381 protein-coding genes, 6 tRNA genes, 3 rRNA genes, 4 pseudogenes and 2 riboswitches (2 of these 396 cut by a window edge) are annotated in these 461,373 nt (G+C 70.7%); of the genes and pseudogenes, 257 read left to right on the forward strand and 137 right to left on the reverse strand.

Annotated features, from left to right (window positions below):
• On the reverse strand, window positions 1-309 hold the 5' end (the start) of the coding sequence (locus OG892_RS28395) for a DUF5937 family protein (protein WP_371630625.1). The gene continues 681 nt to the left of window position 1, outside the view; only the first 309 of its 990 coding nucleotides appear in the window; its start codon is at window positions 307-309; the stop codon falls past the left edge of the window.
• A 93-nt stretch (window positions 310-402) separates the two neighbouring features.
• Here OG892_RS28395 and OG892_RS28400 point away from each other — a divergent pair, with 93 nt between their 5' ends.
• From OG892_RS28400 to OG892_RS28420, 5 genes are all read left to right on the forward strand, one after another.
• Window positions 403-1,794, forward strand: a complete 1,392-nt coding sequence (locus OG892_RS28400; protein WP_371630626.1) for an MFS transporter — start codon at window positions 403-405, stop codon at window positions 1,792-1,794.
• 10 nt (window positions 1,795-1,804) lie between these two features.
• Window positions 1,805-2,314, forward strand: coding sequence for a MarR family winged helix-turn-helix transcriptional regulator (locus OG892_RS28405; protein WP_073737055.1), 510 nt, complete (start codon window positions 1,805-1,807; stop codon window positions 2,312-2,314).
• A gap of 93 nt (window positions 2,315-2,407) precedes the next feature.
• Entirely contained in the window at window positions 2,408-2,740 is a 333-nt protein-coding gene (locus tag OG892_RS28410; protein WP_073736838.1) for a DUF3817 domain-containing protein, read from the forward strand.
• 108 nt (window positions 2,741-2,848) lie between these two features.
• Window positions 2,849-4,549 (forward strand): methylmalonyl-CoA mutase, encoded by a 1,701-nt coding sequence (locus OG892_RS28415; RefSeq protein ID WP_371630627.1) that lies wholly within the window; start codon window positions 2,849-2,851, stop codon window positions 4,547-4,549.
• Between the two features lie 84 nt (window positions 4,550-4,633).
• The gene (locus tag OG892_RS28420; protein WP_371630628.1) at window positions 4,634-5,713 is read left to right on the forward strand and encodes an alpha/beta fold hydrolase; all 1,080 of its coding nucleotides are present in this window, start codon (window positions 4,634-4,636) and stop codon (window positions 5,711-5,713) included.
• A 9-nt stretch (window positions 5,714-5,722) separates the two neighbouring features.
• On the opposite strand, the gene OG892_RS28425 is transcribed toward OG892_RS28420, so the two are convergent.
• Entirely contained in the window at window positions 5,723-6,352 is a 630-nt protein-coding gene (locus OG892_RS28425; protein ID WP_327339100.1) for a TetR/AcrR family transcriptional regulator, read from the reverse strand.
• A gap of 317 nt (window positions 6,353-6,669) precedes the next feature.
• Here OG892_RS28425 and OG892_RS28430 point away from each other — a divergent pair, with 317 nt between their 5' ends.
• The 4 genes from OG892_RS28430 to OG892_RS28445 all read left to right on the forward strand — a co-directional run bounded on the left by OG892_RS28430 (window position 6,670) and on the right by OG892_RS28445 (window position 10,926).
• Window positions 6,670-7,650, forward strand: coding sequence for a tetratricopeptide repeat protein (locus OG892_RS28430; RefSeq protein ID WP_371630629.1), 981 nt, complete (start codon window positions 6,670-6,672; stop codon window positions 7,648-7,650).
• A 598-nt stretch (window positions 7,651-8,248) separates the two neighbouring features.
• Complete coding sequence (locus tag OG892_RS28435; protein ID WP_073736833.1) at window positions 8,249-8,914, forward strand: DUF6230 family protein; 666 nt, start codon at window positions 8,249-8,251, stop codon at window positions 8,912-8,914.
• 94 nt (window positions 8,915-9,008) lie between these two features.
• Window positions 9,009-9,599, forward strand: a complete 591-nt coding sequence (locus tag OG892_RS28440) for a DUF6114 domain-containing protein (protein WP_073736832.1) — start codon at window positions 9,009-9,011, stop codon at window positions 9,597-9,599.
• On the forward strand, window positions 9,589-10,926 hold the full coding sequence (locus OG892_RS28445; protein WP_371630630.1) for a hypothetical protein: 1,338 nt from the start codon (window positions 9,589-9,591) through the stop codon (window positions 10,924-10,926). The genes OG892_RS28440 and OG892_RS28445 overlap by 11 nt, the downstream gene beginning before the upstream one ends.
• A gap of 91 nt (window positions 10,927-11,017) precedes the next feature.
• Here the strand turns inward: OG892_RS28445 and pyk are convergent, their stop codons facing one another.
• The 3 genes from pyk to pta all read right to left on the reverse strand — a co-directional run bounded on the left by pyk (window position 11,018) and on the right by pta (window position 15,839).
• Window positions 11,018-12,448 (reverse strand): pyruvate kinase, encoded by a 1,431-nt coding sequence (gene pyk, locus OG892_RS28450; protein ID WP_073736830.1) that lies wholly within the window; start codon window positions 12,446-12,448, stop codon window positions 11,018-11,020.
• A 74-nt stretch (window positions 12,449-12,522) separates the two neighbouring features.
• On the reverse strand, window positions 12,523-13,761 hold the full coding sequence (locus tag OG892_RS28455) for an acetate kinase (protein WP_371630631.1): 1,239 nt from the start codon (window positions 13,759-13,761) through the stop codon (window positions 12,523-12,525).
• Entirely contained in the window at window positions 13,758-15,839 is a 2,082-nt protein-coding gene (pta, locus tag OG892_RS28460) for a phosphate acetyltransferase (protein WP_371630632.1), read from the reverse strand. Before pta ends, OG892_RS28455 begins: the two co-directional genes overlap by 4 nt.
• Window positions 15,840-16,088: 249 nt before the next feature.
• On the opposite strand from pta, the gene OG892_RS28465 reads away from it, so the two are divergent.
• The gene (locus OG892_RS28465) at window positions 16,089-17,114 is read left to right on the forward strand and encodes an ATP-dependent 6-phosphofructokinase (protein ID WP_073736827.1); all 1,026 of its coding nucleotides are present in this window, start codon (window positions 16,089-16,091) and stop codon (window positions 17,112-17,114) included.
• A 125-nt stretch (window positions 17,115-17,239) separates the two neighbouring features.
• Here OG892_RS28465 and OG892_RS28470 read toward each other — a convergent pair whose 3' ends face one another.
• The 3 genes from OG892_RS28470 to OG892_RS28480 all read right to left on the reverse strand — a co-directional run bounded on the left by OG892_RS28470 (window position 17,240) and on the right by OG892_RS28480 (window position 20,413).
• Complete coding sequence (locus tag OG892_RS28470) at window positions 17,240-17,863, reverse strand: helix-turn-helix transcriptional regulator (RefSeq protein ID WP_073736826.1); 624 nt, start codon at window positions 17,861-17,863, stop codon at window positions 17,240-17,242.
• A 175-nt stretch (window positions 17,864-18,038) separates the two neighbouring features.
• Entirely contained in the window at window positions 18,039-18,713 is a 675-nt protein-coding gene (locus OG892_RS28475) for a response regulator (protein ID WP_371631705.1), read from the reverse strand.
• Between the two features lie 5 nt (window positions 18,714-18,718).
• A complete protein-coding gene (locus OG892_RS28480; protein ID WP_371630633.1) occupies window positions 18,719-20,413 on the reverse strand; it encodes an ATP-binding protein in 1,695 nt (564 codons plus the stop codon).
• A gap of 131 nt (window positions 20,414-20,544) precedes the next feature.
• Here OG892_RS28480 and OG892_RS28485 point away from each other — a divergent pair, with 131 nt between their 5' ends.
• The 4 genes from OG892_RS28485 to OG892_RS28500 all read left to right on the forward strand — a co-directional run bounded on the left by OG892_RS28485 (window position 20,545) and on the right by OG892_RS28500 (window position 24,194).
• Window positions 20,545-21,906 carry a cation:dicarboxylate symporter family transporter gene (locus OG892_RS28485; RefSeq protein WP_073738588.1) on the forward strand — a complete coding sequence of 454 codons (1,362 nt, stop codon included), beginning with the start codon at window positions 20,545-20,547 and terminating at the stop codon, window positions 21,904-21,906.
• A gap of 117 nt (window positions 21,907-22,023) precedes the next feature.
• A complete protein-coding gene (locus OG892_RS28490) occupies window positions 22,024-22,440 on the forward strand; it encodes a MerR family transcriptional regulator (protein ID WP_073738589.1) in 417 nt (138 codons plus the stop codon).
• A complete protein-coding gene (trxA, locus tag OG892_RS28495; protein WP_073738590.1) occupies window positions 22,437-22,781 on the forward strand; it encodes a thioredoxin in 345 nt (114 codons plus the stop codon). The genes OG892_RS28490 and trxA overlap by 4 nt, the downstream gene beginning before the upstream one ends.
• A 123-nt stretch (window positions 22,782-22,904) precedes the next feature.
• A complete protein-coding gene (locus OG892_RS28500) occupies window positions 22,905-24,194 on the forward strand; it encodes a haloacid dehalogenase-like hydrolase (RefSeq protein WP_371630634.1) in 1,290 nt (429 codons plus the stop codon).
• Between the two features lie 93 nt (window positions 24,195-24,287).
• On the opposite strand, the gene glgB is transcribed toward OG892_RS28500, so the two are convergent.
• The 4 genes from glgB to OG892_RS28520 all read right to left on the reverse strand — a co-directional run bounded on the left by glgB (window position 24,288) and on the right by OG892_RS28520 (window position 32,283).
• Complete coding sequence (gene glgB / locus OG892_RS28505; RefSeq protein ID WP_371630635.1) at window positions 24,288-26,780, reverse strand: 1,4-alpha-glucan branching enzyme; 2,493 nt, start codon at window positions 26,778-26,780, stop codon at window positions 24,288-24,290.
• Window positions 26,781-26,882: 102 nt separating this feature from the next.
• On the reverse strand, window positions 26,883-28,289 hold the full coding sequence (locus tag OG892_RS28510) for a maltokinase (protein ID WP_328865343.1): 1,407 nt from the start codon (window positions 28,287-28,289) through the stop codon (window positions 26,883-26,885).
• 239 nt (window positions 28,290-28,528) lie between these two features.
• On the reverse strand, window positions 28,529-30,235 hold the full coding sequence (gene treS, locus OG892_RS28515; RefSeq protein ID WP_024489388.1) for a maltose alpha-D-glucosyltransferase: 1,707 nt from the start codon (window positions 30,233-30,235) through the stop codon (window positions 28,529-28,531).
• Window positions 30,232-32,283, reverse strand: a complete 2,052-nt coding sequence (locus tag OG892_RS28520) for an alpha-1,4-glucan--maltose-1-phosphate maltosyltransferase (RefSeq protein WP_371630636.1) — start codon at window positions 32,281-32,283, stop codon at window positions 30,232-30,234. The genes treS and OG892_RS28520 overlap by 4 nt, the downstream gene beginning before the upstream one ends.
• A gap of 765 nt (window positions 32,284-33,048) precedes the next feature.
• Between OG892_RS28520 and glgP the strand changes: the two genes are divergently transcribed.
• Complete coding sequence (gene glgP / locus OG892_RS28525; RefSeq protein ID WP_371630637.1) at window positions 33,049-35,652, forward strand: alpha-glucan family phosphorylase; 2,604 nt, start codon at window positions 33,049-33,051, stop codon at window positions 35,650-35,652.
• Between the two features lie 226 nt (window positions 35,653-35,878).
• Window positions 35,879-37,096 (forward strand): alginate lyase family protein, encoded by a 1,218-nt coding sequence (locus tag OG892_RS28530; protein WP_073738596.1) that lies wholly within the window; start codon window positions 35,879-35,881, stop codon window positions 37,094-37,096.
• Window positions 37,097-37,177: 81 nt separating this feature from the next.
• On the opposite strand, the gene OG892_RS28535 is transcribed toward OG892_RS28530, so the two are convergent.
• Both OG892_RS28535 and OG892_RS28540 read right to left on the reverse strand, forming a co-directional pair.
• Entirely contained in the window at window positions 37,178-39,223 is a 2,046-nt protein-coding gene (locus OG892_RS28535; RefSeq protein WP_371630638.1) for a M4 family metallopeptidase, read from the reverse strand.
• Window positions 39,224-39,386: 163 nt separating this feature from the next.
• The gene (locus OG892_RS28540; RefSeq protein ID WP_073738598.1) at window positions 39,387-40,295 is read right to left on the reverse strand and encodes a TetR/AcrR family transcriptional regulator C-terminal domain-containing protein; all 909 of its coding nucleotides are present in this window, start codon (window positions 40,293-40,295) and stop codon (window positions 39,387-39,389) included.
• A gap of 138 nt (window positions 40,296-40,433) precedes the next feature.
• Between OG892_RS28540 and OG892_RS28545 the strand changes: the two genes are divergently transcribed.
• Window positions 40,434-42,041: an MFS transporter gene (locus tag OG892_RS28545; protein ID WP_371630639.1), complete on the forward strand. Its 1,608-nt coding sequence runs from the start codon at window positions 40,434-40,436 to the stop codon at window positions 42,039-42,041.
• 59 nt (window positions 42,042-42,100) lie between these two features.
• On the opposite strand, the gene OG892_RS28550 is transcribed toward OG892_RS28545, so the two are convergent.
• The gene (locus OG892_RS28550) at window positions 42,101-43,960 is read right to left on the reverse strand and encodes an ABC transporter ATP-binding protein (protein WP_371630640.1); all 1,860 of its coding nucleotides are present in this window, start codon (window positions 43,958-43,960) and stop codon (window positions 42,101-42,103) included.
• On the reverse strand, window positions 43,957-45,837 hold the full coding sequence (locus OG892_RS28555) for an ABC transporter ATP-binding protein (RefSeq protein WP_371630641.1): 1,881 nt from the start codon (window positions 45,835-45,837) through the stop codon (window positions 43,957-43,959). The genes OG892_RS28550 and OG892_RS28555 overlap by 4 nt, the downstream gene beginning before the upstream one ends.
• Before the next feature lie 165 nt (window positions 45,838-46,002).
• Here OG892_RS28555 and OG892_RS28560 point away from each other — a divergent pair, with 165 nt between their 5' ends.
• From OG892_RS28560 to OG892_RS28580, 5 genes are all read left to right on the forward strand, one after another.
• Window positions 46,003-46,887: a hypothetical protein gene (locus OG892_RS28560; protein ID WP_073738601.1), complete on the forward strand. Its 885-nt coding sequence runs from the start codon at window positions 46,003-46,005 to the stop codon at window positions 46,885-46,887.
• A gap of 103 nt (window positions 46,888-46,990) precedes the next feature.
• Window positions 46,991-47,929: an ABC transporter ATP-binding protein gene (locus tag OG892_RS28565; protein WP_371630642.1), complete on the forward strand. Its 939-nt coding sequence runs from the start codon at window positions 46,991-46,993 to the stop codon at window positions 47,927-47,929.
• A 1-nt stretch (window position 47,930) separates the two neighbouring features.
• Window positions 47,931-48,719, forward strand: a complete 789-nt coding sequence (locus OG892_RS28570) for an ABC transporter permease (protein ID WP_371630643.1) — start codon at window positions 47,931-47,933, stop codon at window positions 48,717-48,719.
• A gap of 21 nt (window positions 48,720-48,740) precedes the next feature.
• Window positions 48,741-50,015, forward strand: a complete 1,275-nt coding sequence (locus OG892_RS28575; RefSeq protein ID WP_371630644.1) for a sensor histidine kinase — start codon at window positions 48,741-48,743, stop codon at window positions 50,013-50,015.
• A gap of 39 nt (window positions 50,016-50,054) precedes the next feature.
• Window positions 50,055-50,705, forward strand: a complete 651-nt coding sequence (locus OG892_RS28580; RefSeq protein ID WP_073738605.1) for a response regulator transcription factor — start codon at window positions 50,055-50,057, stop codon at window positions 50,703-50,705.
• 9 nt (window positions 50,706-50,714) lie between these two features.
• Here the strand turns inward: OG892_RS28580 and glgX are convergent, their stop codons facing one another.
• Window positions 50,715-52,958, reverse strand: a complete 2,244-nt coding sequence (glgX, locus tag OG892_RS28585) for a glycogen debranching protein GlgX (protein ID WP_073738606.1) — start codon at window positions 52,956-52,958, stop codon at window positions 50,715-50,717.
• Window positions 52,959-53,111: 153 nt separating this feature from the next.
• On the opposite strand from glgX, the gene OG892_RS28590 reads away from it, so the two are divergent.
• Window positions 53,112-54,353, forward strand: a complete 1,242-nt coding sequence (locus OG892_RS28590; RefSeq protein ID WP_073738607.1) for an Ig-like domain-containing protein — start codon at window positions 53,112-53,114, stop codon at window positions 54,351-54,353.
• 258 nt (window positions 54,354-54,611) lie between these two features.
• Entirely contained in the window at window positions 54,612-55,868 is a 1,257-nt protein-coding gene (locus OG892_RS28595) for an Ig-like domain-containing protein (protein WP_073738608.1), read from the forward strand.
• A 90-nt stretch (window positions 55,869-55,958) separates the two neighbouring features.
• Here OG892_RS28595 and OG892_RS28600 read toward each other — a convergent pair whose 3' ends face one another.
• Complete coding sequence (locus OG892_RS28600) at window positions 55,959-56,807, reverse strand: metallophosphoesterase (RefSeq protein ID WP_073738609.1); 849 nt, start codon at window positions 56,805-56,807, stop codon at window positions 55,959-55,961.
• A 278-nt stretch (window positions 56,808-57,085) separates the two neighbouring features.
• Here OG892_RS28600 and OG892_RS28605 point away from each other — a divergent pair, with 278 nt between their 5' ends.
• From OG892_RS28605 to OG892_RS28625, 5 genes are all read left to right on the forward strand, one after another.
• Window positions 57,086-57,520, forward strand: a complete 435-nt coding sequence (locus tag OG892_RS28605; protein WP_073738610.1) for a cold-shock protein — start codon at window positions 57,086-57,088, stop codon at window positions 57,518-57,520.
• A gap of 91 nt (window positions 57,521-57,611) precedes the next feature.
• Window positions 57,612-58,379 carry an enoyl-CoA hydratase/isomerase family protein gene (locus OG892_RS28610; protein ID WP_371630645.1) on the forward strand — a complete coding sequence of 256 codons (768 nt, stop codon included), beginning with the start codon at window positions 57,612-57,614 and terminating at the stop codon, window positions 58,377-58,379.
• Window positions 58,380-58,630: 251 nt separating this feature from the next.
• Window positions 58,631-59,146: an ATP-binding protein gene (locus OG892_RS28615; RefSeq protein WP_073738612.1), complete on the forward strand. Its 516-nt coding sequence runs from the start codon at window positions 58,631-58,633 to the stop codon at window positions 59,144-59,146.
• Between the two features lie 410 nt (window positions 59,147-59,556).
• The gene (locus tag OG892_RS28620; RefSeq protein WP_073738613.1) at window positions 59,557-60,363 is read left to right on the forward strand and encodes a polysaccharide deacetylase family protein; all 807 of its coding nucleotides are present in this window, start codon (window positions 59,557-59,559) and stop codon (window positions 60,361-60,363) included.
• Window positions 60,363-61,553, forward strand: a complete 1,191-nt coding sequence (locus tag OG892_RS28625) for a YncE family protein (protein ID WP_073738614.1) — start codon at window positions 60,363-60,365, stop codon at window positions 61,551-61,553. Before OG892_RS28620 ends, OG892_RS28625 begins: the two co-directional genes overlap by 1 nt.
• Window positions 61,554-61,617: 64 nt before the next feature.
• On the opposite strand, the gene OG892_RS28630 is transcribed toward OG892_RS28625, so the two are convergent.
• The gene (locus OG892_RS28630) at window positions 61,618-62,256 is read right to left on the reverse strand and encodes a GNAT family N-acetyltransferase (protein WP_073738615.1); all 639 of its coding nucleotides are present in this window, start codon (window positions 62,254-62,256) and stop codon (window positions 61,618-61,620) included.
• A gap of 145 nt (window positions 62,257-62,401) precedes the next feature.
• On the opposite strand from OG892_RS28630, the gene OG892_RS28635 reads away from it, so the two are divergent.
• On the forward strand, window positions 62,402-62,617 hold the full coding sequence (locus tag OG892_RS28635; RefSeq protein ID WP_018102550.1) for an EF-hand domain-containing protein: 216 nt from the start codon (window positions 62,402-62,404) through the stop codon (window positions 62,615-62,617).
• Window positions 62,618-62,681: 64 nt separating this feature from the next.
• Here OG892_RS28635 and OG892_RS28640 read toward each other — a convergent pair whose 3' ends face one another.
• A complete protein-coding gene (locus OG892_RS28640; protein WP_073738616.1) occupies window positions 62,682-63,113 on the reverse strand; it encodes an STAS domain-containing protein in 432 nt (143 codons plus the stop codon).
• A gap of 216 nt (window positions 63,114-63,329) precedes the next feature.
• Between OG892_RS28640 and OG892_RS28645 the strand changes: the two genes are divergently transcribed.
• On the forward strand, window positions 63,330-64,295 hold the full coding sequence (locus OG892_RS28645; RefSeq protein WP_371630646.1) for a CopD family protein: 966 nt from the start codon (window positions 63,330-63,332) through the stop codon (window positions 64,293-64,295).
• A gap of 9 nt (window positions 64,296-64,304) precedes the next feature.
• Here OG892_RS28645 and OG892_RS28650 read toward each other — a convergent pair whose 3' ends face one another.
• From OG892_RS28650 to OG892_RS28665, 4 genes are all read right to left on the reverse strand, one after another.
• Window positions 64,305-65,819 carry a carboxylesterase/lipase family protein gene (locus OG892_RS28650; protein WP_371630647.1) on the reverse strand — a complete coding sequence of 505 codons (1,515 nt, stop codon included), beginning with the start codon at window positions 65,817-65,819 and terminating at the stop codon, window positions 64,305-64,307.
• 300 nt (window positions 65,820-66,119) lie between these two features.
• Window positions 66,120-67,100 (reverse strand): terpene synthase family protein, encoded by a 981-nt coding sequence (locus OG892_RS28655; RefSeq protein WP_073738618.1) that lies wholly within the window; start codon window positions 67,098-67,100, stop codon window positions 66,120-66,122.
• Between the two features lie 651 nt (window positions 67,101-67,751).
• Window positions 67,752-68,738 (reverse strand): alpha/beta fold hydrolase, encoded by a 987-nt coding sequence (locus tag OG892_RS28660; RefSeq protein ID WP_371630648.1) that lies wholly within the window; start codon window positions 68,736-68,738, stop codon window positions 67,752-67,754.
• A gap of 196 nt (window positions 68,739-68,934) precedes the next feature.
• Window positions 68,935-69,834 (reverse strand): alpha/beta fold hydrolase, encoded by a 900-nt coding sequence (locus OG892_RS28665; RefSeq protein ID WP_371630649.1) that lies wholly within the window; start codon window positions 69,832-69,834, stop codon window positions 68,935-68,937.
• Between the two features lie 83 nt (window positions 69,835-69,917).
• On the opposite strand from OG892_RS28665, the gene OG892_RS28670 reads away from it, so the two are divergent.
• The gene (locus tag OG892_RS28670; protein ID WP_371630650.1) at window positions 69,918-70,394 is read left to right on the forward strand and encodes a MarR family winged helix-turn-helix transcriptional regulator; all 477 of its coding nucleotides are present in this window, start codon (window positions 69,918-69,920) and stop codon (window positions 70,392-70,394) included.
• Between the two features lie 38 nt (window positions 70,395-70,432).
• Here OG892_RS28670 and OG892_RS28675 read toward each other — a convergent pair whose 3' ends face one another.
• Both OG892_RS28675 and OG892_RS28680 read right to left on the reverse strand, forming a co-directional pair.
• Complete coding sequence (locus OG892_RS28675; RefSeq protein WP_073738622.1) at window positions 70,433-70,939, reverse strand: hypothetical protein; 507 nt, start codon at window positions 70,937-70,939, stop codon at window positions 70,433-70,435.
• Complete coding sequence (locus tag OG892_RS28680) at window positions 70,936-72,300, reverse strand: molybdopterin-dependent oxidoreductase (protein ID WP_371630651.1); 1,365 nt, start codon at window positions 72,298-72,300, stop codon at window positions 70,936-70,938. The genes OG892_RS28675 and OG892_RS28680 overlap by 4 nt, the downstream gene beginning before the upstream one ends.
• A 263-nt stretch (window positions 72,301-72,563) precedes the next feature.
• On the opposite strand from OG892_RS28680, the gene OG892_RS28685 reads away from it, so the two are divergent.
• Window positions 72,564-72,830: a hypothetical protein gene (locus OG892_RS28685; RefSeq protein WP_073738623.1), complete on the forward strand. Its 267-nt coding sequence runs from the start codon at window positions 72,564-72,566 to the stop codon at window positions 72,828-72,830.
• 77 nt (window positions 72,831-72,907) lie between these two features.
• Here OG892_RS28685 and fsxC read toward each other — a convergent pair whose 3' ends face one another.
• From fsxC to gcvT, 11 genes and pseudogenes are all read right to left on the reverse strand, one after another.
• Window positions 72,908-74,260 (reverse strand): FxsC protein, encoded by a 1,353-nt coding sequence (gene fsxC, locus OG892_RS28690; RefSeq protein WP_371631706.1) that lies wholly within the window; start codon window positions 74,258-74,260, stop codon window positions 72,908-72,910.
• A 258-nt stretch (window positions 74,261-74,518) separates the two neighbouring features.
• Window positions 74,519-75,931, reverse strand: a pseudogene (locus tag OG892_RS28695) (SAV_2336 N-terminal domain-related protein); the annotation flags it as partial.
• On the reverse strand, window positions 75,924-76,886 hold the full coding sequence (locus tag OG892_RS28700) for a MoxR family ATPase (protein WP_073738624.1): 963 nt from the start codon (window positions 76,884-76,886) through the stop codon (window positions 75,924-75,926). The gene OG892_RS28700 and the pseudogene OG892_RS28695, both read right to left, overlap by 8 nt.
• Window positions 76,883-78,895 carry a hypothetical protein gene (locus OG892_RS28705; protein ID WP_371630652.1) on the reverse strand — a complete coding sequence of 671 codons (2,013 nt, stop codon included), beginning with the start codon at window positions 78,893-78,895 and terminating at the stop codon, window positions 76,883-76,885. The genes OG892_RS28700 and OG892_RS28705 overlap by 4 nt, the downstream gene beginning before the upstream one ends.
• A gap of 47 nt (window positions 78,896-78,942) precedes the next feature.
• The gene (locus tag OG892_RS28710; protein ID WP_242436875.1) at window positions 78,943-79,869 is read right to left on the reverse strand and encodes an alpha/beta hydrolase; all 927 of its coding nucleotides are present in this window, start codon (window positions 79,867-79,869) and stop codon (window positions 78,943-78,945) included.
• 268 nt (window positions 79,870-80,137) lie between these two features.
• Window positions 80,138-81,037 (reverse strand): nucleotidyl transferase AbiEii/AbiGii toxin family protein, encoded by a 900-nt coding sequence (locus OG892_RS28715; protein ID WP_073738627.1) that lies wholly within the window; start codon window positions 81,035-81,037, stop codon window positions 80,138-80,140.
• On the reverse strand, window positions 81,037-81,651 hold the full coding sequence (locus OG892_RS28720; protein ID WP_371630653.1) for a type IV toxin-antitoxin system AbiEi family antitoxin domain-containing protein: 615 nt from the start codon (window positions 81,649-81,651) through the stop codon (window positions 81,037-81,039). The genes OG892_RS28715 and OG892_RS28720 overlap by 1 nt, the downstream gene beginning before the upstream one ends.
• A 243-nt stretch (window positions 81,652-81,894) precedes the next feature.
• Entirely contained in the window at window positions 81,895-83,277 is a 1,383-nt protein-coding gene (locus tag OG892_RS28725) for an L-serine ammonia-lyase (RefSeq protein ID WP_328865327.1), read from the reverse strand.
• Between the two features lie 169 nt (window positions 83,278-83,446).
• Entirely contained in the window at window positions 83,447-84,703 is a 1,257-nt protein-coding gene (glyA, locus tag OG892_RS28730) for a serine hydroxymethyltransferase (protein ID WP_371630654.1), read from the reverse strand.
• 20 nt (window positions 84,704-84,723) lie between these two features.
• Complete coding sequence (gene gcvH, locus OG892_RS28735) at window positions 84,724-85,101, reverse strand: glycine cleavage system protein GcvH (RefSeq protein WP_073738631.1); 378 nt, start codon at window positions 85,099-85,101, stop codon at window positions 84,724-84,726.
• A 92-nt stretch (window positions 85,102-85,193) separates the two neighbouring features.
• Window positions 85,194-86,318 (reverse strand): glycine cleavage system aminomethyltransferase GcvT, encoded by a 1,125-nt coding sequence (gene gcvT / locus OG892_RS28740; protein WP_328695518.1) that lies wholly within the window; start codon window positions 86,316-86,318, stop codon window positions 85,194-85,196.
• A gap of 141 nt (window positions 86,319-86,459) precedes the next feature.
• Window positions 86,460-86,552: riboswitch (glycine riboswitch) on the reverse strand.
• Between the two features lie 156 nt (window positions 86,553-86,708).
• Here gcvT and OG892_RS28745 point away from each other — a divergent pair.
• The 10 genes from OG892_RS28745 to OG892_RS28790 all read left to right on the forward strand — a co-directional run bounded on the left by OG892_RS28745 (window position 86,709) and on the right by OG892_RS28790 (window position 97,590).
• Window positions 86,709-87,389 carry an AAA family ATPase gene (locus OG892_RS28745; protein ID WP_073738756.1) on the forward strand — a complete coding sequence of 227 codons (681 nt, stop codon included), beginning with the start codon at window positions 86,709-86,711 and terminating at the stop codon, window positions 87,387-87,389.
• Between the two features lie 39 nt (window positions 87,390-87,428).
• Window positions 87,429-88,199, forward strand: a complete 771-nt coding sequence (locus OG892_RS28750) for an enhanced serine sensitivity protein SseB (RefSeq protein ID WP_371630655.1) — start codon at window positions 87,429-87,431, stop codon at window positions 88,197-88,199.
• 167 nt (window positions 88,200-88,366) lie between these two features.
• Window positions 88,367-89,173, forward strand: coding sequence for an enhanced serine sensitivity protein SseB C-terminal domain-containing protein (locus tag OG892_RS28755; protein WP_073738634.1), 807 nt, complete (start codon window positions 88,367-88,369; stop codon window positions 89,171-89,173).
• 470 nt (window positions 89,174-89,643) lie between these two features.
• Window positions 89,644-90,642 carry an ABC transporter permease gene (locus OG892_RS28760; RefSeq protein WP_328865326.1) on the forward strand — a complete coding sequence of 333 codons (999 nt, stop codon included), beginning with the start codon at window positions 89,644-89,646 and terminating at the stop codon, window positions 90,640-90,642.
• 119 nt (window positions 90,643-90,761) lie between these two features.
• Entirely contained in the window at window positions 90,762-92,477 is a 1,716-nt protein-coding gene (locus tag OG892_RS28765) for an ABC transporter substrate-binding protein (RefSeq protein ID WP_371631707.1), read from the forward strand.
• A gap of 149 nt (window positions 92,478-92,626) precedes the next feature.
• Window positions 92,627-93,637 (forward strand): ABC transporter permease, encoded by a 1,011-nt coding sequence (locus OG892_RS28770; RefSeq protein ID WP_073738637.1) that lies wholly within the window; start codon window positions 92,627-92,629, stop codon window positions 93,635-93,637.
• Entirely contained in the window at window positions 93,634-94,722 is a 1,089-nt protein-coding gene (locus tag OG892_RS28775; protein ID WP_371630656.1) for an ABC transporter ATP-binding protein, read from the forward strand. Before OG892_RS28770 ends, OG892_RS28775 begins: the two co-directional genes overlap by 4 nt.
• A 59-nt stretch (window positions 94,723-94,781) precedes the next feature.
• Window positions 94,782-95,972, forward strand: a complete 1,191-nt coding sequence (locus OG892_RS28780; protein ID WP_371631708.1) for an ABC transporter ATP-binding protein — start codon at window positions 94,782-94,784, stop codon at window positions 95,970-95,972.
• Between the two features lie 18 nt (window positions 95,973-95,990).
• Window positions 95,991-96,650, forward strand: a complete 660-nt coding sequence (locus OG892_RS28785; protein ID WP_371630657.1) for a trimeric intracellular cation channel family protein — start codon at window positions 95,991-95,993, stop codon at window positions 96,648-96,650.
• 73 nt (window positions 96,651-96,723) lie between these two features.
• Window positions 96,724-97,590, forward strand: a complete 867-nt coding sequence (locus tag OG892_RS28790; protein ID WP_073738757.1) for a thioesterase family protein — start codon at window positions 96,724-96,726, stop codon at window positions 97,588-97,590.
• Between the two features lie 73 nt (window positions 97,591-97,663).
• Here the strand turns inward: OG892_RS28790 and OG892_RS28795 are convergent, their stop codons facing one another.
• Both OG892_RS28795 and OG892_RS28800 read right to left on the reverse strand, forming a co-directional pair.
• On the reverse strand, window positions 97,664-98,509 hold the full coding sequence (locus OG892_RS28795) for an alpha/beta fold hydrolase (RefSeq protein ID WP_371630658.1): 846 nt from the start codon (window positions 98,507-98,509) through the stop codon (window positions 97,664-97,666).
• 39 nt (window positions 98,510-98,548) lie between these two features.
• Window positions 98,549-99,175, reverse strand: coding sequence for a TetR family transcriptional regulator (locus tag OG892_RS28800; RefSeq protein ID WP_328865322.1), 627 nt, complete (start codon window positions 99,173-99,175; stop codon window positions 98,549-98,551).
• 102 nt (window positions 99,176-99,277) lie between these two features.
• Here OG892_RS28800 and OG892_RS28805 point away from each other — a divergent pair, with 102 nt between their 5' ends.
• The 3 genes from OG892_RS28805 to OG892_RS28815 all read left to right on the forward strand — a co-directional run bounded on the left by OG892_RS28805 (window position 99,278) and on the right by OG892_RS28815 (window position 101,187).
• Window positions 99,278-99,439, forward strand: a complete 162-nt coding sequence (locus OG892_RS28805; protein ID WP_327339152.1) for a hypothetical protein — start codon at window positions 99,278-99,280, stop codon at window positions 99,437-99,439.
• A gap of 53 nt (window positions 99,440-99,492) precedes the next feature.
• On the forward strand, window positions 99,493-99,888 hold the full coding sequence (locus OG892_RS28810) for a DUF4190 domain-containing protein (protein WP_371630659.1): 396 nt from the start codon (window positions 99,493-99,495) through the stop codon (window positions 99,886-99,888).
• Window positions 99,889-100,017: 129 nt separating this feature from the next.
• Window positions 100,018-101,187 carry a cysteine desulfurase family protein gene (locus tag OG892_RS28815; RefSeq protein WP_328865319.1) on the forward strand — a complete coding sequence of 390 codons (1,170 nt, stop codon included), beginning with the start codon at window positions 100,018-100,020 and terminating at the stop codon, window positions 101,185-101,187.
• A gap of 71 nt (window positions 101,188-101,258) precedes the next feature.
• On the opposite strand, the gene OG892_RS28820 is transcribed toward OG892_RS28815, so the two are convergent.
• Window positions 101,259-101,921 (reverse strand): N-acetylmuramoyl-L-alanine amidase, encoded by a 663-nt coding sequence (locus OG892_RS28820; protein WP_073738645.1) that lies wholly within the window; start codon window positions 101,919-101,921, stop codon window positions 101,259-101,261.
• Between the two features lie 61 nt (window positions 101,922-101,982).
• On the opposite strand from OG892_RS28820, the gene mnmA reads away from it, so the two are divergent.
• A complete protein-coding gene (gene mnmA / locus OG892_RS28825) occupies window positions 101,983-103,113 on the forward strand; it encodes a tRNA 2-thiouridine(34) synthase MnmA (RefSeq protein ID WP_371630660.1) in 1,131 nt (376 codons plus the stop codon).
• 100 nt (window positions 103,114-103,213) lie between these two features.
• Here the strand turns inward: mnmA and OG892_RS28830 are convergent, their stop codons facing one another.
• Together OG892_RS28830 and OG892_RS28835 are read right to left on the reverse strand one after the other, a co-directional pair.
• A complete protein-coding gene (locus tag OG892_RS28830) occupies window positions 103,214-104,014 on the reverse strand; it encodes an alpha/beta fold hydrolase (RefSeq protein WP_328865318.1) in 801 nt (266 codons plus the stop codon).
• Between the two features lie 116 nt (window positions 104,015-104,130).
• The gene (locus OG892_RS28835; protein WP_073738648.1) at window positions 104,131-104,466 is read right to left on the reverse strand and encodes a DUF427 domain-containing protein; all 336 of its coding nucleotides are present in this window, start codon (window positions 104,464-104,466) and stop codon (window positions 104,131-104,133) included.
• Between the two features lie 77 nt (window positions 104,467-104,543).
• Between OG892_RS28835 and OG892_RS28840 the strand changes: the two genes are divergently transcribed.
• The 14 genes from OG892_RS28840 (at window position 104,544) to OG892_RS28905 (ending at window position 123,709) form a co-directional block, all read left to right on the forward strand.
• On the forward strand, window positions 104,544-105,083 hold the full coding sequence (locus tag OG892_RS28840; protein WP_073738649.1) for a TIGR00730 family Rossman fold protein: 540 nt from the start codon (window positions 104,544-104,546) through the stop codon (window positions 105,081-105,083).
• Between the two features lie 52 nt (window positions 105,084-105,135).
• On the forward strand, window positions 105,136-105,825 hold the full coding sequence (locus OG892_RS28845; RefSeq protein ID WP_073738650.1) for an SDR family oxidoreductase: 690 nt from the start codon (window positions 105,136-105,138) through the stop codon (window positions 105,823-105,825).
• Between the two features lie 34 nt (window positions 105,826-105,859).
• Window positions 105,860-106,885 (forward strand): methionine synthase, encoded by a 1,026-nt coding sequence (locus OG892_RS28850; protein ID WP_073738651.1) that lies wholly within the window; start codon window positions 105,860-105,862, stop codon window positions 106,883-106,885.
• Between the two features lie 30 nt (window positions 106,886-106,915).
• Window positions 106,916-109,168: an NAD-dependent DNA ligase LigA gene (gene ligA, locus OG892_RS28855; protein WP_371630661.1), complete on the forward strand. Its 2,253-nt coding sequence runs from the start codon at window positions 106,916-106,918 to the stop codon at window positions 109,166-109,168.
• A gap of 245 nt (window positions 109,169-109,413) precedes the next feature.
• Window positions 109,414-111,585, forward strand: coding sequence for a bifunctional diguanylate cyclase/phosphodiesterase (locus tag OG892_RS28860; RefSeq protein ID WP_073738653.1), 2,172 nt, complete (start codon window positions 109,414-109,416; stop codon window positions 111,583-111,585).
• A gap of 206 nt (window positions 111,586-111,791) precedes the next feature.
• Complete coding sequence (gene gatC, locus OG892_RS28865; protein ID WP_003966094.1) at window positions 111,792-112,088, forward strand: Asp-tRNA(Asn)/Glu-tRNA(Gln) amidotransferase subunit GatC; 297 nt, start codon at window positions 111,792-111,794, stop codon at window positions 112,086-112,088.
• A 6-nt stretch (window positions 112,089-112,094) separates the two neighbouring features.
• Window positions 112,095-113,603: an Asp-tRNA(Asn)/Glu-tRNA(Gln) amidotransferase subunit GatA gene (gatA, locus tag OG892_RS28870; RefSeq protein ID WP_073738654.1), complete on the forward strand. Its 1,509-nt coding sequence runs from the start codon at window positions 112,095-112,097 to the stop codon at window positions 113,601-113,603.
• Window positions 113,604-113,608: 5 nt separating this feature from the next.
• Window positions 113,609-113,842, forward strand: coding sequence for a hypothetical protein (locus OG892_RS28875; protein WP_073738655.1), 234 nt, complete (start codon window positions 113,609-113,611; stop codon window positions 113,840-113,842).
• Window positions 113,843-113,859: 17 nt separating this feature from the next.
• Window positions 113,860-115,371: an Asp-tRNA(Asn)/Glu-tRNA(Gln) amidotransferase subunit GatB gene (gene gatB, locus OG892_RS28880; RefSeq protein ID WP_073738656.1), complete on the forward strand. Its 1,512-nt coding sequence runs from the start codon at window positions 113,860-113,862 to the stop codon at window positions 115,369-115,371.
• Window positions 115,372-115,453: 82 nt separating this feature from the next.
• Window positions 115,454-116,713, forward strand: coding sequence for an SLC13 family permease (locus tag OG892_RS28885; protein ID WP_371631709.1), 1,260 nt, complete (start codon window positions 115,454-115,456; stop codon window positions 116,711-116,713).
• 196 nt (window positions 116,714-116,909) lie between these two features.
• The gene (locus OG892_RS28890; RefSeq protein ID WP_371630662.1) at window positions 116,910-119,135 is read left to right on the forward strand and encodes an MMPL family transporter; all 2,226 of its coding nucleotides are present in this window, start codon (window positions 116,910-116,912) and stop codon (window positions 119,133-119,135) included.
• A gap of 171 nt (window positions 119,136-119,306) precedes the next feature.
• The gene (locus OG892_RS28895) at window positions 119,307-119,993 is read left to right on the forward strand and encodes a hypothetical protein (protein WP_371630663.1); all 687 of its coding nucleotides are present in this window, start codon (window positions 119,307-119,309) and stop codon (window positions 119,991-119,993) included.
• A gap of 280 nt (window positions 119,994-120,273) precedes the next feature.
• Complete coding sequence (locus tag OG892_RS28900) at window positions 120,274-120,453, forward strand: hypothetical protein (RefSeq protein ID WP_328865314.1); 180 nt, start codon at window positions 120,274-120,276, stop codon at window positions 120,451-120,453.
• A gap of 58 nt (window positions 120,454-120,511) precedes the next feature.
• Complete coding sequence (locus OG892_RS28905) at window positions 120,512-123,709, forward strand: AAA family ATPase (protein WP_371631710.1); 3,198 nt, start codon at window positions 120,512-120,514, stop codon at window positions 123,707-123,709.
• 141 nt (window positions 123,710-123,850) lie between these two features.
• On the opposite strand, the gene OG892_RS28910 is transcribed toward OG892_RS28905, so the two are convergent.
• From OG892_RS28910 to OG892_RS28920, 3 genes are all read right to left on the reverse strand, one after another.
• Window positions 123,851-124,099, reverse strand: a complete 249-nt coding sequence (locus tag OG892_RS28910) for a DUF6191 domain-containing protein (protein ID WP_073738661.1) — start codon at window positions 124,097-124,099, stop codon at window positions 123,851-123,853.
• Between the two features lie 31 nt (window positions 124,100-124,130).
• Window positions 124,131-125,315: a sorbosone dehydrogenase family protein gene (locus OG892_RS28915; RefSeq protein WP_371630664.1), complete on the reverse strand. Its 1,185-nt coding sequence runs from the start codon at window positions 125,313-125,315 to the stop codon at window positions 124,131-124,133.
• A gap of 362 nt (window positions 125,316-125,677) precedes the next feature.
• A complete protein-coding gene (locus OG892_RS28920) occupies window positions 125,678-126,670 on the reverse strand; it encodes an aldo/keto reductase (RefSeq protein ID WP_073738663.1) in 993 nt (330 codons plus the stop codon).
• A gap of 98 nt (window positions 126,671-126,768) precedes the next feature.
• Here OG892_RS28920 and OG892_RS28925 point away from each other — a divergent pair, with 98 nt between their 5' ends.
• The 7 genes from OG892_RS28925 to OG892_RS28955 all read left to right on the forward strand — a co-directional run bounded on the left by OG892_RS28925 (window position 126,769) and on the right by OG892_RS28955 (window position 137,112).
• Window positions 126,769-127,731 (forward strand): 2-hydroxyacid dehydrogenase, encoded by a 963-nt coding sequence (locus OG892_RS28925; protein WP_371630665.1) that lies wholly within the window; start codon window positions 126,769-126,771, stop codon window positions 127,729-127,731.
• 284 nt (window positions 127,732-128,015) lie between these two features.
• Window positions 128,016-130,853: an EAL domain-containing protein gene (locus tag OG892_RS28930; RefSeq protein WP_073738665.1), complete on the forward strand. Its 2,838-nt coding sequence runs from the start codon at window positions 128,016-128,018 to the stop codon at window positions 130,851-130,853.
• Between the two features lie 217 nt (window positions 130,854-131,070).
• On the forward strand, window positions 131,071-132,927 hold the full coding sequence (locus tag OG892_RS28935; protein ID WP_073738666.1) for an acetolactate synthase large subunit: 1,857 nt from the start codon (window positions 131,071-131,073) through the stop codon (window positions 132,925-132,927).
• Window positions 132,928-132,949: 22 nt separating this feature from the next.
• On the forward strand, window positions 132,950-133,477 hold the full coding sequence (gene ilvN / locus OG892_RS28940; RefSeq protein ID WP_073738667.1) for an acetolactate synthase small subunit: 528 nt from the start codon (window positions 132,950-132,952) through the stop codon (window positions 133,475-133,477).
• 98 nt (window positions 133,478-133,575) lie between these two features.
• Window positions 133,576-134,577 (forward strand): ketol-acid reductoisomerase, encoded by a 1,002-nt coding sequence (gene ilvC / locus OG892_RS28945; protein WP_073738668.1) that lies wholly within the window; start codon window positions 133,576-133,578, stop codon window positions 134,575-134,577.
• Between the two features lie 274 nt (window positions 134,578-134,851).
• Window positions 134,852-136,444 carry a phosphoglycerate dehydrogenase gene (gene serA, locus OG892_RS28950; RefSeq protein ID WP_328865312.1) on the forward strand — a complete coding sequence of 531 codons (1,593 nt, stop codon included), beginning with the start codon at window positions 134,852-134,854 and terminating at the stop codon, window positions 136,442-136,444.
• Between the two features lie 77 nt (window positions 136,445-136,521).
• On the forward strand, window positions 136,522-137,112 hold the full coding sequence (locus OG892_RS28955; protein ID WP_371630666.1) for a TetR/AcrR family transcriptional regulator: 591 nt from the start codon (window positions 136,522-136,524) through the stop codon (window positions 137,110-137,112).
• Between the two features lie 464 nt (window positions 137,113-137,576).
• Here the strand turns inward: OG892_RS28955 and OG892_RS28960 are convergent, their stop codons facing one another.
• Window positions 137,577-138,719: a CdaR family transcriptional regulator gene (locus OG892_RS28960; RefSeq protein WP_073738671.1), complete on the reverse strand. Its 1,143-nt coding sequence runs from the start codon at window positions 138,717-138,719 to the stop codon at window positions 137,577-137,579.
• Between the two features lie 183 nt (window positions 138,720-138,902).
• On the opposite strand from OG892_RS28960, the gene OG892_RS28965 reads away from it, so the two are divergent.
• Both OG892_RS28965 and pruA read left to right on the forward strand, forming a co-directional pair.
• Window positions 138,903-139,829 carry a proline dehydrogenase family protein gene (locus OG892_RS28965; protein ID WP_073738672.1) on the forward strand — a complete coding sequence of 309 codons (927 nt, stop codon included), beginning with the start codon at window positions 138,903-138,905 and terminating at the stop codon, window positions 139,827-139,829.
• A gap of 38 nt (window positions 139,830-139,867) precedes the next feature.
• A complete protein-coding gene (pruA, locus tag OG892_RS28970; protein ID WP_073738673.1) occupies window positions 139,868-141,499 on the forward strand; it encodes an L-glutamate gamma-semialdehyde dehydrogenase in 1,632 nt (543 codons plus the stop codon).
• A 90-nt stretch (window positions 141,500-141,589) separates the two neighbouring features.
• On the opposite strand, the gene OG892_RS28975 is transcribed toward pruA, so the two are convergent.
• The 4 genes from OG892_RS28975 to OG892_RS28990 all read right to left on the reverse strand — a co-directional run bounded on the left by OG892_RS28975 (window position 141,590) and on the right by OG892_RS28990 (window position 145,342).
• Window positions 141,590-142,795, reverse strand: coding sequence for a lysophospholipid acyltransferase family protein (locus tag OG892_RS28975; RefSeq protein ID WP_371630667.1), 1,206 nt, complete (start codon window positions 142,793-142,795; stop codon window positions 141,590-141,592).
• A complete protein-coding gene (locus tag OG892_RS28980) occupies window positions 142,795-143,655 on the reverse strand; it encodes a phosphatidate cytidylyltransferase (RefSeq protein WP_073738674.1) in 861 nt (286 codons plus the stop codon). The genes OG892_RS28975 and OG892_RS28980 overlap by 1 nt, the downstream gene beginning before the upstream one ends.
• Window positions 143,652-144,224: a CDP-alcohol phosphatidyltransferase family protein gene (locus OG892_RS28985; protein WP_371630668.1), complete on the reverse strand. Its 573-nt coding sequence runs from the start codon at window positions 144,222-144,224 to the stop codon at window positions 143,652-143,654. The genes OG892_RS28980 and OG892_RS28985 overlap by 4 nt, the downstream gene beginning before the upstream one ends.
• Before the next feature lie 95 nt (window positions 144,225-144,319).
• Entirely contained in the window at window positions 144,320-145,342 is a 1,023-nt protein-coding gene (locus tag OG892_RS28990) for an NADP-dependent oxidoreductase (protein ID WP_371630669.1), read from the reverse strand.
• Between the two features lie 102 nt (window positions 145,343-145,444).
• Here OG892_RS28990 and OG892_RS28995 point away from each other — a divergent pair, with 102 nt between their 5' ends.
• A complete protein-coding gene (locus tag OG892_RS28995) occupies window positions 145,445-146,323 on the forward strand; it encodes a LysR family transcriptional regulator (protein ID WP_371630670.1) in 879 nt (292 codons plus the stop codon).
• A gap of 252 nt (window positions 146,324-146,575) precedes the next feature.
• Window positions 146,576-146,704, forward strand: a complete 129-nt coding sequence (locus OG892_RS29000) for a hypothetical protein (RefSeq protein ID WP_274535172.1) — start codon at window positions 146,576-146,578, stop codon at window positions 146,702-146,704.
• A 34-nt stretch (window positions 146,705-146,738) separates the two neighbouring features.
• Here the strand turns inward: OG892_RS29000 and OG892_RS29005 are convergent, their stop codons facing one another.
• A complete protein-coding gene (locus OG892_RS29005; RefSeq protein WP_371630671.1) occupies window positions 146,739-148,310 on the reverse strand; it encodes a purple acid phosphatase family protein in 1,572 nt (523 codons plus the stop codon).
• A 130-nt stretch (window positions 148,311-148,440) separates the two neighbouring features.
• Between OG892_RS29005 and OG892_RS29010 the strand changes: the two genes are divergently transcribed.
• Both OG892_RS29010 and OG892_RS29015 read left to right on the forward strand, forming a co-directional pair.
• The gene (locus OG892_RS29010) at window positions 148,441-149,481 is read left to right on the forward strand and encodes a 3-isopropylmalate dehydrogenase (RefSeq protein ID WP_371630672.1); all 1,041 of its coding nucleotides are present in this window, start codon (window positions 148,441-148,443) and stop codon (window positions 149,479-149,481) included.
• Window positions 149,482-149,720: 239 nt separating this feature from the next.
• Window positions 149,721-150,809 carry a branched-chain amino acid aminotransferase gene (locus tag OG892_RS29015; RefSeq protein ID WP_371630673.1) on the forward strand — a complete coding sequence of 363 codons (1,089 nt, stop codon included), beginning with the start codon at window positions 149,721-149,723 and terminating at the stop codon, window positions 150,807-150,809.
• A 15-nt stretch (window positions 150,810-150,824) separates the two neighbouring features.
• Here the strand turns inward: OG892_RS29015 and OG892_RS29020 are convergent, their stop codons facing one another.
• The gene (locus tag OG892_RS29020; protein WP_371630674.1) at window positions 150,825-152,261 is read right to left on the reverse strand and encodes a cytosine permease; all 1,437 of its coding nucleotides are present in this window, start codon (window positions 152,259-152,261) and stop codon (window positions 150,825-150,827) included.
• Window positions 152,262-152,418: 157 nt separating this feature from the next.
• Here OG892_RS29020 and ureA point away from each other — a divergent pair, with 157 nt between their 5' ends.
• The 16 genes from ureA (at window position 152,419) to OG892_RS29100 (ending at window position 172,857) form a co-directional block, all read left to right on the forward strand.
• Entirely contained in the window at window positions 152,419-153,117 is a 699-nt protein-coding gene (ureA, locus tag OG892_RS29025) for an urease subunit gamma (protein ID WP_328865303.1), read from the forward strand.
• A complete protein-coding gene (locus OG892_RS29030) occupies window positions 153,117-154,799 on the forward strand; it encodes an urease subunit alpha (RefSeq protein WP_371630675.1) in 1,683 nt (560 codons plus the stop codon). Before ureA ends, OG892_RS29030 begins: the two co-directional genes overlap by 1 nt.
• A gap of 84 nt (window positions 154,800-154,883) precedes the next feature.
• Window positions 154,884-155,909, forward strand: a complete 1,026-nt coding sequence (locus OG892_RS29035) for an agmatine/peptidylarginine deiminase (RefSeq protein ID WP_371630676.1) — start codon at window positions 154,884-154,886, stop codon at window positions 155,907-155,909.
• Between the two features lie 57 nt (window positions 155,910-155,966).
• A complete protein-coding gene (locus OG892_RS29040; RefSeq protein ID WP_073738685.1) occupies window positions 155,967-156,572 on the forward strand; it encodes a TetR/AcrR family transcriptional regulator in 606 nt (201 codons plus the stop codon).
• 81 nt (window positions 156,573-156,653) lie between these two features.
• Window positions 156,654-157,988, forward strand: coding sequence for an MFS transporter (locus tag OG892_RS29045; RefSeq protein ID WP_327339187.1), 1,335 nt, complete (start codon window positions 156,654-156,656; stop codon window positions 157,986-157,988).
• A 277-nt stretch (window positions 157,989-158,265) separates the two neighbouring features.
• Window positions 158,266-159,873 (forward strand): citramalate synthase, encoded by a 1,608-nt coding sequence (cimA, locus tag OG892_RS29050; RefSeq protein WP_073738688.1) that lies wholly within the window; start codon window positions 158,266-158,268, stop codon window positions 159,871-159,873.
• Window positions 159,874-160,257: 384 nt separating this feature from the next.
• Window positions 160,258-161,232, forward strand: coding sequence for a LacI family DNA-binding transcriptional regulator (locus OG892_RS29055; RefSeq protein ID WP_073738689.1), 975 nt, complete (start codon window positions 160,258-160,260; stop codon window positions 161,230-161,232).
• Between the two features lie 159 nt (window positions 161,233-161,391).
• Window positions 161,392-163,068: an ABC transporter substrate-binding protein gene (locus OG892_RS29060; protein ID WP_328865300.1), complete on the forward strand. Its 1,677-nt coding sequence runs from the start codon at window positions 161,392-161,394 to the stop codon at window positions 163,066-163,068.
• Window positions 163,069-163,092: 24 nt separating this feature from the next.
• The gene (locus tag OG892_RS29065) at window positions 163,093-164,151 is read left to right on the forward strand and encodes an ABC transporter ATP-binding protein (RefSeq protein ID WP_073738691.1); all 1,059 of its coding nucleotides are present in this window, start codon (window positions 163,093-163,095) and stop codon (window positions 164,149-164,151) included.
• Entirely contained in the window at window positions 164,148-165,128 is a 981-nt protein-coding gene (locus tag OG892_RS29070) for an ABC transporter permease (protein ID WP_073738692.1), read from the forward strand. The genes OG892_RS29065 and OG892_RS29070 overlap by 4 nt, the downstream gene beginning before the upstream one ends.
• Window positions 165,129-165,131: 3 nt before the next feature.
• Entirely contained in the window at window positions 165,132-166,109 is a 978-nt protein-coding gene (locus OG892_RS29075; RefSeq protein ID WP_371630677.1) for an ABC transporter permease, read from the forward strand.
• Window positions 166,106-167,119 carry an ABC transporter ATP-binding protein gene (locus tag OG892_RS29080; protein WP_073738694.1) on the forward strand — a complete coding sequence of 338 codons (1,014 nt, stop codon included), beginning with the start codon at window positions 166,106-166,108 and terminating at the stop codon, window positions 167,117-167,119. The genes OG892_RS29075 and OG892_RS29080 overlap by 4 nt, the downstream gene beginning before the upstream one ends.
• A gap of 31 nt (window positions 167,120-167,150) precedes the next feature.
• Complete coding sequence (locus tag OG892_RS29085) at window positions 167,151-168,569, forward strand: GH1 family beta-glucosidase (RefSeq protein ID WP_371630678.1); 1,419 nt, start codon at window positions 167,151-167,153, stop codon at window positions 168,567-168,569.
• Between the two features lie 54 nt (window positions 168,570-168,623).
• Entirely contained in the window at window positions 168,624-170,498 is a 1,875-nt protein-coding gene (locus OG892_RS29090) for a discoidin domain-containing protein (RefSeq protein ID WP_371630679.1), read from the forward strand.
• Between the two features lie 243 nt (window positions 170,499-170,741).
• Complete coding sequence (locus tag OG892_RS29095) at window positions 170,742-172,184, forward strand: hypothetical protein (RefSeq protein WP_371630680.1); 1,443 nt, start codon at window positions 170,742-170,744, stop codon at window positions 172,182-172,184.
• 82 nt (window positions 172,185-172,266) lie between these two features.
• Entirely contained in the window at window positions 172,267-172,857 is a 591-nt protein-coding gene (locus OG892_RS29100) for a dihydrofolate reductase family protein (RefSeq protein ID WP_371630681.1), read from the forward strand.
• A 47-nt stretch (window positions 172,858-172,904) separates the two neighbouring features.
• Here the strand turns inward: OG892_RS29100 and OG892_RS29105 are convergent, their stop codons facing one another.
• Window positions 172,905-173,636: an alpha/beta fold hydrolase gene (locus OG892_RS29105; RefSeq protein ID WP_371630682.1), complete on the reverse strand. Its 732-nt coding sequence runs from the start codon at window positions 173,634-173,636 to the stop codon at window positions 172,905-172,907.
• Between the two features lie 180 nt (window positions 173,637-173,816).
• Here OG892_RS29105 and OG892_RS29110 point away from each other — a divergent pair, with 180 nt between their 5' ends.
• Window positions 173,817-175,070 carry an MFS transporter gene (locus OG892_RS29110; RefSeq protein ID WP_371630683.1) on the forward strand — a complete coding sequence of 418 codons (1,254 nt, stop codon included), beginning with the start codon at window positions 173,817-173,819 and terminating at the stop codon, window positions 175,068-175,070.
• Window positions 175,071-175,096: 26 nt separating this feature from the next.
• On the opposite strand, the gene OG892_RS29115 is transcribed toward OG892_RS29110, so the two are convergent.
• On the reverse strand, window positions 175,097-176,221 hold the full coding sequence (locus OG892_RS29115; protein WP_371630684.1) for an FAD-dependent oxidoreductase: 1,125 nt from the start codon (window positions 176,219-176,221) through the stop codon (window positions 175,097-175,099).
• A gap of 247 nt (window positions 176,222-176,468) precedes the next feature.
• On the opposite strand from OG892_RS29115, the gene OG892_RS29120 reads away from it, so the two are divergent.
• The 4 genes from OG892_RS29120 to OG892_RS29135 all read left to right on the forward strand — a co-directional run bounded on the left by OG892_RS29120 (window position 176,469) and on the right by OG892_RS29135 (window position 179,232).
• Window positions 176,469-177,533, forward strand: coding sequence for an NAD(P)/FAD-dependent oxidoreductase (locus tag OG892_RS29120; protein WP_371630685.1), 1,065 nt, complete (start codon window positions 176,469-176,471; stop codon window positions 177,531-177,533).
• Window positions 177,530-178,189: a bifunctional 2-polyprenyl-6-hydroxyphenol methylase/3-demethylubiquinol 3-O-methyltransferase UbiG gene (locus OG892_RS29125; protein WP_073738700.1), complete on the forward strand. Its 660-nt coding sequence runs from the start codon at window positions 177,530-177,532 to the stop codon at window positions 178,187-178,189. The genes OG892_RS29120 and OG892_RS29125 overlap by 4 nt, the downstream gene beginning before the upstream one ends.
• Before the next feature lie 60 nt (window positions 178,190-178,249).
• A complete protein-coding gene (locus OG892_RS29130; protein ID WP_328865291.1) occupies window positions 178,250-178,804 on the forward strand; it encodes a DinB family protein in 555 nt (184 codons plus the stop codon).
• Between the two features lie 68 nt (window positions 178,805-178,872).
• Window positions 178,873-179,232, forward strand: coding sequence for a hypothetical protein (locus tag OG892_RS29135; RefSeq protein WP_242436880.1), 360 nt, complete (start codon window positions 178,873-178,875; stop codon window positions 179,230-179,232).
• 36 nt (window positions 179,233-179,268) lie between these two features.
• Here OG892_RS29135 and OG892_RS29140 read toward each other — a convergent pair whose 3' ends face one another.
• Window positions 179,269-180,168 (reverse strand): LysR family transcriptional regulator, encoded by a 900-nt coding sequence (locus OG892_RS29140; RefSeq protein ID WP_371630686.1) that lies wholly within the window; start codon window positions 180,166-180,168, stop codon window positions 179,269-179,271.
• Between the two features lie 71 nt (window positions 180,169-180,239).
• On the opposite strand from OG892_RS29140, the gene OG892_RS29145 reads away from it, so the two are divergent.
• The gene (locus tag OG892_RS29145) at window positions 180,240-180,554 is read left to right on the forward strand and encodes a hypothetical protein (protein ID WP_371630687.1); all 315 of its coding nucleotides are present in this window, start codon (window positions 180,240-180,242) and stop codon (window positions 180,552-180,554) included.
• A 65-nt stretch (window positions 180,555-180,619) separates the two neighbouring features.
• Here OG892_RS29145 and OG892_RS29150 read toward each other — a convergent pair whose 3' ends face one another.
• Window positions 180,620-181,243 (reverse strand): YceI family protein, encoded by a 624-nt coding sequence (locus OG892_RS29150; protein WP_371630688.1) that lies wholly within the window; start codon window positions 181,241-181,243, stop codon window positions 180,620-180,622.
• 225 nt (window positions 181,244-181,468) lie between these two features.
• Here OG892_RS29150 and OG892_RS29155 point away from each other — a divergent pair, with 225 nt between their 5' ends.
• A complete protein-coding gene (locus OG892_RS29155) occupies window positions 181,469-181,990 on the forward strand; it encodes a hypothetical protein (protein WP_073738705.1) in 522 nt (173 codons plus the stop codon).
• 81 nt (window positions 181,991-182,071) lie between these two features.
• Here OG892_RS29155 and OG892_RS29160 read toward each other — a convergent pair whose 3' ends face one another.
• The 3 genes from OG892_RS29160 to OG892_RS29170 are packed head-to-tail and all read right to left on the reverse strand — an operon-like array spanning window position 182,072 to window position 185,590.
• The gene (locus tag OG892_RS29160; protein ID WP_371630689.1) at window positions 182,072-182,827 is read right to left on the reverse strand and encodes a copper homeostasis protein CutC; all 756 of its coding nucleotides are present in this window, start codon (window positions 182,825-182,827) and stop codon (window positions 182,072-182,074) included.
• Window positions 182,824-184,347: a M81 family metallopeptidase gene (locus OG892_RS29165; RefSeq protein ID WP_327339207.1), complete on the reverse strand. Its 1,524-nt coding sequence runs from the start codon at window positions 184,345-184,347 to the stop codon at window positions 182,824-182,826. The genes OG892_RS29160 and OG892_RS29165 overlap by 4 nt, the downstream gene beginning before the upstream one ends.
• 22 nt (window positions 184,348-184,369) lie before the next feature.
• Entirely contained in the window at window positions 184,370-185,590 is a 1,221-nt protein-coding gene (locus OG892_RS29170) for an ROK family transcriptional regulator (protein ID WP_199884532.1), read from the reverse strand.
• Between the two features lie 288 nt (window positions 185,591-185,878).
• Here OG892_RS29170 and OG892_RS29175 point away from each other — a divergent pair, with 288 nt between their 5' ends.
• Genes OG892_RS29175 through OG892_RS29195 form a run of 5 tightly spaced genes read left to right on the forward strand, consistent with a single transcriptional unit; the run spans window position 185,879 to window position 192,237 of the window.
• Window positions 185,879-187,696, forward strand: a complete 1,818-nt coding sequence (locus OG892_RS29175; protein ID WP_073738709.1) for a peptide ABC transporter substrate-binding protein — start codon at window positions 185,879-185,881, stop codon at window positions 187,694-187,696.
• A gap of 50 nt (window positions 187,697-187,746) precedes the next feature.
• Window positions 187,747-188,706 (forward strand): ABC transporter permease, encoded by a 960-nt coding sequence (locus OG892_RS29180; protein ID WP_073738710.1) that lies wholly within the window; start codon window positions 187,747-187,749, stop codon window positions 188,704-188,706.
• A complete protein-coding gene (locus OG892_RS29185; protein ID WP_073738711.1) occupies window positions 188,703-189,599 on the forward strand; it encodes an ABC transporter permease in 897 nt (298 codons plus the stop codon). The genes OG892_RS29180 and OG892_RS29185 overlap by 4 nt, the downstream gene beginning before the upstream one ends.
• On the forward strand, window positions 189,596-191,305 hold the full coding sequence (locus OG892_RS29190) for a dipeptide ABC transporter ATP-binding protein (RefSeq protein WP_371630690.1): 1,710 nt from the start codon (window positions 189,596-189,598) through the stop codon (window positions 191,303-191,305). The genes OG892_RS29185 and OG892_RS29190 overlap by 4 nt, the downstream gene beginning before the upstream one ends.
• Window positions 191,302-192,237 (forward strand): ROK family protein, encoded by a 936-nt coding sequence (locus OG892_RS29195; RefSeq protein ID WP_328865288.1) that lies wholly within the window; start codon window positions 191,302-191,304, stop codon window positions 192,235-192,237. The genes OG892_RS29190 and OG892_RS29195 overlap by 4 nt, the downstream gene beginning before the upstream one ends.
• Before the next feature lie 84 nt (window positions 192,238-192,321).
• Here the strand turns inward: OG892_RS29195 and OG892_RS29200 are convergent, their stop codons facing one another.
• Both OG892_RS29200 and OG892_RS29205 read right to left on the reverse strand, forming a co-directional pair.
• Complete coding sequence (locus OG892_RS29200) at window positions 192,322-192,972, reverse strand: peptidoglycan-binding protein (RefSeq protein ID WP_371630691.1); 651 nt, start codon at window positions 192,970-192,972, stop codon at window positions 192,322-192,324.
• 396 nt (window positions 192,973-193,368) lie between these two features.
• Window positions 193,369-194,592: a glycoside hydrolase family 64 protein gene (locus OG892_RS29205; protein WP_371630692.1), complete on the reverse strand. Its 1,224-nt coding sequence runs from the start codon at window positions 194,590-194,592 to the stop codon at window positions 193,369-193,371.
• Window positions 194,593-194,998: 406 nt separating this feature from the next.
• Between OG892_RS29205 and OG892_RS29210 the strand changes: the two genes are divergently transcribed.
• The 9 genes from OG892_RS29210 (at window position 194,999) to OG892_RS29250 (ending at window position 210,832) form a co-directional block, all read left to right on the forward strand.
• Entirely contained in the window at window positions 194,999-198,868 is a 3,870-nt protein-coding gene (locus OG892_RS29210) for an endo-alpha-N-acetylgalactosaminidase family protein (protein WP_371630693.1), read from the forward strand.
• Window positions 198,869-199,000: 132 nt separating this feature from the next.
• Window positions 199,001-201,334: a polysaccharide lyase 8 family protein gene (locus tag OG892_RS29215; RefSeq protein WP_371631711.1), complete on the forward strand. Its 2,334-nt coding sequence runs from the start codon at window positions 199,001-199,003 to the stop codon at window positions 201,332-201,334.
• A gap of 79 nt (window positions 201,335-201,413) precedes the next feature.
• On the forward strand, window positions 201,414-202,805 hold the full coding sequence (locus OG892_RS29220) for a serine protease (RefSeq protein WP_371630694.1): 1,392 nt from the start codon (window positions 201,414-201,416) through the stop codon (window positions 202,803-202,805).
• Complete coding sequence (locus OG892_RS29225; protein WP_371630695.1) at window positions 202,802-205,114, forward strand: tetratricopeptide repeat protein; 2,313 nt, start codon at window positions 202,802-202,804, stop codon at window positions 205,112-205,114. Before OG892_RS29220 ends, OG892_RS29225 begins: the two co-directional genes overlap by 4 nt.
• 35 nt (window positions 205,115-205,149) lie before the next feature.
• Window positions 205,150-206,595, forward strand: a complete 1,446-nt coding sequence (locus OG892_RS29230) for a hypothetical protein (protein WP_371630696.1) — start codon at window positions 205,150-205,152, stop codon at window positions 206,593-206,595.
• Entirely contained in the window at window positions 206,595-207,605 is a 1,011-nt protein-coding gene (locus tag OG892_RS29235; RefSeq protein ID WP_371630697.1) for a hypothetical protein, read from the forward strand. Before OG892_RS29230 ends, OG892_RS29235 begins: the two co-directional genes overlap by 1 nt.
• Window positions 207,602-208,840 carry a carbohydrate ABC transporter substrate-binding protein gene (locus OG892_RS29240; RefSeq protein WP_371630698.1) on the forward strand — a complete coding sequence of 413 codons (1,239 nt, stop codon included), beginning with the start codon at window positions 207,602-207,604 and terminating at the stop codon, window positions 208,838-208,840. Before OG892_RS29235 ends, OG892_RS29240 begins: the two co-directional genes overlap by 4 nt.
• A 164-nt stretch (window positions 208,841-209,004) precedes the next feature.
• On the forward strand, window positions 209,005-210,588 hold the full coding sequence (locus OG892_RS29245) for an acyl-CoA carboxylase subunit beta (RefSeq protein ID WP_073738721.1): 1,584 nt from the start codon (window positions 209,005-209,007) through the stop codon (window positions 210,586-210,588).
• Window positions 210,589-210,622: 34 nt separating this feature from the next.
• Entirely contained in the window at window positions 210,623-210,832 is a 210-nt protein-coding gene (locus OG892_RS29250) for an acyl-CoA carboxylase subunit epsilon (RefSeq protein WP_073738722.1), read from the forward strand.
• Window positions 210,833-211,033: 201 nt separating this feature from the next.
• Here OG892_RS29250 and OG892_RS29255 read toward each other — a convergent pair whose 3' ends face one another.
• The 8 genes from OG892_RS29255 to OG892_RS29290 form a co-directional block, all read right to left on the reverse strand.
• On the reverse strand, window positions 211,034-211,615 hold the full coding sequence (locus OG892_RS29255) for an ATP/GTP-binding protein (RefSeq protein WP_014048542.1): 582 nt from the start codon (window positions 211,613-211,615) through the stop codon (window positions 211,034-211,036).
• Window positions 211,596-212,258 (reverse strand): DUF742 domain-containing protein, encoded by a 663-nt coding sequence (locus tag OG892_RS29260; RefSeq protein ID WP_073738723.1) that lies wholly within the window; start codon window positions 212,256-212,258, stop codon window positions 211,596-211,598. The genes OG892_RS29255 and OG892_RS29260 overlap by 20 nt, the downstream gene beginning before the upstream one ends.
• An 89-nt stretch (window positions 212,259-212,347) precedes the next feature.
• Window positions 212,348-212,761, reverse strand: a complete 414-nt coding sequence (locus tag OG892_RS29265) for a roadblock/LC7 domain-containing protein (RefSeq protein ID WP_037779127.1) — start codon at window positions 212,759-212,761, stop codon at window positions 212,348-212,350.
• Window positions 212,762-212,771: 10 nt separating this feature from the next.
• The gene (locus OG892_RS29270) at window positions 212,772-216,017 is read right to left on the reverse strand and encodes a nitrate- and nitrite sensing domain-containing protein (RefSeq protein WP_371630699.1); all 3,246 of its coding nucleotides are present in this window, start codon (window positions 216,015-216,017) and stop codon (window positions 212,772-212,774) included.
• 346 nt (window positions 216,018-216,363) lie between these two features.
• The gene (locus tag OG892_RS29275; protein WP_073738725.1) at window positions 216,364-216,945 is read right to left on the reverse strand and encodes an ATP/GTP-binding protein; all 582 of its coding nucleotides are present in this window, start codon (window positions 216,943-216,945) and stop codon (window positions 216,364-216,366) included.
• Window positions 216,926-217,333, reverse strand: a complete 408-nt coding sequence (locus OG892_RS29280) for a DUF742 domain-containing protein (RefSeq protein ID WP_073738726.1) — start codon at window positions 217,331-217,333, stop codon at window positions 216,926-216,928. The genes OG892_RS29275 and OG892_RS29280 overlap by 20 nt, the downstream gene beginning before the upstream one ends.
• 133 nt (window positions 217,334-217,466) lie before the next feature.
• Window positions 217,467-217,880, reverse strand: coding sequence for a roadblock/LC7 domain-containing protein (locus OG892_RS29285; protein WP_024495006.1), 414 nt, complete (start codon window positions 217,878-217,880; stop codon window positions 217,467-217,469).
• A gap of 9 nt (window positions 217,881-217,889) precedes the next feature.
• Window positions 217,890-221,711, reverse strand: coding sequence for a nitrate- and nitrite sensing domain-containing protein (locus OG892_RS29290; RefSeq protein WP_371630700.1), 3,822 nt, complete (start codon window positions 221,709-221,711; stop codon window positions 217,890-217,892).
• Between the two features lie 585 nt (window positions 221,712-222,296).
• Here OG892_RS29290 and OG892_RS29295 point away from each other — a divergent pair.
• The 3 genes from OG892_RS29295 to gltX all read left to right on the forward strand — a co-directional run bounded on the left by OG892_RS29295 (window position 222,297) and on the right by gltX (window position 224,814).
• Entirely contained in the window at window positions 222,297-222,488 is a 192-nt protein-coding gene (locus tag OG892_RS29295) for a hypothetical protein (protein WP_327339223.1), read from the forward strand.
• Between the two features lie 84 nt (window positions 222,489-222,572).
• The gene (locus OG892_RS29300) at window positions 222,573-223,349 is read left to right on the forward strand and encodes a fumarylacetoacetate hydrolase family protein (protein WP_327339224.1); all 777 of its coding nucleotides are present in this window, start codon (window positions 222,573-222,575) and stop codon (window positions 223,347-223,349) included.
• Window positions 223,342-224,814: a glutamate--tRNA ligase gene (gene gltX / locus OG892_RS29305; protein WP_371630701.1), complete on the forward strand. Its 1,473-nt coding sequence runs from the start codon at window positions 223,342-223,344 to the stop codon at window positions 224,812-224,814. The genes OG892_RS29300 and gltX overlap by 8 nt, the downstream gene beginning before the upstream one ends.
• 44 nt (window positions 224,815-224,858) lie before the next feature.
• Here gltX and OG892_RS29310 read toward each other — a convergent pair whose 3' ends face one another.
• Window positions 224,859-225,788, reverse strand: a complete 930-nt coding sequence (locus tag OG892_RS29310; RefSeq protein ID WP_371630702.1) for a LysR substrate-binding domain-containing protein — start codon at window positions 225,786-225,788, stop codon at window positions 224,859-224,861.
• A gap of 85 nt (window positions 225,789-225,873) precedes the next feature.
• Here OG892_RS29310 and OG892_RS29315 point away from each other — a divergent pair, with 85 nt between their 5' ends.
• The 8 genes and pseudogenes from OG892_RS29315 to OG892_RS29350 all read left to right on the forward strand — a co-directional run.
• Complete coding sequence (locus tag OG892_RS29315; protein WP_371630703.1) at window positions 225,874-226,986, forward strand: YeiH family protein; 1,113 nt, start codon at window positions 225,874-225,876, stop codon at window positions 226,984-226,986.
• Window positions 226,987-227,042: 56 nt separating this feature from the next.
• On the forward strand, window positions 227,043-227,762 hold the full coding sequence (locus tag OG892_RS29320; protein ID WP_371630704.1) for an HAD family hydrolase: 720 nt from the start codon (window positions 227,043-227,045) through the stop codon (window positions 227,760-227,762).
• Window positions 227,763-227,848: 86 nt separating this feature from the next.
• Window positions 227,849-227,920: transfer RNA gene (locus OG892_RS29325), tRNA-Gln, on the forward strand.
• A gap of 24 nt (window positions 227,921-227,944) precedes the next feature.
• A tRNA-Glu gene (locus tag OG892_RS29330) sits at window positions 227,945-228,017 on the forward strand.
• Window positions 228,018-228,077: 60 nt separating this feature from the next.
• Window positions 228,078-228,150 (forward strand) — tRNA-Glu (locus tag OG892_RS29335).
• A gap of 12 nt (window positions 228,151-228,162) precedes the next feature.
• Window positions 228,163-228,234: transfer RNA gene (locus tag OG892_RS29340), tRNA-Gln, on the forward strand.
• A gap of 28 nt (window positions 228,235-228,262) precedes the next feature.
• Window positions 228,263-228,335: transfer RNA gene (locus OG892_RS29345), tRNA-Glu, on the forward strand.
• A 334-nt stretch (window positions 228,336-228,669) separates the two neighbouring features.
• Window positions 228,670-228,861: pseudogene (locus tag OG892_RS29350) on the forward strand (monooxygenase family protein); the annotation flags it as partial.
• Between the two features lie 121 nt (window positions 228,862-228,982).
• On the opposite strand, the gene ndgR reads toward OG892_RS29350, so the two are convergent.
• Window positions 228,983-229,699, reverse strand: a complete 717-nt coding sequence (gene ndgR / locus OG892_RS29355) for an IclR family transcriptional regulator NdgR (RefSeq protein WP_024490257.1) — start codon at window positions 229,697-229,699, stop codon at window positions 228,983-228,985.
• Window positions 229,700-229,873: 174 nt separating this feature from the next.
• Between ndgR and leuC the strand changes: the two genes are divergently transcribed.
• The 4 genes from leuC to OG892_RS29375 all read left to right on the forward strand — a co-directional run bounded on the left by leuC (window position 229,874) and on the right by OG892_RS29375 (window position 233,048).
• The gene (gene leuC / locus OG892_RS29360) at window positions 229,874-231,298 is read left to right on the forward strand and encodes a 3-isopropylmalate dehydratase large subunit (protein ID WP_073738733.1); all 1,425 of its coding nucleotides are present in this window, start codon (window positions 229,874-229,876) and stop codon (window positions 231,296-231,298) included.
• A 5-nt stretch (window positions 231,299-231,303) separates the two neighbouring features.
• Window positions 231,304-231,897, forward strand: a complete 594-nt coding sequence (gene leuD / locus OG892_RS29365; protein ID WP_073738734.1) for a 3-isopropylmalate dehydratase small subunit — start codon at window positions 231,304-231,306, stop codon at window positions 231,895-231,897.
• Between the two features lie 104 nt (window positions 231,898-232,001).
• On the forward strand, window positions 232,002-232,229 hold the full coding sequence (locus tag OG892_RS29370; RefSeq protein WP_024490260.1) for a hypothetical protein: 228 nt from the start codon (window positions 232,002-232,004) through the stop codon (window positions 232,227-232,229).
• A 144-nt stretch (window positions 232,230-232,373) separates the two neighbouring features.
• The gene (locus OG892_RS29375; RefSeq protein WP_073738735.1) at window positions 232,374-233,048 is read left to right on the forward strand and encodes an HU family DNA-binding protein; all 675 of its coding nucleotides are present in this window, start codon (window positions 232,374-232,376) and stop codon (window positions 233,046-233,048) included.
• Window positions 233,049-233,138: 90 nt separating this feature from the next.
• On the opposite strand, the gene OG892_RS29380 is transcribed toward OG892_RS29375, so the two are convergent.
• Window positions 233,139-233,342 (reverse strand): hypothetical protein, encoded by a 204-nt coding sequence (locus OG892_RS29380; protein WP_073738736.1) that lies wholly within the window; start codon window positions 233,340-233,342, stop codon window positions 233,139-233,141.
• Between the two features lie 10 nt (window positions 233,343-233,352).
• Complete coding sequence (gene cofC, locus OG892_RS29385) at window positions 233,353-234,036, reverse strand: 2-phospho-L-lactate guanylyltransferase (protein WP_073738737.1); 684 nt, start codon at window positions 234,034-234,036, stop codon at window positions 233,353-233,355.
• A 159-nt stretch (window positions 234,037-234,195) separates the two neighbouring features.
• On the opposite strand from cofC, the gene OG892_RS29390 reads away from it, so the two are divergent.
• The 3 genes from OG892_RS29390 (at window position 234,196) to OG892_RS29400 (ending at window position 237,204) form a co-directional block, all read left to right on the forward strand.
• Window positions 234,196-234,948, forward strand: a complete 753-nt coding sequence (locus OG892_RS29390) for a 1-acyl-sn-glycerol-3-phosphate acyltransferase (RefSeq protein WP_073738738.1) — start codon at window positions 234,196-234,198, stop codon at window positions 234,946-234,948.
• Complete coding sequence (locus tag OG892_RS29395) at window positions 234,945-235,955, forward strand: NAD(P)H-dependent glycerol-3-phosphate dehydrogenase (protein WP_073738739.1); 1,011 nt, start codon at window positions 234,945-234,947, stop codon at window positions 235,953-235,955. Before OG892_RS29390 ends, OG892_RS29395 begins: the two co-directional genes overlap by 4 nt.
• A 91-nt stretch (window positions 235,956-236,046) precedes the next feature.
• On the forward strand, window positions 236,047-237,204 hold the full coding sequence (locus OG892_RS29400; protein WP_073738740.1) for a D-alanine--D-alanine ligase family protein: 1,158 nt from the start codon (window positions 236,047-236,049) through the stop codon (window positions 237,202-237,204).
• 50 nt (window positions 237,205-237,254) lie between these two features.
• On the opposite strand, the gene OG892_RS29405 is transcribed toward OG892_RS29400, so the two are convergent.
• Window positions 237,255-237,743 carry a DUF3515 domain-containing protein gene (locus tag OG892_RS29405; protein WP_328865278.1) on the reverse strand — a complete coding sequence of 163 codons (489 nt, stop codon included), beginning with the start codon at window positions 237,741-237,743 and terminating at the stop codon, window positions 237,255-237,257.
• A gap of 20 nt (window positions 237,744-237,763) precedes the next feature.
• Complete coding sequence (locus OG892_RS29410) at window positions 237,764-237,997, reverse strand: Lrp/AsnC family transcriptional regulator (RefSeq protein WP_073738742.1); 234 nt, start codon at window positions 237,995-237,997, stop codon at window positions 237,764-237,766.
• A 319-nt stretch (window positions 237,998-238,316) separates the two neighbouring features.
• Between OG892_RS29410 and OG892_RS29415 the strand changes: the two genes are divergently transcribed.
• Window positions 238,317-239,288, forward strand: coding sequence for a thiamine-phosphate kinase (locus OG892_RS29415; RefSeq protein ID WP_073738743.1), 972 nt, complete (start codon window positions 238,317-238,319; stop codon window positions 239,286-239,288).
• A gap of 10 nt (window positions 239,289-239,298) precedes the next feature.
• Window positions 239,299-240,108, forward strand: coding sequence for a bifunctional hydroxymethylpyrimidine kinase/phosphomethylpyrimidine kinase (gene thiD, locus OG892_RS29420; RefSeq protein ID WP_073738744.1), 810 nt, complete (start codon window positions 239,299-239,301; stop codon window positions 240,106-240,108).
• 87 nt (window positions 240,109-240,195) lie between these two features.
• Here thiD and rpmB read toward each other — a convergent pair whose 3' ends face one another.
• Window positions 240,196-240,381 (reverse strand): 50S ribosomal protein L28, encoded by a 186-nt coding sequence (rpmB, locus tag OG892_RS29425; RefSeq protein WP_003965989.1) that lies wholly within the window; start codon window positions 240,379-240,381, stop codon window positions 240,196-240,198.
• Between the two features lie 258 nt (window positions 240,382-240,639).
• Between rpmB and OG892_RS29430 the strand changes: the two genes are divergently transcribed.
• The 9 genes from OG892_RS29430 (at window position 240,640) to mutM (ending at window position 249,862) form a co-directional block, all read left to right on the forward strand.
• The gene (locus tag OG892_RS29430) at window positions 240,640-242,295 is read left to right on the forward strand and encodes a DAK2 domain-containing protein (RefSeq protein WP_371630705.1); all 1,656 of its coding nucleotides are present in this window, start codon (window positions 240,640-240,642) and stop codon (window positions 242,293-242,295) included.
• A 154-nt stretch (window positions 242,296-242,449) separates the two neighbouring features.
• Window positions 242,450-244,675, forward strand: a complete 2,226-nt coding sequence (gene recG / locus OG892_RS29435) for an ATP-dependent DNA helicase RecG (RefSeq protein ID WP_371630706.1) — start codon at window positions 242,450-242,452, stop codon at window positions 244,673-244,675.
• 88 nt (window positions 244,676-244,763) lie between these two features.
• On the forward strand, window positions 244,764-245,348 hold the full coding sequence (rsmD, locus tag OG892_RS29440) for a 16S rRNA (guanine(966)-N(2))-methyltransferase RsmD (RefSeq protein ID WP_328695473.1): 585 nt from the start codon (window positions 244,764-244,766) through the stop codon (window positions 245,346-245,348).
• A 26-nt stretch (window positions 245,349-245,374) separates the two neighbouring features.
• On the forward strand, window positions 245,375-245,854 hold the full coding sequence (gene coaD, locus OG892_RS29445) for a pantetheine-phosphate adenylyltransferase (RefSeq protein ID WP_199884537.1): 480 nt from the start codon (window positions 245,375-245,377) through the stop codon (window positions 245,852-245,854).
• Between the two features lie 98 nt (window positions 245,855-245,952).
• Complete coding sequence (locus OG892_RS29450; RefSeq protein ID WP_073738749.1) at window positions 245,953-247,056, forward strand: cell division initiation protein; 1,104 nt, start codon at window positions 245,953-245,955, stop codon at window positions 247,054-247,056.
• A gap of 225 nt (window positions 247,057-247,281) precedes the next feature.
• Entirely contained in the window at window positions 247,282-247,890 is a 609-nt protein-coding gene (locus OG892_RS29455) for a DUF177 domain-containing protein (RefSeq protein WP_024494487.1), read from the forward strand.
• 2 nt (window positions 247,891-247,892) lie between these two features.
• Window positions 247,893-248,066, forward strand: coding sequence for a 50S ribosomal protein L32 (gene rpmF / locus OG892_RS29460; protein WP_003965982.1), 174 nt, complete (start codon window positions 247,893-247,895; stop codon window positions 248,064-248,066).
• A gap of 19 nt (window positions 248,067-248,085) precedes the next feature.
• Complete coding sequence (gene rnc / locus OG892_RS29465) at window positions 248,086-248,913, forward strand: ribonuclease III (protein WP_073738750.1); 828 nt, start codon at window positions 248,086-248,088, stop codon at window positions 248,911-248,913.
• A gap of 94 nt (window positions 248,914-249,007) precedes the next feature.
• On the forward strand, window positions 249,008-249,862 hold the full coding sequence (gene mutM / locus OG892_RS29470; RefSeq protein ID WP_073738751.1) for a bifunctional DNA-formamidopyrimidine glycosylase/DNA-(apurinic or apyrimidinic site) lyase: 855 nt from the start codon (window positions 249,008-249,010) through the stop codon (window positions 249,860-249,862).
• A gap of 198 nt (window positions 249,863-250,060) precedes the next feature.
• Here the strand turns inward: mutM and OG892_RS29475 are convergent, their stop codons facing one another.
• A complete protein-coding gene (locus tag OG892_RS29475) occupies window positions 250,061-250,486 on the reverse strand; it encodes a helix-turn-helix domain-containing protein (protein ID WP_073739081.1) in 426 nt (141 codons plus the stop codon).
• Between the two features lie 76 nt (window positions 250,487-250,562).
• Entirely contained in the window at window positions 250,563-251,549 is a 987-nt protein-coding gene (locus OG892_RS29480) for a CAP domain-containing protein (protein WP_371630707.1), read from the reverse strand.
• 144 nt (window positions 251,550-251,693) lie between these two features.
• Between OG892_RS29480 and OG892_RS29485 the strand changes: the two genes are divergently transcribed.
• The 4 genes from OG892_RS29485 (at window position 251,694) to OG892_RS29500 (ending at window position 258,250) form a co-directional block, all read left to right on the forward strand.
• Window positions 251,694-251,975, forward strand: a complete 282-nt coding sequence (locus tag OG892_RS29485) for an acylphosphatase (RefSeq protein WP_073739083.1) — start codon at window positions 251,694-251,696, stop codon at window positions 251,973-251,975.
• Window positions 251,976-252,413: 438 nt separating this feature from the next.
• Window positions 252,414-252,626, forward strand: a complete 213-nt coding sequence (locus tag OG892_RS29490; protein ID WP_024494492.1) for a hypothetical protein — start codon at window positions 252,414-252,416, stop codon at window positions 252,624-252,626.
• A gap of 353 nt (window positions 252,627-252,979) precedes the next feature.
• The gene (locus OG892_RS29495; RefSeq protein WP_371630708.1) at window positions 252,980-256,687 is read left to right on the forward strand and encodes an AAA family ATPase; all 3,708 of its coding nucleotides are present in this window, start codon (window positions 252,980-252,982) and stop codon (window positions 256,685-256,687) included.
• Window positions 256,688-256,831: 144 nt separating this feature from the next.
• Window positions 256,832-258,250, forward strand: coding sequence for a sugar porter family MFS transporter (locus tag OG892_RS29500; protein ID WP_073739085.1), 1,419 nt, complete (start codon window positions 256,832-256,834; stop codon window positions 258,248-258,250).
• A 60-nt stretch (window positions 258,251-258,310) separates the two neighbouring features.
• Here OG892_RS29500 and OG892_RS29505 read toward each other — a convergent pair whose 3' ends face one another.
• The gene (locus tag OG892_RS29505) at window positions 258,311-259,276 is read right to left on the reverse strand and encodes an LLM class flavin-dependent oxidoreductase (protein ID WP_327339245.1); all 966 of its coding nucleotides are present in this window, start codon (window positions 259,274-259,276) and stop codon (window positions 258,311-258,313) included.
• A gap of 214 nt (window positions 259,277-259,490) precedes the next feature.
• Between OG892_RS29505 and ftsY the strand changes: the two genes are divergently transcribed.
• Window positions 259,491-260,687: a signal recognition particle-docking protein FtsY gene (gene ftsY, locus OG892_RS29510; RefSeq protein WP_073739087.1), complete on the forward strand. Its 1,197-nt coding sequence runs from the start codon at window positions 259,491-259,493 to the stop codon at window positions 260,685-260,687.
• Window positions 260,688-260,784: 97 nt separating this feature from the next.
• Here the strand turns inward: ftsY and OG892_RS29515 are convergent, their stop codons facing one another.
• On the reverse strand, window positions 260,785-261,444 hold the full coding sequence (locus OG892_RS29515) for a bifunctional DNA primase/polymerase (protein ID WP_073739088.1): 660 nt from the start codon (window positions 261,442-261,444) through the stop codon (window positions 260,785-260,787).
• Between the two features lie 438 nt (window positions 261,445-261,882).
• On the opposite strand from OG892_RS29515, the gene OG892_RS29520 reads away from it, so the two are divergent.
• The 6 genes from OG892_RS29520 to ftsH all read left to right on the forward strand — a co-directional run bounded on the left by OG892_RS29520 (window position 261,883) and on the right by ftsH (window position 271,673).
• Window positions 261,883-263,358, forward strand: coding sequence for a hypothetical protein (locus tag OG892_RS29520; RefSeq protein WP_073739089.1), 1,476 nt, complete (start codon window positions 261,883-261,885; stop codon window positions 263,356-263,358).
• A gap of 365 nt (window positions 263,359-263,723) precedes the next feature.
• Window positions 263,724-265,076 carry an ammonium transporter gene (locus OG892_RS29525; RefSeq protein WP_073739090.1) on the forward strand — a complete coding sequence of 451 codons (1,353 nt, stop codon included), beginning with the start codon at window positions 263,724-263,726 and terminating at the stop codon, window positions 265,074-265,076.
• On the forward strand, window positions 265,073-265,411 hold the full coding sequence (locus tag OG892_RS29530; protein ID WP_003965965.1) for a P-II family nitrogen regulator: 339 nt from the start codon (window positions 265,073-265,075) through the stop codon (window positions 265,409-265,411). The genes OG892_RS29525 and OG892_RS29530 overlap by 4 nt, the downstream gene beginning before the upstream one ends.
• Before the next feature lie 32 nt (window positions 265,412-265,443).
• Window positions 265,444-267,897, forward strand: coding sequence for a [protein-PII] uridylyltransferase (locus OG892_RS29535; protein ID WP_328695468.1), 2,454 nt, complete (start codon window positions 265,444-265,446; stop codon window positions 267,895-267,897).
• 131 nt (window positions 267,898-268,028) lie between these two features.
• The gene (gene ffh, locus OG892_RS29540) at window positions 268,029-269,579 is read left to right on the forward strand and encodes a signal recognition particle protein (RefSeq protein WP_073739092.1); all 1,551 of its coding nucleotides are present in this window, start codon (window positions 268,029-268,031) and stop codon (window positions 269,577-269,579) included.
• 171 nt (window positions 269,580-269,750) lie between these two features.
• Entirely contained in the window at window positions 269,751-271,673 is a 1,923-nt protein-coding gene (gene ftsH / locus OG892_RS29545; RefSeq protein WP_073739093.1) for an ATP-dependent zinc metalloprotease FtsH, read from the forward strand.
• 85 nt (window positions 271,674-271,758) lie between these two features.
• Here ftsH and OG892_RS29550 read toward each other — a convergent pair whose 3' ends face one another.
• Entirely contained in the window at window positions 271,759-272,619 is an 861-nt protein-coding gene (locus tag OG892_RS29550) for a methyltransferase domain-containing protein (protein ID WP_328865270.1), read from the reverse strand.
• A gap of 534 nt (window positions 272,620-273,153) precedes the next feature.
• Between OG892_RS29550 and OG892_RS29555 the strand changes: the two genes are divergently transcribed.
• From OG892_RS29555 to OG892_RS29640, 18 genes are all read left to right on the forward strand, one after another.
• Window positions 273,154-273,747 carry a hypothetical protein gene (locus OG892_RS29555; RefSeq protein ID WP_073739095.1) on the forward strand — a complete coding sequence of 198 codons (594 nt, stop codon included), beginning with the start codon at window positions 273,154-273,156 and terminating at the stop codon, window positions 273,745-273,747.
• A 158-nt stretch (window positions 273,748-273,905) separates the two neighbouring features.
• Window positions 273,906-274,349: a 30S ribosomal protein S16 gene (gene rpsP, locus OG892_RS29560; protein WP_073739096.1), complete on the forward strand. Its 444-nt coding sequence runs from the start codon at window positions 273,906-273,908 to the stop codon at window positions 274,347-274,349.
• Between the two features lie 2 nt (window positions 274,350-274,351).
• Window positions 274,352-274,591 (forward strand): RNA-binding protein, encoded by a 240-nt coding sequence (locus tag OG892_RS29565; protein WP_024492228.1) that lies wholly within the window; start codon window positions 274,352-274,354, stop codon window positions 274,589-274,591.
• Between the two features lie 79 nt (window positions 274,592-274,670).
• A complete protein-coding gene (gene rimM, locus OG892_RS29570) occupies window positions 274,671-275,252 on the forward strand; it encodes a ribosome maturation factor RimM (protein WP_073739097.1) in 582 nt (193 codons plus the stop codon).
• A complete protein-coding gene (gene trmD / locus OG892_RS29575; protein WP_073739098.1) occupies window positions 275,252-276,073 on the forward strand; it encodes a tRNA (guanosine(37)-N1)-methyltransferase TrmD in 822 nt (273 codons plus the stop codon). Before rimM ends, trmD begins: the two co-directional genes overlap by 1 nt.
• Before the next feature lie 126 nt (window positions 276,074-276,199).
• Window positions 276,200-276,550 carry a 50S ribosomal protein L19 gene (gene rplS, locus OG892_RS29580; protein ID WP_024492231.1) on the forward strand — a complete coding sequence of 117 codons (351 nt, stop codon included), beginning with the start codon at window positions 276,200-276,202 and terminating at the stop codon, window positions 276,548-276,550.
• 45 nt (window positions 276,551-276,595) lie between these two features.
• Window positions 276,596-277,366 carry a signal peptidase I gene (gene lepB / locus OG892_RS29585; protein WP_371630709.1) on the forward strand — a complete coding sequence of 257 codons (771 nt, stop codon included), beginning with the start codon at window positions 276,596-276,598 and terminating at the stop codon, window positions 277,364-277,366.
• The gene (gene lepB / locus OG892_RS29590) at window positions 277,359-278,432 is read left to right on the forward strand and encodes a signal peptidase I (RefSeq protein ID WP_073739100.1); all 1,074 of its coding nucleotides are present in this window, start codon (window positions 277,359-277,361) and stop codon (window positions 278,430-278,432) included. The genes lepB (OG892_RS29585) and lepB (OG892_RS29590) overlap by 8 nt, the downstream gene beginning before the upstream one ends.
• Window positions 278,329-279,228, forward strand: coding sequence for a signal peptidase I (gene lepB, locus OG892_RS29595; RefSeq protein ID WP_371631712.1), 900 nt, complete (start codon window positions 278,329-278,331; stop codon window positions 279,226-279,228). Before lepB (OG892_RS29590) ends, lepB (OG892_RS29595) begins: the two co-directional genes overlap by 104 nt.
• A 100-nt stretch (window positions 279,229-279,328) precedes the next feature.
• On the forward strand, window positions 279,329-280,234 hold the full coding sequence (gene lepB, locus OG892_RS29600) for a signal peptidase I (RefSeq protein WP_371631713.1): 906 nt from the start codon (window positions 279,329-279,331) through the stop codon (window positions 280,232-280,234).
• A gap of 49 nt (window positions 280,235-280,283) precedes the next feature.
• Complete coding sequence (lepB, locus tag OG892_RS29605; RefSeq protein ID WP_073739102.1) at window positions 280,284-281,033, forward strand: signal peptidase I; 750 nt, start codon at window positions 280,284-280,286, stop codon at window positions 281,031-281,033.
• Window positions 281,023-281,511: an NUDIX hydrolase gene (locus OG892_RS29610; RefSeq protein ID WP_073739103.1), complete on the forward strand. Its 489-nt coding sequence runs from the start codon at window positions 281,023-281,025 to the stop codon at window positions 281,509-281,511. The genes lepB (OG892_RS29605) and OG892_RS29610 overlap by 11 nt, the downstream gene beginning before the upstream one ends.
• Window positions 281,512-281,573: 62 nt before the next feature.
• Window positions 281,574-281,882 carry a DUF2469 domain-containing protein gene (locus OG892_RS29615; protein ID WP_003965949.1) on the forward strand — a complete coding sequence of 103 codons (309 nt, stop codon included), beginning with the start codon at window positions 281,574-281,576 and terminating at the stop codon, window positions 281,880-281,882.
• A gap of 84 nt (window positions 281,883-281,966) precedes the next feature.
• Window positions 281,967-282,326 (forward strand): YraN family protein, encoded by a 360-nt coding sequence (locus OG892_RS29620; RefSeq protein WP_073739104.1) that lies wholly within the window; start codon window positions 281,967-281,969, stop codon window positions 282,324-282,326.
• Window positions 282,326-283,960, forward strand: a complete 1,635-nt coding sequence (locus tag OG892_RS29625; protein WP_371630710.1) for a YifB family Mg chelatase-like AAA ATPase — start codon at window positions 282,326-282,328, stop codon at window positions 283,958-283,960. The genes OG892_RS29620 and OG892_RS29625 overlap by 1 nt, the downstream gene beginning before the upstream one ends.
• Entirely contained in the window at window positions 283,957-285,210 is a 1,254-nt protein-coding gene (gene dprA / locus OG892_RS29630) for a DNA-processing protein DprA (protein WP_371630711.1), read from the forward strand. Before OG892_RS29625 ends, dprA begins: the two co-directional genes overlap by 4 nt.
• Before the next feature lie 301 nt (window positions 285,211-285,511).
• Window positions 285,512-286,348, forward strand: coding sequence for an RNA polymerase sigma factor WhiG (gene whiG, locus OG892_RS29635; RefSeq protein WP_073739112.1), 837 nt, complete (start codon window positions 285,512-285,514; stop codon window positions 286,346-286,348).
• Window positions 286,349-286,466: 118 nt separating this feature from the next.
• Window positions 286,467-287,045 carry a TetR/AcrR family transcriptional regulator gene (locus tag OG892_RS29640; protein ID WP_371631714.1) on the forward strand — a complete coding sequence of 193 codons (579 nt, stop codon included), beginning with the start codon at window positions 286,467-286,469 and terminating at the stop codon, window positions 287,043-287,045.
• Window positions 287,046-287,140: 95 nt separating this feature from the next.
• On the opposite strand, the pseudogene OG892_RS29645 reads toward OG892_RS29640, so the two are convergent.
• A pseudogene (locus OG892_RS29645) lies at window positions 287,141-287,830 on the reverse strand (murein hydrolase activator EnvC); the annotation flags it as partial.
• A gap of 276 nt (window positions 287,831-288,106) precedes the next feature.
• On the opposite strand from OG892_RS29645, the gene rpsB reads away from it, so the two are divergent.
• From rpsB to OG892_RS29670, 5 genes are all read left to right on the forward strand, one after another.
• A complete protein-coding gene (gene rpsB, locus OG892_RS29650) occupies window positions 288,107-289,072 on the forward strand; it encodes a 30S ribosomal protein S2 (RefSeq protein WP_371630712.1) in 966 nt (321 codons plus the stop codon).
• A 101-nt stretch (window positions 289,073-289,173) separates the two neighbouring features.
• Window positions 289,174-290,010 carry a translation elongation factor Ts gene (gene tsf / locus OG892_RS29655; protein WP_073739115.1) on the forward strand — a complete coding sequence of 279 codons (837 nt, stop codon included), beginning with the start codon at window positions 289,174-289,176 and terminating at the stop codon, window positions 290,008-290,010.
• A 158-nt stretch (window positions 290,011-290,168) separates the two neighbouring features.
• Window positions 290,169-290,945 (forward strand): UMP kinase, encoded by a 777-nt coding sequence (gene pyrH, locus OG892_RS29660; protein WP_073739116.1) that lies wholly within the window; start codon window positions 290,169-290,171, stop codon window positions 290,943-290,945.
• Window positions 290,946-291,112: 167 nt separating this feature from the next.
• Window positions 291,113-291,670 (forward strand): ribosome recycling factor, encoded by a 558-nt coding sequence (gene frr, locus OG892_RS29665; RefSeq protein ID WP_024488459.1) that lies wholly within the window; start codon window positions 291,113-291,115, stop codon window positions 291,668-291,670.
• A complete protein-coding gene (locus OG892_RS29670; protein ID WP_073739117.1) occupies window positions 291,670-292,755 on the forward strand; it encodes a phosphatidate cytidylyltransferase in 1,086 nt (361 codons plus the stop codon). Before frr ends, OG892_RS29670 begins: the two co-directional genes overlap by 1 nt.
• Window positions 292,756-292,825: 70 nt before the next feature.
• Here the strand turns inward: OG892_RS29670 and OG892_RS29675 are convergent, their stop codons facing one another.
• Window positions 292,826-293,353 (reverse strand): hypothetical protein, encoded by a 528-nt coding sequence (locus tag OG892_RS29675; protein WP_371630713.1) that lies wholly within the window; start codon window positions 293,351-293,353, stop codon window positions 292,826-292,828.
• 160 nt (window positions 293,354-293,513) lie between these two features.
• Here OG892_RS29675 and OG892_RS29680 point away from each other — a divergent pair, with 160 nt between their 5' ends.
• From OG892_RS29680 to OG892_RS29700, 5 genes are all read left to right on the forward strand, one after another.
• Complete coding sequence (locus OG892_RS29680) at window positions 293,514-294,176, forward strand: histone deacetylase (protein ID WP_328865260.1); 663 nt, start codon at window positions 293,514-293,516, stop codon at window positions 294,174-294,176.
• A 71-nt stretch (window positions 294,177-294,247) separates the two neighbouring features.
• Window positions 294,248-295,354: a 23S rRNA (adenine(2503)-C(2))-methyltransferase RlmN gene (gene rlmN, locus OG892_RS29685; RefSeq protein WP_073739120.1), complete on the forward strand. Its 1,107-nt coding sequence runs from the start codon at window positions 294,248-294,250 to the stop codon at window positions 295,352-295,354.
• A gap of 66 nt (window positions 295,355-295,420) precedes the next feature.
• Window positions 295,421-295,537, forward strand: a riboswitch (TPP riboswitch).
• Window positions 295,538-295,618: 81 nt separating this feature from the next.
• Window positions 295,619-296,722: a thiamine ABC transporter substrate binding subunit gene (locus tag OG892_RS29690; protein WP_073739121.1), complete on the forward strand. Its 1,104-nt coding sequence runs from the start codon at window positions 295,619-295,621 to the stop codon at window positions 296,720-296,722.
• 86 nt (window positions 296,723-296,808) lie between these two features.
• The gene (locus tag OG892_RS29695) at window positions 296,809-298,422 is read left to right on the forward strand and encodes an iron ABC transporter permease (protein ID WP_073739192.1); all 1,614 of its coding nucleotides are present in this window, start codon (window positions 296,809-296,811) and stop codon (window positions 298,420-298,422) included.
• A gap of 13 nt (window positions 298,423-298,435) precedes the next feature.
• Entirely contained in the window at window positions 298,436-299,461 is a 1,026-nt protein-coding gene (locus OG892_RS29700) for an ABC transporter ATP-binding protein (protein ID WP_073739122.1), read from the forward strand.
• Window positions 299,462-299,471: 10 nt separating this feature from the next.
• On the opposite strand, the gene OG892_RS29705 is transcribed toward OG892_RS29700, so the two are convergent.
• Together OG892_RS29705 and OG892_RS29710 are read right to left on the reverse strand one after the other, a co-directional pair.
• A complete protein-coding gene (locus tag OG892_RS29705) occupies window positions 299,472-300,173 on the reverse strand; it encodes a response regulator transcription factor (protein WP_073739123.1) in 702 nt (233 codons plus the stop codon).
• A complete protein-coding gene (locus tag OG892_RS29710) occupies window positions 300,167-301,387 on the reverse strand; it encodes a sensor histidine kinase (protein ID WP_371630714.1) in 1,221 nt (406 codons plus the stop codon). Before OG892_RS29710 ends, OG892_RS29705 begins: the two co-directional genes overlap by 7 nt.
• A 142-nt stretch (window positions 301,388-301,529) precedes the next feature.
• On the opposite strand from OG892_RS29710, the gene OG892_RS29715 reads away from it, so the two are divergent.
• Together OG892_RS29715 and OG892_RS29720 are read left to right on the forward strand one after the other, a co-directional pair.
• Window positions 301,530-302,807, forward strand: a complete 1,278-nt coding sequence (locus OG892_RS29715) for a glycosyltransferase 87 family protein (RefSeq protein ID WP_328865257.1) — start codon at window positions 301,530-301,532, stop codon at window positions 302,805-302,807.
• Entirely contained in the window at window positions 302,732-303,892 is a 1,161-nt protein-coding gene (locus OG892_RS29720) for a glycosyltransferase family 4 protein (protein ID WP_328865256.1), read from the forward strand. Before OG892_RS29715 ends, OG892_RS29720 begins: the two co-directional genes overlap by 76 nt.
• A 24-nt stretch (window positions 303,893-303,916) precedes the next feature.
• On the opposite strand, the gene OG892_RS29725 is transcribed toward OG892_RS29720, so the two are convergent.
• From OG892_RS29725 to OG892_RS29745, 5 genes are all read right to left on the reverse strand, one after another.
• Window positions 303,917-304,045, reverse strand: coding sequence for a hypothetical protein (locus OG892_RS29725; RefSeq protein WP_371630715.1), 129 nt, complete (start codon window positions 304,043-304,045; stop codon window positions 303,917-303,919).
• Window positions 304,046-304,100: 55 nt separating this feature from the next.
• A complete protein-coding gene (locus OG892_RS29730; RefSeq protein WP_371630716.1) occupies window positions 304,101-305,285 on the reverse strand; it encodes a hypothetical protein in 1,185 nt (394 codons plus the stop codon).
• Entirely contained in the window at window positions 305,267-306,004 is a 738-nt protein-coding gene (locus OG892_RS29735) for an ABC transporter ATP-binding protein (protein ID WP_073739128.1), read from the reverse strand. Before OG892_RS29735 ends, OG892_RS29730 begins: the two co-directional genes overlap by 19 nt.
• Window positions 306,005-306,259: 255 nt before the next feature.
• Entirely contained in the window at window positions 306,260-307,639 is a 1,380-nt protein-coding gene (locus tag OG892_RS29740; RefSeq protein WP_073739129.1) for an aspartate aminotransferase family protein, read from the reverse strand.
• Entirely contained in the window at window positions 307,624-308,130 is a 507-nt protein-coding gene (locus OG892_RS29745; RefSeq protein WP_073739130.1) for an Lrp/AsnC family transcriptional regulator, read from the reverse strand. Before OG892_RS29745 ends, OG892_RS29740 begins: the two co-directional genes overlap by 16 nt.
• 163 nt (window positions 308,131-308,293) lie before the next feature.
• On the opposite strand from OG892_RS29745, the gene OG892_RS29750 reads away from it, so the two are divergent.
• The 4 genes from OG892_RS29750 (at window position 308,294) to OG892_RS29765 (ending at window position 315,186) form a co-directional block, all read left to right on the forward strand.
• Window positions 308,294-309,733, forward strand: a complete 1,440-nt coding sequence (locus OG892_RS29750) for a gamma-aminobutyraldehyde dehydrogenase (RefSeq protein ID WP_073739131.1) — start codon at window positions 308,294-308,296, stop codon at window positions 309,731-309,733.
• A gap of 252 nt (window positions 309,734-309,985) precedes the next feature.
• Window positions 309,986-311,149 carry a spermidine/putrescine ABC transporter substrate-binding protein gene (locus OG892_RS29755; protein WP_073739132.1) on the forward strand — a complete coding sequence of 388 codons (1,164 nt, stop codon included), beginning with the start codon at window positions 309,986-309,988 and terminating at the stop codon, window positions 311,147-311,149.
• A gap of 283 nt (window positions 311,150-311,432) precedes the next feature.
• The gene (locus tag OG892_RS29760) at window positions 311,433-313,199 is read left to right on the forward strand and encodes a glycosyl hydrolase family 28-related protein (protein WP_371630717.1); all 1,767 of its coding nucleotides are present in this window, start codon (window positions 311,433-311,435) and stop codon (window positions 313,197-313,199) included.
• Between the two features lie 67 nt (window positions 313,200-313,266).
• Window positions 313,267-315,186, forward strand: coding sequence for a glycosyl hydrolase family 28-related protein (locus OG892_RS29765; RefSeq protein WP_328865253.1), 1,920 nt, complete (start codon window positions 313,267-313,269; stop codon window positions 315,184-315,186).
• A gap of 98 nt (window positions 315,187-315,284) precedes the next feature.
• On the opposite strand, the gene OG892_RS29770 is transcribed toward OG892_RS29765, so the two are convergent.
• The 6 genes from OG892_RS29770 to OG892_RS29795 all read right to left on the reverse strand — a co-directional run bounded on the left by OG892_RS29770 (window position 315,285) and on the right by OG892_RS29795 (window position 321,132).
• Window positions 315,285-316,556 carry a serine hydrolase domain-containing protein gene (locus OG892_RS29770; protein ID WP_371630718.1) on the reverse strand — a complete coding sequence of 424 codons (1,272 nt, stop codon included), beginning with the start codon at window positions 316,554-316,556 and terminating at the stop codon, window positions 315,285-315,287.
• Between the two features lie 61 nt (window positions 316,557-316,617).
• Complete coding sequence (locus tag OG892_RS29775) at window positions 316,618-317,310, reverse strand: response regulator (protein WP_371630719.1); 693 nt, start codon at window positions 317,308-317,310, stop codon at window positions 316,618-316,620.
• Window positions 317,307-318,401: a sensor histidine kinase gene (locus OG892_RS29780; protein ID WP_371631715.1), complete on the reverse strand. Its 1,095-nt coding sequence runs from the start codon at window positions 318,399-318,401 to the stop codon at window positions 317,307-317,309. The genes OG892_RS29775 and OG892_RS29780 overlap by 4 nt, the downstream gene beginning before the upstream one ends.
• A 96-nt stretch (window positions 318,402-318,497) precedes the next feature.
• Window positions 318,498-319,304: an SAM-dependent methyltransferase gene (locus OG892_RS29785; protein ID WP_073739137.1), complete on the reverse strand. Its 807-nt coding sequence runs from the start codon at window positions 319,302-319,304 to the stop codon at window positions 318,498-318,500.
• Window positions 319,305-319,369: 65 nt separating this feature from the next.
• Window positions 319,370-320,074, reverse strand: a complete 705-nt coding sequence (locus OG892_RS29790; protein WP_371630720.1) for a glycerophosphodiester phosphodiesterase — start codon at window positions 320,072-320,074, stop codon at window positions 319,370-319,372.
• 23 nt (window positions 320,075-320,097) lie between these two features.
• Complete coding sequence (locus OG892_RS29795; RefSeq protein WP_073739139.1) at window positions 320,098-321,132, reverse strand: adenosine deaminase; 1,035 nt, start codon at window positions 321,130-321,132, stop codon at window positions 320,098-320,100.
• A 124-nt stretch (window positions 321,133-321,256) separates the two neighbouring features.
• Here OG892_RS29795 and OG892_RS29800 point away from each other — a divergent pair, with 124 nt between their 5' ends.
• Window positions 321,257-322,018, forward strand: coding sequence for a DUF4190 domain-containing protein (locus tag OG892_RS29800; protein ID WP_371630721.1), 762 nt, complete (start codon window positions 321,257-321,259; stop codon window positions 322,016-322,018).
• Between the two features lie 96 nt (window positions 322,019-322,114).
• Here OG892_RS29800 and OG892_RS29805 read toward each other — a convergent pair whose 3' ends face one another.
• Window positions 322,115-322,675 (reverse strand): NADAR family protein, encoded by a 561-nt coding sequence (locus tag OG892_RS29805; RefSeq protein ID WP_199884551.1) that lies wholly within the window; start codon window positions 322,673-322,675, stop codon window positions 322,115-322,117.
• A 206-nt stretch (window positions 322,676-322,881) separates the two neighbouring features.
• On the opposite strand from OG892_RS29805, the gene OG892_RS29810 reads away from it, so the two are divergent.
• The 8 genes from OG892_RS29810 to OG892_RS29845 all read left to right on the forward strand — a co-directional run bounded on the left by OG892_RS29810 (window position 322,882) and on the right by OG892_RS29845 (window position 332,559).
• Window positions 322,882-324,396 carry a gamma-aminobutyraldehyde dehydrogenase gene (locus tag OG892_RS29810; protein ID WP_073739142.1) on the forward strand — a complete coding sequence of 505 codons (1,515 nt, stop codon included), beginning with the start codon at window positions 322,882-322,884 and terminating at the stop codon, window positions 324,394-324,396.
• A 43-nt stretch (window positions 324,397-324,439) separates the two neighbouring features.
• Entirely contained in the window at window positions 324,440-325,690 is a 1,251-nt protein-coding gene (locus OG892_RS29815) for a spermidine/putrescine ABC transporter substrate-binding protein (RefSeq protein WP_073739143.1), read from the forward strand.
• Between the two features lie 58 nt (window positions 325,691-325,748).
• A complete protein-coding gene (locus OG892_RS29820) occupies window positions 325,749-326,897 on the forward strand; it encodes an ABC transporter ATP-binding protein (RefSeq protein ID WP_073739144.1) in 1,149 nt (382 codons plus the stop codon).
• Window positions 326,894-327,820, forward strand: coding sequence for an ABC transporter permease (locus OG892_RS29825; protein WP_371630722.1), 927 nt, complete (start codon window positions 326,894-326,896; stop codon window positions 327,818-327,820). The genes OG892_RS29820 and OG892_RS29825 overlap by 4 nt, the downstream gene beginning before the upstream one ends.
• The gene (locus OG892_RS29830; protein ID WP_073739146.1) at window positions 327,820-328,623 is read left to right on the forward strand and encodes an ABC transporter permease; all 804 of its coding nucleotides are present in this window, start codon (window positions 327,820-327,822) and stop codon (window positions 328,621-328,623) included. The genes OG892_RS29825 and OG892_RS29830 overlap by 1 nt, the downstream gene beginning before the upstream one ends.
• 23 nt (window positions 328,624-328,646) lie before the next feature.
• Entirely contained in the window at window positions 328,647-330,062 is a 1,416-nt protein-coding gene (locus OG892_RS29835) for an NAD(P)/FAD-dependent oxidoreductase (protein WP_371630723.1), read from the forward strand.
• Between the two features lie 127 nt (window positions 330,063-330,189).
• On the forward strand, window positions 330,190-330,645 hold the full coding sequence (locus tag OG892_RS29840) for a hypothetical protein (RefSeq protein ID WP_371630724.1): 456 nt from the start codon (window positions 330,190-330,192) through the stop codon (window positions 330,643-330,645).
• 84 nt (window positions 330,646-330,729) lie between these two features.
• Window positions 330,730-332,559: a chitinase gene (locus tag OG892_RS29845; RefSeq protein WP_371630725.1), complete on the forward strand. Its 1,830-nt coding sequence runs from the start codon at window positions 330,730-330,732 to the stop codon at window positions 332,557-332,559.
• On the opposite strand, the gene OG892_RS29850 is transcribed toward OG892_RS29845, so the two are convergent.
• Entirely contained in the window at window positions 332,510-333,325 is an 816-nt protein-coding gene (locus tag OG892_RS29850; RefSeq protein WP_371630726.1) for a phosphatase PAP2 family protein, read from the reverse strand. The two genes, OG892_RS29845 and OG892_RS29850, sit on opposite strands and share 50 nt — an antisense overlap.
• A 146-nt stretch (window positions 333,326-333,471) precedes the next feature.
• Window positions 333,472-334,812: a 4-aminobutyrate--2-oxoglutarate transaminase gene (gene gabT, locus OG892_RS29855; protein ID WP_073739151.1), complete on the reverse strand. Its 1,341-nt coding sequence runs from the start codon at window positions 334,810-334,812 to the stop codon at window positions 333,472-333,474.
• 258 nt (window positions 334,813-335,070) lie between these two features.
• Between gabT and OG892_RS29860 the strand changes: the two genes are divergently transcribed.
• The 11 genes from OG892_RS29860 (at window position 335,071) to OG892_RS29910 (ending at window position 351,113) form a co-directional block, all read left to right on the forward strand.
• Complete coding sequence (locus tag OG892_RS29860; protein ID WP_371630727.1) at window positions 335,071-337,503, forward strand: ATP/GTP-binding protein; 2,433 nt, start codon at window positions 335,071-335,073, stop codon at window positions 337,501-337,503.
• A 132-nt stretch (window positions 337,504-337,635) separates the two neighbouring features.
• Complete coding sequence (locus tag OG892_RS29865) at window positions 337,636-339,201, forward strand: PucR family transcriptional regulator (protein WP_371630728.1); 1,566 nt, start codon at window positions 337,636-337,638, stop codon at window positions 339,199-339,201.
• Window positions 339,202-339,336: 135 nt separating this feature from the next.
• On the forward strand, window positions 339,337-340,782 hold the full coding sequence (locus OG892_RS29870) for an aldehyde dehydrogenase family protein (protein ID WP_073739154.1): 1,446 nt from the start codon (window positions 339,337-339,339) through the stop codon (window positions 340,780-340,782).
• A gap of 218 nt (window positions 340,783-341,000) precedes the next feature.
• Window positions 341,001-342,962, forward strand: coding sequence for an acyl-CoA dehydrogenase family protein (locus OG892_RS29875; RefSeq protein ID WP_328865240.1), 1,962 nt, complete (start codon window positions 341,001-341,003; stop codon window positions 342,960-342,962).
• 197 nt (window positions 342,963-343,159) lie between these two features.
• Window positions 343,160-343,654: a nucleotidyltransferase domain-containing protein gene (locus OG892_RS29880; protein WP_073739194.1), complete on the forward strand. Its 495-nt coding sequence runs from the start codon at window positions 343,160-343,162 to the stop codon at window positions 343,652-343,654.
• 125 nt (window positions 343,655-343,779) lie between these two features.
• Window positions 343,780-345,033, forward strand: coding sequence for a 1-deoxy-D-xylulose-5-phosphate reductoisomerase (gene dxr / locus OG892_RS29885; protein WP_371630729.1), 1,254 nt, complete (start codon window positions 343,780-343,782; stop codon window positions 345,031-345,033).
• Window positions 345,030-346,340: an RIP metalloprotease gene (locus OG892_RS29890; protein WP_073739157.1), complete on the forward strand. Its 1,311-nt coding sequence runs from the start codon at window positions 345,030-345,032 to the stop codon at window positions 346,338-346,340. The genes dxr and OG892_RS29890 overlap by 4 nt, the downstream gene beginning before the upstream one ends.
• Window positions 346,341-346,525: 185 nt before the next feature.
• Window positions 346,526-347,680 (forward strand): flavodoxin-dependent (E)-4-hydroxy-3-methylbut-2-enyl-diphosphate synthase, encoded by a 1,155-nt coding sequence (gene ispG / locus OG892_RS29895; RefSeq protein ID WP_328865239.1) that lies wholly within the window; start codon window positions 346,526-346,528, stop codon window positions 347,678-347,680.
• Window positions 347,681-347,853: 173 nt separating this feature from the next.
• Entirely contained in the window at window positions 347,854-348,699 is an 846-nt protein-coding gene (locus OG892_RS29900) for a GNAT family N-acetyltransferase (protein ID WP_371630730.1), read from the forward strand.
• Window positions 348,700-348,773: 74 nt separating this feature from the next.
• A complete protein-coding gene (locus OG892_RS29905; protein ID WP_371630731.1) occupies window positions 348,774-349,340 on the forward strand; it encodes a GNAT family N-acetyltransferase in 567 nt (188 codons plus the stop codon).
• 72 nt (window positions 349,341-349,412) lie between these two features.
• A complete protein-coding gene (locus OG892_RS29910) occupies window positions 349,413-351,113 on the forward strand; it encodes a proline--tRNA ligase (protein WP_371630732.1) in 1,701 nt (566 codons plus the stop codon).
• A 251-nt stretch (window positions 351,114-351,364) separates the two neighbouring features.
• Here OG892_RS29910 and OG892_RS29915 read toward each other — a convergent pair whose 3' ends face one another.
• Genes OG892_RS29915 through OG892_RS29925 form a run of 3 tightly spaced genes read right to left on the reverse strand, consistent with a single transcriptional unit; the run spans window position 351,365 to window position 353,399 of the window.
• Window positions 351,365-352,297 carry an aminoglycoside phosphotransferase family protein gene (locus OG892_RS29915; protein ID WP_328865237.1) on the reverse strand — a complete coding sequence of 311 codons (933 nt, stop codon included), beginning with the start codon at window positions 352,295-352,297 and terminating at the stop codon, window positions 351,365-351,367.
• A gap of 29 nt (window positions 352,298-352,326) precedes the next feature.
• A complete protein-coding gene (locus tag OG892_RS29920) occupies window positions 352,327-352,866 on the reverse strand; it encodes a ferritin-like domain-containing protein (protein WP_079193676.1) in 540 nt (179 codons plus the stop codon).
• Window positions 352,863-353,399 (reverse strand): hypothetical protein, encoded by a 537-nt coding sequence (locus OG892_RS29925; RefSeq protein ID WP_073739163.1) that lies wholly within the window; start codon window positions 353,397-353,399, stop codon window positions 352,863-352,865. Before OG892_RS29925 ends, OG892_RS29920 begins: the two co-directional genes overlap by 4 nt.
• Window positions 353,400-353,575: 176 nt before the next feature.
• Here OG892_RS29925 and rimP point away from each other — a divergent pair, with 176 nt between their 5' ends.
• The 10 genes from rimP (at window position 353,576) to OG892_RS29975 (ending at window position 366,815) form a co-directional block, all read left to right on the forward strand.
• Window positions 353,576-354,073: a ribosome maturation factor RimP gene (gene rimP, locus OG892_RS29930; protein WP_327339297.1), complete on the forward strand. Its 498-nt coding sequence runs from the start codon at window positions 353,576-353,578 to the stop codon at window positions 354,071-354,073.
• A 2-nt stretch (window positions 354,074-354,075) separates the two neighbouring features.
• On the forward strand, window positions 354,076-355,116 hold the full coding sequence (gene nusA, locus OG892_RS29935) for a transcription termination factor NusA (protein ID WP_073739165.1): 1,041 nt from the start codon (window positions 354,076-354,078) through the stop codon (window positions 355,114-355,116).
• A 160-nt stretch (window positions 355,117-355,276) separates the two neighbouring features.
• Window positions 355,277-355,555 (forward strand): YlxR family protein, encoded by a 279-nt coding sequence (locus OG892_RS29940; protein WP_073739166.1) that lies wholly within the window; start codon window positions 355,277-355,279, stop codon window positions 355,553-355,555.
• A 154-nt stretch (window positions 355,556-355,709) separates the two neighbouring features.
• A complete protein-coding gene (gene infB / locus OG892_RS29945; RefSeq protein ID WP_371630733.1) occupies window positions 355,710-358,847 on the forward strand; it encodes a translation initiation factor IF-2 in 3,138 nt (1,045 codons plus the stop codon).
• Between the two features lie 137 nt (window positions 358,848-358,984).
• A complete protein-coding gene (locus OG892_RS29950; RefSeq protein ID WP_073739168.1) occupies window positions 358,985-359,281 on the forward strand; it encodes a DUF503 domain-containing protein in 297 nt (98 codons plus the stop codon).
• Window positions 359,282-359,303: 22 nt separating this feature from the next.
• Complete coding sequence (rbfA, locus tag OG892_RS29955) at window positions 359,304-359,756, forward strand: 30S ribosome-binding factor RbfA (RefSeq protein ID WP_073739169.1); 453 nt, start codon at window positions 359,304-359,306, stop codon at window positions 359,754-359,756.
• On the forward strand, window positions 359,753-360,655 hold the full coding sequence (gene truB / locus OG892_RS29960; RefSeq protein WP_073739170.1) for a tRNA pseudouridine(55) synthase TruB: 903 nt from the start codon (window positions 359,753-359,755) through the stop codon (window positions 360,653-360,655). The genes rbfA and truB overlap by 4 nt, the downstream gene beginning before the upstream one ends.
• Window positions 360,656-360,861: 206 nt before the next feature.
• The gene (locus tag OG892_RS29965; RefSeq protein ID WP_371630734.1) at window positions 360,862-364,629 is read left to right on the forward strand and encodes a trypsin-like peptidase domain-containing protein; all 3,768 of its coding nucleotides are present in this window, start codon (window positions 360,862-360,864) and stop codon (window positions 364,627-364,629) included.
• A gap of 43 nt (window positions 364,630-364,672) precedes the next feature.
• Window positions 364,673-365,626: a bifunctional riboflavin kinase/FAD synthetase gene (locus OG892_RS29970; RefSeq protein ID WP_371630735.1), complete on the forward strand. Its 954-nt coding sequence runs from the start codon at window positions 364,673-364,675 to the stop codon at window positions 365,624-365,626.
• 79 nt (window positions 365,627-365,705) lie between these two features.
• Window positions 365,706-366,815 carry an XdhC family protein gene (locus OG892_RS29975; RefSeq protein ID WP_328865233.1) on the forward strand — a complete coding sequence of 370 codons (1,110 nt, stop codon included), beginning with the start codon at window positions 365,706-365,708 and terminating at the stop codon, window positions 366,813-366,815.
• A gap of 54 nt (window positions 366,816-366,869) precedes the next feature.
• Here the strand turns inward: OG892_RS29975 and OG892_RS29980 are convergent, their stop codons facing one another.
• From OG892_RS29980 to OG892_RS30010, 7 genes are all read right to left on the reverse strand, one after another.
• The gene (locus tag OG892_RS29980; protein ID WP_371630736.1) at window positions 366,870-367,865 is read right to left on the reverse strand and encodes an ABC transporter ATP-binding protein; all 996 of its coding nucleotides are present in this window, start codon (window positions 367,863-367,865) and stop codon (window positions 366,870-366,872) included.
• On the reverse strand, window positions 367,862-368,899 hold the full coding sequence (locus OG892_RS29985) for an ABC transporter ATP-binding protein (protein ID WP_073739174.1): 1,038 nt from the start codon (window positions 368,897-368,899) through the stop codon (window positions 367,862-367,864). The genes OG892_RS29980 and OG892_RS29985 overlap by 4 nt, the downstream gene beginning before the upstream one ends.
• Window positions 368,896-369,864, reverse strand: coding sequence for an ABC transporter permease (locus tag OG892_RS29990; protein WP_371630737.1), 969 nt, complete (start codon window positions 369,862-369,864; stop codon window positions 368,896-368,898). The genes OG892_RS29985 and OG892_RS29990 overlap by 4 nt, the downstream gene beginning before the upstream one ends.
• Window positions 369,861-370,943: an ABC transporter permease gene (locus OG892_RS29995; protein WP_073739176.1), complete on the reverse strand. Its 1,083-nt coding sequence runs from the start codon at window positions 370,941-370,943 to the stop codon at window positions 369,861-369,863. Before OG892_RS29995 ends, OG892_RS29990 begins: the two co-directional genes overlap by 4 nt.
• Window positions 370,944-371,063: 120 nt before the next feature.
• Window positions 371,064-372,941 carry an ABC transporter substrate-binding protein gene (locus OG892_RS30000; RefSeq protein WP_371630738.1) on the reverse strand — a complete coding sequence of 626 codons (1,878 nt, stop codon included), beginning with the start codon at window positions 372,939-372,941 and terminating at the stop codon, window positions 371,064-371,066.
• 197 nt (window positions 372,942-373,138) lie between these two features.
• Window positions 373,139-375,877 (reverse strand): SCO5717 family growth-regulating ATPase, encoded by a 2,739-nt coding sequence (locus tag OG892_RS30005; RefSeq protein WP_371630739.1) that lies wholly within the window; start codon window positions 375,875-375,877, stop codon window positions 373,139-373,141.
• A gap of 412 nt (window positions 375,878-376,289) precedes the next feature.
• Entirely contained in the window at window positions 376,290-376,523 is a 234-nt protein-coding gene (locus OG892_RS30010; protein WP_073739179.1) for a DUF397 domain-containing protein, read from the reverse strand.
• A 280-nt stretch (window positions 376,524-376,803) separates the two neighbouring features.
• On the opposite strand from OG892_RS30010, the gene rpsO reads away from it, so the two are divergent.
• The 5 genes from rpsO to OG892_RS30035 all read left to right on the forward strand — a co-directional run bounded on the left by rpsO (window position 376,804) and on the right by OG892_RS30035 (window position 382,306).
• Complete coding sequence (rpsO, locus tag OG892_RS30015) at window positions 376,804-377,094, forward strand: 30S ribosomal protein S15 (RefSeq protein WP_018551846.1); 291 nt, start codon at window positions 376,804-376,806, stop codon at window positions 377,092-377,094.
• A gap of 270 nt (window positions 377,095-377,364) precedes the next feature.
• A complete protein-coding gene (locus OG892_RS30020) occupies window positions 377,365-379,578 on the forward strand; it encodes a polyribonucleotide nucleotidyltransferase (RefSeq protein WP_073739180.1) in 2,214 nt (737 codons plus the stop codon).
• Complete coding sequence (locus OG892_RS30025) at window positions 379,575-380,954, forward strand: pitrilysin family protein (protein ID WP_073739181.1); 1,380 nt, start codon at window positions 379,575-379,577, stop codon at window positions 380,952-380,954. Before OG892_RS30020 ends, OG892_RS30025 begins: the two co-directional genes overlap by 4 nt.
• Window positions 380,955-380,981: 27 nt before the next feature.
• Complete coding sequence (gene dapB / locus OG892_RS30030) at window positions 380,982-381,734, forward strand: 4-hydroxy-tetrahydrodipicolinate reductase (protein WP_073739182.1); 753 nt, start codon at window positions 380,982-380,984, stop codon at window positions 381,732-381,734.
• Between the two features lie 14 nt (window positions 381,735-381,748).
• On the forward strand, window positions 381,749-382,306 hold the full coding sequence (locus OG892_RS30035) for a hypothetical protein (protein WP_371630740.1): 558 nt from the start codon (window positions 381,749-381,751) through the stop codon (window positions 382,304-382,306).
• 99 nt (window positions 382,307-382,405) lie between these two features.
• On the opposite strand, the gene OG892_RS30040 is transcribed toward OG892_RS30035, so the two are convergent.
• Window positions 382,406-382,957 carry a hypothetical protein gene (locus tag OG892_RS30040; protein ID WP_073739184.1) on the reverse strand — a complete coding sequence of 184 codons (552 nt, stop codon included), beginning with the start codon at window positions 382,955-382,957 and terminating at the stop codon, window positions 382,406-382,408.
• 94 nt (window positions 382,958-383,051) lie between these two features.
• The gene (locus tag OG892_RS30045; protein WP_073739185.1) at window positions 383,052-383,291 is read right to left on the reverse strand and encodes a hypothetical protein; all 240 of its coding nucleotides are present in this window, start codon (window positions 383,289-383,291) and stop codon (window positions 383,052-383,054) included.
• 186 nt (window positions 383,292-383,477) lie between these two features.
• On the opposite strand from OG892_RS30045, the gene thyX reads away from it, so the two are divergent.
• The 8 genes from thyX (at window position 383,478) to OG892_RS30085 (ending at window position 394,153) form a co-directional block, all read left to right on the forward strand.
• Complete coding sequence (gene thyX / locus OG892_RS30050; protein ID WP_073739186.1) at window positions 383,478-384,215, forward strand: FAD-dependent thymidylate synthase; 738 nt, start codon at window positions 383,478-383,480, stop codon at window positions 384,213-384,215.
• 152 nt (window positions 384,216-384,367) lie between these two features.
• Window positions 384,368-385,267 (forward strand): 4-hydroxy-tetrahydrodipicolinate synthase, encoded by a 900-nt coding sequence (gene dapA / locus OG892_RS30055; RefSeq protein ID WP_073739187.1) that lies wholly within the window; start codon window positions 384,368-384,370, stop codon window positions 385,265-385,267.
• A gap of 131 nt (window positions 385,268-385,398) precedes the next feature.
• Window positions 385,399-387,084 (forward strand): ribonuclease J, encoded by a 1,686-nt coding sequence (locus tag OG892_RS30060; RefSeq protein WP_073739188.1) that lies wholly within the window; start codon window positions 385,399-385,401, stop codon window positions 387,082-387,084.
• A gap of 642 nt (window positions 387,085-387,726) precedes the next feature.
• Window positions 387,727-389,252: ribosomal RNA gene (locus OG892_RS30065) — 16S ribosomal RNA — on the forward strand.
• A gap of 299 nt (window positions 389,253-389,551) precedes the next feature.
• Window positions 389,552-392,675: ribosomal RNA gene (locus OG892_RS30070) — 23S ribosomal RNA — on the forward strand.
• 79 nt (window positions 392,676-392,754) lie between these two features.
• A 5S ribosomal RNA gene (rrf, locus tag OG892_RS30075) occupies window positions 392,755-392,871 on the forward strand.
• The 16S, 23S and 5S rRNA genes sit together here with 1 tRNA gene alongside, the layout of an rRNA operon.
• 194 nt (window positions 392,872-393,065) lie before the next feature.
• Window positions 393,066-393,138 (forward strand) — tRNA-Thr (locus tag OG892_RS30080).
• Between the two features lie 118 nt (window positions 393,139-393,256).
• The gene (locus OG892_RS30085; protein WP_371630741.1) at window positions 393,257-394,153 is read left to right on the forward strand and encodes an alpha/beta fold hydrolase; all 897 of its coding nucleotides are present in this window, start codon (window positions 393,257-393,259) and stop codon (window positions 394,151-394,153) included.
• Here OG892_RS30085 and OG892_RS30090 read toward each other — a convergent pair.
• Complete coding sequence (locus OG892_RS30090; protein ID WP_073737768.1) at window positions 394,150-396,765, reverse strand: SpoIIE family protein phosphatase; 2,616 nt, start codon at window positions 396,763-396,765, stop codon at window positions 394,150-394,152. The two genes, OG892_RS30085 and OG892_RS30090, sit on opposite strands and share 4 nt — an antisense overlap.
• Before the next feature lie 412 nt (window positions 396,766-397,177).
• Here OG892_RS30090 and OG892_RS30095 point away from each other — a divergent pair, with 412 nt between their 5' ends.
• From OG892_RS30095 to OG892_RS30145, 11 genes are all read left to right on the forward strand, one after another.
• A complete protein-coding gene (locus OG892_RS30095; protein WP_073737767.1) occupies window positions 397,178-402,652 on the forward strand; it encodes a HAMP domain-containing protein in 5,475 nt (1,824 codons plus the stop codon).
• Window positions 402,653-402,897: 245 nt separating this feature from the next.
• Window positions 402,898-403,575 carry a two-component system response regulator gene (locus tag OG892_RS30100; protein WP_073737766.1) on the forward strand — a complete coding sequence of 226 codons (678 nt, stop codon included), beginning with the start codon at window positions 402,898-402,900 and terminating at the stop codon, window positions 403,573-403,575.
• Window positions 403,576-403,786: 211 nt separating this feature from the next.
• Window positions 403,787-406,588, forward strand: coding sequence for a DNA translocase FtsK (locus OG892_RS30105; protein WP_371630742.1), 2,802 nt, complete (start codon window positions 403,787-403,789; stop codon window positions 406,586-406,588).
• 204 nt (window positions 406,589-406,792) lie between these two features.
• Entirely contained in the window at window positions 406,793-407,593 is an 801-nt protein-coding gene (locus OG892_RS30110; protein ID WP_073737765.1) for a helix-turn-helix domain-containing protein, read from the forward strand.
• A gap of 132 nt (window positions 407,594-407,725) precedes the next feature.
• On the forward strand, window positions 407,726-409,204 hold the full coding sequence (gene rimO / locus OG892_RS30115) for a 30S ribosomal protein S12 methylthiotransferase RimO (RefSeq protein ID WP_073737764.1): 1,479 nt from the start codon (window positions 407,726-407,728) through the stop codon (window positions 409,202-409,204).
• Window positions 409,201-409,962, forward strand: a complete 762-nt coding sequence (gene pgsA / locus OG892_RS30120; protein ID WP_073737763.1) for a CDP-diacylglycerol--glycerol-3-phosphate 3-phosphatidyltransferase — start codon at window positions 409,201-409,203, stop codon at window positions 409,960-409,962. Before rimO ends, pgsA begins: the two co-directional genes overlap by 4 nt.
• On the forward strand, window positions 409,959-410,468 hold the full coding sequence (locus OG892_RS30125) for a CinA family protein (RefSeq protein WP_073737762.1): 510 nt from the start codon (window positions 409,959-409,961) through the stop codon (window positions 410,466-410,468). Before pgsA ends, OG892_RS30125 begins: the two co-directional genes overlap by 4 nt.
• Window positions 410,469-410,577: 109 nt before the next feature.
• Complete coding sequence (locus tag OG892_RS30130) at window positions 410,578-410,961, forward strand: helix-turn-helix domain-containing protein (RefSeq protein ID WP_024492760.1); 384 nt, start codon at window positions 410,578-410,580, stop codon at window positions 410,959-410,961.
• A 209-nt stretch (window positions 410,962-411,170) separates the two neighbouring features.
• Window positions 411,171-411,641 (forward strand): Dps family protein, encoded by a 471-nt coding sequence (locus OG892_RS30135; protein WP_073737761.1) that lies wholly within the window; start codon window positions 411,171-411,173, stop codon window positions 411,639-411,641.
• Window positions 411,642-411,681: 40 nt separating this feature from the next.
• The gene (locus OG892_RS30140) at window positions 411,682-411,876 is read left to right on the forward strand and encodes a CsbD family protein (RefSeq protein WP_073737760.1); all 195 of its coding nucleotides are present in this window, start codon (window positions 411,682-411,684) and stop codon (window positions 411,874-411,876) included.
• Between the two features lie 282 nt (window positions 411,877-412,158).
• Window positions 412,159-412,458 (forward strand): hypothetical protein, encoded by a 300-nt coding sequence (locus tag OG892_RS30145; RefSeq protein ID WP_073737759.1) that lies wholly within the window; start codon window positions 412,159-412,161, stop codon window positions 412,456-412,458.
• Here OG892_RS30145 and OG892_RS30150 read toward each other — a convergent pair.
• The 3 genes from OG892_RS30150 to OG892_RS30160 all read right to left on the reverse strand — a co-directional run bounded on the left by OG892_RS30150 (window position 412,406) and on the right by OG892_RS30160 (window position 418,820).
• On the reverse strand, window positions 412,406-413,170 hold the full coding sequence (locus tag OG892_RS30150) for an SDR family NAD(P)-dependent oxidoreductase (RefSeq protein ID WP_371630743.1): 765 nt from the start codon (window positions 413,168-413,170) through the stop codon (window positions 412,406-412,408). The genes OG892_RS30145 and OG892_RS30150 overlap by 53 nt on opposite strands.
• 36 nt (window positions 413,171-413,206) lie before the next feature.
• On the reverse strand, window positions 413,207-414,058 hold the full coding sequence (locus OG892_RS30155; protein ID WP_371630744.1) for a DNA-formamidopyrimidine glycosylase family protein: 852 nt from the start codon (window positions 414,056-414,058) through the stop codon (window positions 413,207-413,209).
• Between the two features lie 88 nt (window positions 414,059-414,146).
• A complete protein-coding gene (locus OG892_RS30160) occupies window positions 414,147-418,820 on the reverse strand; it encodes a DEAD/DEAH box helicase (protein WP_073737756.1) in 4,674 nt (1,557 codons plus the stop codon).
• Window positions 418,821-418,876: 56 nt separating this feature from the next.
• Here OG892_RS30160 and OG892_RS30165 point away from each other — a divergent pair, with 56 nt between their 5' ends.
• Genes OG892_RS30165 through OG892_RS30175 form a run of 3 tightly spaced genes read left to right on the forward strand, consistent with a single transcriptional unit; the run spans window position 418,877 to window position 420,931 of the window.
• Window positions 418,877-419,740, forward strand: coding sequence for an AraC family transcriptional regulator (locus tag OG892_RS30165; RefSeq protein ID WP_073737755.1), 864 nt, complete (start codon window positions 418,877-418,879; stop codon window positions 419,738-419,740).
• 10 nt (window positions 419,741-419,750) lie between these two features.
• Window positions 419,751-420,629: an AzlC family ABC transporter permease gene (locus tag OG892_RS30170; protein ID WP_371630745.1), complete on the forward strand. Its 879-nt coding sequence runs from the start codon at window positions 419,751-419,753 to the stop codon at window positions 420,627-420,629.
• Window positions 420,626-420,931: an AzlD domain-containing protein gene (locus OG892_RS30175; protein ID WP_073737754.1), complete on the forward strand. Its 306-nt coding sequence runs from the start codon at window positions 420,626-420,628 to the stop codon at window positions 420,929-420,931. The genes OG892_RS30170 and OG892_RS30175 overlap by 4 nt, the downstream gene beginning before the upstream one ends.
• Before the next feature lie 23 nt (window positions 420,932-420,954).
• On the opposite strand, the gene OG892_RS30180 is transcribed toward OG892_RS30175, so the two are convergent.
• Window positions 420,955-421,869 carry a hypothetical protein gene (locus OG892_RS30180; RefSeq protein WP_327339321.1) on the reverse strand — a complete coding sequence of 305 codons (915 nt, stop codon included), beginning with the start codon at window positions 421,867-421,869 and terminating at the stop codon, window positions 420,955-420,957.
• Between the two features lie 79 nt (window positions 421,870-421,948).
• Here OG892_RS30180 and OG892_RS30185 point away from each other — a divergent pair, with 79 nt between their 5' ends.
• The 4 genes from OG892_RS30185 (at window position 421,949) to recX (ending at window position 425,598) form a co-directional block, all read left to right on the forward strand.
• On the forward strand, window positions 421,949-422,143 hold the full coding sequence (locus OG892_RS30185) for a DUF3046 domain-containing protein (protein ID WP_073737752.1): 195 nt from the start codon (window positions 421,949-421,951) through the stop codon (window positions 422,141-422,143).
• A 184-nt stretch (window positions 422,144-422,327) separates the two neighbouring features.
• Entirely contained in the window at window positions 422,328-423,503 is a 1,176-nt protein-coding gene (locus OG892_RS30190) for an AI-2E family transporter (RefSeq protein ID WP_371631716.1), read from the forward strand.
• 196 nt (window positions 423,504-423,699) lie between these two features.
• Entirely contained in the window at window positions 423,700-424,833 is a 1,134-nt protein-coding gene (gene recA, locus OG892_RS30195; protein ID WP_073737750.1) for a recombinase RecA, read from the forward strand.
• A 3-nt stretch (window positions 424,834-424,836) separates the two neighbouring features.
• On the forward strand, window positions 424,837-425,598 hold the full coding sequence (recX, locus tag OG892_RS30200; RefSeq protein ID WP_073737749.1) for a recombination regulator RecX: 762 nt from the start codon (window positions 424,837-424,839) through the stop codon (window positions 425,596-425,598).
• A 92-nt stretch (window positions 425,599-425,690) separates the two neighbouring features.
• Here the strand turns inward: recX and OG892_RS30205 are convergent, their stop codons facing one another.
• Window positions 425,691-426,428: a hypothetical protein gene (locus OG892_RS30205; protein ID WP_371630746.1), complete on the reverse strand. Its 738-nt coding sequence runs from the start codon at window positions 426,426-426,428 to the stop codon at window positions 425,691-425,693.
• Between the two features lie 337 nt (window positions 426,429-426,765).
• On the opposite strand from OG892_RS30205, the gene OG892_RS30210 reads away from it, so the two are divergent.
• On the forward strand, window positions 426,766-429,324 hold the full coding sequence (locus OG892_RS30210; protein ID WP_371630747.1) for an FtsX-like permease family protein: 2,559 nt from the start codon (window positions 426,766-426,768) through the stop codon (window positions 429,322-429,324).
• Window positions 429,325-429,467: 143 nt separating this feature from the next.
• Here OG892_RS30210 and OG892_RS30215 read toward each other — a convergent pair whose 3' ends face one another.
• From OG892_RS30215 to OG892_RS30290, 16 genes and pseudogenes are all read right to left on the reverse strand, one after another.
• Complete coding sequence (locus tag OG892_RS30215; RefSeq protein WP_328865222.1) at window positions 429,468-429,890, reverse strand: rhodanese-like domain-containing protein; 423 nt, start codon at window positions 429,888-429,890, stop codon at window positions 429,468-429,470.
• Complete coding sequence (locus OG892_RS30220; RefSeq protein ID WP_371631717.1) at window positions 429,887-430,360, reverse strand: cysteine dioxygenase; 474 nt, start codon at window positions 430,358-430,360, stop codon at window positions 429,887-429,889. The genes OG892_RS30215 and OG892_RS30220 overlap by 4 nt, the downstream gene beginning before the upstream one ends.
• Window positions 430,361-430,602: 242 nt before the next feature.
• Window positions 430,603-430,689: a putative leader peptide gene (locus tag OG892_RS30225; protein ID WP_311307652.1), complete on the reverse strand. Its 87-nt coding sequence runs from the start codon at window positions 430,687-430,689 to the stop codon at window positions 430,603-430,605.
• A 32-nt stretch (window positions 430,690-430,721) separates the two neighbouring features.
• A complete protein-coding gene (locus tag OG892_RS30230) occupies window positions 430,722-432,341 on the reverse strand; it encodes an FAD-dependent monooxygenase (RefSeq protein WP_371631718.1) in 1,620 nt (539 codons plus the stop codon).
• 242 nt (window positions 432,342-432,583) lie between these two features.
• Window positions 432,584-432,742 (reverse strand): annotated as a pseudogene (locus OG892_RS30235) (amino acid ABC transporter permease); the annotation flags it as partial.
• Window positions 432,743-433,111: 369 nt separating this feature from the next.
• Window positions 433,112-434,485 (reverse strand): tryptophanase, encoded by a 1,374-nt coding sequence (locus OG892_RS30240; protein WP_327339327.1) that lies wholly within the window; start codon window positions 434,483-434,485, stop codon window positions 433,112-433,114.
• Window positions 434,458-435,714: a tryptophan dimethylallyltransferase family protein gene (locus OG892_RS30245; RefSeq protein ID WP_371630748.1), complete on the reverse strand. Its 1,257-nt coding sequence runs from the start codon at window positions 435,712-435,714 to the stop codon at window positions 434,458-434,460. Before OG892_RS30245 ends, OG892_RS30240 begins: the two co-directional genes overlap by 28 nt.
• A gap of 352 nt (window positions 435,715-436,066) precedes the next feature.
• Window positions 436,067-437,413, reverse strand: coding sequence for a cytochrome P450 (locus OG892_RS30250; RefSeq protein ID WP_073737741.1), 1,347 nt, complete (start codon window positions 437,411-437,413; stop codon window positions 436,067-436,069).
• Window positions 437,410-438,015, reverse strand: coding sequence for an ATP/GTP-binding protein (locus tag OG892_RS30255; RefSeq protein ID WP_073737740.1), 606 nt, complete (start codon window positions 438,013-438,015; stop codon window positions 437,410-437,412). Before OG892_RS30255 ends, OG892_RS30250 begins: the two co-directional genes overlap by 4 nt.
• Window positions 437,990-438,385: a DUF742 domain-containing protein gene (locus tag OG892_RS30260; RefSeq protein ID WP_073737739.1), complete on the reverse strand. Its 396-nt coding sequence runs from the start codon at window positions 438,383-438,385 to the stop codon at window positions 437,990-437,992. Before OG892_RS30260 ends, OG892_RS30255 begins: the two co-directional genes overlap by 26 nt.
• Window positions 438,382-438,780: a roadblock/LC7 domain-containing protein gene (locus OG892_RS30265; protein WP_073737738.1), complete on the reverse strand. Its 399-nt coding sequence runs from the start codon at window positions 438,778-438,780 to the stop codon at window positions 438,382-438,384. The genes OG892_RS30260 and OG892_RS30265 overlap by 4 nt, the downstream gene beginning before the upstream one ends.
• Complete coding sequence (locus OG892_RS30270) at window positions 438,777-439,976, reverse strand: ATP-binding protein (RefSeq protein WP_371630749.1); 1,200 nt, start codon at window positions 439,974-439,976, stop codon at window positions 438,777-438,779. The genes OG892_RS30265 and OG892_RS30270 overlap by 4 nt, the downstream gene beginning before the upstream one ends.
• 602 nt (window positions 439,977-440,578) lie before the next feature.
• Window positions 440,579-441,487, reverse strand: a complete 909-nt coding sequence (locus OG892_RS30275; protein WP_363223320.1) for an amino acid ABC transporter permease — start codon at window positions 441,485-441,487, stop codon at window positions 440,579-440,581.
• Window positions 441,484-442,149: an amino acid ABC transporter permease gene (locus OG892_RS30280; protein ID WP_073737736.1), complete on the reverse strand. Its 666-nt coding sequence runs from the start codon at window positions 442,147-442,149 to the stop codon at window positions 441,484-441,486. Before OG892_RS30280 ends, OG892_RS30275 begins: the two co-directional genes overlap by 4 nt.
• 74 nt (window positions 442,150-442,223) lie before the next feature.
• Entirely contained in the window at window positions 442,224-443,066 is an 843-nt protein-coding gene (locus OG892_RS30285; RefSeq protein ID WP_073737735.1) for a glutamate ABC transporter substrate-binding protein, read from the reverse strand.
• Between the two features lie 69 nt (window positions 443,067-443,135).
• Window positions 443,136-443,924, reverse strand: coding sequence for an amino acid ABC transporter ATP-binding protein (locus tag OG892_RS30290; protein ID WP_073737734.1), 789 nt, complete (start codon window positions 443,922-443,924; stop codon window positions 443,136-443,138).
• Between the two features lie 349 nt (window positions 443,925-444,273).
• On the opposite strand from OG892_RS30290, the gene OG892_RS30295 reads away from it, so the two are divergent.
• Both OG892_RS30295 and OG892_RS30300 read left to right on the forward strand, forming a co-directional pair.
• Complete coding sequence (locus OG892_RS30295) at window positions 444,274-444,966, forward strand: response regulator transcription factor (RefSeq protein WP_024493686.1); 693 nt, start codon at window positions 444,274-444,276, stop codon at window positions 444,964-444,966.
• Window positions 444,967-444,981: 15 nt separating this feature from the next.
• Window positions 444,982-446,376 (forward strand): ATP-binding protein, encoded by a 1,395-nt coding sequence (locus tag OG892_RS30300; protein ID WP_371630750.1) that lies wholly within the window; start codon window positions 444,982-444,984, stop codon window positions 446,374-446,376.
• A 63-nt stretch (window positions 446,377-446,439) separates the two neighbouring features.
• Here the strand turns inward: OG892_RS30300 and OG892_RS30305 are convergent, their stop codons facing one another.
• Complete coding sequence (locus tag OG892_RS30305; protein ID WP_073737732.1) at window positions 446,440-447,441, reverse strand: TAXI family TRAP transporter solute-binding subunit; 1,002 nt, start codon at window positions 447,439-447,441, stop codon at window positions 446,440-446,442.
• 134 nt (window positions 447,442-447,575) lie between these two features.
• Between OG892_RS30305 and miaB the strand changes: the two genes are divergently transcribed.
• Window positions 447,576-449,096, forward strand: a complete 1,521-nt coding sequence (gene miaB / locus OG892_RS30310; protein WP_328865215.1) for a tRNA (N6-isopentenyl adenosine(37)-C2)-methylthiotransferase MiaB — start codon at window positions 447,576-447,578, stop codon at window positions 449,094-449,096.
• 114 nt (window positions 449,097-449,210) lie between these two features.
• Entirely contained in the window at window positions 449,211-449,924 is a 714-nt protein-coding gene (locus tag OG892_RS30315; protein WP_371630751.1) for a class III extradiol dioxygenase subunit B-like domain-containing protein, read from the forward strand.
• Window positions 449,925-450,143: 219 nt separating this feature from the next.
• Here the strand turns inward: OG892_RS30315 and OG892_RS30320 are convergent, their stop codons facing one another.
• Window positions 450,144-450,380: an antitoxin gene (locus OG892_RS30320; RefSeq protein ID WP_073737729.1), complete on the reverse strand. Its 237-nt coding sequence runs from the start codon at window positions 450,378-450,380 to the stop codon at window positions 450,144-450,146.
• A gap of 240 nt (window positions 450,381-450,620) precedes the next feature.
• On the opposite strand from OG892_RS30320, the gene miaA reads away from it, so the two are divergent.
• The 6 genes from miaA to hflX all read left to right on the forward strand — a co-directional run bounded on the left by miaA (window position 450,621) and on the right by hflX (window position 458,579).
• Window positions 450,621-451,559, forward strand: coding sequence for a tRNA (adenosine(37)-N6)-dimethylallyltransferase MiaA (gene miaA, locus OG892_RS30325; protein WP_371630752.1), 939 nt, complete (start codon window positions 450,621-450,623; stop codon window positions 451,557-451,559).
• 107 nt (window positions 451,560-451,666) lie between these two features.
• Window positions 451,667-452,107: a hypothetical protein gene (locus tag OG892_RS30330; RefSeq protein ID WP_371631719.1), complete on the forward strand. Its 441-nt coding sequence runs from the start codon at window positions 451,667-451,669 to the stop codon at window positions 452,105-452,107.
• 107 nt (window positions 452,108-452,214) lie between these two features.
• Window positions 452,215-453,087, forward strand: coding sequence for a diaminopimelate epimerase (gene dapF, locus OG892_RS30335; protein WP_371630753.1), 873 nt, complete (start codon window positions 452,215-452,217; stop codon window positions 453,085-453,087).
• Window positions 453,088-453,227: 140 nt separating this feature from the next.
• A complete protein-coding gene (locus tag OG892_RS30340; protein WP_073737726.1) occupies window positions 453,228-455,342 on the forward strand; it encodes a bifunctional (p)ppGpp synthetase/guanosine-3',5'-bis(diphosphate) 3'-pyrophosphohydrolase in 2,115 nt (704 codons plus the stop codon).
• A gap of 119 nt (window positions 455,343-455,461) precedes the next feature.
• Complete coding sequence (locus tag OG892_RS30345) at window positions 455,462-456,925, forward strand: M1 family metallopeptidase (RefSeq protein WP_371630754.1); 1,464 nt, start codon at window positions 455,462-455,464, stop codon at window positions 456,923-456,925.
• 133 nt (window positions 456,926-457,058) lie between these two features.
• Window positions 457,059-458,579: a GTPase HflX gene (gene hflX / locus OG892_RS30350; protein ID WP_073737724.1), complete on the forward strand. Its 1,521-nt coding sequence runs from the start codon at window positions 457,059-457,061 to the stop codon at window positions 458,577-458,579.
• Window positions 458,580-458,737: 158 nt separating this feature from the next.
• On the opposite strand, the gene OG892_RS30355 is transcribed toward hflX, so the two are convergent.
• On the reverse strand, window positions 458,738-459,904 hold the full coding sequence (locus OG892_RS30355) for a serine protease (protein WP_371630755.1): 1,167 nt from the start codon (window positions 459,902-459,904) through the stop codon (window positions 458,738-458,740).
• A gap of 377 nt (window positions 459,905-460,281) precedes the next feature.
• A protein-coding gene (locus OG892_RS30360) for a serine protease (RefSeq protein WP_073737722.1) crosses the window boundary here: on the reverse strand, window positions 460,282-461,373 show its 3' portion. It continues 72 nt past the right edge of the window; 1,092 of the gene's 1,164 nt are visible here — the last part of the coding sequence; its start codon lies off the right edge, out of view; its stop codon occupies window positions 460,282-460,284.

The raw sequence follows: 461,373 nt of genomic DNA on the forward strand, positions 1-461,373 counted from the left end.
GTCCTCCCGGGCCAGCGCCGGATCGACCGCCCGGACGCCCGCGATCTCCTCCTCGAACGAGGTGAGCGGCCCCAGCGGCGGCGGGCAGAAGAAGTCCGGGCTGTGGCCGCGCTCGTTCATCAGCAGCCACAGCGGCCCGAGATCGAGCCCGGCGGCAGCGTCCCGGATCCGGCGCAGCCACGGCAGGTGATACCCCTGCCGCCGCGGCGTGGCCAGCACCCGCACCGCGGCCTGGGTCTCCCCGAGCGGGGAGAGCGCGAACCGGCAGCGCAGCAGATCGCTCTCGTCGAAATGCAGATGGAACGGCATGCGCGGCCTCGGGAGGATTCGGGTGGGGACCGGAAGATTCGGGTGGGACCGAAAGTCTACGGACCGCGTGCCGGGTTCCCGCAGGCTGCGTCCATGCCGAGAGACACAGAACCGCCGACGGGCGGCCACTCACCCCGCGACCCGGAGCGCGCCGGTTCCCCTGACCCGAGCGAACCGGCCGCGCTCCGGGCCCCCGCGGTCCCCGTCCACGGACCGGGACCCGGCGGGGCCCCGTCCCGCGGCTACCGGGCCGTCTTCGCCGTCGTCGAGTTCCGCGCCGTCTTCGCCGCGCATCTGCTCTCGCTGCTCGGCGTCGTCGTCAGTGAGCTGGCGCTGACCGTCCTCGTGTACGACCTCACCGACTCGCCCCTGCTCAGTGCCCTCACGTTCGCGCTCGGCATGCTGCCGTACCTCGTCGGAGGCACCCTCTTCGCGGGGATCGCGGACCGCTACCCCGCACGCCGGGTCCTGGTCACCTGCGACCTGATCTGCGCGGCCTGCGTCGCCGTGATGGTGCTCCCCGGCACCCCCGTCGCCGGACTGCTCCTGCTGCGCTGCCTGGTGGCCGCCGTGTCGCCGGTCTTCACCGGGACCAGGATGGCCGCGCTCACCGACATCCTGGGCGAGGGCGACCTCTTCGTGCTGGGCCGCTCGCTGCTGCGGATCGTCTCGCAGAGCGCGCTGCTGGCCGGCTTCGGCGTGGGCGGGCTGCTGCTGGCGGTGGTCTCGCCGCGCGGTGCGATCACCATCACCGTCGTCACCTTCCTCTGCTCGGCCGCCCTGCTCAGGATCGGCACCCGGGACCGGCCCGCCCGCACCACGGGCAAGGGCGGCGGCACCCTGCTGGGGGAGTCGCTCGCGGGCGCCCGGCTGGTGCTGGGCCACCGCCGGATCCGGGCGCTGCTGCTGCTCTTCTGGCTGCCCCCGGCGTTCGTCGTCGCACCGGAGGCGCTGGCCGCTCCGTACGCCGACGAGATCGGTGTGGGCAGCGCCGCGCTGGGACTGCTGATGTGCGCGATGCCGGTCGGCTCCATCGCCGCCGAGCTGTACACGGGCGCCGCGCTGAGCCCCCGTACCCGCTCCCGCGTCGTGCTGCCCCTCGCCGCGGCCGGGCTGCTGCCCCTCGTGCTGTACGGGTTCCGCCCCGGAGTGGCCCTGGCGGCCGTCGCGCTGGTGCTGGCCGGGGCGGGTTCCGCGTACGTCATCGGGCTCGACCAGTGGTTCGTCGAGGCCGTCCCGGACGAGCTGCGCGGGCGGGCCATGACTCTGCTCACCGCCGGACTCATGACGCTCCAGGGCGTCGGCATGGCGCTGGCGGGCCTGGCCGCGGAGTTCTTCCCGGTCCACCAGGTGGTCGCAGGGGCGGGAGTCGTGGGCACCCTGTGCCTGCTGGTGCTCGTGGCGGAGGTCCGCAGAACCGCACCCGCTCACCGAATTCGGACCGAAGTTCGAGACGGGGCGGACCAGCATATGACCAGTGGGTAAGGTCGATGCCGTGCCGAAGCCGCTCAGTCTCCCCTTCGATCCCATCGCCCGCGCCGACGAACACTGGCAGCAGCGCTGGGGTCCAGTGCCCTCCATGGGCGCGATCACCTCGATCATGCGTGCGCAGCAGATCCTGCTCGCCGAGGTCGACGCGGTGGTCAAACCGTACGGACTGACGTTCGCGCGGTACGAGGCGCTGGTCCTGCTCACCTTCTCCAAGGCCGGTGAGCTGCCGATGTCCAAGATCGGTGAGCGGCTGATGGTCCACCCCACGTCCGTCACGAACACCGTGGACCGGCTGGTGCGCTCCGGCCTGGTCGACAAGCGCCCCAACCCGAACGACGGACGGGGCACGCTCGCCTCGATCACGGACAAGGGCCGCGAGGTCGTCGAGGCGGCCACGGAGGACCTGGTCGCGATGGAGTTCGGGCTCGGGGTGTACGACGCGGAGGAGTGCGGCGAGATCTTCGCGCTGCTGCGGCCGCTGCGGATCGCCGCCCAGGACTTCGAGGAGATCTGAGCTCCGGGCGGATCCGGGCGGGTCCGCGGAGGGCATGGTTCCGGGCCCGGCCCGCTGCAAGATCGCCCCGGACGTCCGGTTAGGCTCGATGGCATGAAACGCAGTGTGCTGACCCGATACCGGGTGATGGCCTACGTCACCGCCGTCATGTTGCTCGTGCTCTGCACCTGCATGGTCTTCAAGTACGGCTTCGATACCGGCGAGGGCCTGACGCTCGTCGTCTCGCAGCTCCACGGCGTGCTCTACATCATCTACCTGATCTTCGCCTTCGACCTCGGCTCCAAGGCGAAGTGGCCGATGGGCAAGCTGCTCTGGGTGCTGATCGCCGGCACGATCCCGACGGCCGCGTTCTTCGTCGAGCGCAAGGTCGTCCGCGAGGTCGAGCCGCTGCTCGCGGACGCCGCCCCGGTACCCGCGAAGGCCTGACCGGAGACGGTCCGAAGCCGGTCCGAAGCCTGGTCCGAACCGCCCCGCGCAAAGCGTCGGGCGGTTTGCCATCGACATTTACTAGGACGTCCTAGTAAATTCATATGTATGGACGCTGACGCGATCGAGGAAGGCCGCCAACGCTGGCAGGCCCGTTACGACAAGGCCCGCAAGCGCGACGCGGACTTCACCACGCTCTCCGGGGACCCGGTCGAGCCCGCATACGGCCCCCGGCCGGGGGACGCGTACGAGGGCTTCGAGCGGATCGGCTGGCCCGGTGAGTACCCCTTCACCCGCGGGCTCTACCCGACCGGCTACCGGGGCCGCACCTGGACGATCCGCCAGTTCGCCGGCTTCGGCAACGCCGAGCAGACCAACGAGCGCTACAAGATGATCCTGGCCGCCGGCGGCGGCGGCCTCAGCGTCGCCTTCGACATGCCGACGCTGATGGGACGCGACTCGGACGACCCCCGCGCGCTCGGCGAGGTCGGCCACTGCGGGGTGGCGATCGACTCCGCCGCCGACATGGAGGTCCTCTTCAAGGACATCCCGCTCGGTGACGTCACGACGTCGATGACGATCAGCGGCCCCGCCGTGCCCGTCTTCTGCATGTACCTGGTCGCCGCCGAGCGCCAGGGCATCGACCCGGCCGTGCTCAACGGCACGCTCCAGACGGACATCTTCAAGGAGTACATCGCGCAGAAGGAGTGGCTCTTCCAGCCCGAGCCCCATCTGCGTCTCATCGGTGACCTGATGGAGCACTGCGCCCGCGACATCCCCGCGTACAAGCCGCTCTCCGTCTCCGGCTACCACATCCGCGAGGCCGGAGCCACGGCCGCTCAGGAGCTGGCGTACACCCTCGCCGACGGCTTCGGATACGTGGAGCTCGGCCTCTCCCGGGGGCTGGACGTCGACACCTTCGCCCCCGGCCTCTCCTTCTTCTTCGACGCGCACCTCGACTTCTTCGAGGAGATCGCCAAGTTCCGCGCCGCCCGCCGGATCTGGGCCCGCTGGATGAAGGAGACGTACGGCGCCGAGACCGACAAGGCACAGTGGCTGCGCTTCCACACCCAGACCGCCGGAGTCTCGCTCACCGCCCAGCAGCCCTACAACAACGTCGTGCGCACCGCCGTGGAGGCGCTCTCCGCGGTCCTGGGCGGCACCAACTCCCTGCACACCAACGCCCTCGACGAGACCCTCGCGCTCCCCTCGGAGCAGGCCGCCGAGATCGCCCTGCGCACCCAGCAGGTGCTGATGGAGGAGACCGGCGTCGCCAACGTGGCCGACCCGCTGGGCGGCTCCTGGTACGTGGAGCAGCTCACCGACCGGATCGAGGCGGACGCCGAGAAGATCTTCGAGCAGATCAGGGAGCGCGGCACCCGGGCCCACCCGGACGGGCAGCACCCGATCGGCCCGATGACCTCCGGCATCCTGCGCGGCATCGAGGACGGCTGGTTCACCGGCGAGATCGCCGAATCCGCCTTCCGCTACCAGCAGTCGCTGGAGAAGGGCGACAAGCGGGTCGTCGGCGTCAACGTCGCCCACGGCTCGGTCACCGGCGACCTGGAGATCCTGCGGGTCAGCCACGAGGTCGAGCGCGACCAGGTCAGCGAGCTCGCCGGCCGGAAGGACGGCCGCGACGACGCCAAGGTGACCGGGGCCCTGGACGCGATGCTGGCCGCCGCCCGCGACGGCTCCAACATGATCGCCCCGATGCTCGACGCCGTACGGGCGGAGGCCACCCTCGGCGAGATCTGCGGGGTGCTGCGCGAGGAGTGGGGCACCTACACGGAGCCGCCCGGCTTCTGACAGATAGTTGGTAGTTACAGGTGTCACCTCCGGAGGCCCGGGTAGGCGCAGCCGCGATACTCGTACCCCTCTGGAGGCAACACCGTGAGACTGTCCGGGAGAATCACAGCGGCCGCGGGCGCCGCACTCGCCGTACTCGGAACGCTGCTGGTCAGCGGTTCGACAGCGGTCAGCGCCGCACCGGCACCGAAGCCGAAGGTGCAGGACACCTTCGACTCGCTCGGCCCGGATGTGAAGGCCGCCAAGCTCTCCAACGGCCGGACCGCGCACTACATCGACGAAGGGCGCAGGGGCGGCACCCCGGTCCTCTACATCGGCGGCACCGGAACCAGCGCGCGCGCCGCGCACATGACCGACTTCTTCCGGTCCACCCGGGAGTCGTTCGGCCTCCGGCTGATCTCCGTGGAGCGCAACGGCTTCGGTGACACGGAGTACGACCCCTCGCTCGGCAAGGCCGACTTCGCGAAGGACGCCCTGGAGGTCCTGGACCGGATCGGCGTCAAGAAGGTCTCGGTGATCGCGATCTCCGGCGGCGGCCCGTACGCCGCCGAGCTCGCCGCCCGCGCCCCCGGCCGGATCAAGGCCCTCCACCTGGCCGCCGCCCTCCCGCCGTACGGCGAGAAGGCCGCGTACTGCGGTCTGAGCGACGACGCGCTGGCCGACGCGGTCAAGGACTCGATAGCCGACCCGCGCTCCTGGTGGGCGTTCCCCGACGACAGTGCCGTCAAGTCCATCCCGGGCTTCGCCGACACCGCGTACGAGGAGGGCGCGCGCACCTACAACCAGCGCGGCCAGAAGTCCGATCCCGCGCCGCAGGTGCACGAGCAGAAGCTCTACTGCCAGCGTCCAGGGCCCGACCTGTCGAAGCTGAAGGCGCCCGTCTACCTGTACGGCGGCGACAAGGACACCACCGTGCCGACGAAGGCCGCCCTGGCCACCTGGCGCAAGGCGCTGCCGGTCACCCCGGTCGTCCGTACCTACGCCGACTCCGGCCATGACGTCCAGTACCGCCACTGGGACCAGATCCTGGTGGACCTGGCCGGTCAGGGAGACCGCACCGTCGTCTGCCACAGCGACCACACCAAGCTGATGGAGCCCGAGCGGGCGGACCGCCTGGTCGCCGCGCACAAGGCCACGCTGGGCAGCTGCGCCTGGCAGAAGTAGCGGGTACCGCTACCCCGAGGCGGCCGCGCCCAGCCCCGCCAGGAGCAGCAGGGTGAAGCGCCGGGCCCAGTCGGCATCGACGGGCTCGGCGCTCACCAGTGCCCGGTGCACCACCGCGCCGGCGATCACATCGAAGATCAGATCCGCCGTCAGGGCCGCCGTGGCCTCGTCCTGCTCCACCGGCAACTCGCCCCGGTCCTGGGCCCGTCGGCGGCCCTGGAGGACGAGGCGCTTCTGCCGGTCCACGATCGAGTCGCGGATCCGGGTCCGCAGCGCCTCGTCCCGGGTCGACTCCGCGACCACCGCCATCAGCGCGGTCTGGGTCTCCGGCCGCTCCAACAGCGCGGCGAACTGGAGCACCACCGCCTGGACATCGGCGGACAGGCTGCCCAGATCGGGGAGTTCCAGCTCGTCGAAGAGGACCGCGACCGCGTCCACGACCAGTTCGTTCTTGCCCGCCCAGCGCCGGTAGAGCGTCGTCTTGGCGACCCCGGCCCGCGTCGCCACATCGCCCATCGTCAGCTTCGACCAGCCGAGGTCGACCAGCGAGGCTCTGGTCGCCTCAAGGATCGCCTCGTCGGCCGCGGCATTGCGCGGGCGTCCCGTTCGTGCGGGTTTGGGGTGGCTGCGGCTGAGCATGACGCGACCATACCCGCCAGTAGCTAAATTCGACCGGCCCCGTCGGCCGTGAGACAGATCACCGGGTGGTCCTGTTCAGCAGGGGGCATGGCCAGTTACGCTACGGGTCGTAGCGTAAGGACGGCGGCTGTGCCGTCGTCGCGCGACGGACGAACGACAGCCACAGGCGCCGGGTGGGGACCGGGTGCCGAACCGGGTCTTTCAGGGGCCCTCGGACCGTGTCTGTCCGCACACCTCGCACACCGGCGGGGGTCGCGGACGGGCGCAGTTCACGTATCGCTTTCCGGATCGGTGTGCCAAGGGGGGAGGATGTACGTATGCAGCCTAGGAACATGTCCATGAGCGGCGTCGTCGACCTCGCCGCGGTGAAGGCGGCCGGTGAGGCCAAGGTGAAGGCGGAGCAGGCCCGTGCCGAGTCCGCCCGCCAGGGTGGCCCCGCCGCCGTACCCGCTTCCTCCCTCGTGTTCGACGTCGATGAGGCGGGCTTCGAGAGCGACGTACTGCAGCGCTCCGCCGAAGTCCCCGTCGTCATCGACTTCTGGGCCGAGTGGTGTGAGCCGTGCAAGCAGCTGGGGCCGCTCCTCGAGCGGCTGGCCCAGGAGTACAACGGCCGCTTCGTGCTGGCCAAGGTCGATGTCGACGCCAACCAGATGCTGATGCAGCAGTTCGGGATCCAGGGCATCCCCGCGGTCTTCGCCGTCGTCGCCGGGCAGGCGCTGCCGCTCTTCCAGGGCGCGGCCCCCGAAGCCCAGATCCGCGAGACCCTGGACCAGCTGATCCAGGTCGGCGAGGAGCGCTTCGGGCTCACCGGCATCGTGGTCGACCAGGACGCGGCGGCGCCCGAGGCCGGCGCGCAGGAGCCCGCCCCGGTGCCCGCCGGGCCGTACGACGCCCTGCTGGAGGCGGCCGCGCAGGCGCTGGACGCCAATGACTTCGCCGGCGCCGTCCAGGCGTACAAGAACGTCCTCTCCGACGAACCCGCCAACAGCGAGGCCAAGCTCGGTCTCGCCCAGGCCGAACTCCTGGCCCGGGTCCAGAAGACGGACCCGCAGCAGGTCCGCAAGGACGCCGCCGAGAATCCGGCCGATGTGCCGGCCCAGCTCGCCGCGGCCGACCTGGATCTGGTGGGCGGTCATGTCGAGGACGCGTTCGGCCGTCTCGTCGAGACGGTCCGCCGCACTTTCGGTGACGACCGGGACCAAGTGCGGGTGCGGCTGCTGGAGCTGTTCGAGGTGATCGGCCCCGACGACCCCCGGGTCGGCGCCGCGCGCACCGCTCTCGCTCGCGTCTTGTTCTGATCTGACAACACGGCCGCGACTCCTTGTGGGAGTCGCGGCCGTTTTCGCGTCAGGACGATAAGAGAAGCCCGCGCTTTACCAAATCTTGATAAAAGCAACGGCTGTTACTCCGAGTAAATCACCCACTGGGATCTGTCCGGCTTCGGCCGTCAATGCCGTGGTTCGTCTGCGAGCTCTGGGCAACCCTGTGTGGCCGTTCGGTGCCGCCCGGTCGTGGCTGGGTTATCACGCCGTTACCAGTGAGTAACGAACCCCCTTGTGTCACGGCCGCGAATGGACCACGATCGGCCACGCTCGGTCCAATGACGTCAGTCCGGCTGCCAGTCGGTGCGGCGGCTCTGTTGGGTCCCCACCGGGTGGGCCGGCGGCAGTGGCGCCGGCTCCGGACAGGGGGGTTCCTGCTGAATGGCAGGGCCTGTTCGAAGAGGTTGCGCGAACGCGTGGCCAGTGGTTGTCGCTCGGGGGTGATCGCCGGTGTTTCGGGCGCGGTTCACGTTCCGTTCGCTAGCGCTCTCCTTTCCGAGGACGTAGCACTTCTCCCATCCCGGGTCGGGCAGGATGCCAGGCCGGAGATGTACGTCCGAGAAGGAGGAAAAGTATGAGTTCCCAGGTTCGCGGTGGCACGAGATGGAAGCGTTTCGCTGTCGTCATGGTGCCGAGTGTCATAGCCACCGCCGCGGTGGGTGTCGGCCTGGCACAGGGCGCGCTCGCCGCTTCGTTCAGCGTGTCCGGCCAGGAGTTCAAGGTCAGCGCGGACTCGCTGGAAGGTGACGACTTCGTCCAGTACGGCAGTGTCGCCGCCGGCAAGGACCTCAAGGGCAAGGAACAGGCCGCTCCGGTGGCGGTGTCCGGGTTCAGCACGGCCTACATCACCAACATGTGCCAGTCGGTCGTCACACCCGACCTGCCGTTCGGCCTCGGCAACGTGACGCTGAAGCTGAAGGCGGGTGACCCGAAGAAGAAGCAGGAGAAGGTCTACGCCAAGGACATCTACCTGGATGTCTCTCAGCTCGATGCGGACGCCAAGTTCAAGAACATCGACATCGGCGTGGCCGCGGGTGACCTCACGAAGTTCCCCGAGGGCAAGAAGACGCACACGGGTATTCAGCCGAACACCCAGGCCAACCCGAACGGCTTCTCGCAGCGCGCCGAGCACGCCACGCTGACAAACGTCCGTCAGCAGGCGTGGGCCACCACCGCCGGCACGTTCAAGCTTCCGGGTCTGTCCCTGAGGCTGTCCAAGGGCGTCGACGAGTGCTACTAGGCACTCGCCCGGGTGGCCGGGGGCACTTCACGTGCCCCCGGCCGTCCACCCTTCTCCTTCTCACAGCGGTACCGGTTCCAGGGAGCTGTTTTCCATGAGCCCCGAATCCACAGGGCAGAACGAGCACTACCTCCGCGTCATCCGGCGACGCTTCCGTACCTGGCGGGGTAACAGGCCGTTCTGGGCAGGCCTGTTCACCATGGTGGGCGGCTTGCCCATCGCGTACTTCCCGTACGCGAACATGCACCTCGGCAACATGACTCTGGCGATGTCCACCACCGCGGGCGCCGGATCGCTCATCATCGGCATCCTGCTGATCACGCTCGGTCTGACGATGTGGTTCCACCACATCGTCCGGGTGTTCGCGGGTGTCGCGACGATCCTGCTCGCACTGATCTCGATCCCCGTCGCCAACATCGGCGGCTTCCTGATCGGCTTCCTGTTCGCCCTGCTCGGCGGCGCCCTCTCCCTCTCCTGGGCTCCCGGTGAGCCGGTGGCGGACGAGGCCGCGCCCGAAGCGGGCGTTACCGCGGAGACGGCACCGGAGGGCCTCTCGTTCGCGAAGGACGAGCAGACCGCCGGTCACCCCGGGGGCGAGCTCCTCGGAGCGGGCGTTCCCCAGCAGGAGCCGGCGAAGTACGACACGGCAGTTGAGGTCGACGGCGGGAGGCATCGTGCGGGGTGACGACAATCAGACGGACGCGGTGGACGGGAGCGGGCTCCAGGAGCGAAGAGGGCCCCGCCACGCCGCCCCCAGGAAGTCCCTGCTGACGAAGCTGCACATGCCCGCGGGCAAGAAGGCGTTCGCGCTCGCCGCGATGCCGACCGCGGTGTTCGTCGGGATGGGGCTCACCCCCAAGCTGGCGATGGCCGACGACAGCGCGGACATCCCCTACGCGCCCGGCCCCTGCGTGACCCGCTCCGACGAGCCCAGCGAGTCGCCCTCGCCCTCCGCGTCCGCGACGAAGTCGCCCTCCCCGTCCGCCACCGCGAGCGGCAGGGCCACGCCGGACAAGAGCGACGGGGCCACCCCGAAGCCCTCGGCCACCCCGTCCGCGAGCACCTCGGGCGACGCGGCGGCCGACAAGCCGGGCGACGCGGCGACCGGCACGGCGAAGAAGGCCGCACAGACGCCGAGCGCGACCCCCTCGCCCACCAAGTCGAAGAACCCGCTCGACCCGCTGGGTGTCGGCGACGCGCTCAAGGACCTCTTCGACGGACCGGACAAGGAGACGCCGGACCCCTCCCCGAGCGCCACCACCGCGTCCCCGAAGCCTTCCGCGAGCACCACGGACGAGAAGTCCTCGGACAAGGCCTCCGGCAAGACGGCGGACAAGCCGGCCGACAAGCCCGTCAAGAAGGTCACGGACGCGGCGAAGGACACGGCCGACAAGACCGCCGAAGCCATCCGCGAGGCGGCGGGCAAGGCCGGCAAGCCGGTCAAGGAGCTGGACGAGGACGTCAAGGGACTCGACCCCAAGAAGGACGAGGACATCCCGGACGGCGCCAAGCCCTCCTTCCCGTGCCCGACCGCCGACCCGAAGGCACTGGCCGACGCCGATCTGGAGCAGGGCATACCCCGTCTCCCGAACGACCCGTGGATCCTGGAGAGTTCGCTGCTCACCCTGAGCGGGCTGGACTACAAGGGCATCGTGGAGGTGCAGAAGGGCGACGGCTCCACGAAGAAGGTGCTGAAGTTCACCGCCTCCTCCATCGACATCAAGGACCTCCACCAGCTGACGGTCGGCCCGCAGTCGGGCGCCACCGGTCATGTGACGTCGCGGAAGGGTTCCACCTCCACCATCCGGGACGGCACGGTGACGATGTACACGGAGGAGCTGAAGGGCAACCTCTTCGGCCTCATCCCGATCACGTTCAGCCCCGAGACCCCGCCGCCGATCAACGTGCCGTTCGCCTTCTTCACCAAGGTGAAGGTGACCCAGGCGGGCCAGTTCGGCGGAACGCTGACGGTGCCGGGACTGCAGAACTACTTCACCAAGGGCACCGGCTGACGCGATCCCGTCAGTGTGCCGTGGACACGGCTGTGGGCCGCACCCCGAGGGGTGCGGCCCACAGCCGTGTCTGCTGTCCGTGCGGACCGGGTCAGTCGCGGCCCTGGCCGCCCACGTGGTGCACGCGGACCATGTTGGTCGTGCCCGGGACACCGGGGGGCGAGCCGGCCGTGATGACCATCGTGTCGCCGTTGCTGTAGCGGTCCAGCTTCAGCAGCTCCGCGTCGACCAGGTCCACCATCGCGTCCGTGGTGTCCACGTGCGGGACCACGTGGGCCTCGACGCCCCAGCTGAGGGCCAGCTGGTTGCGGGTGGACTCGTCCGTGGTGAAGGCCAGGATGGGCTGGGCCGCGCGGTAGCGGGAGAGACGGCGGGCGGTGTCGCCGGACTTGGTGAAGGCGACCAGCGCCTCACCGTTCAGGAAGTCCGCGATCTCGCAGGCCGCACGGGCGACCGAACCGCCCTGGGTGCGGGGCTTCTTGCCCGGGACGAGCGGCTGGAGGCCCTTGGAGAGCAGCTCCTCCTCGGCGGCGACGACGATCTTCGACATCGTCTTGACCGTCTCGATCGGGTACGCGCCGACCGAGGACTCCGCGGAGAGCATGACCGCGTCCGCGCCGTCCAGGATCGCGTTCGCGACGTCGGAGGCCTCGGCGCGGGTCGGGCGGGAGTTGGTGATCATCGACTCCATCATCTGGGTCGCGACGATCACCGGCTTGGCGTTGCGGCGGCAGAGCTCCACCAGGCGCTTCTGCACCATCGGGACCTTCTCCAGCGGGTACTCGACGGCGAGGTCGCCACGGGCGACCATCACACCGTCGAACGCCGCGACGACGCCCTCCATGTTCTCGACGGCCTGCGGCTTCTCGACCTTGGCGATGACGGGGACCCGGCGGCCCTCCTCGTCCATGATCTTGTGGACGTCCTTGACGTCGCCGGCGTCGCGCACGAAGGAGAGTGCGACCAGGTCGCAGCCCATCTTCAGGGCGAAGCGGAGGTCGTCGATGTCCTTCTCGGACAGGGCCGGGACGTTGACCGCCGCACCCGGCAGGTTGATCCCCTTGTGGTCGGAGATCACCCCGCCCTCGATGACGATGGTGTGGACCCGGGGACCGTCCACGGAGACGACCTTCAGCTCGACGTTGCCGTCGTTGATGAGGATCGGGTCGCCCTTGGCGACGTCTCCGGGCAGGCCCTTGTAGGTCGTCCCGCAGATCGACTTGTCCCCGGGGACGTCCTCGGCGGTGATGACGAACTCGTCCCCGCGGACCAGCTCGACAGGGCCCTCGGCGAACTTCGCCAGGCGGATCTTCGGGCCCTGGAGGTCGGCGAGGACGCCGACCGCCCGGCCGGTCTCGGCGGCGGCCTCGCGGACCCGGTCGTAACGACCCTGGTGCTCCGCGTGGGAACCGTGACTGAAGTTGAATCGGGCCACGCTCATGCCGGCCTCGATCAGAGCGACGAGCTGCTCATGGGAGTCGACGGCGGGGCCGAGGGTGCAGACGATTTTGGAACGGCGCATGAGGCGGATCCTATCGGTTTGTTTCGCTGCGGAATATTCCGGCTGGTGGAAGATACAAAAGGGCGCGGGGGTGCTCAGTTGTCGACCAGTGCGTAGGTCTGACCGGCGATCTCCAGCTCCTCGTCCGTCGGCACCACGGCGACCGCGACCCGTGCGTAATCCGGCGAGATCAGCCGGGGTGCGCCGGACCGTGCGGCGTTGAGATCCGCGTCCACCACCAGGCCGAGCTCCTCCAGGCCGGCGATCGCAGCCTCCCGTACGGGAGCGGAGTTCTCACCGACCCCCGCCGTGAACACCACGGCGTCCACCCGGCCGAGGACGGCCGAATAGGCGCCGATGTACTTCTTCAGCCGGTGGACGTAGATGTCGAAGGCGAGGGCGGCACGCTCGTCGCCCTCGTCGATCCGGCGCCGGATCTCCCGCATGTCGTTGTCGCCGCAGAGGCCGACCAGACCGCTCTTCTTGTTGAGCAGGACGTCGATCTCGTCCGCCGACATTCCCGCCACCCGCTTGAGGTGGAAGGTGACGGCCGGATCGATGTCTCCCGATCGCGTACCCATCACCAGCCCCTCCAAGGGGGTCAGTCCCATCGACGTCTCCACGCACCGGCCGCCCTCGACCGCGGAGGCCGACGCCCCGTTGCCCAGGTGCAGCACGATGACGTTGACCTCCTCGGGCGTCCTGCCCAGCAGCTCGGCCGTCTTGCGCGAGACGTACGCGTGCGAGGTGCCGTGGAATCCGTAGCGCCGGATCCGGTGCGCGTCGGCCGTCTCGACGTCGATCGCGTACCGGGCCGCGTACTCCGGCATCGTGGTGTGGAACGCGGTGTCGAAGACCGCCACCTGCGGCAGGTCGGGGCGCAGCGCCTGCGCGGTGCGGATGCCGGTGATGTTCGCCGGGTTGTGCAGCGGAGCCACCGGGACGAGGCGCTCGATCTCCTTCAGCACCTCGTCGGTGATCACGGTCGGCTCGGTGAACCGCAGCCCGCCGTGCACCACCCGGTGGCCGATCGCCGCCAGCTCGGGGGAGTCCAGGCCGAGCCCGTCGGCGGCCAGCTCCTCCGCGGCCGCCCTGAGCGCCGCGTCGTGGTCGGGGATCCGGCCCAGGCGCTCGCGGCTCTCGCCACCGCCGCCGGTCAGCGGGGTGTGCACCAGCCGGGAGGTCTCCTCGCCGATCCGCTCGACCAGCCCGGACGCCAGCCGGGAGTGGTCGCGCATGTCCAGGAGCTGGTACTTCACGGAGGAGGAGCCGGAGTTGAGGACGAGCACCCGGCTCGCCCCCTCGACTGCTGCGGCACCTTCGTTGCTGGTCATGCGGGTCGCTCCTCGCCCTGTGCCTGGATCGCCGTGATCGCCACGGTGTTGACGATGTCCTGCACCAGCGCGCCCCGGGACAGGTCGTTGACGGGCTTGCGCAGCCCCTGGAGGACCGGACCGACGGCCACCGCTCCCGCCGAGCGCTGCACGGCCTTGTAGGTGTTGTTGCCGGTGTTCAGGTCCGGGAAGATCAGGACCGAGGCCTGGCCCGCCACCTCGGACCCCGGCAGCTTCGTCGCGGCGACGCTCGGCTCCACCGCCGCGTCGTACTGGATCGGGCCCTCGATCATCAGCTCCGGGTGGCTCGCGCGCACCCGCTCCGTCGCCTCGCGGACCTTGTCGACGTCGGCGCCCGTGCCCGAGGTCCCCGTCGAGTACGAGAGCATCGCGATCCGGGGCTCGACGCCGAAGCGGGCCGCGGTCACCGCGGACTGCACGGCGATGTCCGCGAGCTGCTCCGCGTCCGGGTCGGGGTTGACCGCGCAGTCGCCGTACACCAGGACCTTGTCGGCGAGGCACATGAAGAAGACCGAGGAGACGATCGACGCGTCGGGCTTCGTCTTGATGATCTCGAAGGCGGGCCGGATCGTGGCCGCCGTGGAGTGCACCGCCCCGGAGACCATGCCGTCCGCGAGCCCCTCCTGGACCATCAGGGTGCCGAAGTAGTTGACGTCCGCGACGACGTCGTACGCGAGCTCGACCGTCACCCCGCGGTGGGCGCGCAGCTGCGCGTACCGCTCCGCGAAGCCCTGGCGCAGCTCGGAGGTCTGCGGGTCGACGAGCTGGGTGCCGGCCAGGTCGATGCCGAGGTCGGCGGCCTTCTTGCGGATGACGCCTGGGTCACCGAGGAGGGTGAGGTCGCAGACGTCGCGCCGCAGCAGTACGTCGGCGGCGCGCAGTACCCGTTCCTCCGTGCCCTCGGGCAGGACGACCCGGCGCCTGATGGCGCGGGCCTGCTCCAGGAGTTCGTGCTCGAACATCATCGGCGTGACCCGGCCGCTGCGGGCGACCGAGATCCGGTCGAGGAGCGCCCCGGTGTCGACATGGCGCTCGAAGAGGCCCAGCGCCGTCTCGGCCTTGCGCGGCGTCGCCGCGTTCAGTTTGCCCTCCAGGGAGAAGAGCTTCCCGGCGGTGGGGAAGGAACCGTCGGCCACCGCGACGACCGGGGTGCCCGGTGCGAGCCGTGCGGCCAGCGTGAGTATCTCCTCGCCGGGACGCTCGTTCAGCGTCAGCAGGATGCCCGCGATGGGCGGGGTCCCGGCGCTGTGCGCGGCCAGCGAGCCGACCACCAGATCGGCGCGGTCCCCGGGTGTCACCACCAGGCAGCCCGGCGTCAGCGCGTTCAGCAGATTCGGCAGCATCGCGCCGCCGAACACGAAGCCCAGCGCGTCCCTGGCCAGCCCCGCTTCGTCACCCAGCAGGACCGTCCCGTCCAGCGCCGCGGTGATCTGGGCGACCGTCGGCGCCGAGAGGGCCGGATCGTCGGGCAGTACGGAAATGGGGACGGGCAGCGTGGCCGCGAGCCGCTCCGCGATGACCTCGCGGTCCTCGGAGGCCACCCGGTTCACCACCATCGCGACCACGTCGCAGCCCAGACCGGCGTACGCGCGGTAGGCGTTGCGGGTCTCGGCCCGTACGGACTCCGCGTTCTGGTCCTGGCCGCCGACCACCGCGATGACCGAGGCGCCGAACTCGTTGGCGAGGCGGGCGTTGAGGGCCAGCTCGTCGGGGAGCTGGGTGGCCGCGAAGTCGGTGCCGAGCACGAGGACCACCTCGTACTCCTGGGCGACCCGGTGGAAGCGGTCGACGAGCCGGGAGACCAGTTCGTCGGTACCCTGCTCCGCCTGGATCGCGGATGCCTCGTGGTAGTCGAGGCCGTAGACCGTCCCGGGGTCCTGGGCGAGCCGGTAGCGGGCCCGCAGCAGCTCGAACAGCCGGTCGGGATCGTCGTGGACCAGCGGGCGGAACACCCCGACCCGGTCCACCTGACGCGTCAGGAGCTCCATGACTCCCAGATCGACGACCTGGCGGCCGTCTCCCCGGTCGATCCCGGTCACGTACACGCTGCGCGTCACGCGTGCTCTCCCGTCCTTGACTGGCAGGTATGGGTGATATCGCCTGTTTGACGATACCTGCGGGGGCCGAAGGGCCGCCCGCCGGGCGAAAGCCCCTCTCCGCGGCCGCCGCCGCGAGCGGCCGGAGGCCCCGGAACAGGCCGGGAGCGCGAGGTACGTACCAGGCATGGGACAATCACCGTGGCTCACGGTACGGGGGATTGTGTAGTTACCGCCGGACAGACCCTAGCGAGCAGGAGACAAAGCACGATGCGCATCGGAGTTCTCACCGCAGGCGGAGACTGCCCAGGCCTGAACGCAGTGATCCGCTCGGTCGTGCACCGTGCAGTGGTGGGTCACGGCGACGAGGTCATCGGCTTCGAGGACGGGTTCAAGGGGCTCCTGGACGGCCACTACCGCCCCCTCGACCTCAACGCGGTCAGCGGCATCCTCGCCCGCGGCGGCACCATCCTCGGCTCCGCCCGGCTGGAGCGCGACCGGCTGCGCGAGGCGGCCGAGAACTGCGCCGAGCTGAGCCGCCGTTACGGCATGGACGCGCTGATCCCGATCGGCGGCGAGGGCACCCTCACGGCCGCCCGGATGCTCTCGGACGCCGGTATGCCCGTCGTCGGCGTACCGAAGACCATCGACAACGACATCTCGGCCACCGACCGCACCTTCGGCTTCGACACCGCGGTCGGCGTCGCCACCGAGGCCATAGACCGGCTGAAGACCACCGCGGAGTCCCACCAGCGCGTCATGGTCGTCGAAGTGATGGGGCGCCACGCGGGCTGGATCGCGCTGGAGTCCGGAATGGCCGGCGGGGCGCACGGCATCTGCCTGCCCGAGCGGAAGTTCCAGGTCGAGGACCTGGTCAAGATGGTCGAGGAGCGGTTCGCGCGCGGCAAGAAGTTCGCCGTCATCTGTGTCGCGGAGGGCGCGCACCCGGCCGAGGGCTCGATGCCGTACGCCAAGGGCGCGATCGACCAGTTCGGCCACGAGCGCTTCCAGGGCATCGGCAACCGCCTCGCCGTCGAGCTGGAGACCCGGCTCGGCAAGGAGGCCCGGCCGGTCATCCTCGGCCATGTGCAGCGCGGCGGCACGCCGACCGCGTACGACCGGGTGCTCGCCACCCGCTTCGGCTGGCACGCGGTGGAGGCCGCCCACCGGGGCGACTTCGGCCGGATGACGGCCCTGCGCGGCAACGACATCGAGATGGTGCCGCTCGCCGACGCGGTGACCCAGCTCAAGCACGTTCCGCTGGAGCGGATGCACGAGGCCGAGTCGGTCTTCTGACCCGGCTGCCGACGCCGGTCTTCCGACCCCGCGGCCGAAAGAGCGCGACCGGGGCCCGGACCGCACCGCCGATCAGGTGAGGCGGACCGGGCCCCGCCCTTCGGTGCGGGCCGGGCGGGCGCCGGTCACTTCTCCGTCGTCTGCCAGAACCGCACCACGACCTGCGCCAGGAACGCCCGGCCCGCGTCACCCGTCGCGCCCTCCCGTTCGGTGCCGGTACTGCTCCAGCTCAGCGTGGACACCATCAGCGCCTGGTACTCGGAGTGCAGCTGTTCCAGGACGCCCTGGAGCTGGCGCCGGTCCACCGGCGCCACCTTGGCGACCGGCTTCACGTACGCCTGCCAGCGCGTCGTCACGGCGCTGCGCAGCAGTTCGGCCAGCTCCTCGTCCCGCCCGGTCGCCGTCACGAAGTCGGCGGCCGTCAGCCCCAGCGCCTCGGTGAGCGCGGCGGACTGGCGCTCGTTGCCCCGCCACCGCCCGGACTCCTCCATGCGCAGATACGCGGACGTGGCCAGCCCCACCAGCCCCGCCAGCTCGTCCGGCGACAGCTGCCGCGCGACCCGGTGCTCGCGCAGGGTCCGGGCGGCGGTCAGGAGTTCACCGGGCGCGCACCACAACACACCGGCGAGCGCAGTGAGTTCGTACTCGCTCGGCAGGGCGAGCCCACGCTCCCAGGCGGCTACGGTCTCGGCGGTGATCCGGAGTCCGTACTGGGCGCCGAGGCCGTAGGCGACATGACCGGGAGCCATTCCCAGGGCCTCGCGCAGTCTGCGCGCGGCGGGGGCGTTGAAAGGCGGGGTGGGGTGCACGGCCCTACCGTAAGAGGTCGGAGGCGGTCTGACTACGGTGTGTTCCACCTAGGCCACGGCTCGTAGGAATCTCCTAGGGTCCGCGAGGGGCCGACGGGACGTGCCCGCGGCCCGTTCAGCGGGCCTCCGCCACCCACCGGTAGTGCAGTTCAGGGCGCCCGATCTGTCCGTACTGCGGACTGCGCACCGCACGCCCCGCGGTCACCAGGTGCTCCAGGTAGCGGCGCGCGGTGATGCGGGAGATCCCCAGCTCCACGCCCGCGGCGGCGGCCGTCACCCCGTCCGGGGCCGCGCGCAGCGCACGCGTCACCGCCTCCAGCGTCGGACCGCTCAGCCCCTTCGGCAGCCGGGCGGGCTGCGGGGCGCGCAGCGAGGCGAGCGCGCGGTCGACCTCGTCCTGCCCGCTCGCCTCACCGGCCGCCGCCCGGAACTCCGCGTAGCGGACGAGCCGGTCGCGCAGGGTGGCGAAGGTGAACGGCTTCAGCACGTACTGGACGACACCGAGCGACACCCCTTCCCGGACCACGGCCAGATCGCGGGCCGAGGTCACGGCGATCACGTCGGCCGTGTGCCCGGCGGCCCGCAGCGAACGCAGCAGGTGCAGACCGTGCCCGTCCGGCAGGTAGAGGTCCAGGAGCAGCAGATCGACCGGCGTGCGCTCCAGCGCGCGTACCGCCTCCGCGCGGGAGTGCGCGACCGCGGCCACCGCGAATCCCGGCACCCGGTCCACGTACAGCTGATGGGCGTCGGCGGCGACCGGATCGTCCTCGACGACCAGCACCCTGATCACGGGGTTCATATGGCCATGCTCCCTCTCGCGACGCTGCCGCTGCCGTCGGGCAGCGGCAGCCGTACGGTGAACTCCGCGCCGCCGTCTGGCCCCCGCTCCAGTGTGACCGCGCCGCCGTTGCGGTGCGCGGCCTGCTGGACGAGCGCCAGGCCGATCCCGCGGCCGGCCCCGTGCGTCGACCAGCCGCGCCGGAACACCTCCTCGGCGTCGGCCGGATCGACGCCGGTTCCGTTGTCCGCGACCCGCAGCAGGAGTTCGCCGTCCCCGGCGAGTGCCGTGACGGTGACCCGGGCGCGGACCGGGCGGGGCGAGGACGAGGTGCGCCGGGCGGGGACGGCGCCGTCGGCCGGGACGGTGTCCGGCGGTCCGGCCACCGCCTCCGACGCCGCGTCCACCGCGTTGTCGATCAGATTGCCGAGGACGGTCACCAGATCGCGCTGCGGCAGCGACGCGGGCAGGGCCCCGTCGTCGATCAGGCTGTCGTCCGCCAGCACCAGCTCCACGCCCCGCTCGTTCGCCTGCGCCGCCTTGCCCAGCAGCAGGGCCGCCAGCACCGGTTCGGCCACCGCGCCGACGACGCGGTCGGTCAGGGCCTGCGCCAGCTCCAGCTCCGCCGTGGCGAAGCCGACCGCCTCCTCTGCCCGGTCCAGCTCGATCAGCGACACCACCGTGTGCAGCCGGTTCGCCGCCTCGTGGGCCTGTGAGCGCAGCGCCTGCGTGAAGCCCCGCTCCGAGTCCAGCTCACCGGAGAGCGCCTGGAGTTCCGTGTGATCGCGCAGGGTGATGACGGTGCCGCGCCGCTCGCCGCCCACCACCGGACGGGTGTTGACCACGATCACCCGGTCCGCCGTCAGATGCACCTCGTCGACCCGCTCCTCCGAGGCGAGCAGCGCCCCGGTCAGCGGCGCGGGCAGATCGAGTTCGGCGACCCGGCGCCCGACCGTACCCGGTGCCAGCCCCAGCAGCTCCCGGCCCGCGTCGTTGATCAGGGCGATCCTGCGCTGCCCGTCGAGCATCAGCAGCCCCTCGCGCACCGCGTGCAGCGTGGCCTCGTGGTAGTCGTGCAGCCGGCTCAGCTCGGCGGCGTTCATCCCGTGCGTGTGCCGGCGCAGCCGGGCGTTGATCACGTACGTGCCGATGCCGCCGAGCGCCAGCGCCGCACCTGCCGCGAGCCCCAGCGCGCCCAACTGCGCCCGCACCTGCGTGGAGACCCGTTCGACCGTGATGCCCGCACTGACCAGGCCGACGATCCGGCCGCCGTCCCGGACCGGCGTCACGACCCGGATGGACGGTCCGAGCGTGCCGGTGTACGTCTCGGAGAACGTCTCCCCGCGCAGCGCCCGCGCGGTGTGCCCGAGGAAGGTCTCGCCGATCAGGCCGGTGGTCGGGTGCGTCCAGCGGACGCGGTGCGGATCCATGATCGTGACGAAGGCGACCCCGGTGTGCTTGCGGGCCGCTTCCGCGTACGGCTGGAGGACGGCCGAGGGGTCCGGGGTGCGGATGGCCTCCCGGACGGATGGTGAATCGGCCACCGACAGCGCCACCGCCCTGGCCTGCCGGGTGGCCGTCTCCCGGGCCTGCGACCTGCCGGACGCGTACGCGAAGAAGGCGCACCCCGCCACCACGGCCGCCACCAGCACCACCTGCATGGCGAAGAGCTGACCGGCCAGGCTGCGCGGACGGGCACGGGGAAAACGCATCCCCACAGTCTGCCTGGCCGAAAACCTATGAACGAAATGCACGTAACAGTGACCGGCGTCACAGGGCGCGGAATAGTCGCCGGGGCCCCCAGGGACGGGGGAGGAACAGAAGATGAGCCGAGGAGACCCTCGTGGCAGTGGCCGCCGCCAAACGGGACCGTACGAAGTATCTGTATCTCGCCGTGATCGTGGCGGTGGGGCTCGGCATCCTGGTGGGCCTCGTCGCCCCGGATGCCGCCGTCGAGCTCAAGCCGATCGGAACCGGCTTCGTCAATCTGATCAAGATGATGATCTCGCCGATCATCTTCTGCACGATCGTGCTGGGGGTCGGCTCGGTACGCAAGGCCGCCAAGGTCGGCGCCGTCGGCGGTCTGGCCCTCGGCTACTTCCTGGTGATGTCGACTGTCGCCCTGGCCATCGGCCTGGTCGTCGGCAACATCCTGGAGCCCGGCTCCAGCCTCCACATCACCGAGGCGACGCGCGCCGCGGGTGAGGCGCAGGCGGGGGACAGCGAGTCCACCGCGGACTTCCTGCTCGGCATCATCCCCGACACCATGGTGTCGTCGTTCACCTCGGGCGAGGTCCTGCAGACCCTGCTCATCGCGCTGCTCGCGGGCTTCGCGCTGCAGGCCCTCGGAACGGCCGGTGAACCCGTCCTGCGCGGCATCGGCCACCTCCAGCGACTGGTCTTCCGCATCCTCGCCATGATCATGTGGCTGGCCCCGGTCGGTGCGTTCGGCGCCATGGCGGCCGTGGTCGGTGAGACGGGCGTGGACGCGCTGAAGTCCCTCGCGGTCATCATGGTCGGCTTCTACATCACCTGCGGCCTCTTCGTGTTCCTGATCCTGGGCGCGATCCTGCGCCTGGTGGCCGGGCTGAACATCTTCTCCCTGCTGAAGTACCTGGGCCGGGAGTTCCTGCTCATCCTCTCCACCTCCTCGTCCGAGTCGGCCCTGCCGAGGCTGATCGCGAAGATGGAGCACCTGGGCGTCAGCAAGCCCGTCGTCGGCATCACCGTGCCGACCGGCTACTCCTTCAACCTCGACGGCACCGCGATCTACCTCACGATGTCCTCGCTCTTCATCGCCAACGCGACGGGCGACCCGCTGAGCATCAGCGAGCAGATCTCGCTGCTGGTCTTCATGGTGATCGCCTCCAAGGGCGCCGCGGGCGTCACCGGCGCCGGGCTCGCCACCCTCGCTGGCGGCCTCCAGTCGCACCGCCCCGAGCTGGTGGACGGCGTCGGCCTGATCGTCGGCATCGACCGCTTCATGAGCGAGGCCCGCGCTCTGACGAACTTCGCGGGCAACGCGGTCGCCACGGTCCTGGTCGGCACCTGGACCAAGGAGATCGACCGGGAGCGGGTCGACCAGGTCCTCTCCGGGGCGCTGCCGTTCGACGAGACGATGCTCTCGGACGAGGGCCCCGCAGAACCGCACGTCCCCGAGGCCAGGGACGGCGGCGAGGAACAGCCCTCGCTCGTGAAGGCGTAGACCCCCATGCACGCCGGGCCGGTACGGAGCTTCCGTACCGGCCCGGCGTGCGTCCGCCACCCGCCCCCGCCCCGCCGCCCTTGCCTTGACGCCGACGTCAAGGATTACCGTCGGAACATGCGAATCGGGGAGCTGGCCGAGCGGGCCGGAACGACGACGCGGACTCTGCGCTACTACGAGTCGCGCGGGCTGCTGCCCACGCGGCGGGCGGAGAACGGGTACCGCACCTACGACGAGGGCGATCTGCGGCTGCTCCAGCAGATCCGGACCCTTCAGGACTTCGGGTTCGACCTGGAGGAGACCCGGCCCTTCGTCGACTGCCTCCGGGCCGGTCATCCGGCCGGCGACTCCTGCCCGGCGTCGCTGGCCGTCTACCGGCGCAAGCTGGGCGAGCTGGACGCGCTCATCGGCCAGCTGCAGTCGGTCCGCACGGAGGTGGGCGCCCAGCTGGCCCGCGCCGAGCTGGAGGCCTCCGCCGAACTGCCCGGCGGCCCCGAACCACGATGCGAACTGAACTGGGAGGACGACACATGATCCAGGTGGAAGGCGTGGCCGAGGTCACCGACGAGACGTTCGACGCGGAGGTACTGGGGGCCTCGCTCCCCGTGCTCGTCGAATTCACCGCCGACTGGTGCGGACCCTGCCGCCAGCTCGCCCCGGTGCTGGGGGCGATCGCGGCCGAGGAGAGCGAGCGCGTCAGGATCGTCCAGATCGACGTCGACCGGAACCCCGGGATCACCTCCCGGTACGCGGTGCTGTCGATGCCGACCCTGATGGTGTTCCGCTCGGGCGAGCCCGTGAAGTCGATGGTCGGCGCCCGGCCGAAGCGGCGGCTGCTCCAGGAGCTCGAAGAGGTGCTCCCGGCGGCGGTCTGAGAACCCGCCCCGCGGGCGGCCGGACACCGTGAGGGGCAGGGGGTGAGTGCCCCTCAGTTGGCTTGCACAGGGCCGAGCGTGCCCCCTCTACACCGCGGAAACATTGATGTACGGTCCACTCGCATGCGTACCCGACTTGTTCTCGCGTGGACCTCGGCGGTGACCGCCGCACTCGCGGTCGCTGCCGCAGCCGGACCCGTGGCAGCCTCCCCGGCCGCTCGCGGGTCCGCGACGCCGACGGCCCGCTGCCCCCAACTCTCCGACGAACTCCCCTGGTACGGCGACAACCGCGCCCGGCTGCAGCGCGTGATCGACGAGCGCGGCAGCTGCCACGGCAGGGGCGGACCACGCCCGGTCGCGGCGTTCGACTGGGACAACACCATCACCAAGAACGACGTCACCGACGCCACCATCAGCTGGTCCCTGCGGCACGACAAGATCCTTAGGCCCGCCCGCTGGAAGGACACCAGCAAGTGGCTGACCGACACCGCGGACAAGGCCCTCACCGAGGCCTGCGGCACAGACGTCGCGGTGGGAGCGCCCCTGCCCACCTCCACCGACGCCCGCTGCGCCGACGAGATCCTCCAGATCCGTGAGGACGGCACCACGATGAGCGGCGAGGCCGCCTTCGCGGGGGAGTGGAACCACCGGCGCACCGTCCCGCAGTACGCCTGGGTGCCCCAGCTGTTCGCCGGACACACCGTCCCCGAACTGCGCGCGTACACGGCGGCGGCCCGCACGGAGGCCCTCGCCGCGCCCGTCGGTGCGACCCGTACCGTCGGCACCCACGTCCTCCCGGCCTACGTCCGGTACTACGAACAGCAACGCGACCTCGTCCGTACGCTCCAGAAGGCCGGGTTCGACGTCTGGATCGTCTCTGCGGGTTCCGAGCCGGTCACCGAGGTCTGGTCGCGCGGCATCGGAATCGACCGCGCGCACACCGTCGCGATCCGCTCCGTACTCGACCGCAAGGGCCGCATCACGACCAGGAACGAGGGCTGCGGCGGGACGGGCGTCACCGAGGGCGAGGCCATCCCGTACATCGACGGCAAGCGCTGCTGGATCAACCAGGAGATCTACGGGATCAAGGGCAGGGCCGCCTGGAACCGGCAGGCCCCGGAGCGGCGGATCACGCTCGGCGGCGGTGACGCCGACACCGACGTGACGTTCGTCGGTGACGCCACCGGCGCGCACCTCGTGCTCAACCGCAACAAGAACGAGGTGATGTGCCGTGCCTACGACAACGCCGACGGCCGCTGGGTCGTGAACCCCATGTTCATCGAGCCGCTGCCCCGCAGGACCACGGCCTACCCCTGCGCGACCGCCGCCTACACCGAGCCCGGCGGCGGCTTCGGCCCCGTGCGGCGCGGCGACGGCAGCGTCGTACCGGACCAGCGGGACACGGTGTACTGACCGGGACCGGCACGGCAGGAAAACGGCGGTGGCCCCGGGGGAAGTACCCCGGGGCCGCCGCCGGACTGTCAGGCGGGCCGCAGCCACACCGTCTCAGGCGGGCCGCAGCCACACCGTCGCGAGCGGTGGGAGCGTCAGCGTCACACTCGTCTCCCTGCCGTGGAACGGTACGGCCTCCGGCTTCAACGCCTCCTCGTTGCGCACGTCGCCGCCGCCGTACCGCGCCGCGTCCGAGTTCAGCACCTCCACCCAGGCCGCCGGTCCGTCCGGCACCCCGATCCGGTAGTCGTGCCGCACCACCGGGGAGAAGTGGGAGACGGCGATCAGCGGTGATCCGTCCGCGTCGTACCGGACGAACGCGAACACGTTGTCCTCCGCGGCGTGCCCCTCCACCCAGGCGAAGCCCTCCGGGACCGTGTCACGCTGCCAGAGCGAGGGCGTCGAGCCGTACACCGTGTTCAGATCGCTGACCAGGGTCCGCACGCCCCGGTGGTCGCTCTCCGCCGCGTACGACGGATCGAGCAGCCACCAGTCCGGGCCGTGGCCCTCCGACCACTCCGCCCCCTGGGCGAACTCCTGGCCCATGAAGAGCAGCTTCTTCCCGGGGTGGGCCCACATGAAGCCGAGGTAGGCGCGGTGGGTTGCGCGCTGCTGCCACCAGTCACCGGGCATCTTGCTGACCAGGGACCGCTTGCCGTGCACGACCTCGTCGTGCGAGATCGGCAGCACGTAGTTCTCGCTGTACGCGTACACCATCGAGAAGGTCATCTCGTTGTGGTGGTACTTGCGGTGCACCGGCTCTTTGGACACGTACTCCAGCGAGTCGTGCATCCAGCCCATGTTCCACTTCAGCCCGAAGCCGAGCCCGCCGAAACCGCCCGGACCGACGTGGTGCGTGGCGCGGGTGACACCGTCCCAGGCGGTGGACTCCTCGGCGATGGTGACGACGCCGGGGCTGCGCCGGTAGACCGTGGCGTTCATCTCCTGGAGGAAGGCGACGGCGTCCAGGTTCTCCCGGCCGCCGTGCTCGTTCGGGGACCACTCGCCCTCCTCGCGCGAGTAGTCGAGGTAGAGCATCGAGGCGACGGCATCCACCCGCAGCCCGTCGATGTGGAACTCCTCGCACCAGTAAGTGGCGTTGGAGACAAGGAAGTTACGCACCTCGGTGCGGCCGTAGTCGAATTCGAGCGTGCCCCAGTCCGGATGCGCGGCCCGCTGCGGGTCCGCGTGCTCGTACAACGGCCGGCCGTCGAACTCCGCGAGCGCCCACTCGTCGCGCGGGAAGTGCGCGGGCACCCAGTCGACGATGACGCCGATCCCGGCCCGGTGCAGCGCGTCGACCAGGAAGCGGAAGTCGTCCGGCGGGCCCATCCGGGAGGTCGGGGCGTAGAAACCGGTCACCTGATAGCCCCAGGAGCCGCCGAAGGGGTGCTCGGAGACCGGCATCAGCTCCACGTGCGTGAACCCCAGATCGCGCACGTACGCGGGGAGCTGCTCCGCCAGCTGACGGTAGGTGAGGCCGGGGCGCCAGGACGGCAGGTGCACCTCGTAGACGGACAGCGGCGCCTCGTGCACGGGGACGTCCCCGCGGCGGGCCATCCACTCCTGGTCCTGCCAGACGTGGTGCGCGGCCGTCACGACCGAGGCGTTGGCGGGCGGGACCTCGGCATGGCGGGCCATCGGGTCGGCGCGCAGCGTGTGCGTGCCGTCCGGGCGGCAGATGTCGAACTTGTAGAGCGCGCCCTCCCCGATCGCGGGCAGGAACAGCTCCCACACCCCGGTCGAGCCGAGCGAACGCATCGGGAAGCCGGTGCCGTCCCAGTAGTTGAAGTCACCCGAGACGCGGACCCCGCGGGCGTTGGGGGCCCAGACGGTGAACCGGGTACCGGTGACGCCCTGGTGCTCCATCGGCTGGGCGCCCAGCGCGGTCCACAGCTCCTCGTGCCGGCCCTCGCCGATCAGGTGCAGATCGAGGTCGCCGAGCGCGGGCAGGAAACGGTACGGGTCGTGGATCTCGATCTCGATGTCCGCGTAGCCGACCAGGAGCTGGTACTCGGGGACCGCCGGCATCGGCAGGAGTCCGGAGAAGAAGCCGTCGCCGTCGTCGTGCAGCTGGGCCCTGAGCCCCTTCGCCAGCACGGTGACCGTCCGTGCGAAGGGCCGCAGCACCCGGAAGGTGACCCCGCCGCGGATCTGGTGCGCGCCGAGCAGATCGTGCGGGGCGTGGTGCTCGCCCGCCAGCAGCCGGGCCCGGTCCCCGTCGTCCAGGGGACGCGCCGGGCGGACCCCCTGGCCACCGCCTGCCCGCCGGGGCCGGGGCGGGGCCGCCGCCCGCTTCGCCCGCTTGGCGGGAGCGGGAGCGGGAGCGGGAGCGGCGGCGGAGGCGGCGGGAGCGGGAGCGGCGGCGGAGGCGGGCGCGGAGGCGGGCGTGGGTGCGGCGGCCGGGGCCGCGTCCGGCGTCGGCATCGGTGTGGTGACCGGCTCCGGGGGCGGGGCGCTCGCCTCCAGCGGTGCGAGGGTGGCCTCCGGGGTGCTCGTGGCGGGGGTGGGATCGGGCGCTTTGCGGGACGGCTTGCGGGCGGTCACAGGGACAGCCTCCTCGGGGGTGCGGTCGGGTGGGGCGGGAGATGCGAGGGATGCGGGAGATACACGGGACCGGGTGCGGGCCGGGTCCGCGCGGCGGGTGTGTCAGCCGGAGGCGGCGGCGAGGCGGTGGATCGCGGCCATCGGGACCGGCAGCCAGTCGGGCCGGTGGCGTGCCTCGTACAGCACCTCGTACACCGCCTTGTCGGTCTCGTGGGCCCGCAGCAGTTCGGGTTCCGCGCGCGGATCGACGCCGGAGGCGGCCGCGTAGCCGTCGCAGTAGGCGGAGCGGCAGCGGGCCGCCCAGTCGGCGTTCCACGGCCGGTGCGAGCGGGCCGCGTAGTCGAAGGAGCGGAGCATCCCGGCGATGTCGCGCACCGGTGGCTGCGGGCTGCGGCGCTCCGTGAGCGGGCGGGCCGGTTCGCCCTCGAAGTCGATCAGCGACCAGAATCCGTCGGCCCCGCGCAGGGTCTGGCCGAGATGGAGATCGCCGTGCACCCGCTGGGCCGCCCAGCTCCGCCCCCGGTGGCCCAGCACCGTCACGGCGTCGAACGCGGCGCGCAGCCCCGGTACGTACGGCACCAGCTCCGGCACCGCGTGGGCGGCCGCCTCCAGCCGCCGCACCATACCGGCGGCCTGTTCCTCGCTCTCGCCCCGGCGCAGCGCCGGGGTGGGCAGCGCCGCGGCGAGTGCGGTGTGCACCTCCGCGGTGGCCCGCCCCAGCGCGTGGGCCTCCGGGCCGAAGTCGTCGCCCGCCGCGAGCGCGCGCAGGGCGAGCTGCCAGCCGTCCTGCGCGCCGCTCAGGAAGGGCTGGAGCACCCCGAGCGTGAGGGGCTCCGGAACGGCCGATTCGAACCAGGCGACGGGGGCCGGAACGCGCCCGCACCCCTCGCGGGAGAGCGCGAGGGGAAGCTCCAGATCGGGGTTGGTGCCCGGAAAGACCCGGCGGAAGATCTTGAGGATGTAGGCGTTGCCGTAGACGAGCGAGGAGTTGGACTGCTCGGTGTCCAGCACCCGGGGCGCGAGACCGGCCGGGACCGGGGCGGTGCCCCGGCCGAACCGGAGCGCGCCGAGCGCGCCGGGGGTGCGCAGCCGCTCCAGCAGCAGGGCGGCGAGGCGCGGGTCGTGCAGCCCGTCGTAGACGGTCAGCCCGGCCAGCGGGCCGTCCGTCACATGGCCGATGAGGGCGGGGGCCAGCCGGGTCGGCAGCGTGGGCCGTACGCCGAGCAGCAACTGGTAGCTGTCGATGGGAGGCTGGGCGGGCATGGTGGGCTGATGGACCCGGACCAGCAGGTGCAGGAGCCCGGGGCCGGTACCGGTGGGGGCGGTGTCGCCGGGCTTCTCGACCGGCAGTATCTCGGTCGCAGAGACGAGCGAGAAGGCCGTGATCGGCCGTCCCTTGCCCGCGAACCAGCGCTGCCGGGGCAGCCATTCGTGGAGCAGCGGTCCGAGAGACGGGAGCAGGGCTGTGCTGTTCGCCAGGGTGACCTGAGCGGATGCAGCCTCCGACATGGCATCGCGTCCTTTCCCCGGGCACACCACAGGATGCGAAGAGTGTCCCGGATTGCGGCTTTGGCTGTCCGGCTGTGCGGGACGTGTCGGGTCAGGATGGTCCGTACGGACTCGACTCGGAGGGAACGAAACGCCAGGAGGATCCAGGAAGGGTCCTGAAGCGTTCGATATGGGTGGAGAGTGCCCCGTGCGGAGCGGTGGAAACCGCCCCGCACCAGAGCCTGCGTGCCGTCTGCCGGTCAGCTCGGCGGCGCGTCCTTGCGGAGGCGGAACCAGTAGAAGCCGTGTCCGGCGAGAGTCAGCAGGTAGGGCCACTGTCCGACGGCGGGGAAGCGTACCCCGCCGATCAGCTCCACCGGATGACGCCCGTTGAAGGACCGCAGATCGAGCTCCGTCGGCTGCGCGAACCGCGAGAAGTTGTGCACGCACAGCACGAGGTCGTCCCCGTGCTCACGGGTGAAGGCGAGCACCGCGGGGTTGGACGAGGGCAGTTCGGTGTACGAGCCGAGGCCGAACGCCGGGTTCTGCTTGCGGATCTCGATCATCCGGCGCGTCCAGTGCAGCAGCGAGGACGGCGAGGCCATCGCCGCCTCGACGTTGGTGACCTGGTAGCCGTAGACCGGGTCCATGATCGTGGGCAGGAAGAGCCGGCCCGGGTCGCTGGAGGAGAAGCCGGCGTTCCGGTCGGGCGTCCACTGCATCGGGGTGCGTACGGCGTCCCGGTCGCCCAGCCAGATGTTGTCGCCCATCCCGATCTCGTCCCCGTAGTAGAGGATCGGGGAGCCGGGCAGCGACATCAGCAGGGCGGTGAACAGCTCGATCTGGTTGCGGTCGTTGTCCAGCAGGGGTGCCAGGCGCCGCCTGATCCCGATGTTGGCCCGCATCCGCGGATCCTTGGCGTACTCCGCGTACATGTAGTCGCGCTCTTCGTCCGTGACCATTTCGAGCGTCAGCTCGTCGTGGTTGCGCAGGAAGATGCCCCACTGGCAGCCGGACGGGATCGCCGGGGTCTTGGCCAGGATTTCGGAGACCGGGTAGCGGCTCTCGCGGCGTACGGCCATGAAGATCCGCGGCATCACGGGGAAGTGGAACGCCATGTGGCACTCGTCGCCGCCCGCCCGGTAGTCGCCGAAGTAGTCGACGACGTCCTCCGGCCACTGGTTGGCCTCCGCGAGCAGCACGGTGTCCGGGTAGTTGGCGTCGATCTCCTTGCGGACCCGCTTCAGGAAGCCGTGGGTCTCCGGGAGGTTCTCGCAGTTGGTGCCCTCGCGCTGGTAGAGGTACGGCACCGCGTCGACCCGGAAGCCGTCGATGCCGAGGTCCAGCCAGAAGCGCAGGGCGGAGATGATCTCCTCCTGCACGGCCGGGTTCTCGTAGTTGAGGTCGGGCTGGTGCGAGAAGAACCGGTGCCAGTAGTACTGCTTGCGCACCGGGTCGAAGGTCCAGTTGGACGTCTCGGTGTCGACGAAGATGATCCGGGCGTCCTGGAACTGCTTGTCGTCGTCGGCCCAGACGTAGTAGTCGCCGTACGGACCGTCGGGGTCGGTACGGGACTGCTGGAACCAGTCGTGCTGGTCGCTGGTGTGATTCATGACGAAGTCGATGATCACGCGCATCCCGCGCTGGTGCGCGGCGTCGACGAACTCGACGAAGTCGGCGAGGTCGCCGAACTCCGGGAGCACGGCGGTGTAGTCGGAGACGTCGTAACCACCGTCGCGCAGCGGCGACTTGAAGAACGGCGGCAGCCAGAGGCAGTCGACGCCCAGCCACTGGAGGTAGTCCAGTTTGGACGTGATGCCCTTCAGATCTCCGATGCCGTCGCCGTTGGAGTCCTGGAAGGAACGGACGAGTACCTCGTAGAAGACGGCGCGCTTGAACCAGTCGGGATCGCGGTCCTTGGCCGGGGTGTCCTCGAACGTGTCGTGGACGGGCTCGTTGACGATCATGGTGTGGGTGACCCTCCGGTCGGCGGGGACGGTCGCAGGACGGCGATGTGCGCGGGCGTGACGCCCGGCTCTAGGCGCACATAGAAGGTCCTGCCCCAGTGATAGGAAGTGCCGGTGAGCTCGTCGCGCACCGGCACGCTCTCGTGCCGTTCGAGGCCGAGTTGCGGCATGTCCAACGAGACGGTCGCCTCCTGGGTGTGGTGCGGGTCGAGGTTGACGACCATCAGAACGATGTTCGAACCGGAGCGCTTGCTGTACACGATCAGGGCGTCGTTGTCGGACGAGTGGAAGTGCACGTCACGCAGTTGCTGCAGCGCCGGGTGGCGGCGCCTGATCCGGTTGAGCGTGGTGATGAGCGGGGCCAGCGACCGGCCCTCGCGCTCTGCGGCTTCCCAGTCCCTGGGCCGGATCTCGTACTTCTCCGAGTCGAGGTACTCCTCACTGCCGCTGCGGATCGGGGCGTTCTCACAGAGCTCGTACCCCGCGTACACCCCCCAGGCCGGGGAGAGTGTCGCCGCGAGCACCGCCCGTGCCTCGAAGGCGGGCCTGCCGCCGTCCTGGAGGTATCCGGGGAGGATGTCGGGGGTGTTCACGAAGAAATTGGGCCTCATGCGGGAGGCCGACTCGCCGGAGAGCTCCGTCACGTACTCGGTGATTTCCTGCCGGCTGTTCCGCCAGGTGAAGTAGGTGTACGACTGCTGGAATCCGATGGTGGCGAGCGCGTTCATCATCGCGGGACGGGTGAATGCCTCGGCCAGGAAGATCACATCGGGATCGGTCCCGTTGATGTCGGCGATCACCTTCTCCCAGAAGATCACCGGCTTGGTGTGCGGATTGTCCACGCGGAAGATCCGCACTCCGTGATCCATCCAGAAGCGCAGGATGCGCACGGTCTCCGTGATAATTCCGTGGAGATCCTTGTCGAAGGCGATCGGATAGATGTCCTGGTATTTCTTCGGCGGATTCTCCGCGTAGGCGATGGAACCGTCCGCGCGGTGCTGGAACCACTCGGGGTGTTCCGTGACCCACGGATGGTCGGGGGAACACTGGAGGGCGAAATCCAGCGCGATCTCCATGCGCAGGTTCCGGGCCGTCTCCACGAAATGGCGGAAGTCGTCGAGGGTGCCGAGATCGGGGTGCACGGCGTCGTGGCCGCCCTCGGCCGAGCCGATCGCCCAGGGCACCCCGACATCGTGCGGGGCGGGCGAGAGGGAGTTGTTCGGGCCCTTGCGGTGGGTGGTCCCGATGGGGTGGACCGGTGGCAGGTAGACCACGTCGAAGCCCATCGCCGCGACCGCGGGCAGCCGCTCGGCGGCCGTCCGGAAGGTGCCGCTGACGATCCGGGAAGGCTGCGCCGCCGTCGCCCGCGCCTTGGCCGAGCGGCCCTTCCCGGCGGGCTTCGCCGGTACGGCGGGTTCGGTCCTGGCGCCCTCGGACCGGGGGAACAGCTCGTACCAGGAGCCGTACAGGGCACGCCGGCGCTCGACGACGAGCGGCAGCGGGCGCGAGGCGGTGACCAGCTCACGCAGCGGATGGCCCTCCAGCGCCGCCGCCGCCTCCGGGGCGAGCGCGGCGGCCAGCCGGGCCGCGGCCGGGCGGGACGTGTCGCGCAGTGCGTCGACCGCGGCCAGCACCGCCTCGCGCCCGTCCCGCTTGGGCACGCCCTCCGCGGCCCGTTCGTACAGCTCTGCGCCCTCGGCCAGGACGAGCGCCGTGTCGATGCCCGCCGGGATCTTGATCCGCGCGGTGTGCCGCCAGGTGGCCACCGGATCGCTCCAGGCCTCGACCGTGTACGTCCAGCGGCCCTCGGCGTCGGGTGTCACCTCTGCGCCCCAGCGGTCGGTGCCCGGGGCGAGTTCGCGCATCGGCGTCCAGGGGCCGGGGCGCCCGTTCGGGTCCAGCAGGACGACATTGGCCGAGACCGCGTCATGACCCTCGCGGAAGACGGTCGCCGAGACCTCGAAGGTCTCGCCGGAAACCGCCTTGGCGGGCCTTCTTCCACAATCGACGAGCGGGCGGACGTCGAGGACGGGAATGCGACCGATCATGAAATCACCTGGGGACTGGAGCTCTGACTCAACAGGGCGCGTTGCGGCCGCGGAGGGCTGAACGCGCGCGCCGCGATGGTGGGGTTCCGTCCTTTCTAGCTGCTCCGTTGACGACTGGTGGGGTGTGGGCATGGCCGCTCCTGTCCGCGTTCACTCGAATGGCACTCGAATGGATGGGTCGCGGGTGTGGTGCACGGGTGTGGATCGAATGCGCACGGGCCGAACCGATTGCATACGAACCGTGGGCGGAAAGCCGCCGAACGGCGGATGAACCGGCTTCGGGGTCCGAGCCGGATCGCCTTGAGCTGTCGTCCTGACGCATTCGTTCCGGGTACCGGAGAAGCCTTCCCACGGATGCCGGTGGGCCAATCCGGTGGTTTGTTAACTACTCGGGCGTATCTGTGACGGTCTGAATGCGCCGGGCTCCGCCGCGCGTGCGCGGGGTTGCGGAAAGCCGGCGCACGCGGGGACGGCGGGCGCCACTGGGAAGCCTTCCCTGTGGGGCGAAGGCCCACAAGACCGTACGAGGGGAGGGAATCGGCCATAACGCCTGTGACGGATGTGCCTGGATCAGCGTTCAGTGCCTGGCGGTGCACGGGGGTGCGGAGCGAAGGGGGCGGTCGGCCCGCCCGGGGTCGCACGCCGCCGGACGGCCGTGCGCCGTGGTTGCCGAGTGCCGCGCCCGGCTAACGTCGAGGGTGACGGAGCGGCGCACACCGTGGTGCGTCCCCTCGGATCCGGACGTCCCCTGTAAAGGTGGAACACGTGCAGGCCATTCGTCGATTCACCGTGCGTCCCGTCCTTCCCGACCCCCTTCAACCGCTCAGCGACCTCGCCCGCAACCTGCGCTGGTCCTGGCACACCGAGACCCGTGAGCTCTTCCAGGCCGTCGACCCGGTGGCCGGCCGGGCGGCGGACGGCGACCCCGTGCGCATGCTCGGCGCCGTCTCCGCCGGCCGGCTCGCCGAGCTGGCCGGGGACGAGGAGTTCCTGCGGCGGCTGGCCGAGGTGTCCGCCGGCCTCCGGGACTACCTCCAGGGCCCCAGGTGGTACCAGGAGCAGCTGGCGCAGGGCGTCGGACTGCCCGCCGCCATCGCCTACTTCTCACCCGAGTTCGGGGTCACCGCGGCCCTGCCCCAGTACTCCGGCGGGCTCGGCATCCTCGCCGGGGACCACCTCAAGGCCGCCAGCGACCTGGGCGTTCCCCTGGTCGGCGTCGGCCTGCTCTACCGCCACGGCTACTTCCGCCAGACCCTCTCCCGGGACGGCTGGCAGCAGGAGCACTACCCCGTCCTCGACCCCAACGAGCTGCCCCTCACCCTGCTGCGCGAAGCCGACGGGACACCGAGCGAGGTGGTCCTCGCGCTCCCCGGCGGCCGCTCGCTGCGCGCCCACATCTGGCAGGCCCAGGTCGGCCGGGTGCCGCTCCTCATGCTCGACTCCGACGTGGAGGGCAACGCCCCCGGCGAACGCGAGGTCACCGACCGGCTGTACGGCGGCGGCAGCGAGCACCGGCTGCTCCAGGAAATACTGCTGGGCATCGGCGGCGTGCGCGCCGTGCGGAGCTACTGCCGGCTCACCGGCCACCCGGCGCCCGAGGTGTTCCACACCAACGAGGGCCACGCCGGATTCCTGGGCCTGGAGCGCATCCGGGAGCTCTCCGGTGACGGACTGGACTTCGACTCCGCGGTGGAGTCCGTACGGGCCGGCACCGTATTCACCACCCACACCCCGGTGCCGGCCGGGATCGACCGGTTCGACCGCGAACTGGTCGCCCGTCACTTCGGTGACGAGGGAGAGCTGCCCGGTGTCCCGGCCGACCGCATCCTGCACCTGGGCACGGAGACGTACGACGGCGGCGACCCCGGCGTCTTCAACATGGCCGTGATGGGCCTGCGGCTCGCCCAGCGGGCCAACGGGGTCTCCACCCTGCACGGCGCGGTCAGCCGGGAGATGTTCGCCGGGCTCTGGCCGGGCTTCGACCCCCCGGAGGTGCCGATCACCTCCGTGACCAACGGGGTCCACGCACCCACCTGGGTCGCCCCCGAGATCTACCGGCTGCGCACCGAGTCCGGCGGCACCCCGGGCCGGTGGGACTCCGCCGCAGAGATCCCCGACCGGCAGCTCTGGGACGTGCGGCGGACGCTGCGCGAGCAGCTGGTCACCGAGGTACGGGAGCGGCTGCACGCCTCCTGGCGCACCCGGGGCGCGGAGCCGGCCGAACTGGGCTGGATCGACGGCGTGCTCGACCCGGACGTGCTGACGATCGGGTTCGCCCGCCGGGTGCCCTCGTACAAACGGCTGACGCTGATGCTGCGCGACCGCGACCGGCTGCGGGCGCTGCTCCTCCACCCCGAGCGGCCGATCCAGATCGTCGTGGCGGGCAAGGCGCATCCGGCCGACGACAGCGGGAAGCGGCTGGTGCAGGAGCTGGTCCGGTTCGCGGACGATCCCCGGGTGCGCCACCGCATCGTCTTCCTGCCCGACTACGGGATGGGAATGGCCCAGAAGCTCTACCCGGGCTGCGACGTCTGGCTGAACAATCCGCTGCGCCCGCTGGAGGCGTGCGGTACGAGCGGGATGAAGGCGGCGCTCAACGGCTGCCTCAACCTCTCGGTGCTGGACGGGTGGTGGGACGAGTGGTTCGAGCCGGACTTCGGCTGGGCGATCCCGACGGCCGACGGCTCCGCCATGGACGAGGACCGGCGGGACGACCTGGAGGCCAACGCGCTCTACGAGCTGATCGAGGACCGGGTCGCCCCGCGCTTCTACGATCACGGGGGCGAGGGGCTCCCGGACCGCTGGATCGAGATGGTCCGCCGCACCCTGGGCACCCTCGGCCCCAAGGTCCTCGCGGGGCGCATGGTCCGTGAGTACGTGGAGCGGCTGTACGCCCCCGCGGCTCTCGCCCAGCGCTCGCTGGACGCCACCGCGGCTCGGGAGCTGGCCGAGTGGAAGGCCAGGGTCCGGGCGGCCTGGCCCCGGGTGGCGGTCGACCACGTCGAGGCGGTGACGCCCACCGGGGCGGGCGGCTCGGCGGAGCTGGGTTCGACGCTGGCGCTGCGGGTCCGGATCACCCTCGGGGCGCTGGAGCCGGACGAGGTGGAGGTGCAGGCGGTGGCCGGCCGGGTGGACGCGGCCGACGCCATCACCGATGCCCAGATCTTCCCGCTGAAGCCGGCCGGCGGCCAGGACCTGGAGGGGCGCTGGCTGTACGACGGCCCGCTCGCGCTGGACCGCACGGGCCCCTACGGCTACACGGTGCGGGTGCTGCCCGCCCACCGGCTGCTGGCCGGCGGCGCCGAACTCGGCCTGGTCGCGCAGCCGACGGGCGCCACGGGTGAGGGTGCGGGGCTGCTGATGCGCTGACGTCGTGTCCCGCGCTCCCGCGAGGGCCCGGTACCGGACGGCGGTTTCCGCCGTCCGGTGCCGGGCCCTTCGTCTTCTGAACACAGGTGCTTGACGTGTTCATGCGATGCCTTTAAGTTCCTCACTCATCGCAGGGTTCACAACTCGACTCAGAGTTCACGTGTGTGAACTCCACTGGTTTCGGGCCGAGTTGGCGGACCTCCCCCGCACCGGAAGGCACCCCCACATGCGCACCGGAACCATCGGACGCGGCCTCGGCCTCGCCACCGCCCTCGCGGCACTGATCACCGGCCTCTCGATGACCCCCGCCTCGGCCGGCCGGGCCGCCCCGGAGCCGGCCCCGGCGCTGGCCGCCGCCCCCGCCGCCTTCACCCACCCCGGCGTCCTCGTCAGCCGCCCCCAGCTGGACTTCGTGCGGGAGAAAGTGCAGGCGGGCGCACAGCCCTGGAAGGGCGCGTACGACCAGATGATGGCGAGCAAGTACGCCTCGCTCAGCCGGACCGCCAAGCCCCGGGCCGTCGTGGAGTGCGGCTCGTACTCCAACCCCAACTACGGCTGCACCGACGAGCGCGAGGACGCGATCGCCGCCTACACGCTCTCGCTGGCCTGGTACATCACCCAGGACAGCCGCTACGCCGCCAAGGCCGTCGAGCTGATGGACGCCTGGTCGGCCGTGATCAAGGACCACACCAACAGCAACGCCCCGCTCCAGACCGGCTGGGCCGGCTCCTCCTGGCCGAGGGCCGCCGAGATCATCAAGTACACGTACAGCAGCTGGCCCAACGCGGGCCGGTTCGCCACCATGCTGCGCGACGTCTACCTGCCCAAGGTCATCAACGGGTCCAACAGCAACGGGAACTGGGAACTGAGCATGACCGAGGCCGCGATCGGCATCTCGGTCTTCCTGGAGGACCGCACCTCGTACGACAAGGCGGTCACCAAGTTCCGCGGACGGGTTCCCGCGTACATCTACCTGACCTCGGACGGGGCGCTGCCCAAGACCGCGCCCGGTAGCGGGCTCGACACCCGCGACAAGATCATCAACTACTGGCAGGGCCAGTCGACATTCATGGACGGGCTCTCCCAGGAGACCTGCCGCGACCTCACCCACACCGGCTACGGCCTCTCCGCCATCTCGCACATCGCGGAGACCAGCCGCATCCAGGGACAGGACCTCTACCCGGAGATCGCGGACCGGCTGCGCCACGCGCTGGGGCTGCACGCCAAGTACCAGCTGGGGGAGGCCGTTCCGTCCTCGCTCTGCGGCGGATCGCTCAAGGACAACCTCGGCCCGGTCACCGAGGTCGGGTTCAACGCGCTGCACAACCGCATGGGCATCGCGATGACCAACACCCAGACGCTCACCGAGCAGCGCAGGCCCGCCGGGACCGACAACCTGTTCGTCGCCTGGGAGACGCTGACCCACGCGGACAACCCGAGCTGAAAGAACGACCGCCCGGGAGGAGTGAGTTCTCCTCCCGGGCGGGATGCCGCGTCAGCTACGAGACATGCGGTGCTGCCGGTTTCAGAAAGTGAGCTTGAAGCTGTTGATCTTTCCGGTGTCGCCCGAGTAGACGTCCTGGACCTTCAGCTTCCAGGTACCGTTCGCCGCCTCGGAGGAGGCGTTGACCGTGTACGTGGTCTTGACGTTGTCCGCCGAGTCGCTGGAGGAGGAGTTCTTCAGCCGGTAGGCCGAGCCGTCCGGGGCGACCAGGTCGATGACCAGGTCACCGCGGTAGGTGTGGGTGATGTCCACGCCGACCTTGAGGGTGCTCGGGGCGTTGCCGGTGCGGCCGGTGACGTTGACCGAGCTGGTGACGGCCGAACCGTGGTCCGGGATGGCCGTGACGGTGGTGTTCTCGAAGACCGTGCCGCCGGGGTCGGTGCCGCCGCCGGGACGCGAGCCCACGTTGATGCCGGCCCAGGCGTCGGCCACGGCCTTGTACTCGGCGCTGGTCGTGCCGTACAGCTCACCGGCCGCGGCGAGCGTGCCGGTACGGGCACCCGCGTAGTTCGTGGTGGAGCTGAACTTGGTGGTGAGCGCCTTGAACCAGATCAGCTCGGCCTTGGCGCGGCCGATGCCGGTCACCGGCAGTCCGTCGGAGGTCGGGGAGTCGTACGAGACGCCGTTGATGGTCTTGGCGCCGCTGCCCTCCGAGAGCAGGTAGAAGAAGTGGTTGGCCGGGCCCGACGAGTAGTGGACGTCGACGTTGCCGATGCCCGAGTACCAGGCGTCCTTGGACAGCCCGTCCCTGCTCGGCTTGTCCTGGTAGCGCAGCGGGGTGCCGTCGCCGTTGATGTCGATCTTCTCGCCGATGAGGTAGTCGCCCGGGTCGGCGCTGGTGTTGGAGTAGAACTCCACGGCGGTGGCGAAGATGTCGCTGGTCGCCTCGTTGAGGCCGCCGGACTCACCGCTGTAGTTCAGGCCCGCCGTGTTCGAGGTGACGCCGTGCGTCATCTCGTGCGCGGCCACGTCCAGCGCGGTCAGCGGCGAGGCGTTCCCGCTGCCGTCGCCGTATGTCATGCAGAAGCAGCTGTCGTCCCAGAAGGCGTTGACGTAGCTGTTGCCGTAGTGGACGCGGGAGTACGCACCGACGCCGTCACCCCGGATGCCCGTCCGGCCGTGGACGTTCTTGTAGTAGTCCCACGTCTCGGCCGCACCGTAGTGCGCGTCGGCCGCGGCGGTCTCGGCGTTCTGGGGGGTGCCGTCACCCCAGATGTCGTCCGAGCCGGAGAAGAGGGTGCCCGTGCCGGAGGAACCGTGGTTCAGGTTGTACGTCTTGTGGTTGCCACGGGTGGTGTCGGTCAGGTTGTAGGTCCCCGAGGTGTTGAGGGTGACCTGCCCGCTGTACTCGGTGTTGCCGGTGCCCTTCTCGATGGCCTGCCACTCGTAGAGCTTCGCGCCGGTGGTCGCGTCCGTGACGACGTGCAGCGCGTTGGGGGTGCCGTCGTCCTGGAGCCCGCCGACCACGGTCTCGTAGGCGAGCTGCGGTGTGCCGCTCGCCATCCAGACGACCTTGCGGGGCGCCTTCTCGGCAGCGGTCTTGGCGGAGCCGTCGGCCTTCGCGGCGCCGAGCGCCTGCTTCTCGGCCGCCGCGGGGGCGACCTTCGCGGTCGTGCCCACGGCCTTCAGCTGGGCGGTGGTCGCCTTGGACGCCTTGGTGACGCTCTGGGTCGCGCCCGCCTTCGACGCCTCGACGATCAGATCGCCGCCGAGCACCGGGAGCCCGCCGAAGGTGCGCTCGTAACGGGTGTGCGTGGTGCCGTCGTTGTCCTGGATGACGTCCCGGACGACGAGCTTCTCCTGCGAGCCGAGACCGAGGTCCTTGGCGGTGGCCGCCTTGCTCGTGTTCGCCTCGCGGATCAGCTCCGCGCGCTGGGAGGGGGAGAGCTGCTTGGGCAGCGCACCGTGGTCGGCGCCCGCGGATGCCGCGGCGGTGATGGCGGCGGCGCTGGTGTCGCCGGCCGGTGTTGCGGTGGCTGTGCCGGTCTGGACTCCGGCGGCCAGGAGAGCTGCTGCGGCTATCAGAGCGCCGGTCGCGGTGGTACGACGGCTGGGCGTGGATCTCACGCGGACTCCTTCTGCAAGGGGGGTACCGGCGGCTGAGTGAGCCGTCCGGGCAGAGCAGGCAGTGCGCAGAACGGGGTGAACAGTGTCAGCAGAAGGGTGTTGCTGTCAGGACCGCGTCAACAAGATGGCCGGAATTCGTCCGTTGCGCTAATGGTCATGTTCGTTAAGCGGACGTTTCGCCGATCATCACCGCGATGCCGTCCAGGGTCCTGTGGAGCCCGAATTCGAAGAGGACGTCGAGGTCCAGCTCGAAGTCGTCGTGTTCGAAAAGACTGTGAAGAACCGGGAAGTGACCACCTGTCGAGACGGCCTCGAACTGTGGCTCGTTCCGCGTCATCCACTCCTCTTCCGACAGCCCGGTGTCCTGGAGCGCCTGCGCCTCCATGTCGGCCGCCAGCGCCACCCCCTGCACGTACGCGAACAGGGTGAGGTGGGTGTGGAGCATGGCGTGCGGGGGGAGCCCGGTACCCCTGAGGGCCCGCAGCACCCACTCCGTGTAACCCATCGCGTGCGGGGAGGCGGTGGGCCGGGTGAAGGACGCCATCGCCTGGACCATCCACGGATGCCGCCCGTACACCGCGCGCAGCCAGCGGGAGGCGAGTTCCAGCCCGGTCCGCCAGTGCTGCGGTACGGGACCGAGCGGACGCTCACCGAAGACCGCCTCCGACATCAGCCGCACCAGCTCGGCCTTGCCCGGAACATGGCGGTACAGCGCCATCGTGGACGTACCCAGCACCGTCGCGACCCGGCGCATCGACACCGACGGCAGGCCCTCGGCGTCGGCCAGTCCGACGGCGGTGCGCACGATCCGCTCGCGGTTCAGCGCCGGGCCCTCCCCGGCGGCGAGCCTCGGTCCGCGCTCCGCGACCACGGTGCCGACCCCCGGCACGGCCCGCACCAGACCCTCCGCGCGCAGCACGGACAGCGCCTTCGTGGCCGTCGCCATGGCGACCCCCCACTCCCGGACGACGGCACGGGTGGAGGGGAGCCGCTCGCCCGGGGCGAGCTCACGCGAGACGATCCGCCGGCGCAGCTCGGCGGCGATCCTGAGGTAGGGCGGTTCGGTCGGCACGGAGCGGACTGTACTAGTGCACCCCGGACGACGTACACCCCTTCGACCTGCCAGAACTGCTCAACTCCCCTCCCGGACAGGGGTCATGTACTACGGCGCTGTTTGTGGTGTACGCGGGCCCGCTGCTGTGCTCCCGGCATGACTTCCTCACCGCCTGCCGCCCTCGCGGGCCGCCGTGAATGGACCGCGCTCGGCGTACTGATGCTGCCGCTGCTCTTCGTCTCGATGGACGTCTCCATCCTCTTCTACGCCCTGCCCGCCATCGGCGCCGACCTGGAGCCGGGCTCCACCCAGCAGCTGTGGATCCTGGACATGTACGGCTTCGTGCTGGCCGGGCTACTCATCACCATGGGCGCGCTCGGTGACCGGATCGGCCGCCGGAAGGTGCTGATGGCCGGCACGGTCGTGTTCGCCGCCGCGTCCCTCGCCGCCGCCCTCGCGCGCTCCCCGGAGGCCCTGATCGCGGCCCGCGCGCTGCTCGGGGTGGGCGGTGCCTGCCTGATGCCGTCCACGCTCGGGCTCGTCCGCAACCTGTTCCACGACCGCGGCCAGCGGTCCCGGGCCGTCGCGCTGTGGACGACGGTGATGGCCACCGGGATCTCGCTCGGCCCGGTCGTCAGCGGAATCCTCCTCGAACACTTCTGGTGGGGCGCGGTCTTCCTGATCAACCTGCCCGCGATGGCGCTCCTGCTGCTGCTCGCGCCCGTCCTGCTCCCGGAGTCCCGGAGCCCGGTGAAGGCGCGGTTCGACGTCCTGAGCGCGGTGCTCTCCCTCGCGGCGCTGCTGCCGGTGATCCACGGCATCAAGGAGCTCGCCAAGCACGGCTACCGGCCGCTGCCCGCCCTCGGCATCGCCGTCGGCCTCGTCCTCGGCCTGGTCTTCGTCCACCGGCAGAGCCGGCTCGCCCACCCGATGGTCGACCTGGCACTCCTGCGCCGCCGCGCCTACGGAGGCTCGGTCCTGGTCAACCTGCTGGCGATGGGCGCCACGATCGGCTTCGCCGCCTTCTTCTCCCAGTACGTGCAGTCGGTACTCGGCAAGAGCCCGTTCGAGGCCGCGATGTGGAGCCTGGTGCCGTCCGTCGGCGTCATCGTCGCCGCACCCGCCGCGGGCGCGCTCGCCAAGCGCCTGGACCGCGGCTACGTCATGGGCGGCGGGTTCCTCGTCTCGGCGGCGGGCTTCCTCTGGCTCACCGGAACCAGGACCGGTTCCCCGCTCTGGGTGACGCTGGCGGCCTCGGCCGTCTACGCGGGCGGCCTGGTCGCGGCGATGACCCTGGCCAACGAACTCGCCCTGGGCGCCGCCCCGCCCGAGCGCGCGGGCTCCGCGGCCGCGGTCCTCGAATCCGGCCAGGAACTCGGCGGCGCCCTGGGCATGGCCCTGCTCGGCTCGCTCGGCGCGGTGGTCTACGGACGCGACATGACCGACGCCGCACCGGGCGCCCCCGACGCGGCCCGGGAGACCCTGGGCGGCGCGGTGGCCGTGGCCCGGGAGCTCCCGGCGCGCGGCCAGGACGCCCTGCTCTCCGCCGCGTCCAAGGCCTTCACCCACGGCCTGAACATGGCGGCGGCGGGCGCGGCCGCGGCGATGGTGCTGGCCGCGCTGGTCTCGGTGGTGCTGCTGCGACGGGCGGGGGAGGAGGGGCAGGCGGATGCGGAGGACAGCGCCGCTGCCCAGCGGGGCGAGCCGGCTCCGGTGGGGGAGGCGGCGGAGCGCGGCGCGGGTCATCGACCTGCCTCCGCATGAGGGTGGCGGCGGATCTCCACGTTGCGGTCCACGACCCCGACAGGTCCCGGGACAACGGCTCACACCAGGCTCTCCCGCCACACCCGGTGCAGCCCCGCGAACCGGCCCGTGCCGCCGATGAGTTCGGCCGGGGCGCCGTCCTCCACGACGCGGCCGTGCTCCATCACCAGGACCCGGTCCGCGATCTCCACGGTCGACAGCCGGTGGGCGATCACCACCGCGGTGCGGCCGTGCAGCACGGTGTCCATCGCCCGCTGCACCGCCCGCTCGCCCGGGATGTCGAGGGAGCTGGTCGCCTCGTCGAGGATCAGCACCGCCGGGTTCGCCAGCAGGGCGCGGGCGAAGGCGACCAGTTGGCGCTGGCCGGCCGAGATCCGGCCGCCCCTCTTGCGTACGTCGGTGTCGTAGCCGTCGGGCAGGCCGCTGATGAACTCGTGGGCGCCGATCGCCTTCGCGGCCCGCTCGATCTCCTCGCGGGTCGCGTCCGGGCTGCCGATCGCGATGTTCTCGGCGACGGTCCCCGAGAAGAGGAACGCCTCCTGGGTCACCATCACCACCCCGCGCCGCAGTTCGGGCACGGCGAGATCCCGCAGGTCGGTCCCGTCCAGCAGCACCCGGCCCTCGGTCGGGTCGTAGAAGCGGGCCAGCAGCTTGGCGAGCGTCGACTTGCCGGCGCCCGTCGAACCGACCACGGCCAGCGTCTGGCCGGCCGGAACGGTCAGATCGAAGCGGGGGAGCACCTCACCGCCCGTGCGGTAGGCGAAGCTCACCGCGTCGAAGACCACCTCGCGGCCCGGCAGTTCGCCCTTGAGCGGCGGCAGCTCACGGGGTTCCGGGGCCTCCGGTACCGTCGGGGTCTGGGCCAGCAGCCCGGCGATCTTCGCGAGTGAGGCCGCCGCCGACTGGTAGGAGTTCAGGAACATGCTGAGCCGGTCGATCGGGTCGTACAGCCGCCGCAGGTACAGCACGACCGCCGCCAGCACCCCGAGGGCCAGGGTGCCGGAGGCGACGCGGTAGGCGCCCCACAGCACGATGGCGGCCACCGCGGTGTTGGCGATCAGCCGGGACCCGACGACGTACCGCGCGTTCTCGATCATCGCGGCGCCGTTGGTGCGGCGGTGCTCGTGGTTCAGCTCCTGGAACACCGCGTCGTTGGCCGGCTCCCGGCGGAACGCCTGGACGGGCCGGATGCCGTTCATCGTCTCCGCGAACTTCACGATGACCGCGGCGATCGCCGTGGACCGGGCGGCGAAGATGACCCCGGCCCGGCGCTGGTACTGCCGCACCAGCAGATACAGCGGGGCGAAGGAGAGCACGGCGACGGCGCCCGTCGCGAGATCCAGCCAGAGCAGCATCAGGGAGATGGAGACGAAGGAGAGGACGACCCCGATCAGCTCCTGGAGCCCCTCGCTGAGCAGCTCCCGCAGCGACTCCACATCGGTGGTGGAACGGGAGATCAGCCGGCCGGAGGTGTACCGCTCGTGGAAGTCCACGCTCAGGGCCTGGGCATGGCGGAAGATCCGGCCGCGCAGATCGAGCAGGGCGTCCTGGTTGATCCCGGCGGAGGCCCTGATGAACGCGTACTGCATGGCTCCCGCGCCGGCCGCGCAGAGGGCGTAGCCGGCGCCCACGGCGATCAGCGGCCCGTAGTCCTCGTCCCGGAACGCGGGCACACCGCTGTCGATGGCGTACGCGACGAGCAGCGGACCCGCCTGCACCGCGATCTGCTGGACCAGCAGGAACAGCGCGGCCACCACGATCCGGGCGCGGTGCGGGCGCAGCAGCGACAGGAGCAGTTCGCGCGTCGCACCACGGGGAGTGGGCAGGTCGTCGCGGTCGAAGGAGTCCCTGGGGGCCGGGGCCGGCGCGGCCTTCTCGTCGTCGTCTTCCGTGGGCCGCCCCGTCGTGGTGCTGGTCATCGGCTGCTGCCCTCCTCGGCAGGGGCGTACACGCCCAGGGTGTCGGTGGTGGGCCCGGGGGCGGAAGAGAACGCGTCCTCGCCGTCCGGGAGGTCCGCGCCGGACATCAGCCAGGCGTACTCGGCGTTGCCGCGCAGCAGTTCCTGATGGGTGCCGACCGCGCTGATCCGGCCCTCCGACAGGAGCGCCACCCGGTCCGCGAGCATCACGGTGGACGGCCGGTGGGCGACCACTACCGCCGTGGTCTCCTTCAGTACACTGCGCAGCGCCGCCTCGACCAGCGTCTCCGTGTGCACGTCCAGCGCGGAGAGCGGGTCGTCGAGCACCAGGAAGCGCGGCCGGCCGACGACGGCGCGGGCCAGCGCGAGGCGCTGGCGCTGACCGCCGGAGAGGCTCAGCCCCTGCTCGCCGACCTGGGTGCCGGTTCCGTGCGGCAGATCGTGGACGAAGTCGGCCTGCGCGACCGAAAGGGCCCGGCGCAGCTCGTCCTCGCCGGCGCCCTCCGCGCCCATCAGGACGTTCTCCGCGACGCTCGCGGAGAAGAGCGTCGGCTCCTCGAACGCCACGGACACCAGCTCCCGCAGCCGCTCGCGCGGCATCGCGGTGATGTCCTCGCCGTCCAGGGTGATCCGCCCCGACGTGGCGTCGTGCAGCCGGGGCACCAGCGCGGTGAGCGTGGTCTTGCCGCTGCCGGTGGCCCCGACCAGGGCTATCGTCTCGCCGGGCCGGATCCGCAGATCGATCCCGTCCAGCACCGGAGCGGAGTCCGGCGCCGCGTCCGGGTAGCGGAACCGGACCCCCTCGAAGACCATGCCGCCCGCCCCGGACTCCGCCCCGGACTCCGCCCCGGACGAACCCGCCGCCCGGTGTGTCGCGGTCTCCGCCTCCTCGGCCACGTCCATCACCTCGAAGAACCGGTCGGTCGCCGACGCCGACTCCTGGCACATCGCCAGCAGGAAGCCGATCGACTCGACCGGCCAGCGCAGCGCGAGCGCCGTGGAGAGGAAGGCGACCAGCGTGCCCGCCGAGAGACCGCCGTCCGCCACCTCGATCGTGCCGAGCACCAGCGCCGCCCCGATGGCGAGTTCGGGGATCGTCGTGATGAGGGCCCAGATGCCCGCGAGCAGCCGCGCCTTGTCCAGCTCCGTGGCCCGCAGCCGCTGCGCGAGGGCGCGGAACGCCAGCGCCTGGCTGCGGTGCCGGCCGAAGCCCTTCACGATCCGGATGCCGAGCACGCTCTCCTCGACCACCGTCGTCAGGTCTCCGACCTGGTCCTGGGCCTTGCGCGCCACCAGCGAGTACTTCGCCTCGAAGACCGAGCAGACGATCATCAACGGCACGACGGGGACCAGCAGCACCAGGCCGAGCGTCCACTCCTGACCGAGCAGAATCACGAAACCGACCACGATGGTGGTGGAGTTGACCACCAGATAGGTCAGCGGAAAGGCCAGGAACATCCGCACCAGCATCAGGTCCGTGGTCCCGCGCGACAGCAGCTGGCCCGACGGCCACCGGTCGTGGAAGGCCACCGGCAGCCGCTGCAGATGCCGGTACAGGCTCGCCCGCATCGACGCCTCGACGCCGGCCAGCGGACGCGCCACCACCCAGCGCCGCAGGCCGAACAGGATCGCCTCCGCGATCCCGAGCAGCAGCAGGTACAGCGCCCCGAGCCAGACACCGCCCGGGTCCCGGCCGGCGACCGGGCCGTCGACCATCCACTTCAGCACGAGCGGGATCACCAGGCCGAGGCACGAGGCGACGACCGCGATCAGGACGGCGGACGAGAGCCGGGCCCGCACCGGCTTCACGTACGGCCACAGCCGCATCAGGGAGCGTGCGGTGGACCGGTCTTTGGGCTCTACATGTTGTTCGGGCATCAGGCGCGAGCCTACGGTTCACCACTGACCTCGCTCATCTGAATTTCCGGCCCCGGCCGCGGCTTGACGCACGGCACACCGAGTCCGATATTTGGTCGGCCCCGGGGAGGGGCGGCTGTCGCGGGTCACGCGGCGGCCGGGCGGTGAACATCAGGGGCGGGAAACATGACGACGACCGACGTGTACGACGAGCGCTGTGAACAGCTCTTTCTCGCGGGAGGCCTCGCCGGGGTCCGGCGCACGGCCACCCAGGGGCTCGACGAGGCGGGGCCGCACGCGGATCTGTACTGCTGGCTGGCCGTCGCGCACGCCTCGGAGGACGACGACGACCACGACACCGAGGCCGAACGTGCCTTCCGCAGAGGTCTGGCCCTGGACGCGGACCACCTCGGACTGCTGGCCGGATACGCCGAGCTGTGCCTGCGCAGCGACTCGTTCGACCACCCGGGCCGGGCCGCCCGCGCCGGGGAGCTGACCCGGCGCCTCGAAGAGCTCGCCCCCGACTCCGCGGAGAACGCTCAGCTGCGGGCCGCCCATCGCTGGGCCGGCCGCAGCTACTGGCAGGACCTGCGGATGTCGGCGGCCGAGGCCGCGGTGAAGCGGCGGGAGCGCGAGACCCGGAGCGACGAGATCGCCGGAGCCCTCAAGGGCCGGGGACCGGGGGAGGCGCGGGCCGCGGCCCGCGCGGCCGCCGCGGCCCGGCCCGACGACCGGCGGGCCGCCGTTCTCGCGGACACACTCGAAGCGCTCTCCGGGCCGGGGACCGGCTGGCTGCGCTGGGCCGCCCGGCACCGCGCGGAGGCGTGGGCGGTGTCGTTCGCGCTCTCGGCGCTGACGAGTCTGCTGCTCAGGACGACCGGTGTGGTCCACGGGTTCGGTCCCTGGGGGCTGCTGTGGACGGTGCCGATGCTGCTGGCCGACGCGAGGCTCACCTCGGTGCGCAAGGAGGCCGAACGGCTGGCCGTGGCACGCCTGGAGGCACGGCTGTCGGGGAGCGAGGAGGCCGGTTCCGCCACCGCGCCCGCCACCACCGCAGAGGCGGGCGCCTGACGGGCCGCACGACGGTCGTAGTCCGGCATCAGCCGATCGGCTGATGCCGGTTCGAGCGCGATGGCGGATGGAGCGCGCGGGCGGGGGCGGGGATGCTCGTGGCATGGCAATCATCGAAGTGGACGGGGTGCGCAAGGCCTACGCCGGACGCCCCGCGGTGGACGGGGTGAGCTTCACCGTCGAGGAGGGCGAGATCTTCGGGATCCTCGGCCCCAACGGCGCCGGCAAGACCACCACCGTCGAATGCGTCGAGGGACTGCGGGTCCCCGACTCCGGTACGGTCCGCGTCGCAGGGCTCGACCCCGTCGCCGACCACGACCGGGTGACGCTGCTGCTCGGGGCCCAGCTCCAGGAGAGCGAACTCCAGCCCAAGATCACGGTGGGCGAGGCGCTCGAGCTCTACAGCGCGTTCTACCCGGACCCCGCGGACTGGCGGGCACTGGCCGAACGCCTCGGCCTGCACACCAAGCTCACCACCCGGTTCGGCCGGCTCTCCGGCGGCCAGAAGCAGCGGCTGTCCATCGCGCTCGCACTCGTCGGCAGTCCCCGGGTCGTGGTCCTCGACGAGCTGACCACCGGCCTCGACCCGCGCGCCCGGCGCGACACCTGGGAGCTGATCGAGGAGGTATGCGACAGCGGCGTCACGGTGCTGCTCGTCACCCACTTCATGGAGGAGGCCCAGCGGCTCTGCGACCGGATCGCCGTGATCGACAAGGGCCGGCTCGCCGCCCTCGACACCCCCTCCGGGCTGATCGCCAAGGCCGGCAGCTCCACGGTCATCTCCTTCACGCCCTCGCAGCCGCTCGACGACGACGAACTGACCCGGCTGCCCGGCGCTGCCTCGTACGAGAGCCGCAACGGCCGGATCGTCATCAACGGCACCGACGAGACCGTCAACGCGGTGATCTCGCTGCTGGCCCGGCTCCGTATCACCGCGCACCAACTGCGCGTCTCCGAAGCCACCCTGGACGACGCGTTCCTCGACCTCACCGAGCACTCCGGCCCGGCCGCCGGCCACGAACTCACGGAACGGGGAGTCTGAGATGGCTACTTCGCACACCGCCCCCGCACACACCCCCCGCCCCACCCCCGCCGGCGCCTCGTTCGCGGTCCTCAGGTCCGAGACCCGGCTCTTCCTGCGCGAACCCGGCAGCCTCTTCTGGATCCTCGTCTTCCCGACCGTGCTGATGGTGATCCTGGGACTGATCCCTTCCTTCCGGGACCCCGACGCCGCGCTCGGCGGCCGCCGCGTCATCGATCTGTACGTCCCCGTGGCGGTGCTGCTCGCCATGATCATGGCCGGGCTCCAGGCGATGCCGCCCGTACTGACCGGCTACCGCGAGCGCGGCATCCTGCGCCGGATGTCCACCACGCCGGTGCGCCCCTCCGCCCTGCTGGGCGCGCAGATGGCCCTGCACGGGGCCGCGGCGCTCGGCTCCGCCCTGCTGGTCATAGTGGTCGGCCGGATCGCCTTCGACGTGTCCCTGCCCGGACAGCCCTTCGGCTACCTGCTGGCGCTGCTGCTGGCCGTCGCCTGCGTGCTGGCCCTGGGCGCGCTGGTCTGCGCGGTCTCCCGGACCGTCAAGATCTCGGCCGCGATCGGTTCGGTCGTCTTCTTCATGATGATGTTCACCGCGGGCGTCTGGGTGCCCGTGCAGACCATGCCCGACACGCTCCGCCGGATCGTCCAGGTCACCCCGTTCGGTGCGGCCTCCCAGGCCCTGGACCGGGCCGCGTCCGGTGACTGGCCCAGCTGGGGCTACCTGGGTGCGATGGCCCTGTGGGCCGCACTGGCGGCGGCGGTCGCGGCCCGCACGTTCCGCTGGGAGTAGGGGATCGGGGAGACTTCGGCCATGTACGCGGATGAGAGCGAAGCCGTGACCGGGGCGCCGACGGCCGAGCAGTGGTGGGAGCGGTTCTTCCGCTACGGACCGTACGGGCTGCTCGCCCTGGCCACCGCGGTCTCGGCCGTCACCGGTGACCTCATCATGTCCCGCCAGGACGTGTACGCCGTCTCGGTCCTCGTCCCGCTGGCCCTCGTCCTCCAGCTCTGGTGGGGACGGACGTGGGCGGCGGCGGGGTCGCGGGCGGCGCGGTCCTACTTCGTCGTCCGCACGCTGCTGGCCTTCTGGCTGACCTGGTGCAACCCGTTCTTCGCCATCTTCACGACGCTCGGCTACTTCGACGCCGCCCGGCTGCTTCCGCGCAGGGGCGTCAGGGCCGGGCTGCTGGCCACCGCCGCCATCATGGCGGGCTCGCAGTCCGGCAGCGGCCTGCCGCCCGTCAGTCTGATGAACTGGGTCGCCTTCGTCATCCTCTTCGCCCTGCACGGGACCCTCACCATGGTCTTCGCCCAGATCGGCAGCCGGGAGGCGGAGCAGTCCCGTACCCAGGACGAGACCATCGCCGCCCTGGAGCTGGCCAACGCCCGGCTCGAACAGGCCATGGCGGAGAACGCCGGACTGCACGCCCAGCTCCTGGTCCAGGCGCGTGAGGCGGGCGTGGCCGACGAGCGGAGCCGGATCGCCGCCGAGATCCACGACACCATCGCCCAGGGGCTGACCGGAATCATCGCCCAGCTCCAGGCCGTGACGTCGGCGGCGGTCACCGATCCGGAGCTGGCCGGGGAACACCTCCTGCGGGCCACCGCGCTGGCCAGGCACAGCCTGGGCGAGGCACGCCGCTCCGTGCACAATCTGCTTCCCGCCGCGCTGGAGCACGACGATCTGCCCGGCGCCCTCAAGAAGACGGTCACCACGTGGTCCGAACGGACGGGCGTGCGGGCCGAGTTCACCGTCACCGGCACGGCGGAGCCGCTGCACGACGAGGTCGGCGCCACCCTGCTCCGGATCGCGGAGGAGGCCCTCGCCAACGCGGGCCGCCACGCCGCCGCCTCCCGGACCGGCGTCACCCTGTCCTACATGGGCGACGAGATAACCCTCGACGTGCGGGACGACGGCCGAGGCTTCGACCCGGGCGCGCTGGAGCCGTACCGGGGCGCCGGCGGATTCGGGCTCGGCGGCATGCGGGCCCGCGCCGAACGCATCGCGGGCACGGTCGAGGTGGAGACGGGCCCCGGCCTCGGCACCGCGGTCTGCGCCCGGGTCCCGCTGGTCCGCGACGACTGAGCCACCGCACCGCCCGCGGGCACAGTACGGTGGGCCGCTATGGCTGAGGAACCCGCGCGCGTCATCACGCTGATCGTCGTCGACGACCACCCCGTCGTACGGGACGGGCTGCGCGGCATGTTCGCGTCCGCGCCGGAGTTCGAGGTGCTCGGTGAGGCGGCCGACGGCGTCGAGGGCGTCGAGATGGCCGTCCGGCTCGACCCCGACGTCGTCCTGATGGACCTCCGGATGCCCGGCGGCGGCGGGGTCGCGGCGATCACCGAACTGACCCGGCGCGGCGCCCGCTCCAGGGTCCTGGTCCTCACCACGTACGACACCGACTCCGACACCCTGCCCGCGATCGAGGCCGGTGCGACCGGATACCTGCTCAAGGACGCCCCGCGCGAGGAGCTGTTCACCGCGGTGCGCGCCGCCGCCGACGGCCGTACCGTCCTGTCGCCCGCCATCGCCTCCCGGCTCATCTCACGGGTGCGCTCGCCCGCCGCGTCCGGCGGCGAGACGCTCTCCGCGCGGGAGCGCGAAGTGCTCGAACTCGTCGCGAGGGGGACGTCGAACCGGGAGATCGCCGCCGTGCTGTTCATCAGCGAGGCCACGGTGAAGACCCATCTCACCCATGTCTTCGCCAAGCTGGGCGCCAAGGACCGCGCGGCGGCCGTCGCCGTCGCGTACGACCGGGGAATCCTGGGCTGAGCGCCGGGCTCACTCCCGTACCCGCAGCAGCAGGAGCGATCTCGCGGGCACCGTGAGGGCCGAGTCGCCCCGGTGGACGGTGCCCGGTGCGGTGGACTGGTCCTCGCGCGCGGTGTCCAGGACCAGTTCGTAGTCCCGCGCCCACGGCGGGCCCGGCAGCCGGAAGTCCACCGGGCGGTCACCGGCGTGCAGCACCGCGAGGAAGCTGTCGTCGCTCACCTGCTCGCCCCGGGCGTCCCGGCCCGGGATGTCGCGGCCGGAGAGGTAGAGCCCGACCGTCGCGGCCGGTGCGTACCAGTCCTGCTCCGTCATCTCGGCCCCCTGCCGGGTGAACCACGCCAGGTCCCGCAGCCCGTCCGGGGCCTGCGGCCGGCCGGAGAAGAAGGCGCGGCGGCGCAGCACCGGATGGGTGTGGCGCAGCGCCAGCACCCGGGCCGTCAGCTCGGTCAGCGCGCGCCACCGCGGCTGCTCCAGCAGCGACCAGTCGACCCAGCTGACCTCGTTGTCCTGGCAGTAGGCGTTGTTGTTGCCGCCCTGGGTGCGGCCCATCTCGTCGCCCGCGACCAGCATCGGCACCCCGGTCGACAGCAGCAGGGTGGTGAGGAGGTTGCGCAACTGGCGCAGGCGCAACGCGTTGACCTGGGGGTCGTCACTCTCGCCCTCCGCGCCGCAGTTCCAGGACCGGTTGTCGCAGGTGCCGTCGCGGTTGCCCTCGCCGTTGGCCTCGTTGTGCTTCTGCTCGTAGCTCACCAGGTCGCGCAGGGTGAAGCCGTCGTGCGCGGTGACGAAGTTGACCGAGGCGTACGGGCGGCGCCCGCCCCACGCGTACAGGTCGCTCGACCCGGTCAGCCGGTAGCCGAGATCGCGTACGTCGGGCAGCGCGCCGCGCCAGAAGTCCCGTACGGCGTCGCGGTAGCGGTCGTTCCACTCGGTCCACAGCGGCGGGAAGGCGCCGACCTGGTAGCCGCCGTTGCCCACGTCCCACGGCTCCGCGATCAGTTTCACCCGGCGCAGCACCGGGTCCTGGGCGATCACCGCGAGGAACGGGGAGAGCATGTCGACGTCGTGCATCGAGCGGGCGAGCGCGGCCGCCAGGTCGAAGCGGAATCCGTCCACGCCCATCTCGGTGACCCAGTACCGCAGCGAGTCGGTGATCAGCCGCAGCACGTTCGGCTGCACCACGTGCAGGGTGTTGCCGCAGCCGGTGTAGTCCGCGTATCTGCGGGCGTCGGACTGGAGCCGGTAGTAGCCGCGGTTGTCGATGCCGCGCAGCGACAGCGTCGGGCCCAGCTCGCCCGCCTCCGCCGTGTGGTTGTAGACCACGTCGAGGATCACCTCGATCCCGGCGTCGTGCAGGGCGCGCACCATCCGCTTGAACTCGCCGACCTGCTGCCCGGCGGTGCCGCTCGCGGAGTAGCCGGCGTGCGGGGCGAAGTAGCCGACCGAGTTGTAACCCCAGTAGTTGTGCAGCCCGCGCCGCAGCAGATGGTCCTCATGGGCGAACTGATGTACCGGCAGCAGCTCCACGGCCGTCACCCCGAGGTGCTTCAGATGGCCGATCGCCGCGGGGTGCGCGAGTCCGGCGTAGGTGCCGCGCAGCTCCTGGGGGATGCCGGGGTGGCGCTGGGTGAAGCCGCGCACGTGGAGTTCGTAGATGACGGAGTCGGCCCAGGGCGTCTTGGGCCGACGGTCCTCGGCCCAGTCGTCGTCATCGTGGACGACCACCCCCTTGGGGACGTACGGGGCGGAGTCCCGTTCGTCGCGCACGGTGTCCGCGACCTGCTGCTCGGGCCAGTCCCTCACATGGCCGTACACCTCGGCCGGAAGGGTGAAATCGCCGTCCACGGCACGTGCGTACGGATCGAGGAGCAGCTTGGCCGCGTTCCAGCGGGCGCCCGTCCACGGGTCCCAGCGGCCGTGCACCCGGTAGCCGTAGCGCTGACCGGCCCGCACACCGGGTACGAAGCCGTGCCAGATCTCGTGGGTCAGCTCGGTCAGCGGCAGCCGGGTCTCGGTGCCGTCCTCCTCGAAGAGGCACAGCTCCACGGCCTCCGCCCCGCCCGCCCAGAGCGCGAAGTTGGTGCCCGCCACCCCGTCGGGCCCCACCCGGAAGCGGGCTCCGAGCGGCATCGGCGTACCGGGCCACACGGCGGGAGCCCGCTGTCCGGGGCCGGCGGCGGGCCGCTCCACCGCCCGGCCCGCCGGCCTCGGCCACGTCTTCGGTACTGCCTCCTGCTCGGCTGCGCTCGACACCTGTTCGCCTCCCGCGGCTCTTGGGGGACCGGCACCGAAAGGGAGCGCGCGGCGTCCCGGCCGCGGCTCCCCGAGTGTGGTCGTCCCCTCTGTTCTGCCCACGAGTGGCCCCGCACTCACGTTTCCCACCGGCGGCCCCGTCGTTGGGGGGACGTGAACCACGTAGCGAAGAAGGCAGGCGCGAGCCGGCCCACCGTACTGAGACGGTCGGGGCTGCTCGTCGTACTGGCCGTACTGGTTGTTCTGACCGGCTGTTCGGGCGCCGGTTCGATCATCGGCGGGAAGTCCCGGTCGCCGCAGGAGGCCATCCGGATCACCCCGCAGGACCGGGCCGAGGACGTGAAGGCGGACGCCGAGGTCGAGGTGAAGGTCCCGGACGGGCGGCTGGAGAGCGTCAAGGTGACCCGGATCGAGGACGCCCAGCAGCAGGAGGTGAGGGGCCTGATCGCGAAGGACGGCCTTTCGTGGACGCCGCAGACGCCGCAGGGCGCGGCGGGCCGGCTCGGGCTCGCCGCCAAGTACAGCGTCGACGCGGTGGCCGTGGACGGCGCGGGGCACCGCTCGGCCCGCCACACCACCTTCACCACGGTGGTGCCCGAGCACCGCTTCATCGGCTACTTCAAGCCGGAGAACCGGTCCACGGTCGGCACCGGCATGATCGTCTCCTTCGAGTTCAACCGCGCGATCACCCGCAAGGCGGCGGTGCAGCGGGCCATCCGGGTGACCAGCGATCCGCCGGTCGAGGTGGCCGGGCACTGGTTCGGCGCCGACCGGCTGGACTTCCGCCCGGCCGCGTACTGGGAGCCGGGCACCGAGGTCACCGTCGAGGTGGGGCTGCGCGATGTGGAGGGGGCGCCGCGGGTGTACGGCAGCCAGCGCAAGACCGTCCGCTTCACCGTGGGCCGGGAGCAGATGTCCCGGGTGGACTCGGCCGCGCACACCATGCAGGTGCGCCGGGACGGGCAGCTCGTCTCCACGGTCCCGATCACGGCGGGCTCCCCGACGACGACCACGTACAACGGCAAGATGGTGGTCAGCGAGATGCACGAGGTGACCCGGATGGACGGGCGGACCGTCGGCTTCGGCGGCGAGTACGACATCAAGGACGTACCGCACGCGATCCGGCTCACCGAGTCCGGCACCTTCCTGCACGGCAACTACTGGTCCGACGACGACATCTTCGGCTCGACCAACGTCAGCCACGGCTGCATCGGGCTCCGTGACGAGCAGGGCGGCAGCGGGTCCACCCCGGCCGGCTGGTTCTTCGACCGGACCCTCATCGGCGATGTCGTCGAGGTCGTCAACTCCAAGGACAAGCGGGTGGCCCCGGACAACGGGCTGAGCGGCTGGAATCTCAACTGGACCCAGTGGAAGGCTGGTTCCGCCGTTCACTGAGGCTCACCGGCCCGTCCCGGAGCCCTCCGGGACGGGCCGGGCCGCCGCTTTGTACAGCCCCTCGCGCGGGCGGCGCCCCCGACCAGGGCAAGTCCTGAATCAGTTGGGACGGAACGGTGACATTCCGGGGGAGATCTGTCCGCAGCCGGTGTGATTATCTTTCGCTGAGCGCGCATATGCAGCGCGCGGGGGCGGGAGCCTGCGAGCTCCCAGGGCCGGCCTTGGCGGGGCCAGGCCGTGCGAGGGGAGACGACCACATTGAACGGGCAGCCGATATCGGGGACATCGGTCGGGGCGGACAGCGGGCGGCGCGGACGTGGGTCCACCGGACTGCTGGCCCTGGTGCTGGGCGCGTTGCTGCTGCTGGTGACGGCATGCGGCGGCGAGGACGGCGGGGACGCGAGCAAGGGCGGCGCCGGCAAGGGCGGGGCGAAGGGCGGTGACACCACCGCCTCCCAGGCCGTGGTGAAGGTCGCCCCGCAGGATGGTGCCGACTCCGTCGCCACCAGCGGGGCGCTGAAGATCTCGGCCGAGCAGGGGAAGCTCTCCACGGTCAGGGTCTCCGACCCCAAGGGGGCCGAGGTCGAGGGGAAGATCGCGGCGGACGGCACGAGCTGGGAGCCGGACCAGCACCTGGCCTCGGCGACGAAGTACAAGGTCCACGCCGTGGCCAAGGACGAGAAGGGCCGTGAGTCCGCCAAGGACACCGCCTTCACCACGCTGGTCCCGAAGAACACCTTCATCGGGCAGTACACCCCGGAGAACGGTTCCACGGTCGGTGTCGGCATGCCGGTCTCGATCCACTTCACCCGCGGCATCACCGACCCGGAGGCCGTCGAGAAGGCCATCAAGGTGACGGCGGATCCGGCCGTCGAGATCGCGGGCCACTGGTTCGGCAACGACCGTCTGGACTTCCGGCCGCAGGACTACTGGGCGGCCGGTACCAAGGTGAGCGTGAAGCTCAACCTCGACGGCGTCGAGGGGCGCCCGGGGGTCTACGGCAAGCAGGTCAAGACGGTGTCGTTCACCGTCGGCCGCCGGCAGGTCAGCACCGTGGACGCGAACACCCACCGGATGAAGGTCGTCCGCGACGGCAAGCAGATCAAGGACATCGCGATCTCCGCCGGCGCCCCGGCCACCACCACCTACAACGGCAAGATGGTCATCAGCGAGAAGCTCCGGGTGACCCGGATGAACGGCGACACCGTCGGCTTCGGCGGCGAGTACGACATCAAGGACGTGCCGCACGCGATGCGCCTGTCCACCTCGGGCACCTTCATCCACGGCAACTACTGGGGTGGTTCCGGGGTCTTCGGCAACTCCAACACCAGCCACGGCTGCGTCGGCATGCTGGACGCGCGCGGCGGCGGCGACTCGGGCACCCCGGCGGCGTGGTTCTTCGACCACTCGCTCATCGGTGACGTCGTGGTCGTGACGAAGTCCCACGACAAGACGATCGCCCCGGACAACGGCCTCAACGGCTGGAACATGGACTGGGCGCAGTGGACCAAGTAGCTCCGCGGCACTGACTACGGACCCGTATGACGCCGGCCTCCGGACCACACTGTGGTCCGGAGGCCGGCGTCATACGTGCGGCTGCCCGGGTCACTCCGCCCGCGGCGACGCGGGCTGGGGCAGGATCTGGCGCAGCGGGGTGCGGGCCGGCCGGGGACGCCACTCCCGCGGGTAGCCGATCGACACCTCCTCGAAGCGGACCCCGTCGTGCCAGGTCACCCGGGGGATGTGGAGGTGGCCGTACACGGCGGCGACCGCCCGGAAGCGAAGGTGCCAGTCGGCGGTCAGCGCCGTGCCGCACCACTGGGCGAACTCGGGGTGGCGCAGCACCAGCGTGGGGTCCCGCACCAGCGGATAGTGGTTGACCAGCACCGTGCCGTACCGGGGGTCGACGGCCGCGAGCCGCTCCTCGGTGAGGGCGACCCGGGCCCGGCACCAGGCGTCACGCGACGGGTACGGGTCGGGATGGAGCAGGAACTCGTCGGTGCACACCACCCCCGAATCGTGGGCCACCCGCAGGGATTCGTCCTTGGTACTGGTCCCGGGCGCGAAGAAGGAGTAGTCGTACAGGACGAACAGCGGGGCGACCGTGACGGGTTCCTCGCCGCCGTGCCAGACCGGGTACGGGTCCTCCGGGGTCAGCACCCCGAGGCTCCGGCACACATCGACCAGGGCCTGGTAGCGGGCGACGCCGCGCAGGGTGACGGGGTCGGAGGGGTGGGTCCACAACTCGTGGTTCCCGGGGGTCCAGATGACCTTGCTGAAACGATTCGCGAGCAGTTCCAGCGCCCAGGCGATGTCCTCGAACTTCTCGCCGACGTCACCTGCGACGAGCAGCCAGTCGTCGTCGGACTCCGGCCGGAGCGATTCGGTGATGCGCCGGTTCTCCGGATGGGCGATGTGCTGGTCGCTGAGCGCGAGCAGCTTTCCGTGGGACACCGAGGCCACTCCTTCCCGTCCGTGCTGACGTGATGTGCGGCTTCATTGTGGAGACCGGAATCCCGGAATCGTATACCGGGGGGTCCGCGCGGGTACGGCGTTCGGCGGTGACGCCCGTGAACCGTCGGGAGCGCTGGCTGCCGGGCCACGACTCCTGGCACAGTGGTGCGCAGGAAGTCGCAGGGCGGGTCCGGAGTGGTGTACGAGGTCCGGGCCCGGCTGCTGCGGCAGGGGTACCCCGGGCACGGGTCCGGGGTTTCGTTGAGAGGTTGGTTCTGATGGTCACCGGTCGTGTGGTGCGGTTCGACGGCGTCAAGGGTTACGGGTTCATCGCTCCCGATCACGGGGGCGAGGACGTCTTCCTGCATGTGAACGACCTGCGCATCCCCGAGGCCTCCCTCAGGCCCGGTCTGATGGTCGGGTTCGAGATCGAGCAGGGCGACCGGGGGCTGAAGGCTTCCGCGGTGCAGCTCGCCCCCGGCAGCGGCAACGCGGCCCCGGGTTCCGGGTTCCAGGGGCGCTCCGAGTCCCCGGCCAGGCAGGTCGCGGACGGCGACGACGTGCTGTGCGACGTGCTCAACTCGCAGGAGTACGTCCGGGAGGTGACGGAGGTGCTCCTGGAGGCGGCGCCCGGTCTCACCGCCGCGCACATCCTCCAGGCACGCCAGGGGCTGCTGCAGTTCGCCAAGCAGCACGGCTGGGTCGAGGGCTGAGAGCCGCCCGGAGACCGCCCGGGGCCTGTGACGAACGGCACCGGCCCCGGGCCTGTCCGGCGCCGCGTTAGCGCCGGTTAACCTGCCTCCCATGACCGTAACCCTCGAAGTAAGCGGCGGCGTCGGCACGATCCGGCTGGACCGTCCGCCGATGAACGCCCTGGACGTCGCCACCCAGGACCGGCTGCGCGAGCTGGCGGAGGAGGCCTCCGGGCGCGACGACGTGCGCGCCGTGGTGCTCTACGGCGGCGAGAAGGTGTTCGCGGCGGGCGCGGACATCAAGGAGATGCAGGCGATGGACCACCCGGCGATGGTGGTCCGGTCCAAGGCGCTGCAGGAGTCCTTCACCGCGGTGGCCAGGATCCCCAAGCCCGTCGTCGCGGCCGTCACCGGCTACGCGCTCGGCGGTGGCTGCGAGCTGGCCCTCTGCGCCGACTTCCGGATCGCCGGGGACAACGCCAAGCTCGGGCAGCCGGAGATCATGCTCGGACTGATCCCGGGCGCCGGCGGCACCCAGCGGCTCGCCCGTCTGGTGGGCCCCGCCAAGGCCAAGGACCTGATCTTCACCGGCCGCCATGTGAAGGCGGAGGAGGCGCTCGCCATGGGTCTGGTGGACCGGGTCGTGCCCGCCGCCGAGGTGTACGAGCACGCGCACGCCTGGGCCGCGAAGCTGGCGAAGGGCCCCGCCCTCGCGCTGCGCGCCGCCAAGGAGGCGGTGGACGCCGGACTGGAGACGGACATCGACACGGGCCTCACGATCGAACGCACCTGGTTCGCCGGACTCTTCGCCACGGAGGACCGGGAGCGCGGTATGCGCAGCTTTGTGGACGAAGGACCGGGCAAGGCCAAATTCCTCTGACCGAACGCCAGTTGGGAACAGATCACGGCGCGTTCATCCGTGCGGGCGGATTAGCTGAGCCTTAAGGCAACCTTAAGGCTCAGTGCTCCGTCGGTGCCGGTGATCCCGCTCGTGCGCGGCGTTCACGCAGGTCGGCGGGGTTGTGCGCGGGGGCATTCTGCCAGTGGCATATGCCAGCAGGCCACTGCGGAATCGCTGATTCCGGGGTGGGGATTCCCTGGGAACGGCCCCGGAGTGTCCACCTTGCGGCCATGATGGTGTCCATGGCGGGCCTGGAGGGTGTGGAGCAGCCGCGACAGCGCAGCAGCGCGACAGCGGCACGGAGGATGCCGGCCGTCGAGGACGAACAGGCGTTCAAGGCGCTGGAGTTGTTCGGGAACCCGACGGAGGACGAGGTCCGGCTGCCCTCCCGCCCGGAATCCGCGGCCACCGCCCGTCGGCTCACCTCCTGCGTGGTGCTGCGTCAGTGGGGGCTCTCCCCGCAGACCGGCGAGTACGCCGTGCTGCTCGTCTCCGAACTCGTCGGCAACGCGGTGCGGCACACCGGCGCCAGGGTCTTCGGTCTGCGGATGCTGCGCCGCCGCGGCTGGATCAGGATCGAGGTGCGCGACCCCTCGCGCGGACTGCCGTGCCTCATGCCCGTACAGGCGATGGATGTCAGCGGGCGGGGCCTCTTCCTCGTCGACAAGCTCTCCGACCGGTGGGGCGTGGATCTGCTGCCGCGCGGCAAGATCACCTGGTTCGAGATGCGGATCTCCGACCGCTGACGGCCCCCGCGCGGCAGGCTCCGTGGGCTCCGGACGCACAGAAGCCCCCGGTTCGGCCGTGGTGCGGCGCTGCGGGGGCTGCTGTGTGGGGGCCGTGAAATGGGGGGTGTGTTCACGGCCGCTTATGACGACCCGGCCCGGGTCAGTGCGGGTCGTGTCACCGACTATGGCAGACGGGCGACTACATCGCCAAAGCCGCAAATCGCCCATAGTTGTATAGTTCTGGCGATTCTTGCGATGAATCTTAGGTGTGCTGGGTCACTTGCCTGGAAATCGATGAGCGCTGCCGGACTTCGCGGGTGATTCATTGATCGCGGCAGGTGTTGATCGCGCGCATCCGCGTGACCGGCGAAAGCCGCGAAAAGCGTCAATTGTTATTTTCCTGACAGTCCGCACTTAATGTTCTGCGCATGAACGTCTCCGACACACCGGTGCACCGCCGCAGCGCCCTGCGCGCAGGAGCCGGGGCCGCCCTCGCCGCAGGCCTCGCCGCCGGTTGCGGGGACCGGGAAACAGCGGATACCGGGGCGAAGACCCTCACCCACCCGGCACCGAAGAAGCCGGCCGCCTCCGCCGGAGCGCACGCCCCCGCACCCGCCCCGCGCCGCTTCCCCGGGCAGCCGGTGCAGATCGGTCACGGCCCCCGCGACCGCGCCCGCGTCGCCCTCACCTTCCACGGGCAGGGCGACCCCGCCATCGCCAGGACCGTGCTGGCGGAGGCCGAACGGGCCGGAGCGCGGGTCACCGTCCTCGCCGTCGGCGGCTGGCTCGACGAACACCCCGAGATGGCCCGCCGGATCCTCGACGGCGGCCACGACCTCGGCAACCACACCCAGCGCCACATCGACATCTCCTCGATGGACGAGGCGCAGGCGTACGCGGAGATCACCGGCTGCGCCCAGCGGCTGCGACGGCTCACCGGCTCCATCGGCACCTGGTTCCGGCCCTCGCGCACCCAGTACGCCACCCCGCTCGTCCAGCGGCTCGCCGTCCGCGCGGGCTACCCGCACGTCCTCTCCTACGACGTGGACTCCCTCGACTTCACCTCACCCGGCGCCGCGGCCGTCACCCGCAAGGTGGCCGGTGAGATCCGCAACGGATCGGTGGTGAGCATGCACTTCGGCTACGCGGACACGGTCGCCGCGCTGCCCCTCCTTCTCACCGAACTCGACCGCCGCCAACTGCGTGCGGTGACGACCACGGAGCTGTTGACCTGATGCATCCCTCCACCACGCGCACCGCGGCCCTGCTCGGGGGCGTCCTGCTCGCCGCCCTCACCGGCTGCGGCACCCCCGCCGCCAAGCCGGCGTCCGACACCGCGACCGAGGCCGCCGCGCCACCCGCCAGAGCCAAGCACGTCACCCCGCCCGCACCGCCCGGACTGGCCGGGATGCCCCCGGTGCTCGACCCCGCGAACGTGTACGCGGCCGACGCCGCCGGAAAGATGTCGCCGGTCGTCAAGGGCTTCCCGTCCCGGGTGTACGTCCCCAACACCAACTCCAACACGGTGACGGTGATCGACCCCGCCACGTACAAGGTCATCAAGACCATCCCGGTCGGCCGGCAGCCGCAGCACGTCGTCCCGTCCTGGGACCTGAAGACCCTCTGGGTCAACAACGACGTCGGCGACAGCCTCACCGCGATCGACCCGGCGACCGGCGAGGCGGGGAAGACCGTCGACGTCTCCGACCCGTACAACCTCTACTTCACGCCGAACGGCAAGTACGCCATCGTGATGGCCTCGATGGACCGGCAGCTGGTCTTCCGCGACGCGCACACCATGAAGACGGCCAAGGCAGTCCCGGTCAGCTGCGCGGGGGTGAACCACGCGGACTTCTCGGCGGACGGCCGGTACTTCATCGTCTCCTGCGAGTTCTCCGGCGAACTCCTCAAGGTCGACACGGCCGGGATGAAGGTGGTGGGCCGGCAGAAGCTGCCGTTCAAGGGCGCCATGCCGCAGGACGTGAAGCTGTCGCCCGACGGAAGCACGTTCTACATCGCGGACATGATGGCGAACGGCATGTGGGTGCTGGACGGGAAGAAGTTCACCACCCCGAAGCTGCTGCCCACAGGCAAGGGCTGCCACGGGCTCTACGTCAGTCGCGACGCCAAGGAGATGTACATCTCCAACCGGGGCGAGGGCTCCGTCTCCGTCTTCGACTTCGCACAGAAGAAGCTGGCGAAGAAGTGGCACCTGCCGGGCGGCGGCAGCCCCGACATGGGCGGCGTCTCCGCCGACGGCAAGGTCCTCTGGCTGACCGGGCGCTACAACTCGGAGGTGTACGCGATCGACACCACCAGCGGCAAGCAGCTCGCCCGGATCCCGGTCGGCAGCGGACCGCACGGCCTCGCCGTCTACCCGCAGCCCGGCCGCTACTCGCTCGGCCACACCGGCGTCTTCCGCTGAGGCGGGTCGCCCGGGTCGCCCGGGTGGCTGGGGTGGCTCGGGTCGCCCGGTTGGCTCGGGCGGCTCATTCCTTGATCAGCAGCGCCTCCGACCCCACCGGCCGGTAGCCCGCCGCCTGGAACGTCCGCACACTGCGGGCGTTCCCCGGCGACTGCTGCGCCCACACCACCGGACCCGGCACCAGCTGCCGGGCCGCCCGCGCCAGCCGCTCGCCGAGCCGCTGCCCGCGCGCCTCCTCCGCCACCTCGATCGCCGCCTCCCAGCGCCCCGCGACCCCGCGCCCGAGGATCAGCACCCCGCCCTCCGTCCGCCAGACCCGTACCTCGTCGCGGAAGCCCATCGCCCGTGCCACCCGGGGGTGTCCGGGGTCCCGGATCTCCCGCAGCTCCAGCTCCGGAGTGCCCGGCAGCGCGGGTGCGACCGTGAGCAGGTCGATCGTGTTCATGTGTCGGCCGGTCCTGGCCGTCAGCGCGCTCAGGAAGTGCGGGTTCATCGTCGCGGCGAGCGCGTCACCGGGGGTGCCGGCCAGGGCCGCCCGCACCCAGCGCGGGTCCTCGTCCGTGAACACCACCGAGTGCGCGGTGAACGCCAGCACCCCGGCGTCCCGTGCGTTCGGCTGCCGCACCACCGTCGTGGACCCGTCCGGCGGCGGGAACCGCCCCTGTGCCGCCGCTGCCAGAATCCCCGCCAATGCGTCGGTCATCGCGCCGTGCTCTCCCCGTCCCGGGCCGCCGCCCGCCGGGCGGCGGACGGTCCCACCCATGATCGACGACCGGCCGCCGCGATCGCCATCCGGCCCGCCCGTTAATCTGACCTCCGTCATATAGGCATTACGAAGGGGCGGAACAGTGGCGGACATCGAGTCGGCGCGCAAGGCGTTCGAGCGGTACGACCTGAACGGCGACGGGCTGATTTCGGCTGCCGAGTACAAGAGCGTCATGGCCCAGCTGGGGGACCCCTACGTCACCGAGCCGGTCGCGCAGGCCGTGATCAACTCCCACGACGCGAACGGTGACGGGCTGCTCACCTTCGACGAGTTCTGGGCCGCGCAGAACAAGGGCTGACGGCAGCCGGCCCAGGACCCCCGGCCGGCGGGCCGGGGGCCGGGCGCCGCGGGATCGGCCCCGCTCACGGCCCGGACGCGCCGGTCCCACCGTCCTGCGGTCCCGGCGCCTCCTGCCCGCCGAAGGCGTCGTCCGGCGTCGCCACCGGGCGGAACAGGTCGTGCAGCCGGCCCGCCCGCAGCAGCCGCAGGATCCGCGGGCAGTCGCAGACGAGCCAGAACCGCCCGTCCCGGTCCAGCGCCCGCCGCCGGGCCCGGCACAGCAGCGTCAGCCCCGAGCAGTCGAGGAAACTCACCTCGGTCAGGTCGACCACCACATGCGGTGACCCCGCGGAGGTGGCGCCGTCCAGGGCCGGTGCGATGAGCGCCGCGGTCGCGATGTCGATCTCGTCGCGCAGCGCCACCACCGTCCGGCCGTTCCTGCGGTACACGTGGCCGCACGGCTCGGGCAGGGGGACCAGGGTGGGGGATGCCGTGGGGGACAGCCTCTCGGTCATGTTGCCTCTCCTCGCAGCGCCGAATCCGCGGAGGCACCCGGGCCTGGGTGACTGTCAGTGAGGTGACAGTCGGTGAACCTAACCCGAGGCTCGTGCCGGACGGGGATGCAGAAACGTTCGCGCCTGCCGTAATGCGTCCTTCCGGGTGAATGTTCGATGGTGTCGTGGACGCCGCAGGCCTGTTTGTGTGGTTGTCGGTCAGGAAGGGGGTGGGCGGTGCTCCCCTCCCGCGTGCCCGCACCCACCCGCCGCAGGCCGTCGGCCGCCGTACTCGGCACGGTGGGAACCTGCCTCCTGGCCGTGGCAGCCGCCCTGCTGGGCGCCACCGCCGCCGCCCACGGCACCGGTGAACTGGGCATACCTAGTGCCGGAACGGCCACCCTGCTGCGTACGGTCCTCTTCGGCGCGCTCGCCGTTCACCTCGGTGCACTCGCCGCCACCGCACTGTCCCGCACCCTGCCCGGCCGGCCGGAATCCGCACCGCGCGGCTGGACGGCGGCGGCCTCGGTCGCCGGGGCGCTGGCAGCCGCGGGACAGATCGTCCGGCTCGCCCGGATCAGCGACCTCGGCCTCGTCGAGACCTACGGCACCCGCGAGGGCGGGCTCCTGCTGCTCACCGCCAACGGCTTCGCCCTCGCCGCCTGCTGCGCGGTCAGCCGCCGCCCGGCACTGGCCGCCGCCCCGCTCGCCCTCGTCGTCGGCGCTGAGGCGCTGCGCGCCCACCCCGAGGCGTACAGCCCGGCGGTGGGCGCCGCGCTCACCGCCGTCCATCTGACCGCCGCCTCGCTCTGGTGCGGCGGGCTGCTCCACGTGCTGCGCACCATGCGGCTGTGGCGCCGGACCGCGCCCGTCGCCGCCCGCGCGCTGCTCGGCCGCTACGCCCGGCTCGCCGGCCTGCTGTACGCGGCCCTCACGGTGACCGGTACCTGCAGCGCCCTGCGCCGGCTGCCGCCCGATGTCGTCCTCACCTCGGCCTACGGGCGCACCCTGCTGGCCAAACTGGTGCTGATGGCCGTGGCGAGCGCGCTGGCGCTGGGCGCGCGCCGGAGGCTGGTGTCGGACGCGGACCCGGCGGCCGCCCACCGCCGGGCACGCCGTGAACTGGTGGCGCCGGCGGCCGTCGTGCTCGTGTCCGCGGTGCTGACCGTCGTACCCGACCCGCACTGGCTCAGCACCCGCTGACCGCCGTGTTCAGCGCCCGTCGCGGTACGGCGCCCAGCCGCGCAGCTCGTCGTCGCGCGGCGCGAGCACCGTCCCGGGGGCGCCGGGGCCGAAGAGCATCACCGGCCGCGAGGCGTCCCAGCCGGGCCAGCCCGGATCGCCGGAGACCGCGAACCGCACCCACGCCGCGTGCATCGCGTCGGCCAGCTCCCGGGGCGCGTCCCGGCCCGCGAGCAGCACCGCGTCCGGCTGGTCCAGGTTGTCGAAGACGAAGCCGATCTCCAGCCCGTGGCAGGCGCCGAGCCGTTGTACGGGGGACGGCCAGCCGAACTCGTAGAGGTGGGTCGAACCGGCGGCACCCATGCGGGCGTCGGCCAGCCGGTTCAGCGGTACGCGCAGCAGCAGGTCGGTGGCGAGGGCGCCGAGCAGTTCGCCGGGGGTGGCGTCGGGCCGGTTCGCCCGGTAGGTACGGGCCGTGGCGCCCGGCACCCGGAACTTCAGCAGGGCCAGCCGGAGTTTCGTGCGCGAGAGCCGCTCGGTGAGCCCGCTGGGGACGAACCAGAGGCGGTACTCCTCGGTGTTGGAGCCCATCAGCAGATCGACGCCGGACGCGGCGCCGTCCCACAGGGCCTCGGCCGGATCGCGGGGCAGCAGCTCGCCGTCCACCACGATCTGGAAGGAGTTCCCGCCGGTCAGCGGGGAGCCGCCGCTCGTCACGTCCGTCTGCGCCGCCAGCAGTGCGGCGGGGGCCACGGCGGCCAGCGCCTGTGCCGTCGCGTCCACCCCGAGCCGTTTCGCGATCAGCTCGGTGGTGCGGCGGGCCTTGTCCACGGGGAGCGCGGACGGGGCCCCGCTCTGCAGCACCGCCCGCCGGAACAGCCCCCGGGACCGTGGCGCGGCGAGCAGCGCGGCGATGCTGATGGCCCCCGCCGACTCGCCGCACACCGTCACCAGGCCCGGATCGCCGCCGAACGCCGCGATGTTGTCCCGCACCCAGCCGAGCGCCGCGAGCTGGTCGAGCAGCCCCACGTTGGCGGGCGCGTCCGGGAACACCCCGAACCCCTCGATGCCGAGCCGGTAGTTGAGCGACACGAGGACCACGCCGTCGCGGGCGAAGGCGGCCCCGTCGTACAGCGGTACCGCGGACGAGCCGTGCAGCAGCGAGCCGCCGTGGATCCAGACGAGGACGGGCAGCGCGGTGCGACCGGGAGACGGCGTCCACACGTTGAGGTTGAGGCAGCCGTCGCCGTCCACCTGGGGGTCGGGCAGCAGCCGGTCAAGAGGCGGGGCGTAGGGGCGCTTGGGCGCCGTCGGGCCGAAGGCCACCGCCTCGCGCACCCCCTCCCAGGGTTCCGGCGGCGCCGGCGCCCGGAACCGGTGCGCGCCCACCGGCGCCGCGGCGTACGGGATGCCCCGGAAGACGGCGACGCCCTGTTCGTACGTGCCCCGGACGGTGCCCTGGGCCGTGTCCGCGTGCGGGGCGGTCCGGTCGGCGGCGCCGGGCTCGGACGCGGATCCGGATATCGGAGGAGGTGCGGCAGTCATGGATGCCTCCAGCCCTTCTGCGGTACGGCCGGCGAGTTCGGGTCATCGGAACCGCCGCCTGGCATCGGGCGTACGTACCAGCACATCACGGCAGAGGGCGGTCGGCCATTCGTGGGCGGCGGCGCCGGACAGTGGCCGCTTTCACCGACGCGCGTTTCCGGTCACGAGCGGGCCGGCCGGGGCCGGAAGACGTATCGGGGCGATGAATGTCCGGAAATCGCTGCCGTGTTCCCGCTTTCCGGGGCCGGGAGCCGTCGGGACAGGGCCCGGCAGGGGTATCGGGCCCTGCCGGGCGCCCCGTCAGGCGGCGAAGTTCCGGGACAGCGAGTCCTGTTCGTCGATCTCCAGCAGGTCGGGGCGGGTGTAGCGCTCCGCCCGCGCGTGGTAGTCGAAGTCTCCCCGTACCAGCCCCCGGTAGTCCTGGACGCAGCGCTCCAGGGCGGCTCGTGGGAGGCCCTCGATTCCGGCCGCCTCCATCTCCTCCTCGAGTTCCTTCTCGGCCCGCTGGACGCGGTCCGCAATACGGGCCAGCAGGATTCCGGCTTCGTCCGCGGCTTCCTGGAGCGTGCCTCCGCGGTCCCGCTGGATCAGTCGGACCGTGTTGTGCTCATAACCGAGAAGTGCCTCCTTCTCGAACGAGCAGATGTCGTTGCAGAGACCCGAGTGATCGGTCACCGCATTGCGCAGCGCGATATAGGCGGGGAGGCTCCGGGCGGATTCCGGGAGATCGATTCCGGCAGCGATCTCGTGCAGGTCGAGGAACGGCTGCATGGCCACCGAATCGCGGCGGTGCTTCACGAAATCGGCGGTGCTCGGCACATGGCCCGCAGCCCGGTCGACCGCCTCGGCGTAGTACGTCCACAGCCACGCGGCGGTGTCCCTGCGGAACTGCCGTACCCAGTGCGCCGGCCGGTCCGTGCAGGTCCGGACTAACAGCTCGCCGAGGGCGTTCTCCATGGGACCGACCGGCGTACGGGCGCCGTCGAGCACGTCCACCAGATGGGTGATCGCCGATTCGCACAGCCCGGGGTCGCGGCCGGCCGGACCGTCGTCGAACTCGTCGTCGACGAGGAAGGCCCAGAAGAGCCACTGGCAGAACAGGTCGAGGTGTTTCTGTGAGGCCTGGGGGAAAATCAGGGAGATCCAGAGTTCGGGGCGGGTCCGGAGCATTTTCTTGTGAGCTACCGGCGACAGGACGAGATTGCTGGACTCGGCCCATTCCCAGGCGGCCTGCTTGGTTTTCTCAGCTCCTGGGTTGCATCCCGCACTCTCGAACGGCATGTGAAATTCTGGAAGCGCGATCTTGCTCATTGTGCACCTCGTCGAAACGATACGGACATGGAAGGGAGAAACGCGGAAGGAACCGCGCATGCACGGTCGGAGCGGCGAGCGGTGGACGCGGCCCCGCCGATCGGCGCTTCGCCGGGGCCGTGCCATCGGGGACAGCGTCCGCACCGGGCCGGGGTAGGGGCGGTGCGGCCGTGGAACCGACCGCGACGGACCGCCGCGGTCGCGGATCAGCGGCCGGACGGTTGGTCGGTGCGAGGATGCCGCGAAGCACTTCGTGAAACGGCGCGACCGGGCCGGACGGCCGGATCGCGTCGGGGGTGCGTCGCGGGAGGGGCGGCTGTCATCGCTGTCCTCTTTCCTCCGCCGGGGCATGGGCATCGGAGCCGGGCCCTGTGGGTTCATGGCAGCAGACCGCCTGACGTGCACGGCGATTGCATCACCACTCGTCACGACCAGTGAACTCCCAGTATGCGGGGGAGGGAAGCCGCTTGTGACTGAAAATGTGTGCTCGTCATGAACGCCTGCTCAGTTATGAGCAGTTGGGGCACTTCCGGGCGGGGCGGGGTGATGGGCGGTGGGCGGGCGTCTGGCCGGTTCGAGGCCCGGTCCGGCTCGCCGGGCCCCTCCCACCGTAGAGCCGGTTCAGGCGGGCAGCGAGGCGAGCCAGCCCGTCAGGATCCGGTTGATCTCGTCGGGGCGCTCCTGCTGGATCCAGTGGCCGCAGCCGTCCAGGAGGTGCGAGGAGACGAGTCCGGGCAGCGTCGTGGGATACGCCGCGATGGCATCGGCCAGCCAGGTGGTGGAGGCGTCCAGGGAGCCGCCGACGAAGAGGGACGGCTGGGTGACGGGTGCGGCGTCGAACTCCGCGAGGTCCTCCCAGTCCCGGTCCATGTTCCGGTAGCGGTTGAGCGCCCCGCTCATCCCGGTCCGCTCGAACTCGCCTGCGTAGAAGTCGAGGTCGGCGTCACCGAGCCAGCCGGGCCGCCGGTCCGGGAAGCGTTCGCGCAGCGTCCCGCCGGGTCCGGCGAAGTGCGGGTCCGGGGCGTCGGGCGCGGGCATGGTGTCGGCGGAGAACGCCGCGTAGAAGCCCGCGAGCCAGCCCCGGACGTCCGGCTCGATCTCGCTCTCCGCCCGGCCGGGCTCCTGGAACCGGGAGACGTAGAACTCCTGGTCCCCGCCCATCCCCGCGAAGATCTCGCTGGGGCGCGGACCGCCGCGCGGGGCGTACGGGACGCTCAGCAGCCCCACCGCGCGGAAGACGTCGGGCCTGATCAGCGCGGAGTTCGCCGCGATCGTGGCGCCCCAGTCGTGGCCGACCAGCACCGCGCTCCGCTCCCCGAGCGCGTGCACCACGGCGGCGTTGTCCTCGACGAGGGCGGCCATCCGGTACGCGGCGACGTCCTTTGGCCGGGAGGACCGCCCGTAGCCACGGACGTCGATGGCGACCGCCCGGTACCCGGCGGCGGCCAGCGCGGGCAGCTGGTGGCGCCAGGAGTACCAGGACTCCGGGAACCCGTGCAGCAGCAGCACCAGCGGTCCGGTGCCCTGCTCGACCAGGTGGACGCGCCCGGCCGGCGAGGCGACGGTGCGGTGCGTGAGCTCCGGGGACGGGGCGGGCTGATGCGACATGGATCCTCCGCGGCTCTGGTTCTGCGTGGTCCGTGGAGCCGACCGTTCACAGCCGGGCACCCGGGACCGTACCGCCCGGCGGCCGCCCGACGGCTTCGGACCCGATCATGCGACGGGGGCCGGGCCGCCCGCGAGTCGTGTTGCCGCTTCGGCAAACGCGTAGCCGGGGTGCGCGGCGGCCCGGGGGCGCTGACGTTCAGGTCCGCTCGTTGTCGACCCGTCGGGTGAACTCCAGCACCGCGTCCGCGAGTTCTTCGGGGGCCTCCTGTGCGATGAGGTGGCCGACCCCTTCGAGGTGCACCGCGGTGACCTCGCCGGCGGTCACCTGGCGGAAGGTCGTCTCGGTGATCCTTCCGTGGCCGGCGGCCTCGACGGTGAGTACCGGCACGGCGATCGGGTGCGACTCGGCCAGCGCCCTGGTGGCGCCCCGGTCGGAGAAGACGCCCCGGTAGAGCCCCTCCGTGCCCCGCCAGGCGTTCGGGCGCGCGTAGCTCCGCACGAACTCGTCGATGTCGCCCTCGCCGATGGCGCCCTCCGTCCCGTTCATCAGCGGGAAGGCCCAGTCGGCCAGGAGCTCGCGCTCGTGGCCCGGCAGGAGCATGCCCGCGATGCCGGGGGCGCCGAGGAACCCGACGTGCCAGGAACCGTGGTTGTTCACGTCCGCGAGCGCCTCGAACCCGAAACCGGCCAGGGCCGTCTCGACCCCGGTGAAGCTGATCACGTCCTCGGGGTGCGTCGCCGCGAAGCGGAAGCCCGTGCCGCCGCTGATGTCCTGGCACAGGAGGTGGACGGGACCGGCGCCGAGGTGCGCGACGAGGTGGTGCAGGTCCTCGGCCGCGACCGCCTCGCCGTACTCGGTGTCGGCGTTGCTCGAGTCACCGAACCCGCGTAGGTCGAGGGCGAGGACCCGGTGGGTCCGCGCGAGCAGCGGGATCAGCTTGCGGAAGGCCCACCAGGTCTCCGGCCAGCCGTGCACCAGCAGGATCGGAGAGCCGTCGGTGCCGGCGCGGACGTAGTGCAGCCGCGTTCCGTTGACGTCGGCGAGGTGATGCGTGACGCCGGGAAGGGTTGCGCCGTAGGGCGTGGTCGTGGTCACGAGGAGCTCCCAAATAGGCAACCTGGTTGTCAACCACGATAGGCAACCAGGTTGCCCTTGTCAAAGGTCCCTATGCTGGCCGCATGTCCAGATCAGGCGCCGACCTCGCGCTGCTGCTGCTCGCAGGCTTCCGCACGCTGGCGGATCGGGCCGGCGCCGAACTGGCGGAACGCGGGTACGAGGACGTCCGGTCCGTGCACGACTTCGCCCTCCACTCGATCCTGTCCGGCGCGGACAGCGCCTCCGAGCTGGCCCGGCGGATGTCGGTGACGAGGCAGGCGGCCGCGAAGACGATCGCCGCACTGGAGGAACGCGACTTCGTGACGCGCCAGGCCGATCCGGCCGACCGCCGTCGGACCCGGCTTCGCGTCACCGAGCGCGGACTCGCGATGATGCGGCAGGGCGAAGCGGTCTTCGACGAGTTGCGTGAGCAGTGGGAGGCCCAGGTGGGCGCGGCGTCGGTCGCGGCACTTGAGGAGGCGCTCAGGACCCTGGTCGGGGACCGCGCGATCCGGCTCGACTCACCGGGCTGGGGTGCGCGCGGCCCGGACGTGGAGTAGGTCCCGCCGACTGGTTCCCGGCCCCGCCGGGTGAAGGGTCACGGCGATGTGCCGGTCCCCGGTCCCGAACGGCGGGAACGGCTCATCCGGATCAGCAGGGCGGCGGCGGACAGAGCGAACAGGACGGCCGTGATGATCAGCCAGCGCCCGAGGAACACATCGGCGGAGAGTGTGGTGTACAGCGTGTAGCGCTCGCTCACCCGTCCCAGGATCAGCGGGAAGTACGTCAGCAGCAGCAGGCCGGAGAGGAAGACCGGAACCCGGACGTGGTTGATCCACCGCCGGTCCGGCCGGCCGGACTCATCGGCCGCGGCGGGTTCCCGGCGCTCGCCCAGGACGGTCTGGGCGGCGCGGTCGGTCACCGTGTACAGGGGCAGCAGCACCAGGTCGTGCAGGAGCGCGGCGCCGATGAACCAGATGACGACCTTCCAGGGCTCGGCGCCGCTGAGCAGCCGTACTCCGGCGTAGCCGGTGAGGGCGAACGAGCAGAGGACCAGCAGCAGGTGCAGCGGCGAGGCCCCGTACAGGGCGCGGAACCGGTTCACGCGTTCTCCCCGAAGGTCAGCCGGGTGACCCACTTGGTGTTGTGCACGCCCGGGTTGGCCGGGACGATGATCCGCGCCGGGTAGCCGTGGTCGGGGGACAGATCGGCCCCGTTGACCCGCAGAGCCAGCAGGGAGCGCGGATCTCGGACCTGGTTGTCGCGCAGCGTGGTGGAACGGAACGACCCCGTCCGCTGCACGGACTGGACGAACACGCCCGGTGCCGCGTCGGTGAACCCGACGAGTGCCGCCAGATCCGCGAGCCGCACCCCGCTCCACTCCTGGTCCTCCGTGGACCATCCCTCCACACACGCGATGGGCAGCGCCGCCGTGTGCTGCGGCATCGCCAGCACCTGAGCGCGGGTGAAGACCTGCTCCCGCCCGCGCCCCCGCACGACGAGCCGCCAGCCGGGGCCCACATCCCGCGCCCTGATTCCCACGCTCACCGCGGTCTTGTTGATCTGGAATCCGTTGGGGCCGGGCCCGGGGTCCTGTCCGCGTGGCGCGAGCAGCGCGGTGGACCGCAGGACGCCCCCGATGCTCTGCCCCGCCGTCACGACGAGCAGCACCAGCGAGCCCGCCCCGACCATGCCCAGCGCCCCCCGGCGCGACATGGTGGGCGCGGCGGGGCGCGGAGTCACCAGCTCCGTGGGGTCCGCCGGGTCCTTGCGCCCCGCCCTCGCCGGGCTCCGCAGCTCCTCACGGAGACCGCCGCTGCGCAGCATCCGGACCATGAGGGGGATGCGGAAGGCGACGTGGACGACGAAGGCGCCGATGAAGACCCAGGCGCCGTAGAAGTGCAGCGGGTAGAACGAGCCGGGGAAGATGTAGTCCAGCTGGATGTTGAGTACCCCGGTGGCGAACTCGAACAGCACGCCGCCCACGAGCAGCAGCAGCGACAGCCGCTCCAGCGCGTGGCCGGCCGACCTGACCGGCGGCCACGCGAACAGCTTGGGGACCACCGACCACAGCTTCGCGAGCAGCACCGGGATCAGCACGATGCCGAGCGTGACGTGGACGCCCTGGGTGAGCCGGTAGAGCCAGTACGGGTGGGTGGGCCAGGAGAACAGGTAGAAGCCCAGCCAGCCCCGGTCCGGAGTCTTGTCGTTGGCGCCGAGGTCGGGGTTGTACGCCGCGTACGAGAGCAGCCCCGTCACGAACATCACGGTGATGCCCACCAGCAGGACCGCGCCGAGCACGGACGTCAGCCAGGGCCCGCGCAACGGGCTGCGCCAGAAACCCCGCCGGGTCGGACCGGCCGGCGGTCCGTCCCGCAGCAGATCCGGCAGCGAGGGCCGGTGCCGCGCCGGTCGCCGGAGCGTCGAACCGCTCCGGCCCGGGGGCATCGCCTGTCTGTCTTCCATGACGCCCCTCGTAAATCGGACACGACTTAATCAAACGCCAGAAAGGGGACCATAGCGTCTGTGTCGTCAGAGATGCGTCATTACTCCGAGCGTGCTCGTGGACCAGGCGTGCGCCGGGCGTATTTGAGGGCGCACGCTGGCAGTTGGGGGAACAGGGGCATCCGTTCGGTGCATCTCTTGGCGTGCCTGTTCCGGTCACCGCCCCACCCGTTTCATGGTGAATCGCCCGCACTACCCGTGATGTACCGCAAAAGGAGTGACCCATGGTTCGCCGTATCGCAATCACGCTGGCCACCGTTGCCGCTGCAGGATTCATGGCCGCCGCCCCGGCCGCCGCCTACGGCGGCGGCGGGAACGGCGAGGAGGCCGGCAAGATCGGGGCCAGCTACTTCGAGGTCGACGCTTCGCGTGAGAACACGGAGTTCCTCAACGTCGGTGGCCCGTACGGCATCACGTACGGCAAGCAGAACAAGGCGGAGCTGGAGGCCGAGGGCGGCAGCTTCTACGCCGAGTACCTCAGCCGGGGCTGACCTCCCGCACCGCGCAGGGCCCGTCCCGTCATGGGGCGGGCCCTCGCTCGCTTTCGGCGCGCGCCCCCAGTCGCCCGTCACGACTGGCCGTAATCCGTGCCCTCCACATCCGTCGCAGCGTCCTGTGTCTCTGGGATGTACTGGTCTGCGCCATGGGGCCCCATCAGGCGAGTCCGTTCGCTGTGCCCTCGGCCGCCGGTGGCGGGCAGGTAGGCGGCCGCGTGTCTCAGGTACTGCTGGGCGGCCACCTCGACCACCTGCGGCAGGATCTGGCCGAAGGCCTCCATGCTCGGTACGCCCTTGGCCGCGGCGCGGCAGTAGGCCCGGCCCTGGCGCATCTTGGTCGGCATGGTCTGCTCCAGCTTCGCGGTCAGTTCGGCCTCCGCGGCCCTGCTCTGGTGGTCGTCGCGGTTCCACGGCACGACCACGGTCACCCAGGGGCGGTTCTCCGCGTCGAAGGCGGCGAGCCGTCTGCACCGGTCCTCGTCCTGGAGCGCCCAGCGGTCGACGAGGAGGATCTCCGGCATGGGCGGGGCCTGCCCGCCGGCCGGAAGGCCGGCCTCCTCGTCGAAGGAGACGATGCTGGCCTGATAGTTGAGGGACCGCACGAGCTCCTCGGCGACATAGGCCAGGGGCCGCGCGGCGTCCGGATGGTAGGGGTTCCAGTCCTGCGGGTTGTCGCCGTAGTAGTCGGCGTCGCGCCCCTCGGGCAGGTCGTGGCGGGTGGCGGCGACAATGGTGACCTGCATCGGGCGGGGGCCGCCGGCTCCGCCGCCCGGCGGGCCGAAGGCGCTGGGGGCGAGCCGGTAGTCGATGGGCCGGCCGGTGCCGATCCGTACCGTGTCGGCGACGCTGACGATGCGCTTGGCGAGCTCGTACACCGCGCGCTCGTACTCCTCGGTGAAGAGGTTGCTCTTGATCAGCCCGTACAGCCCGTCACTGACGTAACGGTCCCCGAAATCACGGTGGTTGAACTGCAGCCGCTCGGCCGGCCCGGGCAGTTGGCTGGGCGGTACCGGGACCCAGAGCGCCGGGACGATCGCCTCCGCCGACTGGTTGGAGCGGGCCCGGTAGTGGACGGCGCGCTGGGCGAAGGCGTACCACTCCTTGCCGCACATCTCGCTGGCGAAGTAGCGCGGCGAGAACAGCGGGACGAAGACCCGGCAGCTGGCGAGCACCTCACCGAGCCGTTCCGACCAGCCCTCGCCGGAACGTATCTCACGGTCGATGAACCCGGCAGGCGCACCGGCCGGCAGATCGGTCATGGCCATCACGTGGCCGCAGAGATCCTGGAAGAGCCGTTCGACCCACATGTCGGGATCCGTTCCATCGCCACGCCCCGGTGCGTGGGCGTAGCTCAAGAAGAAGTACGGCCGATGGTCTGCCGCTCGCGGCTCGCTCAGGAGGCCGGGTGTAGCTCTGCGCGGCAGGGGCGCGGTGGAGGCGAAGTCCACCGGCTCCCTGGTCGCCGCACTACCGGGATCGGGTACCGGATCCACTGGGAACCCCGCGGCGGGGTTCACCTCGGGGTCAGCCGGTGCGGGGTTCCCGGCAGGGAGGCCCAAGGTCGCCAGGACATCGGCCGACACCTCGCCGAAGGGTTCGGGGTCCACCGGAATTCCTGTGCTGGACCGGGATCCCGCTACGACGGCCGGGTAGCGCGCGAGCGAGGACGAGTTGCTCTCGATGAACTGGTCCAGGGCGCTGTGCAGACGCCGGGCATCCCGGGCGCCGAGCCTGGGCATGAGCTGCTCACGCGTACCGTCCCTGAACCTCAGCACAGGATGGCCACCTGCCTGGGCGGCTTCGGTGACGGTGACCAGCCCTCCGACAACGAACTCGGCCAAGTCGGCCGGCGTTGCCTCCGGGACCAGGCTCTGCTGCACGACCCGGAGGATGTCGATGCTTACCTGTGGGTACAGCGAGCACAGCACCGCCAGGCGGACCGCCCCCGGAGAGGCACGGTGCAGGTAGGCGTCCGTCAGGGAGCGGCCGCCGCGCGGGATCCCCTCGTCCTGTTCCACCTGTTCCACCAGCTGGTCAACGAGACCCTGTGCGGGCAGAAGTACGGCTTCGCAGCCTGCGGGATCCGAAAGCATGAGGGTGCGAGCCCAGCGGCCGATCGCATGGGGTGACAGCGAGTTCACGGGAACCGGCAGCCACTCACGGTCGGGGGTACCGGGAAAGGCATGGTTCATAAGGAGTGTGCTGACGAACCGCAACTGTGCGTTGGTCGCGCCGGGCGTCCCGGGCGAGACGACGCGGACGGCGGGAAAGCTCATCCCCGTCTGCCGCCAGATCTTCGACGGTAACGGGTTGAGGAGCACCGTGGGCACGGAGGCCGCCCACTTGCGGAGCTGGTTCCACTGCGAGCCGTCGCGCCATGCGGCCGACGCCCAGTCGGAGAAGACGAGGATGAGCCGTCGAGGCCGGGCGGATCTTCCACCGCCTTCTTCGAGGCGCTGACCCATGGGGCCGTGCAGGGTCGGTGTGTTCTCCATGAACCGGTCCGCGTAGAGCTCGCGTACCCGAAGGGTGCGGAACACGCCGGTGCGGGCCAGAAGGCGGACCAGTTCGTCAGCCGTTCCGGCCCACACCGCCATGGTGGGTGACCGGTCGATGACCACGGTCGCGTCGAACCAGCGCTCCGGTTCGTCGGAGAACACTGGGGCTAGTTCACCGACGCGCATGTAGTCGGCCACCGTCGCCGCAATGTCCAGCCGCTGTCTGCGGCCTCTCGGCCATGGTCGTTTCAGCGGTTTCAGAGCCCGGGCCAGCTCCCTGCCACGCGGGAGCGTGCTGTTCCGGGGCAGCGACACCTGGGTCGCTCCCGAGCTGGGCGTGCCGTCGTCCCAGGGCGTGTGCAGCGGGTTCCGTCGTGCTGCTTCATCCGCCTTCACCGGCTGTTTCGCGGGTGTGGCTCCGGCGGCCCGGTCCTCCTGCCGCTTGGCGGCGCCGGTCTGCGCTCCGTTGCCCGGCGAGGGGGCGTCGTCTTGAGCCGCGAGCCAGAGGATCTCGGCGATCGATACCGCGTCGAGGTCGCGGTCCAGGCCGAGCAATGAATCGACGACGGCGCCCAGCCGGTCAGCCCGGTCATGCACCGGACAGGTTTTTCATCAGCAGTCCGATGAGTCCGCTGCGCTCCGATTCATCCATCTTCGCCGGCCCGTTCAGCAGGTGGAGGGTGCCCAGCAGTTGATCGACAGCGACTGGTTCGCCGCCGCCCACCCTGCGCACGAAATCGTCGACGAGATCGGCGAGCGGACCCGATTCGGGAACGTCGAGCTGTAGGTGTCTGCGTACGACTTCGCGGACGAGCTCCGGTGTGGGGCGGGGCATCGTGTAGCGCAGGCACCGTCGCAGGAATGCTGCGGGCAACTCCTGTTCCCCGTTGCTTGTCATCACGATGAAGGGGAATTCGGTGCACTGCACGTGACCGTCGTACACGGGGTGCTTCGCGCCCTCGCCGGACATGCGCAGGTAGGCGACCTCCTGCCCTTCGCGGCGCAGTTCCTCGATGCGGAACTCTCCACGTTCCAGTACGTCGAGCAAGTCTCCGGGAAGATCCAGATCAGCTTTGTCGATCTCGTCGATGAGGAGTGCACGGGGCTGGTCCGACGGCAGCAGAGCCGTTCCCAGGGGCCCCAGGGTCATGAAGGCCGCGATGTCGTCGGTGCTGGGGTCCCTCTTGCCGGTACGCGTCCGCGTCCTCGCCTGCTGGAGTTGGTGGGCGTGGATGCGTCCGAGAGCGTCGTAGTGGTAGAGCGCGTCTCCGAGCGTGCTGCGTGAGGTTACATGCCAGCGCAGTACGGGGCCCAACGCGAGCTCCTTCGCGACCTGCTCGATCACGGTGGACTTACCTGTGCCCGGACTGCCCGTGATCAGCAGAGGGCGGCGCAGGGCGAGGGCGGCATTGACAGCGGCAACGAGCCCTTCGGGCGGCTCGAACAGTCCGGCCGACGACACGCGGGGAAAGGTCCTCCAGGGTGGAGGGGATGGCAAGCGGGACTGCTGGCGGACCACGCCGTCGCCTCGGTAGTACGGACTCCACGTCATAAGGCTTCCTTGATCGTGTTCTGGATAGAGGGGACGGTGGCCCTCACGAGTCGGCAGAACCTCAGCCACTCACGGTCGTCCCAGACCGCGCGGAGGTCAGCAAAGTGACCTGCGGGCTCGCCACGCCATCGCCGCTGGTAGGCATGGCCAAGCCCTTCCGGCATGGTCAACCACTGCGGCTCCAGACAGCTGTGCCGATCCACGGGGAACCCTTCCGCGCACTGTGGCCACAGCAGTACGGGGGTGTAAGAGAGCAGGATCTCCATCAGCTGGTCGTCGAGTCCGGCGTGATGCATCAGGCCGATGCCCCGCCGGTAGAGGCCATCTCGCAGCCGGCCCTGCAGCGGTGGCCGGTCGGCCGTGTCGGAGGCGTCCAGCCAGTCAACAGGCACTCCGGCGCAGGCAGCGATCTCCTCCCACCGGTCGTTCACCGCACCCTGGATTCGTCGCAGCAGGGGATCGGGGGTGAGCCGACGGCTCCAGTGCAGCACGACGTCGTACTGCACACCGAAGCGGAGGTCCTTGCCGGCCTCTTCCGGGTGCCACTCCAGCAGTACTCCGCTGGGCACGGCGACGTCGAGCCATCTCAGACGCCGCCCCAGCGCATCCGCATGGCCCTCGGCCCAGCCGGCCGCCTCCTCGATCGCCGCCTCCGCTCCTTCTTGGCCCACCGTGGGGCAACTGAAGTCCCGCCGGTCCAGCAGTTCCCCGTCCTGGAGCAGCCATGCGCTCACCTCTTCCGGCCAGCCGCCTGTCAACGAGGAGTCGAGGCTGACGGCAAGTCGCAGCTGTCGGTCCTCCCGGTCGTCGAGGGCCTTGGTCACGGCGTCGTTCAATTCCTGCTGGGCATCCACGGACCGTGCCCACGCCCGCAGTTCGGAGGAGGCCAGGTCCTTGCCGGAGGCCAGGCCGAGGCGCACCACGAACTCGGCGAGCGACGGTTTGCCATTGCTCCGGGTCACCGGGTGGTCGAAGACCAGTTGGTCCACGATCGCGACGTCGGTGAACTCGGTCAGAGAGGAGGGCAGGGCACGACGCTCCGAGACGAGCAGGACGCGCAGGGCCTGGCGCAGACGGGCCGTCGTCAGCTCGCTGCCGAGCCAGTCACGCAGGAACTCGACGGTTCGCACTGCGGTCAGCATGAAGCAGACGACCTCCTTGGCCCGGTCACGCGCTGGGGACGGGCGGAGTCCGTTGAGCACCTCCAGGATGTCGAGCGCGGACTTCACGTCGTGCGGCGCGCACAGGGTAGGCGCGGCGGCGGCAAGCACGCCGAACGCCTCGACAAGGTCTTCGAGCGCCAGCCGCCCGACGAGCCCGATGGACGCAGCGTTCTGGCCCCGCACATTGCGAGCGACCCAGAAACGTTCTGACGCGAACGGATCGCCGTCGTGCTGGGAGACCGTCACGTCCTGTCCGACGACGGAACCGCGCAGCGCCCTCTGCACGTCGTCCACCCCCAGCAGTGGGCCCGCTCCCGGAATGCCTTCACGTATCAGGCCGGCGAGCTCCCTGGAGAACGAGAGGTCGAACGCCGGCTGGTTGACCGACGAGGCCATGAGCAGGGCGAGCCTGCTGCGCCCGTTCCCGGCACCGCTGGTGAGGTCCTGTCCCGCGGGTACCGCCCCGGCGGCGTGGCAGGTGTCGACAATGCCGAGAACGCTGGGGATGTAGGACTTGTTCGCGGCGGCCGCGAGGAGTTCGCCCACGTTGACCGCTTGCTCGGTCGCGTCCTCCGCGGAGTCGTCTCCCATCAGGTACAGCGTGTTCGTGCTGCCGGGCACGAATCCGTGCCCCAGCAGAGCGAGGACAAGTGACGCCCGCCGGTCCTCGGCGTACCGGATCGCGTCGACGATCAGCTTCCGGATCGCGTCACTCGTCAGCCGCTCGTCGACGACCAACGAGGAGCGTCCGCCGGGGAGGCCCGGAGCACAGTCGCCCAGGTCGGGGTGGGAGAGCGCAGCGTGCAGGGAGGAAGCTGCCTCACTGAGGCGGGTGAGACGCTGCATCGATTCACACTGAGGTGCCACGACGAGTAGGTGGCGGGACCTCTTGCTCATGTGGCAGAACGGCGCTCTGCGGCCATGAGGGCTTCCGCGATCGGGCCCGCGACGGCAGCCTGGGCCAGGTACTTTCCGGCGGAGTGCACCCAGATTCCGTCCGAGTCGATGCGGCTGCTGTGGGGAATCACTCCGGAAGCGTTGGGCAGCACATCACGTTCGAGCAGGGGGCGGACGGCGATGATGTCGTCCTTGTCCCAGAAGTTCAGCCATCGTTCAACTCGATCGGGTGTGCGCGGGGGCTGCGGAACGAGCCTGGGCCGGACGACGGTGCGCATCGAAAGCGGCGATCCGAGGGTGACAAGGAGGGGGGTGACCGACTGGTGTTCGTGCAGTGCTTCCAGTGCGACAACGGTTCCGAGAGAGTGCGCGACCACCACTGCGGGGACGTCCCCAAGCGCCTCGTGCAGACGGTTTCGTACACGACTGTCTAGGGTCAGCCCCGAAGCGTCCTTCTCTCCGCGCGCCAGGTAGCGCGACACCTGGGTGAGGCCCTTGACCATCAGCTTGGGAGCCACCCGTCGTGTGACTCCGCCCCACGGCTTGAGCGCCATGAGAGTGGTCGTCACGTTCAGCGCCCTTCGCAGCACGGCCAGGCTGCCCTGGGCCTGGCCGGACGTGTCGGCCTCGGCGCGTGCGTGGGCAAGAATCCTCGCCCGGTGCTGCCAGTCGCGGTCGTCCGGACCTTCGATCGCGGAGTGCTCGGCCGCGTGCCCGGCGACCAGTTCGACGAGGAGGTCGGCGAGGACCTCGCTCGCCTCCCCGTCGGCACGGGCCTCGCCGCTGCCCTGGGCCTCGGGGGGTGAGTAGAGGTCGGCGTAGTAGGCCAATGAGCAGAGGCCCGCATCCGTGGCAGTCAGCCGCTCGGCAAACGCCGTGTGCCCGGCTGCTCGCATCCCGTTGGCCAAGGAGGATGTCCACATGGCCAGTTCACTCCCGGTCTCCCGGAGCCCGCCTATGCCGTGTACGAAAACCAACCGCGGCACCACTCGAACCTCCCCCCGTGCGTCATTCGCTCCGAGGCTACCAACCGGCAAGTCGGCAAGTCGGCAAGTCGGCCGAAGCCGATGGCCGGGCTCAGGACAGCCAGTGGGCCGTCCTTCCGCAGCTGCGTGCGCTGAGACAGTGCGCTGATTCGTCATGCCTAGGTTCCGGGTTGCCCCGAAGGCCTGATCGTCGGTCAGGCCTGGTTCATGACCATGTGAGGGTCGCAGCACTCCAAGTGAGGTTGACAGCATCGCCGTTGAGGAGTGTGTCTGCGAATGCGGTGACCTGCCGGACGACGTCCGTGAAGCGTCCGGGGTAGCTCGTCGCGGCGGTGCCTTGCCGGCGGCGCCAGGCGGTGTAGGAGGTCTGCCGGCGCTTGCCGAGGTCGGTGATGGTGGTACTGAGGGGTTTCAGAGTGATGCCGCGGTGTGTGGCGGTGGCGGTCAGCGCTGTGGTGAGTTCTTGGCCGTCCAGGTCGTTGAGGGTGAGTAGGCGGTAGAGGTCACCGTAGTCGCGGTCGCGGGTGTTGAGGTCGCCCAGTGAGATGGCGGTGGAGAGTTTTTCGGCGATGACGGTGGCGAGTGGGTAGCCGAGGAGCTGAAAGCTGTCCGTCGTGAGTTGCTGCGGATAGTCGATGATCCGGGGGCCTGGGGTGACGGGGTCGCCGAAGCTGATATCCAGTTGGAGCTTGAGTCGTGCTCGGGCGATGAAGGCGACCATGGACAGGCGTAGGCCGTGGTACTCGTCCTCCTCACGAATGGGGACGGTCTTGAGTGTCGTGGTATCGAATACGACGCCGTCGTCGCTCTCGGTGGCGGCGATGGCCGCGATTCTGTGGATGATCTCTGTTTCTGTGCCTGGGAAAGATCGACCGAGGATGTCGACGTCCCGGGTCATTCGACGTGCGCCGAACTGGGCGAGCAGCAGGCCACCTTTGAGGACGAAGTGCTCCCGGCCCAGGGACGATGAGGCCAGGCGGTAGAGGAACCGTTCGAGGATGTACTCGACCATGACCTCGTCCGTGGACCGGCTGTTGCGGCGCGCCAGGTTGCGCAGGTCGTTGTAGACGCGGCCGGCGGTGGTGTCGCGGGTGGGGTTGGCCATCAGGCGAGCACCGCCTCTACGGCAGGGCGGACGATGGAGAGGGCGTCCAACTCGCTTGCGATGTGCTGGAGTTCGCCAACCCCGCCGCGCCCGCTTCGGCGCAGGTAGCGGCCGAGCGCGGACAGGGCGAGGGTTTCGCCGAGGCGGCTGCGGTGGCGCATGGCGTCGACGACGCTGCGAGCTGCGTTGTACATGGGGATGGTTTCTCCCGGGGCTGCTTCGAACCCTTCGATACCGAGGTCGAAGGTCTTTGCGGCGTACTGCGCCACCACGGTCGGCGGGTAGGAAATCGTCGGGCGGCGTGAACCGCGCGGCACGGCGATGTGTACTGCTGCGGGGATGTCGTCGATCAGTTCATGCAGGGCCAGGGCGGATTCACCGCACACGACGGCGCGATGGGCCCGTGCGCACACGGCCAGCAAATCCGCGTGCGCCGTTTCCGGAGCGTCTGCCCGCCGGTACACCCCACGGGACAGTTCGTCTATCTCCCCCGCCGTGACCAAGTGCGCCAGATCGCGAGGGGAGAGCAGGGCCTGTCGCGCCTGCGCCGTCGTGAATGTGGGGGAGAGGCCGGCCAGCCGCTGCTCCAGGCGCGAGTTTTCCGCAGCGTTCATGTATCGAATGGTACCCCTTGGGTGAGAGTGGGGGGATGATTTGATACATCAGCCGGTGGGTGAGCGGCACATCCGGCGTTGATCACGTGCCGCGAAACCGTAGGTCAAAAGCCCCTTCCAAGGGGATATCCCAGGGACTTTTCAGGGACTTTCACGTCTGTCTTGAGGGACTTTCCGCCGCGTAGGCAGGGAAGGTCCTGACGGCACCGAAAGACACGAACGTGCTGGTCAGGACCCATCCGATCAGCACTCGATGATGTTCACCGCGAGCCCGCCCCGGGCCGTCTCCTTGTACTTGACGGACATGTCCGCGCCCGTCTCCTTCATGGTCTTGATGACCTTGTCGAGGGAGACCTTGTGGCTGCCGTCGCCGCGCAGGGCCATCTTCGCGGCCGTGACGGCCTTGACCGCCGCCATGCCGTTGCGCTCGATGCACGGGATCTGGACGAGGCCGCCGACCGGGTCGCAGGTCAGGCCCAGGTTGTGCTCCATGCCGATCTCGGCGGCGTTCTCCACCTGCTCGGGGGTGCCGCCCAGGACCTCGGCGAGGGCGCCCGCGGCCATGGAGCAGGCGGAGCCCACCTCGCCCTGGCAGCCGACCTCGGCGCCGGAGATGGAGGCGTTCTCCTTGAAGAGCATGCCGATCGCGCCGGCGGCCAGCAGGAAGCGGACGACGCTGTCGTCCTTCTCCGCCTCTGTGGCGCCGCCCGCCGCGAAGTTCATGTAGTAGTGCAGCACCGCCGGGATGATGCCCGCGGCGCCGTTCGTCGGGGCGGTGACGACGCGGCCGCCGGCGGCGTTCTCCTCGTTGACCGCCATCGCGTAGAGGGTGATCCACTCCATCGCGTGGGTCTGCGGGTCGCCCTCCGCGCGCAGCTGGCGGGCGGTGTTCGCGGCGCGGCGGCGGACCTTGAGGCCGCCGGGCAGGATGCCCTCGCGGGACATGCCGCGGGAGACGCATGCCTGCATGGAGCGCCAGATGTCCAGCAGACCGGCGCGGATCTCGTCCTCCGTGCGCCAGGCCCGCTCGTTCTCCAGCATCAGGGAGGAGATCGACAGACCGGTGTCCTGGGCGAGGCGCAGCAGCTCGTCGCCGGTGCGGAAGGGGTGCTTCAGCACGGTGTCGTCGAGGACGATCCGGTCCTCGCCCACCGCGTCCTCGTCGACGACGAAACCGCCGCCGACCGAGTAGTACGTCTTCTCCAGCAGCGGGGCGCCGTCGCGGTCGTACGCGAAGACGGTCATGCCGTTGGCGTGGTACGGCAGCCTCTTGCGGCGGTGCAGGACCAGCTGCTTGTCGGCGTCGAAGTCGATCTCGTGCATGCCGAGGAGGTTGAGCCGGCCGGTGGAGCGGATCTCGGTGACCCGGTCGTCGGCCGTCTCGACGTCGACGGTGCGGGGGGACTCGCCCTCCAGGCCGAGCAGCACGGCCTTGGGCGTGCCGTGGCCGTGGCCGGTGGCGCCGAGCGAGCCGAACAGCTCGGCGCGTATCGAGGCGGTGTGGGCGAGCAGGCCCTCGTTCTTCAGCCGGCGCGCGAACATGCGGGCCGCGCGCATCGGGCCGACCGTATGGGAGCTGGACGGGCCGATGCCGATCGAGAACAGGTCGAAGACCGAGATGGCCACGGGTGACTCCTCAAAGCGCTGGTAGACGCCGTTGTCTGCCGGGTGGTGCGGTACGGGCCGGGTCGGCCCGAAGAGCGGGGGCAAGAGCGGGGGGCAAGGGATGGGGCACCCCGCTCACCTTTCAGTGTGCGTGGTGCCCCGCCCCGATGTGCAAATGTGCAGGTCCGGACTACAGGCCGGGGTACAGCGGGAACTTCTCGGCGAGCGCGACGACGCGTGCCTTCAGGTCGTCCGCGTCGTAGGACGGCTTCAGGGCGGACGCGATGATCTCCGCGACCTCGGTGAAGTCCGCCGCCTGGAAACCGCGGGTGGCCAGCGCCGGCGTGCCGATCCGCAGGCCCGAGGTGACCATCGGCGGTCGCGGGTCGTTCGGGATGGCGTTCCGGTTGACCGTGATGCCCAGCTCGTGGAGCCGGTCCTCGGCCTGCTGGCCGTCCAGCTCGGAGTTGCGCAGGTCCACCAGGACCAGGTGCACGTCCGTGCCGCCGGACAGCACGGAGACGCCGACCTCGGTGACGTCCGGCTGCACCAGACGCTCGGCGAGGATGCGGGCGCCGTCCAGGGTGCGCTGCTGGCGCTCCTTGAACTCCTCGCCCGCCGCGACCTTGAACGAGACCGCCTTGGCCGCGATCACGTGCTCCAGCGGGCCGCCCTGCTGACCGGGGAAGACCGCCGAGTTGATCTTCTTGGCGAGCTCCTGGGTGGAGAGGATCACGCCGCCGCGCGGACCGCCGAGGGTCTTGTGCGTGGTGGTCGTGACGACGTGGGCGTGCGGCACCGGGTTGGGGTGCAGGCCCGCGGCGACCAGACCGGCGAAGTGCGCCATGTCGACCATCAGGTACGCGCCGACCTCGTCCGCGACGCGGCGGAAGGCGGCGAAGTCCAGCTGGCGGGGGTAGGCGGACCAGCCGGCGACGATCAGCTTCGGCTTGGACTCCTTGGCGAGGCGCTCGACCTCGGCCATGTCCACGACACCGGTCTCGTCCACGTGGTACGGGACCACGTTGTAGAGCTTCCCGGAGAAGTTGATCTTCATGCCGTGGGTCAGGTGACCGCCGTGCGCCAGGTTCAGGCCCATGATCGTGTCGCCCGGCTTCAGCAGCGCGAACATCGCGGCGGCGTTGGCCTGTGCGCCGGAGTGCGGCTGCACGTTCGCGGCCTCGGCCCCGAAGAGCGCCTTGACGCGGTCGATGGCGATCTGCTCGATCACATCGACGTGCTCACAGCCACCGTAGTAGCGGCGGCCGGGGTAGCCCTCGGCGTACTTGTTGGTCAGGACGGAGCCCTGGGCCTCCATGACCGCGACCGGAGCGAAGTTCTCCGAGGCGATCATTTCGAGGGTGGACTGCTGACGGTGGAGCTCGGCGTCGACAGCGGCGGCGACGTCCGGGTCCAGCTCGTGGAGGGAGGAGTTGAGAAGCGACATCAGGTGGTCCCTTGGGGTCTTTAGTTGCCGGAGAACGCGGTGTACTCGTCGGCGGAGAGCAGATCGGCCGGCTCCTCCGTGACGCGCACCTTGAACAGCCAGCCGCCTTCGAACGGTGCGGAGTTCACCAGCGAGGGGTCCTCCACGACGTCCTGGTTCGCGGCCGTGACCTCGCCGGTCACCGGCGAGTACAGGTCGCTGACCGACTTGGTCGACTCCAGCTCGCCGCAGGTCTCGCCCGCGGTCACCGTGTCACCGACCTCCGGGAGCTGGGCGAAGACGACGTCACCGAGCGCGTTGGCCGCGTGCTCCGTGATGCCGACCGTGGCCACGCCGTCCTCGACGGCCGACAGCCACTCGTGCTCCTTGCTGTACCGCAGCTGCTGGGGGTTGCTCATGACCTGAATTCTCCTGTACGCGGGGGAGTGCTGATGAACGATGGTCTTACGGTGTGAGACGCGACTGCGTCACTTCTGGACGCGGGCGGCCGTTACTTCCGGCGCTTGTAGAACGGCAGCGCCACGACCTCGTACGGCTCGTGGCTGCCCCGGATGTCCACCGCGACGCCCTCGGTGCCGGGCGTGGCGTGCGCGGCGTCGACGTACGCCATGGCGATCGGCTTGCCGAGGGTGGGCGACGGGGCGCCGGAGGTGACCTCGCCGATGACCTGGCCGCCGGCGACGACGGGGAATCCGGCGCGCGGCACCCGGCGGCCCTCCGCGACCAGGCCGACGAGCTTGCGGGGCGGGGCGGTCTCGGCGCGCTCCGCGGCGGACTCCAGGGCCTTGCGGCCGACGAAGTCGCCCTCCTTCTCGAACTTCACGACCCGGCCGAGACCGGCGTCGAACGGAGTGAGGGAGGTGGTCAGCTCGTGCCCGTACAGCGGCATGCCCGCCTCCAGGCGCAGCGTGTCGCGGCAGGACAGCCCGCACGGGATCAGGCCGCGGGAGGCGCCGGCCTCGGTCAGCGCCCGCCACAGCTGCTCGGCGTGGCCGGGGGCGACGAACAGCTCGAAGCCGTCCTCGCCGGTGTAGCCGGTACGGGCGATCAGCGCGGGGACCCCGGCGACCGTGCCGGGCAGCCCGGCGTAGTACTTCAGCCCGTCCAGGTCCGCGTCGGTGACGGCGGCCAGGATGGCGGGGGACTCCGGCCCCTGGACGGCCAGCAGCGCGTACGCGTCGCGGTCGTCGCGCACCTCGGCGTCGAAGCCCCCGGCGCGGGCGGTCAGCGCGTCCAGCACGATCTGCGCGTTGCCCGCGTTGGCGACCACCAGATATTCGGGGGCCTCGGTCTCTTCCAGCCGGTACACGATCAGGTCGTCCAGGATGCCGCCGTCCTCGGCGCAGATCATCGTGTAGCGGGCCCGGCCCACCGAGACGGTGCCGATGTTGCCGACCAGTGCGAAGTTCAGCAGGTCCACGGCGGCCGGACCGGTGACGGTGATCTCGCCCATGTGGGAGAGGTCGAAGAGGCCGGCCTTCGTACGCACGGCGATGTGCTCGTCGCGCTCACTGGCGTACCGCAGGGGCATGTCCCAGCCCGCGAAGTCGGTCATGGTCGCGCCGAGCGAACGGTGCAGGGCATCGAGGGCGGTGAGACGGGGGGCGGTGCTCATGGATATGGCTCCCAGGGCATGACGACGAGGACGATCCCTCCCCATCTGTCATCGGAACCTGAGAGGTTCGCCGAGAGGCCCCTGAGGGGTTCGGCTTGCACCTTGGGTGGAGCCGCGGGGCGACTCGCTTTTCAGATCTGCCTCATCCACGCGGTACGGGGCCTGAGAGATTCAAGGGAGGATCTTGCTCCTTCGGCGCCCGGCCGGTGGCCGGAACTCTCCCGCGCGGATTCAAGCGGCCTTTATGCAGTTGGCCGGGTCATCATCGCACGCATCTGCGGTCAGTGGGGCGCCGGTACCCCACCGGATCCGGCGGGTCGCGCGCTTGTGCCGCATTACCTTTTCTTTACACTTCTTGGCAGGTGTGGGTCGGCCGACAGGGGGATGGCGATGACGTTGCAGCGGTACGCGACGACCGCGGGGGCCGCGCACGGCGCACTGCCCGCACAGCCGGGCGCGCCGGCCCGGGAGGCGTGCGGCCCGCGCGGACCCGTCGTCCGGGACCTGCGCGACCGGGCCGGGCACAGCCCGCGCGCCCTGCACTTCGTGGCCGGCGATGTGGTGGTGGTCTCCGGACTGCCGGGCAGCGGCAAATCGACCCTGATCGGGCGGACCGTGTCCGCCCACGTCATCGACTCCCAGGACACCAGGGACCGCTGGGCCGCCCTGCTGCCGCGTTCAGTCCCCTACGCCCTCTACCGCCCGCTCGTCCGCGTCGCCCACTACTGGGGGCTGTGGCGGGTGCTGCGCTCCGGCGTCTCCGTCGTCGTCCACGACTGCGGTACCCAGTCCTGGGTGCGCGGCTGGCTGGCGCGCGACGCCCGGCGGCGCGGCCGCGTCCTGCACCTCGTCCTGCTCGACGTCAGCCCGCAGACGGCGCGGGCCGGGCAGGTCGAGCGGGGGCGCGGCGTCTCCGGATACGCGTTCGCCCGGCACCGCAGGGCGCTGCGGAGGCTGCTGCGGGACACCGAGACGGGACTGCTGCCGCTCGGCTGCGTATCGGCGGTCCTGCTGGACCGCGAGGCGGCGGCGCTGCTGACCCGGATCACCTTCGCGGACGAAAGGCCCTAACCTCTTGCTGCACGAGACGGGGGCGAGAAAGGTAACGCAGTGGACACTCCGGCGCACGACCCCATCCACCCGCAGGGCGGATGGCCGGCCAATGAGCTAGAAGAAGTGCTGGGCGCCTCGCTCGGCAGCCCGGAGGCGGGCGGCCGGCTCGTGGAGGTGCTCGGGCGCAGCCACCTCTGGGTGCCCCTGCCCAACGGCGGCGGGCCGGACTCCACCGACCTGGACCTGCCCACGCTGGAGATCGACGGCGGGGTGTACGTCCCCGTGTTCAGCTCCGAGCAGCAGTTCCTCAGCTGTGTCGGCACCCATATGTCCTTCACCGTGGCGCCCGCCGTCGAGTTCGCCCGGGGACTGCCCCCGCAGCTCGGCCTGGCGGTGAATCCGGGCGGCGCCGTCGGCATGCCGCTCCCGCCGCCCGCCGTGGCCGAACTCTGCCGGGCCGGACGCAGTGTGCTCGACGGACCGGCCAGCGGTGGCCGGGTCCGGCTCTACGAGCCGGACTGGAAGGAGGAGCCCGTCGACTTCCTCGCCGCCGCCGCCGACGAGTTCGCCCGGAGCGGTGTCGTGCTCAGCGCCCGCAGGACCCTCGCCAGCATCGAGGGCGGCGACCCCGTCCTCTTCGTCGGCGTCGAGTTCTCGACCTGGGACGGCGCGGGGCGCAACGCCCCCATGGACGCGCTGGGCCTGGCGCTCGGCCGCGTCGAGCCGCCGTGGCCGGTCAACCTGGTCCTGCTCGACGTGGCGCAGGACCCGGTCGCCGACTGGATGCGTGCGCGGATCCGGCCGTTCTTCCAGCGCCCCGCCGAGTAGCGCGGCCCGGCCGCACCGGGGGGTGACGGCGGCGGACCATGGCGTCAAGTCGGTGTCATGACCGGCGCCTAAGCTGGTTTGATGGCTGGTGCCTCGGCACCGCGCCGCACCCGTGTGCCCCGGGAGCGGCAGGCCGACACAGTGGATCGAAGAGGGGCGGGACCAGGGTGAGTGCGTCAGGCACCGCGGCGGCCGGGCGGGTCGAGAACATGCTGCGCCAAGTGACGCCCGGTCGCTACGACGCGTACGAGGCTCTGCTCCAGGCCCTGGCGGCCGACCGGATCTGGATGCTGCTCTGGCACGGCCGGTCCGGTTCGCCCGACGCCCAGTACGGCAACATGGAGGTCGAGGGCCTCGGCTACGCCCCCTGTGTCACCTCCGCCCAGGAGCTGGCCGCCAGCGGCTGGCACCGGGCCCACGAGGTGGTGGGCGGCCGCGACATCGCCCGCGCGCTGTTCCCCGACCGCTGGGGCATCTGGCTCAATCCGCACGCCCCGGGCGGCGGCGTGGGCATCCCCTGGCTCGACCTCCGCCGGATCGCCACCGGCCTCGACCGGATGCCCGCCGGTCCGCTGCGGATCAGCGACCCCGCCCTAGAGACCCCGCAGTTCTACGCCCAGCTGACGCAGAACGCCCACCACACCCCGGCGGTCCGCTCGCTGCGCCGCGCCTGGGTGCAGCCCGCGCTCGGGGCGCCGTATCTCGCCATCGGACTCGATCTGTACGACACGGGCCAGCCTTCCGTCGACGCGGTGCGCGCGATGATGCAGCAGTCGATCGGCGCGGTCCCGGAGGGGCTGCCGGTCTCCACCGTCGCCATGTCCGACGAGTACGACCCCGTCGCGATGTGGCTGCGGGCCAACTCCCGTCCGTTCTACGACCGCGAGTCGCACGCCCCGGCCGGCCGCAGTGGCGTCGTCGCTCCCGGTTACGGCTACCCGCAGGCACCCGGACCGGCTCCGCACACCTACTAGTGCGCCCGCCGGAGCGGACAAAGGTATCTCCGGCGGACAAGGTGACCCTCCCGGTCACCCAAATCGCCACGCAATAACGCCTGTTGGGCGGCATGTCCGTTCTGGTGGATTAGCGGGCGAGTGGTCCGCTCACTCGATCCACCTGTCCGGATAACGGAAGCTCACTGACCGCATCACGTTTGAGCAAACATTCCCCGTCAGGTCTGGCGGGTGATCGCAACTGCGTTGAAGACTCCCGGCTAGTGGGGATCGTCGGCCCTTTGTACGAGGTTGCCCCGGCGGACATTCCGCAGACGCATTTCCGCACCCAGTACCGCACCGAGCACCGCATCGAGTTTCCGCACAGAGTTCCGCACCGTTTTCGCACCGAGACGCCAGAAGCCGCGTGAACACGCGCGGCCCACAAGCGCCAGGCCGTTACCGCGGCGAGCAAGGGCCGGCCACCGCCGGCGGGAGGGGTCAAAGGCACTGTGACCGCACCGATCGAGACCACCGGATCGGCTGCCGAGGCTCAGCCGGAGGCAGTACTCACGGGAGTCAAGCAGAGCCAGATCGAAGGCCGTTCGCTCGGGCAGATCGCCTGGTCGCGCTTCAAGCGCGACAAGGTGGCCGTCGCCGGCGGCATCGTTGTCATCCTGCTGGTCCTGCTCGCCGTCCTCTCCAAGCCGATCCAGGCCGTCTTCGGTCTGGACCCCAACGAGTTCCACCAGGACCTCATCGACCCCGCGCTGCTGGCGCCCAAGGGCGACTGGGGCGGCATCAGCTGGAGCCATCCGCTCGGCGTCGAACCGCAGTACGGGCGCGACATCCTGTCCCGGATCATCGAGGGCTCCTGGGTCTCCCTCGTCGTCGCCGTCGGCGCCACCCTGCTCTCCGTGGTGATCGGCGTCTTCTTCGGCGTGGTCTCCGGGTTCTACGGCGGCTGGGTCGACACGGTCATCAGCCGCATGATGGACACCTTCCTGGCCTTCCCGCTGCTGCTGTTCGCGATCTCCATCTCGGCGGCGCTGCAGGACGGTGCGTTCGGTCTTGAAGGGCTGCCGCTGCGGCTCGCGGTACTGATCTTCGTGATCGGCTTCTTCAGCTGGCCGTACATGGGCCGTATCGTCCGGGCCCAGACGATGAGCCTGCGCAACCGCGAATTCGTCGAGGCGGCCCGCTCGTTGGGGGCCCGCGGCCCCTTCATCCTCTTCCGGGAGCTGCTGCCGAACCTGGTGGCGCCCATCCTGGTCTACTCCACGCTGCTGATCCCTTCGAACATCCTCTTCGAGGCGGGTCTCAGCTACCTCGGGGTCGGTATCGCCCCGCCGCAGGCCTCCTGGGGCGGGATGCTCACGAACGCGATCGACTTCTACCAGAACGACCCGATGTACATGATCGTGCCAGGCGTGGCCATCTTCATCACGGTCCTGGCGTTCAACCTGCTGGGAGACGGGCTGCGTGATGCCCTCGACCCCCGTAGCAAATAGGTCCCAAGGGCGCTCGTCACAATGACGTGCGACATGCCATGGCAACCATCGATTGAGGGGAATTTCCTCAGGTGAAGACCAGTAAAACGACAGCGGTGGTTGCCACGGCTGTGGTCCTGATGCTGGGCGCGTCCGCGTGCAGCGGCTCCGACGACGACAACGGCGGCGGCGGGGGCGGCAAGGGCTCCGGCGCCACCGACGCCGCGCTGACGTCGGTCGTCAACAAGTCGGACAAGAAGGGCGGGACCGTCAAGATCGAGCTCTCCGACGAGCCCGACTCCCTCGACCCCGGCAACACGTATTACGGCTGGGTGCAGAACCTCTCCCGCCTGTACGGCCGCACCCTGACATCGTTCAAGCCGGCTGCGGGCAAGGACGGCCTGGAGGTCGTCCCGGACCTCGCGGAGGGCCTCGGCAAGGCGAGCGCGGACGCCAAGACCTGGACGTACACGCTGAAGAAGGGTCTCAAGTTCGAGGACGGGACCCCGATCACCTCGAAGGACGTCAAGTACGCCGTCGAGCGCTCCAACTTCGCGCCGGAGGCCCTGTCCAACGGCCCGACGTACTTCAAGGCGCACCTCGCGGGCGGCGACAAGTACAAGGGCCCGTACAAGGACAAGAGCGCGGGCGGCATCTCCTCCATCGAGACGCCGGACGACACCACGATCGTCTTCAAGCTGAAGGACCCCTTCGCGGACTTCGACTACCTGGCGACCTTCTCGCAGACGGCCCCCGTGCCGGCGTCGAAGGACAAGGGTGCCGACTACGTGAAGCACATCGTGTCCTCGGGCCCGTACAAGTTCGAGTCGTACGACGAGGGCCGCGGCGCGACCCTCGTGCGCAACTCCAACTGGGACCCGAAGACCGACCCGAACCGTCCGGCCCTGCCGGACAAGGTGACGATCCGCTTCAAGGTGAAGCAGGAGACGGTCGACAACAACCTGATCTCCGACAACATCACCGTTGACGGCGGCGGCACCGGTGTCGCTCCGGCCACCCAGCCGGACGTGATCACCAAGCCCGACCTGAAGAAGCAGACGGACAACTCGTACGCGGGCGCCACCTCGTACATCGGTCTGAACGTCAACGTGGCCCCGTTCGACAACATCCACTGCCGCAAGGCCGTCCAGTGGGGCCTCGACAAGGCGTCGGTCCAGATTGCCCAGGGTGGCGACCCCAAGGGTGACGTCGCGACGACCCTGCTGCCGCCGACCGTCAACGGCTACAGCAAGTTCGACCTGTACGAGTCCGCCGGCCACAAGGGCGACGAGGCCAAGGCCAAGGACGAGCTGAAGCAGTGCGGCAAGCCGAAGGGCTTCGACACCAAGATCTCGGCCCGCTCCGACCGCCCCGCCGAGATGTCCATGGTCACCGCGGTGCAGGCCTCGCTCAAGAAGATCGGCATCAACGCCGAGATCAAGAGCTTCCCGGCCGGTAAGTACTTCTCGAACTTCGCGGGCAACCCGAGCTACGTGCACGCGAACAAGCTCGGCATGATCATGAGCGCCTGGGGTGCCGACTGGCCGACCGGCTTCGGCTTCCTGGACCAGATCATCAACGGCTCGGCCATCAAGCCGTCCGGTGGCAACAACGTCCAGGAACTGAACGACCCGAAGATCAACAAGCTGCTCAACGAGGGCATCGCCAACACCGACACCGCCGCCCGTGAGAAGGCGTGGGGCGACGTCGACAAGGCCGTGGCCGAAGGCGCGACCGCCGTGCCGCTGATCTACCGCAAGAACCTGCTGCTCCGGCCGAAGTCCGCGACCAACGTCACGGTCACCCAGGCCTACCTCGGCATGTACGACTACGTGCTGATGGGTTCCGCCAAGTAGGTACGGCCCCGCTCCCCGGGCCGCGCGCACACGGCGCGGCCCGGGGAGCGGCCCCCCGGGCCCCCAGAAATGTCCTGAAAGGCAGGTGAAGGCACGGTGTCCGACCGCACGGGTCACCCCCGGCAGACAGATACCGGCGCCGGATAGCTGTGGCTGCGTACATCATCCGACGCGTCTTCGGCGCGGTACTGCTGCTGTTGATCGTCAGCGCAGTCACCTTCGCGATCTTCTTCCTCGTCCCCCGGCTCGCCGGGCAGACGATGGACCAACTGGCGGCCCAGTACGTGGGCAAGGACGCCAATCCGCAGTCCATCCTCGCGGTCAAACAGAACCTCGGCCTCGACCAGCCGCTGTACGAGCAGTTCTGGCACTTCATCAAGCAGATCTTCGTCGGCGCGGACTACACGTTCGGCCCCGAGGTCTCGCACTGCGGTGCCCCCTGCTTCGGCTTCTCCTTCAAGAACCACGTCGAGGTCTGGCCCGAGCTGACCGCACGTATCCCGGTCACCTTCTCGCTGGCCATCGGTGCCGCGGTGATCTGGCTGATCAGCGGTGTGGCGATCGGTGTCGTCTCCGCGCTCAAGCGGGGTTCGCTCCTCGACCGCTTCTTCATGGCCGTCGCCCTCGCCGGTGTCTCGCTGCCGATCTTCTTCACCGGCATGCTCGCGCTCGGCGTGTTCACCGTGCAGTGGCCCGTCTGGGAGAACATCACCTACGTCCCGTTCACGGACAATCCGCTGGAATGGGCCTGGAACCTGCTGATCCCATGGTGCTCGCTGGCCTTCCTCTACTCCGCGCTCTACGCCCGCATCACCAGAGCCGGGATGCTGGAGACCATGGGTGAGGACTACATCCGTACGGCCCGCGCCAAGGGTCTGAAGGAGAACGTGATCATCGGGAAGCACGGTCTGCGGGCCGCGCTCACCCCGATCGTCACCATCTTCGGCATGGACTTCGGCCTGCTGGTCGGCGGCGCGGTCATCACCGAGCAGGTGTTCTCGTTCCAGGGCCTCGGCTTCTACGCCATCGACGGGGTCCGGGGCAACGACCTGCCCATCGTGATGGGCGTGACGCTCATCGCGGCCTTCTTCATCGTCGTCTGCAATCTGCTGGTGGACCTGGTGTACGCCGCCATCGACCCCAGGGTGAGGTACTCGTGACCGAGGTTTCCAAGTCACAGACAGCGGCGGCCGGCAAGCCCGCCGCCGCGCGGGCCGCCGACGAGGCCTTCCTCTCCGTACGGGACCTGCGCATCCACTTCAAGACGGACGACGGCCTGGTCAAGTCGGTCGACGGCGTCAGCTTCGACGTGAAGCCCGGACAGACCCTCGGCATCGTGGGCGAGTCCGGCTCGGGCAAGTCCGTCACCTCGCTCGGCGTGATGGGCCTGCACCGCACGGCCCCCAACGCCCGTATCTCCGGCGAGGTCTGGCTGGACGGCGAGGAGCTGATCGGCGCGTCCGACGACCGGGTGCGCGCCCTGCGCGGCCGCAAGATGGCCATGATCTTCCAGGATCCGCTCTCCGCGATGCACCCGTACTTCACGGTCGGCGGGCAGATCGTCGAGGCGTACCGGGTCCACAACAAGGTCAGCAAGAAGATCGCGCGCACCCGCGCCATCGAGATGCTCGACCGGGTCGGCATCCCCGAGCCGCACAAGCGGGTCGACTCCCACCCGCACGAGTTCTCCGGCGGTATGCGCCAGCGCGCCATGATCGCGATGGCCCTGGTCAACAACCCGGAACTGCTCATCGCGGACGAGCCGACCACCGCCCTGGACGTCACCGTCCAGGCGCAGATCCTGGACCTGATCCGGGACCTGCAGAAGGAGTTCGGCTCCGCCGTCATCATGATCACCCATGACCTCGGGGTGGTCGCGGAGATGGCCGACGAGCTCCTGGTGATGTACGGCGGCCGGTGCATCGAGCGCGGTTCGGCGGAGAAGGTCTTCTACGAGCCCCAGCACCCGTACACCTGGGGTCTGCTCACCTCGATGCCGCGCATCGACCGTGAGGAGACCGACCGGCTGATCCCCGTCAAGGGCCAGCCGCCGTCGCTGATCAACGTCCCGGACGGCTGTGCGTTCAACCCGCGCTGCCCGTACGCGGACATCCCCAAGGACGACGTCACCCGCACGACGCGCCCCGAGCTGGAGCAGGTCGGTGACGGACACTTCGCCGCCTGCCACATGGCACCGGAGGAGCGGTCCCGGATCTGGACCGAACAGATTGCGCCGAAGCTGTGAGCGATCCGAGTGATGTGAGCGACGTGAGTGACGTGAGCGAGAAGAAGAATTCCCCGGTGCTGGAGAAGGACGTGACGATCCCCGAGCAGGCCACCGACTCGCGCGAGCCGTTGCTCAGGGTCGAGGGCCTGGTCAAGCACTTCCCGATCCGCAAGGGACTGCTCGGCCGGCAGGTCGCCGCGGTCAAGGCCGTCGACGGCATCGGCTTCGAGGTGTTCCCGGGGGAGACCCTGGGCGTCGTGGGCGAGTCCGGCTGCGGCAAGTCGACGATGGGCCGGCTGATCACCCGGCTGATCGAACCGACCGGCGGCAAGGTCGAGTTCGAGGGCCGCGACATCACGCACCTGTCCATGGGCAAGATGCGGCCGATGCGGCGCGACGTCCAGATGATCTTCCAGGACCCGTACTCCTCGCTGAACCCGCGGCACACGATCGGCACGATCGTCAGCGCGCCGTTCAAGCTGCAGGGCGTCGAGCCCGAGGGCGGTCTCAAGAAGCACGTGCAGGAGCTCTTGTCGCTGGTCGGGCTCAGCCCCGAGCACTACAACCGCTACCCGCACGAGTTCTCCGGCGGGCAGCGCCAGCGCATCGGCATCGCCCGCGCGCTCGCCCTGCGCCCGAAGCTCGTCGTCGCCGACGAACCGGTCTCCGCGCTGGACGTGTCGATCCAGGCGCAGGTGGTCAACCTGCTCGACGACCTCCAGGACGAGCTGGGCCTCACGTACGTGATCATCGCGCACGACCTGTCGGTCATCCGCCATGTCTCGGACCGGATCGCGGTCATGTACCTGGGCAAGATCGTCGAGCTGGCGGACCGCAAGTCGCTGTACTCGGCACCGATGCACCCGTACACCAAGGCCCTGATGTCCGCGGTGCCGGTGCCGGACCCCCGTCGGCGCGGGGTGAAGAGCGAGCGCATCCTGCTCAAGGGCGATGTGCCCTCACCGATCTCGCCGCCCAGCGGCTGCCGGTTCCACACCCGGTGCTGGAAGGCGACGGAGATCTGCAAGACGCAGGAACCGCCGCTGATCGCGCTCAAGACCGGCCACCAGGTCGCCTGCCACCACCCGGAGAACGCCCCGGACCAGGCGCCCGGAGAGCAGCCTGCCGTGGCCCGGGAAACGGTCGAACTGATCACGCCGGCCAAGCCGGACAGCTCCGCGGAGAAGCCGTCCAAGACCCTCACCGAACCCACCGAGGGGGACGCCGCAACACCCTCGGAGACGGCGGAGGACAGCCCCAAGGAGTAGGACCGGCACAATTGCCCGGTGCTCAACGAACTGTTCACGCCCACCGTCCAGCATGCGCTCGACATCGTCGGGATCTTCGTCTTCGCGATCTCCGGCGCTCTGCTCGCCGTACGCAAGAACTTCGATGTCTTCGGCATCGCGGTACTCGCTGAGGTCACCGCGCTGGGCGGGGGGCTGTTCCGTGACATGATCATCGGCGCGGTGCCGCCGGCCGCCTTCACGGACCTCGGGTACTTCACCACCCCGCTGCTCGCCGCCGGTCTGGTCTTCTTCCTGCATCCGCACGTCGAACGGATCCAGGTCGGCATCAACGTCTTCGACGCGGCCGGGCTCGGCCTCTTCTGCGTCACCGGGACGGTCAAGGCGTACGACTACGGCCTCGGCCTGACCGCCTCGGCGGCGCTCGGGCTGGCCACCGCGGTCGGCGGCGGTGTGCTGCGGGACGTGCTCGCCAACGAGGTTCCCTCGCTGCTGCGCTGGGACCGCGACCTGTACGCGGTGCCCGCGATCGTGGGGGCCGCGATGATCGTGCTCTGCATCCGCTTCGACGCGCTCAACGCCTTCACCAGCGGGGCCGCGGTGATCACGGCGTTCGTGCTGCGGCTGCTGGCGCTGCGCTACCACTGGCGGGCCCCGCGCGCCTACAACCGCCGCTCGGCCACGGCCGATGAGGGATAGCGCGGGGTGTCCGGCGTCTCACCATCCGGAAAAAGCTACCGCTCAGTAATACAATCGGTGTACCGTGCGTTTCATGGCACAGGCAGCAACGCAGGCGGCAGAGGCCGCGCAGGCGACCATCGGCGACAGCGAGTTCGACCGGGACACCGCCGTCACCCTCCGCGAGGAAGGCGTCTACGACGCCGAGCTCTCCGCCGGCTGGACGATCATCCGCGCCGTCAACGGCGGCTACCTGCTCGCGCTGCTCGGCCGCGCCCTCGGCGAGGCCCTCCCGCACCCGGACCCCCTCTCGGTCTCCGCGCACTACCTCACCGCGTCCGTCCCCGGGCCCGCGGTGATCCGCACCCAGGTCGTCCGGACCGGCCGCACCCTCTCCACCGGCGAGGCCTCCCTCTTCCAGTACGCGGACGACGGCACCGAGGTCGAACGCATCCGGGTCCTCGCCACCTACTGCGACCTGGACGCCCTGAGCGACGAGATCCGCACCACGGCGAAGGCGCCCGCCATCCCGCCCCGCGAACACTGCCTGGGCCCGAGCGACGGACCGGCCCCGATCCCCGGCAGCTCGGCCATCACCGAGCGGCTCGACATCAAGCTGGACCCGGCGACGATCGGCTGGGCCGTGGGGCAGCCGTCCGGCAAGGGCGAGATGCGAGGCTGGTTCGGGCTCGCGGACGGCCGCGACGCCGACCCGCTCTCGCTGCTGCTCACCGTCGACGCGCTGCCGCCGACCTCGTTCGAGCTGGGGCTCAAGGGCTGGACCCCGACCATCGAACTCACCACCCACATCCGCTGCCGCCCGGCCCCCGGCCCGCTCCGCGTCTCCATCACCACCCGCAACCTCGCGGGTGGCTTCCTGGAGGAGGACGCCGAGGTGTGGGACAGCGCCGACCGGCTGGTCGCCCAGTCCCGCCAGCTCGCCAAGGCCCCGCGCGGCTGACCCGGACGCCAAGGCGCCCGCACCGCCCGCCGCGCGCACGGCACGCGGCGGGCGTCATGGCGCTGTACGGGGATCAGGGGTTCAGGGACGTCCGCAGGAAGCCGGTGAGCGCGGCGGTCAGTTCGGCCGGTGCGTCCTCCTGCACCAGATGCCCGGCGCCCTCGATGATCCGCAGCTCGGAGCCGGGCACGAGGGCGGCCAGTTCATGGCCGCGTTCGAGCGGGATCCAGGTGTCCTGTGCGCCCCAGCAGATCAGCACCGGCAGCTCGATCCCGCCGTAGCGGTGCTGGATCTCGTCGGTGAACCGCTGGTCGTTCTGGCTGATCTGCCGGTAGAAGGCGGGCTGTCCGGCCTCGGTGCACCAGGGCTCGACCAGCCGGTCCAGGACCGCCGGACGCAGCCCGGTGTGACTGGCCGAACTCACGTACTCGCGCACCAGGGCCCGGTGCAGCGCGGGCGGCAACTGCCCGAAGACCTCCGGGTGTCCGCCGAGCAGCCGGTAGGCGGGCGAGCCCCAGGGCGCCAGCGCCACCGGGTCCACCAGCGCCAGGCGGCGGTAGTGGGCGCCGTGCAGCAGATGGGCGCGCAGGGCGACGCAGCCGCCGAAGTCATGGGCGGCCACGGCGGGTTCGGCCAGCTCCCAGTGGCCCAGGAGTTCCGTGAGCACCCGGGCCTGTGAGCCGAGCGAGACGTCCTGGCCCTCGAACTGTGCGGAGGCGCCGTATCCGGGCAGGTCCCAGACGAAGACCCGGTGGTCCTGGGCCAGCGCGCGGGCCACCCCGCGCCAGACGTACGAGGAGAAGGGCGTCCCGTGCACCAGGACGACGGGCGGCGCCCCGGCCCGGCCCAGGGCGGCCCAGCGGACCTCCCCGGCGGAGCTGTGGAACGTGCGGTCCAGGATCCATGGGTCGTCGCTCATGTGCGCCAGCCTAGGGTCCGTCGTTCGGACCGGGCCGGGTCAGGGTGCGTCGTCCAGCCAGTGCAGCCGGCCGAGGGTGACCAGCCGTAGCCGGCGCCTGGCCACCTCGGCCACCGCCCGTCCGCCGTCCGGGCCCGCGTCCAGCAGCGCGGAGGCGGTGATCACCATGTGGTCGACGTAGAGGCCGCCCAGCATCAGTAGATCCTCCTCGCTCCAGCCCCGCGACTCCGGCTCCCCGGCGAGCGCCGCCGCCACCTCCTCGGTGAACAGCCGGAGCTGGGCTGCGATGGCCTCGCGGACCGGGCCGACCCCGCCGTGCTGCTCGCGGGCGATGAACCTGAAGTGGGCGGGCTGCTCGCGGACATGGCGCGCTATCAGTTCGACGCTGCGGTCGAGCCGGACCTCGCTGTCGCCGGTCTCGGCCAGGATCGCGCCGATCATTCCGTGCAGGCTGCCCAGCGTCTGCTCGACGAGAGCGACACCGAGCGCGGCGATGTCGTCGAAGTGCCGGTAGAAGGCCGTCGGTGTGACACCGCCCGCGCGGGTCACCTCGCGCAGCCCCAGGCTGCTCAGGCTCTGCTCCTCCAGCAGCCCGAGGGCGGCGTCCAGCAGTGCCTGACGCGTCTTGAGCTTCTTGGCCTGGCGGATACCGGCGGTGTGACTCATGCCATTCAGTAAACAACTGTTCTCCGGGGCGGGGAAGAGGTGCGCGGGTCTAGACTGACAAGTCAGTGAACACTCGTGCTCTCAACCGTGGAAAGGCCGGCCATGATCGTCCTCGTCGTCGCCCTGCTCCTGCTGGGGATCGTGCTGGGAGCGGTGGCCCACATACCGCTGCCGCTGACTCTCGTCCTCGGCGCCCTCATCGGCTGTTGGCTGCTGGTCTTCGCCGTGCGCGAGCGCCTCGGCGCGCAGCGCCGGTCCCGGTGACGGACACCGCCGCCGCCCCGCCCCGCCGCATCCACCCCGAAGGAGTCCGCACCATGACGCTCACCACACTCGGCCGCCGCTCCGGAACGGCGGACGGCACCGATCCTGGCGCCCCCGCTCCCGCCCCTGCTCCCGCTCCCGCCGCGACGTCCGCCGGCCCGACCTCCGACGCCCCGGTCCGGTCCACGCGGTCCAGCCGGTCCAGCCGGTCCAGCCGGGACGCCGACGCCCTCGCGGTCGCCTCTTTCGTCCTCGGGCTCGTCGGACTGCTGGTGATGAACATCCTGCTGGGCCCGGCGGCCATCGTGATGGCGGTCATCGCCCTGGCCCGGTCCACCGCTCGCAGGGGCCGCGCCCTGCTGGGGCTCGCGCTCGGCGTCGCCGACCTGGTGGTCCTGGCCTTCCTCGTCACCGGGAACGGCGCTGTCGGCTGGAGTTTCAGCGGCTGACACAGGGCGATTCCGGTGCGGGGGGCATCGAAATAGCGGTGCGCGGGCGGCGATTCCGCGGTGCGCGGGCGGCGAGGTGCCATGCGCCCGCCCGGCGCCCCGCCGCAGGCTCGTAGAATCGAGCCCACCATGGCTTACCTCGACCACGCCGCGACCACCCCGATGCTTCCGGAAGCGATCGCGGCGATGACCGCCCAGCTCGCTGCCACCGGCAACGCGTCCTCCCTGCACGCCGCCGGGCGCCGGGCCCGCCGTACCGTCGAGGAGTCCAGAGAGACCCTCGCCGACGCCCTCGGCGCACGCCCCAGCGAGGTGGTGTTCACCTCCGGCGGCACCGAAGCGGACAACCTCGCGGTGAAGGGCCTGTACTGGGCCCGCCGCGACGCCGACCCCCGCCGCACGCGGGTGCTGGCCAGCCCCGTCGAGCACCACGCGGTGCTCGACGCCGTGGACTGGCTGGCCGAGCACGAGGGCGCGACCGTCGAATACCTTCCCGTCGACCGTTACGGGCGGGTCCACCCGGACGCGCTGCGCGAGGCGCTGGTCCGTCACCCCGACGACGTCGCGATGATCACCGTGATGTGGGCCAACAACGAGATCGGCACCATCATGCCGGTACGTGAACTGGCTTCAGTGGCGCGCGAGTTCGATGTGCCCATGCACGCCGACGCGGTGCAGGCCTTCGGCCAGCTGGAAGTCGACTTCGCCCGTTCGGGACTGGCCGCGATGACCGTCAGCGCACACAAGATCGGCGGCCCGTTCGGCGTCGGCGCACTGCTGCTCGGCCGCGACCACACCCCCGTACCCGTGCTGCACGGCGGCGGGCAGGAGCGCCATGTGCGCTCCGGCACCCTCGATGTGCCCGGGGTCGCCTCGTTCGCCGTCGCGGGGCGGCTCGCCGCCGACGGGCGCGAGGGCTTCGCCCGGGAGACCGGGGGCCTGCGCGACCAGCTGGTCGCGGCCGTGCTGGCGGAGGTCCCGGACGCTCTCCTCGGCGGCGACCCGGCCCCCGGCGGGCGGCTCCCGGCCAACGCGCACTTCACGTTCCCCGGCTGCGAGGGCGACTCCCTCCTGCTGCTGCTGGACGCCCAGGGCATCGAGTGCTCGACCGGCTCCGCCTGCACGGCCGGGATCGCCCAGCCCAGCCACGTGCTGCTCGCCACCGGTACAGAGCCGGACCTGGCGCGCGGCACCCTGCGCTTCTCGCTCGGCCACACCACGACCAAGCAGGACATCGACGAGGTGGCGCGGGCGATCGGCCCGGCGGTGGAACGGGCCAGGACGGCCGGACTCAGCTGAACGCCGGCGGCCCGGCCTCTGCGCCGGGCTGCCCGCACCGGCTTCGGGTACCCCGGCGCCCTTCTCGTACCTCAGCGCCGCGCCGCCCGCACCAGCTTCATGTAGCGGTCCCAGTCCCAGCCCTTGCCCGGGTCCGTGTGATCGGCGCCCGGCACCTCCACGTGCCCGATGACGTGCTTCCGGTCCACCGGTATCCCGTACCGCCCGCATATCGCGGCGGTCAGCCGGGCGGACGCCGCGTACATCGCCGCGGTGAAGTCCTGCGGGCGGTCCACGAAGCCCTCGTGCTCGATACCGACGCTGCGTTCGTTGTACGAGCGGTTGCCCGCGTGGAACGCCACGTCCAGCTCGCGGATCATCTGCTCCACATGACCGTCCTTGCGCACCACGTAGTGCGCCGCCGCCCCGTGCCGGGGGTCCTGGAAGACCCTGACGGCGCTCTGGAAGCTGCCTTGCGTGACATGGATGACGACCCGGTCGATGCCGTAGTCGTCGGGGCGGTCCGCCCGCCGCCAGTTCGACGGGGACGCCGCCGTCCACCGGGCCCGCGCGTAGTCCACCTCGCCGGGTGTACGGGGCTTCTCCACGCCCGGCAGCCGCCACCAGGCACGTTTCAGCTGGTCCCGGGCGAGCGCCGCCGTGCCGGCCGCCGTGACGGCGCCACCGATCAGCACCGAACGCCGGCTGATGCCGGTGCCGGAGCCCTCGGCGCCTGTCGTGCCCTTCGTCCCCATGTCGTCGACAACGCATATCCATGAGCGTTCGGTTCCCGGGGCCCCGTACCCTGGTGGAGCTATGACTCAGACTTCCCAGCGCCCCCTCCGTGTCCTCGCCGCCATGTCGGGCGGGGTCGACTCCGCCGTCGCCGCGGCCCGCGCCGCAGAGGCTGGCCACGACGTGACCGGTGTGCACCTCGCCCTCTCCGCGAACCCGCAGTCCTTCCGGACCGGGGCCCGGGGCTGTTGCACCATCGAGGACTCCCGCGACGCCCGCCGCGCCGCGGACGTCATCGGCATCCCCTTCTACGTCTGGGACCTGGCGGAACGCTTCCGCGAGGACGTCGTGGAGGACTTCGTCGCGGAGTACGAGGCCGGCCGCACCCCCAACCCCTGCCTGCGCTGCAACGAGAAGATCAAGTTCGCCGCGCTGCTCGACAAGGCCCTCGCCCTGGGCTTCGACGCGGTCTGCACCGGCCACTACGCCACGGTCGTGCTCGCCGCCGACGGCAGCCGCGAGCTGCACCGCGCCTCCGACATGGCCAAGGACCAGAGCTATGTGCTGGGCGTCCTGGACGAGCGCCAGCTCGCCCACGCCATGTTCCCGCTCGGTGACACCCTCACCACCAAGGACGAGATCCGCGCGGAGGCCGAGCGCCGGGGTCTGGCCGTCGCCAAGAAGCCCGACAGCCACGACATCTGCTTCATCGCCGACGGCGACACCCAGGGCTTCCTGGCCGACCGTCTCGGCGGCACGGCGGAGGGCGACATCCTCGACGAGTCCGGTACGAAGCTCGGCACCCACGAGGGCGCCTTCGGCTTCACCATCGGCCAGCGCAAGGGCCTGCGCATCGGCCACCCCGCGCCCGACGGCAAGCCGCGCTACGTCCTGGACATCTCCCCGGTGAACAACACGGTGACGGTCGGCCCCGTCGAGGCCCTCGACGTGACCGCCCTCACCGCGATCAAGCCCCGCTGGTGCGGCACCCCGCCGTCCGGCCCCGGCACGTACACCGCCCAGCTGCGCGCCCACGGCGGCGAGACCGAGGTGAGCGCCGAACTGCTCGACGGCACCCTCAACGTCGCCTTCACCGAGCCGGTGCGGGGCGTGGCCCCGGGTCAGGCGGTCGTGCTGTACGACGGGACGCGCGTGGTCGGGTCGGCCACGATCGCGACGACGGTACGGCGGGAGACGGCGGCGGCGGGCTGACGGGCCGCCGAACGTCCGTACCCCGCGCGGATACGCCCGACCCCTGTACGGGCGTGGCCGCGCGGAGTGCTCCGGGCCCCGGCGTAGACGGCGTGCGGCGTCAGGAAGCCTGGCCCGCGTACACGTCGCGGGTGAAGAACTCCGCCAGCACCGGCGCGATCACCTGCGGTGCCAGCTCCCGGGCCTGGCCCGTCAGCGTGCGGTGGCGGCCCCGGGGGAGGGCGTCCGCCAGTTCCTGGCTCGCCGCCCTCGCGGTGTCCGGGCTGAAACCGCCGCCGACCACCAGGGTCCGGGCCGTGACGGAGGCGAACCGCCCGGCCGGCACCGCGCCGTCGCCGAGCAACGCGTCGTCGTACGCCAGGGTGTGCGCCACGGACTCCAGGCTGCGCCACAGCGGCGCACTCCGCATCCTGGCGATCAGATCGGCCGGGACGCCCGTCACGCTGAGGAACAGCTCCACCGCCCCGTCCCGGTCCCCGGCGGACAGCAGCCGGTGCAGCCGGGCCGTGCAGTCCGCCTTGAACAGCAGACCGGCCGGCCCTGGGGTGTACGGCGGCTCGTACACCGCGAGCAGGTCGACGGGGAGCCCGGCGGCCTGCGCCTCCAGGGCCAGCGCGCCGCCGGTCCCGGCGCCGAACACCGAGGGGCGGCCGCCGACCGCCTCGACGACCGCGCCCAGGTCCTCGATCTCGCGCGCCACCGCGTACGGCGCGCGGTCACCGCTGTCGCCCCGGCCCCGCCTGTCGTAGGTGACCACATGGAAACGGGGCGCCAACAGGCGTGCCAGCGGGGCCTCGGTCGCGGCCGTGGCCAGGGCCCCGCCCACCAGGATCACCGGCGGTCCTTCACCCCGGCGCCGGTACGCGATCAGGGTGCCGTCGCGGGAGAGTGTCTTGTCCATGTGAAGGTGGACTGCGGGGCGCCAGGAAACTCATCGCCCGGAGCGAGAAGTTTCTGAACTTTCTCTCCGCACCTGATCACAGGGGTTGTTGAGCTGTGCCGACCTCCGCTCCGGCTTCAGTCCGCGACCGCCTCGGTGTCGTAGAAGCAGAAGTGGTCCTTGATCGCGGCGACTTCCTCCTTCGGCTCCGGGTACGCCCAGACCAGGTCCGCCGCGTCCGGCAGCGACCAGTAGGAGGCATCCCCCTTGAACGGGCAGTGGGTCCGGGTGTCGGAGGCCGTCAGCAACTCGGTGCGGACGTCCTCGGGCGGCAGGTAGTACCGCACCGGACAGCCGGTCTCGCGCAGGACGAGCGGGCGCCGGCTCTCCGCAAGAGTTACGCCGTCGCGGATCACGCGCACGTGCTCTGCGGCGGGCTCCACGGTGATGAGGTGTCCTCGGGTGGCAGTCATGTGTGGTTCAGCGGCGGGGCACGCCCGTTTCTTCCCCGGCGGCACGGCTGTCGGTGGCGGGTTCTACGGTGGAGGCCATGAACATCTGCGTATTCCTCTCCGCCGCCGACCTCGACGAGCGCTACACCCGGCCCGCCCGCGAATTCGCCGAACTGATCGGCCGCGGCGGACACACCCTGGTCTGGGGCGGCTCGGAGAGCGGGCTGATGAAGGTCGTGGCCGACGGGGTGCAGGAGTCGGGCGGGAAGCTGGTCGGGGTCTCGGTGGACTTCCTGGCCGCGAAGGCCCGTACCAACGCGGACGAGATGGTGATCGCGCGTGACCTCGCGGAGCGCAAGGCGCTCCTCCTGGAGAAGTCCGACGCCGTCGTGATCATGGTGGGCGGCACCGGCACCCTCGACGAGGCGACCGAGATCCTGGAGCTCAAGAAGCACGGCAAGCACACCAAGCCGGTCGTGCTGCTCAACACGGCGGGCTTCTACGACGGACTGCGCCAGCAGTTCCAGCGTATGGAGGACGAGGGCTTCCTGCCGCTCCCGCTGACCGACCTGGTGTTCTTCGCCAAGGACGGCGTGGGCGCCCTGGCCTACCTGGAGGAGTGGTCCGGCCTGCAGTGATGTGCCCCTTGTGACGTGAGGAGAGCGCCGTGACGGGTGCGACGATGGGGGCATGTCCACTCACCTCATCACCGGCGCCGGTTCCGGCATCGGCGCAGCAGTCGCCCGCCGTCTCACCGAGCGCGGCGACGACCTCGTCCTCCTGGCCCGCGACGCGGGCCGCGCCAGGGAACTCGCCGCGCTGCACCCCGGCGCCCGCACGATCGTCGGGGACCTCGCCAACCCGGACCGGCTCTCCTGGGCCTTCGCCCAGCAGCCGGTGCCGGAGCGGCTCGACTCACTGATGCACATCGCGGGCGTCGTCGAGCTCGGCCAGGTCGGGGAGCTCACGCCCAAGGCCTGGCACGCCCAGCTCAACGCCAACCTGGTGGCCCCGGCCGAGCTCACCCGGCTCTTCCTGCCGCAGCTGCGCGTCGCACAGGGCCACGTCCTCTTCGTCAACTCCGGCGCCGGGCTCGCCGCGAGCGCCGGCTGGAGCGCCTACGCGGCGAGCAAGCACGGGCTGAAGGCGCTGGCCGACTCGCTGCGCCAGGAGGAGCACGGCAACGGGGTCCGGGTGACCACCGTCTACCCCGGGCGCACCGCGAGCCCCATGCAGGCCAAGGTCCACCAGCAGGAGGGCAAGGAGTACGACGCCGAGCGCTGGATCGACCCGGAGTCCATCGCCACCACCATCCTGATGGCGATCGACCTGCCGCGCGACGCCGAGGTCAACGACCTCACGGTGCGCCCCGGCCGCTGACGGCGCGGGCCCGCGACGGCCGTAGGCTTCCCGCGTGAGCGAGAAGAGCAAGTTCAGGATGTGCCCGGCCACCGGAATCGGATCGATGCCCGGAGGGGACGCACGGGAGGCGGCGAAGACCGTCACCGGCTCCTTCGGGGACGGCCAGGGCGTGCCCTATCTGGCGGAACTGCCCGCGCGCGGGCCGGGCGCGGACATGATCGGGCGGACCATCGGGCTGCTCGTCGAGATGTACGGGCACGTCGAGCCGAGCGGCTGGCGGATCAGCGACCGGCCGGGGCGCGACACCCGCCGGGCCCGCTCCTGGCTGGGCGAGGACCTCGACGCGCTGGAGGAGTTCACCCAGGGCTACGAGGGCCCGCTCAAGGTCCAGGCCGTCGGGCCCTGGACGCTGGCCGCCGCCCTGGAGCGCCGGGGCGGCGAGGCCGTGCTCGGCGACCGGGGCGCCTGCCGCGACCTGGCCGGATCGCTGACCGAGGGGCTGCGCGACCACCTCGCGGAGGTACGGCGCCGGATGCCCGGAGCCCGGGTGATCCTCCAGCTCGACGAACCCTCCCTGACCGGCGTCCTGCGCGGGCAGGTCAGGACGGCGAGCGGCTACCGCACCTACCGTGCGGTGGACCGCCAGCTCGTCGAGTCCACCTTGCGCGAGGTGCTGGGCGCGGCGGGCGAGGGCGCCACGCTCGTCCACACCTGCGCGCCGGAGGTCCCGTTCGCCCTGCTGCGCAGGGCCGGGGCGGACGGCATCTCGTTCGACTTCTCGCTGCTCACCGAGCGTGAGGAGGAGGCGATCGGGGAAGCCGTCGAGGGCGGTACCCAGCTGTTCCTCGGGGTGGTGCCGGGCACAGACCCGGCCTCGGACGGATTGTCCGACCCGGGCGGTAGCGTCATGGGTGTCAGGACGCTGTGGCGCAGGCTGGGGCTGAATCCGGGGACTCTGACCGAGTCCGTCGCGATCACCCCGTCGTGCGGCCTCGCGGGCGCGTCACCCGCGTACGCACGGGCCGCGCTCGCCCACTGCGCCCGGGCCGCGAAATCGCTTGCGGACAACCCTGAGTAACGGGGCACTGGGTAACGGGAGGACGGGACGATGGCCGGCGAAGAGCAGACGGCAGGGCCGGTGGAGGCAGGGACGGAGGTGCCGCCGGAGTCACGCGAGCGGCACGCACTCCTCGCCGAACAGATCGAGGAGCACCGCTTCCGCTATTACGTGAACGACCAGCCGGTCGTCAGCGACGCCGAGTTCGACCGGCTGATGCGCGAGCTGGAGGCACTGGAGGACACGTACCCGCCGCTGCGCACGCCCGACTCGCCGTCGCAGAAGGTCGCGGGCCCGTACCGGACGGAGTTCACCTCCGTCGAACACCGCGAGCGGATGCTGTCCCTGGACAACGCCTTCGACGACGAGGAGCTGGCCACCTGGGGCGAGCGCGTCGCCCGGGACGTCGGCGCCACCGGCTACCACTTCCTGTGCGAGCTGAAGATCGACGGCCTCGCGGTCAACCTCACCTACGAGCACGGCCTGCTGACCCGGGCCGCGACCCGGGGCGACGGCCGCACCGGCGAGGACATCACGCCCAACGTCCGGACGATCGCGGAGATCCCGCACCGGCTGAAGGGCGACCGCATCCCGGCGCTCGTCGAGATCCGCGGCGAGGTCTTCTTCCCGATGGAGGGCTTCGAGGAGCTGAACGCCCGGCTGGTGGAGGCGGACGACAAGCCCTTCGCCAACCCGCGCAACGCGGCGGCCGGTTCACTGCGCCAGAAGGACCCCAAGGTCACCGCGAGCCGCCCGCTCCACATGGTCGTCCACGGCATCGGCGCCCGCGAGGGCTTCGACATCGACTGCCTCTCGCACGCCTACGAGCTGCTCCAGGCCTGGGGCCTGCCCACCGCCAAGTACAACAAGGTGGTCGACTCCCTCGACGGCGTACGCGAGTTCATCGCCTACTTCGGCGAGAACCGGCACTCGGTGGAGCACGAGATCGACGGCGTCGTCGTCAAGCTCGACGAGATCCCGCTCCAGGGCCGGCTCGGCTCCACCTCGCGCGCCCCGCGCTGGGCAATCGCCTGGAAGTACGCGCCGGAGGAGGTCAACACCAAGCTGGTCAACATCCGCGTCGGCGTCGGCCGCACCGGCCGCGTCACTCCGTACGCACAGGTCGAACCGGTCGAAGTGGCCGGCTCCGAGGTCGAGTTCGCCACCCTGCACAACCAGAACGTGGTGCGGAGCAAGGGCGTCCTGATCGGTGACACGGTGGTGCTCCGCAAGGCGGGTGACGTGATCCCCGAGATCCTCGGGCCGGTCGTCGACCTCCGCGACGGTACCGAGCGGGCGTTCGTCATGCCCACCGAATGCCCCGAGTGCGGCACGGAGCTGCGGCCCATGAAGGAGGCCGACATCGACGTCCGCTGCCCGAACGCCCGCTCCTGCCCGGCCCAGCTGCGCGAGCGCGTCGCCTATCTGGCGGGCCGCAAGTGCCTGGACATCGACCACTTCGGCTATGTCGCGGCCGCCGCGCTGACCCGCCCGCTGGAGCCCGCGGAGCCGCCGCTGCGCGACGAGGGCGATTTGTTCGGACTGACCGTCGAGCAGCTGCTGCCCATCCGGGCCTACGTCCTCGACATGGACAGCGGACTGCCCAAGCGCGACCCGAAGACGGGGGAGGAGAAGACCGCGCTGGTCTTCGCCAACCAGCAGGGCGAGCCGAAGAAGAACGCCGTCGCGATGCTGGACGCCATCGCGGCGGCGAAGGAAGCCCCGCTGGCCCGCATCCTCACCGGGCTCTCGATCCGCCACGTCGGGCCGGTCGCCGCGCAGGAGCTGGCCCGTCAGTTCCGTTCCATCGACCGGATCGACGAGGCCACCGAGCAGGAGCTGTCCGACGCCGACGGGGTCGGACCGATCATCGCGGCCTCGGTGAAGGCGTGGTTCGCCGAGGAGTGGCACCGGGAGATCCTGCGCAAGTGGCGCGAGGCCGGGGTCCGGATGGAGGACGAGGGCGCCGGTGAGGAGGAGGGGCCCAGGCCGCTCGAAGGACTCACCGTCGTCGTCACCGGCACCCTGGACTCGCACACCAGGGATGGCGCGAAAGAAGCCCTCCAGAGCCGCGGGGCGAAGGTGACCGGGTCCGTCTCGAAGAAGACCTCCTTCGTGGTGGTAGGTGACAACCCCGGCTCCAAGTACGACAAGGCCGTGCAACTGAAGGTCCCCGTGCTGGACGAGGACGGCTTCGCCGTACTGCTCGCGGACGGACCCGACGCGGCGCGCGAGGCGGCTGTGCCGGCCGGGACGGCTGAGACGGGGGCCGGGACGGGGGCCGGGACGGGGGCCGGGGAGTAGCTCCGGGTCCGCGGTGCGGGGAGTCGTGGGCGTACGCCCGGATTCACCCGGTCGGCGCATAGCAGATGCTGACGGACGGTCGGTTCGCATTCGGGCAAGAGATGTAGACCGCTGCCCCTGGAAGCCCTCCGCGGCCTACTGTTGAGGGATGCGCCCGCGGAGCCCGGCGCCGGGTGTGCCGGGCGCGGTGGCAGGGAACGGAACGATCAGGTGACATCGGCACCGCCGGCTGTGAGAGGGACGGAATGAAACCGACCGAGAACGCCGCACCGGTGTCGCGGCTGCAGGGTTTCGCCGGACTCACGCCCAAGGTGGGCATCGTCGTCGTGGCTCTCGCCACCGTCCAGCTCGCGACCGGCTTCTACCGGACGGTGAGCGGCGGGCACGCGATCTTCCCGGACGGGAAGGCCGGCTGGTCGCTCGCCGTGCTCACCGGGATCGTCGTCGGCCACCTGGTCGCGCTCGGCCGCGACCGCTGGTGGGGCGGCACCGGTTCAGGGGCCGCCCTCACGCTCGCCGTGCTGCTGCTCTACGGCTGGGTGCCCGCCGGACTGGTCAGCCTGGTCGTGGTCGTCCTCGTCGGGATGGCCCGCAGGCACCGCTGGTGGCAGGGGCTGCTGCACGGAGCGGTGGACATCCTGGGGGTGGGCGCGGCGGCCCTGGTGATGGCCGCGTTCGGTGAGGTGCAGACCGTCGAGTCGCCCTGGCAGCCACTCGACTGGGGCATCGACGCCGTCCCGGAAGTCCTCCTCGCCGCCTCCACCTATCTGCTCGTCACCCGGGTGCTGCTCTGGTACGCCCGCTCGCCACAGGGCGGCGGGCTGCCGACCGCCGCCCGCACCGCACTGCTGCGCCAGGGCCTCGTCGCGGTCGCGCTGCTCGGCATCGCACCGCTGATCTGCGTCGTCGCCATGGCCATGCCGGTCCTGCTGCCGCTCTTCGCGGTCCCGCTGATCGCGCTCGACTCCACGCTCTGGATCGCCCGGGCGCGGGCGGAGGAGCAGCTGCGGGACCCGCTGACCGGCCTGCCGAACCGCCAGTGGCTGCTGGAACGCACCTGGACGGCCCTGGAGGAGGCCGAGAGCCTCGGCTCCAGGGCCGGACTGGTCCTGATCGACCTCGACCGCTTCCGGGCGGTCAACGACACCCTCGGCCATCTGGCCGGGGACCGGCTGCTGCTGCAGATAGCGGAACGGCTGCGCCTCGCCCTGCCGCGCGGGGCGGAGGTGGCCAGGCTCGGCGGCGACGAGTTCGCCGTCCTGCTGCCCACCGCCGACTCCACCACCAGCGCCATACGGGTCGCCCGCCATCTGGTCGCCGCGCTCTCCTCCCCGCTGGACCTCGACGGGCTCACCCTGGTGCTGGAGGCCAGCGCCGGTGTCGCCGTCTACCCCGATCACGCGCTGGACGCCGAGGGGCTGCTGCGCCGGGCGGACGTGGCGATGTACCAGGCCAAGCGCGACCGCACGGGCGTCGAGGTGTACGAGTCGAAGCGCGACAGCAACACCCCGGACCGGCTCGGGCTCCTCGGTGACCTGCGGCGCGCGCTGGACGCCGGAGAGGTCGAGCTGCACTACCAGCCCAAGGTCCGCTTCGACGGACAGGTGGCCGGCCTCGAAGCCCTGGTCCGCTGGGTGCACCCGGAGCGGGGGCGGGTCCCCCCGGACGAGTTCATCGCCATCGCCGAGTCGTCCGGGCTGATGCCCCACCTCACCGAGTACGTACTGGAGACGGCGCTCGCCCAGGTCGCCCGGTGGCGGGCGCAGGGGCTGTTCGTCCCGGTCGCGGTCAACGTCTCCCCGCGCGATGTGCACACCCCCGGATTCGCGGGCGGCGTCGCGGCCCGGCTGGCCCGGCACGGCGTCCCGGCGGGCGCCCTGCAGCTGGAGATAACGGAACACGTGCTGCTGGAGGACCCGCAGCGGGCCGCGGACACGCTGGCCGGGCTGACCGGGCACGGCGTGAAGATGTCCCTGGACGACTTCGGCACGGGGTACTCCTCCCTCGTACACCTGCGCCGGCTGCCGGTCAGCGAACTCAAGATCGACCGCTCCTTCGTGGCCCGGCTCGCCATCGACCACGAGGACGCCGAGATCGTCCGCTGCACGATCGACCTGGCGCATTCGCTGGGGCTGCTGGTCGTCGCGGAGGGCGTCGAGGACGACGAGACGTGGGAGCGGCTGCGGGACCTGCGCTGCGACGCGGTGCAGGGCTGGCTGGTTGCCGCCGCGATGCCGCCGCAGGAGACGACCGCGTGGCTGCGGGCGCGGGGCGAGCACGGGTGGCGGCGGCCGGCCGAGCTGGCGGCGGCCGCGGCGGCCGCGGCCGCTGCGGCGAGTGTGACCACCGCGGCGACGCCCGAGCTGGAGCAGCGGCCGTCCGGGCGGACGGCGGGCTCGCGGCCGGCGACGACGTAGGGCGGTGCGGGCGCGGGGTCCGTGGTGCGGCGCTTCGGTGACGTGAGCCGGCGGCGCCCGGCGGCCGCTTTGTCCTCAATCGCCGGACGGGCTTGATTCGGTGCCGCCCGGATTTGATCTTGTGTGTCGGACGGGCTTGATTTCGCGCACCCGGACACCCCATAGGATTGGGCCAAAACCACACACCAACCCCTGAGGATCGCTGCATGCCTGGCATCACGCGCGAGGAGGTCGCCCACCTCGCCCGGCTGGCGCGTCTGGAGCTGAAGGGCGAAGAGCTCGATCACTTCGCCGGTCAGCTCGACGACATCATCGGCGCGGTCGCCCGCGTCTCCGAGGTCGCCGACCAAGACGTACCGCCGACCTCCCATCCGCTGCCGCTGACCAACGTCATGCGGGCGGACGAGGTCCGTCCCTCGCTCACCCCCGCGCAGGCGCTCTCCGGCGCCCCGGCCCAGGAGCAGCAGCGTTTCAAGGTGCCGCAGATCCTGGGGGAGGACTAAAAAGCCATGACGGACATCAGCACCATCATCAAGCTCACCGCCGCGCAGACCGCCGCGAAGATCGCTTCCGGCGAGCTCACGGCCGTCGAGGTCACCGAGGCCCACCTGGCCCGGATCGAGGCCGTCGACGAGAAGGTCCACGCCTTCCTGCACGTCGACCGCGAGGGCGCGCTCGCGCAGGCCCGCGCCGTCGACGCGAAGCGGGCCGCGGGCGAGAAGCTCGGCCCGCTGGCCGGCGTCCCGCTCGCGCTCAAGGACATCTTCACCACGCAGGACATGCCGACCACCGTCGGCTCGAAGATCCTCGAAGGCTGGGTCCCGCCCTACGACGCGACCGTCACCAAGCGGCTCAAGGCCGCCGACGTCGTCATCCTCGGCAAGACCAACATGGACGAGTTCGCCATGGGGTCCTCCACCGAGAACAGCGCCTACGGCCCGACCGGCAACCCGTGGGACCTCACCCGCATCCCGGGCGGCTCCGGCGGCGGCTCCTCCGCCGCCCTCGCGTCGTTCGAGGCCCCGCTCGCCATCGGCACGGACACCGGCGGCTCCATCCGCCAGCCCGCCGCCGTCACCGGCACCGTCGGCGTCAAGCCCACCTACGGCGGCGTCTCCCGCTACGGCATGGTGGCCTTCTCCTCCTCCCTCGACCAGGGCGGCCCCTGCGCCCGTACGGTCCTGGACGCGGCGCTGCTGCACGAGGCCATCGCCGGACACGACCCGCTCGACTCGACCTCCATCGACGCCCCGGTCCCGCCGGTCGTCGAGGCCGCCCGCAACGGCTCCGTACAGGGCATGCGGGTCGGAGTCGTCAAGCAGTTCTCCGGCGAGGGCTACCAGGCCGGTGTCGTCCAGCGCTTCAACGAGTCGGTCGAGCTGCTGAAGTCGCTCGGCGCGACGGTCGTCGAGCTGGACTGCCCGTCCTTCGACCTCGGCCTTTCGGCGTACTACCTCATCGCGCCGTCCGAGTGCTCCTCGAACCTCGCCCGCTTCGACGCCATGCGCTACGGCCTGCGGGTCGGGGACGACGGCACGAGGTCCGCGGAGGACGTCACCGCGCTCACCCGCGAGGCCGGCTTCGGCGACGAGGTCAAGCGCCGCATCATCCTCGGTACGTACGCGCTCAGCTCCGGCTACTACGACGCGTACTACGGCTCCGCGCAGAAGGTCCGCACCCTGATCACGCGGGACTTCGAGAAGGCCTTCGGAGAAGGCGGCGTCGATGTGATCGTCTCCCCGACGACGCCCACCACCGCCTTCCCGATCGGCGAGCGCGCCGACGACCCGATGGCCATGTACCTCGCGGACCTGTGCACCATCCCGACCAACCTGGCCGGCAACGCCGCCATGTCGCTGCCCTGCGGCCTGGCACCGGAGGACGGCCTGCCGGTCGGGCTGCAGATCATCGCCCCCGCCATGAAGGACGACCGGCTTTACAAGGTCGGAGCCGCCGTTGAGGCCGCCTTCGTGGAAAAGTGGGGACACCCACTGCTTGAGGAGGCTCCGTCGCTGTGAGTGCCATGGCAAAGAAGGCCACGAACTTCAAGAAGTCCAAGACCGGGCTGTACGTATCGCTCGGCAGCACCGCGTTCGGCGCGATCAGTGTTGCCAAGCAGATCAGGCTCGCGCGGAACGACAACGACACGCTGCGCCTCATCGACGCGACCGTGTCCGCCGCCGCCATCGTCACCGGCCTCGCGATCCTCTATCGCGAACTGAAGCGTCTCGGCGACGACGACGTCCTGCTGGGCTGAGAGGGAAAGTTTTCACCGTGACTGCTGTCATTGACCTGGAGTCGTACGAGGACGCCCTCGCGACGTACGACCCCGTCATGGGCCTCGAAGTCCATGTCGAGCTGGGTACCAAGACCAAGATGTTCTGCGGCTGCTCCACCGAGCTCAAGCAGGACGCCAACTCCCAGACCTGCCCGGTCTGCCTCGGGCTGCCCGGCGCGCTGCCGGTCGTCAACGAGATCGGCGTCGAGTCCGCCATCAAGATCGGTCTCGCGCTGAACTGCGAGATCGCCGAATGGTGCCGGTTCGCCCGGAAGAACTACTTCTATCCGGACATGCCGAAGAACTTCCAGACCTCCCAGTACGACGAGCCGATCGCCTTCGACGGCTATCTGGACGTCCAGCTGGAGGACGGGGAGATCTTCCGGGTGCAGATCGAGCGCGCCCACATGGAGGAGGACACCGGCAAGTCGACCCACGTCGGCGGCGCCACCGGCCGTATCCACGGCGCGTCCCACTCCCTGCTCGACTACAACCGCGCGGGCATCCCGCTCATCGAGATCGTCACCAAGCCGATCGAGGGAGCGGGCGCACGGGCACCCGAGGTCGCCAAGGCGTACGTCGCCGAGCTGCGCGAGCTCATCAAGGCGCTCGGCGTCTCCGAAGCCCGGATGGAGATGGGCCAGATGCGCTGCGACGTCAACCTGTCGCTGCGCCCGCACGGCCGCGAGGCGTTCGGTACCCGCTCCGAGACGAAGAACGTGAACTCGCTGCGTTCCGTCGAGCGGGCCGCCCGCTTCGAGATCCAGCGCCACGCCGCGGTGCTGAACTCCGGCGGCACGATCGTGCAGGAGACCCGGCACTTCCACGAGGAGGACGGCTCCACCACGGCCGGCCGCATCAAGGACAACGCCGAGGACTACCGCTACTTCCCCGAGCCCGACCTGGTGCCGGTCGCCCCGGCCCGGGACTGGGTCGAGGAGCTGCGGGGCGGGCTTCCCGAGCTGCCCCGGCTGCGCCGCGCCCGGCTCAAGGAGGAGTGGGGCATCAATGAGCACGACATGCAGTCCATCCTCAACGCGGGTGCGGTCGAGCTGATCGTCGCGACGATCGACGCGGGCGCCCCCGCCGACCAGGCCCGCAAGTGGTGGATGGGCGAGCTGGCCCGTAACGCCAACGAGACCGGCCGGGGCCTCGACGAGCTGGGTGTCACCCCCGCGCAGGTCGCCCGGGTGGCCGAGCTCGTCGCCTCCGGTGACCTCAACGACAAGCTGGCCCGCCAGGTGCTCGAAGGTGTCCTCGCGGGCGAGGGCGACCCGGACACCGTCGTCGAGAAGCGCGGCCTGAAGGTCGTCTCCGACGAGGGCGCGCTGTCCACGGCGGTCGACGAGGCCATCGCGGGCAACGCGGCCATCGCGGACAAGATCCGCGGCGGCAAGGTCGCCGCGGCCGGCGCGCTCGTCGGCGCCGTCATGAAGGCCACCCGCGGCCAGGCGGACGCGGCCCGGGTGCGTGAGCTGATCCTGGAGAAGCTCGGCGTCGAGGGCTGAGCCCTTCCCGCACGTCCCGAGGGGGCGGTGCACCGGGTCCCACCCGGCGCACCGCCCCCTTTTCACCGGTCCGGAGAGTCCGCTGAACACCGTCACCGCCGAGATCGTCTCCGTCGCCCTCCTGCTGGGGGTGCTGGCGTTCGCCGTCGTACGCCCCAGGGGCCTGCCGGAGGCGACCGTCGCCGTGCCCGCCGCGGTCCTCGTGATCGCGCTCGGCGCGGTCTCCTGGCCCGAGGCCAGGTCCCAGCTGGGCGACCTGCTGCCGGTCGTCGGATTCCTCGCGGCGATCCTGGTGCTGGCTCAGCTCTGCGCCGACGAAGGGCTCTTCAGGGCCGCCGGTGACCTGGTGGCCCGAGCCTGCGGCGGGCGGACCGGCCCGTTGCTCGCAGGCGTCTTCGTCGTCGCCTCGGTGATCACGGCGGTGCTCAGCCTGGACGCCACCGTGGTCCTGCTGACCCCGGTCGTCCTCGCGACCGCCGCCCGCGTCGGGGCCCGCCCCCGCCCGTACGTGTACGCCTGCGCGCACCTCGCCAACTCCGCGTCGCTCCTGCTCCCCGTCTCCAACCTGACCAACCTGCTGGCGTTCACCGCCAGTGGCCTCTCCTTCACCCGCTTCGCCGCCCTGATGGCGCTGCCGTGGCTGGCGGCGATCGCCGTCGAGTACGTCATCCTGCGCCGGTTCTTCGCGGCCGACCTGGCGGCGGGAGCGCATCCGCCGGAGCAGGACGGGGACCGGCCGGAACTGCCCGTCTTCACCCTGGTCGTCCTGGTGCTGACCCTGTGCGGGTTCGTCGTGACCTCGTTCGCGGGCGCGGAACCGCTGTGGGCGGCGCTGGCGGGCGCCGCGGTGCTGGCCGTACGGGCGCTGGCGCGGCGGGAGACCACCGCGAAGGGCCTGGTGCACGCCGCCAACGTGCCGTTCTGCCTGTTCGTGCTGGCACTGGGCGTCGTCGTCAAGGCGGTCGTCGACCACGGCCTCGGCACCGGGATCGCCCGGCTCCTGCCGGAAGGCTCCTCGCTGGGCGCGCTGCTGGCGGTGGCCGCGGTCGCGGCGGTGCTCGCCAACCTGATCAACAACCTGCCGGCGATCCTCGCCCTGCTCCCGGTCGTCGCGGCGGCCGGCCCGGGGCCGCTGCTGGCCGCGCTGATCGGGGTGAACCTCGGGCCGAACCTCACGTACGTCGGCTCGCTCGCCACCCTGCTGTGGCGCCGCATCCTGCACACGCACGACGAGCCGCCGGAGCTCGGCCACTTCACCAGGCTCGGGCTGCTGACCGTACCGGCGACGCTGGCGGTCTCGACGGTCGCGCTCTGGGGGGCGCTGCGGGTGATCGGGGTGTGACACCCCCTCCGCGAGTCCCCCGGACGGCCGGAGCCATGTCGCCCATATGCGGATCCGACGCCTGTGAGTAAGGCCACGAATCGGGCAAATAATCACCTTTGGCTGTCAGAGTGACGGTTCTCAAGGTCATGCGTTCTCCTGCGGACGGTTCCGCCGAGCCGCCGCAGAGACCACGAACCCACAGGGAGCTCGTCCCTTGGCCGCCATCGCACGCTGGTGCATCGCACACCGCCTCGTCGCCGTCCTCCTCTGGCTGCTCGCACTCGGCGGCACGGCCGCAGGTGCGGCGATCGCGGGGAGTTCCTACACGAACGACTACGAGGCACCCGGCACCGAGTCCGGCCGCGCCGCCGCGCTCCTGAAGAGCGGCTTCACGAATCTCGGCGGGGACACGGACACCATCGCCTGGCACACCGACGACTCGACCGTGCGGGCGGCCGATGTCGAGCAGAAGATGACCAGGACCCTGAACGCGGTCGAACAGCTGCCCGGCGTCGGTGCCGTGGCCGGGCCCTACACCCAGGCGGGCGCCGGACAGATCAGCGCGGACGGGCGCACGGCCTACGCCACGGTCACCTTCGACCGGCAGGCCGACGACGTACCGGTGGAGCAGGCCCAGGAGGTCGTCCACACCGCGAAGGCCGCCTCCGACACCCACCTCCAAGTCGAACTGGGCGGTTCGGCCATAGCCCTCACCGAGGCGCCCGCCGTCCACCTCAGCGAGGCCATCGGGGTCGTCGTCGCGGCCGTCGTGCTCTTCCTCGCCTTCGGCTCGCTCGCCGCCAGCATGCTGCCCATCGCCACCGCCCTCGTCTCGGTCGGCACCGCGTACGCGGGCATCGTGCTGCTCGGACACGTCATGACGGTGGCCGACTTCGCCCCCATGCTCGGGATGCTCGTCGGGCTCGGGGTGGGCATCGACTACGCCCTCTTCATCGTCACCCGGCACCGCAGGGGGCTCAGGCGCGGCATGAGCGTTGCGGAGGCGGCGCAGTACGCGGTCGCCACGACCGGCCGCGCGGTCGTCTTCGCCGGGGCCACCGTCTGCATCGCGCTGCTGGGCATGCTGATCCTGCGGCTGAGCTTCCTCAACGGTGTCGCCGTCGCCGCCTCACTCACCGTCGTACTGACCGTGGCGGCGGCCGTCACCCTGCTGCCCGCCCTGCTGTCCCTCATCGGCATGCGGGCGCTGAGCGGGCGCGAGCGCAGACGGCTCGACCGGGACGGACCGCAGCCGGATCCGCCCACCGGATTCGCCGCGCGCTGGTCCGCCTTCGTCGAGCGGCACCCCAAGCTGCTCGGCGGGATCGCGGTGGCGGTGATGCTCGTCCTCGCGCTCCCCACCTTCTCGCTCCACCTCGGCAGCTCCGACCAGGGGAACAACGCGAAGTCCTCGACCACCCGGCAGGCGTACGACCTGCTGGCCGGTGGATTCGGCCCCGGTGTCAACGGACCGCTGACCATCGCCGCGCAGCTGGACGGCGCGGACGACCGGCTGGCGATGGACGCGCTGCCCTCGACGCTGCGGAACACCGACGGAGTCGCGTGGGCCTACCCGGTCACGTACAACTCCAGCGGCGACACCGCGTTCGTCACCGTCGTACCGGACTCGGAGCCGCAGTCCCGGCGGACCAGCGCGCTCGTCGACCGGCTGCGTACGGACGTCCTGCCGAAGGCCGCCGACAACACCTCGCTCCGGACCCATGTGGGCGGCGTGACGGCCAGCTACGACGACTTCGCGCAGATCATCATCGGGAAACTCCCGCTCTTCATCGGTGTCGTCATAGGGCTCGGCTGCCTGCTCCTGCTGATGGCCTTCCGGTCGGTCGGCATCCCCCTGAAGGCGGCGGTGATGAACGTGGCGGCGGTCGCCTCCTCGTTCGGCGTGGTCGTCGCGATCTTCCAGTGGGGATGGGGGAGCGAGCTGCTGGGGCTGGGCAGCTCCGGCCCGATCGAACCCTTCCTGCCGGTCATCATGGTGTCCGTACTGTTCGGCCTCTCCATGGACTACCAGGTGTTCCTGGTCGGCCGGATGTACGAGGAGTGGCTGGAGACCGGCGACAACCGGCGGGCGGTCCGGGTCGGCCTCGCGGAGACCAGCCGGGTGATCAACTCGGCCGCGGTGATCATGATCTCGGTCTTCCTCGCCTTCGTGCTCAGCGGCGACCGGGTCATCGCGATGTTCGGGATCGCGCTCGCCTCGGCCGTCGCGCTGGACGCCTTCGTCCTGCGCACGCTGCTGGTGCCCGCCCTGATGCACCTGCTGGGCGGAGCGAACTGGTGGCTGCCCGGCTGGCTGGACCGGCGGCTGCCGCGCATCAGCATCGAACCGCCCGAGTGCCGGTCGCCGCGTGCGCGGATCCCGGCGGCGGGCGCGAGCCCGGACGACGAGGCGGTACCGGCCACCCAGCGCGTTCGCTGACCGGATCGGTTTCGGGGTGGTTCAGGGAAGTTCGGAGCGGTTCAGAGTGCTTCGGATCGGTTCAGATCGGTTCGGATCGGTTCGGAGCGGCTGTGCCGGGGCGGGGGAGCGGGGGCCGGGTGCCGCAGGGCGTTAAGAACGTTCTCATCCGGGACGCCTAGCGTGCGGGAAATGAACCCCACCACTCCCACCACTCCCACAGCTCCCGTCGCCGAGGGCGACGGAGAGAACAAGACGGCAGAGAAGGCCGCCACAGAGACCGCCGGCGCCAAGGACGCGGCGGAGCGACCCGAGACGGCGGGGCGGCTCGACAAGGCGCACACGGAGTCGGCAGAGGCCACAGAGTCCGCGGACCGCGGCGACGGGGCGGAGCAGGGCCTCGGCCTGGACCTCGATGACGACCTGGACGGCGACCTCGACGACGACGGGTCCGGCAAGGAGTCCGCCGGTCTCGCCACCGCCGCCGCGGCCGTCGTCTCCGTCGGCCTCGGCATCGTCTCGCTCACCGGAGCCTGGAGCGGCCGGGTCGCCGCCGAGCGCGAGACCCTGATCGGCCAGATCAAGACGTCGTCCGGTGGCTCGGCCGCCCAGCAGATCTCCGAGATCTACGGCGACGCCTGGCACGCCACCGCCCTGGTCAACGGGATCTTCGGGCTCGTCGCCCTGCTGGTCGGCTGCTACGTCCTGGTCCGGCCCGCGTTCGGCGCCCCCTCCGCACACCCGCAGGCCGGCTGGGTCCGCGCGGTGGCCAAGGGCGGCATCGCACTCGGCTTGATCGGCGTGCTGGTCGCCGTGGGCATGTACTTCGACCTCATCGTCGCCCTGCCCACGGCGGCCGCGACGACAGCGGGAAGCTGACCCGGCGGGACAACGGGAAGCCGACCCGGCGGGTCAACGGGAAGCCGACCCGGCGGACCGGAACTCCCCCTTCCGTAGGACGCCCCCCGGAGCCGCCTAAGGCATCCGCGGGGGCGTTCGCGGTCCGGGTGCGGTGACGTGGGCACGCGCCTAAGGCACCGGCCCGCCGGAGATGCGGAACTCGCCCGATGCGCCGGTACCCCCCGGAGGACGACAGTGGAGGCACGGCAGACGAACTGCCGCCACCGGGCCCAACGGCCCACGTCACCAGGGGAATCGCATGTACGAGTACGAGCTCCAGAAGATCATGCAGGCCGAACTGATCCGCCGCGCCGACGCCGAGCGGCTTGCCCGGGAAGCACGTCGCGCCGGCCGGGCCGCCCGCGGTTCGGGACGCAAGGAGCGCGAGAGGACGGTGAGTGCGGACAGCGACCGGCAGCGGTTCGTGCACGCCGCGTAAGGGCCGAAGGGCCATGCCGGTCCAGCTTCCCGGATCCGGGTTGTCGGACGCGTATGCGATGCTCGGCTTCGTGGAGACCAGGTCAGTCAGTCCCGTGTTCGTCGGCCGCGCAAATGAACTCACCTCGCTCACCGACGCGCTCGCACGCGCCACCGCGGAGGGCGCCGGCCCGGACGGCTGCGCCTGCGGAGAACCGCAGGCGCTGCTCGTCGGCGGCGAGGCGGGCGTCGGCAAGACCCGTCTGGTCGAGGAGTTCCTCGCGGTGGCGGCCCGCCGAGGGGCCGTCGTCGCCGTGGGCGGCTGCGTGGAGATCGGCGCGGACGGTCTGCCGTACGCCCCGTTCTCCGCGGCCCTGCGCGCCCTGCGCCGCACGCTCCCCGAGGAGATGGCCGCGGCCTGCGCCGGGCAGGAGAGCGAGCTGGCCCGGCTCCTTCCCGAACTGGGCGAACCGGGGCGGGACTCGGCCGACGAGCACGGCACCGCCCGGCTCTTCGAGCTCACCGGCCGACTGCTGGAGCGCATCTCGGCGGAGCGCGCGGTTGTCCTGGTCCTGGAGGACCTGCACTGGTCCGACGCCTCCACCCGGCACCTCCTCGCCTACCTGTTCCGTACGCTGCGCACCGGCCGCCTCGTCGTGGTCGGCACCTACCGGGCCGACGACATCCACCGCCGCCACCCGCTGCGCCCGCTCCTGGCCGAAATGGACCGGCTGCGCACCGTCCGCCGCATCGAGCTCGACCGTTTCAACCGGGCCGAGGTGCGCCGCCAGCTCACCGGCATCCTCGCCGGTACCCCGGAACCCGCCCTGGTGGACGAGATATTCGAGCGCTCCGACGGCAACGCCTTCTTCGTCGAGGAGCTCGCCTGCAGCCTGGAGTGCGGTGACGGCGCCGGAGTCCCCGACTCGCTGCGCGACCTCCTGCTCGTCCGGGTCGAAACGCTCACCGACGACGCCCAGCGGGTCACCCGGGTCGTGGCCGAAGGCGGTTCCACCGTCGAGTACGAACTACTGGCCGCCGTCGCCGGCCTCGCAGAGGACGACCTCATCGAAGCCCTGCGGGGAGCGGTCGGCGCCAATCTGCTGCTCACCACCCCGGAGGGCAACGGCTACCGCTTCCGGCACTCCCTGGTCCGCGAGGCCGTCAGCGACGACCTGCTGCCGGGCGAACGCTCCCGGCTCAACCGCCGTTACGCCGAAGCCCTGGAGGCCGACCCCACCCTCGTCCGCGACGGGGAGCGCGCCACCCGCCTGGCCAGCTACTGGTACGGCGCGCACGACGCGGCCAAGGCGCTGCCCGCCGTACTGAAGGCCTCCGTCGAAGCGCGCCACCGCCACGCCTTCTCCGAGCAGCTGCGACTGCTGGAACGGGCGATGGAACTGTGGGACGACGCCCCGGAAGCGATACGCGGCACGCTGCGGCCCATCGACTACGCCGAGGTCTATCCGGCCTGCGGCTGCGGCTGCGACAGCGCCACCCCGCTGCGGTACCTCGACCTGATGGCGGAGGCGACCGTCGCCGCCCGCTTCGGCAGCGACCGCGAACGGGCCCTCACCCTCTGCAAGAAGGCCCTGCGCATCCTGGAGAGCGAGGACGACGCGCTGCGCGCCGCCTGGTTCTGGGTCCAGCGCTCCCGGCTGGTCCAGGACCTCACCCGGGGCGACGGCTGGGAGGAACTGGCCACCGCGGAGGAGCTCGTCCGCGGACTGCCCCCGTCGGCCGTGCACGCCGACGTCCTGATGAGCGTGGCCGGCTGGGGCGCCCTGCACCGCCCCGGGCCCGATACCCTCGCCGCCGCGGACCGGGCCGTGGAGTACGCCCGGCTGGTCGGTGACGAGTACATCGAGCTGCACGCACGCCTCACCCGGGGCTGGCTGACCGCGGACGCCGGAGACGCCGACGACGGCATCGCGGAGATGTACGCCGTCCGCGACCGGGCCGAGGAGCTCTGCCTGGTCGGCGTCATGGGCCGCGCGAGCATCAACCTCCCCTCGACCCTCGAAGCCATGGGCCGTTCCCTGGAAGCGGTGTCCGCCGCAGATCACGGGATCGAGATCTGCCACAGCCACGGCATCGCCGACACGGAGGCCTGGGTCCGCACCAACCAGGCGATGTCCCTCTTCTCGCTCGGCCACTGGGACGAGGCCCTGGCCACCACGGAGGCCGCCGCCCGGGTGGCGCAGTCCCGCAAGGCCCAGGGCCTGGTCGCCGCCCGTCGCGCCGAAATAGCCCTGGTGCGCGGTGACTTCGACGAGGCCGACCGGCAACTCGCCCTGAACAAGCGAAGCTTCGGCTCACGTGACCCACAGCCCCAGCACTTCATCAACGCCGTGCGCCACACCGTCGTCCTCGCCGTGCAGCAGGGCCGCCTCAGCGAGGCCCGGACCGCCTTCGAGGCCCAGGCGGAGACCGGCTTCCCGACCGGCACCCAGCGCTACGCCCTGCCTCTGCTGCACGCCGTCGCGGCTGCCGAGGCCGATGCCCGCGGCCTGCCCGCCACCGAGCCGGGCCGGCCGGCGAACCTCGCGCTCATCCGCAGCCACCTCAAGCGACTGCCGATGCTCGTCCCCGTGTGGGCGGCCTACGGTCTGCTCGTCGATGCCGAACTGGCCCGCGCAGAGGGCCTCGACACCCCCGACCACTGGTCCCGGGCCGCCAAGGCCTTCGCCCCGCTGCACCGCCCGTACGAGCTGGCCCAGATCCGTCACCGCTGGGCCGAGGCGTTGCTCGTGGCCTCCGGCGACCGCGCCGCGGCCACCGCCCTGCTGCGCGAGGCACACGGTACGTCCCTGCGCCTGGGCGCCCGCCCGCTGACCGAGACCATCGAGCTGCTGGCCGGCCGCGCCCGCATCACCCTCGCCGCCCCAGACGCGCTTCGCGGCCCGGGTTCTGCCACCGGCCCCGGCTCGTGGCCCGGGTTCGGGTCCGGGCCGGAGATCCTGGAGGCGGTCACCGTCCCGGACGGCGACGGCGCCACCGACGAGCAGACCGGCCGCGACCGCTCCGAGGAGCAGCTCCGGGCCGCGGCTGCCGCTGCGGTGGAGTCCTTCGGGCTGACCCGGCGCGAACAGGACGTGCACCGGCTCGTCGCGGACGGCCACACGAACCGCAGGATCGCCGAGGAGCTGTACATCTCGCCCAAGACCGCGAGCGTGCACGTCTCCAACATCCTGGCCAAGCTCGGGGTGGCCAGCCGGGGCGAGGCCGCCGCGCTCGCCCACCGGCTCCGCCTCTACCGCACACCCACGGGCTCCTGAGGACTGGGGACTGGGGAGTGGGGAGTGGGGAGTGGGACTGAGGAGTGGGACTGAGGACTGGGGCCGTGGGGGACGGCGAGGGGCAGGCGGCTGTCCGGCAGCTCTCGGCGGGCGCGGCGAGGCCGCGGACAGCTCCACCGCTCAGCCGCGCTCCCCGGCGCCTGCGTCCCCGGTGCCTGCGTCCCCGGGTTCCGCGTCCTCGGGTGCTGCCCCGGGCGCTGTGTCCCCGGTCTCCGGCCGACGGACCACCACCTTGCCCGAGGTGAGGTCTATCGGGCCGCGCGCCGGGTCACCGATGCCGAGATCCACCCGGCTCAGCTCCAGCCGCCGCTGTTCCTCGGCAGCGTGCTTGCGACCGGGTGCGAAGAGTTCCTCGAAGAAGTTGAACACGGGCCGCGCACCCTTCCGCCTGCTGTAGCCGCTACCGCACCTCAAGCACCAGGATCTTGTCGTCTCCCGGCTTCGGGGTGCCACGGGTGTCCGTCTCGCTCGTGACGAGATAGACCTTGTTGCCGCCCGCCGCCAGCACCGTGCGCAGACGGCCGTACTTCCCCTTCAGGAACGACTGCGGGGCCGCCAGAGGTTCCTTGCTCTCGTCACCGGACAGCGGAATCCGCCAGAGCCGCTCACCCCGCAGACCGGCCATCCAGATGGAACCCTTGGCGTAGGCGATGCCGCTCGGGGACGCCTCGGACGTCTTCCACTGTGCCACGGGGTCGAGGAAACCCTTCTCGCCCGCCTTGCCCTCGGCGTCCGGCCAGCCGTAGTTCCCACCTGGCACGATCCGGTTCAGCTCGTCCCAGGTGTCCTGCCCGAATTCGGATGCCCACAGCTGCTTGTGGCTGTCCCAGGCGAGGCCCTGCACATTGCGGTGACCGTACGAATACACCACGGAGTCGGCCTGCGGATTGCCGTGCAGGGGCTCGCCGTCCGGCGTCATCCGAAGGATCTTGCCGGCCAGTGACTTCTTGTCCTGCGCGTAGCCGTGATCCCCCGTCTCGCCCGTCCCCGCGTACAGCATGTGGTCCGGGCCGAAGGCGATCCGTCCCCCGTTGTGGATGGAGCCCTTCGGGATGCCCCGAAGGATGGTGTCGGGAGCGCCCAGCAGCTGACCGGGTGTCGTTCCCTTCTCGTCGTAGAGCATGCGGGCGATGCGGTTGTCCGAGGCGGTGGTGAAGTACGCGTACACCAGATGGTCCGTGCCGAAGGTGGGGGAGACCGCGATCCCCAGCAGCCCGCCCTCCCCGTCGGGAGCCACCCCGGGCACGGCGCCCAGCAGCGTCTTCTTCCCGCTCTTCGCGTCCACCCGGGTGATCGTCCCCTTGTCGCGCGAGGACACCAGGAGGTCACCGTCCGGCAGGGCCGTGAGGCCCCACGGCGAGTCCAGCCCCGCCGTGAGGGTCGACACCACCTTCACCGAGCCCTTCGCGGGCGGCAGATCGGCCGCCGGACGCGAGGCGGACGGTGAGGACGAGGCCGACGCGCTCGATCCGGTCTTCCGGGAACCGGTCGGCGAGCTCGCGCCCTGGCCCGCCGCGCTCTCCGCCCCCTCCTGCGACGAGCACCCCGCGGCGAGCAGCAGTGCGCCGCCTGCCAGCAGAGCCACCGCCCCACGCCGCACCCCGGCCCCCGCGCTCAGCCGTGCCGTACTCAGCCGTGCCGTACTCAGCCGCGCTGTACTCAGCCGCGCGAGGCGGCCACTCCCCTGAGGCGTCGTGTGACTCCCCATCGGGTCCTGCCCAGATCCGATCACCGCACCGATCCCTTCGACGGCCGCCTGTCTACTGTTCTTACACCGCGGCCCGCCCCGAGGTTCCCGATGACGGCCGACTTTCTCGATCAGGGATCACAGATCGGATATTCAGCGGCCGGAGATCACGGACCAGCGGTTCGCCCGCCCGTGGTTCCGTCCGCCCGCCCACACGTCCGCCCGCCCACACGTCCGCCCGCCCGCCCGTGCACCCGCGCTCAGTCCCACGACTCCCGCGCCGGCGGCAGCCGGTCGATCTCCGTCAGGTCCTGCGCCGTCAGCGTCAGACCGGCCGCCCCCGCGTTCTCCACGGCCCAGCGCTCCCGCTTGGTCCCGGGCACCGGAACCACCTGCGGTCCCTGCCGCAGCGTCCAGGCCAGCGCCACCTGCGCGGGCGTCGCCCCGTGCCGCTCCGCCACCCGCCGCAGCCCGACCACCACCGGCTGGTTCGCCGCCATCATCTCGGCGGTGAACCGGGGGTGCCGGGCCCGCAGATCCTCCGGCTCGAAACCCTGCCCCGGCGTGAGCGTCCCGGTCAGATACCCGTTGCCCAGCGGCATCGCCGCAAGGAATCCCACACCCCGCGCCGCACACCACGGCAGCAGCGACTCCAGCGCCTGGGGCGACCACACCGAGAGCTCCGCCTGCACCGCGCTCACCGGAAAGACCTGCTGCACCCGTTCCAGCTGCCGGATCGTTCCGTCGTGCAGTCGCGCACCCGGCCGGCGCGAGGCCCGCGCCCCGATCGCGCACAGCCCCAGCGCCCGGACCTTCCCGGCGGCCACCAGCTCCGCCATGGCGCCCCAGGTCTCCTCGACCGGCACCTCCGGATCGGCCCGGTGCAGTTGGTACAGATCGATCACATCGGTCTGCAGCCGGCGCAGCGAGGCGTCGCAGGCCCGCCGGACATAGCCGGGCCTGCCGTTGGCCACGATGTGCTGATCGCCGACAAGCAGTCCGCACTTGGTGGAGACGAAGGCCTCGGAGCGGCGCCCCTTCAGCGCCCGCCCCAGCAGCAGCTCATTGGTGAACGGGCCGTACATGTCGGCCGTGTCGAGCACCTGGACGCCCGCGTCGAGCGCCGCGTGCACCGCGCGCAGGGCGTCGTCGCCACGCTGCCGCGAGGCGTCGTACGCCCAGCTCATCGGCATGCAGCCGAGACCGACCGCGCCCACGGCGAGCGCCGCCGCGCCGAGACTCCTGCGCTCCAACTCCCCGCACCCTTCCTCGGCCCCGCCGGCACGGGGCCACACTCCGCACCCACAAACTAACCTCTGCTCCCCGCGCGCCGTCGCATAGCCTCCTGACCATGACTTCCACCATGAATTCCACCGAGGCCCCCGATGTGTGGCTGCCGATCGAGGCCGACGGGATCGAAGGGCTTCCCGAGGGTCTCAACTACCGTTTCTGGAACGGCGGGCAGGACTACCCGGCCGACCCCGCGCACTGCGCGTTCTATGTCGTTCCGTACATGAAGGGGCCAAAGGTCGCGGTCCGTCCGCTCGCCGGGATGAGCTCGGTACGGGTCGTGCAGACGCTTTCCGCGGGCATCGACCATGTCGAGCCGGGGCTCGGCCTGCTGCCCGCCGGTGTGCGGCTGTGCAACGCCAAGGGGGTCCACGAAGCGTCCACCGCCGAGCTGACGCTCGCCCTGATCCTCGCCTCCCTGCGCGGCTTCCCCGGCTTCGTGCACGGCCAGGACAACGAGGAGTGGCGGTCCGGTTTCTACCCGGCGCTCGCCGACAAGTCGGTGCTGATCGTGGGGTACGGATCGATCGGCTCCGCGATAGAGGACCGGCTCGCACCCTTCGAGTGCGCGCGGGTGGCGCGCGTCGCACGCTCTGCGCGGACCACCGCACGCGGGCCCGTACATACGCTCGACGACCTGCCCGCACTGTTGCCCGAGGCCGACATCGTGATTCTGTCCACCCCGCTGAACCCCTCCACACAAGGGCTGGTGGGCGCGGACTTCCTCGCGGCGATGCGGGACGGGGCGCTGCTGGTGAACGTCGCCCGCGGCGGTGTCGTCGACACCAAGGCCCTGCTGTCCGAACTCGAGTCCGGCCGGCTGCACGCCGCACTCGATGTCACGGACCCGGAACCGCTCCCTTCCGGCCATCCCCTCTGGCATGCTCCGAACGTCCTGATCACTCCTCATGTGGGCGGCAGCACCTCGGCGTTCCTGCCCAGGGCCAAGCGTCTGATCGCCGGACAGCTCAGCCGCTTCGCCGCGGGGGAGCCGGTCCACAACGTCGTACGCACCACCGGCTGAACACGCAGCGAGCACGTTCCGCGGCACTCCGTGGCGACAAGTCCCCAGGTCGTCACGGAGAGTAGAGGAACTATGTCCCTGTGTGACGAGTCTGGTGTATCGTCCCGAAAGGGAGGCTGCGCCGTGGAAGGGACGGCGCCGGGGAGGAAGCCACACGCGAGGGGGCGACGGGCGATGTACGGCCGATGGGCGAACGATCCGACACGGCGGGGTGACCACAGACGCCCGGCGGCGCGTCCGGTGCGCCGGCGCCGCGGCCGTCCGCAGACCGCGGGAGCACCCCGGTGAGCGCGCCTGCGAGCACCCGCGGAGCGCTCCTGGCCCGGCGGTCGGCCCTCGGCAGGACGCCCGCCCTCCTGCCTCAGCTCCTCCTCGGCCTCGCCTGCGCCGGATACGCGGTGGGCGCGGGGCTGGGCTGGGGCTCGGTGCGGATGGCGCTCTTCATGGGCGACTTCGGCCTCAGCACCGCCGCCCTGGCCGCCGCCGTCTCCTGCTTCCTCTTCGCCCGCGCGGCGGACAACCGGTTCCGGCCGGCCTGGCTGCTGTTCTCGTTCTCCTCGCTGATGGCCGCCGGGGGCAACGCGGTCTGGGGGTGGTACGAGTTCGTGCGCGGGCTCCCGGTGCCCAGCCCCTCCCTCGCGGACCTCTTCTACCTCTGCTTCGCGCCGCCCGCGATCGTCGGACTGCTCGTCCTCGCCAAGCGCCCCGTCACCCGGGCCGGCTGGGTCTGCCTGGCACTCGACGCCTGGCTGATCGGCGGATCGCTCCTCACGCTCTCCTGGAGCCTCGCCCTCGCCCACACGGCGCATCTGGCGGACGTCGAGGGCGCCAGCGTGGCGAGGGCGGCGCTCTCGCTGGCCTACCCACTGCTCGACATCGTGCTGGTCTCCATGGTCCTCGCGCTGCACTTCCGGCGCTCCAGCGTCAACCGGGCCGCGGTGAACACGGCGATCGCCGCGCTCGCCCTGACCGTGCTGTGCGACGCCCTGTTCACCTCGCCGCTGCTGCGCCAGACGTACCACTCGGGGCAGTTGCTCGACGCGGGCTGGTTCGCCGGTTCGCTGCTCCTCGCCTACGCCCCCTGGGGTGCGGGCCGCGCGGAGGACAACGCTGTCCAGGAGCGGCCCGTACCCCGGACCACCAGCCGCCCCATCGCCGGTTCGCTGGCCGCGCTGACGCCCTATCTCGCCGCCGCCGTCTGCACCCTGGGCATCCTCTACAACGTCATCGAGGGCCGCAGGGTGGACCGGGTGGTGGTCTTCACCGGCTGCACGGTGGTGCTCGCACTGGTCGTCCGGCAGGGCATCATGCTCGTCGACAACATCGCTCTCACCCAGGAACTGGCCCAGAAGGAGAACCACTTCCGCTCCCTGGTGCAGGGCTCCAGCGACGTCATCATGATCGCCGCCCCGACCGGCATACTCCGCTACGTCAGCCCCGCCGCCTCCGGCGTCTACGGGCGCGAGGCCGACGACCTCGTCGGTGCCGAGCTCTCCTCGATCATCCACCCCGACGACCTGGGCGCCGTGGTGCACGAGGTGCGCCGCTTCCTCGCCGCCCCGCCGGCAGAGGAGCCCACCACCCGTATCGAGTGCCGCTTCAGGTCCGGCAGCGGCGAATGGCTGAACGTCGAGTCCACCGTCAACCGCCACCAGGGCGGGCTGATCCTCAACAGCCGCGACGTCACCGAACGGGTCCGGCTGCAGGCCCAGTTGCAGCACAACGCAGAGCACGACCCGCTCACCGACCTGCCCAACCGCGCACTCTTCACCGACCGGGTCCGCCGCACCCTCAGCGGCCGCCGGTCCGGTGACGCGGGCACCGCCGTCCTCTTCATCGACCTGGACGGCTTCAAGGCGGCCAACGACCGGCTCGGCCACCAGGCGGGCGACGAGCTCCTCATCCAGGCCGCCCGCCGCCTCCAGGACTCCGTACGGGCCGGGGACACCGCCGCCCGGCTCGGCGGTGACGAGTTCGCCGCCCTCATCGTCGGGGACGGCAGCCGCGAGCAGACCGCCCGCGAGTACCAGGTCCACGAGATCGCCGACCGACTGCGCCTCACCCTCTCCCGGCCCTACCGGATCGGCGCCGGAGAGGTCCGGGTCACCGCCTCCATCGGCGTCGCCTTCGCGGAACCGGCCATCACCCCCACTGACCTCATGCGCAACGCGGACCTCGCCATGTACCGCGCCAAGGCGGGCGGCAAGGACCGCGTCGAGCTGTACGCCCCGCAGATGCAGGCCGAGGTGGTCCGCCGCTCCGAACTCGCCGCCCGGCTGCGCACCGCCCTGCGGGACGGCGAGTTCGCGCTCCTCCACCAGCCCGTGGTGCATCTGACCAGCGGTACGGTCGCCGCCGTCGCCGCACAGGCCCGCTGGCGCTCCGCCCAGGGCATCCTGTTCACCCCCGCCGAGTTCCTCCGCGTCGCCGAGGACAGCGACCGCACCGCCGAGCTGGGCCGCTGGCTCCTCGAAGAGGCCGTCGAGCAGGCCGCGGACCGGGCCCGCGCCGGACACCAGGTCTCCGTCGCCGTCCGGCTCTCCGCCCGCCGGCTGCTCGACAAGGGGATGCCCTTCGGCTCCGTCGAGGCACTGCTCACCCGCTACGGGCTGCCGTCGGGGGCGCTGATGATCGAGGTCTCCGACAGTGACCCGAGAGTCTCCTTCGACGAACTCGAACAGCGGCTGGTGGCCCTGCGCCGGCTCGGCGTGCGGATCGCGCTCGACGGCTTCGGCAGCGGCTACGCCGCGATCAACGCCCTGCGCCGGCTCCCCATCGACGTACTGAAACTGGACCGCGGCCTGGTCGAGGGCGTCGTCGAGTCCGCCCGGCTGCACAAGATCACCAGCGGGCTGCTGCGGATCGCCTGCGACCTCGGCATGCAGTCCGTGGCCGACGGCGTCGACGTACCGGAACAGGTCCTCGCCCTGCGCGCCATGGGCTGTACGCACGGCCAGGGCATGGCCTTCTCCGGGCCGCTGGACGAGTACCGGCTGCGCCGCGCCCTGGTCCGCGGTGAGTTCCCGGTGCCCGGCGGCAGCGCCGTGCAGCCGGTCCTGGCGGGCGGCTCGATCCCGCTCCTCACCGGATCACATACTGAGACGCCCGTCCCACCCACTTGACACGTCGAGTGCGTCGGAGAGAGGGTCAATGCCATGCGCACCCGAATTCTCGTACTTGGAAAGCGCGTCGGCTGAAGCAGGGTCCCTCACTGACACTCTGCAGACCGCACCGGCGCGCTCCCCTCGCTTGCCTCACGGCACGAGGGGTTTTTTGTTGCACCGGTACCACGCAAAACGTCGTAAAACACTCGCAAAAACCCTCAGCTTCGAGAAGAGAATGCCGATGACCGAGCAGGCCACCGGGGCCCACCATCCCCAGCCGCGAGCCCGTACCGGCGGATCGCCCTCCGCCGCCGTTGAGCACCTCACGGGCGCGCAGTCCCTGATTCGTTCTCTTGAGGAAGTCGGGGCCGACACGGTATTCGGCCTCCCCGGCGGCTGCATTCTCCCGGCGTACGACCCGCTGATGGACTCCACCCGGGTCCGCCACGTCCTGGTCCGCCACGAGCAGGGCGCGGGCCACGCGGCCACCGGCTACGCACAGGCCACCGGCAAGGTCGGTGTCTGCATCGTCACCTCCGGGCCCGGTGCCACCAACCTCGTCACCCCGATCGCCGACGCGGCCATGGACTCCGTGCCCATGGTCGCGATCACCGGCCAGGTGGCCTCCGCCGCCATCGGTACGGACGCCTTCCAGGAAGCCGACATCTGCGGCATCACCATGCCGATCACGAAACACAACTTCCTGGTCACCCGCTCCGAGGACATCGCGCACACGATCGCCGAGGCCTTCCACATCGCGTCCACCGGCCGCCCCGGACCGGTCCTCGTCGACATCGCCAAGGACGCGCTGCAGTCGAAGACCACGTTCTCCTGGCCGCCGCAGATGGACCTGCCGGGCTACCGCCCGGTGACCAAGCCGCACGCCAAGCAGATCCGTGAGGCCGCCAAGCTCATCACTCAGGCCAAGCGCCCGGTGCTGTACGTGGGCGGCGGCGTCATGAAGGCCGGAGCCACCGCCGAACTGAAGGTCCTGGCAGAGCTCACCGGCGCGCCCGTCACCACCACCCTGATGGCGCTCGGCTCCTTCCCCGACAGCCACCCGCAGCACGTGGGAATGCCCGGCATGCACGGTTCGGTCACCGCCGTCACCGCGCTGCAGAAGGCCGACCTGATCGTCGCCCTGGGAGCCCGCTTCGACGACCGCGTCACCGGCAAGCTGGACAGCTTCGCCCCGTACGCCAAGATCGTGCACGCCGACATCGACCCCGCCGAGATCGGCAAGAACCGCGCCGCCGACGTGCCGATCGTCGGGGACGCCCGCGAGGTCATCGCCGATCTCGTCCAGGCGGTCCAGGCCGAGCACACCGAGGGCAACACCGGCGACTACGCCGCCTGGTGGAAGGACCTCAACCGGTGGCGTGACACCTACCCGGTCGGCTACGACCTGCCGGACGACGGCAGCCTCTCGCCGCAGCAGGTCATCGAGCGGATCGGCGAACTCGCCCCGGAGGGAACGATCTTCGCGGCGGGCGTCGGCCAGCACCAGATGTGGGCCTCGCACTTCATCAAGTACGAGCAGCCCGCCACCTGGCTGAACTCGGGCGGTGCCGGAACGATGGGGTACGCGGTGCCGGCGGCGATGGGGGCGAAGGCCGGGATGCCGGACCGTACGGTGTGGGCGATCGACGGTGACGGCTGCTTCCAGATGACCAATCAGGAGCTCACCACCTGCGCGCTCAACAACATCCCGATCAAGGTCGCGATCATCAACAACGGCGCGCTCGGGATGGTCCGCCAGTGGCAGACCCTCTTCTACAACCAGCGGTACTCCAACACCGTGCTGCACTCCGGCGCCGACACCGACGGCAACGCGGCGAAGGGCACCCGGGTGCCCGACTTCGTCAAGCTGTCCGAGGCCATGGGCTGCTACGCGATCCGCTGCGAGGACCCGGCCGACCTGGACAAGGTCATCGCCGAGGCCAACTCGATCAACGACCGCCCCGTCGTGGTGGACTTCATCGTCCACGAGGACGCGATGGTGTGGCCGATGGTCGCCGCCGGCACCTCCAACGACGAGGTCATGGCCGCCCGCGGCGTCCGCCCCGACTTCGGCGACAACGAAGACGACTGAGAGACAGAGAGAGACCGACTTCATGTCCACCAAGCACACGCTCTCCGTCCTGGTCGAGAACAAGCCCGGTGTCCTCGCCCGGATCACCGCCCTGTTCTCCCGCCGCGGCTTCAACATCGACTCGCTCGCGGTCGGTACCACCGAACATCCCGACATCTCCCGCATCACCATTGTGGTCAATGTCGAGGGCCTGCCCCTGGAGCAGGTGACCAAGCAGCTCAACAAGCTGGTCAACGTCCTGAAGATCGTCGAACTCGAGCCCGCCGCTGCGATCCAGCGCGAGCTCGTCCTGGTGAAGGTCCGCGCCGACAGCGAGACCCGTTCCCAGATCGTCGAGATCGTCCAGCTGTTCCGCGCCAAGACCGTGGACGTCTCCCCGGAGGCCGTCACGATCGAGGCGACCGGCGGAGCCGACAAGCTGGAGGCGATGCTCAAGATGCTGGAGCAGTACGGCATCAAGGAACTCGTCCAGTCCGGCACCATCGCCATAGGCCGCGGCGCGCGCTCGATCACCGACCGGTCGCTGCGCGCCCTCGACCGCACGGCGTAGCCGCCGCCTCGCCGCTCGTATGGCGAGACCCGAAAACGTAACTGACGCACCCCGCCGTACGGTGGGACGCAACACCTGCACACCAAGGAGAAGACCCAGTGGCCGAGCTGTTCTACGACGACGATGCCGACCTGTCCATCATCCAGGGCCGCAAGGTCGCGGTCCTCGGTTACGGCAGCCAGGGCCACGCCCACGCGCTGTCGCTGCGCGACTCGGGTGTCGACGTCCGTGTCGGTCTGCACGAGGGCTCCAAGTCCAAGGCCAAGGCCGAGGAGCAGGGCCTGCGCGTGGTGACCCCCGCCGAGGCGTCCGCCGAGGCCGACGTCATCATGATCCTGGTTCCGGACCCGATCCAGGCCCAGGTCTACGAGGAGTCCGTCAAGGACAACCTCAAGGACGGCGACGCGCTGTTCTTCGGCCACGGCCTGAACATCCGCTTCGACTTCATCAAGCCGCCGGCCAACGTCGACGTCTGCATGGTCGCCCCGAAGGGTCCGGGTCACCTGGTCCGCCGCCAGTACGAGGAGGGCCGCGGCGTTCCGTGCATCGTGGCCGTCGAGCAGGACGCCACGGGCAAGGGCCTGGAGCTGGCGCTCTCGTACGCCAAGGGCATCGGCGGCACCCGCGCCGGCGTCATCAAGACCACGTTCACCGAGGAGACCGAGACCGACCTCTTCGGCGAGCAGGCTGTTCTCTGTGGTGGCACCGCCGCCCTGGTGAAGGCCGGTTTCGAGACGCTGACCGAGGCCGGCTACCAGCCGGAGATCGCGTACTTCGAGTGCCTGCACGAGCTGAAGCTCATCGTGGACCTCATGTACGAGGGCGGCCTGGACAAGATGCGCTGGTCGATCTCGGAGACCGCCGAGTGGGGCGACTACGTCACCGGACCGCGCATCATCACGGCCGACACCAAGGCCGAGATGAAGAAGGTCCTCGCCGAGATCCAGGACGGCACCTTCGCCAAGGCCTGGATGGCGGAGTACCACAACGGTCTGCCCAAGTACAACGAGTACAAGAAGGCCGACAGCGATCACCTGCTGGAGACCACGGGCCGTGAGCTCCGCAAGCTCATGAGCTGGGTCAACGACGACGACGCGTAACACCGATGCCTCAGGGGCGGGTTCCCGGACCCGCCCCTGAGGCATCAGCCCTGCTTCACCGCTGGAAGAGGCGGCGTCGTACGTGTGTACAAGTCGTCCAGCCTCATGTGGGTGATCCTTCCAACGGGGCGCAGTATGCGTCGTCGCGCATGACTACACTTCTTCACACATACACGCGTCAGGCCCACAGTGTCGTGCGTCTTCCACGCGGCAAGCCCCTCCACCGCCTGCGGCCGTCGGGACGGCCGTCCGCACTGGACCTGTGAGGACTCACGTGAGCTCGAAACCTGTCGTACTCATCGCTGAAGAGCTGTCGCCCGCCACGGTGGACGCCCTGGGCCCGGACTTCGAGATCCGGCACTGCAACGGCGCGGACCGCGCCGAGCTTCTCCCCGCGATCGTCGATGTCGACGCCATCCTGGTGCGCTCCGCCACCAAGGTCGACGCCGAGGCCATCGCCGCCGCGAAGAAGCTGAAGGTCGTCGCCCGCGCGGGTGTCGGTCTGGACAACGTCGATGTCTCCTCGGCCACCAAGGCCGGTGTGATGGTCGTGAACGCGCCGACCTCCAACATCGTCACCGCCGCCGAGCTCGCCTGCGGTCTGCTGGTCGCCACCGCGCGCCACATCCCCCAGGCCAACACCGCCCTCAAGAACGGCGAGTGGAAGCGCTCCAAGTACACCGGCGTCGAGCTGAGCGAGAAGACCCTCGGTGTCGTCGGCCTCGGCCGCATCGGCGTCCTGGTCGCCCAGCGCATGTCGGCCTTCGGCATGAAGATCGTCGCGTTCGACCCCTACGTGCAGCCCGCGCGCGCCGCGCAGATGGGCGTCAAGCTCCTCTCGCTGGACGAGCTGCTCGAGGTCTCCGACTTCATCACCGTGCACCTCCCCAAGACCCCGGAGACGCTCGGCCTGATCGGTGACGAGGCGCTGCACAAGGTGAAGCCCTCGGTGCGGATCGTCAACGCCGCCCGCGGTGGCATCGTCGACGAGGAGGCGCTCGCCTCCGCCCTCAAGGAGGGCCGCGTCGCCGGCGCCGGCCTCGACGTGTACACCAAGGAGCCCTGCACGGACTCCCCGCTGTTCCAGTTCGACCAGGTCGTCTGCACCCCGCACCTCGGCGCCTCCACCGACGAGGCCCAGGAGAAGGCGGGCATCGCGGTCGCCAAGTCGGTGCGCCTCGCGCTCGCCGGCGAGCTCGTACCGGACGCGGTCAACGTCCAGGGCGGCGTGATCGCGGAGGACGTCCGTCCCGGACTGCCGCTCGCCGAGAAGCTCGGCCGGATCTTCACCGCGCTCGCGGGCGAGGTCGCGGCCCGCCTCGACGTCGAGGTGTACGGCGAGATCACCCAGCACGACGTCAAGGTGCTCGAACTCTCCGCGCTCAAGGGCGTCTTCGAGGACGTCGTCGACGAGACCGTCTCGTACGTGAACGCCCCGCTGTTCGCGCAGGAGCGCGGTGTCGAGGTCCGCCTCACCACCAGCTCCGAGTCGCCCGACCACCGCAACGTGGTCACCGTGCGCGGCACGCTCTCCAGTGGCGAGGAGATCGCGGTGTCCGGCACGCTGGCCGGTCCCAAGCACCTCCAGAAGATCGTCGCGATCGGCGACCACGACGTGGACCTGGCGCTGGCCGACCACATGGTCGTCCTGCGGTACGACGACCGCCCCGGCGTCGTCGGCGCGGTCGGCAAGATCCTCGGTGAGGCCGGTCTGAACATCGCGGGCATGCAGGTCTCGCGCGCAGATGTGGGCGGCGAGGCGCTGGTCGTCCTCACCGTCGACGACGACGTCCCGCAGTCGGTCCTCACCGAGATCTCGGCCGAGATCGGCGCGGCCTCGGCCCGCTCGGTGAACCTCACGGACTGAGCCGTCCCGCAACCCCCGTACCCGGCATCTAGACGCGCGTCTTACACGAACGTCTGCATGCCGGGTACGCTGCTGTCATGGGACATCGTGAGGATCTGCTCGAAGGCGCCAAGCGCTGCCTGCTGGAGAAGGGGTACGCCCGGACGACGGCACGCGACATCGTGGCCGCCTCCGGGACGAACCTCGCCTCCATCGGCTACCACTACGGCTCCAAAGAGGCCCTGCTCAACCTCGCCTTCATCAAGGTGACGGAGGACTGGGGCGACGTGCTGACCAAGGAGAACGACGAGACCGGGCCCGAGGCCCCGGCCGACGTGCCGGCCGCCCCGCTCGACCAGTTCTACGAGACCTGGGAACGGGTGATCGGGAGCTACGAGCAGACCCGGTCCGTCTGGCAGCTCCAGATGGAGGTCATCTCGCGGATCGACTCCGACCCCGAGCTGCAGAAGGCCCTCGCGGGCCCGCAGCGGGAGGGCCGCGACGGACTCGCCGAGAACATGCTGGGCATCGACCCCGAGGCGGAGCCGGACAAGGCCCGGGTGGCCGGCCTCTTCTGCCAGGCGCTGCTCGCCGGTGTCATGGTCCAGTGGCTGATGGACCGTGACAGCGCCCCGTCGGCGCGGGACCTGACGGAGGGCCTGAAGGCGGTCCTGGCCGGACGGGCGTAGGCGGGGGCGGGGTGGGGGCGCCGCGCCCCGTGCGGATTGCCCCGCTCCGGGGCGCGGGGTTCCGTCCTCAATCGCCGGACGGGCTTTGGTGCGGGTGCTCCGCGTTGCGGGGTGCGCCTGCCCGGTGGGTGGGGGGTGGTGCCCCTCCGGGGCGTCTCCTCGGAAATGGCGTGTTCACCCGGGTACGTGAGGGACCCGGGTCGTACGCCATTTCCTGCGGGGACTCCCCTGCACGTCCCCACCCCTGCGTCAGTCGCGTCTGCACACCGGCGGAGCTGCTGTCGCAGACGCGCGGCGGCCGGGTTCGGGGGCGTGCAGGGGAGTCCCCGCAGGACGACGAACACAGACCCGGGTACGCAATGCGGACCCGCCGCACGTTCGTCGTTTGAGGAGACGCCCCGGAGGGACCCCGGACCCCCACCCACCGGGCAGGCGTACCCCACAACGCGGAGCACCCGCACCCCTCAGAGCCTGGACGCCTTCAGCGCCATGTGCAGCAGCAGCCGGTCCTCGCCGTCGTTCAGGTCCAGGCCGGTGAGCTGCTGGACCCGGGAGAGCCGGTAGTACAGCGTCTGGCGGTGGATGCCCAGTTCACCGGCGGTCCGGGACGCCTGGCCCGCGCAGTCCAGGAACACCTCCGCGGTGCGGGCCAGGTCCCGGTGCGCCGGAGTGAGCAGCGGGCGGACCGTGGGGTCGGGTGGCTGCTCGGGGGCGAGTGCGGTCAGCAGGCGGTAGGGGCCGATGGCCGACCACTGGGCGACCGGGCCGAACCGGGTCTCCGCCGCTGCCGCCCGGTTCGCGGCGGACGCCTCGGCCCAGGCGTCGGCCAGCTCCGCCAGGCCCCGGCGCGGCACCGCGATTCCGGCGGTGGCGGTGGCGCCCGCGGTGGCGCGCAGCCGGTCGGCGGCGGTGAGCGCCGGGTCGAGGACCTCGGGGGAGCGGAGCCTGACCAGCGCGGCCAGTGCCGGAGTGCCCGCCGCGTCGGCGGACGGGGCGCCGGACAGGGCCGCCGTGGACGGCACCGTGCGGGCCGAGGGCGGGTCCTCCGTCCAGGGGGTCACGCACACCACGGTGTGCAGCCCCTCGGCGTCCGGGCCGAGCGCCTCGCTGAGCGCGGCCACCGCCATCTCGCGCTGCCAGCCGCGCGCCGCCGTGATGACCGCGCCGAACTCTCGGGACAGGTCGGTGCCCGCCCGCGCCTCGTCGGAGAGCAGCGCGCCGATCCGGGCCGCCACCTCCATCGCCGCGTCCAGCTGCCGGTCGGTCGGCCCGGGGTCGGCGTCCAGCAGCCATACGTAGCCGAGGACCACACCCCGATGGCGTACCGGAAGGCAGATCCGGTCCCGGTTGACGCCGGCCTCCGGGGCGGCCGGGATGCGGACGGGGCCGGTGGCGTGGGTGATGCCGAAGTTCTCGAACCAGGCGCGGACCGCCGGGGTGGAGCGGCGGGTCAGGATCGAGCGGGTGCGGACCGGGTCCATCGCCGTGTCGTCGTCGCTGTCGTGGGCGCCGAAGGCGACCAGGCCGAAGTCCCGGTTCTCCAGCGTCGCGGGGGCGCCGAGCAGCCCGGAGATCTCGTCGACCAGCTCCTGGTAATCGCCCTTCACCCGGCCATTCTCGCACCCCTTCAGACATATGTCTGAGATCCAGGGCACGGATGCGTGACAGCTGTCGATGGCCCGGCGTCGGGGAGATCCATAGATTTGACGGTGGTTCTCCGTGCTGTACCGCTTATGTTCGTCATAGAGCAGCGGTACGGCTTTCGTCCGTACTTTCCGTGGAGGTGCCCCGTGCTGGGTCCCGTGATTCTCGCCGCGTCACGCAGCGACAAGATGCGCCGTTTCATCTCGGCAGCCCCGGGCACCAAGCAGGTCGTCGGCCGGTTCATCGCCGGTGAGACGGTCGAGCAGGTCGTCCCGATCATCGAGGACGCCGCAGGCAAGGGCCTCGAAGTCACCATGGACGTGGTCGGTGAGGACATCACCACGCCCGAGCAGGCCGCCGCCGCCCGCGACGCGTACCTGGAGCTGGTCGGCCGGCTGAAGGACCTCGGTCTGGGCACGAAGGCCGAGATGTCCGTGAAGCTCTCCATGTTCGGCCAGGCGCTGGACGGGGGCCACGAGCTGGCGCTCGCCAACGTCCGCCCGGTCGTCGAGGCCGCCGCCGAGATCGGCACCACGGTCACCCTGGACGCCGAGGACCACACCACCCTCGACTCGATGTTCGCCATCCACGAGGAGCTGCGGAAGGACTACCCGCAGACCGGATGCGTCATCCAGGCCTACCTCTTCCGTACCGAGGAGGACGCGCGCCGCCTCGCCGCCGCGGGCAGCCGGGTACGCATCGTGAAGGGCGCCTACAAGGAGCCCGCCTCCGTCGCGTACCAGGAGAAGGCCGAGATCGACAAGGCGTACGTCCGCATCCTGCGGACGCTGATGGACGGCGAGGGCTACCCGATGATCGGGTCCCACGACCCGCGTCTGATAGCCATCGCCCAGGAGCTGGGCCGCAAGGCCGGGCGCAAGCTGGACGAGTACGAGTTCCAGATGCTGTACGGCATCCGCAGCGAGGAGCACATCCGGCTCGCGGCCGAGGGCCACCGGATGCGCGTCTACACCGCATACGGCACCGACTGGTACGGCTACTTCATGCGCCGCCTCGCGGAGAAGCCGGCCAACCTGCTGTTCTTCGGCCGCTCCATCCTCACCAAGGGCTGAGCCCCCTCCCCCTCCCTACCTAAGGAGCAACGGAACTCATGGACGCTGTGACCCAGGTCCCCGCGCCGGTCAACGAGCCGGTTCACTCCTACGCCCCGGGCTCCCCGGAGCGCGCCCGCCTGGAGGCCAAGCTCAAGGAGCTCAGCCAGAACCCGATCGACCTGCCGATGACCATCGGCGGCGAGAAGCGGATGGGCGGCGGCGAGCGCTTCGACGTCGTGCAGCCCCACAACCACAAGGCCGTCATCGGGACCTTCGCGGGCGCCACGGAGCAGGACGCGAAGGACGCGGTCGACGCCGCCCTCGCCGCCGCTCCGGCCTGGCGCGCGATGTCCTTCGACGACCGCGCGGCCATCATCCTGCGCGCCGCCGAGCTGCTCTCCGGCCCCTGGCGCGAGACGCTGGCCGCCTCGACGATGCTCGGCCAGGGCAAGACCGCCCAGCAGGCCGAGATCGACTGCCCCTGTGAGCTCGTCGACTTCTGGCGCTTCAACGTGCACTACGCGCGCCAGATCCTGGCCGAGCAGCCCCCGGCGAACTCCCCGGGCGTGTGGAACCGCATGGACCACCGCCCGCTGGAGGGCTTCGTCTACGCGATCACGCCGTTCAACTTCTCGGCGATCGCGGGCAACCTGCCCACCGCCCCCGCCCTCATGGGCAACGTCGTGGTGTGGAAGCCGTCCCCGACGCAGACCCACGCCGCCGTGCTGCTGATGCAGCTCCTGGAGGAGGCCGGTCTCCCCAAGGGCGTCATCAACCTGGTGACGGGCGACGGCATCGCCGTCTCCGAGGTGGCCCTGAACCACCGCGACCTGGCCGGTATCCACTTCACCGGCTCGACCCCCACCTTCCAGCACCTGTGGAAGACGGTCGGCAACAACATCGCCAACTACCGCACCTACCCGCGGCTCGTCGGTGAGACCGGCGGCAAGGACTTCGTCGTCGCGCACCCGTCGGCAGACCAGGCGATCCTGAAGACCGCGCTGACCCGCGGCTCCTTCGAGTACCAGGGCCAGAAGTGCTCCGCGTCCTCGCGGGCGTACGTCCCGGCCTCCATCTGGAACTCCGGTTTCAAGGAGAAGTTCGCGGCCGAGGTCGACTCCATCACCATGGGCGACGTCACGGACCTGTCGCACTTCATGGGCGCCGTCATCGACGACCGCTCGTTCGCGAAGAACAAGGCCGCCATCGACCGCGCCGCGGCCGACCCGGCGTGCACGATCATCGCGGGCGGCACGTACGACGACTCGGTGGGCTACTTCGTCCGCCCGACCGTCATCGAGTGCAGCGACCCCGAGAACGAGGTCTTCACGACCGAGTACTTCGGCCCGATCCTCGCCGTGCACGTCTACGAGGACGAGAAGTACGACGCGATGCTGGAGCAGATGGAGTCGGTCTCCGACTACGCGCTGACCGGTTCCGTCATCGCGGGCGACCGCGCCGCGGCCGCGGCCACGATGGAGAAGCTGCGGTACGCCGCGGGCAACTTCTACATCAACGACAAGTCGACCGGTGCCGTCGTCGGCCAGCAGCCCTTCGGCGGTGGCCGTGCCTCGGGTACGAACGACAAGGCGGGCGCCCCGCAGAACCTCCAGCGCTGGACCCTGACCCGGGCCATCAAGGAGACGCTGGTCCCGCCGACCGAGTACACCTACCCGCACCAGGGCTGACGCCCAGGGGCTCCGCCCCGCCACGAACTCCGCCTCCCGACCGGTTCCCCTGCCGGCCGGGAGGCGGTTTCCATGTCGGCCGGGCCGGGTTCAGCTCCAGCCGTGCACGATCAGCGAGAGCCCCACCGCGAACCCGCCGCCCAGCAGGACCAGGAAGCGGCCGTAGTGGCGGCGGTGGCGGCGCAGCAGCAGCCCGAACCCGGCGAGGCCGAGGCCGACCGTGAGCGTGCGCGAGCCGCGGGCCGCCGCGGACGCGCCGAGCCACTCGGCCGCCGGGACCCCGGCGCGCCCGGCCTCCGCGCCGTACACCTTGAACGGGACGCCGTTCCACGGCTGGTGGCGCACCGCGGACGCACCCTCCAGCGCCAGTTCGTGCCGGACCTCCGCGCGCATCCGGTCCGTGGTCAGCGGCGCGGGCAACTGGACCCCGGCCGAGGCCAGTTGCAGGGCGAGAAGGCCACCGGCCAGGCTGCCCGCGAGCGCGCCCAGCGACATCTTCAGCGCCGCCCGGGGCGCCGCCACGCACACCGCGCCCAGCAGCAGCTCCGGCATCAGCGGCCAGCTCAGCGCCTCCGCGAACGCCCAGCAGAACGCCAGCGGCAGCCCCCACCGCGAGGTGACCACGGCCGCCACCCGCCGCCGGGTCACCGAGTCCCGCAGCGGCTCCGTCGCCGTCCGGCTCTGCAGCGCCCGCACCGCGTCACGGGCCTGCTCCGGGGTGACCGCCGGCGCCAGTGGTTCGCCGACCGTCACCCGTACCAGCGAGGAGCGCAGCCGCCCGTGCTTGGGCAGCAGCCGGTCCGTGCCGGCGATCCCCACCGGCACGACCGGCACCCCCGCCTCCTCGGCCAGCACCAGTGCACCCCGGTGGAAGGAGCCCATCTCGCCGTCCCTGGCCCGGGTGCCCTCGGGGAACAGCACGACCGCCCGGCCCCCGCGCAGTTCACCGGCCATGGAGAGCAGATCGTCCATCCCGCCGCCGCCCCGCCGCACCGGGAACCCGGCTGCCAGCCTGCGGCAGATCCGGCGCCGCCACGGGGAGGCGAACCAGTAGTCCGCCGCCGCCCCGATCGCCGGGCCGTGCCGGGCGTCGAGCGCCGCGAGGAGGGCGGCCGTATCGGCGTGCGAGGAGTGGTTGGCGACCACCACACAGCCGCCCCTGGGCAGCCGGCCGCGCCGCTCGACCCCGCCGGTGAGGCTGAGGACGGTCCACCACAGAGCGCGCCTCAGCACGGCGGTGCATCGGGAGCGTACCGGGAGCACGGCCTGTGCGGGCGTGCGCGTGAGGGTGTTCATCAGGTCATCACCGTCGCCAGGAGAAGGGCCACGAGCAGGGAGTCGATCCGGTCGAGGAGGCCGCCGAAACCGGGCAGCCAGCTGCCCGCGTCCTTCACCCCCGACTCGCGTTTGACCATGGATTCGACCAGGTCGCCCAGGACGCAGCCGCCGGTCACCGCCGCCCACAGCGGCAGGCTGAACCCGCCCAGTACGAGCAGGAGTCCGGCCGTCGCGGCGGCCGCGCCGAGGACGCCCGCCCAGGTCTTGTTGGGGGAGAGCGGCGACAGCGGCCGGGCGAGCGGACCGCGCCGGCCCAGTGCCGTACCGCCGCACCAGGCGCCGACATCGCCGAGCGCCACCGCGAGGCCCACGGTGACCGCGGTCGCGCCGAGCGTCACCAGGCCGGTCAGCGCGACCGGGATCCACAGCAGCCCGAAGGCGGTACGGGCGCTGCGGGTGAATCCGGTCCGGTCGTCCCCGCCCAGCACCGAGGGCAGCGCGGCGGCGACCGGCAGCAGCGCCGCCGCCCGCAGGTCCAGGAGGTGGGGCGCGAGCCAGGCCAGCGCGGGCAGCACGAGCGCGGCGGCCACCAGCACCACGTGGTCACCGCGCCGCAGCCCCGCCATCCGGACGAACTCGCTCGCCGCGACCACTCCGAGCCCGGCGGCCAGCGCGTACGTACCGCCGCCGCCCAGCAGGTAGGACCCGAGGAAGACGGGTGCGACCAGCGCCCAGGTCCGCCACCGCCTGCGCAGCTCCGCCCGCATCCGCAGTTTCGAGGGCAGGACGGCGACGGCCGCGCCGCCCGCGCCGAGCACGCCCGCGACCAGCGGCACGGCGCGCGCCGCCGCCTCCTCCGCGATCAGTACGGCGCTCATGCCGTCTCCCGCCACAGGCCGGCCAGCCGGAGCCCGGCGGTGAGCAGCGAACCGGCCGCGATCACGGTCAGGACGGGCACGGCCCAGCCGCTCGCTGCGGCGACCACGACGAGCAGGCAGCGTTCGGTCTTGCCGACCGGGCCGCCGTTGCGCCGGAGTGCTCCCGCCGCCGCCCCGGCCAGCGACACCCAGGACGGCAGGGTGGCCGCGAGGCCGGTGAGGGCCACCAGCCACAGCGGGGCGAGGGTGAGGAAGCCGGCCAGCACGACGAGGTCGGCGACCCGGTCGCCCAGCTCGTTCAGGACCGCGCCGCGCCGGGTCGTGCGGCCCGTGTCGCGGGCCAGTGCCCCGTCCAGGTTGGCGAAGGCGAGCCGGGCCGCGAGCAGCACGGCGACCGGCAGTGCGGCGGGGCCGGCGGGCAGCCAGGCCAGTGCGGCGGCGGCGCCTGCCGCCGCGATGACGCCGGCCGCGGTGACGGTGTCGGGCGACACCTCGTGGTGGACCAGCGAGGCACGGACACCGGAGAGCCGGTTCGCGTACCAGGGCTTCAGAGCGTAGAGGCCGTTCATGGGTTCAACTGTTGTGCGTCGCACGTCACTTCGACACGGCGTGCGTACTCATGTGCGGGCTGAGTACGTGATGGGTGCGGGCGGATGTTGCCGCCTCAGTCGCCGGGCCGGTCCGACAGACGGATCAGCATCTTGCCGGTGTTCTCGCCGCGCAGCATGCCGAGGAAACCGTCCACGGTCCGTTCGATCCCGTCGACGACCGTGATGTCCGGGGTGATCCGGCCGCTCTGCAGATGCGGTACCAGGAGCTCCTCCAACTCGCCCTGCGCGTCGCGGTGGTTGCGGACCAGGACGCCTTCGAGACGCAGGCTCTTCTCGACCACGTCGTAGAGGTTGCGCGGGGCGGCGGGCGGCCGGGCGGCCGAGTGGTACTGGGCGATGGCGCCGACCCAGGCGATCCGGCCGTGCTCCCGCAGCACCGAGATGGCGCCCGAAAGATGGTCTCCGCCCACGCTGTCCACGGCGGCGTCGATCCCGTCCGGTGCCGCCTTCGCCAGCAGCTCGGCGACCGGCCCGTCGTGGTAGTCGAAGGCCGCGTCGAAGCCGAGATCCGCCGTGAGCCGGGCGGCCTTCGCGGCCGATCCCGTGCTGCCGATGATCCGCCCGGCACCCAGCAGCCGGGCGATGCGGCCCGTGGCGGTGCCGACCCCGCCCGCGGCGGCCGAGACGAACAGGTCCTGGCCCGCCCGGAACTCCAGGGTGCGGGTAAGGGCGACATAGGCGGTCAGCCCCGTGCCGCCGAGGACCGAGAGGTGAGCGGCCAGTGGCACCCCGTCGTACGAAGGGAGCTTGCGGGTGCCGAAGACACCGGCCGTGACCAGGGCGTGGGTGCGCCAGCCGTGCCGGTGGAAGACGAGATCGCCCTCGGCCAGGCCGGGGTCACGGGAGGCGACGACCCGGCCGGTCGCGCGGCCCTCCAGCGGGGTGTTCAGCTCCCATCCGGTGTCCATCTCCTCGCGGTGGTACGGGTCGACGGAGAGCTGGATGTTCTCCACCAGCGCCTGCCCGGGGCCGGGTACGGGGACCGGCGAGTCGACCAGGGAGAAGAGGTCCGGGGTGGGGAACCCGGAGGGGCGGGCGGTCAGCTGGAACGTGCGGGCCGTGCGGGTCGTCGTCATGGGCACGACCGTAGGAAGGAATCGATCGGCCGGGCAGTGGGTTGCGTCGATGGAAACGCCTTTTCCATGAATGGCGTTCATGCAACCAGGGGGCCCCGCGCGATGACCGATCTGACCCCGCACGAGCTGCGGATCATTGCCGCGGTCGAGAGCACCGGAAGTTTCTCCGGAGCCGCGGCGAGACTGGGTATGACGCAGTCCGCCGTCTCCCACGCCGTCCGCACCTGCGAGAGCAGGATCGGGGCGGTGCTCTTCGACCGCGGCCGCAAGGGCGCCGTGCCCACCCCGGCGGGCGTGACCGCGGTGGCGTACGCCCGTCGCGTCCTGCGGCTGCTGGAGCTGATGGGTGCCGAGGTGCGGGGAGCGGCGGCCGCTACCGAGGGGGGCGCCGCGGTGGCCGGCCCGCTGCGGATCGTCGCGTTCCGCAGCGCCGCCCTGCATCTGCTGCCGCCCGCCCTGGAGCGGCTCAGGGCCCGCCACCCGGGGATCGAGCCGGTGGTGCGGGTGGTGCGGGAGCTGGGACGGGGCACGGCGGGCGAGGTGCTGGACGGGCGGGCCGATCTGGGGATCGCGACGATCGGGGCCGGCTCCCCGATCCCCGGGGAACTGGTCGGGGGAGTGCTGCTGGAGGAGGAGTACGCCCTCGTGCACCCGGCAGGGCATCCGGCGCCGCGGACGCTCCCGCTGCTCGACTGGGCGGAGAGCTGCACGTCCTACACCCGCGACTGGTGGTCCGCGCAGGACTGGATCCCGCGCGCGACGATGGAGGCCGAGGACGACGGAGCGGTGCTCTCGATGGTGTCCCGTGGTCTCGGCATGGCGATCATGCCCGGACTGTCCCTCGAAGGAGCACCGGACACGGTGGCGATCACCGCTCTCGGACCGGAGCGCCCGACCCGCTCCGTGGGCTACGTCACTACCCCTGAGCTGGCACGATCGCTCGCCGTCCGGGCTCTCATCCGGGAGCTGCGGGCCGGCTGAGCCGAACCCCCGTCTCAGATAGTAGGAAGTCCGAGTAATTGTGGAGACAGAACGGCCCGGCTGCCCTAGCTTTGTAGGAGCCGAACGTCTCGCTGGAACCAGCGACTGGCGTTGTGAGTGCGTGCCCCGATGCAGGTAACCCCTGCGGCATCCGCTCCCGCCCCTTCCGGCGCCTCGAAATCAACGATCTCGAAATCACCGTTCACGAAGTTCGATCTCGAAATCCTCGCGATCTCAAGGAGTCGATCCACCATGGCCGAGACCACTGTCCGCCGCGTCCGTCACGCCCACCGCCCGACCGAGTCGGAGCGCCGGAACGCCGCCGCCGCCCTCCAGCGTGCCCTTGACCGCAGGGACAACGGCGGCTCCACCGGTCACTGACCGGGCCCGCCGGGGCCCGGCCGTGACCTGCTGATCAGCCCCGGCTGATCTCGAAGTGGTCGATGCGCTCGCCGGACTCGGCGAGCGCGGTGACCTTCATCCGGGCGTGCCGCCCGGCCTCCACCTCCACCGCGAGGAACGAGAAGCCGGTGTAGCGCACCCGGGACCACTCGACGGTCTCGGTGGCCTTTCCGCCGCCCTTGACCACGTGGTACGTGTTCACGCTCTCCAGGTCCGTGACGTGTCCCTCGTAGCTGTCCGGTGCCGGGAAGTCGTACAGCGCCTTGCCCGCGCCGCCCGCGGTGACGTACACGATGCCGTCCCGCTTCGGGTTGGTGCGCTCGCCGATCGGCACCTTGCGCTTGACGGTGTTCTTGAGGATCGCGTCGGTGCGCTCGTAGACGTGGTTGTGCCCGTTGATGACCAGGTCCACCTGGTGCTTCTCGAAGAGCGGCACCCAGGCGTCCCGTACCCCGCCGTCAGAGGCGTGCGCGTTGGTCGTGGAGAAGGCGCAGTGGTGGAAGAAGACCACCAGGAAGTCGATGTCGTGGCGGGCCCGCAGTTCGCCCAGGCGCCGGTCCAGCCAGCGCGTCTGCTTGCCGCCGCTGATGCCGAAGTTGGCGGGGATCTCGTAGGAGACGTCGTTGGCGTCGAGCGCGATCACGCCCACGTTGCCGTGCACGAAGGAGTAGGCGCCCGGCTGGTTCACCGGGTCGGGCCCGTTGTCGGGCAGCGTCCAGCGGGCGTTCTGGCCGCCGTAGCCGTCCGGCGAGTACCAGGCCTCCATGTCGTGGTTGCCGGTGGTCACCATCCACGGCACGGTCTTGGAGACGGTCTCCGTCTGCGCCAGGAACTGGTCCCAGGTGCGGGCGTCGTAGGTGTCGCTGCTCTGGCCGGAGCCCGAGGGGTCGGCGTAGCAGATATCGCCCGCGTGCAGGTGGAAGGCGGGGTTCTGGCCCAGGATCAGCTGGTCGTTGCCGAGCGCGTGGTAGCTGACGCCCTGGTCGCCGAAGGCGGTGAAGGTGAAGTTCCCGGCGCGCGAGGGCGCGGTGGTGAAGGTGCCGAGCGTGCCCAGGTTGCGGGTGTCGGCCGGGTCGAAGCCGTCGTGGCCGACACCGTAGTAGTACGTCGTGCCGGGCTTCAGCCGCTCCAGGCCCGCGTGTACGTAGAACTGCTCGGCGGCCGCGATCTTGCCGTCGTTCAGCCGGGGCGTGGTGAGGTGGCGCACCTCTGCGTCGATCTTCCGGCTCAGCGCCCACGGCTTGAGGCCGATCCGGATGTACGGGCGGCGCACGGCGAACGGGACCTGCCAGGAGACCGCCATCTGCGTCCTCGGGTCGGCTCCGTAGGCCAGGTGACGGCCGAACGGGGCGACCAGCGAGCCGTCCACCCGGGTCGTGCTGTGCGAGGTGAGCACCGTCGGCGCGGCGTACGCGGGGGAGGCGGTGAGGGAGGTGCCGAGACCCGCGCCGGCGACGGCGGCGGTCGCCACGCTCGTGCGCAGCACACCGCGACGGGTCAGTCGGCTGCGCAGGTAGTCGTGCTGCTCGGCCATGCTCATGCGGTCGGCGAGCTTCTCGGGGATTCCGAAGCGGGGGATGTCCATGGGCGACAACCTCCGCCCGCCGCCTGACGGCACCCTGTCGGATGGGTGAACGGTACACGTACAACGTCCCATGTGTCCGTATGGTGGACGTGACGTGTCATGGGGTGGGACGCGCAGTAGGGTGCGGGGCATGTCTCGCAGCATCAATCTCGCAGTGATCCCCGGTGACGGTATCGGCCGGGAGGTCGTGGCCCAGGGCCTCAAGGTCCTCAACGCTGTTCTCCCGCAGGATGTGAAGCTGGAGACCAAGGAGTACGACCTCGGCGCCCAGCGCTGGCACCGCACCGGTGAAACCCTCCCGGACGCGGAGCTGGAGGCCCTCAAGGGGCACGACGCCATCCTGCTCGGTGCGATCGGTGACCCCTCCGTGCCGTCCGGCGTCCTGGAGCGCGGGCTGCTGCTGAAGCTGCGTTTCGCCTTCGACCACTTCATCAACCTGCGGCCGTCGAAGCTGTTCCCGAACACCGAGACCCCGCTGGCCGGCCGTCCGGACATCGACTTCGTCGTCGTCCGCGAGGGCACCGAGGGCCCGTACACCGGGAACGGCGGTTCGCTGCGCACCGGTACCGAGCACGAGGTCGCCACCGAGGTCAGCCTCAACACCGCCTTCGGTGTCGAGCGCGTCGTCCGTGACGCCTTCGAGCGGGCCGCCGCCCGCCCGCGCAAGAAGCTGACGCTGGTCCACAAGAACAACGTCCTCGTGTATGCGGGCCACCTGTGGAAGAACACCTTCGACAAGGTGGCGGCCGAGTACCCCCAGGTCACCACCGACTACCTGCACGTCGACGCCGCGACGATCTTCTTCGTCACCCAGCCGGAGCGCTTCGACGTCATCGTCACCGACAACCTCTTCGGTGACATCCTGACCGACCTCGCCGCGGCCGTCTCCGGCGGCATCGGCCTGGCCGCCTCCGGCAACATCAACCCGACGGGCGCCTTCCCGTCGATGTTCGAACCGGTCCACGGCTCCGCCCCCGACATCGCGGGCCAGGGCAAGGCCGACCCGACCGCGACGATCCTCTCCGTCGCCCTCCTGCTGCGCCACCTCGGCTACGAGGCCCAGGCCGTGCGCATCGAGGACGCCGTCTCCGCGGACCTCGCGGAGCGCGAGGGGAGCGCCCGCACCACCGACGAGATCGGCGACGCGCTCGCGGTACGCGTAGCGGGCTGATCCGACGACTGCCTCAAAGCCGCCGGGTCCCACAGGCACCCGGCGGCTTCTCCTGTGCGGCCCCGGGTGTCACCATCGAATCCTGGACCGCACACACGTCATTTCGTGCACGGCCTCCCGCGAGAGATAATCGAACGGGGCCGTGGCTCGCCATGAAGCTCGGACGTCCTACAACCTGTCCGGCGGGAGTGGGCGTGAGTGCGGTCCTACACACACAAAACGGTGAAGGACACGTACTCATGACGACGCCCACGATCGAGCTCAAGCCCTCCTCGAACCCGCTGTCCGACGCGGAGCGCGAGGCGATCCTGGTCAAGCCCGGATTCGGCCGCTACTTCACCGATCACATGGTGACCATCAAGTGGACCGAAGGCCGCGGCTGGCACGACGCCCAGCTCGTCCCGTACGCGCCGCTGTCGATCGACCCGGCCAACATGACGCTCCACTACGGCCAGGAGATCTTCGAGGGCCTCAAGGCCTACCGCCGGCCCGACGGCTCGGTCGCCACCTTCCGCCCCGAGGCCAACGCCGCGCGCTTCCAGGCCTCCGCCCGCCGGCTCGCGATGCCCGAGCTGCCCGTCGAGACCTTCGTCGAGGCCTGCGACGCGCTGGTCCAGCAGGACGCGGCCTGGGTCCCGGGGCACGGCGGCGAGGAGTCGCTGTACCTGCGCCCGTTCATGATCGCGACCGAGGTCGGCCTCGGGGTGCGCCCGTCGAACGAATACCTCTTCCTGGTCATCGCCTCGCCGGCCGGCGCGTACTTCCCCGGCGGTGTGAAGCCCGTCTCCATCTGGCTCTCCGAGGACCGCGTCCGCGCCGTCCCGGGCGGCATGGGCGACGCCAAGACCGGCGGCAACTACGCCGCCTCCCTCCTTGCCCAGGCCGAGGCCGCCGCCAAGGGCTGCGACCAGGTCGCCTACCTCGACGCCGTCGAGCACAAGTGGGTCGAGGAGCTCGGCGGGATGAACCTGTACTTCGTGTACGGCAACCGCATCGTCACCCCGTCCCTGACCGGCTCGCTCCTGGCCGGCATCACCCGCGACTCGCTGCTCAGGCTCGCCGCGGACCTCGGCTACGAGCCCGAGGAGAGCCGGGTCTCGATCGACCAGTGGCGCGACGACTCGGCGGCGGGCACCCTCACCGAGGTCTTCGCCTGCGGCACCGCCGCCGTCATCACCCCCGTCGGCACCGTGAAGAGCGCGGGCGGCGAGTGGACCCAGGGCGACGGCACGCCGGGCCCGGTCACCCTCAGGCTGCGCGAGCGCCTGCTGGACATCCAGCGCGGTACCGCGGAGGACACCCACGGCTGGATGCACCGGATCGGCTGACCGGGCACGGGCCCCTCAGGGCGTGTGCTGAGCCGCCGGCCGGGCCTGCCCGCGGGCCCGGCCGGCGGCGCTCTGCGCACCCGGCCGGGTCAGCACGGCGTACGTCACCCCGCCCACCAGCCCCGACAGCACGAAGCTGCAGTCCACCCCGCCGGTCAGCGTGAGCAGCGGGCCCTCGTAGAGCGGGGTGGAGACGCCGCACAGGCCCACCGCGGCGCCGAGCGCCCAGCCGATGGTGGCGTGTGGATGCCAGCCGGCCCGGAACCAGTAGACGCCGCCCCGGGTGCCCCGGTTGTAGACCTGGAGGGCCTCCGCGTCGTACGCACCCCGGCAGCGCCGGTGCGCGATCATCGTGATGACCGCCCAGGGCGTGCCGATCGCGGTGAGCAGCAGCACGAACGACGTCATCGCCGACTGCGCGTTCCACACGAAGTGGCCCAGGAACACGAACGCCGTGGCGACCCCGGCGACGACCAGCGTGGCCCGTGCCCGGGTGGCGCGCGGCAGGATCGCGTCCAGGTCGAGGCCCATCGAGTAGAGCATCAGCCCGGCGTTGCCCACCGAGCCCGCGGTCGCCGCGAGGAGCAGCGGGACCAGGTACCAGGCGGGTGCGGCGGCGACCAGCGGGCCCGCGTAGTCGAGCGAGGCGCGGGCCGCGAGCGCGGTGTACGTACCGAAGAGCTGCGGGACCAGCAGTCCGACGACCAGGCCGAGGCAGGTGGCCCGCAGTACCCGGCGCGGGTGGTGGCGGACCGGTGAGATGTACCGGGTGTAGTCCCCGAGCAGCGTGATGAAGGCGATCGGCCCGCTCAGCCCGGCGGCCACGGCGGACAGCGCCCAGGTGGGCCAGAACGAACCGAGCAGGTACGGGGTGTCCGGCGGCGCCGCCGTCGTGAGGTCCGGCGCGTAGGCGATCAGCCCGATGAGCAGCAGTACGGTCATGCCGACCGCGAGGATCTTGCTCAGGCGCAGCAGCAGCCGGTACCCGTACACCGCGCCGACGACCGTACAGGCCGCCAGTACCGCGTAGACCAGGGTGTGCGAGAGGCCGCCGGAGGGGAGTCCGGCGAGGCGGGCCAGGGTGCCCACCATCACATCGCCGCCGATCCACAGGGTGAGAGCGGTGTACCCCAGCGCGAGCAGCAGTCCGACGACGGACCCGACGAGCCGGCCGCGTACGCCGAAGGCCGCGCCGCTGGAGGTCGACAGGTTCGTCGCCGTGCGCAGCGAGACCAGGGCGAGCGGTGCGGTGACCGCGACCCCGACGGCCGTCCCGACGACGACCGAGGTCACCGCGGGCCACAGGCCCAGCCCGAAGGAGACCGGCAGCCAGCCGAAGACGATCACGCCCAGGCAGAGGTTCGATCCGAGCAGGATCGAGACGAGGTCACGCGGGGTGCTGGTGCGCTCCGCCTCCGGGATGGTGTCGACTCCGCGCTGTTCGATCGGCATGAGGCCGCCCCTGACGTTCGACTATTTGAGTGCTGCTCAATGTGGCGTAGGTCGATGCGGCTCGTCAATGGTCTAGGTGTTCTGGATTCTTTGCGTGAGGGGTGGAGTGGTGGACGAGTCGCAGTTAGAGTGACGTTCAAACAGGAGGTGTGGTGACGTGCGACTGACCCCGAGCGAACGTGACCGGCTGCTGCTCTTCGGAGCCGCCGAACTTGCCCGTGCCCGACGGGCCCGCGGGCTGAGGCTCAACGTCCCGGAGGCGACCGCGCTGGTCGCGGACACCGTCTGCGAGGCGGCCCGCGACGGGCGACGGCTCGCGGAGGCGATAGCGGCCGCCCGCGCCGTGCTCGGAGCCGACGACGTGCTGCCGGGAGTGGCGGACGTGGTCACGGAGGTGCACGTGGAGGCCGTCTTCGACGACGGGTCACGGCTCGCCGTGGTGACCGACCCCATCGGCGCCGGTGCCGGGACCCGGCTGGGCGACAGCGCCCCCGGCGCCCTGCTGCCCGCCCCGGCGCACGCCGAACCGGAGCCCGCGCTGCGGCTGACCGTGCGCAACACCGCGACGGTGCCGATCAGCGTCACCTCGCACTTCCACTTCTTCGAAGCCAACCCCCGGCTCGACTTCGACCGGGCGGCCGCGTACGGCATGCGGCTGTGCGTGCCGGCCGGATCGTCGGTCCGGTTCGATCCGGGCGGCACGGCCGAGGTCGGACTGGAGCCGATCGGCGGCGCCCGGATCGCGATCGGCTTCGCCGGTCTGGTGGACGGTCCGCTGGACGCGCCCGGCGCGAAGGAGGAGGCCCTGCGACGCGCGGTGGCCTGCGGCTATCTCGGAGCGGAGGGCGACGCCTGATGAACCCCTACGCATACGCGTCGGTCCACGGACCCCGCGCCGGGGACCGGGTCGTGCTCGGCGACTGTGGCCTGGTGGTGCGCGTCGAGTCGGACGCGCAGCGCCACGGCGACGAGTTCCTGGCCGGATTCGGCAAGACCGCGCGCGACGGGCTGCACCTCAAGGCCGCCGCCGTCCGCGACACCTGCGACGTGGTCATCAGCAACGTGCTGGTCATCGACGCGGTCCAGGGCATCCGGAAGGTCTCCATCGGCATCCGCGAGGGCCGCATCCACGCGATCGGCCGGGCCGGCAACCCGGACACCCTCGACGGGGTGGACGTCGTCGTCGGCACGGGCACCACCATCGTCCCGGGCGAGGGGCTGATCGCCACGGCCGGCGCCGTCGACACCCATGTCCACCTGCTCTCGCCGCGCATCATGGAGGCCTCGCTCTCCTCCGGCGTCACCACCGTCATCGGCCAGGAGTTCGGCCCGGTCTGGGGCGTCGGCGTCAACTCGCCATGGGCGCTGCGGCACGCGTTCAACGCGTTCGACGCCTGGCCCGTCAACATCGGCTTCCTGGCCCGGGGTTCGTCCTCCGACGACGCGCCGCTGGTGGAGGCGCTGGCCGAGGGCGGCGCGTCCGGCTTCAAGGTGCACGAGGACATGGGCGCGCACACCCGCGCCCTGGACACCGCCCTGCGGGTCGCGGAGGAGCACGACGTCCAGGTCGCCCTGCACAGCGACGGGCTGAACGAATGCCTCTCCGTCGAGGACACCCTGAGCGTCCTGGACGGCCGGACGATCCACGCCTTCCACATCGAGGGCTGCGGCGGCGGACACGTACCCAACGTCCTGAAGATGGCGGGCGTCCCGAACGTCATCGGCTCGTCCACCAACCCGACGCTGCCCTTCGGCCGGGACGCGGTGGCCGAGCACTACGGGATGATCGTCTCCGTCCATGACCTGAAGACGGACCTGCCCGGCGACGCGGCCATGGCCCGGGACCGGATCAGGGCCGGGACGATGGGCGCGGAGGACGTCCTGCACGACCTCGGCGCGATCGGCATCACCTCCTCCGACGCGCAGGGCATGGGCCGCGCGGGCGAGACCGTACGCCGCACCTTCGCCATGGCCGGAAAGATGAAGGCCGAGCTGGGCCCGCTGGAGGGCGACGGCCCGCACGACGACAACGCCCGGGTGCTGCGCTACGTGGCGAAGCTGACGATCAACCCGGCCATCGCGCACGGGCTGAGCGACGAGATCGGCTCGGTCGAGGTGGGCAAGCTCGCCGACATCGTGCTCTGGAAACCGCAGTACTTCGGCGCGAAGCCGCAGCTGGTCCTGAAGTCGGGCTTCCCCGCCTGGGGAGTGACGGGCGACCCCAACGCGGCGACCGACACCTGCGAACCGCTGGTCCTGGGGCCGCTGTTCGGCGGGCACGGGGCGACCCCGGCCGATCTCTCGGTGGCGTTCGTCGCGAAGGCCGCCGCCGCTCTCGGCTCCGACCTGATGCCGACCCGGCGGCGCAGGGTCGCGGTACGCGGCACCCGTTCCATCGGCCCGGCGGATCTGCGCCTCAACTCCCGCATCGGGGAGGTCGGGGTGGACGGGGACAGCGGTCTGGTGACGCTGGACGGGGCTCCGATGCGGTCCGGGCCCGCCGACTCGATCTCGCTCAACCGCCTCTACTTCCTGTAGATCCAGCACTCCACGAGTGGTAGCCGCAGCACTCCACGAGCACCGCCCCGCTTCACGACACACAGCCTTCAGGAGTCCGACGAGATGACCTTCCGCATGCCGGCCGAATGGGCCCCGCACGAGCGCACCTGGATGGCCTGGCCCGGCCCCAACGCCACGTTCACCGGCGACGACCTGGCCAGGGCCCGGGAGGCGTGGGCCGCCGTGGCCCGCGCCGTACGCCGCTTCGAGCCGGTGACCATGGTCGTACCGACCGGGCAGTCCCAGGAGGCCAGGCCCCTCCTCGGCCCGGACATCGAGCTGGTCGAACGGGATCTGGACGACGCCTGGATGCGCGACATCGGGCCGACCTTCGTCACCGACGGCAGCCGGCTCGCCGCCGTGGACTGGGTCTTCAACGGCTGGGGCGCGCAGGACTGGGCCGTCTGGGAGCACGACGCGAAGATCGCCCGCCAGGTCGCCGGCCTCGCCGGAGTCCCGGTGCACAGCTCGCCCCTGGTCAACGAGGGCGGCGGCATCCACGTCGACGGCGAGGGCACCGTACTGCTCACCGAGACCGTGCAGCTGGGCCCCGAGCGGAACCCGGGCTGGACGAAGGAGCGGGCCGAGGCCGAGATCCACGCCAGGCTCGGCACCACGAAGGCGATCTGGCTGGAGCGCGGGCTGACCGGCGACTACCCGCCGCACGGCTTCGGCACCCTGGGCCATGTCGACATCGTCGCCGCGTTCGCCGGCCCCGGGATCGTCGTCGCCCACACCCAGCCGGACCCCGCCCACCCCGACCACGAGCTCTGCGCGCGGAACGTGGAGCTGCTCCGCTCGGTGACCGACGCGCGCGGCCGGGCCCTGCGGGTCGTCGAGGTCCCGGCGCCCGCCGCCGTGCGGGACGAGGAGGGCCACTGGGTCGACTACTCCTACATCAACCACTACGTCTGCAACGGCGGCGTCGTGCTGTGCGGCTTCGACGACCCCCGCGACGAGATCGCGGCGGGCATCTTCCGTCGCCTGTACCCCGGACGCACCGTCACCCTGGTGGACGCCCGCACCATCTTCGCGGGCGGCGGCGGCATCCACTGCATCACCCAGCAGCAGCCCGCGGTCCCCGGCTGACCGGCGCATCCGGTAGAACGTACGGGTGAACCAGACGCCCAGCGCACCGGCCGCGCGATGACCCCGCCCCCCGCCAGACGGCGCAACACGGCCCCGCCCCGCGAGTCCCTGCTCGTCGCCGCCATGGCCACCATCGCCGAGCGCGGGCTCGACGGGCTGACCATGGCCGGGCTCGGCCGGGAGGTCGGGATGAGCAGCGGGCACCTGCTGTACTACTTCCGCACCAAGGACGAACTGCTGCTGCAGACCCTGGAGTGGAGCGAGGGCCGGCTCGGCGCCGAACGCGGCGCCCTGCTCTCCCGGCAGGCGCCCGCCACCGAACGGCTCGACGCGTATGTCGACCTGTACGTCCCCGACGGGCCGCGCGACCCGCACTGGACGCTCTGGCTGGAGGTCTGGAACCGCTCGCAGAACGCCGACGCCGACGCCCGCGGGCGGATGGCCGCGATCGAGGGGGCCTGGCACCGGGACCTGGTGGCGCTGCTGGCCGAGGGCATCTCGCGCGGCGAGTTCGCCGCCGTGGACCCCGACCGCTACGCCGCCCGGCTGCGCGCCCTCCTGGACGGCTTCAGCGTCCACGTCGCCGTCGGCATCCCCGGCACCGGACGCGAACAAGTCCTGTCCCACGTAGAGGAGTTCCTGCGGGATTCACTACTGCGGTGAACACAACGCACGTAAGTACGCCCGATCGTTGTCCTCTGCATCCTTGTTAGTCCTCCGGCCGTTGGGGCACGGTGACCAACCATGGGACGAGAGCAGTGGAAGAAGATCTGGGTCGGCTCCGCCGGCAACATGGTCGAGTGGTTCGACTGGTTCGTGTACGCGACCTTCGCGGTCTACTTCGCGGACGCGTTCTTCCCCGAGGGCAACGAGACCGCCAACCTCATGAACACCATGGGGATCTTCGCCGTCGGCTTCTTCATGAGACCGGTCGGCGGCTGGCTGCTCGGCCGGATCGGTGACCGCAAGGGCCGCAAGGCCGCGCTCACCCTCACCGTCACCCTCATGTCGGCCTCCGCGATCCTGATCGCCGTCGCGCCCACCTACGACGTCGCCGGATACGGCGGGGTCGCCGTCCTGATGCTCGCCCGGCTGCTCCAGGGCCTGTCGGTCGGCGGCGAGTACGCCGCCAGCGCCACCTACCTCACCGAGGCCTCCGCCCCGGAGAAGCGCGGCTTCGCCTCCAGCTTCCAGTACGTCTCCATGACCGCGGGCCAACTCGTCGGCCTCGGACTCCAGATCGTCCTCCAGCGCAACATGTCGGACGCGGCGCTGCACAGCTGGGGCTGGCGTATCCCGTTCGTGGTCGGGGCGCTCGGCGCCGCCATCGTCTTCTACCTGCGCCGCTCCATGCTGGAGACGGAGGTGTACGCCGAATCCGGCGCGGCCGGGCAGGAGGACCGGGGCACGCTCAAGGTGCTCTGGCAGCACCGGCGAGAGGCGTTCCTGGTGATGGCGCTGACCATGGGCGGGACGGTGGCGTACTACACGTACACCACCTACCTCACCAAGTTCCTCTCCAAGAGCGCCGGCATGGACAAGTCAACCGCCTCGCTCGTCAGCTTCTGCGCGCTGTTCGTCTTCATGTGCATCCAGCCGCTGGCCGGGATGCTGTCCGACCGGATCGGCCGCCGCCCGCTGCTGATCACCTTCGCCGTCGGCTCGACCTTCCTGACCGTGCCGATCATGACGATGCTCAGGCACGCCAGCACCTTCTGGCCCGCGCTCGGCCTCGCGCTCCTCGCCCTGGTCGTGGTCACCGGCTACACCTCCATCAACGCCTGCGTGAAGGCCGAGCTGTTCCCGACCGGCATCCGCGCCCTGGGGGTCGGCCTCTCCTACGCCGTCGCCAACGCGCTGTTCGGCGGCACCGCCGAGTACGTGGCGCTCTGGTTCAAGAACGCCGGCGCCGAATCCGGCTTCTACTGGTACGTGGCGGGCTGCGCCGCGGTCTCCCTGATCGTCTACCTGTCGATGCGCGAGACCCGCGACATCGACCTGAACCGGGTCGCCGCGGCCGGGCAGCCGCAGGGGCAGCCGCAGCAGTCCGGAGCGACGAGCGTCACGCCCGCATCCTGAGACAGGGCACGTCACGGAGGCGGTCCTGTGCCAGACTGCCTCCGTGTCCTCGTTCGTCATGATTATTGGCAACAGGCGCGCCGGTCCGCAGTGACCGTCCCGTACCACCACGTACGGCGCGGCCATCGTGCCCCAGACCCGCGCGCAGACCTCTCGCACCCGCGAGGGGTTTTTTGTTTTCCGGCCCTCACCTCGGCCGGAGCGAGGCGCGCGGGATGATGGGGGCAAGTGGAGCCAGATCGTCCGGATCCACTCATCCGACAGGAGTCAGACCAGCATGACCACCGAGGCCAAGCCCACCGACGACAGCTTCCACGTCTTCGACACCACCCTGCGCGACGGTGCGCAGCGTGAAGGCATCAACCTGACGGTCGCCGACAAGCTCACCATCGCCCGGCACCTGGACAACTTCGGCGTCGGCTTCATCGAGGGCGGCTGGCCGGGCGCCAACCCCCGTGACACCGAGTTCTTCGCCCGCGCCCAGCAGGAGATCGAGTTCCGCAACGCCGAGCTGGTCGCCTTCGGCGCGACCCGCAGAGCGGGCGGCAAAGCGGCCGAAGACCCCCAGGTCAAGGCGCTGCTGGAGTCGGGCGCACCGGTGATCACGCTGGTCGCCAAGTCCCACGACCGCCATGTGGAACTGGCCCTGCGCACCACGCTGGAGGAGAACCTGGAGATGGTCCGCGACACCGTCTCCTTCCTCCGCGAACAGGGCCGCCGGGTCTTCGTCGACTGCGAGCACTTCTTCGACGGCTACCGCGCCAACGCCGAGTACGCCAAGGCCGTCGTGCGGACCGCGTACGAGGCCGGTGCGGACGTCGTCATCCTCTGCGACACCAACGGCGGGATGCTCCCGGCCCAGGTCCAGGCCGTCGTCTCCACCGTCCTCGCGGACACCGGCGCCCGCCTCGGCATCCACGCCCAGGACGACACCGGCTGCGCCGTCGCCAACACCCTGGCCGCGGTCGACGCGGGCGCCACCCACGTCCAGTGCACCGCCAACGGCTACGGCGAGCGGGTCGGCAACGCCAACCTCTTCCCCGTCGTCGCCGCGCTGGAGCTCAAGTACGGCAAGACCGTGCTGCCCGAGGGCGCGCTGGCGGACATGACCCGCGTCTCGCACGCCATCGCGGAGGTCGTCAACCTCGCCCCCTCCACGCACCAGCCCTACGTCGGTGTCTCGGCCTTCGCGCACAAGGCCGGACTGCACGCCTCCGCGATCAAGGTCGACCCCGACCTCTACCAGCACATCGATCCCGCGCTGGTCGGCAACAGCATGCGGATGCTCGTATCGGACATGGCGGGCCGCGCCTCCATCGAGCTCAAGAGCCAGGAGCTCGGCATCGACCTCGGGGGCGACCGCGAGCTGGTCGGACGCGTCGTCGAGCGGGTCAAGGAGCGCGAGCTCAGGGGCTACACCTACGAGGCGGCCGACGCCTCCTTCGAGCTGCTGCTGCGGGCCGAGGCCGAGGGCCGGGTGCGCCGCTACTTCCGTACCGAGTCCTGGCGCGCCATCGTCGAGGACCGCCCCGACGGTACGCACGCCAACGAGGCGACCGTGAAGCTCTGGTCCAAGGGCGAGCGCATCGTCGCGACCGCGGAGGGCAACGGCCCGGTCAACGCGCTGGACCGGGCGCTGCGGGTGGCCCTGGAGCGGATCTACCCCCAGCTCGCCAAGCTGGAGCTGGTGGACTACAAGGTCCGCATCCTGGAAGGGCGCACCGGCACCGACTCCACGACCAGGGTCCTGATCACCACCGGCGACGGCACCGCCGACTGGTCGACCGTGGGTGTCGCGGAGAACATCATCGCGGCGTCCTGGCAGGCGCTGGAGGACGCGTACACCTTCGGCCTGCTGCGGGCGGGGATCGAGCCGACGGAGTAGTGCGGGACCCGCTGCGCCGCCGGGACGTGTCCGTGTCCCGGCGGCGCAGCGGGCTTTGCGGATGTGCAGCCGGCCGCTTTGCTCCGGCGGGGACGCCGTCCCGGGCGCAGCCGGTGCCGACAGGGCCCGAGCCGCTCATGGAGTTGCGGACGAGGCATGAGTGAACTGCCCTCATGCGCCCATGTCAAGAGTTTGCGCGTTCAGGACTTGAACACATCGACCTTTCTCGCGGCTCGAAGGATGGGTACGGACCAATCTCGGCGTGAAGTATTGACGGCTCTGTGTCGGCGGGGTTAACTCACGCCACCAACGCCGGTACCGGTTCCGGAACCGGTTCCACGACCGGCCGTTCGCTCTGTCCTGTGGTGTCCTGGAGGCCCTCCGATGCGTGTCACCATCGCTGATGTCGCCCGCGAGGCCGGCGTCAGCAAGACGACCGTGTCCCGGGTCATCAACACCAAGGGCGAAGTGGACGGTTCAACGGCCGCCCGTGTTCGTGAAGTGATCGCACAGCTCGGTTATGTGCCCAGCTCGGGCGCCGTCGGTCTGGCCCGCGGCAGCAGCCGCACGGTCGGGATGCTGGTGCCCTCGCTGACCTGGCCGTGGATGGGCGAGGTGCTTCAGGGCGTCGTCGACACCGTCGAGGCCGCCGACTACGGTCTGCTGCTCTTCACCTGCAACCGCGGGGCCGAGTCCGTGGAGCGCTTCACCAGCCAGGTGTCGGCGCGCGCCTTCGACGGACTGGTCGTGGTCGAACCCGAGAACACCCTCGACCACCTCACCGCACTGCACCGCGCCGGCCTGCCGATCGTGCTGATCGACGATCGCGGCCACCACCCCGAGTTCCCCTCCGTCGTGACCACCAACCACGAGGGAGGCGCGTCGGCCGCCCGCCATCTGCGGGCTGCCGGACGCACCAAACCCCTGGTCATCACGGGACCCCACGACTTCGGCTGCGTACGCGACCGGCTCGCGGGATTCCTCTCCGTGCTGCCCACGGACCTCGTCGTCCGCGGCGACTTCACCGAGATCTGCGGCCGGCTGGCCGTGGAGCAACTCCTCGCCTCCGGGGTGGAGTTCGACTCGGTCTTCGCGCACAACGACATCACCGCGGCAGGCGTGCTGCGGGCGCTGCGCGCCGCGGGACGGTCCGTTCCCGGCGACATCGCGGTGGTCGGCTTCGACGACATCCCGATGGCCGAGCACACCGAACCGCCGCTCACCACCGTGCGCCAGCCCACCCGGCAGATGGGTGAGACGGCCGCGCGGCTGCTGCTCTCGCACCTCGGCGGCACCGCCGTACCCGACGCACCCCTCGTGCTGCCCACCGAACTGGTCGTGCGCCACTCGGCGCCCTAGCGGCCGGGGCCGGCCACGGCCCCACCGCTCCCGTACTCCGCGCAGCAGCCGGCTGCGCGCCCCCGCACCGCATCAGCACCCGCACCAGCCCGTACCCGGCGCGCCGAGCGCTGCCCGTTTCCGGATCTCCCAGACCCGCCAGTCCCTCCTGGAGTCGCCATGTCCGCACGCCGTCACCACACGCTCAGAGCGGTCGCGCTCGCCACCGCGGTGGTCGCGCTCGCCGCCGGATGCTCGTCAGCCAACTCGAACGCCAACAAGGGCGGCGGCGCCGCGTCGGGCGTCCTGAACATCGGCAAGCCGGACGGGCCGCAGACGAACAACAGCAACCCGTTCCTGAACACCTCGGCGGGCGCCACCCTCGGCTACCGCTACATGATCTACGAGCCGCTGGCGATGGTGCGCCAGATCCGGCCCGCCGAAAAGCCCAAGCCGTGGCTGGCGACGGAATGGAAGTGGGACCTCAACTTCACCAAGGTCACCTTCACCCTGAACGACAAGGCCAAGTGGGCCGACGGCAAGCCGCTGACCGCCGACGACGTCGCGTTCACCTTCAACCTGCTGAAGAAGCACCCGGCGCTCAACGCCGACGGCATCGCGTGGGGCGGGGTCGAGGTGCAGGGCGAGAAGGTCGTGCTGACCTTCGACGACTCGCAGTACGTCAACCAGAACAAGATCCTTCAGCAGTTCATCGTGCCCAAGCACATCTGGGAAGGCGTCAAGGACCCGGAGACCTGGCCCAACCGCACGCCCGTCGGCTCGGGCCCGTACAAGCTCAAGACGTTCACGCCGCAGACCACCACCCTGACCGCCACGCCCACCTACTGGAAGGGCTCGACGAAGGTCAAGGAGCTGCGGTACAGCACCTACAACGACAACAGCGCCGCCACCACCGCGCTGGCCAGCGGCAAGCTGGAGTGGTCGTTCGTCTTCATGCCGAACTACAAGCAGCTGTTCATATCCAAGGACCCCAAGAACCACAAGCTGTGGTTCCCGTCCGGGCTCGGCATCCACGGCCTCTGGTTCAACACCGCCCGCAAGCCGTTCGACAACCCGGCGCTGCGCAAGGCCATGGCGATGGTCGTCGACCGCAACGCGATCTACACCCAGGCCGAGGCGACGCTCTACCCGGAGATCACCAACCCGACCGGCATCCCGCTGCCCGCCGGTAAGTCCTTCCTCGCCCCCGAGTACAAGGACGCCACCACCAAGCCCGACGTCGAGGGCGCCAAGAAGGTCCTGGAGAAGGCCGGCTTCACGCTCAGCGGCGGCGTGCTGAAGGACCCGGGCGGCAAGCCGGTGAAGCTGACCCTCACCGACCCGGCCGGCTGGAACGACTACATCACCGGCCTCGCGATCATCAAGGACAACATCAAGAAGCTCGGCATCGATGCCAAGGTCAAGACGCAGACGGCCGACGCCTGGACCGCCGACGTGGCCAACGGCAACTTCGACGCCACCCTGCACTGGACCAACAGCGGCTCGACCCCGTACGACATGTACCAGAACATCATGGACGGCGCGCTGCTCCAGCCCATCGGCAAGCCCTCCCAGCAGGGCAACTTCGGCCGCTTCAAGAGCACCGAGGCCACCGAGGCGCTCAAGGACTTCGCCAACGCCACGTCCGACACCACCCGCATCACCGCGATGAACGCCCTGCAGAAGATCATGGTCGAGCAGGCGCCGATGATCCCGACCGCCGCCGCCCCCATCGGGGCCGAGTACTCCACCAAGAACTGGGTGGGCTGGCCCACGGAGGCCGACCCGTACGCCGACCCGCAGCACACCCAGCGCTCGGCGCTGGAAGTCGTGCTGAAGCTCAAGCCGTCCAAGTAGGACACAGGGATCCAGGTACCGGCCATGTCTGAACAGTTCGAAAAGAACCACGTCGTGCTCGAAGCACGCGGAGTCACCAAACACTTCGCCGTACGGCGCACCGGCCGCGATCTCCTCGCGGGCAAGCGCCGTACCGTCCACGCCGTCGACGACGTCTCGCTGAAACTTCGGCGCGGCACCGTCACGGCACTGGTGGGGGAGTCGGGCTCCGGGAAGTCCACCGTCGCCAGACTGCTCGCGCAGCTGTATCCGCTCACCGAGGGCGAGATCCACCTGGGCGGGCAGCCGGCGAAGGCCGGACGTGGCCGGTCCTTCCGCAGTTACGTACGCCGGGTCCAGCTCATCTTCCAGGACCCGTTCGCCTCGCTGAACCCGGTGCACACCGTGCGCTACCACCTCACCCGGTCGCTGAAGATCCACGACCGGGCGGGGAACGGCGAGGCGGAACTGGAACAGAACCTGACCGCTCTGCTGAACCGCGTCCAGCTGACTCCTCCTCATCAGTACCTGGACAAGTTCCCGCACGAGCTGTCGGGAGGTCAGCGCCAGCGCGTGGCCATCGCCCGCGCGCTCGGCGCCGACCCCCAGGTCCTCCTCGCGGACGAGCCCGTCTCGATGCTGGACGTCTCGATCCGGCTCGGGGTCCTCAACCTGCTCAAGGACCTCAAGGACCGCATGCACCTCGCGATCCTCTACATCACCCACGACATCGCCTCCGCCCGCTACTTCGCGGACTCCACGCTGGTGATGTACGCGGGCCGGATCGTGGAGGGCGGCGACAGCGAGACCGTCACCCAGCGCCCCGCCCACCCCTACACCCAGCTGCTGATCGCCTCGGCACCCGACCCGGACCGGGTGGTCGCCGAGGAGGAGCAGGAGGAGACGGGCAGCGGCGAGCCCCCCTCGCTCATCGACCCACCGGCCGGCTGCCGCTTCCACCCGCGCTGCCCCAAGGCGATGGAGCGCTGCCGCACCGAGCTGCCGCCCCGGTTCGACCTGGCCGACGGCCAGTGGGCGGCCTGCTGGCTGTACGCGGACGGCGCCGGCCGCGCCGGTGACCACGAGAAGGAGGCCGCGAAGTGAAGTACCTGCTGCAGAGGCTCGCCTTCTACCTGGTCACCGCGTGGGCCGCGATCACCATCAACTTCCTCATCCCGCGGCTGATGCCCGGCGACCCGGTGCAGTCGCTCATCGCCCGGTTCCAGGGACAGCTGGACACCAGCGCCATCGCCTCCCTGGAGGCGCTCTTCGGCCTGGACAAGCACCAGTCGATCTGGCAGCAGTACACCGACTACTGGGGCCACCTGCTCGACGGCGACCTCGGCCTGTCGTTCACCTTCTTCCCGACCCCGGTCAGCGAGGTCATCGCCCAGTCGCTGCCGTGGACACTCGCGCTCGTCGGCATCACCACGCTGATCAGCTTCGTGCTCGGCACCGGCATCGGGGTGTTCACCGGCTGGCGGCGCGGTTCATGGCTGGACAGCCTGCTGCCCGTCACCACCTTCATCTCCGCGATCCCGTACTTCTGGCTCGGTCTCATCGCCATCTCGCTGTTCGCCGTGAAGTGGCCGCTCTTCCCGGCCGCCGGCGGCTACGACAACTCGCTGGTGCCCGCCTTCGACTGGCCGTTCATCTCCAGCGCGCTCTACCACGGCGTGCTGCCCGGCCTCACCATCGTGCTCAGCGCGGTGGCCGGCTGGATCCTCGGCATGCGCAACATGATGGTGACGGTCTCCTCGGAGGACTACGTCATGGTCGCCCAGGCCAAGGGGCTCTCCGAGCGCCGGGTGATGTTCGGGTACGCCGCCCGCAACGCGATCCTTCCCAACATCTCCGGCTTCGCGCTCTCGCTCGGCTTCATCGTCGGCGGCACCCTGCTGGTGGAGATGGTCTTCTCCTACCCGGGCATCGGCTACCAGCTCTTCCAGGGCGTGGGCGCCAAGGACTACCCCCTCATGCAGGGCGTCTTCCTCATCATCACGCTCTCCGTCCTGGCGGCGAACCTCCTCGCCGACGTCCTGTACATGATCCTCGACCCCCGTACCCGAAGGGAGGCGTAGCAGATGGCTGTCACCGCCACCGAGGTCGCCGTACTCGACGCGGCCGAGACCCCGGCCGCGAGCAAGCGCAGGTTCCGGTTCCTGCGCGGCCGCAAGACCGTCGTCGGACTCTGCATCCTGCTCTTCTTCGTGCTGATCGCCGTCATCGGCCCGTGGATCGCCCCCTACGACCCGGACACCATGGGCAAGGAACTGCTCCAGCCGCCCTCCGGGGCGCACTGGTTCGGCACCACCCAGACCGGTCAGGACGTGCTCTCGCAGGTCCTCGTCGGCACCCGGGGCGTCCTCGTCGTCGGATTCATCGCCGGCATCCTCGCCACGATCCTGTCCGTACTGATCGGCGTCAGCGCCGGCTTCCTCGGCGGCACCGCCGACGAGGTGCTCTCGCTGCTCTCCAACGTGTTCCTGGTCATCCCCGGACTGCCGCTGATCATCATCATCGCCAGCTTCGTCTCCGACACCGGAGACCTGCTGATCGCGGCCGTCATCGCCCTGACCTCCTGGGCCTGGGGAGCACGGGTGCTGCGTGCCCAGACGCTCTCGCTGCGCCGACGGGACTACGTCGAGGCGGCCCGCGCCACCGGCGAGTCGACCTGGCGGATCATCTTCTTCGAGGTGATGCCGAACCTGACCGCCGTCATCGCCTCCGGCTTCGTCGGCACCGTCATCTTCGCGATCCTCTCCGAGATCACCCTCGCCTTCATCGGCGTCGCGGACATCTCCAACTGGAACTGGGGGACCGTCCTGTTCTGGGCCCAGTCCAACCAGGCCCTGGCCCAGGGCGCGTGGTGGTGGTTCGTACCGGCCGGGCTCTGCATCGCCCTGCTCGGCATGTCCCTCGCCCTCATCAACTTCGGCATCGACGAATTCGTCAACCCGCGCCTGCGCACCGAGACCGGCGGCTCCCGCAAGGTCCGGATGCGGGTCGGCTTCACCCCCGTGGCCCGTACGGGCGACCCCGGGAAGGAGAACCGCTCATGAGTGAGCCCGTCCTCAGCATCAGCGGCCTCAACGTCGACTACGGGACCGGGGACGACGCCGTGCACGCGCTGCGCGACATCGACCTCACCCTGCACCGGGGCGAGGTGCTCGGCCTCGCGGGCGAGTCCGGCTCCGGCAAGTCCACCCTGGCCTACGCCGTCACCCGGCTGCTCTCCCCGCCCGGCGTCATCACGGGCGGCGAGGTCCGCTACCACCAGCGCGACGGCGGGACGCTCGACCTGCTGACCCTGTCCGCGCCCGAACTGCGCGCCTTCCGCTGGCAGGAGCTGTCGATCGTCTTCCAGGGCGCGATGAACTCCCTCAACCCGGTCCACACGGTCCACAGCCAGCTCACCGACGTACTCCAGGCCCACCGCCCGGAGATGAAGCGCGCCGAGCGCACCGCACGGGCCCAGGAGCTCCTGAAGCTCGTCGGGATCTCCGCCGACCGGCTCGCCGCCTACCCGCACCAGCTCTCCGGCGGAATGCGCCAGCGCGTGATGATCGCGATGGCACTCGCGCTGGAACCCGAGGTCGTCATCATGGACGAGCCCACGACGGCCCTGGACGTCGTCATGCAGCGGCAGATCCTGCGCCAGCTGGTCAGGCTCCGCGAGGAGCTGGGCTTCTCCGTCGTCTTCATCACGCACGACATCTCGCTCCTGATCGAGTTCTCCGACCGGATCGCGATCATGTACGGCGGCCGGATCGTCGAGGAGGCCGGCTCCGCCGACATCTACCGCGACCCCCGCCACCCCTACAGCGACGGACTGCTGCACTCCTTCCCCGCGCTGCACGGCCCCCGGCGCGAACTCAGCGGCATCCCGGGCTCGCCCCCGCACCTGTCCGCGATGCCCGCCGGCTGCGCCTTCCACCCGCGCTGCGCCAAGAAGGTCGAGGGCTGCGACACGCACGTCCCGGTGCTCGCTGCACCGAACGGGGACAGCTCCCGCTCGGTGGCCTGCTGGCTCCACCGGGAGGTCCCGGCCCCCGCAGTCGCCCGTTCCTAGCGACGTACGCACCGCACACCACAGGAGAACCATGAACCTCGTCACCCCCCAGGCCTACGCCCGCGAGATCGCCGCCCAGGCCGTTCCCGGTCTGCCCACGGACTTCCGCTGGGGCGTCGCCACAGCCGCCTACCAGATCGAGGGGGCGGCGGCGGAGGACGGCCGCACGCCCTCGATCTGGGACACGTACTGCGGGGTGCCGGGCATGGTCGTCCGCGGCGAGAACGGCGATGTGGCCTGCGACCACTACCACCGGATGCCCGAGGACGTCTCGCTGATCGCGGGCCTGGGCGTCGACACGTACCGCTTCTCGCTGGCCTGGCCGCGCATCCAGCCCGGCGGCCGGGGCCCCGCCAACGCCAAGGGCCTCGACTTCTACAAGCGACTGGTCGACGAGCTGGACGACAAGGGCGTCACCCCGTGGATCACCCTCTACCACTGGGACCTGCCGCAGGAGCTGGAGGACGCGGGCGGCTGGCCGGCCCGTGACACCGCCTACCGGTTCGCCGAGTACGCGGCCCTCGCGTACGACGCCCTGGGCGACCGGGTGAAGCACTGGACCACGCTGAACGAGCCGTGGTGCTCCGCGATGCTCGGTTACGCGTACGGCAACCAGGCCCCCGGCCGGCAGAACTTCGGTGAGGCCATCCACGCCGTCCACCACCTGCTGCTGGGCCACGGCCTCGCCTCTCAGTACCTGCGCGAGCAGGCCACTGCCCGCGGTAACGAGCTGGAACTCGGCATCACCCTCAACCTGGGCACCGCCACCCCCGAGACGGACAGCCACGAGGACGCGGAGGCCTGCCGCCGCGCCGACGGACTCGGCGCCCGCCTCTACCTGGACCCGGTCGTCAAGGGCGCCTACCCCGAGGACATCGTCACCGACCTCGCCGTCCAGGGCATCGAACTCCCGGTCCAGGAAGGCGACCTCGCGGTCATCGCCACCCCGCTGGACGTCCTCGGCGTCAACTTCTACCGGGGCTCCCTCTTCTCCGGCGTCACCGAGCAGGGCGCTGTGCTCGACGCCGAAGGGCTGCCCGTCACCCGCGTCGTCGAGCGCGACCTGCCCCGTACCGCCATGGACTGGGAGATCACCCCCACCGCCCTCACCGACCTGCTCGTCCGCCTGGAGAAGGACTACGGTCTCCCGACGGTCATCACCGAGAACGGCGCCGCGTTCGACGACACCGTCTCGGAGGACGGCGGGATCCACGATGCGGAGCGCATCACCTACCTCGCCGACCACATCGCCGCCGTCGCCGCCGCCCGCTCCCAAGGGGCCGACGTCCGGGGGTACTTCGCCTGGTCGCTGATGGACAACTTCGAGTGGTCCTACGGCTACGACAAGCGATTCGGCATCGTCCGCGTCGACTACGACACGCAGGTGCGGACGCTCAAGGACAGCGCCAAGTGGTACCGCGACACCATCCACCACACCCGCAACGCGTAACCGCGCTCGCGTGCGCGGTCGCGCGACCCCACCGATACGAACGGGAGCCCCACCGTGCCCTCTCGTACGACTCTGGCAGTCACCACCGCAGCTCTGATCGCCCTCGCCGCCCCCATGGCCTTCGCGGCGCCCGCCCCCTCGCGGGCCGCCGTGCGGGCCGCGGCCTGGGACACCGACCTGACGGCCGCCGCCCACACCGCGAACCCCGGCGCCGTCACCGCGTCCGGCAGTGAGAACGACGCCACCGGACCGGGCGCCGCCGCGGACGGCGACGCCGCCACCCACTGGTCGAGCGACGCCGCCGACGACGCCTGGCTCCGGGTCGACCTCGGCGCCGGCTACCGGATCAGCCAGGTCACCCTGGACTGGGAGGCGTCCTACGGCAAGCAGTACGCCCTGGAGGTGTCGAAGAACGGCACCGACTGGACGACGTTCTACACCGAGGACGCCGGCACCGGCGGCAGCGTCACCGCCCACACCTACCCGCAGGAGGTCACCGGCCGCTACGTCCGGATGCGCGGCATCCAGCGCGCCACCGGAGGCGGCTACGCGCTGTCCGCCTTCAAGGTGTACGGGGGCGAGCCCGCGCCCGCCTCCACCACCCGCACCAACCTGGCCCTGAACCACCCCGCGTACGGCAACCTCTACCAGGACGCGGGCAGTTCACCCGCCTTCGTCACCGACGGCGGCTGGCCGGCCGATCTCAAGGGCGGCCAGTCCCGCTGGTCGAGCGACTGGAACGCCGACCGCTGGGTGAGCGTCGACCTCGGGGCCACCTCCACCATCGACTCGGTCGACCTGTACTGGGAGGCGGCGTACGGCGTCGACTACCGCATCCAGGTGTCCGACGACAACAGCACCTGGCGCACCGTCTACCAGCCCACCGCCGACGAGGTCGCCGCCCGCCGCGCCGACATCAAGGCGCCGGGCGACGCCGCCGGACGCCACGACACCGTCACCCTGCCCACCCCGGCGACCGGCCGCTACGTCCGGATGCTCGGCGTGGAACGGCGCTCCTTCTACAATCCCGCGCCCTCGACCGCCCAGTTCGGCTACTCGCTCTACGAGTTCCAGGTCTGGGGCACCGGCGGCAGCGCGGACGCCGCCTATCCGGCCCTGCCGAAGGACCCCGGCGGCGCGTACAGCACCACGTTCTTCGACGACTTCACGGACTCCGGCCTGGACCGCTCCAAGTGGCGGGTGGTGCGCACGGGCACCGAGATGGGGCCGGTGAACGGTGAGTCGCAGGCCTACGTCGACTCTCCGGACAACATCCGCACCGAGAACGGGGCGCTCGTCCTGGAGTCGAAGTACTGCAAGGGCTGCACGTCCACACCCAACGGCACCTTCGACTTCACCTCCGGCCGGGTCGACACCAACACCAAGTTCGACTTCACCTACGGCAAGGTCAGCGCCAGGATGAAGCTGCCGGTCGGGGACGGCTACTGGCCCGCGTTCTGGATGCTCGGCAGCAACGTCGACGACCCGACGGTCTCCTGGCCCGGCTCCGGCGAGACGGACATCATGGAGAACATCGGCTACGGGGACTGGACCAGCTCCGCGCTGCACGGACCCGGCTACTCCGCCGACGGCAACATCGGCGCGCAGCAGCCCTACGCCGACGGCGGCCGCGCCGACGAGTGGCACACCTACGGCGTCGAGTGGACGCCGGAGGGCATGAGGTTCACCGTCGACGACCGGGTCGTCCAGAAGACCTCCCGGCAGAAGCTGGAGTCCACCCGGGGACAGTGGGTCTTCGACCACAACCAGTACGTGATCCTCAACCTGGCCCTCGGCGGCGCCTACCCGGCCGGCTGGAACAAGGTCACCGAGCCGTACTGGGGCCTGCCGCAGTCCAGCGTCGACCGGGTCGCCCAGGGTGGCGTCAAGGCCGAGATCGACTGGGTCAAGGTCGAGCAGAAGAAGTAGCGCCCGCCGGGCCCGGCCCCACGCAGGCCCGGTGACAGACGCTCCGTCCGGCAGTCCTGCCGGACGGAGCGTCGGACCGTGACCGTTGCCGCGCCCGTGCTCGTGCCCGTGCCCGCGTACGTCCGGGCGTGCAGCCGCTGCCGTGGATCGTCCACGCCACGACGGCACCGGCCCCTACGTCCCCGGCACCCACGGCACCGGCCCCGGGACGCAGTGATGGGCCATGTGGGTTACGTTCGAGGTATGCGGAACAGAACGTTCCCGACCTTTCTGATACCGGCGCTCCTGGCCGGACTGCTGCTGCTCCTGTCGGCGGCCGCCCTGGTCCTGGCGCTCGCCCCGGCTGCCGGTCCCGCCGCGCCCGCCCGGCCCGCGGCCGTGAGCGCGTCCACCGTCGACGATGTGGCGCGGGCGCTGCGCAAGAGCCCGGTGTACGTCGATCCGGCCGCGTCCGCGCAGCTCTCCCGCGGCCAGGCCGCCGCCCTGACGAAGAAGATCAAGGACGCCGACAAGCCGGTCTTCGTGGCCGTGCTCCCGCAGACCTCGGCCTTCCCCGCGTCGAGCGTGCTCAGGACGTTGCGCACCGACACCGGGATCACCGGCGTCTACGCCATCCGGCTCGGCGACGGCTTCAACGCGGGCGCCGACCCGCAGGTGATGTCCGAGCAGGCGGTGCGCAACCTCACCGCCGCCGTGAAGGCACCGGGCGCGGCCCCCGATGCCGCGACCCAGCTGAACGGCTTCGTCGACCGCGCCGTCGAACAGGCCCGGGGCCACGCGCCCGACTCCTGGGGCGGCGGCTCCTCGTCCGGCCGGGGCTCGTCCGCCGCCGGGCTGATCGCGGTCGGCGCGGTGGTGGTCCTCGGCGGCGCGGGCGCCTACACGATCGTCCGCCGCAACCGCGGGCGCAAGGAGGCCGAGGAGCAGGCGGCGCTCGACAAGCTGCGGGTCGTCGTGGACGAGGACATCACGGAGTACGGCGAGACGCTGGACCGGCTGGACTTCCATCCGGCGGAGGCGGGCGCCGACGACTCGATGCGCGCGGACTACGAACGCGCCCTCGACTCCTACGAGAGCGCCAAATCGCGTATGGAGCATGCCCGCCACCCCTCCGACGTGCGCGGGGTGACCCAGGCACTGGAGGACGGGCGCTTCTCGCTCGCCGTCCTCGACGCCCGGCGCACCGGCGCCGAACTGCCCGCACGCCGCCCGCCCTGCTTCTTCGACCCGCGCCACGGCCCCTCGGTGGCCGACGTCCGCTGGTCCCCGTCGGGCGGCGCGGCCCGCGAGGTCCCGGTCTGCGGCGCCGACGAGATCCGGCTGCGCGACGGCGAGGACCCGATGAGCCGCACCGTGGACATGGGCGACGGCAGCCGCCGCCCCTACTGGGAGGCGGGCCCGGCCTACGGCCCCTGGGCGGGCGGCTACTTCGGCGGCGGCCTGCTGCCCGGCCTGCTGGTCGGCACGATGCTCGGCTCGATGCTCTCCACCCCGGCGTACGCGGCGGAGTACGGCGGCGGCGACTTCGGCTCCGGCGGCGACTTCGGCGGCGGCGACTTCTCCGGCTCCGACTTCGACTCCTCGGGCTTCGGCGGCGGCGGGTTCGGAGACGGCGGCGGCGGGGGATTCGGAGACGGGGGCGGATTCGGCAGCGGTGGCGGGGACTTCGGGGGCGGCGGTTTCTAGGGAGCGTCCGCCGATGAGTTCCGGGCGGGCCGGCAGTCTCTGTTTCCGTACACCTGATCCGAAGTACCGAGGAGTGAGCGGCATGCGTGTTGTCATCAGCGAGTTCATCAGCCTGGACGGCGTCGTGCAGGCGCCGGGCGGTGCCGAGGAGGACCGGGACGGCGGCTTCGCGCACGGCGGCTGGTCCCACCCGTTCTTCGACGCGGACGTGGTCGGCGCCTCCTTCAGCGAGGCGGTGGACGGGGCCGTAGCCCTGCTGTTCGGCCGCCGCACCTGGCAGACGATGGCCGCGGCATGGCCCGAGCGGGCCGGTGACCCCTTCGCCGACCGGATGAACAACCTCCAGAAGTACGTGGTGACCGAGACCCTCGGCGACGACGACCTGACGTGGACCAACACCGAACGCATCCCCGGCGAGAAGGCCGCCGCCCGCATCCAGGAGCTTCGGGAGCGGGGCGAGGGCGACCTGCTGGTGATGGGGAGCCCCACGCTCGTACGCGGACTGCTGAGCGAGGGCCTGGTCGACGAACTCCGGCTCGTGATCATGCCGGTGCTGCTGGGCGGCGGGAAGTCGATCTTCCCGGCGGACGGCGGACTGCGCACCCTCGAACTGGTCTCGGCCGTCACCAGCCCCGCGGGCGTCCAGGTGTGCACGTACCGTCCGGCGCCGTAGGGGGAGCGGCCGGGCCTGTCCGGGAGTCCCGGCCGGCGACGGCGTGTTCAGCCGCGGACGGGCAACTGCCGGGCGAAGCGGCGGACGGCGCCGGTGAAGGCGTCCGGGTCGTCGAAGTTCGCGAGGTGCCCGGCCCGAGGGATCAGTTCGACGCGGGCGTTCGGATGCGCGCGGGCGAACTCCCTCTCGCCGGACCGGAAGACGGTGTCCTTCTCGCCGTTCAGGATGAGCACCGGGGCGTCCACATGGCGCATCGCGTCCGCGTCGAAACGGCCCAGCACATCGCCCCAGGCCGCCGGCAGAGTGTGGAAGGCGTAACCGGCGCTGATGGTCGCGGCCACCACGTCGGCGGGGTAGCGCCGACGCAGCAGCCGGTCGTTCCACTGGGTCAGTCTCTCCGTCGGCAGCCGGGGGACGAGCCCGGCGGCCCACCGGTAGGGCGTGGCCCACGCGCCCCGGGTCGAGGCGCTGGCCCCCGCGAGGACCAGCCCACGCAGCAGCTCGGGGCGGCGCCGCGCGAACTCCAGCGCCGTATAGCCGCCGAGCGAGTGCCCGACGACCAGAGCCGGCCCGTGGCCGAGCGAGTCCACTGCCGAGGCGATGATCTCTGTCGCCGCGTCCGGACTCCACGGCTGGGCGGAGCGGGAGCCGTGGCCCGGCAGGTCGACAGCGGCTGCCGGGAATTCCGTACCGAGCGCGGCCAGTTGCGGACTCCACTGCCCCGCGCTGAACCGGGTGCCGTGCACGAAGACGATGGGTGGTGGGCCGGCCGACGTCATGTCTTCTCCGGAACATCGCTCTGTGCGCGCAGGGCCTCGATACCCACGCCGACCATCGTAGGCACACAATCAGCGGTTGTGTGCCGTCCCCGCCGGTTGTTTGCTCTCACCGCCCCTCGGTCGCTTTGATGCCTGGTGGCCGGCGTAGGGCTGTCCGGACCGGCGGGAGGCATGTGGGGCATGGCGGGCAGACGGAAGCTGGGGCGTCGGTTCGGGTGGCTGTGGGCGGCGTACGCGGTCAGTTCGTACGGCACCGGGCTCGGGTTCGGCGCGTTGCCGCTGATCGCGGTGCTCGTCCTGCACAGCGGGCCGACCCAGGTCGCGGCGCTGGCCGCCGCCGGGCGGGCGGTGGGGGCGCTGGTCGCGGTGCCGCTCGGCCCCTGGGTGGAGTTCCGGCACAAGCGGCCGGTGATGATCGCGATGGACCTGATCCGGTTCGCGGCGCTGATGAGCATTCCCGCCGCGTTCGCGCTCGGTCTGCTCGGCTTCGTCCAGCTCCTGCTCGTCTCGGTCGTCGTCGCGGCGGCCGACATCGCCTTCAAGGCGGCGAGCGGTGCCTATCTGAAGGCGCTCGTACCGTCGAAGGACCTGCTCGTCGCGAACGGCCGGTTCGAATCCACGACATGGACCTCGACCATGATCGGGCCGCCGCTCGGCGGGGCCGCGATCGGACTGTTCGGCCCGGTGACGACCGTGGTCGCCGACGCGGTCAGCTATCTGCTCTCGGCGCTCGGTATCCGTGCCATCGGCGGAACGGAACCCGGCCCCGCGCGAACGGCCGCGCCCCGGCTGCGGGCCGGTGATCTGCTCGACGGCTGGCGCTACCTCCTCGCCCACCCCACGCTGCGCCCGCTGCTCCTCAACTCGATCGTGGTCAACGGCCTGATCATGGCCTCCGCGCCGATCCTGGCCGTGCTCCTGCTCGGCCCCCTCGGCTTCGCCCCCTGGCAGTACGGTCTCGTGTTCGCGGCCCCCTGCGTCGGGGGCCTCGTCGGCTCACGGCTCGCGCACCCGCTGGCGGCGCGGTTCGGCCGGCACCGGATGATGACCGCCTCCGGGGCGCTGCGCGCCTGCTGGCCCGTCGGACTCGCGTTCGTCGGGCCCGGCGTCCCCGGAATGGCGCTCATCATCCTCGTCCAGCTCGGCCTGGTGACCTGCTGCGCCCTGTTCAATCCGCTGCTGGCCACCTACCGGCTCGACCACACCGAACCCGACCGGGTGGCGCGCACTCTGTCCGCCTGGTCGATCAGCAGCAGCGCCGCCATCGCGGCCATGACCGCGCTGTGGGGACTGCTGGCCGCCGTCACGAGCCCGCGCATCGCGATCGCCGTCGCCGGGATCGTCCTGCTGGCCACCCCGCTGCTGCTGCCCCGCCGCGAGAGCGCCCCCGGGCCGGCACCCGCCGACGCCGGGGAAGCCGTCGACCGGGTCTGAGGGCGGCCGGGTCCGAGGGCGGCAGCTCAGACGGGCTCGTCGCCGTGCGCGAAGAAGCTGATCACTTCCTCGATCGTGGGGTTGGCCGGGGCCTGTGCCTCCGCCGCGCCGACCTCGGCACTGCGGGGGAACATCACCCGCTCGTACGCGCCGAGCGCGGCCTCGACGTCGTCGGGGTGCGCGGCGAGGGCCGCTCCGAGTTCGGCGCCGTCCAGCATGGCGAGGTTGGCGCCCTCGCCGTTCGGCGGGATGAGGTGGGCGGCGTCACCGACCAGGGTGACTCCCGGCACCCGCTCCCACCGGTGCCCGACCGGCAGCGTGTGGTGGGGGCGCACGACCGGCGCGGTGTCGCTGTCGGTGATCAGGGCGGTGAGCTCGGGGGCCCAGCCGGCGAACTCCTGGGCGATCCGCCGGGTGGCCGCGGCGGTGTCGGTGAAGTCGATCGCGGTGAACCAGGACTGCGGCTCGGTCAGCATCGCGTACGTGTGGAGCGTCGCACCGCTCTCCCGGTGGGCGGCGAGCTGGATCCTGCCCGGCTCTATCGCGAACATCGACCCGCCGCCGACCGCCTTCGCGGCAGCGGCGTGCCGCTCGTCGGCGTCGAACAGGTAGGTCTCGACGAACGACATGCCCGTGTACACGGGTACGTCGTCGGAGACCAGCGGACGGACCCGCGACCAGGCCCCGTCCGCACCGACCAGCAGGCCCGTGACGACGGTGGAGCCGTCGGCGAAGGTCACCTCGTGGCGCCCCTCGGCCAGGCTCCGGACACCGCTCACCTTGTGGCCCCACCGGACGGTGCCGTCCGGGAGCGCGTCGAGCAGCAGCTGCCGCAACTCGCCGCGCTGTACCTCGGGGCGTCCGCCGGTGCCGTCGTCGGGCTGGTCGAGCAGGACGTTCCCCTCCCGGTCGAGCGCCCGCATCGCCTGGCGGCCCTCCAGGACGATGGAGCGGAACTCGTCCATCAGTCCGGCCGCCCGCACCGCCAACTGGCCGTTGTAGTCGTGGATGTCGAGCATCCCGCCCTGGGTGCGGGCCGTCGGTGAGGCCTCCGCCTCGTAGACGGTGGACGGGATGCCGTGGACGTGCAGGACGCGGGCGAGCGTGAGGCCGCCGAGTCCGGCGCCGATGATCGTGACATGAGTGGTCATGCCGACTCCAAGCCGGTCGCAGGCCTGCCGGACGGGCTCCGACAGGCTCTGCCCCAAGCGTCCGGGCCTCCGGCGACAGGCCGCCGACACCGCACCGACACCACCCTGCCCGCGCCGACAGGCGGCCGACACGGGGTGGGGCCGCGGCCCCGGAGGGAAGGCCACCAGGAGGTTTGCCGCTTCGGCAAGGATCTTTGCCGTGTGGCGTGGAAGCGCGCACCATCGTCCGCAGATGGAGGTGTTTCGCATGAGCGACATGACGACGCGGACGACACGGACGACGCAGACGTACGACGTAGTGGTGATCGGCGGCGGTGCCGCCGGGCTGAGCGGGGCCCTGGCGCTGTCCAGGGCCAGGCGTTCGGTGCTGGTGATCGACGCGGGCAGCCCGCGCAACGCACCCGCGTCCCACGCGCACAACTACCTGGGGCGCGAGGGCCTGCCGCCGGCCGAGCTGCTGGCCGTCGGCCGGGAGGAGGCCGCCGGGTACGGGGCCGAGATCGTCGAGGGTTCGGCCGTGACGGCGCAGAGGCTGCCGGGCGGGGCGGGCTTCCGGGTCGTACGGGATGACGGGAGCGCCGTCACCGCGCGCCGCCTCCTCGTCACGACCGGGCTCGTCGACGAACTGCCGCCGGTCCCCGGCCTGGCGGAGCGGTGGGGCCAGGACGTGCTGCACTGCCCGTACTGCCACGGCTGGGAGGTGCGGGACGCCCCGATCGGCATCCTGGCCACGAGCCCGATGGCCGTGCACCAGGCGCTGCTCTGGAGGCAGTGGAGCGACGACGTCACCCTCTTCCTGCACCAAGCACCCGAGCCCGCGGACGAGGAGTACGAGCAGCTCGCCGCCCGGGGCATCGCCGTGGTGGACGGGGAGGTGACCGGGATCGAGGCGAGCGGGGACCGGCTCACCGGGGTGCGGCTGGCCGGCGGCCGGGTCGTGCCGCGCGAGGCCGTGGTGGTCCAGCCGCGCTTCACCGCGAGGTCCGGGGTGCTGGACGGCCTCGGGCTGTACCCCACCGCGCTGGAGGTGGGCGGTCACACCGTCGGTACGTACATCGCGTCCGATCCGGCCGGGGCGACCGAGGTGCCCGGGGTCTGGGTCGCCGGTAACGTCACCAACCTGATGGAGCAGGTCATCGGCGCCGCCGCGGCCGGGCTGAAGGCGGCCTCCGCCATCAACGCGGACCTGGTGGGCGCGGACACCCGCCGCGCGGTCGAGGCCCGCCGCGCACCCTTCTCGGCGCAGGCCGAGCGCCAGGTCTGCGAGAAGACGCTCGGAGACCGCCGTCACGGACTGCTGGAGACACGATGACAACCGACAGCACGCCGACCCCGACCGACGCGGAACTCTGGGACGAGCGCTACCGCGAGAGCACCCGGATCTGGAGCGGGAACCCCAACACCGCGCTCGTCCGCGAGGTGGAGGGGCTGGCGCCGGGGCGCGCCCTGGACCTCGGCTGTGGTGAAGGGGCCGACGCGGTCTGGCTCGCGCGGTGGGGCTGGCAGGTCACCGCCACGGACATCTCGCGCGTCGCGCTGGAGCGGGCCGCGGAACACGCCGCGGAGGCGGGGGTGCGGGAGCTGGTCGACTGGCAGTTCCACGACCTCGGGGTCTCGTTCCCCGAGGGGGAGTACGACCTGGTCACCGCCTCGTTCCTGCACTCGATGGGCGACCTGCCGCGTGAGGCGATCCTGCGGCGGGCCGCCTCGGCCGTCGCGCCCGGCGGGGTGCTCCTGATCGTCGGGCACGCGGGCTTCCCGGCGTGGGAGCACAACCACGCGGACATGGAACTCCCCACCACCGACGAGGTGCTGGCATCCCTCGAACTCCCGGCGGGGGAGTGGGACGTGCTGGTCAGCGAGGAGCACGAGCGGGTGCAGAACGACCCGGACGGAAACCCCACCACCCGTACCGACAACGCTCTGAAGGTCCGCCGCCACGCGTCCGGCATACAGGACGGGAGCTGACCTATACGGGTTCTAGGGTCGTTCCTGACGGCGGAACAGGAACGACCGAAGGCGGAGACCATGAACGTCAATGAGCCGGACACCCGCGACGCGGCCGCAGCTTCCCTCACTGGCGAGCGCGCCGATCTGCTGGAGGCGCTGGCCAAGCAGCGGCACTTCCTGCGCTTCACCACCCGCGACCTCACCGACGAGCAGGCCGGGCTGCGGCCCACGGCGAGCGAGGTGTGCCTGGGCGGTCTGATCAAGCACGTCACCGGGGTCGAGCGGGGCTGGGCCGGCTTCATGGTGGAGGGGGCCTCGGTCATGCCGGACTTCACCGCCATGACCGAGGCCGACTGGGCCCGCCGGGCGGACGAATTCCGGATGCTGCCGGGCGAGACGCTGGAAGGCGTGCTGGCCGATTACGAGAAGGAGGCGGGCCGGACCGACGAACTGGTCGCCACCCTGCCCGACCTGGGCGCCACCCATGCGCTGCCGAAGGCTCCCTGGTTCGAGGCGGACGCGCGGTGGTCGGTCCGCCGGGTGCTGATGCACATCATCGCGGAGACCGCTCAGCACGCCGGGCACGCCGACATCATCCGTGAGTCGCTGGACGGCGCGAAGAGCATGGGCTGACCCGGGCGGTCGGGTGAGGCCGCAGCGGTGGCCGTTACCACCGCTGCGGCCCGGCCGTTGAGGCGATCATGAATACTCGACGCCTGACCAGCGCGCTCGGCACCCTCGCCGCCACCGCCCTGCTCGCACTCTCGGTGCCCGCCACCTCTGCCCACGCCGCCGAGTGCGGGGTCCGCTCCGACGGCCGGCTGTACTGCGGCAACGCCGTGGGTGCGAAGGGATACGCGGACCGTTCCTACCGTTCGGCGACCCGTGGCACGCTCACCACCGGGTTCAACTGGTTCGCCTGCTGGGGCCACGGCGACCCGCACCAGGGCCAGAACGACATCTGGTACTGGACCCAGCTCGACAACGGCCAGTGGGGCAACGTCCCCGCCGTCTCCCTGAAGACCGGCGTGGACCCGGCCCCCGGCCTCCGCGAGTGCTGACGCGGTAGCGGGCCCGTAGCGCCGGACCCGGCCGTGTCAGCCGACAGCACCTGAGTCCTGATGCGTGGCCGGGTCCGGCCGCGACCTGCTCGCGGAGACCGCGGCATCGACGAACGAGGCGACGAGCGGCCGCTGGTCGATCCGTGACCACGCCACGACCATCCGGCTGGGCGGCGCGTCGGCCACCGGCTTGTACACCAGCCCCGGGTGGACGGGTTCGACGGACGAGCGCGGCAGGACCGCGATCGTCCGGCCGAGCATGATCAGCTGAGTCATCTGTGCCACGTCCGCGATCTCGGGGCCGCTGCCGCCGATGACTCCTTCTCCGCTGTTGGGCACGCCCTTCCAGCGCGGCAGTGTCTCGCCCGCCAGATCGGCCATCCGCAGCTCCTCGCGACCGGCCAGCCGGTGCCCGCGCGGCAGGATCGCGACGCGCCCTTCGAGGAACAGGGCCCTGTGGTCCAACCCCGTCAGATCGTCGAACGGCGTGTACAGCAGCGCCAGATCGGCCCGGCCGTCGCGCACATGGTCGGCCCGGTCGGTGGCGCCGCCGAACAGGACGTCCACCCTGCCGGCGCCCGGTCTGCGGGCGTACGCGGCGAGGATCCCCGACAGCAGGTTCGCGTCGCCGCCCGGTTTGATCACCAGCCGCAGATGGGCCTCGGGCGCACCCGCCCGGCGGGCTCCCTCGGCCGCCGCGCTCACCGCGTTGAGCGCGTGGCGGCCGTGATGCAGGAGCGCCTGGCCGGCCGGCGTCAGCGAGACCCGGCGACTGGAGCGGGTGAGCAGCTGGACCCCGAGCCGCGACTCCAGGCGCTGGACCGCCTTCGACAGCGCCGGCTGGGCGATGGACAGGCGCTCGGCGGCCCGGCCGAAATGCAGCTCCTCGGCCACCGCGACGAAGTACTCGATCTCACGCGTCTCCAGGTCAGCCATGCCCACAGGTTATCGTTCGAGGCCCGATCGGTCTTGGACTCCGCACCGGGTGCCGGGGTTGGATTGAACTCATGATTGACCACACGATGATCGTCTCGTTCAACGAACCCGTCCGGGACGCGGAGCTGGATCAGTTCCTGAAGGACATCGAACAGCTCATGCGCGACTCCGGGCAGATCAAGTCGTTCTCGGCGGAGCACCACATCCGCGTGCCCGCCGATGAGCACAGCCCCGTGTTCGCCGCCACCGCGATCGTGCGGTTCGGTTTCGCCGACCTCGACGCGCTCAACGCCTCGTTCTCGGCCCCCGGGGCCGAGGAACTCATCCGGCGCTGGCAGGCCCGGTACCCGTACCGGGTCGTCTGGGCCAACCACCAGCCGCTCTGACGCGGCCGCGCCCGCCGTCCGCTCCTCACGGGGAGCGGACGGCGGGCGCCCGGCGTGCTGCGGGATCAGGCCTGCGGTGCGGCGGCCTTGATCGCGGAGATGTCGAAGTTCAGCTTCACCTTGTCGCTGACCATCACGCCGCCGGTCTCCAGCGCCGCGTTCCAGGTCAGGCCCCAGTCGGAGCGCAGGATCTCCGTGCCGCCCTCGAAGCCGACGCGCTCGTTGCCGTACACGTCGGTCGCGGAGCCGTTGAACTCCAGGTCGATGGCGAGCGGGCGGGTGACGTCCTTGATGGTGAGGTCGCCGGTGACGCGGTACTTGTCGCCGCCGAGCTGGTCGGCGGAGGTCGAGCGGAACGTCATGAGGGGGAACTTCTCGGCGTCGAAGAAGTCGCCGCTGACCAGGTGCCCGTCGCGGTCCGCGATGCCGGTGTCCACGCTGGCGATCTTGACGTCGATCGAGACGGCGGAGCCGGCCGGGTTGCTGCCGTCCAGCTTCAGGCTGCCCTCGTGCTCACCGAAGGAGCCGCGCACATTGGTGACCATCGCGTGGCGCACGGTGAAGCCGATGCTGCTGTGGGACGGGTCGATCGTGTAGTCGCCGGTGAGGGCGGCCAGGGCCGGGTCGACGGCGGCGGCGGCGGTCGTGGTGCTCGCGGTGTCGTTGGACTTGCGGTTGAACAGAGCCATGGCTCCTCCTCGGGACGTGATCGAGCGGGGCTCGACGTGATTGTTTAACCTTCAACGAGATCGACTGTAACCCCATCTAGTTCAAAGTTCAACATCAAGGGTCCGGGTCTGTCCGTGCGGCGCCACGCATTCACGCGACCGTCACCCCACGCCCTCTGGCGGACGCGCGTAGAACTCGGGCACTATCTCCCTGCCCCCACGTTGTCATGCACAGGAGGAGTCCCCATGGTGTCCCGTATGACGCTGCGCCCCGTCCTGACCGTTCTCGCCCTTGTCCTCGGAGTCCTCTTCGCCCCCGGAATCGGTGTCGTCTCCGGTGCGACGGACGCCTTCGCCGTCAGCAAGCTCACCCACAGCCAGGCGACCGCCAGATTCAGCTCGTCCGGCGTCACCTGGTCGTCCTCCGGCGGCTGCTCCAACCGGAACGTCGCCACCTGTACCTCGTTCGACCAGCTCAACCTGGAGAGCGCCCAGGGGGCCCAGACCCTCAAGAGCGCCACGGGCTGCGCGCTCAACATCACCGGCGGCACCGAGACCGGGCACGCCAGTGGCACGTACTCGCACTGGAACGGCTACAAGCTCGACTTCGGCAAGACCACCTGTCTCACCAACTACGTGCACGGCGTGTTCAGTTACATCGGCCTGCGCGGTGACGGCGCGCCCCAGTACCAGTCCGGCTCCGGCAACGTCTACGCGGACGAGGGCAACCACTGGGACGTGACGTACTACAACTGCGGCGGCTGCTGACGCGCTCCGGTCCGCCCCGCGCAGAAGGCGCCCCCGCCCAACTCCCGGGCGGGGGCGCCTTCATGCGCGGGGCGGCGGTGGTCAGCCCGCCGCCTCCAGGGCTCGTCGGGCCTGTGCGACGACCTCGGGGTCCGTGACGAAGTGGGTGTCCTGCTCGGCCGACGCTCCGCCCGCGCCGAGCGGTATCCAGCTGCCGCCGGCGCGGCGCGGCGCGCGGGTCTTGGCGGAGAGGTGGACGGCGGCGACACCGGCCGAGGCCAGCGCCGGGATGTCGGCGAGGCGCACGCCGCCGCCGGCCATCACCTGCACCCCGGGCGCGGCGGCGACCATCGCGCCGATCACCGCCAGCCCGTCGGCTGCGGCCGGAGCGCCGCCAGAGGTGAGGACCCGGGTCAGACCGAGGGAGGGCAGCAGCGCGGCGGTGGCCACCGGGTCCGCTGACTGGTCGACGGCCCGGTGCAGGGTCACCTCCACCGGGCGGCCCGAGGTGCGGGCCGCTTCGGCGAGCCGGGCGACCGCGACCGTGTCCAGGGCGCCGTCGGCGGTGAGCGCGCCGATGACCACTCCGGCGGCGCCGGAGGCGATGACGGACCGCACCTCGGCGGCCATGAGCGCGATCTCCTCCGCGTCATGGACGAAGTCACCGGCCCGGCATCGGACCAGCACCTGCACCGGCAGCCCCTCGGCCGCGACCGCCTCGACCAGCGCGGCCGACGGGGTCAGTCCGCCCAGCTCCAGCGCGGTGCAGAGCTCGACCCGGTCGGCGCCGTTCTCCCTGGCGGCGCGGGCGCCCGCCGCTGAGGTGACGGCGATCTCCAGGGCGGGGCGGGCGCTCACTCGTCGTCCCCGGTCAGCGGCTGGTCGGAGGCGGGGATGACGCGGGCCGACAGGTCCGGGTCCGCCATCTCCCGGTCGAACGGGAACATCGGGCGGCGGATGCGGTGGTGGCCCAGGCGCACCAGGTCCTGGTCCACACCGCCGGGGGTGAGCGCCATCTTCCAGCCGACCGACATGTCGAAGAGTTCGGGCTCCAGGTAGCCGATCTTCACGATCACGACGTCGGCGCCCCGCGGGTCGAGGCCGAGGCCGGTGAAGTCGGCCTCGTGGTGGTAGGGCTTACGGAGCTCCGTGAGGATCGCGTACACACTGCCCACCCGGATCACGACCTCGGTCCGGGCGTCGCGGTCGCCGTGCCGGACGGAGTGCACCGTGCCGGTCAGGGTGACCGGGCCCGCGTGCCGGTCGTCCACCTCCGCCCCGGCGGTGACCGTGACGGTGGCGCCGACCCCGGCGGCGACGGCCGTCGCGACGGCGGCCGGGCCCGGCACCGAGGCGTAGATGACGACCGGGCCGTCGTCCTCCCGGAACTCCGGGCGGGCCAGCAGCCGGGTCAGCCCCCAGGTCATGTCACCGGAACCCCCGGCGGTCGGGTTGTCCCCGGTGTCGCTGATGAAGTAGGGGCGCTGGTCCGAGCCCAGGGCCTCGTCCAGGATTCCGTCGAAGGTGCCGGTCGGGGCGACGAAGTCGAAGTCGTCCCGGGCCTTCCAGAAGCCCTCGGCCAGGCGCTCCGCACCGGCGGACACGGCGGCCCGGTCGGTGCCGGTGACCACCACCGCGGCGCGGTTGCGGGGTTCGTCGGCCCAGGCGTAGCCGACCCAGATCGCGGCGTCGGTCACGCCGTCCATGGCCTCGACGTCGTCCACCGCCGCGTACACGCTCCTGGCCGGCTCGATCCGGGTGGAGGTCTGCTCGCCCGCCAGCAGCACCGGTACCGGCACCCAGGCCTTGACCGGACGGGGCGCGCCGGAGGCCAGCAGCTCCACCAGGTTGCGGACGGCCCGCTCCTTGGTCTCCATGTGGTCCTCGTGCGGGGCCATCCGGTAGCAGGTGATCAGGTCGCTGCCGTGGACGAGCTCGCGGGAGACGTTGCCGTGCAGGTCCATCGAGGTGGAGACGATGACGTCGGGGCCGACGGTGGCGCGGATGCGGTCCAGCAGAACCGCCTCGGCGTCGTCGATGCCCTCCACGGTCATCGCGCCGTGGATGTCGTACCAGAGGCCGTCCGGGCGGGGCAGCGCGGCGAGCCGTTCGATCAGCTCGTCGGTCAGCTCGGTCCAGGCGGCGGCGGTGACGGTGCCGCCCGGCAGCGACTTGCCGACCAGGGCGCCGTGCCAGTCGGCCGCCTCGCGCAGTTCCTCACCGGCGGCCAGGAAGGGGTAGCGGTCCAGCACCTCGGTGCCGCGCGAGGGGTGGAAGGCGGCGGCCCCGGTCCGGGCGGGGGAGAAGGTGGAGGACTCGATGCCGAGCCCTGCGATGGCGATGACCGGGCGGGATGCTGCGGTGCGGGATTGCGACATGGCTCCTCGTAGGGGTCGGGTGTCAGAGGTGACGGGGGGCGAGAGTGCCGAACCGTTCGGCTCCGCCCACCTCGTGCAGGGCCTGGGCCAGGGCGCGTTGCAGGGCGAACTGCCCGGCGCCGACCAGTCCGGCGTCGGCGCCGAGCCTGGTCCGCTCGATGGTGAGGTGCTCGGTGACGAGCGGGTGGCAGCTCTCGTAGAGACGGCTGCGCACCGCGGCGACGAACTGTTCCAGGGTGGAGAGGATGCCGCCGAGGTAGACGGCGTCCGGGTTGAAGAAGTTGACGTTGGCGGCCAGCACCTGGCCCAGGTAGTCGCCGGCCCTGCGGACCGTGCGGGTGGCCAGCGGATCGCCGTCCAGGGCCAGTCGCGCCACGTCCTCCGTGCTGTTCACGTCCGCCCCGCGCTCGCGCAGGATGCGGACCAGCGCGGCGCCGGAGGCCACGGTTTCCAGGCAGCCGGTGTTGCCACAGGAGCAGGGGATACCGGCGCCCGCGTCGATCCGGATGTGGGTGATGTCCCCGGCGGCGCCGGTCGCGCCGCGGTAGAGGCGGCCCTCGGCCATCACGCCCGCTCCGATCGCGGACCCGATCTTCACCATGATCGTCTGGGCGTTCCCGTCGAGCCGGACGGTGTGTTCGCCGACCGCCATGCAGTTGGCGTCGTTGTCCACGGCCGCCGGGACCCCGAAGCGCTCCTCCAGCCAGGCGGCGACCGGGAAGCGGTTCCAGCCGGGCATCCGTGAGGGCCGCACGACAGACCCGGAGGCGATGTCCACGGGGCCGGGCAGCGAGAGCCCGACCCCGCGCAGGCGGCCGGGTCCGCGCTGTTCCGCCAGCGCTTCCAGGGCTTCGGCCAGCCGGGGCAGGGCCGCCTCCGGCCCGTCGGCGATCAGGAAGGGGACTGTCGAGACGTCGGTCAGGCCGCCGCCCGGAAGCACCACGCCGATCCTGGCGTGCCGGCCGCCGAGGTCGGCGGCGACGGCGAACTCGTCGCGGCTCCCGATCCTCAGCACCTTGCGGGGGCGTCCACCGGTGGAGGACTGGGTGCCCTCCTCCGCGACCAGACCGCGGTCCACCAGGTGCCCCACGGCGAGGGAGACGGTGGAGGCGGCGGCCCCGAGGCGTGCGGCGAGTTCGGTACGTGACGTCGCCTCGCCCGATGCGATCAGTTCCAGAACACGCACGGCGAGGGACGGGGTCCCTTTCGTGGCCTTGCGGTCCCACGTACTTATTCCAGTCATGTACAAAGTTACTTCCGCAACGGGGTATGTGGCGAAGACGATACGCCCGCACTTCGCACAGGGGAACAGTCCCTTGAAGGAAGTCCGTCACCCGTAAAATCCCCTATATCACCACAAGCTATCCCAAGTTGTCGGGCTAAATGGGGCAAGAGGGCTTTCGTCGAAAGTGCAGTAACTTACTTGTTATTAATTCTTGTTTGTTTCTTCGGCAATGGCGGCGTTAGCTGTCGTGAACGCAGCGCCGACCCCCCTTGAGCGGCTGCGGGCCCTTTCACTCCGAGGAGAGTCATGATCCTTACCCGCACGGCGAACAGCCGCCGCTGGGCCCTCACCGCGGGCGTCGCCACCACGGCGGCCGTTCTGCTGTCCGGCTGTTCCGGCGGGGGCACGACCTCGTCCGGCGCCGGCTCGAAGGACAGCATCAACTACGCGCTGCCGGCGAACTTCACGCCGAACTGGATCCTCCCGGTCGGCACCGCCTCCCACCTGAACACCAACAACGCCTCGATATCCCAGTCCCTCTGGGAGCCGCTGATCGCGTACGACGGCTCCACCGGCAAGGTCGGCTGGAACAAGAACAACTCGCTGGCCACCGGCGCCGACTTCGCGAAGGACAGCAAGAGCGTCAAGATCACCCTCGGCGACCGGCACTGGAGCGACGGCGAGAAGATCACCTCGCGCGACGTGCAGTTCTGGTTCAACCTGGTCAAGGCGAACAGGGAGGACTGGGCCAGCTACAGCCCGGGCAAGGCGCCGGACAACTGGACCTCGCTGAAGATCGTGGACGACACGCACTTCACGATCACGTTCGACAAGGCGTACAACACGCAGTGGATGCTCGCCAACGAGCTGAGCATGATCCGCCCGATGCCGCAGCACGTCTGGGACAAGACCAGCGACGCGGGCAAGGTGTCCGACCTCGACCTCACCCCCGCGGGCGCCAAGAAGGTCTGGGCGTACCTCAACACCGCCGCCAAGAAGATCTCCGGTTACGCCACCGACCCGCTCTGGAAGACGGTCAGCGGCCCGTACACCATCAAGTCGTTCTCGACGGCGGGCAAGGTGCAGCTCCTCGCCAACGCCAAGTACGACGGCGGCGGCAAGGCCAACATCAAGACGGTGAACCTGCTCCCGTTCACCACCGCGGACGCCGAGGAGAACGCACTCCGGGCCGGCACGGTCGACTACGGCTACATCAACGCCACCAACCTCAGCCAGGAAGCGTCCTTCACCGCCAAGGGCTACACCCTCAAGCCGTGGGCCGGCTGGGCGATCACGTACATGCCGTACAACTTCAACAACCCCACCATGGGCCCGGTCTTCAAGCAGCTCTACGCCCGCCAGGCGATCCAGATGTCGGTGGACCAGGCGACCCTCTCCAAGGTGATCTTCAACGGCACCGCCGTCTCGACCTACGGCCCCGTTCCGCAGGGTCAGACCTCCGCCTTCGTCTCCGCGAAGCAGAAGAACAACCCGTACCCCTTCTCCACCGCCAAGGCGAAGAAGCTGCTCACCGACCACGGCTGGACCCAGCAGGGCTCCACCATGGTCTGCACCCACCCGGGCAGCGGCGACGACCAGTGCGGCGCCGGGGTCGACAAGGGCACGAAGTTCCAGATGCAGGTGCTGTCGCAGTCCGGCTCGACCGTGACCGACAACCTGATGAGCGCCCTCCAGTCGTCCTTCGCCAAGTCCGGCATCGGCTTCGGCATCAAGACCGCGCCGGTCAACTCGGTTCTCGCGCAGGCCGGCCAGTGCAAGGCCGGCGATTCCGGCTGCAAGTGGCAGCTCTCCTTCTTCGGCAGCGCCGGCAGCTGGTACTTCCCGGCCTACCCGAGCGGTGACTCCCTCTTCGCCACCGGCGGCGCCTCCAACTTCGGCAGCTACACCAACCCCGCCGTGGACAAGCTGATCGGCGAGACCACCACCGACTCCTCGCCCGCCGCCATGCAGAAGTACAGCGCCGCCCTGGCCGAGGACCTTCCGGTGGTCTGGCTGCCGGAACCCGACTACCAGGTCTCCGTGGTCAAGAGCGGCCTCGGCGGCTTCGCCCAGGACTCGCTGGCCAACTTCCACCCCGCCATGTGGAAGTGGACCAACAAGTAAGCCCGGTTGGCGACCATGCGCACCACTGAGCCGAAGCGACCGGAATACACATGAGCACTTCCTCTTACCTGATCAGGCGGGTCCTCCAGGCCGTCGTGGTGATCGTCATCGTGACGATCGTGGTCTTCGGTCTGCTGCACGCCCTGCCCGGGGGTCCCGCACGCGGGATCCTCGGCCCGCAGGCCACCCCGCAGCAGATCACGTCCTTCAACCACGAACAGGGCCTCGACAAGCCGCTGCCCGTGCAGTACTTCTACTACCTGAACCAGCTGCTGCACGGCGACTTCGGGACCTCGTACACCCTCAACGAGCCGGTCTCCCAGCTCATCACCGAGCGGCTGCCGAAGACCCTGCTGCTCACCGTCCTGTCGGCGGTCGTCGGCCTGGTGCTGGCGATCCCGCTGGGCATGTGGCAGGCCATGCGGCGCAACAAGCCGGCGGACTACGTCATCACCACGCTGAGCTTCATCGCCTACTCCACGCCCGTGTACTTCCTCGGGCTGATCCTGGTGCTGGTGTTCAGCCAGACGCTGCCGTGGTTCCCCTCCCAGGCACCACAGGGCGACACGCTCGCCCAGGTGATCTCCGATCCGCAGGCACTCGTCCTGCCGGTGGTCGCGGGCGCCGCCTCGATGATCGCGGTGTTCAGCCGCTACATGCGGGCGGCCACCCTGGAGAACCTCTCAGAGGACTACGTCAGGACGGCGCGGGCCGGCGGTACCCGCTCCCGCGCCCTCCTGTGGCGCCATGTGTTCCGCAACTCGCTGACGCCCGTGGTCGCCATGCTCGGGTACTACGTGCCGGTGCTGTTCGGCGGTGCGCTGGTGGTTGAGCAGCTCTTCAACTACCCGGGCATGGGGCTGCTCTTCTGGACCGCCGCCCAGTCCTCCGACTACCCGGTGCTCCTGGGCTGCGTGCTCGTCATCGCGGTCGCCACGGTGACCGGCACGCTCCTCGCCGACATCGTCCAGCGTGTCATCGACCCCCGAGTGAAGGCAGGCCGGGCATGAGCGCCGTCATCCAGCCGGGCCAGGTGCCCGCCACGGCCACCGCCCCCGCGGCGTCGGGCTCCCGCCTCGCGCTGCGCCGCTTCCGCCGCAACCGGCTCGCCGTGGTCGGGCTCGGCGTGGTGGCCTTCTTCTTCCTGTTCTGCTTCGTCGGTCCGCTGGTGTACTCCACCGACCAGACCCACACGATGCTCCAGCAGGTCAACCTCGCGCCCAGCGGCTCGCACTGGCTGGGCACCGACGCCGTCGGCCACGACGTAGTGGGCCGGCTCATGTACGGCGGCAAGGTGTCGCTGATCGTCGGTCTCGCCGCAGGCGTGCTGGCCACCGTCATCGGCACCCTGTGGGGCGCCGTCGCCGGCTACGCGGGCGGCTGGGTCGACGCGGTCATGATGCGGGTCGTGGACGCGGGGATCGCCATCCCGGCGCTCTTCATCCTGCTGGTGGTCTCCGCGATCACCACCCCGGACCTGACGGGAATGATCGTCATCCTGGGCTTCGTCTCCTGGCTGGTGCCCTCGCGCCTGATCAGGGCGGAGACGCTGAGCCTGAAGAACCGCGACTACGTGCTGACGCTGAGGGCGATCGGCGGGACGCACGGCCGGGCGATCATCCGGCACATCCTCCCGAACTCCGTCTCGACCATCATCGTCGCGGCCACCTTCCAGATCGCCGACGCCATCCTGCTCATCGCCTACGTCTCCTACCTGGGCCTGGGCGTCCAGCCGCCGGCCACCGACTGGGGCGGCATGCTGTCGGCCGGTCTCACCGCCGCGTACTCCGGCTACTGGTGGCTCATCATTCCGCCGGGCCTGGCCATCATCCTGGTGGTGTGGGCGTTCAACGCGATCGGGGACGGGCTCCGCGACGCATTCGACGTGAGGGGACGCGGATGACCGTCACCAAGGGTCCCGCCGCATCGCCGGCCGGACCGATTCTCGAACTCGACGACCTCGGCGTCGTCTTCACCACGGAGACCGGTGAGGTGCCGGCCGTGCGGGGCGTCTCCCTGCACGTCGGACCCGGCGAGACGCTCGCCCTGGTCGGCGAGTCGGGCTCCGGCAAGTCGACCATCGCGCTGGCCGCGATGGGCCTGCTGACCGGCAACGCCCGTGCCACCGGCAGCGCCGTCATCGCGGGCACCCAGGTGGTCGGCGCCCGCGAGAGCGACCTCGCGTCGCTGCGCGGACGGACCGCCTCCATGGTGTTCCAGGAGCCGGCCACCGCGCTGGACCCGCTGACCCGGGTCGGCAGGCAGATCGCCGAGGTGATCCGCAACCACCGCGAGATGTCCCCCAAGGACGCCGCCGCGGAGGCCGTCGGGCTCCTGCGCAAGGTCGGCATCCCCGAACCTGAGAAGCGGGCCACGGCCTACCCCTTCCAGCTCTCCGGCGGGCAGCGCCAGCGCGTGGTCATCGCGATGGCCATCGCCAACAGCCCCGCCCTGCTGATCGCCGACGAGCCGACCACCGCGCTGGACGTCACGGTGCAGGCCGAGATCCTCGACCTGCTGCGCCGGCTCGCCGCGGAGACCGGCACCGGCGTCCTGCTGGTCACCCACAACATGGGCGTCGTCGCCGACTTCGCGGACCGGGTCGCCGTGATGTACCGGGGCGAGATCGTGGAGACCGGACCGGTCGAGGACGTGCTCCTGCGGCCGTCCCACGACTACACCCGCCGCCTGCTGGCCGCCGTGCCCCGGCTGTCCGTGGCCGAGGCGGGACAGTCGGCCCCGGCCGCCTCCACCGCGGCCCCGGACGCCGAGCCGGTGGCCGAACTCCGCGACGTCCGCGTGGACTTCGGCCGGGGCAAGAACGCCGTGCGGGCGCTGGACGGTGTCTCCTTCGCCGTGCACCCGGGCCAGACCCTGGGGCTGGTGGGCGAGTCGGGTTCCGGCAAGTCCACCGCCTCCCGGGTCGCGCTCGGGCTGATCGCGCCGACTTCCGGCACGGTCTCCCTGTTCGGCACCGACCTGGGGCGCGTCCGCTCCCGCGCCCGCCGCGCCCTGCGGGCCGGCATCGGCGTGGTCCTCCAGGACCCGGTCGCGTCGCTGGACGCCCGGATGACGGTCGGCGAGTGCGTCGCCGAGCCGCTCAGGGTCCACCACCGGGGCATCTCCGCCAAGGACCGCCGGAGCAAGGTGGCCGCCATCCTCGACCGCGTCCGGCTGCCGCGCGAGGTCGCGGACCGGGCGCCCCGGGAGCTGTCCGGCGGTCAGCGCCAGCGGGTGAGCCTGGCCCGTGCGCTGGTCCTTGAGCCCCGGCTGCTGGTCGCCGACGAACCCACCAGCGCGCTCGACGTGAGCGTGCAGCAGGCCGTACTGGAAGTGATCTCCGAGCTCCAGGACGAGTTGGGCTTCGCCTGCCTCTTCGTCTCCCACGACCTGGCCGTCGTCCAGCACTTCGCGCAGCGCGTCGTGGTGCTGCGGGGCGGCCGGATCCAGGAGCAGGGCCCCACCGGGGCGACCCTCCTGCACCCGGAGACCGACTACACGCGCGGCCTGCTGGCCGCCGTACCGGTGCCTGACCCGGTGATCCAGCGCGGCCGCAGGGCCGAGCGCCTGGCCGCCCTCTCGGCCGGCCGGACGGAGGACCGGGCATGAACCCGTACGACCGCAGGCTCTTCGCCGGCGTGGACATCGGCGGCACCACCACACAGGTGGTCCTGTGCGACGACGAACTGACCGTCCTGGACCGGGCCGAGACCGCCACCCCGGCGGCGCACGGCGGCCCGGCCATGATCACGGCGGCGCTGGACGCGCTGACCCCGCTGCTGGAGCGCACCCACGGGCGGCTCACCGGCTGCGGGGTCGGCGCCGCCGGCGTCGTGGACTCCGGCACCGGTCACATCCTGGTGGCCAGCGACTCCTTCACCGGCTGGGCGGGTTTCGGGGTGACGGACGCCGTCGAGGACGCGCTGGGAGTCCCGGCCTTCCTGGACAACGACGTCAACGCCTTCCTGTACGGGGAGACGTCGGGCGGCGCGGTCCGGGACGAGCCGGATGTCCTCGGGATCACCCTCGGCACCGGCGTCGGCGGCGCGTTGTGGAGCGGTGGCAGGCTGTTCACCGGCCCGCACGGCGCGGCCGGCGAGATCGGGCACATCCCCGGCTTCGGCGACCTGCTCTGCTCGTGCGGCGGGCGGGGACATCTGGAGACCCTGGCCGCCGGCCGCTCCATCGGCACCCGCTACACGGAGCGCACCGGCCGACGGCTGACCGCCCGCGAGGTCGCGGGGGCGGCGGAGCGCGGTGACGAGGACGCCCTCGCGGTGTACCGGGCCGCCGGCTCCGGCATCGCGCGGGCCATCGTGATGACGGCGGGCGTCGTCGACATCACGACGGTGGTCGTCGGCGGCGGGGTCAGCCACGCCTGGCCGCTGCTGGGCCCGGTCATCGACGCGTCGCTGGCCGCGGAACCGCCGGTGAGCGGTCACCCCGTCCGGCTGGTCCGGTCCGGCCTGGGCGCCGACGCCGTACCGGTCGGCGCCGCGGCACGGGCCCGGCGGGAACTCGCGGTGGGTTCGCCGGTCTGAGGCCCCCGGCCGCGCACACAGGCGCCCCCGTCCGGAAGGGCGGGGGCGCCTGTGCATGGGGGGCAGTGGTGTGCGGGTGGGGCCTCAGTAGATCGGGTCGACGGTGGGGCCCTCCTGGGCCAGCAGATCGCGGGCGAACTGCTCCCACTGGGCGTAGGCGTCGGGGAAGGCGGACACCTGCACGGCCTGGCACACCTCGCCCGGCGGCCTGGTCTGCCAGTTCGCGATCTGGATCAGGCCCGGATTGCTGCCGAACGGGGCGACCCCGTAGAAGGACTTGGACGACGTGGGGACGTCCGTGATCTGCTCCGGGGTTCCCCAGCCGGTGCTGGGCCGTTGCTGGAAGATGCCGAGTGAGTCGTGGTCGACCGGCGTCAGGTAGTTGACGAACTTCGATTCCTGCATGGCCGTCATCAGCGCGATGACCTGCCCCTGCTCGGGGATCTGGGCGCCCTTGCCGACGCCGATGACGGTACGGGCGTTGGCGAGCTCGGCCGGTCCGAGGTCGGCGGCGACCGTGAAGACCGTCCGCAGTTCGCTGTCCGGAGCCGCCTGGAGCGACCGGGCGGTCGCCGCGTCGACCGTTCCGGTGGGCCGGAGGCCGTGAGCAGCCTGGAACGAACGCAGTCCGTGGTGGGGGGTGGGTGCCGCCTGGGCGGTGGCCGGGACGGAAAGGAGTATTCCGGCGGTGGCCGCGACCGCGACCATAAGCTGAGCCATTCTCTTCTGTCGCATGAATGCACGGTGTCGCGGACCCCAATGTGGCGTCAAGAACCTTGTCGGTCAATGGAGTTGGCGGGCCGCCATAAACCGGCTGTCCTCCCAGGTGAGGGAGCCGGAAACTATGGGGAATAAAGCGGAATTCGTGGTCGGTGGGCGTGTGCCGTCACCGGTTCGACCAATGGAGCAATTCCCATTTGTTGCCCGTTGTCGTAAGTGCTTGATGTGAACGCCTGTTTGCGAGACGGGTGTTCGTAAGTCGATGGGAATGGGCTGATGAATCACATCACCCGCTGGACGGCGTGATCTGCGTCGGATGCGCCGCCCTCGGGCCGTGTCCGCGCGGCCCCGCACATGGCAGGGCCCCCGTCCCGCCCGGACGGGGGCCCTGCCGGTCTCCGTGGGGGGAGGTCAGGAACCGACGCTCACCGTGAAGCGGCGCGGGTTGCCGTCGTTCGCGGCGCCCGAGACGTCCGGCTCACCGTCGGGGCGTACGTCGTCGTAGGGGAAGGCGTAGCCGATCGGGCTGTTGGCGTGCACGATCCGCGACCAGTGGTTGGTCACATCGCCCTTGTAGTAGTCCGCCACCGTGGTGCCGTTCGGCTGGTCCGGGTGGCTGAGCATGATCGACCGGTTGAAGCCGGCCGCGATCCGCGCCAGCAGGGCCTTCTTGTCGTCGTTGTCCGCCGGGTTGTTGGCGAACGGGCCGCCGTTGCAGGTGAAGATGTCCTGCGAGGTGGGCTTGGAGAAGGTGTGCCCGCCGTCGAAGGTCAGGGTGTCGCCGCTGACCCGTCCGGCGAGGACGCCGCGTCCGCCCTGGAGGTCGATCCGCAGGTCCGTCGAGCGGTACTTCTCCCAGACCTCGTCGACCTGTGCGGTGAACAGGTTCCCGAACGGCATGTCGCCGCCGCCGGACGACGCCATCAGGTTCTGCGGCGAGATGACCCGCAGCACGTTGCCGTCCGAACCGCGCTTCACCAGCTGGTCCCAGGGCTGTCCGTCGGCGGCGGCCTGGGCGGTGAGGTCGTCGGCGATCTTCTGGACCGCGCCGTCCGGGAGCGGGGCCACGGTGTGCGTGGTGTCGCCCTGCAGGGTCAGGCCGATCGGCAGCGCGGTCACCAGGTCGACGTAGCTGATGTTGGCGTACAGCTGCTGCGGGTTGAAGGTGAACTCGCAGAACGACCAGGTGCGCCCGTAGTTCGCGTCCGTGGGCGTGGCGAAGGCCGGTTCGACGAGGGAGGGGCCCGGGTTCAGGAAGAAGTCCAGGGTGTCGTCGTGCACGAAGTAGACCCGTGCCCCGTACATCTGGGGGAGCGTCACGACGACGGGTGCGGCGCCCGCCGCGTTCAGCGGGATGGCGCAGTCCACCGGCAGCGGGGTCTGCGGCTGAGCAGGGGACTCGGGGTGGTAGACGCTGCCGTCGGCCCGCAGCAGCACCCACCGGTCGGTGCCCTGCTCGTGGCCGGTGACGTAGGCGTTGACCTTGCCGGACAGGGATTTGTTCTCCAGGGCCAGTTCGCAGGTCGCGGCGGCCGCAGAGGCGCGCGGGCTCAGCGCGCTTCCCCAGACGGGGTAGGTGAGTGCGGTCGCGGAGGCGGCGATGCCGCCTGTCAGGAACAGTCTGCGCGAAATCACGAGGGGACTCCTGAGGCGTGGGGGGTGGGGATGTGGGGAGGTGGGGGGTGGTGAACGGTGGGGGACAGGAGGGTCGCGGACGGCGCGGCGGTGCGGGGAGGTGGAACGAGCGCGTCCGCGGTGCGCACCACTCTCGCGAGGGCTGCGGCGACCGTCAAGACTTGTGACTGAGAGCGCTCTCAAAAATCGAAGGTCTTCACAACTCGACGCCCTGCGCCACTACTTGGCGTGTCCGCTCCCTCCCTAACCGCCCACCGTGATCAACATCTGAACGCGGGGCCGGTACTGCGGCCCCCACACCCCACGTGGGCGTACTTGGACTTACGCAGAGCGGTTGTTGGACTGGAGGGGCCCTCGGAGCCGTACGTCGTTGACGGTGTCCGGACACGGCGACTACGCAGAGCACATGTCGCCAAGATTCACTACGGCGGGCGCTGCTGCCGCCGCCTCAGCCGCCGTCCTGGCTCTGGTGGGGACCGCCCTCCCCGCCTCAGCCGCCGCCCCCGCGCCCGCCGCGGCCGAATCAGCCGTCCCGGCGGGCGCCGTCATCGCCTCCGCGCAGCTCGCCGTCGCCGTCGCGGACGACTTCCCGCGCGTCCTGACGTACACCGACCGGGCCTCCGGGAACCAGCTGTCCGGCTCCACCCGGCCGGTCACCTCCGTCACCCTCAACGGCACCGCCCACGACGTGAAGCTCAAGGGCGCGCCCGAGGTCACCAAGTCGGCCGCCCGCTACACGCTGACCTTCACCGATCTGCCCGGCGTCGAGATCGACGCCTCCCTCTCGGTCTCCGGACGCGCCACCACCTTCAAGGTGACCGCCGTCCGCGACACCACCGCCTTCCGGGTCGGCACGATCGACATCCCCGGCCACGACCTCGTCTCCGTCGCGAGCACCGACGCCGGGGCCGCCACCGCCTTCACGAAGCTCGACCCCGACTCGACGAAGACCGCCGACGTCTTCGCCAAGGTCACCGACGCCACCAAGGCCGACACCGCACCCGTCGGCGGCACCTACGCGATCGTGAACACCGGATCGCTGGCGGCCGCCGTCGAGTCCAACTCCTCGTACGACAAGCCGGCCGGCGCCACCGGCGGCGACGACGCCCGCTTCTGGCACCAGGCACGCAAGGCCGACGACGGCTCCACCCGGGTCGGCGTCTGGTCCGGCCAGTGGACCTACCGCGGCGACGGCGCGCCCGAGCCCGAGAGCGGCGACAACCTGCCCTGGGCGAAGGTCGTCGTGACGCCCGACGCCAACGGCGACAAGACCGTCGACTGGCAGGACGGCGCCGTCGCCTTCCGCTCCATCGGCGTGGTCGCACCGGGCAGCGAGGACACCGCGGACCGGGTCGTCACCCACATCCCGTTCAACTTCGCCAGCCAGGCCACCCACCCCTTCCTGCGCACCCTGGACGACGTCAAGCGGGTCTCGCTGGCCACCGACGGCCTCGGACAGCTCGCGCTGCTCAAGGGGTACGCCTCCGAGGGCCACGACTCCGCCCACCCCGACTACGGCGGCAACTACAACAAGCGCGCCGGCGGGCTGAAGGACCTCAACGAGCTCCTCAAGGACGGCAAGAAGTGGGGCGCCACCTTCGGCGTCCACGTCAACGCCACCGAGGCCTACCCGGAGGCGAAGGCGTTCGACGAGAAGCTCGTTGACAAGTCCAGCCCCGGCTGGAACTGGCTGAACCAGAGCTACTACATCGACCAGCGCCGCGACATCAACAGCGGCGACCTGGCCAAGCGCTTCCAGCAGCTGCGCGACGAGACGGACAGCAACCTCAGCATGCTGTACATCGACGTCTACTACACGCACGGCTGGATTGCGGACAAGACCCTCCAGTCCCTCCAGAAGCAGGGCTGGAACGTAGCCAGCGAGTGGGCCGACAAGTTCGAGCGCGGCTCGCTCTGGTCGCACTGGGCCAATGACCTCGACTACGGCGGCGCCACCAACAAGGGCCTCAACTCGCAGATCATCCGGTTCATCCGCAACGACGAGAAGGACGTCTGGAACAACGACCCGGTCCTCGGCCAGAGCGCCATCGACGAGTTCGAGGGCTGGACCGGCGAGACCGACTGGAACTCCTTCTACGACAACATCTGGCAGCGCAACCTGCCCGCCAAGTACCTCCAGCAGCAGAAGATCACCCGCTGGGACGGCAACGACATCACCTTCACCGGCGGCGTCAGCGGCACGGTCGAGGACGGGAAGCGGACCTTCTACGACCACGGCCGAAAGGTGCTCAGCGGCACCGACTACCTGCTCCCGTGGGACGGCGGCAAGAAGCTCTACCACTACAGCGAGTCCGGCGGCACGAGCAGTTGGGCGGTGCCCTCCAAGGGCGCGTACACCGTCTACAAGCTCAGCGACAACGGCCGCGTCAAGACCGGCACGGTGCGTCCGGTGGACGGGAAGATCACGCTGAAGGCCGAGGCCGGGCAGCCGTACGTCCTCTACCCGGACAAGGCGCCGAAGGCCGCCGACGCCAAATGGGGCGAGGGCACCCCGGTCGAGGACCCCGGCTTCAACGACGGCAGGCTGTCCGACTGGTCGAAGACCGGCACCGCCGTCCGCGACACCGACAGCCAGGGCCGCAACAGCGCGAAGCTCTCCGGCAGCGGCACGGCCGCGCTCTCCCAGAGCATCGGCGGACTGAAGCCCGGCGCGCGCTACACCGCCTCCGCCCTGATCGAGGTCGAGCCCGGAAAGACCCGGCACACCACACTGTCGGCCGGCGGGAAGTCCGTGGCCGTGGACCGCTCCACCGCCAAGGACCAGGTCGCCGCGTCCGACTGGCACGACACCTACTTCCAGCGGGCCAAGGTGAACTTCACCGCCCCCGCCAACGGCCGCACCACGCTGCGCGTCGAAGCCGCCAAGGGCAGTGCGGCGACCGTCCGCGCCGATGACGTGCGCGTCGTCGCCAACGCCCCCGCCACCAAGAAGAACACCGTCGTGTACGAGGACTTCGAGGACGTCGACCAGGGCTGGGGCCCCTTCCTCAAGGGCGACGCGGGCGGCTCCACCGACCCCCGCACCAGCATCTCCCAGCTGCACGCCCCGTACACCCAGGCCGGCTGGAACGGCAAGCTCATCGATGACGTGCTCGGCGGCAAGGAGTCCCTCAAGGCCCACGAGGAGAACGCCGGGATCGTCTACCGGACCGCCCCCTGGACCGTGCCGATGGCCGACGGCCACCGCTACAAGGTCGAGTACGACTACCAGTCCAGCCACGCCGGCGCCTACGAGTGGGTCGACGGCTACGACCGGATCACCGCGGACGGCAAGCCCGACTCCGTACAGACCCGGTCCACCGCCATCGGCGCCCAGCACACCACCGGGCACTTCACCGAGACCGTCACGGCGGGCTGCGGCGACACCTGGACCGGTCTGCGCAAGCGCGACGACGCCCCAGAGGGCGCCGACTTCGCCCTCGACGGCTTCACCGTGACCGACCTCGGCAAGGCGCCCGCGGGTGAGCAGGCCGCCTGTGGCACGCTCACCGTCAAGCCGGACGCCGAGACGCTGGAGCCGGGCACCGCCAACACCGTGAAGGCGAGCTTCACCAACTACGAGGCCACCGGCGTCACCGGGGTCTCGGTGGGCCTGACCGTCCCCGAGGGCTGGAAGGCCGAGCCGGTGGGCCCCGTCACCTTCGACGCGGTCGCGGCCGGTGCGAAGGTCACCGGAAGCTGGCAGGTCACCCCGCCGGTCGACGCCAAGTACCAGACGTACCAGCTGGGTTCCGAGGCGGCCTACACGGTCGGCGGCGCGCAGCGGAAGCTCGGCGCGCAGGCCTCGGTGCGGACCCTGCCGCCGCCGCCCACCACCGACAGCTGGGCCAGTGACCTGGACTGGACGGCCTCCGAGAACGGCTGGGGACCGGTCGAGCGCGACCTCTCCAACGGCGAGACCGGCACCGGCGACGGCACCCCGCTGACCATCGGCTCCACGGTGTACGAGAAGGGCCTCGGCAGCCACGCACCCGCGAAGGTCCGCTACTACCTGGGCGGGAAGTGCACCTCGTTCACCGCCGAGGTCGGCGTGGACGACGTGCAGAAGAGCGCCGGCAGCGTGCAGTTCTCCGTGACGGCGGACGGCACGGAGAAGGTGAAGTCGCCGGTCCTCAAGGCCGCTGACAGCGCCTGGTCGCTGACGGCGGACGTCACCGGCGCCAAGTACGTCGAGCTGATCGCCGGTGACGGCGGCGACGGCAACGGCAACGACCACGCCGACTGGGGCAGCGCCCGCTTCCACTGCGGAAGCTGAACGGCTCCACGAGGGGAAGGGGGCGGACCGTCATCGGTCCGCCCCCTTCCCCGTCGTAGTAAGCGCGTGCTAGACCAGCCCTCGTCCGGCCCCTCTGAACGACTTGCACACCGGAGGTTGCTCGTGCCACTTCTGCCCGCCTGGTCACGCCGTGCCTTTCTCGCCACCGGCAGCGCCACCGCGCTGGGCCTCGCGCTCGCTCCCGCGGCCCGCGCGGACGGGGCCGAAGACGAGTTCGAGACGCTCCGGCTGCGCTGGAACGACCTCTCGCTCGGCACCGGCTACGACCCGGCCGCCGAGCCCTACGCCTCCCGGCTCGCCGGCACCGGCGAACTCGCCGAGGAATTCCGCTCGACGATGGCTCCCGCCACCGACTCGCTCTGGGCCGGACACACCTTCGACCCGCCGGCCGGCATCACCTGGAGCTACACCCGGCTGTGGACGATGACCCAGGCCTACGCCCAGCAGGGCACCGGACACACCGGGAACGCGGATCTGCTCGACGCCGTCGTCCGGGGCCTCGACCACCTCTCCACCACCGTCTACAACCCGTCCACCGCCCCGTACGGCAACTGGTGGGAGTGGCAGATCGGCAGCCCGCGCCTGCTCATGGACATCGTCGCGGTGCTCCGCGACGAGCTGGGCGAGGAGCGCGTGCAGGCCGCCTGCGCCGCCGTCGACCACTTCATCCCCGACTCCGCGCTCACCGACTACAGCGGCACCTCGACCGGCGCCAACCGGGTCGACCTCTGCCGTTCGGTGGCCCTGCGCGGCGTCCTCGGCCGCGACGGCGCCAAGACGGCGCTGGCCCGCGACGCCCTCTCGCCCGTCTTCCCGTACGTGAGCGAGGGCGACGGCCTCTACGCCGACGGCTCGTTCATCCAGCACACCTGGATCGCCTACTCGGGCACGTACGGGCAGGTCATGCTGGACGGCCTGGGCCGGCTCTTCGCCCTGCTGGCCGGGTCCACCTGGGAGGTCACGGATCCGGGCCGCCAAGTCATCCTGGACAGCGTCGAACACGCCTACGCGCCGCTCATCCACGACGGCCTGATGATGGACAGCGTCAACGGCCGCGCCATCAGCCGGGGGCTCCTCAAGAGCGACGAACTCCAGGTCATGCGCAGCGACCACTTCCACGGCCAGGGACTGATCGCGGCCGTGGCCCTGCTGGCGAACGGTGCCTCCGCCGCCGAGCGCGACCGGTGGAACGGCATGATCAAGGGCTGGATCGAACGGGACACCGTCAGCCCCGTCCTCACCGCCCCGCAGTTCGGTGTCGCCGACCTCGCCCGACTGCACGCGGCGGCCGACGCACCCGTCCCCGCCGCGCCGGAACCCGTCGGGCACACCCTGTTCGCCGCCATGGACCGGGCCGTGCACCGGCGCCCCGGCTGGGTCGCCAACCTCGCCATGTCGTCGGAGCGGATCAGCTCCTACGAGTGCGGCAACGGCGAGAACCCGCGCGGCTGGCACACCGGGGCCGGAATGCTCTACTGGTGGCAGGGCGCCGACGGCGGCGGCCAGTACACCGACTGGTTCTGGCCCACCGTCGACCCGTACCGGCTGCCCGGCACCACCGTCTCCACCAAGCGGCTCGCGGACCGGGCCGGCGGCGAGTGGGGCGAACCCCGGCCGGACACGCGGTGGGTGGGCGGCGCGCACGACGGCGAGTTCGCGGCGGTCGGCCAGCACGTGAAGGGCCTGGACTCCACCCTGGAGGCCCGCAAGTCCTGGTTCTGCGCGGCGGACACGGTCATCTGCCTCGGCGCGGGCATCACCGCCGCCGACGGCGTGCCCGTCGAGACCGTCGTCGACAACCGCAACCTGGGCCCGGACGAGGGCGCGCAGACCCTCACCGTCGAGGACCGCGAACGGCCCCGCTGGGCCCATCTGGAGGGCCACGGCGGCTGGGTGCTGCCCGGCGGCGCGGCGCTGCACACCCTGCGCGAGGCCAGGACCGGCGCCTGGTCCGACATCAACACCACCAGCTCCACCGAGCGGCGCACCCGCCACTGGCAGACCCTCTGGCTCGACCACGGCACCGACCCGGCCGCTGCCGGCTACCTCTACCTCCTGATGCCCGGCGCCTCCCGGCGCACCGTCGCCGCCCGCGCCGCGGACCGGCACTGGCTGACGGTGCTCGCCAACACCGCCGCCGTACAGGGCGTCTCCGTCCGCTCCCTCGGGCTGACCGCCGCCAACTTCTGGCAGCCGGGCACAGCCGGACGGCTCTCCTCGACGGGGCCGGCCAGCGTGCTCGTCCGCGAGGGCCGGGGCGCGTCCACGATCCGGATCAGCGCGCCGGAGCGCAGCGGCACACCGTTCGAAGTGGTCTGGGACCGCCCGGTGCGCGAGGCCGTCCCGGCGGATCCGGGCATCGAGGTCCGCGCCACCGGCCGGCGGCTGGTGCTCGGCGTGGACCCCGGGAAGGCCGGTGCCACGCTGAGGTGTGACCTCCGGTAGCCACCGTGGAGTGATCCGGCGGCCGGAGTCTGCCGGGAGTCTGGGAAGGATGGCCGCCGCACGCGTACGCTCAGGAGCCATGGGGGAGTTGAGAGCGGACTGGCGGCTCCGGTTACGCCGCGGCGGTCCGGACGGCGAGGTGTGCGGGGCCGGGGTGCTGCTCACCCAGGACCGGATGCTGACCTGCGCGCACGTCGTCCGGGAAGCGGACGCCCGGATGTGGGTGGAGTTCGCCGAGAACCCCGGGATCCCGCCCGTCGCCGCCCGGGTCGCGCCGGACGGCTGGCTGCCCGGCCGGGACGGCTCCGCCCGCGAGGACATCGCCGTACTCGCACTGGACAGCCCCCGCCCGCAGGCGGCGCCCGCGCCGCTGGGACGGCGGATGGAGCGTGGCGGTGAGGTGTGGATCGGCGGCTACTCCCAGGCCTTCGACGACGGCATGTGGCTGACCGGCCGGATCAGCGGACTGCACGGCGCGTGGGTGCAGCTCGACGCCGGCCGGAACGTCGAGGTGGTGCGCCCGGGGTTCAGCGGCGCGGCCGTGCAGACCCGGGGCGAGGGACCGCACACCGACCGGGTCGTCGGCCTGGTGGTGAGCTGGCGCGGGGATCTGGAGCTGGAGCTGCCCGACGACAACGACCTGGCGTTCTCGTACATGATCCCGGTCGACCGCATCGCCGACCTCGTCCCGCTGGTGGCCGAACTGAGCGGGCCCGACGGCTGGGACAGCGGACTGTCCGAGCGGCTGCGCGACTGGTTCACGGGCGTCGACCAGCCCGCGGTACGGGTCGGAGTCGTCCCGCACGGCGGCGGCCGGGACCGCACCCTGCTCCACCAGCTCCACCGGGCCCACCTCGTCCACCGGTGCGGCCGCACCCGGCCGGAGGAACTCGTCGAGACGCTGGTTGCGCAGCTGCGGCCGCCCCGCCACCAGCGCAACGCGTACCGCGACTGGCTCCTGGAGGGCGGTGACGAGCCGGAGCGCTCGCTCGCCGGCCGCCCGGCCGGATCGGGACCCGTGCTCGCCGTGATCGGCCTGGACGAGGACCCGGACCCGGGCGCGCTGGTGCCCCTGCTGGCGCGCGTGCGGACACTCGGCTTCCGGCTGCTGGTCATCTTCCGCAGCGGCGAGGGCGCGGTACTGGAAGAGGTGGCGCGCGACCTGCTGGTACCGGCCCTCGACGAACGGGCCGAGGAACTGGTGCGCGGGACCGAGCGCTTCGAACGGGAGTGGGTCAGGCTGAACGGCCTGCTGGACTCGGCGTCCATGGCCCCCCGCCCCGATACCGACGCCGCCACCCGCCGCCGTCAACTGCGCGCCCTGCGCTCACTCGCGGACCCGCGCGAACAACTCGCCGCGCTGAAACAGCTGTTACGTGAGCTGCGCGCCGACCTCGACGCGCGGTCCCGCTCCTTACCCGCGCGGCTGCCGGGACAGCGCACCGGCCCGGGTCCGGCGGCGGGCCCATGAGAATCCCCTGCCCGCACCGCCGGTTCACCGGAGCCCCCTGCGACGGGGCCGTCCAGCCCACCGGCTACTGCGACACCTGCGGCCGCGACGAGGCGGGCCCCGGACTGCCGCCGCTGCCCGCCGCCCCCGAGGAGCACGGGCCCGCCGGACTCCTCGAACTCCCGCTGCTGGAGCCGGGCAGCCCGGCAGAGCGGCTCAGCGCCGCCGAGCGCCCGGTGCGCATCGTGATGACGTGCTCGGCCAAGGCCTGCGGGGTGGCGTTCGTCCCGCCGTACACCGTCACGTCACCGCCGCAGGAGGGCCACTGCCCCCGCTGCGGCGCCCCCTACTCCTACCGCCCCGAGCTGACCAAGGGCGGCCCGCCGCTCCAGGACCAGTACCTGATCCGCGGCCCCATCGCGCACGGCGGCCAGGGCTGGGTCTACCTGGCGGAGGACACCCACCTGGAAGACCTCGTCGCGGTCAAGGGGCTCCTCAACCGCTACGCGGAACGCGGCGCGGCCCAGGCCGGTGAGGAGCGCCGCAGCCTGGTCGCCATCCGGCACGAACGCATCGTCCAGATCCGCGACTTCGTCAGCACCCGCAACGCCGACGGCACGGTGTCCGGCGGCTACATCGTGATGGAGGACGTCGGCGACCGGACGCTGTCGGCCGTCGCCGAATCGACCCGGCGGGGCGAGTTCGTCCTCGACATCGAGCACGTCATCACCTACGGCTGCCAGATCCTGGAGGCCCTCGCCCATCTGCACGGCATGGACTTCCTGTACGGCGACATGAAGCCGTCCAACGTCATCCACCACGGCGACGGCATCAAGGTCATCGACCTCGGAGGGGTCCGCAAGGCCGGTTCCACCGACCCGCCCCCGGTGATCACCCCCTGGTTCGCCGCCCCGGAGACGGACGGCGTCTCCCCGCTGACCGTCGCGCACGACCTGCACACCGTCGGCGTCACCCTCGCCGAACTGGCCGGCTGGGCGGTCGGGGACGACGTGCCCGGACTCGGCATCAGCTCGTTCCGGCTGGTGGTGGAGCGGGCCACCGCGCGCGATCCGGAACGCCGCTTCGGCTCCGCGGAGGACATGGCGGGGCAGCTGCGCGGCGTGCTCCGCGAGATCCGGGCCCTGCGCGGCAAACGCGACCAGCCCGAACCCTCCGAGTACTTCGGCCCGGCCGGCCAAACCCCGTCCACCGAACTGCTGGGCGCCCGGCTGGGCTCGGTGCCCGACTACGCGCACTGGCTGCGCCGCCCGCTGTACGGCCGCCGGGAGACACCCCGGTCGCCCGCGCTCGACTCAGGACTGCCCACCCCGACCGAGATCGCCCGCCGGCTCCCGGTGCCGCGCCCCTACCCGGGCGACCCGCAGGCGGCCCGGTTCGGGGTCAGCAGCTACGACCCGGGCCAGCCGCTGGCCCAGCCCTCCCGCGGAGAGCAGTCCGTGGAGATCTGCCTGCACAACGCCCGGCTGCTGCTCGGCCAGGAGGGCGACGAGGCGCTCGCCGCCGCCAGGGAACAGGTCGAGGCGGCGGCCGCCATACCGGGACCGGGACCGGTGCGGGAGTGGCGCCTCAGCTGGCACCGGGGACTCGTCGCGCTGCGCGGCGCCGATGTGCTGGACGAGCGCGGGCCGATGCTCGAAGAGGCCCTGGAGCAGTTCTCCGCCGTGCACCGGGCCCTGCCCGGCGAGTACGCGGCCAAGCTGGCGCTCGCCTACGGCGCGGAACAGCTCGGTGCGGACGGCGCCGCCCCGGCCGGGCGCTCCGCGTACGAGCTGTTCCGCGCCGTGCACGCCCGCAACCCCTCGCACGTCGGCGCCGCCCTGGGGCTGGCCAGGCTCGCCCTGGCACGCGGCGACCGGGTCGCGGCCATCGAGGTCCTCGACCTGGTGCCCGACGAGTCGCGCGACCACACCGTCGCGCGGATCGCCGCCTTCCGCATCCGGGCGGGGCGGCTCACGGCCGGCGAGCGGCCACTGCCGCAGGAGGCGGACATCGACGCCTGCCTCGCCCTGCTCGCCCCTGCGTCCGGCGCGCACCCCCCGCTGGTCGCGGGCGACGAACCGGCCTGGCTGCTGCGGACCGAGCTGTACGAGTGGAAGCTCGACGCGGTCCTGGCCGCTGCCGGCGGGTCGAGGCCACCCGGACGGTGGGCGCGGACGGGCCTGCCGCCCCCCGCCGTGCCCGGGGAACGGGCCGTGCGGGTGGAACTGGAGCAGTGCTACCGCTGGCTGGCCCGGCAGCGGCAGGCCACGGCCGAGTACGAGCGGCTGATCGACCTCTCGCACGCGGTCCGCCCGCAGACCCGCTCCTGACGCCCGCCCGCAACGACTTCACTGGAGGCAGTCCCTTGGGCGCTACCGACACCTCGCCCGCCCCGCGGCTGCCCGTCGGCCTGAAGGTGTCCGTGGACGTCCGGCGCGATCAGCAGCCGCACCACGACGCGCGGATCGACGCCCACCTGCGGGTCAAGGCGGTCGGTGTCGGACCGAGCGAGGAGATGCCCGCCGTCGAACTCGCCGTCGTCATCGCGCTGGACGTCGCCGCCGGGCGCCGGGAGGCCGCGGCCGCCGCCCTGGCCGCCGCACTGCGCGCCCTGCCCGACGGGCTCTCGTTCACCGTCCTGGGCGGCGCCGACGCCACCGGGGCCCCGACCGGCTGCTATCCGCTGCGTGGCCGGTGGGCGCTGGCCGACACGGCGGAGAAGCGCCGGGCCGCGTTCAGCACGGGCCGGATCGCCCCGGCCGCCGGGGACCGGCCGCCCGTCGGGTACCCGGTCTGGCTGGCCGCCGCCCGCGAACTGTTCGGTGAGCGCCCGCTCCCGGTACGGCACCTGCTCCTGATCACCGACGGAAGCAGCGACGACGGAACGGGCGCCCCTGACCTGGACGAGCCGGGCCCGGACGACAGCGCGCTCAGCACCGAACTGGGGCGATGCGCCGGGCGGTTCACCGCGGACGTGCTCGCGCTCGGCGGCGACTGGGACCCCGCGCCGCTGCTCGCCGTCGTGGAACGGCTGCACGGCAGCCCCGTCGACGCGCCGGACCGGTTCGGCCCCGCCGTCACCGAGGCCGTGCGGCGGCTGCGCCGGGTCCGCAGCCCCGAACTGCCCGTCTCGGTCCGGGTACGCCCGGCGGTGCGCGAGGTGACACTGACCGAGACCGCCCCCCGCCGGCAGCTGCTCGACGCGGTGCACCGGCCGGACGAACCGCGCCGCTTCGACTTCCCCACCCACCAGTGGGAGCCGGGCACCCGCGACTACCTCCTCACCCTGCGGGTCGACGCGAGCACCGACCCTCTTGGCGTGCTGCTGCAACTGGCCACCGTCTCCGTCGGCGACTCCACCGCCCCGCTCCTGGTCCGCTGGCTGCCGCCCGGCGTCGCGGTGGGAGCGGCGGCGAGCGGCGGCGGGGGCGGCACCCTCCAGGCGATGAACGTCGCCACCCAGATGCGGACCGCCCTGGACCGCGGATACCTCGCCCTGGACCCGCTGGCCCGGGGCGAGGCCGAGCAGCAGTTCGGCCTCGCGGTCAGGCTGGCCAACGAGATCGGCGCCGACTGGGTCCTGGACAAGGTCCGGGAGGTGGCCGAGATCCTGGAGGGCTCCCGGGGCGTGGTCCGGGTCGGCCCGACCGTGGACCCGGCCACCGTGCGCCGGGGCCGGCTGCACATCGCCTCCGACCACCTGCTGGACCTGCCGGAACACCCCACGGGAAAGCCGCCGACCTGCCCGGAGTGCCACCACCCCGCCGGGCCCCTCGCCCGGTACTGCATCGCCTGCGGAAGGCGGCTGTGATGCCCCGGCCGACCCGTCGCACCCGAACCCTGCGGCCCCGCGGCTCCCGCACCAGGCGGCTGCTCGAACTGCACCTGGTCGTCCTGGTGGTGACCGCGATCGTCTCGACGACCCTCCTGCTCGCCTCCTACCGCGAGGTGCAGAACTCCGCGGGCGAACTGCGCACCCATGGCGCGCCGGCCGTCCAGGGAGTCTCCGCCACCCAGCTCGCCCTGCTCCGCGCCCACCAGGAGGCCGAGGCCTCGGCCCACCAGGGCATCGACAACGTGATCGGCGCCGGAGCCCGGTACGAGAACCAGCTCTCCGCCGCCGGCCAGGGACTGTCCCGGCTCTCCGACGTACAGATCGACGGCGAACGCGGCCGGGGAGTAGTCAAAACGGTCAACAGCCTGCTGACCTCGTACAGCAGCTCGATGACGCCCGGCTCCGTCAAGTACGTGGACGACGACTTGATGCAGCGGGAGAAGTTCGAGGAGGCCGAACGCATCCTCAGACGGCAGGGCACCGGAGTGGTGCCACGCCTGGACGTCCTGCAGCAGCACCAGATGCAGCGGGTCGGCAGGGTCAGCTCCATGGGGACGCTCCAGCAGACCGGCTGGGCGGCCGCCGAACTGGGCCTGCTGATCATGGCCCTGACCTCGCTCTCGGCGCTGTGGGTACTGCGCGTGCGCTGCGGGCGCAGCCACGACTCCTGGCTGCTGCTCGCGCTGCTGGCCACGGTCGCCCTGGCCGTCGTCCCGCTGTGGGCGACCACCACCACCCAGGTACGGCTGGACACCGCCCGCGAACGGCTCGTCGAGATCGAGGCACGCGCCCATGACACCCACGACCTGGCGGCCGCACAGCGGGACGTCACGGAGAAGTCCACGGCTCTGCGCGGCGGGCTGGCCGCCCAGCGCTGGCAGAGCTGGACCTACTACGGGGCCCTGGGCGGCGGCGCGCTGATCGTCCTGCTGCCGGCCGTCGGCATCTGCCGACGGCTCAACGCCGACTACTGGAGGGCCGGATGACCCGGCTGAACCGTGCCCTGCTGCTCGTCCTGGCACTGTTCCTGACCGCCGCCGGCTGCGGGCTCTCGGCCCCCGGCGGCAGCGACGAGGAGCCGAAGGTGACGATCCTCGGCCCGTGGACCGACGACCAGGAACGGCACTTCAAGCAGGTGCTGGACGGCTTCGGCATCCCGTACACCTACCAGGGGACCGCCGCCACCCGCGAGGTGCTGCTCGCCGAGGTCCAGGCCGGCAACCCGCCCGACATCGCGATCCTGCCGGGCGTCGGTGAGCTGGTCGAGTACGCCGAGGAGAACCGGCTGCAGCCGCTGACCGGTCTGTACGAACGCGACGAGTACGGGAACCCGTGGCGGCCCGGGGCGCAGGGCATCGCGGACGACCTGTGGGTACCGCTCAAGGCCGACCTCAAGTCGATCGTCTGGTACCGGGAGAGCGAGCCCCCGGAGCCGGCCCCCGCGCCGCTGAGCGCCTGGTGCATCGGCATGGGCGACGACGGCGCGTCCGGCTGGCCCGGCAGCGACTGGATCGAGGACCTGATCCTCCAGCGTGCGGGCCCGAACCTCTACGAGCGCTGGGCGACCGGCGACCTGGCGTGGACCGACGAGCGCGTCAGCAGCGCCTGGACCACCTGGGCCGGGCTGCTCGCCCAGGACCGGAGCGCCGCCCGCGACGCGCTCCTCGCCGATCACCGGGGCCGGGTCGGCGGGCACGGGCTGCTCTTCGGCGGCGGCTGCGACCTGGAGCACCAGGGCTCCTTCGCCCGCGCTTTCTACGGGGACCGCAAGGAGGCGGCCGGTTTCATGGACTCGGCGCCGCTGCTGCCCGGCGGCCCGTACCGGGTGCAGGCCCACGAGGTGGCGGCCGACTTCGCCGCGCTGTTCGGCCGCAGCGGCCGGGCCCGTGACATGATCAGGCGGCTCGCCTCCCGCGAGGGCCAGGAGGACTGGGGGCGCAAGGGCGGGGTGTTCTCACCGAACGCGGCGGTCCCGGCCAAGAAGGGCCCGGTCGAGAAGGAGATCAGCAGGCGCTTCACCGAGCAGCGGGTGCCGCTCTGCCTGGACGCCTCCGACGTGATGCCGGCCGCCGTGCGGGACGCGTTCTACGAGGCGGTGCTGCTGACCGTCGCGCATCCGGAGGAACCGGTACGGCAACGGCTGGAGGACATCCAGAAGGTCCAGGACGCCCAGTCGTCCGACACCCCCCGGCTCACCGGGGTGTGCGGCAGACCACAGTGAGCGCCGGGGATAACCCTGTTGGTTTCCCACAAAAGGGGAGGGGTGCGGGCTGGTACTTCGCCTGCATGGAGCAAGGCTTCTGTCAGGCTCCACCAGGAAACCGGGCAGGAGACTGTACGGAGTCGACGGCAGGATTTTCTTGCCGGACTTCGTAGGGTCGGTACATGACCGTTGTGGACGAAACCCAGGGCGAGCCGAGCGACACCCGTGGCCGGGTGGCGGAACTGCTGGCGCTGCGTGAGCAGGCCCGGCGCGGGCCCAGTGACCGGGCGACCGAGGCGCAGCACGCGAAGGGCAAGCTGACGGCGCGTGAGCGCATCGAGCTGCTCGTGGATCCGGGTTCGTTCAAGGAGGTCGAGCAGCTGCGCCGGCACCGGGCGACGGGGTTCGGTCTGGAGGCGAAGAAGCCGTACACCGACGGTGTGATCACCGGTTGGGGCACGGTGGAGGGCCGGACGGTCTTCGTCTACGCGCACGATTTCCGGATCTTCGGCGGAGCGCTGGGTGAGGCGCATGCCACGAAGATCCACAAGATCATGGACATGGCCATCTCGGCCGGTGCCCCCCTCGTCTCGCTGAACGACGGCGCCGGTGCCCGTATCCAGGAGGGCGTCTCGGCGCTGGCCGGGTACGGCGGCATCTTCCAGCGCAACACCCGGGCCTCGGGTGTGATCCCGCAGATCAGTGTGATGCTCGGCCCGTGCGCGGGCGGCGCGGCCTACAGCCCCGCCCTGACGGACTTCGTGTTCATGGTCCGCGAGACCTCGCAGATGTTCATCACCGGTCCGGACGTCGTGAAGGCGGTCACCGGTGAGGAGATCACCCAGAACGGCCTCGGCGGCGCGGACGTGCACGCGGAGACCTCGGGCGTCGCGCACTTCGCGTACGACGACGAGGAGACCTGCATCGCGGAGGTCCGCTACCTGATCGGGATGCTGCCCTCGAACAACCGTGAGAACCCGCCCGTGGTCGAGAGCGACGACCCGGCCGACCGGCGCGGTGACGTCCTGCTGGACCTGGTGCCGGCCGACGGCAACCGCCCGTACGACATGCACAAGGTCATCGAGGAGCTCGTCGACGACGGCGACTACCTGGAGATCCACGAGCGCTGGGCCCGCAACATCATCTGCGCGCTGGCCCGCCTCGACGGCCAGGTCGTGGGCATCGTCGCCAACCAGCCGCAGGCCCTGGCCGGTGTCCTGGACATCGAGGCGAGCGAAAAAGCCGCCAGGTTCGTCCAGATGTGTGACGCGTTCAACATCCCCATCGTCACTCTTTTGGACGTACCCGGCTTCCTGCCCGGTGTGGATCAGGAGCACGGTGGAATCATCCGGCACGGGGCGAAGCTGCTCTACGCCTACTGCAACGCCACGGTGCCGAGGATCTCGCTGATCCTGCGCAAGGCCTACGGCGGTGCGTACATCGTCATGGACAGCCAGTCCATCGGCGCCGACCTCACCTATGCCTGGCCGACCAACGAGATCGCGGTGATGGGTGCCGAGGGCGCCGCCAACGTCATCTTCCGCCGTCAGATCGCCGAGGCCGAGGACCCCGAGGCCATGCGGGTCCGCATGGTCAAGGAGTACAAGGCCGAACTGATGCACCCCTACTACGCAGCCGAGCGTGGCCTGGTCGACGACGTCATCGACCCCGCCGAGACCCGCGAGGTCCTGATCGCCTCACTGGCCATGCTCCGCAACAAGCACGCAGACCTGCCGTCCCGCAAGCACGGCAACCCCCCGCAGTAGTCCGCAGCACTTCCGAGAAGACGGAGAGACACCCATGACCACTGCCGCCGAGTCCGTGCTGCGCGTCGAGAAGGGTCTGGCCGACCCCGAGGAGCTGGCCGCCATAACCGCGGTCCTGCTCGCCCGCGCCGCCGCCCAGCCCGCCACCGCAGCCACCCCCGCCCACCGGGGCCGCGACACAGCCGGCTGGCGCCGCCTGGAACGCACCCCCGGCTTCCGAGCCCCCCACAGCTGGCAGGGCTGACCCCTCCCAGCCCGTCCGGCCCATTCAGGCCCGAGCCGGCCAATCCGAGCTTGAGCCGGCCACATCAGGACTTGGCCGGCCGTCTCAAGCCCGTCCGGCGATTGAGGACAGAGCACGGCCGAAGGCCGGGCGCACCACAACGAAAGGCCCCGCACCCCCCAGCAAAGGGTTGCGGGGCCTCACGCGTACCCGGCAAAAGACCTACCGCAGCCGCGCCATCAACGCATGCTCCACCAACGTGATCAGCGCACTCTTCGCATCCGCCCGATGCCGCGCATCCGTAGTCAGAATCGGCGTGTCCGGCCCGATCTGGAGCGCTTCGCGGACTTCGTCGGGGGTGTAGGGCTGGTGTCCGTCGAAGCCGTTGAGGGCGATGACGAAGGGGAGGCCGCTGTTCTCGAAGTAGTCGACTGCGGGGAAGCAGTCGGCGAGGCGGCGGGTGTCGACGAGTACGACGGCGCCGATGGCGCCGCGTACGAGGTCGTCCCACATGAACCAGAAGCGGTCCTGGCCGGGTGTACCGAAGAGGTACAGGATCAGGTCCTGGTCCAGGGTGATGCGTCCGAAGTCCATGGCCACCGTCGTGGTGGTCTTGTCCCCGGTGTGTGTGAGGTCGTCGATGCCCGCGGACGCGGACGTCATCACGGCTTCGGTGCGCAGCGGATTGATCTCCGAAACAGCACCGACAAACGTGGTTTTACCCACGCCGAAGCCCCCTGCCACCACGATCTTCGCCGAGGTAGTGGAGCGGGCCGCTCCGCCGCTAGAGCTTGCGAAGTCCACTGAGCACCCTTTCGAGCAGTGTCACATCTGGCTGGCCGCCGGCGGACTCTTCGCCGCCGGGCTGGTGGATAGCGACGAGTCCGGCCTCAGCCAGGTCGGCTACGAGGATCCGGGCAACGCCGAGAGGGATCGAGAGCAGGGCCGAGATCTCGGCCACTGACTTGATCTCGATGCATAGCCGGCAGATCCGCTGGTGCTCGGGCAACTGCCCTTGCAGCCGGGACGGATCAGCCGTCGTACTGACCAACGCCTCAATGGCGAGTTGGTAGCGCGGTCGGGTCCGTCCACCTGTCATGGCGTACGGACGAACCAGCGGATTGTGCGCGGCGGGAGCGGACGGCTCGGGGGCCCACCGCGGCTGCACCGGCTCGATGCGGGGCGGCGGCTGCGGTGAGTCGTACCGGTGCGGCCGCTGCGGCCGCTGAGGCTGTTGCGGCTGCTGGGGCCAGTCGTCCGAGCCGCGTGCGTCCTGCTGCGGCCAGTCGTCGGCACCCTGGGTACGCCGGGGCTGCCGGAACGGCTGAAAAGGCTGCTGTCCGCCCTGTCTGCCGGGCGGAGAGGGGAAGTCGAAGCCATCGCCCCTGTGCTCACCCGGTACCTGCTGACCACCGTTGAACTGGTGCCCGCCTGGGGGTGTACCCACGATTCCTCCTCCGCCTGCCGGTCCCGGTCCCAGTGGGTCCGCGCCACCGCACCCTATGGCGCGGTGACGCGAAACGCACTGTCTGTCTACTAGTTAAGAAGGCTTCCCTGAAGTTCGGCGCGGAGGTCCGGGGTGAGGACACCGCCGGCGCGATCCACAAGAAGCGCCATTTCGTACCCAACCAGACCGATATCGGCGTCCGGGTGTGCAAGAACGGCCAAGGAAGATCCGTCGGAGACGGACATGATGAAGAGGAATCCTCGCTCCATCTCCACAACTGTCTGATTCACGGCGCCGCCCTCGAAGATCCGGGAGGCGCCCGCGGTCAGCGAGGTCAGACCGGAAGCGACAGCAGCAAGCTGGTCGGCGCGGTCACGCGGAAATCCCTCGGACATCGCCAGCAGGAGTCCGTCGGCGGAGACCACCACCGTGTGCGACACCCCGGGGGTGTTGTCCACGAAGTTGGTGATCAACCAGTTCAGATTCTGCGCCGCCTGGCTCATCGGGCTCACACTAACGCTCCTGGTTGTAGGTATTACTGCTGTCCGAACCCGCGTTACGTCCCCGCAGGACGCCCCGCCGCAGGTTGCTCAACCTGCCACGCACGTCCTCCGGGGCGCGGGAGACCTGGGGGCCGCCCTGCTGGGTCTGCTCGGCCGTGCCCTCGACCAGGTTGGCCTTGGGGACGCGTCGGGGAAGACCGGAGGGGGTGACCCCGCCCGCCTTCGGATCCCGGAGCTGCTCGGCCCGCTCCCAGCGTTCGTCGTTCGCCGACCGCCAGTCGTCCGTCCCGTCGTCCGCACCGTCCGGCTCCTGCTCTGCGGACAGAGGCTGCTGAGGCGGTTCCTGCGACGGCTCCTGCGCGGCGGCGGGCCGTTCGTTCCCGCGTCCGGTGGGCTGCCAGTGCTGCTGGCCGCCCCGGCGCGGCAGACCGGCCTCGGTCATCTCGTGGCCGGAGTTCGGCACGGGGCCCGAACGGTCGAAGCCTACGCTGTCCGGCGATTCGGCGGGGGCACTCCCGACAGATTCCGGTTCGGCCTGGACCGGGGCTTCGTAACCACCCTGATAGCCACCCTGAACCGGCCACTCCTCCTGCTGGGGCTGGGTGGAGTACTGCCCGTCGTAAGCCTGCTGAGGTGTCTCGGGGGCCGGGTATGCCGACTCCGGATAGCCGTTCTGCCCCTGATAGTCGGGCTGTTGGACGTAGCCGGTCTCACCGCGGAACGGGTCGTAGCCGCCCTCGTACACCGGCTGTCCGTACTGCTGCTGCTCCTGCTGCCCGTCCTGCTGCTGCGGCTCCGGGGCGTACGGGCCGTCCTGCCGGGGTTCCAGCGCGTACGGGTCCGCCGCGAAGGGAGCCTCTTCGTACGCCGCTTGCGCGTACTGCTGCTGGGACTCCTGCTGCGGGAACGGCGTCTGCTCCCCGGTGCCGGTCTGCGTCTCCAGGGCCGCGCGGCGCTCCTCGCGCATCAGCGAGCGGCCCACCGGGTCGAGCTGTGCGGCTTCCTCCGACCCCTCGCCGTAGCGGGAGTCGTCGAAGCCGAGCTCGGCCGCCGTACGCAGCTGGGGCTGGAGCGGCGGCGCGTCGAACGCCTGCTGCTGCGGAATGATCGAGGAGACCGTGAAGTCGTCCTGCGAGGGCGCGCCCCCGCCACCGCCACCGTGGGTGATGGCGTCGGGCAGCATGACCAGCGAGGTGGTTCCGGCCTGCTCGCCCGAGGGGCGCAGCTGGACCCGGATGCCGTGCCGGTCGGCGAGCCGGCCGACCACGAACAGGCCCATTCGCTGGGAGACCGCGGCGTCCACCGTCGGCGGGTTGGCCAGCTTGTGGTTGATGTCGGCGAAGTCCTCCGCGGTGAGGCCGATGCCCTTGTCGTGGATCTCGATCATCACGCGGCTGTCCGGCAGCCGGGTCGCGGTGACCCGCACCTTGGTCTGGGGAGAGGAGAACGTCGTGGCGTTCTCCAGTAGCTCGGCCAGCAGGTGGACGAGGTCGGTGACGGACTGGCCGTGGATCTCGCTCTCCGGCACCCCGGAGAGCTCGATGCGCTCATAGGACTCCACCTCGGAGGAGGCGGCCCTGAGCACGTCCACCAGCGGCACCGGCTGGTTCCAGCGGCGGCCGGGCTCCTCGCCGGCGAGGACCAGGAGGTTCTCGCCGTTGCGGCGCATACGGGTCGCGAGGTGGTCCAGCCGGAAGAGGCTCTCCAGCTGGTCGGGGTCGGCCTCGTTGTTCTCCAGGTCGGTGATGAGGGTCAGCTGGCCCTCGATGAGCGACTGGTTGCGGCGCGACAGGTTGGTGAAGATCGCGTTGACGTTGCCCCGCAGCATGGCCTGCTCGGCCGCGAGCCGGACGGCCTCGCGGTGCACCTGGTCGAAGGCGCGGGCGACCTCGCCGATCTCGTCCTGGCTGTTGATCGGGATCGGCTGCACGCGGGTGTCCACCCGGCCCGGGTCGGTCCGGGACAGCTGGTCGACGAGCGAGGGCAGCCGCTGCTCCGCGATACCGAAGGCGGCGTTGCGCAGCCGGCGCATCGAGCGGCTCATCTGGCGGGCCATGAGCCCGGCCAGGATGAACGCGGCCAGCAGGGCGACGATCACGATCGCGGCGTTGACGATGGCGTCGGTGCGGGCGCTGGACGAGATGTCCGCGGCCTCGGTCACGGCCTTGTCGACGAGCTCTTCCTCGACCGTGGTGTATCCGTCGAACTTCGCGGTGGCCGCGGCCATCCAGGTCTCGGGGGTGATCCCCTTCGCCTTGAGCTGGGCGGGGGTCCGGCCCAGCCCGAGCTGCTGGGCCATGCCGTCGTAGACCGAGCCGTTCACGGTGGGCGGCGTCACGAACGCGACCCCCGCCGCGTCGGCCTTCTCCTTGGCGGACTTGACCTGGGCCGCGCCCTCGGACGCCTTGCCCGCCATGACCTTCTTCAGCCGGGCCGCGTCGCCCTCCGTACCGCCGGAGACGAACTCACCGAGGGCGATCTGTTCCAGGTAGTTGTACGAGCCGAAGGCCTTGACCTGGTCGTTGAACTTGCCCTTCTCCTGGCTGGGCCGTACCAGGAGGTGCATGCCGATGGAGCGCTGAAGCGATTCTGCAGCCTTGGCCAGCTCGATCGCGTAGACGGTACGGCCGTAACTGGTGATGTTGCCGGTCCCGAGACCGAGCTCGTTGCAGAACTCCATGAGGGAGTGCTGGACCTGGACGTAGCCCTCTTCGGTCTTCACCGGGTCCATGGCCTCGGCGTAGGCGGCCTTGCGCAGATCGGGAAGGGTGGGCTCCTCCAGCCGGAACAGCTTGAGGCGCCGCTCCAGGCCCGCCTTCCTGGGCATGTCCTTCACGGCCGAGTCGAACTTGTCGGCGGCCGCGTCGGTGGTGGCCCGTACCTCGGAGACGGCCGCCGCGTCGCGCTTGTTGGAGAGCAGCGGCTGGGCGCTGAGGTCGCGCTCGTTGAGCAGCGCCTGGCCGTACTCGGAGGCCGCCCGCACGATCAGCGCGGTCTTCTCGGCGTCCTGGGCCTCCTGCCAGGTGTCGATCGACCCCTTGACCTGGAAGCCGCCCATGACCAGCCCGACCAGTACGGGGATCAGGAGGATCGCGTTCAGCCGGGTGGGCACCCGCCAGTTGCGTGGGGACATCCGGCTGGTGCTGCCACCGGCGGGGGTCCCTCCGGACACGTCGGCGGACGACGCCGCGGCGCGCGGCGGGGTGAAGTTGCCCCGCTCCGGCTGCGCCGTGGAGCCCTCGTTGTTACGCCTCACTCGACCAACAACCTCTCGGCGTCGGCACCTACGTTGTGCCGTGTTTGTTCAGGGCCGTGCTACTCGGGAGTTCGTCGAATTGCAGCACGTGGAACGGCCGCGTTCCAAACAGTCGGAACCGGTGATTCCAAGTGGCGCAGGCCTCAGATAAAACGGGCATAAAGAACGAGCCCCGCCAAAAGGCGGGGCTCAGTTGAGCGCAGTGGTACCGCGCGTACGCATCGGGTGTCGACCGTGAGGTAATTCTCTTTCGAAACGTTATGAACACGGGGGCGGATCGTGTCAAAGGACACAGCCCACCCCCGTTTGACTACTTTAACTGCCGTATGGCAATACCGACTTGCGCCTACTTGAGCCGTGCCATCAAAGCGTGCTCCACCAGCGTGATCAGACCGCTCTTGGCGTCACCGCGGTGCCGGGCGTCGGTCGTGATGATCGGGGTGTCCGGTCCGATCTGGAGTGCTTCGCGGACTTCGTCGGGGGTGTAGGGCTGGTGTCCGTCGAAGCCGTTGAGGGCGATGACGAAGGGGAGGCCGCTGTTCTCGAAGTAGTCGACGGCGGGGAAGCAGTCGGCGAGGCGGCGGGTGTCGACGAGTACGACGGCGCCGATGGCGCCGCGTACGAGGTCGTCCCACATGAACCAGAAGCGGTCCTGGCCGGGTGTACCGAAGAGGTACAGGATCAGGTCCTGGTCCAGGGTGATGCGTCCGAAGTCCATGGCCACCGTCGTGGTGGTCTTGCCTCCGGTGTGTGTGAGGTCGTCGATGCCCGCGGACGCGGACGTCATCACGGCTTCGGTGCGCAGCGGATTGATCTCCGAAACAGCACCGACAAACGTGGTCTTACCCACGCCGAACCCGCCTGCCACCACGATCTTCGCCGAGGTGGTGGCACGGGCGGCACCGCCACTAGAGCTTGCGAAGTCCACTGAGCACCCTTTCGAGCAGTGTCACATCCGGCGCGCCGCCGGCCTCTCCGTTGCCCGGCTGGTGGATGGCCACCATGCCGGCTTCCGCCAGGTCCGCGACGAGGATCCGGGCCACGCCGAGCGGCATAGACAGCAGGGCCGACACCTCGGCCACCGACTTGACCTCGCGGCACAGGTGGCAGATCCGCTGGTGCTCGGGGAGCAGCGTTCCCAGGTGCGCGGGGTCGGCCGTGGTGCTGACCAGGGCCTCTATCGCTAGCTGGTAGCGCGGTCGGGTCCGGCCGCCGGTCATGGCGTACGGACGAACCAGCGGCTGGTCGCCTTCACCTTCGTACGACGCGTGGTTCAGCGCGCCGTACGGATCGGGTGAGGCGGGTGGCGGGGTCATGAATCCTCCGGGCGTGACAGCAGGATGTCGGCTTGCCGTCGGAAGGGGCCGGTGGGGGGCTGTAAGCGGCCGGACGGGCGAGGGTTGATTGCAATACCTGGGGTAATCGTCTGTGTCACCGATTCACGGCCGCCTAGTGGAGCAGGCTGCCCTGGAGCTCGGCGCGGAGGTCCGGGGTGAGCACGGTGCCCGCCCGGTCGACCAGAAGCGCCATTTCGTACCCGACCAGACCGATGTCGGCGTCCGGATGGGCGAGTACGGCAAGGGAGGAACCGTCGGAGACGGACATCAGGAAGAGGAACCCGCGTTCCATCTCCACCACGGTCTGGCTGACGGCGCCGCCTTCGAAGATCCGGGAGGCCCCCGCGGTCAGCGAGGTCAGACCGGAGGCGACAGCCGCCAGCTGGTCGGCGCGGTCGCGCGGGAATCCTTCGGACATCGCCAGCAGCAGGCCATCCGCGGAGACCACCACCGTGTGCGACACCCCGGGGGTGTTGTCCACGAAGTTGGTGATCAGCCAGTTCAGATTCTGCGCGGCCTGACTCATCGGGCTCAACTAACGCTCCTGCTGGTGAGTGGGGCCGATGGGGAAACTGCCGGTCGACTGGCCGTTGTTGGCCTGACGCCCCTGCTGGATGCCCCGGCGGAGATTGGTAAGACGCCCGCGCACATCATCGGGCGCACGCGAGACCTGGGGACCGGACTGGTGATTCTGCTGCTGGGCGGTGCCCGGCACCAGATTGGCACGCGGTACCCGGCGAGGCAGACCGGAAGTGGTAATTCCGCCTGCTGCGGGCTTCTTCACCCGCTCCGCCTGCCGGACGAGTTCGTCGTTCGGCGAGGCGCGCCAGGAGCTCGTGACGCCGTTGGTGTCGCCCGGTCCGCGCTGCGGAGCGGGACGCTCTTCGGCGGGCTGCTGCTGAGGGAAGCCGGACGGCTGCGGCGCGGCGGGCTGCGGCTGGTTCGGCTGCTGCCCGTACTGCTGGCCTTGCTGCTGCTGCCCGTTCTGCTGCTGGCCGTTCTGCTGCGGACCGTGGAACCAGTTGGTCTCCAGCGTGTCGTACAGCGGCGTACGGCCGTCGCCGGGCCCGGAGGCCGGCGGAAGCGCCTCGGGCTGCTGCGGCTGCTGCGGCAGGGCCGGCCTGTACTGCGGGTCCTGCGGCGCGGCGGGCGGGCGCGGAGCACCGAAGTCCTCGTTGCCCCGGTCGCGCCGGACCGGTCCGGGCTGTCCCTGTCCCAGGCCCTGGCCCTGCCCCTGGTCCTGCGGCTGGCCGAAGTCGGGGCGCGGGAACTGCGCGGTGCTCGCCGGGTCCGGCGTCTGCGCACCCGGAGCGGGCGCCGAGAAGTCCGGGCGGGCGAACTCCGAGGTGGAGCCCGGTCCCTGCCGGTCGTCCATCGGGCGGCGAGGAGTGAGCGGCGGCGGGCTCAGCGGCCGCTGGAACTGGTTGGTGGACTCGGGCTCCTCGTGGCCCCGGGGGGCGTCGAGGGGGGAGCGCTGCTGGGGTGCGGACTGCTCCTGGGAGCCCCAGCTGGTGGCCTGTGGGCGCTGCGGAGCGGGGAATCCCCTGTCCGGCGCGGCCGGTGCGGGGTTGCCACCGGGCAGCTCCGCACGCGGACCGCCGACCGGGGGCAGCTGGCGGCCGTTCTCGCCCGGACCGCCGGGCTGCTGGAAGCCGCCGCCCTGGCCTGCCGGGTTCTGCCGGCCGGGGCCGCTGCCGGGGCCGTTCTGCTCCGGACGCCGCTGACCGAACAGGCTGCCCTGACCCGAGTCCGTACGCCCGGCGCTGTCGCCCTGGCCGCGGGCGCCCAGCCGGGCACCGCCACCGAAGGCGCCGGAGAGGCCGCCGCCCTGACGCGGCGGCTCCTGACGTGAGCCGTCCTGCGGCTGCCGGGCCTGCGGGCCGGTGCCGGAGAGCCCGGCGCTCTGGAAGCCGGAGCTCTGCTGACCGGGCCGGCCGTTCGGCGCCCCCGGTCCGTTCTGGCCGGGCTGTCCCGGCTGGCCCTGCGGGTTCTGGGACCTGGCGGCGGTGTCCCGGGCGGGCAGCGCGGCGCGCGGACCGGAGCCCGCACCGACCTGACCGCGGGTGGCACCCGGACCGGCCGGGAGCCGGCCGCCGGGCGCCGACGGAGCGCTGTCGAGACCGGGGCGCGGCGCGGGTCCGCCGCCGGCGAGCAGGCCGCCGGGAGCGGGCTGCTGGCCCTGGGCCTGCTTCGGCACCGGCATCTTGCCGCCGTGCGCGACATCGACGGGGAGCATGACCAGCGCGGTCGTGCCCCCGGAGTCGGAGGGCCGGAGCTGAATGCGGATGCCGTGACGCAGGGACAGCCGGCCGACCACGAACAGACCCATGCGGCGGGAGACCGAGACGTCCACGGTGGGCGGCGAGGCGAGCCGCTCGTTGATCGCCGCGAGGTCCTCCGGGGAGAGGCCGATACCCGTGTCGTGGATCTCGACGAGCACCCGGCCGTCGGGCAGCGCGTGACCGGTGACCCGGACCTTGGTCTGCGGCGAGGAGAACGACGTGGCGTTCTCCAGCAGCTCGGCGAGGAGGTGCACGAGGTCGTTGACGACCCGGCCGGCGACCTCGGTGGCGGGCACCGCGGCCAGTTCGATGCGCTCGTACTGCTCCACCTCGGAGGCAGCGGCACGGAGCACGTCGACCAGCGGCACCGGACGGGTCCACCGGCGGCCCGGCTCCTCGCCCGCGAGGACGAGGAGGTTCTCGCCGTTACGGCGCATACGGGTCGCGAGGTGGTCGAGCTTGAAGAGCGAGGACAGCTGGTCCGGGTCGGCCTCGCGCGACTCCAGCTCGGAGATGAGCGAGAGCTGACGCTGGATGAGGCCCTGCGAACGACGCGAGAGGTTGGTGAACATCGCGTTGACGTTGCCCCGGAGGAGGGCCTGCTCGGCCGCGAGCCGGACGGCCTCGCGGTGCACGTCGTCGAAGGCCGCGGCGACCTTGCCGATCTCGTCACGGGAGTGCACACCGACGGACTCGACCGAGGTGTCGACGTCCTGCGGGTCGGCCTCGGAGAGCTGCTTGACGAGCTCCGGCAGCCGGTCCTGGGCGACGCGGGTGGCCGTGTCCTGGAGCCGGCGCAGCGAGCGGATCATCGACCGGGCGACGACGAAGGCGCCGACCAGCGAGACACCGAGCACCAGCAGGATGAGCGCACCGGAGATGATCGCCTCGCGCTGGGACTCGTCGCGCAGTTCGCGCGCCTTGCCCTCCATGTCGCTGAGGAGCGTCTCCTCGATCTGCTTCATGGCCTGGATCTTGGTGGAGTCCTGGTCGTACCAGTCGAGGTACGAACGCCGGGCCGTCCCGGTCATGCTGGTCGGGCTGTCGAGCACCTTCTTGGCGTAGGTGTCGGCGGCCTTGATCTCCGGGTTGCCCTCGTCGAGCGTGGCGGTCAGCTCGGCCGCGCTGTTGCCGGTGGTCGTGTAGATCAGCTCGAACGAGCGACGCGCCAGCTCTTCCTTGCGCAGCGCCGCCAGGCCGAACTGGCGGTCGTTCGAATCGAGCTTCGGCTGCTTGTCGTTGCCGCCCGGCAGCGCGGCGGCGATGATCGCGCGCTGGACGGAGGCGTACTCCTTGGCGGAGGAGAAGGCCGCCAGGGCGCGGGTCCGCTTGATCATCTCGGGGCTGCTGGTGGCCTGCGCCATGTCCTGCGAGAGGCTCAGCAGCGAGGTGATCAGCTGGCTGTACGCGTCGACGGTCTGCAGGCTCGGCGTGCCGCTGGCGAACGCCTGCTTGCGGATGTCTCGGATGCCGCCCAGCTGCGAGGCGATCTGCTGGACGCTGGAGTGGATGCTCTCCAGCGCCTCGTCGCCCTCGGTGTCGCCGATGTCGTTCGTCGCGTCGAAGAAGGCCTTCTTGGCCCGGTCGGTCTTCTTCCGGGGCTCGGTGACCTTGAAGTCGTCGGCCGGCACTCCGTTGGACAGCGGGCCGGCCGACCGGTCGCGCTCCTCCTGGAGCGCCTGGGCCAGCGAGGTCGCCTGCTTGGTCATCTGGGTCAGCAGCTGCATGTGCTCCAGCTGCTGGATGTCGTTCATGGAGTCGTTGATGCGGAGGCCACCCAGGGTGGTCGCCGCGACCACGGGGAGGGCGAGCAGGGAGACCAGGCGCGTGCTGATGCGCCAGTTGCGCAGAGCTACCCGCGATCCGGTGTTGACCGGGCCCTGAGGCTTCGGTGACGCGAGCGGATCGGTGTTGTCGCCCGCCGGTGAGCCGGAGCGCTTGGCACGGTCTGTGGTGTCGCCGGCCGCTGCCGGTCCGGGGTTCTGGGCGTGCTGGGGCGAGGAGCCGCGGTCGGTCCCGCCGCGCGGCTCCTGTTCAGCCGCTGCGCTGCCATCCCTCTTGAAACGTCCCTGCACTAGCGTCGCAACCTCTGGACCAGGCGTTCCCCCCGTCGTGGACGGATGGAACGGTGTCGGCGTCGTGGGGCGTTGTACCGCCCCATGGTGGTCGTGAGTGACCGGCGTTCTTCCCCTTCCCGCCGCCACTCGGATCGGCGCTGCATTGCGCCCCCTGCGCGCCGGCCTGAAACCTGCGGCGGTGCGTGGAATTCCAGCACAGTGCAGGATCTCCAACAAGGGCCAGGTACCGGGCTGTGACCTGGGTGACACGTTGTGATGGCGGCGTAACAAGCCGTGGAGCCGGTTCGCTGCCAAACCGGACTATTGAGGGTGAATCAGGTGAGGGTAAGCGGTGTCCCAGACGACATGATCAGGAGCGGAATGGCTCATTCAGTGATGCAATGTCGGGTTTGACCGGTCGGATCGACCGCCCGGATTGAACTAATTGTCGGGTCACTGGTGAGCAAACTCACATGATGATCGTCGTCTCTTCCGGGCTCCGGGAGGGAATTGGATGTTTAGCCTGACGCTTTACAGGGATGGCAGAACCGACAACCGGCGCCCCTCCGGGCGGCGCCCCCGACGACAGGGTCCGAACGGCAGATGAAGACGACGATGATGTTCCGCAACATTGCCAACCCCCGGCGCACGACGCTGGCGCACCTCAAGGACGCCGAAGCGCTGCAGACGCCGGAGCGGCCGGAGCACGCGCTCGACCTGCCGACGCAGACGGCCAACCCCCGCCGCACGATCCTCATGGTCGCCCCCGAGGCCGCCACCGCCGCCGCGGAGTAATACGCGCGGCCTCTCCCCCTCACCCGCGTTAGCCTGGAGCGTCAGTCTTCAAGCAACCCAGCAAGTGAGGGGCCACAGCTTCCCGTGCGCATCGCCAGGTTCTCCATCGACGGCAATGTCGCCTTCGGCGCCGTCGAGGGCGACGGGCCCGATGGTCTCGTCCTCGACATCATCAAGGGCATCCCGTACGCCGAGTTCGAGCTCTCCGGGACCAAGGTCCCGCTGAACAAGGTCCGGCTGCTGCCGCCCGTGCTCCCCAACAAGGTCGTGGCCATCGGCCGCAACTACGCGGAGCACGCCGCGGAACTCGGCAACGAGGTCCCCGACGTCCCCGTCGCCTTCTTCAAGCCCACCACCTCGGTGATCGGCTCCGGCGACGCCATCGAGTACCCCTCGTTCTCCGACGATCTGCACCACGAGGCCGAACTGGCCGTGGTCATCGGCCGGATGTGCCGCGAAGTGCCGCGCGAACGGGTCAAGGACGTCATCTTCGGCTACACCTGCGCCAACGACGTCACCGCGCGTGACGCCCAGAAGCGCGAGAAGCAGTGGGCCAGGGCCAAGGGCTTCGACACCTCCTGCCCGCTCGGCCCCTGGGTGGAGACCGACCTCGACCCCGGCGACCTCGCCATCCAGGCCACGGTCAACGGCGAGCAACGCCAACTGGGCCGGACGAGCGAGATGATCCGCTCCATCGAGGACCTGGTCGTCCACATCACGGAAGCCATGACGCTGCTCCCGGGCGACGTGATCCTCACCGGAACCCCCGCAGGGGTCGGCCCCCTGCACGTCGGCGACGAGGTCGCCGTCACCATCGAAGGCATCGGCACTCTCACCAACAAGGTGATCAAGCGTGGTTAACGCCCCCGTCCGTGTACGTTTCTGTCCCTCCCCGACCGGCAACCCCCACGTGGGCCTGGTGCGGACGGCTCTCTTCAACTGGGCCTTCGCCCGCCACCACCAGGGCACCCTGGTCTTCCGCATCGAGGACACCGACGCGGCGCGCGACTCGGAGGAGTCGTACGAGCAGCTCCTCGACTCGATGCGCTGGCTCGGCCTCGACTGGGACGAGGGCCCCGGGATCGGCGGCCCGCACGCCCCGTACCGCCAGTCGCAGCGGATGGACATCTACCAGGACGTCGCCGGGAAGCTCCTCGCGGCCGGCCACGCGTACCACTGCTACTGCACGACCGAGGAGCTCGACACCCGCCGCGACGCCGCCCGCGCCGCCGGCAAGCCGTCCGGCTACGACGGCCACTGCCGCGACCTGAGCGCGGAGCAGAAGGCCGCGTACGAGGCCGAGGGCCGCACCTCGATCGTCCGCTTCCGGATGCCCGACGAGGCGATCACCTTCACCGACCTGGTCCGCGGCGACATCACCGTCCAGCCGGAGAACGTGCCGGACTACGGCATCGTCCGCGCCAACGGCGCCCCGCTCTACACGCTGGTCAACCCGGTCGACGACGCGCTGATGGAGATCACCCACGTCCTGCGCGGCGAGGACCTGCTCTCCTCCACCCCGCGCCAGATCGCCCTGTACCGGGCGCTCATCGAGTTGGGCGTCGCCAAGCAGACCCCCGCGTTCGGGCACCTGCCGTACGTCATGGGCGAGGGCAACAAGAAGCTCTCCAAGCGCGACCCGCAGGCCTCGCTCAACCTCTACCGCGAGCGCGGCTTCCTGCCCGAGGGGCTGCTCAACTACCTCTCGCTGCTCGGCTGGTCGATCGCCGAGGACCGCGACATCTTCGACATCGACGAGATGGTCGCCGCCTTCGACATCGAGGACGTCAACGCCAACCCGGCCCGCTTCGACCTCAAGAAGTGCGAGCACGTCAACGCCGAGCACATCCGCCGGCTCGACGTGAAGACCTTCACCGAGGCCTGCGGCCCCTGGCTGAAGGCGCCGTTCGCCCCCTGGGCCCCGGAGGCCTTCGACGCGGACCTGTTCGCGGCGATCGCCCCGCACGCCCAGACCCGCGTCACGGTCCTCTCCGAGATCACGGCCAACGTCGACTTCCTCTTCCTCGACGAGCCCGCGACCGACGAGGCGTCCTGGACCAAGGCGATGAAGGAGGGCTCCGACGCCCTGCTCGTGACGGCCCGCGCCAAGCTGGCCGACGCCGAGTGGAACGCGGACGCGCTGAAGAGCGCCATCCTCGCCGCCGGTGAGGAGCACGGCCTGAAGCTCGGCAAGGCGCAGGCCCCGGTCCGCGTCGCCGTCACCGGCCGCACGGTCGGCCTGCCGCTCTTCGAGTCCCTGGAGATCCTGGGCCGCGAGAAGACCCTGGCCCGGGTGGACGCCGCACTGGCGAAGCTGACCGCCTGACCGCCCGAGCAGTTCGCGGATCACGCGAGCCGGCTCCTCACCCGCTACTGGTGCTTGGCCACCCGCAGCAGGTGAAGGGCCGGCTCCGGCAGTTCGTGGCCCTTGGGCCAGACCGCGTGCAGGACGCGTTGCAGCCGGACGGCCGGGGTGACCTCGACCTCGACCAGGCGGCCCGACGCCACGTCCTCGCGCACGGCGAGCTCGGAGAGGACGGCCGGAGCCAGCCCCCGGGCCGCAGCACTGCGCAGCGGGGCGGTGGAGCCGAGCTCAATGACCGGCACGGCGACGCCGTCGTACGCGCGCAGCGCCCGCTCCAGCGTCTCCCGGGTACCGGAGCCCGCCTCGCGCAGCAGCAGCGGGGTGTCGGCCAGCTCGCGTCCGGTCAGGGCGCTGCGGCGGCGGGTCCAGGGGTGACCGGGGGCCACCACGACCGCGAGCCGGTCACGCCCCACCGCCGATCGGTGCAGATCGTCGGGGACCCGGGGCCCCTCGATGAACCCCAGATCGCAGCCCCCGCGCCGCAGTGCCTCGACCACGCCCCAGCTGTTGGTCACCGTCAGTCCGACGTGGGCGTCCGGGGCGCTCTCCCGCAGGGTGACGAGCCAGCCGGGCATCAGCTCCTCCGCGATGGTCAGGCTGGCGGCGACCCGCAGCCGGCTGTCCTGCCGGGAGCGCAGCGCGGCGGCCCCCTCGACCAGCGCGGTGGCCCCTTCGAGCACCGTCCGCGCCCAGTCGGTCACCACCGCTCCGGCCGGGGTCAGCCGGGAACCCGCGGTGGAGCGGTCCAGGAGCTGCAGCCCGAGACGGCGTTCCAGCGTACGCATCCGGGCACTGGCCGACGGCTGGCTGATGAGCAGCCGCGCCGCCGCCCGGCCCAGGCTGCCGGTCTCCGCCACGCTGACGAGCAGCTGCAGCGACTGCAGATCGGGCAGCGGGAGCTGCCCGACGTCCCGGTCGCTGTCGCGCCCACTCATAGGAAAACCCTCATAGGGCAACCCTATGACCTGGGCTCCGGTTCGTGTCTACCGGGCGGCGGGGAACCCGACCACGCTGGTGATCATGACTCTGGACACCGAACACTCCTGGTCGCCGCCCGTGCGACAGCCGGCGAAGCCGTCATCCGGGGGCGACGGGTCCACGCCGGGTCCGGTGCGCCGCAACGCCCCCGGCCTCGCGCTGGCCGGCATCGGGCTCGGGCTGGCCGAGGGGGTGCACGCCCTGCTGCCCGCCGTGCCGATGCTGACGGCGGCGGTGGTGCTCGGAGTCGTGGCGGCGCACCTTCCCGGCGTGCGGCCGTTCGTGCGCGGCGGGGGCCGGGCGGGACTCTCGACGGCCGGGAAGCGGCTGATGCGCGCCGGCATCGTGCTGCTCGGGCTGAAGCTCAGCGTCGGAGACGTCCTCGGGCTCGGCTGGGCGACCGTGGCCATGGTGTTCGGCGTCGTCCTGGTGGCTTTCTTCGGCATCTGGTGGCTCGGCCGGAAGCTCGGGCTGCCCGGCGACCAGCCGCTGCTGATCGCCACCGGCTACTCGATCTGCGGCGCCTCCGCGATCAGCGCGGTCAGCGGCGCGCTCGGCAAGGAGGACGACGACGAGCGGCTCGCGGCCGACGTGGCGACCTCGGTCGCGCTGGTCACCCTGTGCGGGACCCTCGCCATCGCCGTACTGCCGCTGCTGCACCATCCGCTGGGCCTGGACACCGTCCAGTTCGGCCGCTGGGTGGGCGCGGGCGTGCACGACGTCGGCCAGGTCGTGGCCACCGCGCAGACGGCCGGGCCGACCGCGCTCGGTGAGGCCGTGCTGGTCAAGCTGATCAGGGTGGCGATGCTCGCACCGCTGGTCGCCGGGGTCGCCGTGGCCTACGGCCGACGGGCGCGCGGAGCGGCCGGTGACCGGCGGCAGGCGGACGGGCACCGCCCGGCCGTGGTGCCGCTGTTCCTGATCGGCTTCCTGGCGATGACGGCCCTGCGCAGCACGGGTCTGCTGCCCGCCGGAGTGCTCGACGCCGCGGCCACCGCGCAGGAACTGCTGCTGGCCGCCGCGCTCTTCGGCCTCGGCACCGCGGTCCACCTGCCGACGCTCGCCCGCTCCGGAGCCAGGACCGCGGTTCTCGGCCTCGCCTCCTGGGTGGTCATCGCGGCGGCGAGCTACGGCGGCGTCCTGCTCACCACCTGACGTGGACACCATCGCGGGGGCAGCGACGCCGGCCCGGCGGGCGGTAGCGTGGCCGTATGCCGATCCGAGCAGTGCTCTGGGACATCGACGACACGATCTTCGACTACACGGGCGCCGACCGCGTCGGCATGCGCAGGCATCTGGAGCACGAGGGTCTGCCCGACGGATACGCGTCCGCCGAGGGGGCCCTCGACGCGTGGCGGGCGATCACCGATGTGCAGTGGGAGCGTTTCGCCGCGGGGGAGACCGACTTCCAGGGGCAGCGGCGCGAGCGGGTGCGCGTATTCCTGGGGCGGCCGCTCACGGACGCGGAGGCCGATCAGTGGTTCGCCCGGCACGTGGGTCATTACGAGGCCGCCTGGTCGCTCTTCCCCGACGCCGTGCCGGCATTGGACCTGCTCGCCGATGGCTACCGTCATGCCGTGCTGTCGAACTCCAGCATCATCAACCAGGACCGGAAGCTCCGCGTTCTCGGTGTGCGCGACCGCTTCGAGGCCGTGGTGTGCGCCGTCGAACTGGGCATCTCCAAGCCGGAGGCGGGGGCGTTCCACGCCGCCGTCGAGGCCCTCGGGCTGGAGCCGCAGGAGGTCGCGTACGTGGGCGACCACCCCGACATCGACGCGTCCGGTGCGGTGGCGGCGGGGCTGAGCGGCATCTGGCTGGACCGGGACGGGCGTGGCGGACGGCCCGAACTGGCCCGGATCACCGGTCTGGATCAGCTCCCCGGCCTGTTGGCGCGCAATACCCGTTTTGGAGCGCCGGACACCTTCGGGTAATGTTCTTCCTGCGCCGCCCGAGCGGGCCGAAAGATCCGGTCGGGAAGCGCACACGGAAATAAGACCCACCAAGGGTTGCGTTTCAGTGGGCTATGGTGTAATTGGCAACACTACGGTTTCTGGTACCGTCATTCTAGGTTCGAGTCCTGGTAGCCCAGCGCAGAGCTTCATCTGTACAACACGCCCCCGTTGTGTAGCGGCCTAGCACGCTGCCCTCTCACGGCAGTAGCGCCGGTTCGAATCCGGTCGGGGGTACAGATCCTTCCCGCGAGAACATCTGGGTCGCACCCACGCTCTCGATGCAGGATCGCTAGGGCCCCCGTTGTGTAGCGGCCTAGCACGCTGCCCTCTCACGGCAGTAGCGCCGGTTCGAATCCGGTCGGGGGTACTTGTAACACCATGGGCTATGGTGTAATTGGCAACACTACGGTTTCTGGTACCGTCATTCTAGGTTCGAGTCCTGGTAGCCCAGCGTAAGACAAGCAAATCGCAGGACACAGGCCCCCGTTGTGTAGCGGCCTAGCACGCTGCCCTCTCACGGCAGTAGCGCCGGTTCGAATCCGGTCGGGGGTACAGCAGAGCAACAGACAGAAGGCCCCTCACTCCGGTGAGGGGCCTTCTGCTTGTGCGTGCCCCGAACACGTACGGTTCAGAGCCCGAACCGCCGGGCGGGACTTCTCCTCCACCTCGGTGGGATATACGTCTCCATCATGTCCAGCTCCCGGACCGCCACTTGATGCATCAGTCGCGCGTTGCTCCGCCAAGTAGTCGCCCTCGCAGGGATGTCCGAGGCGGATGAGCGTGGCCAGTGACGCCACCACGGACCGGTGGACGGGGGAGAGCGAACCGGTCTCCTGGGCGGTCGTCCACCCCAACCGGTCCAGGAGCCGGTCGACTTCGGCCCGGGTCCCGCCGGCACGTGGGGCTGTGGCACGAGGCGTACGTGGTGCCCGAGGGCGGCTACGAGTCCATCTACGCGGATATGCCGGCGTCCGGACTGGCCGCGGCGACCGGGTCACTGCCGGTCGAGAGCCGGGGGCGCCGGGCGGCGGACCGCTTCGCGCACCGTTCACCGGCGAAGTCAGGTGAACCGGGGTGAAGCCGGGTGAAGTCGGCAGAAGCCGGGCGAGGCGAGGTGGAGCGAGAGATGACGTGAGGTTCTGAAGGGGCCGCCACGACGCTGGGGCGGCCGGTGCCGAAGGAGAACGGGGCGGTCCGGCTCAGCCGGTGCGGCGCAGCGCTTCGCTCAGCCGGGCGGCCGAGTCGATGATGGCCTGGGCGTGCATCCGGCCCGGGTGACGGGTCAGCCGCTCGATCGGCCCGGAGACCGAGACCGCCGCGACCACCCGGTTCGAGGGGCCGCGTACCGGTGCGGAGACCGAGGCGACGCCCGGTTCCCGCTCGCCGATCGACTGGGCCCAGCCCCGGCGCCGTACGCCGGAGAGCGCCGTCGCGGTGAAGCGGGCGCCCTGGAGGCCCCGGTGCAGGCGCTCCGGTTCCTCCCAGGCCATCAGGATCTGGGCGGAGGAGCCCGCCTTCATGGTGAGCGTGGAGCCGACCGGCACGGTGTCCCGAAGGCCGGACAGTCGCTCCGCCGCCGCCACGCAGATCCGCATGTCGCCCTGCCGGCGGTAGAGCTGCGCGCTCTCCCCGGTGATGTCGCGAAGGTGGGTGAGCACCGGTCCGGCCGTGGCGAGCAGCCGGTCCTCGCCCGCCGCCGCCGCGAGTTCCGACAGCCGGGGGCCGAGAATGAAGCGGCCCTGCATGTCCCTCGCCACCATGCGGTGGTGTTCCAGTGCCACGGCCAGCCGGTGGGCCGTGGGTCGTGCGAGCCCGGTCGCCGCGACCAGCCCGGCGAGGGTGGCCGGACCGGACTCCAGGGCGCTCAATACCAGAGCTGCCTTGTCGAGAACGCCGACGCCGCTAGAGTTGTCCATACGACGATACTCGCGTCTCACTCTGTGAAACGCAAGTTCAATTTTCCGGGGAAGTTGCGAACCTGTACGGGCGGCCCCACAACGGCCCGTAGCCACCGCCCCGCACGGGGGTCCGGACGGGGGCGCACCGAATCTCTAGTTGGGCCGGCGACGACGCCGGCCGGAGGGAAAGCGATGGGTAGGACACTCGCGGAGAAGGTTTGGGACGACCATGTCGTCCGGCGCGCCGAAGGCGAGCCCGACCTCCTCTTCATCGATCTGCACCTGCTGCACGAGGTGACCAGCCCGCAGGCCTTCGACGGTCTGCGGCAGGCCGGACGCCCGGTGCGGCGCCTCGACCTCACCATCGCCACCGAGGACCACAACACCCCGACCCTCGACATCGACAAGCCGATCGCGGACCCGGTCTCCCGCGCCCAGCTGGAGACCCTGCGCAAGAACTGCGCGGACTTCGGCGTCCGGCTGCACCCGCTGGGCGACATCGAGCAGGGCGTCGTGCACGTGGTCGGCCCGCAGCTGGGGCTGACCCAGCCCGGCACCACGGTCGTCTGTGGCGATTCCCACACCTCCACGCACGGCGCGTTCGGCGCGCTGGCGTTCGGCATCGGCACCAGCCAGGTCGAGCACGTACTGGCCACCCAGACGCTGCCGCTGGCCCGCCCGAAGACGATGGCGATCACCGTCGAGGGTGAACTGCCCGACAGCGTCACCGCCAAGGACCTGATCCTCGCGATCATCGCCCGGATCGGCACCGGCGGCGGCCAGGGCTACATCCTCGAATACCGCGGCTCCGCCATCGAGAAGCTCTCGATGGAAGCCCGGATGACCATCTGCAACATGTCGATCGAGGCCGGAGCGCGGGCGGGCATGATCGCCCCCGACCGGACCACCTTCGACTACCTCCAGGGCCGCGACCACGCCCCGCAGGGCGAGGACTGGGACGCCGCGGTGGCGTACTGGGAGACGCTGCGCACCGACGACGACGCGGTCTTCGACGCCGAGGTCGTCATCGAGGCCGCCGAACTGGCGCCGTTCGTCACCTGGGGCACCAACCCCGGCCAGGGCGCACCGCTGTCGGCCAGCGTCCCCGACCCCGCTTCGTACGAGGACGCCTCGGAGCGCAACGCCGCGGAAAAGGCCCTGGAGTACATGGGGTTGACCGCAGGGCAGCCGCTGCGCGAGATCAACGTGGACACCGTCTTCGTAGGTTCCTGCACCAACGGCCGGATCGAGGACCTGCGCAACGTGGCCGCCATCATGGACGGCCGCCAGGTCGCCGACGGGGTACGGATGCTGGTCGTCCCGGGCTCCGTGCGGGTCGCCCTGCAGGCCGTCGAGGAGGGCCTGGACAAGGTCTTCAAGGCCGCCGGCGCCGAATGGCGGCACGCGGGTTGCTCGATGTGCCTCGGTATGAACCCCGACCAGCTGGCCCCCGGCGAGCGCTCCGCCTCCACCTCGAACCGTAACTTCGAGGGCCGGCAGGGCAAGGGCGGCCGTACCCACCTGGTCTCCCCGCAGGTCGCCGCCGCCACCGCCGTGCTGGGCCATCTGGCCTCGCCGGCCGACCTGTCCGACGTCCGTACGCCCGCCGGAGTCTGAGAATCATGGAAGCTTTCACCGCACACACCGGCCGGGCCGTCCCGCTGCGCCGCAGCAACGTCGACACCGACCAGATCATCCCCGCCCACTGGCTGAAAAAGGTCACCCGGGACGGCTTCGAGGACGGGCTCTTCGAGGCCTGGCGCAAGGACGAGAACTTCGTCCTCAACCGCCCGGAGCGCAAGGGTGCCTCGGTCCTGGTGGCCGGCCCCGACTTCGGTACCGGCTCGTCCCGTGAGCACGCCGTGTGGGCCCTGCAGAACTTCGGCTTCAAGGCCGTCGTCTCCTCCCGGTTCGCCGACATCTTCCGAGGCAACTCGCTGAAGAACGGGCTGTTGACCGTGGTCCTGGACCAGCAGGTCGTCGACGCCCTGTGGGAGCTGACCGAGGCCGACCCGACCGCGGAGGTCACGGTCGACCTGGAGAAGCGCCAGGTGCTCGCCGAGGGCATCACGGCCGACTTCGAGCTCGACGAGAACGCCCGCTGGCGGCTGCTGAACGGGCTGGACGACATCAGCCTCACCCTGCGAGACGAACCGGACATCGCGGCCTACGAGGCGACCAGGCCCGCCCACAAGCCACGTACAATTCAGGCCTGAGCAGCGCCTTTCCCGTACTGCGCCCCCTACCTTCTGGTAGGGGGCGCAGTCGCTTGTTGAGACCCCGTCGGGCGACAACTCGCCCCAGATGGCACAATCGGTGCATGGAACGCGACAGCCAACTCAAGCTTTACGGCCAAGTCGCCGACCAATTGAAGGAAGCGCACTCGCGAGTGCGTGCACTGCAAGTCCCGGAGAGCGTACGGATGGCGCTGTCCCGGAAGCTGCTGGTCGTCACGGCCGCGGCGAAGCACGATCTACCGGATGCGGCAAGGCGTCTGGACCGGTTGATGAAGGACCTCGATGAGGGCCGATTCCCCGAAGGTGACTGACTCTGCGGAACTGCGCAGCGGTCGACTTCGTTGCGGCACTAGGGTGATTAGCCCGTTTCGTGTTTGATTTGCGGTATATATCTGCCTAACGTGCGAAAAAGGCTTGAACACTTTCGTTCTGGCTATGTCTCCGAAGGGGAAGACGTGAACAAGGCGCAGCTCGTAGAAGCGATTGCCGACAAGGTCGGCGGCCGACAGCAGGCCGCGGACGCCGTCGATGCGGTGCTCGACGCGATCGTTCGTGCGGTTGTCGCAGGTGACCGTGTTTCGGTCACCGGCTTCGGCTCGTTCGAGAAGGTCGACCGCCCGGCCCGCTACGCCCGCAACCCGCAGACGGGTGAGCGGGTGCGGGTCAAGAAGACGTCAGTGCCCCGTTTCCGTGCGGGACAGGGCTTCAAGGACCTGGTGAGCGGCTCGAAGAAGCTCCCCAAGAACGATGTGGCAGTGAAGAAGGCGCCCAAGGGCAGCCTCTCGGGCGGTTCTTCCACCCGTACGACGGCCAAGGCCGCCGCCAAGAAGGCCACCGCGAAGAAGGCCGTGGCGAAGAAGGCCACCGCCAAGAAGGCCGTGGCACCGGCGAAGAAGGCCACCGCCACCGCCAAGAAGGCGACCGCGACGAAGACGTCCGCGGCGGCGAAGAAGACCACGGCGGCCGCGAAGAAGGCGACCCCCGCGGCGGCGAAGAAGACGACGACCGCCAAGAAGGCCGTCGCCAGCAAGACCGCGCCCGCCAAGAAGACCACGGCGAAGAAGGCGCCCGCGAAGAAGACCACCGCGCGCAAGACCACGGCCAAGAAGGCCACCGCACGGAAGAAGTGAGACCCAGCAGCACAGGGCTCATCACACGCGCCGGGCCGGGCTCCCCTCGGGGAGCCCGGCCCGCGGGCTGTTCGGGGTGCGGCTGAGGGCTCAGAAGGTCTGCAGCGTCACCAGGGTGATCCGCAGCCCCGCCCCCTCGCCCCGGCCCTCGATCCGTACCCGCTGGCCCGGCCGCAGCAGCCGCAGGCCGCCGGCGTCGAAGGCGCGGGCGTCGAAATCCACCGGGGTGCCGTCGTCGAGCAGCACACTGCCGGTGCGGGTCTCGGGGTCGTACGTGTACGAGGTCGCCTGCATGAACGGCAGCCTATCGGTCCATCGAGGGGACCCCGGCGGCCCAGCGCCCCGCCGTGTAGGGGCCGACCCCCAGGGCGAGCGCCGCCCGCAGATCGTCGCCGGTGTCCACGTCCTGGCGGACCGAATCGATGCCGGAGAGCGTGATTTCCGCGGCTCCCGACGCGAGGTGCCGATCCCGGGACCGGCCACCGAAATCGGGGCGCAATTCCACTCCTGGCCCAGCGGACAGAAATGTTGTTCCGATTCCCGCCGCATCGGTCACGAATGCGCGCGGAAAAGCGGCCGAAAAATCGAGCACCCGGGCCAATTCCGGGTGGCGCAGCGCCGGCAGATCCGCGTTGAGCACGGCGACCGCCGCTTTGGGCCGGGCCGCCCGCACCGCACGCTCACCGTGCGCGAGGGCCGCGTTGAGCCCGGCGGCGGGGGAGTCGGCCACGACGCGGGCGCCGAGGGCCGCCAGCGCGGCGCCCGCCGTCGCGTCGTCCGTGACTACCACCACATCCGCGACGGCCCGGCAGGCGAGCGCCGCGTACACGGTGTCCTGGGCGAAGGCCAGGGCGAGCCGGGGCCGCAACAGGGCGCCGGACGCGGGCGCCAGCCTGCTCTTGGCCCGCGCCAGCGGCTTCAACGGGACGACCAGGGACCAGCGGCCGGTCGGGTCGGTGTTCGTGGCGGTCTCCCCCTCGATGCGCATCACCGCCTATTCTCGCCTGCCGGTGCGACAACCTGGAGGGTCGGTCCCGAAGGTGAGGCGTACGGTGTTCTCGACAGAGCAGGGGCCTGGGGCGAGACTTGACCGTCGGTAGTCAGTCAGTAGAGCTCCACAGTCAGGTCCGTAGAGAAGGGTGTCCGGGTGTCCCGCCGCAGAATCGGCTTCTGGTACCGCTTTGCAGCGGTCATCGCAAAACCGCCACTGGTGGTTCTGTTCAAGCGCGACTGGCGGGGGATGGAACATATTCCGGCCGATGGCGGCTTTATAACTGCGGTCAATCACAACTCGTATCTGGACCCGCTTTCGTACGGGCACTTCCAGTACAACACCGGCCGGGTGCCGCGGCTCCTCGCGAAGGCGGGACTCTTCAAGACCCCGTTCATCGGGATGATGCTGCGGGGCACCGGCCAGATTCCCGTCTACCGCGAGACGACCAACGCGCTGGACGCCTTCCGGGCCGCCGTCGCCGCCATCGAGCGCGGTGAGTGCGTCGCCTTCTACCCGGAGGGCACCCTCACCCGCGACCCCGAGATGTGGCCGATGGGCGGCAAGACCGGCGCCGCCCGCGTCGCGTTGATGACCCGGGCCCCGGTCATCCCCGTCGCCCAGTGGGGCGCCAACCTGGCGATGCCGCCCTACGCCACGGACAAGAAGCTGCGGCTCTTCCCCCGAAAGACCCTCCAGGTCCAGGCCGGTCCGCCGGTAGACCTCTCGCGCTTCTACGACAAGGAGCCGACGCCCGACGTCCTGCGCGAGGCGACCGAGGTCATCATGCTCGCGATCACCGAGCAGCTGGCGGACGTACGCGGGCTGCCGGCCCCCGCAGAGCTCTACGACCACCGAAAGGCCCGCGCCGAACAGCGGCGCAAGTCCGAACGAGAGGGACCCAAGTGACGCACCCCGTAAAAGCAGCCGTCTTCGGAACCGGCTCATGGGGTACGGCCTTCAGCATGGTCCTGGCCGACGCGGGCTGCGAGGTCACCCTCTGGGGACGCCGCGCCGAGGTCGCCGAGACCATCAACACGACCCGTACCAACCCCGACTACCTGCCGGGCATCGAACTCCCCGCATCGGTCCGGGCCACCACCGACGCGGCACAGGCTCTGCGCGGCGCCGACTTCGCGGTGCTCGTCGTGCCCTCCCAGACGCTGCGCGCCAACCTCGCGGCCTGGGCCCCGCACCTGGAGTCCAAGACGGTACTGGTCTCCATGATGAAGGGCGTCGAACTCGGCACCGCGAAGCTGATGAGCGAGGTCATCGAGGACGTCACCGGGGTCGGCGCCGACCGCGTCGCCGTCATCACCGGGCCCAACCTCGCCAGGCCGATCGCCGAACGCCGCCCCGCCGCGGCTGTCGTCGCCTGCCAGGACGAGTCGGTGGCCCGCCGCCTCCAGGCCGCCTGCCACACCTCGTACTTCCGCCCCTACACCAACACCGACGTGGTCGGCTGCGAGCTCGGCGGCGCCGTCAAGAACGTCATCGGGCTGGCCGTCGGCATCTCGGACGGCATGGGGCTGGGGGACAACGCCAAGGGCTCGCTCATCACCCGCGGCCTGGCCGAGACCACCCGGCTCGGCCACGCGATGGGCGCCGACCCGCTGACCTTCTCCGGACTGGCCGGTCTCGGCGACCTGGTGGCGACCTGCTCGTCGCCGCTCTCGCGCAACCACACCTTCGGCATCAACCTCGGCCGGGGCATGACCCTTCAGGAGACCATCGCGGTCACCAAGCAGACCGCGGAGGGCGTCAAGTCCTGCGAATCGGTGCTCGATCTGGCCCGCCGGCACGGCGTGGAGATGCCGCTGACCGAGACGGTCGTCGGCATCGTCCACGAGGGAAAGCCCCCGATGGTCGCCCTCAAGGAGCTCATGTCGCGCAGCGCCAAGGCCGAGCGGCACTGAGGCCGGCGCTCCTCCTGCGGGCCGGGTTCACCCGCCGGGCGGCACCGGTGGCGCTGACTCGACCCGTACCAGCAGGTACGCTCATCGCGATATGAGCAGCGAGAACCTCCCCCAGAGCACGGAGCAGCAGCTCCGCAAGCCGCGTGTGGCCGTCGTGTTCGGCGGCCGCAGCTCCGAACACGGCATTTCGGTGGTCACGGCCGGTGCCGTCCTGAACGCCATCGACCGGACGAAGTACGACGTCCTGCCGATCGGCATCACGACGGACGGCCGCTGGGCGCTCACCGCCGACGAACCCGAACGCATGGCCATCACGGACCGGAAGATGCCGGACGTGGCCCAGCTCGCCGAGTCCGACGAGGGCGGCGTGGTGCTCTCCGTCGATCCCGGCAGCCGCGAAGTGGTCTACAGCGAACCCGGCGCGGTACCCAAGGCGCTCGGCGAGGTCGACGTCGTCTTCCCCGTCCTGCACGGCCCCTACGGTGAGGACGGCACGCTCCAGGGCCTCCTGGAGCTCTCCGGGGTGCCGTACGTCGGCGCCGGAGTCCTCGCCTCCGCGGTCGGCCAGGACAAGGAGTACATGAAGCGCGTCTTCACCTCCTTCGGTCTGCCCGTCGGCCCGTACGTCGTCGTACGCCCCCGCGAGTGGGACCAGGATCAGCAGGCCGCCCGCAAGCGCATCGTGGAGTTCGCCGGTGACCACGGCTGGCCGCTCTTCGTGAAGCCGGCCAGGGCCGGCTCCTCCATCGGCATCACCAAGGTCGAGGACGCCTCCGGCCTGGACGAGGCGATCGAGGAGGCCCGCCGCCACGACCCCAAGTTCCTCGTCGAGTCACTTCTGCGCGGCCGTGAGATCGAGTGCGGGGTGCTGGAGTTCGAGGACGGGCCCCGGGCCAGCGCGCCGGCCGAGATCCCGCCGGTCACCTCGCACGACTTCTACGACTTCGAGGCCAAGTACATCGACGCGGCGCCCGGCATCGTGCCTGCCCCGCTCACCGAGGACCAGACCGCGGAGGTCCAGCGGCTCGCCGTCGAGGCCTTCGAAGCGGCGTCCTGCGAGGGACTGGTGCGCGCCGACTTCTTCCTCACGGAGGACGGCGGCTTCGTCATCAACGAGATCAACACCCTGCCGGGCTTCACCCCCATCTCCATGTACCCGCGCATGTGGCAGGAGAGCGGGGTCGATTACCCGCAGCTGGTCGACCGGCTCATCCAGGCGGCGCTGAACCGGCCGACCGGGCTGCGCTGAGACCGTCACCACACGGCCGAGGGCGTGCGCTCCGCACCGGAGCGCACGCCCTACAGCCTGTCGGGGACGGTCTTCCTGACCGCCGGGGCGAAGGCCGCCAGCGGACTCGCGTCATGCGCGTACGCCGCCGACAACGTCACCTCGACGTACGCCTTGCGGAGCGTGGTAGTGAACCGGGGCCGGCCGTCATCCAGCTGCTCCAGCATCCAGTTGACACCGTTCGCGTCGATCGCCTTCGACTGGGAGTCATCCATCTTCGCCGGGCGCGGGACACCGCAGCGCAGTACGATCTCCCCGTCCCCCCACCCGGCGGTCAGGTCCGAGCCGGACCCCGGGTCACTGCGCTCCTGACCGGCGACGGCACTCGGCAGCTCCTTGTGCAACGCACGGCAGTAGGCTGCGGCTTCCGGCGACGGGGTGGGAACCGTGACCGACGCCGAGGCATCTCCCCGGGAGCAGCCCGCCGCGGCCATGAGTACCAGGGCAGCGGACGGACCGAGGATCACAGGACGGGAAAGCCGGCGGCGGGAAGACGTCACCGGCCCAGCCTAGACGGGGGTTACAGGTGCACGACCGGGCAGGTCAGGGTTCTGGTGATGCCGTCCACCTGCTGGACCTTGGCGACCACCATGCGCCCGAGCTCATCGACCGTGTCGGCCTGCGCACGCACGATCACATCGTAGGGACCGGTGACGTCCTCTGCCTGGATCACTCCCGGGATTCTCGCGATGGTCTGGGCGACTGTCGTCGCCTTGCCCACCTCGGTCTGAATAAGGATGTACGCCTGTACCACGGAACCTCCAGGGCGGCCACGAGGATCATGTGGGGGAAAGGGACGCCACGGTATCGCGTCGCCCCGGGCCGCGGGGAGACCTGCGGGCCGGATGACGCCCACAGCGTGGCGTACAGAACACACAAGTTGACGTATCTCTTGACAGTACCGACAGCAGTGACGGCCCGCGACCGCAAGTCCAGCGGTGCGGACGGGGGACCCGCGTGCCCGTGACGACCAGGACGGACCGCCCCCGGGGCCGGTCCGCGGTCCGGGCGCCCGCAGGCCGCCGAAACAGGCCGGACGCCCGTCCGGCGCGACAGATGAGGGGTGAGACTCGGTGAAGGGAACCGTGGGCGAGTTGGGGGAGTTCGGGCTCATCAGAGAGCTGACGTCCCGGCTCACCACCACTCCGGCGGTACGGCTGGGCCCCGGCGACGACGCCGCGGTCGTGACCGCTCCCGACCGCAGGGTCGTGGCCAGTACCGACATCCTGCTGGAGGGACGGCACTTCCGGCGCGACTGGTCGACGGCGTACGACGTCGGCCGCAAGGCCGCCGCACAGAACCTCGCCGACATCGCCGCCATGGGAGCCGTGCCCACCGCGCTGCTCCTCGGCCTCGTCGTCCCCGCCGAACTCCCGGTGACCTGGGCCGGGGAGCTCATGGACGGCATCCGCGACGAGTGCCAGGTCGCCGGGGCGGCCGTGGTCGGCGGTGATGTGGTGCGCGGCGACACCATCACCGTCGCGATCACCGCGCTCGGCGACCTGCGCAACCACGAACCCGTCACCAGGGCGGGCGCCCAGCCCGGTGACGTCGTCGCCGTCACCGGCTGGCTCGGCTGGTCCGCCGCCGGGTACGCCGTGCTCTCCCGCGGCTTCCGCTCGCCCCGCGCCTTCGTCGAGGCCCACCGGAGGCCCGAACCGCCGTACCACGCGGGCCCCGCGGCCGCCGGACTCGGCGCCACCGCGATGACCGACGTCAGCGACGGACTCGTCGCAGACCTCGGGCACATCGCGGAGGCGAGCAAGGTCCGCATCGACCTGCGCTCGGGCCGGATCGACATCCCGTCCCAGATGTCCGACATCGGGCAGGCCGTCGGCGTGGACCCCCTCCAGTGGGTGCTCACCGGGGGAGAGGACCACGCGATCGTCGCGACGTTCCCGCCCGACGTGAAGCTGCCGGCCCGCTGGAAGGTGATCGGCGAGGTCCTCAACCCCTCCGCGCTGCCCCAGGTGACCGTCGACGGGGCGCCCTGGACCAGCAAGAACGGCTGGGACCACTTCGGGGACATCGAGGACGCCCAGTAGATTGCGGGCCATGCCCATATCTCCCGCCGTACCTCCCCGTGTGCTCACCGTCGCCGGATCCGACTCCGGCGGCGGTGCCGGCATCCAGGCAGACCTGAAGACGATGCTGGCGCTCGGCACGCACGGCATGAGCGTGCTGACCGCCGTCACCGCCCAGAACTCGCTGGGCGTGCAGGGCGCCTGGGAACTGCCCGCGGAAGCCGTCCGCGCCCAGTACCGCAGCGTGGTGGACGACATCGGGGTCAGCGCCGTCAAGACCGGCATGCTGTCCTCCGCCGTCCTCGTCGAGACCGTCGCCGCGCTGATCGCCGGGACGGACGCCCCGGCCGTCGTGGACCCGGTGGGCGTCTCCAAGCACGGCGACCCGCTGCTCGCCGCAGAGGCGCTGGACTCGGTGCGCACGAAGCTGCTGCCCGTCGCGACCGTGGCGACCCCGAATCTCGACGAGGTGGCACAGATCACGGGGATGAGGGTCACCGACGAGGCCGGGATGCGACGGGCCGCCGCCGAACTGCTCGGCTTCGGACCCCGCTGGGTGGTGATCAAGGGCGGGCATCTGCCGGGCGACCCGGTGGACCTGCTGACGGACGGCTCCGAGGAGCACTGGCTGCGCGCCCCCCGCCACGACAACCGCCACACCCACGGCACGGGCTGCACCCTCGCCTCCGCGATCGCCTGCGGACTGGCCAGGGGCCAGGACGTGCCCACGGCGGTCCGGGCCGCCAAGTCCTACGTGACCGGGGCGATCGCGGCGGGCTTCGCACTGGGCGCGGGGATCGGCCCGGTCGACCACGGCTGGCAGCTGCGGAACGCTGGCTGACGGCCCGCACGGGCACAGCAAAAAGCCGGTCCACCGAGATGGACCGGCTTTTTGGGCAACCGGTAAGGCTGCGCTACGACGGGAACGTCAGCGCGCGACCTTGCCGGCCTTGATGCACGAGGTGCAGACGTTGAGCCGCTTCGGCGTCCGCCCGACCACGGCACGCACGCGCTGGATGTTGGGATTCCAGCGACGGGACGTACGGCGGTGCGAGTGCGAAATGCTGTTGCCGAAGCTCGGCCCCTTGCCGCAAACGTCGCAGTTGGCAGCCACGGGTCACTCCAAAACTTCAGATGCACTTACAGTGAATTCCGGCACGCCGGATTCAATGACTGAAGTGGCGGTACCGGGGGAATGTCCCGACTCTCGTCGGGCAACCGAAGCAGCATACAACGGCTGCGTCGGAGATACGAAACTACCATGGGATCCACAGCTCCCCGCCCCGCCCCTGACCCCGCCGGAGCCCACCGGCCGGGGCTACCCTGCGGTGCAGCCCGCCGCCCCAGGCCCCGTTCCGAGGAGGACCATCAGGTGCCGCAGACCGCCGACGACCTGGACGCCGTCGCGGTGCGTACCTGGTGCTCACTGGCGCTGGACGCACTCGGCCGGGAGCGCGAGGCGATCGACGCGATCAACGTGTATCCCGTCGCCGACGGGGACACCGGCACCAACCTCTACCTGACCGCGGAATCCGCGGCGGCGGCCGTCGAGGCGGTGTTCGCCGCCCATGAGACCGGCACCTCCGCACCCTCCACCGCGGACGCGGTACGCGCCATGGCGCACGGGGCGCTGATCGGCGCACGGGGCAACTCCGGCACGATCCTGGCCCAGTTGCTGCGCGGCATGGCCGGGGTGCTGGCCGAGGAACCCGCTGACCGGGCCGGGCCGGAGCGGCTGCGCCTCGCGCTGACCCGGGCCGCGGCCTCGGCGCGCGAGGCCGTCGCCCACCCCGTCGAGGGCACGGTCCTGACGGTGGCCACCGCGGCCGCGGAGGCCGCGGGGCGCACCGGGGCCGGCGCCGGAGCGGGTGCGGTGGCACGGGCGGCGTACGAGGGGGCGCGCATCGCTCTGGAGGCGACCCCCGGACAGCTGGCCGTGCTCGGCCGGGCCGGGGTCGTGGACGCCGGCGGGCGGGGACTGGTGGCGGTCCTCGGAGCGCTGGTCGAGGCGGTCTCGGGCCGGGCGCCGGAGCGGCCGGCCACCGGGCCCACCGCGCCGCCCGCTCCCGCCCCGTTCGCCGCCGCCGGAGGGGACTGCCCCGCGGCGGACGATCCCGAGGGCGGCCCCGCCTTCGAGGTCATCTACCTGCTGGAGGCCGGGGACGAGGCCGTGGAGCGGCTGCGGGCCAGGCTCGACGTGCTCGGCGACTCGCTCGTCGTGGTGGGCGGCGACGGGCTCTGGAACGTCCACGTGCATGTCGACGACGCCGGAGCGGCGGTGGAGGCCGGGGTCGAGGCCGGACGCCCGTACCGCATCCGGATCACCCACTTCGCCGCGGACCGGCTGCACGCCCGCCCCGAACCCGCCCAGCGCGCCGTCGTCGTGGTCGTCCCGGGCGACGGCCTCGGCGGCCTGTGCGCGGAGGCCGGGGCGACGACGGTGCTGGCCCGCCCCGGGGAGCCGCCGGCCAGCGGCGAACTGGTCGACGCGATCCGCCGCGCCCACGCCCGCGAGGTGGTGCTCCTGCCGAACGACGCGGACCTGCGCCACACCGCCGCGGCCGCCGCGGAGCAGGCCCGCGCCGAGGGCATCCGGGTCGCCCTGATCCCCACCAGGGCCGCGGTCCAGGGCATCGCGGCGCTGGCCGTCCACGAGGCCGACCGCAGCTTCGACGAGGACGTGGTCGCGATGACCGCGGCGGCCGGCGCCACCCGGTACGCCGAACTGGCCGTCGCGGAGCGGCAGTCCTGGACCATGGCGGGGATCTGCCAGGCCGGCGACATCCTGGGCCTCATCGACGGCGACGTCGCCGTCATCGGCCAGGACGTCCCGGAGACGGCCCGCAGCGTGCTGGACCGGATGCTGGCGGCCGGCGGCGAACTGGTCACCCTGGTCCTGGGCGAGGACATCCCCGACGCGCTGGCCGCGACGCTGGAGGAACACGTCCGCGAGGGCTACCTCGCGGTGGACACGGTGGTCTACCGGGGCGGCCATCAGTGCGCCCCTCTCCTGATCGGGGTGGAGTAGGACAAGGCCGAAGACCGGGCCGGCGAAACCGGGCCCGTCCGGCGATCGAGGACGAGACGACGCGCCGGGCGGCTCCGGCGCCACACCCCCGTGACCTCCGTACGGCTCCCGCCACACCCCTGTCGCGGGACAACTGTCAGTCGCGTGGTGTGCAATGGACCCCGTGTCTGCGTTCGACGAACCCCTCAAGAAGCTGCTCGGTGGCGCCACCGCGAAGGTGATGGCCGACCACCTCGACCTGCACACGGTCGGTGATCTGCTGCACCACTACCCGCGGCGGTACGAGGAGCGCGGCCGGCTCACGGCGCTGACCGACCTCCCGCTGGACGAGCACGTCACGGTCGTCGCCCAGGTCGCGGACGCCCGCGTGATGACGTTCAACGGGGGCCGGGGCAAGCGCCTCGAAGTGACCCTCACCGACGGCCACGGACGGCTCCAGCTGGTCTTCTTCGGCCACGGCGTCCACAAGCCGCACAAGGAGCTGCTGCCGGGCCGGCGCGCCATGTTCGCCGGCAAGGCCTCCGTCTTCAACCGCAAGATGCAGCTGGCCCACCCCACCTACCAGCTCCTCGACGCCGAACTCACCGACGAGGCCGGGGCGACCGAGGCCGTGGACGCCTTCGCCGGCAAGCTGCTCCCGATCTACCCGGCCTGCAAGCAGCTCGACTCCTGGCGGATCGCCAAGGCGGTCGACGCCGTGCTGCCCAGCGCCCAGGAGGCCGTCGACCCGCTGCCGCCCGCACTGCGCGAGGGCCGCGGCTTCACCGCGCTGCCCGAGGCGCTGCTGAAGATCCACCGCCCGCACACCAAGGCCGACGTCGCGGCGGCCAGGGACCGGCTCAAGTGGGACGAGGCCTTCGTCCTCCAGGTCGCGCTGGCCCGCCGCCGGTACGCGGACACCCAGCTGCCGGCCGTCGCCCGCAGACCCGTCCCCGGCGGGCTGCTCGACGCCTTCGACGCCACGCTCCCCTTCACCCTCACCGACGGCCAGCTCAAGGTCTCCAAGGAGATCTTCGACGATCTGGCGACCGAGCACCCGATGCACCGGCTGCTCCAGGGCGAGGTGGGTTCCGGAAAGACCATGGTCGCGCTGCGCGCCATGCTCGCGACGGTCGACGCGGGCGGTCAGGCCGCCATGCTCGCGCCCACCGAGGTCCTCGCCCAGCAGCACCACCGCTCCATCACCGAGATGATGGGCGAGCTGGCCGAGGGCGGCATGCTGGGAGGGGCGGACCAAGGCACCAAAGTCGTCCTGCTCACCGGTTCCATGGGGGTGCCCGCCCGCCGCCAGGCGCTCCTGGACCTGGTCACCGGCGAGGCCGGCATCGTCATCGGTACCCACGCGCTGATCGAGGACAAGGTGAAGTTCCACGAGCTGGGGCTGGTCGTCGTCGACGAGCAGCACCGCTTCGGGGTCGAGCAGCGCGACGCCCTGCGTTCCAAGGGCAAGCAACCGCCGCATCTGCTCGTCATGACCGCCACCCCCATTCCCCGTACCGTCGCCATGACCGTCTTCGGCGACCTGGAGACCTCCGTCCTGGACCAGCTGCCGGCCGGCCGCTCCCCGATCGCCAGCCATGTCGTCCCCGCCAAGGACAAACCGCACTTCCTCAGCCGCGCCTGGGAACGGGTCCGCGAAGAAGTGGACAACGGGCACCAGGCCTACGTGGTCTGCCCCCGGATCGGTGACGACGAGGACGAGGCGGCCGGCAAGAAGGGGAAGAAGACGGCCCAGGAGAAGACGGGACCGGAGGAGGCGGAGAAGCGCCCGCCGCTCGCCGTCCTGGAGATCGCGGAGCAGCTCGCCAAGGGGCCGCTGACGGGCCTGCGCATCGAGGTGCTGCACGGCAGGATGCACCCCGACGAGAAGGACGACGTGATGCGGCGCTTCGCCGCGGGCCAGGTGGACGTCCTGGTGGCGACCACGGTCATCGAGGTCGGGGTCAACGTCCCCAACGCCACCGCGATGGTGATCATGGACGCCGACCGGTTCGGCGTCTCCCAGCTCCACCAGCTGCGCGGCCGGGTCGGCCGGGGCTCCGCCCCCGGGCTCTGCCTGCTGGTCAGCGAGGCCCACGAGGCGAGCCCCGCCCGCGCCCGGCTCTCCGCCGTCGCCGCCACCCTCGACGGCTTCGAGCTGTCCCGGATCGACCTGGAGGAGCGCCGCGAGGGCGATGTCCTCGGCCGGGCCCAGTCCGGGGTCCGCTCCTCGCTGCGGGTCCTCAGCGTCATCGACGACGAGGAGGTCATCGCCGCAGCCCGCGCGGAGGCCGTCGAGGTCGTCGCGGCCGACCCGGAGCTGGAGCACCTGCCAGAGCTGCGCCTCGTCCTGGACGCGCTGCTGGACAAGGACCGCGAGGAGTACCTCGACAAGGGGTGACGCGCCCCGGCCGCGCCGACGCCATATCGTGGGTGGCACGGCGCCCGCAGCACCCTGCGCGCCGCCCCGACCCGAGGATCAGACACCCATGACCCGCGTGATCGCCGGCTCGGCCGGCGGACGCCGCCTGGCCGTCCCGCCCGGTACCGGCACCCGCCCCACCTCCGAGCGCGCGCGCGAGGGCCTGTTCTCCACCTGGCAGGCGCTCCTCGGCACCCTCGACGGCATCCGGATCGCCGATCTGTACGCGGGCTCCGGCGCCGTCGGCCTCGAAGCGCTCTCCCGGGGCGCGGTTCATGCCCTGCTCGTCGAGGCCGACGCCAAGGCCGTCCGCACCGTCCGGGACAACGTCCGCACCCTGGGCCTGCCCGGCGCGGAGGTCCGCACCGGCAAAGCCGAGCAGATCGTGACAGGACCGGCGCCCGCGGAGCCGTACGACGTGGTGTTCCTCGACCCGCCGTACGCCGTCACCGACGACGATCTTGGCGAGATACTGCTCACACTCCGTGCCCAGGGGTGGCTCTCGGGCGATGCGCTCGTCACCGTGGAGCGCAGCACCAGAGGCGGAGAATTCAGCTGGCCCAAGGGATTCGAGCCATTGCGGGCCCGTCGCTACGGCGAGGGAACGTTTTGGTACGGTCGCGCCGCCGCTACGTGCGAAGACGCACGATGACCGGACCGGAGAGCGAGGGAATCAAGTTGCGCCGCGCCGTCTGCCCGGGGTCGTTCGACCCCATCACCAACGGACATCTCGACATCATCGGCCGCGCCTCGAAGCTGTACGACGTCGTACATGTCGCGGTGATGATCAACCAGTCCAAGAAGGGTCTGTTCACGGTCGACGAGCGGATCGACATGATCCGCCGGGTCACCGAGGACTTCGGCAACGTGCAGGTCGAGTCCTTCCACGGACTGCTGGTCGACTTCTGCAAGCAGCGCGACATCCCGGCGATCGTGAAGGGCCTGCGGGCCGTCAGCGACTTCGACTACGAACTCCAGATGGCCCAGATGAACAACGGGCTCTCGGGTGTGGAGACGCTCTTCGTGCCGACCAACCCGACCTACAGTTTCCTGTCGTCCTCGCTGGTCAAGGAGGTGGCGACCTGGGGCGGCGACGTCTCGCACCTGCTGCCCCCACTGGTCCGCGAGGCCCTGACCGAGCGCCTCGCCGAGCAGTGAGGCACTGACAGCCCGTCACCAGGTGTCGGGCGGGCGCCGACTGGCCTTACAGTCGTTCCGTCCGTCTCCAATCGGCAGTAGAGAGTGGCGAGCACACGGTGGACGTGCAGAAGAAGCTCGACGAGATCGTCGAAGCGGTCGGGAACGCCCGGTCGATGCCCATGTCGGCGTCCTGCGTGGTCAACCGCGCCGATCTGCTCGCGATGCTCGAAGAGGTGCGCGAGGCCCTGCCCGGCTCCCTCGCGCAGGCCGCCGAGCTGATCGGCGGCCATGAGCAGCTGGTCCAGCAGGCCCGCCAGGAGGCGGGGCGGATCATCGAGACCGCCCACGCCGAGCGCGGCTCGCTGGTCTCGGACACCGAGATCGCCCGGCGGTCCCAGGCGGAGGCCGACCGGATCCTCGGTGAGGCCCGCAAGGAGGCCGACGAGATCCGCGCGGAGGCCGACGAGTACGTCGACAGCAAGCTCGCCAACTTCGAGGTCGTCCTCACCAAGACCATCGGCTCCGTCGACCGGGGCCGCGAGAAGCTGCTCGGCCGCGGCCAGGGCTTCGACGAGCAGGGCTACGAGGACCCGGACTTCGCCGAGGCCCCCGAGCGCAGCGCCGACCCGGCCACGCTCCAGCGCCGGGCCGACGAGTACGTGGACACCAAGCTCGGCGCCTTCGAGGCGGTGCTCGCCAAGACCCTGGAGGCGGTGGGCCGGGGCCGGCAGAAGCTGCACGGCCGGGTCGCCACCGACGACCTCGGCGCGCACATGGCCGCCCAGGACGCCGCGGGCGGCCAGAGCCACACCAGCGACGAGGACCACTGGGCGGGGCTGGCCGAGATCGCCACCCCGCAGCCGCCGCAGGTGCCCCAGCAGGCCGATCCGCACTACCCCGTGCAGCAGGAGCCCCAGTACCCCGTACAGCAGGAGCCGCAGTACGCGCAGACGTACGCGTACCAGGACCAGCCCCAGCAGGACGTGTACGGCTACCAGCAGCAGCCGGACCCCTACGCCGGCTACCAGCAGCAGGGCTACGACCAGAACCAGAACCAGGTCCCGCCGCCCGCCCAGGGCTACGACGCCTGGCAGCAGCAGCCCGTCCAGGCCCAGCAGCCCTTCCAGCAGCAGGGTGAGGGCGCGCTGGACGAGACCAGCCTGTTCGACACCAGCATGATCGACCTGGACCAGCTGCGCCGGTACGAACAGGAGCGCTGACCGGCCGGGAACCGGCGGAGGGCCGCTGTCCTGCGCCGGACCGAGGCCGGATTGGGAGCTGGGCGGCGCGTCAAGTATCCTGGTTCTTCGGTCGCGCGTATGTCCGCGATCCTGGCTGCCCGCTTCGACTCCGGAGTCGGTCGGCCCCTCCCCACCACGCGTGATGCGCATGATTCGAAAGCAGGAAAAGCCCTGAACGGCCACCTCGACCACCGAAACCCTCTCGTGTTCGATACGCACGAGCTGGGTCGGCGTCCGGGTGCCATGAAGCGGCTGACCCGCTCGGTGGACGCCCCCAAGGACTTCGGTATCGACGGGGTCGTCGGTGTGCCGGAAGGCGCACCCGTGGAGCTGGACGTCCGCCTCGAATCGGTCATGGAAGGTGTGCTCGTCACAGGCACCGCCCGTGCATCGGCCGAGGGGGAGTGCGTAAGGTGTCTGGAGCCGCTGAGCCTTGAGGTCGAGGCGGACTTCCAGGAAATGTTCTCGTACCCTGACGCCGATGACCGGAACCGCAGCAAGACGGCGGACCCGGTCGACGACGCCGAGGACGACGAGGACAGGTTCTTCCTCGAGGACGGCTTGTTCGACCTCGAGTCAGTGCTGCGTGACGCGGTAGTGCTCGCACTGCCGATGCAGCCGGTGTGCCGGGAGACCTGCGCCGGTCTGTGCTCCGAATGCGGAGTCAGGCTGGACGAGAACCCCGGTCACCACCACGAAGCCCTCGACATCCGTTGGGCGGCATTGCAGGGACTCGCCGAGACCGTTCAGGACGGCGAGAAGGACAACATGGGCGGCGCCGAACCTGGCGTCGACGAGAAGCAGGAGAAGTAGCCGTGGCTGTTCCGAAGCGGAAGATGTCGCGCAGCAACACGCGCCACCGCCGGTCGCAGTGGAAGGCTGCGGTCCCCACCCTGGTTTCGTGCGAGCGTTGCCAGGAGCCGAAGCTGCAGCACATCGCGTGCCCCAGCTGCGGCACGTACAACAAGCGCCAGGTCCTCGAGGTCTGAGCGGCTGGTGAGAGGCCCGATGTCTGAGTTGTCCCACGCCAAGAAGCAGGCAGACAACGTCAACACAGCCTCGTCCCACACGCTTCTGGAAGGGCGGCTCGGGTATCACCTTGAGTCCGCCCTTCTGGTGCGTGCGCTGACCCACCGTTCGTACGCGTACGAGAACGGCGGCCTGCCCACCAACGAGCGGCTCGAGTTCCTCGGGGACTCGGTGCTCGGCCTGGTGGTCACGGACACGCTGTACCGCACCCACCCCGACCTGCCTGAAGGCCAGCTGGCCAAATTGCGGGCCGCGGTGGTCAACTCGCGTGCGCTTGCGGAAGTGGGCCGCGGCCTCGAACTCGGCTCCTTCATCCGGCTCGGCCGTGGTGAAGAGGGCACGGGTGGCCGGGACAAGGCGTCCATCCTCGCCGACACCCTTGAAGCGGTGCTCGGCGCGGTCTATCTCGATCAGGGCCTCGGCGCGGCCTCGGAGCTGGTTCACCGGCTCTTCGACCCGCTGATCGACAGGTCCTCCAACCTCGGCGCCGGCCTGGACTGGAAGACCAGTCTCCAGGAGCTCACCGCGAGCGAGAGCCTCGGAGTCCCCGAGTACCTCGTCACGGAGACCGGCCCGGACCACGAGAAGACCTTTACTGCTGCTGCTCGCGTCGGTGGTGTCTCGTACGGCACCGGCACCGGCCGTAGCAAGAAGGAAGCGGAGCAACAGGCGGCGGAATCCGCCTGGCGCGAGATCAGTGCCGCCGCGGAGGCGCGGAAGGCTGTGGCCGACAAGGCCGCTGCCGACGGAGGGGCCGCCGACACCCCTGCCGAACCGCCGTCATCCACGGACGTCGCTCCGGCCTGACCCGGAGAACCCCTCGGTGCCCTGCGCACCGGGGGGTTCTCTCTGTCCGGATCCCTTTCGGATACCGGCCCCTTCCAGTTACAGGAGCGACACCGTGCCCGAGCTGCCCGAGGTCGAAGTCGTACGACGCGGTCTCCAGCGCTGGGTGACCGGGCGCACGGTCGGCGAGGTCGAGGTACTGCACCCGCGTGCGGTCCGCCGCCATCTCGCGGGGGGCGTGGACTTCGCGGCCCGGCTCGACGGGGTCCGGTTCGGGCCCGCGATGCGCCGGGGCAAGTACCTCTGGGTGCCGCTGGACGATACGTCCAGCTCGCTCCTCGGCCACCTCGGCATGAGCGGTCAGCTGCTCGTACAGCCGCAGGACGCCGCCGACGAGAAGCACCTGCGGATCAGGATCCGGTTCGACGACTCCCTCGGCACCGAACTCCGCTTCGTCGACCAGCGCACCTTCGGCGGCCTCTCGCTGCACGACAACACCCCCGACGGAGTGCCCGACACCATCGCGCACATCGCCCGCGATCCGCTGGATCCGGAATTCGACGACGCCGCGTTCCACACCGCGCTGCGACTGCGCCGCACCACCGTCAAGCGCGCCCTGCTCGACCAGTCGCTGATCAGCGGGGTCGGCAACATCTACGCGGACGAGGCGCTGTGGCGCGCCAAGCTGCACTACGACCGGCCGACCGCGACCCTGACCCGCCCCAAGTCGGCCGAGCTGCTCGGCCACGTCCGCGATGTGATGAACGCGGCACTGGCACAGGGCGGCACGAGCTTCGACAGCCTCTACGTCAATGTGAACGGCGAGTCGGGCTACTTCGACCGGTCGCTCGATGCCTACGGGCGCGAGGACGAGCCGTGCCACCGCTGCGGTACGCCGATGAGGCGCCGCGCCTGGATGAACCGGTCCAGCTACTTCTGCCCGCGCTGCCAGCGTCCGCCGCGCCCCTAAGGGCTGTCCCGTAACCCCTGGCGGGCGCGCGACGACAGCTGCGGTACCTCGCCGCGTTGCCGAAACGCCCGAATCGCTCCTTCCCCAAGCTCTCAACTCCGTTCGAGCAGGGGAGGCCCCACTGAGGGCGCTCCGGCGCCTTGCGATGCACCGCATCTGACGCCGCGCGCTGATCCACCAGGGATTACGGGACAGCCCTTAGGCCGTGCCCGCGAAGTCTCGTCCGGCCTCGTCGTAACGGGCGCGGGCGGCCAGGACCTCGTCCATCCGGCCCTCGACGAGCTCGATCAGTGAGAGCAGCCGCTCGGCGACCTGTCGTCCCAGCGGGGTCAGCTCGTAGTCGACGCGGGGCGGATTGGTGGGCTGTGCCTCGCGGTGCACCAGCCCGTCCCGTTCCAGCGCGTGCAGGGTCTGGGAGAGCATCTTCTCGCTCACCCCGTCGACCCGGCGGCGCAGCGCGTTGAACCGGAGGCTGCCCTCGTACAGGGCACCCAGTGTCAGGCTTCCCCAGCGGCCGGTGGCGTGTTCCAGCGTGCCGCGCGAGGGGCACCGCTTGGAGAACACGTCGAAGGCCGGGTCCGCGAAGTCCTCCTGGCAGGGGTGCGGTGCGCCGGTCTCGTCCATGAAAACAGCGTACGCCCGCACAGCGCTTTCTCAGAGAGAGCGTGTGGGGCGTACGGAACGGTGCGGGACCGTTGGCTCAGAAGCCGAAGTCCTGGGTCCACCAGGGACCGCCGGAGCCGAAGTGGACACCCACGCCGAGCGTCTTGTAGTCGCAGTTGAGAATGTTCGCGCGGTGGCCGTCGCTGTCCATCCAGGCATCCATCACGGCCTGCGCGTCGGCCTGGCCGCGGGCGATGTTCTCGCCGCCGAGTCCGTCCACGCCGGCCTTGGCAGCCCGGTCCCAGGGGGTCTTTCCGTCCGGGTCCGTGTGGTCGAAGAAGCCGCGGGCCGCCATGTCGTCGCTGAAGTTCTGGGCGAGCGAGGCCAGCGAACCGCTCGCGGTGACCGGGCTGCAGCCCACCTTGGCGCGCTCCTGGTTGACCAGGGAGAGCACGGCGGCCTGGGCCGAGGTGCCGGCGGCGGGCGGCGCCGTGGGCCGCGGGGCGGCGGGTGCGGATGTCGACGGGGCCGGAGCGGCGGCCGTCGGGCTCGCGGTGGCGCTCTTCGTGGCGCGTGCGGCGGGAGCCTTCGAGGCGGCGGCCTTCCGGGACGGCTGGGTGCTCGCCGCCTTCCCCGCGTTCCGGTCGGCGTCCTTGTCCTTCTTCCCGGCTTCCTTCGCCGGTCCGGACGTCCTGGAAGGGGACGAGGAGGGCTTGCCGTCCGCGGAGGGGCTCGACTTCGTCGGCCCGTCGGCGCGGCCGGTGCCGCGGCTGGCGGTGTCGGACGCGGTGTGACGGTCGGCCGGCGGGGTCGTGGAGCCGCCCTGGGACAGCAGGTCCGGGGCGGCCTGGGAACGCACCTGGTCGGCGGCCGAACCACCGCTCAGGTAGTTGTCACCACCGGGCAGGAGTCCGGAGGCCACGGCGACGGCCCCGACGGCCATGGCCGCGGAGACACCGAGCAGTCCTGTGCGCACCGGCAGGCCGGACCGCTTCCCGCGACGGTCTCCCCGGCTCCGGCCGGCGTCCCGTTCCGCGGCTTCCTCAGCGGTGGGAGCTGCGGCGGAGCGTCGATGGCGTCCCATCTGCTGTGCCCTTCTGACGACCTCGACGCCGTTTTCGACGTCACCATGACTCACCCGATCGAGTGAGCTTTTGCGAGGGGACTGTACGCCATGAGCTTTCGCCGAGAAGTGCTCCGAGAGCAATTGGGCAGTTAGCGTTCGAGCATGAACGAAGATGTACGACTCACCGCCTGGGTACGCGGTCGAGTACAGCAAGTAGGGTTTCGCTGGTTCACCAGGGCAAACGCTCTGGAGATCGGGGACCTCACCGGATTCGCCCTCAATCTCGACGACGGCCGAGTGCAGGTGGTGGCCGAGGGGCGGCGTGAGAATTGCCACCGTCTGCTGGATTGGCTGCGCTCGGACGACACACCCGGCCGCGTTGACGGAGTCACTGAGATCTGGGACACGCCACGGGGCGGATACGAGGGGTTCGCGATCCGCTGATCCGGTGCCCGGACGGGCGCGGAAGAACTGCCGTGTTCGGGCTGTGTTCGAGGGGCGGCGCGGGGTGACGGCGGGGGGCGCTGTTACCCGTACACATGAAATGACCTGCGGAATGATCCGGTGGTTGCCAAGAATCGGCTGCCGTGCGAGGCTGCGGCGAGAAGGATGATCTCCGCGCCCCTGAGGGCCCCGCAGGAGAGTCGCGCCGCATGATCGCCAGGCCGCGCGCCCCCGGGACGCCCTTCTCTACAGGGTGTGATCGTGTTGACCGTCAAACTTTTTGGTGAGACGCTGAAAACCCCGCGCACCTTAGCTGTTCGGCAGAGCTGTTTGGCAGCAGAACAGCAGTGAACACAGAGCACTGCCGAGCACCGCGGGTGCGATTCCCTCACGACCCACACCGCATCGGTCGGTCACTCAGTGTGGAGGACCATCCTCATGGCAAAGGCGCTTCTCGGTTACGTCGGCGGTTCCGACCCGCGACTCCTCGCCGAGATGCGACGGCTTCAGCAGCGCGTCCAGGATCTTGAATCCGAGATCGTACGGATTCAGGACGAGAACGACGCGCTCAACGCCGCCGCTCAGCACCAAGAGTCGCTGCTCGACAGCATCGACATCGACGTACCTCAGGCGGAGCCGGCGCTGACCTGACCGATGGCCCCAGGGCCGGTCGGGCTGCACGCGTCAGCCGCACGGAATCATCGCCGGATCGTCACCGGATCATTGAAGATCGATTGCGCCGGATCATCGCTTGCTCATTGAATGCGTGTGATCTGCGTCGTCGTCTGCCTGTCATTGATCCGGCACGCGCGTCTCCGCTGGAGGCGCCGGATCCGACGACAGAGCAATGCACAAGATTTACAGGGGACGCTTCGGCGTCCCTTCTTTCTTTTCCCCTCCGAACCGCGCCCGTCCCGCCCCGGACGTACACCCCTTCCCTTACCGTCTGATGTGCCCTGCACCTTCATCAGCGAAACCGAGAGCGAAAGGTAGAGTCCGGCGGCGTGCACCTCAAGGCCCTGACCCTGCGTGGTTTCAAATCGTTCGCCTCCGCCACGACCCTGCGGTTCGAACCCGGGATCACCTGCGTGGTCGGTCCAAATGGATCGGGCAAGTCCAATGTGGTGGACGCGCTTTCCTGGGTCATGGGGGAGCAGGGGGCCAAATCCCTGCGCGGCGGCAAGATGGAGGACGTCATCTTCGCCGGCACCACCGGGCGGCCTCCGCTCGGCAGGGCGGAAGTGTCGCTGACCATCGACAACTCCGACGGGGCACTGCCCATCGAGTACGCCGAAGTGACGATCACCCGGATCATGTTCCGCAATGGCGGCAGCGAGTACCAGATCAATGGCGACACCTGCCGGCTGCTGGACATCCAGGAACTCCTCTCGGACTCCGGCATCGGCCGCGAGATGCATGTCATCGTCGGCCAGGGCCAGCTGGACTCCGTACTCCACGCCGACCCGATGGGGCGCCGCGCGTTCATCGAGGAGGCCGCCGGCGTACTGAAACACCGCAAGCGCAAGGAGAAGGCGCTGCGGAAGCTGGACGCGATGGGGGCGAACCTGGCCCGGGTCCAGGACCTCACCGACGAACTGCGGCGACAGCTCAAACCGCTCGGCCGGCAGGCGGCGGTCGCCCGCCGGGCCGCCGTCATCCAGGCCGATCTGCGCGACGCCCGGCTGCGGTTGCTCGCTGATGACCTGGTCAGGCTGCACACCGCGTTGCGCGGCGAGATCGCCGACGAGGCCGAGCTGAAGCGGCGCCGGGAGGCGGCGGAGGCGGAGCTCAAGGCGGCGCTGGGGCGCGAGGCGGAGCTCGAGGACGAGGTACGGCGGCTCACGCCCAGGCTCCAGCGCGCCCAGCAGACCTGGTACGAGCTGTCGCAGCTGGCAGAACGGGTGCGCGGCACGATCTCGCTGGCCGACGCCCGGGTGAAGAGCGCCACCGCCCCGCCGGAGGAGGAGCGGCGCGGCCGCGATCCGGAGGACATGGAGCGCGAGGCGGCCCGGATCCGTGAGCAGGAGGCGGAGCTGACCGCGGCGCTGGAAGCCGCGGAGCACGCCCTGGAGGACACCGCCTCCCACCGCTCCGAACTGGAGCGGGAGTTGGCGGCAGAGGAGCGCAGGCTGAAGGACGCGGCCCGCGCCCTCGCGGACCGCCGCGAAGGGCTCGCCCGGCTCAGCGGCCAGGTCAACGCGGCCCGCAGCCGTGCCGGTTCGGCGCAGTCGGAGATCGACCGGCTGGCCGCCTCGCGCGACGAGGCACGGGAGCGGGCGGTCGCCGCCCAGGAGGAGTACGAGCAGCTCAAGGCGGAGGTCGACGGCCTGGACGCCGGTGACGCCGAACTCGGTGAGCGGCACGAGGCCGCCCGGAGCGAGCTGAAGGAGGCGGAGGCCTCGCACTCCGCCGCCCGCGAGGCCGCCACCGCCGCCGAACGGAAGCGCGCCGCCGTCGCTGCCCGCCATGACGCGCTGGCCCTCGGGCTGCGCCGAAAGGACGGCACCGGGGTGCTGCTCGGTGCCCGGGACCGGCTGACTGGCCTGCTCGGACCGGCCTCGGAACTGCTCACGGTGGCCCCGGGGCACGAGGTCGCGGTGGCCGCCGCACTGGGCGCGGCGGCGGATGCGGTGGCGGTGACGGACCCGGCCACGGCTGCCGAGGCGATCCGGCTGCTGCGGAAACTGGACGCGGGGCGGGCCGCGATGCTGCTGGCAGGCGCGGGAGGCGGCGGAGGCGCTCACGTACCCGGGCAGGGCGGGGAAGCGGAGCCCGCGCCCCGGAGCGGGGCCGCGCACGTTCCGGGCCAGGTGGCGGAGCGGCTGCCGGTGCGGCAGGGCGTGGACGGCACCGTGGCCGCTCCGGCCGGCCACCCGGCCGCGCCCGCGCTCGACGGCCTGGAGCACCCCGCCGTCGCGGACCTCGTCAGCGGTCCCGTCGAACTGGTGGCCGCGGTGCGCAGGCTGGTGCGGGACGTGGTGGTCGTCGGAACGCTGGAGGACGCGGAGGACCTGGTGGCCGCCCGCCCCGAGCTGACTGCGGTGACCGGCGAGGGGGACGTCCTCTCCGCGCACTTCGCGCACGGCGGTTCCGCGGGCGCGCCCAGCCTCCTCGAAGTCCAGGCGTCCGTGGACGAGGCCGCCGCCGAACTGGCCGAACTGGCGGTGCGGTGCACGGAGCTGGCCGAGGCCCAGCAGCTCGCCGCGCAGCGGCGCTCCACCGTCGCGGCGCTCGTCGAGGAGCTGGGGGAGCGGCGCCGGGCCGCCGAGCGGGAGAAGTCAGGGGTGGCCCAGCAGCTCGGCCGGCTGGCCGGCCAGGCGCGGGGCGCGGCCGGTGAGGCAGACAGGATGGCCGCCTCCGCCGCCCGCGCCCAGGAGGCGCTGGAGCGCGCGACGCAGGACGCGGAGGAGCTGGCCGAACGGCTGCTCGTGGCCGAGGAGGCCTCGCAGGACGGCGCCGACGAGGAGCCGGACAGCGCTGTCCGCGACCGGCTCGCAGCCGACGGTGCCAACGCCCGCCAGACCGAGATGGAGGCCCGCCTCCAGGTCCGTACCCATGAGGAACGGGTCAAGGCGCTGGCCGGCCGCGCCGACTCCCTGGACCGGGGTGCCCGCGCCGAGCGGGAGGCGCGGGCCCGCGTGGAGCAGCGCAGGGCGCGGCTGCGCCATGAGGCCGCGGTGGCCTCCGCCGTGGCGTCCGGCGCCCGTCAGCTGCTGGCCCACGTCGAGGTGTCCGTCGTACGGGCCGAGCGGGAGCGGGCCGCCGCGGAGGCCTCGAAGGCCGAGCGGGAACGGGAGCTGGCGGCGGAGCGGCTGCAGGGCCGTGAGCTCAAGGACGAGCTGGACAGGCTGACCGACTCGGTCCACCGGGGCGAGGTGCTCGGTGCGGAGAAGCGGCTGCGGATAGAACAGCTGGAGGCGAAGGCCCTGGAGGAGCTGGGCGTGGAGCCGGCCGGGCTGGCCGCCGAGTACGGGCCCGACCAGCTCGTGCCGCCGTCCCCGGCCGCGGAGGGCGAGGAGCTGCCGGAGGATCCGGAGCATCCGCGCAACCAGCCGAAGCCGTTCGTCAGGGCCGAGCAGGAGAAGCGGCTGAAGTCGGCCGAACGGGCGTACCAGCAACTCGGGAAGGTGAATCCGCTCGCCCTCGAAGAGTTCTCCGCACTGGAGGAACGGCACAAGTTCCTCTCCGAGCAGCTCGAGGACCTGAAGAAGACCCGGGCCGATCTGATGCAGGTCATCAAGGAGGTCGACGAGCGCGTCGAGCAGGTCTTCACCGAGGCGTACCGGGACACCGCCCGCGAGTTCGAGGGGGTCTTCTCACGCCTCTTCCCGGGCGGTGAGGGGCGGCTCATCCTGACCGACCCGGACAACATGCTCACGACCGGCGTGGACGTCGAGGCCCGCCCGCCGGGCAAGAAGGTGAAGCGGCTGTCCCTGCTGTCCGGCGGTGAACGGTCGCTGACGGCAGTGGCGTTGCTGGTCTCGATCTTCAAGGCCAGGCCGAGCCCGTTCTACGTGATGGACGAGGTCGAGGCGGCGCTCGACGACACCAACCTCCAGCGGCTGATCCGGATCATGGTGGAGCTCCAGGAGAGCTCCCAGCTCATCGTGATCACGCACCAGAAGCGGACGATGGAGGTCGCCGACGCGCTCTACGGCGTCTCGATGCAGGGCGACGGGGTCTCCAAGGTGATCAGCCAGCGGCTGCGCTGAGCCTTTTCGCCGGGGTCGGGGATTGAACACGCGGTCCCCGTGGCAGCTGTTCCACAGTCAAGTGGTGGCACAGGTGAACGTATGCGCCACTGGGTACAGCTCGCCCCCCACGCCTGCGTCTGCGGCCAGGCACCAGGAGTTCACGTGACCAGCACATCGCAGGGACCCGAGTCCGGAGCCGGAGCGGCCCATCCGGACCACCTCGGCCATGTCATCTTCATCACGGCAGCCGCTGCGATGGGCGGCTTCCTCTTCGGTTACGACAGCTCCGTGATCAACGGCGCCGTCGAGGCGATCCGCAGCCGGTACGACATCGGCTCCGGCACGCTCGCCCAGGTCATCGCCATCGCCCTCATCGGCTGTGCGATCGGCGCGGCCACCGCGGGCCGCATCGCCGACCGGATCGGCCGAATCCGCTGCATGCAGATCGCCTCGGTCCTCTTCACCATCAGCGCCGTCGGATCCGCGCTCCCGTTCGCGCTCTGGGACCTGGCGATCTGGCGCGTCATCGGCGGCTTCGCCATCGGCATGGCCTCGGTGATCGGCCCGGCGTACATCGCGGAGGTCTCGCCGCCCGCCTACCGGGGCCGCCTCGGCTCCTTCCAGCAGGCGGCGATCGTCATCGGCATCGCCATCTCCCAGCTGGTCAACTACGGCATCCTGCAGATCGCCGACGGCGACCAGCGCGGCAAGATCGGCGGCCTGGAAGCCTGGCAGTGGATGCTCGGTGTGATGGTCGTGCCCGCGGTTCTGTACGGTCTGCTGTCCTTCGCGATCCCCGAGTCGCCGCGGTTCCTGATCTCGGTCGGCAAGAAGGACCGGGCCCGTCAGATCCTCTCGGAGGTCGAGGGCGAGGGGGTCGATCTCGACGCCCGGGTGACCGAGATCGAGACCGCGATGCACCGCGAGCACAAGTCGACCTTCAAGGATCTGCTGGGCAGCCGCCTCGGCTTCCTGCCCATCGTCTGGGTCGGTATCGGCCTGTCGGTCTTCCAGCAGCTCGTCGGCATCAACGTGGCGTTCTACTACTCGGCGACGCTGTGGCAGTCCGTCGGCATCGACCCGACCGACTCGTTCTTCTACTCGTTCACCACCTCGATCATCAACATCATCGGTACGGTGATCGCGATGGTGCTGGTGGACCGGGTGGGCCGCCGCCCGCTGGCTCTCGTCGGCTCCTGCGGCATGGCCGTGGCGCTCGCCTTCGAGGCATGGGCCTTCTCCGCCAACCTGGTCGACGGCAAGCTCCCCAACACCCAGGGCGTCGTCGCGCTCGTCGCCGCCCATGTGTTCGTGCTGTTCTTCGCCCTGTCGTGGGGTGTCATCGTCTGGGTCTTCCTCGGCGAGATGTTCCCCAACCGGATCCGCGCCGCGGCGCTCGGCGTCGCCGCGTCCGCGCAGTGGATCGCCAACTGGGCGATCACCGCGAGCTTCCCGAGCCTCGCCGACTGGAACCTGTCGGGCACCTACATCATCTACGCCTGCTTCGCGACGCTCTCGATCCCCTTCGTCCTCAAGTTCGTCAAGGAGACCAAGGGCAAGACGCTGGAGGAGATGGGCTGACCTCCACGGTGCACGCCGCGCGGCTCACGGCTCACGCCGTACCCCGCGCGGCTCACTCCGTCAGCCGCCGGTCGCCTCGCAGAACAGCCGCAGACTGCGCCACCCCTCCTCGACCGGCATCCCGCCGCACAGCGGATGCAGCACCAGGCTGTCGAGCTCCCGGCCCAGATCGGCGCACTCCTGAGGGGTGACGATCCGGTAGACGCCCTCCTCGCGCAGCTCCGCCACCGTGGTGGCCGCCGAGCGGACGGCCGAGCGGATGTCCTTGGACTGCCAGGAGGCGTACGTACGGGCCTCGTGCAGGAAGTGCTCCCCGTACTCGGCCCACGTCCGGTCCGGGTCCTCGGAAACGTGCAGCAGGGGCGTCTCGGCCGCGGGCATCATGCAGAATCCCTCGGTGCCGTGCTCCGCGCGCTGCTCGTGGTAGTACGCCTCCAGCTCGGGGAGATGCGCGCTCGGGAACAGCGGCAGCCCCAGCCGCGCCGCCCGCCGCGCCGCCGCCCGTGAGCTGCCGCCGACCAGCAGCAGCGGGTGCGGCCGGGTGAACGGCCGGGGGGTCACCGTGACCGTGCGGCCGCGGAACTCGAACGGTTCCCCGGTCCACGCGAGCAGCAGCGTCTCCAGCAGCTCGTCCTGGATCCGGCCGCGCCTGCCCCATTCGACGCCCGCCCGCTCGTACTCCTCCGGCCGGTAGCCGATCCCCGCGACCGTGACCAGCCGACCCGCGCTCAGCAGGTCGAGCACCGCGATGTCCTCCGCCAGCCGCAGCGGGTCGTGCAGCGGCCCGATCACCGCGGACACCGTGACCGCGATCCGGCCGGTCGCCCCGAAGACGGCCCCGGCCAGGACGAAGGGCGAGGGCAGCCAGGAGTTGGCGGCCCCGTGGTGCTCCTCGGTCTGTACGGTGTCGATGCCGTGCTCGTCGGCGTACGCGGCCATGTCAAGGGCCGCGCGGTAGCGGGCCGAGAGCGAGTCGGGCGTGGCGGCTGGATCGACGAGGTTGAACCGGACGACTGTGAAGGCCATGACACTGTCCCCTTCGCCGGGCGGGCTGGGCGAGGCCGGACAGTAGCTGACGCAGCGTCAGAAGTGTAGGGGTGCGTCGTACCGCCCTACCCCGGGGCGCGGCGGTGCCGCGTGCGGGCGGAGCGGTCGGCGTACAGGGAATATCGTGCACCCGGCCCCCTGCGGAACGGCCATTCCCCGATTGTTCCCGCGCGTGACTGATACTGGGTGGGTTATGGAATTCGTCATCCTTGCTGTAGTCATCGCCCTGGTCGCGGTCGGCGTGATCAGCGGGCTCGTGGTCAGCAGCCGCAAGAAGAAGCAGCTGCCCCCGGCACCGTCGAGCACGCCGACCATCACTCCTCCCGCCGAGCCCCATGTCGGCGAGGAGGCCGAAACGCCGCGCGACGAATCGCGCCGCACCATCGAGGAGGTCGGGCTCCCGCCCACAGAGGCCGAGGAGGAGCAGGCCCCGGAGGCCGTCGCGCCCCCCGCGCTCGACGTTCCCGAGCCCACCGCCGGCCGTCTGGTCCGGCTGCGGACCCGGCTCGCCCGCTCGCAGAACTCCCTCGGCAAGGGGCTGCTCACGCTCCTGTCCCGGGACAACCTCGACGAGGACACCTGGGAGGAGATCGAGGACACCCTCCTCACCGCCGACGTCGGCGTCGCACCCACCCAGGAGCTGGTGGAACGGCTCCGCGAGCGCGTCCGGGTCCTCGGCACCCGTACCCCGGAGGGCCTGCGCTCGCTGCTGCGCGAGGAACTCCTCACCCTGCTCGGCACCGACTTCGACCGTGCGGTCAAGACGGAGAGCGGCGTCGACACCCCCGGCGTCGTGATGGTCGTCGGTGTCAACGGCACCGGAAAGACCACCACCACCGGAAAGCTCGCCCGGGTGCTCGTGGCCGACGGCCGCAGCGTCGTACTCGGCGCGGCCGACACCTTCCGTGCCGCCGCCGCCGATCAGCTCCAGACCTGGGGCGAGCGCGTGGGCGCCCGCACCGTGCGCGGACCCGAGGGCGGTGACCCGGCCTCGATCGCCTTCGACGCGGTGAAGGAGGGCATCGCGGAGGGCGCCGACGTCGTACTGATCGACACGGCGGGCCGGCTGCACACCAAGACCGGTCTGATGGACGAGCTCGGCAAGGTCAAGCGGGTGGTCGAGAAGCACGGGCCGCTCGACGAGATCCTGCTCGTCCTGGACGCCACCACCGGGCAGAACGGCCTGGTGCAGGCCCGGGTCTTCGCGGAGGTCGTCGATATCACCGGCATCGTGCTCACCAAGCTGGACGGCACCGCCAAGGGCGGCATCGTCATCGCCGTCCAGCGCGAGCTGGGCGTACCGGTGAAGCTGATCGGGCTCGGCGAGGGGCCGGACGACCTGGCCCCCTTCGACCCGGAGGCGTTCGTGGACGCCCTGATCGGGGACTGAGACCGCCCGGACAGGAAACAGCCCGGACAGGAATCGGCCCGGCCGCCCGGACATCGGGGCGGCCGGGCTTTTCGCTGTGCGGGCCCGCCGGGCGGGCTCAGCCGCAGAGGGCCCAGCGGTGGCAGATGTACGCCAGCGTGCCGAGCAGCAGCCGCGCTTCCGGCGGTGCCGCCGCGGTGTCCAGGGCGGGTGGGCGGAGCCAGCGGACCGGGCCGAGGCCGCCCTGGTCGGACGGCGGTGCGGTGACGTGGGAGCCGAGGCCGAGCGCCCGCAGGTCCAGCTCCGCGTCGTCCCAGCCCATCCGGTACAGCAGCTGGGGGAGTCCGGCGGCCGCGCCCGGCGCCACGAAGAACTGCGCCCGTCCGGCCGGCGTCACGGCCACCGGGCCCAGCGGCAGGCCCATCCGCTCCATCCGCACCAGCGCCCGGCGCCCGGACTGCTCGGCGACTTCGAGGACGTCGAAGCTGCGGCCCACCGGCAGCAGCATCGAGGCGCCGGGCACCTCGGCCCACGCCCGTGCCGCGGTGTCGAGCGTCGCCCCTGCGGGCACTTCACGTGCGAAGTCCAGTGGATGCGCGCCGGGGGAGGGGCAGTCGGCCGCCCCGCAGGAGCAGCTGCCGTTCGAGGCCCGCGCACCCGGTGCGACGGCCCAGCCCCATAACCCCGTGTACTCGGCCACCGCGGTGCCCTCGGTCGCACGGCCGCGGCGCCGTGCGCCGGATCGCAGTTCGCGGATGCCGCCGATCGTGAAGCCCATGCCCCCTCCAACGGGTCCGACTCGCGGTGGTTACGGAACGCGGTTCAATCGTGACACTCCGCCGTCGCGCGCTGGTCCGGCCGGGCGCGGGGCGTACACCGGAGTGTCCGAACCCATTCGCGCGCCGCTGAATGCACCTTTGCGCCTACCGCTGATCGTCACCTGTCAAGTGAATCGCGCTCAGCTGCGGTGGCGTTCATCCGAAGGGGTGGCGAATGGTGGCGTTTCCGCAATCACCCTCCCCGAGGGGGTGATCGTAGGATTACCGTCGGTACACGAACCATGGAAGTATGTGCGCCCATGGGTATGCCGGAGGCAACTCGATTCCCTGTTCGATGGTGGGCAACGGTGTGCAACCTCCGTACGGACAGGATCGGTTCACGGCATTCTGAGAATGGTTCGAGGCGGGCGGTATTTCGGCGGGATGGGGGCGTTCCAGTGAGTGGCAGCGGCGCAGGCGATTCGAATGCCGGTAAGCGCCCCAACGGGCAATTGGGATCATGGTTCGTGCGCAGCGGCTGGTCGAAGGGCGAGCTGGCCCGCCAGGTGAACCGCAGGGCACGCCAGTTGGGCGCCCACCACATCAGCACCGACACCTCACGGGTGCGGCGCTGGCTGGACGGCGAGCAGCCGCGTGAACCGATCCCGCGCATCCTGTCCGAGCTGTTCTCCGAGCGCTTCGGCTCCGTCGTGGCCGTCGAGGACCTGGGGTTACGCGCCGCGCACCAGGCCCCGTCGGTGGCCGGCGTCGACCTGCCCTGGGCCGGGCCCCAGACCGTCGCCCTGCTCAGTGAGTTCTCCCGCAGTGACCTGATGCTCGCCCGCCGCGGCTTCCTCGGCAGCTCCCTCGCCCTCGCCGCCGGTCCCGCCCTCATCGAACCCATGCAGCGCTGGCTGGTGCCCGTCACCGCCGCCGCGGCCGCGGAGCCGGATCCGGAGGCCGCCGCCCGCCGCCCCTCCCGGCTCTCCGGCCCCGAGCTCGACCTGCTGGAGTCCACCACCGCGATGTTCCGCCAGTGGGACGCGCAGTGCGGCGGCGGATTGCGCCGCAAAGCCGTCGTCGGCCAGCTCCACGAGGTCACCGACCTGCTCCAGGAGCCGCAGCCGGCCGCCACCGCCAAACGCCTGTTCCGCTGCGCCGCCGAACTGGCCGAGCTCGCGGGCTGGATGAGCTACGACGTCGGCCTCCAGCCCACCGCCCAGAAGTACTTCGTCCTCGCCCTGCACGCGTCCAAGGAGGCCGGCGACAAGCCGCTCGGCTCGTACGTCCTGTCCAGCATGAGCCGGCAGATGATCCACCTCGGCCGGCCGGACGACGCCCTCGAACTGATCCACCTCGCCCAGTACGGCAGCCGGGACTGCGCCACCGCGCGGACCCAGGCCATGCTGTATGCGATGGAGGCCCGCGCGTACGCCAACATGGGCCAGCCCAGCAAGTGCAAACGAGCGGTCCGGATGGCGGAGGACACCTTCCTCGACGCGGGAATCGACGGCGAGCCCGAGCCCGACTGGATCCGCTTCTTCTCTGACGCCGAGCTGAACGGCGAGAACTCCCATTCCTACCGTGACCTCGCCTACGTGGCCGGCCGCAGCCCCACGTACGCCTCGCTGGCCGAACCCGTCATGCAGAAGGCGGTCCAGCTCTTCGGCGAGGACGACGAGCACCAGCGCTCCTACGCCCTCAACCTGATCGGTCTCGCCACGGTCCACCTCCTCAAGCGCGAGCCCGAGGAGTCCACCGTGCTGGCCGAGAAGGCGCTGCGCGTCGCCAAGAAGGTCCGTTCCGAGCGCGTCAACACGCGGCTGCGCAAGACGGTCGACACCGCCGCCAGGGACTTCGGGGACATCCCCGAGGTCGCCCAACTCACCGATCTCCTCACCGAACAGCTGCCCGAGACCGCGGAAGCGGTCTGAAGGCACCCAGGCCCCGGCCACGACGGCCACCCCGCACAGACCGACTTCGGCTCCCCCGATTGCCAGGTCAGTGGGTGGTCGCCGTGGCCGGTTCGTGTGGTCGTTCCCCTACCGGAGCGTCGTAACCGCACCGTATGCGGCCCCGGCCGCAGAGTAGGTGCGAGCGCGGGAACAGCACGGACGGTTCATGGGGACGTAACACATCGCTCGCCTTCGTCACTGCGGCGAAACACCACGCGGCATCCATGGAAACGGCGCTGAGCGAATCTCATGGCGCATAAGGACGGCCCCTTTCCCCAGTGGTTCCGCACGTGGTTGTGCCCCCATCGCCCGCACGCGGCCGCACCGACGACGAGGAGACGCCGATGCCCCCAGGCATCACGACGTTCGCAGCAGACGCCCCGACGCTGTCTGCCGCCAATACCGGATTCATGCTCATCTGCTCCGCCCTCGTGATGGTCATGACCCCGGCCCTGGCCTTCTTCTACGGAGGCATGGTCCGCGTCAAGAGCACCCTCAACATGCTGATGATGAGCTTCATCAGCCTCGGGATCGTCACGATCCTGTGGGTGCTGTACGGATTCAGCCTCGCCTTCGGCTCCGACATCGGCTCCTTCATCGGCTGGAGCTCCGACTTCGCCGGCCTCAGCGGGATCGGCGTCACGGAACTCTGGGACGGCTACACCATCCCGGTCTACGTCTTCGCCGTGTTCCAGCTGATGTTCGCCGTCCTCACCCCGGCCCTGATAAGCGGCGCCCTCGCGGACCGGGTCAAGTTCACCTCCTGGGCGCTCTTCATCACCCTCTGGGTCACCGTCGTCTACTTCCCGGTCGCGCACTGGGTCTGGGGCGCGGGCGGCTGGCTGTACGAGCTCGGCGTCATCGACTTCGCCGGCGGTACGGCCGTCCACATCAACGCCGGTGCCGCGGCCCTCGGCGTGATCCTCGTCATCGGCAAGCGGGTCGGCTTCAAGAAGGACCCGATGCGGCCGCACAGCCTGCCGCTCGTGATGCTCGGCGCCGGACTGCTCTGGTTCGGCTGGTTCGGCTTCAACGCCGGCTCGTGGCTCGGCAACGACGACGGCGTCGGCGCGGTCATGTTCGTCAACACGCAGGTCGCCACCGCTGCCGCGATGCTCGCCTGGCTCGGCTACGAGAAGCTCCGCCACGGCTCCTTCACCACCCTGGGCGCCGCCTCCGGCGCCGTCGCCGGACTCGTCGCCATCACCCCGGCGGGCGGCGCGGTGAGCCCGCTCGGCGCCATCGCGGTCGGTGCCATCGCCGGTGTGCTGTGCGCCATGGCGGTCGGCCTGAAGTACAGGTTCGGCTACGACGACTCCCTGGACGTCGTCGGCGTCCACCTCGTCGGCGGTATCGCGGGCTCCCTGCTCATCGGCTTCTTCGCCACCGGCGGGGTCCAGTCCGACGCCAAGGGCCTCTTCTACGGCGGCGGGCTCGACCAGCTCGGCAAGCAGGCCGTCGGCGTCTTCGCCGTCCTCGCGTACTCTCTGGTCGTCTCCGCGGTCCTCGCCTTCCTCCTCGACCGGACGATCGGGATGCGGGTCGAGGAGGACGACGAGGTCTCCGGCATCGACCAGGTCGAGCACGCCGAGACCGCGTACGACTTCAGCGGCGCCGGTGGCGGTCTGTCCTCCCGCCCCACGCCTCCCGGCCCCGGCACCACGGCAGCCCCGACGAACAAGAAGGTGGACGCATGAAGCTCATCACCGCAGTCGTCAAGCCACACCGGCTCGACGAGATCAAGGAGGCCCTCCAGGCCTTCGGCGTCCAGGGCCTCACGGTCACGGAAGCCAGCGGCTACGGGCGCCAGCGCGGCCACACCGAGGTCTACCGGGGCGCCGAGTACACCGTCGACCTCGTCCCGAAGATCCGCATCGAGGTGCTCGTCGAGGACGAGGACGCCGAACAGCTCATCGAGGTCGTCGTCAAGGCGGCCCGGACCGGCAAGATCGGTGACGGCAAGGTCTGGAGCGTGCCCGTCGAGACCGCCGTCCGGGTCCGTACCGGCGAACGCGGCCCCGACGCACTCTGACCGACGATTGACGTGAACGGAAAGGCAGCTGGGTGACGAGTACCGAAGTGACCACCGAATCCGAGGACTCGGGACCCAGCGGCTATGCGGCGGCCCGGCTGCGCCTCCTCCAGGGAGAGGCGCGGTCCGGGCCGCCGCGCCGTGCGGCCCTCGCCTCGCTCACCGACGACTGGCTGAGCGCCCTCTTCGCCTCCGCCACCGCACACGCCGGCGTCCGCGGCGCCGCCCTCGTCGCCGTCGGCGGTTACGGACGGGGCGAACTCTCCCCGCGCAGCGACCTCGACCTGCTGCTCCTGCACGACGGCAGCGCCGACGCCGGAGCCGTCGCCACCCTGGCCGACCGCATCTGGTACCCCGTCTGGGACCTCGGTCTCGCCCTCGACCACTCCGTACGCACCCCCGCCGAAGCACGCAGGACGGCGGGCGAGGACCTCAAGGTGCAGCTCGGGCTGCTCGACGCCCGGCCCGTCGCCGGCGACCTCGGCCTCGTCGCGTCCCTGCGCACCGCGATCCTCGCGGACTGGCGCAACCAGGCCCCCAAGCGGCTGCCCGCGCTCGACGAGCTCTGCCGCGAACGGGCCGAACGCCAGGGCGAGCTCCAGTTCCTCCTGGAACCCGACCTCAAGGAGGCCCGCGGCGGCCTGCGCGACGCCACCGCCCTGCGCGCCGTCGCCGCCTCCTGGGTCGCCGACGCACCCCGCGAAGGCCTCGCCGAGGCCCGCCGCGTCCTGCTGGACGCCCGCGACGCCCTGCACCTGACGACCGGCCGCGCCACCGACCGCCTCGCCCTCCAGGAACAGGACCAGGTCGCCGGCGCCCTCGGTCTCCTGGACGCCGACGCCCTGCTGCGCCAGGTGTACGAGGCCGCCCGCACCGTCTCGTACGCCACCGACGTCACCTGGCGCGAGGTCAACCGGGTGCTGCGGGCCCGCTCGGCCCGCCCCAGGCTGCGCGCCATGCTGGGCGGCGGCAGGGCCCCGGCCGTCGACCGCAGCCCGCTCGCGGACGGCGTCGTCGAGGCGGACGGCGAGGTCGTGCTCGCCCGCACCGCCCGGCCGGAACGCGACCCGGTGCTCGTCCTGCGCGCCGCCGCGGCCGCGGCCCAGTCCGAACTCCCGCTCTCCCGCCACGTCGTACGCCACCTGGCGGGCGCCGCCAAGCCGCTGCCGGTGCCGTGGCCGGCCGAGGCCCGGGAGGAGCTCGTCACCCTGCTCGGCGCGGGTGAGGCCACCGTGCCCGTCTGGGAGGCCCTCGAAGCGGAGGGGCTGATCACCCGGCTGCTGCCCGACTGGGAACGGGTCCACTGCCGCCCCCAGCGCAACCCCGTCCACACCTGGACCGTCGACCGCCACCTCGTCGAAGCGGCCGTCCGCGCCTCCTCCCTCACCCGCCGCGTCGGCCGCCCCGACCTGCTGCTCGTCGCCGCCCTGCTGCACGACATCGGCAAGGGCTGGCCCGGCGACCACTCCGTCGCGGGTGAGGTCATCGCCCGCGACATGGCCGCCCGGATCGGTTTCGAGCCGCACGACGTGGGCGTCATCGCCACCCTCGTCCGCCACCACCTGCTGCTCATCGAGACCGCCACCCGGCGCGACCTCGACGACCCGGCGACCGTCCGCTCCGTCGCCACCGCCGTCTCCAGCGCCTCCACCCTGGAGCTGCTGCACGCGCTCACCGAGGCCGACGCGCTCGCCACCGGGCCCGCCGCCTGGTCCGCCTGGCGCGCCTCCCTCGTCACGGACCTGGTCAAACGCGTCGCGGCGGTCCTCGCCGGCGAGGAACCGGAGGAGCCCGAGCCCGCGGCCCCGAGCGCCGAACAGGAACGCCTGGCCATCGAGGCCCTGCGCACCGGCGAGCCGGTCCTCGCCCTGCACGCCCAGACCGAGACCCCGCACGAGGAGGACGCCCCGGAACCCGTCGGCGTCGAACTTCTCATCGCGCTCCCGGACCGGCCCGGGGTCCTCCCCGCCGCCGCCGGGGTGCTGGCCCTGCACCGGCTCACCGTCCGCGCCGCTGACCTGCGGGCCGTCGAGCTCCCCACCGAGCTGGGCGGGAGCGCCGACGTCCTGCTGCTCAGCTGGCGGGTCGCCGCCGAGTACGGGTCCCTGCCCCAGGCCGCCCGGCTGCGCGCCGATCTCGTACGCGCCCTGGACGGCTCGCTGGACATCCGCTCCCGGCTCGCCGAGCGGGAGGCGGCCTACCCGCGCCGGCGCGGGGTGAAGGCCCCGCCGCCCCGGGTGAAGGTCGCGGCGGCCGGCTCGCGGCTGGCCACGGTGATCGAGGTGCGCGCCCAGGACGCCCCGGGGCTGCTCCACCGGATCGGCCGGGCCCTGGAGCAGAGCGCGGTACGGGTCCGCAGCGCACATGTGTCGACGCTCGGGTCCAACGCGGTGGACGCTTTCTATGTCACCGATCAGGACGGCCGGCCCCTGGCGGCGGAGCGTGCGGCGGAGCTGGCCCGGGAGGTCGAGAAGGCGCTCGGCTGAGCGCTTTCACCGCGTGCGGCAGCCCTCGTCCGTCACGAGAACCGGGCGAGGGCTTTGCGTTCCACGGCGTCCGGATACCCTGGGGAACGACTGACCCATCCCGCCCCCGACCCTGAGGACCGACGAGCGCCGTGTTCGATACTCTCTCCGACCGCCTTGCCGCGACTTTCAAGAACCTCAGGGGCAAGGGCCGCTTGTCCGAGGCGGACATCGACGCCACGGCTCGCGAGATCCGTATCGCCCTGCTGGAAGCCGATGTCGCCCTGCCCGTCGTCCGGTCCTTCATCGCCAACGTCAAGGAGCGGGCGCGCGGCGTCGAGGTCTCCCAGGCGTTGAACCCCGCGCAGCAGATGATCAAGATCGTCAACGAGGAGCTCGTCTCCATCCTCGGTGGCGAGACCCGGCGGCTGCGGTTCGCCAAGACCGCGCCCACCGTGATCATGCTCGCCGGCCTCCAGGGCGCCGGTAAGACGACCCTCGCGGGAAAGCTCGGCCTCTGGCTGAAGGGCCAGGGCCACTCCCCGCTGCTCGTCGCCTGTGACCTCCAGCGTCCCAACGCCGTCAACCAGCTGAGCGTCGTCGCCGAGCGCGCCGGCGTCGCGGTGTACGCACCGGAGCCGGGCAACGGCGTCGGTGACCCGGTCCAGGTCGCCAAGGACTCGATCGAGCACGCCCGTACCAAGCAGTACGACGTCGTGGTCGTCGACACCGCCGGCCGCCTCGGCATCGACCAGGAGCTGATGCAGCAGGCCGCGGACATCCGCGACGCCGTCAGCCCCGACGAGATCCTCTTCGTGGTCGACGCGATGATCGGCCAGGACGCGGTCAACACCGCGGAGGCCTTCCGCGACGGCGTCGGCTTCGACGGTGTGGTGCTCTCCAAGCTCGACGGTGACGCCCGAGGCGGTGCGGCCCTGTCGATCGCCCACGTCACGGGCAAGCAGATCATCTTCGCGTCGAACGGCGAGAAGCTCGAGGACTTCGACGCCTTCCACCCGGACCGGATGGCCTCGCGCATCCTCGACATGGGTGACCTGCTCACCCTGATCGAGCAGGCGGAGAAGACCTTCAGCCAGGACGAGGCCGCCAAGATGGCCTCCAAGCTGGCGTCCAGCAAGGGCAAGGACTTCACGCTCGACGACTTCCTCGCCCAGATGGAGCAGGTCCGGAAGATGGGCTCCATCTCCAAGCTGCTCGGGATGCTGCCCGGCATGGGGCAGATCAAGGACCAGATCAACAACATCGACGAGCGCGACGTCGACCGCACCGCCGCGATCATCAAGTCGATGACCCCGAAGGAGCGCGCCGAGCCGACGATCATCAACGGCTCGCGTCGCGCCCGTATCGCCAAGGGCTCCGGTGTCGAGGTCAGCGCCGTGAAGAGCCTGGTCGAGCGGTTCTTCGAGGCCCGCAAGATGATGTCGAAGATGGCGCAGGGCGGCGGCATGCCGGGTATGCCCGGGATGCCGGGCATGGGCGGTGGTCCCGGCCGGCAGAAGAAGCAGGTGAAGCAGGCCAAGGGCAAGCGCAAGAGCGGCAACCCGATGAAGCGCAAGGCCGAGGAGCAGGCCGAGGCCGCCCGCCGCGAGGCGGCGGCGCAGGGCGGCGCGCTCGGCCTGCCGGCCGGTCAGGAAGACAAGAACTTCGAGCTGCCGGACGAGTTCAAGAAGTTCATGGGCTGACCGAGCCCGTGTCATGTCCCGGAGGGGGTGCCCGCTTCACGGCGGGCGCCCCCTCCGGCGTGTGCGGGGGAGCGGCGTTCCCTCCATGGGCCCAGCGGACCGCCGCTCCGAGGGCTTCGTCCGTGTTTCTCCCTTAATGTCGGCTCAACGGCTGTCGGCAGAGGAGCGCGCGTGACCAGTCCGGTACCTCCCCGCGACCGCACCGACCAGCCCTGGCGCTCCGAGGGCGCGCCACCGCCCCCGCCGCCCCGCCGGAAGATGCCCGGGGGCTGGGGCGGACTGCTGCTGACCGCGCTGGTCGTCTATCTGATCGCCAACCTGCTGCTCTCCTTCTTCAACGGCGAGGAGGAGCGGACGATCGCGTACACGGAGTTCAGCAAGCAGGTCACCTCGGGCAATGTCTCCAAGATCTACTCCAAGGGCGATGCCATCGAGGGGCAGCTCAAGAAGGAGGCGAAGGTCCCGGGCAAGAAGGACGACAAGTACACCAAGTTCGTCACCCAGCGGCCCGCCTTCGCCGACGACAACCTCTGGGCCGAACTGGTCAAGGACGACGTCACGGTCACGGCCGAACCGGTCGTCAAGGAGCGCAGCTTCCTGGCCAACCTGCTGATCTCGCTGGCGCCGATGCTGCTGCTCGTCGTGCTCTGGGTGTTCATCGCCCGGCGGATGTCGAAGGGCGGCATGGGCGGCGGGATGGGCGGCTTCGGCCGCAAGGCACCACCCAAGCCGGTAGAGCTGGAGGGCGGCAGGCGCACCACCTTCGACGACGTGGCCGGCATCGACGAGGTCGAGGGCGAGCTCGACGACGTCGTGGACTTCCTGAAGAACCCGGACGCCTACCGAGAGATGGGCGCCAGGATGCCAGGGGGCGTCCTCCTCGCCGGTCCGCCCGGCACCGGAAAGACGCTGCTCGCGCGGGCCGTCGCGGGGGAGGCGGGGGTGCCGTTCTTCTCGGCCTCTGCCTCCGAGTTCATCGAGATGATCGTCGGCGTCGGGGCCGGCCGGGTCCGGGAGCTCTTCTCCGAGGCGCGAAAGGTCGCCCCCGCCATCGTCTTCATCGACGAGATCGACACCATCGGACGGGTCAGGGGCGGCGGTTCCGGCATGGGCGGGCACGACGAGCGCGAGCAGACGCTCAACCAGATCCTCACCGAGATGGACGGCTTCTCCGGCTCCGAGGGCGTGATCGTGCTCGCGGCCACCAACCGCGCCGACGTCCTCGACCCGGCGCTCACCCGGCCCGGCCGCTTCGACCGGATCGTCCAGGTCAGCCCGCCGGACAGGACCGGCCGGGAGGCGATCCTGGAGATCCACACCCGGCAGATCCCGATGGCGCAGGACGTGGACCTGGGCCAGGTGGCCCGTGCGACCCCGGGGATGACCGGCGCCGATCTGGCCAACCTCGCCAACGAGGCCGCGCTGCTCGCCGTCAAGCGGGGGCAGCGGGAGGTCAGCGGCGCCGATCTCTCGGACGCTCTGGAGAAGGTCCAGCTCGGTGCGGAGCGCTCGCTGGTCATGTCGGACGAGGAACGCCGCAGAACCGCCTTCCACGAGAGCGGACACGCGCTGCTGGGGATGCTCCAGCCCGGCGCCGACCCGGTCCGCAAGGTCACCATCGTGCCGCGCGGCCGGGCACTCGGGGTCACGCTCTCCACGCCGGACGCCGACAAGTACGCGTACACCGAGGAGTACCTGCGCGGCCGGATCATCGGAGCGCTCGGCGGGATGGCGGCCGAGCAGGTGGTGTTCGGCGTCGTCACCACGGGCGCGGAGAGCGATCTGGAGCAGGTCACCGCTCTGGCCCGGGGCATGGTGGGCCGCTGGGGCATGAGCCACAAGGTGGGCCGGCTGACGGCGATCCCGGCCGATGCCCAGCAGGCGTACGGCCTGAGCGCCGCGCCCGCCACCCTGGACGCGGTGGACGGCGAGATGCGCCGGATCGTCGACGAGTGCTACGAGGAGGCGTGCCGGCTCCTCGGGAACAACCGGGACCGGCTGGACTCGCTGGCCGGGGCGCTGCTGGAGCACGAGACGCTGGACGAGGTGGCCGCCTACCGGGCCGCCGGCGTCACCCGGCTGGACAAGCCGTAGCGGTCCCGGCCGGCGCCGCGATGCCCGGCAGGCCCGGGGCCGCGCCTGAGCCGTGCAGCGTGCGGACAGGACCCGGGGTCGGCCGCTACGTCGTGCAGACGAGATAGCGGAACACGTTGGGCATCCAGACGGTGCCGTCCCGGCGCAGGTGCGGGTGCAGCGCCTCCGCCACCTCCTTCTCCACCTGGGTCCGGTCCGTCGCCCGTACCGCCGCGTCGAAGAGCCGGGTCGACAGCAGGCCCCGGACCGCGCTGTCCAGGTCCGCGTAGCCGAACGGGCACGCCACCCGCCCGGAGCCGTCGGGCTTCAGCCCGGTCCGGAACGCCACGTCCTCCAGATCGTCCCGCTGCGCGCCCAGCCAGCCGCCCGCCCCGGGGGAACCCGTCCCCTCCGCGAGCCGGGCCGCCACCCGCAGCACCGCCGCGGTGGCGCACCGCTCGGGCGGGCCCCAGCCGGTCAGTACGACGGTGCTGCCCCGGGCCGCGAGCGGCACCGCGGAGCCGAGCGCGCCCACCAGCTCCTCCGCGTCGTCGGCCGCGCAGCCGATCGGGGTGAACGCGGTGATCAGGCCGTACGGCCGCTGGTCCGGCGCGACGGCCGGGACGCCGTCCAGGAGCCATGGCCCGGTGGCCGGTGGCCCGGCGCCGCCCACCTGGGCCGGGTCCGGCAGCAGCCGGGCGCGGGCGAGCGCGAGGCGTTCCGGGTCGGTGTCGATGCCGGTGACGTGGGCCCCGCGGCCGGCCGCGATCAGCAGCGCGAGCCCGGAGCCGCAGCCGAGCGAGAGCATCCGGGTGGCGGCCCCCACCTCCAGCCGCCGGTACACCGCCTCGTAGAGCGGCGCGAGCATCCGTTCCTGGATCTCGGCCCAGTCACGGGCCCGGGACCCGGTGTCCACCGGGGCGGACGGATCCGCGTGCCTGTGGTGCCGGACGAGCGTTGGTGTCATGGAATGCGCCCCAATCCGCCGAGTTGCCGGTGATGCCGGTGTTGCCGGTCGGTCCTGTCCGAGTGGACGATTCCCCCGTGCTTGCGGCCGCGCTTCCCCCGTATGCCAGGGAACTGCTCATCCGCCGCCGCGTCCAGGGGTCTACGGGCAATGGTTGCCTCCGGTACCGCTCGCCGGTCCAGTCTCACCCGGCGGGCGGGGCCGGGCACGTCGAGCGCCGACCCGTGGCGTCGAGCCGCCCGGGGGAGGGGGTGGGCGGTGCGGAGCGGGCCCCGGTACTGTCGGTTCCCGCGGCCGGCGCCCGTCGGCGCCCCGGGCGCCCGGGTAGTGCGGGACTCAGGGGGCGTACGCGCGGTCTACGCGCTCGGGCGTACACGTCGCTACGTACCACCTTGGTGCGAGCTGTGAGAGTTCTCCGCAGATCAGCGCACCCGCCCTCGTCAGGACGCATCAACGGCAACTGACTGGTACGTGCAAATTATTTGGGATGGCCCGGAATCGGAACACCGGGGCACTCGCGCTCGTTGTCACGACGTGAGCACGACACCACCTGTACTTGCCGCAGAGCTGGCACAGGCGTGGGCCGACATTCAGCGGTACCACCCCGAGCTGCCCGATCTTGCCGCGCCCGAGTCCCTGATCGGAGAATCCTCGTCCGCCTGTGGCGCCGAGCTCTCCTTCGAACGGCTGCTCCATGAGGCAGTCCATGGCATCGCCGCCGCGAGAGGTGTCCGGGACACCTCTCGCGCCGGCCGCTACCACAACCGCCGATTCCTCGCGATCGCGGAGGAGCTGGGCCTCGACCACGCGGAGGAGCCCCACCCCAGCAGTGGCTTCTCCCTGGTCACGCTCAACCCCGAGGCCAAGCGCCGGTACCGGCCGACGATGGAACGGCTGCAGCGCGCCCTCAAGGCGCACACCGTGGCCACCGCCGCCGACACCAAGCGCTCCTTCCGCGGCCCGGCCGCCCGGCACGGCTCCTCCGGAGGGGGCGTGCGGGTCAAGGCCGTCTGCGACTGCGGTCGCAATGTGCGCGTGGTCCCCTCGGTCCTCGCACAGGCCCCGATCGTCTGCGGCGGCTGCGGAAAGCCGTTCCGGATCCCGGAGGCAGTGGTCGCGGTGGGGTGAGCCGATGTGGTGTGGCACAATGGCTAGCTGTACTCGACAGTCGCATAGGACCCCTCTCTCCTCCGGCTGACGCGTCCATCGGGCACTCCGAGTACCGCAACCCCACGTGGCATCTTCGTTGTGCCCAACCACGTCATAGACCAGGAGACACCACTTCCGTGGCAGTCAAGATCAAGCTGAAGCGTCTGGGCAAGATCCGTTCGCCTCACTACCGCATCGTCGTCGCCGACTCCCGTACCCGCCGTGATGGCCGGGCCATCGAGGAGATCGGCCTGTACCACCCGGTACAGAACCCCTCGCGCATCGAGGTCAACGCAGAGCGCGCGCAGTACTGGCTGTCCGTCGGCGCCCAGCCGACCGAGCCGGTCCTCGCGATCCTGAAGCTCACCGGTGACTGGCAGGCCCACAAGGGTCTCCCGGCCCCCGCGCCGCTTCTGCAGCCGGAGCCGAAGGCTGACAAGCGCGCCCTGTTCGAGGCCCTGACCAAGGACACCGCTGAGGAGTCCAAGGGCGAGGCCATCACGCAGAAGGCGAAGAAGGCCGACAAGAAGGCGGACGAGGCTGCTGACGCAGCTGCGCCCGCCGAGTCGACCGAGGCCTGATCATGCTCGAGGAGGCTCTTGAGCACCTCGTGAAAGGCATCGTCGACAACCCCGAGGACGTGCAGGTCGCCTCGCGCACCCTGCGTCGCGGCCGCGTGCTCGAGGTCCGGGTCCACCCCGACGACCTCGGCAAGGTGATCGGCCGTAACGGCCGCACCGCACGCGCGTTGCGTACCGTCGTCGGCGCCATCGGCGGCCGCGGTATCCGCGTCGACCTCGTCGATGTGGATCAGGTTCGCTGACAGAGTTGAACACCGGCACGGGCCGGGGAGGGCCATGCGCCCGCCCCGGCCCGTCGTCGTATGACAGGAGAGACACAAGGTGCAGTTGGTAGTCGCGCGGATCGGTCGCGCCCACGGCATCAAGGGCGAGGTCACCGTCGAGGTGCGCACGGACGAGCCGGAGCTCCGGCTCGGCCCCGGCGCGGTACTGGCCACGGAGCCGGCCTCGACGGGACCGCTGACGATCGAGACCGGCCGGGTGCACAGCGGCAGGCTGCTGCTGCGTTTCGAGGGCGTACGGGACCGTACGGCCGCCGAGGCGCTGCGCAATACGCTGCTGATCTCCGAGGTCGACCCGGAGGAGCTCCCGGAGGACCCCGAGGAGTTCTACGACCATCAGCTGATGGACCTGGACGTGGTTCTCGCCGACGGCACCGAGATCGGCCGGATCACCGAGATCACGCACCTGCCGTCCCAGGACCTCTTCATCGTGGAGCGCCCCGACGGCACCGAGGTGATGATCCCGTTCGTCGAGGAGATCGTCTCCGAGATCGACCTGGAGGAACAGCGCGCGGTGATCACGCCGCCGCCGGGTCTGATCGACGAGAGCGAGGCGGTCGTGGTGTCCTCGCGGGACGAGGAGGCGGCGGCCGATGCCGCCGAGGGCGGGAAAGACGCCTGATGCGCCTCGATGTCGTCACGATCTTCCCCGAGTACCTCGAACCGCTGAACGTCTCGCTCGTCGGCAAGGCCCGCGCCCGCGGCCGGCTCGACGTGCACGTGCACGATCTGCGGGAGTGGACGTACGACCGCCACAACACGGTCGACGACACCCCCTACGGCGGTGGTCCCGGCATGGTCATGAAGACCGAGCCGTGGGGCGACGCCCTGGACGAGACCCTGGCCGACGGCTACGAGGCCGGTGCGCACTCCCCGGTGCTCGTGGTGCCTACGCCGAGCGGCCGGCCGTTCACCCAGGAACTCGCCGTCGAGCTGTCCGAGCGGCCCTGGCTGATCTTCGCCCCGGCCCGCTACGAGGGCATCGACCGGCGGGTCACCGAGGAGTACGCCACCCGGATGCCGGTCGTCGAGGTGTCCATCGGCGACTACGTGCTGGCCGGCGGGGAAGCCGCGGTGCTGGTGATCACGGAGGCGGTGGCCCGGCTGCTGCCCGGCGTGCTCGGCAACGCCGAATCGCACCGGGACGACTCCTTCGCACCCGGCGCGATGGCCGATCTGCTGGAGGGGCCCGTCTACACCAAGCCGCCCGAGTGGCGCGGCCGGGGGATTCCTGACGTGCTGCTCAGCGGCCACCACGGCCGGATCGCGCGCTGGCGCCGGGACGAGGCGTTCCGCCGTACCGCGCTCAACCGGCCCGATCTGATCGAGCGTTGCGAGGCAGCGGGCTTCGACAAGAAGGACCGCGAGATGCTCTCGATCCTCGGCTGGTCACCCGAGCCGGGCGGTCGATTTTGGCGCAGGCCCCAGGCCGTGGAAGAATAGGCCGCTGCTGTACGTCCGCGTGCGCCCCTGCCACAGGGGGAAAGACGCCCGTCCGACGCGATCAGCACCCCAATCTCATCACTCTCCCGGCGATGACCTGTGGCATCGGCGAAGAAAGCAGACAACATGACTTCCCTGCTCGATGGCGTCAACGCCGCCTCGCTGCGTACCGACGTCCCGGCGTTCCGCCCCGGTGACACCGTCAACGTTCACGTCCGCGTGATCGAGGGCAACCGCTCCCGTATCCAGCAGTTCAAGGGCATCGTCATCCGCCGCCAGGGCGCGGGCGTCGGCGAGACCTTCACGGTCCGCAAGGTCTCCTTCAGCGTCGGCGTCGAGCGCACCTTCCCGGTGCACAGCCCGATCTTCGAGAAGATCGAGCTCGTCACCCGCGGTGACGTCCGTCGCGCCAAGCTGTACTTCCTCCGTGAGCTGCGCGGCAAGGCCGCGAAGATCAAGGAGAAGCGCGACCGCTGAGCTGGCTCCCAGGTCCGCGGCACGGCCGGATAAGCTCTGGCCCCGATGGACACGGAAGCAAGAACCACGGAGCGCGACCGCTCCTCCGCAGCCCCCACGGGGCCGGAGGAGGGGTCGCGCTTTTCGCGTATCCCGCACCGTCTCGCCGCCTCGATGTCGTGGCGGCGCACGGTCGCGCTCGGTGCTGTCTGCTCGGTCTTCGTCCTCCTCTTCAGCATGTTCGTGGTGCAGCCCTTCCTGATCCCGAGTGGCTCGATGGAGTCCACGCTGCGGGTCGGGGACCGGGTGCTCGTCAACAAGCTGGCGTACCGTTTCGGCTCCGAACCCCGGCGCGGGGACGTGGTGGTCTTCGACGGCACCGGCTCCTTCATGCAGGACCCGCCGCCGGAGAACCCCGTCACCGGGCTGTTGCACGGCGCGGCGGCTTCCCTGGGGCTCGCGGAGCCCGCAGAGACCGACTTCGTGAAACGGGTGGTGGGCGTGGGGGGCGACCGGGTGGTCTGCTGCGACAAGCGGGGCCGGATCCAGGTGAACGGCCGGCCGCTGGACGAGGGCTACCTCTTCGAGGGTGACGCACCCTCCCGGGCCCCGTTCGACATCGTCGTGCCGGACGGCACGCTCTGGATGATGGGCGATCACCGCAGCCGTTCCCGGGACTCCCGCGACCACCTGGGCGAACCGGGCGGCGGCATGGTGCCCGTCGACAAGGTGATCGGCAGGGTGGACTGGATCGGCTGGCCGCTGGGACGGGTGGCCTCGCTCCCGGGCACCGCGGCCTTCGACGGCGTACCCGCGCCGGGGGCGACGCATGGGTAACCGCGGGCGGCGGCAGGACGCCGCCGGCCCCGGGGTGCAGCCGCCGGCGGACGGTGACACGGCGTCCCGCTCGTTGCCCACCCGGGCGGAGCGGCGTCGGCTGGCCCGCAAGGTGAAGCGGAAGCGGCGCAGATCGGCCGTGCAGGAGATTCCCCTGCTCATCACCGTCGCGGTGGTGATCGCGCTGGTCCTCAAGACGTTCCTGGTGCAGGCCTTCGTGATCCCGTCGGGATCGATGGAACAGACCATCCGGATCGGTGACCGGGTCCTCGTGGACAAGCTCACCCCGTGGTTCGGGTCCCGGCCGCAGCGTGGCGATGTGGTCGTGTTCAAGAACCCCTCGGACTGGCCGCCGCCGAATCCGGTGACGGCGAAGGAGTCGCCCGTCGTCATCAAGCAGGTGAAGGAGGCGCTGACCTTCATCGGGCTGCTGCCGTCGGACGACGAACAGGACCTGATCAAACGAGTGGTCGCCGTCGGCGGTGACACGGTGAAGTGCTGTGGTGCGGACGGCCGCCTCATGGTCAACGGTCAGGCGATCGACGAGCCCTATCTCTTTCCCGGCAATCCCCCTTCCACGATCAAATTCGAGGTAAAGGTTCCAGCCGGACGAATCTTCGTGATGGGTGACCATCGCTCCAATTCCGCCGATTCACGATTCCACCTGGACAAGACGGCCGACGGCACGGTTTCCGAAGATGCCGTAGTGGGACGGGCCGTGGTGATCGCCTGGCCCGTCGGGCACTGGACGAAGCTCGAGGAACGTTCGGCGTTCTCCTCGGTCCCGGACCCGCGCGCCGGGACGGCGGCTGCCCCGGGACCGTCGAATAGTGTGTCCCAGGATCCCAACGGAATGATCCGGCTCCCGACCCCTGCGGAACTCCCGCTCGTTATGGGAGTGGTTGGCCTGCACCGGCTAGGGCGCAGGCGGTGGCACGGAATAAGGAGCAGATGTGGGGGATTTGGCGGTGGGCGCACGATCCGGACACGACGAACCCGAGGACCGGCCGGACATTCCGGGGAACACCGAGTCGGCCGGGACGACGGAGGACCGGGCGGAGAGTGACGGCGACGCCCAGGGCAGTGGCAGTCCGGCCAGGAAGAAGCCGCGCTCCTTCTGGAAGGAGCTGCCGCTCCTCATCGGTGTCGCGCTGGTTCTCGCGCTGCTGATCAAGACGTTTCTGGTGCAGGCGTTCTCGATTCCGTCGGATTCGATGCAGAACACCCTTCAGCGGGGTGACCGGGTGCTGGTCGACAAGCTCACTCCGTGGTTCGGTTCCGAGCCGGAGCGCGGCGAGGTCGTCGTCTTCCACGATCCGGGCGGCTGGCTGGAGAACACTCCGACGGCCAATCCGAACGCGGTGCAGAAGTTCCTGAGCTTCATCGGGCTGATGCCGTCCGCCGAGGAGAAGGACCTGATCAAACGCGTCATCGCGGTCGGCGGTGACACGGTCGAGTGCAAGAACAACGGGCCGGTCGTGGTCAACGGCAAGGCGCTGGACGACAAGTCGTTCATCTTCAAGGGGAACACCGCCTGCAACGACGAGCCGTTCGGCCCGGTCAAGGTGCCCAAGGGCCGTATCTGGGTGATGGGCGACCACCGCCAGAACTCCCTCGACTCCCGCTACCACCAGGAGCTGCCGGGCGGCGGCACCGTCTCCAACGACGAGGTCGTGGGCCGGGCCATCGTGGTGGCGTGGCCGGTCAACCGCTGGGCGACCCTGCCCGTCCCGAAGACCTTCGACCAGCCGGGGATCAACGCCGCGGCCGCGATGGCTCCGGGTGCGCTGGGCTTCGCGGGCGCCGTGCCCCTCGTGCTCTGGCGCAGGCGGAGCAGGGCCGCGGCGGCGCGGCAGAAGTAGCCCGGGGAACCCCCGCTCGTTGTCCAGGGGGGTGGGTTTGTGATCGGCGGGCCCGGGTGGGCCGTCGTTGGCGCAGAGTGAGGAAATGAATGTGAGCGACGTGGCAGACGGAGCGCGATCCGGACACGGACAGTCCACGGAGAGGACCGAGCAGCCTGCCGGCGCTGCCCTCGATCCCGTGGGAGGGACACCGGGTCCGGCCGCGCCGGAGGCCGCGCGCATCCCGGAGCAGGGGGGCAAACGGGCGAAGAAACCCCGCCCCCTCTGGAAGGAGCTGCCGCTCCTCATCGGTATCGCGTTGGTTCTCGCGCTGCTGATCAAGACGTTTCTGGTGCAGGCGTTCTCGATTCCGTCGGATTCGATGCAGAACACCCTTCAGCAGGGCGACCGGGTGCTGGTCGACAAGCTCACTCCGTGGTTCGGCTCAGAGCCGGAGCGCGGCGAGGTCGTCGTCTTCCACGACCCGAGCGGCTGGCTGGACGGCGAGCCGACGCCCGAGTCGAACGTGGTGCAGACCTTCCTCAGCTTCATCGGCCTGATGCCCTCGTCGCAGGAGAAGGACCTGATCAAGCGGACGATCGCGGTCGGCGGCGACACCGTGTCCTGCAAGAAGGGCGGTCCGGTTGTCGTCAACGGGAAGCCGCTCGACGAGCCCTACATCTTCCCCGGCGGCACACCCTGTGACGACATGCCCTTCGGCCCGTTCAAGGTGCCCGACGGCAAGATCTGGGTGATGGGCGACCACCGGCAGGACTCCTCGGACTCGCGGTATCACACCAACGACGTGAACAAGGGCTTCGTGCCGGTGGACGATGTCGTGGGCCGGGCCGTCCTGGTCGCGTGGCCGGTCAACCGCTGGGCGACGCTGCCGGTCCCGGACACCTTCGACCAGCAGGGGATCAACACCGCGGCCGCGGTGGCTCCCGGTGCGCTCGGCATCGCCGGAGCCCTGCCGCTCGTGATCCGGCGCAGGCGGAAACTGACCGGCGGGCGTACCGCCGGGTAGGGTGCCGACTCGGATCAGCGATTGTCGATCTCCGATGGGGGACGCTGGGATGAGTGGAACAGGACGTACGGACGACGGCCGCGGCCGGCTCGGCGGCAAACTGTCGGGGCTGGCGGTGGCCGTCGGCTGTGTGCTCTTCCTCGGCGGTTTCGCCTGGGCGGCCGTGGTGTACCGGCCGTACACGGTGCCGACCGAGTCGATGACCCCCACGGTGAACGCGGGCGACCGGGTCCTCGCCCAACGGGTGGACGGCAGCGAGGTGCGCCGGGGCGATGTCGTGGTCTTCACCGATCCGGCGTGGGGCGATATGCCGATGGTGAAGCGGGTCGTCGGTGTCGGCGGCGACAAGGTCGCCTGCTGCGAGAAGGACGGCCGGCTCACGATCAACGGCATACCCGTTGCGGAACCGTATCTGCGCTCCGACGATCCCGCCTCCGCGAACGGCTTCACGGCCCAGGTGCCCAAGGGGCAGCTCTTCCTCCTGGGCGACGACCGCCGGGTCTCGCTGGACTCCCGGGTCCACCTTGAGGACGGCGGACAGGGCTCGGTGCCCCGCAGCGCCGTGACGGCCCGGGTGGACGCCGTGGCCTGGCCGCTGGGCAGCATGGTGGAGCGGCCCAGCGCCTTCGCCGCCCTGCCCGGCGGGGTGTCCTCCGCGGGGCCGGTCAAGCTTCAGCTCGCAGCGGTGATCGCGGGCGTGCTGCTGATTCTGGGCGGGTCCGTGTACGGACCGCTCGCAGCCCGGTCCGCCCGGTCGAAGCGGAACAAGCAGGGGAAGGCGGCCGCCGGTGTCCGCTGAGAGGCGCAAGGTCTCCCGCCTGGTTCTCCTCGATCCGGACGACCGCGTTCTGCTGATGCACGGGTTCGAACCGGAGGACCCCGCGAGCACCTGGTGGTTCACCCCGGGCGGAGGGCTGGAGGGCGACGAGACCCGCGAGCAGGCAGCGCTGCGCGAACTGGCGGAGGAGACCGGGATCAGGGAGGTCGAACTGGGCCCGCTCCTCTGGAAGCGGATGTGTTCCTTTCCGTTCGACGGCCGGCGCTGGGAGCAGGACGAGTGGTACTTCCTCGCCCGTACGGCACAGACCCTGACGGACACCAGTGGGCAGACCGGGCTGGAACGGCGCAGCGTCGCGGGCCTGAGGTGGTGGACCTCCGCCGAACTGTCGGCGACGCGTGAGACGGTGTACCCGACCAGACTCGCCGGGCTGCTGCACACGCTGCTCGACGAGGGTCCCCCGCGTACGCCGTTGGTTCTGGCTCCCGAAATCGCCTGAGCGTCCGGGGCGCCCGGCCTGGCGCACAATGGGGGCACGCACGGCTGAAGGGGAACATGCCAATGAGCGCCGAGGACCTCGAGAAGTACGAGACCGAGATGGAGCTGAAGCTCTACCGGGAGTACCGCGATGTCGTCGGTCTGTTCAAATATGTGATCGAGACCGAACGGCGCTTCTACCTCACCAATGACTACGAGATGCAGGTGCACTCGGTCCAGGGCGAGGTGTTTTTCGAGGTGTCCATGGCGGATGCCTGGGTCTGGGACATGTACAGGCCGGCCCGGTTCGTCAAACAGGTCCGGGTCCTGACGTTCAAGGACGTCAACATCGAGGAGCTCAACAAGAGCGATCTCGAACTTCCGGGTGGCTGAGTTCTCCACATCCGCCCACTTGTCCACCAAGATCCACTAGCTGCGGGCGGACGCGTCAGAGTCGGTGCCGGAGGTGGTGCCGATATGAACGCACGGGGGGCACTCGGGCGGTACGGCGAGGATCTGGCGGCGCGGCTGCTGACCGAGGCCGGCATGTCCGTACTGGAACGGAACTGGCGCTGTCGCACCGGCGAGATCGACATCGTCGCGCTGGACGGCGACGCGCTCGTCATCTGTGAGGTGAAGACGCGCAGGGCGGGTGGGTTCGAGCACCCGATGGCCGCCGTGACACCGGCCAAGGCGGACCGGCTGCGCCGGCTGGCCGAGCTCTGGCTGGACCGGCACGGCGGTTCGCCGCCCGGGGGCGTGCGGATCGACCTGGTCGGCGTGGTGCTGCCCAGGCGCGGTGCGCCCCGGGCCGAGCACGCGCGGGGGGTGGCCTGATGGCGTTCGCGCGGGCCTGCTCGGTCGCCCTGGTCGGCGTCGAGGGCGTGGTGGTGGAGGTCCAGGCGGACCTGGAGGCCGGGGTGGCGGCGTTCACCCTGGTGGGGCTGCCCGACAAGAGCCTGGTGGAGAGCCGCGACCGGGTACGGGCGGCGATCGCCAACTCCGGCGCGGAGTGGCCGCAGAAGAAGCTCACGGTGGGCCTGTCGCCGGCGTCGGTACCCAAGGGCGGCTCGGGCTTCGATCTCGCCGTGGCGTGTGCGGTGCTCGGCGCGGCCGAGCGGATCGACCCCGCGTCGATCGCGGATGTCGTGATGATCGGGGAGCTGGGGCTCGACGGCCGGGTGCGGCCGGTGCGCGGGGTGCTGCCCGCCGTGCTGGCCGCCGCGGAGGCCGGCTACCGGCAGGTGGTCGTCCCCGAGCAGACGGCGGGCGAGGCGGCGCTGGTACCCGGGGTCTCCGTGCTCGGGGTGCGTAGCCTGCGGCAGCTGATCGCCGTGCTCTGCGACGAACCGGTGCCCGAGGAACAGCAGCCGCACGACCAGGGGCGCCCCGACACCATGCTGGCCGGTCTCATGGTGCCCGGCGCCGGTATGGGCACCGGCATCGCCCGGGGCTCGGCACAGGGCGACGGACACCGGCCGGACCTGGCGGACGTCGCGGGCCAGGAACGGCCGCGCAAGGCCCTGGAGGTCGCGGCGGCGGGCGGTCACCACCTCCTGCTGTCCGGACCACCGGGCGCGGGCAAGACCATGCTCGCCGAACGGCTGCCCGCGATCCTGCCGGCCCTGAGCAGGCAGGAATCCCTCGAGGTCACCGCGGTGCACTCGGTGGCGGGCATCCTGCCGCCGGGGGAACCCCTGGTCTCCCGGGCCCCCTACTGCGCACCGCACCACTCGGCGACCATGCAGTCGCTGGTCGGCGGGGGCAACGGGCTGCCCCGGCCGGGCGCGGTGTCGCTGGCCCACCGCGGCATCCTCTTTCTCGACGAGGCGCCGGAGTTCTCGGTACGGGCCCTGGACGCGCTGCGCCAGCCGCTGGAGTCGGGGCATGTGGTGGTGGCACGCAGCGCGGGGGTGGTCCGGCTGCCGGCCCGCTTCCTGATGGTGCTGGCCGCCAACCCGTGCCCGTGCGGGCGGCACACCTTGAGCGGGGCCGGCTGCGAATGCCCGCCCGCCTCGGTCCGGCGCTATCAGGCCCGGCTCTCCGGTCCGCTGCTCGACCGGGTGGATCTGCGGGTGGCCGTCGACCCGGTCAGGCGCGCGGACCTGATGGGGCAGGGTGGTCGGGGCGAGTCGACGGCGACGGTCGCCGCCCGGGTGCGGGAGGCGCGGGCACGGGCGGCGGAGCGGCTCGCCGGTACACCCTGGACCACCAACAGCGAGGTACCCGGCCACGAGCTGAGGACCCGCCTGGTGGCGGCGCCCGGGGCGCTTCTGGCGGCCGAGCGCGACATGGAACGGGGAATGCTCACCGCGCGCGGCCTGGACCGGGTCCTGCGGGTGGCGTGGACCCTCGCGGATCTGCGGGGCGTCGACCGGCCGGACGCCTCGGACATCGCGGTGGCCCTGGAGCTGCGCACCGGCATTCCGCGCGGGGCGCCGATGACGGCGGGGACGGCGGGGGCGGCATGACGGGGCAGCAGGCGGGGGAGTCACTGCCGCTGCCCGGGCCCAGGCCCGGACCCGGACCCGGTGACGGGGAGCGGTCGGCGTGGTCTCCCGGTGGGCCCGGTGACGGGGAGCGGCTGGCGCGGGTCGCGTTGACGCGGGTCCTGGAGCCGGGGGACGAACGGGGCGGCCGCTGGCTGCGGGAGTGCGGCGCCGGGGAACTGCTGCGGCGGATCACCGCCAGGGACGGATCGGCCGAGCAGCTCAGCGGTATGACGGCGCGACGGCTGGCCGGCTACCGGCTGCGGGCCGAGGCGGCGGACCCCGCGCGGGATCTCGCGGCGATGGCCGCGGTCGGCGGGCGCTTCGTCTGTCCGGGCGACCGCGAGTGGCCGAGCCAGCTGGACGACCTGGGGGACACCCGGCCGACCGGGCTCTGGGTGCGGGGGAGGCCCGATCTGCGGCTCTGGGCGCTGCGTTCGGTGGCGGTGGTCGGGGCCCGCGCCTGCACCCCGTACGGGGCGCATATGGCGACGGCCCTCGGCGCCGGTCTCGCGGAACGGGGGTGGGTGGTCGTCTCGGGCGCGGCGTTCGGGGTCGACGGGGCCGCTCACCGGGGTGCTCTCGCCGCGGGTGGGGCGACGGCGGCGGTGCTGGCCTGCGGGGTGGACGTCGCGTACCCCCGCGGACATGCTGAACTGATCGGGCGCGTCGCCGGGCAGGGGCTCGTCATCGGTGAGCTGCCGCCGGCCGAACACCCCACGCGCAGCCGGTTCATCCTCCGGAACAGGGTGATCGCCGCGTTGACGAGGGGAACCGTCGTGGTGGAGGCCGAATACCGCAGCGGTTCCCTGGTCACGGCGCGTTGTGCCCAGCGGCTCGGCCGCTTCACCATGGGCGTTCCAGGGCCCGCCACCAGCGGTCTGTCGGCAGGCGTCCATGAACTCCTGCGGGGCGAGGGGGTGCTGGTGACGGACGCCTCGGAAGTCGTTGAACTGGTCGGTGACATGGGGGAGCTCGCCCCGCCCAGACAGGGTGCGGTGCTGCCCAGAGACCTGCTGGACACCGGCTGCGCCAGGGTTCTCGACGCGCTTCCGGCCCGCACGGCCGCCGCTGTGCGCGAGGTGGCCCGTACCGCCGGAACGAGCATCGACGAGGCGCTCGCCAAGCTGTACGAACTGCACTCACTGGGGTTCGTCGAACGTCATGGCGATGGATGGCGGTTGACGCGGCGGCCGACTTGCAATGACGACGCGCGGCGAGGCGGTACTTGACCTGGAGCATTCGGGTGAAAAGGTGATGCCGATGACCTCGGCGGATCGTTCGGCAACGTCTCCGGGGCCGGCGCGCGACGTGTCGGCCCCGGTCGCCAGTCATGTCCTCGTCCGGGTGCGCGGCCGTCTCCGTAACCGGGGCCGGTGTCGCGTCCGGTGCCGTGTCCGTTCCCCCGGAAGCGCGCGCTCCGATCCCATATCCTGCGCGCACCGCGACACTTCGGTCACGCTACGCTCACAAGGACCCCGCCCCAGACGCACATTCCCCAGCACTTCACTGCAGAACGGCTCAAGGCACCACATGCCCCAGCACACCTCCGGGTCTGACCGCGCGGCAGTACCACCGGCTGCGCGTGGCACTGTGCGCCCTCCCGCTCCCTCCTCCCTCGACGAGTTGTGGCGTTCGTACAAGACCACGGGCGACGAGCGGCTGCGGGAGCAGCTGATCCTGCACTACTCGCCGCTGGTGAAGTACGTGGCCGGCCGGGTGAGTGTGGGCCTTCCGTCCAACGTCGAGCAGGCGGACTTCGTCTCCTCCGGGGTCTTCGGGCTGATCGACGCGATCGAGAAGTTCGACATCGAGCGGGCGATCAAGTTCGAGACGTACGCGATCACCCGCATCCGGGGCGCGATGATCGACGAACTCCGGGCGCTGGACTGGATCCCCCGCTCCGTGCGCCAGAAGGCCCGTGCGGTGGAACGCGCCTACGCCACGCTGGAGGCGCGGCTGCGACGCACCCCGTCCGAGGCCGAGGTCGCCGCGGAGATGGAGATCGGGCTGGAGGAACTGCACGCGGTTTTCAGCCAGTTGTCCCTGGCGAACGTGGTCGCGCTGGAGGAGCTGCTCCATGTGGGCGGCGAGGGCGGTGACCGGCTGAGCCTGATGGACACGCTGGAGGACACCGCCGCCGACAATCCGGTGGAGGTGGCCGAGGGCCGCGAGCTCCGGCGGCTGCTCGCCCGCGCCATCAACACCCTCCCGGACCGCGAGAAGACCGTCGTCACGCTCTACTACTACGAGGGCCTCACCCTGGCCGAGATCGGCAATGTCCTCGGGGTCACCGAGAGCCGGGTCAGCCAGATCCACACGAAGTCCGTATTGCAACTGCGCGCGAAACTGGCCGACGCCGGACGCTGAGACCGCCTCCGGCGGCGCCCGGCGCCGTCCACCCGGGCCGGCCGATCGGGACCGCCCACCCCCTCCCGGGCAGCGGTCGCCGTAGAGTGGACGCGTGCCCAGGATTCGAGCGGCCTCCGTGGCCGAGCACCGGACCATGCAGCGCGGCGCCCTCCTGGACGCAGCGCGTTCCCTGCTGTCCGAGGGAGGCACGGAGGCGTTGACCTTCCCCGCCCTCGCCGAGCGCACGGGCCTCGCCCGGTCCTCCGTCTACGAGTACTTCCGCTCCCGCGCCGCCGTCGTCGAGGAGCTCTGCACCGTCGACTTCCCCGTCTGGGCGGCCGAGGTGGAGAACGCGATGGAACGGGCGGATACGCCGGAGGAGAAGATCGAGGCGTACGTACGACGGCAGCTCGATCTCGTGGGAGACCGGCGCCACCGCGCCGTCGTCGCCATCTCCGCGAGCGAGCTGGACGCGGGCGCCAGGGAGAAGATCCGCGCCGCCCACGGCGGGCTGATCGCCATGATCGTCGAGGCGCTCGGCGACCTCGGCCACCAGCAGCCCCGACTGGCGGCGATGCTGCTCCAGGGCTCCGTGGACGCAGCGGTGCGGCGTATCGAACTCAGTGTGGTGGAGGAGCCGGCCGTGATCGCGGACACCGCCGTCGCCATGATCCTCTGCGGCGTCCGGGGCGCCCCCGGCGAGCAGGCCTCCTGATTCCGGCGCCTGACCACGACCCCGTACAGGGGTGCGGTCGCGGCACCCCCGACGGCCGCCGCTCCCACCGGGTCCCCGCCCGGAGGCGGTGCGGGTTCTAGTTCGGGCACACCGGCCACCGGCAGCAGCCGGGACGGCCCGCGCCGCAGCAGCGCGGGCGGCAGCAGTGACAGCGGGTCCAGATACGCCGCCGCGCGGCGCAGCCCCCAGTGCAGACAGCCGGAAGCGCAGTGGAACGGCCCCGTAGCCATGACCGCCACCACCTGCCCCGCGGTGACCTCGTCCCCCTTCGCGACCAGCGGGCGCACCGGCTCGTACGTCGTCCGCAGCGGCGGATCGCCCGTCCCCGCCAGCTCGATCGCCAGCACTCCCCGTCCCGCGACGGCGCCCGCGAACGAGACCCGTCCGGAAGCGGCCGCGAGCACCTCCGTACCCGGCCCGGCGGCGAGGTCCACCCCGCGGTGCCCCGGCCCGTAGTCCGTGGCGGGCGGCTCCCATCCCCGTACGACCACGGGCCGCCCGGCCAGTGGCCAGACCCGTCCGCGATCGGGCGGTGGATCCACCGGGGCGGGGACAAGGGCGGACGGGGGCGCGGTCACGGGCGGGGGCGGCCGGTCCTCGGCGGTCGCCGTCCCGCACCACCACCCCGCCGCGAGAAGCGCCGCGGCGGCCGCCGCCGACACCGCCCGCGCCAGGCGCCCCGGCCCGCCGCCCCGCTCACCGCCCGGTGCGCGGCGGCCCCCGGACCGGACCCGCGATCCGTCCTGGTCAGATGTGTTTCGCATGGCACAACCGTCCCCCGGCGGCCCGGTCCGCGGGGATCATGGACCGGATCTGTGGAATACCGGCCGGTTGTGGACAGCGCCGTCACCCGGCGCTCGGCGGGTCCCGTACACTTCTTGTGGCGATCCGGGTCACCGGGTCGACTTCGCACGCCCCGCCATCTCCCTCTCGACGGAGGTGGCCGCGCTCCTCGGTCCCTCGTGGCACGGCGCGTCGGGGCGTCAGGCGCGACAGCAATCCTGCGGTCGCGATAACCGAGTACCTCAAGGAGTACGGCCATGGCCGTCGTCACGATGCGGGAGCTGCTGGAAAGCGGCGTCCACTTCGGTCACCAGACCCGTCGTTGGAACCCGAAGATGAAGCGCTTCATCTTCACGGAGCGCAACGGCATCTACATCATCGACCTGCTCCAGTCGCTGTCGTACATCGACCGCGCCTACGAGTTCGTCAAGGAGACCGTCGCCCACGGCGGCTCCATCATGTTCGTGGGTACGAAGAAGCAGGCGCAGGAGGCCATCGCCGAGCAGGCGACGCGCGTCGGCATGCCGTACGTCAACCAGCGTTGGCTCGGTGGCATGCTCACCAACTTCTCCACCGTCTACAAGCGCCTTCAGCGTCTGAAGGAGCTTGAGCTCATCGACTTCGAGGACGTGGCCGCCTCCGGCCTCACCAAGAAGGAGCTGCTGGTCCTCTCCCGCGAGAAGGCCAAGCTGGAGAAGACCCTCGGTGGTATCCGCGAGATGCAGAAGGTGCCGAGCGCCGTCTGGATCGTCGACACCAAGAAGGAGCACATCGCCGTCGGTGAGGCGCGCAAGCTCCACATCCCGGTCGTCGCGATCCTGGACACCAACTGCGACCCCGACGAGGTCGACTACAAGATTCCGGGCAACGACGACGCGATCCGCTCCGTCACGCTGCTCACCCGCGTGATCGCCGACGCCGTCGCCGAGGGCCTCATCGCCCGTTCCGGCGCTGCGACCGGCGACTCGAAGCCGGGCGAGAAGGCCGCCGGCGAGCCGCTCGCCGAGTGGGAGCGTGACCTGCTCGAGGGCGACAAGAAGGCCGACGCCGAGGTCCAGACCTCCGCCGAGACCGAGAAGGTCGCGGACGCCGAGGCCGCTGACGCCCCGGCCGCCGCCGAGGCCGCTGTCGAGGCGCCCGCCGCCGAGGCGCCCGCCACCGAGACGCCGGCCGTCGAGGCCCCCGCCGCCGAGGCTCCGGCCGCGGACGGCGAGCAGGCCTGACACCCGTCACGGCTGACGACGGCGGGGGCCGGTGCCGCACAGGCACCGCCCCCGCCGTTCACCCGTAGATCTTTCAGACTTCGAGAGAGAAATTCAGACTCATGGCGAACTACACCGCCGCTGACGTCAAGAAGCTCCGTGAGCTCACCGGCGCCGGCATGATGGACTGCAAGAAGGCGCTCGACGAGGCCGACGGCAGTGTCGAAGGTGCCGTCGAGGCCCTTCGTATCAAGGGCCAGAAGGGCGTCGCCAAGCGCGAGGGCCGTTCTGCCGAGAACGGCGCCGTCGTCTCCCTCATCTCCGAGGACAACACCTCCGGTGTCCTGCTCGAGCTGAAGTGCGAGACGGACTTCGTCGCCAAGGGCGAGAAGTTCCAGGCCGTCGCCAACGCGCTGGCCGCGCACGTCGCCGCCACCTCCCCGGCCGACCTGGCCGCCCTGCTCTCCTCCGAGATCGAGGCCGGCAAGACGGTTCAGGCGTACGTCGACGAGGCCAACGCCAACCTCGGTGAGAAGATCGTCCTGGACCGCTTCGAGCAGTTCACCGGCGCCTACGTCTCCGTGTACATGCACCGCACCATGCCCGACCTGCCGCCGCAGATCGGTGTCCTGGTCGAGCTCGACAAGGCCGACGCAGAGCTGGCGAAGGGCCTTGCCCAGCACATCGCCGCCTTCGCGCCGAAGTACCTCTCCCGCGAGGACGTCCCGGCCGAGATCGTCGAGACCGAGCGTCGTGTCGCCGAGGAGACCACGCGCGCCGAGGGCAAGCCCGAGGCCGCGCTCCCGAAGATCGTCGAGGGTCGCGTCAACGGCTTCTTCAAGGAGGCCACCCTCCTCGGCCAGCCGTACGCGCTGGACAACAAGAAGTCCGTCCAGAAGGTCCTGGACGAGGCCGGTGTCACCCTGAAGCGCTTCTCGCGCATCAAGGTCGGCATCTGAGTCCGTCCGCGAAAAACGGTGGACCCCGATAGGGTCTGGTGCAGTCGACGGCCGCACACCGCCGTACGACCGCAGATCTGACGAGGAGGCCATTGCCGCTGAGGGACATCGGACCCACCGGCAATGGCCTTCTTCGTATGTGCACGAGGAGAATCTCCATGAACAAGGGCGCGGACGCCGCACAAGGTGACCACAGGCGCGACGACGGCAAGGTGTCCGGACGCTTCATGCTGAAGCTGTCCGGAGAGGCGTTCGCCGGTGGCGGGGGTCTCGGTGTCGACCCCGACGTCGTACACGCCATCGCACGCGAGATCGCGGCGGTCGTCCGGGACGGCGCGGAAATCGCGATCGTCATCGGCGGCGGCAACTTCTTCCGCGGCGCCGAGCTCCAGCAGCGCGGTATGGACCGGGCCCGGTCCGACTACATGGGCATGCTCGGCACGGTCATGAACTGCCTGGCGCTCCAGGACTTCCTGGAGAAGGAGGGCATCGACTCCCGCGTCCAGACCGCCATCACCATGGGTCAGGTCGCGGAGCCGTACATCCCGCTGCGCGCCGTACGGCACCTGGAGAAGGGCCGCGTCGTCATCTTCGGCGCCGGTATGGGCATGCCGTACTTCTCCACCGACACCACCGCGGCCCAGCGCGCCCTGGAGATCGACGCCGAGGCGCTGCTGATGGGCAAGAACGGTGTGGACGGGGTCTACGACTCCGACCCGAAGACCAACCCCGGAGCGGTGAAGTTCGACGCGCTGGAGTACAGCGAGGTGCTCGCCCGCGACCTCAAGGTCGCCGACGCCACCGCCATCACGCTCTGCCGTGACAACCAGCTGCCGATCCTCGTCTTCGAGCTCACGACGGCGGGCAATATCGCCCGCGCCGTCAAGGGTGAGAAGATCGGCTCGCTCGTGAGCGACCGGAGCACCCGGGCCTGAGAACCGGGGGACCGGACCGGGGTGACCCGGTGGTTCCCGGGGCCCGAGCCAGGGGCCCGAAGGATGGACAACGGCCTGCCGGTCGGACACCGTGCAGGTGAGGACGCGACGCAGGACCCGCCGGGCCCGAGCACGCCGGGCCCACTCAAGACACGCAGGAGCACGTGGTGATCGAAGAAACCCTCCTCGAGGCCGAGGAGAAGATGGAGAAGGCCGTCGTGGTCGCGAAAGAGGACTTCGCCGCGATCCGCACCGGCCGTGCGCACCCGGCGATGTTCAACAAGATCGTCGCCGACTACTACGGCGCGCTGACCCCGATCAACCAGCTGGCCTCTTTCTCGGTGCCCGAGCCCCGGATGGCCGTCGTGACGCCGTTCGACAAGACGGCGCTGCGCAACATCGAGCAGGCCATCCGCGACTCCGACCTCGGCGTCAACCCGAGCAACGACGGCAATATCATCCGGGTGAACTTCCCCGACCTCACCGAAGAGCGCCGTCGCGACTACATCAAGGTCGCGAAGACCAAGGCCGAGGACTCCAAGATCTCGATCCGCGCGGTCCGCCGCAAGGCCAAGGAGACCCTCGACAAGCTGGTCAAGGACAAGGAGTCCGGCGAGGACGAGGTCCGCCGTGCCGAGAAGGAGCTCGACGACACCACCGCGAAGTACGTCGCGCAGGTGGACGAGCTGCTGAAGCACAAGGAAGCCGAGCTGCTCGAAGTCTGATGAACGACTCTTCCTGGGGCGTCCCGCAGGACGCCGGCCACGGTGCCGCTCCCGAGATGCGGTCCGTTCCGGCGGGTCCTGCATACGATGTGCATAACGCCCAGCAGACTCGGCCCATGCCCATCGTGCCGGACGTTCCCGACGCAGGTAGAGACGCTGAGAGCCGTGATGACCGGGACCAGGGGGCCGCACGCCTGAGCGGCGGCCCCCTGTTCCGCGACGAGAAGCCGCAGGAGCCCATGTCCACCGCGCCGCCACCTCCGCAGAAGAAACGTGCGGGCCGTGATCTCGGGTCCGCCATAGGGGTCGGCGTGGGGCTGGGCGCCGTCGTCGTGGCCTCGCTCTTCATCGTCAAGGCCGTCTTCGTCGGTGTGATCGTGGTCGCCGTCGTCGTCGGCCTCTGGGAGCTCACCTCCCGGCTGGAGGAGCGCAAGGGCATCAAGGCGCCGCTCATCCCCCTCGCGGTCGGTGGCGCCGCCATGGTCGTGGCCGGTTACGCGCGAGGCGCCGAGGGCGCCTGGGCCGCGATGGCCCTGACCGCACTCGCGGTGCTCGTCTGGCGGATGACCGAACCGCCGGAGGGCTACCTCAAGGACGTCACGGCCGGCGTCTTCGCCGCGTTCTACGTACCGTTCCTGGCCACCTTCGTCGCCATGCTCCTGACGGCGGACGACGGGCCGATGCGGGTACTGACCTTCCTGCTGCTGACCGTGGTCAGCGACACCGGCGCGTACGCCGTCGGCTGGCGGTTCGGCAAGCACAAGCTCGCGCCCCGGATCAGCCCCGGAAAGACCCGCGAGGGCCTCTTCGGAGCCGTGAGCTTCGCGATGGTGGCCGGTGCGCTGTGCATGCAGTTCCTGATCGACGACGGCTCCTGGTGGCAGGGCCTGCTGCTCGGCCTCGCGGTCGCCGCCAGCGCCACCCTCGGTGACCTGGGCGAGTCCATGATCAAGCGGGACCTCGGGATCAAGGACATGGGCACGCTCCTCCCCGGGCACGGCGGCATCATGGACCGGCTGGACTCCCTGCTGCCGACCGCGCCGGTGGTCTGGCTGCTGATGGTCCTCTTCGTCGGCTCCGGCTGAGCGTCGTACGCGTCACCACGAGTGGGGCCCACCGTCCGCGGACGGTGGGCCCCACTCGTGTCCGGTGACGTCAGCCGCGTTCCCGCAGGGCCGAGCGCGTGTGCTGATACCGCTCGATCGCCCGCTTCCGTATCCACACGAGCCAGCAGCTGAACACGATCACGCCCACGCCGAAGACCACGGGTAGGGCCGGTGAGCCGGTGGTGACCCCGAGGACCAGCATGCCCACCGCGGTCAGGCCCATGAAGCCCAGCCAGTAGGGCAGCCACCGGCCGCCCCGCTCCATCTTCCCGAGCTGGTCCTCGACCAGCCGGCGCATGACCACCCGCTCCTCGGGATCCTGCGGCACCTCGCGGTGCCGGATCCTGCGGTTGAGGTCGACGACCGTGCCGGGCCGCGCGCCGGTCGCCCGGCTGGTCCTGCGGCGCTGGTACGCCAGAGCCCCGATGGCCACGGCGGTGTAGAGCAGGCTCTGGACCGCCCATAACGCCGGATGATCGTCCCGGCGGAACAGGGCTCCGAAGCCCAGCCCCAGCAGGAAGAGCACCAGGGCTTGTGCGGCCAGGCTGTGGCTGAACCAGTGCTTCACGGTGTGCACGGCTGATACCTCCTGCTGATTCGGCGGGCCGTCCCTGACACTCCGGGTACCCCGTCCGACCCGGCTCAGTGGTGCTCCGCCGCCCCCACCGGCGGTGAGCGGGGGTACTGCCGCGTCTGGGACGCTGGAGGAACGGAAGCGGAGCAGGGAAGGGGGCGTCATGGCCGGCGCGCGTTCGATCGAGCCCGGAGCTGTGGAGGAGTCCGCGCCACAGCGCGTCTGGTACACCTCGTACGGCTCGAACACGCATCTCGGCCGGCTCGCCTCCTATATCGAGGGCGGCCGGCCGCCCGGCGCCGGCCGGGCGCATCCGGGATGCAGGGACCGGCGCATGCCCAGCCGGTCCGTTCCCGTGGAACTGAGGGGCGCCCTGTACTTCGCCACGAAGTCGACCGTCTGGGGCGGCGGACGGGCCTTCTACGACCCGGAACAGGAGGGGCGGGTCTTCGCCCGCGCTCACCTCGTTTCTGCGTCACAGTTCGCGGACATCGCCGCTCAGGAGATGTACAGGAGCCCCGGAGAAGATCTTGATCTCGGTCCGGTGCTCAGGTCGGGCGTCGCACGGCTGGGGGACGGGCGGTACGAGACGCTGGTGTGCGCCGGACAACTGGACGGGCTGCCCGTCCTCACGTTCACGGCCCCCTGGCGGGCCGACGAAGTGACCCCGGTGCCTCCCTCCAGGGCGTACGTGCGCCTCCTCGCCGCCGGCCTGCTCGAAGCGGGTGCTTGGGACGTGGACACCGTGGCGGCCTACGTCGCCTCCTCGCGCGGAGCCGTCGGCCACTGGTCGCAACAGGCGATCCGGGCCCTCGTCACGGAGTGACCCGTACCTCAGCGGGCCGGGCAGCACGATGACCGATCGCACCCCGGCGTGTCTGCGACACTGGAGGAACCATGCCTAAGCCCGGAGAACTCACTTTCGTCGCGCCCCGCGGAGCCAAGAAGCCGCCGCGGCACCTCGCCGACCTCACGCCCGCCGAGCGCAAGGAAGCCGTCGCCGCGACCGGCGAGAAGCCCTTCCGCGCCCAGCAGCTCTCGCAGCACTACTTCGCGCGGTACGCGCACGACCCCTCGGAGTGGACCAACATTCCGGCCGGGTCGCGGGACAAGCTCGCGGAGGCGTTGTTCCCCGACCTGATGTCCGTGGTCCGCCACATCAGCTGCGACGACGACACCACCCGCAAGACCCTGTGGAAGCTGCACGACGGGACGCTGGTCGAGTCCGTCCTGATGCGCTACCCCGAGCGCGTCACGATGTGCATCTCCTCGCAGGCGGGCTGCGGGATGAACTGCCCGTTCTGCGCCACCGGGCAGGCCGGTCTCGACCGCAACCTCTCCACCGCGGAGATCGTCCACCAGATCGTGGACGGCATGCGGGCGCTGCGCGACGGCGAGGTCCCCGGGGGCCCGGCGCGGCTCTCCAACATCGTCTTCATGGGCATGGGCGAGCCGCTCGCCAACTACAACCGGGTGGTCGGCTCCATCCGCCGGCTTACCGACCCCGAGCCCGACGGGCTGGGGCTGTCGCAGCGCGGGATCACCGTCTCGACCGTCGGCCTGGTGCCGGCGATGCTGCGCTTCGCGGACGAGGGCTTCAAGTGCCGCCTCGCCGTCTCGCTGCACGCCCCGGACGACGAGCTGCGCGACACCCTCGTTCCCGTGAACACCCGGTGGAAGGTGCGCGAGGTACTGGACGCGGCCTGGGAGTACGCGGAGAAGTCCGGTCGCCGCATCTCCATCGAGTACGCGCTGATCCGTGACATCAACGACCAGGCCTGGCGCGGTGACCGGCTCGGCCGGCTCCTCAAGGGCAAGCGGGTACACGTCAACCTGATCCCGCTGAACCCGACACCGGGCTCGAAGTGGACCGCCTCGCGGCCGGAGGACGAGAAGGCGTTCGTCGAGGCCATCGCCGCCCACGGGGTGCCGGTGACCGTGCGGGACACCCGGGGCCAGGAGATCGACGGGGCCTGCGGGCAGCTCGCGGCGTCCGAGCGCTAGGGCAACCGCGTCGGCCGAGCTCTGAGGCCGGAACCAGCCGTGTAGCCTGGGCGTGAATTCAACTTCATATTCCGACAGGGGAGCGCCACAGCGCTGAGAGTGCGGCACCAAGGACAGGTTGGCCGCAGACCCTCTGAACCTCGCCCGGGTCATTCCGGGTAGGAAGTTCGGACCTTACTCAAGCTGTTGCGCCCTGCCCGCTTCCGGTCCACTCCGGTGCGGGCAGGGCCGCGTCTCTTCCTGGTCACCCCCAGGAGGAATCACATGAGCACCACCAAGAAGATCGCGGTGACGGCCGTCGCCGCCGCGATCGGCGCGACCGCGCTCGCCGGCTGCGGCAGCTCGGACGACGCGTCGTCCGGCTCGTCCGGCACCAAGGGCACCGGCTCCAAGACCGTCACGCTCGTCAGCCACGACTCCTTCAACGCGTCCAAGGGCGTGCTGAAGGAGTTCACCCGGGAGACCGGTTACACCGTCAAGGTGCTCAAGAGCGGTGACGCGGGCGCCGCCCTCAACCAGGAGATCCTGACCAAGGGCTCACCGCGCGGTGACGTGTTCTTCGGCGTCGACAACACCCTCCTCTCGCGCGCCCTCGACAACGGCCTCTTCACGCCGTACGCCGCCAAGGGCCTCGGCCAGGTCGCGTCCGACGTCCAGCTGGACGCCGAGAAGCACCGGGTCACCCCGGTCGACACCGGCGACATCTGCGTCAACTACGACAAGAAGTACTTCGCCGACAAGAAGCTCGCGCCGCCGAAGACCTTCGACGACCTGGCGAAGCCCGCGTACCGGAACCTCCTCGTCACCGAGAACGCCGCGACGTCCTCGCCCGGCCTCGGCTTCCTCCTCGGCAGCATCGCCACCTACGGAGAGGACGGCTACCAGGACTACTGGAAGAAGCTGAAGAGCAACGGCGTCAAGGTCGTCGACGGCTGGGAGCAGGCGTACAACGAGGAGTTCTCCGGCTCCGCGGGCGGCAAGAAGGCCAAGGCCGACCGGCCGCTCGTCGTCAGTTACGCCTCCAGCCCGCCCGTCGAGGTGCTGTACGCGGACCCGCAGCCCAAGACCGCCCCGACCGGGGTCGCCACCGGGACGTGCTTCCGGCAGATCGAGTTCGCCGGTCTGCTCGACGGCGCGAAGAACGAGGCGGGCGGCAAGGCCCTGCTGGACTTCATGATCGGGAAGAAGTTCCAGGAGGACATGCCGCTCAACATGTTCGTCAGCCCGGTCACCAAGGGGGCGAAGGTGCCGGAACTCTTCACCAAGTTCGGGGCCACCTCCGACAAGCCCGCGACCGTCGCCCCGGACGCGATCGCCAAGAACCGTGAGCAGTGGGTCCAGTCATGGTCCTCGCTCGTAGTGAAGTAGCGAAGCCCCCCGTACGCGGACCGGGCGCGCGCGGGAAGGCCGCACGCTCCCGGTCGCGGCGCGGGAGCGCGGTGCGGCTCGGTCTGATGGCCGTGCCCGTCGCCTTCTTCGCGGTGTTCTTCGCCTACCCCGTCGCGGCGATCGTCGGGCGGGGGCTCAAGGCCGACGGGGTCTGGCAGTTCGGGCGCTTCGCCGAGGTGCTGAGCCGGCCGGACATCCGCGAGGTCCTCTGGTTCACGCTCTGGCAGGCGCTCGCCTCGACCGCGCTGACCCTGCTGATCGCGTTGCCGGGTGCCTATGTGTTCGCCCGGTTCGACTTTCCGGGCAAGCAGCTGCTGAGGGCGGCCGTCACGGTGCCGTTCGTGCTGCCGACCGTCGTCGTGGGCACCGCGTTCCTCGCGTTGCTGGGGCGCGGCGGCCTCCTCGACGACCTGTGGGGCGTCCGGCTCGACACCACGGTGTGGGCGATCCTGCTGGCCCACGTCTTCTTCAACTACGCGGTCGTCGTGCGCACCGTCGGCGGGCTGTGGTCGCAGCTCGACCCACGGCAGGAGGAGGCCGCGCGGGTGCTCGGCGCCGGACGGTTCGCCGCCTGGCGGCGGGTGACGCTCCCGGCGCTCGCCCCCGCCGTGGCGGCGGCCGCTCTGATGGTCTTCCTCTTCACCTTCACCTCCTTCGGCGTCGTCCAGATCCTCGGCGGCCCCGGATTCTCCACGCTGGAGGTGGAGATCTACCGCCAGACCGCGCAGCTGCTCGCCCTGCCGACCGCCGCCGTGCTCACCCTCGTGCAGTTCGCCGCGGTCGGCGCGATCCTCGCCGTGCACGCCTGGACCGTACGACGCCGGGAGACGGCGCTGAAGCTCGTCGACCCGGCACAGACGGCCCGCAGACCGCGCGGCGCGGGCCAGTGGACGCTGCTCGGAGGCGTCCTGCTGACCGTGCTGGTGCTGATCCTGCTGCCGCTCGCCATCCTGGTGGAGCGCTCGCTCGACCTGCCCGGTGGCCACGGCTTCGGCTACTACCGGGCATTGGCCTCGGCGGACGCGAACAGCGGTACGTTCCTGGTCGCCCCGCTCGAAGCGATCGGGAACTCGCTGCGGTACGCCCTGGTCGCGACCGCCATCGCGCTGGTCGTCGGGGGCCTGGCCGCGGCGGCGCTGACCAGGCGGGCCGGGCGGCTGGTCAGGGGCTTCGACGCGCTGCTGATGCTGCCCCTCGGGGTCTCCGCCGTCACCGTCGGCTTCGGATTCCTGATCACCCTGGACAAGCCGCCGCTCGATCTGCGGACCTCCTGGATCCTGGTGCCGCTCGCCCAGGCGCTGGTCGGGGTGCCGTTCGTCGTACGGACCATGCTGCCGGTCCTGCGCGCGGTGGACGGGCGGCTGCGCGAGGCGGCCGCGGTGCTCGGCGCCTCGCCGCTGCGGGCCTGGCGAGAGGTGGATCTGCCGCTGGTGCGCCGGGCGCTGCTGGTGGCGGCGGGCTTCGCGTTCGCCGTTTCGCTCGGGGAGTTCGGCGCCACGGTGTTCATCGCGCGGCCCGACAACCCGACGCTTCCGGTCGCCGTGGCGCGGCTGCTGGGGCGGTCCGGGGATCTCAACTACGGCCAGGCGATGGCCCTCAGCACCATTCTGATGCTCGTGTGCGCGGTGTCGCTGCTGCTGCTCGAACGCATCCGCACCGACCGATCCGGAGAGTTCTAGGGATGCTGACTCAATGCTGACACTCGAATCGGCCACCGTGCGCTTCGGCGACCGGACGGCGCTGGACGCGGTGGATCTGGAGGTCGCGGACCACGAGATCGTCTGTGTGCTGGGACCGAGCGGCAGCGGGAAATCGACGCTGCTGCGGGTGGTGGCCGGTCTCCAGCACCTGGACGGCGGGCGGGTCCTGCTCGACGGCGCGGACCAGGCCGGGGTGCCGGTGCACCGGCGCGGGCTCGGCCTGATGTTCCAGGACCACCAGCTGTTCCCGCACCGGGACGTCGGCGCCAACGTCGCCTTCGGGCTGCGGATGCGCGGCGTGGGCCGGGGCGAGCAAAACCGCAAGGTCGCCGAACTCCTCGATCTGGTGGGGCTGCCCGGCGCCGAGCGGCGGGCCATTGCCGCGCTCTCCGGCGGCGAGCAGCAGCGCGTCGCCCTGGCCCGCGCGCTCGCGCCCCGGCCCAGGCTGCTGATGCTGGACGAGCCACTGGGCCAGCTGGACCGCAGTCTGCGTGAACGCCTCGTCGTCGAACTGCGCACCCTGTTCGCCCGCCTGGGCACGACCGTGCTCGCCGTCACCCACGACCAGGGCGAGGCCTTCGCGCTGGCCGACCGCGTCGTCGTGATGCGCGACGGACGCATCGCCCAGGTGGGCACCCCGCTGGAGGTCTGGCAGCATCCCGCGTCGGCCTTCGTCGCCCGCTTCCTCGGCTTCGACAACGTGGTGGAGGCGACGGTCACCGGAGAGGCCGCCGACACGGACTGGGGCAAGGTCCCGGTGCCCGCCGGATCACCGCAGGGGGCCTGCGATCTGCTGGTGAGGCCGGCCGGTGTCCTGATCGGCGCCCCCGAGGACGGCCTGCGCTGCACCGTGGCCGCCCGCACCTTCCGCGGCAACCACGTCGCCGTGAAGCTGCACCCGGAGCACGGCCCCGTCATGGACGCGGAGTGCCCGCTGAACAGCACGCCGGACGAGGGCGCGCGCGTCGGGGTCACCTTCGACGCGGCGGAGAGCGTCGTGCTGCCCGCCGTCTTCTGACGGTCACCGGTCACCGGCCGGCGCCCGGCCCCGGCGCCCGTGTCCCGCCCGCCCTGGTCCCGGCCACGACCAGCCCCAGTTCGTACGCCAGGATCACCGCCTGGGCCCGGTCCCGCAGCTCCATCTTCGCGAACAGCCGGTTGATATGGGTCTTGACCGTGTGGGCGGTGATGGTGAGCCGGTCGGCGATGTCCGCGTTCGACAGGCCCCGGGCGATCAGCACCAGCACCTCCACCTCCCGGCCGGTCAGGCCGTCGACGGAGCGCGCGGGCGGAGCGGCGACCCGCTGGCGGGTGAACTCCGCGATGAGCCGGCCCGTGATGTCCGGGGAGAGCAGCGCCTGGCCGTCGGCCACCACCCGTACCGCGTGCAGTAGTTCGGGGAACGTCGCGTCCTTCAGCAGGAACCCGCTGGCCCCCGCCGTCAGCGCGTCGTACACGTATTCGTCGAGCCCGAACGTCGTCAGCATCAGCGCCCTGGTCGCACCGCCGGAGCCGGTGATGATCTCGCGCGCCGCGTCGATGCCGTTCAGCCCCGGCATCCGGATGTCGAGCAGCGCCAGATCGGGGCGGTGCTCGGCGGCCATCCGGACAGCCGCCGTCCCGTCCTCCGCCTCGCCCACCACCTTGATGTCCGGCTGGGTGGCGAGCAGCCCGGCGAACGCGGTCCGTACGACGGCTTGGTCATCGGCCACCATCACCCGGATCACCACGGGAGCTCCGCCTCGACGAGAAATCCGCCGGCCGGGCCCCGGCCCGCGGTGAGCCTTCCACCGAGCAGCGCCGCCCGTTCGTTCATCCCGACCAGCCCGTGGCCGGTGCCCTCGGCCAGCGGCCCGCGCGGCCCCGGCCCGTCGTCCCCGACGCGCACGGCCAGCAGACCGCCCCCGTAGACGAGCTCCACCACCGCCCGAGCCCCCGGCGCGTGGCGGCGCACATTGGTCAGCGCCTCCTGCACGATGCGGAAGGCCGAAAACTCCCAGGAGGGTGGCAGCTCCGGCTGCTCACCGCTGATCCGCAGCTCGGCCATGCCCCCCACCGCCCGGTGCTGCTTCACCAGGTCGTCCAGCCCGGCCAGGGTCGGCTGCGGGGCCGTCGCCGTACCCGGCTCCCGGTCGGTGCGCAGCACACCGAGCATCCGCCGCAACTCGCTCATCGACGCACGCGCCGTCCCCGCGATCTGCTGGAAGGCGTCCCTGGCCTGCGGGGACAGCCCGGGGGTGGTGTAGGTCGCCCCCTCCGCCTGCACGGCGATCATGGAAACGGAGTGGGCGATCATGTCGTGCAACTCCCTCGCGATGGCGGCTCGTTCCGCCTCCGCCGCCTGCCGCCGCTCCATCACCAGCAGTCTGGACTGGGCTGCCGCCCGTTCCTTGCGTGCCTCCTCCCGTGCGCGCACCGCGTCCCCCATGCTCACGGCCCCCAGGATCACCACCGTCAGGGCCAGCGTCTCGGCGTAGAGTCCGAGGCTGAACCGGTCGGTGCCCTGGATCACGGGCAGCCCCGGTGATCCGGCGCGTGCCCAGCGGTCGATGTGCACGAGGTTGACCGTGAGCGAGGCCAGCGCACCGCCGAAGACGAGCAGGGCCGGATGCTGCACCCGATGGCGGCCCAGCGTGTAGCTGCCTATCAGGGTGCCGGCCACGGTGGCGTAGGCCATGTTGCCGTCGGTCCCGAAGCTCAGCAGGGCCGCGCCGACGGTCAGGAAGCCGACGGCGGGCCGCGTGACCCGCCACATCAGGGAGGCCGTACAGACCAGCACCCCGAACGTGGTGATCACCGACCCCGGAACGGCGATCAGTTCCCCCGTCGCGAACAGCGTCAGCACGCCCCCGGTCAGCCACGGGTAGGCGGGTGCCGCCGCCCACCGGCGCGCCCACAGGCGTAACCGCTGGACCCGGGCGCGGGGCGTGATCGTGCTGTTCATACCCAGGATTGTTCGGCACGGGGGCCTGCCGGCGCATCGGAGCAGGGGTGGAATTCCCCGTCGCGTCTCATGCCACGGGTTGAGAACGAACACCGGATTCCGGTGTGACGTGCCGTGGTTGCCGCGTTCCTAGCCTCGGTTCATGGACGTCACAGCAGGTCCCGCGGCGGCAGCGGAGACCGTATCCACCTCGCAACGCGGAGTCCGCGCGGCCCTGTTCGGCCCCGGCCCCGCTCCCGCCGCTGCCGGGTGGGCCGGCTGCGCTGCGGCGGCCCTGCTCCTCGCGCTGTGCTCCGGACTCGCCCCGCACCGGATCTGGGGTGCGTCGGCCGCCGTCGGATACGCGGGCGCGGTCTGGCCGGCCGCCCGCGGGCGGCACCGTACGGCGGCCGCGCTCGCGGCCATCGGTGCGGTGGGGCTGCCGCTGCTGGTCCTCGTGCTCATGCGTCGGGCCCAGCTGGAGGTGGAAGTCGTCGCGCACTCGGCACAGTCGCTGCTGACGACCGGTTCTCCGTACGCCCCCGACCCCGTGTCGGTGGCGGACTTCGATCCGTACCTCCCCGCGATGGCGGTCTTCGGGATTCCGCACGCCCTCTTCGGCGCGGGCCCGCTGACCGATCCCCGGCTGTGGACCGGAGCCGCGTTCCTCGGGGCACTCTCACTCTGCGCCAGGCGCCCCCCGCTGCTCGCGCTGGCCGCCTGCCCCCTCGTCGCCCTGCCGCTGGCGGTGGGCGGCGTCGATCTTCCGGTGACCGGGCTCATGTGCCTGGGCCTCTCACTGGCCGGACGGGACCGGCCGGTCGCCGCCGGACTGGTGACGGGGCTGGCCGCGGCCCTCAAGTGGACGGCCTGGCCCGCGCTCCCGGTGGTCGTCGTGCTCCTGATGTCGATGCGCCGGAGCGGCACCGCCGGCCGCGGATCGCCGCTGCGCTGCGCACTCGTGGCGGTGCTTACCACCGCCGTACTCGTGCTCCCGGCAGCACTGCGTGATCCGGCGTCCTTCGGCACGCATGTCGTCGGCTACCCGCTCGGCCTGACCGACGCCGTGTCACCGGCCGCCAGCCCCTTCCCCGGACACCTGCTCGCCGCCGGGCTGCCCGGAGGCCGGACCGCCGCCCTCGTGCTGCTCCTCTGCTGCGCCCTGGCGCTGGCCGGTTCGCTGGTCGTCCGGCCACCGGGAACGCCGCCCGCCGCCGCACTGCGGCTGGCTCTCGGGCTGGGCCTCGCCACCGCCCTCATGCCCGCCACGCGATTCGGCTACCTCGTATATCCGCTGGTCCTCGCTGTCTGGGCCGTGTCGCAGCACGGCACAGCGGCCCGGCCCGAACCCGAAGGAACGCCCCGATGGCCCGCACTCTCGTCGTCACCAACGACTTCCCGCCCCGGCAGGGCGGCATCGAGACGTTCGTCCATGCGATGACCAGCCGCTTTCCCGCCGGTTCCGTGGTCGTCTACACCTCGTCCGAGCCCGGGGCCGCCGCGTACGACGCCGCGCTGCCGTACCCGGTGATCCGGGACCGGGCCCGGATGCTGCTGCCCACGCCGCGCATCGCGGGCCGGGCGGCCGCTCTGGCCCGGCGGTACGGCTGCGACCGGGTCTGGTTCGGCGCGGCCGCGCCGCTGGCCCTGATGGCGGACCGGTTGCGCCGGGAAGCCGGGGTGCGGCGGATCGTGGCCACCACCCACGGCCACGAGGTGTGGTGGGCGCGCACCCCGGGCGCCCGGTCGCTCCTGCGGCGGATCGGGGCGGTCACGGACACCGTCACCCATCTCGGGGAGGCGACCCGGCTGCCGATCGCCGCCGCCCTCGGACCGGTGGCCGCGCGCCGGATGGTGCGCCTGGTGCCGGGGGTGGACGCCGACGCCTTCCGGGCCCGCCCGGGGGAGAGCGCGGTCCGGCGGCGGTACGGGCTGGACGGCCGGCCGGTGATCCTCTGCGCCGCGCGACTCGTTCCACGCAAGGGCCAGGACGTGCTGGTTCGCGCGCTGCCCGAGGTCAGGCGGGCGGTGCCGGGAACGACCCTGCTGCTGGTCGGCGACGGTCCCGGCGCGCGCTCGCTGCGCAGGGCGGCGGCCGCGGCCGGGCTCGCCGGCGCGGTCGTCCTGGCAGGCGGGCATCCGCATGCGGCGATGCCGGAGTTCTTCGCGGCGGCCGATGTCTTCGCGATGCCGTGCCGCACCCGGCGCCGGGGCCTGGAGGTGGAGGGCCTCGGCATCGTGTTCCTGGAGGCCGCCGCGGCGGGACTGCCGGTGCTGGCCGGAGACTCGGGCGGTGCGGCCGACACGGTGTGCGACGGGGTGACCGGCCATCTGGTCGACGGGCGGGACGTGCCGGCCGTCGCAGCCCGGCTCATCGGCCTCCTCCAGGACCGTGACACCGCAGCCGCGATGGGCGCGAAGGGGCGCGAGCGGGTACGGGCGGAGTGGGGCTGGGAAGGGACGTACGAGCGGCTGGCGGGGCTGCTGGCCGATGGCGCGCGACGGCCCGACGGCGATGCGCGGTGAACGGTGTCCGCAGAGCGCGCCCGGCTACGTCACCGACAGCCGGGCGAGCTCCCCGGGTGCCTTCTCCACCGTGTCGTCGACCACCTCGTCGAATTCGGCGAGCGATTCGATCTCGCCGCCGGGTGCGGGAATGCTCTCGTCCGGGTGCTCCACGGCCTCATGCTGCGGACGGGCGGGGCGGGCGCCTCGATGTCGTCCCGCCGGCCGCTCAGCCGGTCAGCGGCAGCGCGGCCAGCTCCGCGATCGCCCAGGTCAGCGGGGCGAAGACCAGGAGCAGCGCGGCCGCACGCAGTGCTGTCGCGGCCCGCAGCGCCGAGGGCGGGGCGCCGAGCCGCAGCAGGGCGCGGGCGGTTTCCGCGCGGGCCTGCTTCGCCTCCAGCGCGGAGGTCAGCAGCGTCGCCGTCGTGCAGCCGATGACGAGTACGGCGCCGAGCGCGGTGAGCGGCCCGAAGGGGCGGGGGCCGGTCCCGTAAAGGGCGAAGGCCGCGATGACCGCCGAGAGCACCGCGCAGACGACGCCCAGCGGGCGGCCGATCCGGCGCGCCTCGTCCATCAGTACCCGGCCCGCCAGCAGCCGTACGGCTCCCGGGCGCACCGTCTGGAGCAGCCGTCCGGCGAGATGGGTCAGCCCGGGGCCCGCCGTGGCCAGGCCGATCGCCGTCAGCGTCCAGCCCACCAGGACCCAGGCCGGGGTGGAGTCCAGCTTTCCGGGGAGCGGGAACGGGCTGCCCGACGAACCCCGGCTCGCGTACGCCTCGACCGCGAGGCCGGCTGCCGTCAGGGCGACGCCCCACGGCAGCCCGGCAGGCGGCGCGGCCGGGGCCGGCACCTGCTCCTCGGGCAGCAGGTCCCGCGCACCGTCCTGCACGCCCGCCGCCCGCACCGGACTGGTGCGCAGCGCCAGCGCGCTCGCGGTCGCCGCCGCGGCCGGAACCAGGGTCAGCAGGACCACGACGGCGGCCAGCGGCAGCGACGCGTCCGCGCCCAGCAGCCCGGCCGCCGCGCCGTCGAACGGCAGCCCGGAGATGTCGCCGCGCAGGTGGAGGAAGAAGAGCAGCGCCACCATGGAGCCGAGGGTGCACGAGACGGCGGTGGAGACCGCGGCGAGCACACTGAGCCGGATTGGGCCGAGGCCCACGGCGGACAGTCCGGGGCGCGGGCGGGTGCTCGGGTCGGTCCGGGCCACCGCGACCGCGAACTGCACGGTGGCGGCCAGCGGCACGAAGCACCACAGCAGCCGCAGCACCGAACCGGTGGAGTGCGCCGGGTGGCCGGAGGCGTAGCCCAGGGTGCACAGCAGGAGGAAGCCGACCCCGGCGGAGGCGGCCGCGACCAGCAGCCGCCGCACCAGGACCAGGGGATGGGAGCCGCGGGCTAGACGGAGAGCGAGCACGCCGCGCGGCCCTCCGTGTCGGTCCCGGCGACCGGCTTGACCGTGGCGACCCGGCGCCCGTCCAGCAGCGGCACCGCGCGGTCCGCGAGGGCGGCGATCTCCGCGTCGTGCGTGGCGAGGACCACCGTGATGCCGTGCGAGCGGGCCGCGCTGGTCAGGGTGCGCAGGACATGGGTGCGGTCGGTGCGGTGCAGGGTCGCGGTGGGCTCGTCGGCGAAGATCACCGCGGGGGCGGCGGCCAGCGCGCGGGCCACCGAGATCCGCTGCCGCTGGCTCTGCTGGAGGGTGTGCGGCCGTTTCCTGGCGCACATGCCGATGTCGAGGCGCTCCAGCCACTCCATGGCGGCCTTCTTGGCCTCCCGGTGCGAGGCGCCGCGCAGCAGCAGCGGAAGGGCGGTGTTCTCCCAGGTGGTCAGCTCCGGGACGAGTTGCGGCTCGGGGGCGATCCAGCCGAACTTGTCGCGGCGCAGCCGTTCGCGCAGCCGGGGTCCCATGGTGTGGACGGGGACGCTGTTGAACCACACCTCCCCCTCGGTGGGCACCAGTTGACCGGACAGGCAGTGCAGCAGGGTCGTCTTGCCGCTGCCGCGCGGGCCGGTCACGGCGAGGATCTCGCCGTCGCGGATCCCCAGGGACACCCCGCCGAGCGCGGGTGAGCCGTTGTGGGAGTGGTGCAGGGAGCGCGCCCAGATCACGTCGTTGTCCGGCGGGGCCACCATGGCGTACACCTCGGTTCAGATCAGATATCCCGTTCCCCCGTACGGGGGAACGAAGAGAGGGCCGATCGGTCACTCGGCACCGTAAGGATTCCGACCGCGGTGTGCGCACAGCACGCGGCCCGGGTGCGCTTCTTCCCACTCGATTGGGCGCATCCGGGCCGCGTGGACCGTATGAAATGACCGCTGAGGGACCGTCCGTGGAGGGTCAAGCGGTGGTCAAGCCGGGCTCGCTCGATCAGCCGGTCGAGCGATCGGTCAGAGCTTCGTCCAGGCCTCCGTCAGGACGGACCGCAGGATGGACTCGATCTCGTCGAACGTGGACTGGTCGGAGATCAGCGGCGGCGCGAGCTGGACGACCGGGTCGCCCCGGTCGTCGGCCCGGCAGTACAGGCCGCTCTCGTACAGCGCCTTGGAGAGGAAGCCGTACAGGACGCGCTCGGTCTCCTCGTCGGTGAACGTCTCCTTGGTGGCCTTGTCCTTGACCAGTTCGATGCCGTAGAAGAAGCCGTTGCCCCGGACGTCGCCGACGATCGGCAGGTCGTGCAGCTTCTGCAGCGTGGTGAAGAAGGCGTTCTCGTTGTCGAGGACGTGCTGGTTGAGGCCTTCCCGCTCGAAGATGTCGAGGTTGGCGAGGCCGACCGCCGCGGAGACCGGGTGGCCGCCGAAGGTGTAGCCGTGCAGGAAGGTGTTGTCGCCCTCGTAGAACGGCTCGGCGAGCTTGTCCGAGATGATGCAGGCGCCTATCGGGGAGTAGCCCGAGGTCATGCCCTTGGCGCAGGTGATCATGTCCGGCACGTAGCCGAACTTGTCGCAGGCGAACATCGTGCCGAGCCGGCCGAAGGCGCAGATGACCTCGTCGGAGACGAGCAGCACGTCGTACTTGTCGCAGATCTCGCGCACGCGCTGGAAGTAGCCGGGCGGGGGCGGGAAGCAGCCGCCCGCGTTCTGCACGGGCTCCAGGAAGACGGCGGCGACAGTGTCCTCGCCCTCGAAGAGGATCTCCTGCTCGATCTGGTCCGCGGCCCAGCGGCCGAAGGCCTCCGGGTCGTCGCCGAAGAGCGGGGCGCGGTAGATGTTGGTGTTCGGCACCTTGTGCGCTCCGGGCACCAGCGGCTCGAAGGGGGCCTTGAGCGCCGGCAGGCCGGTGATGGACAGGGCGCCCTGCGGGGTGCCGTGGTAGGCGACCGCGCGCGAGATGACCTTGTACTTGGTCGGCTTGCCCTTGAGCTTGAAGTACTGCTTCGCCAGCTTCCACGCGGTCTCGACGGCCTCGCCGCCGCCGGTGGTGAAGAAGACCTTGTTGAGGTCGCCCGGGGCGTAGTCCGCGAGGCGCTCGGCCAGTTCGACGGCCTTCGGGTGGGCGTAGGACCACACCGGGAAGAAGGCCAGCTCCTGCGCCTGCTTGTAGGCGGCCTCCGCGAGCTCGTGACGTCCGTGGCCGGCGTTCACCACGAACAGGCCGGACAGCCCGTCGAGGTAGCGCTTGCCCTGGTCGTCGAAGATGTAGGTGCCCTCGCCACGCACGATGGTGGGAACGGGCGCGTTCTCGTAGTCCGACATGCGGGTGAAGTGCATCCACAGGTGGTCGTACGCGGTCCGGCTGAGGTCCTTGCTCACGGCTATCGGGTTCCCCACATATAGGTCTGCTTCTTGAGCTTGAGGTAGACGAAGCTCTCGGTGGAGCGCACTCCGGGAATGGCCCGGATGCGTTTGCTGATCGTCTCCAGCAGGTGGTCGTCGTCCTCGCAGACGATCTCCACCATCAGGTCGAAGGAGCCCGCGGTCATCACCACGTACTCGCACTCGGCCATGGCCGACAGGGCCTCCGCGACGGGATCGAGGTCGCCCTCGACGTTGATCCCGACCATCGCCTGCCGTCTGAATCCCACAGTGAGCGGATCGGTGACGGCGACGATCTGCATCACGCCCTGGTCGAGCAGCTTCTGGACGCGCTGACGCACGGCCGCCTCGGAGAGGCCGACGGCCTTGCCGATCGCGGCGTACGGACGACGCCCGTCCTCCTGGAGCTGTTCGATGATTGCGAGGGACACGGCATCGACCGTTGAGGACGACCCGTTCCCGGTCCTGGAGTCTGCGCTGCGGCTGGCCACGGAGCCACTGTGCACCGGGACTCGTCTGTCTCGCAACCCTCAATCGATGAAATTCGTTGTCGAGAGACCCGAATCTCACTGAATCCGAAGTTCACGGCGGTTGGGTATGTCGAAAGCGTTACCCGTGCGACTACGCTGGGCGTCTCACCCATTGGACTTCAGAGCAGGAGGGCCGGCTGTGACCACCGAGGTGCGCCGTCTGCGCAACTACATCAACGGAGAGTTCCGCGACGCCGCCGACGGGCGGACCATCGACGTGGTCAACCCGGTGACGGAAGAGGTCTACGCGACGTCCCCGCTCTCCGGTGCCGCCGACGTCGACGCCGCCATGGCAGCCGCCGCCGCGGCCTTCCCCGCCTGGCGCGACGTCACCCCCGCCGAGCGCCAGCGCGCCCTGCTGAAGATCGCGGACGCCTTCGAGGAGCGCGCGGAGGACCTCATCGCGGCCGAGTCGGAGAACACCGGCAAGCCGGTCGGGCTCACCCGCACCGAGGAACTCCCGCCGATGGTCGACCAGATCCGTTTCTTCGCGGGTGCCGCCCGGCTGCTGGAGGGCCGCTCGGCCGGCGAGTACATGGAGGGGCTGACCTCCATCGTCCGCCGCGAGCCGGTCGGGGTCTGCGCCCAGGTCGCGCCGTGGAACTACCCGATGATGATGGCCGTCTGGAAGTTCGCCCCGGCGCTCGCCGCGGGCAACACCGTGGTGATCAAGCCGTCCGACACCACGCCGGCCTCCACCGTGCTGATCGCGGAGATCATCGGGCAGATCCTGCCCAAGGGCGTCTTCAACGTCATCTGCGGCGACCGCGACACCGGCCGTGCGATGGTGGAGCACAAGACCCCCGCGATGGCCTCCATCACCGGTTCGGTCCGGGCCGGCATGCAGGTCGCCGAGTCCGCCGCGAAGGACGTCAAGCGGGTCCACCTGGAGCTCGGCGGCAAGGCGCCGGTCGTCGTGTTCGAGGACACCGACATCGCCAAGGCCGTCGAGGACATCTCGGTCGCCGGCTACTTCAACGCCGGCCAGGACTGCACGGCCGCCACCCGGGTGCTGGTCCACGAGTCCATCCACGACGAGTTCGTCACCGCGCTGGCCAAGGCCGCCGCCGACACGAAGACCGGGCAGCCGGACGACGAGGACGTGCTCTACGGCCCGCTCAACAACGCCAACCAGCTCGCCCAGGTCAGCGGCTTCATCGAGCGCCTCCCCGCCCACGCCAGGGTCGAGGCGGGCGGCCACCGCGTCGGCGAGAAGGGCTACTTCTACGCCCCGACCGTCGTCTCCGGCCTCAGGCAGGACGACGAGATCATCCAGCACGAGGTCTTCGGCCCGGTCATCACCGTCCAGTCGTTCAGGGACGAGGCGCAGGCGCTGGAGTGGGCCAACGGCGTCGAGTACGCCCTGGCCTCCTCGGTGTGGACCAAGGACCACGCCCGTGCCATGCGGATGTCCAAGAACCTCGACTTCGGCTGCGTGTGGATCAACACCCACATCCCGCTCGTGGCCGAGATGCCGCACGGCGGGTTCAAGAAGTCCGGCTACGGCAAGGACCTCTCCGCGTACGGCTTCGAGGACTACACCCGGATCAAGCACGTCATGACCTCCCTCGACGGCTGACACCCGTCGGCGGACCCTCGCTCCATGGATACGGATACGGCCCGCGGGCGCACTGTGCGAGTGCCCGGGGGCCGTATCCGTGTCTCCGGGGGCGGGTATCCGTGCCTGCCGGGGCGGTATCCGCGCTCGCGGGGGCCGCCCGCCCTCGACAGGGTGTGCGCGGCGGGCGGCCACCGCTGGACGGTTGGTCCATTGCCCGCCCTGCCCCCCGACGGGCATCCTGCGCAGGTGCGAGCAATCCCGAAGAACCCCATGTCCCGCCGGTCCCTGCTCCGCGCCCTCGGGGCGGGGGCGGCCGGTGCCACGCTGGCCGGCTGCGGAGTGCCCGCCGCCTATGTGAAGCCGGGTGACCGGGCCGGGCGCGACTCCTCCGCCAGTGACCACACCCTGCACTTCGCCAACTGGCCGCTCTACATCGACACCGACGACGAGAACCAGTCGAAGCGGCCCACCCTGGACGCCTTCAGCAAGCGCACCGGGATCTCCGTCACGTACACCGAGGAGATCAACGACAACGACGAGTTCTTCGGGAAGATCAGCCCCGCGCTGATGAACCACCAGCAGACCGGGCGCGACCTCATCGTCATCAGCGACTGGATGGCCGCCCGGTTCGTCCGGCTCGGCTGGGTCCAGGAGATGGACCGGGCCAAGCAGCCCAACGTGGCGAAGTACCTCGATCCGCAGCTGCGCTCGCCCGCCTTCGACAAGGGCCGCACCCACAGCGTCCCCTGGCAGTCCGGGATCACCGGCATCGCGTACAACCGCAAGCGGCTGGGCCGCGAGATCAAGCACCTGAGCGACCTGTGGGCGCCCGATCTGCGCGGCAAGGTGACGCTGCTCTCCGGGCTCGACGAGTCCTTCGCGCTGCTGATGCAGGGCAACGGCGTCGACATCACCCGCTGGAAGCGCGACGACTTCTACGACATCTGCGACCAGGTGGAGAAGCTGGTGAAGACGAAGCACATCCGCCGCTTCACCGGCAACGACTACATCAAGGACCTCTCCACCGGGGACGTGCTCGCCTGCCAGGCCTACTCCGGCGACGTCATCCAGCTCCAGGCGGACAACCCGGAGATCGAGTTCGTCGTGCCGGAGGAGGGCGCCGAGCTCTGGGCGGAATCACTCATGATCCCCAACCTCGCCCACCACAAGCGCAACGCGGAGAAGCTCGTCGACTACTACTACGAGCCCGAGGTCGCCGCCGAACTGGCGACCTGGGTCAACTACGTCTGCCCGGTCCCGGCCGCCCGCGAGGTGCTGGCCTCATCCAAGGACGAGGAGACCGCCGCACTCGCGGAGGACCCGCTGATCTTCCCCGACGACGCCATGCGCAAGCGGCTCGCGATCGCCCGCGACATCACCTCCGAGGAGCGCACCGGGTTCGCCAAGAAGTGGAACTCCATAGTCGGGTTGTGAGGGAACCGCCCCGATCGCCTGTGGCCAGGGCTTTCGTCGGTCACTGACGGCCAGGAACCGGCATCACGCGGAATGCGCGTGGTGCCGGTTCTTCGTGGTGCGGCCCGGCTCTCTTCCCGCTGCGCCTGGGCGACAGTTGGTTGTTTCAACGCGCTGTCGAAAATTTGCAATATCTGAGCGACATCTTGTGTTCACGTGTCCGTGATGCTTGAGTGACAGGCGCTTCCCCCGCCCCCCCACCTCCCCCACCGGGAAGCACCAGTCACAGCAGAAATGGAGTGTCATGCGCACGTCATCCCCCACGCGCAGTTCGTATGTCCTCGCCGTCGCGGTCGCCCTCGTGGGCACGGTCATCGGCGTCACCGGCCAGGCCTCCGCCCAGCGGGCCCCGGAGCCGAGAGCGGTGGCCGCGGCCGGCGCCACCCTCCCGTTCAGCTCCACGGAGGCGGAGTCCGCCTCCACCACCGGCCAGAAGATCGGCCCCGACTACACCCAGGGCACCCTCGCCTCCGAGGCGTCGGGCCGGCAGGCGGTGCGGCTGAGCAGCGGGCAGAGCGTCGAGTTCACCCTCGACCGGGCCGCCAACGCGGTGAACGTCGCCTACAACGTGCCCGACGGGCAGAGCGGTTCGCTCGCCGTCTACGTCAACGGCACCAAGCTCGACGCGTCGCTGGCCGTCACCTCCAAGTACAGCTACGTCGACACCCCCTGGATCGCCGGCGCGAAGACCCACCACCTCTTCGACAACGCCCGGCTCCTGCTCGGCCGCGACGTGCAGGCGGGCGACAAGGTGAAGCTGGAGGCCGCCGGCACCGAGGTCACCGTCGACGTGGCCGACTTCGAGCAGGTGGACGAGCCCGCCACCGCCCCCTCCGGCGCGGTCTCCGTCGTCGACAAGGGCGCCGACGCCACCGGACAGCAGGACTCCACCCAGGCCTTCCGCGACGCGATCACCGAGGCCAGGGCAGGCGGCGGCACGGTGTGGATCCCGGTGGGTGACTTCAAGCTGGACTCCGAGCTGAGCGGCGTCGAGAACGTGACGATCCAGGGCGCGGGCAGCTGGCACTCGGTCGTGCACGCCTCCCGGTTCATCAACCAGAGCAGCTCCGCGGGCAAGGTCACCATCAAGGACTTCGCGGTCGTCGGAGAGGTCACCGAGCGGGTCGACAGCAACCCGGACAACTTCGTCAACGGCTCCCTCGGCCCGGACTCCCGGGTCAGCGGCATGTGGCTGCAGCACCTCAAGGTCGGGCTCTGGCTGACCGGCAACAACGACAACCTGGTCGTCGAGAACAACCGCATCCTCGACACCACCGCGGACGGACTGAACCTCAACGGCAGCGCCCACGGCGTGCAGGTGCGCGACAACTTCCTGCGCAACCAGGGCGACGACTCGCTCGCCATGTGGTCGCTGAACGCCGCCGACACCGACTCGACCTTCGCGAACAACACCATCTCCCAGCCCAACCTGGCGAACGGCATCGCCATCTACGGCGGCAGCGACATCACCGTCAAGGACAACCTGATCAGCGACACCAACGCGCTGGGCAGCGGCATCGCCATCTCCAACCAGAAGTTCGCCGACCCGTTCTTCCCCCTCGGCGGCACCATCACCGTCTCCGGGAACACCCTCGTGCGCACCGGGGCCGTCAACCCCAACTGGGGCCACCCGATGGGTGCGCTGCGGGTGGACGCGTACGACAGCGCCATCGAGGCGAACGTGAACATCACCGGCACCACCATCACGGACAGCCCCTACAGCGCCTACGAGTTCGTCTCGGGCGGCGGTACCGGCAAGGACGTCAAGAACGTGACCGTCGACGGGTCGGCCGTCGACGGCGTCGGCACGGTCGTCGTGCAGGCCGAGACGCCCGGCGCCGTGACGATGTCGAACGTCACCGCCACCGGGACCGGCGCGGCAGGCGTATACAACTGCCCCTACCCCGAGGGCTCCGGCACCTTCACGCTCACCGACGGCGGCGGCAACACCGGCTGGGACACCACCTGGGACGACTGCTCCGCCTGGCCCGAGCCGGACAGCGGCAACTAGCGACACCTCCCCACACGCACCACCCCCCCCCCACACGCACCACCCCCCACCGAGAGGAATGCACACTGTGACAAGGAGAGACTGGAGCCGGCCGGGCATCGCCGTCGCACTCGGCGCCGCCCTGACCGCCGCATGGCTCGTACCGGCCGCCCACGCGGCGCCGGTGGCCCCCGAGACATCCGCCGCCGCGGCAGCCCGCGGCGCGTCTTCCCCGTTCGCCGAGTACGAGGCGGAGGACGGCAGCTACGACGGAACCCTGCTGGAGACGGACGCCACCCGCACCTTCGGGCACACCAACTTCGCCACCGAGTCCTCGGGCCGCAAGTCGGTACGCCTCGACTCCACGGGCCAGTACGTGGAGTTCACCTCGGCCGGCAGCACCAATTCCATCGTCGTCCGCAACTCCATCCCCGACGCGCCGGGCGGCGGCGGCCAGGACAAGACGCTGAGCCTCTACGCCGACGGCACGTTCGTACAGAAGCTGGACCTGTCGTCCAAGCACAGCTGGCTGTACGGCAGCACGGACGACCCGGAAGGCCTGACGAACAACCCCGGCGGCGACGCGCGGCGGCTGTTCGACGAGTCGCACGCGCTGCTCGACAAGACCTACCCCGAGGGCACCACCTTCCGGCTCCAGCGGGACGCCGGTGACGACGCCGCGTACTACGTCGTCGACCTGGTCGACCTGGAGCAGGTGGCGCCGCCCGCGAGCAAGCCCGCCGAGTGCACCTCGATCACCGAGTACGGTGCGGTGCCCGACGACGGGAAGGACGACACCGACGCGATCCAGGCGGCCGTCACCGCCGACCAGAACGGCGAGATCGACTGCGTGTGGATTCCGGCCGGGCAGTGGCGCCAGGAGCAGAAGATCCTCACCGACGACCCGCTGGACCGGGGCCAGTACAACCAGGTGGGCATCAGTGACGTCACGATCCGGGGCGCCGGGATGTGGCACTCGCAGCTGTACACGCTGACCGCGCCGCAGGACGCGGGCGGCATCAACCACCCGCACGAGGGGAACTTCGGCTTCGACATCGACGACAACACCCAGATCTCGGACATCGCGATCTTCGGTTCGGGCACCATCCGGGGCGGTGACGGCAACGCCGAGGGCGGAGTCGGTCTCAACGGCCGCTTCGGCAAGGACACCAAGATCAGCAACGTCTGGATCGAGCACGCCAACGTCGCCACCTGGGTCGGCCGCGACTACAGCAACATCCCTGAGCTGTGGGGCCCCGGCGACGGACTCGAATTCACCGGGATGCGCATCCGCAACACCTACGCGGACGGCATCAACTTCACCAACGGCACCCGCAACTCCTCCGTCACCGACTCGTCCTTCCGCAACACCGGGGACGACTCGCTGGCGGTGTGGGCGAGCAAGTACGTCAAGGACCCCTCGGTCGACGTCGGCCACGACAACGTCTTCAGCAACAACACGATCCAGCTGCCCTGGCGGGCCAACGGCATCGCGGTCTACGGCGGCTACGGCAACAAGATCGAGAACAACATCGTCTCCGACACCATGAACTACCCCGGGATCATGCTGGCCACCGACCACGACCCGGTGCCCTTCTCCGGGGAGACCCTGATCGCGAACAACGGGCTCTACCGCACCGGCGGCGCGTTCTGGAACGAGGACCAGGAGTTCGGCGCGATCACCCTGTTCGCCCAGGGCTCCGGCATCCCCGGTGTCACCATCCGTGACACCGATATCGAGGACTCGACGTACGACGGCATCCAGTTCAAGACCGGCGGCGGCGAGGTCCCGGACGTCAAGATCAGCAACGTGAACATCTCCGGGTCCGCCAACGGTTCCGGCATCCTCGCCATGGGCGGCGCGCGGGGCAGCGCCACGCTCACCGATGTGACGATCAGCGGCTCGCGTGACGGGGACGTGACTGTCGAACCCGGATCCCAGTTCGTGATCAACGGGGCTCCGGCGCGGTCCTCCACCGAGGAACGGGGGAGTGGACAGGGCCGGTAGCGGCTCGCGGCGCGGGCTCCTCGCCCCGCCGCTGCCACCGGGCCGCCCGGATCCGCGTACCGGATCCGGGCGGCCCGGTGGCGTCGCGTGCGCCCCGCTCACTCCGGGTCCGGCGCCCCGAACGCCGCCACCATGATGTTCATCGCCGTGGCGTTCATGGCCGCGCCCTTCGCGTCCGTCGCGTTGACGCTGTAGACGAGCGTCCGCGACAGGCCGGGGGTGGCGGCGATGGCCGTGTTGTAGCCCCAGCGGCCGCCCGTCTTGCCCCACACCTCGCGGCCGCCCAGCCTGATCACCGACAGACCCGCGCTGTACGCGGCGGGCCTGCCCGTGCCGTACTCGCGCACCGACGCGTCCGGCAGCGTGAACATCTCCCGGAGCAGCGGCCCCCGCACCACCCGGCCGCCGAACAGCGCCCGGGTGAAGCGCTCCAGATCGGCGGTCGTCGAGATCAGGTCCCCCGCCGCCCACGCGTCGGTCGCCCCCCACACCGTGACGTCACGCAGCTCGCCGGACGTGCCGAAGACCTGGTAGCCGTGGTTGTGCGGTCCTCTGACCGCCGGATCGGTGCCGGGGAAGTAGGTGTCCGCCAGCCGCAGGGGCTTCAGGACGCGGCGGGAGACCTGCGAGGCGTACGTGTCCCCGGTGACCCGCTCGATCAGCAGGCCCGCCACGGTGTAGCCGATGTTGTCGTAGTGCTGCTGCGTGCCGGGTGCGAAGTCCGGTTCGAGCGCGGTCGCGTCGCGCACGGTCGCCGCCGGATCCTGCACGTCGAAGCGGTGCGCGTACCAGTCCTCCAGGGTGTCGCCGTTGCCCGGATCGGGGGACGGGATGCCGCTCGTGTGGTTCAGCAACTGCCGCACGGTGACCTGCCCGTACGCCGCCGGGATCAGGTCCGGCAGGTAGTGCCGGGCCGACCGGTCCAGGCCGAGCTTCCCCTCGCCGGCCAGTTGCAGCACCACGGCCGCCGTGAAGACCTTGGTGACCGAGCCGACCCGGAAGCGCCCGTCCGGGTCCGCCGGGCGGCCGGGGGCCAGATCGTGGACGCCGGAGCTGCCCCGCCAGGCGCCGTCGGTGCCGCTGACCCGGACCAGCGCGGCCGTCGCGTCGTCCGCCGGGAGCCCGCTGATCGCGGCCCGCAGCGCCTCGGCGTCCGGTGCCTGGGTGGTGGACGGGCCGCTGGACGGGCGGGCGGCCGGGCCGGCGGTGGGGTGCGCGCCCGCCGGGACGCGAGCCCCGGCGGAGGCGGGTGCGACGGTTGCCCCGGCGATGCCGAGGACCAGGGCTGTGGCGAGGGCGATGCGTGTGGTGCGGGTGTTCACGGCCGGTGCCTCCGAGGTGTGGAATCCGTAACTTGCTGCGGAATCCATCCTGTTGATCCGGGCACCCGGGCGGATCGCCCGGCCGGGCGATCCCCGGCACCGGGATTCCTCACCCGCGCGGGGGAGCCGTGGCCGTCTCTCCCTCCGGCGAGGGAGTGACGACACCGCACTCGTACGCACAGATCACGGCCTGGATCCGGTCGCGCAGCCCCAGCTTGGACAGCACATTGCCGACATGGGTCTTCACCGTGTGCTCGCTCACCACCAGCGCGGCCGCGATCTCCGCGTTCGACAGACCGCGCGCCAGAAGCAGCAGCGTCTCGCGCTCCCGGCCGGTCAGCACGTCCAGGCGCGCCGACGGCACGACCGCCGGGGCGGCCGGGCGCGAGGTGTACTCGGCGATCAGCCGGCGTGCCACCGACGGTGCGAGCAGCGACTCACCGGCCGCCACCACCCGCACCGCGTGCACCAGGTCGTCGCGGCGCACATCCTTCAGCAGGAAGCCGCTCGCCCCCGCGCGCAGCGCCTCGAAGACGTACTCGTCGGAGTCGAAGGTCGTCAGCATGACCGTCCGGCAGCCGCTCCGCGCGCTGATCGCGCGGCACGCCTCGATGCCGTCCGTGCCGGGCATCCGGATGTCGAGCAGCGCCACCTCCGGCGCCAGCCGCCGTACCGCCTCCACCGCCTGCGCACCGTCACCCGCCTCCGCCACCACCTCGATGTCCGGCTGCGCGTCCAGGATCATCGCGAAACCGCTGCGCACCAGCTCCTGGTCGTCCGCCACCACCACACGGATCGTCAACGCCCCACCCCTGCCCTTCTGTCCGGTGCCGTCCCCGGAATCGTCACCCGCACCTCGAACCCCCGCCCGCCCGGCCCCGGACCGGTGCGTGCCGTGCCGCCGTGTGCGGCGGCGCGTTCCCGGATGCCGACCAGCCCCAGACCGGTGCCGGTCCCGGGGCCGTGCCCGTCGTCGGTGACCGTCAGGGTCAGCTCCTCGGAGCCGTGGTCCAGCCGGATCCGGACGGTCTCCGCGTCCGCGTGCCTGACCACGTTGGTCAGGGCCTCCTGCACCATCCGGTAGACGGTCGTCTCGACGGCCGGCCCCGGTGTCCGCGGCGCTCCCGTCACCTCGTACGACACCGCGAGGCCGCTGCCGCGCACCCGCTCGACGAGCCCCGGCAGTCCGGCCAGCGCCGGCTGCGGCCGGCGCGGCGCACCGCCGGGACCCTCGTCCTCGCGCAGCACGCCGAGCATGCGGCGCAGTTGCACCATGGCGTCGCGGCCCGTCTCCGAGATCGCGTCGAACGCGGCCTCCGCCCGGTCCGGTGCCGTACGCACCGCCACCGGTCCTGCCTCCGCCTGCACGATCATCAGGCTCACCGCATGGGACAGGATGTCGTGCATCTCCCGGGCGATCCGGGCCCGTTCGCGGGCCGCGGCCTGCTCCGCCTCGATCCGGTGCGTCAGCTCCAGCTGGCGGGCGCGGTCCTCCACCGCACGCAGATACGCCTTCCGGGTCACGGCGAGCCGGCCGAAGGCGTAGGCCGCGGCGAACACGAACAGGGAGAAGAGCAGCTCCCGCAGGTCGGTGCTGTCGAGCCCGGTCGACGCCAGCACCGCGACCGCCGTGACCAGCGCGATGGCGATCCGTTTCGGCGGCGAGGAGAGCTCGGCGACGGTGTAGAACGCCACCAGCCCGGTGTACGGGAGCGGCTGGCCCGGCCCGTCGACGGCGAACTTGTACAGGCCGCCGGCCGCGAGCACGGCGATGAGCACCGTGACGGGCGCCCGGCGGCGGGCGATCAGCGGCAGCACCAGCAGGGTCGTCAGCCCGTACGACGTCCACGTCGCCGTCGGCAGCTCCGGCGCGCGCGGCACGACGAACGGCATCGTGACGGCCGCCTGCACCAGCAGGGCGATGAGCAGATCGACGGTGAAAGGCCCGGCCGTGAGGGCCCTGACGTCACGTACGCGCACCGGGCGCCCTCAGCGCTTTCTGGCCACGGCGCCGAACTGGGCGACCTCGGCCGCCCGGGTGCCGGGCGCCGGGCGCCAGTGCGCGCAGGACACGATGCCCGGCTCGACGAGGTCGAGGCCGGTCAGGAACGCGGCGAACTCGAAGCGGCTGCGGGCGGTGATCGGAGGCGTGGCGTTCTCGTTCCAGAACCGCATCGCCGCCTCGTTGCCCTCGCCGCCGAGCTCCAGCGTGGGATGGGTGAGGACCAGGTAGCTGCCGGGCGGCACCGCGTCCATCAGCCGCCGGACGATGCGCAGCGCCTCGTCCGTGTCGAGGACGAAGTTGAGGATGCCGAGGAGCATGACCGCGACCGGCCGCTCCAGGTCGAGCGTCCGCCGGGCCGCGCGCAGGATCTGCTCCGGCTCGCGGGCGTCCGCGTCGATGTACTCGCTCGCGCCCTCCGGTGAACTCGTGAGCAGCGAGCGGGCGTGCGCCAGGACGATCGGGTCGTTGTCGACGTACACGACGCGGGCGTCCGGCGCGGTGTGCTGCGCGACCTCGTGGGTGTTGTCCGCGGTCGGCAGCCCCGTTCCGATGTCCAGGAACTGGCCGATGCCCGCGTCACCGGCGAGATACCGCACCGCGCGCCCCAGGAACGCCCGGTCGGCGCGTGCCACCTCTTTGATGCTGGGGTACATGTCGGTGACCCGGTCGCCGACGGCCCGGTCCACCGGGAAGTGGTCCTTCCCGCCGAGCCAGTGGTTCCAGACCCGGGCGTTGTGGGCGACATCGGAACGGACCTGGGCTGGAAGGGAGTTGCGGTGGGGGACGGGCACGTCTGCTCCTCTGGCGCCGGGCCTGGCATCGGGACGATGAGGTGGCGTCCATGATGCCGGACCGATCAAGAGGAGGCGTGGTCCGGGGAGTTGGCGATCAGTTTGCGCAGTACATCGACCCGGTTGGTGGTGATGGAGTCCACGCCGTGCCGCAGCAGCCTGCGCATGGTGCGCCCGGTGTCCGCCGTCCAGGCCGAGACCAGCAGCCCGTCCCGGTGGTTGCGGTCCGCCAGCTCCCGGCTCACCAGGCCGAACCGGTAGTTCAGCCAGCGCGGCCGCACCGCCTCCAGCAGCGCCGCCCGGGGCGGTGCGAGGGTCGTCCAGGTCATCGCGATCTCGGCGGACGGATCGGCGGCCCGTACCCGCAGCATCGCCTCGGGACCCGCGCAGTAGTAGGCCCGCTCGCCGGCCCCGCACTCCCGCACCGTCCCGACGATCTGCCGTACCGAGGTCTCGGTGGAGCCGGGCAGATCGACCATGACGCGGTGCGCCCCGACGGCGAGGAGCGCCTCGCGCAGGGTCGGCACGCCGCCCGCCGTCCGCTCGGTCAGCTCCTGCCGGGTGAGCCGGTCCAGCCGCACGTCATGGCCCCAGAGCCGCTCCAGCGTGGCGTCGTGCAGCAGGACCGGCACCCCGTCCCGGGTGACCCGGACGTCGATCTCGACCGCGTCCGCCCCCCGTTCGAGGGCGGAGCGGATCGAGCGGAGGGTGTTCTCGCGGACGCGGTAGGGATCGCCGCGGTGCGCGACGACGGTGACAGGGGTGGCCATGGGGCCATTGTCACCGCCCGGGGTCACCGGCCGGTGCCCGCCAGCCAACCCGTCGTGTACGTGTCGATCTCCTCGGACAGCTTGCGCTTGCCGGCCGGGTCGAGGAAGGACGCCTCGACGGCGTTCTTCGCGAGCGAGGCGAGCCCCCGCTCGTCGAGGTCGAGGAGGCGGGCGGCCACCCCGTACTCGCTGTTGAGGTCGGTGCCGAACATGGGCGGGTCGTCGCTGTTGATCGTGACCAGCACACCCGCCTTCACCATCTCCTTGACCGGGTGCTCCTCGATGTCCGCCACCGCGCGGGTCGCGATGTTCGACGTGGGGCAGACCTCCAGCGCGATCCGGTGCTCGGCCAGGTGCTCCAGCAGCTTCGGGTCCTGGACGGAGCTGGTGCCGTGGCCGATGCGCTCGGCGCGCAGCGCGGTCAGCGCGTCCCAGACCGTCTGCGGTCCGGTGGTCTCGCCGGCGTGCGGCACGGAGTGCAGGCCCGCCGCGATGGCACGGTCGAAGTACGGCTTGAACTGCGGACGGTCCACCCCGATCTCGGGCCCGCCGAGGCCGAACGAGACCAGCCCCTCCGGCCGCAGGTCGACGGCGAGCCGGGCCGTCTCCTCGGCGGACGCGAGTCCGGCCTCGCCGGGGATGTCGAAGCACCAGCGCAGCACCACGCCCAGTTCGGCCTCCGCCGCCTTGCGCGCGTCCTCTATGGCCTCCATGAAGCCCTGCTCCGGAATGCCGCGCCGGGTCGAGGAGTACGGGGTGACGGTCAGCTCCGCGTAGCGGATGTTCTGCCGTGCCATGTCGCGGGCGACCTCGAAGGTCAGCAGCCGGACGTCCTCCGGGGTGCGGATCAGGTCCACGACCGAGAGGTAGACCTCGATGAAGTGCCCGAAGTCGGTGAAGGAGAAGTAGTCGGCCAGCGCCTCCGGGGCGGTGGGGACCTTGGAGTCGGGGTGTTTCGCGGCCAGTTCCGCGACGATGCGGGGCGAGGCGGAACCGACGTGGTGGACATGCAGCTCGGCCTTGGGCAGCCCCGCGATGAAGGGGTGCAGATCGGACATCGGATCCTCCGGGAGCAGGGGGTGGCGCGGGGCCCGGACATACGTGGGAACCGGGCGGCGGACGGAAGTCATCGTAGGACGCGGGCTGGCCGTAGCATGACGGGCATCACGATGGGGGAGGCCCATGTCAGACAACACAGAGCAGCCCGAGGACGGGGCCGTGTCGCGCGATCCGTGGGCTCCGCCGGACAAAAGGGTGCCGCTGGACAAGAAGAGCACCCCGGACACCCGGCCGCCGGCCGTGCACGACCAGCAGACCGTCACCGCGATGCCGGGCGTCGACGGGCCGCAGGACGCCGCGCCAGGACCCGCGCCCACGGCCGGCTTCGGCCCTCCGGCCGACACGGGGCAGCCGTCCGGCCCGTACGGTCCGGGGGCCGTGCCGCCGCCGCCCGTCGGCCCGAACGGTCCTGGTCAGCAGAGCCCGCCGACCGCCGGCCAGTACGGCTACCCGGTGGGACCGGCCCAGCCGCCCCCCGGCCAGTACGGCTACCCGGCCGCCCCGCAGTACGGCGGCGGCTACCCGGGTTACAGCGGTCAGACGGCGTGGGGTGCGGGGCCCGCGAACGGCATGGGCACGGCGTCGATGGTGCTGGGGATCCTCGCCGTCTGCCTTTTCTGCGTCTACGGGATTCCCAGTCTCGTCCTGGGCGCGCTCGCGCTGATCTTCGGCATCATCGGCCGCAAGCGGGCCTCGCGCGGGGAGGCGGACAACGGCGGCCAGGCGCTGGCCGGGCTCATCCTGGGGTCCATAGGCATAGCCATCGGCGTCGTCATCATCGGCGGCCTCATCTGGGTCTTCGCCACGCACGCGGATGAGTTCGACGACAACTACAACGACGGCGACACCTACGGGACGTCCCTGGTCATCGAGGACGCGCGATGACCCTGGCCCCGGGTGCCCCGGGCGGCGCCCGGTAAGCAGCCGGGCAGCGGGGCCCGCGGGGGCGTGGAGCACACTCCACGCCCCCGCGGGCCCGTCTCATATGCAGTTCGCGCCGTCGCGCAGCGCGGTCCGCGCGTCCATCAGCGCGAAGCCGAGCAGATTCAGCCCCCGCCAGGCCGCCGGGTCCTCCGCACGCGGATCGTCCGCAGCGAGTCCGATGCCCCAGATCCGGTCCATCGGACTCGCCTCGACGAGCACCCGCTCACCCGTGCCGAGCAGGAACTTCCCCAGCGCCGGATCCTGGCCGAACTTGTGGACGCTGCCCGACACCACCAGCCCGTACCGCTCGCGCTCCCAGACCGCGTCGTCGAAACCGCGGACCAGCCGGCCCGTCTTCTTCGCCTCGGCCGGGCTCTTCGCCGCCACCGCACGGGTCTCCGCCTCCGCGTCACCGAACAGCCGCGCCTTGCCGGCCATCATCCAGTGCTCGGCAGAGGCGTACTCCACCCCGTCGACCGTGAACGGCGACGGCCACCACTGACTCAGGCAGCTCGCCCCGATCTCCCCGTCGGCCCGCGGCCGGTGCCCCCAGAACCTCAGATACTTCACGCGCTCGCCCCGCCCGGCCCGCACCATGAGGTCTTCCATGTGTTCCATGACACGTGAGTCTGGCATCCGCCACTGACACTACGTACGGGGAATTCCGCACTGACGCGACACATGGTCGACAGATTCCGTTGCGTAACCAAAAGGCAACAACGGAATCACTTGTTGGGCTCCGTCCCCTCTGCCAGGATCGGCACTCAAATCGAGCAGGAGCTACGCCGCCCCGCACTCCGGGAACAGCGGCGGAGGAGAGCGTGATGGGCAACAGCTTCCAGGTACAGGACCGCTTCGCGGACGGCGCGCAGTACATCGGCGGAAGACTGCGACCCGGCACATCGGGACGCAGCCACGACGTGGTGAACCCCGCCACGGGCAAGACCGTCCACAGCTACGAGCTGGCCGGCACCGCCGACGTCGACGCGGCCGTCGCCGCCGCACGCGCGGCCTTCCCCGGCTGGTCCGGAGCAACCCCGGCCGAGCGCTCTGAGGCGATGCACCGGTTCGCCGCGGTCCTCGCCGAGCAGGCGGACGACTTCGCGTACGCGGAGTCCCTCCAGTGCGGCAAGCCGGTCAAGCTCTCCACCGAGTTCGACGTGCCCGGCACCGTCGACAACGCGTCCTTCTTCGCGGGCGCCGCCCGCCACCTGGAAGGCAAGTCCGCCGCCGAGTACTCCGGTGACCACACCTCGTACGTACGGCGCGAGGCGATCGGCGTCATCGGCTCCATCGCCCCCTGGAACTACCCGCTCCAGATGGCCGCCTGGAAGGTCCTCCCGGCCGTCGCCGCCGGCAACACCATCGTCCTGAAGCCCGCCGAGATCACCCCGCTGACCTCGCTGATGTTCGCGCAGGCGGCCACAGAGGCGGGCATCCCGGACGGTGTGATCAACATCGTCAACGGCGCGGGCAAGGACGCCGGTGAACACCTCGTCGGCCACCCCGACGTCGTGATGACCTCCTTCACCGGCTCCACCGCCGTCGGCAAGCGGGTCGCGGAGATCGCCACCTCCACCGTCAAGCGCCTCCACCTCGAGCTCGGCGGCAAGGCCCCCTTCGTCGTCTTCGACGACGCCGACCTCGAAGCCGCGGTCCACGGAGCGGTCGCCGGCTCCCTCATCAACACCGGCCAGGACTGCACGGCGGCCACCCGCGCCTACGTCCAGCGCCCGCTGTACGACGCCTTCGTCCAGGGCGTCGCGGAGCTGATGGCGACCGTCCGGGTGGGCGACCCGTTCGCCCCGGACACCGACCTGGGCCCGCTGATCAGCCACGCCCAGCGCGACCGGGTCGCCGCGTTCGTCGAGCGGGCCCGCGCCTACGCCACCGTCGTCACCGGCGGCGAGGCCCCCGGCGGCGAACTGGCCGACGGCGCCTACTACCGGCCGACCCTGATCGCCGGAGCCGCCCAGGACAGCGAGATCGTCCAGGCCGAGATCTTCGGCCCGGTCCTGGTCGTGCTGCCCTTCGACACCGACGACGAAGGCATCGCGCTCGCCAACGACACCCCGTACGGGCTCGCAGCCTCCGCCTGGACCCGCGACCTGTACCGGGCCAATCGCGCCACCCGCGAGATCAAGGCGGGCTGCGTCTGGATCAACGACCACATTCCGATCATCAGCGAGATGCCGCACGGCGGATACAAGGCCAGCGGCTTCGGCAAGGACATGTCGTCGTACTCCTTCGAGGAGTACACGCAGGTCAAGCACGTCATGTACGACAACACGGCGGTCGCCCGCAAGGACTGGCACCGCACGATCTTCGGGGACCGATAACCCGGCCGGTCCGGCCGCACACCCACCCGAAAGGGCAACGCGCATGGAGCAGTACGAGCCCGAGCGTCTCTCCGCGGCCCAGCTGGCCGCGATGCGTCGCACTCTGACCAGCGGCAGGGGAGCACTCACCCGCCGATCACTGCTGCGCGCCTCCGGTACCGGCGCGCTCACACTCGGCGGGCTGGGCGTGCTCAGCGCGTGCGGAATCCCTCCCGCCAAGCGGGAGGAGGACGCCGCGGCCGCCTCCGACGACCACTCGGCCAAGGAGAAGCAGGTCAACTTCTCCAACTGGACCGAGTACATGGACGTCACCGACGACGGCAAGCACCGGCCCACTCTGGAGCAGTTCACCGAGCGGACCGGGATCAAGGTCAAGTACACCGAGGACATCAACGACAACGTCGAGTTCTTCGGCAAGATCAAGCCGCAGCTCGCGGCGGGCCAGGACACCGGCCGCGACATCATCTGCGTCACGGACTGGCTGGCCGCCCGCATCGTCCGGCTCGGCTGGGCGCAGAAGCTCGACCCCTCGAACCTGCCGCACGCCTACGCCAACCTCTCGGCCCAGTTCCGCTCCCCCGACTGGGACCCCGGCCGCGCCTACTCCTACCCCTGGGCCGGCATCCCCACGGTCATCGCCTACAACGCCAAGGCGACCGGCGGCCGCAGGATCGACTCCGTCAGCCAGCTGCTCGACGACCCGAAGCTCAAGGGCCGGGTCAGCTTCCTCTCGGAGATGCGCGACTCCATCGGCATGACCCTGCTCGACATGGGCAAGGACCCCGCCACCTTCACCGACGCCGACTACGACGCCGCGATCGGCCGGATCCAGAAGGGCGTCGACCGCAACCAGATCCGCCGGTTCACCGGCAACGACTACACCGCGGACCTCGACAAGGGCGACATCGCCGCCTGTGTCGCCTGGGCCGGCGACATCATCCAGCTCCAGGCCGGCAACCCGGACATCAAGTACGCGATACCCGCCGCCGGCTACGTCATATCCAGCGACAACATGCTGGTCCCGGTGAAGGCACGGCACAAGACCAACGCCGAGAAGCTCATGGACCACTACTACCGGCCGCCGGTCGCCGCCGAGCTCGCCGCGTACATCAACTTCGTCTGCCCGGTCGACGGCGTCCGCGAGGAACTCGCCAAGATCGACCGGTCGATGGCCGACAACCCGCTGATCCTCCCGGACAAGAAGATGGCGGCCGCCTCGCACGCCTTCCGGTCCCTGACCGCCGAGGAAGAGACGGCGTACGAGGAGAAGTTCGCCAAGCTCATCGGCGCCTGACACCGCCCCGTCCCGAAGAACCCCCGATCCCCCTCTGACACCACTGGGACCGCCCTCCATGACACAGCAGCAGACAGGCGGCGATGTCCGCCTCACCGGGATCAGCAAGAGGTACGGCTCCTTCGCCGCCGTCCAACCGCTCGATCTGACCGTCCCGCAAGGTTCCTTCTTCGCGCTGCTCGGCGCGTCCGGCTGCGGCAAGACCACCACCCTGCGGATGATCGCGGGCCTGGAGGAGGCCACCACCGGCACCGTCTCGCTCGGCGGCCGTGACATCACCGCCCTCCCCCCGTACAAGCGGCCCGTCAACACGGTCTTCCAGAGCTACGCGCTCTTCCCGCACCTCGACATCACGGAGAACGTCGCCTTCGGACTGCGCCGGCGCGGCATCAAGTCGGTCAAGAAGCAGGTCGACGACATGCTGGAGCTCGTCCAGCTCGGCGACTTCGCCCGGCGCAAACCGCACCAGCTCTCCGGCGGCCAGCAACAGCGCGTCGCCGTCGCCCGCGCCCTGATCAACCACCCCCAGGTGCTGCTCCTCGACGAGCCGCTCGGCGCCCTCGACCTCAAGCTGCGCCGCCAGATGCAGCTCGAACTCAAGCGCATCCAGACCGAGGTCGGGATCACCTTCGTCCACGTCACCCACGACCAGGAGGAGGCCATGACCATGGCCGACACCGTCGCGGTGATGAACGCGGGCCGGGTCGAGCAGCTGGGCGACCCCGCCGACCTCTACGAGAACCCCCGGACGACGTTCGTCGCCAACTTCCTCGGCACCTCGAACCTCATCGAGGGCGAGGTCGTCTCCACCGGCACCGACATCGTCGTATCGGCCAGTGGCGGGAAGCTGCGGCTGCCCACCGGCCGATGTCCCGCGCCGACCGCGAAGGGCGGCAAGCTGCTCCTCGGTATCCGCCCCGAGAAGATCTCCCTCGCGCACCGCGACGACGCGGACGCGATAGCGGAGGGCCGCAACCGGGTCACCGGCCGGATCGTCGACTCCAGCTTCATCGGCGTCTCCACGCAGTACGTGGTGGAGAGCCCGGCCGGAAAGTCGCTCCAGGTGTACGAGCAGAACGTCGACAGGCGCACGCGGCTCACCCCCGGCGCCGAGGTCGTGCTGCACTGGAACCCCGCGCACACGTTCGGCCTGGACGCCACCCAGGACATCGACGCCGGTGTGGAGACGGTGGAGGACGCGGCGTGAGCGTCACCCAGGAGGCGCCACCCGCTCCCACCGAGGAGCCGAAGGTGCGCAAGCCCTCCACCCGCAAGCGCCTCGTCCCCTACTGGCTGCTGCTCCCCGGCATCCTCTGGCTCGTCGTCTTCTTCGCGCTGCCGCTGATCTACCAGGGGTCGACCTCCGTCCAGACCGGATCCCTGGAGAAGGGGTTCGAGGTCACCTGGCACTTCCAGACGTACTGGGACGCGCTGGCCGACTACTACCCGCAGTTCGTCCGGTCCCTGCTGTACGCGGGCACCGCCACGATCCTGTGCCTGCTGCTCGGCTACCCGCTGGCCTACCTCATCGCGTTCAAGGCCGGGCGCTGGCGCAACCTGGTGCTGGTGCTGGTCATCGCACCGTTCTTCACCAGCTTCCTGATCCGCACGCTCGCCTGGAAGACGATCCTCGCGGACGGCGGCGCGGTCGTCGACGTACTGAACACCCTGCACGTCCTCGACGTCACCAGCTGGCTCGGCTGGACCGAGTCCAACCGGGTGCTGGCCACCCCGATGGCGGTGGTCTGCGGTCTCACGTACAACTTCCTGCCGTTCATGATCCTGCCGCTCTACACCTCGCTGGAGCGGATCGACGGCCGGCTGCACGAAGCGGCCGGGGACCTGTACGCCACCCCCGCCACCACCTTCCGCAAGGTGACGTTCCCGCTCTCGATGCCGGGCGTCGTCTCCGGCACCCTGCTGACCTTCATCCCGGCCAGCGGTGACTACGTGAACGCGGAACTGCTGGGCTCCACCGACACCAAGATGGTCGGCAGCGTCATCCAGACCCAGTTCCTGCGCGTCCTCGACTATCCGACGGCGGCCGCGCTCTCCTTCATCCTGATGGCGGTCGTCCTGATCGCGGTCACTGTCTACATCCGCCGCTCCGGGACGGAGGACCTGGTCTGATGCCCGTACTGCGCTGGCTGCGACGCCATCTGATCGTCATCGCGGGTCTGCTGACCCTCGCCTACATGATCCTGCCGAACATCGTCGTGATGGTGTTCTCCTTCAACAAGCCCAACGGGCGGTTCAACTACTCCTGGCAGCGCTTCTCGCTGGACGCCTGGAAGGACCCCTGCGGGGTGGCCGACATGTGCGGCTCGCTCTCGCTCTCCCTCCAGATCGCCGTCTGGGCCACGGTCGGCGCGACCGTGCTCGGCACGATGATCGCGTTCGCCCTGGTCCGCTACCGCTTCCGGGCGCGCGGCGCGATCAACTCGCTGATCTTCCTGCCGATGGCGATGCCCGAGGTCGTCATGGCCGCGTCCTTGCTCACGCTCTTCCTCAACATGGGCGCGCAGCTGGGCTTCTGGACGATCCTCATCGCGCACATCATGTTCTGCCTCAGCTTCGTGGTGACGGCGGTCAAGGCGCGGGTCATGTCGATGGACCCCAGACTGGAGGAGGCGGCCCGCGATCTGTACGCCGGGCCCGTGCAGACCTTCGTACGGGTGACGCTGCCGATCGCCGCCCCCGGAATCGCCGCGGGAGCGCTGCTCGCGTTCGCGCTCTCCTTCGACGATTTCATCATCACCAATTTCAACGCGGGCTCGACCGTGACCTTCCCCATGTTCGTCTGGGGATCGGCACAGCGCGGCACGCCCGTGCAGATCAACGTCATCGGTACGGCGATGTTCATCATTGCGGTACTGGTGGTTCTCGCCGGCCAGCTGATAGCGAACCGGCGGAAGAACAACGCACGACCCTGAAAGTCTCTAAGGAGTTGGAAAACATGGCCCCAGTTGCCATGAGTACCGCCGCCCAGTCCATCGCCGGCGCCAAGCCGCTGTCGTTCTGGCTGGACGACCCCGGCAGGCCGCAGGCGCTCCCCGCGCTCACCGGCGAGGAGCACTGCGACCTCCTCGTCATCGGCGCCGGATACAGCGGACTGTGGACCGCGCTGCTCGCCAAGGAGCGCGAACCGGAACGCGATGTCGTACTGATCGAGGGGCACGAGACGGGCTGGGCCGCCTCGGGCCGCAACGGCGGATTCTGTGCCGCCTCCCTCACCCACGGCCTGCCCAACGGCCTGGAACGCTGGCCGGACGAGATCGAGAAGCTGGAGGAGCTGGGCGCGCGCAACCTCGACGCCATCGAGGAGGCGGTCGCCCGCTACGGCATCGACTGCGAATTCGAGCGCACCGGCGAGATCGATGTCGCCACCCAGCCCCACCAGCTCGAAGAGCTGCGGGAATGGCACCAGGAGCTGGAGCGGCGCGGCCTCGGCGGCGTCGAGTTCCTCGACGGTGACGCGCTGCGCGCCCATGTCGACTCACCGACATTCCTGGGCGGCCTCTGGGACCGCCGCGGGGTCGCGATGCTGCACCCGGCGAAGCTCGCCTGGGGCCTGAAGCAGGCCTGCCTCGATCTGGGCGTCCGGATCTACGAGCACACCCGGGGCCTGGAGCTGGCCAGAACCGGAACCGGAATGGCGGTCCGGACCCCGGGCGGAAGGGTGCTCGCCCGCCGCGTCGCCCTCGGCACCAACATCTTCCCCTCGCTCGTGAAGCGGGTGCGCCCGTACACCGTCCCGGTCTACGACTACGCGCTGATGACGGAGCCGCTCACCGCCGAACAGCTCGCCGCCATCGGCTGGAAGAACCGGCAGGGACTGGGGGACAGCGCCAACCAGTTCCATTACTTCCGGCTCTCCGCGGACAACCGCATTCTGTGGGGCGGATACGACGCGATCTATCCGTACGGGGGCCGGCTCAGCGCCGCGCTCGACCAGCGGCCGGAAACGTTCCTGAAGCTCGCCGGACAGTTCTTCGAATGCTTTCCGCAATTGGCCGGAGTGCGTTTCACCCATGCCTGGGGCGGCGCGATCGACACCTGTTCCCGGTTCTCCGCGTTCTTCGGCACCGCCCATCAGGGCCGGGTCGCCTATGCCGCCGGATACACCGGACTCGGCGTCGGGGCCACCCGGTTCGGCGCCGAGGTGATGCTCGACCTGCTGGCCGGCGAGGAGACGGAGCGGACCGCGCTGGAGATGGTGCGCAGCAAGCCGATGCCGTTCCCGCCGGAGCCCTTCGCGTGGGCCGGGATCGAGCTGACGAAGCGCTCCCTGGCACGGGCCGACGACAACGGCGGCCACCGCAATCTGTGGCTGCGGACGATGGACCGGCTGGGGCTCGGCTTCGACAGCTGAGCCGGGCGTGACCCAGTTCACTACCGGTTGGTAGCCGAACCCGCGTCATGGATCGGCTCCACCGCGCTCTCTTTCCGTGAACGCACCCGCGACTCGCCGCGGGTGGGATACGGAACGGAGGCGGGTCATGGCTGGCTCGGGGGTCAGGGCAGCGGTCGAGTGGCTTGTGTCGGTGGCACCGGACCCGGCCGCCTGCCGGTGGGAGTGGGAGCGCAATCCCCGGGGGATCGCGCTCCTTCCCGCCGGCCGGCGCTGGGACGTGCTGATTCTGCCGGGGGAGCTGGGCTATCCGACGCTCGATGTGCTCACCCGGCTCATCGACCGGCCGGGGCCGGTCCTCGCCGGCTTCGGTGACGCCCGCATGGGGTTCTTCGTGCCGCCGGGCACCGCGGACCGGTGGATCGGGACGGGGGTGCGGGGCGCCGGCCAGGGGACCTGGATCGTGGTGCCCTACCCGGGGCGGGGCGCCGGCGGGATGCGCTGGCTGATTCCGCCGGACGGTTCGGGCACGCTCACCGACGCCACGCTGCTGGAACTCGCGATGCACGAGGCCGCGGGAGGGGCCGCCTCAGGGGAGATCTAGGGAGCCGGGTGCCAGAGGTCTTGACAACCGGATTGGTCTGGACCATGTTGTGGCCACCCAATTCCCCCCTGCACGGAGGCCGTTGTGGAACGTACGGGACCCCCTGCCCGCATTACCGGACTGCTGGCCGCCTTCACGGCCGCCCTGCTGGCAGCGGGCGGCCTGGCCGCCTCCGCGCCGAGCGCCGCCGCTGCCGACGCCGATCTGGCCCGCAACGGAACCTTCGAGGCCGGTCTGGACGGCTGGAGCTGTACGGGCGGCAGCGGAGCCGTCGTCAGCACCCCGGTGCACGGCGGCACCTCGGCGCTGAAGGCGACCCCGGCCGGCAGCGACTACGCCAAGTGCTCCCAGTCCGTCACGGTCAAGCCCGACTCCACGTACACGCTGAGCACCTGGGTGCAGGGCAGCTACGTCTACCTGGGCGCGGAGGGCACCGGCACGACGGACGTGTCCACCTGGACGCAGTCCGCCGGGGCCTGGCAGAAGCTCACCACCACGTTCAAGACCGGTGCGTCCACCACCTCGGTCAAGGTGTACACGCACGGCTGGTACGGCACCCCCGCCTACTACGCCGACGACCTCAGCCTCGTCGGCCCCGGCGGCGACCCGGTCGCCCTCCCGGCGGTACCGGCGGGCCTCAAGGCCGGCACCGCCACCGCGTCCTCCGTCCCGCTGTCGTGGACGGCCGCCTCCGGCGCCACCGGCTACAACGTCTACCGGGGTGGCATGAAGGTCCTCTCCACCACCGGGACCTCCGCGACCGTGACCGGCCTCGCCGCCTCGACCGCGTACAGCTTCCAGGTCACCGCCACCAACGCGGCGGGGGAGTCCGCCAAATCCGCCGCGGTGCCCGCCACCACCAAGACCGGCGGCAGCGGGGGAGAGGGCGGTGCCGCGCTGCCGGCCCACGCCCTCGTCGGCTATCTGCACTCCAGCTTCGCCAACGGCTCCGGCTACACCCGGATGGCGGACGTGCCCGACTCCTGGGACGTCATCGACCTGGCCTTCGGCGAACCCACCTCCGTCACCTCCGGCGACATCCGCTTCTCGCTCTGCCCGGTGGCCGAGTGCCCGAACGTCGAGTCGGCGGACGAGTTCAAGGCGGCCATCAAGGCCAAGCAGGCCGCCGGCAAGAAGGTGCTGATCTCCATCGGCGGCCAGAACGGACAGGTGCAGCTCGCCACCACCGCCGCCCGTGACACCTTCGTCTCCTCGGTCAGCAAGATCATCGACGAGTACGGCCTGGACGGACTCGACATCGACTTCGAGGGCCACTCGCTCTCGCTGAACACCGGCGACACCGACTTCCGCAGCCCCACCACACCGGTCATCGTCAACCTGATCTCCGCGGTGAAGACGCTCAAGGCCAAGTACGGCGAGAAGTTCGTCCTCACCATGGCCCCCGAGACGTTCTTCGTGCAGCTCGGCTACCAGTACTACGGCTCCGGCCCCTGGGGCGGCCAGGACCCGCGCGCCGGCGCCTACCTCCCGGTGATCCACGCCCTGCGCGACGACCTCACCCTGCTGCACGTCCAGGACTACAACTCGGGCTCCATCATGGGCCTGGACAACCAGTACCACTCGATGGGCGGCGCCGACTTCCACATCGCGATGACCGACATGCTGCTGGCCGGCTTCCCGGTGGCGGGCGACCAGACCAAGGTCTTCCCGGGCCTGCGTCCCGACCAGGTCTCGATCGGACTGCCGGCCTCCACCCAGGCGGGCAACGGCCACACCTCGCCCGCCGAGGTCACCAAGGCGCTGAACTGCCTGACGAAGAAGACGGACTGCGGCTCGTACGCCACCCACGGCACCTGGTCCGGACTGCGCGGACTGATGACCTGGTCGATCAACTGGGACCGCTTCAACAACTGGGAGTTCTCGAAGAACTTCGACGCCTACTTCGGCGGCTGAGCGACAGCGGGATCAGCAGCAGCCCGCACAGGAACCAGCTGCCCAGCACGTCCAGCGGCCAGTGATAGCCGCGCAGCACCAGACCGATGCCCGTCGCCGCCGTCAGCAGGACGGCGGCGACGGGCATCATCCATGAGCGCCGCAGGTACGGCGCGAGCAGCAGCGCCGCCGCCCCGTACGCCGCCGCCGCGGTCGCCGCGTGGCCGGAGGGGTAGTAGCCGGTGGCGTCGGTCAGCGGTCCGGGGCGGGCGATCCAGTCCTTGAGCGGGACGACGAGCAGCGGCACCGCGGCCATCGTGAGCGCCGCGGTGACCGGGGCGCGGCGCTCACCGCGCACCAGTGACCAGACGAGCGCGCAGCCCAGCACCGGGAGCGCGACCTGCGTGTTGCCGAGATCGGCGAGGAATTCGGTGAGCCACCGTGGGCCGTGTCCGACGAGGGCCCGTCCGGTGCGCTCGTCGAGGCTCCGCAGCGGGCCGTCGGCCGCGATCTGCCAGGTGGTGAGCGCGAACAGGGCCAGCAGGCCCGAGACCACGGAAAAGAGAAGAGCCGTCCGTCCCGGAACAGGGGGGGTTGTTCCGGGACGGACGGTCGGACCGGTGTGCCGCGCGCCCCGGGGGGTGTGGGGCGAGCGGCCATCCGATCGGTGAGGAGTTCCGGAGCCCGAGGCTCCAGTGGTGTGCGCGAAGGCACAACCAGGACGGTGCTGGGGGAGCTCCGACCCGGTGTCGCCGGCAGTCCCCTGCGGGCGGGGTGTTTCTCTCATCTGCGCAAACCGTACGTCAGGCGGTGGGGGGTCCGACAGCGGGAACGTTATCCCGCCATCGCCCCCGCACACCTTCTTCACAGGCCCGCACCAGGGCGCCGGGCATCCCCGGAGGAAACACCGCGCCGCCCCGGGGCCCGCACGGGTCAGACTCCGGCGAACGCCTGCTCGATGACGTCGAGGCCCTCGGTCAGCAGGTCCTCCCCGATCACCAGCGGCGGCAGGAAGCGCAGGACGTTGCCGTACGTGCCACAGGTGAGCACCAGCACACCCTCGGAGTGGCAGGCCTTGGCGAGCCCGGCGGCCGCCTCCGGGTTCGGGTCCTTCGTGCCGGACTTCACCAGCTCGATCGCGATCATCGCGCCGCGGCCCCGGATGTCACCGATGATGTCGCCGTTCGGCAGCTTCGCCCGCATCTCGGCGAGGCGGCCCTTCATGACCTCCTCGATGCGCCTGGCCTTCCCGTTCAGGTCCAGCTCGCGCATCGTCTCGATCGCGCCGAGCGCACCGGCGCACGCGACCGGGTTACCGCCGTACGTGCCGCCGAGTCCGCCCGCGTGCGCCGCGTCCATGATCTCGGCGCGGCCGGTCACGGCGGAGAGCGGCAGGCCGCCCGCGATGCCCTTGGCGGTGGTGATCAGGTCGGGGACGATGCCCTCGTCCTCGCAGGCGAACCACTGGCCGGTGCGGCAGAAGCCGGACTGGATCTCGTCCGCGACGAAGACGATGCCGTTGTCCTTGGCGAACCGCGCGATCGCCGGGAGGAAGCCCTTGGCCGGCTCGATGAAGCCGCCCTCGCCGAGCACCGGCTCGATGACGATCGCGGCGACGTTGTCCGCGCCGATCTGCTTGGTGATCTCGTCGATGGCCTGCGCGGACGCCTCTGCACCGGCGTTCTCGGCGCCGGTCGGCCAGCGGTAGCCGTACGCGACCGGGACGCGGTAGACCTCGGGCGCGAACGGGCCGAAGCCCTGCTTGTACGGCATGTTCTTCGCCGTCATGCCCATGGTGAGGTTGGTCCGGCCGTGGTAGCCGTGGTCGAAGACGACGACGGCGGTGCGCTTGGTGTACGCACGGGCGATCTTCACCGCGTTCTCGACGGCCTCCGCGCCCGAGTTGAACAGCGCGGACTTCTTCGCGTGGTCGCCCGGCGTCAGCTCGGCGAGCTGCTCGCAGACCTCGACGTACCCCTCGTACGGCGTGACCATGAAACAGGTGTGGGTGAAGTCCGCGAGCTGCGCGGACGCCCGCCGCACCACGGCCTCCGCGGAGGCGCCGACCGACGTCACGGCGATACCGGAGCCGAAGTCGATCAGCCGGTTGCCGTCCACGTCCTCGATGATCCCGCCACCGGCACGGGCGGTGAACACCGGCAGGGTGGAGCCCACCCCCGCGGCGACCGCCGCGAGCCGGCGGGCCTGCAGCTCCACCGACTTCGGGCCGGGAATGGCGGTGACGACGCGGCGCTCCTGCGGAATTGCGGTCATGCGGGGCTCCTGGGGTGCTTCGGACGTTGTGTCTCGGACGCTTCTGTTTCTGCAGGCTAGGGGCGGGGACGGGGCGCGGGCATGCTCCGATCGGGAGTGGTGGCAGGCGTGTCCTTGTCCGCGACGGACAGAAGGCGGTACGGGGCGCGCGGCGGCCCCCGCTCCGTCACTATCCGGGCGCGTTGCTGAACTCCCCGTGTCCGCGCACTAGATTGACCGTGCAGGGGTCGGACCTGGCTGGTCAGGGGGCAATGGTTCATGGACAACGAAGGCACGCACGGCGCCCGGGGCACGCGGGGTGCGCAGCCGCCCGACGGCCGCCCCGCAGGCTCCGTGCCGCACCCGGCGGGACCGCCTCCCGCGCGACCGCCGGGCCCACCGCCGATGGCCCCGCCGGTGTTTCCGCCTGCGGTGCCGACGCCCTCGGCGCCGACTGGTGCGCCTAGGGGCGGGCCGTCGATCGCTGAGTGGCTGAACACAGCCCGCCCTGTCGTGGGCCCGGGGGTCTGGCGGTACGCGTACGCGCCGCGGCCCGCCGAGAAGCCTCCTCGGCAGTCTCCGCTGGGGCGAGTGCTCACCCTGGTGCTCGCGGTGCTTGCTGTGGCACAAATCACGGAGTACCGCATTCCCTATCTCACCGTTCCGTTCCGGTACTTCACGCCGCAGGAGTGGTACACGGCGGGCAGCCAGCTTCGGCCGGGTGTTGCACCGAACATCGCCTACGCTCTGCAGACCCTCTATATCCAGGCCGTGGCTCTCCTGCTCGTGCTGTGGGCGGCGAAGCTCGGAAGCTGGGCGGGGTTCTTTCGCCACTACGCAGGGGAGAACCTCGCGCGCGCGAGGCTGACGGCAACGGGGCTGGGCGCGGTTATCGCTCTGTGGATCGTCTGGAACGGCAGCGTGCCCCTCTTGGAGGTCGTCTTCCTGGCGCTTCCGAGAAGTCTTCTGCGGGCCGACGGCAGTGCGTTCATCGTGACTCTGGTCGCCTACGGCGTCTATGCGCTGGTCGCCGCCGTGGTGGTGTGGCCCTTCGCCCGTACCGGCGGGTGGCACGCCGCTGTCGGGGGAGTCCGGCAACGCCGGGCGGACGCACGGGTGCGTCCCCCGGCCGAGCCCGTCCTCGAAGACTTGGCGCGCTGGCCCGAACTGCGTGCCGCGGGGCTCCCCGAAGCGGCGGAGGTCCTTACCGGGGCAGTCCGGGCCGAACGCATGAACGACGTCGACTGCGCGCGGTTGGGCCAGGCGTGGGAGCGGGCGCGTTTCAGCCCCGATCGCATCGCCGCTTTTACCGCAGAGACCGTACGCAAAGGGCCGGATGCTTTCCTTCACCCTTCGGGGAGCCGAGACCTGCCACTACGGTCGGCCCGTCACGACCTGTTGACCGATCAGGTCCGCATCGGTTTCTGCGTGGACAACGAGCGCAACCCGTATCCCCGCCGAGGGTCAGGCGTTGCTCTGGAACCCTCGGTTCTGGGGACGTCCCTCCTGGCGGTCGGGCCGTCCGGCGCGGGCAAGACCACCCGGCTGGTGCGGCCGGTCGTCGAGACGCTGGCGCTCCAGGCGCTCGCGGGCAAGACCGCCGTACTCGCCGTGGGCGCGGCGGGTGCCTCACTCGGTCCGGACGAGGCGTTCGATGTCGTCGTGAAGGTCGGTGACCCCTCGTCCCTGCACGATTTCGATCTCTACGGCAGTACGACCGATCCCGACGAGGCCGCGGCCACTCTCGCGGAAGGGCTGGTCGGAGACGTTCCGGACCTGGACAGCCGACGCGCGGCTCTCGTGCTCGGCCAGTTGCTCGGTCCCTATCGCACCGTCCATGGCCATTTCCCGTCCGTCCCGGAGCTCCGTGAACTCCTCGCGGGGAGCGAGTCGGCCCTCGCCGGGCTGCGACAGGCTCTGGAGGAGGGCGGACACCACGCCATGTTGCGTGAGTTGGATGCCCGAGTGCGTCACACGGGCAGCAGCGGGGACCCGGCCACGGTCCTCGCCGAGCGGATCGGCCTGCTCGACCGGCCCGCTTTCGCGGGGTTCTTCGCCACCGGTGCTGACGCCCGGCCCTTTACTCTCCGCTCGCTCGAACAGCACCCGGTCAGGGTTCGGATCGATCTTCCGGAACGCGTGCACGCCGGTGCGTCGAGGGTCCTGACCCGTCTGATTCTCGCGCAGTTCAACTCGATCGCCGCAGCGCGAACGGAGCGCTCGCGCTTCGCCTGTCTGGTGCTCGACGACGCGACCGGCACTATCACTCCCGGAACTGTCAGGGGTCTGCGGCATCTCAGATCCGTCAATGCCGGTGCGGTGCTGGCACTGCGAACCGTGGACGACGTCCCCGAAGGGCTGCATTCCGCACTGCTCGGTGCAATGGGGTGCGGGATGATCTTCTCCGGCGTCACCACCTGGGACGGAAAACGGTTCTCGGAAGCCTGGGGCAAGGAATGGGTCACGGTCCGGGAAGTGGCCAAGCACACCGTTTTCGCGGACCAGCCGGTCACCCGTGCTCTGCACACACTGCGGAAGCTGGCCACAGGCAACGCTGTCACCACCGACGCAGTCACCGTGCGACAAGTGGAACGGGAGCGCTGGTCGGCGTCACAGCTGGCCTACGAACTGCCGGCCGGTCACGCGGTTCTCTCCCTCACCACCGTCGACGGCGAGCACGCACCCCCGGTCCTGGTACAGCTGGGAGGCTGACGGGCTACGCGGGAGTAGGGGTACAGGAGGGCTGGCAGCGGTTACGGGAACCCTGCCGCCCTGGCAGAATCGATGGCAGCCGTTCATACGCGACGGCGCAATCGACGCCCCCTCCCAAAGGTCGCCCGTCCCATGCCGCCCACGCTCGCCTCGCTCGTCCAGCACTCGGCGCTCAAACTCACGGTCCGTGCGGGGGCGGACCGGCTCGACACGCCCGTGCGCTGGGCGCACGCCAGTGAGCTGGCCGACCCCGTCCGCTACATGGAGGGCGGCGAGCTGCTGCTGGTCACCGCGACCAACCTCGACGCGGCGAGCCCGGAGGGCATGCGGCGCTACGTGCGACGGCTGGCCGGATCCGGGGTCGTCGGCGTGGGCTTCGCCGTCGGCGTCAACTACGACGAGGTGCCGGGGGCACTGATCGAGGCCGCGGAGGAGGCGGGGCTGCCGCTCCTCGAAGTGCCCCGCCGCACCCCGTTCATCGCCATCGCCAAGGCCGTCTCCTCGGAGATCGCCGCCGACCAGTACCGGGCCGTCACCGCCGGCTTCGATGCGCAGCGCGAACTCACCAGGGCGGCGCTCGCCGGGGACGGCCCCGGCGAACTCCTCACCCGGCTCGCCGCCCACGTCGACGGCTGGGCCGCGCTGTACGACGCCTCCGGGGCCGTCGTGGCAGCCGCCCCCGACTGGGCCGCCCGCCGCGCCGCCCGGCTCACCCCCGACGTGGAACGCCTGCGGGACCGCCCGGCCCCCGCCAGCGTGGTCGTCGGCGGCAGCGACGACCGGGTCGAGCTCCAGTCCCTGGGCACCGGACGCCGGGCCCGCGGCGCGCTCGCCGTCGGCACCGGGGCCGCCCTCGGCACCGCGGAACGGTACGCCGTGCACTCGGCGGTCGCCCTGCTCACCCTCATCACCGCCCGCTCCCGCTCGCTCCAGGGCGCCGAACAGCGACTCGGCGCCGCGGTGCTGCGCATGCTCCTCGCCGGCCAGCCCGACCACGCGCGCGCCGTCGCCGGAGACCTCTACGGCGGGCTGCTCGACGCGCCGTTCCGGCTGCTCATCGCGGAGGCGCCCGAATCCTCGACCACGGCGCAGCTGGCCGAGGCGATGGAGACCGCGGCCTCACGGTCCGGCGAGACCGTGCTGATGGTGCCCGAGGGGGAGCGCCTCGTCGTCCTGGCCGCCGACGGCGGCGCCGCGGTCGCCGCCTGCACGGCCTACGCCGAGACCCAGGAACAACGCCCGGCGCACGAACCGGCGGACGACAGCCACGTCGTCGTCGGCCTCTCCGCCCCCGCGGGCCCGATCGCCGTCTCTGCCGCGTACAAGCAGGCCGAGCAGGCCCTCTCCGTGGCCCGCCGGCGGGGCAGGGCGCTGGTCGAGCACGAGGAGCTGGCGACCGGCTCCGTGCTCCCGCTGCTCGCCGACGACGCGGTGCGCGCCTTCGCGGACGCCATGCTCCGCGCCCTGTACGAACACGACACCAAGGGCCGCGGCGATCTGGTCGCCTCGCTGCGGGCCTGGCTCTCCCACCACGGCCAGTGGGACGCCGCCGCGGCCGACCTGGGGGTGCACCGGCACACCCTGCGCTACCGGATGCGGCGGGTGGAGGAGATCCTCGGCCGTTCGCTGGACGATCCGGACAGCCGGATGGAGCTCTGGCTGGCCCTCAAGGTCACCAACCCGCCGACGACGCCGTAGAAGCACCGGTTCACCTGCGACAAACCGGCGCACCCCGGAGCGCCTCTGCTCCACGCCGGACAAACGCCAGGCGGACGGCACGCCCCTACGGTGGGGGACGGAAACACCCCACGACATCGAAGGGCCGGAACCTCCATGACCTCCACCCACGCCTTCTGGCTGGCCGGCCGCGAGGCCACCGGCGAGGAAAGCTTCGACGTCACCAACCCCTGGGACGGCCGCCTCGTCGGCACCGTCGCCGTGCCCACCGAGGCCCAGGTGGAGGAGGCGGTCGCCGCCGCCCACGCCGTGCGCGAGGAGTTCGCCGCCACCCCGGCCCACGTCCGCGCCGCCGCGCTCGACCACGTCGCCCGCCGTCTCACCGAGCGCACGGAGGAGATCGCCCAGCTGATCTCCGCCGAGAACGGCAAGCCCGTGAAGTGGGCGCGCGGCGAGGTCGGCCGGGCCGTCTCGGTGTTCCGGTTCGCCTCCGAGGAGGCCCGCCGCTTCAACGGCGGCGAGGCCCAGCGCCTGGACACCGACGCCGGCGGCACCGGCCGGCTCGGCCTCACCCGGCGCTTCCCGCGCGGCACGGTCCTGGGCATCGCACCGTTCAACTTCCCGCTGAACCTCAGCGCCCACAAGGTCGCCCCGGCCATCGCCGTCGGCGCCCCGATCATCCTGAAGCCCGCCCCGGCCACCCCGATCTCGTCGCTGATCCTGGGCGAACTGCTGGCCGAGACAGAGCTGCCGGCCGGTTCCTGGTCCGTGCTCACGGTCCCCAACGACCGGATGCCCGCCCTCGTCCAGGACGAGCGGCTGCCCGTGATCTCGTTCACCGGCTCCGCCCAGGTCGGCTACTCGATCATGGACTCGGTGCCGCGCAAGCACTGCACCCTGGAGCTCGGCGGCAACGGCGCGGCGGTCGTCCTCGGTGACTACGCCTCCGAGGCCGACCTGGACTGGGCCGCGACCCGCATCGCGACCTTCTCCAACTACCAGGGCGGCCAGTCCTGCATCTCCGTACAGCGCGTCATCGCGGACGCCGCCGTCTACGACCGGCTGCTCCCGAAGATCGTCGCGGCCGTGGAGGCCCAGGTCACCGGCGACCCGTCCGACGCCGCCACCGACGTCGGCCCGCTGGTCAACGAGGACGCGGCCAAGCGCGTCGAGTCCTGGGTCGACGAGGCCGTACAGGCCGGCGGCAAGCTGCTCACCGGCGGGAAGCGCGACGGAGCGACCTACGCGCCGACCGTCCTCACAGAGCTCCCCGACGGCGTCAGCCTCTCCTGCGAGGAGGTCTTCGGACCGGTGCTCTCGGTACAGAAGGTGGACGGCGAGGCCGAGGCCTTCGCCTCCGTCAACGCCTCCCAGTACGGCCTCCAGGCAGGCGTCTTCACCCACGACCTGCAGACCGCATTCCGCGCCCACCGCGCGCTGGAGGTCGGCGGCGTGATCATCGGCGACGTCCCCTCGTACCGCGCGGACCAGATGCCGTACGGCGGCACCAAGCAGTCCGGCACCGGCCGCGAGGGCGTCCGGTACGCGATGGACGACTACACCTACGAGCGGGTCCTGGTCCTCACCGGCCTCGCCCTGTAACCGCGCGGCCCGCAGGGGCCGCGACCGAACGGCCGGAGCCCACTGTGCGGGGGCTCCGGCCGTTCCGGTTTTCCGCGAGCGGGCCGGGGCACTTGAGTGGCGGGCGACCCGATCGGCGTCCCGACGATGGTGGCACCGGCCCCCATCGGGTACATACGGACGAGTAGAGCCAGTAGACGAGCAGAAGACCCCCGACGAAGCGGCGAGGTGAGCTCCTCATGTCCGCACCATCCGCACAACGGCCCTCCGCGCAACCGCACACCCCCAAGGTCTCCGAGCGCGAGGCGCGCCAGGTGGCCGAGGACGCGCGTGAACGGGACTGGCAAAAGCCCAGTTTCGCCAAGGAACTCTTCCTGGGCCGCTTCCGCCTGGACCTGATCCATCCGCATCCGCTGCCGGCCGGCGAGGACGTCCGGCGCGGCGAGGAGTTCCTCGCCCGGCTGCGCGAGTTCTGCGACAGCAGGGTCGACGGCGCCCTGATCGAGCGCGAGGCCAAGATCCCCGACGAGGTGGTCAACGGCCTCAAGGAACTCGGCGCGCTGGGCATGAAGATCGACGTGAAGTACGGCGGCCTGGGCCTGACCCAGGTGTATTACAACAAGGCCCTCGCCCTGGTCGGCTCCGCCAGCCCGGCGATCGGCGCCCTGCTCTCCGCCCACCAGTCCATCGGCGTGCCCCAGCCGCTGAAGACCTTCGGCAGCCAGGAGCAGAAGGACACCTTCCTGCCCCGGCTGGCCCGTACCGACATCTCGGCGTTCCTGCTGACCGAACCGGACGTCGGCTCCGACCCGGCCCGGCTCGCCACCTCCGCCGTACCGGACGGCTCCGACTACGTGCTCGACGGGGTGAAGCTGTGGACGACCAACGGGGTCGTCGCGGACCTCCTCGTCGTCATGGCCCGGGTACCGAAGTCCGAGGGCCACAAGGGCGGCATCACCGCCTTCGTGGTCGAGGCGGACTCCCCGGGCATCACCGTGGAGAACCGCAACGCCTTCATGGGCCTGCGCGGCCTGGAGAACGGCGTCACCCGCTTCCACCAAGTGCGCGTCCCCGCCGCGAACCGCATCGGGCCGGAGGGCGCCGGGCTCAAGATCGCGCTCACCACGCTGAACACCGGACGCCTCTCGCTGCCCGCGATGTGCGTCGGCTCCGGGAAGTGGTGCCTGAAGATCGCCCGCGAGTGGTCGGCGGTCCGCGAGCAGTGGGGCAGGCCGGTCGCCCGGCACGAGGCGGTCGGCTCGAAGATCTCCTTCATCGCCGCGACCACCTTCGCCCTCGAAGCGGTCGTCGACCTCGCTTCCCAGATGGCCGACGAGAACCGCAACGACATCCGGATCGAAGCCGCGCTCGCCAAGCTGCTGGGCTCCGAGATGGGCTGCCTGATGGCCGACGAGCTCGTCCAGATCCGCGGCGGCCGCGGCTTCGAGACGGCGGATTCCCTCGCCGCCCGCGGCGAACGGGCCGTCCCCGCCGAGCAGATGCTCCGGGACATGCGCATCAACCGGATCTTCGAGGGCTCGACGGAGATCATGCATCTGCTGATCGCCCGCGAGGCGGTCGACGCCCACCTGAAGGTCGCCGGGGACATCATCGACCCCGACAAGCCGCTCTCCGCCAAGGCGAAGGCGGGCGCCAACGCCGCCGGCTTCTACGCCCGCTGGCTGCCCAAGCTCGTCGCCGGACCCGGCCAGCTCCCCGGCACCTACGCCGAGTTCAACCCGGCCGGCCACGCCGACCTGTCCGGCCACCTGCGCTACGTCGAACGCTCCTCGCGCAAGCTGGCCCGCTCCACCTTCTACGCCATGTCGCGCTGGCAGGGCCGGATGGAGACCAAACAGGGCTTCCTCGGCCGGATCGTCGACATCGGCGCGGAACTCTTCGCGATGAGCGCCGCCTGCGTCCGGGCCGAACTCCTGCGCACCGGCGACGAGCACGGCCGCGAGGCCTACCAGCTCGCCGACGCCTTCTGCCACCAGTCCCGCGTCCGGGTCGAGGAACTCTTCACCCGGCTCTGGTCCAACACCGACGACCTGGACCGGCGCGTCGTCGAGGGCGTCCTGTCGGGCACGTACACCTGGCTGGAGGAGGGCATCATCGACCCGAGCGGCGAAGGCCCGTGGATCGCCGACGCCACCCCCGGCCCCTCCACCCGGGACAACGTGCACCGGCCCATCCGCTGAGCCGCTGACACCCGGTGCGGCCGGGCGCGTCCACCCACTGGACGCGCCCGGCCGCCGCCGCGAACGGCACCAGCACCCTCGTACGTCCGCGCCGCCCGGACGACACCGAAGGCTTCGCGCAGGGGCTCACCGGCCTCGGCCACCGGCATCGAAAATAGGGCGTGAACCGACGGGCGGACGCGGATAGGCTCCCGGCCATGATGACCGCCGCCGACGTGCTGTCCGTCCTGTCGGTGCTGCGTGAGGCCGGTGCTGATGTGGTGATCGCCGGCGGCTGGGGGATCGACGCCCTGATCGGCGCCGAGACCCGCGGCCACCGGGACCTCGACCTGCTGCACCGCGAGGAACAGGAACCCGCCCTCCTCGCCGCCCTGACGGCCGTCGGCTACGCGCAGACGCTCGACTGGCGCCCGGCCCGGTTCGTCCTCAGCCACCCCTCCGGGCCCGAGATCGACCTGCACCCGCTGCGGTTCGCCCCCGACGGCTCGGCGCTCCAGTCGTCGCTCGACCCGCAGGAGCCCTTCCGCTACCCGGCTGAGTGCTTCGTCACCGGCACCATCGGCGGGACGCGGGTGCGCTGCATTTCTGTCCAGCAGCAGATCGAGTTCCACCAGGGGTACGAACCCGGCCCGGCCGACCTCCACGACATGGCCCGGCTGCGCGCCGAGTTCGGCGTGACCACGCATTTCTGAGAGCCGCCGGCACCCGGCACGACCGGAGCGCGACGGACGACGGGAGCCGGTGGATGGAGAGAGTCGGCCACGGCGTGAGGGAAGCCGTGTCCACGCACCCGGCGGATGCGGCAACAATGGGGGGCATGAGCGACAGCCCTGCCCCCCTAGCAGACCCGCACCTCGTCTTCGACGCCGTGGAAGGCCGCCGGGATCTCGTCATCCTCGGCTCCACCGGGTCCATCGGCACCCAGGCCATCGACCTGGTGCTGCGCAATCCCGACCGCTTCCGTGTCACCGCGCTGTCAGCGGCGGGCGGCCGGGTCGCCCTCCTCGCCGCACAGGCCCGCCGCCTGCGGGTGCGCACGGTCGCGGTCGCCGCCCCCGAAGCGGTCCCCGCCCTGCGCGAGGCGCTGCGGCAGGAGTACGGAACCGCGCAACAGCTCCCGGAGATCCTCGCCGGTCCGGACGCGGCCACCGAACTGGCCGCCAGTGACTGCCACACCGTGCTCAACGGGATCACCGGCTCGATCGGACTGGCGCCCACGCTGGCCGCGCTCCGGGCGGGCCGCACCCTGGCCCTCGCCAACAAGGAGTCGCTGATCGTCGGCGGTCCGCTGGTCAAGGCACTGGCCGCGCCGGGCCAGATCATCCCGGTCGACTCCGAGCACGCCGCCCTCTTCCAGGCGCTGGCCGCCGGGAAGCGCGACGACGTGCGCAAGCTCGTCGTCACCGCGTCCGGCGGCCCGTTCCGCGGCCGCACCAGGAGCGAGCTGGCCGACGTCACGAGGGAGCAGGCGCTCGCGCACCCGACCTGGGCCATGGGCCCGGTCATCACGATCAACTCCGCGACCCTGGTCAACAAGGGGCTCGAGGTCATCGAGGCGCACCTCCTCTACGACATCCCCTTCGACCGGATCGAGGTCGTGGTCCACCCCCAGTCCTACGTCCACTCCATGGTGGAGTTCACCGACGGCTCGACCCTCGCCCAGGCCACCCCGCCCGACATGGGCGGACCGATCGCCATCGGCCTCGGCTGGCCGCACCGCGTGCCCGACGCCGCCCCCGCCTTCGACTGGTCGAAGGCCTCGTCCTGGGAGTTCTTCCCGCTGGACACCGAGGCGTTCCCGTCCGTCGGCCTCGCCCGGCACGTGGGCACCCTGGGCGGCACCGCACCGGCCGTGTTCAACGCGGCCAACGAGGAGTGCGTGGACGCGTTCCTGTCCGGACGCCTCCCGTTCAACGGCATCATGGACACCGTCACCGCGGTGGTGGCCGAACACGGAACGCCCCCGACGGGAACTTCCCTCACCGTCGCGGACGTCCTTGAAGCGGAGGCCTGGGCGCGGACCCGGGCCCGGGAACTCTCGGCCGAGGCCGCAGCGGAGGCGCGCGCATGAGTATGACGTCGGTCCTGTTGACCGTTCTGGGTATCGCCGTCTTCGTCGTCGGGCTGCTCTTCTCCATCGCCTGGCACGAGCTGGGACACCTCTCGACCGCGAAGCTCTTCGGCATCCGGGTACCCCAGTACATGGTCGGCTTCGGCCCGACGGTCTGGTCCCGCAAGAAGGGCGACACGGAGTACGGGTTCAAGGCCATCCCTGCGGGCGGCTACATCCGCATGATCGGGATGTTCCCGCCGGGGCCCGACGGCCGGATCGAGGCACGCTCCACGTCACCGTGGCGCGGCATGATCGAGGACGCCAGATCGGCCGCCTTCGAGGAGCTGGAGCCGGGCGACGAGAAGCGCCTCTTCTACACGCGCAAGCCGTGGAAGCGCGTGATCGTGATGTTCGCCGGACCGTTCATGAACCTGGTCCTGGCCGTCGCGATCTTCCTCGGCGTGGCCATGACCTTCGGTTTCCAGACCCAGACGACCGAGGTCGCCGGCGTCCAGAAGTGCGTGATCTCCCAGAGCGAGAAGCGCGAGACCTGCAAGTCGACCGACCCGGTCTCGCCCGCCCAGGCGGCCGGGCTCCGGGAGGGCGACAAGATCGTCGCGTTCAACGGCCGGCCGATCGACACGTGGTCCGTGCTCTCCGACAAGATCCGCGACACGATCGGCCCCGCCACCATCACGGTCCAGCGGGACGGCCGGGAGCAGACCCTGCACGCCGTGCTCAAGAAGAACGCGGTGGCGAAGAAGGACTCCGACGGCGAGGTGATCCCCGGCAAGTTCGTCTCCGCCGGCTACCTCGGATTCGCCGCGCAGACGGAGATCATCCCGCTCTCCTTCGGCGACTCGGTCGTCCGCATGGGCGACATGTTCGAGAACGGCGTCGACTCGATCATCGCCCTGCCGTCCAAGATCCCCGCACTCTGGAACGCGGCCTTCGACGGCGGCGAGCGCGCGGACGACTCCCCGGTGGGCGTCGTCGGCGCGGCCAGGATCGGCGGAGAGGTGATGACGCTGGACGTCCCGGCGCAGAACCAGATCGCGATGATGCTGTTCCTGCTGGCCGGCTTCAACCTCTCGCTGTTCCTCTTCAACATGCTGCCGCTGCTGCCGCTGGACGGCGGTCACATCGCGGGAGCCCTGTGGGAGGCGCTGCGCCGGAACGCGGCGCGCGTCTTCAAGCGGCCCGACCCTGGCCCCTTCGACGTCGCCAAGCTGATGCCCGTCGCCTACGTGGTCGCCGGGGTGTTCATCTGCTTCACGCTGCTCGTGCTGGTGGCCGACGTCGTCAATCCGGTCAAGATCACCTGACCGGTGCGACGGGACGCACCCGATGTATCCCGAGTGACGGCGGATGCGCGTGATGCGTCCGGTGGCCCACATTTTGTGCGGACGCCGGACGCCGTGTGCCTCAGGTTGTCCTCGGTGCCGTAACCTCGAAGGTCGGAGCCCGCCGATCTCGGGACGTTGATCCAAACCTTGGGGATGCTCAGCGCATGACTGCGATTTCTCTCGGAATGCCTACCGTTCCGACCCAGCTCGCCGTACGGCGGGTCAGCCGCAAGATCCAGGTCGGGTCGGTGGCGGTCGGCGGGGACGCGCCGGTCTCCGTGCAGTCGATGACGACGACACGCACGTCCGACATCGGCGCGACACTGCAGCAGATCGCGGAGCTGACGGCCTCCGGCTGTCAGATCGTGCGGGTGGCGTGCCCGACCCAGGACGACGCGGACGCGCTCAAGACGATCGCGTCGAAGTCGCAGATCCCGGTCATCGCGGACATCCACTTCCAGCCGAAGTACGTGTTCGCGGCGATCGACGCGGGCTGCGCGGCGGTACGGGTGAACCCCGGCAACATCAAGCAGTTCGACGACAAGGTGAAGGAGATCGCGCGGGCCGCCAAGGACGCCGGGACCCCGATCCGGATCGGCGTGAACGCCGGCTCGCTGGACGCACGGCTCCTGAAGAAGTACGGCAAGGCGACCCCCGAGGCACTGGTCGAGTCGGCCCTGTGGGAGGCGTCCCTCTTCGAGGAGCACGGCTTCCGCGACATCAAGATCTCGGTCAAGCACAACGACCCGGTCGTGATGGTCAACGCCTACCGCCAGCTCGCCGCGCAGAGCGACTACCCGCTCCACCTCGGCGTCACGGAGGCCGGACCGGCGTTCCAGGGCACCATCAAGTCCGCCGTGGCCTTCGGCGCGCTGCTGAGCGAGGGCATCGGTGACACGATCCGCGTCTCGCTGTCCGCGCCGCCCGCGGAGGAGGTCAAGGTCGGGCTCCAGATCCTGGAGTCGCTGAACCTGAAGCAGCGCCGGCTGGAGATCGTGTCCTGCCCGTCGTGCGGTCGCGCCCAGGTGGACGTGTACAAGCTCGCGGACCAGGTCACCGCTGGTCTGGAGGGCATGGAGGTGCCGCTGCGGGTCGCCGTGATGGGCTGCGTCGTCAACGGCCCCGGCGAGGCCCGCGAGGCCGACCTCGGCGTCGCCTCCGGCAACGGCAAGGGTCAGATCTTCGTCAAGGGCGAGATCATCAAGACGGTGCCCGAGTCGAAGATCGTCGAGACCCTCATCGAGGAAGCCCTCAAGATCGCCGAACAGATGGAGAAGGACGGCATCGCCTCCGGCGAGCCCGAGGTCTCCATCAGCTGACCCCGCCGACCTCATGAAAACCGTTGCAGCGCCCCGCCGGAGAACCTCCGCGGGGCGTTGCGCGTGAGCAGGCTCACCGCCTTCCGCAGAAGCCGTTCACGGCCACGAGCGGCGCCCCACGGGCTCTTTCGGTACAGTGCGGAAATCAGCAGACCGCATGGTGAGGCCCCCTCGTGTTGACGCAGACCACCACTCGGGTCCTCGAACCCAGCGACCTCGGCGCCGCCCTCGCGGTGCTGGAGAGCGAACCCGTAGCCAACGCCTTCGTGACCTCCCGGGTCCAGATCGCGGGCCTCGACCCATGGCGCCTCGGCGGCGAGATGTGGGGCTGGTACGCGAACGGGCGGCTGCGCTCCCTCTGCTACTCCGGGGCCAACCTCGTGCCCATCTGTGCCGGACCCGAAGCCGTCAGGGCCTTCGCGGACCGGGCCCGCAGGGCAGGCCGCCGCTGCTCCTCGATCGTCGGCCCCGCCGAGCCCACCGCACAGCTGTGGCGGCTGCTCGAACCGGGCTGGGGCCCCGCCCGCGAGGTCCGGGCCAACCAGCCGCTCATGGTTGCGGACAGCCCCTCCGCCGAGGTGGCGCCCGACCGGCTGGTCCGCCGCGTCCGCAAGGACGAGATGGACATCCTGATGCCGGCCTGCATCGCCATGTTCACCGAGGAGGTCGGCATCTCCCCGCTCGCCGGCGACGGCGGACTCCTCTACCAGGCCCGCGTCGCGGAGCTCATCGCCGCCGGCCGCTCCTTCGCCCGGATCGAGGACGGCAAGGTCGTCTTCAAGGCCGAGATCGGTGCCACCACTCCGCAGGCCTGCCAGATCCAGGGGGTCTGGGTGGCCCCCGAATTCCGTGGCCGCGGCTACTCGGAGACCGGTATGGCGGCCGTCCTGCGCCACGCGCTGACCGAGGTCGCGCCGATCGTCAGCCTGTACGTCAACGACTACAACACCCCCGCGCGCAAGTCGTACAGCCGGATCGGCTTCCGCGAGGTCGGCGCGTTCATGAGCGTGCTGTTCTGACCCGGCCGCCCGCACGGCACCCGTCCCGCACCGGTCCGTACCCCGCCCGCCGCGACGGACAGTAGGGTCTGTCCATGGCAGCAGCTTCCGGGGGCGGCCCCCACACACCCAGCGTCCGGATCGCACCGATCGATCTCGCCGCACGCGTGGACGAGGCGCTCGCCGTCCAGGCCGTCGCCTTCGGCCTCGGCCCCGACGAGATCGAAGTACGCCGCCACATCGTCCTCAGACACCTCGACCACCCCCACGCCCGCGCGCTCGGCGCCCTGACCCCCGACGACCGGCTCGCCGGCTTCGTCTACGGAATGCCGAACGAGCGCGGCCACTGGTGGTCCACCGTCGTCGAGCCCTATCTGCGCGCCACCGGCTCCGCGCACTGGCTCGACGACTCCTTCGTGATCACCGAACTCCACGTCCACCCGGAGTTCCAGAACCGGGGGCTCGGCCGCGCCCTGATCACCACCGTCACCGACGCCGTCGACCAGCCCCGCTCCATCCTCTCCGCGATCGACACGGAGAGCCCGGCCCGCGGTCTGTACCGCTCACTCGGCTACCAGGACCTGGCCCGGCAGGTGCTCTTCCCCAGCGCTCCCAAGCCGTACGCGGTCATGGGAGCACCGCTTCCACTGCGCCGCCGCTGACGAATCGATTTCCGCCAGCGCGGGCCGCCCGGCTAACCTCGGGGCCATCACCCTTGCGAGCAGGAGTTCACCATGGCCCAGGTCCAGCGCATGTCCCGATTGATGATCAAGACACTGCGCGACGACCCGGCGGACGCCGAGACGCTCAACCACAAGCTGCTCGTCCGGGCCGGATACGTACGTCGCACCGCCGCCGGCATCTGGTCCTGGCTGCCGCTCGGCAAGAAGGTCCTCGAAAACGTCAGCCGCGTCGTCCGCGAGGAGATGGACGCCATCGGCGGCCAGGAGGTGCTGCTCCCCGCACTGCTCCCCAAGGAGGCGTACGAGGCGAGCGGCCGCTACGACGAGTACGGCGACCTGCTCTTCCGCCTCAAGGACCGCAAGGGCGCCGACTACCTCCTCGGCCCCACCCACGAGGAGATCTTCACCCAGGTCGTCAAGGACATGTGCTCGTCCTACAAGGACCTGCCGGTGATCCTCTACCAGATCCAGACCAAGTACCGCGACGAGGCCCGCCCCCGCGCCGGCGTGCTGCGCGGCCGCGAGTTCCAGATGAAGGACTCGTACTCCTTCGACACCACGGACGAGGGTCTGGCCGAGGCGTACCAGCTGCACCGCGGCGCCTACATCCGGATCTTCGAGCGGCTCGGCCTCGACCACCGCATCGTCTCCGCCGTCTCCGGCGCCATGGGCGGCTCCGCCTCCGAGGAGTTCCTCGCGCCCGCCCCGGCCGGCGAGGACACCTTCGTCGACTGCCCCAGCTGCGACTACGCCGCCAACACCGAGGCCGTGACGTTCAACGCCACCCCGGTCGACGGCTCGGCGACCGGCGCCGTCGAGGAGCTGGACACCCCCGACACCCCGACCATCGAGACCCTCGCCGCCCACCTCGGCGTCCAGGCCTCCGCCACCCTGAAGAACCTCCTGGTCAAGGTCGATGGCGAGATCGTCGCCGTGGGCGTGCCCGGCGACCGCGAGGTCGACCTCGGCAAGCTCGGTGAGCACCTGGCGCCCGCCGTCGTCGAGCTCGTCACCGCGGAGGACTTCGTCGGCCGCCCCGACCTGGTGCGCGGCTACGTCGGACCGCAGGGCCTGGAGAAGGTCCGCTACATCGCCGACCCGCGCATCGCCTCCGGCACCGCGTGGATCACCGGCGCCAACAAGGAGGGCAAGCACGCGCGGAACGTCGTCGCGGGCCGCGACTTCGAGGTCGACGACTACCTCGACGTCGTCGTCGTCGAGGCGGGCGACCCCTGCCCCAACTGCGGCACCGGCCTCCAGGTGGACCGCGCCATCGAGATCGGCCACATCTTCCAGCTGGGCCGCAAGTACGCCGACATCTTCTCCCTCGACGTCCTCGGCCAGCAGGGCAAGCCCGTCCGCGTCACGATGGGCTCGTACGGCATCGGCGTCTCCCGCGCGGTGGCCGCCCTCGCCGAGCAGACCGCCGACGACAAGGGCCTGTGCTGGCCCCGCGAGATCGCCCCGGCCGATGTGCACGTCGTCGCCGCGGGCAAGGCGCTCCAGACCGAGCTGGCTCTCGACGTCTCCGAGAAGCTGAACGCGGCCGGTCTGCGGGTCCTGGTGGACGACCGCCCGGGCATCTCGCCCGGCGTGAAGTTCACCGACTCCGAGCTGATCGGCGTCCCGAAGATCCTGGTCGCCGGCCGCCGCTCGGCCGAAGGCGTCCTGGAGCTGAAGGACCGCCGCACGGGCGAGCGCGAGGAGCTCACCGTGGACGAGGCGATCGCCCGCCTCACCGAACAGGGCTGAGGGGACCCCTTGCGGGGCCGGGCCCCGTGTGGGTTGCCCGGCCCCGGTGCGGGGTTCCGTCCTCAATCGCCGGACGGGCTTGGACGGGGGCCGTCGGGTCCCCTGCGGGGTGCACCATGCGCGTGAGTGGGGGTGCGGGGCCTCACCGGGCCCCGCACCGGAATCAAGCCCGTCCGGCGATTGAGGACGGAACCCTCCGCCCCGGACCGGGGCAGCCGGAACACGAAGACCCGGCCCCGAAGGGCTCGCCGCTACAGCCAGCCCGCGAACTCCAGCGTGACCTCGCCCTCCCCGGTGCGGCCGGCGGCCAGCGCCCGGGTGCCCGACTCCACCGCACGGAACAGCGTCCAGCCGTGCAGCCGCTCGCGGTCCACGTCCAGCGACTCCGCCAGCCGCTTGATCCTGCGCCGGGCCGTCATCGCGCCGCCGGGCGAGGCGATCAGATCCTCCACCCGGTCCCGCACCAGCCGTGCCAGGTCGTAGGCCCGCTCACCCACCAGCGGCTCCGGTCCGACCGTCAGCCAAGGCGCGCGCTCGCCCGAGAGCACCTTGCTCTGCCGGAAGTTGCCGTGGAGCAGCAGGGTCTCCGGGGAGTCGGCGACCAGTTCGCCGCGCGCCGCCAGGGCCGCGGAGACCAGCGGTTCGAGGTCCGGCTCCGCCTCCGCGGCGGCCCGCATCGGAGCGGTCCGCCGCGCGGTCCGCTCCGCGACCGTCTCGAAGGCGTGCCCGGCGGGCGGTTCGACCCACAGTCGCCGTACCGTGCCCGCCGCCTCCAGCAGGGCCTTCGCCTCGGGCAGCGAACGCAGCGACACCTCGGGGTGCAGCCTCTCCAGCAGCAGGGCGCCGGCGCCGGGGTCCCCGGGGAGCAGCTCCTCGCCCGGTGCGACCAGCTGGACCGCGCCCCAGCCGTTCCAGTGCGCCAGCGCCGCCCTTTCGAGCTCGGGCGCGGCCCCCGACGGAGAGATCTTCAGCGCCGCCGGGGCGCCGTCACCGCCCCGCACCAGCAGGACCAGGCTGCTGCGCCCGCCCGGGGCGGCGACCCGGTCCACGGACAGCTCCAGCCCTGCCCGGTCCAGCGCCTGGCCGGTCAGTGCGGGAAGCCCCGCGAGCCATTCCCCGGCGGCCGTATCCCCGTACGACTCGCCGAGCGCTCGCACCAGACGCTGCGGCGGTTCAAAACCCATACGTGCTGTGTTCCCTTTCAGAGCCTGCTTCAGCGCGTCGTGCCGGTCCGGCCCTTCGCGTCCGACCCGGTCTTCGCGTCGGCGCCCGTCGCCGCGTCCTTCTCCCCGGCACCGTCCTTGCGGGAACCGTCGGCGGCCCGCTCGACGAGCCCGGGAAAGGGTACGCCGCTGCCCCGCCAGCGCACCGCGCGCACCGCGGCCTCCCGCAGCCCGTCCGCGGCCTCCCGCCGCAGCGGCCCCTCGGCAGCCCGGACGAGGTCGGAGTAGACGTCCGCCACCCGGTCCTCCAGCACGGCGGCGAGCCGCACCGCCGCAGCCGGGTCCGGCACCGCGAACGGCAGAGCGTACGCGGGGTCCGCCGCCACCGGTTCACCGCCCAGCCCGCGCACCGTGCGCACCAGCGCGTCGCGGCGGGCCCGGTGGGCGTGGTGCGCGGCGGTGGCCTCGGGGCGGCGGACCGCGGCGACCCGGCCGCCCGCCACCCCGTAGCCGTACACCGCGGCGTGTTCCGCGGCCAGTGCCGCCTGGGCGGCCTTGAGGGTGGCCTCGCGCTCGTCCTCGTCGCTCACGCCTTCGTCTCCTTGGCCAGTCCGGTCAACAGATAGGAGTGCGCGGAGGCGGCCGCCGCGACGGAGGCGAGCAGCCGTGCCAGCTCCGGGGGCGCCTCCATGAGGGCCTCCGTGTACGAGGCCGCGGCCCGGCGCTCGGCGGCCGCCAGTGCCTTGACGGCCTCCGGGGGGCTGCCGGCGGGCCGGGTCCGGACGAATTCGAGCGAGGCCTTGCCGGCCGGGGCGAGGGCCGTGACGTGGGCACGTACGGCGTCGCGCAGCGGGGTGAGCCCGGCCGAGGTCGCCGGATGGGCGGCGAGCACGTTCTCGTACTGCCCCAGCAGGGAGGTGGACACACCGGCGGCCTTCTTCCGCAGCGACGTTTCCGCCTGTACCGCGGTGTCGGAGGCGGTCCGGGCGCCGGCGTGCGCGGAACCCTTCCGGCCGCCGCCCCCGTCGTCCGCACCGTCCCCGCAGCCGGCCAGCACCGCCCCCATGGCGATCGCTCCCGTCGCGGTGAGCGCGCCCCTGCGCGTCGTCCCCGTGCGCCGCACGTGTTCTCCTTCGAGCTGGACCTGTCTTGACCGGATGTGTCCGGAAGTGATCACCGCAGGCGAGCGTACCCGCGCTCGGGGGGCCGGCGGACGGCAACACCCCTCGGGACCGGATACCCTTTCACCAGACACACGACGATCCCCACAACAGCACACGCGGCCGAGGAGTCACCCGGATGAGCACCACCCAGAGCGAGAGGCTGCGCGGGCTGGTAGAACCGCTCGTCAGCGCCGAGCAGCTGGATCTGGAAGAGATCGAAGTGTCCCGGGCCGGCCGCCGCCGGGTGCTGCGGATCATCGTGGACTCCGAAGAGGGCGTGGAGCTCGACACCTGCGCGGATCTGAGCCGCGCGATCTCCGAGAAGCTCGACGAGACCGACGCGATGGGCGAGGAAGAGTACGTCCTGGAGGTCAGTTCTCCCGGTGCCGACCGCCCGCTGACGGAGCACCGCCACTACGTACGCAACACCGGCCGCCTGGCCAGGCTGACCCTGAACGAGGGCGGCGAGCTGGTGGCCCGCATTCTCGCGGTCGACGAAGAGGGCCTCGATCTCGAGGTACCGGGCGTCAAAGGCCGCAAGCCCACGTCCCGCCGGATCTCCTTCGACGAGATCGCCAAGGCGCGCGTGGAGCTGGAATTCAACCGCAAGGACAAGAAGGAAGAGGAGGCGTAGCCGTGGACATCGATGTGAAGCTTCTGAAGGGCTTGGCGCAGGACAAGGAGATCCCGTTCGACGTGCTCGTCGAGGCGATCGAGTCGGCCCTCCTCATCGCGTACCACCGCACGGACGGCAGCCACCGCAGGGCGCGCGTGGAGCTGGACGAGCGCGGCCACGTGACGGTGTGGGCCAAGGAGGACCCGGCCGATCTGGAGGAGGGCCAGGAGCCCAAGGAGTTCGACGACACCCCGTCGGGCTTCGGCCGGATCGCCGCGACCACCGCCAAGCAGGTCATCCTGCAGCGGCTGCGCGACGCCGAGGACGACCGCACGTTCGGTGAGTACGCGGGCCACGAGGGCGATGTCGTCACCGGCGTCGTCCAGCAGGGCAAGGACCCGAAGAACGTCCTGGTCGACATCGGCAAGCTGGAGGCCATCCTGCCGGTGCAGGAGCAGGTGCCCGGCGAGGAGTACACCCACGGACTGCGGCTGCGCACCTATGTCGTACGAGTGGCCAAGGGCGTGCGCGGCCCGTCGGTGACGCTGTCGCGGACCCACCCCAACCTGGTGAAGAAGCTCTTCGCGCTGGAGGTCCCGGAGATCGCGGACGGTTCCGTCGAGATCTGCGCGATCGCCCGCGAGGCCGGCCACCGCACCAAGATCGCGGTCCGCTCCACCCGCTCCGGACTCAACGCCAAGGGCGCCTGCATCGGCCCGATGGGCGGCCGGGTGCGCAATGTCATGGCCGAGCTGCTCGGTGAGAAGATCGACATCGTGGACTGGTCGGACGACCCGGCCGAGATGGTCGCCAACGCGCTGTCGCCCGCCCGGGTCAGCGAGGTCGAGGTCGTGGACCTCGGCGCACGCTCCGCCCGGGTCACCGTGCCCGACTACCAGCTGTCGCTGGCGATCGGCAAGGAGGGGCAGAACGCCCGTCTCGCCGCCCGCCTCACCGGCTGGCGCATCGACATCCGCCCGGACACCGAGACCGACGCCGAGCGCGATGTGGCCGACCGCGAGCGGGCCGAGCGGGCCCGGGAGCGCGCCGAGCGCAACTGATCCTCGACGACGGGCCGGGGCGCGGAGAAGCCCGCCGCGGCCCGGCTCGGAGCGGGTCACCAAGGAATAGATCTCGTCGACATCCCGCTGAGATCACGACAACATCCGTTCGATCGTTGCCCCAAACAGGTGAGGTCGGTACGGGGAGGTAGACTTAAACGTGTCTGGCCGGACGCACGCCCGCGCTTGCCCTGAGCGAACCTGTGTGGGTTGCCGGGAGCGAGCGGCCAAGAGCGAGCTGCTGCGCATCGTGGCGGACGGAGGCGCCTGCGTCCCCGACCCTCGCGGTACGCTGCCCGGCCGGGGTGCATATGTGCACCCCGCATCTGTCTGTCTCGACCTGGCGGTCCGCCGCCGGGCATTCCCCCGGGCCTTCAAGGCCAAGGGGCCGTTCGACCCCGCAGCGGTACAGCGGTTCGTCGAACGGGCGACACCGTAGGAACAGGAAATTGAACGGCACGGGTCCCCGTGCGGTCAGGTACCTCGCGAGTTGGAAGTAGGTCGAGATTGCGATGAGCACTCGATGAGTACGCGATGAGTACGCCCATGAAGTAGCGACGGTCCGGCGGTAACCCGGACCTAAAAGGAGCGAAGTGGCTAAGGTCCGGGTATACGAACTCGCCAAGGAGTTCGGGGTTGAGAGCAAGGTCGTCATGGCCAAGCTCCAGGAACTCGGTGAGTTCGTACGTTCGGCGTCCTCGACGATCGAGGCGCCGGTTGTACGCAAGTTGACTGACGCACTGCAGGGGCCCGGTGGCAACGCCGGCAAGTCCGCTGCAAAGCCTGGCGCGCCCCGCAAGGCCGCCCCCTCGAAGCCCGCAGCGCCCTCCCCGGCCGCTGCGGCACGTCCCGCTGCCCCGAAGCCCGGCGTACCGGCTGCCAAGCCGGCCGCCGCCGAGGCCCCGAGCAGTACCCCCGCTGCGGCCTCCGCGCCGTCGGCGGGCCCGCGTCCGGGTCCCAAGCCCGCACCCGCGAAGCCCGCCCCGGTCACCCCGGTGCCCGCGGCCGAGTTCTCGGCCCCGGCCCCGGCGCAGCCGGCCGCACCGCAGCAGCAGCAGGCCCCGCGTCCCGCGGGTGCCACCCCGGGTCCCCGCCCTGCCCGTCCGGCTCCGGCCGCCGGTCAGCGTGACGGTGGCCGCGAGGGTGGTCAGCGTGACGGCGGCCGCGGCGGCGAGCGCGACGGTGCCCGTGGCGGCGACCGTCCGGCGCGTCCCGCAGGCCAGGGCGCCCCGCGCCCCGGTGGCGCACGTCCGGCGGGTCCCCGTCCGGGCAACAACCCGTTCACCTCCGGTGGCTCGACGGGCATGGCCCGTCCGCAGTCGCCCCGTCCCGGCGGCGCCCCGCGTCCCGGTGGCGGCTCGGAGCGCCCCGGCGCCCCGCGTCCGCAGGGCGGCCCCGGCGGCGCCCCGAGGCCCCAGGGCCAGGGCGGCGCACGTCCGTCTCCGGGCGGCATGCCGCGCCCGCAGGCTCCTCGTCCCGGCGGCGCCCCCGGCGCCGGCGGTAACCGTCCCAACCCGGGCATGATGCCGCAGCGTCCCGCTGCCGGCCCGCGTCCCGGTGGTGGCCCCGGCGGTGGCCGTGGTCCCGGTGGCGGCGGCGGTCGTCCCGGTGGCGGTGGCGGCGCAGGTCGTCCCGGTGGTGGCGGCGGCTTCGCAGGCCGTCCGGCCGGTCCCGGTGGCGGTGGCGGCGGTTTCGCCGGTCGTCCCGGTGGCGGTGGCGGCGCAGGCCGTCCCGGTGGTGGCGGCGGCTTCGGCGGTCGTCCCGGCTTCGGTGGTCGTCCCGGTGGTCCCGGTGCCCGTGGTGGCACACAGGGCGCCTTCGGCCGACCCGGTGGTCCCGCGCGTCGTGGCCGCAAGTCGAAGCGGCAGAGGCGCCAGGAGTACGAGTCGATGCAGGCTCCGTCGGTGGGCGGCGTCATGCTGCCCCGCGGCAACGGGCAGGCTGTCCGGCTGTCTCGCGGTGCCTCGCTGACGGACTTCGCGGAGAAGATCAACGCGAACCCGGCGTCGCTCGTCGGCGTGATGATGAACCTCGGCGAGATGGTCACTGCCACGCAGTCCGTCCCGGACGAGACGCTGAAGATGCTCGCGGACGAGATGAACTTCGTCCTGGAGATCGTCAGCCCCGAGGAGGAGGACCGCGAGCTGCTCGAGTCCTTCGACATCGAGTTCGGCGAGGACGAGGGCGGCGAAGAGGCCCTGGTCTCCCGTCCGCCGGTCGTGACCGTCATGGGTCACGTCGACCACGGTAAGACCCGACTGCTGGACGCGATCCGCAAGACGAACGTCGTCGCGGGCGAGGCCGGCGGCATCACGCAGCACATCGGTGCCTACCAGGTCGGCGCCGAGGTCAACGGCGAGGACCGCAGGATCACCTTCATCGACACCCCGGGTCACGAGGCGTTCACCGCCATGCGTGCTCGTGGTGCGAAGTCCACCGACATCGCGATCCTCGTGGTGGCGGCGAACGACGGTGTGATGCCCCAGACGATCGAGGCGCTGAACCACGCCAAGGCGGCCGACGTGCCGATCGTGGTCGCGGTCAACAAGATCGACGTCGAGGGTGCCGACCCGGTCAAGGTGCGCGGTCAGCTCACCGAGTTCGGTCTGGTGGCCGAGGAGTACGGCGGCGACACGATGTTCGTCGACATCTCCGCCAAGCAGGGCCTCAACATCGAGGCTCTTCTGGAAGCCGTCGTCCTCACCGCCGACGCCTCGCTCGACCTGCGGGCCAACCCGGAGCAGGACGCGCAGGGTATTGCGATCGAGTCCCACCTCGACCGAGGCCGAGGTGCCGTCTCGACCGTCCTGGTCCAGCGCGGAACGCTGCGCATCGGCGACACCGTGGTGGTCGGCGACGCGTACGGCCGTGTCCGGGCGATGCTCGACGACAACGGTCAGAACGTCCAGGAAGCGGGTCCCTCGACCCCCGTCCTGGTCCTGGGTCTCACCAACGTCCCGGGTGCCGGCGACAACCTCCTGGTGGTCGACGAGGACCGTACGGCCCGTCAGATCGCCGAGAAGCGTGCCGCTCGTGAGCGCAACGCCAACTTCGCCCGCAAGGGTGTCCGGTTCTCCCTGGAGAACCTGGACGAGGCGCTCAAGGCCGGTCTGGTCCAGGAGCTCAACCTCATCATCAAGGGCGACGCGTCCGGTTCGGTGGAGGCTCTCGAGTCCTCGCTGCTCCAGCTCGACGTCGGTGAAGAGGTCGACATCCGGATCCTGCACCGCGGTGTGGGTGCGGTCACCGAGTCGGACATCAACCTGGCGACCGGCTCCGACGCCATCGTGATCGGCTTCAACGTGCGCGCCGCAGGGCGTGCCGAGCAGATGGCCGACCGCGAGGGTGTGGACGTCCGTTACTACTCGGTCATCTACCAGGCGATCGAAGAGATCGAAGCGGCCCTCAAGGGCATGCTCAAGCCGGAGTACGAAGAGGTCGAGCTCGGTACGGCGGAGATCCGCGAGATCTTCCGCTCGTCCAAGCTGGGCAACATCGCCGGTGTGCTGGTCCGGTCCGGCGAGGTCAAGCGCAACACCAAGGCGCGCCTGCTTCGCGACGGCAAGGTCATCGCGGAGAGCCTCAACATCTCCGGGCTGCGCCGCTTCAAGGACGACGTCACCGAGATCCGCGAAGGCTTCGAGGGCGGTATCAACCTCGGAAACTTCAACGACATCAAGATCGACGACGTCATCGCGACGTACGAGATGCGCGAGAAGCCGCGAGGCTGACCCGTACCTCAACAGTCGGGGCCGGTCGACGGGTCGTATTTCCGTCGATCGGCCCCGGCCGTTCCGTGTACGGTTCTTGTGTCCCTGCCAAACACCGGCGGGGCGCGAACCCGAACCGGCGGGACATCCGGACATACATGTATGTGGGGACACTGTCCTTCGATCTGCTTCTCGGCGACGTACGGTCGCTGAAGGAGAAGCGCTCCGTGGTCCGTCCGATCGTTGCCGAGCTCCAGCGCAAGTACGCGGTGAGCGTGGCGGAGACGGGCGGCCAGGACCTCCATCGCAGGGCCGAGATCGGCCTCGCCGTGGTCTCCGGGGACACCGGACACCTCACGGACGTGCTGGACCGGTGCGAGCGGCTGATCGCCGGCCGGCCGGAAGTGGAGCTGCTGTCCGTACGGCGGCGGCTGCACAGCGACGAAGACGATTGAGCAAGGCGAAGGAGACGGACCAGTGGCCGACAACGCGCGGGCTAAGAAGCTGGCGGACCTCATCCAGGAGGTGGTCGCCGAGAAACTGCAGCGCGGAATCAAGGACCCCCGCCTGGGTACGCACGTGACCATCACGGACACCCGCGTCACCGGCGACCTGCGGGAGGCCACGGTCTTCTACACGGTCTACGGCGACGACGAGGACCGGGCGAGCGCGGCAGCCGGTCTGGAGAGCGCGAAGGGCATCCTGCGTTCGGCGGTCGGTGCTGCGGCGGGGACGAAGTTCACCCCCACGCTCGCCTTCATGGCGGACGCGCTCCCCGAGAACGCCAAGGCGATCGAGGACCTCCTCGACCGGGCGCGGGCCTCGGACGCCAAGGTGCGGGAGGCGTCTTCCGGCGCCACGTACGCGGGCGAGGCCGACCCGTACCGCAAGCCGGAGGACGAGACCGACGAGGACACCGCCTCCGAATGACAGCGCAGAACAACAAGACGCCGGACGGACTTGTCATTGTCGACAAGCCGTCCGGCTTCACTTCGCATGACGTCGTCGCCAAGATGCGCGGCATCGCCAGGACCCGCCGCGTCGGCCACGCCGGCACGCTGGACCCGATGGCGACGGGCGTGCTCGTGCTCGGCGTCGAGAAGGCCACCAAGCTGCTCGGCCATCTCGCGCTGACCGAGAAGGAGTACCTCGGTACGATCCGGCTCGGCCAGGACACCGTCACGGACGACGCGGAGGGCGAGATCACCTCGTCCACCGACGCCTCCGGAGTGACGCGCGAGGGGATCGACGCCGGGGTCGCGGCGCTGACCGGCGCCATCATGCAGGTGCCGTCCAAGGTCAGCGCCATCAAGATCGACGGCAAGCGGTCCTACGCGCGGGTGCGCGGCGGCGAGGAGTTCGAGATCCCGGCCCGGCCGGTGACCATCTCGTCGTTCAACGTCTACGACGTCCGCGAGGCCGTCGCGGAGGACGGCACCCCGGTGGTCGACCTGGTCGTCTCGGTGGTCTGCTCCTCCGGTACGTACATCCGCGCCATCGCCCGCGACCTCGGCGCCGGGCTCGGTGTGGGCGGCCATCTCACCGCGCTGCGGCGCACCCGCGTCGGGCCGTACGGCCTCGACGGGGCGAGGACGCTGGACCAGCACCAGGAGGAGCTGGTCGTGATGCCGGTGGCCGAGGCCGCCGCCTCCGCGTTCCCGCGCTGGGACGTCGACGAGAAGCGGGCCAAGCTGCTGCTGAACGGGATGCGGCTGGACATGCCCGCCCACCCGCCGGGGCCGGTCGCCGTCTTCGGACCCGACGGGCGGTTCCTGGTCCTCGTCGAGGAGCAGAAGGGCAAGGCCAAGAGCCTCGCCGTCTTCGGCTGACTTGGGCTGGCTTCGGCTGACGAGCTGATCCGCCCGCTGTCGCGCACCAGGCCGTAACGGCTGCTCCAGGCCCCCGTCGCCTCCTGTCCGCCGAACGCCCCTGATTCACCCCATTGGGCAGGCGCTCGGAGTGAATCAGGGGTGCGAACGGGGGCGCTTTTACTCCGATGGCCTCTTGTCGATCACGGTGGACCTACCGTCGGATCATGGGATGCGGGGACCGGGCGACGCTGGTACGACTGTGCGATCCGGCCGGCAGGACGAGGGGGACCGGGTTCGTCGCGGACGACCGGGGCACGGTCGTGACCAGTCACGAGGCGGTCGACGGGGCCGGCCACCTCGTCCTGCACGGCGCGGACGGACGCAGCTGCCGCGTCGAGGCCGAGGACATCACCACCCTGCCCGAGCTGGATCTCGCGCTCCTGCCCACCGGCGGACCGGACGCGCTGGGCGCGCCGCCGCTGCCGATCGTGGAGCGGGAGCAGATCGAGGCCGGCAGCTATGTGACGATCGCCGCGCACGGCTGGCGCGAGGCCCGCGTCCTGGGACCGGTCCCGGTGACGTACACGGCGGGCGGGCCCGCCCACCGGATCGACCGGGCCCTCGAACTCGCCCTCGGTACGGACGGCAGCGACGCGCTCCGGCTCGGCGGCGCCGCCGTGGGCGGGCCGGTCCTCGACCCGGACACCGGCGCGGTCATCGCGGTTCTCGGCACCGCGCTGCGGGCCGGACACGCCGCCGCCGGATGTGCGGTGCCACTGGCCGGGGCGGGCGAAGGGGGGCCGCTGGGCGAGCTGCTGCGGCGCAACGCCATGAGCGTCCCCGGCTACGGCCGCGATCTGAACCTGGCCGGAGCGCTCCAGCTGACCGCCATGTCCGTCGGCTCCGCGGGCGGACACGGCGGCCGGCCCGATCCGGTGGAACGGCCCGAGGCGATCAAGGAGTTCAGCGCGTTCGCCGCCGCCGGCCCGGCGAAGCCCGACGGGCGGGGCGCGGTCGTCCTCGGCCTCGTCGGGGAGCCGGGCACCGGCCGCACCACCGAACTGGCCGCGCTGGCCGCCCGGCGGGCCCGCGGCCAGGTGCCGGCCCTCACGCTCTGGCTGCGCGGCGCCGACCTGCTGCCCGACGACACCTCCGTGGCCGACGCGATCGTCCGCACGCTCGGGCAGGCCGGACGCATCGTCACCGCCGCCGGAGCCCTCGGGGACATGGCGGCCGCCACCCCCGAGCGGGTGGCCCGGCTGGCGGCCGACGCGGGCAGCCCGCTGCTCGTCCTGCTGGACGGCCCGGAGGAGATGCCGCCCGTCCTGGCACACCGGCTGGCCCGGTGGACCGCGGGCACCGTCGACTGGCTCCGGGAGAACGGGGCGCGGCTCGTCGTCGCCTGCCGCCCCGAGCACTGGGAGACCGCCGGTGAGCTCTGTCCGCCCGACGCGCTGCACCGCCCCGCCAGGCCCGCCAGACGGCTGCCGTCCGCCCTGCGCATCGACGACCTCACCGTGGGCCAGGCCGAGCTGGCCCGGCAGCGGTACGGGCTCCCGCCCGACGCGCTCGCCGCCGGCCACGACCGGCACCCGCTCACCCTGCGGCTGCTGGCGGAGGTGCGCGAGGCACTGCCGCCGGACACGCCGGGGCGGCCCGGCACGGAGGAGGTCTTCGGCGCACACCTGGACCTGATGTGCCTGCGCATCGCGGTCCGGATCGCCGCCCAGTGGCGGCCCGCCCCGAGCGGCACCGCGGTACGGCGGCTGGCGGCGCAGGTGGCGGGGCAGGTCCACGAGGCGGCCCGGCGCTGCCTCGGACCGGGGCAGGGGGAGCTGGACCGGGCCGCGTTCGAGCACGTCTTCCCGTGGCGCACGGGCTGGGCGTCCGCCGTGCTCACCGAGGGCCTGCTGGTCCCGGCGGGAGCGGGCTACCGGTTCGCGCACGAGGAGCTGGGGGACTGGGTCCAGGGCGCGCACCTGGACCTGGACGCGGCGCTGCGGTCGCTGGTGCACCGCTGGCACGCTTCCGGCGCCGCGGCGGGGGAGAGCGGCGGGCGGGTTCCGCACCCCCGCCGCCCGGACGCGGCCGACCGCCCCGGCACCGCCCCCGCGGCCCCGGCCGCCCCCGCCGGGGGAGCCGAGGACGCGGAGCCCCGCACCCTCCCGGTGCCGCGCCACCGGATCGGCCCGGTGATCCAGGCGCTGCTGCTGCTCGGCCGCCGCCAGGGCCCCGCCGCGCTGGCCCACCGGCTGGCCGACCTGATCGAGGCGCTGGACCGGCTGCCGACGGGACGGGACGGGGCAGCGGTGAGGACCGGCGCACCGCGCCCCTCGCGGAACGCCCCGGCCGCCGCCGACGCACGGGAGGACGGGACCGGCCCGGAGGGCGACGATCCCGCCGTACCGCCCGCCGCCGGAGGCTGCCCGCCCCCCGACGCCCGCTGGTGGGCCGCGCACCTGCTCTCGGAGACGCTGCTGCGGGTGCCCGACGCCCGACCGCACCTCGGGGTGCTCCGGCTGCTCACCGGGCGCGTCGTCCGCAGCTCCGCCGAGGCGGGCGGGGCCGGTGCGCAGGGGGTGTACGCGGAGTTCGGGCCGTGGTTCTGGCGGCGGCTGCGGCTGCCCGAGGCGGACCGGATGGACCTGTTCCGACGGCTCGTCCCCGCCGACGGACCGCCGCGTGACGAGGACCAGACCGGCGAGCGCTTCCTGGACGCGGTGGCACGGCGGCTCGCCGCCCATCCGCGCACGATCCAGCCGCTCCTGTGCGCCTGGTTCACGGACGAACAGCCCCTGGCGGCCGACCGGGAAGCGGCGGCGCGCCCCACCGTCGCGGCAGCCGCCCAGGCCCTCCTCCACGCCCGCCGCGACCTCGCCGTGGACGATCTGGCCGACGTGCTCGTCTCGACCGATCACCCCCGCGCCGACGAACTGCTCGCGGCGCTGGCCGAGGACGAACCCTCCGCGCTCTGCCGGGCCGTCGAGCGCTGGTCCCGCGACGACGACCGCCGCGCCCGGCGGATCGCGGCCGCCTGCTACGGAGCGGTCGTCGCACCCCACCTCACCCGCGACGCCGACCGGGACCTGCTGCGCCGCTCCGCCCTCGCCCTGCTGGCCCGCCCCGGCGACACCGATCTGCACGGGCCGGCGCTGACCCGGCTGGTGGCCGATCCGCAGACCAGGGACCGCTATCTGCCGCAGGCGCTGCGCACCTTCGTCGCGGGCGGCCCCCGGCTCTCCCCGGCCTCGCTCGCCGTCGCCCTGCCCACCCACCCCGAGCAGGTGCTGACCGCGTACCGCGAGCGCCTCCTGCGGTCCGGGGACGGCGCGGGCGAGGTGCTGCGCGCCCTCGCCGGGATCGACGCCCCCGCGCTCGCCCTGCACGCCGCCGGGCTCGTCCGGGCGTACGTCGACAGCCACCCGGAGGACACCGTGCACACCGCGGCGTACCTCGACCGCAGGCTGGAACACGGGCCCGCGGCCCGCGCCCTGCTGCTCCCGCTGCTGACCGGGCTGCTCAGGGACCGGCCGGCCGCCGCGCCGGTGCGCGGTTCGCTCGCCGCGGTGCTGGCCTCGTCCGGCAGCCCGGCCTCGCAGCCCCTGCGGGACGAGCTGCTGGAAGTGCTGCTGGACTTCGAGCAGGGCGGTGCGCGCCAGGACCCGATCGTGCTCGAAGCCCTGCTGCGGGCCGCCGCGGCGGGCAGTGCCGGGCGCGGCCGGGCCCGTACCAGGGCCCTGGTCCACCGCACCGGGATGCTGCTCGTCCGGACCCCGGAGGGCGCCGCACGGTTCGACCGGCGGCTATGCGAACTGGCCCGTGACGTGCCCGGATTCGCGGGCCTGATCCTCGGGTGGCTGGCGGACGCCCCGCAGGAGTGGGCGGCGGTCATCGGTCCCGGCGCGCGGCGGACCGTGGAGTCTCTCGGGGCCCCGATGCCCATGCCGATGCAGGCCGCAGAGCGTGAGCATGGCAGTCTTAGACCTGCGTAAGAGACATACCCACGTACACAGGTTCGGGCGAGGAGCGGTCAGAGTGCAGCGCTGGCGTGGCTTGGAGGACATCCCCCAGGACTGGGGACGCAGCGTCGTCACCATCGGCTCCTACGACGGGGTGCACCGCGGACACCAGCTCATCATCGGCCGTGCCGTCGAGCGGGCCCGCGAGCTGGGCGTGCCGTCGGTCGTCGTGACGTTCGACCCGCACCCCAGCGAGGTCGTCCGGCCCGGCAGCCACCCGCCGCTGCTCGCCCCGCACCACCGGCGCGCCGAACTGATGGCGGAGCTCGGCGTGGACGCCCTGCTGATTCTCCCGTTCACCACCGAGTTCTCGAAGCTCGCCCCTGCCGACTTCATCGTGAAGGTGCTCGTCGACAAGCTCCACGCGCGGCTGGTCATCGAGGGCCCCAACTTCCGCTTCGGCCACAAGGCCGCGGGGAACGTCCAGCTGCTCACCGAGTTCGGCGGTACGTACGACTACCGGGTCGAGGTCATCGACCTGCGGGTGCGCGGCGAGGCGGGCGGCGGCGAACCGTTCTCGTCCACCCTCACCCGCCGCCTGGTCGCCGAGGGGGACATGGCCGGCGCCCGCGAGATCCTGGGCCGCCCGCACCGCGTCGAGGGCATCGTCGTCCGGGGCGCCCAGCGCGGCCGCGAGCTCGGCTTCCCCACCGCGAACGTGGAGACCCTGCCGCACACGGCGATCCCCGCCGACGGGGTGTACGCGGGCTGGCTGAACGTGAACGGCGAGGCGATGCCCGCCGCGATCTCCGTCGGCACGAACCCGCAGTTCGACGCCACGGAGCGGACGGTGGAGGCATACGCGATCGACCGCGTCGGCCTCGATCTGTACGGGCTGCACGTCGCCGTGGACTTCCTCGCCTACGTACGGGGGATGCTGAAGTTCGAGTCGGTCGACGAGCTGCTCGTGGCGATGGCCGCCGATGTGAAGCGGTGCACCGAGCTGATCTCCGCGTACGACCGGGGCTGAGAACCGGCGCGGTCGCCGCGCCCGGCTTCCCGCACCGGGGCTTCGTCTAGGGTGGACCGGTCCGAAGGAGGTGGGCGCCGTGCGTGAACTGCTCCCCGAGCTGCGCGCCTGGCACGAGGCCGGCACACCGTTCGCCCTGGCCACGGTCGTCTCCGTCCGGGGCAGCGCCCCGCGGTCCCCGGGCGCCGTGATGGCTGTGACCGCCGACGGAGCGGTGGCGGGAAGCGTCTCCGGCGGCTGTGTCGAGGGCGCGGTGTACGAGCTGGCCGGCGAGGTGCTCGCCTCCGGTACCCCGCAGCTCCAGTCGTACGGGATCAGCGACGACGAGGCGTTCGGTGTCGGGCTGACCTGCGGCGGCACGATCGACGTCCTGGTCGCGCCGTTCGCCTCCACGGCCGACCGCGCGTGGCTGCGGGGGGTCACGGACTCGATCGCGGCCGGCGAACCCGTCGCCGTGGCCACCGCCTTGCCTGGCTCGGCCGCGGCCGGGGCCCGGCTGGTGGTCCGGCCCGGCGGCGCACACGGCTCGCTCGGCAACGAGGGGCTCGACGCGGCCGTCACCGACGACGCCCGGGGCCTGCTCGCCCAGGGGGCCACCGGCCTGCAGTGGTACGGGGAGCGTGGGGAGCGCCGGATGCAGGACGTCTCCGTCTTCGTCCAGACGTACGCGCCACCGCCCCGGATGCTCGTCTTCGGCGCCATCGACCACGCGGCCGCGACCGCGCGCATCGGCTCGTTCCTCGGGTACCGGGTCACCGTGTGCGACGCCCGTCCGGCGTTCGCGACCCGTGAGCGGTTCCCCACCGCCGACGAGGTCGTCTGCGCCTGGCCGCACACCTACCTCTCGGACACGGAGATCGACGGGCGCACGGTCGTCTGCGTCCTGACGCACGATCCGAAGTTCGATGTCCCGCTGCTGGTCGCGGCGTTGCGAACGCCTGCCGCGTACATCGGTGTGATGGGGAGCCGGCGTACCCATCTGGACCGGATCGCCCGGCTGCGCGAGGAGGGGGTGGCCGAATCGGACCTGGTCCGGCTCGCCTCACCCGTGGGCCTCGACCTCGGCGCCCGTACGCCGGAGGAGACGGCGGTCTCGATCGCCGCGGAGATCATCCAGCACCGCTGGGGCGGCACGGGGCGGCCGCTCGGCGAACTGACGGGCACGATCCACCACGAGCAGCGCGGGTAGCGGTGGCGGGCGGACCGGGAATGCCGGACCCGCCCGCCACCGCATCGACGCGTTCTAGGCCGGAGCCTTCGCCGCCGCGTTCGCCCAGTGGCACGCCACCTGCGTCTCGCCGCCCCCCGCCAGGACCGGGAGATCCTTCGTACGGCACGCGTCCGCGACCCCCGCACGCTCCGCCTCGCCCGAGGCCAGCACCTGGCAGCGCACATGGAAGCGGCAGCCGGACGGGATCTTCGACGGGTCCGGCGGCTCACCGGTCAGTACCACCGGATCGCCCGCCGCCTCCGGCAGCACCGACAGCAGCGCCTGGGTGTACGGATGCCGGGGCGCCGTCAGGATCTGCTCGACGTCACCGGTCTCCACGATCCGGCCGAGGTACATCACCGCCACCCGGTCCGCGATGTTCCACGCCAGGCCGAGGTCGTGCGTGACCACCAGCGCGGACAGGCCCAGCTCGTCCCGCAGCCGCAGCAGCAGCGCCAGGATCTCGCCGCGCACCGAGGCGTCCAGCGAGGCCACCGGCTCGTCGGCCACGATGAGCTCCGGTTCCAGGACCAGGGCGCCCGCGATCACGACGCGCTGGCGCTGGCCGCCGGAGAGCTCGTGCGGGTAGCGCAGGAAGAACCGTTCCGGGGGCCGCAGCCCCGCCCGGGAGAGGGCGCTGGTGACCGCCTCCCGCTCGTCACCGCCGTAGCGGTGGATCCGCAGCCCCTCGGCCACCGCGTCGTACACCGTGTGGCGCGGGTTCAGCGAGCCGCTCGGGTCCTGGAGCACCAGCTGGACCCGCTTGCGGTACGCCTTGAGGGCCCGGCTCCCGTAGCCGAGCGGCTTGCCGCCGAAGGTGATCTGCCCGGAGACCGGCGGGACCAGGCCCAGCAGTGAACGGGCCAGCGTCGTCTTGCCGCACCCGGACTCGCCGACCAGGGCGACGATCTCGCCCGGCCTGATGTCCAGGTCGACGCCGTCGACGGCCCGCGCGGGCTCCGCGCCGTGTCGGCCGGGGAAGGTGACGTGCAGCGACTGGGCGCTGAGCAGGTCCGTGGTGGTGGTCATGTGGTGCTCCTTGCTTCCTCAGCGCCCGGCAGCCCCGGCAGGACCGGGGCGGCGGCCCCCTGCGGACCCACCAGCACGCAGGCGGCCCGCCGTCCCGGCCCGGCGTCCCGCAGCTCCTGGTCCTGCGTGGCGCAGGAGTCCAGGGCCACCGGGCAGCGCGGGTGGAACGTGCAGCCGGCCGGCAGCGCCGACGGGTCGGGCGGATCGCCCGGCAGCCCCCGGGGAGCGAACCGGGAGGCCGGGTCCCCGATGCGCGGGAAGGCGCCCGACAGGGCCTTGCTGTACGGATGGGTCGCGTTCTCGTAGACCTCGGAGGCGGGCCCCTGTTCGACGACCCGTCCCGCGTACATCACCGCGAGCCGGTCGCAGGTGTCCGAGAGCACCGCCAGGTCATGGCTGATCATGATCAGCCCGAGGTCCTGCTCGGAGACCAGCTGTTCGATCAGGCGCAGGATCTGGGCCTGGATCATCACGTCGAGGGCCGTCGTCGGCTCGTCGGCGATGATCAGCCCGGGGTCGCAGGCGAGCGCCATCGCGATCATCACGCGCTGCCGCTGCCCGCCGGACAGCTCGTGCGGATAGGCGTCCACCCGGGCGGCGGGAAGACCCACCTGCTCCAGCAGCTCACCGGCCCGCTTGCGGGCGGCTGCCTGGGACGCCTTGCTGTGCAGCACGATCGGCTCGGCGATCTGGTCGCCGATGCGGTGCACCGCGTTGAGCGAGTGCATCGCGCCCTGGAAGACGATCGAGGCGCCGGCCCAGCGCACGGCCCGGACCTGGCCCCACTTCATGGTGAGGACGTCCTCGCCGTTCAGCAGGATCTCGCCGGTGACCTTGGTGCCCGCGGGCAGCAGCCGCAGCAGCGCGAGGGCCAGCGTCGACTTCCCGCAGCCCGACTCCCCGGCGATGCCGAGCTTCTGGCCCGCGTCCACCTCCAGATCCACTCCGCGGACCGCCTGGGCCCCGCCGGCGTACGTCACCGTCAGATCGCGGACCTGGAGAAGCGGCGTCTTACGGATGCTCGTCGTGCTCAACGGGCCACCCCCAGCTTGGGATTGAGGACGGTCTCGATGGCGCGGCCGCACAGCGTGAACGCGAGTGCCACCAGGGCGATGGCGATTCCCGGCGGTGCCAGGTACCACCAGTCGCCCGCGCTGACCGCGCCGGCCTCGCGGGCGTCCTGGAGCATGCCGCCCCAGGAGGTGATGGTCGGGTCCCCGAGGCCGAGGAAGGCCAGGGTGGCCTCGGTCAGGATCGCGCTGGAGATCACCAGCGTGGTCTGGGCGAGCACCAGCGGCATCACGTTCGGCAGGACGTGCCGGGTCATGATGTGGCCGTGTCCGCCGCCCAGCGCGCGGGCCCGCTCGATGTAGGGGCGGGACTCCACGGCGAGCGTCTGCGCCCGCACCAGACGGGCCGTCGTCGGCCAGGTGGTGACACCGATCGCGATGATGACCGTCCACAGCGAGCGGTCCATCACGGTGGCGAGCGCGATCGCCAGGACCAGGGTCGGCATCACCAGGAACCAGTCGGTGACCCGCATCAGGACCGTCGAGTACCAGCCGCGGAAGTGGCCCGCGAGGATACCGACGACCGTGCCGATGGCGACGCAGAGGAAGGCGGCGAGCAGCCCCACCGTCAGCGAGACGCGCGCACCCCACACCAGCAGGGCGAGCACACTGCGTCCGAACTGGTCGGTGCCGAGCGGGAACTCACCGCTCGGGGACTCCAGCGCCCCGCCGGGTGCGGAGGTGACGCTCTGCGAGTCGGCGCCGGCCAGGACCGGCGCGAACAGGGCGATCAGCCCGATCAGGATCAGCCCGGCCAGCCCCCACAGCCCGCCCGGGTGCCTGCGGTACTCGCGCCAGAAGCGGGCCATGGAGCGGCGCTTGCGGGCCCGTGCCAGCGCGCGCGGGCTCTTGGCCGCCCCGGTGCCGGAACCTTCGGGCGTGGGCTTCTCGGCCTCGGGGGTGGAGGCCGGCATGGATTCGGTCGTCATCGGCCCACCCGGGGATCGAGCAGCGGATACAGCACATCGGCCAGGGTGTTCGCCAGGATCACCGCGGTGGCGAAGACGAAGAACAGCCCTTGGACGAGTGGCAGGTCAGGGACGCTGAGCCCCTGGTAGAAGAGGCCGCCGAGACCTGGCCAGGAGAACACCGTCTCGACCAGGATCTGTCCGGCGACCACATGTCCCAGGTTGACGAACATCAGCGTGAAGGTCGGCAGCATCGCGTTGGGCACGGCGTGCTTGCGGCGTACCGCGTCGTCGCGCAGCCCCTTCGCGCGGGCCGTCGTCAGGTAGTCGCTGCCCATCTCGTCGAGCAGCGAGGAGCGCATCACCAGCAGCGTCTGCGCGTAGCCGACCGCGACCAGGGTGATCACCGGGAGCACCATGTGGTGCGCCACGTCGAGGACGTAGGCGAAGCCGGTCTCGTTGCCCGACTCCAGACCGCCGGTCGGGAACATGCCCGGGATCGGTCCGATGCCCACCGAGAAGACGATGATCAGGAGCAGCCCGAGCCAGAACGACGGCACCGAGTAGAGCGTGAGCGCCAGCGCGGTGTTGAACCGGTCGCTCGTGGAGCCGTTGCGCCAGGCGGTACGGGTGCCCAGCCAGATGCCGAGCGCGCTGTAGAGGACGTACGCCGTACCGGTGAGCAGCAGCGTCGCCGGAAGCGCCTCGACGATCTTGTCCATCACCGGGGCGTGGAACTGGTACGAGGTGCCGAGGTCACCGGTGAGCGCGTCGCCCACGTAGCTGGTGAACTGCCTCCACATCGGCTGGTCGAGGCCGAACTGATGGCGGAGCGACTGGAGCTGCTCCGCCGAGATCGGGCGGCCGCCGGTCATCTGCTTCACCGGGTCGCTGGGGATGAGCCGGAAGAGGAAGAAGCTGGTGACCAGAACGGCGAACAGCGAGACGGCCGCGCCGAGGATCTTGGCGGCCACGTACCTGAGATAGGCCTTGGTGTTGCGCGCCCGTGGGCCGCGGGCGGCCGCCGGACCGGCCGGAGCCGGCCCTTCGGTATCCGCATCCGCCTGTTTCACGAGCGCCGGAGTGCTGTCAGCTGTCATGAGGGAACTCTCGTTACTCGTGCTGCACTTAGAGGGACCGGCCGGCGGGGCCGCTGTGGATCGGGCCCCGCCGCCGCTCCCTCTCATCCGGTCCGCGGAAAACACCCGCGGTCCATGGAACTACTCGCGGTCGTCCGCGGTGGTGCGACGCCGCCTCATGAGGAGGAATCCGCCACCCGCGAGGACCACGACGACGACCACGATGCCGATGACGACCCCGGTGGAACTCGATCCGCTGTCGCTGTCCGTGCCGTCGCCGCTGCCCGCCGGTACGGCCGACCACCAGCTCCAGTAACCGTCCTGGCCGTAGATGTTGCCGGCCGCCTCGGGCATGGTCGTGATCGACTTGATCTGGTCGGTGCGGTAGGCCTCGACCGCGTTCGGGTACGCGATGACGTTCATGTACCCGGAGTCGTAGAGCCAGGACTGCATCTGCTTGACGATGTCCGCCCGCTTGGCCGGGTCGTACTCGGCGAGCTGCTTCTTGTACAGCTCGTCGTACGTCTTGTCGCAGATGAAGTCGTCCGTGGTCGCGCTCTCCTTGGCCTTGACCGGCAGGGCTGCGCAGGTGTGGATGCCGAGGACGAAGTCGGGGTCGGGGTTGACGGACCAGCCGTCGAAGGCGAGGTCGTACTCACCGGCGTACCAGGGCACGGAGACGTCGTCGAGGCAGTCGACCTTGAGACCGATGCCGAGCTTGCCCCACCACTCCTTGAGGTACTTGCCGATCGCCTTGTCGTTCGGGTCCGTGGCGTGGCAGAGGATGCGCAGGTCGAGCGGCTTGCCGTCCTTGCCGACGCGCTGGTCGCCCTTGAGCTTGTAGCCCGCCTGGTCCAGGAGCTTGGCCGCCTTGGCCGGGTCGTAGCCCAGCTTCTGGTCCGCCGACGGTTCCCACTTGTACGCCGGGAAGCGCGGCGGGATGTAGCCCGCGCCGTTGACGGCGTGGCCCTGGAAGACCTTGTCGATGAGGGTGTCGCGGTCGATGGACAGGAAGAGCGCCTGGCGGACCTTCAGGTCGAGCAGCGCCTTGTTGCCGTTGCCGAACTTCTTGCCGTCCTTGGTCTGCGCGCCGGGGTTGGTGGCCAGCGCGAAGAACCGGCGGCCCGGACCCTCGTTCACCTTGATGTTCTTCTCGCCCTTGAGCGAGTTGGCCTGGGCGGGCGTCAGCGCGGGCGAACCGGCGACGAAGGAGACCTCGCCCTTGCGGAGTGCGGCGACCGCGGCGTCCTGGTCCTTGTAGGTCTTGAAGACGACCTCGTCGAACTTGGGCGAGCCGCGCCAGAAGTCCTTGTTGGCCTTGAGCTTCACATACTGGTCGACCTTGTAGTCGGTCAGGATGAACGGCCCGTTGCCCACGATCGGGAACTTCGTGTCGTTGTTGAACTTCGAGAAGTCCCCGACCTTGTCCCAGAGGTGCTTGGGTACGATCGGGACATCGAGTGCGGCCATGGTGGCCTGCGGTTCCTTCAGCTCGATGACCAGCTTCGTGGGGCTCGGCGCCGTCACCTTCTTGAAGTTGGTGACGAAGCTGCCGTTGGCCTGGCCGGCGGCCTCGTCGGTCATGATCTTGTTGAAGGTCCAGGCCGCGTCCTCCGCGGTGGCCTGCTGACCATCGGACCACTTGGAGTTGGACCGAATGGTGTAGGTCCACGTCAGCTTGTCCGCGGACGGCTCCCACTTGGTGGCCAGGCCCGGGATCGCGTGGTTGTCCTTGGCGTCATAGTTCGTCAGGAAGTCGTACATGAGCCGGGTGAGGCTGGTGCTCATCAGCTTCTGGGCGAGGAACGGACTCAGTGAGTCGACGCTCTGCGCGACCGCGACGGTCAGTGTCGTCCTGCCGCTGTCGGCGGCCTGCGCCTGCTGGGGCGAGGCGGCCCCGAGCGGGACCCCCGGCACGACGGACGCGGCGGCGAGCCCGAGGGCGGCGGCACCGGAGGCCAGGAGGACACGCAGACGTGAGCGTGGCTGGGCGGCGTGTGGTGGGACTCTTTCGACCATGGTCAGGGACCTCGCGTCATGACTCGCACGGAGAAGGCGGGTTGATCTGTGGATCGCCAGCTGGTGAAGCGAAGGTTTATCAGCGGTGGTCGAGCCGCGTCAACGGTCATCGAAACGGCGTGTGGGCTGCGGGAATGCGCAGAGGGCCCGCATCGTGGAGACGATGCGGACCCTCATTGGTTTAGACCTCTGACGCCTTACTGCTGAGGCGCTGGCGGCGGCTGCTGCTGCCATCCCGCGGGCGGCACGGGGCCCTGCAGTCCGGGATGGGCGGGCTGTCCCGGCTGACCGGGCTGACCGGGCTGAACGGCCTGTCCGCCGTACTGCTGTTGCTGCGGCTGACCGCTCGGATCTGCGGCGGGCGGCTGGGCCTGCGGGGGCTGCTGCTGCCAGCCCTGTCCGCCACCGGGAGCCTGCTGCTGCGGGTAGGGCTGCTGTCCGCCGTACGGCTGCTGACCGCCGTAGGGTTGCTGCTGGGGCGGATACGGCTGGCCCGGCTGCTGGGGCGGGTAGGGCTGCTGGCCCGGCACCTGCTGCTGGCCGGGCATCGGCGGCGCGTACTGCGGCGGTTGGTTGCCGCCGTTGGCCGTCCACAGCCCTTGCTGCTGCTGGGCGCGCGCGAAGTCCTCCGCGACGAGGGCGGAGAGGTTGAAGTACGCCTCCCGCGTCTTCGGGCGCATCATGTCGAGGTCCACCTCGGCGCCGGCCGACAGGTGCTCGTCGAACGGTACGACGACCACGCCTCGGCAGCGCGTCTCGAAGTGCTGCACGATGTCGTCGACCTTGATCATCTTGCCGGTCTCCCGGACACCGGAGATCACCGTGAGCGACCGCTGCACGAGATCGGCATAGCCGTGCGCCGACAGCCAGTCCAGCGTGGTGGAGGCACTTGACGCACCGTCGACCGACGGCGTGGAGATGATGATCAGCTGGTCGGCCAGGTCCAGCACACCGCGCATCGCGCTGTAGAGGAGACCGGTGCCGGAGTCGGTGAGGATGATCGGGTACTGCTTGCCCAGCACCTCGATCGCGCGCCGGTAGTCCTCGTCGTTGAACGTCGTCGAGACGGCCGGGTCCACGTCGTTGGCGATGATCTCGAGACCGGAGGACGCCTGCGAGGTGAACCGCCGGATGTCCATGTACGAGTGGAGGTGCGGGATCGCGTGGACCAGGTCGCGGATGGTCGCCCCGGTCTCGCGCCGGACCCGGCGGCCCAGCGTTCCGGCGTCCGGGTTGGCGTCGATGGCGAGGATCTTGTCCTGCCGTTCGGTGGCCAGGGTGGAGCCGAGCGCGGTGGTCGTCGTGGTCTTGCCGACGCCGCCCTTGAGGCTGATCACCGCGATCCGGTAGCAGGAGAGGACCGGGGTGCGGATCAGTTCGAGCTTGCGCTGCCGCTCGATCTCCTCCTTCTTGCCGCCGATCTTGAAGCGGGAGGCCGCGGACGGCCCGCGGCTGCTCTTCGTCTTCTGCTTGCCCCGGACCAGCCGGTCGGACGAGAGCTCCACCGCGGCCGTGTACCCCAGCGGCGCGCCCGGTACCGAACGCTCCCGCTGGTCGTGGGTGACGGGGGTGGGCCAGGCGGCTCCGGTGCGCGGGTCGACGGGCGCCCCCTGCGGCGGAAGCTGCTGACCCGGCTGACCCGGCTGACCCTGCTGGGGCTGGGGCGGGGTGATCTGGGCGGGCAGGTTCGGGTTGTTCGGGTTGCCCTGGGGGAAGCCGTAGCCGCCCTGCTGCTGCGGCTGGGCTCCGGGCGGCGGCAGCGGGGCCCCACCGCCGCTCTGCTGCTGAACGGGCCACTGCGCTGCCTGCGGCGGCTGGGGAGCCTGCGGTGCATAAGGGAAGGGCTGCTGCGCATGCGGCGGGAGCGGGGCTCCGGGCTGCGGCTGGTGCGGCTGGTGCGGCTGCTGCGGCTGCTGCGGTGCCGGAGGCTGCTGAGGGAAGCCGTAGCCCGCCTGCTGCGCGGGCGCTCCGGGCTGGGGCTGCTGAGGAAGCGCGGGCTGCTGCGGGTTCTGGGGCGCCTGGGCTGCCTGGGGTGCCTGGGCTGCCTGGTTCTGCGGAAACCCGTAGCCGCCCGGTGCCTCGTTCGCCGGGGGCTGTCCCGGCCACTGCGGCGCGGGCTGGGGCGCGGCGGGCTGCGGGGCGGCCGGCTGGAACGAGGGCGGCAGCGGCGGCAGCCCGCCCTGCGGCGGTGCCGGTGACCAGGGGGCGGGGGCGTTCTGCGGGGCGTCGGGGGAGGGCGGGGCGTCGGCGTTCTGCGGGGCGTCGGCCTGCGGCGTGCTGTCGGCGCCCGCGCCGTCCGTCGCGTCGGCCGAGGGCTCGTCGGGCTCGGTTGTCGCGGTGTCGGACGGCGCTGCCGCGTCGGGCTCGCCGCTCTCCCCGGTGGTCCCGTCCTGTCCGGCGTCCGGGGCCCTGCCCGCGTCACGCGCGTCCGCGTCCGTACCGGCGTCAGCCGCGGCCGCGCCCCCGCCCGGCGAACCGGCGGGCGTCTCGCGCTCCGCGATCTCCCGCCTCAGCGCGGCGGAGGAGAACCGCACGGTCGAGCCGCTCTCCACATCGCCGTTCCCGGATGGATCGGCCGCACCGCCGACGTCCGCGGCACCCGTCGGCTGCGCCGGGGGAGCCGGCTGCACCGGTGCGGGCGGGGCGGGCGGGGCCGGAGTGGGCTGAGCCGGGACGGGCGGGGCCGGAGCCCAGCCGGGTTCGAAACCGCCGCCGGCGGGCAGTCCGGGTGCGGACACCGGTGCGCCGTTGGGCGGGGGCGGAGCCAGGTGTGTTCCTGCGCCGCCCGAGGAGTCGCCCGGCGTATTCTGCGTGTACCAGGCGGGCGGGGTGTAGTCGATGGTGAACTCACCCGTCGTCTCGGCGGGCTCCGCGTCGGTCGACTCGTCGACGGGCCTGTCCCAGCTCCCGCGCATCTCGTCCCGATCGCCGTTCACTTTGCCTCCTGGTGTGGTCGAGCACCCTCTGTGCCGTGGTGGGTGGGGGCGACCGTTCCCACAGTGCGAACCGCCCGGCTCTCCCCCTGTAACGCGCGTTGCCTGCCCGCAGGTTCCTCTGCCGCGTCCGGACCCACCCTAATCGTCATCGGGCCCGGTACGGCAGGCCGTACGGCACCGCGGGCACTGTCCCCTACGTCACGTACTGCCCCCAAGTGAACTGAGTACGGCGGAGAGTGAAGGGAGATGTGATCAAACGGGCACATCTACGCAGGGAAACCTGAACATTTCGCACACGACAGTGGGCACGTCCACCTGAACGTGCCCACTGTGCCGACTGCGACCCGTGCCTACCGCGCGACAGCGGCCGTGTTCGCGTACCGCTGTATCCCCGTACCGTCGCTCCGCCTCACTACTTGAGGTCGAACTCGCCGTCCCGGGCACCCAGTACGAAGGCGCGCCACTCGGCCTCCGTGTAGCGCAGTACGGTCTCGGGATCCAGCGAGGACCTCATCGCCACCGCCCCGCCGGGCAGATGTGCGATCTCGACGCGCTCCTCGGCATCCTCGGTGCCGGGCGCACTCAGCCACTCCACTCCCGAGATGTCGAGTGCGTACAGCTCGTCCTTCTCCGCCTGCGTGCCCATCGTCAAGGTTCCTCTCCGTACGGTGGCTCTGCACGGCACCGTACAGGGCCGGAACAGGCGGGGGACCCGGTCGGGAATTCCGCAGCGCGCGGCCCGGATCTGTGCTCCCGTCGGGTGCGCTCCGGGCGGCTGGTAGTCTGGGTGTGGCCGTTTGTGTACGCGTTCCCGGTTCGTTCTGGGAGCTGCGCTCATCGGACCTTCGCTCCCGAGTCACGCAAGCTCCCCTGAGATCAAGACCAGGGGCACTCGTGGGCGCATCGAACACCTAGAGGAGTACCGCGTGCCGCTCGACGCCGCTACGAAGAAGCAGATCATGACCGAGTTCGCGCAGAAGGAGGGCGACACCGGTTCCCCCGAGGTTCAGGTGGCCATGCTCTCCCGCCGCATCTCGGACCTCACGGAGCACCTCAAGACGCACAAGCACGACCACCACTCCCGTCGTGGTCTGCTGATCCTGGTCGGCCAGCGTCGCCGCCTTCTGCAGTACCTGGCCAAGAAGGACATCCAGCGCTTCCGTGCGCTCGTCGACCGCCTCGGCATCCGCCGTGGCGCGGCCGGCGGCGCCAAGTAAAGACGCTGTGAAAGGGAGCGGTGCCCGTATCCATGGGGCCGCTCCCTTTGCCGTACGTGCGGGACTGGGGTCAAGCTCAGTAACCTGGACGTACAACACCAGACGAGGAGAGGCGCCCCACGGCCGCCGCCGGTCCTCGGTAGTGGCCCCCGGGACAACGCCCGGGAGCTTCGATCGAAGACCGGCCCCGCACACACGGTGCGCCTCTCCGCACCGTCCTGCGCCACACGGGCGACAGGACGAAAGACGACGAGTATGGAGAAAACACTAGTGGAGAACGAGACCCACTACGCCGAGGCCGTTATCGACAACGGAACCTTCGGCACCCGCACCATCCGCTTCGAGACGGGCCGCCTGGCCAAGCAGGCCGCAGGCTCCGCCGTCGCGTACCTGGACGACGACACCATGGTGCTGTCGGCCACCACCGCTTCCAAGCGGCCCAAGGACCAGCTCGACTTCTTCCCCCTCACGGTGGACGTCGAGGAGCGGCAGTACGCCGCCGGCAAGATCCCCGGCTCCTTCTTCCGCCGGGAGGGCCGCCCCTCCGAGGACGCGATCCTCACCTGCCGCCTGATCGACCGCCCGCTGCGCCCCTCCTTCAAGAAGGGCCTGCGCAACGAGATCCAGATCGTCGAGACGATCATGGCGCTCAACCCCGACCACCTGTACGACGTGGTCGCGATCAACGCCGCCTCCGCCTCGACGATCCTGGCGGGCCTGCCCTTCTCCGGCCCCATCGGCGCCACCCGCGTCGCCCTGATCAAGGGCCAGTGGGTCGCCTTCCCGACGCACACCGAGCTCGAGGACGCCGTCTTCGACATGGTCGTCGCCGGTCGCGTCCTGGAGGACGGCGACGTCGCGATCATGATGGTCGAGGCCGAGGCCACCGAGAAGACCATCCAGCTCGTCAAGGACGGCGCGGAGGCCCCGACCGAAGAGGTCGTCGCCGCCGGTCTGGAAGCTGCGAAGCCCTTCATCAAGTCGCTCTGCAAGGCCCAGTCGGACCTCGCCGCCAAGGCTGCCAAGCCCACCGGTGAGTTCCCGGTCTTCCTCGACTACCAGGACGACGTCCTGGAGGCGCTCACCAAGGCCGTCAGCACCGAGCTCGCCAAGGCACTCACCATCGCCGGCAAGCAGGACCGCGAGGCGGAGCTCGACCGCATCAAGGAGATCGCGGGCGAGAAGCTCCTCCCGGCCTTCGAGGGTCGCGAGAAGGAGATCTCCGGTGCCTACCGCGCGCTGACCAAGAAGCTGGTCCGCGAGCGCGTCATCAAGGACAAGGTCCGCATCGACGGCCGCGGCGTCACGGACATCCGTACGCTCGCCGCCGAGGTCGAGGCCATCCCGCGCGTGCACGGCTCGGCGCTGTTCGAGCGTGGCGAGACCCAGATCCTGGGCGTCACCACCCTCAACATGCTCCGGATGGAGCAGCAGCTGGACACCCTCTCCCCGGTGACCCGCAAGCGCTACATGCACAACTACAACTTCCCGCCGTACTCCGTCGGTGAGACCGGCCGCGTGGGCTCGCCCAAGCGCCGCGAGATCGGCCACGGAGCGCTCGCAGAGCGCGCCATCGTGCCGGTGCTGCCGTCGCGCGAGGAGTTCCCCTACGCGATCCGCCAGGTCTCCGAGGCGCTGGGCTCCAACGGCTCGACGTCCATGGGCTCGGTCTGCGCCTCCACCATGTCCCTGCTGAACGCCGGTGTGCCCCTCAAGGCCGCCGTCGCCGGTATCGCCATGGGCCTGATCTCGCAGGAGATCGACGGCAAGACCCACTACGTCGCCCTCACCGACATCCTCGGTGCCGAGGACGCGTTCGGTGACATGGACTTCAAGGTCGCCGGTACGAAGCAGTTCGTGACCGCGCTGCAGCTCGACACCAAGCTCGACGGCATCCCCGCCTCGGTCCTGGCCGCCGCGCTGAAGCAGGCCCGTGACGCCCGCCTCCACATCCTCGACGTGATGAACGAGGCCATCGACGTCCCGGACGAGATGTCCCCGAACGCCCCGCGGATCATCACCGTCAAGATCCCGGTGGACAAGATCGGTGAGGTCATCGGCCCCAAGGGCAAGATGATCAACCAGATCCAGGAGGACACCGGCGCCGACATCACGATCGAGGACGACGGCACCATCTACATCGGTGCCCAGCAGGGCTCGCAGGCCGAGGCCGCGCGCGCCACGATCAACGCGATCGCCAACCCGACCATGCCGGAGGTCGGCGAGCGCTACCTGGGTACGGTCGTCAAGACCACCACCTTCGGTGCGTTCGTCTCCCTGATGCCCGGCAAGGACGGCCTGCTGCACATCTCGCAGATCCGCAAGCTCGCCGGTGGCAAGCGCGTGGAGAACGTCGAGGACGTGCTCGCCGTCGGTGCCAAGGTCCAGGTCGAGATCGCCGAGATCGACTCCCGCGGCAAGCTCTCGCTGATCCCGGTCGTCGAGGGTGAAGAGGACGAGAAGAAGGACGACGCCGCCAAGTGACGTCCCGTAGTTCCGTGACGACGGCCCGCACCTCTTCGGAGGCGCGGGCCGTCGCCCGTACCCAAACGCTTCTCAAGGGCAGCAACGGCATCGGCACGGTCCGCCGCACGGTCCTCCCCGGCGGCCTGCGCATCGTCACCGAGACCCTGCCCTCCGTACGCTCCGCCACCTTCGGGATCTGGGCCAACGTCGGATCACGCGACGAGACCCCGACCCTGAACGGCGCGACGCACTACCTCGAACACCTCCTCTTCAAGGGCACCGGCACCCGCAGCGCCCTGGACATCTCCTCCGCCATCGACGCGGTCGGCGGCGAGATGAACGCCTTCACGGCGAAGGAGTACACCTGCTACTACGCGCGGGTCCTCGACACGGACCTGCCGCTGGCCATCGATGTCGTCTGCGACATGCTGACCGGCTCCCTGATCGCCTCGGAGGACGTCGACGCCGAGCGCGGCGTCATCCTCGAGGAGATCGCCATGACGGAGGACGACCCGGGCGACTGCGTGCACGACCTGTTCGCGCACACCATGCTCGGCGACACCCCTCTGGGACGCCCGGTCCTCGGCACGGTCGACACGGTCAACGCACTGAGCCGCGGCCAGATCGCCCGCTTCTACAAGAAGCACTACGACCCCACGCACCTCGTCGTCGCCGCCGCAGGCAACGTCGACCACGCCACGGTCGTACGCCAGGTCCGCAGGGCCTTCGAACGGGCCGGCGCGCTCTCCCGCACCGACGCCACCCCGGTGGCGCCCCGCGCGGGCTCCCGCACGCTGCGCACCGCGGGCCGGGTCGACCTGATCAACCGCAAGACCGAGCAGGCCCACGTCGTCCTCGGCATGCCGGGACTGGCCCGCACCGACGAGCGCCGCTGGGCACTCGGCGTACTCAACACCGCCCTCGGCGGCGGAATGAGCTCCCGCCTCTTCCAGGAGGTACGGGAGAAGCGCGGCCTCGCCTACAGCGTGTACTCGTACACCTCGGGCTTCGCGGACTGCGGCCTCTTCGGGGTGTACGCGGGCTGCCGGCCCAGCCAGGTGCACGACGTCCTCAAGATCTGCCGCGACGAGCTCGACCGCGTCGCGTCGGACGGACTGGACGACGACGAGATCGGCCGGGCCATCGGCCAGCTCTCCGGATCCACGGTCCTCGGCCTGGAGGACACCGGCGCGCTGATGAACCGCATCGGCAAGAGCGAACTGTGCTGGGGCGAACAGATGTCGGTCGACGACATGCTGGCCCGCATCGCACAGGTCACACCGGACGACGTCCGGGCCGTGGCGGGCGAGGTCCTCGGACACCGCCCCTCGCTGTCGGTCATCGGCCCGCTCAAGGACAAGCAGGCGGACCGCCTGCACGAGTCAGTCGCCTAGCCAACTCATCACCCGAAAGAAGTAAGCATGAGCAAGCTGCGCGTAGCCGTTCTCGGTGCCAGGGGCCGTATCGGCTCCGAGGCGGTACGAGCTGTCGAGGCCGCGGAGGACATGGAGCTGGTGGCCGCACTCGGCCGCGGCGACAAGCTGGAGACCCTCGCGGACACCGGCGCCCAGGCAGTCGTCGAGCTCACCACCCCCGCGTCGGTGATGGAGAACCTCGACTTCTGCGTCCGGCACGGCATCCACGCGGTGGTCGGCACCACCGGCTGGACCGACGAACGGCTCGCGCAGCTGAACACCTGGCTCTCCGGCTCGCCGGAGACCGGTGTGCTCATCGCGCCGAACTTCTCCATCGGCGCGGTCCTCACGATGAAGTTCGCGCAGCAGGCCGCGCGCTACTTCGAGTCGGTCGAGGTGATCGAGCTCCACCACCCGAACAAGGCCGACGCCCCCTCCGGCACCGCCGCCCGTACCGCCCAGCTCATCGCCGCGGCCCGCCGCGACGCGGGCAGCGCACCCCAGCCGGACGCCACCAGCACGGCGCTGGACGGGGCGCGCGGAGCGGACGTCGACGGGATTCCGGTCCACTCGGTCCGGCTCCGCGGCCTCCTGGCCCACCAGGAGGTGCTGCTCGGGAGCGAGGGCGAGACCCTCACCATCCGGCACGACTCGCTGCACCACAGCAGCTTCATGCCGGGCATCCTGCTCGGTACCCGCCGTGTGGTGACCACTCCGGGCCTCACGTTCGGCCTGGAACACTTCCTCGACCTGAACTGACTGAGCCCACCGCCATGCGCGCAAAGATCACGTACACCGTCACCGCCGCCGTCCTGGTCTTCTACTTCGTCCTGGCCGGCAGCCGTGGCGTCCTGCTCATCCGGCACGGCACGCTGCTCACGGTGACCTTCGGGGTCGCGGTGCTCATCCTGCCGCTGATCGGCATCTGGTTCCTCTGGAAGAACACCCAGTTCGTCCGGCGGGCCAACGCCCTGGCCGCCGAGCTCGACGCCGAGGGCGGGCTGCCGGTCGACGACCTGGTCCGCACCCCGAGCGGCCGCATCGACCGCGACTCCGCCGACGCGGCCTTCGCCCGCCGCCAGGCGGAGACGGAGGACACCCCGGACGACTGGCGCTGCTGGTTCCGCCTGGCAGTCGCCTACCAGGACGCCCGGGACACTCCCCGGGCCCGCAAGGCCATGCAACGAGCAATCGCACTCCACAACACCGCCACACGGCCCCCGAGCCGCCCGGGCACCTCAGACTCGGTAGACATTCCGAGCCCATCGGGCACCTCAGACCCGAATGTCACCTCAGGCCCGTCGGGCGCCTCAAGCCCGTCCGGCGTTTGAGGACAATCTTTGAGCCCGTCCGGCGATTGAGGACATAAAAAAGCCGTCCGGCGACTGAGGGATACCCCGGTCGCCGGACGGCAGGGCTTACAGGCGGCCCTACGGCTGCCGGTACTCGTCCCCCCAGGCCTCAATCGTGTCGGCGGCCCGGTCGAACGCCTCGCCCCGTGTCAGGAAGTCCGCGTTGGAGTCCGTGAGCAGCGGCGGCACCGCGTCGCCGCCCCGGCGCACGACGATCAGGGCCTGGCCCTGAACCGTCCGGGGGAACCCGAGCCACTTCACCGGCTGCTGCACCGTACGGACCGCGGTGGCACGGTTCCACGGCACGGTCGTCGTCCGGAAGAAGCCGACGCGGCGCACGCCGTGCCGGCTCACCCAGGCGCCGATCCGCAGCATCCGCAGGGCGCAGATGATCACCGCGAGGGCGAGTGCCAGACAGGCACCCGCCCCGGGCACGGCTCCGGCGAACGCGATGATCATCCCCGCGAACAGGATGAACGAGGCGAGCAGCAAAAGGGTGGCCGCAGCCGCGACCCGCCACGGTCCGGGGCGGTAGGGACGCCGCCAGCTGTCGTGGTCGTCGAACGGCAGCGCTACATCCTCAGCGCTCGCGTCAAACGCGCGGTCGGCCGTCAGGAAGGGCAGGGGCACGACTGATCCTCACTCACAAGCACGCTCGATTGCTGTGCCCGGTGAGGCTACCGAGGGGGTGGCAGGGCGTACCACCCCAGGGGGCCCGTACGAGTCAGTGCCCCGGTGCTGCCTCGGTCTGCTGGCTGTGCGACGACGACTGATCGGGTGCCAGGGCCGGAAGGCCGAGCAGCAGCGATCCGGCGAGGCCGGCGATCACGGCGAACCCGACGAGGCTGCGGGCCGCCAGCTCGGAGAGGGTGGTGCGCTCCCGGGGCGGCGGGGTGACGTTGCTGCGGAATCGGTCGGCCTCGGCCACGAACGAGAATGGGACGGCTTCACGCCGGCGGAACATGAGGTAACTCTCCTTGAACTCTGTATCGGGTGGTGCTACTGAGTCAGACGCATGGCGGGCCCGATCGGTGCCCCGAATCGCCGAATTGGTCGAAAGAATCCTCGAAAGGGCGGTGCCGACCACGTTGTCGGAGGCGGCCCGTAGAGTGGGCGCCGCCCGAGCGACGCCATTGGAAGGACCCCGCCGGTGACCGAGACCCCCGAGCCCGCAAAGCCCAGCTTCCGCAGTGATGTCACCGTTGACCTGGTGAAACATGCCGCAGGCGACTCCGATGTGCTCTTCGCCGCCCGTGTCTCCACGGCCGGCGAGCAGTCCCTGGAGGAGGTCACCAAGGATCCTGAGCGCTCCAAGGGGCTCATCAACTACCTGATGCGGGACCGGCACGGAAGCCCGTTCGAGCACAACTCGATGACCTTCTTCATCAGCGCCCCGATCTTCGTCTTCCGCGAGTTCATGCGGCATCGCGTCGGCTGGTCGTACAACGAGGAATCGGGCCGCTACAGGGAGCTGGAGCCGGTCTTCTACGTACCGGGGGAGTCCCGCAAGCTCGTCCAGCAGGGCCGTCCCGGCAAGTACGAGTTCGTCGAGGGCACCGAGGCCCAGCAGGAGCTCACGGGCCGCGTCATGGAGGACTCCTACCGCCAGGCGTACGAGGCGTACCAGGAGATGCTCGCGGCGGGTGTGGCCCGCGAGGTGGCCCGCGCGGTTCTTCCGGTCGGGTTGTTCTCCTCGATGTACGCCACGTGCAACGCCCGCTCGCTGATGCACTTCCTCGGCCTGCGCACCCAGCACGAGCTGGCGAAGGTCCCGTCCTTCCCGCAGCGCGAGATCGAAATGGTCGGAGAGCGGATGGAGGCGCACTGGGCGGAGCTCATGCCGCTCACCCATGCAGCCTTCAACAAAAATGGACGCGTCGCTCCATAGGCGGTGTCCGTATTGCGGCGTTTCGTGAAGTTCATCTAGGCTGATCAAACGGACCCGGCACTGCTTGAACCCCCGAGCAGGCAGTGCCGGGCTCCTATCGCTTGTCCCCCCGAGGGGACATTGGACGTCGAGCAACGAGTAGCGTGTTACCCATGGCTCCGATCTCCACTCCGCAGACCCCCTTCGGGCGGGTCCTCACCGCTATGGTCACGCCCTTCACGGCGGACGGCGCACTCGACCTCGACGGCGCCCAGCGGCTCGCCACCCATCTGGTGGACGCAGGCAACGACGGCCTGATCATCAACGGCACCACCGGCGAGTCCCCGACCACCAGCGACGCGGAGAAAGACCAGCTCGTAAGGGCTGTGCTTGAAGCAGTGGGAGACCGGGCGCACGTCGTCGCCGGCATCGGCACCAACGACACCCGCCACAGCGTCGAGCTCGCCCGCACGGCCGAGCGAACCGGCGCACACGGCCTCCTCGCCGTGACGCCGTACTACAACAAGCCGCCGCAGGAGGGTCTGCTGCGGCACTTCACGGCGATCGCGGACACCACCGGCCTGCCGGTGATGCTGTACGACATTCCCGGCCGCAGCGGTGTGCCGATCGACACAGAGACGCTCGTGAGGCTCGCGGAGCACCCGCGCATCGTGGCCAACAAGGACGCCAAGGGCGACCTCGGCCGGGCCAGCTGGGCCATCGCCCAGTCGGGCCTCGCCTGGTACTCCGGCGACGACATGCTGAACCTCCCGCTCCTCTCGGTCGGCGCGGTCGGCCTCGTCTCCGTCGTCGGCCATGTCGTCACCCCCGACCTGCGGGCCCTCGTGGAGGCCTTCCTCGGCGGCGACGTCCAGAAGGCCACGGAGATCCACCAGAAGCTGCTCCCCGTCTTCACCGGCATGTTCCGTACCCAGGGCGTGATCACCACCAAGGCCGCGCTGACCCTCCAGGGTCTCCCCGCAGGCCCGCTGCGCCTCCCCCTGGTCGAACTCTCCGCGCACGAAACGGCTCAGCTCAAGATCGATCTCGCCGCCGGTGGGGTACAGCTGTAACCACAGACTTCACAACTGAATACGCGAAAAACCTCGCAAGAGGGCAACACCCCAAGACAACAGCAAGTGCACGATTGACATGCGCGCCACGTGCCCAAGCGGTACGTGGCGCGTGTGGTAAGGAGAGTCTTTTGAGTCATCCGCATCCTGAACTCGGCACCCCGCCGAAGCTCCCGAAGGGCGGCCTGCGGGTCACCCCGCTCGGCGGCCTCGGCGAAATCGGCCGCAACATGACGGTCTTCGAGTACGGCGGCCGCCTGCTCATCGTCGACTGCGGCGTCCTCTTCCCCGAGGAGGAGCAGCCCGGAATCGACCTGATCCTTCCGGACTTCACGACGATCCGGGACCGCCTCGACGACGTCGAGGGCATCGTCCTCACGCACGGCCACGAGGACCACATCGGTGGTGTCCCGTATCTGCTGCGCCTGAAGCCGGACATCCCGCTGATCGGCTCCAAGCTGACCCTCGCGCTCATCGAGGCGAAGCTCCAGGAGCACCGCATCCGTCCGTACACCCTTGAGGTCACGGAGGGCCAGCGCGAACGCATCGGCGTCTTCGACTGCGAGTTCATCGCGGTCAACCACTCCATCCCGGACGCCCTCGCGGTCGCCATCCGCACCCCCGCGGGCATGGCCGTCGCCACCGGTGACTTCAAGATGGACCAGCTTCCGCTGGACGGTCGCCTCACCGACCTGCACGCCTTCGCGCGGCTGAGTGAGGAGGGCATCGACCTGCTGCTCTCCGACTCGACGAACGCGGAGGTGCCCGGCTTCGTACCGCCGGAGCGGGACATCTCGAACGTCCTGCGCACGGTCTTCGCCAATGCCCAGAAGCGCATCATCGTGGCGAGCTTCGCCAGCCACGTGCACCGCATCCAGCAGATCCTCGACACGGCCCACGAATACGGCCGCCGGGTCGCCTTCGTCGGACGGTCGATGGTCCGGAACATGGGCATCGCCCGTGATCTCGGCTACCTGAAGGTTCCCGCGGGTCTCGTCGTCGACGTCAAGACCCTCGACGACCTGCCGGACGACGAGGTCGTGCTGGTCTGCACGGGTTCGCAGGGTGAGCCGATGGCGGCCCTGTCGCGGATGGCCAACCGCGATCACCAGATCCGGATCGTGCAGGGCGACACCGTCATCCTGGCGTCGTCGCTGATCCCCGGTAACGAGAACGCGGTCTACCGCGTGATCAACGGTCTGACCCGCTGGGGCGCCAACGTCGTCCACAAGGGCAACGCGAAGGTTCACGTCTCGGGCCACGCCTCGGCCGGCGAGCTGCTGTACTTCTACAACATCTGCAAGCCGAAGAACCTGATGCCGGTCCACGGCGAATGGCGCCACCTCAGGGCCAACGCCGAGCTGGGCGCCCTCACCGGCGTACCGAAGGACCACATCGTCATCGCAGAGGACGGCGTGGTCGTCGACCTGATCGACGGCAAGGCCAAGATCGTCGGCAAGGTCCAGGCGGGCTACGTGTACGTCGACGGCCTTTCGGTCGGCGACGTCACAGAGACCTCGCTCAAGGACCGCCGCATCCTTGGCGACGAGGGGATCATCTCCGTCTTCATCGTGGTCGACAGCAACACCGGCAAGATCGTGGGCGGCCCCCACATCCAGGCCCGGGGCTCCGGCATCGATGATTCGGCGTTCAGCGCGGTCGTACCGAAGGTCCAGGACGCACTCAACAAGTCCGCCCAGGACGGCGTGATGGAGCCGCACCAGCTCCAGCAGCTGGTCCGCCGCACGGTGGGCAAGTGGGTCTCCGACACCTACCGCCGGCGCCCGATGATCCTTCCGGTCGTCGTCGAGGTCTGACCCCGACAGACGCGAACTCCGGAGCGGGGCCCCCGATTTGCATCGGGGAGCCCCGCTCCAGTACGTTTACGGCTCCGCCTCACCGGGAAGCAACGCGCGCACTCGTGCGCCGCGTGACGCCCGCAGAGGATGGAAATTCCGACTCAGAAGTTCTGATAAAGTCGGAACCGCCGAAAGGCAAGGCCACTTCAACGGCCACCAGAATTCAAATTCGAACCGGAAACGGAACGAAATCGAGTCTGGTAAGGTTGGAACCGCCGGAAAGGGAAACGCGAAAGCGAAGAACTGGAAAGCGAAAATGCGAGGCCCGCTTCGACCGGGAATCGGACACGAAAGAGTCTGATAGAGTCGGAAACGCAAGACCGAAGGGAAGCGCCCGGAGGAAAGCCCCAGAAAATGTTCTGCGGGTGAGTACAAAGGAAGCGTCCGTTCCTTGAGAACTCAACAGCGTGCCAAAAGTCAACGCCAGATACGTTGATACCCCGACCTGCTTCGGCAGGTTCGAGGTTCCTTTGAAAGTCCTGGCAGACCCAGTTATGGGTTCTACCAGGCAATGCACATAGCGAGGACACAGTGAACAGCCGGTCTTATTCCGACTCGGCTGTTCCGCTCTCGTGATGTGACCCCGATTACGGGAAAACATTCACGGAGAGTTTGATCCTGGCTCAGGACGAACGCTGGCGGCGTGCTTAACACATGCAAGTCGAACGATGAAGCCCTTCGGGGTGGATTAGTGGCGAACGGGTGAGTAACACGTGGGCAATCTGCCCTTCACTCTGGGACAAGCCCTGGAAACGGGGTCTAATACCGGATAACACTTTCCCTCTCATGGGGGAAGGTTAAAAGCTCCGGCGGTGAAGGATGAGCCCGCGGCCTATCAGCTAGTTGGTGGGGTAATGGCCTACCAAGGCGACGACGGGTAGCCGGCCTGAGAGGGCGACCGGCCACACTGGGACTGAGACACGGCCCAGACTCCTACGGGAGGCAGCAGTGGGGAATATTGCACAATGGGCGAAAGCCTGATGCAGCGACGCCGCGTGAGGGATGACGGCCTTCGGGTTGTAAACCTCTTTCAGCAGGGAAGAAGCGAAAGTGACGGTACCTGCAGAAGAAGCGCCGGCTAACTACGTGCCAGCAGCCGCGGTAATACGTAGGGCGCAAGCGTTGTCCGGAATTATTGGGCGTAAAGAGCTCGTAGGCGGCTTGTTGCGTCGGTTGTGAAAGCCCGGGGCTTAACCCCGGGTCTGCAGTCGATACGGGCAGGCTAGAGTGTGGTAGGGGAGATCGGAATTCCTGGTGTAGCGGTGAAATGCGCAGATATCAGGAGGAACACCGGTGGCGAAGGCGGATCTCTGGGCCATTACTGACGCTGAGGAGCGAAAGCGTGGGGAGCGAACAGGATTAGATACCCTGGTAGTCCACGCCGTAAACGTTGGGAACTAGGTGTTGGCGACATTCCACGTCGTCGGTGCCGCAGCTAACGCATTAAGTTCCCCGCCTGGGGAGTACGGCCGCAAGGCTAAAACTCAAAGGAATTGACGGGGGCCCGCACAAGCAGCGGAGCATGTGGCTTAATTCGACGCAACGCGAAGAACCTTACCAAGGCTTGACATACACCGGAAAGCATCAGAGATGGTGCCCCCCTTGTGGTCGGTGTACAGGTGGTGCATGGCTGTCGTCAGCTCGTGTCGTGAGATGTTGGGTTAAGTCCCGCAACGAGCGCAACCCTTGTTCTGTGTTGCCAGCATGCCCTTCGGGGTGATGGGGACTCACAGGAGACTGCCGGGGTCAACTCGGAGGAAGGTGGGGACGACGTCAAGTCATCATGCCCCTTATGTCTTGGGCTGCACACGTGCTACAATGGCCGGTACAATGAGCTGCGATGCCGCGAGGCGGAGCGAATCTCAAAAAGCCGGTCTCAGTTCGGATTGGGGTCTGCAACTCGACCCCATGAAGTCGGAGTTGCTAGTAATCGCAGATCAGCATTGCTGCGGTGAATACGTTCCCGGGCCTTGTACACACCGCCCGTCACGTCACGAAAGTCGGTAACACCCGAAGCCGGTGGCCCAACCCCTTGTGGGAGGGAGCTGTCGAAGGTGGGACTGGCGATTGGGACGAAGTCGTAACAAGGTAGCCGTACCGGAAGGTGCGGCTGGATCACCTCCTTTCTAAGGAGCATCTAGATTCCGTAAGGAATCCAGAGCCACTACGCCGGCAAATGTTCGGCGGTGGTTAGCTCATGGGTGGAACGTTGACTATTCGGCACGACAGGTTGTTTTTCACTAGTACTGCTTCGGCGTGGAATGTGGGAAGTGATCGGTCGGGTCGGGCACGCTGTTGGGTATCTGAAGGTACGGCCGTCATGGTCGTCCTTCGGTTGCCGGCCCCAGTGAACTCGCCTGTTAAGGGTGGGGTGATGGGTGGCTGGTCGTTGTTTGAGAACTGCACAGTGGACGCGAGCATCTGTGGCCAAGTTTTTAAGGGCGCACGGTGGATGCCTTGGCACCAGGAACCGATGAAGGACGTGGGAGGCCACGATAGGCCCCGGGGAGCTGTCAACCAAGCTTTGATCCGGGGGTGTCCGAATGGGGAAACCCGGCAGTCGTCATGGGCTGTCACCCGCTGCTGAACACATAGGCAGTGTGGAGGGAACGAGGGGAAGTGAAACATCTCAGTACCCTCAGGAAGAGAAAACAACCGTGATTCCGGGAGTAGTGGCGAGCGAAACTGGATCAGGCCAAACCGTATGCGTGTGATACCCGGCAGGGGTTGCGCATGCGGGGTTGTGGGATCTCTTTTTCACAGTCTGCCGGCTGTGAGACGAGTCAGAAACCGTTGATGTAGGCGAAGGACATGCGAAAGGTCCGGCGTAGAGGGTAAGACCCCCGTAGCTGAAACATTAACGGCTCGTTTAAGAGACACCCAAGTAGCACGGGGCCCGAGAAATCCCGTGTGAATCTGGCGGGACCACCCGTTAAGCCTAAATATTCCCTGGTGACCGATAGCGGATAGTACCGTGAGGGAATGGTGAAAAGTACCGCGGGAGCGGAGTGAAATAGTACCTGAAACCGTGTGCCTACAAGCCGTGGGAGCGTCGCGCGCCGAGTTTACTCGGTGCGTCGTGACTGCGTGCCTTTTGAAGAATGAGCCTGCGAGTTTGCGGTGTGTTGCGAGGTTAACCCGTGTGGGGAAGCCGTAGCGAAAGCGAGTCCGAATAGGGCGATTTAGTAGCGCGCTCAAGACCCGAAGCGGAGTGATCTAGCCATGGGCAGGTTGAAGCGGAGGTAAGACTTCGTGGAGGACCGAACCCACCAGGGTTGAAAACCTGGGGGATGACCTGTGGTTAGGGGTGAAAGGCCAATCAAACTCCGTGATAGCTGGTTCTCCCCGAAATGCATTTAGGTGCAGCGTCGTGTGTTTCTTGCCGGAGGTAGAGCACTGGATAGGCGATGGGCCCTACCGGGTTACTGACCTTAGCCAAACTCCGAATGCCGGTAAGTGAGAGCACGGCAGTGAGACTGTGGGGGATAAGCTCCATGGTCGAGAGGGAAACAGCCCAGAGCATCGACTAAGGCCCCTAAGCGTACGCTAAGTGGGAAAGGATGTGGAGTCGCAGAGACAACCAGGAGGTTGGCTTAGAAGCAGCCACCCTTGAAAGAGTGCGTAATAGCTCACTGGTCAAGTGATTCCGCGCCGACAATGTAGCGGGGCTCAAGCGTACCGCCGAAGTCGTGTCATTCCAGCACATACCCCCAACGGGGGCTGGGATGGGTAGGGGAGCGTCGTGTGCCGGGTGAAGCAGCCGCGGAAGCGAGTTGTGGACGGTTCACGAGTGAGAATGCAGGCATGAGTAGCGATACACACGTGAGAAACGTGTGCGCCGATTGACTAAGGGTTCCTGGGTCAAGCTGATCTGCCCAGGGTAAGTCGGGACCTAAGGCGAGGCCGACAGGCGTAGTCGATGGACAACCGGTTGATATTCCGGTACCCGCTTTGAAACGCCCAGTACTGAATCAGGCGATGCTAAGTCCGTGAAGCCGGCCCGATCTCTTCGGAGTTGAGGGTAGTGGTGGAGCCGACGAACCAGACTTGTATTAGGTAAGCGATGGGGTGACGCAGGAAGGTAGTCCAGCCCGGGCGGTGGTAGTCCCGGGGTAAGGGTGTAGGCCGTGTGGTAGGTAAATCCGTCACACATTAAGGCTGAGACCTGATGCCGAGCCGATTGTGGTGAAGTGGATGATCCTATGCTGTCGAGAAAAGCCTCTAGCGAGTTTCATGGCGGCCCGTACCCTAAACCGACTCAGGTGGTCAGGTAGAGAATACCGAGGCGTTCGGGTGAACTATGGTTAAGGAACTCGGCAAAATGCCCCCGTAACTTCGGGAGAAGGGGGCCATCACTGGTGATCCGATTTACTCGGTGAGCTGGGGGTGGCCGCAGAGACCAGCGAGAAGCGACTGTTTACTAAAAACACAGGTCCGTGCGAAGCCGTAAGGCGATGTATACGGACTGACGCCTGCCCGGTGCTGGAACGTTAAGGGGACCGGTTAGCTGACTTTCGGGTCGGCGAAGCTGAGAACTTAAGCGCCAGTAAACGGCGGTGGTAACTATAACCATCCTAAGGTAGCGAAATTCCTTGTCGGGTAAGTTCCGACCTGCACGAATGGCGTAACGACTTCTCGACTGTCTCAACCATAGGCCCGGTGAAATTGCACTACGAGTAAAGATGCTCGTTTCGCGCAGCAGGACGGAAAGACCCCGGGACCTTTACTATAGTTTGATATTGGTGTTCGGTTCGGCTTGTGTAGGATAGGTGGGAGACTTTGAAGCGGCCACGCCAGTGGTTGTGGAGTCGTCGTTGAAATACCACTCTGGTCGTGCTGGATGTCTAACCTGGGTCCGTGATCCGGATCAGGGACAGTGTCTGATGGGTAGTTTAACTGGGGCGGTTGCCTCCTAAAGAGTAACGGAGGCGCCCAAAGGTTCCCTCAGCCTGGTTGGCAATCAGGTGTTGAGTGTAAGTGCACAAGGGAGCTTGACTGTGAGACCGACGGGTCGAGCAGGGACGAAAGTCGGGACTAGTGATCCGGCAGTGGCTTGTGGAAGCGCTGTCGCTCAACGGATAAAAGGTACCCCGGGGATAACAGGCTGATCTTCCCCAAGAGTCCATATCGACGGGATGGTTTGGCACCTCGATGTCGGCTCGTCGCATCCTGGGGCTGGAGTCGGTCCCAAGGGTTGGGCTGTTCGCCCATTAAAGCGGTACGCGAGCTGGGTTTAGAACGTCGTGAGACAGTTCGGTCCCTATCCGCTGTGCGCGTAGGAATATTGAGAAGGGCTGTCCCTAGTACGAGAGGACCGGGACGGACGAACCTCTGGTGTGCCAGTTGTCCTGCCAAGGGCATGGCTGGTTGGCTACGTTCGGAAAGGATAACCGCTGAAAGCATCTAAGCGGGAAGCCTGCTTCGAGATGAGTATTCCCACCAACTTGATTGGTTAAGGCTCCCAGTAGACGACTGGGTTGATAGGCCAGATGTGGAAGCCCGGTAACGGGTGGAGCTGACTGGTACTAATAGGCCGAGGGCTTGTCCTCAGTTGCTCGCGTCCACTGTGTTAGTTCTGAAATAACGAACGGCCGTGTTTTGTTCCGGTGTTGGTTAATTTCATAGTGTTTCGGTGGTCATTGCGTTAGGGAAACGCCCGGTTACATTCCGAACCCGGAAGCTAAGCCTTTCAGCGCCGATGGTACTGCAGGGGGGACCCTGTGGGAGAGTAGGACGCCGCCGAACTCCTTTTAAATAGTTGAGCCCCGTGCCCTTGTGGCACGGGGCTTTTCTGCGTTGCCGACAGTTTTCTGATCCCCGCTGCTACCGTCCGGGCCGGCCCGGACGAGCCCGGGGGAAGGTTGATGATGGTGCATCAGGCGGTTTTGCGCACCCTCTGATTCAGGGTATGCTTTAGCTCGTTGCCGCAGGGCAGCAAGGCCCCAATAGCTCAGTCGGTAGAGCGTCTCCATGGTAAGGAGAAGGTCTGCGGTTCGATTCCGCATTGGGGCTCGTACAGACGAAAGGCCCCCGCCAAGTGGCGGGGGTCTTTCGCGTATGGGCAGGGCGGGGCGAGGTAGGCGGAAGAATTCTGCGTGCGCTCCTTGAACGTACATGGCAGGCTCCACGCATGTCGATCATTGGCGTGTCATCCGAGATGTCCATCGCGTACGAGAGCTTCGGTGACCCCGAGGACCCGCCCGTCCTGCTCGTGATGGGTTTCGGCGCGCAGATGCTCGGCTGGCACGAGGACTTCTGCCGGGCACTGGCAGACCAAGGCCGCTACGTGATCCGATACGACAACCGCGACTGCGGGCTGTCCACCAAGTTCGACGGTCACCCCGTCGACATGGGCGAGTTCATCGCAGCCGTCAGTTCGGGCGACTTTCCCACCGCCCTCGCGATGATTCCCTACCGCCTTCGCCACATGGCCGACGACGGTCTCGGGCTGCTCAGCGCGCTCGGTATCGAACGCGCCCACGTGGTCGGCGCCTCGATGGGCGGAATGATCGCCCAGACGATGGCCCTCTCCTGCCCGGAGCGCGTGCTGACCTTGACGTCGATGATGTCCTCGACCGGCGAGAGCGAATACGGCCGGTCCAGCCCGGAGGCACAGGCGGTGTTGTTCGCTCCTAAGCCCGCGGACCGCGAGGGATATATCGCGGCGGCGGAGAAGGAACTCGTCTGGGCCTCCCAGAGATACGGCAGCGCCGACATGCTGCGTGAGCTGGCTGCCGCGAGCTATGACCGCTCCTACTACCCGGCGGGGATCGGGCGACAGCTCGGCGCGATGATTCTCAGCGGTTCACGCGCGGACGCGCTCCGCGAACTGCGGACGCCGACGCTGGTGATCCACGGCCTCGACGACACGCTGATCGACCCCAGCGGCGGGAAACGCACCGCGGAACTGGTGCCCGGCGCTGGACTCCTGATGATCCCCGACATGGGCCACGACCGCCCCCGCGAGCTCTGGCCCCGGCTCATCGACGCCTTGGTGACGCACACCGGTCCGGCCGGCGGGGCCTAACCTGCCTGCGGCTCTGGTACGCGCATCGCCAGGATGGCCATGTCGTCCGAGGCCGGGTCCGCCGCGAACCGCTCGACCGCCCGCAGAATGCGTGCCGCCACCGCGCCCGCCGTCAGGCCCGTACACGTGGCCAGCACGTCCGCCAGGCCGTCGTCCCCGAGCATGCGGGTGCCCTCGCGGCGTTCGGTGACACCGTCGGTCACGCACAGCAGGACATCGCCGGGATCGAGAGTCACCGTCTGCTCGTACAGTTCCAGGTCCTCGATGACGCCCAGCAGCGGCTGCGGCTCGGCCGCTGCCTCGACCGACCCGTCCTGGCGCAGGCGCAGCGGCAGCGGGTGACCCGCACAGACCACCTTCAGGAGTGCGCTGCCGTCCTCCTGGGGCCACAGCTCGCCGTACAGCAGGGTCAGGAAGCGGCTGCGGGCGCCCTCGTCGAGGATGGCGGCGTTCAGCCGCTCCAGGACGGCGGGTCCGCCGAAGCCCTCGCGGGCGAGCAGGCGCAGGGCGTGGCGCGCCAGCCCCGTCACGGCCGCGGCCTCGGGGCCCGTGCCGCAGACGTCGCCGATGGCGAACCCGTAGGCGCCGTCCCGGATCGGGAAGACGTCGTAGAAGTCGCCGCCCACCTCGTTGCCCTCACCGGCTGCCCGGTAGATGACCTCGATCTCGACATTGGGCACGTCCGGCAGCCCCGGCGGCAGCAGGCTGCGCTGCAGGGACTGGCTGATCGCCATGCGCTCCGAGTAGAGGCGGGCGTTGTCGAGCGCCAGGGCGGCCCGGCGGGACAGGTCCTCGGCCAGTTCCAGGATCTCCTGGCGGAAATGGTCGTCGGACGGTTTGCCGAGCGTGAGCATGCCGATGACACGGTTGCGGGCGACGAGCGGGAGGACCACCGTCTCCCCGCCCACCGCGGCAGCTGTCGCGAGCGTCGTACGGATACCCGCACCCAGGCTGCCCGCGTCACCGAGGCCGATACTGCGCATCGAAGTGCGCAGGGCTGCCTGATGGGCCGCCTCAGAGGGGGCCGACCAGGAGCGGGCGCCGGGGGCCGGCACCGGATCCGGCGGGGCGATCTTGGAGAGGAGGGCCTTGAGGCCGTCGATGAGCTCCTCGTCCTCGTGCAGCACGTACGAGAGGTACGGGTCGGAGGACTGGTCGGCGATCGTGTAGACGGCGCACCAGGTGGCCAGGGTGGGGACCGTCATCTGAGCCATCAGGGCCAGGGTCTGGTCCCGGTCGAGCGTTCCGGCCAGCAGGTCCGACGCCTCGACGAGGAAGGAGAGCGAGCCGCGTCGCAGCCGTTCCAGTTCGCCCAGGCGGGCCGATTCGACGGCCAGGGCGATGCGGTCGGCCGCGAACTGGAGGCGCAGGGCCTCCTCGTTCGAGTACCGCCCCGCGGCCTCCGCCGCGACGCCCAGGGAACCCGTCAGACGGCCCTCGACCTTCAGCGGAACGGTGACCACCGAACGCATACCGGTGTTGCCCAGCAGCGGGACGGCGCCCGGGACGGCGTCGAGGTCCTCGTGGACCGCGGGCATGCGGGCCGAGCCGTACCGTCCGGTGCCGGCCTCCACGGGGACGCGGGCGAAGCGCTGACGGGCCGAGGGGAGGCCGGTCGTCGCCCGTACCTCCAGCTCGGTCTCGTCGTCCGTGGCCAGCAGCAGGAACGCGGCGTCGGCGTCGAGCATGTCGCGGGCTCGTTCGACGGTGCGCTGGAGCAGGCCGTCGAGGTCGTCGGGGGCGGGGGAGCCGATGAAGACCTCGAAGGGGTCCGTCTTGCGGCTCTCCGTGCCGTTGTCGGTGACCGGGGTGCGTACCGGTGACTGGAGCACGGCGCGCTCGTAGTCGCGGACCAACAGGCAGACCGTCGAGGGCTCGCCCCGGGTGTCCCGTACGCGCAGGTGGGAGCCGTAGACCGGGATGGTGCGGCCGTCGGCGCCCCGGATGCCGTAGCTGCCCTCCCAGCGGGAGAGGCGGAGCGCGTCGGCGATACCGGTGTTGGTTCCGGGGGTCTGCGGCCAGGCGGTGAGGTCGGTGAGCTGCTTGCCGCTGACTTGCTCCGCGGCGTATCCGAACAGGTACGCGGCGTCGTCGTTCCACGCGGCGATGGCGCCGAGGCTGTCGATCTGGACGACGGCGACCCGAACGCGTTCGTCGGTGACCGGGAGCAGGTCGACGGGGAGCAGCGGGCCCGCGGAGCGGATGCCCACCGGACGGTCGGGGAGGTCGAGCTGGAACCAGACGTGCTTGTGCGCGGGGGAGTACTCGACGCCCCAGCGCGAGGCGAGCGCGGCGCACAGGAGCAGGCCGCGGCCGCCCTCGCGGTCCGGGCTGCCGAAATCGGGGCCGGTGGACTGGAGCGGGATCTCCCGTTCCGGATAGTGGTCCGAGATCTCGACCCGGACGCCGTCCTCCGTACGAAGGCACAACACGTCCGCCGCGGTGCCCGCGTGGACCACGGCATTGGTGACCAGCTCGCTGGTGAGGACGACGGCATCGTCGACGACGTCGGTGTATCCCCACCCCTGGAGGGTGTCGCGGACAAAGGCGCGGGCGGTCGCGACGGAGCGCCCGACCGGGTCGAAGGTGGCAGCCGCGCGCGCCGTGATCACAGCACTCCCCATATGGTGTCTCGTCGCTTCCCCGAGTCCTGTGCCCGTTTCTAGCCGCTTCGATTCGCTTGCCAGGCTAGACGCTCCCTTCGGGTACCGGGTACACGAGGGCAGACTTGGGGCGAGGACGGACGGATACGGGCCTGTGACCGGACAAGTGTGGGCTTCCCTGAGAAGGGATGTGGGACAACCATGGGACGCTCCACCCCGACCGGTTCCGGCCTGGTAGGTTTCAACGATTTGACGTCCGCATAGTCACCCGTCAACGGTGTGCTGTGGCGGTGAGCCATTGAGGATCTGGGCAAGCTCCCAGAGAAGACCCGAGCGATACGGTCAACCCTGCGGGAGGGACACGGTGGAGTCTGGCGTGGCGGCGCGGGGAACAGGCACGCGCACTAAAGGCGGACAGTCCGTGAAGAAGCAGCGCAATGGAACCATCGAAGTCGACGCCGCAGCGCTCAACAGACTGCTGGCCGGTCTGGTGGCCATGCGTGACGGTAATTTCCGCAGGCGCCTGACCGTCTCCGGCGATGGTGTGATGGCGGAGGTCGCCGCCGTCTTCAATGAGGTCGCGGACCGCAATGTCCACCTCACGGGTGAGCTCGCCCGGGTTCGGCGGGTCGTCGGACGGGAGGGCAAGCTCACCGAGCGGCTGGAGACCGGCGCCTGTGAAGGGTCCTGGGCCGCCGCGATCGACGCCTCCAACGAGCTCGTCGACGACCTCGCGCGCCCCGTCTCCGAGGTCGGGCGGGTGCTGTCGGCGGTGGCCGACGGTGACCTGGAGCAGCGGATGGAGCTCCGCTCGCACACCACCGACGAGACGGTACGGCCGCTGCGGGGCGAGTTCCTGAAGGTCGCCCGTACGGTCAACAACCTCGTCGACCAGCTGTCGGCGTTCACCGAGCAGGTGACGCGGGTCGCGGTCGAGGTGGGGACCGAGGGCAAGCTCGGCGGGCAGGCCCAGGTGCGCGGCATGTCCGGGTCCTGGAAGGACCTCACGGACTCCGTGAACACCATGGCGTACCGGCTGACGGCGCAGGTGCGGGACATCGCCCTGGTGACGACGGCGGTCGCCAAGGGCGACCTGTCCCGCAAGGTCACCGTCCATGTGGCCGGCGAGATGCTTCAGCTGAAGAACACCGTGAACACCATGGTCGACCAGCTGTCGTCGTTCTCCTCCGAGGTGACCAGGGTCGCCCGCGAGGTGGGTACCGAGGGTGAGCTGGGCGGGCAGGCGACCGTGCCGGGCGTGGCCGGGGTGTGGAAGGACCTCACCGACTCCGTCAACACGATGGCGGGCAACCTCACCTCCCAGGTGCGCGGCATCGCGGAGGTGACGACGGCGGTCGCCAACGGCGACCTGTCGCAGAAGGTCCGGGTGAGCGCGCGCGGCGAGGTCGCCCAGCTCGCCGAGACCATCAACCAGATGACCGAGACGCTGCGCACCTTCGCGGACGAGGTCACCCGGGTGGCCAGCGAGGTCGGCGGCGGGGGTGTGCTGGGCGGACAGGCGCAGGTGCCGGGTGCCGCCGGGACGTGGAAGGACCTCACCGACTCGGTGAACACCGTCTTCCGCAACCTGACGACCCAGGTGCGGGACATCGCGCAGGTGACCACGGCGGTGGCCAGCGGCGACATGACGCAGAAGGTCACCGTCGACGTGGCCGGCGAGATGCTCGAACTCAAGAACACCGTCAACACGATGGTCGACCAGCTCCAGTCGTTCGGCTCCGAGGTGACCCGGGTGGCCCGGGAGGTCGGCGTCGAGGGGCGGCTGGGCGGTCAGGCCGAGGTGCCCGGTGCGGCCGGCACCTGGAAGGACCTCACGGACTCCGTGAACACGGCGTTCCGGAACCTGACGGGCCAGGTGCGCGACATCGCGCAGGTGACGACGGCGGTGGCCAACGGTGACCTGTCGCAGAAGGTCACCGTCGATGTCGCGGGCGAGATGCTCGAACTGAAGAACACCGTGAACACGATGGTGGCGCAGCTGTCGTCGTTCGCGGACCAGGTGACGCGGATGGCGCGGGACGTGGGCACGGAGGGCCGCCTCGGCGGTCAGGCGCGCGTCGACGGTGTCTCCGGCACCTGGAAGGAGCTCACCGACTCCGTCAACTTCATGGCGGGGAACCTGACCTCCCAGGTGCGCCAGATCGCCCAGGTGACCACGGCGGTGGCGCGGGGCGACCTGTCGCAGAAGATCGACGTGGACGCGCGCGGCGAGATCCTGGAGCTGAAGAACACCATCAACACGATGGTCGACCAGCTGTCCGCCTTCGCCGAGCAGGTGACCCGGGTGGCCCGCGAGGTGGGCACGGACGGGCGGCTCGGCGGTCAGGCGCAGGTGCCCGGCGTGGCCGGTGTGTGGCGCGATCTGACCGATTCGGTGAACGGCATGGCGGGGAACCTCACCGCTCAGGTCCGTAACATCGCGCAGGTCGCCACGGCGGTGGCGCGCGGTGACCTGTCGCAGAAGATCGACGTGGACGCGCGCGGCGAGATCCTGGAGCTGAAGAACACCCTCAACACGATGGTCGACCAGCTGTCGAACTTCGCGGAGCAGGTGACCAGGGTCGCCCGTGAGGTGGGCACGGAGGGCATTCTCGGCGGCCAGGCCGAGGTGCAGGGCGTGTCCGGTACGTGGAAGGACCTCACGCAGTCCGTCAACGGCATGGCGAACAACCTGACCCTTCAGGTCCGCAACATCGCGGAGGTCACCACCGCGGTCGCCAAGGGCGACCTCTCCAAGAAGATCACCGTCGACGCCAAGGGCGAGATCCTCGAACTGGTCACGACCGTCAACACCATGGTCGACCAGCTGATGAACTTCGGTGACGAGGTGACGCGGGTCGCCCGTGAGGTGGGCACCGAGGGCATCCTCGGCGGACAGGCCCGGGTGCGCGGCGCCACGGGCATCTGGAAGGACCTCAGCGAGAACGTCAACCTGATGGCCAACAACCTGACCAGTCAGGTGCGGAACATCTCCCGGGTCTCGTCCGCCGTCGCGAACGGCGACCTGACGAAGAAGGTCACCGTCGAGGCGCGTGGCGAGGTGGCCGAACTGGCGGACACCGTCAACACGATGGTGACGACCCTGTCCTCGTTCGCGGACGAGGTGACCCGGGTCGCCCGCGAGGTGGGTACCGAAGGCGAACTGGGCGGCCAGGCGCGGGTTCCCGGGGTCGCGGGTACCTGGAAGGACCTCACCGAGTCCGTGAACTCGATGGCGTCCAACCTGACCGGTCAGGTGCGCCAGATCGCCACCGTCACCACGGCCATCGCTAAGGGCGATCTCACCAAGAAGATCGACATCGATGCGCGCGGCGAGATCCTGGAGCTGAAGAACACCATCAACACGATGGTGGACCAGCTGTCCTCGTTCGCCGAGCAGGTCACCAGGGTGGCCCGCGAGGTGGGTACCGAGGGGCAGCTGGGCGGCCAGGCACGCGTCCGCGGTGTCGACGGCACATGGCGCGACCTCACCGAGTCGGTGAACGAGATGGCCGGAAACCTCACCCGTCAGGTGCGCGCCATCGCGGCCGTGGCCACCGCGGTGACCCGCGGCGATCTCAATCTGAAGATCGATGTGGACGCGGCCGGCGAGATCCAGGCGCTGCAGGGCAACATCAACACGATGATCGCCAACCTGCGCGACACCACGGCGACGAACAAGGAACAGGACTGGCTCAAGGGCAACCTCGCCCGGATCTCCGGTCTGATGCAGGGGCGGCGCGACCTCGACGACGTCGCCTCGCTGATCATGAGCGAGCTGACCCCGGTCGTCTCCGCCCAGCACGGCGCGTTCTTCCTGGCCATGGCCACCGGCGACACCGACGCGCTGGGTGCGGAGGGCGACAGGGAGGGGGCGTACGTGCTCCGGATGCGGGGCAGCTACGGCTACTCCGCCGGCTCCATGCCCACGTCCTTCCGGCCAGGTGAGACGCTCATCGGCACCGCCGCGGAGGAGAAGCGGACGATCCAGGTGGACAACGTTCCGCCGGGTTACCTGAAGATCTCCTCCGGCCTCGGTGAGGCGCCGCCCGCGCATGTGATCGTGCTGCCGGTGCTCTTCGAGGGGAAGGTCCTCGGAGTGATCGAACTGGCCTCGTTCCAGCCGTTCACCCATATCCAGCGGGACTTCCTCAACCAGCTCGCGGAGATGATCGCCACGAGCGTCAACACCATCAGCGTCAACACGACCACCGAGAAACTGCTGGAGCAGTCGCAGGAACTGACCGAGCAATTGCGCGACCGCTCACAGGAGTTGGAGAACCGGCAGAAGGCCCTCCAGGCGTCCAACGCGGAACTGGAGGAGAAGGCCGAGCTGCTCGCCCAGCAGAACCGCGACATCGAGGTCAAGAACACCGAGATCGAGGAGGCGCGGCAGGTCCTGGAGGAGCGCGCCGAGCAGCTCGCGGTCTCGATGCGCTACAAGTCGGAGTTCCTGGCGAACATGTCGCACGAGCTGCGTACGCCACTCAACTCGCTGCTTATTCTGGCCAAATTGCTGGCGGACAACGCCGAAGGCAATCTGTCACCCAAGCAGGTGGAATTCGCCGAGACGATCCACGGCGCGGGGTCCGATCTGCTGCAGCTGATCAACGACATCCTCGATCTGTCGAAGGTCGAGGCGGGCAAGATGGATGTCAGCCCGACCCGGATCGCGCTGGTTCAGCTCGTCGATTACGTGGAGGCGACATTCCGCCCGCTCACCGCGGAAAAGGGGCTGGACTTCTCCGTCAGGGTGTCGCCGGAGCTGCCGGCCACGCTGCACACCGACGAACAGCGGCTCCTCCAGGTGCTGCGCAACCTCCTTTCCAACGCGGTGAAGTTCACCGACAGCGGCGCTGTCGAGCTGGTGATCCGGCATGCGGGGGCGGAGGTGCCGAACGCCATCCGCGAACAGCTGCTGGAGGCAGGTTCGCTGCGTGACGCCGATGCCGATCTGATCGCGTTCTCGGTGACCGACACCGGTATCGGGATCGCCTCCAGCAAGATGCTGGTGATCTTCGAGGCGTTCAAGCAGGCGGACGGCACGACCAGCCGCAAGTACGGCGGTACGGGTCTGGGCCTCTCCATCAGCCGGGAGATCGCCCGCCTGCTGGGCGGCGAGATCCACGCGGCGAGCGAGCCGGGACGGGGCTCGACGTTCACGCTGTACCTGCCGCTGCACCCGAGTGAACTCCCGCCGCAGGGCTACCCGCAGATCGGCCCCGGGCCCATCGAGATGCATGGTGCCGGGGTCGAGAGCGGGCGGCTGCCCGAGGCCGGGCAGGGGCTCGGAGAGGGCTTCCCGGACTTCGGACGGGAGATGGGCCAGCAGGGGAGCGGCCACGATCAGAGCGGCGCCGCAGGGCTGTTCAGGCGCCGCCGCAAGGCGCTGGGCGGCTCCGGGCAGCAACCCGCGCTGCCGCAGGCCCCCGCGGCTTCCCAGGCACCCAGGAGCGCTCCGCAGGAGCCCTGGACGCCCGCGGTCCAGGAGGAACCGGCGGTCCGCAGGACGTTCCGGTTCAACGGCGAGAAGGTGCTGATCGTCGACGACGACATCCGGAACGTCTTCGCGCTCACCAGTGTGCTGGAGCAGCACGGACTGGCCGTTCTGTACGCGGAGAACGGGCGCGAGGGGATCGAAGTCCTCGAGCAGCACGACGATGTGACGGTCGTACTGATGGACATCATGATGCCGGAGATGGACGGTTACGCGACGACCTCCGCGATCCGCAGGATGCCGCAGTTCGCCGGGCTGCCGATCGTCGCGCTGACGGCCAAGGCGATGAAGGGCGACCGGGAGAAGGCGATCGAGTCCGGCGCCTCCGACTACGTCACCAAGCCGGTCGATCCTGATCATCTTCTTTCCGTCATGGAGGGTTGGATGCGCGGAGAGTGATCGCCGATTGAGCGAATCGATGATGATTTGTTGATCGAGTGTGTCCGAAGTGGTGTGGGAAGGCGGTATCCGGGGAACCTTTTGGTCTCTCGCCGCGTTTCTGGTATGTGCACAGTGACATCGCGGTGACAGGGTGTGGTGACGGGCGGGGTGCGGCTACCATGACCGGCACAAGGACGGACGGCGTAAGGGAGTCGTCCCCTGGGGCGGCGCCCGGTGCAATTCCGGGGCGAGGAGGACGGGCCATGGTGCCGAAGGCCAAGATCCTCCTGGTCGATGACCGGCCGGAGAATCTGCTGGCGCTGGAGGCCATCCTCTCTGCGCTCGATCAGACACTGGTGCGGGCATCGTCAGGGGAGGAAGCGCTCAAAGCGCTGCTCACGGACGACTTTGCGGTCATTCTGCTGGATGTGCAGATGCCGGGCATGGACGGTTTCGAAACCGCCGCGCACATCAAGCGGCGGGAACGGACCCGGGACATCCCGATCATCTTCCTCACCGCGATCAATCACGGTCCGCATCACACCTTCCGGGGTTATGCGGCCGGCGCGGTGGACTACATCTCGAAGCCGTTCGACCCGTGGGTGCTGCGGGCGAAGGTCTCGGTCTTCGTCGAGCTGTACATGAAGAACTGCCAGCTCCGCGAGCAGGCCGCGCTGCTGCGGCTCCAGCTCGAAGGCGGCGTGCCCGCGGGCGCGAACCACGAGAAGGAGCCCGCCGGCCTGCTGGCCGAACTCTCCGCGCGGCTCGCGGCCGTCGAGGAGCAGGCCGAGGCGTTGTCCAAGCAGCTCGACGACGAGTCTGCGGACGCCGGAGCGGTGGCCACCGCCGCTCATCTCGAACGGAAGCTGACCGGGCTGCGCCGGGCGCTGGACGCCCTGGAGCCCGGCACCAACGGCGGACCGTCCCCGCTCACCTCGTAACGTGCCGGGCCGCGGCGCGTACCGCCCTTGCCCGTCAGGTGTCTTCGGGCCGAGGCCGCGACAAGTGCCCGGCGAGGCGGGCCGGTCGGCGCTCCAGGTGGGGCGCGGAGCGGGTGAGGGCGCGTCAGTTCGCGTCCGCCGAAGGACGACACGGTCGGGTGAACGGGCCCGCGCACGTGTTCACCACCGCGGACAACGGTAACCTCGGCCCATGGCCTCACGTACGTCCGGCAAGGGTTCCCAGGGCACGGCGGGCACCGCGAAGCGCGTCGGCGGTGGCCCGGGTCCGGCGAAGAAAGCCGCGCCCGCGAAGAAGGCGGTCGCCAAGAAGAGCGCGCCCCCGAAGAAGGCTCCCGCGAAGAAGGCGGTGGCCAAGAAGGCGGTCGCGTCCAGACCGGCGCCCTCACCCACCGGTGGTGTGTACCGCCTGGTGCGCGCGGTCTGGCTCGGCGCGGCCCACGCCATCGGCGCGATGTTCCGCGGCATAGGGCGCGGCGCCAAGGGGCTCGACCCCGCACACCGCAAGGACGGTGTCGCGCTGCTGCTCCTCGGCCTCGCGCTGGTCGTCGCCGCGGGCACCTGGTCGAATCTGCGCGGTCCCGTCGGCGATCTCGTCGAGATGCTCGTCACCGGCGCCTTCGGCCGGCTCGACCTGCTGGTGCCGATACTGCTGGGCGCCATCGCCGTACGGCTGATCCTCTATCCCGAGAAGCCCGAGGCCAACGGCCGGATCGTCATCGGGCTGTCCGCACTCGTCATCGGGGTGCTCGGCCAGGTCCACATCGCCTGCGGATCACCCGGGCGCGAGGACGGCACGGAGGCCATGCAGGACGCGGGCGGCCTGATCGGCTGGGCCGCGTCCAAACCGCTGATCTTCACCATGGGCGAGGTGCTCGCCGTCCCGCTGCTCCTGCTGCTCACCGTCTTCGGGCTGCTGGTGGTCACGGCGACGCCGGTGAACGCCATCCCGCAGCGGCTGCGGCTGCTCGGCGTCCGGCTCGGGATCGTCGACCCCGTGTACGACCCGGAGGCGGAGGACGGGTGCGACGACGAGCGGTACGACGAGCAGTGGCGCGAGGCGCTGCCCGCCCGCTCCCGGCGCACCTCCCGGCGTGCGGAGGCGCCCGAGGGGTCCGACGAGGTGTACGACACCGACCGCGTCGAGGCCGAGGCACTCGCCAAGCGCCGCGGCCGGCCGCGCAGGCCCTCCGTGCAGCCCGCGATGAACCGCACCATGGACGCGGTCGACGTCGCGGCCGCCGCTGCCGCCGCGCTCGACGGCGCCGTGCTCAACGGCATGCCGCCCTCGCCCGTCGTCGCCGACCTCACCCAGGGCGTCTCCGTGGACCGTGAGCGCGCCGGCACCCCGGTGCCGGGGGCCAGGGAGGCGGAGCCCGCGCCGAGGCCGGGCGAGAGGAGGCCCGGCGAGAAGGCGTCCTCGCCCTCCGGCGGCGTACCCGACCTGACCAAGCCGGTGCCCGAGCGCTCTGAGCCGCAGGTGCTGCCGGCCCGCGCCGAGCAGCTCCAGCTGTCGGGCGACATCACGTACTCGCTGCCCTCGCTCGATCTGCTGGAGCGCGGCGGCCCCGGCAAGACCCGCAGCGCCGCCAACGACGCGATCGTCGCGTCGCTGACCAACGTCTTCACCGAGTTCAAGGTCGACGCGGCCGTCACCGGCTTCACCCGTGGGCCGACGGTGACGCGGTACGAGGTGGAGCTCGGCCCGGCCGTGAAGGTCGAGCGGATCACGGCGCTCGCCAAGAACATCGCGTACGCCGTCGCCAGCCCCGACGTCCGGATCATCTCCCCGATCCCGGGGAAGTCGGCGGTCGGCATCGAGATCCCCAACAGCGACCGCGAGATGGTCAACCTCGGAGACGTGCTGCGACTCGCGGACGCGGCCGAGGACGACCACCCCATGCTGGTCGCGCTCGGCAAGAACGTCGAGGGCGGCTACGAGATGGCCAACCTGGCGAAGATGCCGCACGTCCTGGTGGCCGGTGCGACGGGTTCCGGAAAGTCCTCCTGCATCAACTGCCTGATCACCTCGGTGATGATAAGGGCGACGCCGGAGGACGTCCGGATGGTGCTGGTCGACCCCAAGCGCGTCGAGCTGACCGCGTACGAGGGCATTCCGCACCTGATCACGCCGATCATCACCAACCCGAAGAAGGCCGCGGAGGCCCTTCAGTGGGTCGTGCGCGAGATGGATCTTCGCTACGACGATCTCGCCGCGTTCGGGTACCGGCACATCGACGACTTCAACCACGCGGTGCGCACCGGAAAGCTCAAGACTCCGGAGGGCAGCGAACGGGAGCTGTCGCCGTACCCGTATCTGCTGGTGATCGTCGACGAGCTGGCCGACCTGATGATGGTCGCCCCGCGCGACGTCGAGGACTCGATCGTCCGCATCACCCAGCTGGCCCGCGCCGCCGGTATCCATCTGGTGCTCGCCACCCAGCGGCCCTCGGTGGACGTCGTCACGGGCCTGATCAAGGCGAACGTGCCCTCCCGGCTCGCCTTCGCGACCTCGTCGCTCGCGGACAGCCGGGTCATCCTCGACCAGCCCGGAGCCGAGAAGCTCATCGGGAAGGGTGACGGGCTGTTCCTGCCGATGGGGGCGAACAAGCCGACCCGGATGCAGGGCGCCTTCGTCACCGAGGACGAGGTCGCCGCAGTGGTCCAGCACTGCAAGGACCAGATGGCCCCGGTGTTCCGCGAGGACGTGGTGGTCGGCACGAAGCAGAAGAAGGAGATCGACGAGGACATCGGCGACGACCTGGATCTGCTCTGCCAGGCCGCCGAGCTGGTCGTCTCCACCCAGTTCGGCTCCACGTCGATGCTCCAGCGCAAGCTGCGGGTGGGCTTCGCCAAGGCCGGCCGGCTGATGGACCTCATGGAGTCCCGGAACATCGTCGGACCCAGCGAGGGATCCAAGGCGCGCGACGTCATGGTCAAGCCGGACGAGCTCGACGGGGTGTTGGCGCTGATTCGCGGGGAAACCGGTTCGTGAGGGTTTTGCGGGCAACCGTTTCGCCGGGTCGTACGTCAAGTTGAAGGGAGGGACAGCAGAGTGTCCTTCCGAGGGGCGGTCCGGCGCATCGGAGTCTGTTCGAATCTGATGGCGTACAAAGTGCTCCCTCCCGGTTGCCCCACCCTTTCATACCCCCCCTAGACTGAACATCCAGCAGGTGGCTCACGCTCGAAAGGCGCCCCCGTGTCCATCGGCAACTCCCCCGAAGACGACCGGCCTTCGATCGGTCGAGTGCTCCAGCAGGCTCGAATCGCCGCAGGTCTCACGGTCGAAGAGATCAGCACGTCCACCCGGGTGCGCATCCCCATCGTGCACGCGATCGAGGACGACGACTTCTCCCGCTGCGGCGGCGACGTGTATGCGCGCGGCCACATCCGTACGCTGGCACGTGCCGTCTCCATCGATCCGGAACCGCTGGTCTCGCAGTACGACGGCGAGCACGGCGGCCGTCCCTCGCCCACCCCGGCGGCTCCGCTGTTCGAAGCCGAGCGGATCCGTTCCGAACCCCGGCGGCCCAACTGGACCGCGGCCATGGTCGCGGCCATCGTCGCCGTGGTCGGGTTCGTCGGCTTCACCTTCTTCAAGGGCGGTGACGAGCCCTCGACCGCCGGCCGGGTCGCAGAGGGCCCGACGTCCGACAAGATCACCCCCAAGCCGGCGAGCAGCAAGCCCGCCGATCCCAAGCCGGCCCCCTCCGACAGCGCCATCGCCGCGGCGCCGCAGGACAAGGTGACGGTCAAGCTCAGCGCCAGTCAGGGCAAGAGCTGGATCTCCGCCAAGGACCACAACGGCCGACTGCTCTTCGACGGGCTGCTCCAGCAGGGCCAGTCCAAGACGTTCCAGGACAAGGAGCGGGTCGACCTCGTCCTCGGTGACGCCGGTTCTGTCGAGCTCTTCGTCAACGGCAAGAAGGTCGAGGACCAGTTCCAGCCCGGTCAGGTCGAGCGGCTCTCGTACACCAAGGGTGACCCCGAGGTCGGCTGACCCGGTACTCCACGGCTCACGCACAGCGGCGAGCGCCCGGCCACCACGCCGGGCGCTCGCCGCTTTGTCACTCCCTGTGACCGAGGAACCTGCACGGTGGGGCCAGTGCCGGGACAAAGTAGTCTTGAGCCCATGCCCGAACGCCGTACCGTCGCCCTTGTCACTCTTGGCTGCGCCCGTAACGAGGTGGACTCGGAGGAGCTCGCAGGCCGCTTGGCAGCGGACGGCTGGGAGCTCGTCGAGGATGCCTCCGATGCCGATGTCGCCGTGGTCAACACCTGTGGATTCGTCGAAGCCGCCAAGAAGGACTCCGTCGATGCCCTGCTCGAAGCCAATGATCTGAAGGACCACGGCCGTACCCAGGCCGTCGTCGCCGTCGGCTGTATGGCCGAGCGCTACGGCAAGGACCTCGCCGAGGCCCTGCCGGAAGCGGACGGAGTCCTCGGATTCGACGACTACGCAGACATCTCGGACCGCCTCCAGACCATCCTCAACGGTGGCATCCACGCCTCCCACACCCCGCGCGACCGCCGCAAGCTCCTGCCGATCAGCCCGGCCGAGCGCCAGGACGCCGTGGTGGCCCTTCCCGGCCACGCCCAGGAGGCCGAACCGGCCCCCGCCGATCTCCCGGAGGGCATCGCCCCGGTCTCCGGACCCCGGGCACCCCTGCGCCGCAGGCTCGGCACCAGCCCGGTCGCCTCGGTGAAGCTGGCCTCCGGCTGCGACCGCCGGTGCTCCTTCTGCGCCATCCCGTCCTTCCGCGGCTCCTTCATCTCGCGCCGCCCCTCGGACGTCCTGGGCGAGACCAGGTGGCTGGCCGAGCAGGGGGTGAAGGAGGTCATGCTGGTCTCCGAGAACAACACCTCGTACGGCAAGGACCTCGGTGACATCCGGCTGCTGGAGACGCTGCTGCCGGAGCTCGCGGACGTCGACGGGATCGAGCGCATCCGGGTCAGCTATCTGCAGCCCGCCGAGATGCGGCCCGGCCTCATCGACGTGCTGACCTCCACGCCTAAGGTCGCGCCGTACTTCGACCTCTCCTTCCAGCACTCGGCCCCCGGCGTGCTGCGGGCGATGCGCCGGTTCGGTGACACCGACAGCTTCCTCGAACTGCTGAACACCATCCGGAGCAAGGCGCCGCACGCCGGTGCGCGCTCCAACTTCATCGTCGGCTTCCCCGGTGAGACCGAGGCGGACCTGGCGGAGCTGGAACGGTTCCTCACCGGTGCGCGCCTCGACGCCATCGGCGTCTTCGGCTACTCCGACGAGGACGGCACGGAGGCGGTCGGCTACGGCAACAAGCTGGACGCCGACACCATCGCGGAACGGCTCGCGCACATCTCGCAGCTGGCCGAGGAGCTGACCTCCCAGCGGGCCGAGGAACGCGTCGGGGAGACGCTCCAGGTGCTCGTCGAATCGGTCGAGGCGACCGAGGACGAGTCACGGGCCGTGGGTCGCGCGGCGCACCAGGCCCCCGAAACGGACGGCCAGGTGCTCTTCACGGGACGCGAGGGACTCGTCCCGGGCCGTATGGTCGAGGCAGAGGTTGTGGGCACCGAGGGCGTCGACCTGGTGGCCGAATGCCGTGAGCTTGCGGAGGTAGCCAGATGACCGGAGCGCCGGCATCCGCGACAGGGGGATCCGGCGCTACGCCGGTCCGCGGCGGGAAGCTGGGCACTGCGGCCGTCAGTCAGGCGAGCCTGTGGAACATCGCCAATCTCCTGACCATGGCGCGGCTGGTGCTGGTCCCCGGCTTCGTCATGCTGCTGCTCCACAACGGCGGATACGACCCGGCGTGGCGCTCCTTCGCCTGGGCGGCCTTCGCCATCGCGATGATCACCGACCTGTTCGACGGGCATCTGGCGCGTACGTACAACCTGGTCACCGACTTCGGGAAGATCGCCGACCCGATCGCGGACAAGGCGATCATGGGCGCCGCGCTGATCTGCCTGTCGTACCTGGGCGATCTGCCCTGGTGGGTCACGGGCGTGATCCTCTTCCGCGAGCTCGGCATCACCGTGCTGCGGTTCTGGGTGATCCGCCACGGGGTGATTCCGGCCAGCCGCGGCGGCAAGATGAAGACGCTGTCGCAGGGCATCGCCGTCGGGATGTACGTGCTGGCGCTGACCGGACCGCTGGCTACGCTGCGGTTCTGGGTGATGGCGGTGGCCGTCGTGCTGACGGTCGTCACCGGTCTGGACTATGTGCGCCAGGCCATTGTTCTGCGTCGACAGGGGCTGGCGGCGGAACGGTCCGCGGCGGCGCAGGAGGCCGTCGAGGCGGCTGCGGAGGCGCCCGGGGGCGCCGGGGGCGCGGACCGGGTCTCCGGGACCTCAGGGGCCCGTGGTGCGGCGGAGGCAGAGCGGTGACAGCCGCGGCCCGGGTGCTGCGGCTGCTCGTCGAGCGGGGTGAGACGCTGGCCGTGGCGGAGTCGCTGACCGGCGGACTGGTCGCCGCGGAGTTGACGGCCGTACCCGGTGCCTCGCAGTCCTTCCGCGGATCCGTGACGGCCTACGCGACCCCCCTCAAGAGTGAAGTCCTGGGTGTGGATCCGGCCCTTCTCGCGTCACGCGGCGCGGTGGACGCCGAAGTGGCCCGCCAGATGGCGGCGGGCGTACGCCGGGTCCTGGGTGCGGACTGGGGCCTGGCCACCACCGGAGTAGCGGGCCCCGAGCCGCAGGACGGCCGGCCGGTGGGAACGGTCTTCGTCGCAGCCTGCGGGCCTGATGGCGAGGCGAAAGTGGCCACACTGAGGTTGAACGGCGGACGAGCGGACATCCGTAATGAGAGCGTACGGAGCGTGCTCGATCTGCTCTCCGGCGAACTCGGCGGGTACGCGAGCGCACAGGATACGGAACAGATCGGGGGGAATTGATGTTTGCAGCCCTGAGTGAACACGACATCGCTCCCCGCACGGCCGCGGCGCTAGGCGGTACGGTGGGGCGTGAAGGATGCGGCTACGCGGTCCGAGGAGGGAGCCACCGATGATTCTGCTCCGTCGCCTGCTTGGTGACGTGCTGCGTCGGCAGCGCCAGCGCCAAGGCCGTACTCTGCGCGAAGTCTCCTCGTCCGCCCGAGTTTCGCTCGGCTATCTCTCCGAGGTGGAGCGGGGGCAGAAGGAGGCATCCTCCGAACTGCTCTCCGCCATTTGCGACGCGCTTGACGTACGGATGTCCGAGCTCATGCGTGAAGTGAGCGATGATCTGTCGCTGGCTGAACTGGCCGAGTCGGCAGCAGCCGGCGATCCGGTACCCGTACCGGTGCGCCCCAGGCTCAATTCCGTCTCTGTTTCGTCGGTGGCTGGTGTACCGACGGGACGGGTGACCATCAAGGCGCCTGCGGAAGCGGTGGATGTCGTCGCCGCCTGACCCGCTCGGTTCGGTGTGAAGCCGGAGCCCCGGTCCTCCCCTCAGGGGGTGGGCCGGGGCTTCTGTGTGTTGTCCGCACGATGCCGGGCAGGTGCTCTCTGTGAGACCGGGGAACGATCTCGTCCAGAGATTCCCCCGAATGACCGTTTTGCTTCGTCTGTGCCATCGTGGATGGTGCTGAACGGAACGGATACAGATCGGAGACGTGCATGTCTGTGGTGAAGAGCCCGCTGTCCGAGGCCGACCTCAAGTCTGTCGGCGGTGCGCTCCAGGGCGCCCTGGTGGACCTCGTCGACCTCTCCCTGGTCGCCAAGCAGGTCCACTGGAACGTGGTGGGGCCGCGCTTCAGGTCTGTGCACCTTCAGCTCGACGAGGTCGTGGACACCGCCCGCCAGCACTCCGACACGGTTGCCGAACGAGCCTCCGCGCTCGGCGTCAATCCGGACGGGCGGTCGGGGACGATCGCCCGGACCACGGCCATCGACTCCGTGCCCGAGGGCTGGGTCAAGGACGTGGACGCGGTGCGCACGCTGGTAGACGCCCTCGGTGTGGTGATCGGCCGGATGCGGGAGCGGATCGAGCTGACCGGCGACCCCGACCCGGTCAGCCAGGACATCCTGATCACGCTGACCGCTGATCTCGAGAAGCACGCGTGGATGTTCCAGGCCGAGAGCGCCTGAGCCCACGCCCCCCATTTCCCCTTCCATTCGAGGAGTAGCCATGACTGACAACGGAGCGAAGGACAAGATCACCGGCAAGGCCAAGGAGGCCATGGGCAAGATGACCGGTGACCGCCGCAAGGTAGCGGAGGGCAAGACGGACCAGGCGAAGGGCAAGGCCAAGGGTGCCGTGGGCGATGCCAAGGGGCACGCCGAGGGCGTCAAGGACTCCCTGACCGACGACGACAAGAGCTGAGGCGCGTGAGGTACGGCGTGAGGCGTGAGCTCTGCGCCTGAGGCGTGAGGTCTGCGCCTGACGCTGTGCGTGTGCCTGTGCCTGTGCTTGTGCTTGGACGCGGAGCCCCCACCGGAGACGGTGGGGGCTCTGCTCTGGATGCGGCCCCGGCGGAGCCGGGTGAGACTGCGAGGGTGTGCGCCTGCGCCGTGCGCGCCGGTACTGCACCGGTGCGCTCTCCCATTGGGTGATCAGGCCGGACATATTGCCGGGAGGTACTGGGTTCGGCCGGAGGAGGCAGCCATGGTACGGCGATGGGTGCCGGCGCTCGTTCTCGGCGGTGTGTGGTGGTGGGCGGTGCTGCGGCTGATGCTGGAGCCGCAGCACACCGGGGTGGTCGAGGGAGCGGTGGCGGCGGGCGGCTGGGGGCTGAGCCTCCTGCCGGTGCACGTGGCCGCGACCGCCCGGCCGACCGGGATATTCGACGCGGGCACCGGCCTGCTGCGGCGGTGCGCCGCGGGTGCGCGGTCCTGGTGGGCGGGCACGGCGGCTACCAGGGCATGGCGACGCCGCCGTTCGGGCGGAGGATCTGACCCGTCATGAAGGCCGAGGCGTCGGACGCCAGGTGCAGCACCGTGTGCGCCACGTCCATGGGTTCCCCGACCCTGCCCAGCGGCGAGATCCGCGCCATCGTGGCCTCCGCCCGGTGCTGCTGCTCCGCGTCGTGGCGGGCGGTCATGGGGGTGCGGACCCAGCCCGGCGCGACGGCGTTGACCCGAATGGCGTGCGGCCCCAGTTCGGTCGCCAGGGTCTTGGTCAGCTGGACCACCGCGGCTTTGGCCGTGCTGTAGCAGAGCAGCCCCGGGCTCGCGGAGTCGACCGCACCCGAGGCCATGGTGATCAGGGATCCGGGGGCCTCGCGGGCGAGCATGGTGCGGGCCACCTCCTGGCAGGCGTACAGCACGCCCTTGAAGTTGACCGAGAGCACACGATCGAGGTCCTCGTCGGCGGTCTCCAGAACGCTGCTGGTGTGCATGATCCCGGCGACGGCGGCCAGGATGTCGAGATCTCCGGCCGCCGCGACGGCGGCCCGGACCTGATTGCGGTCCGTGACATCCAGCGGGTGCGTGTGGGCTTCGCCACCCGCCGCGATGATCAGTTCCAGGGTCTCCTGGAGGCCCTTGGCGTCGAGATCCGCGCAGTGGACGGTGGCGCCCGCCTCCGAGAGCAGGACGGCGCAGGCGCGGCCGATGCCGCCTGCCGCGCCGGTGACGAACGCGGATCGGCCGGTGAGGTCGTACGCGGCAAGGGACATGACGGGACCGTACGACCGAATCTGACGGCTCGTCAACTAGGGCGTGGGGCCGGATTGGCAGTGTGGACACCAGTAGGCGGGCCTGGCGTCCTGCTCCGCCGTACGGATCGGAGTCCCGCAGCGCAGACAGGGGCGGTGGGTTCTGCCGTAGACCCAGAGGTTCTCGCTCGGGCGGCCGGCGCGGAACGGCTGACCGGTGGCGGTGCGGGGGTGTGCGCCGGTGGTGGTCCGGGCGCGTGCGCCGGTGGTGGTGATACGGATCGGGCGGTCACGGTTGGCTTCGAGGAGCTGGTGGGCGGTGCTCGCCAGAAGGGGGGCCGTGGCGGCGGGCAGCTCACCGATGGGGAGCCAGGGCGTGGCACGGGCCAGGAAGCACAGCTCGGCCTTGTAGATGTTGCCGATGCCGGCCAGGTTGCGCTGGTCCAGAAGAGCCTCACCGAGCGGGCGGGCCGGGTCGGCGAGGAGATTGCGCAACGCCGTACCGGCGTCCCAGTCGGGGCCCAGAAGATCGGGGCCGAGATGGCCGACCGCCTGCTCCTCGTCCGCGGTGCGCAGGAGCTCCAGGACCGGGAGGCGGTAACCGACGGCCGTGTGCGCGGTGTTGGCGAGGACGGCGCGGATCTGGTGTGCGGGGCCGCCGCGCCAGCGCTCTTCTGGGCCGTAGATCCGCCAGGCGCCGTCCATCCGGAGATGGCTGTGGAGGGTCAGGCCGCCCTCGAAGCGGGTCAGCAGATGCTTGCCGCGCGAGATGGCGTCGAGCACGGTCCGGCCGGTGAGGTCGGCGGTGGCGAAGCGAGGAACGCGGAGGTCGGACCGGGTGAGGACCTGGCCTGCGAGCGCCTGGTGCAGACGTCTGGCGGTCTGCAGGACGGTATCTCCTTCGGGCATGCCTCCATGATGCGGGGCGCGGGCAGGTGATGCGGCGGATGCGGGGTGCGCGGGCGGGGGACGAGCGCGTACGCGTGCGTGCGCCGGGTCACGCACGGAGGCGGAGGCCTCTGGGGGTGGCGAGGAAGCCGGCGGCCTCCAGCGTGCGGCCCAGCGGTGAGGTCAGCGCCGAGACGCCGTTGGTGCGCTCCACCGTCACCGTGCCGAGGGCTCCGGCACGGGCCGCCGCGGCCAGTGCGGCGGCGGCCGCCCGCAGCGCGGGGTCCTCCGGATCGGTCGGCCAGGCCAGCAGCGTCTTCCCGCCGCGCTCCATGTACAGCGCCAGCTCACCGTCGACCAGGACCACCAGGGAGCCGGCCTTGCGGCCGGGCTTGTGCCCGGCCCCGTCCGGCGGCTCGGGCCAGGGCAGTGCTGCTCCGTAGGCGTTGGCCGGGTCGGCCGCCGCGAGGACCAGGGCGGTGGGGGCCAGACCGGGTTCCCTGCGGTCGCGGGCGGTGGAGGCCGCGCGGAGCCGGTCGACCGCGCCGTCCATCGCGAACTGTGCGGCCCCCAGCCCCTCCACGACATAGCCGCGCCGGGCCTGCCCGTTGTCCTCGAAGGCCGCCAGCACACGGTACGCGGCGGAGAACCCGCCCTCGACGCCCTCGGCCTGGACCGCACCGCGCGTCACCACACCGTGCCGGTCCAGCAGGGTGCGGGCCAGCGCGTGGGCCCGGTGCGTGGGTTCCGGTTCGGTGGCGGGCAGCAGGGACCAGCGGCCGGAGACCGTGGGCGGGCCGGTGCGCGAGGCAGGGCGGGATGCGGCCGTCAGTGAGCCGTAACGGCCGCGCGGGACGTTCCGTCTGGCGCGGTGCGCGGTTGATCCGGCGGTACGGCCCGAGCCCAGGAGGGAGCGCAGCGGTGCGAGCGTGTCGTTGGTGAGCCGGCCCGACCAGGTGAGGTCCCAGACGGCGTCCGCCAGCTGCGGATCGGTGCAGTCCGGGTGCGTGGTGGCCCGGACCTGATCGGCGATCTGGCGGAAGAAGAGCCCGTATCCGCCGGTGAGGGCGGTGAGTACGGACTCGTGCAGCGCGCTGAGTTCGAGGGGGCGCGGGGGAGCGAGCAGCAGGGGCGCGCTGTCGGCCAGGTAGAGGGAGAGCCAGCCGTCCTTGCCGGGGAGGGCGCCCGCACCGGCCCACACGACCTCGCCGGTGGTGGTGAGTTCGTCCAGGAGCGCGGGGGAGTAGCCGGTGACGCGGCCGGGCAGGACCAGCTTCTCCAGGGCCGACGCGGGGACGGGAGCGCCCTGCAACTGCTCGATGGCGCGGGCCAGTCCGTCGATTCCGCGCAGGCTGTTGCTGCCGAGGTGCTGCCACTGGGGCAGGAAGCCCGCGAGGGCGGCGGGCGGGACCGGCTCCAGCTCATGGCGGAGCGCGGCGAGCGAGCGGCGCCGCAGCCGGCGCAGCACCGTGGCGTCGCACCACTCCTGGCCGATGCCGGCGGGATGGAACTCACCCTGGACGATCCGGCCGGAGGCCGCGAGGCGTTGCAGCGCACCGTCCGTGACCGCGGTGCCGAGGCCGAACCTGGCCGCCGCTGCGGTGGAGGTGAACGGGCCGTGCGTACGGGCGTAGCGGGCGAGGAGGTCACCGAGAGGGTCCTTCACCGGTTCGGTGAACGCCTCCGGGACGCCGACGGGGAGGGCTGTGCCCAGTGCGTCGCGTAGCCGGCCCGCGTCCTCGATCGCAGCCCAGTGCTCGGCACCGCCGATCCGGACCCGGATGGCCCGGCGGGCCGACGACAGCTCCTGCGCCCACGGGGCTTGTGCCCCGCGCTCGGTCAGCTCGGCGGTGGTGAGCGGTCCGAGGACCCGTAGCAGATCGGCGACGCCCTCGATGTCCTTGATCCGGCGGTCCTCGGCCAGCCACTGGAGCTCCCGCTCCAGCTCGGTCAGGACGTCCGCGTCCAGCAGCTCGCGCAGCTCCGCCTGGCCCAGCAGCTCGGCCAGCAGGTGGGAGTCGAGGGAGAGCGCGGCGGCCCGCCGCTCGGCGAGGGGTGAGTCTCCCTCGTACAGGAACTGGGCGACGTAGCCGAACAGCAGCGAGCGCGCGAAGGGTGAGGGTTCCTGCGTCGTCACCTCGACCAGGCGGATCCGGCGGGCTTCCAGATCGCCCATCACTTCCGTGAGCCCGGGGACGTCGAAGACGTCCTGAAGGCATTCGCGGACCGCTTCGAGGACGATGGGGAACGAGCCGAACTCGGAGGCGACCTGGAGGAGCTGGGCGGCCCGCTGCCGCTGCTGCCACAGCGGGGTGCGCTTGCCGGGGCTGCGCCGGGGGAGGAGCAGGGCCCGTGCCGCGCACTCGCGGAACCGGGAGGCGAACAGGGCGGAACCGCCGACCTGGTCGGTGACGAGCTGCCCGATCTCGCCCTGCTCGAAGGCGACATCGGCGGCGCCGACCGGGGGCTGATCGCTGTCGTGGGCGGCGTTCGGCGGCGGGAGAGGCGCTCCGCCGCCGGGTCCGGACGCCCGGTCCCGGTCCACCGGGTCGAAGTCCAGGAGGTCCAGGCCCATCATGTCGGCGTCCGGAAGCCTGAGCACGATGCCGTCGTCGGCGTGCATGACCTGTGCGTCCATGCCGTACCGCTCGGCCAGGCGGGCACTGAGCGCGAGCGCCCAGGGGGCGTGCACCTGGGCTCCGAACGGTGAGTGCACGACGACGCGCCAGTCGCCCAGCTCGTCGCGGAAGCGCTCGACGAGGATCGTCCGGTCGTCCGGTACGTGGCCGCAGGCCCGGCGCTGCTCGTCGATGTACGACAGCACGTTGTCCACGGCCCAGGTGTCCAGGCCGGCGGCCAGCAGCCGTTCGCGCGCGTCCTGCGCGGACAGCCCGCCGAGCTCGCGGAGGAAGGCGCCGAGGGCCCGGCCCAGCTCCAGCGGGCGGCCCAGCTGGTCGCCCTTCCAGAACGGCAGCCGTCCGGGGACGCCGGGCGCGGGGGACACCAGGACCCGGTCGCGGGTGATGTCCTCGATCCGCCAGGACGTGGTGCCCAGCGTGAAGACGTCCCCCACCCGGGACTCGTACACCATCTCCTCGTCCAGCTCACCGACCCGGCCGCCGCCCTTCTTCGGGTCGGCGCCCGCCAGGAAGACCCCGAAGAGCCCGCGGTCGGGGATGGTGCCACCGGAGGTGACGGCGAGCCGCTGGGCGCCGGGGCGGCCCGTGACCGTGCCCGCGACGCGGTCCCAGACCACGCGCGGGCGCAGCTCCGCGAAGGCGTCGGACGGATAGCGGCCGGCCAGCATGTCGAGGACCGAGGTGAACGCCGACTCGGGAAGCGAGGCGAAGGGCGCCGCCCGGCGGGCCATGGCCAGCAGGTCGTCCACCTGCCAGCTGTCCAGGGCGACCATCGCGACCAGCTGCTGGGCCAGCACGTCCAGCGGATTGGACGGGATCCGCAGCGCCTCGATGGCACCCTCCCGCATCCGCTCGGTGACCACCGCGGCCTGTACCAGGTCACCGCGGTACTTCGGGAAGACGACTCCGGTGGATACCGCGCCCACCTGGTGTCCGGCCCGGCCCACCCGCTGCAGCCCGGAGGCGACCGACGGCGGTGACTCGACCTGGATCACCAGGTCGACCGCGCCCATGTCGATCCCCAGCTCCAGGCTCGAGGTGGCGACCACGGCGGGCAGCCGGCCCGCCTTGAGGTCCTCCTCGACCTGGGCCCGCTGCTCCTTGGAGACCGATCCGTGGTGCGCACGGGCGAGCAGGGCGGGGGCGCCCTTCGCGGCACCCGACTCGGCCATGATCTCGGCGGGTGAGTGGGCCTCCGGCATCGTCTCGCCGGTGGCCCGCTCGTACGCGATCTCGTTGAGCCGGTTGCAGAGCCGCTCGGCCAGCCGGCGGGAGTTGGCGAACACGATGGTGGAGCGGTGCGCCTGGACGAGATCGGCGATCCGCTCCTCCACATGCGGCCAGATCGACGGCTTGTCCGCCTGGTCCGCGGTGTCCGGGCCGGTGGCGGGGGAGCCGCCGAGCTCGCCCAGATCCTCGACCGGTACGACCACCGACAGATCGAACTGCTTGGTGGACGGCGGCTGGACGATCTCCACCCTCCGCTGCGGGGAGAGGAACCGCGCCACCTCATCGACCGGACGGACCGTGGCGGACAGGCCGATCCGGCGGGCCGGCCGCGGCAGCAGCTCGTCGAGACGCTCCAGCGACAGGGCGAGGTGCGCGCCGCGCTTGGTGCCCGCGACGGCGTGCACCTCGTCCAGGATCACCGTCTCGATCCCGGCCAGCGCCTCCCGGGCCGAGGAGGTCAGCATCAGGAACAGGGACTCGGGTGTGGTGATCAGGATGTCCGGCGGCCTGGTCGCCATCGACCGGCGCTCGGCGGGCGGGGTGTCGCCCGAGCGGATGCCCACCCGTACCTCGGGCTCGGGCAGACCGAGGCGCACCGACTCCTGGCGGATGCCGGTGAGCGGGGAGCGGAGGTTGCGTTCCACATCGACCGCGAGGGCCTTGAGCGGCGACACGTACAGCACTCGGCAGCGCTTCTTCGCCTCTGCCGGCGGCGGGACCGCCGTCAGCTGGTCCAGAGCGGCGAGGAAGGCAGCCAGGGTCTTGCCCGATCCGGTCGGTGCGACGACCAGTACGTCGGAGCCCTCACCGATCGCCCGCCAGGCGCCCTCCTGCGCGGCCGTGGGCGCGCTGAAGGCCCCCGTGAACCAACTGCGGGTCGCGGCGGAGAACGAATCGAGTGCGGAGCCGGTCATGCTCCCCATCGTGCACCCAGCCACTGACAACGGCCGCGAGCTGCGAGAATTCGGGTATGGCGGGAGTCGCGGGACCGGGAGAGTGGGCGAGGCACTGGCAGTACGAGGCACTGCCGGAGCTCGACCTGCTGCGGGCCCGCTACGTCCGCCACACCTTCCCGCGTCACAGCCATGAGGGCTATGTCCTCGGCGCCGTCAGCCAGGGCATCGAGGACGTCGCCCTGCCCGGCGGCACCGTGCACGCGGGCCCCGGCTCCGTCGTGATGATCAATCCGGAGGTGCCGCACACCGCAAGGGCCGGTGTTCCCGAGGGCTGGGTGTACGCCACGCTCTACCCGTCCGCACAGGTGATCAGCGACATCGCGGCCGATACGACGAGCCTGCGCGGCACGGTCGGCTTCACGGAGACCCGCGTGAGCGATCCGCACGCGGCCCGGCTGATCGGCGCGGTCCACCGGGCCGCGGAGGAGGGCAACGCGCTGGCGGCGGACAGCGTCCTGCGGGTCCTCGTCACGCATCTGCTCACCCGGCACGGCAGCGCTCTTCCCACGTTCGAGCCCCGGGCGGCGGGGGCGCGGGACGCGGAGCGTGCCCGTGCCGTACTGGAGAGCAGGATGGCCGGTCCGCCCACCCTGGAGGCGCTGGCCACCGAGCTGGGCACCAGCCCGTTCGCACTGCTGAGAGCCTTCAAGAAGCAGTACGGAATGCCGCCGCACACCTGGCTCACCGACGCCCGGGTCCGCCGTGCCCGCCGGATGCTCGACGCGGGCACGCCGCCCGCGGTGGCGGCCGCCGAGGTCGGCTTCACCGACCAGCCGCATCTCAACCGCCACTTCACCCGGATCGTGGGCGTGCCACCCGGCGCCTACCAGCGCGAACGTGCAAGAACGTACAAGACCGATCCGGAACCGCCCGGGTAGCTTGCCGAACGTGGCAGAACAGACAACACCTCAACGAGCCGGTGAACCGGCCGGCGCCGGCGCGACCGCCGGCGGCAGTGCGATCGCCGCCGGAACCAAACCGGACGCGGCCGTCGTACGGGACGCGCTCGGCGTCGGCATAGCGGTCGGGCTCTCCGGCTTCGCCTTCGGCGTCACCTCGGCCGGTTCCGGTCTGAGCCTGCTGCAGACCTGCGCGCTCAGCCTCCTCGTCTTCACCGGCGCCTCCCAGTTCGCCCTGGTGGGCGCGCTCGCGGCGGGCGGCAATCCGTACACCGCGGCAGCCGGCGCCTTCTTCCTCGGAGTGCGCAACTCGTTCTACGGACTGCGGCTGTCGCAGCTGCTCGCCCTCCCGCGCGCCGTGCGCCCTTTGGCCGCCCACTGGGTGATCGACGAGACGACGGCCGTCACCCTGCCCCAGCCCACCCGGCGCGCCGCCCGGATCGGCTTCACCGTCACCGGGCTCACGCTCTACGTGCTGTGGAACCTCACCACGCTGGTCGGCGCCCTGGGCGCGGAGGCGCTCGGGGACACCGACGCCTGGGGGCTGGACGCGGCCAGCCCCGCCGTCTTCCTCGCCCTGCTCGCGCCGATGCTGAAGACCACGACGGAGCGCGTCACCGCCGGGCTCGCGGTCGTCCTCGCCCTCGGCCTGCTGCCGCTCCTGCCCGCGGGGGTGCCCGTACTGGTCTCCGCGCTCGCGGCACCCGCCGTCCTCTTTATGAGGGGACGCGACAAGGGCCTGCCCCCTCGGAACGCCCAGCACGTCCAGCACGCCCAGCACGACGAGAACGCCCAGCACGACGAGAACGCGCCGCACGTGGAGGGCGCGAAGGGCTCGCACACGATCACGCCGGAGGAAGGCCGATGAACGTCTGGATCGCCATCGCACTCACCGCCGTCGGCTGCTACCTCGCCAAGCTCCTCGGCCTCCTGGTGCCCGCCGGGGCCCTGGAGCGCCCCATCGTGCAGCGCCTCGCCGCGCTGCTGCCGGTGGCGCTTCTGGCCGCCCTGACCGCGCAGCAGACCTTCGGCGACGGACAGCACCTGGCGCTGGACGCCAGGGGCGCGGGCCTCGCCGCGGCAGCGCTCGCGCTCGTCCTGCGCGCACCCTTCCTCGTGGTGGTCGGCGCTGCCGTGGCCGTCACCGCAGCGGTGCGCGCCCTCGGCTGACCACGCGCGCCCGGGGGCCCGTGTCAGACCAGAACGCGCCCGTGCGCGCGCAACGTCTGCAACGCCCTGAGCGTCACCAGGGGCCGCCCGTCCAGGGCGGTCCCCGGCGCCCACTGCCGCCAGGTCACCGGCCAGCCGCCGTCCGCCTGCTGCCCGGCCGCCAGGTGGTCCAGCGACAGCTCCATCTCGGCGTCGGTGAACCACCGGCGGGCGAGCGACTCGGGAGCACGGGCGTAGTCGTACGGGAAGTGCTGCTCGCCGGGCGCGTAACCGGCCGCCACCGGGTACTCCGCCCGCTGCTCCGGATCCAGCACGGCGAGCCGCTGCTCGCGTACCAGGCGCCCCAGACGGTCGGCCGCCGCCTCGGCCCGCGACCGGTCCGGGGCTCCGTCGAGAAAGGCGACGGCCGCCTCGATCTCGTACGGATGGGACACCCGAAGGGCATCGACGGCCGCCCAGCAGAAGTCGGTGGCCCGGAACAGCCAGGCATGCCACACCGCGTTGCGGTGCAGCAGTCCGACCACGGGGCCGGTGGCCAGCAGCTCGGCCGGCGGGTCGTCGACGATCGGAATGAACGGCGCGGCCGGATAGCCGCGTTGCGAGGGGAGAAGGGCGGGCAGGGCCCCCTCCTTCGTGGACACGTCCGTAAGGAAGCGGCAGATCCGCTCCACCCGGATCCCGCTGCAGCGGCCGATGGAATCGAGGACGCTCAGCGCGTGGGCCGTGTGCAGCGGCTGGCTGACGGGTCCGCGCAGATCGGGTTCGAGCGCGTGACCGTACCCGCCGTCCTCATTGAGATGGGCGGCGAGCGCGGTTTCCACGGCATCAGCGCTTCCGTTCAGGAAGTGATGAGCGAACCGCCGCTGTTCGAGGACACGGGCCGTGAGCCAGATGAACTGCTCGGCACGGTTGAGGGGACTTTCTCCGGTTCCAGCCATGGACCGACCGTAAGCCGGTATGAGCTCCCGGCATGGGCAGGCGGCCCGGCTGCACTCTCAGGAGCGGGATACTGATGGCATGCGGTTGACGATTTTCTGGGAACGGATGGCTGACCACTTCGGCGCGGGCTATGCCGACTCCTTCGCGCGCGACCATGTGATGGCCGAGCTGGGCGGCCGTACGGTCCATGAGGCACTGGCCGCCGGCTGGGAGGCCAAGGACGTCTGGCGCGGAGTCTGCACGGCGGTCGGCATCCCCGCGGACAAGCGCTGAGGCGCAGCTCGGAGCCCTGCGCCGGACGACGGTTGCCCGGGGCGCGCGCCGGGGTGTCGCAGCCGTAGGCGAGACTGGTTCTGTGGCACCGACAGACGAGACCGCTCAGACCCAGCCGCCCCTCACCCCGCCCGTCCCGCCGGTCGAGCCACCGGCGGCGCCATCGGGCGCAGGGCCGGTCCGCATGCCCGGCTGGCTGCCGCGTGCGATGGTGCTGGCCCTCGCGCTCTACGCCTGCTTCCGGCTCGGGAGCTGGGCGTTCGACCAGCTCATCGGTCTGCTGATCAACATACTGATCGCCTTCTTCCTGGCGCTCGCCATCGAGCCCGCGGTGAGCCGCATGTCGGCCGCCGGTATGCGCCGGGGCCTCGCCACGTTCCTGGTCTTCCTCGCCGTACTGATCGCGAGCGTCGGTTTCGTCGTGATGCTCGGATCGATGCTCGCGGGGCAGATCGTCGACATGGTCGACGAGTTCCCCAAGTACCTCGACTCGGTGATCAACTGGGTCAACCAGACCTTCCACACGGAGCTCTCCCGGGTCGAGGTGCAGGACAGCCTGCTGCACTCCGACTGGCTGCAGAAGTACGTCCAGAACAGCGCGACCGGCGTGCTCGACGTGTCGACCACGGTCCTCGGCGGCCTGTTCCGGCTGCTGACGATCTTCCTGTTCTCCTTCTACTTCGCAGCCGACGGACCCCGGCTGCGCCGCGGACTGTGCTCCGTTCTCCCGCCCTCCCGCCAGGCGGAGGTGCTGCGGGCCTGGGAGATCGCGGTCGCCAAGACCGGCGGGTACCTCTACTCGCGCGGACTGATGGCGCTCATCTCGGGAATCGCGCACTACATCCTGCTGGCGGCTCTCGGGGTGCCTTACGCGCCGGCGCTCGCGGTCTGGGTCGGGCTCGTTTCGCAGTTCATCCCCACGATCGGCACCTATCTGGCGGGCGCCCTGCCGATGCTGATCGCCTTCACCGTCGATCCCTGGTACGCGCTCTGGGTCCTCGGGTTCGTCGTGGTGTACCAGCAGTTCGAGAACTACGTGCTGCAGCCCAAGCTGACCGCCAGGACGGTGGACATCCACCCGGCGGTCGCCTTCGGCTCGGTGATCGCGGGTACGGCACTGATGGGCGCCGTCGGCGCGCTCATCGCCATCCCGGCGGTGGCCACGCTGCAGGCCTTCCTCGGCGCCTACGTGAAGCGGTACGACGTCACGGACGACCCGCGGGTGCACGGTCAGCACCAGTGGCGGCTCGGCGAACCGCTGGCGGCGCGGCTGCGCCGCTTCCGGCATGCCCCGGCGAGCGGGGGCGGGCAGGGGCCGGACGAGGGCGAGGAGCCGCAGGGACCCCAGCAGCGGCCCTGAGAGCGGGCGAATCGGTGCGGCGTGGCACGCTTGACACTAAAATCGAACATCCGTTCTCATGAGATTCCGGCCAGGTTTTGCCGGGCTCGACCGTGGAGTTGTCCACAGGCCGGGAGGACGTCGAGGCCCATTGTCAGTGGCAGGGGTTAGCGTCTGAGACGTGAAGCGATCGACTCAAGCAAATCGGGTGGAACCCATGGCAGGAAACGACCGCGAGAAGGCGCTGGACGCCGCACTCGCACAGATTGAGCGGCAATTCGGCAAGGGCGCGGTGATGCGCCTCGGCGAGCGGCCGAACGAGCCCATCGAAGTGATCCCCACCGGCTCGACGGCGCTCGACGTCGCGCTCGGCGTCGGCGGCCTGCCGCGCGGCCGTGTGGTGGAGGTGTACGGGCCGGAGTCCTCCGGTAAGACGACACTGACGCTGCACGCCGTGGCGAACGCGCAGAAGCTCGGCGGCACCGTGGCCTTCATCGATGCCGAACACGCCCTCGACCCCGAGTACGCGAAGAAGCTCGGTGTCGACATCGACAACCTCATCCTGTCCCAGCCGGACAACGGTGAGCAGGCCCTTGAGATCGTGGACATGCTGATCCGCTCGGGCGCCCTCGACCTGATCGTCATCGACTCCGTGGCGGCCCTGGTGCCCCGTGCGGAGATCGAGGGCGAGATGGGCGACTCGCACGTGGGTCTGCAGGCCCGCCTGATGAGCCAGGCGCTCCGTAAGATCACCAGCGCGCTCAACCAGTCCAAGACCACCGCGATCTTCATCAACCAGCTCCGCGAGAAGATCGGCGTGATGTTCGGCTCGCCGGAGACCACCACGGGTGGCCGCGCGCTCAAGTTCTACGCCTCGGTGCGCCTCGACATCCGACGGATCGAGACGCTCAAGGACGGCACCGACGCCGTCGGTAACCGCACCCGCGTCAAGGTCGTCAAGAACAAGGTCGCGCCGCCGTTCAAGCAGGCCGAGTTCGACATCCTCTACGGCCAGGGCATCAGCCGCGAGGGCGGCCTGATCGACATGGGCGTGGACCACGGCTTCGTGCGCAAGGCCGGTGCCTGGTACACGTACGAGGGCGACCAGCTCGGCCAGGGCAAGGAGAACGCCCGCAACTTCCTCAAGGACAACCCCGACCTCGCCAACGAGATCGAGAAGAAGATCCTGGAGAAGCTGGGCGTCGGCGTACGGCCCGACGCGGCCTCCGCCGAGCCCGCAGCGGACGCGGCGGCCGGGACTGCCGCGGCCCCGGCCGACGGTGCGGCCAAGCCGGTGTCCGCTGCGGCCGGCAAGACCAAGCCGGCCAAGACGACGGCGGCCAAGAGCTAGACCGTGACGCGTCGTACGGAGTGGCCGGGCTTCGCCGCCGAATCCGGCGAGGGCTCCGGCCCCGGATTCGCCGCCGCATCAACCGACGGAAGCACCTCCGGATCCGGCTCCGAGGCCGATCTCCCCTACGAACCGGCAGCGGGGGCCGGCAGGGGACGGGGTCCGGGATCGAGTCCGGGGTTCGGTGAGGGGGCCGGGCGCCGTTCCCGGTCCCGTTCCAGAAGCAGCGGCTCCCCCTCCTCGTCGAGGGCCGAGAAGGGGGAGCCGCGAGACCCGGTCGAGCAGGCGCGCAACATCTGTCTGCGGCTGCTCACCGGGACGCCACGCACCCGCAAACAGCTCGCGGACGCCCTGCGCAAGCGGGAGATCCCGGACGAGGCGGCAGAGGAGGTCCTGTCGCGCTTCGAGGACGTCGGTCTGATCGACGATGCCGCGTTCGCCGACGCCTGGGTGGAATCCAGGCACCACGGACGAGGACTCGCCCGCCGCGCCCTCGTCCGCGAGCTACGGACCAAGGGTGTGGACGCGACGGTCATCGACGAGGCCGTCGGCCGGCTCGACCCGGACCAGGAGGAGGCGACGGCGCGCGAACTCGTCGCGCGCAAACTCCGCTCCACGCGGGGGCTGGACCGCGACAAGCGGCTGCGCAGGCTTGCCGGCATGCTCGCCCGCAAGGGATACGGGGAGGGAATGGCTCTGCGGGTGGTGCGCAGGGCACTCGAAGAGGAGGGCGAGGACACGGAAGGGCTGGACGAACCCTTCTGACCGGTGTGTCTGACGGGAACTTCCGACCGGCCGGTGTGTCTGACCGGGACTTCCGGCCGGCTCAGCTGGTTGGTTCCGCCGGTCGGCCTGCGCTACTGCCCGGCGCGGGCTGCTCGGCTGATGGTCGCGTCGATCAGGGCGACAGCGTCGGCGGCGGTGCGTCCGGGGTACCGGTTCCACGGCCCGATCAGCCCGGTCCAGCCCTGGGAGCGGAGCTCGGTGATCAGCCAGGCGCCTGCCCGGTCGACGGTGGCCGCCGAACCGTAGCCGAGGCGATGTGCGGTGAGCATGGCACCGCAGACGCAACGGGCGCCCCTCGCGTTGCGCAACCGGTACGGGGTGTTCTGCCAGCCCCACTCGGTGAGGATCTGCCGTGCGTGGGCGAGATGGGTGGAGGGCCGCACCTCGGGCTGTCCGATGCGCCGCCAGGAGTGGAGCCGGTCGGGCAGTACCGCACCGAGGCGCCCGGGGAGCGGACGCTCACGCGGAGCGGCGGCGGGCAGCGTGCGGAGGGTGTCCGCGATCAGCTGATCGACCGGCACGGACAGCAGATGACGCCAGTCGGCCGGGTCCACCTGAGAGTCCGGGAGCGACGCGTCCGGATGTGACGCGTCCGGATGTGACGAGTCCGGGAGTGACGAGTCCGGGAGTGACGAGTCCAGGTGTGACCGGTCCGGAGCAGGTTCGGCCGGGACGGGACGTCCGGGTTCCGGGGCCGTGCGGTCCCAGCCCGTGACGATCTGCCGCCACGCGTCCGTGTCATGGAGACGAGCGGCCTTAATGTCCAGCTCGTCAGGGGTCAGGGCAGTGGTCGGAGCGGTCGTCGGCATCGGTGCGGGCTCCCCGTCGTAGCGGCCTTGTCGTTGAGCCGAATGTCCGTCCCGTACGGGGATCGCTCCACCGGAGCGAGGCCATACGGGTGTGTCGCGACGGATTCGGGCCGGGAAGAGCCCTCGGGCGCGCGGGCCGTGGCGAGAGGGAGGTTCTCCGGTGCGGGGGAAAGCCCCCGCACCAAGACGGCGGGACGCTCCAGTGCGCCGGCACCCACGCACAGAGGAGTGTGTGACGCATGCCGAAGCAGCCCGGACACGGCCTGGGAAGAGGGCCCGGAGACGGTAGCGGCTCGGGCGACACCACCGCGGACAACCGAAAAGAGACGGTCGCATCATGATGCTGCGCTACGCCCTGGGGACGATCAGACACCGCAAGGGGGGATTCCTCGGAGCACTGCTGGCCCTCATGTGCGCCGCCGCCCTCGTCACCGCCTGCGGCACCCTGCTGGAGACCGGCCTGCGCGGACGCATCGCCACCGAGCGCTACGCCGCGACCCCGCTCGTCGTCTCCGCCGACCAGAACGTCCATAAGACCACCGTCAAGCACAGGAACAAGGGGAAGACCAAGACCAAGCACAAGGCGAAGCCCGTCGCCGAACGTGCCTGGCTTCCCGCAGGCGACGCCGACCGGCTCCGTGCGGTGAAGGGCGTGCGCGCGGTCGTACCCGAACTGACCTTCCTCGCCCAGCCGCTCGGCCTTCCCGAGGACGGCGGAGCCTCCGGTCCGCCGTCCTACGGCCACGCGTGGACCTCCGCCCCGCTCACCCCGTTCGCCCTCGCCGCAGGCCGCGCACCGGCCGCCGCAGACGACGTGGTGATCGACCGGGACCTCGCCCGGCGGGCGGGACTGTCCGTCGGAGACCGGATCACCGTCCAGTCCACCCGGGCCCCTCGCACGTACCGCGTCAGCGGCGTCGCCGCCCCGAAGAGCGGCGACCGGCTCCGGGAGCAGACCTCGCTGTTCTTCTCCAACGCGGAGGCCGAGCGCCTCGCAGCTCGCCCCGGCCAGGTCACCGCGTTCGGCGTGCTGCCCACAGCCGGTACGGACCTCGGCAGCCTCGAACAGCAGGTCGCGCAGGCCCTCAAGGGAACGACCGCCCAGGTCGCCACGGGTGACGACCGAGGAGCGGTCGAGTTCCTGGACGCGGCGGGTGCCCGGGTCAAGCTCGTCTCCATGGGAGCGGCCATGGGCGGCACCTCGCTGCTGGTCGCCGTACTCGTCGTCGTCGGCACCTTCGCGCTCTCCATCCAGCAGCGCCACCGCGAACTGGCCCTGCTGCGCACCATCGCCGCCACCTCACGGCAGATCCGCCGCCTGCTCGGCCGCGAGGCGCTGGTGGTCGGTGCCGTCGCCGGGGTGCTGGGCGCGCTGGCGGGGCTGCCGCTCGCCGGTTGGCTGCACAGTCGGTTCATCGACACCGGGGCTGTCCCGGCGACCCTGGAGCGGACGGCGGGCATCTTCCCGGCCTGCGTCGCCCTGGCCGTCACCCTCATCGGCGCCTGGGCCGCCGCCCGGATCTCCGGCCGCCGCATCGCCGGGCTCCGCCCGGCCGAGGCCATGGCCGAAGCCGCGGTCGAGCGCGCCCGTCCCGCACGCCTGCGGACCGCCGCCGGTCTCGTCCTGCTCGTCGGCGGCGGCGTGCTGGTCGCCGTACTGAGCATCCTGCGCACCGAGGCCGCCTCGACCCCCGTCACCTTCCTCGCCGTGGTGATGCTGGCCACGTCGGTGTCGCTCCTGGGCCCCCACCTCGTACGGGCGGCCTCCGCTCTGCTGGGCCTGGTGATCCGGCCGGCCGGGCCCATCGGGAAGCTGGCCAACTCGAACGTCCGGGGGAACTCCACCCGGATGGCCTCCGTCGTCACCCCGCTCACCCTGCTCATCGGCATGACCTGCACGGTGCTCTTCATCCAGCCGACCCTCGGGAACGCCGCCCTGGCCCAGGCCCGGGAGGGCACCCGCGCGACCTGGGTCCTGGGTGCGCAGGGCCCCGGCGTCCCGGCCGCCGCCGTCGACGCGGTCCGCGCGACGCCCGGTGTCACCGCAGCCACGGAGGTCGTCCGGACCACGGTCCGGGTCGGGCTCGACAAGTACCCGGCCCAGGGGGTCACCCCGGCCGGCCTCGCCCGCACCTGGGACCCCGAGGTGACGAGCGGCTCGCTCGCCGCGTTCGCCGCGGACTCACGTACCGCCGCGATCAGTGAGCTCGCCGCCGACCAGCTCGGCCTCCACCCCGGCAGCAAGCTGGAGCTGCACCTCGGCGACGGAACGCCCGCCACCCTCACGGTCGCCGCCGTCTACCACCGGGGCCTGGGCTTCGGGGATCTGACGCTGCCCCACGACCTGGTCGCCCGTCACATGGACAACCCCCTGGCCGCCACCGTCCTGGTCTCCGGAGACGCCTCCCGCAGCGAACTGACCGCCTCTGTAAAGAAGTTTCCCGGCATCACGGTCCTGGCACCGACCGCCGCCGACCGGCTCAAGGCGGAACAGCAGCAGAACAACGCAGAGGTCAACCTCCTGGCCATGGGCCTCGTCCTGGCCTTCACCGCGATCGCCGTGGTCAACACGCTCGCCATGTCGGTGTCCGAGCGCCTGAAGGAGTTCGCGCTGCTCCGGCTGGCCGGGGCGACGCGCCGCCAGGTGCTGCGGATGCTCCGTATCGAGACCCTGTCGGTCCTGCTGATCGCCGGTGTTCTCGGCTCCGGAATCGCGCTCGCCGTACTGACCGCGTTCAGCATCGGGTTGACGGGCGGTGCGGCGCCCGCCGTTCTGCCGCTGGTGTACGCGACCGTGGTGGGCGCCGCGGCACTGCTGGCCCTGACCGCCACGGCACTGCCGGGCCGGATGGCGCTGAAGGCCCGCCCGGTGGAGGCGGTCACGGCGGGTCAGTGAACGGGGCCCCGCTGCCCCGGAGCCCCCAGCTCCCCGGGGCCCCGCTGCCCCGGATCCCCCAGCTCCCCGGAGCCCCGACCGCCCCGGAGCCCCGACCGCCCCGGGGCCCCACCGATCCCGGGGGCCCCGCCCGGGGCTCCCGGTCACACGTCGACCGGGAGCCCCGCCGCGCGCCAGGCCTGGAAGCCGCCCACCAGATCGGTTGCCCGGTACAGCCCGAGCCGGTGCAGCGACTCGACGGCGAGGCTCGACGCGTAGCCCTCGTTGCAGATCACCACGATCCGAAGACCGTGGCTCACCGCCTCCGCCGCGCGGTGGCTGCCCTGCGGGTCCAGCCGCCACTCCAGCTCGTTGCGTTCGACGACCAGCGCTCCCGGGATCAGCCCGTCCCGCGCGCGAAGCTCCGCGTAGCGGATGTCGACGAGCAGGGCCCCGTCGGCGGCCGCAGCGCCGGCCTCCTCGGGGCCGAGCCGCTCGAATCCGGACCTGACCCGCTCCAGCAGCTCGTCTATCCCGATCTGTCGGGCGCTCTCCGGCCCCGTACCTTCGTGCGGTGCGTCGCTCACTGCCAGTCCTCCGGGCTTTCGGTCTGTTCGAGGCGGAGTACCGCGTCGGTGCGGCTGTAGCGCCGGATCTGCGGGAGCGGGGGGTAGTACGCGTGGACGGAGACGGCGTGTTCGTCGGCGGACTCGTTCAGCACCTCGTGCACATGGTGCCTGCCGAAGGCCCTGCCCTGACCCGGCGTCAACTCCCTCGACCGGTCGATGCCCTCGGTCAGTTCGAGGGTCTTCCACCCGTCGGTGGGCAGCCGTGCCGCGAGCGAGTGCTCCTTGAGCGTGCCGCTCGCGGTGAGGAAGGCGCCGATCGAGTCGGCGTGGTCGTGCCAGCCGGTGCCGGTGCCGGGCGGCCAGCCGATCAGCCAGGCCTCACTGCCGCCGGGCCCGTCGAGCCGGATCCAGGTGCGGCCCTCGGGGTCGAGCGGGAGCGAGGCGATGAGGCCGGCGTCCGCGGCGGTCCGGCGCACGAAGTCGAGCAGCTCCGCAGCAGTCGGACTCGGATTCGGACTCGGACTCGGACCGGTCGGACCGGACGTGGGCGCGGGTACGGAACCGGGGGAGGGAGAGGCAGCCGCGGGGAACGAGGGAGCGGGCGCAGGGGAAGCGGGCGCAGGGGAAGCGGGCACAGGGGAAACAGAGGCAGACACAGAGGACCGTCCTGAGAGTTCGCGTGGATGCCCTGCCGTACGTCATGGCGCACGGCGGAGCAGGAGAGAGCGATTCAGCAGGACGGGCGACACACGCAGCCCGCATAGCGGAGCAGGTCCATATGGACCCTCCGCCACAGGCGCACATCGGTGTCGGTCATATTCCGGAGTAGACCATGTGCGCCTGCGGGGGTCAATTGATGTCTGCGGTGCGGTCGGAGCGTTCGGAGGTACGCGCCGCACCTCCGCGCGCCGCTTCCGCTGCCGCGTGGAGCTCGGCGGGCCGTACCCCGCTGAACGACTCCACCAGGTGACCGTCCGGCCTGACCAGCAGAACGGTGTGCGCGGACGCCCCCGGATAGCTCTCCGCCACCAGCAGTTCGCCCTTCACCGGCAGGGCGTCCACCGCCTCGACGAGCCGGGGCATCACTCCGGCCCCCATCCAGTGCCGCCGGTCCCATACTCCAGTGCCGGGGGCCACCAGGACCACCAGCAGCCGCCCCCGCCCCAGCCGTTCCCGGAGCTGTACGCCGGTGCCGTCCGGTGCCGTCACCCGTACATCGGTGACCGGCGCACCGGGGGGCGTACCCACTGAGGTGTGCGCCTCGGCGCGCGGGGGCGCAAGGGGGGACAGCGAGTAGGAAGGGGGCGCACCCAGGGGGCCGCATCCCAGATGCCCGTCGGTGAGCAGCGAATCGTGCCCCCGTGCGCTCCCCGGGACCAGGGTCCGCAGCCCGCCGCCGCCCCGCAGTATCGGCAGCGACTGGTCGGCTGCGCGCAGCCGCGCGGCGACGGCGGCCCGGCGCTCGGCCTGGTAGCTGTCGAGGAGCACGTCGGAGGCGCCGTGGTGCCAGGCCAGCGCCAGTTTCCAGGCCAGGTTCTCGGCGTCCCGCAGTCCCTCGTCCAGCCCCTGGGTGCCGAGCGCGCCCAGCAGATGGGCGGCGTCTCCGGCGAGGAACGCCCGCTTCACCCGCCAGCGCAGGGCGAGCCGGTGGTGGAGCGTGTAGACGCCGGTGTCCAGCAGTTCGTACGGGGGTGTCTCGCCGCACCAGCCCGCCAGGGAGTCCCGGACCCGGGCTACCAGGACGTCGGGCGTGACGAGCTCGCCACGCGGCGGCAGCAGCCAGTCCAGCCGCCAGACGTCGTCCGGCAGCGGACGTGCGGTCACCTCGGCACCACCGGAGCGCCACGGCGGCAGCCGGTGAAGTACGGCCTCGCCCGGCCAGGGCAGCTCGGTGCGCAGGGCGGCGACGGCATGCCGTTCCACCGCCGTACGCCCGGGGAACCGGATGTCCAGGAGCTTGCGCACGGTGGACCGGGCCCCGTCGCAGCCGACGAGATAACTCCCGCGCCACCAGGTCGACCCTGGCTCCCTGGTGTGCACGGTGACCCCGGCCGGGTCCTGCTCCAGGGTGTCGACGCGGCTGTGCCGTGCAGTCCGTACGAGGTCCTGCGCGGCCACCGCGTCCCGCAGTCCGCGCACCAGTGCGTGCTGCGGGACGTGGACGGGGGCGGCCGGTGAGTCCCCGGACTGCGCGCCTTCGCCTTCGCCGAGGGACAGTTCGCGTACCAGCTGCTTGCGCCGCAGGGACCGCCAGCCGGACCAGCGAAGACCCTCGTCCTGGAGGGTCTTGCAGCCGAGCCGCTCCAGCAGGGCCGCGGTGTCCTCGCGGAGCACCACCGTGCGGGCCGGCCGTGTCTCCTCCTTGCCGGGATCCTCGTCGAGGAGCACGGAAGGCACCCCCTGGGCCGCGAGGGCGAGCGACAGCACCAGGCCGATCGGCCCGGCACCGACGATGATCACCGGGTCCACGGCGCGGCCCCCGGAGCGTGTGCGGTCGGACGCGTGGAGGCGCACGGGCGGAGCGGACGGGCCGCGACGGCCCGCGAGGTCGGGGACGGCGGCGACGGAGATGCGGCGGCGTAGGGGGCTCGGTGCGCGATCACAGAACGTATGCAACCTACTGCCGGTGCTTGCGTCAAGTGACACCGGAACGCGGCGAGGGGCGGTGGCGTATGCGCCACCGCCCCTCGGGGACTTCTGTTGATCAGCCGTCAGACGGCGCGTCCGTCATCGATGTTGAGCGACGGCGCACCGACCGTCTCGGGCGCGCCCCCGGGGCCGGTGCCCAGGACGGCACCCGTGCTCTTCTTGGCACGCCGGAGCCGCCGCTCCAGCCAGCTCGCGAACGAGGTGAGGCTGAAGTTCACCGAGGCCCCGGACGTAGAGGGGCTGGTAGACCGTCTCGTGGGTCACATGCATCTCCGGCCGGTCGGCGATGTGGATACGGCTGCTTCGCCCAGACAGCGCGCAGGGGCGGAAGGCGCTGCCACCACGAGCGGGCGGCACCACCGCGTTGATCGGTGGTGCCGCCTTGTTCCTGCCCGTCACGCCCCGGCCGTCACGCCACCGCTTGCCGGTCCGGACGTTGATGCCGATGACCTGCGCGGCCTCGGAGCGACGCATTCCTTGATCCACAAGCCGGAAGTATGCCTCCCGCTCATGGACCAGTTTCCTGGGTCCCTGCGACCTCCGGTCACCCCGGATCTCGAAGACGCGTCGTAACGAACGAAGAGCGCTGATCAGTCGCCGGACTTCACGGGCTCCAGTTTGATGCTGAAGTGTCGGAGGATCGGGGACTGGCCCGTAACCCGGTAGCCACGGACGGATTCAGGATTCTTCGCGATATCCGCCAGGGTGGCGGCAACGTGGTCGTAGTGGCTGCGGGTGTAGACCCGTCGGGGGAGAGCCAGCCGTACAAGTTCGTAGGGCGCCGTCTTGACAGGGTTGCCGTGCTCGTCCTCTTCACCGAGGTACAGAGACCCCAGCTCCGCCGAGCGGATGCCTCCGCGCAGGTACAGCTCGCATACGAGTGCGGTGCCGGGGTACTGGTGCGGGGGGATGTGCGGCAGGAGGCGTCCGGCGTTGAGGTAGAGGGCGTGCAGACCGGCGGGTTCCACGATGTCGACGCCGGCCTCGCGGATGCGTGCGGCGAGATAGGCGGCTATGTCGGTACGCTCGGCGAGGTAGGCGGGCTCGGTCACTTCGAGGAGGCCGCGCGCCATCATCTCGAGGTCGCGTCCGGACAGACCGCCGTAGGTGGTGAATCCCTCGGTGGCGATGAGCAGACCCCCGCACCGCTCGGCGAGTTCGGGGTCCTTCAGGCCGATGAAGCCGCCGATGTGGACGATCCCGTCCTTCTTCGCGCTCATGACGCAGCCGTCGGCGAGCCGGAAGGCTTCCTCGGCGACCTGGCGCGGGGTGCGGTCGGCGTAGCCGGGTTCGCGCTGGGTCACCAGCCAGGCGTTCTCCGCGAACCGGGCCGCGTCGAGGATCATCGGCACGTTGTGACGGCGGCACAGTTCGGCGGTGCGGTGCAGGTTGTCCATGCTGACCGGCTGGCCCCCGCCACCGTTGTTGGTGATGGTCATCAGCACGGCCGCAACGGGCGACTGGTCCGCGTTCTCCAGGGCCTGTTCGAGGGCGATCAGGTCGATGTTGCCCTTGAACGGAAAGTCGCTGTCGAGGTCCTTCGCCTCGGCGCAGGGCAGGTCGTACGCCGTGCAGCCAGTCAGTTCGACGTTGGCGCGGGTGGTGTCGAAGTGCGTGTTGGACAGCACACTCGTGCCGGGCCGCAGCAGCGAGGAGAAGAGGATGCGCTCGGCCGCGCGGCCTTGGTGGGCCGGCAGGATGTGGGGGTAGCCGGTGAGTTCGGAGACGACCTCGTGCCACCGGTAGAAGGAGCGGCTGCCGGCGTAGGACTCGTCGCCCTGCATTCCTGCGGCGAGCTGGTCCGCGGAGATGGCCCCGGTCCCGGAGTCGCTCAACAGGTCGATGGTGACTTCGTCGGCCCGCAGCTCGAAGGGGTTGTAGGCGACCCGCTTCAGCGCGGCTTCGCGCTCCTCCCTGGTGGTGAAAGCAAGAGGTTCTACGACCTTGATGCGGTAGGGCTCCACGTGAATTCCTTCTGTGCGGTGTGCGGGCTGACATGACCGACGGCCTGGTGCCCGATGTCCAGGACGCTCTGGGTGCTTTGCGCAGGCATCCAGGTGCCCCGCGGGTACTGCTCCTGCGGCGGCCGGACGCGGTAGGCCTCGGAACTCAGGTAGGCGGTGAGCCGGGGCGGCCGGTTGCGTTCGTACACCAGGGCCAGGTAGGCGATCAGCCCCACGCCGTCGTCGAGGGTTCGCTCTGTGAGCGCCGCCAGACTCCGGTTCAGGACGGTGGGGTCCATACCGGCCCGGGTCAGCAGGTCTGTGGCGCGGGCGAGGGCCTCCTCGTCGTCGCGCACGTAGTCGCGACCGGGAATGTGGAGCGTGAAGCCGCTCGGGTTGCTGTCGCCTTCGGTGAATGAGTGGCAGGTGAGCACCGGCCGCCGCACCAGTCGCAGGGTGTCGTCTCCGCCGTGCTGGGACGGCGCGAGGGAGCCCGCGGCCGCGTGGAAGAAGTAGCGGATGTCGGCCGCCGTGGCTCCGGAGGTACGGCTGAGCGCGCAGGCGTCATCGGCTGACATGTGCGGGTGTCTCACGTAGACCTTGACGCGGGGGGACGTCCAGGCGCCCAGGTCCAGAGCGAGGAACGGATAGCCGGTCCCCGGGGGCAGTTGCTCGAAGGCCTGGTCGTAGCCGAGCCGTCGCAGCGCCTCGTGCACGGTGCGGGCGGCGTTCTCCGGGCCGGAGGCGGAGGGGTTCAGGTAGACCTTGACCCCTGGGACCCCTCCGGCGCGCAGATCGAGCGCGTACCACAGGGCCAGGGGGCCCTGGGCCGCAGCGGGGAAGAACAGGTCGGCGACGGCGTCGAGTTGGTCGGTGGCGAAGCCCCAGCGGGCGCCCATTTCGCGGATGACCGCAAGCCCGGCGCGGCCGCTGTCGACCATGTCGCTGTGGGCCCACCCGGGCTCCACGAGCACTCGCAGGGCCGGGGCGGTGTCCGGAGCGCTGGCGAGGGAGAACTCGACGGGGGAGTGGTCGTCGGAGAGGAAGGTGGGCGACGCCGGTGGCAGGGACAGCGGCCGGTGGGCGGCGCCTGCGAGGGAGTCGACCAGAACCTGTCCGTACAGCTCGGTGTCCGCCTCGCTCAGGCCCACCGTGGCGGCCAGGCCCCGCAGTTGACCGAGTACGTGGTCGCCGAGCGTCGTCTCACCGGGGCTGGTTGCCGGTATGCCGGGGCCCCGGCGGGAGGTCATCGTGTGCCTCGCACGTCGTGGCGCGTAACGCGTCCGGACGGTGCGGGAGTACGGGGACGTGCTCCGCCGACAAGGGAGGAGACGAGGGCCAATCCGCTGCCGGGAGCAGCGGGTATTCGGTCCTGCGGCTGGTCGGGTCCGCCGTCCCCGCACAGTTTCCGCCTGTTGGGGGTGGTGCGCTGTGAGCCCGGTCGGGCGCTCGCGGACGGGGGCGCGGAGATGCTTGCGAGGTCCACTGCCTCTCCTTCATCTTGTGTCACTCTAGACACTCCGCGCCGTCCTACCCAGGAAGTTGATCTTTCATGCAGACTACGTCAACTGCCTGTGTCACATGCGTCACAGGGGGTGTGGGCTACTGGCTCGTCAGCCACTTCATGAAGCTGCTCCAGCGCCCCGCTTTGCCGGTGGGCTGCGGCGCCGCGGACGCGGGTGCGGCCGCGACCGGGGGTGCCTGGTAGCGGGGCACGGACGTCGGCTCCGGTGCGGCCGCGGCGCGCGGGGTGACTGAGCTGAACCGGACGGGCAGGGAGGCCAGGGCCCGGTTGAAGGGGCCGGGCCGCCAGGCGAGGCTGTCCGCGGGGACGGCGAGTTCAACGTCGGGCAGGGCGTTGAACAGCGTCTCCAGGCCCGTCAGGGCGATCAGCCTGGCCGGCTCCTTCGACGGGCAGGCGTGCGGGCCCGCGCTCCAGGCGAGGTGGCCGCGGGTGTCGGCACCGCGGTCCGCGAGCGCCGTGTTGGCCGCGCCGAAGGACACCAGCACCAGGTCACCGGCGCGCACCTTGTCGCCGGCCACTTCCGTGTCGACCACCGGGTAATGGGGCGCGTAGTTGGACATCGGCGCATTGCGCCACAGAGTGTCGTCCACAGCCTTGTCGAACTGCCCCAGGCGTGCGAACTCCTCGTTGGTCAGCATCGTGTAGAAGGCGTTGCCGATCAGGTTGCCCTCCGGCTCGCCGCCCGCACCGAGGAGCAGCACCAGCGTGTGCGCCAGTTCCTCGTCGTCCAGCTGCGCCGGATGCTGCATCAGGTAGGACGTGATGTCCTCCCCGGGCCGGGCGCGCTTGAGCGCCACCAGCTCGCTGACCGCTCCGAGCAGGACCTGGCTGGCCGCCTCGGCGTTGACTCCGTCGAACATGCCGGAGATGCCGAACAGCACCCGGTCACCGATCTCTGCCGGGCAGCCGAACAGCTCGTTGAACACGTACAGCGGGAGCTGCTGGGCGTAGTCGCGGAGCAGGTCGGCGCTGCCGCGGGAGCTGAACTGGTTGATCAGGAACTGGGCTGCCTGGCCGACTATCCGGCTCAGCCGCTTGTTGCTGACGCGGGCGAAGGAGTCGGTGATGGCCTGCCGCAGCCGCACATGCTCGGCGCCGTCGGTGAACATCGCGTTCGGCCGGTAGCCCAGCAGCGGCAGGACCGGGCTGTCGGGGCGGATGCGGCCCTCAGCCAGTGCACGCCAGCGGCGTGAGTCCTTGCGAAAGGTCGTCGAATCCTGCAGCAGTTCCAGAGCCGCGTTGTAATCGGTCACCAGCGTCGCCTCCACGCCAGGGGCGATGGTGACCGGAGCGGTGGGGCCGAGCTCGCGCATGTAGCGGTAGTACGCGTGCGGATTGGCAGCGAACTCCGCGCTGTCCAGGGGTATGCGCTGCCCGCTGCCGTGTGCGGGGCAGCCGGGCGGAGGTACAGAGGGGGTTGTCATGCGTGCTCCAGGTCGGCGCGCTCGTGCAGATAGCGGACCAAGGTGATCAGGGCGTCGACGGACGACTTCTCGTCGCGTGCGTCGATGGTGACGATGGGGGTGTCGGGCAGCAGGTCGAGTGCCTCCCGGACTTCCTCCGGGGTGTGGACCGTACTGCCGTCGAAGTGATTGATGGCCACGGCGAAATCGAGGCCGTAGCTCTCGACCAGATCCATGACGTCGAAGGAGTCGGCCAGGCGCTCGGGGTCCACGAGGACCAAGGCGCCCAGCGCTCCGCGGGCCGTGTCGTCCCACAGGCTCACGAAGCGCTGCTGTCCGGGGGAGCCGAACAGATACAGAACGATGCGCTCGCTCAGCGTCAGCCGGCCGAAGTCCAGGGCGACGGTGGTGGTCGTCTTTCCCTGAACCCCTTTGAGGTCGTCGACGCGCTCGGAGAGCGTCGTCATCCGCTCCTCGGTGGACAACGGCGTGATCTCGGAGAGTGAGCCGATCAGGGTGGTCTTGCCGACGGCGAAATGCCCGACGACCAGGATTTTCACTGCAGTCTGCTGTGCGCCGCTGGGCACGTAGGCATCCTCAGACAGAGAGAGCCTTGAGGCCATCGAGCACCTCCTTGAGCAAGGCCTTGTTGGTGGGACGGGCCGAGGGCACCGGCGCCCGGGTCACGAGATAGCCCCCCTGGGAGAGGGAATTGAGCAGCACCTTGACCACCCCGAGCGGCAGCTGGGAGTGCGCGGCGATCTCAGCGACCGAGAGGTAGCCACTGGAGCACATCTCCAGGATCTGCTGCTCCTCGGGCGAGAGCCGCTGGGGGCGCTGCTGCTCGTCGGTGGCCGTCGTAACGAGAGTGATGAGGGCGAACTCGCCCTCATCGGGCAGGTCACGGCCACGGGTGATGACGTAGGGCCGGACCAGTTCTCCGGCCTCGGACACGAACTCGGGCTCGGGCTCGGGACGGCCGGGTTCGGTCATGAGGTGACCGTGTCGCCGCGAAGGCCGGTCGACATCGCCTTGCCGAGCCGGCTGACCAGCTGCTGCATCCGGTACGTGATGTCCTGCATGTCGACCTCGGCCGACGCGGCCACGGCAAGGTAGCTGCCGCCGCCCGCAGCGTTCAGGAACACCCAGCCCCCGTCGAACTCGATGAGGGTCTGGCGCCAGTTCGCTCCGTGCTCACCGCAGAAGAAGCTGACGGCCCGGCTGAGTGACTGCAGGCCGGAGACGGCGGCGGCCACCTTGTCGGCATCGCCTCTGTCTATCTCCGTAGTACGGGACATCTGGAGGCCGTCGGCAGAAATCAGGACCGCGTGGAGAGCATGCGGAATCTGCAGCGCGTCCTCAAGCATCCAGGACAGGTCGTCGCTCACGGGGCATCGAATCCTTCGTGTGAATCGGCAGCGTTGTCATCTTCGGCGGCCGGTACCCCCGCACCTCGGCCGCTGAGAGTGCCACGCTGAAACGCGCCCATGGCCGCCACCCGTGCCTCTGCCGACCGGGCCGGCGGCGCTTCATCAGACCTGCGGTCGCCGTTCGGCACGAGCGCCATGCCGCGCTTGTTCCGTCGCCGGGGCAGCCCGCCCTCTGCCGCCGCAGGAGCCGGACCGCGGCTCGCGGCAGCGGCATTGACCTCTTGCGTGGAAGTGGGCGTCTTGGGCTCTGGCATCTCGGTCAACAACTCCTTCGGCACCATCACCACAGCGCGGACGCCGCCGTAGGGAGAGGTGCTGTCGATGGCGACCGTGAACCCGAACCGCGCACACAGGGCACCGATCACCGCGAAACCGAACGCGGGAGGGTTGCCGAGCTCCGAAACGCTCACCACGGACCCGCTGGACAGCAGAGCGGTGGCGTTCGTCCGTTCTTCCTCGCTCATGCCGACACCGGCGTCGTCGATCACGATGCAGATGCCCCGGGGCACCGTCCGCACCTCGACCTCGACCATGGTGGACGGCTCGGAATAGCTGGTCGCGTTGTCGAGCAGCTCGGCCACCGTCAGCGCGATCGGTTCGACGGCACGGCTGGTCACCGCGAAATCGACCCGTGAGGCGATTTCGATGCGCTGGTAGTGCCGGATACGGCCCTGCGCTCCGCGGATCACGTCATAGACCGATGCGGCCTCCCGCTGCCGGCCGAGCCACCCGCCGCACAGCACCGCAATGGACTGCGCACGCCGGTTGAATTGCGAGTTCATGTGGTCGATATCCAGCATGTCCCGCAACACGGCCGAGTCGCCGTACTTCTTCTGCAGCCCGGAGATGGCCCGCTGCTGCTCCGCGGCGAGGCCCTGAAGGGTCCGCATGGCCGACTTCAGTACGGTGTTTGTGGCCTCCTCCCCCTCTTCCTTGGCCCGGCGGACCACCTCGTCGTAGCCGCTGCGCAGCTCGATGACGGTGGACTCGAAGTCGGCGGCCCTGCCCTGCGATGCGGTCAGCTCACCTTGAACGCCCTGCTTCTGACGACGTAGCGCCTTGATCTTTTTTCGCTGGCGAGTGATTACCGTGGCGGCGACAGCGACGCCGACGGCAAGCGCCCAGACTGTCGGATCCTGCCAAAAATTCGTCATGTGACTCTCTATTGAGCGGCTGGAGTCCAGCTCTCGAAATCTGTCCAAGCGGACCCTCGGCTGTGGGCAGACGTCACCGCCCGGAGAGCCCCCCTGGCTGTATCCATGCCAAGGCGAAAGCTCACGTGGCATGTGCACGCGAGCGTATCACCAGACGATCATGAGATTCTGTCAAGTCCGCCACGTCGGTGCCCCGTTAGCGAGAAACGCATGTTCATGTCAGTGAGGAAGCTGTGTCTGCGAGGTGGAGGCCCACAGTGGCGGAGCGCGTACCGTGCCGCTCAGCCGTGTGGCACCTGGGTTCTTGCAGCTCTGCGGCGCATCTCGCCTTGTAGCGGGCTGACGAGGTGATACAGGGCAGGGCGAGTGTCATCCGACCAACAAGCTTGCCCAGGAAGCCAGATGGCCGATTCGAGAGCGGGCTACGGGCGGCGGCACGAGCTACGACTCAGGACATGTGACCGCAGCCTCACGGTTTGAGTTTTTTGCCGCCGGCAGCCTGTCCAGAACGCGGCGACGGCGGCCCGGCCCGGCACCGACGACGCGGCGAGGGGCGGTGGCGTATGCGCCACCGCCCCTCGGGGACTTCTGTTGCTCAGCCGTCAGGAGGCGGACGAGTCCATGATGACCACCGGCGCACCGACCGTCTCGGGCGCGCCCCCGGGGCCGGTGCCCACGACGGCGCCCGTGCTCTTCTTGGCACGCCGGAGCCGCCGCTCCAGCCAGCTCGCGAACGAGGTGAGGCTGAAGTTCAGCGCGATGTAGATCACGGCGATGATGGTGAAGCACGCGATGGTGTTGGCGCCGTAGTTCGCTGCCATCGGCCGGACCGACGCCAGCAGCTCGGGGAAGCTGAGCACCGCGCCACCGAGGGCGGTGTCCTTCACGATCACCACGATCTGACTGACGATCGCCGGGAGCATGGCGGTGACCGCCTGCGGCAGCAGTACGAAGACCATGGTCTGGCCCTTGCGCATGCCGATCGCCTTGGCCGCGTCCGTCTGCCCGGAGGGGAGCGTCAGGATGCCGGCCCGCACGATCTCGGCGAGCACCGATGCGTTGTAGAGCACCAGGCCCGTGATTACCGCGTACAGCAGCCGGGTCTCCGGGTCGAGCTCGGTGTACTCGGAGTACGCCTGGTTCGCGATGACCATCAGGATCAGAACCGGGATGGCGCGGAAGAACTCCACGACCACAGCGGAAGGCGCTCGCATCCACCGGTGCTCCGAGAGCCGGCCGATCCCGAACAGCGCACCCAGCGGCAGCGCGATGATCAGGGCGAAGAACGCCGCCTTGATCGTGTTCTGGAAGCCCGGCCAGATGAACGTCTCCCACGGCTGGGAGCTGGTGAAGAAGGGCTTCCACTTGATCCAGTCGAGCTGGTGCTTCGACGCGAGACCGTCGTACACCCACCACACCACGGCCGCGGCGACGAGCACGAACAGGACGGTGTAGAGGATGTTCCGCCGCTTGGCGCGTGGCCCCTGGGCGTCATAGAGGACGGAACTCATCGCTTCACCGCCACCTTCTTGCTCACCCAGCCGAGGATGAGGCCGGTCGGGAGGGTCAGAACGATGAATCCGAAGGCGAAGACGGCAGAGATGAGGATCAGCTGCGCCTCGTTCTCGATCATGCCCTTCATCAAGTACGAAGCTTCCATGACTCCGATCGCGGAAGCGACCGTGGTGTTCTTCGTCAGAGCGATGAGGACGTTGGACAGCGGATTGACCACCGACCGGAACGCCTGCGGAAGGATGATCAGCCGCAGAACCTGGGTGAAGCTCAGGCCGAGGGCACGTGCCGCCTCGGCCTGACCGACCGGCACCGTGTTGATCCCGGACCGCAGCGCCTCGCACACGAAGGCGGCGGTGTAGGCGCTCAGGGCAAGTACCGCGAGACGGAAGTTTACGTCCGTGATCTCGGACGCGCCGAGGCTGATGTTGAGCGTCGAGTACAGCCCCAGAGAGGAGAACACAATGATCACGGTCAGTGGAATGTTCCGGACCACGTTCACATAGCCGGTCGCGAAACCGCGCATCAGGGGGACCGGGCTGACCTTCATGCCGGCCAGCAGCGTTCCCCATATGAGGGAGCCGAGGGCGGAGTAGACGGTGAGTTGCACCGTCACCCAGAAGGCCCCCAGCAGGTCGTAACCATCAAGAAAGTCGAACACGATCTCCCGCGCTTCCGCGTGTAGGAGGGCACGGCGCGCCGCCGTCAGTGGCGGCGCGCCCGGTCAGCCCTGCTTCACTTGACGACGTTGCCGATCTTGGGGGCGGGCTCGTTCTTGTAGTTCGCCGGGCCGAAGTTGGCCTTCACGGCCTTCTCCCACGAACCGTCCGAGACCATCTTGGTCAGCGCGTCGTTGATCTTCTTCTTGAGGTCGGCGTCGCCCTTCTTCAGGCCGATGCCGTAGTTCTCGTTGGTCATCTTGAGGCCGGCCAGCTTGAACTTGCCCTTGTTGGCGTCCTGCGAGGCGTAGCCGGCCAGGATGCTGTCGTCCGTGGTCAGCGCGTCAACGGCCTTGTTCTCCAAGCCGGTCAGGCACTCCGAGTAGCCGCCGTACTCCTGGAGCTGCGCCTTCGGGGCCAGGGTGTCGTGGATGTTCTGCGCCGAGGTCGAGCCGGTGACCGAGCAGAGCTTCTTGTTGTTCAGGTCCTTCGCCGACTTGATCGAGGTGTCGTCCGCGCGGACCAGGATGTCCTGGTGGGCGAGGAGGTACGGACCCGCGAAGTCGACCTTCTTCAGCCGCTCGTCGTTGATCGAGTAGGAGGCGGCGATGAACTTCACGTCACCGCGGTCGATCGACGTCTCGCGGTCGGCGCTCTTGGTCTCCTTGAACTCGATGTTCTTGGCGTCGTAGCCGAGTTCCTTGGCGACGTACGTGGCGACATCGACGTCGAAGCCGGTGAACTTGCCGTCCGGCGTCTTCAGGCCGATACCCGGCTGGTCGATCTTGATGCCGATGGTGATCTTCTTGCCGCCGCCCGAGCCGGACGAATCGTCCTTGTCGTCGGAGCCACAGGCGGTGGCGGTCAGAGCGAGGGCGAGCACGGCGGCCGAGGCGGCAGTGACCTTACGAAGCTGCATGTTGAAATTCCCTAGAGTTGACGCGATGTGAGTGATCAGCCGGTCCGGAAACCGGCGCTGAAGGCTCCATCAGTGGTGAAGGATCTTCGACAGGAAGTCCTTGGCCCGGTCACTGCGCGGGTTGCTGAAGAACTGGTCGGGCACGGCCTCTTCGACGATCTTCCCGTCCGCCATGAAGATGACCCGGTTCGCCGCGGAGCGGGCGAAACCCATCTCATGGGTGACGACGACCATGGTCATGCCCTCGCGGGCGAGCTGCTGCATGACCTCCAGCACCTCGTTGATCATCTCCGGGTCGAGCGCGGAGGTCGGCTCGTCGAACAGCATGACCTTGGGGTCCATCGCCAACGCCCGTGCGATCGCCACGCGTTGCTGCTGACCGCCGGAGAGCTGCGACGGGTACTTGTCGGCCTGGGTCCCCACGCCCACCCGGTCGAGCAGCGAACGCGCCTTGTCCTCGGCCGCCTTCTTCTCCGTCTTGCGGACCTTGAGCTGGCCCAGCATCACGTTCTCGAGCACCGTCTTGTGGGCGAAGAGATTGAACGACTGGAAGACCATGCCGACATCGGCACGCAGCCGCGCCAGCTCCTTGCCCTCCTCGGGCAGGGGCTTCCCGTCGATCGAGATCGCGCCCGAGTCGATCGTCTCCAAGCGGTTGATCGTGCGGCACAGCGTGGACTTCCCGGACCCCGAAGGCCCGATGACGACCACGACCTCGCCACTGGCGATCGTCAGGTCGATGTCCTGGAGCACATGCAGCGCGCCGAAGTGCTTGTTGACGTTGCTCAGCACGACCAGGTCGCCGCCGGCCGCGGGTGCAGCGTCCTCGGCGCCCTTGGTCACTGAAACTCCGCTCATCGGCTTTTTGCTCCGTCCTCCTCGGTTGGCAAGGACCTTAGTGACGCAGTGCGACCAGCGTCATTACATCTGAGCGGAAATTGAGCATAACGATCCGGCCGCAACCGGACACTCCGCGTGAACGGGACGTCACGCGGGCCGTCCCGGCGTACCGGGTGCATAACGGAAACATGGATGCAACCGGAAGGCACTTGACTGGCCCACCGGTCATCGGAGTGGATGCCCTGGTACACCCTGACGTGAAACGCCTCGATACGGGGAAGTGACCAGGGGTCTACGCGACCGCACCGACGCCACATCTGCCGGCACCACGAGATTTACCGGCACCGCGACTCCGGAGAGGGGGCCCATGAGGCTGCTGCTCGTCGAGGACGACAACCACGTCGCCGCCGCCCTGTCCGCCATCCTCGGCCGGCACGGCTTCAAGGTGGTGCACGCCCGCAGCGGCGAGGAGGCCCTCCAGGCCCTCCTCCCCACGGACGCGGAGCCCTTCGGAGTCGTACTCCTGGATCTCGGGCTGCCCGACCAGGACGGCTACGAGGTGTGCGGGAAGATCCGCAAGCGCAGTGCCGTACCGGTGATCATGGTGACCGCGCGGGCCGACGTCCGCTCGCGCATCCACGGGCTGAACCTCGGCGCGGACGACTACGTGACCAAGCCGTACGACACCGGCGAGCTCCTCGCCCGTATCCACGCCGTCAGCCGGCGCAAGCCCGCCGCGGAGGACACCGGGCCCACGCCCGTCGCCGCGCTGCGGCTGGGCCATGTGCACATCGAGCTGCCCACCCGCCGGGTCAGCGTCGACGGCAGCGAAGTCCAGCTCACCCGCAAGGAGTTCGACCTGCTCGCGCTCCTCGCGCAGCGGCCCGGCGTGGTGTTCCGCCGGGAGCAGATCATCAGCGAGGTCTGGCGTACGAGCTGGGAGGGGACGGGGCGCACGCTTGAGGTGCACGTCGCCTCCCTGCGCGCCAAGCTGCGGCTGCCCGCCCTGATCGAGACCGTGCGCGGGGTCGGCTACCGCCTCGTCGCCCCGTCCGCGTAGAGGCGTACGTCTCCGGTGCGTACCAGGCTGCTTCCGCTGCTCATCGTTCTCATGGCGAGTGTCCTGCTCGCGCTCGGTTTCCCGCTGGCCGTCAGTGTGGCCGCCGCCCAGCAGCAGGGCGTCGTGATCGACCGGATCGACGACACGGCCCGTTTCGCCGCACTCGCCCAGTTCATCACCGAGCGCACCAACGGCTACGACGAGCGGCAGCGCACGCTCCAGACCGAACTGGAGACGTACGACGCGGTGTACGGCATCCGGGCGGGTGTCTTCTACCGCGACGACTCCGCGATGGCGAAGGCCCCGGGCGACTGGCGGCTGCCGGTCGAGGGGGAGGGCCGGGAGGCGTTCAACGAGGCGCTGCTCGGCCGGCGCAGCCACGATCCGCCGCAGGTCTGGCCCTGGCAGGACGGCCGGGTGGTCGTCGCCTCGCCCGTCGTGCGCGACGGCGACGTGGTCGCCGTCGTCGTCACCGACTCACCCACCGCGCAGATGCGTTCCGACACGCTGCGCGGCTGGCTGGTGATCGCGGCGGGCGAGGTGGTCGCGATGCTGGTGGCCGTCGGTGCGGCGATCCGGCTCACCGGCTGGGTCCTGCTCCCGGTGCGGACCCTGGACGTCGCCGCCCACGACATCGCCAGCGGCCGGATGCGGTCCCGGGTGGCGGCGTCCGGCGGACCGCCGGAACTCAGGCGGCTGGCCCGTTCGTTCAACGAGATGGCCGACAACGTCGAGGACGTGCTGGAACAGCAGCGCGCCTTCGTCGCGGACGCCTCGCACCAGTTGCGCAATCCGCTGGCCGCGCTGCTGCTCCGGATCGAGCTGCTCGCCCTCGAACTCCCGGAGGGCAACGAGGAGATCGCCTCGGTGCGCACGGAGGGAAAGCGCCTCGGCCAGGTCCTCGACGATCTGCTCGACCTGGCCCTGGCCGAACACGCAGAGGCCGATCTCCAGCTCACCGACATCGGCGCCCTCACGGCCGAACGCGTGCTCTCCTGGCGTCCGGTGGCCGAGGAGAAGGGGGTCAGGCTCCGGACGGACGGCACCCCCGCCGCCACCGCCTGGGCGGACCCCATAGCCCTGTCCAGCGCACTCGACGCCATCATCGACAACGCCCTCAAGTTCACCCCCGCCCAGGAGGAGGTCCGGGTCACGGTCGCCTCCGCCGGCGCATGCGTCACGGTGGCCGTCGCGGACCGCGGACCCGGCCTCACCGAGCAGGAGCTGGAGCGCGTCGGAGACCGCTTCTGGCGCAGCTCGCAGCACCAGAACATACGGGGTTCCGGCCTGGGCCTCTCCATCTCGAAGGCCCTCCTCGCCGCGAGCCGAGGCACCATCGCCTACGAACGCCACGAACCGCACGGGCTCCGGGTGACGGTCTCTGTGCCCCGCAACGGGCCGCACGGCTGAGCGGGCTGCGCGGGCTGAGCGGAGCCCGCTGCGCGGACCGCACGGCGGCCCGGTCCGGCGGACTCAGGGCTTGACCGAGCGGTAGTAGCGCTTGGCCCCTTCGTGCAGCGGCAACGGATCGGTGTAGATCGCGGTCCGCAGATCCACCAGCTGCGCGGCGTGCACCTCACGCCCGATGCGGTCCCGGCTGTCGATCACGGTCCGGGTGAAGGCCTCGGTCATCGCCGGATCCGTACGGTCGGTGGTCACCAGCACGTTGGCGACCGCCACGGTCGGCACGGCCTGGCCCTGCTGCGCGTTGCGGTAGGCGTCCGCGGGCATCACGGCCGAGCGGTAGTAGCGGGTGGAGCCGCCCGCCGCCTGCAGCTGCTTGATCAGCGTGTCCTCCAGCGGGACCAGCCGGATCGCGAACCGGTCGGAGAGGTCCGCCACCGCGGTGGTCGGCAGCCCCCCGGACCAGAAGAACGCGTCGAGTTTGCCGTCCTCCAGGAGCTTGGGCACGGTGTCGATGCCGGCCGGTATCGCCGTCATGTCGTCGACCGGGTCCAGGCCGGCGGCCGTGATCAACCGGTCCGCGACCAGCCGTACCCCGGAGCCCGGCTGGCCGACCGCGACCTTCTTGCCGCGCAGGTCGGAGACCTTGCGGATCTCCGAGTTCCGGTCCACGACCAGCTGGATGTAGTCGTCGTAGAGCCGGACACAGCCGCGCAGCCGCTCGGCGCCCGGCTTGCCGTCCCGCAGATAGGTGGCCACGGCGTCGGTGGTCGCGATGGTGAAATCGGCCTTGCCCGTCGCCACCCGGGCGAGGTTCTGCTGAGATCCCTCGCTGGTCTGCAGTTCTATCGACACATCGGGCAGATCCTTGGCCAGCGCGCCCCTCAGCCGCTCGCCGTAGCGCTGGTAGACACCACTGCGGACGCCGGTGCTGAACGACAGGTTCCCGGTCGGTGCGGAATCCCCGAGCGGGAGCAGCCACCACATGATGAGCCCGAGCACGACGACGAGGGCGGCGCCCGCCCGCAGGGAACGACGCCGGCCGATTCGGGACAGAGCCGCCGGGACCATGGCGGCGATCCTGCCAGGTGGTTCCCGGCCATGGCCAGGGGTGCCGGTGGATCCGCCACCCGGCACAGGGCCGGGGGAACGGTCCGGGAGCCGCCCGCGACGGGAGGTGTCCGGGCAGCGCCTACCCTTGTCGCATGAGCAGCGGCAACCGGAGCGAAGCAGTGGACGTCAGAAAAAGCTACGAGGTGCGCACCTACGGGTGCCAGATGAACGTCCACGACTCCGAGCGGCTGTCGGGTCTGCTGGAGGACGCCGGCTACGTACGGGCGCCCGAGGGCTCCGACGGGGACGCCGATGTCGTCGTCTTCAACACCTGCGCGGTGCGGGAGAACGCCGACAACAAGCTGTACGGCAACCTCGGCCGGCTCGCCCCGATGAAGACGAAGCGCCCCGGGATGCAGATCGCGGTCGGCGGCTGCCTCGCCCAGAAGGACCGCGACACCATCGTCCGGCGGGCGCCCTGGGTCGACGTCGTCTTCGGTACGCACAACATCGGCAAACTGCCCGTGCTGCTGGAGCGCGCCCGCATCCAGGAGGAGGCGCAGATCGAGATCGCCGAGTCCCTGGAGGCGTTCCCCTCGACGCTCCCCACCCGCCGCGAGTCCGCGTACGCGGCCTGGGTCTCCATCTCCGTCGGCTGCAACAACACCTGCACCTTCTGCATCGTCCCGGCGCTGCGCGGCAAGGAGAAGGACCGCCGCACCGGCGACATCCTGGCCGAGATCGAGGCCCTGGTCGCGGAGGGCGTCTCCGAGATCACCCTGCTCGGCCAGAACGTCAACGCCTACGGCTCCGACATCGGCGACCGGGAGGCCTTCTCCAAGCTGCTGCGCGCCTGCGGACGGATCGAGGGCCTGGAGCGGGTCCGCTTCACCTCGCCGCACCCGCGCGACTTCACCGACGACGTGATCGCGGCCATGGCCGAGACGCCGAACGTGATGCCGCAGCTGCACATGCCGATGCAGTCGGGCTCCGACACGATCCTGAAGGCGATGCGGCGTTCCTACCGGCAGGAACGCTTCCTCGGCATCATCGAGAAGGTGCGGGCCGCGATGCCCGACGCCGCGATCTCCACCGACATCATCGTCGGCTTCCCCGGGGAGACCGAGGAGGACTTCGAGCAGACGATGCACGCGGTCCGCGAGGCGCGCTTCGCCAACGCCTTCACCTTCCAGTACTCCAAGCGGCCCGGAACCCCGGCCGCCGACATGGACGGGCAGATCCCCAAGGAGGTCGTCCAGGAGCGGTACATGCGCCTGTCCGTCCTCCAGGAGGAGATCTCCTGGTCGGAGAACAAGAAGCAGGTCGGCCGCACGCTGGACGTCATGGTCGCGGAGGGCGAGGGCCGCAAGGACGGCGCGACCCACCGGCTCTCCGGCCGCGCCCCCGACAACCGCCTCGTGCACTTCACCAAGCCGGACCAGGACGTACGGCCCGGCGACGTGGTGAGCGTCGAGATCAGCTACGCGGCCCCGCACCACCTGCTCGCAGAGGGCGCACCCCTCGCGGTACGGCGGACCCGCTCCGGGGACGCCTGGGAGAAGCGCAACGCCGCCCCGGCCGCCGCGCCGGCCGGTGTGATGCTGGGCCTGCCCGGTATCGGCGCCCCGGCCCCGCTGCCCGCCGCCTCGGCCCCGGGCTGCGGCTGCGACTGAACGGACAGCGGGTCGAGCGGCACGTGGTCGCGCAGCCGGTACGCCGAGCGGCACGTGATCGCGCAGCCAGTTCGCCGAGCGGCACGTGGTCGCGCAGCCAGTACGCTGCCCACCATGCTTGTCGCCGCCGCTGTGTGCCCCTGTCCGCCCCTGCTGGTCCCCGACGTCGCCGCCGGGGCCGCGCCCGAGCTCGACGCCGCGAGGACCGCGTGCACCGACGCGCTGGGCGTGCTGGCCGCCTCCCGGCCCGATCTGCTGATCGTGATCGGCCCGGCGGACATCGCGGGCCGCGGGACCCATCCCGAGGGCGCCACCGGCTCCTTCGAGGAGTTCGGCGTCGATCTCGCGGTACGGCTCGGGCGGGACCTGGGCGCGGTGGCCGGCCGGCCGCTCCCGGCCTCGCTCGCCGTCGGCGCCTGGCTGCTGGCCCGTACCGGGTGGGCGGACGCGCCGGTCGAGGGGCTGGGCGTGGGGGAGCCGCTGGAGACCGCCCGCTGCACGGAGACCGGCCGGGCGCTGGCCGGCCGGGCGGACCGGGTGGCCCTGCTGGTGATGGGCGACGGCAGCGCCTGCCGCACCCTCAAGGCCCCGGGCTACCTGGACGAGCGCGCCGCCGCCTTCGACGCGGCGGCCTCGCGCGCGCTGGGCGCGGCGGACACCGGCGCGCTGACCGAGCTGGACGAGGCGCTCGCGTACGAGCTGAAGGCCGCGGGCCGCGCGCCCTGGCAGGTGCTCGCGGGGGCCGCGCAGGGCGCCGGTCTGGACGGCCGCCTGCTGTACGACGACGCGCCCTACGGCGTGGGCTACCTGGTCGCCGCCTGGTCCTGATCCCGCGGCGGCTCCGGCCGCACGGAATCCTCAGGGAACCCCGTAACGAACCCCGTACCGAACCCCGTACCGAAGACCGGCCGGTCCGCCGGGTCACGCAACGGCACACAGAACACAGCACACGGCACACGGCACACGGCACACGGCACACGGCACACGGCACACGACGGCCGCGGAGCGCATAGCTCCGCGGCCGTCACGGTGTCCTGCCGGACGGGGTCAGGAAGCGGGCGGGGTGGTGCCCCCGTCCTTGTTGGACAGCTTCTCCACCGCGTCCTTGGCCTTCTGGGTGCCGGACACGATCTTGTCGCTGTACTTGCCCTTGGTCTTCTCGTCCACCGTCCGCGCGGCCTTGTCGAGCCCCTGGTCGATCTTGCCCCCGTGCTGCTGCGCGAGGTCGCTGACCTTGTCCTTGGCCGGGCTCAGCTTCGCCTTCAAATTGTCCATGAAGCCCATCGGACACCTTCTCTGCTGGGGGAGTGCGTGCGTGCGCGCCTTCTCCGGACCGGGTACCCGCCGTGCTGCCGCGCAGTCACCGCCGCGATACCTGCTGTCGTGGCGGGTGGAAACCCGAACCATAAGAAAACGCCCATATGTACTCGACATTTTACTTGACGGGGTGTCCGGACGCGCCGCGGCCCCCGGCCGCCCCGTCGGCCATTCGGAGAGGGCCCCCGGGTTTGCGAGACTGTGCCGGTGAGAAGTCCTGCTCCCGCACCGCGGGTCATCGCCGTCGTCGGTCCCACCGCAGCCGGAAAGTCCGACCTGGGGGTGTTCCTCGCCCAGCAGCTCGGGGGCGAAGTGGTCAACGCCGACTCCATGCAGCTCTACCGGGGGATGGATATCGGCACCGCGAAGTTGACCCTGGCGGAACGCGCCTCCGTCCCGCACCTGCTGCTGGACATCTGGGACGTGACCGAGGCCGCCAGCGTCGCCGAGTACCAGCGCCTCGCCCGCGCCGAGATCGACCGGCTGCTCGCCGAGGGCCGCACCCCGGTCCTGGTGGGCGGCTCCGGGCTCTACGTGAAGGGCGCGATCGACGCCCTGGAGTTCCCCGGCACGGACCCCGGCATCCGGGCCGCGCTGGAGGCGGAGCTGGCGGAACGGGGCTCCGGCGCCCTGCACGACCGGCTCGTCGCGGCGGACCCGGAGGCGGGCCGCGCCATCCTGCCGAGCAACGGGCGGCGCATCGTCCGGGCCCTCGAAGTCATCGAGATCACCGGCAAGCCCTTCACGGCCAACCTCCCCGGTAACGATGCGGTCTACGACACCGTCCAGATCGGCGTCGACGTGGCCCGGCCCGAACTCGACGAGCGGATCGCCCTGCGGGTCGACCGGATGTGGGACGCGGGACTCGTCAACGAGGTGCGCGCACTGGAGGAGCGGGGGCTGCGGGACGGGCGCACCGCCTCCAGGGCACTCGGCTACCAGCAGGTGCTCGCCGCGCTGGCCGGGGAATGCACGCAGGACGAGGCGCGCGGCGAGACCGTGCGCGCCACCAAACGGTTCGCGCGCCGCCAGAACTCCTGGTTCCGCCGCGACCCGCGCGTCCACTGGCTGAGCGGCGCCGCCGAGCACCGCGGAGAACTCCCGCGCCAGGCGCTGGCGTTGATCGAACGAGCGGTCACAGCCTGATCACGTGATGGCATCGGGAAGCCCTGCCCGTCAGTTCGGCGAGCCGCGGCGTGCCATCATCGAGCATCGATCGACCAGTGGAGTCCGAGTTGGGAGGGCGCGTGGCGATGGAGGCCGGCCCTCGCGACACAGGACAAGACGCACCGGACACGCAGCACGAGGCAGGAAGCTTGAGCCCCTACGGGCCCGATGAGCTCGACCTGACCCCCGAGGTCGAGGTCGAGCTCCGCCCCACCCGCAGGCTGCGTATCTGGCAGCTCGCGCCGATCGTCACGCTCGCGGCGATGGGATCGCTGATGTTCGCCTTCCCGCTCGCCTTCGAGTTCGGTGACGGCGGCGCGGTCGTCGCCATGCTGGGACTGCTGATCAGCTGCTGCGCCGCGGGCTGGGGCATGATGGCCGCCCGTCGCGTCGGACACACCTGGCCCGGTCTGCCGTCCCGGGGCTCGGGGGAGCGCCCCGACTGGCGGGTGATCGTGCTGTACGTCGCGGTGTGCGCGGCGCTGGTCGCGCTGGCCGTGTGGCGCGTGGCCCGGCTGCGTTCCTGACAACCGGCCGGGCCCGTCCTGCCCGCCCCCGCGGACCGGTGACAGTTGCCGGTGGGGCCGAGCGGGCGGTCCCCGGCGCTGTCGGCGCCACCTCGTACAGTTGTCCCGTGACCACTTCGCAGATCGACTTCCTCAAGGGCCACGGCACCGAGAACGACTTCGTGATCCTTCCGGACCCGGACAACGCCCTCGACCTGACCGCCTCCGTCGTGGCCGGGCTCTGCGACCGCCGGGCCGGTATCGGCGGCGACGGGCTGCTGCACGTCGTACGGTCCGCCGCCCACCCCGAGGCGCGGGCCATGGCGGACGAGGCCGAGTGGTTCATGGACTACCGCAACGGGGACGGCTCGATCGCCGAGATGTGCGGCAACGGCGTACGGGTCTTCGCCCGCTACCTCCAGCGCTCCGGCTCGGTCGAGGCGGGCGATCTCGCGGTCGCCACCCGCGGCGGGGTGAAGAACGTGCACCTCGCCAAGAACGGCGACATCACCGTCTCCATGGGCCGCGCGCGGCTGCCCGCCGACGGAGTCACGGTCACCGTCGCAGGCCGCAGCTGGGCCGCCCGCAACGTGAACATGGGCAACCCGCACGCGGTCGCCTTCGTCGAGGATCTGGCGCACGCCGGCGATCTGTTCTCCGAGCCGTCCTTCGGCCCGGCCGCGGTCTACCCCGACGGGGTCAACATCGAGTTCGTCGTGGACCGGGGCCCCCGCCATGTCGCCATGCGCGTCCACGAGCGCGGCTCGGGCGAGACCCGGTCCTGTGGCACCGGCGCCTGCGCCGTGGCCGTCGCCGCGGCCCGCCGTGACGCGGCCGACCCCGCGCTGACCGGCACGCCGGTCACGTACACCGTCGACCTCCCCGGCGGCACCCTGGTGATCACCGAGCACCCGGACGGCGGGATCGAGATGACCGGACCGGCCGTGATCGTCGCGCAGGGCAAGATCGATCCGGCCTGGCTCGAAACGCTGAACGGATAGCGCTTCGCTCGAATGGGTGATCCGTTTCACGCTGGGCGAGAGCCGGACTCCGCCACGTGGTGGGGTCGGTAGCATCAAGCACCGGCCCGGAGGCGCGACCGCACCTTTCCACCGCCGGTCGACGTCGCCGGAGGTGCCCCATGAGCGCAGAGGCCACCAACCCAGGTGCTCCCATCCGCAGGCGGGGCCGTCCCCGGATCGACCTCCGCAGACTGGGCCGTGTCGCCCTGCTCGGCCCGGTCTCCCGGGACCGGCTGCCGGACGCCATCGGTCATGTGGCGGAGGCGCACCGGGCCCACCATCCCGACGCCGACCTCACCGTGCTGCGCCGGGCGTACGTCCTGGCGGAGACCTCGCACCGCGGGCAGATGCGCAAGAGCGGCGAGCCGTACATCACCCACCCGCTGGCGGTCACCCTGATCCTCGCGGAACTCGGCGCCGAGACCACGACGCTGACGGCGTCCCTGCTCCATGACACGGTCGAGGACACCGAGGTGACCCTCGACCAGGTGGGGGAGCAGTTCGGTGACGAGGTCCGTTATCTGGTCGACGGCGTCACCAAACTGGAGAAGGTCGACTACGGCGCGGCGGCCGAGCCCGAGACCTTCCGAAAGATGCTGGTGGCCACCGGGGACGACGTCCGGGTGATGTCGATCAAGCTCGCCGACCGGCTGCACAACATGCGCACGCTCGGCGTGATGCGCCCCGAGAAACAGGCCCGGATCGCCAAGGTCACCCGCGACGTGCTGATCCCGCTCGCGGAACGGCTCGGCGTGCAGGCGCTCAAGACCGAGCTGGAGGACCTCGTCTTCGCGATCCTCCACCCCGAGGAGTACGCACGCACCCACGCCGTGATCTCGGCCGCCACCGGCGGGGCGGACCCGCTGACCGCCATCGCGGAGAACGTCGCCTCGGTACTGCGGGAGGCCGGTATCCCCGCCGAAGTCCTCGTCAGGCCGCGCCACTTCGTCTCCGTGCACCGGGTCAGCGTCAAACGCGGTGAGCTGCGCGGCACCGACTTCGGACGGCTGCTGGTGCTCGTCGGGGAGGATGCCGACTGCTATGCCGTCCTCGGCGAGCTGCACACGTGCTTCACCCCGGTGATCTCCGAGTTCAAGGACTTCATCGCGGCCCCCAAGTTCAACCTGTACCAGTCGCTGCACACCGCCGTGGTGGGCCCGGAGGGCGAGGTCGCGGAAGTCCTCATCCGTACCCACCGGATGCACAAGGTGGCCGAGGCGGGTGTCATCGCCCTCGGCAATCCGTACGCCGCTGACAGCGGCGCGCAGAGCGCGGAGCCGGCCGACGGAGAACGGGCCGACCCGACCCGCCCCGGCTGGCTGTCCCGGCTCCTCGAGTGGCAGCAGTCCGCCACCGACCCCGACACCTTCTGGACCACGCTCCGCGCCGACCTCGCCCAGGACCGCGAGATCACCGTCTTCCGCACCGACGGCGGCACGCTCGGCCTGCCCGCGGGCGCCAGCTGCGTGGACGCCGCCTACGCGCAGTACGGGGACGCCGCGCACAGCTGCATCGGCGCCCGGGTGAACGGCAGGCTGGCCACGCTCGGCACCGCGCTGGTCGACGGCGACACCGTGCAGCTGCTCCTGGCGGAGGACGCCGCCTCCGGCCCTTCGCCCGGCTGGCTGGACCATGCCAGAACACCCACCGCCCGGATCGCGATCACCGGCTGGCTCGACGCCCATCCGCAGGACGCGGACACCGTGCCCGGCAACGCGGCCTCGGACCCCAGGCCCGGACCGCAGCCCGCGCCGCCGGAGACCGAGGGCACCGGCGGCCGCGCCGCGAGGGCCCTGGTCGACCGGCCGGACGCCACCGTACGGTTGGCCGGCTGCTGCACCCCCGTACCGCCCGACGACGTCACCGGTTTCACCGTGCGCGGCGGCGCCGTGGCCGTCCACCGGCTGGCCTGTCCGGCGGCGGCCCGCATGGAGGCCGTCGGCCGGGTACCGGTGGCGGTGAGCTGGGGCGACGCCTCCGAATGCCGGGTGACGCTGGTCGCGGAGTCCTTCGGACGGCCCCGGCTGCTGGCCGACCTCACCGAGGCGATCGCCGGGGCGGACGCGGCGATCGTCTCCGCCACCGTCGAACCGCCCAGCGAACAACGGGTGCGGCATACCTACACCCTGGAACTCCCCGACGCCGCCGCGCTGCCCTCGCTGATGCGCGCGATGCGCGACGTACCGGGGGTGTACGACGTAAGCCGCGCCCAGCACCCGGCCGCCGTTCTCTGACCGGGAGGGACTTTCGAGAACCGCCCCGGTACCGGCAACATCCGCCACCGCGGATCTCGTTCGGGTGGCGTGGCGCGCGCCGTCCCGCGGCGGGCGGGCAGCGCTGGTAGCCGTAGTCCATGCCGTTCCTCTCCCGCCGCCTGCGGGCCGCTCTGCTGGCCACCGCATCCGCCACTCTCGTCGCCGCCACCCTGCCCGCACCGGTGCCGCTCGGCATCGGTGACCCGCTCTTCCCACACCTCGGCAACCCCGGATACGACGTACTCGCCTACGACATCGGCCTCGACTACCCGGGCAGCAACAGCGAGCCGCTCGAAGCCGTCACCACGATCGACGCGCGCACGACCGGGCCGCTGGACCGGATCAACCTCGACTTCACCCGGGGCACCGTGCACTCCGTCTCCGTCAACGGCCTGCGCGCCGACTTCGCCGTCGAGGACGAGGACCTGATCGTCGAACCGCCCGGCCGCCTCCCGGCCGGTGTGCCGGTGCGGATCACCGTCCGGCACACCAGCGATCCCCGGGGCGAGCGGAACAACGGCGGCTGGGTGCGGACGGCCGACGGGCTCGCCATGGCCAACCAGGCCGACGCCGGGCACCGGGTCTTCCCCAGCAACGACCACCCCTCCGACAAGGCCTACTTCACCTTCAGGATCACCGCCCCCGACGACCGGACGGTGGTGGCCAACGGGGTGCGCACCGGACGCACCCGGCACGGCGACCGCACCACCTGGACCTACCGCACCGAACACCCGATGGCCACCGAACTCGCCCAGGTCAGCATCGGGAAGTCCGCCGTCGTGCTGCGGACCGGACCGCACCGGCTGCCGGTCCGCGACGTCGTGCCGGCCGCCGACCGGAAGCGGCTCGAACCGTGGCTGAGGAAGACCCCGGGCCAGCTGGAATGGATGGAGAAGCAGGTCGGGCGCTACCCCTTCGAGAACTACGGCGTGCTGATCGTGGACACGGACACCGGCTTCGAGCTGGAGACCCAGACGCTGTCGCTCTTCGAACGCCGGCTGTTCACAGAGCCCGGCTTCCCCGAGTGGTACGTGGACTCGGTCATGGTCCATGAGATGGCCCACCAGTGGTTCGGTGACAGCGTCTCGCCGCGGTCCTGGTCCGATCTCTGGCTCAACGAGGGACACGCCACCTGGTACGAGGCGCGCTATGCGGAGGAGCACGGCGGCAGGACGCTCGAACGCCGGATGCGCGACGCCTACACCTACTCGGACAGCTGGCGCGCCGACGGCGGCCCGCCCGCGCGCCCGGACGCACCGGCCCCGGGCAAGAAGATCAGCCTGTTCCGGCCGGTGGTCTACGACGGCAGCGCGCTGGTCCTGTACGCGCTCCGCCAGGAGATCGGCCACAGCGCCTTCGACCGGCTGGAGCGGCTCTGGGTCCGCAAGCACCGCGACGCGAACGCCGCCACGGCGGACTTCATCCGGCTGGCGTCCCAGGTCGCCGGACGCGACCTGAGCACGTTCTTCGACGGCTGGCTGTACGGGAAGACCACGCCGCCGATGCCCGGCCATCCGGACTGGCACGGCGCCGCACCGGCGGACGGCGGGAAACCCGCGTGACGGGCCGGGTGCTCCGTGCGACTATCGACGGGTCGCCACGGCGGCCGGACCGGAGCGCTCCCCGTACGGGAATCATCCGGGTAGGTGACGCGTTGTGACTGTTGCAGACCACTCATATCGACGTAAGGATCCAATGACCTCCTCTTCTTCCCTTCCCCAGGACGCGCAGGACGCGCAGAGCGCCACGGAGAACGCCACCGAGAGCCTCAACGAGCCCCTTCGGGCCGACGCCCTGATGGAAGAGGACGTCGCCTGGAGCCACGAGATCGACGGAGAGCGCGACGGCGAACAGCTCGACCGCTCCGAGCGCGCCGCACTGCGACGCGTGGCGGGACTCTCCACCGAGCTCGAGGACGTCACCGAGGTCGAATACCGGCAGCTGCGCCTGGAGCGCGTGGTGCTGGTGGGCGTCTGGACCTCGGGCACCGTGCACGACGCGGAGATTTCGCTCGCCGAGCTGGCGGCCCTCGCGGAGACGGCCGGAGCCCAGGTGCTCGACGCCGTCTTCCAGCGCCGTGACAAGCCCGACGCCGCCACCTACATCGGTTCGGGCAAGGCCCTGGAGCTGCGTGACATCGTCCTCGAATCCGGGGCCGACACCGTCGTCTGCGACGGTGAGCTCAGCCCCGGGCAGCTGATCCACCTGGAGGATGTTGTCAAGGTCAAGGTGGTCGACCGGACCGCCCTGATCCTCGACATCTTCGCCCAGCACGCCAAGTCCCGTGAGGGCAAGGCGCAGGTCTCACTGGCACAGATGCAGTACATGCTGCCGCGACTGCGCGGCTGGGGTCAGTCACTGTCCCGTCAGATGGGCGGCGGCGGTTCCAGCGGCGGTGGCGGTATGGCCACCCGTGGTCCCGGTGAGACCAAGATCGAGACGGACCGGCGCCGGATCCGCGAGAAGATGGCGAAGATGCGCCGGGAGATCGCGGAGATGAAGACCGGCCGCGAGATCAAGCGCCAGGAGCGCAAGCGCAACAAGGTGCCTTCGGTCGCGATCGCGGGATACACGAACGCCGGCAAGTCCTCCCTCCTCAACCGGCTGACCGGTGCGGGCGTACTGGTGGAGAACTCGCTGTTCGCCACCCTCGACCCGACCGTGCGCCGGGCCGAGACACCGAGCGGCCGGATCTACACCCTGGCCGACACCGTCGGGTTCGTACGGCATCTGCCGCACCACCTCGTCGAGGCGTTCCGCTCCACCATGGAGGAGGTCGGTGAATCCGACCTGATCCTGCATGTGGTGGACGGCTCGCACCCGGTGCCGGAGGAGCAACTGGCCGCCGTTCGCGAGGTGATCCGTGAGGTGGGCGCGGTGGACGTGCCCGAGATCGTGGTGATCAACAAGGCGGACGCCGCGGATCCGCTGGTGCTCCAGCGGCTGCTGCGCATCGAGAAGCACGCCATCGCGGTATCGGCCCGGACCGGCGCCGGTATGGACGAGCTGCTCGCGCTCATCGACGCCGAACTGCCGCGGCCCTCGGTCGAGATCGAGGCGCTCGTGCCGTACACCCAGGGCGGGCTGGTCTCCCGGGTGCACGCCGAGGGCGAGGTGATCTCCGAGGAGCACCTGGCGGAGGGCACCCTGCTCAAGGCGCTGGTGCACGAGGAACTCGCTGCGGAGCTCTCCACGTTCGTGGCCGTGGCGCACTGACCGCGCGACGGCACTGACAGCGACGGCTCTGACCGCCGCGCAGTATCGCAACAGGCCGACGGCCCGCCCCCGTAAAGGGAGCGGGCCCTCGGCCTGTTGCCGTGTGCGGTCGCCGGACTTTCGCCTTGTGCGGGTTGCCCGGCTTTCGCCGTGTGCCGTCACTGACCGCCGAACTTGTCGCTCATCATCGTGAAGATCTGCTCGGCGCCCTGGCCCAGGTGTGGTCCGGCCAGCCAGCCCGAGGTCACCGGGCCGATGGAGGTGTTGGAGACCAGTGCCAGCTTGCCGTCGTCGCCCTCGCTGAACCAGCCGCCGCCGGAGGAACCGCCGGTCATGGTGCAGCCGATGCGGTACATCGTGGGCGTGGCGGGGCTGATGGAGAGCCGGCCGGGGCGGTCGACGCACTTGTGCATGATCAGGCCGTCGTACGGCGGGGCGGCCGGGTAGCCCCAGGCGCCCATCGCGCTGATCTGCTTGGCCTCGGGGGCGTCGAAGTTGACCGCGAGGGCGTTGCCCACGGTCTCCTCCAGGGACTTGGTGCCCTTCTCCGGCTTCACATGCAGCACCGCGTAGTCGTACGGCGCGCCCTCGCCACCGGTGGGTCCGCCGTCGGCCAGCCACTCGCCCGAGGTGGTGGCCCAGTCGGCCCAGTAGGCGCCGTACGGGGCGATCTCCTGCGGCTGCGCGTTCTGCAGCGCGGCGGCGTCCTTGCCCTGGTCGTTGTATGCGGGGACGAAGACGATGTTGCGGTACCAGCCGCCCTTGGAACCGGCGTGGACGCAGTGGCCGGCGGTCCACACCAGGTTGGACCTGCCCGGGTTCTTGGGGTCTTTCACGACCGTGCCCGAGCAGACCATGTGGCCCTCGGGGGAGTCGAAGAACACCTTGCCGACCGGGGCCGCGTAGTCGTGGTACGGCGTCTTCTCGCGCTCGGCCGTGACCGGCTTCGGCTCGGGGTCGCTGACGCCCTGGTCGCCGGAGAGGTCGCCGGCGGACATGGTCTTGGCCGGGTCCTTGGCGGACTTCATCCGATCGGGCTTCCACAGCCCGTCGATGACCGGGTTCACGAAGTCCTTGGCCTCACGCAGCCATTTGTCCTTGTCCCAGTTCTTCCACTCGCCGTTCTTCCACTTCTCCGGGTCGACACCGTGCTTCTTCAGCGTGTCGGCCAGACCGGCGGACAGGCCGCCGTCGCCGGCACTGGCGGACTCGGTGGCGGCGGGCTTGTCGGCCGCCTGGTCCTCGCTCGGACCGCAGGCCGTGGCGGTCAGCGCCAGTGCGGCGACGAGACCGGTGGCCGCGAGCAGCGGACGTATGGGTCGCATGGAAGAGATTCCCCCTGAAATCTAAGAAATGGCATGAGCGCGCAATATGGCATGAGCGTGTCATGCGAGACGCCGGCCGGACCGGCTGTCGGAGACGATGCGGGCCACCCTATGACGGCCCGAACCGAGGTTCTGCCACCGCCCGGCGCCCGGCGCCCGGATGACGACGAGGCGCCACGGGGCGGAGCGGGGCAGGGTGTGGCTGGGTGCTGGGTGCTGGGTGCTGGGTGCTGGGTGCTGGGTGCCGGATGCCGGGGCCGCGCGGACCGGTGGTCTCCGGCCTTGGCGGACGGTGTTTCCCGCCGGGCCGGAGACCACTGACCGGCCGTCACCCGCGCCTGTGCGGGTGACGGCCCGTCCCTACTGTCCCGGGTACTTCACTGTCCCGCGTACTTCTTGCTGACCGAGTCGTAGACGCCCTTGGCTTCCTTGCCGAGACGCGGCCCCGCCAGCCAGCCGGCCGTCACCGGGCCGATGGAGGTGTTCGAGACCAGTGCGGGCTTGCCGTCCTGGCCCGCCGCGACCCAGCCGCCGCCGGAGGAACCGCCGGTCATGGAGCAGCCGATGCGGTACATCGTCGGGTCGTCCTTGGTCAGCGAGAGCCGGCCCGGCTTGTCCTTGCACTGGAACAGCTCCTGGCCGTCGTACGGCGGAGCGGCCGGGTAGCCGGTAGCCGTCATATCGGCGATCTTCGGTACGGCCGGGGCGTTGAAGTCGACCGGCAGCGCCGAACCGACCGTCTCCTCGAGGGACTTTCCGTCCGAGCCCTTCTCCGGCGTCACGTGCAGCACCGCGAAGTCGTACGGAGCGCCCAGCCCGCCGACCGAGGCTCCCTGGTCGATCCACTGCTCGGAGGTCTGCGCCCACGCGCCCCACCACACGCCGTACGGGGCGACCTTCTCCTTGGGCGGGTTGTTCTGGAGTTCAGCGGTGGACAGACCGCTGTCGTTGTACGACGGCACGAAGGCGATGTTGCGGTACCAGCCGCCCTTCTTGCCCGCGTGGACGCAGTGGCCCGCGGTCCACACCATGTTGGACTTGCCGGGGTGCGCAGGGTCCTTCACCACGGTCGCCGAACAGACCATGGAGCCCTCGGGGGAGTCGAAGAACAGCTTCCCGGACTCGGCGGCGTTGGCGTGGAGCGGCGTCTTCACGCCCACGGCCCGGACCGGCGCCGGGGTCGGGTCGGTCACCCCCTCGTCACCCGAGATGTCGTTGTCGACGGGCTTCTCGGGCGTCTTGTCGGCGTCCCGCATCCGGTCCGGGTCCCAGAGCCCCGCGATGATCGGATTGATGAAGTCCTTGGCCTCACGCAGCCACTTGTCCCTGTCCCAGTTCTTCCAGTCGCCGTTCTTCCACTGGCTGAGGTCGATCCCGTGCTCCTTGAGCCGGTCCTTCAGATCGTCCGGAACGGTGATCTTGTTGTCCGACGTCTGGCCTGCGGAGCTGGCGCTCGGCTCGGCATTCGC

Source organism: Streptomyces sp. NBC_00341, assembly GCF_041435055.1.
Lineage (GTDB): Bacteria > Actinomycetota > Actinomycetes > Streptomycetales > Streptomycetaceae > Streptomyces.

Coding starts and splice junctions, on each gene's coding strand:
- ndgR (WP_024490257.1), bottom strand. CDS start 229,699: ATGGACAACTCTAGCGGCGTCGGCGTTCTCGACAAGGCAGCTCTGGTA.
- OG892_RS28685 (WP_073738623.1), top strand. CDS start 72,564: ATGGTTCGCCGTATCGCAATCACGCTGGCCACCGTTGCCGCTGCAGGA.
- OG892_RS29220 (WP_371630694.1), top strand. CDS start 201,414: ATGGGGGAGTTGAGAGCGGACTGGCGGCTCCGGTTACGCCGCGGCGGT.
- OG892_RS30135 (WP_073737761.1), top strand. CDS start 411,171: ATGTCTGTGGTGAAGAGCCCGCTGTCCGAGGCCGACCTCAAGTCTGTC.
- OG892_RS28550 (WP_371630640.1), bottom strand. CDS start 43,960: ATGACCAGCACCACGACGGGGCGGCCCACGGAAGACGACGACGAGAAG.
- pyk (WP_073736830.1), bottom strand. CDS start 12,448: ATGCGCCGTTCCAAAATCGTCTGCACCCTCGGCCCCGCCGTCGACTCC.
- OG892_RS29720 (WP_328865256.1), top strand. CDS start 302,732: ATGGCCCGCACTCTCGTCGTCACCAACGACTTCCCGCCCCGGCAGGGC.
- OG892_RS30290 (WP_073737734.1), bottom strand. CDS start 443,924: ATGAGCGGAGTTTCAGTGACCAAGGGCGCCGAGGACGCTGCACCCGCG.
- treS (WP_024489388.1), bottom strand. CDS start 30,235: ATGATCGTCAACGAGCCCGTCCACGACACGTTCGAGGACACCCCGGCC.
- OG892_RS29110 (WP_371630683.1), top strand. CDS start 173,817: ATGGCGGGCAGACGGAAGCTGGGGCGTCGGTTCGGGTGGCTGTGGGCG.
- gabT (WP_073739151.1), bottom strand. CDS start 334,812: ATGACCGCAATTCCGCAGGAGCGCCGCGTCGTCACCGCCATTCCCGGC.
- rimP (WP_327339297.1), top strand. CDS start 353,576: ATGAGCACCACCCAGAGCGAGAGGCTGCGCGGGCTGGTAGAACCGCTC.
- OG892_RS28545 (WP_371630639.1), top strand. CDS start 40,434: ATGACTTCCTCACCGCCTGCCGCCCTCGCGGGCCGCCGTGAATGGACC.
- OG892_RS29620 (WP_073739104.1), top strand. CDS start 281,967: ATGAACGCACGGGGGGCACTCGGGCGGTACGGCGAGGATCTGGCGGCG.
- OG892_RS29085 (WP_371630678.1), top strand. CDS start 167,151: ATGAACCTCGTCACCCCCCAGGCCTACGCCCGCGAGATCGCCGCCCAG.
- OG892_RS28710 (WP_242436875.1), bottom strand. CDS start 79,869: ATGTGGACATCCTCCTTGGCCAACGGGATGCGAGCAGCCGGGCACACG.
- OG892_RS30185 (WP_073737752.1), top strand. CDS start 421,949: ATGCGGTTGACGATTTTCTGGGAACGGATGGCTGACCACTTCGGCGCG.
- OG892_RS30255 (WP_073737740.1), bottom strand. CDS start 438,015: ATGGCCTCAAGGCTCTCTCTGTCTGAGGATGCCTACGTGCCCAGCGGC.
- OG892_RS29015 (WP_371630673.1), top strand. CDS start 149,721: ATGACGACGCCCACGATCGAGCTCAAGCCCTCCTCGAACCCGCTGTCC.
- OG892_RS28985 (WP_371630668.1), bottom strand. CDS start 144,224: ATGAACGGCCTCTACGCTCTGAAGCCCTGGTACGCGAACCGGCTCTCC.
- OG892_RS28660 (WP_371630648.1), bottom strand. CDS start 68,738: ATGTCGCATCAGCCCGCCCCGTCCCCGGAGCTCACGCACCGCACCGTC.
- OG892_RS30260 (WP_073737739.1), bottom strand. CDS start 438,385: ATGACCGAACCCGGCCGTCCCGAGCCCGAGCCCGAGTTCGTGTCCGAG.
- OG892_RS30155 (WP_371630744.1), bottom strand. CDS start 414,058: ATGCCCGAAGGAGATACCGTCCTGCAGACCGCCAGACGTCTGCACCAG.
- OG892_RS29715 (WP_328865257.1), top strand. CDS start 301,530: ATGGACGTCACAGCAGGTCCCGCGGCGGCAGCGGAGACCGTATCCACC.
- OG892_RS29235 (WP_371630697.1), top strand. CDS start 206,595: ATGCCCCGGCCGACCCGTCGCACCCGAACCCTGCGGCCCCGCGGCTCC.
- OG892_RS29250 (WP_073738722.1), top strand. CDS start 210,623: ATGACCACTGCCGCCGAGTCCGTGCTGCGCGTCGAGAAGGGTCTGGCC.
- OG892_RS29145 (WP_371630687.1), top strand. CDS start 180,240: ATGATTGACCACACGATGATCGTCTCGTTCAACGAACCCGTCCGGGAC.
- OG892_RS29195 (WP_328865288.1), top strand. CDS start 191,302: ATGAACCCGTACGACCGCAGGCTCTTCGCCGGCGTGGACATCGGCGGC.
- ligA (WP_371630661.1), top strand. CDS start 106,916: ATGGCCGGCGAAGAGCAGACGGCAGGGCCGGTGGAGGCAGGGACGGAG.
- OG892_RS28980 (WP_073738674.1), bottom strand. CDS start 143,655: ATGAGCGCCGTACTGATCGCGGAGGAGGCGGCGGCGCGCGCCGTGCCG.
- OG892_RS30045 (WP_073739185.1), bottom strand. CDS start 383,291: ATGTTCCGCCGGCGTGAAGCCGTCCCATTCTCGTTCGTGGCCGAGGCC.
- OG892_RS29040 (WP_073738685.1), top strand. CDS start 155,967: ATGACCCCGCCCCCCGCCAGACGGCGCAACACGGCCCCGCCCCGCGAG.
- OG892_RS29005 (WP_371630671.1), bottom strand. CDS start 148,310: ATGGACATCCCCCGCTTCGGAATCCCCGAGAAGCTCGCCGACCGCATG.
- OG892_RS29865 (WP_371630728.1), top strand. CDS start 337,636: ATGCCGCCCACGCTCGCCTCGCTCGTCCAGCACTCGGCGCTCAAACTC.
- OG892_RS29800 (WP_371630721.1), top strand. CDS start 321,257: ATGTCAGACAACACAGAGCAGCCCGAGGACGGGGCCGTGTCGCGCGAT.
- tsf (WP_073739115.1), top strand. CDS start 289,174: ATGGCGAACTACACCGCCGCTGACGTCAAGAAGCTCCGTGAGCTCACC.
- trxA (WP_073738590.1), top strand. CDS start 22,437: ATGATCCAGGTGGAAGGCGTGGCCGAGGTCACCGACGAGACGTTCGAC.
- OG892_RS29910 (WP_371630732.1), top strand. CDS start 349,413: ATGGCCCAGGTCCAGCGCATGTCCCGATTGATGATCAAGACACTGCGC.
- OG892_RS28520 (WP_371630636.1), bottom strand. CDS start 32,283: ATGATCGGTCGCATTCCCGTCCTCGACGTCCGCCCGCTCGTCGATTGT.
- OG892_RS29670 (WP_073739117.1), top strand. CDS start 291,670: ATGAACGACTCTTCCTGGGGCGTCCCGCAGGACGCCGGCCACGGTGCC.
- OG892_RS28500 (WP_371630634.1), top strand. CDS start 22,905: ATGCGTACCCGACTTGTTCTCGCGTGGACCTCGGCGGTGACCGCCGCA.
- OG892_RS30285 (WP_073737735.1), bottom strand. CDS start 443,066: ATGCAGCTTCGTAAGGTCACTGCCGCCTCGGCCGCCGTGCTCGCCCTC.
- OG892_RS29060 (WP_328865300.1), top strand. CDS start 161,392: ATGTCCGCACGCCGTCACCACACGCTCAGAGCGGTCGCGCTCGCCACC.
- OG892_RS29075 (WP_371630677.1), top strand. CDS start 165,132: ATGGCTGTCACCGCCACCGAGGTCGCCGTACTCGACGCGGCCGAGACC.
- OG892_RS29185 (WP_073738711.1), top strand. CDS start 188,703: ATGAGCGCCGTCATCCAGCCGGGCCAGGTGCCCGCCACGGCCACCGCC.
- rimO (WP_073737764.1), top strand. CDS start 407,726: ATGCCCGAACGCCGTACCGTCGCCCTTGTCACTCTTGGCTGCGCCCGT.
- OG892_RS29165 (WP_327339207.1), bottom strand. CDS start 184,347: ATGTCGCAATCCCGCACCGCAGCATCCCGCCCGGTCATCGCCATCGCA.
- OG892_RS30210 (WP_371630747.1), top strand. CDS start 426,766: ATGATGCTGCGCTACGCCCTGGGGACGATCAGACACCGCAAGGGGGGA.
- OG892_RS28640 (WP_073738616.1), bottom strand. CDS start 63,113: ATGACCGAGAGGCTGTCCCCCACGGCATCCCCCACCCTGGTCCCCCTG.
- OG892_RS29100 (WP_371630681.1), top strand. CDS start 172,267: ATGCGTGTTGTCATCAGCGAGTTCATCAGCCTGGACGGCGTCGTGCAG.
- OG892_RS28895 (WP_371630663.1), top strand. CDS start 119,307: ATGAACCCCACCACTCCCACCACTCCCACAGCTCCCGTCGCCGAGGGC.
- OG892_RS29565 (WP_024492228.1), top strand. CDS start 274,352: ATGCTCGAGGAGGCTCTTGAGCACCTCGTGAAAGGCATCGTCGACAAC.
- OG892_RS29870 (WP_073739154.1), top strand. CDS start 339,337: ATGACCTCCACCCACGCCTTCTGGCTGGCCGGCCGCGAGGCCACCGGC.
- gatA (WP_073738654.1), top strand. CDS start 112,095: ATGACGGACATCAGCACCATCATCAAGCTCACCGCCGCGCAGACCGCC.
- OG892_RS29000 (WP_274535172.1), top strand. CDS start 146,576: ATGGCCGAGACCACTGTCCGCCGCGTCCGTCACGCCCACCGCCCGACC.
- lepB (WP_073739100.1), top strand. CDS start 277,359: ATGGGTAACCGCGGGCGGCGGCAGGACGCCGCCGGCCCCGGGGTGCAG.
- OG892_RS30035 (WP_371630740.1), top strand. CDS start 381,749: ATGCGCGCAAAGATCACGTACACCGTCACCGCCGCCGTCCTGGTCTTC.
- gatC (WP_003966094.1), top strand. CDS start 111,792: ATGCCTGGCATCACGCGCGAGGAGGTCGCCCACCTCGCCCGGCTGGCG.
- OG892_RS28580 (WP_073738605.1), top strand. CDS start 50,055: ATGGCTGAGGAACCCGCGCGCGTCATCACGCTGATCGTCGTCGACGAC.
- OG892_RS29770 (WP_371630718.1), bottom strand. CDS start 316,556: ATGGATTCCGCAGCAAGTTACGGATTCCACACCTCGGAGGCACCGGCC.
- OG892_RS29690 (WP_073739121.1), top strand. CDS start 295,619: ATGAGCACCACCAAGAAGATCGCGGTGACGGCCGTCGCCGCCGCGATC.
- glyA (WP_371630654.1), bottom strand. CDS start 84,703: ATGTCGCTTCTCAACTCCTCCCTCCACGAGCTGGACCCGGACGTCGCC.
- gcvH (WP_073738631.1), bottom strand. CDS start 85,101: ATGAGCAACCCCCAGCAGCTGCGGTACAGCAAGGAGCACGAGTGGCTG.
- rplS (WP_024492231.1), top strand. CDS start 276,200: ATGACTTCCCTGCTCGATGGCGTCAACGCCGCCTCGCTGCGTACCGAC.
- OG892_RS28745 (WP_073738756.1), top strand. CDS start 86,709: ATGACGTTGCAGCGGTACGCGACGACCGCGGGGGCCGCGCACGGCGCA.
- OG892_RS28565 (WP_371630642.1), top strand. CDS start 46,991: ATGGCAATCATCGAAGTGGACGGGGTGCGCAAGGCCTACGCCGGACGC.
- OG892_RS28955 (WP_371630666.1), top strand. CDS start 136,522: ATGGGACATCGTGAGGATCTGCTCGAAGGCGCCAAGCGCTGCCTGCTG.
- rlmN (WP_073739120.1), top strand. CDS start 294,248: ATGCCTAAGCCCGGAGAACTCACTTTCGTCGCGCCCCGCGGAGCCAAG.
- OG892_RS30190 (WP_371631716.1), top strand. CDS start 422,328: ATGCCCGGCTGGCTGCCGCGTGCGATGGTGCTGGCCCTCGCGCTCTAC.
- mnmA (WP_371630660.1), top strand. CDS start 101,983: ATGACTCAGACTTCCCAGCGCCCCCTCCGTGTCCTCGCCGCCATGTCG.
- hflX (WP_073737724.1), top strand. CDS start 457,059: ATGACCTCCTCTTCTTCCCTTCCCCAGGACGCGCAGGACGCGCAGAGC.
- trmD (WP_073739098.1), top strand. CDS start 275,252: ATGCGCCTCGATGTCGTCACGATCTTCCCCGAGTACCTCGAACCGCTG.
- OG892_RS28815 (WP_328865319.1), top strand. CDS start 100,018: ATGGCTTACCTCGACCACGCCGCGACCACCCCGATGCTTCCGGAAGCG.
- OG892_RS28455 (WP_371630631.1), bottom strand. CDS start 13,761: ATGACCAGCAACGAAGGTGCCGCAGCAGTCGAGGGGGCGAGCCGGGTG.
- OG892_RS29010 (WP_371630672.1), top strand. CDS start 148,441: ATGTCTCGCAGCATCAATCTCGCAGTGATCCCCGGTGACGGTATCGGC.
- OG892_RS30165 (WP_073737755.1), top strand. CDS start 418,877: ATGGCGGGAGTCGCGGGACCGGGAGAGTGGGCGAGGCACTGGCAGTAC.
- OG892_RS30250 (WP_073737741.1), bottom strand. CDS start 437,413: ATGACAACCCCCTCTGTACCTCCGCCCGGCTGCCCCGCACACGGCAGC.
- OG892_RS30205 (WP_371630746.1), bottom strand. CDS start 426,428: ATGCCGACGACCGCTCCGACCACTGCCCTGACCCCTGACGAGCTGGAC.
- OG892_RS29710 (WP_371630714.1), bottom strand. CDS start 301,387: ATGAACAGCACGATCACGCCCCGCGCCCGGGTCCAGCGGTTACGCCTG.
- OG892_RS29080 (WP_073738694.1), top strand. CDS start 166,106: ATGAGTGAGCCCGTCCTCAGCATCAGCGGCCTCAACGTCGACTACGGG.
- ftsY (WP_073739087.1), top strand. CDS start 259,491: ATGGAATTCGTCATCCTTGCTGTAGTCATCGCCCTGGTCGCGGTCGGC.
- OG892_RS29905 (WP_371630731.1), top strand. CDS start 348,774: ATGGCAGCAGCTTCCGGGGGCGGCCCCCACACACCCAGCGTCCGGATC.
- OG892_RS28530 (WP_073738596.1), top strand. CDS start 35,879: ATGCGCACCGGAACCATCGGACGCGGCCTCGGCCTCGCCACCGCCCTC.
- OG892_RS29505 (WP_327339245.1), bottom strand. CDS start 259,276: ATGGCCTTCACAGTCGTCCGGTTCAACCTCGTCGATCCAGCCGCCACG.
- ilvN (WP_073738667.1), top strand. CDS start 132,950: ATGTCCACCAAGCACACGCTCTCCGTCCTGGTCGAGAACAAGCCCGGT.
- OG892_RS28630 (WP_073738615.1), bottom strand. CDS start 62,256: ATGACCGACGCATTGGCGGGGATTCTGGCAGCGGCGGCACAGGGGCGG.
- OG892_RS29805 (WP_199884551.1), bottom strand. CDS start 322,675: ATGGAACACATGGAAGACCTCATGGTGCGGGCCGGGCGGGGCGAGCGC.
- OG892_RS28810 (WP_371630659.1), top strand. CDS start 99,493: ATGACGCTCACCACACTCGGCCGCCGCTCCGGAACGGCGGACGGCACC.
- OG892_RS28925 (WP_371630665.1), top strand. CDS start 126,769: ATGACTTCCACCATGAATTCCACCGAGGCCCCCGATGTGTGGCTGCCG.
- OG892_RS30345 (WP_371630754.1), top strand. CDS start 455,462: ATGCCGTTCCTCTCCCGCCGCCTGCGGGCCGCTCTGCTGGCCACCGCA.
- OG892_RS30130 (WP_024492760.1), top strand. CDS start 410,578: ATGATTCTGCTCCGTCGCCTGCTTGGTGACGTGCTGCGTCGGCAGCGC.
- dprA (WP_371630711.1), top strand. CDS start 283,957: ATGACGGGGCAGCAGGCGGGGGAGTCACTGCCGCTGCCCGGGCCCAGG.
- OG892_RS29780 (WP_371631715.1), bottom strand. CDS start 318,401: ATGCCGTTCGTCGTGCCGCGCGCGCCGGAGCTGCCGACGGCGACGTGG.
- leuC (WP_073738733.1), top strand. CDS start 229,874: ATGGGTAGGACACTCGCGGAGAAGGTTTGGGACGACCATGTCGTCCGG.
- OG892_RS28560 (WP_073738601.1), top strand. CDS start 46,003: ATGACGACGACCGACGTGTACGACGAGCGCTGTGAACAGCTCTTTCTC.
- OG892_RS30225 (WP_311307652.1), bottom strand. CDS start 430,689: ATGACCGACACCGATGTGCGCCTGTGGCGGAGGGTCCATATGGACCTG.
- OG892_RS28995 (WP_371630670.1), top strand. CDS start 145,445: ATGACCGATCTGACCCCGCACGAGCTGCGGATCATTGCCGCGGTCGAG.
- OG892_RS28905 (WP_371631710.1), top strand. CDS start 120,512: ATGCTCGGCTTCGTGGAGACCAGGTCAGTCAGTCCCGTGTTCGTCGGC.
- OG892_RS30270 (WP_371630749.1), bottom strand. CDS start 439,976: ATGACGAATTTTTGGCAGGATCCGACAGTCTGGGCGCTTGCCGTCGGC.
- pruA (WP_073738673.1), top strand. CDS start 139,868: ATGGACGCTGTGACCCAGGTCCCCGCGCCGGTCAACGAGCCGGTTCAC.
- OG892_RS28605 (WP_073738610.1), top strand. CDS start 57,086: ATGGTCACCGGTCGTGTGGTGCGGTTCGACGGCGTCAAGGGTTACGGG.
- OG892_RS28790 (WP_073738757.1), top strand. CDS start 96,724: ATGGCACAGGCAGCAACGCAGGCGGCAGAGGCCGCGCAGGCGACCATC.
- OG892_RS29700 (WP_073739122.1), top strand. CDS start 298,436: ATGCTGACACTCGAATCGGCCACCGTGCGCTTCGGCGACCGGACGGCG.
- OG892_RS29175 (WP_073738709.1), top strand. CDS start 185,879: ATGATCCTTACCCGCACGGCGAACAGCCGCCGCTGGGCCCTCACCGCG.
- OG892_RS29380 (WP_073738736.1), bottom strand. CDS start 233,342: ATGCAGGCGACCTCGTACACGTACGACCCCGAGACCCGCACCGGCAGT.
- OG892_RS29150 (WP_371630688.1), bottom strand. CDS start 181,243: ATGGCTCTGTTCAACCGCAAGTCCAACGACACCGCGAGCACCACGACC.
- OG892_RS30305 (WP_073737732.1), bottom strand. CDS start 447,441: ATGGTCCCGGCGGCTCTGTCCCGAATCGGCCGGCGTCGTTCCCTGCGG.
- OG892_RS29810 (WP_073739142.1), top strand. CDS start 322,882: ATGGGCAACAGCTTCCAGGTACAGGACCGCTTCGCGGACGGCGCGCAG.
- OG892_RS29795 (WP_073739139.1), bottom strand. CDS start 321,132: ATGTCCGATCTGCACCCCTTCATCGCGGGGCTGCCCAAGGCCGAGCTG.
- OG892_RS29170 (WP_199884532.1), bottom strand. CDS start 185,590: ATGACTGGAATAAGTACGTGGGACCGCAAGGCCACGAAAGGGACCCCG.
- OG892_RS28615 (WP_073738612.1), top strand. CDS start 58,631: ATGATGGTGTCCATGGCGGGCCTGGAGGGTGTGGAGCAGCCGCGACAG.
- OG892_RS29265 (WP_037779127.1), bottom strand. CDS start 212,761: ATGAGCCAGGCGGCGCAGAATCTGAACTGGTTGATCACCAACTTCGTG.
- rnc (WP_073738750.1), top strand. CDS start 248,086: ATGTCTGAGTTGTCCCACGCCAAGAAGCAGGCAGACAACGTCAACACA.
- OG892_RS28935 (WP_073738666.1), top strand. CDS start 131,071: ATGCCGATGACCGAGCAGGCCACCGGGGCCCACCATCCCCAGCCGCGA.
- OG892_RS28555 (WP_371630641.1), bottom strand. CDS start 45,837: ATGCCCGAACAACATGTAGAGCCCAAAGACCGGTCCACCGCACGCTCC.
- OG892_RS29180 (WP_073738710.1), top strand. CDS start 187,747: ATGAGCACTTCCTCTTACCTGATCAGGCGGGTCCTCCAGGCCGTCGTG.
- OG892_RS29125 (WP_073738700.1), top strand. CDS start 177,530: ATGACAACCGACAGCACGCCGACCCCGACCGACGCGGAACTCTGGGAC.
- OG892_RS30105 (WP_371630742.1), top strand. CDS start 403,787: ATGGCCTCACGTACGTCCGGCAAGGGTTCCCAGGGCACGGCGGGCACC.
- OG892_RS29915 (WP_328865237.1), bottom strand. CDS start 352,297: ATGGGTTTTGAACCGCCGCAGCGTCTGGTGCGAGCGCTCGGCGAGTCG.
- OG892_RS29990 (WP_371630737.1), bottom strand. CDS start 369,864: ATGACGACCGAATCCATGCCGGCCTCCACCCCCGAGGCCGAGAAGCCC.
- OG892_RS29285 (WP_024495006.1), bottom strand. CDS start 217,880: ATGAGTCAGGCCGCGCAGAATCTGAACTGGCTGATCACCAACTTCGTG.
- OG892_RS29840 (WP_371630724.1), top strand. CDS start 330,190: ATGGCTGGCTCGGGGGTCAGGGCAGCGGTCGAGTGGCTTGTGTCGGTG.
- OG892_RS29530 (WP_003965965.1), top strand. CDS start 265,073: ATGAAGCTCATCACCGCAGTCGTCAAGCCACACCGGCTCGACGAGATC.
- OG892_RS28670 (WP_371630650.1), top strand. CDS start 69,918: ATGTCCAGATCAGGCGCCGACCTCGCGCTGCTGCTGCTCGCAGGCTTC.
- OG892_RS28415 (WP_371630627.1), top strand. CDS start 2,849: ATGGACGCTGACGCGATCGAGGAAGGCCGCCAACGCTGGCAGGCCCGT.
- OG892_RS29680 (WP_328865260.1), top strand. CDS start 293,514: ATGGCCGGCGCGCGTTCGATCGAGCCCGGAGCTGTGGAGGAGTCCGCG.
- OG892_RS30275 (WP_363223320.1), bottom strand. CDS start 441,487: ATGAGTTCCGTCCTCTATGACGCCCAGGGGCCACGCGCCAAGCGGCGG.
- OG892_RS29525 (WP_073739090.1), top strand. CDS start 263,724: ATGCCCCCAGGCATCACGACGTTCGCAGCAGACGCCCCGACGCTGTCT.
- OG892_RS28490 (WP_073738589.1), top strand. CDS start 22,024: ATGCGAATCGGGGAGCTGGCCGAGCGGGCCGGAACGACGACGCGGACT.
- OG892_RS29790 (WP_371630720.1), bottom strand. CDS start 320,074: ATGGCCACCCCTGTCACCGTCGTCGCGCACCGCGGCGATCCCTACCGC.
- OG892_RS28720 (WP_371630653.1), bottom strand. CDS start 81,651: ATGAACGCTGCGGAAAACTCGCGCCTGGAGCAGCGGCTGGCCGGCCTC.
- OG892_RS29115 (WP_371630684.1), bottom strand. CDS start 176,221: ATGACCACTCATGTCACGATCATCGGCGCCGGACTCGGCGGCCTCACG.
- OG892_RS29045 (WP_327339187.1), top strand. CDS start 156,654: ATGGGACGAGAGCAGTGGAAGAAGATCTGGGTCGGCTCCGCCGGCAAC.
- OG892_RS30245 (WP_371630748.1), bottom strand. CDS start 435,714: ATGACCTCCCGCCGGGGCCCCGGCATACCGGCAACCAGCCCCGGTGAG.
- OG892_RS29155 (WP_073738705.1), top strand. CDS start 181,469: ATGGTGTCCCGTATGACGCTGCGCCCCGTCCTGACCGTTCTCGCCCTT.
- OG892_RS29105 (WP_371630682.1), bottom strand. CDS start 173,636: ATGACGTCGGCCGGCCCACCACCCATCGTCTTCGTGCACGGCACCCGG.
- lepB (WP_073739102.1), top strand. CDS start 280,284: ATGAGTGGAACAGGACGTACGGACGACGGCCGCGGCCGGCTCGGCGGC.
- OG892_RS29245 (WP_073738721.1), top strand. CDS start 209,005: ATGACCGTTGTGGACGAAACCCAGGGCGAGCCGAGCGACACCCGTGGC.
- OG892_RS30355 (WP_371630755.1), bottom strand. CDS start 459,904: ATGCGACCCATACGTCCGCTGCTCGCGGCCACCGGTCTCGTCGCCGCA.
- OG892_RS30320 (WP_073737729.1), bottom strand. CDS start 450,380: ATGGGCTTCATGGACAATTTGAAGGCGAAGCTGAGCCCGGCCAAGGAC.
- OG892_RS29135 (WP_242436880.1), top strand. CDS start 178,873: ATGAATACTCGACGCCTGACCAGCGCGCTCGGCACCCTCGCCGCCACC.
- OG892_RS29225 (WP_371630695.1), top strand. CDS start 202,802: ATGAGAATCCCCTGCCCGCACCGCCGGTTCACCGGAGCCCCCTGCGAC.
- OG892_RS29830 (WP_073739146.1), top strand. CDS start 327,820: ATGCCCGTACTGCGCTGGCTGCGACGCCATCTGATCGTCATCGCGGGT.
- OG892_RS29200 (WP_371630691.1), bottom strand. CDS start 192,972: ATGCGACAGAAGAGAATGGCTCAGCTTATGGTCGCGGTCGCGGCCACC.
- OG892_RS29875 (WP_328865240.1), top strand. CDS start 341,001: ATGTCCGCACCATCCGCACAACGGCCCTCCGCGCAACCGCACACCCCC.
- OG892_RS28470 (WP_073736826.1), bottom strand. CDS start 17,863: ATGGCTCCCGGTCATGTCGCCTACGGCCTCGGCGCCCAGTACGGACTC.
- OG892_RS29035 (WP_371630676.1), top strand. CDS start 154,884: ATGACCTTCCGCATGCCGGCCGAATGGGCCCCGCACGAGCGCACCTGG.
- whiG (WP_073739112.1), top strand. CDS start 285,512: ATGCCCCAGCACACCTCCGGGTCTGACCGCGCGGCAGTACCACCGGCT.
- OG892_RS28765 (WP_371631707.1), top strand. CDS start 90,762: ATGCTGGGCGCGTCCGCGTGCAGCGGCTCCGACGACGACAACGGCGGC.
- OG892_RS29835 (WP_371630723.1), top strand. CDS start 328,647: ATGGCCCCAGTTGCCATGAGTACCGCCGCCCAGTCCATCGCCGGCGCC.
- OG892_RS29065 (WP_073738691.1), top strand. CDS start 163,093: ATGTCTGAACAGTTCGAAAAGAACCACGTCGTGCTCGAAGCACGCGGA.
- OG892_RS30010 (WP_073739179.1), bottom strand. CDS start 376,523: ATGGGCACGCAGGCGGAGAAGGACGAGCTGTACGCACTCGACATCTCG.
- OG892_RS28820 (WP_073738645.1), bottom strand. CDS start 101,921: ATGGGGACGAAGGGCACGACAGGCGCCGAGGGCTCCGGCACCGGCATC.
- OG892_RS28465 (WP_073736827.1), top strand. CDS start 16,089: ATGCGCATCGGAGTTCTCACCGCAGGCGGAGACTGCCCAGGCCTGAAC.
- OG892_RS28800 (WP_328865322.1), bottom strand. CDS start 99,175: ATGAGTCACACCGCCGGTATCCGCCAGGCCAAGAAGCTCAAGACGCGT.
- OG892_RS28700 (WP_073738624.1), bottom strand. CDS start 76,886: ATGACGTGGAGTCCGTACTACCGAGGCGACGGCGTGGTCCGCCAGCAG.
- OG892_RS29815 (WP_073739143.1), top strand. CDS start 324,440: ATGGAGCAGTACGAGCCCGAGCGTCTCTCCGCGGCCCAGCTGGCCGCG.
- OG892_RS29310 (WP_371630702.1), bottom strand. CDS start 225,788: ATGAGTGGGCGCGACAGCGACCGGGACGTCGGGCAGCTCCCGCTGCCC.
- recA (WP_073737750.1), top strand. CDS start 423,700: ATGGCAGGAAACGACCGCGAGAAGGCGCTGGACGCCGCACTCGCACAG.
- OG892_RS28680 (WP_371630651.1), bottom strand. CDS start 72,300: ATGGAAGACAGACAGGCGATGCCCCCGGGCCGGAGCGGTTCGACGCTC.
- OG892_RS29490 (WP_024494492.1), top strand. CDS start 252,414: ATGGCAAAGGCGCTTCTCGGTTACGTCGGCGGTTCCGACCCGCGACTC.
- ispG (WP_328865239.1), top strand. CDS start 346,526: ATGACTGCGATTTCTCTCGGAATGCCTACCGTTCCGACCCAGCTCGCC.
- OG892_RS28480 (WP_371630633.1), bottom strand. CDS start 20,413: ATGCGTTTTCCCCGTGCCCGTCCGCGCAGCCTGGCCGGTCAGCTCTTC.
- OG892_RS28440 (WP_073736832.1), top strand. CDS start 9,009: ATGAGCCCCGAATCCACAGGGCAGAACGAGCACTACCTCCGCGTCATC.
- OG892_RS29095 (WP_371630680.1), top strand. CDS start 170,742: ATGCGGAACAGAACGTTCCCGACCTTTCTGATACCGGCGCTCCTGGCC.
- OG892_RS28410 (WP_073736838.1), top strand. CDS start 2,408: ATGAAACGCAGTGTGCTGACCCGATACCGGGTGATGGCCTACGTCACC.
- OG892_RS29550 (WP_328865270.1), bottom strand. CDS start 272,619: ATGACACCAACGCTCGTCCGGCACCACAGGCACGCGGATCCGTCCGCC.
- OG892_RS28510 (WP_328865343.1), bottom strand. CDS start 28,289: ATGTCGGAGGCTGCATCCGCTCAGGTCACCCTGGCGAACAGCACAGCC.
- OG892_RS28990 (WP_371630669.1), bottom strand. CDS start 145,342: ATGACGACGACCCGCACGGCCCGCACGTTCCAGCTGACCGCCCGCCCC.
- OG892_RS29820 (WP_073739144.1), top strand. CDS start 325,749: ATGACACAGCAGCAGACAGGCGGCGATGTCCGCCTCACCGGGATCAGC.
- rpsB (WP_371630712.1), top strand. CDS start 288,107: ATGGCCGTCGTCACGATGCGGGAGCTGCTGGAAAGCGGCGTCCACTTC.
- OG892_RS29735 (WP_073739128.1), bottom strand. CDS start 306,004: ATGGTGGCCCCGCCGGACAACGACGTGATCTGGGCGCGCTCCCTGCAC.
- OG892_RS29295 (WP_327339223.1), top strand. CDS start 222,297: ATGAAGACGACGATGATGTTCCGCAACATTGCCAACCCCCGGCGCACG.
- cimA (WP_073738688.1), top strand. CDS start 158,266: ATGACCACCGAGGCCAAGCCCACCGACGACAGCTTCCACGTCTTCGAC.
- OG892_RS28435 (WP_073736833.1), top strand. CDS start 8,249: ATGAGTTCCCAGGTTCGCGGTGGCACGAGATGGAAGCGTTTCGCTGTC.
- OG892_RS30085 (WP_371630741.1), top strand. CDS start 393,257: ATGTCGATCATTGGCGTGTCATCCGAGATGTCCATCGCGTACGAGAGC.
- lepB (WP_371630709.1), top strand. CDS start 276,596: ATGGACACGGAAGCAAGAACCACGGAGCGCGACCGCTCCTCCGCAGCC.
- dapB (WP_073739182.1), top strand. CDS start 380,982: ATGAGCAAGCTGCGCGTAGCCGTTCTCGGTGCCAGGGGCCGTATCGGC.
- recG (WP_371630706.1), top strand. CDS start 242,450: ATGGACCCCGTGTCTGCGTTCGACGAACCCCTCAAGAAGCTGCTCGGT.
- OG892_RS28575 (WP_371630644.1), top strand. CDS start 48,741: ATGTACGCGGATGAGAGCGAAGCCGTGACCGGGGCGCCGACGGCCGAG.
- OG892_RS29120 (WP_371630685.1), top strand. CDS start 176,469: ATGAGCGACATGACGACGCGGACGACACGGACGACGCAGACGTACGAC.
- leuD (WP_073738734.1), top strand. CDS start 231,304: ATGGAAGCTTTCACCGCACACACCGGCCGGGCCGTCCCGCTGCGCCGC.
- OG892_RS30150 (WP_371630743.1), bottom strand. CDS start 413,170: ATGTCCCTTGCCGCGTACGACCTCACCGGCCGATCCGCGTTCGTCACC.
- rsmD (WP_328695473.1), top strand. CDS start 244,764: ATGACCCGCGTGATCGCCGGCTCGGCCGGCGGACGCCGCCTGGCCGTC.
- OG892_RS28430 (WP_371630629.1), top strand. CDS start 6,670: ATGCAGCCTAGGAACATGTCCATGAGCGGCGTCGTCGACCTCGCCGCG.
- OG892_RS28610 (WP_371630645.1), top strand. CDS start 57,612: ATGACCGTAACCCTCGAAGTAAGCGGCGGCGTCGGCACGATCCGGCTG.
- OG892_RS30145 (WP_073737759.1), top strand. CDS start 412,159: ATGGTACGGCGATGGGTGCCGGCGCTCGTTCTCGGCGGTGTGTGGTGG.
- OG892_RS28975 (WP_371630667.1), bottom strand. CDS start 142,795: ATGAACACCCTCACGCGCACGCCCGCACAGGCCGTGCTCCCGGTACGC.
- OG892_RS28655 (WP_073738618.1), bottom strand. CDS start 67,100: ATGCCGTTCGAGAGTGCGGGATGCAACCCAGGAGCTGAGAAAACCAAG.
- OG892_RS29515 (WP_073739088.1), bottom strand. CDS start 261,444: ATGGGCTTCACGATCGGCGGCATCCGCGAACTGCGATCCGGCGCACGG.
- OG892_RS29240 (WP_371630698.1), top strand. CDS start 207,602: ATGACCCGGCTGAACCGTGCCCTGCTGCTCGTCCTGGCACTGTTCCTG.
- OG892_RS29190 (WP_371630690.1), top strand. CDS start 189,596: ATGACCGTCACCAAGGGTCCCGCCGCATCGCCGGCCGGACCGATTCTC.
- OG892_RS29760 (WP_371630717.1), top strand. CDS start 311,433: ATGCGCACGTCATCCCCCACGCGCAGTTCGTATGTCCTCGCCGTCGCG.
- dxr (WP_371630729.1), top strand. CDS start 343,780: ATGAGCGACAGCCCTGCCCCCCTAGCAGACCCGCACCTCGTCTTCGAC.
- OG892_RS29370 (WP_024490260.1), top strand. CDS start 232,002: ATGGAACGCGACAGCCAACTCAAGCTTTACGGCCAAGTCGCCGACCAA.
- OG892_RS29615 (WP_003965949.1), top strand. CDS start 281,574: ATGAGCGCCGAGGACCTCGAGAAGTACGAGACCGAGATGGAGCTGAAG.
- OG892_RS29695 (WP_073739192.1), top strand. CDS start 296,809: ATGGCCGTGCCCGTCGCCTTCTTCGCGGTGTTCTTCGCCTACCCCGTC.
- pgsA (WP_073737763.1), top strand. CDS start 409,201: ATGACCGGAGCGCCGGCATCCGCGACAGGGGGATCCGGCGCTACGCCG.
- dapA (WP_073739187.1), top strand. CDS start 384,368: ATGGCTCCGATCTCCACTCCGCAGACCCCCTTCGGGCGGGTCCTCACC.
- OG892_RS30100 (WP_073737766.1), top strand. CDS start 402,898: ATGGTGCCGAAGGCCAAGATCCTCCTGGTCGATGACCGGCCGGAGAAT.
- OG892_RS28830 (WP_328865318.1), bottom strand. CDS start 104,014: ATGGACAAGACACTCTCCCGCGACGGCACCCTGATCGCGTACCGGCGC.
- OG892_RS28400 (WP_371630626.1), top strand. CDS start 403: ATGCCGAGAGACACAGAACCGCCGACGGGCGGCCACTCACCCCGCGAC.
- OG892_RS30340 (WP_073737726.1), top strand. CDS start 453,228: ATGAGCGCAGAGGCCACCAACCCAGGTGCTCCCATCCGCAGGCGGGGC.
- OG892_RS29950 (WP_073739168.1), top strand. CDS start 358,985: ATGTATGTGGGGACACTGTCCTTCGATCTGCTTCTCGGCGACGTACGG.
- miaB (WP_328865215.1), top strand. CDS start 447,576: ATGAGCAGCGGCAACCGGAGCGAAGCAGTGGACGTCAGAAAAAGCTAC.
- OG892_RS29475 (WP_073739081.1), bottom strand. CDS start 250,486: ATGGACGAGACCGGCGCACCGCACCCCTGCCAGGAGGACTTCGCGGAC.
- OG892_RS30295 (WP_024493686.1), top strand. CDS start 444,274: ATGAGGCTGCTGCTCGTCGAGGACGACAACCACGTCGCCGCCGCCCTG.
- OG892_RS30330 (WP_371631719.1), top strand. CDS start 451,667: ATGGAGGCCGGCCCTCGCGACACAGGACAAGACGCACCGGACACGCAG.
- gcvT (WP_328695518.1), bottom strand. CDS start 86,318: ATGAGCACCGCCCCCCGTCTCACCGCCCTCGATGCCCTGCACCGTTCG.
- OG892_RS28845 (WP_073738650.1), top strand. CDS start 105,136: ATGTCCACTCACCTCATCACCGGCGCCGGTTCCGGCATCGGCGCAGCA.
- OG892_RS28900 (WP_328865314.1), top strand. CDS start 120,274: ATGTACGAGTACGAGCTCCAGAAGATCATGCAGGCCGAACTGATCCGC.
- OG892_RS29880 (WP_073739194.1), top strand. CDS start 343,160: ATGATGACCGCCGCCGACGTGCTGTCCGTCCTGTCGGTGCTGCGTGAG.
- OG892_RS29965 (WP_371630734.1), top strand. CDS start 360,862: ATGGGATGCGGGGACCGGGCGACGCTGGTACGACTGTGCGATCCGGCC.
- OG892_RS28650 (WP_371630647.1), bottom strand. CDS start 65,819: ATGACTGCCGCACCTCCTCCGATATCCGGATCCGCGTCCGAGCCCGGC.
- OG892_RS29210 (WP_371630693.1), top strand. CDS start 194,999: ATGTCGCCAAGATTCACTACGGCGGGCGCTGCTGCCGCCGCCTCAGCC.
- OG892_RS28795 (WP_371630658.1), bottom strand. CDS start 98,509: ATGAGCGACGACCCATGGATCCTGGACCGCACGTTCCACAGCTCCGCC.
- OG892_RS30140 (WP_073737760.1), top strand. CDS start 411,682: ATGACTGACAACGGAGCGAAGGACAAGATCACCGGCAAGGCCAAGGAG.
- OG892_RS29030 (WP_371630675.1), top strand. CDS start 153,117: ATGAACCCCTACGCATACGCGTCGGTCCACGGACCCCGCGCCGGGGAC.
- OG892_RS29850 (WP_371630726.1), bottom strand. CDS start 333,325: ATGAGAGAAACACCCCGCCCGCAGGGGACTGCCGGCGACACCGGGTCG.
- OG892_RS28620 (WP_073738613.1), top strand. CDS start 59,557: ATGAACGTCTCCGACACACCGGTGCACCGCCGCAGCGCCCTGCGCGCA.
- OG892_RS29130 (WP_328865291.1), top strand. CDS start 178,250: ATGAACGTCAATGAGCCGGACACCCGCGACGCGGCCGCAGCTTCCCTC.
- OG892_RS30175 (WP_073737754.1), top strand. CDS start 420,626: ATGAACGTCTGGATCGCCATCGCACTCACCGCCGTCGGCTGCTACCTC.
- OG892_RS30160 (WP_073737756.1), bottom strand. CDS start 418,820: ATGACCGGCTCCGCACTCGATTCGTTCTCCGCCGCGACCCGCAGTTGG.
- OG892_RS30000 (WP_371630738.1), bottom strand. CDS start 372,941: ATGGTCGAAAGAGTCCCACCACACGCCGCCCAGCCACGCTCACGTCTG.
- OG892_RS28840 (WP_073738649.1), top strand. CDS start 104,544: ATGAACATCTGCGTATTCCTCTCCGCCGCCGACCTCGACGAGCGCTAC.
- OG892_RS30315 (WP_371630751.1), top strand. CDS start 449,211: ATGCTTGTCGCCGCCGCTGTGTGCCCCTGTCCGCCCCTGCTGGTCCCC.
- OG892_RS28860 (WP_073738653.1), top strand. CDS start 109,414: ATGAAACCGACCGAGAACGCCGCACCGGTGTCGCGGCTGCAGGGTTTC.
- OG892_RS29980 (WP_371630736.1), bottom strand. CDS start 367,865: ATGACCACCACCACGGACCTGCTCAGCGCCCAGTCGCTGCACGTCACC.
- OG892_RS29020 (WP_371630674.1), bottom strand. CDS start 152,261: ATGCCGATCGAACAGCGCGGAGTCGACACCATCCCGGAGGCGGAGCGC.
- OG892_RS29315 (WP_371630703.1), top strand. CDS start 225,874: ATGACTCTGGACACCGAACACTCCTGGTCGCCGCCCGTGCGACAGCCG.
- OG892_RS29480 (WP_371630707.1), bottom strand. CDS start 251,549: ATGGGACGCCATCGACGCTCCGCCGCAGCTCCCACCGCTGAGGAAGCC.
- thiD (WP_073738744.1), top strand. CDS start 239,299: ATGCCCATATCTCCCGCCGTACCTCCCCGTGTGCTCACCGTCGCCGGA.
- OG892_RS29485 (WP_073739083.1), top strand. CDS start 251,694: ATGAACGAAGATGTACGACTCACCGCCTGGGTACGCGGTCGAGTACAG.
- OG892_RS28570 (WP_371630643.1), top strand. CDS start 47,931: ATGGCTACTTCGCACACCGCCCCCGCACACACCCCCCGCCCCACCCCC.
- OG892_RS29890 (WP_073739157.1), top strand. CDS start 345,030: ATGAGTATGACGTCGGTCCTGTTGACCGTTCTGGGTATCGCCGTCTTC.
- OG892_RS28425 (WP_327339100.1), bottom strand. CDS start 6,352: ATGCTCAGCCGCAGCCACCCCAAACCCGCACGAACGGGACGCCCGCGC.
- OG892_RS29140 (WP_371630686.1), bottom strand. CDS start 180,168: ATGGCTGACCTGGAGACGCGTGAGATCGAGTACTTCGTCGCGGTGGCC.
- cofC (WP_073738737.1), bottom strand. CDS start 234,036: ATGCGCATCGAGGGGGAGACCGCCACGAACACCGACCCGACCGGCCGC.
- OG892_RS28705 (WP_371630652.1), bottom strand. CDS start 78,895: ATGCAGCGTCTCACCCGCCTCAGTGAGGCAGCTTCCTCCCTGCACGCT.
- OG892_RS29320 (WP_371630704.1), top strand. CDS start 227,043: ATGCCGATCCGAGCAGTGCTCTGGGACATCGACGACACGATCTTCGAC.
- OG892_RS28835 (WP_073738648.1), bottom strand. CDS start 104,466: ATGACTGCCACCCGAGGACACCTCATCACCGTGGAGCCCGCCGCAGAG.
- OG892_RS28715 (WP_073738627.1), bottom strand. CDS start 81,037: ATGGCCAACCCCACCCGCGACACCACCGCCGGCCGCGTCTACAACGAC.
- truB (WP_073739170.1), top strand. CDS start 359,753: ATGACAGCGCAGAACAACAAGACGCCGGACGGACTTGTCATTGTCGAC.
- OG892_RS29400 (WP_073738740.1), top strand. CDS start 236,047: ATGAGCAGCGAGAACCTCCCCCAGAGCACGGAGCAGCAGCTCCGCAAG.
- OG892_RS29755 (WP_073739132.1), top strand. CDS start 309,986: ATGTCCCGCCGGTCCCTGCTCCGCGCCCTCGGGGCGGGGGCGGCCGGT.
- OG892_RS29995 (WP_073739176.1), bottom strand. CDS start 370,943: ATGACAGCTGACAGCACTCCGGCGCTCGTGAAACAGGCGGATGCGGAT.
- OG892_RS29280 (WP_073738726.1), bottom strand. CDS start 217,333: ATGACCCCGCCACCCGCCTCACCCGATCCGTACGGCGCGCTGAACCAC.
- pyrH (WP_073739116.1), top strand. CDS start 290,169: ATGAACAAGGGCGCGGACGCCGCACAAGGTGACCACAGGCGCGACGAC.
- OG892_RS29055 (WP_073738689.1), top strand. CDS start 160,258: ATGCGTGTCACCATCGCTGATGTCGCCCGCGAGGCCGGCGTCAGCAAG.
- OG892_RS29625 (WP_371630710.1), top strand. CDS start 282,326: ATGGCGTTCGCGCGGGCCTGCTCGGTCGCCCTGGTCGGCGTCGAGGGC.
- OG892_RS28625 (WP_073738614.1), top strand. CDS start 60,363: ATGCATCCCTCCACCACGCGCACCGCGGCCCTGCTCGGGGGCGTCCTG.
- OG892_RS28805 (WP_327339152.1), top strand. CDS start 99,278: ATGATCGTCCTCGTCGTCGCCCTGCTCCTGCTGGGGATCGTGCTGGGA.
- OG892_RS28875 (WP_073738655.1), top strand. CDS start 113,609: ATGGCAAAGAAGGCCACGAACTTCAAGAAGTCCAAGACCGGGCTGTAC.
- OG892_RS30180 (WP_327339321.1), bottom strand. CDS start 421,869: ATGGCTGGAACCGGAGAAAGTCCCCTCAACCGTGCCGAGCAGTTCATC.
- OG892_RS29860 (WP_371630727.1), top strand. CDS start 335,071: ATGGACAACGAAGGCACGCACGGCGCCCGGGGCACGCGGGGTGCGCAG.